Here is a 454,810-nt window from a genome sequence, read left to right as displayed (position 1 = left end):
GTTGCTGCGCGAGGCCGGCTTCGTGCTGCCCTAGCTCACTGCAGCCGGCACCACTGGTACGGGAAGCGCGCCTGCCCGACCCAGGATTGGTAGATCTGACAGGACCCCGGCTGCAGCGCCAGGCCGTAGCGCGCCAGTTGCTGCGCCGCCAGCGCCTGGGTCTGGCGATCCGCGGCGGCGACATCCACGGCCCGTTCCGGCAGCTGCACCCAGCGACAACGACCGGCATCCACCTCCACACCGGCGCGCACCGGGCGCCGCGCCAGCCGCCGCATCAGCGCACAGTCGGGGCCGCGATCCAGGCCCAGGCGCGCGGCCACGGCATTGAGCCGCTGCAGGCGCTCGACATTGCGATCCACTTCCGCCGGCAACAGCGCATAGCCCTGCCCGCGCGCCGCCAGCATCTCGCGGATCCGCGCGGCGTAGGCCGGCGTTTCCGGGAAATTGGAGGCGACCGACGCGTAGGCTGCCTGCGCGGGCAGGAACGGAATGCGCCAGGACTCCGGCGCATCGCCGACCAGCAGCACCAGGCTGTGCTCGGGTTGCGGCATCGGCGGCGCCTGCACCCGGAACGCCTCGCGCGCCCAGCGCTCGTGCCCCCACTCGCCCCAGCCGTACAGCGCAAAGGCCGCACAGGCGATCAGGGTCCAGCGCGCCGCCGGGGCAGCGATGCGCGCCGGCAGCAGCCGCCGCAGCCCCACCCACAGCAGCAACGGCGCCAGCAACTCCGGCACCACCAGGTAGCGCTGGATGCTGAAGGCCGCCTGCCAGGCGAGGAAGGCGACCACCACGAACACCAGCACCGCGCGCCACGCCGGCGCGACCACCTCCGCCGGCGCGGAGCCGCGCAAACGCCGCAGCATCCAGCGCAGCAGCGCGACCAGGCCCAGCAGATACAGCAGCGGCCATACCAGTTGCCGCAGGCGCACCTCGCTGACCCGGTTCGGCGCCAGCGAGAACTGCAGCGGCCAGGTCAGCCACTCCCACAGCGTCTTCGGCAACCAGCGCGTGTCGCTGACCGCCACCGGCTGCGCCAGCGGCGCCAGGAAATGGCTGTTGAACTGCGGGAACAGCGGATTGCCGAAGGTCTGCCACACCCGCAGCAGCCACGGCCCGGCCAGCAGCGCGAAACTGAGCACCGTCACCGTAGTCAGCACTGCGGCGCCGCCGATCCGTTGCCGCGGGCGACCGCCGGCGACCAGCGCGGCCACGCCCAGGGCCAGCGCGAACAGGGCGTTGGTCAGCTTGCAGGCCATCGCCAGCCCGAGCAGGGCGCCGGCCAGCGCCCACCAGCCCAGCGCCACGCCCTGCCCCGCGACCTGCTGGCGACGTTGCGCGTGCAGCGCGGCAAGCAACGCGCCCAGCACCGGCAGCGCGCTGGTGTTGTCGCCCATGGTGCCGGCGAACTCGGACAGGAACGCGGCGCTGCACAGCCCGGCCAGCGCCAGCCACGGCACCAGCCGCGCGCGGTCCAGCCGCGGGTCCAGCACCTGCCAGACGATGCCGGCCAGCAGCAGGAACGCCAGTGCGTGCAGCACGCCCATCGCGAACCCGGCCAGCGGCGCAGGCAGGCCAACGAACAGCGCGTAATGCAACACGTCCAGCAGCGGATTGAAGTAGCTCTGCATCTGCGCCGGCGCCAGGTCGATGCCGAGGCGGCCGTGCAGGACGGCGTAGCCGTTGTACAGGTGGTAGTTGCGCAGGTCCCAGTTGGCGTCCTGACCCAGCCACAGCGACAGCAGCCCACCCAAAAGCGCGACCGCCACACCCGCCGCGATCACGTTGCCGCGGCTGTGGAAGGCGAAGCGGCGATCCAGCGCGGCCAGCAGGCGCTGGCGGCGCGTCAGGCGCGGCAGCGCCGCAGCAGCAGTGGTGCTCATGCGCCGTCACCATGATGCGCACCCTGCGCGTCCGCCGCCGGCCAGGCCGGGATCGCCAGGTAAGCCAGGCGCTTGGCCTCGATGCGGCCGCGCGTGACCGTGTCCAGGATCAGCCCGCAGGCCAGCAGCAGCACACCCAGCAACACCAGCGCCGAACACAGGATCGCGGTGGGAAACCGCGGCACCAGGCCGGTCTGCGCATAGGTCAGCAACAGCGGCACCGCCAGCGCCAGCGCCAGCAGCACGCAGGCGCCGAAGCCGAGCGAGAAGAACAGCAAGGGCCGCTCGGCCTTGAACAGGCGCAGGATGGTCAACAGGATGCGGGTGCCGTCGTGCCAGGTGCGCAGCTTGCTCTGCGATCCTTCCGGACGCGCGCCGTAGGCAGTGTCGACTTCCGCCACCGGCATGCGCAGTTGCAGCGCGTGCACCGCCAGTTCGGTCTCGGTCTCGAAGCCGGCGGCATGCGCGGGGAACGACTTCACGTAGCGCCGCGAGAACACCCGGTAGCCGGACAGCATGTCGTCGAAGCTGCGCCCGAACAGGAAGCCCACGCAGCGGGTCAGCAGCACGTTGCCGGTGCGATGGCCGGCGCGGTACGCCGCCGCTTCGTCGCTGCGGCGCGCGCCGACCACCATGTCCAGTCCGTCGCGCAGCAGCCGCTCGACCAGCGCCGGCGCCATCGCCGCGTCGTAGGTCGCGTCGCCGTCGACCAGCACGTAGACGTCGGCCTCGATGTCGGCGAACAGGCGCCGCACCACGTTGCCCTTGCCCTGCAGCGCGACCTCGCGCACTACCGCGCCGGCCGCACGCGCACGGGCGATGGTGGCGTCGCTGGAATTGTTGTCGAACACATGGACCTGCGCGCCCGGCAGATGCGTGGCGAAATCGGCCACGACCCGGCCGATGGTGGCCGCCTCGTTGTGGCAGGGCACCAACACCGCGATCCGCGGCGCGGCCGCGGGGCGATCGGAGGGGAAACTGGACATGGGCGGCGTGCGGTCCTGCGCGGCAGCGTGGAAAGGCGCGCCATCCTAGCTCAGTGCGGGCGCAGCACGATCGGTTGTTCCCACCAATCCTCGACGCTGCCGTCGCGGCCGTGCAGGCGCAGGCCCAGCCAGTGCGTGCCCGGTGCCAGGCCGCCGGCATCGACGGTGGCGCGGAAGCCGATGTTCGGATGGTTCGGATCGGTGGAGATCTTCCAGAACCTGGTCACGTCGTAGACGTCGCCATAGTGCGCCTGCGCCGCGACCTTGCCGTCGAGCAGCACCTCGACCCGGTCGATTCCCACGCCGTCCTTGAACGCCCAGCCGGACACGTCGAAGCGGCGGCCGACGCTGGCATCCACGTCGGGGGTGTTGAACCAGGCCATTGCCGGCGTGGTGCAGGGGCCGGTCGCACGCTGCGCCGGCAGCGCGAACAGCAGGAAGCGCTGGCTGCCGTGATCGCTGGACACCACCCGCGGCGGCGGCAGCGGGCCGAGCAGGTCGCACACCGCGTGGTAGCGCTGCAGCAGCAGCCGGTACTTCATGTCGCTGGGCGAGAGCACCAGCAGCCGCGGACCGTCGCGGTGGCCGTCGCCGAGCAGACCCCACTGCTGCAGCTGTGCGCTGCGCCCGTGCTTGTCGTTCAACGGATGCGGCAGCACCTGGATGTTGGGATCGCGCAGTTCGAAGCCGAGTTCGGCGCCGACCTTGAAGTTGTCCGCCAGCACCTGGGTGCCGGGCGGCATGCTCGCCAGTTCGCGCCGCACCGCGCCGGCCAGCGGCCGCCAGCCGGCGAAGTTGCGCGGGTAGTACTTGTCGCCGGCGGTGTGCGCGCGCACCGCCGGCACCGACACCGCCAGGTAGTAGCCGAACGCACCGACCAGGCCCAGCCCGGCCAGCAGCCAGGTGGCGCGGCGCAGCGGCTTGCTCCAGCCGTTGAGGATCACCGGCGTGGCGATCAGCAGCGCCAGATAACCCGGCAGCGGCCAGTGGAAGCTGACCCGCTCGGCGTCGGTGAAGAACCCGAGCAGGAAGATGCCCAGCGTGGACACCCCGCCGAGCAGGCCGAAATACCGCCACTGCACGCGCGTGCCGCTGCTGCCGCCGCGCGTGGCCATCAGCGCCACCTTGGTCATCGCCACCGCCAGCAGCGGCGTGACCAGCAGCAACTGGATCAGCAGGAAGGCGATGCCGGCGGGCTGGAAGCTCCAGGGATGGCGGTCGACCAGCTGGAACTTGAGACCGGCTTCGCCGTTGTCCGCGTTCCAGGCCAGCAGCGGCAGCCAGGCGACCATGCCCAGCGCCAGCGCGACCCACACCTGCGGATCGCGCAGCATGCGCCGGCCCTGCGGGATCAGCAGCAGCGCGATCGCGCCGACGCCGATCACGCCGACGAAGCGGTAATGGCTCAGCGCGCCGATGACCAGGCCCAGCGCCAGCTCCACCGCGCTCAGCGCCTCGGTCTGGCGCAGCAGCCGCGCAGTGGCGTCGATGCACAGGATCGTCGCCAGCGCCATCGGCACGTCCGGCAGCGCCAGGATGCCCAGGGTGCCGGACAGCGGCATCAGCAAGGCCAGGCTGCCGGCGCGCCAGCCCGCCACCGCACCGAACCAGCGCGTGGCGATGCGTGCGATCAGCCACGGCACGGCCGCACCCAGCAGCAGGAATGGCGCGCGCAACGCGAGCAGGTGGTCGCCGCCGAGCGCCACGCCCAGCCGCGCCAGCCACGCGGTCAGCCCGGGCAGATCCGAGTAGGCCAGCGCCAGATGCTGGCCTTCCTGCCAATAGAATGCCTCGTCCACGAACAACGGCAGGCGCGCGGCGACCAGCAGTTTGGCGGCGGTGACGAGCGTCCACAGCACGATGAAGACGCTGCGTGCACGTTGTTCCCCTTGCATTGCCCGTACACTCCCTGAAACCGTTGCGAGACTGCGATGCCTACTCCGCTCCGCTTGCCGGAAATGCTAACCGATACGTTGCGCGAGGCGCTCACGCGCGCCCAGCAGCAGGTCAATGCGCTGGTCCTGGGCAAGCCGCAACAGGTGCGCATGGCGTTTGTCGCCCTGCTGTCCGGCGGACATCTGCTGATCGAGGACCTGCCCGGCCTGGGCAAGACCACGCTGGCGCATGCGCTGGCCGCGAGCCTGGGACTGGGCTTCCAGCGCGTGCAGTTCACCTCCGACTTGCTGCCGGCCGATGTGCTCGGCGTGTCGGTGTACGACGCGCAGTCGCGCCAGTTCCAGTTCCATCCCGGCCCGGTGTTCACCCACGTGCTGCTCGCCGACGAGATCAACCGCGCGCCGCCGCGCACGCAGAGTGCGCTGCTGGAAGCGATGGCCGAACAGCAGGTCACCCTCGACGGCACCACCCATCCGCTGCCGTCGCCGTTCTTCGTGATCGCCACGCAGAACCCGGTGGACCTGTCGGGCACGTTCCCGCTGCCCGACTCGCAACTGGACCGCTTCCTGCTGCGCCTGGCGCTGGGCTATCCCAACGCCGAGGCCGAACGCGCGCTGCTCAGCGGCAGCGATCGCCGCGACCTCATCGCACAGGCGCAGCCACTGCTCGGCGAGGCCGACATGGCCACGCTGCGGCAGGGCGTGGAGCAGATCCACGCCAGCGAGGCGCTGGTCGGCTACGTGCAGGCGCTGCTGGCGCGCAGCCGCCAGCATCCCGGCGTACGCGTGGGCCTGTCGCCGCGTGCCGGCATCGCCCTGCTGCGCGCGGCCAAGGCACATGCGCTGCTGCTCGGCCGCGGCCACGTGCTGCCCGAGGACGTGCAGGCGCTGTTCGTGGCCGTGGCCGAGCATCGCCTGGTGGCCGAACAGGAATCGGCGTCCGGCCAGACCCTGGCCAAGGCGATCCTGCACAGCGTCGCGGTGGACTGACACCGATGCCGGGCGGGCGGCGCGACTGGCGGCAGCGACTGGCGCAGTTGGCCGCGCCGCGCGCGCCGGAAGCCCTGCCAGTACAGTTGGACCGGCGCCGCATCTACATCCTGCCCACGCCGTTCGGCGGCTTCCTGGCGCTGCTGCTGGCGGCGATGCTGCTCGGCGCGCTGAACTACAACAACAACCCGGCGCTGCTGCTGGCGATGCTGCTCGGCGCGGCGGCAATGGCCAGCGCCATCGTCGCCCATCTGCAGTTGTCCGGGCTGCGACTGGAGGCGCTGTCGGCCGAGCCGGTGGCGGCCGGGCAGGCGCTGCGCCTGCGGCTGGCATTGGCCACCGCCGACGGCCGCCGACGGCGCGGCCTGCGCGTGCGCCACGGTGCCGCCCACACCTACCTGGACCTGCACCGCGACGATCGCAACGAGGCCGACCTGGAGGTGCCCACCGAACGCCGCGGCTGGCTGGACCTGCAGCGCATCCAGGTCTCCACCACCCAGCCGCTGGGCCTGCTGCGCGCCTGGGCCTGGTTCTGGCCGGACGCCCCGCTGCTGGTCTATCCGCAACCGGAGGCCGACGGCCCGCCGCTGCCTGCAGGCGCCGGCACCCCAACCCAGACCCGCCTGCACGCGCTCGGCGAGGAGCTGCATCAACTGCGCCCGTATCGGGCCGGCGACGCGCCGCGGGCGATCGCCTGGAAGCACTCGGCGCGTCGCGACACCCTGCTGGTGCGCGAGTACGAACGCCCGATCGGCGTGGACGTGGTGCTGGACTGGCGCACGCTGCCGGCGTTGCCGCACGAACGCCGTATCGCACGGCTGGCGCGCTGGGTCGAGGAAGCCGAGCGCGACGGCCGTCGCTACCGCCTGCTGCTACCGGGGCAGCCGGCGCTGGGGCCGGGCCGCGGGCCGCAGCACCGGCATCTGTGCCTGCGCGCGCTGGCGCTGCTGCCGCATGGCTGAGCCGCGCTCGCCGACGCTGCATGCCGCCAGCCGCGCCTGGGCGCTGGGCGCGGCGCTGCTGGCCTTGCTGCCGCTGCTGCTGCAGTTGCCCGGCACCCTGGCCTGGCTGATCGCGCTGTCCGCCCTGCTGATCGGCGCCAGTTCGGCATGGCGGCCGCTGCCGGCGCTGCTGCGCCTGATCCTGGTCGCCGTCATGCTCGCGGCGCTGTACTGGCAGGTCGGCCTGCGCTTCGGCCGCGATACCGGCTGCGCGTTGCTGGCGGCGATGCTGGCGATCAAGCCCTCGGAACTGAAGAGCCTGCGCGATGCGCGCAGCCTGCTCGGCTTCGCCCTGTTCGCCCCGTTCGCCGCCTTCCTGCTCGACCAGGGGCCGGTGACGATGGCGCTGGGGCTGGCCGCGGTGATCGCGGCGTTGCTGTGCATGCAGCGCTTGGCCGACCAGGAAGGGCACAGCGCGCGTCGTCCGTTGCGCGGGCAACTGCGCGGCGTCGGCCGCCTGCTGGCGCTGGGCCTGCCGCTGGCGCTGGCCGCGTTCTGGCTGTTCCCGCGGCTGGGTTCGCCGCTGTGGGGCGTGCCGGAACGTGCGCTGGGCCGGCCCGGCCTGTCGGACACGATGAGTCCGGGGCAGTGGCTGGACCTACTGGCCGACGACACCCCCGCATTGCGTGTGCAGTTCTTCGGCCCGGTGCCGGCGCCGGCGCAGCGCTACTGGCGCGGCCCGGTGCTGTGGGATTTCGACGGCCGCACCTGGCATGCGCAGCGCGAGAACGCCTTCGCGCCGGCACCCACGATCCAGCTCGCACCCGGCGGCTGGGACTACCAGCTCGAGGTGGAACCGACCGACCGCCGGCAACTGGTCGCCCTGGACCTGCCGCGGCAGGCACCGCCCGGCACCCGGCTGACGGCCGACGCCGTGCTGCAGACCGAGCGCCCGCTCAGCGCGCTGACCCGCTGGCGGCTGCGGTCGGCGCTGCCGCAACGGGTGGAGGCCGATCTCGCGCCGGCGCAACGGCAGCGCGCGCTGGCGTTGCCGCCCGGCTACAACCCGCGCACCCTGGCGCTGGCCCGGCAGTGGCGGCAGCAGGCCGGCGCCGACGATGCGGCGATCGTCGCCCGCGCCCTGCAATGGATCCGCCGCGACTTCGCCTACACCCTGGAGACGCCGCTGCCCGGCCGCGACGGCGTGGACGAGTTCCTGTTCCAGCAGAAGGCCGGGTTCTGCCAGCACTTCAGTTCGGCGTTCGTGGTGCTGATGCGCGGCGCCGGCATTCCTGCACGTGTGGTCACCGGTTATGCCGGCGGCACCCGCAATGCGTTCGGCGACTACTGGGTGGTGCGGCGCATGGACGCGCACGCCTGGGCCGAGGTGTGGCTGCCGCAACGCGGCTGGGTGCGGGTGGACCCGACCGCGGCGGTGGCGCCGGAACGCATCTACGACACCCTGGAGGACCGTCTGGGCAGCGATGCCGGCGCGCAGGGCGGCGGCGCCGACTGGCGCTGGCGCGACCTCGCCGACTGGGCACGACGCGGCTGGAACGACCTGGTGCTGTCCTTCGACGCCAACCGCCAGCAGCGCCTGCTCAGCCAGTTCGGCATCGCCCGCCTGGAACCCGGGCAACTGGTGGCGCTGTTCGCCGGATTCGCCGCGGTGCTGCTGGGTGCGATGGCCTGGTGGCTGGCGCGCGGCGAGCGCGAACGCGATCCGCTGCTGCGGGCATGGCGGGCGCTGGGCCGGCGCTACGCCCGGCGCGGGCTGGGCCGCGACCCGCACGAACCGGCCCTGGCGTGGGCGGCGCGCGTACAGCGGGAAACCGGCGATGCGAGCCTGATTCCGCTCAGCCGGCGTTTCGCCGATGCGCGCTACGCTGGCGCTGATTCGGACAGCGCTTCATTGTTGCGCGACCTGCGCAGGCACCGTCCGCCCACTGGAGCATCCCGATGAAGATTCGCCTGCTGTTCCCCGTGATCGCTGCGCTGGCGCTCGGCGCCTGCGCCACCGCCCCCAAGCCGCTGCAGGGCCAGTTCGCGCCCGTCAGCCCGCGCGACTCGGTCGCCGGCCAGCAGGCCGGCGCGCCGGTGCGCTGGGGCGGCAAGATCATCAAGACCACGCCCGGCCAGGGCCAGACCTGCTTCCAGATGCTGTCGCGTCCGCTCAATGCCAGCGGCCGCCCGGACAGCGATGCCGCCGACGCCAGCGATGGCCGCTTCATCGCCTGCCGCGCCGGCTTCTACGATCCGGCGGTGTTCGAGCCCGGCCGCGAGGTGACCTTCATCGGCCACGTGTCCGGCTACGACAACACCCGCATCGGCGAGTACGACTACCGCCTGCCGAAGATGGACGCGGACGTGGTGTACCTGTGGCCGGTGGTGCGCCAGGTCGAAGTGGTGCCCGCCTATCCGTACGGCCCCTGGGGCGGCCCGTGGGGCCCGTGGGGTCCGCGCTGGGGCTGGTGGTAAGCCCTGCGTTTCTGCCGCAACGAAAAACGCCGCTGATCCAGCGGCGTTTTTTTATGCCTGCACGTTCGCGCCAGCCGCTGCTCAGGGCGTGCCGAAGCGCCCGAGCGGCGCACCGGCGAGCAGATGCAGGTGCAGATGGAACACGGTCTGCCCGGCGTGCTCGCGGCAGTTGATCACCACCCGGTAGCCGTCCTGGGCCAGGCCCTGCTCGCGCGCATAGCTGGCCGCGGCCAGCACCAGCCGGCCGACCAGGGTCGCCTGCTCCGGCGCCAGGTCGTCCAGGGTCGGAATCTCCACCTGCTTGGGAATGAAGAGCACATGCACCGGCGCCTGCGGCGCGATGTCCTTGAAGCCGAGCACGGCGTCGTCCTCGTAGACGATGCTGGCCGGAATTTCGCGACGGATGATCTTGCCGAAGATGGTGTCCATGGAGCGCGCCCGGAACGAAAGAAGGGGCCGCCGTTATAGCCCAATTCGGCGTCGCACCGCAGCCGCGTGCGGCGGTTATTCGCCGGTGCCGGTGCGCGGCACTTCGCTGCGGCTGCCGAAGGCGTGCGACAGCGTGCCGCGATCCACGTACTCCAGCTCGCCGCCGAGCGGCAGGCCCTGCGCCAACCGGCTCGGCCGCACGCCATGCTGACGCGCCAGTTGCGCCAGGTAATGCGCGGTGGCCTCGCCTTCGACCGTGGAGTTGGTGGCGATGATCAGTTCGGCCACCTCGCCCTGCGCCAACCGCGCGGCCAGCCGGTCCAGGCCCAGTTCGCGCGGGCCGATGCCGTCCAGCGGCGACAGCCGGCCCTGCAGGATGAAGTACAGGCCGCGGTAGCCGGTGGCGTGCTCGATCGCCAGGCGGTCGGCCGGCGACTCCACCGCGCACAGCTGCTGGCGATCGCGGGCCGGACTGGCGCAGATCGCACAGACCTCGGTTTCGCTGAAATCGCGGCATTGCGCGCAATGACCGATGCGTTCGATCGCCTCGTGCAACCGCTCGGCCAGACGCTGCCCGCCCTCGCGCTCGCGCTCGAGCACGTGATACGCCATGCGCTGCGCGGTCTTCTGGCCGACGCCAGGCAACACGCGGAACGCATCGATCAGTTGTTCGAGCAGCGGCGAGCTCATTGTGGTTGGGGATTCGGGAGTGGGGATTGGGGATTCGTAAAAGAAACATCGCTGTCACGCGATGTTTTCGTAGGAGCGGCTTCAGCCGCGAGGGGCGTTACCGATAATGCCCCTCGCGGCTGAAGCCGCTCCTACGCGGAGGAATTCACCGAAGCAGGAGAGGCAGCGCACTCGCGAAAAACCGCGAATCCCCAATCCCGAATCCCGGCAACTCAGAACGGCAGCTTCATGCCCGGCGGGATCGGCATGCCGGCGGTGGCCGCGCCCATGCGCGCCTTGGATTCGGCATCGATCTTGTTGGAGGCGTCGTTGAAGGCAGCGGCGATCAGGTCCTCGGCCATTTCCTGGTCGGCCAGGATGCTCGGATCGATCCGCACCTTGCGGCACTCCTTGGCGCCGGTCAGGGTCACGTTGACCATGCCGCCGCCGGCGCTGCCGGTGACTTCCAGCTTGGCCAGTTCTTCCTGGGCGCGCTGCAGGTTTTCCTGCATCTTCTGCGCCTGTTGCATCAGTTGGGCGATATTGCCGCGCATCGTGGTTCACTCATCGTAGGGACGGATGGAATCGGGGACGACCCGCGCGCCTTGCTGCTGGATCAGCGCCTGCACCGCCGGGTCGTTCATGAACGCGGTCTCGGCCGCGTTCTGGCGCTCGCCGCGTTGCCGGTGCGAGCGCTCATGCAGGGTTTCGGCATCGACCGCGATGCCGCTTTCGATGACGATCTTCGGCCGCTGGCCCAGCGCATCGGCCAACGCCGCGGCCAGTTCGCCCAGCGAGCGTTCCGACTGCAGGTACTCGAAGCCCGGCGACAGCGACAGCCGCAGCACGCCCTCGGCATGACTGACGAAGGCGGCGTTGGCGGCGAGTTGCCGCGAGGGGCCGCTCAGGCCGCAATCGGCGACCAGTTCCAGCCAGTCCTCGGCACTGTGCAGCGCGCGCGGCGTATCGGACACGGCGGCGTGGGTGCGCGGCGGCGCCAGCGGCGGCACCATCGCCATTTCCGGTTCGGCGGCCGCAGCCGTGGCCGCGGCCGGAACGACCGCTGGCGCCGGCGTCGCGACGGGCGCGGACGGCGCTGGGCGTGCCGCCGGCGGTGCCGGCGGATCCCATGGCGGGTCCAGCGGCGCCGCCGCCGGACTGGGCGCAGCCGCCACCGGCGCGGCCGGGATCGGTGCCGGTGCGGCGACGACGGGCGCGGCCGGCGCGGCAGCAGCAGCCACCGCAGCCGGTGCCGCCATCGCCGCGGCAGGCGCGCTGGCAGCCGCCGCCGATGCATTGCCGTGTCCTTGTGCAGCCGCACCGGTCGCGGTGCCGGCCGGCAGCGCCGCGGCGCCCATCGGACGGAACGCCAGCATGCGCAGCAGCGCCATCTCGAAGCCGGCGCGCGGGCTCGGCGCCAGGTACAGGTCGCGACGCCCGTTCAGCGCCATCTGGTACCACAGCTGCACGATCTCCGGACGCAGGCGCTCGGCCAGCGGCGCCGGGTCCAGGCCGTCCAGCGCTGGCGTGGCCGCGCCCGGCACCAGTTGCCGCACCTGGATGCGGTGCAGGGCCTCGGCCAGCGCCTCCAGCACTCCGCCCCAGTCGGGCGAGAACTCGGCCAGGCCGGCGACCACCTGCAGCAGCCGCTGCCCGTCGGCATCGGCCAGCGCATCGAGCATCGCCCCGACCTGGGTACGGTCGACCGTGCCCAGCATCGCCCGCACCACCTCGTCGCGCAGCGCGCCGCCGGCGTAGGCGATGGCCTGGTCGAGCAGCGACAGGCCGTCGCGCAGACTGCCATCGGCGGCCTTGGCCAGTTGCACGATCGCCGAGGCATCCACCTCGATCTGCTCGGCGGCCAGGATCTTGGTCATCTGCCCCTGGATCTGTTCCTCGTCCAGGCGCTTGAGGTTGAACTGCAGGCAGCGCGACAGCACCGTCACCGGCAGCTTCTGCGGGTCGGTGGTAGCGAGCAGGAACTTCACGTGCTCCGGCGGCTCTTCCAGCGTCTTCAGCAGCGCGTTGAACGCCGCCTTGGAGAGCATGTGCACTTCGTCGATCAGGTAGACCTTGAACTTGCCGCGCGAGGGCATGTACTGCGCGTTCTCGATCACTTCGCGCACGTCGTCCACGCCGGTGTTGGACGCGGCGTCGATCTCCAACAGGTCGATGTAGCGGCCGGCATCGATGTCCAGGCAGGCCGCGCACTGGCCGCAGGGATCGGCGCTGGTGCCCTGCTCGCAGTTCAGCGACTTGGCGAAGATGCGCGCGATCGTGGTCTTGCCGACGCCGCGGGTACCGGTGAACAGGAATGCGTGGTGCACCCGGCCGCTGTCCAGCGCGTTGGTGAGCGCGCGGACCACATGCTCCTGCCCCACCAACTCGGCGAAACGCTTGGGGCGCCACTTGCGGGCGAGAACGAGATAGGACATCAGGCGACCGTCTTCATCTGAACCGCCATTGTGCCACGCCGGGCCACCGCGATCGTTCAGTCGCCCGGTCATCTGCCGTCCCGACGCGCGCCGCCTCCGGCGCAGGGCCACCTGTGACGATGAACAGGGGCAAAGGTGACGCCGGTCAGCGCGGCAGCGGCGATTCGCCTTGTGAACGGCGGCCATGACGGCTAGAATTCCCGCCCTTGCCCGGACCGCATGGCCCGCGCAAGACCCGGAGAGGTGTCCGAGTGGTTGAAGGAGCACGCCTGGAAAGTGTGTAAGCGTCTAAACCGCGCTTCGGGGGTTCGAATCCCCCTCTCTCCGCCAGATTGAAAGTGTTGAGATGGCCCAGTCGCGTGAGTTTCGCCGGCGCCTGGGAGGGGGTGAGAACCCCCGGGTTCGACAGGTGGCGTAGCCACCTGCACGGCGAAGCCGCCCGCAGGGCGAGGCATCGAAGATGCCGAGTGAATCCCCCTCTCTCCGCCAGATTCGAATGCGTTTCCTCTCGCAGAATGCTCCCACCCTGGTGGCGGTGTTCAAATGAGGAAAGACCGCGCCACTGGCGCGGTTTCGTCTCTATGGTGGCCCCGTCGGCCCCTCGCGACGCTAGGTCGAAAACCCCGCCAGGGCCGGAAGGCAGCAACGGTATCGATCGACGCGGGCGCCGAGGTCAGCCGGCGGGGTTACCACCCTTCTCGACGACGAACGATCAACCTAGATCGCAAGCAGCGGCTGCGCCTGCAGAAAGCAACCGCCATCCCGGCCTATCATTCGTTCCGGCCGTGGCGACGGCACAGAGAGCCTTGCGGCGGCAGACTATGCCTGGCGCGGTCAGCCGGCGGGGTTACCCCCCTCCTCTACGAAGACACGATCGACACCTGATCGCGCGCGCTGCTATTCGCGTTGCGGCGCCTGCGCCTCCGGATGCAGCCACCCCGCATCGCCCTCGCGGTAGCGTTCGCGCTTCCAGATCGGAACGCGTGCCTTGACCTCGTCGATGACGTAGCGGCAGGCGTCGAACGCGGCGCCGCGGTGCGCAGCGACAACGCCCACCCACACCGCCAGGTCGCCGATCGCCAGTTCGCCGACGCGGTGCACGCAACGCAGGTCGAGAATGGCGAAACGGGCCAGGGCCTCGTCGACGATGCGTTGGCCTTCGGCCTCGGCCAGTGCGGCGTAGGCCTCGTAGTGCAGGCCGTCGACCGCGCGGCCGTCGTTGTGGTCGCGCACCCAGCCTTCGAAGCTGGCATAGGCGCCGGCCTGGGCGTGCGCCAGCGGGGCGCGCAGCGTGGCGATGTCGAGCGGGTGGTCGGCCAGCCGGAAACGCGGTTCGGTGGACATGGCTCAGCCTCCCGAAACCGGCGGAATGAACACCACTTCGCTGCCGTCGCGCACCGCCTCGTCCCAGCCGACGAAGGCGCTGTCCACCGCCACCCGCAAGCGATCCAGCGGCCAGCGCAGGCCATGGCGGGCATCGAGTTCGGCATACAGCGCGCGCAGGTTCGGCGCATCGGTATGCACCTGTTCGCGTTCCAGGCCCGCGGCCTCGCGCAGGCTGGCGAAGTACAGCACGCTCACCTGGACGCTCATGCCACGCTCCCGACGTCGCGCTTGCCGCCACGCTTGCCGACCAGCCGCACCGGGCCGATGGTCATCGCGTGGGTCAGCGCCTTGCACATGTCGTAGACGGTCAGCGCGGCGACGCTGGCGCCGGTCAGCGCCTCCATCTCCACGCCGGTGCGGTGCACGGTGCGCACCGTGCATTCGATGCCCAGCACCTGCGGCGAGCGCCAGTCGATGGCGAAGCGGCAGCCGTCGATCGGCAACGGATGGCAGAACGGAATCAGTTCGTGGGTGCGCTTGACCGCCATCGTGCCGGCGATCACCGCGGTGTCGACGATGCCGCCCTTGGCGCTGCGCAACGCGTCGGCGCGCAACTGCGCGGCCACGCGGGCGGGGAAGCGCACCTGCGCCTCGGCCACCGCCACACGCGCGGTGGCGGCCTTGGCGGAGACGTCGACCATGGTCGGCAATCCCTGCGGGTCCAGATGGGTCAGCCCCGGCGCGGCGGCGCGCGCGGACGTGGCGGAGGTCTTCTTGGTCATGGACTGCGCTGCCGCTCCCACGGCGCGATCTTCAAGCGCCGCCGGGGATCGGCGTGCCTTGGTGGAACAGCATGCGCCATTGGCCGTCGCGATACCGCCAAAGCGAACTGCGCAGCGCCTGCCGCGGCGGCTCGCCACCGCCGCTGCGCTCGCTGCGATAACGCAGGTGCGCCAACTCCGGTTCCAGCAGCTGCACATCGATGTCGAATGCACAGTAGCGAAATGCGCCCGACTCCGCCGCCAACGCCTGCAGCACTGCCGGCTTGTCGAAGCGGCGACCGGAGGCGCCGAACTCGACGAAGGCGTCGTCGAGCAGTTCGGCCACGCGCGCCGCCGAGGCACGCACCGCCGGCTCCAGCAATTCCAGTTCCAGCGCGACCAGCGCGCGTTGCACGGCGGCGTCCATCGCTCAACCGCCGATCAGGAACATTTCGACGTGCTTGCCGCGCGTGGCGGTCGCCGCGCCGCGCAGTTCGCTGTAGCGATCGTCGCGACGCTCCCACAGCGCACGCACGCGTTCGGCCAGCGCCTCCTCGCCCCCCGCCAGCGCCGGCCGCAAATCGGTGCCCTCGCCCGCGAACAGGCAGGTGTAGAGATGGCCGTCGGCCGAGACCCGGGCGCGGTGGCAATCGCCGCAGAACGGCGCACTGACCGAGGTCACGAAGCCGATCTCGCCGCCGCCATCGGCGAACGCATAGCGCGCGGCGACCTCGCCGGAATAATGCGGCGCCAGCGCCTGAAGGGGCCAGCACGCGGCGATGCGGTCGCGCAACTCGGCGGCCGGCACCACCCGCTCGCGACGCCAGGCGTTGCAGGTGCCGACGTCCATGTATTCGATGAAGCGCAGCACATGGCCGCTGCCGCGGAAATGCGCCAGCAACGGCAGCACCTGGTCGTCGTTGATGCCGCGCTGGACCACGCAGTTGAGCTTGACCGGCCCCAGCCCGGCCGCGACCGCCGCGTCGATGCCCTCCAGCACCTGCGCGATCTCGCCACGGTCGCCGGACAACTTCCGGAACACCGCCGGCTCGATCGCATCCAGGCTGACCGTGACCCGGCGCAGGCCGGCCTCGCGCAAGGCCTGCGCATGCCGCGCCAGCAGCGCGCCATTGGTGGTCATGGCCAGATCGTCCACGCCGGGGATGCGCGCCAGCCGCCGCACCAGCTCGGGCAGATCGCGGCGCAGCAGCGGTTCGCCGCCGGTCAGGCGCAGCTTGTTGACGCCGTTGCGGACGAAGGCGCGGGCCACCGTCTCCAATTGCGCGAACGACAGCCGCGATGCGGCGTCGAAGCCGTAATCATCCGGCACCTTGTCGGCCGGCATGCAGTAGCCGCAGCGGAAATTGCAGGCCTCGATCACCGACAGGCGCAGGTCGCGCAACGGCCGCCCGCGCCGGTCCGCCGGCGTCGCCGACGCGAGCGGCGGGCGCGGCAGCGCGTTCATCCCGCCGGCACCTGCGGCGCGCGCGGCGCCGTCAGCGCCACGCGCTCGCCCGGCCGCGCCACGCGGTGGCCACGCGCGCGCAGGGCCTCGGCATCGTCGTCGCTGGCGTAGTGGTAGAGCATGGTTCGTTGCAGCAGCTCTGCGGGGTACTCCCGCTCCAGGTCGTCCACGCCAGTATGCGACGGGTTGCCGTGAAGACCGCAGTCGTGCGCCACCAGTTCGCCGTCGTCGGCATACCGGTTCAGCATTTCCGGGATCGGCCGGGTGTCCCCGCTCCACACCAGCGCGCCCTGCAGGCGCAGGCCGTAGGCGGTCTCCGGCCAGTGGTGGCGCACCGGGAACACCTCCAGGCGCACGCCCTCGTGCCAGAACGCATCGCCCACCGCGATCAGCTGGAACGCATCCCAGAAGTTGGCGCCGCCCTCGGCCAGCACGTTCGGGTAGTCGGCCACGCGGCGGTGCAGCAGCGGCACCACCGTGGCCGGCACGTACAGGCGCACCTTGCCTCGGCGCGCGGAGAAATAGCTGTCCACGAACAGCCGCTCGAAGCCGGCGACGTGGTCCAGATGCACATGGGTGACGAACAGCGCATGCGGCATCTCGCCGTAGTGCGCCTGATAGGCGGTCAGGCCCTCGCCGCCACAGTCGATGTTCAGCCACGGCCGGCCGTCGCGCTCGATGGTGGCCATCGGCGAGCCCAGCGCCACCGCCGAGGCATTGCCCACGCCCTGGAAGCGCAGCGCCCAGTCCGTCATCAGCAGCCGCGCTCCCAGGCCAGGTCGTAGGCGCGGCGCAGGCGCGCGTAGTCCTTCTCCACGGCATCGACGCTGCGCTCGCCGCGCAGCTTCAGCAGCGAACGGCGCAGCCGCTTGAGGTTGCGCTCGCGCCAGCGGGTGGCGGGAATGCGCAGCACGCCGCGGTCGAAGTCGATCAGCCAGCCGCGGCCGTTGCCGTCGAACAGGATGTTCTGCGCATTGAGGTCGGCGTGGTCGAGGCCGGCGCGATGGAAGCGCGCGATCAGCCGCCCCGCCTCCTCCCACGGCGCGCCGCGGCCGGCCAGATGTGCGCGCTCGGCCAGCGAGCGCACGCCCTCCAGCCGCTCCATCAGGATCGCCGCGCGGTAACGCAGCCCCTGGCGCAGATAACAGGCCGCCAGCGGCCGCGGCACCGGCAGCTGGCGCGCGATCAGCGCGCGCATCAGCCGGAATTCGGCGAAACTGCGGGTGCGGTCGGCGCCGGTCCACAGGTAGCGGTCGCGGACCAGCTTGGCGACCAGCCCGCCGCGGCGGTACTGGCGCAGCACGCAGCTGCCGAACGGGGCATCGACGAACCAGGCGCCGCCGCGGCCGCCGGCATCCACCGGGCGGGCGCGTTCGCCCCAGGCGGCGGCGGAAAACAGCGCCGGCTCGGCTTGCCGCAGCCGTTCGCGGTCGAACAGAATGGCCCCGTAGCCGCGGCCCTCGCGGTACGGCGTCAGTGCTTCGGTGGCGTCGAATGCAACCATCCAGCGAGTCTAACAACACCATGCCGGCAACGCTCCCTTCGCTGTGCCTGTTGCGCCTGTCGGCGCTGGGGGACGTGACCCACGTGGTGCCGCTGGTACGGACCCTGCAACGCGCCTGGCCGCAGGCGCCGGCGTTGCACTGGATCATCGACAAGGCCGGGCACAAGCTGCTCGACGGCCTGCCGGGCGTGGTGTTCCACCCGTACGACAAGCGCAGCGGCCTGGCCGGCATGCGCGCCTTGCGCCGCGCCCTGCCGGCGCAAGGCTTCGACGCGCTGCTGCAGATGCAGGTGGCGTTGCGCGCCAACGTGCTGTCGGCGTTCGTGCCGGCGCGCCGCCGCATCGGCTACGACCGCAGCCGCTCCAAGGACCTGCACGGCCTGTTCGTCAACGAACGCATCCCCGACCGCCCCGGCATCCACGTGCTGGAGGCGATCGGCAGCTTCTGCGAGCCGCTGGGGCTGCGCCAGACCGAGGTGCGTTGGGACCTGCCAGTGCCCGAGGACGCCCATGCCTGGGCGCGTGCGCAATGGCCCGAGGACGGCCGTCCGGCGCTGCTGATCTCACCTTGCTCCAGCCATCAGCGTCGCAACTGGTATGCCGAGCGCTACGCCGCGGTGGCCGACCATGCCGCCGCGCAGGGCTGGCGGGTGGTGCTGTGCGGCGGCCGCAGCGACCTGGAGCGCAGCACCGCCGACGCCATCGTCGCAGCGGCGCGCACGCCGGTGCTCGACCTGGTCGGCCGCGACACGCTCAAGCAACTGCCGGCGCTGCTGCAGCGCGCCGCATTGGTGATGACACCCGACTCCGGCCCCATGCACATCGCCAACGCCATGGGCACCAAGGTGCTGGGCCTGCACGCGGCCAGCAACCCGCGCCGCAGCGGCCCGTATTCGGACATCCGCTACTGCGTGGACAAGTACGACGCCGCCGCGCGCAAGTACCTGGGCAAGCCGGCCGCGCAGTTGAAGTGGGGCAGCAAGATCGAATTCGACGGCGTGATGAAGCTCATCGCGGTGGACGATGCGATCGCCGCATTCGAGCGCTATCGCGCCGACCACGGCCACTGAGCCCGGTTGCGGCGCCCGTGGCGCCGCTCTACCATCGCCGCGCGTCCTGCCGCCGACCCGGCCTGCAGGAGCCGCCGTAAGCGTTTACGTCAATCAACGCGCCAACTGCGCCGGATCCGTCCGGGGCTGTTTCCCGTCGGGGCCTGGCAGGCCGTTGGCGGGTGGCGCCTTCGATCGACCGGCTTACGGAGAGTCCGCAATGTCACGTTCCCCGCTGTTCTCCCGCAAGCTGTCCCCGCGCCATGCCGCCTGGGTGACCCCGCTGCTGCTGTCGGTGCTGATGACCTGCATCGTCTCGATGATCAGCACCCTGCGCAGCGTCGGGCTGGCGCCCGGCGTCGGCACGCTCTGGCTCGGCGCCTGGGCGCTGTCCTGGCTGGTGGCCTTCCCCACCCTGCTGCTGGTGCTGCCGCTGGTGCGGCGCCTGACCGGACTGGTGGTCGCACGCAACTGAGGTGCGGCGCGTTCCGGGAGACGGCAACGCCTCCCGGAACTCTGCCCTCACGCCGAGGCGTTGCGGTAGTCCTGGTAGGACTTCTCTTCCACGTAGCTGGAGCCCAGTGCCAGGTTGATTTCCTTCTTGAGCCGCGCGCGTTCGTCGTTTTCGTAGTACACGCTGCGCGCCAGCTTGATGAACTCCTCGTCGAAGGCCTGCGCCTTCTCCTTGATCCGGATCTCGTCCTCGATCACCCACAGGCGCTCGTTGACCGCCTTCAGTTCCGCGCGCAGGCGCGCCACGTCGCCGCCGGCCGCCGGATGCGCCATCCAGGTCTTTTCCAGTGCCGACAGTTCGGCACGCACATTGGCCAGCTTGCCCGGATCTTCGATGCGCTCGGACTTGATCTGCAGGATGGCGATCTTGTCGAGCAACTCGCCGAAGGACACGGGCACCAGGATTTCGGACATGGCAGACACCAAAAACAGGAGAAGGAAGAGTGTAACGGCGACGCCTTAAGCCAGCGTCGGCACACTGTCGCGAGCGCCAAAAAGCAAAAGGCCCCTGACGGGGCCTGATGCGAAACTGGCAGGAAGGGGGGATGCACTCGGTGCATGCTGCACCTCGCCCTGCGGGCGGCTGCGCCGTGCGCATCGGCTGTCGCCGATGGGTCGAACCCGCGGGGCTTCTCACCCCCCACTCCTGCACCTATCGCACTCTGCGACCGCTGGAGGGTGCGCGCGCGATGAAACTGGCGGGAAGGGGGGGATTCGAACCCCCGAGGCGCTATAAACGCCTGCCTGATTTCGAGTCAGGTACATTCAACCACTCTGCCACCTTCCCGGGTGGTCCCCGGCGGACCGGGGGCGTGCATCATACGGTCCCCGCCGCGCGCGGACAAGCGGCCAGGCGCCGAGCCCCCGCAAGCGCCCCGGCGCCGCGGGGCGATGAACCCCGCCTGCTGCGTGCCGCGCGCGGCGATTGCCTGATCCGCGCGCGACCGCGATGATGCCCGTCGACCCCAGAAAACACCGGCCGGCCGCAGGCGCCCAATGATCGAATTCGGACATCTCACCCACGTCGGCCTGCGCCGCGACCTCAACGAGGACACCTACTACGGCGACCACGAACTGGGGTTGTGGCTGGTGGCCGACGGCATGGGCGGCCACGCCTGCGGCGAGGTCGCCAGCGCCCTGGCGCGCGAGGCCATCGTGCGCGAAGTGCGCGGCGGCACCGCCCTGGCGCAGGCCATCCGCATCGCCGACGAGGAGATCATCCGCGCCTCGCAGCGCCGCAACGACACCCTGCCGATGGGCACCACGGTGGTGGCCGCGCGGGTCCAGGGCAACCGCTTCGAGGTGGCCTGGGTCGGCGACAGCCGCGCCTACCTGTGGCGCGACGGCAAGCTGGCCCAGCTCAGCCAGGACCACAGCTACGTGCAGGAACTGATCGCGCAGGGCGCGCTCACCGCCGAGCAGGCCCGCGCCCATCCGCACCGCAACGTGGTCACCCAGGCACTGGGCGTCACCGATCCGCAGCACCTGAACGTGGCGACGATGACCGGCGAGCTACGCCCGGGCATGCGCCTGCTGCTGTGCAGCGACGGGCTCACCGAGGAAGTGGACGATGCCGGCCTGGCCAACGCGCTGGGCCACGACGACTGCAGCGCGCAGGAATGCGTGGACATGCTGGTCGCCGCCGCGCTCGACGAAGGCGGCTCGGACAACATCACCGCGATCCTGGTGCGCTGTCACTGAATTCGGTGCGGCGCGGCGGCTCCGGCCGCGCAAGCCACGTCAGGGCACCGCTGGATACTGCATTTTAACGCTCAACCCGGCCAGGCTGCCCTGCAGGAGCAGCTGCAGCTGCGACAGGGCTTTACCGGGAACGCCCCGTCGCGGCTGACGCCACTCTACAACAGACGTCCCATCGTCATTCGAGGTGCCCTTCAGCCGGCCACCGCGTCCACCACGACCGGTTCGGCGTCGTCCCACAGCGCGCGGCCGGCCTTCTTGCGCAGCTTTTCCAGCCGCGCCTGGTGCGCTTCCAGTTCCGAGGCCGTCGGCACCACCCGCGGCCGCGGCAACAGCATGGTCATGTCGAATGCCGGCCCCTGCGCCGCCGCATGCGCGGCGCCGTCCTCGGCCAGGGCGAAACCGATCTCCTCCTGACCGGAGGTCAGCGCGATGTACACGTCGCTGAGGATCTGCGCATCGAGCAGCGCGCCGTGCAGTTGCCGGTGCGAGTTGTCCACGCCCAGCCGCTTGCACAGCGCGTCCAGCGAATTGCGCTGACCCGGAAAGCGCTCGCGCGCCAGCAGCAGGGTGTCGATCACCGTGGCGCGATCGAGGATGCGGCCGTAGGACTCGCCCAGCCGCGACAGTTCGTAATCCAGAAAGCCCAGGTCGAACGAGGCGTTGTGGATGATCAGCTCGGCGCCGTCGATGAACTCCAGGAATTCGTCGACCACCTCGTGGAATTCCGGCTTGTCGGCAAGGAAATCCAGGGTCAGGCCGGTGACTTCCTGCGCGCCGGGTTCGAAATCGCAGTCCGGGCGCAGGTAGCGATGGAAGTTGCGCCCGCTGGGGCGGCGTTCGAGCAGTTCCACCGCGCCGATTTCGACGACACGGTTGCCCTTCTTCCATTCCAGGCCGGTGGTTTCGGTATCGAGGATGATCTGACGCATGGGACTCGCAGCGGAAAAGGAAGACAAGATCAGGTCGCGACGGCGGCGCCGCCGGCGCGCACGTGCAGGGCCTGGTTGCGCGCCAGCTGGTCGACCCGCTCGTTGTCCGGATCACCGTTGTGGCCCTTGACCCAGCGCCAGTCGATCGTATGCCGCTGCGCGGCCGCATGCAGCCGCTCCCACAGATCGCGGTTCTTGACCGGATCGCCGCCGGCGGTCTTCCACTGCCGGCGCACCCAGCCCGGCATCCATTCGGTGATGCCCTGGCGCACGTACTGCGAGTCGGTGTGCAACACGATCTGGCACGGCTCGTTGAGCGTCTCCAGGGCCATGATCGCGGCCATCAGCTCCATGCGGTTGTTGGTGGTGTGCGCCTCGGCGCCGGCCACCTCGCGCTCCAGTCCCTTGTAGCGCAGCAGCGCGGCCCAGCCGCCGGGGCCGGGATTGCCGAGGCAGGCGCCATCGGTATGGATGTCGACAGTCTTCATGAAACTCCGTGTTCAGATGGAAGCGACCGAGCCGCGCCAGCGGACCGGCGCGCGCAGCGGAATGGGGCCGATGCCGGCGGCGGTGCGTTTTTCCGCCTGCAGCAGGCAGACCGCGCGCAGCGGCGCGGTGGAGGTGGCCGGGCCGACGCCACCGCGGGTCGGCCACACCGGCCCGAGATAGCGCAGTTGCTCCACGCACGGCAGGCCGACCTGTTCGAGCAGGCCGCGCCAGCTACCTGGCGGACGCGCCACCAGGCCCTGGCGGCGCCAGCGCAGCCGGTACGGGCTCACCGCATTGAGCGCGAACAGCCACACGCGGCCGCCCGGCATCAGGATGCGCTCGCATTCCTCCAGCAGCGCCGCCGCGTCGGCGGCGAGCACGTGCTGCAGGACGATGGCGTTGACGCTTTCCGACGGCAGCGGCAGTGGCAGCGTGCACACCAGGTCGCCGGCGTAGCCGCAGGCGCTGCGGTGCAGGCGCACGCCCCGCCCCGGCAGCTCGCGCGCGGGGGGTGGTAGCGGCACCGGGGCCAGCCACAGCCAGGGTTGCGCGGGGCGCTTGAGCAAGGCGTCGAGGATCAGCGGCTGCTCGGCCTGCAGCAACGCCTGCGCCCCGGCAGTATCAAACCAGGATGAGACGTTGGCTTGACGAGGGAGCGACACGGCAGGCATGGTGCCAATTCTATGCGACTGATCGCCCTGCCCGCATTCCAGGATAACTACATCTGGGCGATCGCCACGGACGACGGGCGTGCGTTGCTGGTCGATCCAGGCCAGGCCGAGCCGGTGCTGGAGGCCGCGGCCCAAGGGCTGCAACCCGCCGCCATCCTGCTCACCCATCACCACGACGACCATATCGGTGGCGTCGCCGCCTTGCGCGAACGCTGGCCGGATCTGCCGGTGTACGCGCCGGACGACCCCCGCATTGCCGGATTTTCGTGCGAGCGGGTCGGAGATGGCGAGGTCGTGAAGGTGCTGGACTGGCAGTTCGATACCCTGGCCGTCCCCGGCCATACCCGCTCGCACCTGGCCTACGTCGGCCAGGGCCATCTGTTCAGCGGCGATACGCTGTTCAGCCTGGGCTGTGGGCGCATGTTCGAAGGTACGCCCTCCCAGATGTTGGGTTCGCTGCAGCGCCTGTCCGCCCTCCCGGGGCAGACGCTGGTCTGCTGCGGACACGAATACACCTTGGCCAATGCGGCATTCGCCGTCACGGTCGATCCCACCAACGCTGCCCTGCGGCAGCGCCATCAGGAAGCCCAGGCCATGCGTCACGCTGCCCGCCCCACCGTTCCCGTCACGCTCGCCAGCGAACTGGCGACCAATCCGTTCCTGCGCACCGCTTCGGCGGCGATCCAGCAGGCGATCGGCGCCCGGCTCGGCCGGGGGGTGTCCGACGAAGTGGAAGTCTTCGCCGAATTGAGGCGCTGGAAAGACGATTTCCGCGCATGAGGGCGCTGGCGTTGACGGCGGCGCTGACGCTGGCGATAGCGTCGGCGGCGCCCCCCGCGGCGGCCGCGACTCCGCTTGCAGCGGCACTCGAACAGACCGTGGCGGGCCTGAACGGCCTGCCGACGGACGCGGCGGCACTGCCGCCGCCGACCACCCGTAACGGGCACGACATCCTCGCCCGCTTCCGCGACGGCCTGGCCGATGCGCGCTGCGACGCCGGCGCCACCGATGCGCGCTGGCAGCAGCAGTTCTCGCGCGCGCCGTCGCGGCTGGCCGACGAGGACGAGGACGTGCTGCCGCTGTTCGGCTACGTGGTCGACGAACTGCGTGCGGCCAACCTGCCGACCGAATTCGCGCTGATCCCGTTCGTGGAGAGCGGCTACCGCCCGGCCGCGCGCAACAGCAGCGGCCCCGCCGGCCTGTGGCAGTTCATCCCCGGTACCGCGCGCAACCACGATGTCCCGCTGGAGAACGGCTACGACGGCCGTCTGTCCGCGGTGGACTCCACCCGCGCCGCAGTGCGCTATCTGAAGACCCTGCACGGCATGTTCGGCGGCGACTGGCGCCTGGCGATCATGGCCTACAACGCCGGCGAATACCGCGTGCTGCAGTCGATGCGCCGCGCCGGCATGAACGCGCAGAACGCGCAGCCGGACAAGCTGCCCGGGCTGTCCTCGGTCACCTACGCCTACGTCGAGAAACTGCATGCTTTGGCCTGCGTGCTGGAACAGGCGCAGACCCGCGACGAATGGATGGCCTCGCTGGACCGCGACGTGCCGATCCTGCAGGCGCGGACCCTGCCCGCCGGCATGGCACTGGACGAATGGGCGCGGCGCCAGGCGCTGCAGGGCAATCAGCTCGCCCGGCTGAACCCGGCCCTGGGCAGTGGCCGCAGCACCAAGCGCGCGCTGCCGGTGCTGGCGCCGCGCAGTCTGGGCGGCCCCGTGCTGGCCCAGGACACCGCGCCGCCGGCGCAGGACGACACCCCGGTCGTCGCCACCGTGGCCAGCGCCGACGACGCTCCCGCGCCAAACCGTGCCAAGCGCGCCGGCGCACGCTCCCGCCACACGCACACCGTGCGCGACGGCGACACCGCCTGGAACATCGCCAAGCGCTACGGCATCACCGTGCAGGCGCTGCTGATGAAGAACGGCCTGTCCGCGCGCAGCGTGCTGCGTCCCGGCATGGTGCTGAGCTACGAGGACTGATCGCACTCCCGCTGCGGCGGGACGAGGTCCGGCCCATGCTGCAACGTCCGCGGATGTGCAGCCACGCTGCGGGGATGACCACCCGTTTCCTCGGCCCGATGGGCACCTACGATCAGCATGAGCGCCTGGAAGGCAGGCGTATCGCCACGTCCAGCCGCTAGCGCAACTGCGCGCACGCGCCATCGGCAACAGACTCTGTTTCGATGGCCGCCAGCAGGGACAGCGCATCGCGCCGGCCAAGGTAGCGACGTAACGCGCTTGCCGCCCATTCGCGCCACTGAAGGCATGCCGGCCATCGGCAGGCGCACGTCCACACTTGCGTCAACGTTGCGCGCCTCCCCCACAGCAAATCGCACACGCCGATAAACCACGCACCTGAAACGCAACAGGCCCGGCAATGCCGGGCCTGTTGCGTGCCGCTTTGCGCTGTCGAAGCCGCGGTTACAGCTGCGATTCCTGCACGCTGATCTTGAAGCGCTTGCGCATCGCATCGACGTAGGCCTTGGCGTCGGCCTCGCCTTCGATGCGCGCCAGCTGCTGCTGGAACATGGTCTGCTGCTCGGCCGGCACCTTGCTCAGGTCGCCTGGCGTCACCTTGGTGACCGCAAACAGCGCATAGCGCTTGCCCACGGTGCCCGGCGCGGCAGGCAGCTCGACCTTGCCCACCGACGGCTTGCCGTCGGCCGGCTGCGGCGCGCTGAAGATCGCCTGGCTGGCCTGCGCGCTCGGCATCGGCACGTTGCGCGGCAGACCCGGCATCGGGTTGATCTGCAGCTTCTCCGCGCCGGCCAGGGCCTGCAGGGTCTCGCCCTTGCGCAAACGCTCCAGCAGCGCATCGGCCTTGGCAGCGGCCGCCTTGGCGGTGCGGTCGGCATGCACCGCGGCCACGACCTGCTCATGCACCTTGGCCAGCGGCTGGATCTGTTCCGGCTGGTGCTGGGTCACGCGGATCAGCACGCTGTGGTTCGGCCCCAGGTTGATCGGGTCGCTGACCGTGCCGTCCTGCACCAGGGTGTCGGAGAACGCGGCGCGCAGCACCGCCGGCTGTGCGGCGATGCCGCTGGCGGTGGCGCGCGAGAACGGCCCCAACGTCTGCACCGGCAGTCCCACTTCCTTCGCCGCCGAAGCCAGCGCGGTCGGGTTCTTGTAGACCAGGTCCACCAGCTTGCCGCTCAGGTCGCTGAAGGCCTTCTCGCCGTCGGCCTTCAACTGCTCGCTGGCGAGCTGGTCGCGCACCTGCTCGAACGACTTGCCTTCGCCGCCCTTGACTTGGCGCAGCTGGATCACGTGATAGCCGAATTCGCTCTTGATCGGGCCGACGATCTCGCCGGGCTTCATCGCGAACAGCGCGTCCTCGAACGGCTTCACCATCACGCCCTTCTCCACCCAGCCCAGATCGCCGCCGGCGTTCTTGGAACCAGGGTCATCGGAGTTGGCGCGGGCCAGCGCGGCGAAATCGGCGCCGGGCTGCTTGGCTTCGGCCGCCAGCTTGGCCGCCTTGGCCTCGGCAGCCTTCTGCGAGGCCGCGTCCTTGCCGGCGCTGATCAGGATGTGCGAAGCCAGCCGCTGGTCGGGCTCGACGAAGCGCGCCTTCTCGTCGTCGTAGCGCTTGCGCAGCGTCGCCTCGTCGGCCGGCTTGACCGGCGGAAGGCTGGCCGCGTTGAGGTCGACGTACTCGATCGTCACGGTTTCCGGCTGCTTGAAGTCGGATTTGTGCGAGTCGTACCACTGCTGCACCTGCGCGTCGCTGACCGGTGCGGTGTCGGCCGGCATCTCCGGCAACAGCGCCATCTCCACGTCGCGGGTCTCGCCCAGCATCTTCAGCAGGCGCTCGGTTTCCGGCTTGGTGGCGAACGCCGATTCGGCGATGCCCGACGGAATCACCGACTGCTGCAGCGCGTCGCGCACCAGTTGCTGGAACATGGTCGGCGTACGCGGCGGCGTGCCCGAGGCCAGAGCCAGGCGGTAGCGCTCCGGATCGAACTTGCCGTCGTTCTGGAACGCAGGCATGGAGCTGATGTAATCGCGCACCGCGGCATCGCCGATGACCACACCGGCGCGCTCTGCCGACAACTTCGCCACCTGCTCGTCGATCAGCTGATCGAGCAGCTTGCGCTTGTTGTCGATGCTTTCGAACGCGCGCGGATCGAAGTTCTCGCCCTGCTGTTCGCGCGCCTGGATGCGCGCCTGCTCGAAGCGGGTACGGAACTGCTCCGTGCTCACTTCGTGGTGCTGCCACAGCAGCGACACCGGCCACCACGACGGCGCCGACGACCACCACGACGGCGGCGCCTGCACCTTGGCGACGTTGTTGGCACCGACGCCACCGAGGTAGCTGTTGTCGATGACGAACAGGAACGGAATCATCAACAGACCGATGATCGCGGTGGCGATCCAGCCCGAGGTCTTTTCGCGAAGTTTCTGCAGCATTGGGAACCGACGGCCTATTGGCGAGCCGCGCAGTTTAACCCGCTTCACGCCTTGCGGCAGAACCGGCGGCCCGGCAACCCGCGCCACTCATGCGTCGAGGCGGCGAATCCGGAGCGCATCGAGGACCAAAACCAGCGTACTGCGGAAAAAAAGAAACCCCCGATCGCTCGGGGGTTTCGCGTACAAATGGCGGAGTGGACGGGACTCGAACCCGCGACCTCCGGCGTGACAGGCCAGCATTCTAACCGACTGAACTACCACTCCGCGTTTGAACGGAGGCGGGCGCGAGGCCCGCTTTCCCGAAGCGGCCGGGCCGACGCTGGCGCGTGGCGGCGACTGCGAGAAACGAAACCCCCGATCGCTCGGGGGCTTCGGTACAACTGGCGGAGTGGACGGGACTCGAACCCGCGACCTCCGGCGTGACAGGCCAGCATTCTAACCGACTGAACTACCACTCCGCTTTTGAAACTTGTCGCTCGGTGCTCTGGTGGGTGCTGAGGGTTTCGAACCCCCGACCCTCTCCGTGTAAAGGAGACGCTCTACCGCTGAGCTAAGCACCCTAGCGAGTCGATTAGTTTACGGCATCCTTCAGCGCTTTACCAGCCTTGAACGTCGGATTCTTCGACGCCGCGATCTTGATGGAGTCGCCGGTCTTCGGGTTGCGGCCGGTGCGCTCGGCACGGTCGCGCACCTGGAAGGTGCCGAAGCCCACGAGCGTGACGCTGTCGCCCTTCTTCAGGGCCTTGGTCACTTCCGACACGAAGGCGTCGATGGCACGACCGGCTTCGGCCTTGGAGATATCGGCGGCAGCGGCGATCGCGTCGTTCAGTTCGGCTTTATTCATTTCTTGATGACTCCATGTGCGGCAGAAGACCGCGGATTGAGGATCGGGTGTCGGCGTGGCCTGCCTCGCCTGGGCGAGACCCCGATGGATATGTTTTGCACTACCAAGCACGCCCGTTCGCGGTGCTCGCAAGCGCTGCATTTATACCAGCGGGCCCATACCCGCGCAAGCCGAAAAGCCAACAACGGCGCGGGTTTGAGCCGTTTGCGCGGGTGCGGTTCAGCGCGCGTCAGTGCTTGACGCGCGGGTTCGAGGATGCTTTCTGCTTGCGCCGCGACGGTGCCTGTTCGGCGTCGGCGGCGGGCTTGGGCGCGAGCGGACGCTCCAGTGCCAGATCCAGCACTTCGTCGATCCACTTCACCGGCACGATCTTCAGATCGCGGGTGACGTTCTCCGGGATGTCGGCCAGATCCTTGCGGTTCTCCTCGGGGATCAGCACGGTGCGGATGCCGCCGCGCAATGCGGCCAGCAGCTTCTCCTTGAGGCCGCCGATCGCCGAGACGCGGCCACGCAGGGTGATCTCGCCGGTCATCGCCACCTCCGACTTGACCGGCACCTTGGTCAGCATCGACACCAGCGAGGTCACCATCGCGATGCCGGCGCTGGGGCCGTCCTTGGGCGTGGCGCCGTCGGGCACGTGCAGGTGGACGTCGTGCTTCTGCAGGAAGTCCGCCTCGATGCCGAGCCGCTCGGCGCGCGAACGCACCACCGACAATGCGGCCGACGCCGATTCCTTCATCACGTCGCCGAGCTGGCCGGTCAGGATCACCGCGCCCTTGCCCGGAACCAGGGTCGATTCGATCTGCAGCAGATCGCCGCCGACCTCGGTCCAGGCCAGGCCGGTCACCAGGCCGATCTCGTTCTGCTCCTCGGCGCGACCGAAGTCGTAGCGGCGCACGCCCAGGTACTTGTCCAGGTTCTTCGAGCCGACGCTGACGCGCGCCTTGTCCTTGCGCGCGGCGGCCTTCTTCGCTGCGGCCTTCTTCGCCGGGGCGGCCGGCTGCGGACCGGCCAGGGCGATCTCCTTGACCACCTTGCGGCAGATCTTGGCCACTTCGCGCTCGAGGTTGCGCACGCCGGATTCGCGCGTGTAGTAGCGCACGATGTCGCGGATCGCGTCGGCACCGATCTCCAGCTCGTCCTGCTTCAGGCCATTGGCCTTGAGCTGCTTGGGCACCAGGTAGCGTGCGGCGATGTTGAGCTTCTCGTCCTCGGTGTAGCCGGGGATGCGGATCACTTCCATGCGGTCCAGCAACGGGCCGGGGATGTTCAGCGAATTGGAGGTCGCCACGAACATCACTTCGGACAGGTCCAGGTCCACTTCCAGGTAGTGGTCGTTGAAGGCGTTGTTCTGCTCGGGGTCGAGCACTTCCAGCAGCGCCGAGGACGGATCGCCGCGGAAATCCATCGACATCTTGTCGATCTCGTCGAGCACGAACAGCGGGTTCTTGCTGCCGACCTTGTTGAGGTTCTGCACGATGCGGCCCGGCATCGAGCCGACGTAGGTGCGGCGATGGCCGCGGATCTCCGCCTCGTCGCGCACGCCGCCCAGCGACATGCGCACGAACTTGCGGTTGGTGGCCTTGGCGATGGACTGGCCCAGCGAGGTCTTGCCCACGCCCGGCGGCCCGACCAGGCACAGGATCGGCCCCTTCATCTGCTTCACCCGCGACTGCACCGCGAGGTATTCGAGGATGCGGTCCTTGACCTTCTCCAGGCCGTAGTGATCGGCGTCGAGGGTTTCCTGCGCGACCTTCAGGTCCTTGCGCACCTTGCTGCGCTTCTTCCACGGCACGCCCAGCAGCCAGTCGAGGTAGTTGCGCACCACCGCGGCTTCGGCCGACATCGGCGACATCTGCTTGAGCTTGTTGAGTTCGGCCTTGGCCTTGGTCTCCACCGGCTTGGGCATGCCGGCCTCGGCGATCTTGCGCGCCAGTTCCTCCAGCTCGCCCGGCGCGTCGTCGAGGTCGCCCAGTTCCTTCTGGATCGCCTTCATCTGCTCGTTGAGGTAGTACTCGCGCTGGCTCTTCTCCATCTGCGACTTGACCCGGCCGCGGATGCGCTTCTCCAACTGCTGCACGTCGATCTCGCCGTCGACCAGGCCGACCAGCATCTCCAGGCGCTCGCCCACTTCCAGGGTTTCCAGCAGGCGCTGCTTGTCGGCCAGGCGCACGCCGATGTGCGCGGCGATGGTGTCGGCCAGGCGGCCGGGCTCGTCGATGCCGGACAGGGTCTGCAGCAACTCCGGCGGCAGCTTGCGGTTGGTCTTGACGTACTGCTCGAACAGCGACATCAGCGAGCGCGCGATCGCCTCGACCTCGCGCTCCTCGCGCGATTCGGCGGCGTCGATCTCGCGGCCTTCGCCCTGCAGCGCGCCGTCGCGCTCGGCGACCTTGTCGACGCTGACCCGCGACAGGCCCTCGACCAGCACCTTGATGGTGCCGTCGGGCAGCTTCAGCAGTTGCAGCACCTGCGCCAGCGTGCCGACGTTGTATAGGTCGGCCGCCGCCGGGTCGTCGGTCTCGGCGGACTTCTGCGCGACCAGCAGGATGCGCTTGTCGGCCTCCATCGCGTGCTCGAGCGCGCGCATGGATTTGTCGCGACCGACGAACAGCGGGATGACCATGTGCGGGAAGACCACGACGTCGCGCAACGGCAGGACCGGCAGGTCGAGGACTTCGGATTGGGACTGGGCCATGAGGATTCCGATTTGGGAGGCGGGAACGCGATGCGGGCGGCCATAAAAACGCCGATGGCCCCGTTATGGGGCCATCGGCTGGACGATGCAAGGGGAGCGCATAACCCCTTTATGTTTCAGCGACTTACCGGCAGGCACGGGGCGCGGGACGGGGTCGCCGCGCACCGCCTGCCCAGGTCACTCCGCGGAGGCGACCTTGGGCGCCGCCGGCGGGGTCTGGTAGATCAGGTACGGCTCGGACTTGTGCTCGATCACCGACTCGTCCACCACCACCTTGCTGACGTTTTCCTGCGACGGCAGCTCGTACATCGTGTCCAGCAGCACCGACTCGACGATGGTGCGCAGGCCGCGCGCGCCGGTCTTGCGCTTGAGCGCCTTCTTGGCGATGGCCAGCAGCGCGTCCTGGCGGAACTCCAGCTCCACGCCTTCCATCTCGAACAGCTTCTTGAACTGCTTGGTGATGGCGTTCTTCGGCTCGGTCAGGATCTTGATCAGCGCCGGCTCGTCCAGCTCCTCGAGCGTGGCGACCACCGGCAGGCGGCCGACGAACTCGGGGATCAGGCCGAACTTGATCAGGTCTTCCGGCTCGACGTCGGCCAGGATCTTGCCGACCTCGCGCTTGCGCTCGGAGCTCTTCACCTTGGCGCCGAAGCCGATGCCGCCGGCGTCGTTGGAGCGCTGCTGGATCACCTTGTCCAGGCCGGCGAACGCGCCGCCGCAGATGAACAGGATGTTCTTGGTGTCCACCTGCAGGAATTCCTGCTGCGGATGCTTGCGCCCGCCCTGCGGCGGCACCGAGGCGACCGTGCCTTCGATCAGCTTCAGCAGCGCCTGCTGCACGCCTTCGCCGGACACGTCGCGGGTGATCGACGGGTTCTCGCTCTTGCGCGAGATCTTGTCGATCTCGTCGATGTAGACGATGCCCTGCTGCGCCTTGTCGACGTCGTAGTCGCACTTCTGCAGCAGCTTCTGGATGATGTTCTCCACGTCCTCGCCGACGTAGCCGGCCTCGGTCAGCGTGGTCGCATCGGCGATGGTGAACGGCACGTTGAGCAAGCGCGCCAGCGTCTCGGCCAGCAGCGTCTTGCCCGAGCCGGTCGGACCGACCAGCAGGATGTTGGACTTGGCCAGTTCGACCTCGTCGTTCTTCTGCCGGCTCTCGATGCGCTTGTAGTGGTTGTACACGGCCACGGCGAGCGTGCGCTTGGCGCGCTGCTGGCCGATCACGTACTGGTCGAGCACTTCCAGGATCTCGCGCGGCTTGGGCAGGCTGCTGCGTGCCGACTGCGCCTTCTCCTCGAGCTCCTCGCGGATGATGTCGTTGCACAACTCGACGCATTCGTCGCAGATGAACACGCTGGGCCCGGCGATCAGCTTACGGACCTCGTGTTGACTCTTGCCGCAGAACGAGCAGTACAGGATCTTGTTGCTGTCGCCGGAACGGCCTTGCCGGTCTTCGCTCATTGCTTCGCTTACCCAGTTACCCCACCCGATGAACGGGGGTTCGATTTCGAGAATAGCACAGGGCCGGGAGGACGCTAGCCCGACCCCGGCCCTGCGGAATACGCTGCGTTTTGCAGTACATGCAAGCCTTATGCCGGCTGGATGGACTCATCCGGACGACGCTCCAGGACCTGGTCGACGAGGCCGTAGGCCTGCGCGTCGACGGCGCTCTTGAAGTTGTCGCGCTCGGTGTCGCGGGCGATGGTTTCCAGCGACTGGCCGGTGTGCTTGGCCAGGATTTCGTTCAGCCGCGCGCGCAGCGTCAGGATCTCGCGGGCGTGGATGTCGATGTCGGTGGCCTGGCCCTGGAAGCCGCCCAGCGGCTGGTGGATCATCACCCGCGAGTTCGGCAGCGCATAGCGCTTGCCGGCAGCGCCCGACGCCAGCAGCAGCGCGCCCATCGAGGCGGCCTGGCCGACGCAGATGGTGCTCACGTCCGGCTTGATGTACTGCATGGTGTCGTAGATCGCCATGCCGGCGGTGACCACGCCGCCCGGCGAGTTGATGTAGATGCTGATGTCCTTCTCCGGATTGTCCGCTTCCAGGAACAGCAACTGGGCCACGATCACATTGGCCATGTGGTCGTCGATCGGGCCAACCAGGAAGATCAGGCGCTCCTTCAGCAGGCGCGAATAGATGTCGTAGGCGCGCTCGCCGCGGCTGGTCTGTTCGACCACCATCGGAACCAGATTCAAGGCCTTGGTCACATTGTCCACGCGGTGATCTCCTGCTGCTCGGGGTCCATCCCTGCACGGGGGTGTGCAGGGCTTCGCATCGTGTTGCGCCCCGCCGCCGCGGGGAGGTGAAACGGGATCCGCGTCGCGCAGGTCGGCTGCGCAACGCGGCGACGCGTCGTCTTATTGACGGATCGCATCCTGGAACGACATCGCCTGCTCGGTGTGCTGGGCGCGCTCGGCGATCCAGTCGATCACCTGCTCTTCCATCACGCGGCTCTGCAGTCCCCCCATCAATTGGGGATCGTTGCGGTACATCTCAATGACCTGCTCCGGCTCTTCGTAGGTCGAGGCGATCAGGCGCAGCGTCTCCGAGACCCGCTTCGGGTCCAGGCGCAGTTCGTTGCGGCGGGCGACCTCGCCGACCAGCAGGCCGACCAGCACGCGCTTGCGCGCGGCGTCCATGAAGCCCTGGTGGGCGTCGCCCGGCACCTGACCCGGGTCGCGGCCGGAACGGCGCATCTGCTCGACCTGCTGCGCCAACATGGCGCGCGCTTCGTTCTCGACCAGGCGCGGCGGCATTTCGACCGAGGCGTAGGCGGCGATCAGCTGCTCGCCGACTTCGCGACGCAGGCGGTTCATCAGCGCGCCCTTGAGCTCGCGCTCGAGGTTGATGCGGATGTCCTTGCGGAACTGCTCGGCATCGCCGCTCTTCACGCCGAAGCTCTTGATGAACTCTTTGTCCACCTCCGGCAGCACCGGCGCGGCGACGTCGACCGCCTTCACATGGACCTGGACCTGCTTGCCGGCGAACTGCGGCACGCGCCAGTCGGCCGGGAAGTCGACGGTCAGGGTCTTCTCTTCGTCCTTGGACAGGCCGACCAGGCCCTGCTCGATCGCCGGGAACATGACGCCCGAGCCGATCACGCTGCTGCCCTTCTCCACGCCCTCGGCCGGCAGGCGCTCGTCGCCGACCTGCGACCAAGTCTCCAGGGTCACCAGGTCGCCGTCCTGCGCGGGACGCGCGGCCGGCTGCCAGGTGCGGCGCTGCAGGCGCAGGTTCTCGATCATCTGCTCGATGTCGGCCTCGGTGACCTCGGCGGTGTGGCGGATCACCTGCAGCTTGGACACGTCGATGTCGCCGAAGTCCGGCACCACTTCGAAGGTGGCCACGAACTGCAGCTCGTTGTCGCCGGCGCGGTCGATGCGCGGGTTGCCGGCCAGGCGCAGTTCGTGCTCGCGCACGGCCGAGTCGAAGGTCTCGCGCAGCAGGCCGTCCAGCGCCTCGGCGCGGATCTGCGGCCCGAAGCGCTGCTCGATCACCTTGGCCGGAATCTTGCCCGGACGGAAGCCCTTGATCCGCGCGGTGCGCGCGACTTCGCGCAGGCGGCCGCCGACATGGGTTTCCAGGCGATCCTCCGGCAGGGTGAAGGTCAGACGCCGTTCCAGGGTACCGGTGGTTTCGATCGAAGCTTGCATGTGGACTCCTGCCACCGGGAGCCCACGGCTCTCGGCACGATGTAGAAAAGTACGGGTTGGCGCGGGCACGGGACAGCCGCCGCAGCCAGATAGTTTCGCCTATTCCCGCGGCGCCTGCCAGCGCAGGGCCGGGAGGCCGCCGTGGCGACGCCGAACCCGCCATCGCCACAAGGGGCCATCGGGGGCTGGATGGTGCGAAAGAGGGGACTCGAACCCCTACGCCTTGCGGCACTGGTACCTAAAACCAGGGCGTCTACCAATTCCGCCACTTTCGCGCTGCGGCGCCGGAAGGCGCCTGCCGGCACATTGTTGCAGGCCGGCCGGCAAAGAAAAAGGCACCTGCCGGAGCAGGTGCCTTTCGTTTTGGTGGGCCGTCAAGGATTCGAACCTTGGACCTATTGATTAAGAGTCAACTGCTCTACCAACTGAGCTAACGGCCCTGAAACTGAGTCGCACATTCTATGTGCTTTTTTGCTTCGTTGCAACACCCCGCGAAGCATCGGGTCACGCGATCAATGGGGTGGCTGAGGGGACTCGAACCCCCGACATCTGGAATCACAATCCAGTACTCTAACCAACTGAGCTACAGCCACCATTGAAACCTTGCATCTCCTGCCCGGCGCCATGTGGCGCGCCCGACAGGAATCGAACCTGTAACCGCCGGCTTAGAAGGCCGGTGCTCTATCCAGTTGAGCTACGGGCGCCCTGGCTGGATTGTCGCATTCCTTTCCGCCGTTGGACATCGGATTGGTCGGGGTAGAGGGATTCGAACCCCCGACATCCTGCTCCCAAAGCAGGCGCGCTACCAGACTGCGCTATACCCCGGCGGAACATCCCTCGCGGCCAAGGCCGGAAAGGTCGGCTATTGTGGGAAGCTTGCGGCCCGCTGTCAACGTCGCATGCACGCAACATCGCCTGCGCTATGCTCACGGCTTGCCATCGGCATCGGCCGAGAGCCATTTTGAAGGAGAAAACAGCATGCTTCGCAGCGGCAACCCCGCCCTGAAGGAATCCACCTTCCTCGATCTGCACAGCGGCAACGTGGTCTCGCCCGGCAACGGCACGGTCGTCGCGCGCGACAGCGGTGCGATGACCCTGAACGGCACCGCCAACAAGACCGGCATCCTGTTGATGCTGACAGCGCTCACCGCCGTGTTCGCCTGGAGCCAGTCGGTTTCGATCGATGCCGCGGGCAACGCGATGATCGCTCCTGGCGTGGCCGGCTACGCGCTGGGCGGCCTGATCGGCGGCTTCATCCTGGCCCTGATCACGATCTTCAAGAAGGAATGGTCGCCCATCACCGCGCCGCTGTACGCGCTGGTGGAAGGCTTCTTCCTGGGATCGATCTCGGCGATGTACGAAGTGCGCTTCAACGGCATCGTGCTGCAGGCCGTGCTGCTGACCTTCGGCACCCTGTTCGCGATGCTGTTCGCCTACCGCAGCGGCATGATCAAGGCCACCGAGAACTTCAAGCTGGGCGTGGTCGCGGCCACCGGCGGCATCGCGCTGGTGTATCTGGCCACGATGGTGCTTGGCTTCTTCAACATCCAGATCCCCTACATCCACGCCTCCGGCACGGTCGGCATCCTGTTCAGCCTGTTCGTGGTGGTGGTGGCGGCGCTGAACCTGGTGCTGGACTTCGACTTCATCGAGAGCGGCGTCGAACAGGGCGCACCCAAGTACATGGAGTGGTACGGCGCGTTCGGCCTGATGGTGACGCTGGTGTGGCTGTACCTGGAGTTCCTGCGCCTGCTGTCGAAGCTGCAGTCGCGGAATTGAAGCCGGGAGTCGGGAATCGGGATTGGGGAATCGTAAAAGCGAACTCCCCTTGATCGATGAGCGGGCTTGGCTTCAGACAAGTTTCCGAGCAAAAGAAAGGGCGCCCTGGGGCGCCCTTTCTTTTTTCTGCGATCTTCCGGACGCTCAGAGGCGGCTGGCGATGGCCTTGGCGAAGCCCATGGTGTTGCCGCTGCCACCCAGGTCCGGGGTCAGACCGTCCTTGGCTTCCAGCGTGGCGACGATGGCGTTGCGCAGGCGCTCGGCGTTCTGCGGCTGGCCGATATGGTCCAGCAGCTGCGCCGCGCCCAGCAGCAGCGCGCACGGGTTGGCCTTGCCCTGCCCGGCGATGTCCGGAGCCGAGCCGTGCACGGCTTCGAAGATCGCCGCGTCCACGCCGATGTTGGCGCCCGGTGCCAGGCCCAGGCCGCCGACCAGGCCGGCGCACAGGTCCGACAGGATGTCGCCGAACAGGTTGGTGGTGACGATGATGTCGAACTGCTCCGGGCGCATCACCAACTGCATGCACGCGTTGTCGACGATCATTTCCTGGAATTCGATCTCCGGGTAGTTCGCCGCCACGTCGCGCGCCACCTTCAGGAACAGGCCCGAGGTGGACTTGATGATGTTGGCCTTGTGCACCGCGGTGACCTTCTTGCGGCCGGTCGCGCGGGCCAGGTCGAAGGCGTAGCGGACGATGCGCTCGGAACCCTTGCGGGTCACCTTGGCCATCGACAGCGCGGTCTCGCCGTCGGCGGACACTTCCTGGCCTTCGCTCAGGTAGGCGCCTTCGGTGTTCTCGCGCACGGTGATCAGGTCCACGCCGGCGCCGAAGCGCGACTTGGTGTTGGGGAACGACTTGGCCGGACGCACGTTGGCGTACAGGTCGAACTGGCGGCGCATGGCCACGTTGATCGAGCTGAAGCCCTCGCCCACCGGCGTGGTCAGCGGGCTCTTCAGCGCCACCTTGTTCTTGCGGATCGACTCCAGCGTGGCGGCCGGCAGCAGGTCGCCGTGCTTCTCCAGCGCCACCAGGCCCGCATCGGCGTATTCGTAGGTGAGGCCGGCGTTCAGCGCGTCGAGCACGAACAGCGTGGCGTCCATGATCTCCGGGCCGATGCCATCGCCACGGATGACCGTGATTGTCTGCGTCATAGGGTTGCGGTTTCCGTACAAGAGGGGGGAGCGCCGCCCGGGAACCGGGGCTGCAGGCGCAAGGAGGTTTCAGCGGTAATTATGCCCGAAGCCGGTGAAGGCGCCCAAAACCGGACGGCCTCCGGCGCGGGCGCCGGTGGCCATCGGGGCAGCCCGAAGCGGCTCAATCGTGCGCGTGCTGCGCTGGCGCGGCGGCGCCGGCCTCCAGCGTGTCGAGGAAGTCCACGGCGCGACGCAGGTGCGGGATCACGATGGAGCCGCCGACCACCAGGCCCACCGAGAACGTCTCGAAGAACTCCTCGCGGCTGACCCCGGCCTCCTTGCACTGGGCCACGTGATAGCTGATGCAGTCGTCGCAGCGCAGCACCAGCGAGGCGACCAGGCCGAGCAGTTCCTTGGTCTTCACGTCCAGCGCGCCGGCCTGGTAGGTCTGGGTGTCCAGCGCGAAGAAGCGCCGCACCACCTGGTTCGGCTCGGCCAGGATGCGCTGGTTCATGCGCTGGCGGAACTCGGTGAACTCGCGGACGCGGTCCTGCCCGGAGGCGCCGCCCTCGCCCGTCGCGGCGCCGCTCATGCCTGCGCCTCGGGGGCGTGGCCGTCGAGCAGCGGCTCCAGCTTGCCGGCGCGGTGCAGCGCCATCATGTCGTCGTAGCCGCCGACGTGGACGTCGCCGACGAAGATCTGCGGCACGCTGGTGCGCCGCGCCAGCGCGACCATCTTCTCGCGCTCGGCCGGGTCCAGGTCGATCCGCACCTCGTTCCAGGTGCGGCCCTTGCTCTTGAGGAAGTTCTTGGCCGCCACGCAGTACGGGCAGATCGCGGTGGAATAGAGGGTGATCGGCGGGCCGCCGGCGTGGCCGGTGTCGGCAGTTGGGTTGTCCACGGGAAACTCCGGGCGGTGTAGAAGGTCCAAGCCACTATGGTAGCGGCCGGGTGGATTTTCGAGGCCGCTGCCGCAACACTGCGAATCATCCCGGATTCACCGTCGTCCCGGCCGCCACCCGGCGTCCGCCTGCCCCCCTGGAGCCTGTCTTGCGCCTGCTGCCGCTCGCCTTCGCGATCACCCTGGCCACCGCCTGCGCCGTGGCGCCGGCCCAGGAGAACAAGCTGCCGGACATCGGCTCCTCGGCCGGCGAGCTGCTGACCCCGGCGCGCCAGGCCGAGTACGGCAAGATGATGCTGGCCGAGCTGCGCAGCTACGGCTACGTGCTCGAAGACCCGCTGATCGACGACTGGCTGCAGACCATGGGCACCCGGCTCGGCGCCAACAGCGACCAGCCGCAGCAGAAGTTCACCTTCTTCATGCTGCGCGACCGCCAGATCAACGCCTTCGCCACTCTCGGCGGCTACGTGGCGGTCAACGCCGGGCTGGTGCTGACCGCCGAGCGCGAGGACGAGGTCGCCGCGGTGCTGTCGCACGAGATCGCCCACGTCACCCAGCAGCACGTGCTGCGCGGGGTCGAGCGGGCGCAGCGCGACCAGATCCCGATCCTGCTCGGCATGCTCGCCGCGGTGGTCGCGGCGCAGCAGGCCGGCGGGCGCTCCAGCGGCGACGCCACCCAGGCGGCGATCGCCAGCGGCCTGGGGCTGATGCAGCAGCGCCAGATCGACTACACCCGCTCCAACGAATCGGAGGCCGACCGTCTGGGCATCCGCACCCTGGCGCGCAGCGGCTACGACGTCGACGCGATGGCCGGCTTCTTCGAGCGCATGTCGCTGGCGATGCGCGGCAACCAGGGCGGCTACAGCACCCCCGACTTCCTGATGACCCACCCGGTCACCACCACCCGCATCAGCGAGGCCCGCGAGCGCGCCGAGCAGATGAAGAAGAACACCCTGACCCTGACCACCAGCGTGCCCGGCGGCACCCTGAAGGAGCGGGTCGATCCGAACGACGTGTCGCTGAGCCAGCCGCTGGGCGCGCCCAGCAACCCGCTGCTGCCCGGCGGCCTGCAACTGCCGTTCGCCAACTACGCGCGCGGCCCCAGCGGCCAGTTCGAATGGGCCCGCGAGCGGCTGCGGGTGTTCAGCGCCAACACCCCGGCCGATGCGATCCGCGAGTACGAAGGCCTGCGCCAGGGCAGCAAACAGGGCCTGAGCGATGCTCAGCGCTACGGCCTGGCGCTGGCCCGGCTGCGTGCCGGCGGCAGTGCGCAGGAGGTCGCGCAGACGCTGGAAAGCCTGCTGCAGGCGCACCCGGACAACTGGTGGCTGACCGTGGCGGTGGCCGAGGCCGAGGCCAAGGCCGGCCGCAACCAGGCCGCCGACCAGCGCTTCGAGGCGCTGGTCAAGCGCATGCCCAGCAACCGGGCAGTGGCGCTGAGCTATGCGACTGCCCTCAACGAACAGGGCGGCCGCCAGGCCGGCCAGCGCGCCCAGGCGGTGCTGCGGCCGCTGCTCGGGGCGGCCGCGGAGGATCCGGTGTTCCAGCGCACCTTCGCCCGTGCCTGCGAACTGGCCGGCGACGACACCCGGGCCGGCGAGGCCTATGCCGAGGCGGCCTACCTGAACGGGCATCCGGAGCAGGCCCTGATCCAGCTGAGCAACCTGAAGAAGCGCAGCGACCTGGACTACGTGGCGCGCGCGCGCATCGACGCGCGCATCGCCGCGATCACCCCGACGGTGCTGGAACTGCGCCGCCAGGGCGTGCAGGACCCGGACATGCAACGGCGCTGAAACGCGCCCGTGTCAGCCGTCACTCAAGCGTAATAAAACCGTAGTCTACTGGCGACCTTCCTCCCCAGTTCCACGGTGCCGTTGTGCAGAAACGCATCCTGATCGTCGACGACGAGCCGGCCATCCGCGACATGGTCGCGTTCGCCCTGCGCAAGGGCGACTTCGAGCCGGTGCACGCCGGCGATGCCCGCGAGGCGCAGACCTCGATCGCCGACCGGGTCCCGGATCTGATCCTGCTGGACTGGATGCTGCCCGGCACCAGCGGCCTGGAACTGGCCCGGCGCTGGCGCAAGGATGCGATGACCCGCGAAGTGCCGATCATCATGCTCACCGCCCGCGGCGAGGAGAACGACCGCGTCGGCGGCCTGGAGGCCGGCGTCGACGACTATGTGGTCAAACCGTTCTCGGCACGCGAGCTGCTGGCGCGGATCCGCGCGGTGATGCGCCGCACCCGCGAGGACGACGAGGACGGCAGCGTCTCGGTCGGCAGCCTGCGCATCGACGGCGCCGCGCACCGGGTGTTCGCCGGCGAGGCGCCGGTGCCGATCGGCCCGACCGAGTACCGCCTGCTGCACTTCTTCATGACCCACCCCGAGCGCGTCTACAGCCGCGCGCAGTTGCTCGATCACGTCTGGGGCGGCAGCGTCTACGTGGAAGAGCGCACCATCGACGTGCACATCCGCCGCCTGCGCAAGACGCTGGAGCCGTTCTCGGTGGAAAACATGGTGCAGACCGTCCGCGGTTCCGGCTATCGCTTCTCTGCGTCCATCTGACCGCCGCCTTCGCCTGCTATAACGGCGGACGGATCACGATCCTTTGCGACAGAGTGCGTTCCCGATGCCCCGCCACATCCGCTCCGCCTGGTTGAAGACCCTCGGCACGCTCGCCGGCCTGCTGTTGCTGGCGTTGCTGATCGGCTGGATCGGCGGCCATGTGTGGATGGCGCTGACCCTGATGTCGCTGGGGGTGATGGGCTGGCACTACTGGCGGCTGCGGCGGGTGCTGCGGCGGCTGACCGCGCGCCAGCGCTGGGAGCCGCCGGCCGGCACCGGCGTGTGGAACGAACTGGACCGGCTGCTGTACCGCAGCCAGGCGGAAATGCGCGTGCGCAAGCGGCGCCTGCTGGACATGCTGCGCGCCTACCGCGCCGCCGCCGCGGCGCTGCCGGACGCGGTGGTGGTGGTGGACCGCAACAGCCAGCGCATCCAATGGTTCAACGAAGCAGCCGGCACCCTGCTCGGCCTGCGCCACCCCGGCGACCTCGGCGCGCCGGTGGTGGAGCGGCTGCAGCCGATGCCGCTGGCGCACTGGCTCAGCGGCGGCCGCAACGCCGAGCCGATGCTGGACATGCCCTCCCCGGTCGACGACCGCCTGCGCCTGAACCTGCGCCTGATTCCCTATTCCGACGACCACTGGCTGCTGGTCGCGCGCGACGTCAGCAAGCTGCTGCAACTGGAGCAGGTGCGCCGGGATTTCGTCGCCAACGTCTCGCACGAGTTGCGCACGCCGCTGACCGTGGTCCACGGCTACCTGGATATGCTCGACCCGGAGGACTTTCCGGATTCGGGGCCGATGATCGCCGAGATGCGCAAGCAGTCGCAGCGCATGACCCAGCTGGTCGAGGACCTGCTGACCCTGTCGCGGCTGGAATCGCAGGAGCACGCCAACGAGGAGTCGATCGCGATGGCGCCGATGCTGGCCACGCTGCGCCGCGAGGCCGAGGCGCACAGCCAGGGCCGGCACCGCATCGAGGTCCACGACGAAGCCGATTGCGACCTGGTCGGCTCCAACAAGGAACTGCACAGCGCCTTCTCCAACCTGGTCACCAACGCGGTGCGCTATACCGCGGCCGGCGGCACCATCCGCATCACCTTCGCCCGCGAGGGCGATGGCGCGGTGCTGGCGGTGCGCGACAGCGGCTACGGCATTCCCGCGCATCACCTGCCGCGGATCACCGAGCGCTTCTACCGCGTCTCCAGCAGCCGCTCGCGCGAGAGCGGCGGCACCGGCCTGGGCCTGTCGATCGTCAAGCACGTGCTCGGCCTGCACCAGGCGCGGCTGGAGATCGAGAGCGAAGTCGGCAAGGGCAGCACCTTCTCCTGCCACTTCGGCGCCGGGCGCGTGCATCCGCGGCACGACCATGCCACCCTGACCTCCGCCTAACGAGAGACACCATGCCCCGCCGCGCCCCTGCCCTGCCGCCCACGCCGCCCCCGGACATTCCCAGCGACCCGCTGCGCGACCCCGCGCTGTACATCAACCGCGAGCTGTCGCAACTGGACTTCAACTTCCGGGTGCTGGCGCAGGCGCAGGATCCGCAGGTGCCGTTGCTGGAGCGGCTGCGTTTCCTGTGCATCTCCTGCACCAACCTCGACGAGTTCTTCGAGATCCGCGCCGCCACCGTGCGCCACGCGCAGGAATTCGGGCTGCCGCCGGCGCCGGACGGGATGAGCCCCAACGCCATCCTCACCTCGATCCACGACCGCGCCGCGCAACTGGTCGACCAGCAGTACCGCTGCTGGAACGAAGTGCTGCGCCCGGCGCTGAAGGACGCCGGCATCGGCGTGCTCGGCCGGCATTCCTGGAACGCGCGGCAGAAGCGCTGGCTGCGCGCCTACTTCCGCAACGAGATCATGCCGGTGCTGTCGCCGCTGGGCCTGGACCCGGCGCATCCGTTCCCGAAGATCCTCAACAAGTCGCTGAACATCGTGGTGGTGCTCAAGGGCACCGACGCGTTCGGCCGCGTCGGCCACCTGGCGATCGTGCGCGCGCCGCGCTCGCTGCCACGCATCATCCAGTTGCCGGAAAGCCTGGCCGAGGGCGGCCAGAGCTTCGTGTTCCTGTCCTCGGTGCTGTCCACCTTCGTCGACGAGCTGTTCCCGGGCATGGAGGTGATGGGCTCCTACCAGTTCCGCGTCACCCGCAACTCGGAACTGGTGGTGGACGAGGAGGAAGTGGAGAACCTGGCGCTGGCGCTGCGCGACGAACTGGTCAACCGCGGCTACCGGCCGGCGGTGCGGCTGGAGATCGCCGAGGACTGCCCGAAGTCGATCGTGCGCACCCTGCTGCAGAACTTCGAACTGCCGGAAAACGCGGTCTACCGGATCAACGGCCCGGTCAACCTGAGCCGGGTCAACCAGGTCTACGACCTGGTGCAGCGCCCAGACCTGAAGTATCCGGCGATGAATCCGCGCACCCTGCGCGACAGCGAAGGCATCTTCGAGATCGCCGCCGCCGGCGACGTGTTGCTGCACCACCCGTTCGACGCCTTCACCGCGGTGCTGGACCTGATCAAGCAGGCCGCGATCGACCCCAACGTGCTGGCGATCAAGCAGACCCTGTACCGCACCGGCAAGGACTCGGCGATCGTCGATGCGCTGGTGCTGGCCGCGCGCAACGGCAAGGACGTCACCGTGGTGGTGGAGCTGCGTGCGCGCTTCGACGAAGAGGCCAACCTGGGCCTGGCCGACCGCCTGCAGGAAGCCGGCGTGCAGGTGGTGTACGGCGTGGTCGGCTACAAGACCCACGCCAAGATGCTGCTGATCGTGCGCCGCGAGGGCCGCAAGCTGCGCCGCTACGTGCACCTGGGCACCGGCAACTACCACAGCGGCACCGCGCGCGCCTACACCGACCTCAGCCTGATCACCTCCGACGTGGACATCGGCAACGACGTGCACCTGCTGTTCCAGCAGTTGTCCGGGCTGGCGCCGAAGATCCGCCTCAAGCGCCTGCTGCAATCGCCCTTCACCCTGCATCCGGGCGTGCTGCACCGGATCGAACGCGAGACCAAGCTGGCGCATGCCGGCCGCCCGGGCCGCATCATCGCCAAGATGAACGCGCTCAACGAGCCGCAGGTGATCCGCGCGCTGTACGCGGCCTCGCAGGCAGGCGTGAAGATCGACCTGATCGTGCGCGGCGCCTGCACCCTGCGCCCCGGCGTGCCGGGCGTGTCCGACAACATCCGGGTGCGCTCGATCGTCGGCCGCTTCCTCGAGCATAGCCGGGTCTACTGGTTCGGCAACGACGGTGCGCCGGAACTGTTCTGCGCCAGCGCCGACTGGCTGGAACGCAACCTGCTGCGGCGCGTGGAGACCGGCTTCCCGATCCTGGATCCGGACCTGGTCAAGCGCATCCACCGCGAGGTGCTGCAGAACTACTTGGCCGACAATCTCAACGCCTGGGAACTGGACGCCGACGGCAACTACCGCAAGCTGGCCCCGGGCCAGGACCAGCCGCCGCATTCGGCGCAGCTGGCCCTGCTCGACGGGCTCTGAGCACACCGCGGCGCAGCGCCAACGGCGCGCGCCGCGCATCGGCTACCATTCCGCCATGCCTGCCACCTCCCCCACTCATCCGCCGCTGCGCGACGGCGACCTGCTGGCCGCCATCGACCTGGGTTCCAACAGCTTCCACATGGTCATCGCCCGCTACCAGCTCGGGCAGTTGCGGGTGGTGGACCGCCTGCGCGAGACCGTGCGCATGGCCGACGGCCTGGACAACAAGGGCGGACTGTCCACCGAGGCGCGACAGCGCGCGCTGGAATGCCTGGCGCGCTTCGGCCAGCGCCTCCGCGACCTGCCCTCGCTGCGGGTGCGCGCGCTGGCCACCAACACCGTGCGCCAGCTGCGCTCGCCGCAGACCTTCCTGATTCCCGGCGAAACCGCGCTCGGCCATCCGATCGAAGTGGTCAGCGGCCGCGAGGAAGCGCGCCTGATCTACCTCGGCGTGGCCCATGCGCAGCCACCCAAGCCGGACGAACGCCGCCTGGTGATCGACATCGGCGGCGGCTCCACCGAATTCATCATCGGCAGCGGCTTCCAGACCCTGGAACGCGAGAGCCTGCAGGCCGGCTGCATCGCCAGCACGCGGCGCTTCTTCCCGGGCGGCAAGCTGTCCAAGAAGAAGTGGAAGGACGCGCTGACCGAGATCGGCGCCGAGTTCCAGCAGTTCGCCGGGCAGTACCGTGCGCTGGGCTGGCACGAGGCGCTGGGCTCGTCCGGCACGCACAAGGCGATCGGCGAGATCTGCGCGGCGATGAAGCTGACCAAGGGCGCGATCACCGCCGAGGCGCTGCCGCAGTTGCGCGACCGCCTGCTGCTGGCCAAGCGCATCGAGGACATCGACCTGCCCGGCCTGTCCGCCGACCGCCGGCCGATCATCGCCGGCGGCGTGCTGGTGCTGGAGGCGGCATTCCAGGCCTTGGGCCTGCAACGGCTGATGGTGAGCAAGGCGGCCATGCGCGAAGGCATCCTCTACGACATGCTCGGCCGCGGCGGCGAGAACGATCCGCGCGAAACCGCGATCGCCGCGCTCACCCAGCGCTACGGCATCGACGAGGCGCAGGCCGCGCGCGTGGAGCACACCGCGATGGCGCTGTTCGAGCAGGTCGCCGGCGACTGGGCGCTGGATGCCGACGACGCGCGCATGCTCGGCTGGGCCGCGCGCCTGCACGAACTCGGCCAGGCCATCGCGCACAGCCAGTACCACGTGCACGGCGCCTACGTGCTGGAGCACTCGGACATTGCCGGCTTCTCGCGGCAGGAGCAGCAGGTGCTGGCCACGCTGGTGCGCACGCACCGCCGCAACGTGTCCAAGACCGCGTTCGACGCACTGCCCGACCGCCTGCTGCTCAGCGCCAAGCGCAAGGCCGCGCTGCTGCGCCTGGCGGTGCTGCTGCACCGCGCGCATGAAGCCGACCCGATCCCGGCGCTGGAACTGAAGGCCGACGGCGCCAACCTGCACCTGATCCTGTCGCAGCCGTGGATCGAGTCGCGGCCGTTGCAGCGTGCCGACCTGATCGGCGAGGTCGAGGGCATGGCCGGGTTGGGGATCAATTTCCGTCCATTTGTGGCTTGAAAGCCGGGATTGGGGAATCGGGAATGGGGATTGGGTGGTTTGCTTGAGCTGAAGCGACACGGGTAAGGCCTCGCTCGCCTGCAGGCCATTGCACCTGGTCGCCTGATGATGCAAGCGCACCTAAACGCCCGGCGTGGGCGTCATCGTTCCTACATGCGCTGGACATGTTCGCTTCACTGCATTGCGCGAGGCTTAGTCAAACCGGAGCCCCCGCATGCGCTACGCGATCGTCACCGAGACGTATCCCCCTGAGGTCAACGGCGTCGCGCTGACCGTGCAGGGGCTGGAACTGGGGCTGCGCGCGCGCGGCCATACGGTCGACGTGGTGCGTCCGCGCCAGGCCGGCGACGCCGACCCGGCGGATCTGCGGCTGGTGCGCGGTGCGGCGCTGCCGCGCTACCCCGGATTGAAATTCGGCCTGCCCGCGCCGCGGCGCCTGACCAAGCTGTGGCAGGCGGCGCCGCCGGATGCGGTGTACATCGCCACCGAGGGCCCGCTGGGCTGGTCGGCGCTGCGCAGCGCGCGGCGCCTGGGCATTCCGATCGCCACCGGCTTCCACACCCGCTTCGACGAGTACCTGCCGCAGTACGGCGCGGCCTGGCTGCAGTCGACCGCGCTGCGCTGGATGCGGCGCTTCCACAACCAGGCCCAGGCGACCCTGGTGCCGACCCGCGAACTGCGCGACTTCCTCGCCACCCAGGGTTTCGAGCGGGTGCGCCTGCTGGCGCGCGCGGTGGACAGCAAGCAGTTCGAGCCGCAGCGCCGCGATCCGCAGTTGCGCGCGCAGTGGGGCCTGCAGGACGACGACTGCGCGGTGCTCTACGTGGGCCGCATCGCCTCGGAGAAGAACCTGCCGCTGGCGGTGCGCGCGTTCCGCCAGTTGCAGCAGCAGCGTCCGCGGGCGCGCTTCGTCTGGGTCGGCGACGGCCCGCTGCGCGAGCGCCTGGCGCAGGAGAATCCCGACTTCATTTTCTGCGGCATCCAGCGCGGCGACGCGCTGGCGCGGCATTTCGCCAGCGGCGACCTGTTCCTGTTCCCCAGCCGCAGCGAGACCTTCGGCAACGTGACCCTGGAGGCGATGGCCAGTGGCGTGGCCACCGTCGCCTTCGACTACGGCGCGGCACGCGAATACCTGCGCGACGGCATCAATGGTGCGGCGGTGGCCGACGACGAGGCCTTCATCGCCGCCGCGCTGCGCCTGGGCAGCGACGACGCGCTGCGCCAGCGTCTCGGCGAGGCGGCCTGCGCGTCGATGCAGCAACTGCGCCCGGAGCGCGTGGTGGCCGATTTCGATGCCCTGCTCAACCAACTGGCGGACACCCGGAGGACGCATGTCGACGCGGCTTGAGATCCTGCGCGGGCACGAGACCCGCTGGTGCCGGCGCGCCAACCACTGGTGCCGGCGGCGCTCGGTGCGACGCTTCTTCGCGGTGATCAGCCGCCTCGGCGACGGCGTGTTCTGGTACGCGCTGATGACCCTGCTGGTGCTGTGCGACGGCATGGACGGCGTGTTCGCCTCCGCGCACATGGCCGCCACCGGCGTGGTCGCGCTGAGCCTGTACAAGGGTCTGAAGCGCTGGACCCGCCGCCCGCGTCCATACGCCGCCGATATGCGCATCCGCGCCTGGGTGGCGCCGCTGGACGAGTTCAGCTTCCCCTCCGGCCACACCCTGCACGCGGTGTCCTTCGGCATCGTCGCCCTGGCCTACTACCCCTGGCTGGCGCCCCTGCTTGTGCCCTTCATCGCCTGCGTGGCGCTGTCGCGGGTGGTGCTGGGCCTGCACTACCCCAGCGACGTGCTCGCCGCCACCGGCATCGGCACGTTGTTGGCGGGCGTGTCGTTGTGGTTGATATAAGGCCGGGAATGGGGAACCGGGAATAGGGAATGGAAACAGCCGGCGCCGTCCGGCTCCATGCTCTCTCCTCACTCCTGGCTCCGGACAAGGTCGCAGCTGAAGCCGCTCCTACGAGAGCGCAACATCGCCTGCGTTAGCGCACCCTCCGAATCCCTAATTCCCGTTCCGAATCCCAATCCCGGCCCTTCGAAAGCGTAGCAACGCCTGCGCTCGCGAACACTCACCATTCCCCAATCCCGATTCCCCACTCCCGGCCTTACAATGGCCGAATGACCACGCTGTTCATCTCCGACCTGCATCTGGACCCGGCACGGCCGGCGATCACCGCGCTGTTTCTCGACTTCCTGCGCGGGCAGGCGCGGCAGGCCGAGGCGTTGTACATCCTCGGCGACCTGTTCGAGGCCTGGATCGGCGACGACACGCCGTCCGAGGCGGCCGATGCGGTGGCGGTGGAGCTGCACGCGCTGCACGAGGCCGGGGTGCCGGTGTTCTTCATGCACGGCAACCGCGACTTCCTGCTCGGCGCCGACTACGCGCGGCGTGCCGGCCTGCGCCTGCTGCCCGATCCCTGCGTGATCGATCTGCACGGCGAGCCGACCCTGCTGCTGCACGGCGACCTGCTGTGCACCGACGACACCGCCTACCAGGCGTTCCGCGCGCAGACCCGCGACCCGGCCTTCCAGCAGCAGTTCCTGGCGCAGCCGCTGGCCGCGCGCATCGCCTACGCGCAACAGGCGCGCGCCGCCAGCCAGGCGCGCCAGGCCGAGTTGAAACAGGACGACAGCGCGCAGTTCGAAACCGTCACCGACGTGGCCCCGGCCGAAGTCGCCGCCACCTTCGCCCGCTACGGCGTGGCGCGGATGATCCATGGCCACACCCACCGGCCGGCGGTGCATGCGCTGGACGTGGACGGCCGCGCCTGCACCCGCATCGTACTCGGCGACTGGTACGAACAGGGTTCGGTGCTGCGCGTGGACGCGCAGGGCTGCCAACTGCAACAGCTCTAGCGCCAGCGTCCGGCGCGGCCGCGGGCAGCCCGGCGATGCGCACCCGGCACTTCGCGGCAACGCATTTCCCTGCGACCGCGGCGCGGCTGCAGGACGGCGCCGAATAGCGCTTCCGCCCCGGATTCCGCAGGGCCGCCGATGACGGCATCCCAGCGCACCGGGTCGTCTCCGCCCACCTCATGGCAGTCCGCAATCAGGCCTGACGATCCGGGCCGCGACGTCGACACCGCCCACATCCGGGCCACCGTCCTCCACCCCAGTTTTCCTGGCCGCGCAGCGCCGCGACCACGCGCGCGGCGCGGTGCGAAAATCCGCCTGTCAGGGCAAGCCGCCACCGGCTTGCTGCTGCCGCCATTGCGCGTATTCGACGAAGTCGCCGTCGACCACGTCGTACCACTGGATCGAACCGGAGCGCTCGACACGGAAGCGGTCGCGGACCGGCTCGGTCTGCGGGTCGCCCGGGCAGCCGTTGCCGTGCTTCTCGCGTACGGCGATCTCGATCGCCGCCGGCGCGGCGGCCTCGGGTGCGGCCGCTGCAGACGCTGCCGGGGAGGCGGCGTCCTCGCCGTCCTCGACAACGTAGCCCAGGCACTGCAGATCGGGATAGGCATGATCGGCCGACAGGCGCGCCTGCAACACGTCCATCGCGCGGTTTCCGTCGAAGGTGTCGGCCGGTGCGGCCGGTGCGGCCGGTGCGGCCGGCGGGGTCGCCCGCGGCGCGTCGGTCTTGGCGGCCGGCGACGGGGTCTCGGTCTGCCGGTCGGGAGCGGGGCCGCAGCCCGCGCTCAGCATCGCCAGCAGCAGCGCGGCCGGCAGTCGCATGCGCTTGAACATCGTCGATCCCAGGAAGTCGGTCGGCACCGGCCGCGCCGGTACCGCTTCCCAGCATAGTCGAAGCGGGCGCCGCCGCGCCCGCTCCGGCCGTCTTCGCCGCGCGTAGCGCAGGCACGCGGCCTGCGCCACGCGCGTGCCGGCTTAACGGAACCCGGCCACCGTCGCCTTGGTGTTGACCAGCACGCGCTGGTTGTCGGCGGTGCTGGCATTGCCCATCGGCACGCCGTTGTAGGACACGTTCGGGTTGGACCAGTAGTTCAGCCGCGGGCAGCTGCTGGTGCAGTTGTAGGCCATGATCGTGCGCCAGCTGTTGCCGTAGCGATAGCCGTGGCCATAGGCGTACGGCGAGGTGCTGGAGTCGGTGGCCACGTCGTGGCGCGCGCTCTGCAGGTGGCCGATCTCGTGGGCGAAGCTGTAGTAGCCGGTGGCGCAATCCCAGTACACCGCCGCGAACGCGGTGGCGGCGGTGGAGCCGATGCCCGAGGCGAGGCCGCAATAGGCGGAGTTGTCGATGATCAGCACGCCGACGTCGGCCGCGGTGCTGTTGCGCGAGGTATGGATGCTGTCCATGTAGCCGTCGCTGGTGCCGCGGAAGCGGGTCAGGTCGGTGTTGAAGTCGCCGGACTCGGTGTAGTTGGTGGTCTCGTAGCCGGCCAGCTGCATGGTGATGCCGACGTTGCTGTTGGTGTAGCCCTGGTTGGACTCGGCCACCGCCAACTGCACCAGCGACTGCATGTTGCCGCCGTAGCTGGTCACCGCCTTGTTGGTCGCCACCACCAGCACGCGGATGGTCGCGGGCGAGCCCGACGAGGCGCCGGCGGCGGTCACGCGTTCGTCGATCACCGACTGCGGCATCTGCACGGTCGGCAGCAGCGCGTAGTCGGCCGGATGCTCGGCCGGCATGCGCCGTTCGTCGACCTCCACCAGCACATGGCCGCCACCGGCGATCGGACGCAGGTGGAACAGCGTGCCGTTGCTGCGGATGCTGCCGGTGATGGTGTCGCCGCTGCGCACCAGGATCGCCGAGTTCAGCGGATCCAGGCCGGACAGCGCACGGGTCCGCGCCACCGCGGCATTGCCGAGATTGCCGTACCAGATGCTGTTGCCGCCTTCCAATTGCTCGGTCTTCAACTGCGTGGCGGTGATGCGCTGGCCCAGCAGGTCCAGCTCAAGTTGCTTCTGTCCGGCGGTGACCGCGGTGGCGTTCACGCCGACCCGCTGCACCGCGCCGGTGGCGGGATTGGCCAGCAGGCGGCTCAGCGCCGGCTCGCCGGCGATGGACTTGGAGACGTACTGGCTGCTCTGGAACAGGGGCGTTCCGGCTGCGGAGGCGGAACCGGCGACACACAGGGCAAGCATCGCGGTAAGGCTGCACATCGACTTCATGTCGGACTCCTGGGTGGTGAGTAGGGACGAACGTCGCCCCGCGCGCGGCCGGAGACGGGGGAGGCCGCGCGGGGGAGTTCGATTAGCCGCTCAGCCACCGTTCAGCGCAAGCAACAAATGCAGCGGGGTCTCCGCTCGGAGATAGGCGTCACAGAACGCACGCAAGGGCGTTCATGCCGCCGCCTGCGCGTTGACGCGACCCGGGCGCCATGCCGCGGGAGGACGCCGCCTCAGCCGGCCTGCTGCTGCAGCGCCAGCAATTCGTCCTCGTCGAACCCGGCCAGCAGGCGCGCCTGCAGGTTGAACGGGCCGTGCAGGTAGCCGCCGGCGTACTCGCGCAGCAGCGCCGCGAAGCGGGCGCGCGGTTCGATCCCGGCCTGCGCGCAGTACCAGCGGTACCAGCGCGAGCCGGCGGCCACGTGCGCCACTTCCTCGCGCAGGATGATGTCCAGGATGTCGGCGGTGGCGTCGTCGCCGAGCGCGCGCAGCTTGGCGATCATGCCCGGGGTCACGTCTAGGCCGCGCGCCTCCAGCACGCGCGGCACCAGCGCCATCCGCGCCAGGCCGTCGTGGGCGGTCTTCTCGCACATCTCCCACAGGCCGTTGTGCGCGGCGAAATCGCCGTAGGCATGGCCCAGCGCGCGCAGGCGGTCGCGCAGCAGCACGAAATGGCGCGATTCGTCGTCCGCCACCGCCACCCAGTCGGCGTAGAACGCCGGCGGCAGGCCGCGGAAGCGGTAGACCGCGTCCCAGGCCAGGTCGATGGCGTTGAGTTCGATGTGGGCGATGGCGTGGATGAACGCCGCACGGCCATCGGCACTGCCGAGGCCGCGCCGCGGCAGCTCGCGCGGATGCACCAGCAGCGGTCGCGGTGGCCGCCCCGGCATGCGGATCGGCTCGGGCGCCGGCGCCGCGGCCGGCACCGCGAGCGCGCCGTCGCGCCAGGCCGCGGCATGGCGCTGGGTCAGCGCCACCTTCTCGTCGGGGTCGGCGGCGTCCAGGCAGGCGCGCGCGGCCTGGTACAGGTCGCCGTTCACGGCGCCACCGGCGGATGCGCTGCCGCCTGGCGCCGTTCCAGCCAGGTGCGCTGGGCCTGCTCGCAGCGGTTGCCGGGCACCTTGAACACGCAGTCCACGCGATGCGCGCAGGCCAGGGCGAAGGCGCTGCGGCGGTCGGCCGCGGGCGGTTCGGGGATGCTCGCCAGCGGTGCGCTCGACGGCCAGCCGGCGTCGACGCCGATGCCGGCGGCAAGCAGGCGCGACGTGCCGTCGCGGCAATCGACGGCATATCCCCACTGCGGCGCATCGGCGCGCACGTCGTCGGAGGAGCCCTGCGCACGCAGGCGCAGCAGCAGCAGGTCCTCGCCGATGCGCTGCGCGCCGGCGATCGCCAACGGTGCGCGGTAGTCCGGCTGCAGCACCGCCAGTTGGTCCGGGGCCATGTACAACTGCAGCATGGTCAACTGCGCACTCGGCACGCTGCCGTCGCGCAGGCGCGGATCGTCCAGCGCCTGCACCGGCCGCGTGGCGTCGTCAGCAGTGCAGCCGCCGCACAGCGCCGCCAGACCCGCCAGCGCGAGCATGCGCCGCGCCCGGGCGCGGCGGCGGCGGGACTCAGGCACGGCGCTTGCGCTTGGCCTCGTCCGAGCGCAGCTGCATGATCCGCTCGAAATAGCCCGGTTCGATGCCGGTGGTGTACTGGCCGTTGAAGCACGAGGAGTCGAACGCCTTCAGTTCCGGGTTGCCCTCGCGCACCGCGGTCTCCAGGTCTTCCAGGTCCTGGTAGATCAGCCAGTCGCAGCCGAGGAATTCCTGGATCTCCTGCTCGCTGCGGCCGTGCGCGACCAGTTCGTCGGCGGCCGGCATGTCGATGCCGTAGATGTTGGGATAGCGCACCGGCGGCGCGGCGCTGGCCAGGTACACCTTGCGCGCGCCGGCGTCGCGCGCCATCTGCACGATCTGCCGGCTGGTGGTGCCGCGCACGATCGAGTCGTCGACCAGCAGCACCACGCGGTTGCGGAATTCCAGATGGATCGGATTGAGCTTGCGGCGCACCGACTTCACCCGCTCGCCCTGCCCCGGCATGATGAAGGTGCGGCCGATGTAGCGGTTCTTGACGAAGCCCTCGCGGTACTTCACCCCGAGCACGTTGGATATCTCCAGCGCGGCGTCGCGCGAGGTGTCCGGGATCGGAATGATGGTGTCGATGTCGTGGTCCGGGCGCAGGCGCAGGATCTTCTCGCCCAGCTTCATGCCCATGCGCATGCGCGCCTTGTGCACCGAGACGTTGTCGATCATCGAGTCCGGCCGCGCGAAGTACACGTACTCGAAGATGCACGGAGTGTGGTCGGTGGGCGAGGCGCAGACCTCGGAGAACAGCTCACCACGGCCGGTGATCACCAGCGCTTCGCCGGGGCGCACGTCGCGCACGCGGGTGAAGCCGAGGATGTCCAGCGCCGAGGACTCGGAAGCGACGATGTACTCGTCGCCCTCCACGCTCTCGCGCTTGCCCAGCACCAGCGGACGGATGCCGTGCGGGTCGCGGAACGCGACCAGGCCCAGTCCCAGCACCACGCTGACCACCGCGTAGCCGCCCTTGCAGCGGCGGTGCACGCCGGCCACGGCGCGGATCGCCGCCTCCGGGGTCAGCATGCGCTGCGCGTCGAGCTCGTAGGCGAACACGTTGAGCAGCACTTCGCTGTCCGAATCGGTGTTGATGTTGCGGCGGTCGGCCTCGAACACCTGCTGGCGCAGGGCTTCGGTATTGACCAGGTTGCCGTTGTGGGCCAGCGCGATGCCGTACGGCGAATTCACGTAGAACGGCTGCGCCTCGTCCATGCCTTCCGAGCCGGCGGTCGGATAGCGGCAATGGGCGATGCCGACGCGGCCTTCCAGCACCGCCATGCGCTTCTCGTCGAAGACGTCGCGGACCAGCCCGTTGGCCTTCTGCACGCGCAGGCGGGTGCCGTCGGCGGTGGCGATGCCCGCCGCGTCCTGGCCGCGGTGCTGCAGCACGGCCAGGCCGTCATAGAGTTGCCCGGCCACGTTCTGGTTGCCGACGATTCCGACGATGCCACACATGTCAACGCTCTCCGCGGCGGGGATGCCGCTATTGGGAAGGTGGCCGTGCCTGGCCGTTGGGTTCGACCCGTGCCGGGTCGAATTGCGCCGGACGCGCCTGCGCCGGATCGATGTTCGCGGGCATCAGTTGCGACGGATCGCCCCCGGGCTGCGCGGACCGCACCCCGGGACGTCCCAGGGCCTTGGACATCATCTCCTGCAGCCCACTGGCCTGCAGGGCGTTGCCCAGCGCGGCATTATCGCCTGCCGCGGGCAAGTTGCCCAAATTCATCTGCGACACGTTCAGTTGCGGCATCTGCGACAGGTTCATCTGCGGCATCTGCGGCATGTGCCAGTCCGGTATCTGCGCGCGCATCCAGCCCACGCCCGGCTTGAGCACCGGCAGCACCATGGAATGCTGCCAGTCCGGCTCGCGGGTCAGCGGAGTGAAGCTCATCAGGAACGCCAGCACCGCGGCGAAGAAGCCGCCGCGCGCCGCACCCAGGCCGAAGCCGAGCGCGCGGTCGGTGCCCGACAGCGCGGTCGAGCGCACCGCGGTGCGGATCACCATGCCGGTGATGCCGACCACCGCCATCACCGTCACGAAGGTCAGCGCGTAGCCGCCCAGGTAGTAGCTCATGCTCGGCCGGGACCCGTTGGCCAGCCACTGCCCGGCATTGCCGCCGAACTGGAACGTGGCCCAGCCGGCCAGGAACCAGGACAGCGTGCCGACCACGATGCCGACGAACCCGCGCAGGGCCCCAAGCAGGGCCGAGACCAGGATCACCGTCAACAGCACCATGTCGATCATGCGCGCCTCCCGCGGCCGAGCCGCTGCATCGCGCCGATCGCGCGTCGCGCCTGCCTTCCCTGGACCATCGTGCTACTCCATGGGCCGAAGCCCGATCAAGGATGTGGACGTACCATACCGCTGATGCCGACCTTGGCCGCGACCTGGGCGCGCAACTGCTCGGCATCGGCGCGGTTGGCGACCGGGCCGACCCGCACCCGGTTCAGCGCGCCCTTGTCGGTACGCACCTGTTCGACGAAGGCGCTGAAGCCGGCCGCGCGCACCTTGTCGCGCAGGGCATTGGCGTCCTCGGCCTTGCCGAAGGCGCCCAACTGCACGGCGAAGCCGGTGCCGGAAGCGGCAGGCGCGGCGGGCACGCTCGGCGCCGGCTTGGCGGCCGCCGTGGTGGCCGGGGTGGCCACGGGCTTGGCGGGTTCGGGCTTGGTCGCAGCCGGCTTGGCCGGCTCCGGCTTGGGCGCCGGCGGCGTCGCCGGCTTGGTGGTGGCGACCGGCTTGGCCGGCTCCGGCGGCAGCGCCTCGGTCCTGGCCGGGGCGGCGGGCGCGACGGCGGCGACGTTGCTGGCGGCGGCCGGCGTAGCGCTGGCCGGGGTGGCGTTGCTCGGCGCCGCATCCAGGGTCACCACCTGGGCGTTGACGTCGTTGCGGACCTTGACCGCCTGCAGGCGCACGGATTCGGCCTGGGCGCGATCGGCATACGGTCCGATCCGCACCCGCCAGGCCTGGCGCCCGCCGATCGTGGCCTGCTCGCGGAAGCCCGGCAGTTGCGCCTGCTTGAGCCGCGCGATCACCGCATCGGCATCGGCGGCGGTGGCGTAGGCGCCGAAATTCACCGCGTAGTTGCCGGCGGCCGTGCTCGGCGGCAACGGTTGCGCGGCGCTGCCCGCGGCCGGATCGGCCAGGTCGGCGGCATCGGGGTTGTCCTTGACCGGCGCCGGCGCGGCGGCTGGCGCAGCGGCGGCGCCCGGCGCCTTGGCCATGCCCACCGCCCCGCCACTGGGTGCGTCGCCCGGGGTCACCAGCGGTAGCTCGCGGGTCTCGAACTGGCCGTCGGCCGGCGCGTCGGGCGCCTTCAGCGGCACATTGGCCACGCCGCTGTCGGGCGCAGGCCCCTTCACCAGCATCGGCAGGAAGATCACGGCGAGCGCTACCAGGACAAGGGCGCCAATCAATCGCTGTTTCAGGACGGTATCCACGGAAAGGCTGAGGGGGCGGCGTGGCGGAGTGCCGTGCCGATTATAAGGTGGGCCCGCGCGGAGGCGGGATCAGCCGGCTGAATGCAGCCAGTGCAAGGCCTCGGCGGCGGTATGGAACGAACCGAACACCAGCACCCGGTCGCCCGGCTGCGCCTGCGCCAACGCCGATTGCAGCGCCTGCGCCACGCTCTCGGCGCCGCCGGCCTCGGCGGCGGCGGTCCCCGCCAACCGCGCGCGCAACTGCGCAGCGCTCTGGCCGCGGTTGCCGGCCAGGCCGGCCAGGTGCCAGGCATCGACCTGCGCAGCCAGTGCCTCCACCACGCCGGCGGCGTCCTTGTCGGCCAGCGCCGCGAACACCGCGCAGGTGCGGCCGGCGACCGGCTGCGCCTGCAGCGCGGTGGCCAGTTCGCGGGCCGCCTGCGGGTTATGGCCGACGTCGACCAGCACCTCCACCCCGTCGCGCACGCACGGCTGCAGGCGCCCGCGCAGGCGTGCGGCGGCGATGCCCTCGGCGTAGGCGTTGCGTGGCAGCGAGCGACGCAGCGCACGCAGGGCGGCGATGGCGGTGGCGGCGTTGGCGCGCTGCACCGGCGCGCGCAGCTGCGGCAACGGCAACTGCAGTTCGGTGCCGACGTCGCGCCAGCGCCAGCGGTCGGCGTCGATCGGCTCGTGGAAGAAGTCGCTGCCGGCGCGCAGCGCATTGGCGCCGATCGCATAGGCGCGGCGCAGCACACTGGAGGGCGGATCGATCTCGCCGAGCACCAGCGGTTTCCACGGCCGCGCGATGCCGGCCTTCTCCGCACCGATCGCCTCGCGGTCGGTGCCGAGCCAGTCGGTGTGATCGATGTCCACGGTGGTGATGACCGCCACATCGGCATCGACCAGGTTCACCGCATCCAGGCGGCCGCCGAGGCCGACTTCCAGCACCGCCAGTTCCAGCTTGGCCTGCTGGAAGAGCCACAGCGCCGCCAAGGTGCCGTATTCGAAATACGTCAGCGCGGTGTCGCCGCGCGCGGCCTCCACTGCCGCGAAGGCGGTCACCAGCTCGGCATCGCTGGCCTCGTCGCCGTCGATGCGCACGCGCTCGTTGTAGCGCAGCAGGTGCGGCGAGGTGTAGCTGCCCACGCGCCAGCCGGCGGCACGCGCGATGGCCTCGACGAAGGCGACGGTCGAGCCTTTGCCGTTGGTCCCGCCGACGGTGATGACGTGCTTGGCCGGCTTGGTCAGGTGCATGCGTGCGGCCACGGAGCGCACCCGTTCCAGGCCCATGGCGATGTCCTGGGGGTGTTGGCGCTCGATGTAGGCGAGCCATTCGGGGAGGGTGTTCATGGAGACGATTGAACTCGACTGATGCGACAACAGCACGCGCACTCATAGCGGCGACGCATTTTGCTGCTGCTTTGGTTTTGGTTCCGGTTTTGGCTGTTGCTGTTGCTGTGGCGGTTGCTTTGGCTTTGGCTGTTCAGGGTCCCGTGAGGCACGGCAAGCAGACCGGACGAAAACCCCGCAGGGGCGGCGCGCAGGATGCGCGCCGTTTTTCGACGGCACATGGATGTGCCGCCGAAAAATGTCCGGTCTGCTTGCGCACCCGGAGCGCGCAGCGCGGAGGGCGTGCCGCCCGGGTGTGCTTTCTTTTGGTTACTTTTCTTTGCACAAGCAAAGAAAAGTGACTCGCGCGCCAAGCGCGAAAGCACTTGATCTTGCCTTTGCATCAACTCAACGCATCCTGGCAACGAATCAGCAGAAGCCTACAGCGCCCGATGCTTCGCCTCGCCGAAGAACGGCGTGTGGTGCGCGCAATCGTTCAAGCGCACCACTTCCAGATGCTCCACGTCCGGCCCTTCCAGCAGGTTCAGCGTGGTCGGCGCCTGGCGGAAACTCCACAGCCGCGCGATCGGCAGGCCCAGCACCCGGCACAGGATCACCCGGTTGACCGCATCGTGCGCCACCACCAGCAGCGTGTCGTGCTCGCCCAGGCCCTCGGCGGCGCGGGTCAGGCCGCGCCAGGAACGCTCCAGCACCTGCCGCAGCGACTCGCCACCCGGCATCAGCACCGTATCCGGTTCCTCGCGCCAGGCGCGCAGACGCGCCGGATCCTTCTCGTGGATCTCGCTGGCCAACAGGCCTTCCCACTCGCCATGGGCGATCTCCTGCAGGTCCGGATCGGTCTGCAGCAGCGCCTCGCGCTCAGGGCCCAGGGCGAAGCGCGCGGTGCGTTGCGCGCGGGCCAGCGGCGAGGCCACGGCGCGGGTCAGCGGCACGTCGCGCAGGCGTGCGCCCAGCGCCTGCGCCTGGGCGTCGCCGACCGGCGACAGCGGGATGTCGATCTGGCCCTGGTAGCGGCCTTCGGCGTTCCACGGGGTTTCGCCATGGCGGGCGAGCAGAATGCGCATGCGCTGGATTCCTTGGGGGGAAGGGGCCGTCTCGCAAACGAAAACGGAGCGGCATGATACCCGCTCCGTCGCCGGAAACCCTGTGCTGCATCCCGCGTGCCCGCCGCGGCGTGCCGGGGCGGACATGCGGACGGCGGCCGTAGCCGCCGCCCGCCGGAACCCGGCTCACTTGGCCAGGTTCAACTCCTTCAACAGCCGCGGCGCCGGCATCACTTCCTGCATGATCCAGTGCAGGTAGCGCGAATCGACCGCAATCATGCGCGTCATCGCCGGATCGAACACCCAGTTCGAGCTCACCGACTCCCAGTTGCCGTCGAAGGCCAGACCGACCAGCTTGCCGTGCGCGTCCATCACCGGCGAACCGGAATTGCCGCCGGTGATGTCCAGGTCGGACAGGAAGTTGACCGGCACCGTACCCAGCCGCTTGTCCTCCAGCCCACCGTAGCGCTTGGCCTTGGCCGCCTCCAGCAGCGCCTTGGGCGAGTCGAACGGCTCCACGCCGGTGTCCTTGGCGACCACGCCTTCCAGCGTGGTGAACGGGGTGTAGGCCACGCCGTCCTTGGGCACGTAGCCCTTGACGTTGCCGAAGGTGATGCGCAGCGAGGAGTTGGCGTCCGGATACACGAACTCGCCCTGGCTCTTCTTGTAGTCGGCCACGGCCTGCAGGTAGCGCGGACGCGCCAGCAGTTCCTCGCCCTCACGCCGCTTCTCGTCCTGCTCGAGTTGCAGCAGGGTCGGCATCAGTGCCACCGCATAGCGCAGCGCCGGGTCGTCGCTGGCCTCGAACGCGGCGCGGTCGGCATGCAGCCACTTCAGGCGCGCCTCGGTATTGCCCAGTTGGGTGCCGGCCAGACGCGTGGCGGCGGCCTGCGCGTCGGCACCGGCCAGCCACTGGTCCAGCGCCGGCAGGCGCTGCGCCTTCGGCAGCTTCAGGTACTGGTCGAACCAGTAGCGCTGCAACTGGCTGTCCATGGCGGCGACGTAGCGGCGCTCCATCTGCTTCATCGCGCCCTCGATCTCGGGCAGGTCGCGCTCCTGGTAGCCCGGCTCGCGTTCGGCGTCCGGCTTGGCGCGTTCGATCGACAGGCGATACAGGGACACCGCACTGCCGAGCACGCCGGTGCGGCGCATCTGCCGCAGCACCAGGTCGCGATCGCGGGTGGCCTTGGCCTGCTCGCCCAGCGCCAGCAGTTGCGCATGCGCCTGCAGGGCGGCCTTGCCCTCGCCGCCCTGGCGCTTGAGCCAGGCCAGCACCGCGTCTTCCTCGGCGTGCTTCTTGGCCGCCGCGTCGATGCGCTTGAAGCCCTCCAGCTGGCCCTCGTAATTCTTGGCGACGTTGTTCCAGCTGGCCATGGTCGCGGCGTACTTCACCTGGATGTCCGGGTTCTGTTTGCCGGCCTGCTCGACCAGCGCGATCAGGTCGCGGTACTGGCGCGCGGCGGTGGGGTAGCCCCAGCTCGCGGTGGCGTCGAACTCGGAGGCCAGCGCATAGCGGTTGGTGCGGCCCGGGTAGCCGGCGACCATGACGAAATCGCCGGCGCCCAGCGGCTGGTCGGCGAACTTGAGGAAGTGCTTGGGCTGGTACGGCACGTTGTCCTTGGCGTAGGCGGCCGGCTTGCCGTCCTTGCCGACGTAGGCGCGGTAGAACGAGAAGTCGCCGGTGTGGCGCGGCCACATCCAGTTGTCGACGTCGCCGCCGAACTTGCCGATGCCCGACGGCGGCGCGTAGGCCAGGCGCACGTCGCGGATTTCCAGGGTGCGGAACAGGCGGTAGGTGTTGCCGCCGGAGAAGCTGTACAGCTCGCAGCGGTAGCCGGCATCGGCTTCGCACGCGGCGACCTGGGCCTTGTCGAAATCCTCCAGCGCCTGCGTGCGCTTGAGCGCATCGTTGCCGGCGGCGGCCATCGCCGCCTTGGCCTGCGCGGTGACGTCGGTGATGCGGTCGAGCACGTAGATGCGCGCGTTCGGGCCCGCGCTCAGTTCGGCGCCCTGGCTGGCAGCGCTGAAGCCGTCGCGGATCAGGTTCTTCTGCGGAGTGGAGTTGAGCTGGATCGCGCCGTAGGCGCAGTGGTGGTTGGTCACCACTAGGCCCTGCGGCGAGACGAAGCTGGCGGTGCAGCCGCCCAGCGAGACGACCGCGCCCATCGGGTCGCCGGTGAGATCGGACAGTTGTTGCGGCGACAGCTTCAGGCCGGCCTGCTGCAGCGGCCCGGCGATGTCCGGCAACTGCTGCGGGACCCACATGCCCTCGCCAGCGTGGGCGACGGAGGCGCCGGACAGGGCGGCCACGGCGGCGATGGCGACAGCCAACGAATTCGAACGCATCCAATAGCTTCCTTGATGACAGACGTTAGAGTGTAACGGCTGTCATCAACTGGCCGGACCGTGACCAATGGCACCCTGACCGCGCCGCAACATGGCCGCGTCGGCCGGGCGCTTATACTGCGCGCCCTCTTCCCATCGAATCTGCACCGACATGGCGCAAACAATGAAGGCGCTGGTCAAGCGCGAGGCCGCCAAGGGCATCTGGCTGGAACAGGTGCCGGTGCCGGTGCCCGGCCCCAACGAGGTGCTGATCAAGCTGGAAAAGACCGCGATCTGCGGCACCGACCTGCACATCTACCTTTGGGACGAGTGGAGCCAGCGCACCATCAAGCCCGGCCTGACCATCGGCCACGAGTTCGTCGGCCGCATCGCCCAGCTCGGCTCGGCGGTCACCGGCTACGAGGTCGGCCAGCGCGTCTCGGCCGAAGGCCACATCGTCTGCGGCCACTGCCGCAACTGCCGCGGCGGGCGTCCACACCTGTGCCCGAACACGGTCGGCATCGGCGTCAACGTCAACGGCGCCTTCGCCGAGTACATGGTGATGCCGGCCTCCAACCTGTGGCCGATCCCCGACCAGATCCCGTCCGAACTGGCCGCGTTCTTCGATCCCTACGGCAACGCCGCGCACTGCGCGCTGGAGTTCGACGTGATCGGCGAGGACGTGCTGATCACCGGCGCCGGCCCGATCGGCATCATCGCCGCGGGCATCTGCAAGCACATCGGCGCGCGCAACGTGGTGGTCACCGACGTCAACGACTTCCGCCTGAAGCTGGCCGCGGACATGGGCGCGACCCGCGTGGTCAACGTCGCCAACACCTCGCTCAAGGACGTGATGGCCGACCTGCACATGGAGGGCTTCGACGTGGGCCTGGAGATGAGCGGCAATCCGCGCGCCTTCAACGACATGCTCGACTGCATGTACCACGGCGGCAAGATCGCCATGCTCGGCATCATGCCGCGCGGCGCCGGCTGCGACTGGGACAAGATCATCTTCAAGGGCCTGACCGTGCAGGGCATCTACGGCCGCAAGATGTACGAGACCTGGTACAAGATGACCCAGTTGGTGCTGTCCGGCTTCCCGCTGGGCAAGGTGCTCACCCACCAGTTGACCATCGACGAATTCCAGAAGGGCTTCGACCTGATGGAAGAAGGCAAGGCCGGCAAGGTCGTGCTGAGCTGGTGATGCGCGCGCCGCGGCTACGCGGCGATGCGATGCCGAAAAAGACGAAGGGCGCCTCGCGGCGCCCTTCGTCGTTTCACGAGACGATGCGGTCAGAACGCGATCGTGCCCGAGACCACCACGCGGTGACCGGCCAGGCGCTCGGTGAAGTTCGCCGCGCCCTTGTTGTCGGTGTCGTAGTAGCCCACGCTCAGCGCCAGCGGGCCGACCATCTTGCCCACGCTGACGTTGTAGTCGGTGTAGTCCTGGTACGCGGTCAACGCGCTTTCGTAGGTGGTGCGGCCGACGTGCGCGCCGACGCTGAAGCCCTGCGGCAGCGACCAGTTCCCGTCCAGCGCGTAGTAGAAGCTGTCCCGGTCCAGGTTGTACACGTTGTCGGTGTAGGCCACGGTCAGGGTGTAGGTCTTGAGGAACTTGGTCTTGGTGATCAGTTCGTTGTAGTTCGACTTGCCGGCGCCCGGATAGCCGTAGCGGTTGACCATCACGTCGAAGTTCCAGTCCGGCGAGAAATCGACGTTGTAGCCGACGAAGCCGTCCACTTCCCAATCCGGATCGCCCGCGCCGAAATCGACGTTGGAGCCCCAGGTGCCCACGTACAGGCCGAACGGCGAGGTGTAGGTGAGGCCGGCCTGGAACGCCGGGCCCTTGTTGGTCTGGGAGACGCCACGGAACACGTAGTCGCTGACCACGCCATAGGAGCCGGTGATCGGCGAGGTGGGCTCGTCCTGGGCCAGGACGGTGAGCGGCGAAGCGGCCAGTGCGACGGCCAGGGCGAGAGTGGTCTTGTTCACCGGTCATTCTCCTAGGGTTGACGAGGAAGGGGTGCAGCGACGAGGCGGATGCGCCTTTACGGTTTTTTAACTGCTTTGATCGTGCAGTGCAACAACTTTTCACGCGGCGCATGCCACGCCGTGACACAAAACCCCCGATTCGCGCCAAGCGCGGACACAGCGAGCCGCCGACAGCGGGAGCCGGCCTGCCAGGGAAGGCCCTCGTCCGGGAGTTGGCGGTCAGGCCGCGACCGGGCAGGCAGCCGCTGGCCACACCAATGCGCAGGCGCGGGCGATCGCCGATCGGCAGGGCGCGATGGCGCCTCAGTCGGGCCGGGCGAAGACCCCGAAACGGCGTGCGCGCAGGTGCAATGGCTGGCCTGGCGCGTAGTTGGGTGCCCCCTCGCCCGCCGGCAGTTCCACCTCGACCTCGTCGTGGCCGTGCGCCAGCTGCGCGCGCAAGCGCAGTCGCGGGCCGCTGCGCTGGATCGACAGCACCGTCGCCGCCCAGCCCTCGTTGCCTGGCGCCAGGTCTTCCGGCCGCACGTACAGCTCGACCGGACCACTGGACAGCGGCGTCGACGGCGCCGGCAAGGCCAGGCCGCCGACCTGCACCGCCCCGTCGTGCAGACGCGCGGGCAGCCGGTTTACCGCACCGACGAAGGCGTAGACGAACGGCGAAGCCGGCTGCTCGTAGACCTGTGCCGGGCTGCCGATCTGCTCGATCCGGCCGCGGTTGAGGATGGCCACGCGGTCGGCCAGTTCCAGCGCCTCTTCCTGGTCGTGGGTGACGAACACCGTGGTCAGGCCGGTGCGTTCGTGCAGCTCGCGCAGCCAGCGCCGCAGGTCGCGGCGGACCTGCGCGTCGAGCGCGCCGAACGGTTCGTCGAGCAACAGCACGCGCGGCTCGATCGCCAGCGCGCGGGCCAGCGCCACACGCTGGCGCTGGCCGCCGGACAGTTGCGCCGGGTAGCGTCGCTCCAGATCGTGCAACTGCACCAGCGCCAGCAGTTCCTGCACCCGCGCGCGGATGCGCGACTCGCTCCAGCGCGTCTCGCGGCGCACGCGCAGGCCGAAGGCGATGTTCTCGTACACGCTCATGTGCTTGAACAAGGCGTAGTGCTGGAACACGAAGCCGACCCGGCGCGCCTGCACCGACAGCGCGGTGGCGTCCTCGCCGTGGATCAGCACGCGTCCGCGGTCGGCATGTTCCAGCCCCGCGATCACCCGCAGCAGCGTGGTCTTGCCGGAGCCGGAGGGCCCCAGCAGCGCCAGCAGTTCTCCCTGGCGGATGTCCAGGCTGACGTCGTCGAGCGCGGCGAAATCGCCGAAGCGCTTGCCCAGATGCTGTACGCGGATGCTCATTGCAACCTCAATGTCGGTGAGTGGCGGCCAGCGCCGCGCCGTGGCGCCAGTGCAGCCAGGACTTGACGGCGAGCGTCAGCAGCGCGGTCAGCGCCAGCAGGCTGGCGCAGGCGAAGGCCGCGCTGTAGGCGTATTCGTTGTAGAGGATCTCCACATGCAGCGGCAGCGTGTTGGTGCGCCCGCGGATCTGTCCGGACACCACCGATACCGCGCCGAACTCGCCCATCGCCCGCGCACTGCACAGCAGCACGCCGTACAGCAGGCCCCAGCGGATGTTCGGCAGGGTCACCCGCAGGAACGTCTGCCAACCGCTGGCGCCCAGGCTCAGCGCCGCCAGCTCCTCGTCGTCGCCCTGCTGCTCCATCAGCGGCATCAGCTCGCGGGCGATGAAGGGAAAAGTGACGAAGGTGGTCGCCAGCACGATGCCCGGCAGTGCGAACACGATGCGCGGCAGATGCAGCGACACGTCGCCCAGCGGCGGCAGGTGCAGCCACACGCCTTCGTCGATCAACGGCCAGGCCCAGCCGTTGCGGCCGAAGATCAGGATGAACAACAGGCCGGCGACCACCGGCGACACCGAGAAAGGCAGGTCGATCAGGCTCACCAGCAGGCGCTTGCCGGGGAAACGGTGCTTGCTGACCGCCCAGGCCGCGGCCACGCCGAACACCAGGTTCAACGGCACCACGATCGCCGCCACCAGCAGGGTCAGGCGGATCGCCGCCAGCGCGTCCGGATCGGAGATCGCGCGCCAGAACACGCCGACGCCGCTGCGCAACGCCTCGGTGAACACCAGCAGCAAGGGCAGCAGCAGGAACGCCAGCAGGAAGCCGAGCGCGCCGCCGATCAGCAACCGCCGCACCCAGCGCGGCTCGTCGACCACCGAAGCCCGCACGTGCGCGGCGACGGCGACCGCACCGGCCTGCCCGGGGACGTGCGCGGCCAGCGCGGACACGACCGACGCCATCACGCCACCGCCCTGCCGCGCCGCGCGAACCAGGCCTGCGCCCCATTCACCAGCAGCAGCGACAGCAGCGACAACAGCAGCATCGCCGCGGCGATCGCGCTGGCGCCGCCGTAGTCGAACTCTTCCAGGCGGATGGTGATCAGCAACGGCGCGATCTCGGTGGCATTGGGCAGGTTGCCGGCGATGAAGATCACCGAGCCGTACTCGCCGACGCCACGCGCGAAGGCCAGCGCGAATCCGGTCAGCACCGCCGGCCACAGGGTCGGCAGCACGACCCGGCGCACCGTCTGCCAGCGCCCGGCACCGAGCGTGGCCGCCGCCTCTTCCAGTTCGCGCTCGGCCTCGGCCAGCACCGGCTGCACGATCCGCACCACGAACGGCAGCCCCACGAACACCAGCGCCACGACGATGCCCAGTGGCGCGTAAGCGACCTTGACCCCGCTCGCCCCGCTGACCTGCATCAGCCCGACATAGCCGATCAGCAGGCCGCCGACGCCCAGTGCGGCCAGGCTCAGCACGGCGACCGTGCCGAGCAGGCGCTGCAGCACACGCAGCGGTGCCGGCAGCAGCGCCTGGCTACGCCGCAGCAGCGCGTAGCCGGTCGCCGCCAGCGCCAGCAGCAGCGCCAGCCGCGGCCACCACCAGGCCAGCGTCGGCAGGCTGGCGGCCAGCGCCTGCGTCGGCTGCTCCAGCCAGCGCCCGATCCAGCCGTTGCTGCCGTACAACGCGGTCAGGGCAATGCCGGCCACCGCGGTCGGCAGCGCGAACGGCAGATCGATCATCGCGTCGAACAGGCGCTTGCCGGGAAAGCGATAGCGCACGAACACCCAGGCCACCCAGGTGCCCATCACCGCATTGAACGCGGCCGCGGCCAACGCGGTGCCGAAACTCAAGCGCAACGCCGCCAGCACCCGCGGCTCGCTCCACACCCGCCACACGCCGTCCCAGCCCAGTCCGCTGGTCTTGAGCAGCACCGCGAACAAGGGGATCAGCACCACCAGTCCCAGCCAGGTCAGGGTGATGCCCAGACTCAGCCCCAACCCCGGCATCACCCGGCGCTGGCGCGGGGCGCGGGCAACGGCGGCGGCGGTCACGGCCATCGCGTCACTTGCTCGCCTGGATCTGGTCGAACAGGCCGCCGTCGTCGAAGTGCGTGGCCTGCGCCTTGGCCCAGGACCCGAACGCCTGATCGATGGTGACCAGGCGCACCTTCGGCAGCCGCGCCAGATCGGCGCGATCGGCGTACTCGGGATGGCGCGGCCGGTAATAGTGTCTGGCCGCGATCTTCTGTCCTTCCGGCGAGTACAGGTACTTCAGGTATTCCTCGGCCACCGCGCGGGTGCCGTGCTTGTCCACGTTCTTGTCGACCAGCGCCACCGACGGCTCGGCCAGGATCGACAGCTTCGGCACCACGATCTCGAACTTGTCCTGGCCCAGTTCCTGCTGCGCCAGGAACGCCTCGTTCTCCCAGGCCAGCAGCACGTCGCCGATGCCACGCTGGACGAAGGTGGTGGTGGCGCCGCGCGCGCCGGTATCCAGCACCGGCACGTTGCGGAACAGCGCGCGCATGTAGTTGAGGATGCGTTCGCGGTCGCCCTTGAAGATGTGGTCGGCGTAGGCCCAGGCAGCCAGGTAGTTCCAGCGCGCGCCGCCGGAGGTCTTGGGATTGGGGGTGATCACCGACACGCCACTGCGCAGCAGATCGGGCCAGTCCTTGATCCCTTTCGGATTGCCCTTGCGCACCAGGAACACGATGGTCGAGGTGTACGGCGCGCTGTTGTCGGGCAGGCGCGTGGCCCAGTTCGCATCGATCAGCTTGCTCTTGGCGGCGATCGCATCGACGTCGTAAGCCAATGCCAGCGTCACCACGTCCGCCTCGACCCCGTCGATCACCGCGCGCGCCTGCTTGCCGGAGCCGCCGTGCGAGGTCTCCACCGCGACCTGCTCGCCGGGATGCAGCTGCGCCCAGTGCCTGGCGAAGGCGGCGTTGTAGTCCCGGTACAGCTCGCGGGTGGGATCGTAGGACACGTTGAGCAGTTGCGTCTCGGCGGCGGCCGCGGCCCCGGCGAACACGCACAGTGCGAGCGCGAGCAGCGGGCGCCAGCGGCGCGGCGGAAGGCTGGACATGGGCGGTTCTCCGAAAACACACAGGCCGACGCCGCGGCCGATACCCGCCGCGGACCATGACGCATGCTGCGCAGCGGCAGGCGGCGGGTGAAATGACTTCCCGGCAGCGGCTCATGCCATTTGCGCATGACGGCCGCGGCCGGCGCGGGCGCCGCGGTAAAATCGACGCTTCTTTCCGCCGCGCGTGCCCGTCATGACCGACTCCCGCCTCACCCAGCACTACGCCGAGGAACTGGACGCGATCCGCGCCCAGGGCCTGTTCAAGTCCGAGCGCATCATCGTCGGCCCGCAGGCGGCGGAAATCGTCCTCGCCGACGGCCGCCGCGTGCTGAACTTCTGCGCCAACAACTACCTGGGCCTGGCCGATCATCCGGCACTGATCCAGGCCGCCAAGGACGCGCTGGACACGCACGGCTTCGGCATGGCCTCGGTGCGCTTCATCTGCGGCACCCAGGACCTGCACAAGCAACTGGAAGCGCAGATCGCCACGTTCTTCGGCACCGAGGACACCATCCTCTACGCCGCCTGCTTCGACGCCAACGGCGGCCTGTTCGAACCGCTGCTCGGCGAGCACGACGCGATCATCTCCGACGCGCTCAACCATGCCTCGATCATCGACGGCGTGCGCCTGTGCAAGGCCAAGCGCTTCCGCTACGCCAACTGCGACATGGCCGACCTGGAAGCGCAGCTGCAGGCGGCCGACGCCGCCGGCTGCAAGACCAAGCTGATCACCAGCGACGGCGTGTTCTCGATGGACGGCTTCATCGCCCCGCTGGACGAGATCACCGCGCTGGCGAAGAAGTACAACGCGCTGGTGCACATCGACGAATGCCATGCCACCGGCTTCCTCGGCGCCAGCGGCCGCGGCTCGGCCGAGGTCAAGGGCGTGCTGGACCGGATCGATATCGTCACCGGCACCCTGGGCAAGGCCATGGGCGGCGCGCTGGGCGGTTTCACCACCGGCCGCCGCGAGGTGATCGAACTGCTGCGCCAGCGCTCGCGGCCCTACCTGTTCTCCAACTCGCTGCCGCCGCACGTGGTCGCCGCCGGGATCAAGGCCTTCGCGATGCTCGACGCCGCCGACGACCTGCGCGCGCGCCTGGTCGAGAACACCGCCTACTTCCGCGAACGCATGGCCGCCGCCGGTTTCGACATCAAGCCCGGCACCCATCCGATCTGCCCGGTGATGCTGTACGACGCGCCGCTGGCGCAGCGCTTCGCCGAGCGGCTGCTGGAGGAGGGCATCTACGCCATCGGCTTCTTCTTCCCGGTGGTGCCCAAGGGCCAGGCGCGGATCCGCACCCAGATCAGCGCCGCGCACACCCGCGCCCACCTGGACCGGGCGATCGACGCATTCACCCGCATCGGCCGCGAACTGGGCGTACTCGCCGCCTGAGATGCGCGCCGCGCTGCGCCAACGGCTGTTGCTGGCGGCGCAGACCGACGCCCAGGCGCAAGCGCTGGAGGACGGCTGGGAGACCCGCTGCCTGCATTGCCGCCGGCGCCTGCGCCTGCGCGCTGACGGCGAACCGCTCGGACACAGCACGCTGGAACACGTAGTGCCGCAGGCCTGGTTCGGGCGCCGCGTCGCCGCGGCGCTGTGCGCCCAGGTCGGCGACGATGCCAACGATGCGCGAAACCTGGCGCTGGCCTGCGCCGGCTGCAATCACGCCAAGGGCCGTCACCACGATGCGCGTGGGCCGCAGGATGCGCGCGCCCGCGAGGTGGTCGCCGCCCTGCTCAGCGCGCGGCTGGCGCGCTGGCGTCCGCCGCCGGCGCCAACGCCCTGACTTCAGCGGCGCTGAGCTCGCGCCACGCGCCCTTGCCCAGGTCGCCCAGCACCAGGTCGCCGACCGCCACCCGCACCAGCCGCAGCACGTCCAGGCCGAGCGCGGCCAGCAGCCGCCGGATCTGCCGGTTGCGTCCCTCGTCCAGCACCACTTCCAGCCAGGCATGGCGCTCGCCCTGGCGCAGCAGGCGCGCCTGCTTGGCCCGCAGCGGTTCGCCATCGTCGACCACGCCGGCACACATCCGTGCCAGCAGCGCCGCGTCGGGCACCGCGTCCACCTGCACGTGATAGGTCTTGTCCGGGCCGCTGCCCGGATCGGTGACCCGCGCCGCCCACTGCGGGTCGTTGCTGAACAGCAACAGGCCCTCGCTGGCCTTGTCCAGGCGCCCGACCGGTGCCAGCCACGGCAGGCCGGCACCGTCGAAACAGCGGTACACGGTGTCGCGGCCACGCTCGTCCTGCGCACTGGTGACCAGCCCCCGCGGCTTGTTGAGCATCAGGTACAGGCGCTTGGTATCGGCCAGTGGCGCGCCATCCACGGCCAGCCGGTGGCGGCCCTGCAGGATCGGGAATTCGGGATCGGTGACGATGCGTCCGTCGACGGCGACGCGGCCGGCGGTGATCCAGCGCGCGGCCTCGGTGCGCGAGCACAGGCCCAGCTTGGACAGGGTGCGGGCCAGGCCGTGGCGCGGCACGGCCGGCGCGGCGGCGCTGCGCGCGGGCAGGCGCGGACGTGCGGGCGCCGCCGGGGACGACGCCGGACGGCGGGAACGCGGCGGCTTGGCCCCTCGCACGGCGCGAACGGGCGCGGCCGCGAGCGGCCGCGCGCCGGACTTACTGCTTGTTAGCGTCGGCCGGCGCCGGCGCCTCGGCGGCGGCGGCGGGTGCCGGAGCCGGACGCGCCTTGACCACGCGCACGCCGCGCGCCTTCATCCAGGCGTCGAACTCCTCGGCGGTCATGCGCTTGCCGTTCTGGCTCATGTCGAACCGCCATGGCGTGTTGTCGAAGGCGGTGGCCGGCTTGTAGGCGGCCGGATCGTTCGGCTTCACCGCGCCCGGGGTGGCATTGGCCAGGCTCTGGCAGCCTTCGGCGCGCAGCCGCAGCAGCACCCGGTCCAGCGACTGGTCGCTGCTGTAGGACTGGGTCAGCACGCCGCTGGGCATACCCAGTTGCACGTTGCGGCTGAACAGTTCCGAAGCGACCGGCGCGGCGACCGTGGCCGGCAACGCCAGCGGCTTGGGCAGCAGATCGCCGGAGCAATCCGGTGCGGCGTGGGCCGCAGGAATCAGGGCAAGCGCGAGCAGGCTGGCCGTCACGATACGCAGCATCGGTTTTTTTCCATTCAGGCGAGTCGACGAGCGAGTGTAGGCAGGCCCCGGCGTGCTTTCAACTGTTACCGACACTACATGCGCTAAATAATTGGGATTGCTGAAAAAATTCAGCTTGAATGCTTTGTGCATCCTGCAGAAGCGGCTTCAGCCGCGGCAGGCATTTCCGGGACGTCTGTCGCGGCTGAAGCCGCTCCCACAACGACACCGACATACATTTCCCACACACAAAAACAAAGCCCGGCACGAGGCCGGGCTTTGCTTGAGACTGGAAGCGTCCGATTAGTTCTGGACGTTCAGCTCGGTACGACGGTTCTTCGCACGGCCTTCCGGATTGTCCGAACCATCCGGGTTGGTGTTCGGGGCAATCGGACGGCTCTCGCCGTAGCCGATCGGACCGACCAGACGCGAAGCGTCCACGCCGTTCTTGGTCAGGTAGTCGTACACGACGCGGGCGCGGCGCTCGGACAGCTTCTGGTTGTAGGCTTCGGTACCCTTCGAGTCGGTGTGACCGGCAACCTCGACGCGCAGGTCGGGGTAACGCTTCAGGATCTCGGTGGCCTCGCCCAGGATCGCCACAGCGTCCGGACGCAGGTTCGCCTTGTTGAAGTCGAAGTTGACGCCCTTCAGGTCGATCGACACCGGCACCGGGCAGCCGTCCGGACCGATGGTCTGGCCAGGCTGGGAGTTCGGGCACTTGTCGTCGCAGTTGTTGACGCCGTCACCGTCGTCGTCCAGATCGGCGCAGCTCGGCGCAGCGGCCGGCGGCGGCGGCGGGGCGACCGGGGCAGCCGGCGGCGGGCCCAGCGGGATCACGACGCCGACCGAAGCCAGCACGTCGCCGAACCAGTTCTGCGACGGAGCGGCAACGCTCTGGTCGTCGAAGTCAGCGCGGTAGGCCACTTCGGCACGCACGGCAACGCGCTTGTCGAAGGTGGTCTGCAGACCGACGCCGGCCTTGGCGGCAAAGTTGCCGTCCTTGCGCTGGCCCGGGGAGACCGGACCGCCGGTGTCGAACTCTTCTTCCGAGCGCTGGTAGCCCAGGCCGAACAGCAGGTACGGGTTCCAGCCGCGGCCTTCCTGGATGAAGTGGCGACGCAGGTCGAACGAGATGCCGTACTGGCTCCAGTTCAGGTCCTGGTTCTTGTCGAAGTTCGGGTTCTGATAGTTCAGCTCACCGTCCAGCGACCAGTTCGGGTTGATGAACTTGCCCAGGCCCAGGGTGACGAAGGGCGCATCGTTGGTGGTGCGGTCCTTGTCCTGGAAGTTGAAACCAGCCGAACCGGTCAGGTACCAGCGGTCGTCGAATTCCTGCGCGGACGCTGCCTGGGCGACGGCCAGACCGCCCAGCAACGCGGCGGTGAGAATTTTCTTGTTCATTAATACAACTCCTTGTTTCGGGGAGATAGAAACCGGTAGAGGCATGGTTCAGTACAGATGTCTCGTCACATCCAGACGGCCGTTTCCGCACGCCATCGCCGCGCACATTATGCGCGGCATAGTGAAGATGGCGTTAACGAGCACGTAACATGTGAAAGTCAACGCCAGCCCCTCCTAGGCCGTGGATACACCCTATACAGGTTAATGAAATCCCGCAATGCGGCACGGAGATGACCGTTTGCGGTCGTAGACAACGGCCAGCAGGGCGACCCAGTTCTCACCGCGGCCGCGCCCATGGCGGCGGGTCGGCCAACTCGGCCTGCATGAACTCGACGAAGGCCCGCACCCGCGGCGGCACCAGCCGGCGCTGCGGCATCACCGCGTGGATGCCGGTTTCGGTCAGCGGGTAATCGGCCAGCACCTGACGCAACCGCCCCTGCCGCAGGTCCTCGGCCACGTGCCATTCCGAATGCAGGGCGATGCCCTGGCCGTTGACCGCGGCATCGCGCAGCACCTCGCCGAAGTTGGTCTCCAGCGGCCCGGCCACGCGGACGGCGATTTCGCCGTCGGGTCCCTGCAGCCGCCAGGTGTCCTGGCGGCCGTCGCTGCCGGTCAGCAGCAGGCAGGCGTGCGCGGCCAGGTCGGCCGGCGTGGCCGGGGTGCCGTGGCGGCGCAGGTAGTCGGGCGAGGCGCAGAGCATGCGCCGATTGCCGGCCAGGCGCCGCGCGACCAGGCTGGAGTCGCGCAGGGTGCCGATGCGGATCGCCAGGTCGAAGCCTTCGCTGACCAGGTCCACGACGTTGTCGCTCAGGTGCACGCTCAGCCGCACCTGCGGATGCAGCGCCATGAAGCGCGGCAGCAGCGGCGACACATACAGGCGGCCGAATGCCGCCGACATCGTCACCCGCAAGGTGCCGGCGGCGACGACACCGGCCTGGCGCAGGCCGCCGGCCAGCGATTCCAGGTCCTCGACCAGCGGCCGCCCCTGCTCGGCCAGTTGCAGGCCTTCCGGGGTCGGGTGCAGGCGCCGCGTGGTCCGGTGCAGCAGGCGCACGCCGAGCGCGCGCTCCAGCCGCTGCAGCCGCTGGCTGGCCACCGCCACCGACAGGTCCAGGCTGCGCGCGGCGGCGCTGATCGAGCCGAGGTCGAGCACGCGCAGGAACAGGGCGATATCGCCGATCCGGTCCATTGTGTGGATTCCATTGAAAGTCGTTCAATATTTTTACTGTTTTTGCTGAGAACCTGCAGGCCTAGGCTGCCGTCCTCCCGTCACTTCCGGAGCCGCCGCATGGCCGCCTCGCTCGCCCCGCCTCCCCATCCGCCCGCTGCCGGGCGCACGCCGATCGCGCTGTTCGCGCTGACCGCTGGCGCCTTCGGCATCGGCACCACCGAGTTCGTGATCATGGGCCTGCTGCTGCAGGTCGCCGCCGACCTGCGGGTCAGCGTTCCGTCCGCCGGACTGCTGATCTCCGGCTATGCGCTGGGCGTGTTCCTCGGCGCGCCGCTGCTGACCGTGGCCAGCCGGCGCTGGCCGCGTAAGCGCGTGCTGCTGGCGCTGATGCTGGTGTTCACCGCCGGCAACCTGGCCTGCGCGCTGGCGCCGAGCTACGCGGCGCTGATGGCGGCGCGGGTGGTGACCTCGCTGGCGCACGGCACCTTCTTCGGCGTCGGCGCGGTGGTCGCCACCACCCTGGTGCCCCCGCAGCGCAAGGCCTCGGCGATCTCGACCATGTTCACCGGCCTCACCGTCGCCACCCTGCTCGGAGTGCCGGCCGGCGCCTGGCTGGGCCTGCATTACGGCTGGCGCGCCACGTTCTGGGCGGTGGCGGGGATCGGCGCGCTGGCCACCGTGGTGATCGCCGCGCTGGTGCCGGCCGATCGTGCCGCACCGGCGGCCGTGCCGCTGCGCGAGGAACTGCGCGCGGTCGGCCGCGGCCCGGTGCTGCTGGGCCTGGCGACGACGGTGCTGGGCTATGCGGGCGTGTTCGCCGTGTACACCTACGTGCAGCCGCTGCTGACCCAGGTCACCGGCGTAGCCGACAGTGCGGTGTCGCCGCTGCTGCTGGTGTTCGGCGTGGGCATGATCGTCGGCAACGTGCTCGGCGGACGTCTGGCCGACCGCCGCCCGCGGCAGGCGCTGCCGCTGAGCTTGGGCGTGCTGGCGGTGGTGCTGGCGGCACTGCCCCTCGCCTTGCCGTCGGCGCCGGCGATGACGCTGGGCATCGGCCTGCTGGGCGTGGCCGCGTTCGCCACGGTGGCGCCCCTGCAGGTGTGGGTGCTGGGCAAGGCCGGCGAGGCCGGCCGGCATCTGGCCTCAAGCCTGAACATCGGTGCGTTCAACCTGGGCAATGCGCTGGGTGCCTGGCTGGGCGGCCTGGTGCTCGGCCATGGCGGCAGCCTGTCGCAACTGCCCTGGGTGGCGGCACTGCTGACCCTGGCCGGATTGGCGGTGGCGCTGGGCGCGCTGCGGCTGTCGCCGGCCACCGCCACACCCGCCGCCAATCACGGCGCGGGTTGCGCCGCCGGCGGTGCGGCATGAGCCGGCCGATGGCGCGGGCTGCGCTGGCGACGGCGCTGCTGGGCGCGGCGCTCGTTGGGGACGCGGCGTCGCGCGAGTGGATCGCGACCTGGCAGGCCAGCCCGCAGCCGCTGTGGGCCGCGGACTTCCCGTTCCCGACACAGACGCCATTCCACCTGTGGCGGCAGACCGTGCGCCAGGTGGCGCGGGTGAGCCTCGGCGGCAGCGAGCTGCGGGTGGAACTGAGCAACGCCTATGGCGATGCGCCGCTACACATCGGCGCCGCCTCGCTGGCCCTGGCCGGCGACGGCGCCGCGACCCTGCCCGGCTCGCAGCGGCCGCTGCGCTTCGGCGGCAAGACCGAGGTGACCGTGCCGCCGGGCGCGCCGGTGCTCAGCGACCCGGTGGCGCTGAGCGTGCCGGACCTGGCCCGGCTCAGCATCAGCCTGTACCTGCCGCAGCCGACCGCGCCGTCCACCTTCCACTGGGAGGGCCTGCAAAGCGCCTGGCTGGCCGCGGGCGACCGCACCGCCGACGCCACGCTGGCCGATGCCACGGCGCTGCCGGTACGGCTGTTCGTCAGCGGCATTCATGTGCGCCGCGCCGATGCCATCGGCGCGGTGGTGGCGCTGGGCGATTCGATCACCGACGGCGCCGCGTCGACGCCGGGGCAGGACCGGCGCTGGCCGGACCAGTTGGCCACGCGGCTGGCCGCGCAGCGGGTGGCGGTGCTCAACGCGGGCATCTCCGGCGGGCGCGTGCTGCGCGACCGCATGGGCCGCAACGCGCTGGCGCGGCTGGACCGCGACGTGCTGGCGCAGCCCGGCGTGCGCACCGTGATCCTGCTGATGGGCATCAACGACATCAGTTGGTACGCCACGCCGTTCGCGCCGGACGATGCGCCGGTGCCGGCCGAGGACCTGATCGCCGGCTACCGGCAGGTGCTGCAGCGCGCGCAGGCGCGCGGCCTGCGGGTGATCGGCGCCACCCTCACCCCGTTCGAGGGCGCGCTGCCGGACTCGCCGATCCCCGGCTACTACAGCCCGCAGAAAGAGGCCGTGCGCCAGCAGGTCAATGCCTGGCTGCGCGCGGGCAACGGCTTCGACGCGATCCTGGATTTCGACGCCCTGCTGCGCGACCCCGCGCATCCGGCGCGGATGCGGTCGGAATTCGACTCGGGCGATCACCTGCATCCCGGCGATGCCGGTTACGCGGCCATGGCCGAGGCCGCCGCGCAGTTGCTCGGCGCCGACGCAACCGCGCGCCCTCCCGCTCACGCCACTGCGGACGCGGTCGACGCCGCCGCCGCGGCGCGCTGACGCCTTATCCCCCCCTTCCCCACCATCAGGAGTGTTCCATGGAATACCGTCATCTCGGCGCGTCCGGCTTCAAGGTCCCCGTGCTCAGCTTCGGCACCGGCACCTTCGCCGGCACCGATCCCTTCTTCGCCACCTGGGGCAACTCGGACGTGGACCAGGCGCGGCGCCTGATCGACATCTGCCTGGAGGCCGGCGTCACCCTGTTCGACAGTGCCGACGTCTACTCCGGCGGCGCCGCCGAATCGGTGCTGGGCGTGGCGATCAAGGGCCGCCGCGACCAGGTGCTGCTCTCGACCAAGGCCGGCTTCCGCTTTGACCGGGCCGCAGCCAACAGTGTCGGTTCCTCGCGCCTCCACCTGGTGCGCGCGGTGGAAGCGGCGCTGACCCGCCTGGGCACGGACTATCTCGACCTGTTCCAGTTGCACGGCTTCGACGCGCACACGCCGGTGGAGGAAACCCTGGCCACGCTCGACGACCTGGTGCGCGCCGGCAAGATCCGCTACCTCGGCGTGTCCAACTTCTCCGGCTGGCACCTGATGAAGTCGCTGGCGGCGGCCGACCGCCACGGCTGGTCGCGCTATGTCGCGCACCAGGCCTATTACTCGCTGATCGGGCGCGACTACGAGGAGGAACTGATGCCGCTGGGCCTGGACCAGGGCGTGGGCGCGCTGGTGTGGAGCCCGCTGGGCTGGGGCCGGCTGACCGGCAAGCTGCGCCGCGGCCAGCCGCTGCCGGAAAGCAGCCGCCTGCACGACAAGGCGGTCACCGAGGCCGGGCCGCCGGTGGAGGAAGAGCGCCTGTACCGGGTGATCGACGCCCTGGAAGCCATCGCCGCCGAAACCGGCCGCAGCGTGCCGCAGATCGCACTGAATTGGCTGTTGCAGCGACCGACGGTCAGCAGCGTGATCATTGGCGCACGGACCGAAGACCAGTTGCGGCAGAATCTGGGGGCGGTCGGCTGGACCCTCGATCCCGCCCACGTGCAACAGCTGGATGCGGCCAGCGCGGCGGTACCGGCGTATCCGTACTGGCACCAGCGCGGCTTCGCCGAGCGCAACCCGCGGCCGGTCTGAGCCGCGGCCGTGCCCTCCTTTCCTTCACGTCCAGGAGCCTCCATGAAAGCGGTCGCCACCCTCCATCCCCTTCCGATCGACGATCCGCAGTCGCTGCACGACCTCGACCTGCCGACGCCGCCCGCGCCCGCCGGCCACGACCTGCTGGTGCGGGTGGAGGCGGTGTCGGTCAATCCGGTGGACACCAAGGTTCGCGCCAAGGGCGCGAGCGACGGCCAGCCCAAGGTGCTGGGCTACGACGCCGCCGGCGTGATCGAGGCGGTCGGGCCCGAGGTCGACGGCTTCGAGCCGGGCGACGAGGTCTACTACGCCGGCGACATCACCCGCGCCGGCAGCAACGCGCAATACCAACTGGTGGATGCGCGCATCGTCGCGCGCAAGCCGGCCACGCTGGACTTCGCCCAGGCCGCGGCGCTGCCGCTGACCACCCTGACCGCCTGGGAGCTGCTGTTCCAGCGCATGCCGTTCGACTTCGACGACGAACACAACCGCGGCCGCCGCCTGCTGGTGATCGGCGGCGCCGGCGGGGTCGGCTCGATCGCGATCCAGTTGGCGCGGCATGCCGGCTTCGAGGTGATCGCCACCGCCTCGCGGCCGCAGACCCGCGACTGGTGCCTGCAACTCGGCGCGCACCACGTGATCGACCATCGCCAGGCGCTGGCGCCGCAGCTGCAGGCACTGGGCATCGACCAGGTGGACGCCGCGTTGAACCTGGCCGATACCGACCGCTACTGGCAGGCGCTGGGCGAGTTGCTGGCGCCGCAGGGCCACGTCGGGCTGATCGTCGAGCCGAGCGGTCCACTGCACATCGGCGACCCGTACAAGGCCAAGTGCATCGGCATCCACTGGGAAATGATGTTCGCACGCGCCCGGTTCCGCACCGACGACATGATCGAACAGCACCGCATCCTGGCACGCACCGCCAGCCTGGTGGACGCCGGCGAACTGCGCACCACCCTGACCGAGACCCTGACCCCGATCAACGCCACCACCCTGCGCGAGGCGCACCGCCGCCTGGAGTCGGGCAGCACCATCGGCAAACTGGCCCTGGTCGGCTGGGGCTGAGCGGGCGGCGCATCGATCGAAACATTCGCGCGATCGCCCAGCCGACCGTAACCGCTCCCGCTCCTGCTCCCGCTGTTGCTGTTGCTGTGCTGTTGCTGTGCTTTCGCTTTGCTTTTGATCTACCGGGTCCCCTCGGCGCGGCAGCCACGGCGGGCGAATACCCGAAGGGCGATGCGCAGGATGCGCGTCGTTTTTCGCCGGCACATGGATGTGCCGTCGAAAAATGCCCGTCGTGGCTGCGAACCCGGAGCGCGCAGCGCGGAAGGCGCGCTGCGGGGTGTGCTTGACCAGCCTTCGGCTGTGGTGAAGCGCTTCTTTTGGTTACTTTTCTTTGCACAAGCAAAGAAAAGTGACCCGCGTCAGCGGAAGCTGTCGCTCTTGCTTCTAAGCGCCATGCTTCAAAATCCCAGAGCGATGTAAAGGCGGCTTAAGGCAACGCCCCTCTTGCCGTAGCCCAAGTTTCACGGCACCCTGCGCCCTTCCGTACGCTTGCGTATCCACGCCATGTCGCCCGCCCCCGGCCAGCCCGACCCCACCCCCATCGCCTACCCGCACCTGTTCGCCCCACTGGACCTGGGCTTCACCCAGCTGCGCAACCGCATCCTGATGGGCTCCATGCACACCGGCCTGGAAGACCGCGCCCGCGACTTCCCCAAACTGGCCGCGTACTTCGCCGAGCGCGCCGCCGGCGGCGTCGGCCTGATCGTCACCGGCGGCTTCGCACCGAACGTGGTCGGCTGGCTGAAACCGTTTGGCGGCAAGCTGTCCTGGCCATGGGAAGTGCGCCCGCACCGGCAGGTGACCGCCGCGGTGCACGCGCATGGCGCCAAGATCTGCCTGCAACTGCTGCACGCCGGGCGCTACGCCTACCACCCCCTGTCGGTGGCACCGTCGAAGCTCAAGGCGCCGATCAACCCGTTCACCCCGCGCGCACTGTCGGCGCGCGGCGTCGAACGCCAGATCGATGCCTACGCACACGCCGCCAGGCTGGCGCGCGAGGCCGGCTACGACGGCGTCGAGGTGATGGGCTCGGAAGGCTATCTGATCAACGAGTTCATCGCCCCGCGCAGCAACCGCCGCAACGACGCCTGGGGGGGCGATGCGGCCAAGCGCATGCGCTTTGCGGTGGAGATCGTGCGCCGCATCCGCGCCGCCTGCGGACCGGACTTCATCATCGTCTACCGGCTGTCGCTGGTGGACCTGGTCGAGGACGGCAGCGACTGGCAGGAGATCGTGCTGCAGGCGCAGGCGATCGAGGCCGCCGGCGCGACCCTCATCAACTCCGGCATCGGCTGGCACGAAGCACGCGTGCCGACCATCGCCACCTCGGTGCCGCGCGCGGCCTTCGCCGCGGTGACCGCCAAGCTCAAGCCGCACGTGCGGCTGCCGCTGATCGCCACCAACCGCATCAACATGCCCGACGTGGCCGAGCGCATCCTGGCCGGCGGCGGCGCCGACATGGTGTCGCTGGCGCGGCCGCTGCTGGCCGACCCGGAATGGGCGAACAAGGCGCAGCGCGGCCAGGCGCAGGCGATCAACACCTGCATCGCCTGCAACCAGGCCTGCCTGGACCACGTGTTCGAGAACAAGACCGCCAGTTGCCTGGTCAATCCCCGCGCGGCCGCCGAGACCGAACTGAACTACCTGCCGACCCGCGCGCCCAAGCGCATCGCCGTGGTCGGCGCAGGCCCGGCCGGCCTGGCCTGCGCCACCGTGGCCGCGCAGCGCGGCCACCGCGTCACCCTGTTCGACAGCGCCAGCGAGATCGGCGGCCAGTTCAACGTGGCCAAGCGGATTCCCGGCAAGGAGGAATTCCACGAGACGCTGCGCTACTTCCGCCACCAGATCGACGCTACCGGCGTGGAACTGCGCCTGCAGACCACCGCCGATGCGGCCCTGCTGGCCGACTTCGACGAGGTGGTGCTAGCCACCGGCATCGTGCCGCGCACGGTGGATTTCCCCGGCGCCGACCATCCCAGTGTGGTCAGCTATCTGGACGTGCTGCAGGGCCGGGTGCAGGCCGCGGACAAGGTCGCGATCATCGGCGCCGGCGGCATCGGCTTCGATGTCGGCGAGTTCCTGGTGCACGCCGGCGAGTCGACCGCGCTGGACCCGGCGCGCTGGATGGCCGAGTGGGGCGTGGACCCGCAATTCGAAGGCCGTGGCGCGCTGTGCAAGCCACGCCCGGAGCCGCCGGCGCGCAGCGTGTGGCTGCTGCAGCGCAGCCCGGGCCGGCCCGGCGCGCGGCTGGGCAAGACCACCGGCTGGATCCATCGCGCCACGCTCAAGGCCAAGGGCGTGACCATGCTCGGCGGCGTCGAATACCTGGGCGTGGACGACAGCGGCCTGCGCATCCGCGTGGACGGCGCCGAGCAACTGTTGCCGGTGGGCACGGTGGTGGTCTGCGCCGGCCAGGAACCGCGGCGCGACCTGCAGGCGGCGCTGCAGGCCGCCGGCCGCAGCGCGCACCTGATCGGCGGTGCCGATGTCGCCGCCGAACTGGACGCCAAGCGCGCCATCGCCCAGGGCAGCCGGCTGGCGGCGCAGTTGTAGGGCGTGCGCTGACCTGGTCGGCCATCGGCGACCATCGCGGGCAGCGTCGCGTCGACGCACGCGGCGCTCTGTCGGGCACAGTCGGCGATCGCTCTCGATCCCGGCACGCGCAAGCCCAGGTCGCCCGCAGCAGTCAGGCCCGGCGCCCGTCACCGACGGGCCTGTGACGCTCAACGCGCCGCGCAGGGGAACGCGTCGTGCAGCGCCTGCTCCACCGGAACCGCGGCGCGCTGCCGCAACTGCGCCGGCGGCAGCGCGGCGAGCGCGGTGAACACGCGATCGACCAGTTCGTGCGTCAGCACGCCCTGCGCGCCGGCGCACCACTGTCTGCCTTCGCTGGCGTCGGCGACGCCGGCGATGTACAGCCGCGCCAGCGCGCCGGCCTGCGCGCGGCGTTGCTCGGCGCTGCCGGCGAGCGGCGTCGCCGCGGCCTGCGCATCGCCGCGCAGCAGACGCAACAGGTCGGCGGCGGACAGCTGATACACCGCCTGCGGGCGCGCGGCCACGGACGCGACGGCAGGCGCAGCGAAGGCGGCAAGACACAGGCACAGCAACCGGGGCCATGACCATGACAGCGACATCGGCGAACTCCTCGAACGACGGGGACCAGCGCCTTCGATCCTAGCAAGCCGGCGCGGCGGACTTGGTGCTGTCGCATCGCGCGGCTATAAGCCTGGGCATGCCGCACCCCTCGCCCCTGCCCGCCCTGCCCCGCCTGCCGCAGACGGCGCTGGCGGCGTATGCCGGCGCGCATTTCGGCAAGAGCCTGCTGTGGTACGCCGGCGAACTGCTGCTGATCTACTCGATGACCGAACATGCCGGCCTGCGCGCGATCACGGCCGGGCTGGTGCTGGCGCTGGGCCTGCTGCTCAGCGCCGCGATCGGCCTCGGCACCGGCTGGGGCCTGCGCCGGCGCCTGCGCGACGTGCGCAGCGCCGGGCGCCTGCAATGGCACGGCCTGGCCGCCGCGGCGCTGGCGCTGCTGCTGGTGTTCGCCGCACCCTTGCTGCCGCCGCCGCGGCGGCTCGGCTATGTGCTGGCGGTGAGCCTGCTGTTCCGGCTGGCCTACGCCGCCTGCGACGTGGCCCAGAACACCTTGCTGAGCCTGGCGCAGTGGCCCTGGCGCGGCCACGACGGCGCCAGCGCGCTGCGCCTGGCCGGCAGCGGCGCGGCGGCGCTGCTGATCAGCAGCGTGGTCGGTGCGGTGCTGGCGCGCGGGACCGATGGCGGCAGCCTGGCGCTGCAGGCCAGCGCGGTGCTGGCGGCGGTGGCGATGCTGTGCGCCTGGCAGTTGCAGCGGGTGCTGCGCCATCACGCCACTGCGCACCCGGCCCCCGCCGACGCCACGGCCGTGATCGCGATCGACCGAGCGCCCTCGTGGCGCGCGATTCCCTGGCAGCCGCTGGCACTGATCGCAGCGGTCTCGCTGACCCTGCCCGCGTTCACCAAGCTCGCCCCGTACGTGGCCGCCTACGGCCTGCTCTCGCCCGGCTGGGGCAGTGCGGTCCTGATCGCCTATGCGCTCGGCACGGTGCTGGTGCAACCGCTGGCCGCGCGCTGGGGCCGGCAGCGCACGCCGACGCAACGGCTGGCCTGGCTCGGCGGCGCCCTGTTGCTGTGCGCGCCGCTGTTCGCGCTGGCGTTGCCGGCGCAGCCGCTGCTGAGCCTGGCCGCAGCGGCCTGCATCGGCGCCATCGGCGGCAGCGGCGGGCAACTGGTATGGGCCTGGCACGCGCAGTGCACCGCGACCCGTGCGGTCGCCGAGCATGCGCTGTGCTTCGCCGCACTGACCGCCGCCGCACAGGTCGCCCTGGCCGCCGGGGTGGTGCTGATCGGCGTGCTGCTGGATGCGCTGGCCTACCGCGACGGGCACTGCCTGCTGCTGTGCTGGGCGATGGCGGCCGGCCCGCTGCTATGCGGGGCGCTGTGCCTGCTGCTGGCGCTGTTGACGGGACGCCGGCGATCGCATCCGATCGGTGCCGGCCTGGCGGCCAACGCCAGCAGCGGCTGAGACAGCGGACGCTGCGACGCAACGAGCGAGCATCAGGCCCGAATCCTCGGCGACACGGCGCCATGTCGCTGGCTTGAACGCGGCGCACAGCGCACGCGCATGTCTCAGGCGAAAAACGCCCGCTGCAGCGGCATCAACGCCGCGCCCAGGGTCACCGCGTCGCCGACGGTGCGGGCAATGCACAGTTGCGGCAGCGGCGGCGCCAGGCCGTGCCGGTTGGGTGCGCGCGGGATGCGGATGCGCTCGATCAGGCGCTGCGCGATCGCGGCCGGCAGGCGCCCGCCGATCACGATCGCCTGCGGATCCAGCGCATAGGCCAGATACGCGCACAACTGCGAGAACGGTGCCTCGGCCATGTCCAGCCAGGCGTCCACGCCCGGGGTGTGCGCGTCGATCGCGCCGAGCATCTGCTCGACTCCGGCGTAGTCCTGGCCGGCCGCGCGCACCAGCGACAGCAGCGCGTCCAGGTTCGGATACGCCATGCCGCCGACAGTCCAGATGCCGCCGAACTCGCCGGCATTGCCGCGGTGGCCACGGAACAGCCGGCCATCGGCGATGATGCCGCCGCCGAAGCCGTTGGTCAGGTGCAGGTAGACGAAGTCGCGGCAGTCGCGGCCGACCCCGTACAGACTCTCGGCCACCGCCGCCGCCGCGCCATCGTTCTCGATGGTGACCGCGCAGCCCAGGGCGTCTTCCAGGATCGGCACCAGGTCCACCTGGGTCCAGTCCTCCAGCGCCGGCGGCCCGGCCATCTGCCGGCCCTGCCCGGTGAAGAACGCCGAAATCGCCATGCCCATGCCGACCACCCGCGCCGGGTCCACGCCGGTCTCGGCCAGCAGCTCCGCACGGAATCGCTGCAACTGCGCCAGCACCGGCGCGCGGCGCATGTCGGCCAGGCCCACGCGGCGCTGGCCGCGCACGGTGCCGGCGAAATCCACCAGCGCCAGCGCCACCACGTCGCCCATCAGGCCGATGCCGAAGGCGTAGGCGTAATCCGGCGCCAGCCGCACATCGACGCTGGGATTACCGCGACCCTCGGCGGCACGGGCGCTGAGCTGGACCATGCGGTCCTGCACGAAGCCCTGCAGCAGGCGCGCCACGGTGGGCTGCGACAGAGCCAGGTCGCGGCTCAGCGCCGCCTGGGTCTGCACCCCGGTCTTGAACACACGGTCGAGCAATTGGCGGCCGCCGGCACTGACGCGCGGCGGGAAATCGGAATGCGGCATAGGCGGACGCAAAGCGTGATGGATGCACGAACCGCAACAACCTAGCACGTGGACATCTAAGTTTCATACATGGTAAATAGTATTAACCCCACATTCTTTTACTGGGGGTCTTCATGCGTACCGTTCATCCGCACCCGATCCTGCTGGCACTGGCGCTCGCGTCCATCCTCGGCAGCGCCGCGACCGTCCATGCCGAGGACGCGCCAGCACCCCCGGCAGACGCCACCACCACGCTGGACCAGATCGTGGTCACCGGCACGCCGCAGGGCCAGTCGCAGAAGGACGCCCCCTTCGCGATCAGCGTGGTGTCCAAGGAACGCCTGGAGCGCAGCACCCCGAGCAGCAGCGTGGACATGCTGCGGGCGGTCCCCGGCTTCTCCGCCGAACCCTCCGGCGGCCAGGGCGGCGGCCAGAACCTCTACGTGCGCGGCCTGCCGGCGGGCGGCTGGTACTACGTGCAATACCAGGAAGACGGCCTGACCCTGTTCGACGAGCCGCAGGAAAGCTTCTTCAACGTCGACACCCTGTTCGCGCTGGACATGATGACCGAGCGCCTGGAGGTGGTGCGCGGCGGCACCTCGCCGCTGTTCGCGACCAACGCGCCGGGCGGCACGGTCAATGCCATCACCCGCCACGGCACCGCCACCCCCGAAGGCGCGGTGCGCATGAGCGTCGGCAGCGACGGCCTGCGCCGCGAGGACGCCTACAGCGCCGGCCCGCTCAGCGAGAACGTGCTGTACAGCATCGGCGGCTACCACCGCAGCGACGACGGCCTGCGTCGCACCGGCTACACCGCCGACCAGGGTGGCCAGTTGCGCGGCAACCTGACCTTCCTGATGGGCGATGCGATCCTCGACGTCGACGCCAAGTACCTCAACGACCGGACCGCCTTCTACAACCCGATCCCCCTGGCCGACCCACGCAACCCGTCGCAATCGCTGTCGGCGCTGATCGATCCGCTGGACGGCACCCTGCTGTCCAACGACCTGCGCCACACCACCGCGCTGAGCTTCGACGGCAACGGCCCGCTGGCGCGCAACCTCGACCTGGCCGACGGCATCCACAGCAAGGTCAAGCAACTCGGCACGCACCTGGAGTGGGATCTGGGCGACGGCCTGACCCTCAACAACCGCATGCGCTTCGTCGATGCGGAGGTGGACTACACCGCGCTGTTCTCCGGCGCCGCGCCCTACGACGCCGGCACCTACCTCAACACGCAACTCGGCCGCGCGCGCAGCGGCTTCGGTGCGCGGGTGGCGCGGGTCGGCTACGTCGCCAGCCGCAACGGCGCCGCCTACGATCCAGCCGCGGCCAACGGCCTGGTGCTGGAGAGCGGCCTGTGGAATACGCGCACGCATCTGCGCACGCTGTCCGACGATCTGCGCCTGAGCAAGGCGTTCGACGACACCGCGCTGGGCCAGCACACGCTCACCGCCGGCCTCAACGTGCAGCACTTCGAATACCGCCAGGACCGGTTGCAGAACACCGTGCTGACCACGCTGCAGAACAACGCGCAGCGCCTGGACGTACTGGCCTACGACGCCGCCGGCAACGTGGTCGGTTCGGTCACCCAGAACGGCTTCGTGCGCTACGGCAATGGCGTCACCAGTGGCTTCGCCAACGGCACCTACCTGTCGCCGTACCTGTGGGACTCGGTGCGCTTCGGCCGCCTTGGCCTGGATGCCGGCGTGCGCTACACCCGCTACAACGCCAACGGCGGCGTCTACGCCACCACCACGCGCAATCTCGGCGATCCGACCACGCTGGCCGACGACAACGTCGGCGGGCTCAGCGGCGCGTTCAGCCCGCGCACCGATCATCGCCATGCCACGCAGTGGACGCTCGGTGCCGAGTTCGCGCTGACCCCGCAGTTGCAGACCTTCGCCCGCTACACCCAGTCGCAGCGCCTGCCGCGGCTGCAGAACGTCTACCAGACACAGAACGCCGACGTCACCGATATCGACCAGGCCGAGGCCGGCCTGCGCGGCAGCTTCGGCGACACCTTCTCGTTCTCCACGGTCGGCTTCTGGAGCCGCTTCAACGATCTGTCGATCAGCGCCATCGTGCTCGACGGCAGCGGTGCGGTGCAGAGCCTGGCGCTGGTCGGCAAGACCCGCACCCTGGGCCTGGAATCGGAGTTCACCTGGCGGCCGCTGCCGCTGTTCGGCATCACCGGTTCGGCCACGCTGCAGGATCCGCAGACGCGCGGTCTGAGCAACGCGACCACCGGCCTCAGCTACGGCGACCTGGACGGCAAGCAGATCTCGCGCATCCCGAAGTTCATGGCGTCGATCAGCCCGACCCTGTACTTCGACATCGACGGCCGGCCGCTGGAACTGTCGGCGACCGCCTATCGCATGGACCAGCGCTACGTCGACTACACCAACGCCACCGCCCTGCCCGCCTATACCACCTACGACCTGGGCCTGTTCGCGCGGTTGAGCGCGCACTTGGAGCTGCAGCTGCACGCCGCCAACGTCGGCAACGCGCTCGGCCTGACCGAGGGCAATGCGCGCGTGGACACGCTGTCCGGCCAGGGCACCGCCGACGCGATCTACGCGCGGCCGATCTTCGGCCGCAACTACAACGCGTCGCTGACCTGGAGATGGTGAGCATGCGCTGCCGGAGACTGCTGATGAGCGCCGTGCTGTCGATGCCGGTCCTGGCCATGGCGGCAACGCCAAGCCTGCCCGACCGGCTGCGCGACCCGCATGGGCCGGCGCTGGTGGTGTCGCACCGCGCCTGCTGGACGTTCGCCTCGGAGAACACCCTGGACGGCATCGCCGCGTGCATCGCGCGCGGCGTGGACATGGTCGAGATCGACGTGCGCACCACCCGCGACGGCGCGCTGGTGCTGATGCACGACGAGACGGTGGACCGCACCACCGACGGGCACGGCGCGGTGGCCGATCTGGACGCGGCGCAGATCGCCGCCTTGCGCGTACGCAGCCGAGGTGGCGGCCGCGACAGCACGCTCACCGCGCGGCATCCGCCGACGCTGGCGCAGGCGCTGGCCGTGGCGCGCGACAAGGTCCTGGTGAACCTGGACGTCAAGGCCGCGGCGCTGGACCAGGTGATCGACGTGGTGGAGGCCGCCGGCGCGCAACGCGACGTGCTGCTCAACGTGCCGCTGGACGCGCCCGCTGCGGTGCTGCAGCGCGCGCGCAAGGCCGACATCGCGGTGCAGGCGCTGTACCTGCAGCGTGAATCGACGCTGCCGCCCGAGCAGGCCCTGCGCCGCGCCGCCAGCTTGCAGCCGGCGGTGGTGCAGCTGATGTTCGACGACCCGGTGGTGCTGGACATCGCGCAGCGCGAACTGGCGCCGCACGCGCGCCTGTTCGTCAACACCATGACCAACGACATCGCCAGCGGCAGGCCGATGCGGCTGTCGGCCAACTACACCGACCAGCGCGCGCTGCGCGATCCGGCCGCGGTCTGGGGTGGGCTGCGCAAGCACGGCGTCAGCATGATCCAAACCGACGAGCCGTTGGCATTGCAACGCTACCTGCACGGCGCGGACACGCCACGGTAGCCGGCCTCGGTCCAAATCCCGGCGACACCGCGCGGTGGCCCACGCGGGGTGTCGCCAGGATTCCAGTTTCAGACGGGTGGCATGCAACGCCAGGACGATGCCCGTCGCTTCGAGCATTGCGCTGCAGACAACCGCGCCCATGGGCGCGGCGGTTGCCGCGCGCTGCGCTGCTTCACTTCATTCCATCAACCCCGAACGGAAGAGAGCACATGAAACTGCCCAAGAAACCCGCCAAGGTTCTCGCCCTGGCGCTGGCCTGCGCGTCGCTGGCCACGCTGTCCGGCATGGCGTCGGCCGCCAGCAACTGGAACCCGCAACATATCCTCAACGTGATGAAGAATCCCTACCAAGGGAATCACGCCGATGTCGTGGTGATCTCGCATCGCGGGCTGGTCGGCAACGGCTGCGCGGAAAACTCCACCTGCTCGATCCTCAGCACTTACAACAACAACATCGAAGCGATCGAACTCGATGTCAAGCAGGCCTCCGACGGCATCCTTTGGCTGTTCCACGACCAGAACGCCGGTCGCGTGGTGTATCACGAGCCCGGCTTCTATATCTTCCAGCCGGCGACCAATCCGAAGGGCTGGAATCCGGACATCAGCACCCTGACCAGTCATGATCTGGTCAACTCGTTCCTGCGCGACAAGAACTTCGCCAAGACCAACGACAATCCGACCTCGCTGGCCAAGGCGCTGAACACCGTGGTGACCTACGCCAACCACATGGTGGTGGTGCTTGATCTGAAGAACCTGGATGCAGTCTCGCGCGCGGCCGACCAGGTCCATGCGTTCCGCATGGAGAACCAGGTGGTGCTGAAATTCAGCGCCTCGCTGCTGCCGAAGACGCCCAGCGAGATCACCCGCTTCACCAAGGGTGTGCCATTCGCGCCGACCATCTACGCCGGCGACATGGACAGGCTGGCCGATGGCGGCTACGTCGGCGAGTGCGGCTCGGGGCGCGGCGACACGCCGGCGTGCCGGGTCAACGCCTGGATCAACGAGGCGCGTCGCCAAAACGGCTTCGCCTGGCTGGAAATCGGCAACAAGCAGCCCCGCCGCGGCGACCCGACCGCCGAACTGCTGGCCGAGAACCAGGCGCAGAAACGCGCGATCGGCGCGTTCTCGCCGGTGCCCGAGTACCGCCTCAGCAGCCATGACGGCCAGCACTACGTGCGCAGCAACGGCACCTGCTGTGCCTCGCTCGACGATTACCTGACCCGTACCAAGTACTTCGGCAACGAGACCGCCGACGACCGTCCGGACTTCCGCGCGCAGGTCACTGCCGGCTTCACCAGCATCATCACCGACGATCCGCTCGGCGTGATTCGCGCCAACGTGCCGCGCAACACCGCGCGCTACAACTGACCACTGGATGGTCGCCCGGGGAGTGCGCTCCCCGGTCCTGCACGGCGCCCATGCGCCGTGCAGTCCGTCGCCCGCCTTCAGGAGTTCCCATGCGTTACGCCCCACGTCCCCGCCATCTGCTTCTCGCGCTGCTGGTCGCCGGCGCCTGCGTGCCGCTGCTGCAACGCGTGGCCACCGCCCACAGCGCGCAACCCGCAGCGCCGGCTTCCCTCGCAACACACCCCCCTGCCGGTCCGGCCAGTGCGCAGACGCCGCCGTCCGCTGGCGCCGATTCGATGAACGGTAGCGCCGTGCCCGGGCCACCTGCGAGTGCGGTGCTGGCTGCGGCGCAGGCGCTGCCTGCCGACTTCCAGGCCGATGTGCTGCTGCGCTTGGCTGCATCCGCCGATCTTCCAGCCGACGGCAACCGGGCCGCTGCCGCGCAACGGCTGACCCAACAGGCCGTGACACTGGCCGAGCGCGCGCAACGGCGCATGCCAGGCCTGGCCCGCGTCGGCAGCATCGACGAAGAGCACGACGACGAACTTCGCTCACCGCGCACCGCTGGTCTGGATCGGCTGACGCTGCAGACACGCGCCGCACAACACGCCACGCCAGCGCAGGTTCAGGCGTTGTTCGCCGCGCTGCCGACGCCGCACGCCGGCAGTTGCGATGCGGACTATCTCGACGATCCCAGCCCGACCTATGCGTTGGCCAGCGCATTGCAGCCGGCACCACCGGCAGCGCGCGCCAGCGCAATCGCCGCACGCGTGGACGCGGCGCAACACGAAACCGACACCGCCCCGGCGCTGAAGATGGCGCTCGCCGCGGCGCCGCTGGACACTGCGGGACAGGCACAGCTCGGCGACAGCCTGGTGCGCATGTTCGAACGCATCCGCGGCGACGACGCCGGTTTCACCGCCACCGAACTCAGCGTGGCCGGCGACATGCCGCTGGTGCTGCAACAAGTGTCCGACAGCGCCCTGCGCGAGCGCCTGCACGCCGCCTACCGCGGCTACGTCGCTGCGCATCTTGCGCAGACGCGCTGCCCTTCCAGCGTGCTCGGCAACCACTGGCTGCTGGAACAGCGCTTCGTCGCCGAGCTGCCGGCCGAGCGCATCGTGCCGGCACCGCAGCTCCCCGCGCAGTCGATCGACGCCGATGCGATCTCGCTGATCCGCCAGGCCGGCTACAACATCCGCACGCAGTTGCTGGATCCGGCTTCCAGTGCAGGCGATGCGGCCACGGAAAAAGCATCGATCGAGTTCCTCGACCAACTCGACCACGGCGTGCTGCAGCAGACCGCCGCCAGCGACGACAGCGGCCGCGTGCAGCGTGCGCGCCTGCGCGAACTGTTGCGCTATCTCGAGTACGCGCCGGCGGGCGCGGCGCGCGACCGCGGCATGCACCTGCTCGCCACGCTGCTGAGCGGCCCGTATTACGCACGCGATCACGACACCTGGTTCGGCGATCTGCGCGTGCTCGCCGATCAGGCGCAGCGTTGGCCGGATCGCGATCAACGCCTGGCGCAACTGAGCGGACACGCCGATCCGGTGGTGAAGGTGTACGCCATGCTGATGCAGCGCAGGCAGTTTCCCTGAGCCTCATGCGCCGCAGTGCGGCGCTGCACAATGCCGTCGTGCGGCCAGGCACGACGGCATCTCGACACAGCGAGATGTGAACCCTGTCAACACTCGGGATTCAGTTGCGATTCGGGAACCGGCCCCTATCGTTCGCGCCTCTTCTCGATCCGCCCATCTTGGCGGATCCGCCGGACTTCAGATTGCCGGCACCCGGGCGGCCCGTGACAGGCCGCCTCCCCATGACGCCAAGCCGCATCGCTTGCCGCGCCATCCCGGCGCAGCGCCACGACGACGGCCCATACGGAGCAAGGAGTACGATGAAACTGGCCTGGATTCTCTGGCTCTCGCAATTGTTGCCGCAACCCGCTGCCGATTCGCTTTGCCTCAGCACCACCGTGTACCTGGAAGCGCGCGACCAGACGCTGCGCGGACAACAAGCCGTCGCCGAAGTGGCGCTGCGTCGCCTGGACAGCGGCCTGTGGGGCGATTCGATGTGCCAGGTGGTCACCGCACGCAAGCAGTTCGCGCCAGGCCTGGTGAAGCCGGGCACCGAACTGAAGAACGACGACGCCTGGGCCGATGCGGTCAAGGTCGCCTTCGCCGCCGAGCGCAACTGGGCGCTGCCGCAGGGCCAGCGCAAGGAGATCGTGCCGGGCGCCAGCCACTTCGCCGCGCATGCCATCGCCAGCCCGAGTTGGCGCAATGCCTATCAGGTCGCGACCATCGGCGACCACACGTTCTATCGCGTGCAGAAGCTGCGTCCACGCAACGCGTCCTGATTGTTCGCCACACAGGCATGTCCTGACGCAGGCGCGCGCGCCACGCAAGGCGCGCCTTCATCGCCAAGCGCCCCGCGCAGCAGGTACGCTCTGCCGTCCTGACCGATGCGGAGCCGCCTGCCATGAAACTCTATTCCAAGCCCGGCGCCTGTTCGCTGGCCGATCACATCGCGCTGCGCTGGGCCGGATTGCCGTTCGAACTGAAGCTGCTGGATGCCGCGGCGATGAAGGCGCCGGCGTACCTGGCGATCAATCCGGCCGGCGCGGTGCCTGCGCTGCAGATGGACGACTGGGTGCTCACCCAGAACTCGGCGATCCTCAACTACATCGCCGATCTCGTGCCCGACGCGCACCTGGCCGGCGACGGCAGCCCGCGCAGCCGTGCCGAAGTGCAGCGCTGGCTGGCCTTCCTCAACGCCGATCTGCACCCGGCGTTTCATCCGCTGTTCGGCAGCACCCGCTATCTCGACGATGCCGCGGTGATCGCCCGCACCCAGGAACATGCACGCGAACGCGTGCGCACGCTGTACGCGCGCGTGGAAGCTGCGCTGGAACAGCAGACCTGGCTGGGCGGCGCGCGCCGTTCCATCGCCGATGCCTACCTGTTCGTCACCCTGCGCTGGGCGCGCGCGCAGCAGATCGCGCTCGGCCCCAATCTGCAACTGCATTTCGAACGCATGTCCGCCGATCCGCAGGTGCAGGCGGCGCTGCAGGCCGAAGGGCTGAGCTGATCGGCGATGCGGACGCCGGCGCGGCTGCGCCGGCGTCGCCGGTCGCACGTCAACCGCGCAAGGCGCGACGGATTTCCTCCAGCGCGCCGGGATCGTCCAGCGTCGACAGATCGCCCGGATCGCGCTGTTCGGCCAGCGCCTGCAGCGAGCGCCGCAACAATTTGCCCGACCGCGTCTTCGGCAAGGCCTGCACCAGATACACCTGCGCCGGGCGCGCCACCGCGCCAAGACGCTGCACCACGCACTGGCGCAGTTCCTCGACCACTGCCGCGGCATCCGGCGCGACCTGCTTCAGCGTCGCGAACACCACCGGCACCTGCCCCTTCAGTTCGTCATGCATGCCGATCACCGCGACCTCGGCCACGTCGGCGTGGCCGGCGATGGCTTCCTCGATCTCGCGCGTGCCCAGGCGATGTCCGGCCACGTTGATCACGTCGTCGGTGCGGCCGAGGATGAAGGTATAGCCTTCCTCGTCGCGGATCGCCCAGTCCAGCGAGCTGTACAGCAACGTATCGAAATGGCTGAAGTAGCTGCGCAGGAAGCGCGCGTCGTCGTTCCACACCGTGGTCATGCAGCCCGGCGGCAACGGCGGCTCGATCACCAGCACGCCCTTGCGCCCGGCCGGCACCTCGACGCCGTGCTCGTCGACGATGCGCGTGCGGTACCCAAGATTGGGAAAGCCGGGCGATCCCGGTTTCACCGGCCGCAACTCGACGCCCGGTAACAGGGTCAGCACCGGCCAGCCGGTTTCGGTCTGCCAATAGTTGTCGATCACCGGCTTGCCCAGCGCTTCGCCGATCCACAACGCAGTCGGCTCGTCCAGCGGCTCGCCGGCCAGGAACAGATAGCGCAGCGCACTCAGGTCGCGCTCGCGCAGGTAGCGCGCCGGATGCTTCTTCAGCACGCGGATCGCGGTCGGCGAGGAAAACATGGTGCGCACCCGGTACTTCTCGCACAGCGCCCACCACACGCCCGGATCCGGCTGCACCGGCAGGCCTTCGTACAGCAGCGAGGTCGCGCCGACGATCAGCGGGCCGTATACGTTGTACGAATGCCCCACCGCCCAGCCCACGTCGGAGGTGGAGAACATGGTCTGCCCCGGGCCGCAGTCGAACACCGTGCGCATCGACAACGCCAGCGCCACCGCATGCCCGCCGACATCGCGCTGCACGCCCTTGGGCTTGCCGGTGGTGCCGGAGGTGTACAGCAGGTAGCTGGGCTCGTTGGATTCCAGCCACACCACCGGCACCTGCGCATCGCCGACCTCGGCGCGCAGCTCGGCATAGTCGACGTCGCGCCCGGGCAAGCGCGGCTGCGCCGGATCCAGCCCGCGCGAGACGATCAGCACCGTCGGCGGCGGCGCACTGGCCTCCGCGCAGGCGGCATCGACCAGCGGCTTGTAGGGAATGCGCTTGCCGCCGCGGCTGCCGGCATCGGCGGCGATCAGCAGCTTGGGCCGCGCGTCGTCGATGCGCAGCGCCAAGTTGTGCGCGGCGAAGCCGCCGAACACCACCGAATGCACCGCGCCGATACGCGCGCAGGCCAGCATCGCGTACACCGCCTCGGCCATGTTCGGCATGTAGATGACCACGCGGTCGCCCCGCTGCACGTCCAGCCGCTGCAGCACCGCGGCGAAGGCGTTGACCTCGCGATGCAGCTGCGCATAGGTGATCTCCTGAGTCTGCCCGGTTTCGCTGGACACCGCGACCAGCGCCAGTTGCGTGGCGCGTTCGGGCAGATGCCGGTCCACCGCGTTGTGGCACAGATTGGTCAGCCCGCCGGCGAACCAGCGCCGGAACGGCGGCGTGTCGTACTCCAGGATCGCCTGCGGCAGCCGCTCCCAGTGGATCGCCCTGGCCTGCTCGGCCCAGAACTCTTCGGGCCGCTCGATCGAACGCCGGTACAGCGTCGCGTAGTCCATGCCGCCCCTCCCAAGGCCGGTGCACCGGCTCCGAGCATAGTCCTTCGGCGGGGAGGGCGTCGTTCCGACCTTGGTAGAAGGGAGCGATGGATAAGCATCTGGCTCAAGCCGCATGGAAAAGTCACTTCGGCTTGGATGAACTGCCTATCACTACTTAGTCGTGACCTTATGTCTCTTAGGCTCTACTCGAACCATCTTGCCCTCACGCATAAGCAGTCCAAGTACACTCCAACTCAAATAATCTTTTGAGCCGCCAAGATAGTCACTCTGCAGGCCAAGTGCCTTTGCGACATCCGAATTAAGGACACCTTCCGGATTAGCTCGAGCCAACTCAAGAATAGATGACTTTAAAAATTCCAGACCAATTTGAGCCTTTTCTACGACTCCAGAAGGAATTATCAAGTCATCTTTGACCTTCTTCCTCACACCCTCCGGTATGACTGAGTTTGTCAACACCCCCCAGCCAATTCGCTCCCAAAAGCGGATATCAACTCCGCTTCGAGCTTCAAAGCTTGATATTCCGTCAGGTCATCCGCGAGAACCGCAGTGATTACATCATAACCATCAGCTTTAATTTTCTCAATTCTCTCACCCTTACGAGTCTTGTCGACTCTCAATGTGTGCTCCCACGCCCGAATCCCTGTACCCTTACCGATATAGAAAGGAATAGCAGGTGTTCTGCGTGGATCCTTGAGTGCATAGATGTAGTAAGGATTCATGCAGAGGCCAGCATCTAAATTAGGTTGCGCAGCGAAGGAGCATTGACCCTGAAGGATTTGCAATAATCATCATCCGCCCAAAATAAACCTAAACTCATCCTCAAGCTTAGCTTTAGCGAGAGGAACCTCTTTTTCCATAAATTCCCAAGCCCTCATCCAGACATCGTACTTTCTTTCGAGAGCCTTTGAATTCAGCCCCTCATCCTTGTGCTGCGTGTACATGCCGAAGCTAGCGATTTGCCGCCGAATACCCTCAACCAATTGATCAATTGAGTCACACAACTCTGATGTTGGCAAGTAGATTCTATTTCTATCAAAGTACTGAAAAAAATCGAACAAACTATTATGAGCCTCAATGTACTGCTCATCTTTCCCTGGCCCACCAGTCAACTCAACCGGCGACGCAAAGGTTGATGCCTTTCGGTAGGCTTCTGTCAGCAAAGAATAAAGCTGCCCTACCACTTCTGCCCTCTTCTCATGCAGTCTTTGGAATCGGACAGCGTGCTCCGTAGCTTGAATGCTTAGCTGAGAGCGGAGTCGCTCGGTCTCTACAGCTGCCTGGGCCTGCAGCTGCGCTTTGTGAGACTCTAGCTTTTCGTCGTATTCGTGCTTTATCGCGCTCTTCAAACGTTCTGATATCCATGAACGCAAAAGCCAGAATAGGGCGCCACTCAACGCCAAGCTAAGAGCTCCCGAGAGGACTAGCTGAGCGCCAAAGTCGATCATTTTGCTTACGCCTGCTAATGCTTCTGCGCCGCCGCGGTCGGTGACGCCGACGCCGCACGCGGCGGCGCCTGCTTCACGTAGCGGTCGAACCACTCCAGCATCTCAGCCACCACGTCCTCGTTGGACTCGCGCGCGGTGTACCAGTGCGGTTCGAACGGCAGCAGCACCAGCCGCGCGGTGCCGCCGAGGCCGCGGATGGCCTGGAACATGCGCGGGGCCTGGGTGGTCTCGGTGCCGGGGTTGGCATCGTCCATGCCGTGTACCAGCAGCAGCGGCTCGTTGATCTTGTCGGCGTGGAAGAACGCCGAGGCCTGCGCGTACACCTCCGGTGCGGCCCAGAACGAGCGCCGCTCGTTCTGGAAGCCGAACGGGGTCAGGGTCTTGTTGTAGCTGCCGCTGGTGGCCACCCCGGCGCGGAACAGGTCGGTGTGCGCCAGCAGGTTGGCCGCCATCAGCGCGCCGTGGCTGTGGCCGGTGACGCCGATGCGGTCGCGGTCGACCACACCCAGCGCCACCGCCTTGTCCACCGCCGCCTGCGCGTTCTCCACCAGCTGCTGCAGGTAAGTGTCGTAGGCGGTCTTGGGGTCGCCGACGATCGGGAACGCGGCGTCGTCGATGATCGCGTAGCCGGCCAGCAGCAACAGTTGGTAGGAATGCAGGCGGGTGAAGTCGCGGTCGTTGGCGCCGCTGACCTGGCCGGCCTTGGAGGCATCGGCGTAGTCCAGCGGATAGGCGTAGAGGATCGCCGGCACCCGCGTGCCTTCCTTGTAGCCGGGTGGCGTGTACAGGGTGAAGGACAGTTCCACGCCGTCCTTGCGCTTGTAGGTCACCAGCCGCTTCTTGATCTGCCGCACCACCGGGGTCGGATCGGGGAAGCGAGTCACCGGCGCCAGGGTGGAGGCGACCACCGCCTCGCCGGCTGCCGCAGCCGGCTGCGCCTGGCCCAGCGTGCGCAGGTAGACGTTCGGCGGGTCGCTCGGCGACTGCCGCCAGGTCAGCAGGCGGGTGGTGTCCTCGCCGGCGAACCCGGCGAAGGCCTCATCAACATCGGCGCCGCTGCGGAACAGACGCTGGGTCTTGCCGCTCGCCAGATCATAGCGATCCAGGAACGGCCGGTCGCCGGCCGGGGTGGCGCCCTGCCCGCTCAGGAACAGTGCGCCGTTGTCCTCGCGCAGCACGTATTCGCCGTTGGCCAGGCGACGCAGCTCGGGCGTGCCGGGATCGGCGTAGAGGTCGTCGGTGGACAGGTCGAACAGCACCCGCCCGGCGCTGCCGGGGCGGTCCGCGTCCAGCAGCGTGGTGCGGCGCCAGTGGCGGTTCTCGTCGTACTCGTCCAGCAGCGCCTGCCCGCCCTGCGCGAACCAGCTCAGGCCGGCGTAGCGCTGGGTCACCTTGGCCAGTTCGCGCGGCTTGCCGGTGAACGGTGCCGACAGGGTCAGCAGCTTGTCGCGCGCCGGCACATTGGTCTTCCAGTCGCCGCCGTCCAGCGCCTCGGCCCAGACCAGGGTGGCCGGCTGGTTGGCGCGCCAGCCGTAGGCGCGCGGCCCGGTGGGCACGCCGTGTACCGGCACGCGATCGGCCACCGGCAGGTTCGCCAGCACGCGCTCGCTGCCGTCTGCCAGGTCCAGCACCGCCACGTCGTGGGCGAAGCGGCCGTAGGTGGTGACGTAGGAGTACGGGCGCTGCAGGCGCTCCACGCGCACGTGGCGGCCGTCCGGCGCACCGTCGACCACCGAGTACACCGCCGGCTTGCCGACCGTGCGCAGCTTGCCGCTGGCGGCATCCACAGTGACCAGCTGCGCCGTGGCGTAGTAGGTGAACTGGGCCTCGTCCTCGGGACTGGACAGGGTGTCGCGAGCCTCGTAGGTACTGCTCTCGCCCTTGCCGCGGATCGCTTCCTTGACCTCCGGCCCCGGCGGCACCGCCGCCTTCACCGGCGCCGGACCGAGGTCCTGGGGCACCGCACGCACCAGCAGCGTGTCGCTGCCGCCCAGCCACTGGATCTCGCCGCCCAGTACCGGGTTGAGCTGCACGCCGTCGATGCGACGCACCGCGCCGGTGGCGACGTCGCCCAGCCACAGTTCGACGCGGTCGGCCGCGGTGTTGTTGAAGGCGAAGCGGCGCCCGTCCGGCGACCACACCGGCTGCGCCGGGCAGGCGCCGGCCGGCAGGGTCACCGCGGTCTGCTTGCCGCTGGCCACGTCGACCAGGCTGAAGCCGTCCAGGCAGGCGCGGATGCCATAGCCGTTGGACATGTCGTGGCGGGCGTGGGTGCGCGGTTCCACGCGCACTCCGGCCAGCTTCAGGTACGGCTCGGCGACGCGCGCGATCGGCGGGTAGGCCTGGCGCTCCACCAGCAACAGGGTGCGCCCGGTCGGGTCCAGCCGCGGCGTCGGATTGAGCGGGGCGCGCATCACGCCCAGCAGCGGCTCGGGCGGTTGCCGGTAACCGCTGTCGGCGGTGGCGGCGTGGGCGGCGACAGGCAACGCACTGGCGAGCGCCAGGGCGCCGATCCAGCGGAACGGCATGAGCATGGTCGAAATCCCCTTTCGAATGGCCCGGGCAACCTAGCACGGCCGCCGCGCCGCGGCCGAGCGCCGAAGGTCATGCTCTCCCCGCCAGCGCGCCGCGCTCAGGCCGGGCGCAGCGCCTGCTCGGCGGCCAGCGCCGCCGCCACGCTGGGACGCTGCGCGATGCGCGCCGCGTACGCCGCCAACGCCGGAAGCGCGTCCAGCGACAGGCCGAACCGCGGCAGCCAGCCGAGCACGGTGAACAGATAGGCATCGGCCACGCCGAAGCGCTCGCCGAGCAGGTACGGCTGCGTACACAGCATGGCCTCGGCATGGGCATAGCGCTGCAGCAGGCGGGCGGCGACCGCGCCGCGCCGCGCCGGTGCCAGCCCGGCATCGAACAGCGGCACGCTGCCGGCATGCAGTTCGCTGTTGATGAAGGCCAGCCACTCGTACAGGCGGTAGCGCGACAAGGCGTCTGCGTCCGCGGGCGGCGCCAGCGCCACCTGCGGACAGCGATCGGCCAGGTACAGCAGGATCGCCGGCCCCTCGGTCAGCACCTGGCCGTCGTCCAGCTGCAGCGCGGCCACGTAGCCTTTGGGGTTGATCGCGAGGTAATCCCCGCCCTCGTCGGTGCGCTTGCTGTGGTTGTCCACGCGCACCAGACGGAACGGCAACTGCAGTTCGCGCAACACGATGTGCGGCGCCAGGGAACAGGCGCCAGGAGCGGCATAGAGGAGCATCGGAACGGTCTCGCAGGGGCGCCGGACAGTCGGCGCGCGCAGTGTGTGCGGCACGGCGGCCTGCGGAGAAACAAGAATGTCAGGACGGGTCAGTAGCGCCGCTAATGGCCTCGTCCAGGAACCGGCGCAGTTGCCGCGCGGCCGGCGCCGCGTGTGCAGCAGCGACCAGGGCGAAGCGGCGCTGCAGCCGCGGCTGCAACGGCAGCACCTGCACGCCGTCGCGCTCGGCCGGCAGCACCGACGCCGGCAGCAGGCTGGCGCCCGCGCCGTCGCGCACCAGGGTCCAGGCGCTGGACCAGTCGCGCACCTGCAGGCGCAGGTCGGCGATCGCCAGCCCGGCGCGTTCGGCCAGGCGCTGCGCATGCAGCCAGCAGCCGCCGGTGGCCAGTACGAACGGCAGCGTCAGCAGTTCCGCCAGGGCGATGTCGCGCGCCTGCGGACGCGCCAGTGCCGGCGGCAGCACCGCCAGCCACTCGTCCATGCCGAACACCATGGCGTCGCGCTCCGGCGCCGGATCCAGTACCACGCCCAGGTCGACCGTCCCGGCCGCCAGCCAGGCCTCGACCTCCTCGTCGCCGCCTTCCAGCCAGACCACACCCGTGTCCGGATGCGCCCGCTCGAACGCGCGCAGGCGTGGCGCCAGCCATGGCCGCGACGAGGCGAAGCCGGCGACCCGCAGCGAGGCCGCACCCGGTGCGCGCTGCGCCCTGGCCAGGGCCTGGATCTGCCCCAGCTCGGCCAGCATCGCCCTAGCATGTTCCAGCGCACGCGTCCCGAATGGGGTCGGCCGGATCCGCCCGCGCTCGCGCAGCAGCAGCGCCGCGCCCAGCACGTGCTCCATCTGCGCGATGGCCTGGCTGGCGCCGGACTGGGTGATGCCGCAGCGCGCGGCACCGGCGCTGATGCTGCCGCACTCGACGACGGCGACGTACAGCCGCCAGTGGATCAGATTCATCATGTCGGACTCCCACAACGCGAAACGCCGGGCGGGGCCCGGCGTTCCGTGACGACGCGATCGCGTTGGCGATCAGCCCAGCAGGTGGGCCACGCCGCTGCGCTCTTCTTCCAGCTCGGCCAGGGTCTTGTCGACGTACTTCTTGCTGAAGTCGTCGATCGGCAGATCCTTGACGATGGTGTAGGCGCCGTTCTCGGTGGTGACCGGGAACCCGAAGATCACGCCTTCCGGGATGCCGTAGGAGCCGTCGGACGGCACGCCCATCGTCACCCACTTGCCGTTGCTGCCCAGCACCCAGTCGCGCACGTGGTCGATGGCGGCGTTGGCGGCCGAGGCGGCCGAGGACAGGCCGCGCGCTTCGATGATCGCCGCGCCGCGCTTGCCCACGGTCGGGATGAAGGTGCCGGCATTCCATTCCTGGTCGTTGATCGCCTCGGCGATGGAGGCGCCGTCGGCGGTGGCGAAGCGGTAGTCCGGGTACATGGTCGGGCTGTGGTTGCCCCACACCACCAGCTTCTCGATGCCGCCGACCGGCTTGCCGAGCTTGAGCGAGAGCTGGCTCAGCGCGCGGTTGTGGTCCAGGCGCAGCATGGCGGTGAAGTTCTTCGGGTTCAGGTCCGGCGCCGACTTCATGGCGATGTAGGCATTGGTGTTGGCCGGGTTGCCGACCACCAGCACCTTGACGTCGCGCTTGGCCACCTTGTTCAGCGCCGCGCCCTGCGCGGTGAAGATCTTGGCGTTCTCCAGCAGCAGGTCCTTGCGCTCCATGCCCGGGCCGCGCGGACGCGCGCCGACCAGCAGGGCGATGTCGGCGTCCTTGAACGCGACTTCGGCGTCGTCGGTGCCGACCATGCCGGCCAGCAGCGGGAACGCGCAGTCTTCCAGCTCCATCATCACGCCCTTCAGCGCGGCCTGGGCCTTCTCCATCGGCAGTTCCAGCAACTGCAGGATCACCGGCTGGTCCTTGCCCAGCATTTCGCCGGAGGCGATGCGGAACAGCAGGGCATAACCGATCTGGCCGGCGGCGCCGGTCACGGCAACACGAACGGGTGCTTTCATGGGGGATTCCTCTGCTAAGAAAGTGGGTGGGGTGGATCAGTAGACGCGATAGCCCAGCGGCTGCAGGTGCAGGTCCAGGGCGGCGGTGTCGTAGCCTTCGACCACGTGCTGGCCGATCACGGTGATCGGCACGCCTTCCAGGCCCAGCGCGGCGGCGGCCTGGCGGCCGGCCTCCTGCTCCACGTCCAGGATCGTGTAGCGGACCTGGGCGCGGGCGAAATCGGCCTGTTGCCGGCGGCAGTAGCCGCACCAGTCGGCGGCGAGCATGACGATGCCGGCCTCGCCGGTCAGCCGCCGCGGGTCGCCCGCGGCCAGTGCGGCCGACGGCGCTGGGTCCGCGCTGCGCCACCAGGCATGCACGCCGCCGCCGATGGCGAGCAGCAGCAGGCACAACACAAGGGGGCGCATCGTCATCGGCGGTCGGGTGCGGCAATCAATCGGGAAAATGGTAGCACGCAGGCTCCGCGCGCCCGGCCGCAGGGCCGGTCGCGCGGACAGCGCCGGATCAGGCGTCGAGGGTGCGGTTCCACTCGGCGACGCGGTCGGCCTTGGCCGCCAGCACCGCGTCGGCGTCGCCTTCGATGGTGATCTTGTTGATCACGTCGCCCTGGGCGACGCTGTCGACCACGTCCAGGCCGTCGAGCACCTTGCCGAACACGGTGTGCTTGCCGTCCAGCCACGGAGTGGCGGTGTGGGTGATGAAGAACTGGCTGCCGTTGGTGCTGGGGCCGGCGTTGGCCATGGACAGCACGCCGCGGTCGTGGCGCACGCCGTTGTTGGTCTCGTCCTCGAAGCGGTAGCCCGGGCCGCCGCGGCCGGAGCCTTCCGGGCAACCGCCCTGGATCATGAAGTCGGCGATCACGCGGTGGAAGTTCAGCCCGTCGTAGAAGCCGCGCTTGGCCAGGTTCACGAAGTTGGCCACGGTCAGCGGGGCCTTGTCGGGATACAGCTCGATCTTGATCGGGCCGCGGGCGGTGTCGAAATGGGCGATCAGGGACATGGGATTCCTTGGAAACGGGGGCGTCATGAGGGGCGCATAGGATACACGTCGCCTCGTTCAGGCTTTGCCCGCGCCCGGCGCCGGCGCCTGAATGCCCCCGCCCGGCCCACCGCCGCCGACCGCCGGCAGGCGTCACGGGATCCGGGTATACTAGGTGGCTTCCTTTCCTTCCTTCTGGCGCCGGCTGGCCCCCTTTCGCATGTCCATCGAAAATCTTCGCAATATCGCCATCGTCGCCCACGTCGACCACGGCAAGACCACCCTCGTCGACTGCCTGCTGAAGCAGTCCGGCACCCTGTCCGAGCGCACGGTGCTGGCCGAGCGCGTGATGGACAGCAACGACCAGGAAAAGGAACGCGGCATCACCATCCTGGCCAAGAACACCGCCATCACCTGGCAGGGCAACCGCATCAACATCGTCGACACCCCAGGACACGCCGACTTCGGCGGCGAGGTGGAGCGCGTGCTGTCGATGGTGGACACCGTGCTGATCCTGGTCGACGCGATGGACGGCCCGATGCCGCAGACCCGCTTCGTGACCCAGAAGGCGTTCGCGATGGGCTTCAAGCCGATCGTGGTGGTCAACAAGATCGACCGCCCCGGCGCGCGCCCGGACTGGGTGATCGACCAGGTGTTCGACCTGTTCGACAAGCTCGGCGCCACCAACGAGCAGCTCGACTTCCCGATCGTCTACACCTCGGCGCTGAACGGCTACGCCTCGCTGGACGACAGCGTGCGCGACGGCGACATGACCCCGCTGTACGAAGCGATCATGCAGCACGCGCCGAAGCCGGACGTGGATCCGGACGGCCCGTTCCAGATGCGCATCAGCCAGTTGGACTACAACAACTTCGTCGGCGTGATCGGCATCGGCCGCATCCAGCGCGGCGTGCTGAAGAAGAACATGCCGGTGGCGGTGATCGACCGCGAAGGCAAGAAGCGCCAGGGCAAGGTGCTGCAGGTACTGGGCTTCCTCGGCCTGGAGCGCATCGAGCAGGACAGCGCGCAGGCCGGCGACATCGTCGCCATCTCCGGCATCCAGGAACTGACCATCTCCGACACCGTGTGCGCGCTGGAAGCCCCCGAGGCGCTGCCGCCGCTGACCGTGGACGAGCCGACCATCTCGATGACCTTCCAGGTCAACAACTCGCCGTTCGCCGGCAACAAGGACCTGTCCGGCGGCAAGTTCCTGACCAGCCGCCAGCTCAAGGACCGGCTGGAGCGCGAGACCGTGCACAACGTGGCGCTGAAGGTGCAGCAGCTGGAAGACGCCGACAAGTTCCTGGTCTCCGGCCGCGGCGAACTGCACCTGTCGGTGCTGATCGAGAACATGCGCCGCGAGGGCTTCGAACTGGCCGTGTCGCGCCCGGAAGTGATCATCAAGGAGATCGACGGGCAGTTGATGGAGCCGGTCGAGCAGCTGGTGGTGGACATCGAGGAGCAGCACCAGGGCGGCGTGATGGAGAAGCTGGGCATCCGCAAGGGCCAGCTGAAGAACATGGAGCCGGACGGCAAGGGCCGCGTGCGCCTGGACTACATGATCCCGGCGCGTGGCCTGATCGGCTTCCAGAACGAGTTCCGCACCCTGACCCAGGGCTCGGGCCTGCTGTTCCACGTGTTCGACCACTACGGCCCGAAGGAGCAGGGCGCCATCGCCAAGCGCCAGAACGGCGTGATGATCGCCAATGCGCCGGGCGCCACCCCCGCCTACGCGCTGGGCCCGCTGGAAGAGCGCGGCCGCCTGTTTGCCGCCGAAGGCGACAACGTGTATGAAGGGCAGCTGGTCGGCATCCACTCCAAGGACAACGACCTGACCGTCAACGCGATCAAGACCAAGCCGCTGACCAACATGCGCGCCTCGGGCAAGGACGATGCGATCAAGCTGACTCCGGCGATCAAGTACACGCTGGAGCAGGCGCTGGACTTCATCGAGGACGACGAACTGGTCGAAGTCACCCCGAAGGAGATCCGCTTGCGCAAGAAGCACCTGACCGAAAACGAGCGCAAGCGCGCCGGTCGCGCGGGCTAAGGGATAGCGCACGCCCATGGCCGCCGACAAGGCGTACAACCCGGATCCGCACGCGCATCCGGGTCTGCACCTGATCGCACTGCTGGAGGCCGGCAAGGGCCTGCTCGCGGTGCTGGCGGCCACGGGGCTGGAACTGATGGGTCCGGCCCCGCTGCGCGCGGGGGTGGACAAGCTGATCGTGCGTTTCAGCCTGGACCCGGACCACGGCGCCCTGCCCTCGCTGCTGACCATGATCAACCCCGGCGCGGTGCACCTGGCCGCCGCCGGCATGCTCGCCTACGGCGTGCTGCACATCATCGAGGCCTGGGGCCTGTGGCGCGCCAAGGCCTGGGCCTCGCTGCTGGGCTGCATCTCCGCGGCGATCTACCTGCCCTTCGACGTCTACGCGATCGTGCGCCACCCCGGCTGGGCGTCGTGGGCGGTGCTGGCGATCAATCTCGCCGTGGTCGGCATCCTCGCCCGCGACCTGGTGCGGCGCCGGCGGCATCCTCCTGCCTGATCCGCGCCCCATCGCTGTCACGGCGGCTATCGCCGCCCCCGTCCAAGGTACATCGTCCCGATGACCCCGGCCTCGCCACACCGCGAGGTCGGAGGACATGCCGTTTCAAAACCCTCCCATCTTGATCGACAGAACACGTCAGCCGACAGATGTCCGCCGGATGGATTTGTGATGTCATCCACGGTACTTCTGGGCACAATCCCCGCAACGCGATCTTTCCTCGAAATTGTCTACAGAATTGTCCAACACAGTCGATTCTGACCATTGACTAGTTCCGGACACCCCGGAACGCACGCCATCCCCAACAGACCGATGGCGGAGATCAACTCAGGGGAATCGACAATGCGAATCGCGAAAGCGATGGGTTGGAGTGTGGCGGCGCTACTTTGCACCGGCCTGAGCGCCTGCGGCGGCGCCATCGATCACACACACAGCGCCACCTCGGCCGGCAAGCACGCGTCCGCGGCGGCCACCACCGCGCCGCCAATGGCCGCCGCTCAGCGCGCGTCCCTGTTCGACGCGCAGGACAGCGGCGCACTGATCCAGTACACCAGCCGCACCCCGACCGGACACGACGGCGCGTTCGCCCTGTATCCCATCACCGTCAGCGAGGCGCATGCCGTCAAGGCCAGCGTCGACGGCACGATGACGATACCGACGCCGGACGGCAAAAACCTGCAGATCACCTATCAGAGCCGACGCGATGCCAAGCGCGGCATTTGGACCTGGGTCGGCCGGGTGGATGGCCAACCGGTCGGCAACGAGACGGTCATCAGTTTCGGCAAGGACGCAGTGTTCGGATCGCTGGGCACCATTGATGGCATGACCTACCAGATCACCACCATCGGCGGGATGCCTTACATCATGGCGGCCGCCAGCGCCGACCTGCATTCCGCCGGAAGCCACGCGGATGGGCGGCGACTGGCCGATTCTGTCATCCAGCTCCGCGCCGGCGACACCGCGCAGGGCTATATCGCCGGGTACAGCAGCCTGGCGCAGGTCAACGCGCAGGCGGGCAGCACCTCGACCAATACGATCGACGTGCTGCTCGGCTATACGCCCGGCTATCGCGACTACCGCGGCGGCATCACGGCGATCGATACCGTACTCACCAACATGGTGGAGACGGCGAACCAGTCCTTCGCCAACGCCAACATCAATGTGCGCTATCGCCTGGTCGGGACGGTGCAGGTCGACTACCCCGACAATACGCTCAACGACGGCACCCTCGACGAACTCACTGGCGTCAGCCAGGCCACCGCCGCGGCGCTGGTGCCGCTGCATGATGCGCGCGACCGCCTCGGCGCCGACATGGTCGGCCTGGTGCGGCGCTTCAACAATTCGCAACAGAGTTGCGGCGTCGCCTGGCAATCCGGCGGCACCGATTCGCGCTGGGGATACGCGGTGATCTCCGACGGTGTGGACGGCGGCTACTACTGCACCCGCGGCACCCTCGCCCACGAATTCGGCCATTTGCTCGGCTCCGGCCACCAGCACGAAACCGGCCAGGAGCCCGGTTTCAATTTCGGCCACCGCAGCGACACCGGCAGCTTCCACACCACGATGGCCTACGCGGTCAATGGGCAGAGCGAGATCCTGGTGTACTCGTCGCCGGCGATCAGCACCTGCAACGGACAACCCTGCGGCGTGCCGGACCAGGCCGACAACGCCCGCGCCTTCCTCACCACGGTCCCCAACGTCGTCCAGTATCGGCAGACCGTGGTGCCGCTGGATGATTCCAGTTCGCCCGGACAGATCATGGGCCCGTCCGGGAAATGTCTGGATGTCCGGGATGGCGCGACCGCCAATACTTCCGCCATCCAGGTCTGGAGCTGCAACGGGCTGCGCCAGCAGAAATGGGGACTCCAGGCGGGCACTCGCAGTCTGCGGAGTTACGGCACCGACAAGGTCCTCGACATCACCGGCGTCAGCCAGAGCAACGGTGCGCCGATCCAGCTCTACCAATCGCTGAACACCTCGAACCAGGGCTGGTACTTCACCAACGCCTCGCTCATCGCGACCGGCGGCAAGGTGCTGGACGTGGCATCGGCCCGCTCGGACAACGGCGCCCCACTGCAACTGTGGGACAACCTCAGCGGTGCCAACCAGCGCTGGTCGTTCAATCCCACAAGCGGCGAAATCCGGGTCTCCACCGGACGCTGCCTGGATGTGCCGGAATTCAGCACCACCCCTGGAACACCGGTGCAGATCTGGGATTGCAACGGCACCAAGAACCAGGTGTGGCAACTCAGCAAGAACGGCGCGATCGTGGGCTATGGCGGCAACTGCCTGGAGGCAGCGAATGCCACCCAGAATGGCACTGGCATTCGCATGGCTGCGTGCACGGGGATGCCCGCGCAGGCATGGCGGATCCGCGGCCAGATCCGCAGCGAACTGCACGGCAAGTGCCTGGACGATTCTGCCGGCGGTACCCGCAACGGCGCGGGAGTGCAGATGTGGGAATGCCTCGGCAACGTCAACCAGCTCTGGGAAGTGCAGTCCAACTGACGCGCTTGTTCAATCGTCGCGACCGGCATGCTCAGCGCCGGCCGCGGCCTCCCCTGTCCTAGCGCCCGGCGCAGCGGTTCACGCGGGATCGCGTTGCACCGGAACAGGCGCGGCCGGCGCCCCATCCTCCGCACCGGGCGAACGCATCGCCTCCGAGTCGCTGGCGCGCACCGGCGGGTGCGACAGCCGCACGGGCTCCGGCGCCACTTCCGCGCGCAGCAGCGGCAACGCGTAGGCATGCTCGCGCACCAGGAAATCCAGCATGCGTTCGCGCACGATGCAGCGCAGGTCGAAGGCGTCGCCGGAGTTGCGGGCACTGACCAGCAGGCGTACCTGGATCGTGCGCTCGCTGGTGTCGGTCACCTGGGTCACGCAGACCCGCCCGTCCCACAGCGGCTCGCTCTTGCAGATGCGCTCCAGCTCGGCGCGCACCTGTGCGATCGGCGTGCGGTAGTCCAGCCACAGGAACGCGGTGCCGAGCAGGTCGGCGCTGTTGCGCGTCCAGTTCTGGAATGGGTTCTCGATGAACCAGGTCAGCGGCACCACCATGCGCCGCTCGTCCCAGATCCGCACCACCACGTAGGAACTGCCGATCTCCTCGATGCGGCCCCACTCGCCTTCGACGATGACCACGTCGTCGAGACGGATCGGCTGGGTCAGCGCGATCTGCAGGCCGGCGATCAGGTTGCCGAACACCGGCTTGGCGGCGATACCGGCGACCAGGCCGATGATGCCGGCCGAGGCCAGCAAGGTGGTGCCGATCTGCCGCACCGCCGGGAAGGTCAGCAGCACGATCGAGGTGCCCACCAGGATGATCGTGCCCATCGCCACCCGCGCCAGCACCCGGGTCTGGGTCTGCACGCGGCGTGCGGTGAGGTTGTCCGCCACCTCGATCGGATGGCTGCGCAGGATCGCCGTTTCCAGCGCCGCCACGCCGCGCACCAGCAGCCAGGTCACGCAGCCGATCATGCCGATGTGCAGCAGGTGCTGCAGGTCGGTCAGCGCCTTCTCGTCCAGCGGCGTGGATTCGAGCGCGAAGCTGAGCATCAGCATCGGCAGCAGGAAGGCGACCGGCACGCTGATCACGCGCACGATGCGCGCACGCCGGTAGTCGCGGCCGCGCATGCGCTGGGCGATGCGCAGCAACAGCCACCAGGCCAGGAAACCGAGAATCAGCGCGGCGCCGATCGGCAGCGTATAGGCACGCCAGGGCACCCAGTGAAGATCGAGGGTCAAGATGCGCTCCTTTGTCGGGGGGAGGAGTCGCGACAGTCTGGCAGTGGAGGGATTAGCACGATGTCGAGCACGCGCGGCGGCGCCGGGCGACGGCAGCCGCCTGGCATACAGGCGCGCGTGCAAACGCTTCCGAAAAGCGGCGCATGTCGCCGGCGACGCGAAGCCGACGCGCGGCATCGCACGCAGCGATGCCGCAGCCCTCGGGCAACGGCACGACAAGGCGCCGCACATGCGGCAGCGGCACGCGCCGCGGACTACACCAACCGACTACGCCAGCGGCGTGGCGACGTTGCGTCCGTTCTGCTTGCGCACGATCGCCATCGCGATCTCCAGCGACTGCTCGTAGTTCAGGCGCGGGTCGACGCTGGAACGGTAGGCCCGCTCCAGGTCGCGCTCGGTGAGTTCGCGCGCGCCGCCGGTGCACTCGGTGACGTCCTCGCCGGTCAGTTCCAGATGCACGCCGCCCAGGCGGGTGCCGGCCGCGGCGTGGATGTCGAACGACTGCTCCACCTCGCCCAGGACGTTCTGGTAGCGCCGGGTCTTGTAGCCGTTGCTGGTGCTTTCGGTGTTGCCGTGCATCGCATCGCACACCCACAGCACGCGGCGGCCGTCGCGCTTCACCGCGTCCAGCAGCGGCGGCAGCTTCTCGGCGATCTGCGCCGCGCCCATGCGGTGGATGAAGGTCAGCCGGCCCGGCTCGTCTTCCGGATTGAGCACGTCGATCAGGCGCAGCAACTGGTCCGGCTGCGCCGACGGCCCGACCTTGATCGCGATCGGATTGCGGATACCACGGAAGTACTCCACATGCGCGCCGTCCAGCGCCGCGGTGCGCATGCCGATCCACGGATAGTGCGTGCTGAGGTTGAACCAGCCCCACTGCCGCGGGACCTCGCGGGTCAGCGCTTCCTCGTAGGGCAGCAGCAAGGCCTCGTGCGAGGTGTAGAAATCGACGCGATTGAGGTTGTACAGCTGCGCGCCGGACAGGGTCTCCATGAAGCGCACCGCATCGCCGATCGAGGCCACCATCTTCTGGTAGTCCTCGGCCAGCGGCGAGCAGCCGACCCAGCTCAGGTTCCAGTACTCGGGATGGTGCAGATCCGCGAAGCCGCCGTCGATCAGCGCGCGCACGAAGTTCATGGTCATCGCCGAACGCGAGTGCGCGGTGATCATGCGCCGCGGGTCCGGCACCCGCGCCTGCGCGGTGAACTCCGGGCCATTGACCACGTCGCCGCGGTAGCTGGGCAGGGTCACGCCCTCGCGGGTCTCGGTATCGGCCGAGCGCGGCTTGGCGTACTGCCCGGCGTAGCGACCGACCCGCACCACCGGCAGGCGCAGGCCGTGCACCAGCACCAGGCTCATCTGCAGCAGCACCTTGAGCCGGTTGGAGATGGTGCCGGATTCGCAATCGCTGAAGTTCTCCGCGCAATCGCCGCCCTGCAGCAGGAAGCGCTTGCCTTCCTGCGCCTCGGCCAGCTGCTTCTTCAGCGCGAAGATCTCCCAGGAGGTCACCAGCGGCGGCAACTGCCGCAGTTCCGTCAGCGCGGTCTCCAGCGCCTGCGGGTCCGGATACACCGGCATCTGCAGCGCCGGCCTGTCACGCCAACTGGCAGGTGACCAGGACGACGAGGCGGATGCGGACACGGCGGCGGCGGACAGATTCATGAAAGGACTCCTTGGCAGTGTGCGATGTTCGCAGAGCCGGGGCGCGCCGCATAGCGCCGCACGCCGGTCACGCTGGCAGCGCCAGGACATGAACGGCAAGCAACATCGCGATGCCACCATGACTTCCGGCCTACGCCGGCGTTTTTGCGAAAGCACACTGTTATTAAGTAACAATTCCTTTCCATTCGGTCCACCTCGCCATGACACGTCGCCCCCTCTCCTCCGCCATCGCCCTGATCCTCCTGGTCGCCCCCGGCCTCGCCCTCGCTGCGGATACCGCCGCCGACAGCAGCGCTGCCGCCGAGCCGACCGTCGATCTCGATCCGGTCACCGTCACCGCCAAGCTGGAAGCCGCGCGCAACGCGCTGTCGCCGGACATCGGCAGCAGCCAGTACGCGATCAGCGCCGAGGACATCGCGCGCCTGCCGCTGGGCGCTTCCACCCCGCTCAACCAGGTGCTGCTGCAGGCACCGGGCGTGGTCCAGGATTCCTATGGCGGCATCCATGTGCGCGGCGACCACGCCAACCTGCAGTACCGCATCAACGGCGTGATGATCCCCGAATCCATCTCCGGCTTCGGCCAGACCCTGGATCCGCGCACGATCAAGAACATCCGCCTGCTCGACGGCGCGCTGCCGGCGCAGTTCGGCGACCGCACCGCGGCGGTGGTCGACATCACCACCAAGAACGGCGTGGAACTGGGCAACGGCGGCAGCGTCGGCATCACCGGCGGCTCCTACGGCACGCTCAACCCCAACGCCTCGTGGTGGGGCAGCGACGGCCGCTTCAGCTGGTTCGCCAGCGGCAACTACCTGCAGAACCGCATCGGCATGGAGAACCCGACCGACAGCGACAACCCGATCCACGACAAGACCCACCAGGGCAAGGGCTTCGCCGACCTCAGCTATCTGCTGAACGAGAACACCCGGCTCAGCCTGCTGGTCGGCTACGCCAACAACCGCTTCCAGATCCCCAACAACCCGGGGCAGACGCCGGCCTTCACCTACCAGGGCACCAGTACCTTCGATTCGGCGCAGCTCGACGAGAACCAGCGCGAGAACACCCGCTTCGGCACCCTGGTGCTGCAGGGCGCACTCGGCGACACCAGCTACCAGCTGTCGGCCGGCCAGCGCTACAGCAGCGTCGCCTTCTCCCCGGACATCGCCGGCGACCTGATCTTCAACGGCATCGCCTCGCAGGTGCAGCGCGCCAACCGTGCCAGCACCCTGCAGGCCGACTTCTCCACGCCGTGGGGCAGCACCCACACCTTGCGCTACGGCGTGTACGGCAACTTCGAACACGCCAACGCCAGCAACAACGCCTATGTGTTCCCGGCCAACGACGACGGCAGCCAGAGCAGCGACGTGCCGCTGTTCATTCCCGACAGCAGCCGCTTCCACGCCAGCACCTACGCGGTCTACCTGCAGGACGAGTGGCAGCCGAGCGACGCCTGGACCATCAACTACGGCGTGCGTGGCGACCGCTACAAGGCCTTCGGCACCACCGAGGGCCAGCTCAGCCCGCGCCTGGGCGTGGTCTGGCACGCCAGCGACAGCACCACCCTGCACGCCGGCTATGCGCGCTACTTCACCCCGCCGGCCACCGAGCTGATCTCCACCAGCGACATCGCCCTGTACGACGGCACCACCAACCAGCAGTCGGCGGCGGGTGGCCCGACCAAGCCGCTGAGCGAGCGCAGCGACTACTACGACCTGGGCATCTCGCAGATGGTCGGCGACCACCTGACCCTGGGCCTGGACACCTACTACCGCAAGGCCGATCGCCTGCAGGACGAAGGCCAGTTCGGCGCCGCCTACGTCTACTCCACCTTCAACTACCGCTACGGCCGCATCCGCGGCGCCGAGTTCAGCGCCGACTACAGCAACGGCCCGATCAACGCCTACTTCAACGCGGCCTACAGCAAGGCCATGGGCAAGCGGGTGATGACCAGCCTGTACAACTTCGACCCGGACGCGCTGGCCTACGCCTACGACCACTGGATCCACCTGGACCACGACCAGAAGCTGACCTCCTCCGGCGGCATCAACTACGCCCTGGCCGACGACAGCCGCATCGGCGCCGACTACCTGTTCGGCAGCGGCCTGCGCACCGACGCCGACGGCGTGCCCAATGGCGGCGAGCTGCCGGCGTACTTCCAGCTCAACCTCAGCGCCGGCCACGACTTCGCCCTGGCCAGCAGCCACCCGCTGCACGCACAGCTGGCCGTGCTCAACGTGCTCGACCGCCACTACCAGTTGCGCGACGGCGGCGGCATCGGTGTGTTCGCGCCGCAGTGGGCGCCGCGCCGCGGCGTCTACCTGAGCCTGCAGCAGGACTTCTGAGCAAGTCCCTGACGGCGGCCTGCGGCATGTCGCGCGACGTGCCGCAGGCCACGACACGATGGATGACGGCGGTTGTGGCGGAGTGATGCAAACGCAACGGTGGCCAGGAAGCCGCTACCGATCGGTCGAGGGGCCGCCGCCAATCGCCGGGTAAGATGCATCCGGACCACCCGACCAAGGCACGTCCAGCAGGACAGCGAAGCCGCGCGCCGCGTCGTGGCCGTGGGATCGCCAGCGGAGGCAGCGCCACACGGCACGCCGATCGCACACGAACCGCCACGACGCGTTGCCACGCCCGTCCAGGCAGGTTTCGCACATGCGCCAGCACCTGTTCGCCGCCTTCGCGGCCACCCTTCTCGCCTGCGTTGCGCCATTGCCGGTGCATGCCAAGCGCGTTACGGACTTCCGGATGCCGGTGGTCTTAGAAGGCGTCGGCTACGATCTCGCCGCGCGCGTGTATCGCCCCACGGGCCACGGTCCGTTCCCGCTGATCGTCATCCACCACGGCACGCCCGCGGACAAGCGCAAGCTCGCCGACACCCGCCTCGGCTTCGCCCGCGCCGCGCGCTGGTTCGCCGCCCGTGGCTACATGGTGGTGCTGGCGCTGCGGCCTGGCTACGGCAGTTCCAGCGGCAGCTACCTGGAAGGCGCAGGCAACTGCCACGACGTCGATTTCGTCGTCGCCGGGCGCAGGATCGCGGCGGCCGAGGCGGCAATCGTCGACGCCGCCGCTCGCCTTCCCGACGTGGACCCGCAGCGCATCGTCGTGGTCGGCCAGTCCGCCGGCGGCCTCGGCGCGGTGGCGCTGGCCGATGCGCCGCCACCCGGCGTGCGTGGCGTGATCAGCTTCGCCGGCGGGCGCGGCAGCAACGGCAAGGAGTTCATCTGCGCCGGCGAGGACCGCCTGGTCGGGGCGGAGAAGACGCTGGGCGCGGCGAATATGCTGCCGCAGCTATGGCTGTACGCCGAAAACGATCACTTCTTCCGGCGCGACCTGGCGCACCGCATGTACGCCGCCTACCGCGCCGGCTCGACGCCGCCGGTGACCTTCGTCGACCTGCCGCCGTTCGGCGACGATGGCCACAAGAGCTTCGCCCAGGCCGATCCGTCGGTGTGGGCAACACCGGTGGCGGCGTTTCTCGCCCAGGTCCTGCCGAAGGCTGCGAAGGCGCCTGCGCAGGCCGGTCTCGCGCCAGCGATGGAGGCGCCAGCCAAGTAGGTCGGCAGGATCGCAGGGCGACCTGTACGCGACGACAGCGAGCGCCGACGCTTCCCGGCGTGACCGCGGCACCGCCCAGCAACGCTGCCGCCAGGCGCCCGGTCAGGCCGGGCGATCGACGCGCAGCAGGCGCATGCTCAGATCAACGTGCGCTTGCGGCTCTTGAAGCCCGCATACAGCGCGAACACCCCCAGCAACACGAAGCAGATCAGGCACCACATCGGCATCGACAGGCCGAGGAAGCGCCAGTCGATGTTGCCGCAGTCGCCGGTTCCGGTCAGCACCCGGCGCAGCACCTCGAACGGCCCCATGGTCTCGCGCAGGAAACTCAGCGGCGGGCCGCAGGACGCCATCGGGTCCGGGAACAGCTGCACCGAGACATGCTTGGTGGAGATGCCGGCGCCCACGAGCGCGGCCAGGAACGCCAGGACGCCATAAATCTTGCGCCCGCCGGCGCTGCGCGGCCCGTGCAGGGCACCGAGCAGGAACAGCACGCCCAGTGCGGCGAACGCGATGCGCTGGAAGATACACAGCGGGCACGGTTCGATGCCCAGCTGCAGCTGCACGAAGATCGCATAGCCCAGCAGGCCGGCACAGATCAGAAAGCCGAGCAGAAACTGCGCGCGGAAACCCCAACGTAATGGATTCATCGGACTCGAACTCGCATCGACGATCCACGCATTATCCGCGATCGTGCGCTCCATCACCATGTGTCATGGCGCTGTCCGCCGCCCCAGCCCGCGCCGCGACTGCGCTCTCCCCGTCCCCAAGCCCGACTCCGCGATCCCCCAAAAACAAAAAGCCCGGACATGCCGGGCTTCTTGATGCTGCAGATGCGAACCGATTACTCGGCCACTTCCTCGGCCACGGCCGGGCGATCGACCAGCTCGACGTACGCCATCGGCGCGTTGTCGCCGGCACGGAAGCCGCACTTGAGGATGCGCAGGTAGCCGCCCGGGCGCGCCTGGTAGCGCGGGCCCAGCGTGGTGAACAGGGTGCCGACCGCTTCCTTGTCGCGCAGGCGGGCGAACGCCAGGCGGCGGTTGGCGACGTTGTCGACCTTGGCCAGGGTGATCAGCGGCTCGGCGACGCGGCGCAGTTCCTTGGCCTTCGGCAGGGTGGTCTTGATCAGCTCGTGCTTGATCAGCGACGCCGCCATGTTCTTGAACATCGCTTCGCGGTGGGCGCTGGTGCGGCTGAACTTGCGGCCGGATTTCTGGTGACGCATGGGTTGGGATTCCTATGGAAGAGTGTGACTGTTGGAGATCGCTGTCGCCGTCCTGGCGTTGAAAGTGGACTGCGGATGGTCCGTGCCGGCCGTCCCTGACCGGGCGACGCCGCGGGCTTGGCGACCCGTCGACGTGGTGATGCTGATGAAGCGAACGACACGCGGCCGATGCCTTGCGGCACCGGCCGGATGCGCAAAACTCAGCCGAGCATGCCGTGCTGGGCGACGCCGGCCGGCGGCCAGTTCTCCAGCTTCATGCCGAGCGACAGGCCACGCTGGGCCAGCACTTCCTTGATCTCGGTGAGCGACTTCTTGCCCAGGTTCGGGGTCTTGAGCAGCTCGACTTCGGTCTTCTGGATCAGATCGCCGATGTAGTAGATGCTCTCGGCCTTCAGACAGTTGGCCGAACGCACGGTCAGTTCCAGATCGTCGATCGGACGCAGCAGCACCGGATCCACGCCGTTGCTGGCCGGCTTGGCCGCGCCACGGTCGCGATGGGTGAAGTCGCCGAACACCGACAGCTGGTCGCTGAGGATGTCGGCGGCGGTGCGCACGGCTTCCTCGGCATCGATCGTGCCGTTGGTTTCGATGTCCAGGACCAGCTTGTCCAGGTCGGTACGCTGCTCGACGCGGGCCGATTCGACCGCGTAGGCGACGCGGCGCACCGGCGAGAACGAGGCGTCCAGGACCAGGCGACCGATGGTGCGGGTCTCTTCGTCCGGACGGCGGCGCGCGGCGGCCGGCTGATAGCCGAAGCCACGCTCGATCTTCAGACGCATGTTGATCGCCGTGTCCTTGGTCAGGTGGCAGATCACGTGGTCGTTGTTGAGGATCTCGACGTTGTGGTCGGTCTTGATGTCGGCGGCAGTGACCGTGCCCGGCCCCTGCTTGGACAGCGACAGCGTGGCGCTGTCACCGGTATGCATGCGGATGGCCACGTCCTTGAGGTTCAGCAGGACTTCCAGCACGTCCTCCTGCAGCCCTTCGACCGTGGTGTACTCGTGCAGCACGCCGTCGATCTCGACTTCGGTGATCGCGAAGCCGGGAATCGAGGACAGCAGCACGCGACGCAGGGCGTTGCCCAGCGTATGCCCATACCCGCGCTCCAAGGGCTCGATCACGACCTTGGCGCGGTTGTCGGTAAGGCGTTCGATCTGCGGCCCACGCGGGCGCAGAACCTGGTTGGCGGTAACCGTCATGTTGCGGGTTCTCCTGACGAGCCTCCGTGGACCGGAGGCTCTCCGATGTGATTACTTCGAATACAACTCGACGATCAGCGCTTCGTTGATGTCGGCAGGCAGGTCCGCACGGTCCGGCACGGCCTTGAAGATGCCGCTGAACTTCTTCGAATCGACCTCGACCCACGACGGGTTCAGGTCGTGCGTTTCGGCAACGGTCAGCGCTTCCTGCACGCGAAGCTGCTTCTGCGCCTTTTCCGACAGGGCGATCGCGTCGCCGGCCTTGACCTGGTACGAGGCCAGGTTCACCGACTTGCCGTTGACCAGCACGCCGCGGTGCGACACCAGCTGGCGCGCGGCCGGACGGGTGACGGCGAAGCCCATGCGGTAGACGACGTTGTCCAGGCGGGTTTCCAGCAGCTGCAGCAGGTTCTCGCCGGTGTTGCCCTTCTTGGTCGAGGCCTTCTTGTAGTAGTTGCGGAACTGACGCTCCAGCAGACCGTAGATACGCTTGACCTTCTGCTTCTCGCGCAGCTGGGTGGCGTAGTCGGACAGCTTGCCCTTGCGGGCGGTCGCGCCGTGCTGGCCGGGCTTCTGCTCCAGCTTGCACTTGGAGTCCAGCGCACGCGCCGGGCTCTTGAGGGAAAGATCGGCGCCTTCGCGGCGCGCGAGCTTACAGGTAGGACCGATATAACGAGCCATTTCTTATCGCTCCTTTAGACGCGACGCTTCTTCGGCGGACGGCACCCGTTGTGCGGGATCGGCGTCACGTCGATGATGTTGGTGATCTTGTATCCGACGTTGTTCAACGAACGGACGGCGGACTCGCGACCCGGACCCGGGCCCTTGATGCGCACTTCCAGCGACTTCACGCCGTAGTCGAGCGCAGCGCGCCCGGCCTTCTCGGCGGCCACCTGCGCCGCGAACGGCGTGGACTTGCGCGAACCGCGGAAACCGGCGCCACCGGAGGTCGCCCAGGACAACGCATTGCCCTGACGGTCGGTGATGGTCACGATGGTGTTGTTGAACGAAGCGTGGACGTGGGCGACGCCGTCGGTGACGACGCGCTTGATCTTCTTCTTGGTCTTTGCTGCTGCGGGCTTAGCCATGTCGGTCCCTTACTTCTTGATCGCCTTGCGCGGACCCTTGCGGGTGCGGGCGTTGGTACGGGTGCGCTGACCGCGCAGGGGCAGGCCACGACGGTGACGCAGGCCGCGGTAGCAGCCCAGGTCCATCAGTCGCTTGATGGCGATGCCGATTTCGCGACGCAGGTCGCCTTCGACGATGTACTTGCCGACTTCGAGACGCAGGCGCTCGATTTCCGGCTCGGACAGGTCGCGGATCTTGGTGGTCGAGGTCACGCCTGCGGCTTCGCAGACCTTCTTCGAACGGGTACGGCCGATGCCGTAGATGCTTTGCAACCCGACCCAGACGTGCTTCTGGGCTGGCAGGTTGACGCCTGCAATACGCGCCATGACGCGGTTCTCCAACTGAGTGATGGCCCGACGGCGCACCACGGCGCCATCCGGCAGGATGGATCAAAAAGTGAACTTGTAAGTCTAGCAAGGTCTCGGGTTACATGGAAGCCCGCGGAACCGCAAGGTTCCGCAAGCCCGGCATGGGGAGTGTGCCCATGCTCCGGCGCCGGACGTCGTTGGCGAGGCGATGTATCCACCTTGCCGCCCGCGCTACTCCAGCGCAGGACCACCACGTCTCACCCACGCACGAGACCGCTGCACGGGCCGCCCTTCAAGTCGGAAGACTGCGCCCGGGATCCGGGGGCGTCTTCGCGGAAGGATTCAAACAGTATAGCAATCAACCGCGGGCAAAACCGCCGCCGCGCGAGCCACCCTTGAGGTTGGCCTTCTTCAACAGGCTTTCGTACTGGTGCGACATCAGGTGCGCCTGGATCTGCGCGATGAAGTCCATCACCACCACGACCGCGATCAGCAGCGAGGTGCCGCCGAAGTGGAACGAGGTGCCGAGCTGGGCGCGCATCACTTCCGGCAGCAGGCACACGATCACCAGGTACACCGAGCCGGCCGCGGTCAGGCGGGTCAGCACGCCGTCGACATAGTCGGCGGTGGCCTTGCCCGGACGGATGCCCGGAATCAGCGCGCCGGACTTCTTCAGGTTGTCCGCGGTTTCCTGCGAGTTGAACACCAGCGCGGTATAGAAGAACGCGAAGCCGATGATCAGCGCGGCGAACACGATCATGTGCACCGGCTCGCCCGGGCCCAGCGCGTTGGCGATGCGCTGCAGCCACATACCGAACGTGCTGTTGGAAGCGGCCTGGCCCGACCACATCGACAGCGTCGCCGGGAAGGCGAGGATGCTCGAGGCGAAGATCGGCGGAATCACGCCGGCCATGTTGAGCTTCAGCGGCAGGAACGAGGTCTGGTTCATGTACGCGTTGCGACCGCCCTGGCGGCGCGCGTAGTTCACCGTGATCCGTCGTTGTCCGCGCTCGACGAACACCACGAACAGGGTGAAGGCGAGGATGGTCAGGATGATCAGCAACAGCGAGATGAAGCTCATGTTGCCGTCGCGGTAGGCTTCCACGGTCTGGATCGCCGCCGCCGGCAGGCCGGCAACGATGCCGGCGAAGATGATCAGCGAGACGCCGTTGCCGATGCCGCGCTCGGTCACCTGCTCGCCGACCCACATCAGGAAGATGGTGCCGGCGGTCAACGCGATCACCGCGGTGAGCACGAAGCCCATGCCGGGGGCGTACACCACCGGCGCGCCGCCGGGTGCGGTCTGGTTCTGCAGCGCCAGGGCGATACTGCCGCCCTGCACCACCGCCAGCAGTACTGCGCCGATGCGCGAATACTGGGTGATCTTGCGCCGGCCCGACTCGCCTTCCTTCTGCATCGCCTTCAGCGACGGAAAGATGTGCGTGGCCAGCTGGATCACGATCGACGCCGAGATGTACGGCATCACGTTCAGCGCGAAGATGCTGAAACGGTGCAGGGCGCCGCCCGAGAACATGTTGAACATGTCCACGATGCCGCCGCCCTGCGCCTGCATCAGCGCAAGCATGGCTTCGGGATTGACGCCCGGCACCGGCACGTAGCAGCCGATGCGATAGACGATCAATGCGCCGAGAACGAACAACAGGCGCTGGCGAAGTTCCGTGAACTTGCCGAGCCCGCCGCCGAGGTTACCCATGCCAGCCTGCGCCATCTGCGTGTTACTCCTGCACGCTGCCGCCGGCAGCTTCGATTGCCGCCTTGGCACCGGCGGTCGCCGCAACGCCCTTCAGCACGAACTTCTTGGTCAGTTCGCCCTTCAGGACCACCTTGGCCTTCTTCGCGGTGCTCGGGACCAGCTTCGCGGCGCGCAGCGCAGCGAAATCGATCTCGCCGGCCGGCAGGTTGTCGAGCTGGTAGGACAGCACTTCGGCGGTGTCCTTGGCCATCTTCGAACGGAAGCCGATCTTCGGCAGACGGCGCTGCATGGGGGTCTGGCCGCCTTCGAAGCCGGCCTTGATCTTGCCGCCGCCCTTGCGCGCGAACGAACCCTTGTGGCCGCGGCCGGCGGTCTTGCCGAGACCAGAACCGATGCCGCGACCGACGCGGGTGCGCTCGGTACGCGCGCCCGGCGCGGGCTTCAGATCATTCAGATGCAAAGTCATGGTCGATTACTCCTCAACCTGGACGAGGTACTGAACCTTGTTGATCAGGCCGCGCACTTGCGGGCTGTCCTTCAGTTCGCGCACATCGTTGAGCTTGTTCAGGCCCAGGGCACGCACCGACAGGCGGTGACGCGACTGGGTACCACGCAGGCCGCGCACCAGGCGCACCTTGACGGTCTTGGTGGATTCATTAGCCATGGGTCAGATCCTCCACCTTCTTGCCGCGCTTGGCCGCGATGCGGGCCGGCGACTGCATGTCTTCCAGGCCGCGCAGGGTGGCGCGCACCAGGTTGATCGGGTTGCGCGAACCGACGGCCTTAGCCAGCACGTTCTTCACGCCCACCGCTTCCAGCACGGCGCGCATCGCGCCGCCGGCGATCACGCCGGTACCTTCCGAGGCCGGCATCATGAACACGCGCGCCGCGCCGTGGCCGGACTTCACCGGGTGCCACAGGGTGCCGTTGTTCAGATCGATGTTGAGCATGCCCTTGCGCGCATACTCCATCGACTTCTGGATCGCGACCGGCACTTCGCGCGCCTTGCCGTAACCGAAGCCGATCTTGCCGTTGCCGTCGCCGACCACGGTCAGCGCGGTGAAGGTGAACTGGCGACCGCCCTTGACCGTCTTGCTGACGCGGTTGACCGCGACCAGCTTCTCGATCATGCCGTCGTCGACTTTCTCTTCGCGGTTGCGGTCGCGATCACGACCCCGCGGTGCCCGCTGTTCTTCAGCCATTGTGATGTCCTTGATAGAGGAAAAGATTTACGGCTTCGTTGCCGCTTGTGGTTGTGGTCTGGAGCCGTGTTCCCCGGACGCGCGCAGAAGGCGCGCCAAGGTCCGATGCAGCCCGCATCGGCGGGACGGACGCGGCATCGCCGCGCCCGCAAGGATCAGAACTGCAGGCCGCCTTCGCGCGCGGCGTCGGCCAGCGCCTTGATGCGGCCGTGGTAGCGGTAGCCCGAGCGGTCGAAGGCGACCTTCTCGACGCCCGCGGCCTTGGCGCGCTCGGCGATCAGCTTGCCGACCTTGGCGGCGGCGTCGCTGTTCTTGCCGTTCTTCAGGCCGTCCTTGACGTCGGCCTGCAGGGTGTTCGCCGCGGCGAGGACCTTGGAGCCGTCGGCGGTGAAGACCTGCGCGTACAGGTGCTGGCCGGTGCGCAGCACCGACAGGCGGGCGACGCCGAGCTCGCGGATGTGGGCGCGGGTCGACTTGGCGCGACGCAGGCGGGCGATGTTCTTGTTGATGCTCATGGTATGTGTCCTAGGAAAGCTGAAGGGGAACAGGCTTTTGCAGTGGAGAGTCCGGCCATGGATGGCCGGGCTCCTCGCAGAAGGACCTGCCTTAGGCCTTCTTGGCTTCCTTGCGAATGATGGCTTCACCGGCGTACTTCACACCCTTGCCCTTGTAGGGCTCCGGCGGACGGAAACCGCGGATCTTGGCGGCGACTTCGCCGACGCGCTGCTTGTCGGCGCCCTGCACCAGGATCTCGGTCTGGGTCGGAGCGGCCAGGGTGATGCCTTCCGGCGCGCTGAACACGATCGGGTGCGAGAAACCGAGCGCCAGGCTCAGGTCCTTGCCCTGCATCGTGGCACGGTAGCCGACGCCCACCAGCTCGAGCTTGCGCTCGAAGCCCGCGGACACGCCCTGCACCATGTTCGCCAGGATGGCGCGAACGGTGCCGGTGATGGCGATGTGCGACGGATCGTTCGCCGACAGCGTGGCGACACCGTTTTCCTGCTTGATTTCGACGCCGGCCGGCTTCGGCAGCGACAGGGTGCCCTTCGGGCCCTTGACGCTGACCTGATCGGCCTGGACGGTGAGTTCGACGCCCTTCGGGAGGGAGATCGGCTTCTTGGCTACGCGGGACATGTGAGTACTCCTTCCCTTAGGCCACGAAGCACAGGACTTCGCCACCGACGCCGGCCTGACGGGCCTGCGCATCGGTCATGATGCCCTTGGACGTGGAAATGATGGCAACGCCCAGACCGCCGAGAACCTTCGGCAGCTCGGTCTTGCCGCGATACTGGCGCAGACCCGAACGCGAAACGCGCTTGAGCGTATCGATGACCGGACGGCCCTCGAAATACTTCAGCACGATTTCCAGTTCGGACTTGTTGTTCTCGATCGCGTTAACGCGCAGATCGCTGATGTAGCCTTCGGCCTTCAGCACTTCCGCGATCGCAACCTTGATCTTGGAGGACGGCATCTTCACCGTCGGCTTGCCAACCGCGGCCGCATTCTTGATGCGGACCAGCAGGTCGGCGATGGGATCAGTCATGCTCATGGTGTCTACCTTTGAGTGCACCGATATCCGCTTTCGCGAAAATCTTGTGTGGTGGAGCGGTGGAATGACGCAGGGGGTGAAGCGCGCAACCGCCGGAGGAACCCGCGGCGGCTGCCATACCCGTCCCTGCCGCGAGGCAAGGAGCGGGAGTATACGACAAAAAGTCCGACTTGCGTCGGACTCGTTGTCTGAACGACACGCGGGCGACTAGACCGCCCTGCCCGGCCCCGCGAACGGGACCGGCGCCGCTGGCATTACCAGCTGGCCTTGCGCAGGCCCGGAACGTCGCCGTTCATGGTCGCCTTGCGCAGCATGTTGCGGCCCAGGCCGAACTTGCCGTAGACGCCACGCGGGCGGCCGGACAGTTCGCAACGGGTCCGCTGGCGGCTCGGCGACGAATCGCGCGGCAGCTTCTGCAGCTTGGTCACGGCCTCGGCCTTCTCGTCGTACGAGGCGGTGCCGGAGGCGATGATCTTCTTCAGCGCATCACGCTTGTCGGCGAACTTCTTCGCCAGCTTCTTGCGCTTGATGTCGCGGTTGACCATGGAGGTCTTTGCCATCTGTAAATCCTCGGGATTCGAGATTGGGGATTTGAGATCTGCGGAACCCGGGGTGGCGGGCCTGACGCCCTTCCATCCCGAATCCAGAATCCCGAATCCCGGCGTCAATCAGTTACGGAACGGGAACTTGAACGCTTCGAGCAGCGCCTTGGCTTCGGCGTCGGTCTTGGCGGTGGTGGTGATGGCGATATCCATACCGCGGATCGCGTCGACGGCGTCGAAGTCGATTTCCGGGAAGATGATCTGCTCCTTCACGCCCATGTTGAAGTTGCCGCGGCCGTCGAACGAACGACCCGAGACACCACGGAAGTCGCGCACGCGCGGCAGCGAGATGTTGATCAGGCGGTCCAGGAACTCGTACATCTTGGCGCGACGCAGCGTGGTCTTGCAGCCGATCGGCCAACCATCGCGGATCTTGAACGACGCCACCGAGATGCGCGACTTGGTCACCACCGGCTTCTGGCCGGAGACCTTGGCCATGTCGGCGACGGCGTTTTCCAGGATCTTCTTGTTCGTCGCGGCTTCGCCCACGCCCATGTTCAGCGTGACCTTGACCAGCTTCGGCACTTCCATCGGATTGGTGTAACCGAACTTCTTCATCAGAGCCGGTACCACTTCTTCCTTGTAGATCTTTTCGAGACGGGAAGTCATTGTGTCATTCCTCAGGCGTCGAGCGCCTCACCGCTGGAGCGGAACACACGCAGTTTGCGTCCATCCTCCAGCACCTTGAAGCCAACGCGGTCGCCCTTGCCCGTCGCCGGGTTGACGATCGCCACGTTGGAAATATGGATCGACGCTTCGCGCTCGACCACGCCGCCGGCGACGCCCGCCTGCGGGTTCGGCTTGGTGTGGCGCTTGACGATGTTCGCGTTGGAGACGACCACGCGGTCGCCGTCGACGCGGACGACTTCGCCCTGCTTGCCCTTGTCCTTGCCGGTGGTGACGACGACCTGGTCGCCCTTCTTGATACGGTTAGCCATGTGTATGTCCTCCGCTCACAGCACTTCGGGAGCGAGCGAGACGATCTTCATGAACTTCTCGGACCGCAGCTCGCGGGTCACAGGCCCGAAGATGCGCGTGCCGATCGGCTCCTGCTTGTTGTTGAGCAACACCGCGGCGTTGCCGTCGAAGCGGATCAACGAACCGTCCGGACGACGCACACCCTTGCGGGTACGCACGACGACGGCGTCGTAGACTTCGCCCTTCTTGACCTTGCCGCGCGGGATCGCGTCCTTGACGGTGACCTTGATGATGTCGCCAATGTGCGCGTAGCGGCGCTTGGAGCCGCCGAGCACCTTGATGCACATCACTTCCTTGGCGCCGGAATTGTCGGCGACGTCGAGGTAGCTCTGCATCTGGATCATGATTCAGATCTCCCTTATTCGGCCGCGCGGGTGACGATTTCCACCACCCGCCAGTTCTTGGTCTTGGACATCGGCGCAATCTCGGTCACGCGCACGACATCGCCTTCGTTGCAGGCGTTGTCGGCGTCGTGGGCGTGGAGCTTGGTCGAGCGCTTGATGTACTTGCCGTACAGCGCATGCTTGACCTGACGCTCCACCAGCACGGTGACGGTCTTGTCCATCTTGTTGCTGACCACACGGCCTTCGACCGTGCGCAGCGTCTTGCTTTCGTTATTGTCGCTCATCGCGGCCATCCTTACTTCGTGCTGCCGAGCAGGTGCTTGACGCGAGCGATCTCGCGGCGCACCCGGCGGGTTTCGTGAGTCTTCGGCAGCTGCCCGGTGACCTGCTGCATGCGCAGGGCGAACTGCTCCTTGCGCAGATCGGTCAGGTGGGCCTTCAGATCGTCGGCCGACTTCTCGCGGAGTTGTTTGATATCCATCAGCGTACCGTCCGGGTCACGAAGGTGGTGGTCACCGAAAGCTTGGCAGCGGCCAGGCGGAACGCCTCGCGCGCGACATCTTCGCCGACGCCTTCGATTTCATAGATCATGCGACCGGGCTGGATCTGCGCGACCCAGTACTCGACGTTACCCTTACCGGAGCCCATTCGCACTTCGATCGGCTTCTTGGTGATCGGCTTGTCCGGGAACACGCGGATCCACATCTTGCCTCCGCGCTTGACGTAGCGGCTGATCGAGCGGCGCGCCGCTTCGATCTGGCGCGCGGTCAGCTGACCGTGCGCCGTGGCCTTCAGCCCGTACTCGCCGAAGCTGACGGCGTTTCCGCTCCACGCCAGGCCGTCGTTACGACCCTTGTGCATCTTGCGGTATTTGGTTCGCTTGGGTTGCAACATTGCCGTTACCTCGCTTCACGGGCCGGACGCGACGGACGGTCGCCACGGTCGCCGCGATCGTTACGATCGTTGCGCGGGGAATCGTCCTGCTTTTCCTGGCCAACCTGGGAGAAATCGAAGATCTCGCCCTTGTAGATCCAGACCTTGATGCCGATGATGCCGTAGGTCGTCTTGGCTTCAGCGAAGCCGTAGTCGATGTCGGCACGCAACGTGTGCAGCGGCACGCGGCCCTCGCGGTACCACTCGGAACGGGCGATTTCCGCACCGTTCAGACGGCCGGCGACGTTGACCTTGATGCCCAGGGCACCCAGGCGCATCGCGTTGCCGACCGAGCGCTTCATCGCGCGGCGGAACATGATGCGACGCTCCAGCTGCTGCGCGATCGACTCGGCGACCAGCTGCGCATCCAGCTCCGGCTTGCGCACTTCGGTGACGTTGATGTGGGCGGGGACGCCCATCATCTCGCTCACTTCCTTGCGCAGCTTCTCGATGTCCTCACCGCGCTTGCCGATCACCACGCCCGGACGGGCGGTGTGGATCGTCACGCGCGCGGTCTTGGCCGGACGCTCGATGAGGATCTTGCTGATGCCCGCCTGCGCCAGCTTCTTGCGCAGCATTTCGCGGACCTTGAGGTCGGCTGCCAGGTAACCGGCGAACTCGGCCTTGTTGGCGTACCACTTGGAATTCCAGTCCTTGGCGATACCCAGGCGGATTCCGATCGGATGAACTTTATGACCCATCGTCTTTTCCTTTCCGCTTACTTGGCGGCGCCCACAACCACAGTGATGTGGCTGGTGCGCTTGAGGATGCGGGTACCGCGGCCTTTCGCCCGCGCCATGAAACGCTTCAGGGTCGGACCTTCATCAACCATGATGGTCTTGACCTTCAGCTCGTCGACATCCGCGCCTTGATTGTTCTCGGCATTGGCGATCGCCGACTCCACCACCTTCTTGATCAGGTGGGCAGCCTTCTTGTCCGAGAACTTCAGCAGGTTGACCGCCCGCTCGGCGGAAAGACCGCGCACCTGGTCAGCGACCAGGCGGGCCTTCTGCGGGGAGATGCGCGCGGTGCGCAGGATTGCTTTCGCTTCCATCGTCATCTCTCCTTACCGGCCCGACTTCTTGTCGCCACCGTGACCCTTGAAGGTCCGGGTGACGGCAAATTCGCCGAGCTTGTGGCCGACCATGTTCTCGTTGACCAGCACCGGAACGTGGTTCTTGCCGTTATGCACGGCGATGGTGAAACCCACCATCTCCGGCAGGATCATCGAACGTCGCGACCAGGTCTTGATCGGACGCTTGCTGCCGGCCGCGGCCTCCACCTTCTTGACGAGGTGGTGATCGACGAACGGGCCCTTCTTGAGTGAACGTGCCATGGTCGATTAGCCCCTACGATCGCGGACGATGAATTGTTCGGTGCGCTTGTTATGGCGCGTCTTGTAACCCTTGGTCGGGACACCCCACGGGGTGACCGGATGCGGATTACCCTGACCGGCCTTCGCCTCACCACCACCGTGCGGGTGGTCGACCGGGTTCATGGCCGCACCGCGAACGGTCGGACGCACGCCGCGCCAGCGCTTGGCGCCCGCCTTGCCCAGCTTCTCGAGGTTGTGCTCGTCGTTGCCGACTTCGCCGATGGTGGCGCGGCACTCGGACGGCACCTTGCGCATTTCGCCGGAGCGCAGACGCAAGGTGGCGTAGATGCCTTCACGCGCGACCAGCTGCACCGCGGCGCCGGCGGCACGCGCGATCTGCGCGCCCTTGCCCGGCTTCAGCTCGATCCCGTGGACGGTGGTACCGACCGGGATGTTGCGCAGCGGCAGGGTGTTGCCGGTCTTGATCGGCGCATCCGAACCCGCGATCACCTGGTCGCCGGCCTTCAGGCCCTTCGGCGCGATGATGTAGCGGCGCTCGCCGTCGGCGTAGCACAGCAGGGCGATATGGGCGGTGCGGTTGGGATCGTATTCGATCCGCTCCACGCGCGCCGGGATACCTTCCTTGTTGCGCTTGAAGTCGATGACGCGGTAGTGCTGCTTGTGGCCACCGCCGACGTGGCGGGTGGTGATGCGGCCGTGGTGGTTACGACCACCGGACTTGCTCTGCTTTTCCACCAGTGCAGCGTGCGGGGCGCCCTTGTGCAGATCGGGCGTGACCACGCGCACGGCCGAACGACGGCCTGCGGAGGTGGGCTTGAATTTCATCAATGGCATGGGATGTACCTCAGGCCTTGGCCGTTACGTCGATGGACTGGCCTTCGGCCAGACGCACGTACGCCTTGCGCCAATCGCCGCGACGACCGCTGCGCGAACGGAAGGACTTGTTCTTGCCCTTGACGTTCAACACGTTGACCGACTCGACCTTGACGTCGAACAGCTGCTCGACCGCGGCCTTGACATCGGCCTTGGTGGCTTCGTTCGAAATCTCGAAGACGTACTGATTGGAGAGTTCCTGCAGGCGCGCGGTCTTTTCGGAGACACGCGGAGCGCGCAGCACGCTGAAGATTTTTTCGTTGCTGCTCATGCCAGCCACTCCTCGACCTTCTTGACCGCATCGGCGGTGATCACGACCGTGTCGGCCCCGACCAGCGACACCGGATCCAGGCCCTGCACGTCGCGCACTTCCACGTAGGGAAGGTTGCGGGCCGACAGGTACAGATGCTCGGACGCTTCTTCGGTCACGATCAGCGGGCGCTTGCCCACTTCCAGACCCTTCAGCTTCTCGACCAGGCCCTTGGTCTTGCTGGCCTCGACGTCGAACGCGTCGACGACCATCAGGCGGCCCTGACGGTTCAGTTCCGAGAGGATCGCGCAGATGGCCGCGCGGTACATCTTGCGGTTGACCTTCTGCTCGAAGCTGCGCGGCTTGGCCGCGAAGGTCACGCCACCGCCGACGAAGATCGGAGCGGTCAGCGCGCCGTGGCGAGCGCCACCGCCCTTCTGCTTCTTCGACTTCTTGGTGGTGCCGTTGACTTCCGAACGCGTCTTCTGCGCCTTGGTGCCGGCGCGGCCGGCGTTGCGATAGGCGACGACGACCTGGTGAACCAGATCTTCGCTGAAATCGCGGCCGAACACGGCGTCGGAGACCGAGACCTTGTTGTTGCTACCCGTGATAACGAGTTCCATCGTCATCTCTCCTTATGCCTTGCTAGCCGGACGCACGATCACGTCGCCACCGGCAGCGCCAGGCACAGCGCCGCGAATGGCGATCAGGCCACGCTCGACGTCGACCTTGACCACTTCCAGATTCTGCGTGCTCTGCTGCACCGCGCCCATGTGGCCGGACATCTTCTTGCCCGGGAAAACGCGACCCGGGGTCTGGCGCTGACCCAGCGAACCCGGCGCGCGATGCGACAGCGAGTTACCGTGAGTGGCATCGCCCATGCGGAAGTTGTGCCGCTTGATGGTGCCCTGGAAGCCCTTGCCCTTGGTGACGCCCTGGACGTCGACCTTCTGGCCGACAGCGAAGATGTCCGCCTTGATTTCGCCGCCGACGGCGAACTCGCCCAGCTGCGCGTCCTCGACGCGGAACTCCCACAGGCCGCGACCCGCTTCGACCTTCGCCTTGGCGAAATGGCCGGACGCCGGCTTGTTGACCAGCGCGGCGCGACGGGCGCCCACGGTGATCTGCACGGCGCTGTAGCCGTCGGCTTCGACGGTCTTGAGCTGGGTGATGCGGTTCGGGGTCGCTTCGATCAGGGTGACCGGGATGGAGCGGCCGTCTTCGGTGAAGACGCGGCTCATGCCGGCCTTGCGGCCCACGAAGCCCAACGAATACTTCTTCGTCATGGTCGTAGTCCTCAGGTCAACTTGATCTGGACATCGACGCCAGCCGCGAGTTCGAGCTTCATCAGCGCGTCCACGGTCTTGTCGTTGGGGTCGACGATGTCGAGCACGCGCTTGTGCGTGCGGGTCTCGTACTGGTCACGCGCGTCCTTGTCGACGTGCGGGGAAACGAGGATGGTGTAGCGTTCGATCTTGGTCGGCAGCGGGATCGGGCCACGCACTTGCGCGCCGGTCCGCTTGGCCGTCTCGACGATCTCGCTGGCCGAACGGTCGATCAAACGATGATCGAACGCCTTCAGCCGAATCCGGATCTTTTGGTCCGCCATGACGGTGGGTTCCTTCGTTAAAAGAGCGACGGGCAAGGCCTCTGGGATACCTGCCCCGGTTGTTTCCTGATGTCGTACCGCAGAGCATCCGGCTCGGCGGGGGCATTCCTCCGCCCCAAAAACTGGGGCAGACCAGTCGACCCGGCCTGCCCAGACGGAAAAGTATAATGCGCAGCTAGAGCAACGTCAACAACCCGGGGCTGTTGAGTGCTCCATGCGACGCGACCTTCCCGGTCCTGCGAACACGAGCGGCGTCCTGCCTCTCTTTTCGCTGTCTTACCGGCGCCCTACCCAGGAACGCCGAGCCGCGCATTATAGCGACGACTTCACGCCTCCGCAACACCTCGCAACAACAAATCTCCAGAACATTCGCCTGCCCGGAAACGACGAAGAGCCGGCTTGCGCCGACCCTTCGCGATGCCGGCGACCGATGTCGCTGGCGATTCCAGCCGGCGGCCTGCGCCGCCGGAGGGCATTACTTGATGATCTTGGCCACCACGCCGGCGCCGACGGTACGGCCGCCTTCGCGGATCGCGAAGCGCAGGCCCTCGTCCATCGCCACCGGGTTGATCAGCGTCACCACCATCTTGACGTTGTCGCCCGGCATCACCATCTCCACGCCTTCCGGCAGCTGCACCGCACCGGTGATGTCGGTGGTGCGGAAGTAGAACTGCGGACGGTAACCCTTGAAGAACGGGGTGTGACGGCCGCCCTCGTCCTTCGACAGCACGTACACCTCGGCTTCGAACTCGGTGTGCGGCTTGATCGAACCCGGCTTGCACAGCACCTGGCCGCGCTCCACATCGTCACGCTTGGTGCCGCGCAGCAGCAGGCCCGCGTTGTCGCCCGCCTGACCCTGGTCCAGCAGCTTGCGGAACATTTCCACGCCGGTCACGGTGGTCTTCTGCGTCGCACGGATGCCGACGATTTCGATTTCGTCGCCCACCTTGATGATGCCGCGCTCGATACGGCCGGTCACCACGGTGCCGCGGCCCGAGATCGAGAACACGTCTTCCACCGGCATCAGGAACGGCTTGTCCACGTCGCGCTGCGGCTCCGGGATGAACGAATCCAGCGCGTCCACCAGCTTCAGGATCGCCGGCACGCCGATCTCGCTCTGGTCGCCTTCCAGCGCCAGACGGGCCGAACCGTGGATGATCGGGGTGTCGTCGCCCGGGAAGTCGTACTTGCTCAGCAGCTCGCGCACTTCCATCTCGACCAGCTCGAGCAGCTCGGCGTCGTCGACCATGTCGGCCTTGTTCAGGAACACCACGATGTGCGGCACGCCGACCTGGCGCGACAGCAGGATGTGCTCGCGGGTCTGCGGCATCGGGCCGTCAGCGGCCGAGCACACCAGGATCGCGCCGTCCATCTGCGCCGCACCGGTGATCATGTTCTTGACGTAGTCCGCGTGACCCGGGCAATCCACGTGCGCGTAGTGGCGCGTCGGGGATTCGTATTCCACGTGGGCGGTCGAGATCGTGATGCCGCGCGCCTTCTCTTCCGGCGCCGCGTCGATCGCGTCGTACGCCTTGAACTCGCCGCCGAAGCGCTCTGCGCCGATCTTGGTCAGCGCCGCGGTCAGCGTGGTCTTGCCGTGGTCGACGTGACCGATGGTGCCGACGTTGACGTGCGGCTTGGTGCGCTCGAACTTACCCTTTGCCATGTCTTCTCTACCTCGTGATTCGTATTGGGGGACGAGCGAGCGGGATGCGGCGCGGATCAAGTCCGCGGCACGCATCCCGTCGCTCTAATCTCAGTTCTTCTTGATGACCGAGTCGGCGATGTTGGCCGGCGCTTCGGCGTAGTGGTCGAACTCCATCGAGAAGGTGGCGCGACCCTGCGACATCGAGCGCAGCGTGGTGGCGTAGCCGAACATTTCGCCCAGCGGCACCATCGCGTTGATCACCTTGCCCGACGGGCTGTCGTCCTGACCCTGCAGGATGCCGCGACGACGGCTCACGTCGCCCATCACGTCGCCCAGGTAATCCTCCGGGGTGACGATCTCGACCTTCATGATCGGCTCCAGCAGCACCGGGTTGGCCTTGTTGAAGCCTTCCTTGAAGCCCATCGAGCCGGCGATCTTGAACGCCATTTCCGACGAGTCGACGTCGTGGTACGAACCGTCGATCAGGCGCACCTTGACGTCCACGATCGGATAGCCGGCCATCACGCCGTTGGCCACCGCTTCCTGGATGCCCTTGTCCACCGCCGGGATGTATTCCTTCGGCACCACGCCGCCGACGATCGCGTTCTCGAAGGTGTAGCCCTGGCCGCGTTCCTGCGGCTCGATCTCGAGCACGACGTGACCGTACTGGCCCTTACCGCCGGACTGACGCACGAACTTGCCTTCCTGCTTGACCGCCTTGCGGATGGTCTCGCGGTAGGCCACCTGCGGCTTGCCGACGTTGGCTTCGACGTTGAACTCGCGCTTCATGCGGTCGACGATGATTTCCAGGTGCAGCTCGCCCATGCCGCGGATGATGGTCTGGCCGGACTCTTCGTCGGTGTTGACGCGGAACGAGGGATCTTCCTGCGCCAGACGGCTCAGCGCGATGCCCATCTTTTCCTGGTCCGACTTGGTCTTCGGCTCGACCGCCATCGAGATCACCGGCTCCGGGAACACCATGCGCTCCAGGGTGATGATGTGGTCCTGCGCGCACAGCGTGTCGCCGGTGGTGACGTCCTTCAGGCCCACCGCCGCGGCGATGTCGCCCGCGCGCACTTCCTTGATCTCTTCGCGGTTGTTGGAGTGCATCTGCAGGATGCGACCCACGCGCTCCTTCTTCGACTTGACCGGGTTGTACACCTGGTCGCCGGAGTTCAGCGTGCCCGAGTAGACGCGGAAGAAGGTCAGCGAGCCGACGAACGGGTCGGTCATGATCTTGAACGCCAGCGCCGAGAACGGGGCGTTGTCGGTGGCCGGACGGCTGTCTTCCTTCTCGTCCTCGTCGATGCCCTTGACCGGCGGACGGTCGCTGGGCGACGGCAGCAGCTGGATCACGCCGTCGAGCATGGCCTGCACGCCCTTGTTCTTGAACGCGGTACCGCAGTACACCGGCACCACTTCCACCTTCAGGGTGCGCTCGCGCAGACCGCCCAGGATCTCGGCCTCGGACAGGTCGCCCTCGTTGAGGTACTTGTCCATCAGGTCTTCGTTGGCTTCGGCCGCGGCCTCGACCATGAACGCGCGCGCGTCGGTGGCCTTGTCGACCAGGTGCGCGGGGATGTCGCGGTATTCGAACACGGTGCCCTGCGAGGCGGTATCCCAGTGGATCGCCTTCATCTTGACCAGGTCGACCACGCCCTCGAAGCCGTCTTCGGCGCCGATCGGCACCTGCATCGGCACCGGGTAGGCGCCCAGGCGGGCCTTCAGCTGCTCGACGACCTTGTCGAAGTTGGCGCCGGTGCGGTCCATCTTGTTGACGAACGCCAGACGCGGCACCGCGTACTTGTTGGCCTGACGCCACACGGTCTCGGACTGCGGCTGCACGCCGCCGACCGCGCACAGCACGAACACCGCGCCGTCGAGCACGCGCAGCGAGCGCTCGACTTCGATGGTGAAGTCCACGTGCCCGGGGGTGTCGATGATGTTGAAACGGTGCTGCGGCATGGACTTGTCCATGCCGGTCCAGAACGCGGTGGTGGCCGCGGAGGTGATCGTGATGCCACGCTCCTGCTCCTGCTCCATCCAGTCCATCGTCGCGGCACCGTCATGCACCTCGCCGATCTTGTGGCTGACGCCGGTGTAGAACAGGATGCGTTCGGAGGTGGTGGTCTTGCCGGCATCGATGTGAGCCATGATGCCGAAGTTGCGGTAACGCTCGATGGGAGTGGTACGGGCCACAGGGAGCCTCTCAAATTTCTTGGATTTCGGATGGCCGAACGCCGCCTTGCGGCGGCCTTCGGATTTGTGCCACGCGCAACGGCGCGGCTAGCGGCACTCAGATGGTGCCAGCGGGCCCCGTTTCCAAGGCCCGGAAGGTCACCAGCGGTAGTGCGCGAACGCCTTGTTCGCTTCCGCCATGCGGTGAGTCTCTTCGCGCTTCTTGATGGCGCCGCCACGGTTTTCCGAAGCATCGACCAGCTCGGCCGCGAGCTTGCGCGGCATCGAGTTCTCGCCGCGCTTGCGCGCCGAGTCGATCAGCCAGCGCATCGCCAGCGCCATGCGACGGGAGGAACGCACCTCGACCGGCACCTGGTAGGTGGCACCGCCGACGCGGCGGGACTTGACTTCGACCGCCGGAGCGACGTTGTCCAGCGCCTTCTGCACCAGCTCGATGGCGTTGGGGTTCTTCTCGCCGATCACGTCCATCGCGCCGTACACGATCTTTTCGGCGACCGACTTCTTGCCGCTCAGCATCACCATGTTGATGAAGCGGGCGATGGTTTCGCTCCCGTGCTTGGGGTCCGGGAGAACGGCGCGCTGCGGCGTATTACCTTTACGAGACATGTGTACTTTCCCTTAGCTCTTCGGGCGCTTGGCGCCGTACTTGGAACGACCCTGGCGACGCTTGGCGACGCCGGCGGCGTCGAGCGAACCGCGCACGGTGTGGTAGCGCACGCCCGGCAGATCCTTGACGCGGCCGCCGCGGATCAGGACCACGGAGTGCTCCTGCAGGTTGTGGCCTTCGCCGCCGATGTAGCTGATGACCTCTTCCTGGTTGGTCAGGCGCACCTTGGCGACCTTGCGCAGGGCCGAGTTCGGCTTCTTCGGGGTGGTGGTGTACACGCGCGTGCAGACGCCACGGCGCTGCGGGCACTTGTCCAGCGCCGGAGAGGCGCTCTTGTAGGTGGTCGCCTGCCGCGGCTTGCGGACCAGCTGGTTGATCGTCGCCATCAGTGGATTCTTCTGATTGAGGCCGTCGGGCCTGGATGCGTGAAAACGAAGGCAGGCCGAAGGACGGCCTGCCGAGACAGGAAAGTATAGCGGGCAAGTCAAAGCGCCGTCAACACAACGGAATTTTTACTTGCTGGCCCATCCGGGGCCGGAATACGGGGCGCTTCCGCTGCGCCCCCTTTCGCGTGGTAGACCGGCCCCGCGGGCGGGACCGGTCCGGCGTGCTGCTTACTCTTCGCTGCCGGCAGCCGCCGGGGCGGAGGTCTCGACCGCCGGCTCGGCGCTGCCGCCGGACAGGGTCTGCATCTCCGACTCGGTCAGGCCGCTGGCGTTGCGGCGGCGCGTGTTGTGGTACGCCAGGCCGGTACCGGCCGGGATCAGGCGACCCACGATCACGTTTTCCTTCAGGCCGCGCAGCGTGTCGCTGGTGCCGCGGACCGCCGCCTCGGTGAGGACGCGGGTGGTCTCCTGGAACGACGCGGCCGAGATGAACGACTCGGTCGCCAGCGAGGCCTTGGTGATGCCCAGCAGCACCGGCTCGTACTTGGCCGGCAGTTCGTTGCGGGTCACCAGGCGGGCATTCTCCTCGATGACGCGCTGGCGCTCGGCCTGCTCGCCGTTGAGGAACTTGCTGTTGCCCTGGTCGGTGATCTCGACCTTGCGCAGCATCTGCCGGGTGATGACCTCGATGTGCTTGTCGTTGATCTTCACGCCCTGCAGGCGGTACACGTCCTGGATTTCCTTGACCAGGTACGCGGCCAGCGGCTCGACGCCCAGCAGACGCAGGATGTCCTGCGGGCTCGGCTCGCCGTCCACCACGGTTTCGCCCTTGGCCACGTGCTCGCCTTCGAACACGATGATCTGGCGGTACTTCGGGATCAGCTCTTCGTGCTCCGACCCGTCGGTGTCCTTGATGATCAGGCGCTGCTTGCCCTTGGTGTCCTTGCCGAAGCTGATGATGCCCGAACGCTCGGCCAGGATCGCCGGATCCTTCGGCTTGCGCGCTTCGAACAGGTCGGCCACGCGCGGCAGACCACCGGTGATGTCGCGGGTCTTGGACGCTTCCTGCGGGATCTTGGCGACCACGTCGCCCACGCCGACCGGCGCGCCGTCCTGCAGGTTGACGATCGAGCGCGGCGGCAGCAGGTACTGCGCCGGCAGATCGGTGCCCGGGATGGTCAGATCGTTGCCCTTGGCGTCGACGATGCGCACGATCGGGCGCAGGTCCTTGGCCTGGGTGCCGCGACGCTTCGGATCGGTGATCTCGCGCGAGGCCAGGCCGGTCAGTTCGTCGGTCTTCTCGATGACGGTGACGCCGTCGATGAAGTCGATGAAGCGGATGAAACCGGCCACTTCCGACACGATCGGGTGGTTGTGCGGATCCCAGTTCGCCACCGACTGGCCGGCCTTGACCGCGTCACCGTCCTTGGCGGTGATGGTGGCGCCGTACGGCAGCTTGTAGCGCTCGCGCTCGCGGCCGTGGCCGTCGAGCACCGACAGTTCGCCCGAACGCGACACCGCCACCAGCGAGCCGTTGGCGTGCTCGACCGACTTGAGGTTGTTGAACTTGATCGAACCGGTGGTCTTGACCGTGATGTTGTCCACCGCCGCCGCACGCGAGGCCGCGCCGCCGATGTGGAAGGTACGCATGGTCAGCTGGGTACCCGGCTCGCCGATCGACTGCGCAGCGATGACGCCCACCGCTTCACCGATGTTGACCAGGTGGCCACGGGCCAGGTCGCGGCCGTAGCAGCGCGCGCACACGCCGAACGCCGATTCGCAGGTGATGGTCGAGCGGACCTTGACCGACTGCACGCCGGCCTCTTCCAGCTTGGCCACCCACTGCTCGTCGAGCAGGGTGTTGCGGGTGACGATCGGATCCTCGTCGTTGCCCGGCAGGAACACGTCCTCGGCCACCACGCGGCCGAGCACGCGGTCGCGCAAGGGCTCGACCACGTCGCCGCCTTCCACGATCGGGGTCATGGTCAGGCCGTCGGTGGTGCCGCAATCCGGCTCGGTGATCACCACGTCCTGCGCCACGTCGACCAGGCGACGGGTCAGGTAACCGGAGTTGGCGGTCTTCAGCGCGGTATCGGCCAGACCCTTACGGGCACCGTGGGTGGAGTTGAAGTACTCCTGCACGTTCAGGCCTTCGCGGAAGTTCGCCTTGATCGGCGTCTCGATGATCGAGCCGTCCGGGCGGGCCATCAGGCCGCGCATGCCGGCCAGCTGACGGATCTGCGCCTGCGAACCACGCGCGCCGGAGTCGGCCATGATGTACAGCGAGTTCATCGACTTCTGGTCGATGGTCTCGCCCTTGGCGTTGACCACCTTCTCGGTGCCGATGGTGTCCATCATCGCCTTGGCGATGCGCTCGTTGGTGCGCGACCAGATGTCCACGACCTTGTTGTAGCGCTCGCCGGCGGTGACCAGGCCGGACTGGTACTGCTCCTGGATTTCCAGCACTTCCTGCTCGGCTTCGCCGAGGATGCCCTTCTTCTCCGACGGGATCAGCATGTCGTCGATGCCGATCGACACGCCGGCGCGGGTCGCGTAGGCGAAGCCGGTGTACATCAGCTTGTCGGCGAACACGACGCTGTCCTTCAGACCCAGCTGGCGGTAGCTGGAGTTGATCAGGCGGCTGATGTTCTTCTTGGTCAGCTCGGTGTTGGCCAGCGCGAACGGCAGGCCTTCCGGCAGGATCTCGGCCAGCAGCGCGCGCCCGATCGTGGTGTCCACGATCGAGGTCTTCTTGCTGCGGTTGCCGTCCTCGTCGATCACCGTCTCGGTGATGCGGACCTTGACCTTGGCGTGCAGTTCGACCGCACGGTTGTCGTAGGCGCGCTTCACTTCGGCGATGTTGGCGAACACCATGCCCTCGCCTTTCTTGTTCTCCAGCGCGCGGCTCATGTAGTACAGGCCCAGCACCACGTCCTGCGACGGCACGATGATCGGCTCGCCGTTGGCCGGCGACAGGATGTTGTTGGTGGACATCATCAGCGCGCGCGCTTCCAGCTGCGCTTCCAGCGACAGCGGCACGTGCACGGCCATCTGGTCACCGTCGAAGTCGGCGTTGAACGCGGTGCAGACCAGCGGGTGCAGCTGGATCGCCTTGCCTTCGATCAGCACCGGCTCGAACGCCTGGATGCCCAGGCGGTGCAGGGTCGGCGCACGGTTCAGCAGCACCGGGTGCTCGCGGATCACCTCTTCCAGGATGTCCCAGACCTCGGCTTCTTCGCGCTCGACCAGCTTCTTGGCGGCCTTGATGGTGGTGGCCAGGCCGCGACGCTGCAGCTTGGCGAACACGAACGGCTTGAACAGCTCCAGCGCCATCTTCTTCGGCAGGCCGCACTCGTGCAGGCGCAGGGTCGGGCCGACCACGATCACCGAACGGCCGGAGTAGTCCACGCGCTTGCCGAGCAAGTTCTGGCGGAACCGGCCCTGCTTGCCCTTGATCATGTCGGCCAGCGACTTCAGCGGGCGCTTGTTGGTGCCGGTGATGGCACGGCCGCGACGGCCGTTGTCCAGCAGCGCATCGACCGATTCCTGCAGCATGCGCTTTTCGTTGCGCACGATGATGTCCGGCGCGTTCAGCTCGAGCAGGCGGCGCAGGCGGTTGTTGCGGTTGATGACGCGGCGGTACAGGTCGTTCAGATCGGAGGTCGCGAAGCGGCCGCCGTCCAGCGGCACCAGCGGACGCAGATCCGGCGGCAGCACCGGCAGCACGGTCATCACCATCCACTCCGGACGGTTGCCGGACTCGATGAAGGCCTCGATCAGCTTGATGCGCTTGGTCAAGCGCTTGAGCTTGGTTTCCGAACCGGTGCTGGCGATCTCTTCGCGCAGGCGGGTCATCTCCGACTGCAGGTCGATGGTGCGCAGCAGTTCGTACACGGCCTCGGCGCCCATGGCGGCGTCGAAGTCGTCGCCGTGCTCCTGGCGCGCGGTCAGGTACTGCTCTTCGGTCAGCAGCTGGCGGCGCTCCAGGGCGGTCAGGCCCGGCTCGGTCACCACGTAGGCTTCGAAGTACAGCACGCGCTCGATGTCGCGCAGGGTCATGTCCAGCATCAGGCCGATGCGCGACGGCAGCGACTTCAGGAACCAGATGTGCGCGACCGGCGAGGCCAGGTCGATGTGGCCCATGCGCTCGCGGCGCACCTTGGCCAGGGTCACTTCGGTGCCGCACTTCTCGCAGACCACGCCGCGGTGCTTCATGCGCTTGTACTTGCCGCACAGGCACTCGTAGTCCTTGATCGGGCCGAAGATGGCGGCGCAGAACAGGCCGTCGCGCTCGGGCTTGAAGGTCCGGTAGTTGATGGTTTCCGGCTTCTTCACTTCGCCGAAGGACCACGAACGGATCAGGTCCGGCGAGGCCAGCGCGATCTTGATCGCGTCGAAGTCCAGCGTCTGGCGCTGCTGGTTGAAGAGGTTGAGCAGGTCTTTCATTTGATTTCTCCGGGAATCGGGAATAGCGAATAGGGAATCGTTGGAAGCGGAGAGGCGGGACAGGAAACGCCGGCGGCCTGTGGGCAAACGCCCGGGCGGTTTCCTAGTCCCGACTCCTCATTCCCTGCCCTCAGTCTTCCAGTTCCATGTTGATCGCCAGCGAGCGGATTTCCTTCACCAGCACGTTGAAGGACTCCGGCATGCCGGCGACCATCTCGTGCTCGCCGTCGACGATGTTCTTGTACATCTGGTTGCGGCCCTGCACGTCGTCGGACTTCACCGTCAGCATTTCCTGCAGGGTGTAGGCCGCGCCGTAGGCTTCCAGCGCCCAGACTTCCATTTCGCCGAAGCGCTGGCCGCCGAACTGCGCCTTGCCGCCCAGCGGCTGCTGGGTGACCAGCGAGTACGGGCCGGTGGAGCGCGCGTGCATCTTGTCGTCGACCAGGTGGTTCAGCTTCAGCATGTGCATGTAGCCGACCGTGGTGTGGCGATCGAACGCCTCGCCGGTGCGGCCGTCGTACAGCTGGGTCTGGCCGCTGATCGGCAGGTCGGCGAGCTCGAGCATGTGCTTGATCTCGGCCTCGGTGGCACCGTCGAACACCGGGGTGGCCATCGGCACGCCGTCGGTCAGGTTCTTCGACAACGCCAGCAGCTCCGCGTCGCTGAACTGGTCCAGATCCACGCGGTCCTCGCCCAGCTTCTGGTCGTGGTTGTAGATCTGCGCCAGGAACTTGCGCAGGTCGGCGACCTTGGCCTGGGCCTCGAGCATGTTCTGGATCTTGCGACCCAGGCCCTTGGCGGCCCAGCCCAGGTGCACTTCCAGCACCTGACCGATGTTCATACGCGACGGCACGCCCAGCGGGTTCAGCACGATGTCCACGGTCTCGCCGTTGGCCATGTACGGCATGTCCTCGATCGGCTGGATCATCGACACGACACCCTTGTTGCCGTGGCGACCGGCCATCTTGTCGCCGGGCTGGATGCGGCGCTTCACCGCCAGGAACACCTTGACCATCTTCAGCACGCCCGGGGCGAGGTCGTCGCCGGCGGTGATCTTGCCGCGCTTGTCGGCGAAGCGACGCTCGAACTCCTTCTCGTGCGCCTGGATCTGCTTCTGCGCGCGCTCGATCGCCTCGGAGGCGTCCTCGTCCTTCATGCGCAGCGCGAACCAGTCGGACTTCTTCAGACCGTCCAGGTAGGCGTCGCTGATGGTGTCGCCCTTCTTCAGGTTCGGACCGCCGTTGGCGACCTTGCCGATCAGCTGGCCACGCAGACGCGCATAGATCGCGCTCTCGAGGATGCGGAACTGGTCGTCGAAGTCCTTCTTGACCCGCTTGATCTCGTTTTCCTCGATCTGGCGGGCGCGCTTGTCCTTCTCGATGCCGTCGCGGGTGAACACCTGCACGTCGATGACGGTGCCGTCCATGCCCGGCGGCACGCGCAGCGAGCTGTCCTTCACGTCCGAGGCCTTCTCGCCGAAGATCGCGCGCAGCAGTTTCTCTTCCGGGGTCAGCTGGCTCTCGCCCTTCGGCGTGACCTTGCCGACCATGATATCGCCGGCGCGCACTTCCGCACCGATGTACACCACGCCGCTCTCGTCCAGACGGTTCAGCGCCTGCTCGGACACGTTGGGGATGTCGGCGGAGATTTCCTCCGGCCCCAGCTTGGTGTCGCGCGCCACGCAGGTCAGCTCTTCGATGTGGATCGTGGTGTAGCGATCCTCTTCCACCACGCGCTCGGAGAGCAGGATGGAGTCTTCGAAGTTGTAGCCGTTCCACGGCATGAACGCGATCAGCATGTTCTGGCCCAGGGCCAGCTCGCCGATGTCGGTCGAGGGGCCGTCGGCCAGCACGTCGCCGCGCGCGATCACGTCGCCCACGTTGACCAGCGGACGCTGGTTGATGCAGGTGTTCTGGTTGGAGCGGGTGTACTTGATCAGGTTGTAGATGTCGACGCCGGCGTCGGTGCCGCCGCCGATCTCGGCCTCGTTGACCTTGACCACGATGCGGCCGGCGTCGATCTGCTCGATCACGCCGCCACGGCGCGCGTTCACGGTCACGCCCGAGTCGCGCGCCACGGCGCGCTCGATGCCGGTACCGACCAGCGGCTTCTGCGCACGCAGCGTCGGCACGGCCTGGCGCTGCATGTTCGCGCCCATCAGCGCGCGGTTGGCGTCGTCGTGCTCCAGGAACGGCACCAGCGCGGCCGCGATCGACACGGTCTGCATCGGCGACACGTCCATGAAGTGCACTTCCGCCGGCGGCTTCAGCAGCGACTCGCCCTGGTAGCGACACGGCACGAACTGCTCGGTCAGGCGGCTCTTGGCGTCGTGCAGCGCGTTGGCCTGGGCGATGACGTACTCGTTCTCTTCGATCGCCGACAGGTACTCGACTTCGTCGGTGATCTGGCCGTCCACGACCTTACGGTACGGCGTCTCCAGGAAGCCGTACTGGTTGGTGCGGGCATACACCGCCAGCGAGTTGATCAGGCCGATGTTCGGGCCTTCCGGCGTTTCGATGGTGCAGACGCGGCCGTAGTGGGTCGGATGCACGTCGCGCACTTCGAAGCCGGCGCGCTCGCGGGTCAGACCGCCCGGACCCAGCGCGGAGACGCGACGCTTGTGCGTCACTTCCGACAGCGGGTTGTTCTGGTCCATGAACTGCGACAGCTGCGAGGAGCCGAAGAACTCCTTGATCGCGGCGGCCACCGGCTTGGCGTTGATCAGTTCCTGCGGGGTCAGGCCTTCGGACTCGGCCATCGACAGACGCTCCTTGACCGCGCGCTCGACGCGGACCAGGCCCACGCGGAACACGTTCTCGGCCATTTCGCCGACCGAACGCACGCGACGGTTGCCCAGGTGGTCGATGTCGTCGACCACACCGCGGCCGTTGCGGATCTCGGTCAGGACCTTGATCACGTCCAGGATGTCGGAGCTGTCGGCGTGCTCGGCGACCAGGCGCTTGGACTCCTCGTCGTTGCGCTCGCCGAAGTACTTCTTGTCGTACAGCACCGACTCGCCGGTGACTTCCTTGCGGCCGACACGGCGGTTGAACTTCATGCGGCCGACCGTGGACAGGTCGTAGCGCTCGAAGGTGAAGAACAGGTTGTGGAACAGGTTCTGCGCCGCGTCCTTGGTCGGCGGCTCGCCCGGACGCATCATGCGGTAGATCTCGACCAGCGCCTCGAGCTGGGTCTTGGTCGGATCGATGCGCAGGGTGTTGGACAGGTACGGGCCACGATCCAGGTCGTTGACCCACAGCGTGCCCACGGCGTCGACGCCGGCCTTGCGGAACGCGGTCAGCTGATCTTCGCTGATTTCGTCGTTGGCGCTGGCCAGCAGTTCGCCGGTCGAGGCATCGACCACGTCGTGCGACAGGATGCGGCCGACCAGGTACTCGTCGGGCACGGCCAGCGCGGCGATGCCGGAGGCCTCGAGCTGCTTGACGTGGCGCGCGGTGATGCGCTTGCCGGCTTCGACGATGACCTTGTCGCCGTCGGCCAGGTCGAAGTTCAGGGTCTCGCCGCGCAGGCGCTCGGGCACCAGCTCCAGCTGCACGCCTTCCTTCGGGTCGATGTGGAAGGTGTTGATCTCGAAGAACTCGGACAGCATCTCCTCGTTCGAGTAGCCGAGCGCGCGCAGCAGGATCGACACCGGCAGCTTGCGGCGGCGGTCGATACGGGTGAACAGCGCGTCCTTCGGGTCGAACTCGAAGTCCAGCCAGGAGCCGCGGTACGGGATGATGCGGGCGCTGTACAGCAGCTTGCCCGAGCTGTGGGTCTTGCCGCGGTCGTGGTCGAAGAACACGCCCGGCGAGCGGTGCAGCTGCGAGACGATGACGCGCTCGGTGCCGTTGACGATGAAGGTGCCGTTGTCGGTCATCAGCGGGATTTCGCCGAGGTAGACCTCCTGCTCCTTGACGTACTTGATCGCCTTGGTCGAGGACTCGCGGTCGTAGATCACCAGGCGCACGGTCACGCGCAGCGGCGCGCCGTAGCTCATGCCGCGCTGGCGGCATTCACGCTCGTCGAACACCGGTTCGCCGAGCTTGTAGCCGACGTACTCCAGCGCCGCGTTGCCGCTGTAGCTGGAGATCGGGAACACCGATTTCAGGGCCGCGTGCAGGCCGTGGTCCGAACGCTTGTTCGGGTCGGTGTTCTCCTGCAGGAACTCGCGGTAGGAATCCACCTGGATGGCGAGCAGGAACGGCACTTCAAGGATCGAGCGCTGCTTGCCGAAGTCCTTGCGGATACGCTTCTTTTCGGTGAACGAATAAGACGTCATGAGGTATCACCTTGGCTGATGCGGGCCACGCGTCCGCGGCCCTGAGTGAACATAAATTGTCAGTTGGAAGTCGCTGGTATTGCCGGCACCAGCACGCCTTCTCCCGCTACTTCCAACTACCAACTCGGTGGTGAAGCGGGGACTGGGGAATGGACAAAGGGGAATCGCGGAGCGCACGTAGCGTGGCTGTTCCGATTCTCCCTTCCCGATTCCCGGTTCCCGCCTGAAACGGCCAAAGGCCGGGGGCTTTCGCCCCCAGCCTTCAGTGCATCGCCTTGAACGGCTGGCGATGCAAGGGACTGCTTACTTGACTTCGACCTTCGCGCCAGCGGCTTCCAGGTCCTTCTTGAACTTGTCGGCGTCTTCCTTCGACACGGCTTCCTTCAGGACGCCGCCGGCCTCGGTGAGGTCCTTGGCTTCCTTCAGGCCCAGGCCGGTGATGGCGCGGACGGCCTTGATGACGTCGACCTTCTTGGCGCCGGCGTCGATCAGGATGACGTTGAACTCGGTCTGCTCTTCGACCGGCGCGGCGGCCACGGCCGGACCGGCAGCGGCGACCGGGGCGGCGGCGGAGACGCCGAACTTGTCTTCGATGGCCTTGACCAGCTCCATCACTTCCATGAGGGTCTTTTCGGCGATTGCGTCGACGATCTGCTCGTTAGACAGGGACATTGTGATTACCTTTGGAATTTTTTCTGGATGAGGTTCTAGTGAACCGTTTCAGGTGTCGCGAACTTAAGCCGTTTCGGCCGGGGCTTCCGCTTCGGCGTCGGCAGGCGCGGCGTCGCCGCCACCCTGCTTGTCGCCCACGGCCTTGACCGCACGGGCGAACATGCTCGCCGGCTCGGCCAGCACGCGTGCCAGCATGGCCAGCGCCTGCTCGCGGGTCGGCAGCGACGCCAACACCTCGAGATGAGCGGCCGGATACAGCTGACCACCCAGCGACACGACCTTGGCCTGCAGCTTGTCGTTACCCTTGGCGAATTCCTTGATCAGACGACCGGCAGCGCCGGGTTCTTCCGTCGAGAACGCATACAGCAGCGGACCGACCAGCGCGTCCTGGACGCACTCGTATTCGGTACCGGCAACGGCACGCGCGGCCAGGGTGTTCTTGACAACACGCAAGTACACACCGGTTTCGCGCGCCTTCTTGCGCATCGCGGTCATTTGCGAGACCGTGATGCCGGCGTACTCGGCAGCAACCAAGGAGTGGGCCTTCGCGGCGACGTCGGCCAGTTCGGCGACGACTTCTTGCTTCTGGGACAGATTGAGAGCCATTGCACTCCTCCGTTAAAGCCGGGAGTTGAAATGCGCGACCTGGGATGCGCCAGGAGCGATACCGCCGCTCTTGCCAATCCCCAATCCCGAATCCCGAATCCCTGCTTCAAACTTACTCCGCTCGCGGCTCCTGCCGCTTGCGGTCCTGGGCGGCCTCCTTCCTGGATGCCGGGGATGCCGCATGGCATCCCAGTTGGTGGCCGTTCCAGACCTGGAGTGAGCGCGCCCGGAACACCGGGCTGGCCTGCACCAGAAAAACTCCAGAAAGGCGGCACCATCTACGCCGGCTGGCCCCGAGGGGCTGATTAAGCGATCCCGCTGTACCGACGGCGACTCCTTGCCGTGTCGAGCTTCCGTGCCCGTCGTCGGTGTGCGCAGACCGCGCCTGCGGTCTTTGACGGCTTCGCGTCGGGTTGCCCCGGGCGACGCCTTCAAAAGGGTGACACCGGCGCCGCACCTGTCGGGCGGCGCCGTGTTGCGATTACTTCAGGGACAGCGACGCCTGATCGATGGTGACGCCCGGACCCATGGTCGAGCTCACCGAGATCTTCTGCAGGTAGGTGCCCTTCGAGGTCGCCGGCTTGGCCTTGACCAGGTCCAGCAGCAGCGCCTGCAGGTTGCTCTTCAGCGCGTCGTCTTCGAAGCTGGCCTTGCCGATGGTGCAGTGGATGATGCCGGCCTTGTCGGTGCGGTAGCGCACCTGGCCCGACTTGGCGTTCTTGACCGCTTCGGCCGGGTTGGCGGACACGGTGCCGACCTTGGGGTTCGGCATCAGGCCGCGCGGGCCCAGCAGGGTGCCCAGCTTGCCGACGACGCGCATCGCGTCCGGGGTGGCGATGACCACGTCGTAGTTCAGGTCGCCGCCCTGCATCTTCTCGGCCAGGTCGTCCATGCCGACGGCTTCGGCACCGGCGGCCAGCGCCTCATCGGCCTTGGCGCCGGCGGGAGCGAACACCGCCACGCGCACGCTCTTGCCGGTACCGGCCGGCAGCACGGTGGAACCGCGCACCTGCTGGTCGGACTTCTTCGCGTCCACGCCCAGGCGCACGGCCACGTCGACGGCTTCGACGAACTTGGCCTTGCTGGTGGTCTTGACGATCTTCAGCGCTTCGTCGATCGAATACGCCTTGCCCGGCTGCACGGCAGCACGGATCGCTTTCTGTCGCTTGGTCTGTGCCATTGCTTAACCCTCCACCGTCAGGCCCATGCTGCGGGCGGAACCCGCAATCGTGCGTACCGCCGCTTCCAGCTCCGCCGCCGTCAGGTCGGCTTCCTTCGCCTTGGCGATCTCTTCGAGCTGCTTGCGGGTCACCTTGCCCACCTTCTCGGTGTTCGGGCGCTTGGAGCCGGAGCTGACGCCCGCGGCCTTCTTCAGCAGCACGCTGGCCGGGGTGCTCTTGGTGACGAAGGTGAAGGTACGGTCCGAATAGGCCGTGATGATGACCGGAGTCGGGAGGCCCGGCTCCAGCTTCTGCGTGGCGGCATTGAACGCCTTGCAGAATTCCATGATGTTCAGGCCACGCTGACCCAGCGCAGGACCGACCGGCGGCGAGGGGTTGGCCTGACCGGCCTTCACCTGCAGCTTGATGTAACCGACGACTTTCTTTGCCATTTTAGTGTCTCCGGGTGCTAGCGCCTAAACCGCAGGCTCCCCATCGCGACGGGAAAATCACGTGTCCCGCCATCACGTTTTTGAAGTGCGCAGAAAGCCGCCTCGCGGCGGCTTCCGTTCTGCCCGACGGCTTGCCTGGACAGGGAGCCGCGCAGTATAGCAGAGATTTTGGCGCCCGGCGCAGCCGCGCCGGGACGGGCTCAGGCCTTCTCGACCTGACCGAATTCCAGTTCCACCGGGGTGGAACGGCCGAAGATCAGCACCGCCACGCGCAGGCGGCTCTTCTCGTAGTTGACTTCCTCGACCACGCCATTGAAGTCGTTGAACGGGCCGTCGGTGACGCGGACCATCTGGCCCGGCTCGAACAGCACCTTCGGACGCGGCTTCTCCACGCCATCCTGAACGCGCTGCAGGATCGCATCGGCCTCTTCGTCGCGGATCGGCAGCGGACGATCGGCGGTACCGCCGATGAAGCCCATCACCTTCGGCGTTTCCTTGACCAGGTGCCAGCTTTCGTTGTCGATGCGCGGAATGCCGCCTTCGTCGTGGGTTTCGATCTGGACCAGCACGTAACCCGGGAAGAACTTGCGCTCGGAACGGCGCTTCTGGCCGGAGCGCATCTCGATCACTTCCTCGGTGGGGACCAGCACGTCACCGAAGCGCTCCTGCATCTCGTCACGCGCAATACGGTCGCGCAGCGCTTGGGCCACGGACTTCTCGAAGCCTGAATAGGCGTGAACGACATACCAACGCTTCACTGCTGCACTCTCCTCAACGGCTCACGAACCACTGCATCAGCTTCTGGATCAGGAAATCGAACCCGCCCAGCAACAGACTCAGAATGATCACCACCACGATCACCACCCAGGTGGTGCGGATGGCTTCCTGGCGGGTCGGCCACACCACCTTGCGCAGTTCGAAACGGGATTCGGACAGGAACTCGCGGCCCTCGCGGCCCTTGGCCGTCAACAGGAACACCGCGGCACCGGCGACCAGACCGGCCACAACCGCCAGTCCGCGCAGCGGACCGGACCAACTCCCCAGCTGTGCAGCACGGCTCGCATCGCCGAACCAGAACCAGACAAACAGGCCGGCGACCACCAGCAACGCAGCGATGACGTACTTGACGATATCGCCACCGACAGAGGCGGCGGGGCCTTTGGAATGCTCGATCTTGCTGTTCATCCGACTCTTGCTGCTATGCGACCGAGGTCACTGGATAGGGAGCGGCAGATTGGCACGCCAGGAGGGACTCGAACCCCCAACCTGCGGTTTTGGAGACCGCTGCTCTGCCAATTGAGCTACTGGCGTGTAGTAAGAACGACTGCACTTCCCTGAGACGGCGAAGGCGGACCGAAGGTTCCGGCCCGCCCTTCGCTGAACCCGACGGCCATAGCCGCCTGCACCTCGTCGGATTCCGGCGACCGAGACCGCCATCCTGCCGTCGAGCCCGGCGGCCTTCGCCGCCGGAGGGCATTACTTGATGATCTTGGCCACCACGCCGGCGCCGACGGTACGGCCGCCTTCGCGGATCGCGAAGCGCAGGCCCTCGTCCATCGCCACCGGGTTGATCAGCGTCACCACCATCTTGACGTTGTCGCCCGGCATCACCATCTCCACGCCTTCCGGCAGCTGCACCGCACCGGTGATGTCGGTGGTGCGGAAGTAGAACTGCGGACGGTAACCCTTGAAGAACGGGGTGTGACGGCCGCCCTCGTCCTTCGACAGCACGTACACCTCGGCTTCGAACTCGGTGTGCGGCTTGATCGAACCCGGCTTGCACAGCACCTGGCCGCGCTCCACATCGTCACGCTTGGTGCCGCGCAGCAGCAGGCCCGCGTTGTCGCCCGCCTGACCCTGGTCCAGCAGCTTGCGGAACATTTCCACGCCGGTCACGGTGGTCTTCTGCGTCGCACGGATGCCGACGATTTCGATTTCGTCGCCCACCTTGATGATGCCGCGCTCGATACGGCCGGTCACCACGGTGCCGCGGCCCGAGATCGAGAACACGTCTTCCACCGGCATCAGGAACGGCTTGTCCACGTCGCGCTGCGGCTCCGGGATGAACGAATCCAGCGCGTCCACCAGCTTCAGGATCGCCGGCACGCCGATCTCGCTCTGGTCGCCTTCCAGCGCCAGACGGGCCGAACCGTGGATGATCGGGGTGTCGTCGCCCGGGAAGTCGTACTTGCTCAGCAGCTCGCGCACTTCCATCTCGACCAGCTCGAGCAGCTCGGCGTCGTCGACCATGTCGGCCTTGTTCAGGAACACCACGATGTGCGGCACGCCGACCTGGCGCGACAGCAGGATGTGCTCGCGGGTCTGCGGCATCGGGCCGTCAGCGGCCGAGCACACCAGAATCGCGCCGTCCATCTGCGCCGCACCGGTGATCATGTTCTTGACGTAGTCCGCGTGACCCGGGCAATCCACGTGCGCGTAGTGGCGCGTCGGGGATTCGTATTCCACGTGGGCGGTCGAGATCGTGATGCCGCGCGCCTTCTCTTCCGGGGCCGCGTCGATCGCGTCGTACGCCTTGAACTCGCCGCCGAAGCGCTCTGCGCCGATCTTGGTCAGCGCCGCGGTCAGCGTGGTCTTGCCGTGGTCGACGTGACCGATGGTGCCGACGTTGACGTGCGGCTTGGTGCGCTCGAACTTACCCTTGGCCATGGCTGCTTCTTCTCGGTGATCGTAGAAAGATTTGACGACTGAATATGGTGCTCACGAAAGGAATCGAACCTTCGACCTCCTCCTTACCAAGGAGGTGCTCTACCGACTGAGCTACGTGAGCGTTGTTCTATTGTGACACAAGCGCGTTCAATGGAGCGGGAGACGGGAATCGAACCCGCACCATCAGCTTGGAAGGCTGAGGTTCTACCGTTGAACTACTCCCGCTACGGGATGCCGCACTGCCACAACAAAATAACTGGTGGAGGGAGGTGGATTCGAACCACCGAAGGCGTAAGCCAGCAGATTTACAGTCTGCCCCCGTTGGCCGCTTGGGTATCCCTCCAACTTACCCACTCGAACCCGGCTGCGAGGCCGAAATCAGAGAGGGGTGAAACAGCCCGCTATTCTTCCCTGACATCCCCGCCTTGTCAACAGTATTTTGACGCGATGTCGCAGGAAATCGTCGTGGCTCGCGCGCGCCCGGCCAGGACACGCGCACGCATCAGACGTTGAAGCGGAAATGCAGGATATCGCCTTCCTGCACGCGGTACTCCTTGCCCTCCAGACGCAGGCGCCCGGCTTCCTTGGCGCCGGCCTCGCCCTTGTACTTGATGAAGTCGTCGTAGGCGATGGTTTCGGCGCGGATGAAGCCCTTCTCGAAGTCGGTGTGGATCACCGCCGCGGCCTGCGGTGCGGTCGACCCGGCCTTGACCGTCCAGGCGCGCACTTCCTTCACCCCGGCGGTGAAGTAGGTCTGCAGCCCCAGCAGGGTGTAGCCGGCGCGGATCACCCGGTTCAGGCCCGGCTCGCTCAGACCCAGATCGGCCAGGAACGCATCGCGGTCGGCGTCGTCCAGCTGCGACAGCTCTTCCTCGATCGCCGCCGACACCGGGACCACCTCGGCGCCCTCGGCGGCGGCATGCGCGCGCACCGCATCCAGGTGCGGATTGTTCTCGAAGCCGTCTTCCAGCACGTTTGCGATGTACATCACCGGCTTGAGGGTGAGCAGGAACAGGTCGCGCACCAGCGCCTTCTCTTCCTCGTCCAGCCCGGCGTTGCGCCCGGCCTTGCCCTCGGCCAGCGCGGCCTGCAGCTTGGCCAGCACCGGCTTGCGCGCCGCCGCGTCCTTGTCGCCGCCCTTGGCCGAACGCTCGGCGCGGTTGAGCGCCTTCTCGACGCTATCCAGGTCGGCCAGGGCCAGTTCGGTGTCGATGGTCTCGATGTCGGAGACCGGGTCGACCTTGTTGTTCACGTGGATGATGTCGCCATGCTCGAAGCAGCGCACCACGTGGGTGATCGCATCGACCTCGCGGATGTGCGCCAGGAACTTGTTGCCCAGGCCCTCACCGCTGGCCGCACCGGCGACCAGGCCGGCGATGTCGACGAACTCGACCGCGGTCGGCACGACCTTCTGCGGATTGATGATCGCCGCCAGCGCATTCAGGCGCGGATCCGGCACCGGCACCACGCCCACGTTCGGCTCGATGGTGCAGAACGGAAAATTGGCCGCGGCGATGCCCGCCTTGGTCAGCGCATTGAACAGGGTCGACTTGCCGACGTTGGGCAGGCCGACGATGCCGCATTTGATGCCCATGTGTGTAATCCGGGAATGGAGAATCGGGAATAGGGAATCGGAAAGCATAGCCGCCTTTCCATTCCCCATTCCCCATTCCCTATTTCCCCTGCGTATGCAACCGCTTCATCGCCTCGTTGAAATCGCCCTGCACGGCCAGCGGCAGCACGTCGATGGCGTCGTCGATGGCGCGATCAATGAGCACCTGGTCGTCCTTGCCGGCGCGCCCCAGCACCCAGGGCACCACCTTGTCCTTGTGGCCGGGATGGCCGATGCCGATGCGCAGGCGATGGAAGCCGGCATGCCCGAGCAGGCGGATGGTATCGCGCAGTCCGTTCTGGCCGCCGTGGCCGCCGTCGAACTTGAGCCGCGCCGTGCCCGGCGCCAGGTCCAGCTCGTCATGCGCCAGCAGCGCCTGCGCCGGTTCGATCTTCCAGAAGCGCAAGGCGGCCGTGACCGACTTGCCGCTGAGGTTCATGAAGGTGGCCGGCTTCAGCAGCCACACCGACTGCCCCGCGACCTCGACCTTGGCGGTCTCGCCGAACAGCTTGGCGTCCACACTCCAGCGCGCGCCGGCCCGCTCGGCCAACGCGTCGACAAAACGAAACCCGGCGTTGTGCCGGGTGTTCGCGTGTTCGGCGCCGGGGTTGCCCAGGCCGACGATCAGACGCAGACCAGTCATGCGCAATGCATCGCCGCGGCGTCCGGACCGATGGCCCGGACGCCGCGCAGGCGATTACTTGCCGTCCTTCTTGGCCGGCTCGGCGGCAGCCGCCGCGTCGGTGGCTTCCGGCTCTTCCTCGACACGGCCGTGCTTGGCGATGACCACCGCCACGTCGTGCTCCTTGCCCAGCTTCAGTTCCGGCAGCTCGACGCCAGCCGGCAGCTTCAGGTCGGACAGGTGGATCACGTCGCCGACCGACAGCGCGGCCAGGTCGACTTCAACGAACTCCGGCAGGTCCTTCGGCAGGCACACGACCTGGATTTCGTTCAGCTCGTGGGTGACGACCACTTCGGCCGACTTGCCGGCCGGGGACACGTCCTCGTTGATGAAGTGCAGCGGCACCGAGGCATGCAGGGCCTCGTTGTCGTTCACGCGCTGGAAGTCGATGTGCATGATCAGCTGCTTGAACGGGTGACGCTGCATATCGCGCAGCAGCACCTTCTGCACGTCGCCGTTCAGGCTCAGGCTGAGGATGGACGAATAGAACCAGTCGTTCTGGCTAGCCAGCCAGACTTCGTTGTGGTCGAGCTGGATGTTGACCGGCTTCAGATCGCCACCGTAGACGATCGCCGGGATCAGGCCGTCGCGACGGAGGCGGCGGCTCGCACCCTTGCCCTCGACTTCGCGGCGCTGAACCTTGATTTCATGCGTGGTTGCCATTTGCGTTTACTACCTTGGTTGAATGAACCGCCTCGCGGCGGTTTTGATGACTCTTCCGCGACCAGAAGAGTCTGTGAAGCCGGGAGTGGGGAACCGGGAATGGGGAATCGCAACAGCGCAATGCCGCGCTTCGCCCATTCCCTATTCCCGATTCCCCATTCCCAGCCTTTAATCCACGTACAACGAGCTCACCGACTCGCCGAAGGCGATGCGGCGGATGGTTTCGGCCAGCAGCTCGGCGACGCTGAGCTGGCGGATCTTGCCGCAGGCGCGAGCGGCCTCCGACAGCGGAATCGTGTCGGTGACCACCAGTTCGTCCAGTTGCGAATTGCTGATGTTGCTCACCGCCGGGCCGGACAGCACCGGATGCGTGCAGTACGCGGCGACCTTCAGGGCGCCACGCTCCTTCAACGCGGCCGCGGCGGCGCACAGGGTGCCGGCGGTGTCGACGATGTCGTCGACCAGCACGCAGGTCTTGCCCTCGACGTCGCCGATGATGTTCATCACCGTGGACACGTTGGCGCGCGGGCGGCGCTTGTCGATGATCGCCAGGTCCGCATCGTCCAGGCGTTTGGCCACCGCGCGGGCACGGACCACGCCGCCCACGTCCGGCGACACCACGATCAGGTTGTCGGTGCCGTAGGCGCGCCAGATGTCAGCCAGCAGCAGCGGCGAGGCGTAGACGTTGTCGACCGGGATGTCGAAGAAGCCCTGGATCTGGTCAGCGTGCAGGTCCACGGTCAGCACGCGGTCGGCGTTGACCGCGCTGAACATCTTCGCCGCGACCTTGGCGGTGATCGGCACGCGCGAGGAGCGCATGCGCCGGTCCTGCCGCGAGTAGCCGAAGTACGGCACCACCGCGGTGACGCTGGCGGCGCTGGCGCGCTTGAGCGCGTCGATGATCACCAGCAGCTCCATCAGGTTCTCTGCGCTGGGCGCGCAGGTCGGCTGGATCACGAACACTTCCTGCCGGCGCACGTTCTCCTCGATCTCCACCTGCACTTCGCCGTCGGAGAAGCTGGAGACCATCGCCTTGCCGGGGCGCACGCCCAACTCACGGCAGATGCTTTTGGCCAGGGGCTTGTTGGCGTTGCCGGAGAACACCAGCAGGTTGCGTTGGTCTTGCATGAGGGGTCTCTCGGGTGGCTGCAAAGAGCGTGTGGCGGCGAAAAGAGGGTGAATCGGAACGCGAGGAGAAGCGATGCCTTTCCCGTTGAATCCCCGCACATGAATGTGCGGGCTCTTGCAGAGGGATCTGCATACCTAAATGGCAGGGGCGGTAGGATTCGAACCTACGAATGCCAGGATCAAAACCTGGTGCCTTGGGCCTCTTGGCGACGCCCCTGCGTAAACCTGTATCAAGCCTCCAGCGCGTCGAGCAGCGGCGAACGCGGGACGCCACCTGCCACCCAGGCGCGCATCCCGTCCGGCAAGTCCGCCAGCGCGCGCACGGCGGCAGCGCGATCGGCGAACTCGACGAAACAACCGCTCCCCGACCCGGTCAGGCGTGGCGTGCCGATCCGAGCCAGCGCCTGGAACGTGGCCTGGACGGCCGGTTCGCGGCGAAGCAGGACCGGCTCGAACGCATTGCCGAGCAGGAAACCTGAAACGAAGTCCGCTATTTTCGCGGGCGCAGCATCCCGCGTCAAATCCGGGGACTGGAACAGGGCCGCGGTGGGCACGTGCACCCCCGGATCGGCCAGCACATACCACGCCGGCGGCAGGGTGATCGGGGTCAGTTGCTCGCCCACTCCCTCGGCCCAGGCGTCGCGCCCGCGCACGAACACCGGCACGTCCGCGCCCAGCGACAGGCCGAGGCCGGCCAAGGCGTCTTCGTCCAGCCCGGCGCCCCACAGGGCGTTCAGCGCCACCAGCGCGGTCGCCGCATCGGACGAACCGCCACCGAAGCCACCGCCGGCCGGGATACGCTTTTCGACGCGGATATCCACACCTTGGGCGATATTTGCCGATTTTTGCAGCAGGCGCGCGGCACGCACCAGTAGATCGTCGGCCTCGGCGACGCCGGCCACGGACGGACCGATCCGCGCCACCACCCCGTCCGCACGCGGCCGCAGATGCACCGTATCGCCCCAGTCCAGCAGGCGGAACACGGTCTGCAACTGGTGGTAGCCGTCCGGCCGGCGGCCGGTGATCTGCAGGAACAGGTTCAGCTTCGCCGGGGCCGGCCAGGACGACCAGCCCCCGTCGGTGCCCCCGCTCATGGCGCAGGCACGGTCCAGGCGTCGACCAGCAGGCGCACCTTGGCGTCGCCGTTGCGCGCCTCGATGCGCCGCGGCAGCGCCGGACGACCGTCGCTGGGCGGATACCAGTCCTGGAATTCGATCTCCCAACCCATCTGCCGCAGCGTATGCGGCCGGCCCTGCGCGTCGTAGTCGACCCGCTCCGGCGCCTGCGCGTCGGCGGCCACCAACCCGCGCACCCAATCGGGCAGCAGGTTGACCGGGATCTCCCAGCCGGTCGCCTCCAGCAGCAGCTGCTCGGCGTTCTCGCCGTCGCGCGGACCGCCCTCCAGCCCCTCCAGGCGCCCGGCCTCGGAGTGGCTGTCGCCGGTCAGGCGCCAGCTCTGCCGGGTCACCGGCGCGCTGAGTTGCACCTCGTACTGGCGCTGCCGCTGGGTCCAGTCGATGCGGCCGCTGCCGCCGTTGCGCCCCTTGGTGATCGCCACCCGCCCCTGGAACGACCAGTCCGGATGCACCCGCAGCCACTGCGCACGCGCGGCCTCGGCCTGCTGCGCAGCGGCGTCGGGGGCGGCGACGGCGACCGGCGACGGGGTGCGGGTCGGCAGCGCACTGCAACCGGCCAGCAGCAGCCCGGCGGCCAGCGCCCAGGCGGTGCGCAGGCCCGCGGTCACGGCGCCACCTTGTCCAGGGCGCGGCGCAGCGCGCGATTGTCCGGATCGAGCTTGCGCGCCTCGTCGAAGTACTTGTCGGCCTCCTCGTGCTTGCCCTGCTCCCACAACACCTGGCCGATATGCGCGGCGATCTCCGGATCCTTCACCAGGCTCCAGGCGCGGCGCAGTTGCACCAGCGCCTCCTGGGTCTTGCCGAGCCGGTACAGCACCCAGCCGTAGCTGTCGATGATCGCGGCATTGTCGGGATCGGCGGTGCGGGCGCGGTCGATCAGCTGCAGCGCTTCGCGATAGCGCTTGGTGCGGTCGGCCAGGGTGTAGCCGAGCGCGTTCAGCGCCGCCACGTTCTCCGGGTCGGTGACCAGGATCTTGCGCAGGTCGGCCTCGGCGCGGTCGATGCGGTCGCGACGCTCCCAGGACAGTCCGCGCGCGTACAGCAGCGCGTTGTCGTCCGGATACGCAGCCAGGCCGCGCTCGAACACCTGCAGCTCGCCGGCGTCGTCGCCGCTGCGCTGGCGCAGTTCCGCCTCCAGCACGTAGGCGTCGCGACGCGCGGCATCGTCGGCCTCGGCATCGTCCTGCAGCGCGCGCGCCTCGGCGAAGGCCGCGTCCTTCTGGCCGAGCGCGTACAGCGCGCCGGCGGCGCGCAGCCGCGCCTCGCTGCGCAGCGGGCCGCCCGGCACGCCGCGGTACCAGTCCACCGCCTCCTGGTTGCGCTTGAGGAACTCGGCGATCTTGCCGAGCAGCAGGCGCCGCTCCGGATCGGGCCGGTCGGCACCCTTGCGCAACTCGTCGTACAGCGCGGTCAGGGCCGCATTGTCCTGCAGCTTGGCCAGCATCGAGGCGCGCAGGCCGTAGTTCTGGGTGGTCTGCGGCCCCAGCGCCAGCACCCGCGCCGCGGCAGCGGTGTCGCCGATGGCGTCGTAGGCATAGGCCAGCGCCGTGCGCAGTTCCGGGTCGCCGGACACCTTGGGCTCCACGCCCTGCAGCAACGCGCGCGCCTGTTCGGTCTTGCCCGCCTGCTGCAACTGGGTGGCATGCAACAGCGCCACCCGCGGCTCCTGCGGGAAACGCTTGACCAACTGGTCGACGATGCGCTCGGCCAGCTTGGGCTGGTCCAGGCGCAGCGCCAGGCGCCCGAACTCCTGCCAGGCCTCGAGCTGGTCGGGGATGGCATTGGCGTCGAGCAACTGGTCCAGGGCCTTGGCCGCGACCTCCGGATCGCGGTTGCCGCTGACCAGGGCGATCAGCGCGAAACGCCAGCCGCGCGGGTCCTTGTCGCGCAGCAAGGCCACCAGCAGGCTGCGCGCCTGGCGCAGGTTGCCGTTGCGCAGGGCCAGCGAGGCCTCGGCGCTGCGCATGGCCAGCGACTCGGGCGCGCGCTGCCGCCACAGCGCCAGCGCCTGGGCGGCGGCCGCGGTGTCGTTGGCCAGCATCGCGATGCGGGTGGCGCGCTCGGCCAGGCCGGCATCGCCGGGGCTGTCGTTGGCGGCCTGCAGGTACCAGCGCGAGGCGTCGGCCAGTTGCCCGGCCTGCAACGCGAACTCGCCGGCCAGCACCGGGGTCATCACGTCCTGGGCGGGACTCGGTGCCTTGGCCGCGGCCGGTGCGGCCACGGCGGCGATTGCGGACAGCAGCAGAAAGGTACGGATGCGAATCAGTGCGGGCATCGGAAGCGGCCGGGCCGTAAAATGGGGCCCTGAATGGCCAGCAGCTTATCGCAAGCAACTGAACAGATGACGTTGTGGGTGCTCGGATTGAACCACCAGACCGCGCCGGTCGACCTGCGCGAACGGGTGGCATTCGCCGGCGACGCATTGCCGCGCGCACTGCAATCGCTGCGTGGGCTGCCCGACGTCGCCGAGGCGGCACTGCTGTCCACCTGCAACCGCACCGAGCTGTACGCCATCGCCGGCGATGCGCAGCACCTGGCCGACTGGCTGGATTCGCATGCCGCCGGCCTACACGGCTATCTGTACCAGCACCAGGACGCGGACGCGGTGCGGCACCTGTTCCGGGTCGCCACCGGGCTGGACTCGATGGTGCTGGGCGAGCCGCAGATCCTCGGCCAGGTGAAGGACGCCTGGTCGCTGGCACGCGAGCATGGGGCGATGGGCAGCCGCCTGGACCGGCTGTTCCAGCAGACCTTCTCGGTGGCCAAGCGCGCGCGCACCGACACCCGGGTCGGCGCCAATCCGGTCTCGGTCGCCTCCACCGCGGTGCGCCTGGCGCAGAGCTCGTTCGCCCGGCTCAGCGAATCGACCGTGCTGCTGGTCGGCGCCGGCGAGACCATCGAGCTGGCCGCCAAGCATCTCAGCGAGGGCCGCGTGCGGCGCCTGCTGATCGCCAACCGCACCCTCGCCCACGCACAGGAATTGGCCAGCCGCCACGGTGGCGTGGCGCTGCCGCTGAGCGAACTGGAGCGGCACCTGCACGAGGCCGACGTGGTGTTCTCGGCCACCGCCGCGCGCGAGCCGGTGGTGACGCGGGCCCAGGTCGAGCAGGCGCTGCGCGCGCGCAAGCACAAGCCGATGCTGCTGTTCGACCTGGCGGTGCCGCGCGACATCGAGGCCGGCGTGGCCGACCTCGCCGACGCCTACCTGTACACCGTCGACGACCTGGAGCGCGCGGTCGAGGACAACCGCCGCGGCCGCCGCGAGGCCGCCGAGGCGGCCGAGGCGATCATCGACCTGCAGGTCGTGCGCTACATGGAGGCGCTGCAGGCCAGCACCCGCCAGGCGCCGCTCAAGCGCCTGCGCGCGCACGGCGACAGCACCCGCGACGACGTGCTGGCCAAGGCGCGGCAGCAACTGGCGCACGGCAAGCCTGCCGACGAGGTGCTGGAATTTCTCGCCAACACCCTGACCAACCGCCTGCTGCATCCGCCCACCGCGGCGCTGCGCGAGGCGGCGCTGCGCGGCGACGCCGAGCTGGCGCGCGCCGCCGAGCGCCTGTTCCCGGAGAAGCCGGGCTATTTCCACCCCATTCTGAAGACCGATGACACCGACCCTGCGCCGTAAGCTGGAGGCGCTGGCCGAGCGTCGCGAAGAACTCGAACGCCTGCTGTCCGACCCCGAGGTGGTGAGCGACAACACGCGCTTCCGCGACTACTCGCGCGAATTCGCGCAACTGGAGCCGGTCGCCGCCGCGCTGGCCGCCGAGGCCGCGGCCAAGGCCGACCTGGCCTCGGCCGAGGCGATGCGGGCCGATCCGGAACTGCGCGAACTGGCCGAGGAGGAAATCGCCGCCGCGCAGGCGCGCCTGGCCGAACTCGACGCGGAACTGGCGCTGCTGCTGGTGCCGCGCGACCCGCGCGACGACGGCAACCTGTTCCTGGAAGTGCGTGCCGGCACCGGCGGCGACGAGGCGGCGATCTTCGCCGGCGACCTGTTCCGCATGTATGCGCGCTACGCCGAGCGCCAGGGCTGGAAGGTGGAAGTGGAATCGGACAGCCCCGGCGAGCACGGCGGCTACAAGGAAGTCGTGGCGCGCATCGTCGGCCGCGGCGCCTACTCCAAGCTGAAATTCGAATCCGGCACGCACCGCGTGCAGCGCGTGCCGGCGACCGAATCGCAGGGCCGCATCCACACCTCCGCGGCAACCGTAGCGATCATCCCCGAGGCCGACGACGTGGAGGAGATCGCGATCAACCCGGCCGACCTGAAGATCGACACCTTCCGCTCCTCCGGCGCCGGCGGCCAGCACGTCAACAAGACCGAGTCGGCGATCCGCATCACCCACGTGCCCAGCGGCGTGGTGGTGGAGTGCCAGACCGAGCGCAGCCAGCACGCCAACCGCGACAAGGCGCTGAAGCGGCTCAAGGCGCAGCTGCTGGAGGCCGAGCGCAGCAAGCAGGCCGCGGCCGAGGCGCAGGACCGCAAGCTGCAGGTCGGCAGCGGCGACCGCAGCCAGCGCATCCGCACCTACAACTTCCCGCAGGGCCGCATCACCGACCACCGCGTCGAGGGCCTGACCCTGTACGACCTGCCGAACGTGATCGAGGGCGACCTCGATGCACTGATCGGACGCCTGAGCCACGAGCACCAGGTCGACGAACTGGCGCGCCTGAGCGACAGCCCATGAGCGTGCGCGTGCGCCAGGCCGATGCGCACGACCTGCCGGCGCTGGCAGCGCTGTTCGATGCCTACCGGCAGTTCTATGGGCAGGCGCCGGACCCGGCGACCGCGCACGCGTTCCTGGCTGCGCGCCTGGCCAAGGCCGAGTCGGTCGTGCTGCTGGCCGAACGCGATGCGCAGGCCGCCGGCTTCGTGCAGTTGTATCCGTCCTTCTCTTCGGTGCGGGCAGCGCGGCTGTGGATCCTCAACGACCTGTACGTCGCCCCGGCGCACCGCCGCCACGGCGTGGCGCAGGCGCTGCTGCATGCCGCCGAACGCCATGCCGCGAACGATGGCGCGGCACGCATCGTGCTGGAGACGGCGCAGGACAATCTGTCCGCGCAGGCCCTTTACCGCGCCTGCGGCTGGCAGCAGGACCTGAGCGCGCAGCACTACGCCAAGGCGCTGGTGCCGTGAGCGTGCACCGCCCGCGGTCGATCGCGGCCGCCACGGCCGCATGAACGGCGGCGGCGTCGACGAACGCCTGCAACTGCAGGCCGCGGTGCGGCGCGATCCGCAGGACTTCCTGGCCTGGGTGATGCTCGCCGACGCCGAACTCGGCGCCGGCGCAGTGGCGGCCGGCGAACAGGCCGCCGTGCGCGCGCTGCAGTTGCGCCCGGGGCATCCGGAGGCGCTGGCGCGACTGGGACGGGTGCGCTGGACCCAGGGTCGTCATGCCGACGCAGCGCAGGCATTGCGCGAGGCACTGCGGCAGGCGCCCCAGCACCCCGGCATCGCGGTATGGCTCGGCCACGCCCTGGAAGACAATGGCGAGGCGGAAGCCGCGGCGCAAGCCTATGCCCACGCGCATGCACTGTTGCCGCAGGAACCGTCGATCGCCGCCTACCTGCTGAACTGGCGGCGCAAGCTGTGCGACTGGCGCGGACTGGACGCGCTATCGCAGCAGGTGCGCGGCGCGGTACGGCAAGGCCACCCGGCAATCGAACCGTTCGCCTTCCTCAACGAGGACGCGGGCGCGGACGAACAACTGCGCTGCGCGCGCAACCGCGCCCAGGCGCTGGCGCGCTCTCTCGCGCCGCTGCCCGCTGCGCAGGTGCGCGGCGATGGCGCGCTGCGCATCGGCTTCCTGTCCAACGGCTTCGGCGCGCATCCCACCGGCCTGCTGACCGTTGCCCTGTTCGAGCGCTTGCGCGCGCATGCCGACCTGCAGGTGCACCTGTTCGCGCTCAACGGCGACGACCGCAGCGCGCTGCGTGCGCGGCTGCAGGCGGCTGCACATGCCTGGCACGACGTGGCCGGACAGCCGCATCGGCAGATCGCCCAGCGCATCCGCGATACCGGCATCGACCTGCTGTTCGATCTGCGCGGCTGGGGCGGCGGCGGCACGCCGGAAGTGCTGGCGCTGCGTCCGGCGCCGGTGCAGGTGAACTGGCTGGCCTACCCCGGCACCTCCGGCGCACCCTGGATCGACTACGTGGTCGGCGACGCCTACGCGTTGCCGCCGACGCTGGCCGCGCACTACAGCGAGCGGGTGCTGCGGCTGCCGCGCGCGTTCCAGCCGTCCGACGACACCCGCCATGTCGGCACCCCGCCCGCGCGCCGCGACTGCGGCCTGCCCGAGCACGGCACCGTGTTCTGCTGCTTCAACAACAGCTACAAGCTCGGCCCGCGCAGCATGGCGCGGATGCTGGAGGTGCTGCGCCAGGTGCCGGACAGCGTGCTGTGGCTGCTGTCCGGCCCGGGCCAGGCCGATGACCGACTGCGTGCGGCCGCCGCGGCGGCCGGCGTGGACCCGACGCGCCTGCGTTTCATGCCCAAGCTGGCGCATCCGGACTATCTGGCACGCTACCGGCAGGCCGACCTGTTCCTGGACACGCATCCGTACAACGCCCACACCACCGCCTCCGATGCCTTGTGGGCCGGCTGCCCGGTGCTGACCTGCCCCGGCAGCACCTTTGCCGCACGCGTGGCCGGCAGCCTCAATCATCATCTCGGCCTGGACGACATGAATGCCGCCGACGACGCAGCGTTCGTCGCCACCGCGGTGCGCCTGGGGCGCGATCCCGCGGCGCGGCAGGCGCTGCGCGAGCGGCTGCAGGCGCGGCGCGCGGACAGCGGCCTGTTCGACATGCGCGGCTTCGCCGACGACTTCGCCGCGCTGCTGCGCGACACGGCTTCGCGGCATGGATGGGAAGGCGCAGGCTCGACCTGATCGATCGCTCACGGATGCGCCACAAGGCCGCGGCGGCACATCCAGCAACGGACGGCGTAGCGACGTATCGCCAGTCAACGTCGCCATCGACATCACCGCCGGTACATCCGCATCGCCGTCTCCCATCGCCGAGCGCGCTTGCGTCACAGCGCACGGTTGGTGTGGACGAGCGTCGCTGCAGGTCGCAGCGACCCAGCCAACGGCAGCCCGTGAGGCGCATGGGCGCAGTCGCCAGCGTGCAAGTCGAGCTACCGAAGCGCTTGACCTCAAGTGAACTTGAGGTCCGACACTGCGCGCACGCTCCTCGTGCAGATCCCGCAATGTCGCTGCCGCTCCCGATGCCGACGCCCGATTCTTCCGCCCCCGTTCGCAGCATGCTGCTCGCCGAAGCCCCCATTCCGGATCGCGCCGCGCTGTTCGACTGCATGCGCGGCCTGTGCGATCACCGGCTGCATGCCCTGACCTGGATGGAATCGCTGGGCGATGCCCCCGACCTGCTGTACGCACGCTGCTGCTGCGACGCGGCGCCAGCACTGCATGGACTGCTGCGTGCACGCCTGCCGGCGCTGCGGCGGACGCTGCGGCGCTACCGGCGCATCCGCAGCGGCGTATCCGATCCGCACCGGGCAGCGTCCTGCGTGGTGATGACCCGCGTCCCGACCCGCAATGCAGCGCAGGCGCAAAGCCGCGCCGATGCCGCCTTCGCCGCCCTGCAGGATGGCGCACATGCGCTGCGCGGCCTGATCGCCGCGCACCTGTACCTGTCGGACGACGGCCGCACCCTGCTCGAATGCACCGAGTGGCACAGTGCGGAGGCACAGCGACGTGCCCTGCAGCGCGAACCCGAGCGCTTGCCGCTGGCCGCCGATCGTGCCGCCAGCGTCCATCGTTTCCGGCCACGCACCCTGGTCCTGCCATGCGACGGCACGACCCCGGTCCACCTCCACGCCTGAATCGGCGGGCGCGCGCCAGCAACGTGCGCGGATGCGGCTCCCCGCCCGGGCGGCGATCCCAGCGCGCGATCACCACGCCCAGGCGCACACTTCGGCGGCCCGAAGCGCCCCCATTGCCGTCGTCCACCACAACGCGCCAACCCCGCCGTAGCCGCGGCTGAAGCGCCAACGCGCCCAGGCTGTACGCCGGCCGGGCGAGCCGCTAGGCTGCCGGCATGACCGCCAACGCCGACTTCATCGCATTGAACCTGTGCGTGCTGACCGTCTCGGACACGCGCACCCTCGACCAGGACAGCTCCGGCGACTATCTGGTCGCCGCTCTCGGCGGCGTCGGCCATCGCCTGCACGCACGGGAACTGCTGCCGGACGACCGCTACCGGATGCGCGCCACGGTCTCGGCCTGGATCGCCGATCCGGAGGTGGACGGCATCCTGGTCACCGGCGGCACCGGCTTCACCGGCCGCGATTCCACGCCCGAGGCGCTGCTGCCGCTGCTGGACAAGGAGATGCCAGGCTTCGGCGAGCTGTTCCGCGCGATCAGCGTCGAGGAGATCGGCACCTCCTCGCTGCAGTCGCGCGCCTTCGCCGGCCTGGCCAACGCCACCTTCCTGTTCTGCCTGCCCGGCTCCACCTCGGCCTGCCGCACGGCCTGGGAGCGGATCATCGCCGCGCAACTGGATGCCCGCACCCGCCCCTGCAATCTGGCCACGCTGCGCCCGCGGCTGAAGGAATGACCTGGACTCCCGCATGCCCCTGGACACCACGTTGCGTCTGCTGGCCAAGGCCAGCGGCATGAGCGCCGCGGACATCGCCGCGGCCATCCCGCGCGCCGGCGCGGCCACGGTCAAGGCCTGGATGGCGGGCGAAAAGCTGCCCGGGCGCGCCCAGTTAACCGCGCTGGCGCGCACCTTCGGCGTCCCCGCCGGCGCCCTGCTCGGCGAACTGGCCAGCCAACTGGACCCGGCACGCACCCGCGGCGAACACGATCTGCTGCAGGCCTACCGCGCCCTCGACACCCGCCAGCAGGGCGCGCTGCTGGAAGTGGCGCGCAGCATGGCCGGCACCGGCACCCGCAAGCGGAGCAGCAAATGAGCCACCTCAAGCGCAAACAGTACAAGTCCCTGATGCAGCCGCTGCAACTGGAACTGACCGCGATGGCGCAGGCGGTGCAGCACAGCGGCGAGCGCGTGCTGGTGCTGTTCGAAGGCCGCGACACCGCCGGCAAGGGCGGCGCGATCCAGGCCATCGCCGAACACCTGAACCCGCGCCAGTGCCGCGTGGTCGCCCTGCCCAAGCCGACCGACCGCGAAGCCACGCAGTGGTATTTCCAGCGCCACATCGCGCACCTGCCGGCGGCCGGCGAGATCGTGCTGATGGACCGCAGCTGGTACAACCGCGCCGGCGTGGAGCGGGTCATGGGCTACTGCAGCGATGCCGAATACCACGCCTTCCTGCGCCAGACCCCGCTGTTCGAGCAGTTGCTGGTGGACGATGGCATCCGCCTGTTCAAGTACTGGCTGTGCGTGGACCAGGCGCAGCAGGAAAAACGCTTCGCCGAGCGCCTGCACGATCCATTGAAGGGCTGGAAGCTGTCGCCGGTGGACCTGAAGTCGCGCAGCCAGTACGCCGACTACACCCGCGCGCGCGAGGCGATGCTGGAAGCCACCCACCGCGACTATGCGCCATGGACCCTGGTCGACTTCAACGACCAGAAGCGCGGCCGCCTGACCCTGATCCGGCACCTGCTCGACCAACTGCCGGAAACCCGCCTGCACGAACCGGACCTGGATCTTCCGCCGCTGAAGCAGAAGCTGCACAAGGAAAAGTTCGGATTGCTGCAGCCGATTCCGTCGTATGAGGCGGGGAGTGGGGATTAGGGATTGGGGATTGGTTGAAGCCTGCGGCGCGCAGTCGTCGCTTTGCGACCGCGCGTCGCCGAGCGCGCCACTCACAGCCATTCCGGGAACAGCGCGCCGCGGTTGAAGCCGCCTCTACGGTCGTTTCGGCTCTCGCACCACTAAAGAGGCGGCTGTCCCCGCAGGAGCGGCTTCAGCCGAGGCTGAGCGAAGCCATCCCGTCCTCTGGTCGCGCAAGGCGTCGGGACTGAAGTCCCTCCCACAAGGAAGACTTTTCGCTTCCGACGCGCGCATCCCCAATCCCGAATCCCCAATCCCGGCGGCGGCCGCGGTCACCCAGGCCACCGCCCCCTCACCCCGCCGCCTTTCCCTTCCCCTTGCCCTGCCCGGGCGCCGGGCCACCGGCCGCGGCGATCGCGGTTTCGATGTCGTGGGCGGTGACCGGCCCCAGGAATTGCTTGGCGAGCTTGCCGTCGGGCGCGATCAGGTAGGTCATCGGCAGGCCGCGCGGGGTGGCGAAGTCGGCCGGCGGCGCATAGGTGTCGACGATGACGATCGGATAGGCGACCGGGTGCTGCTTCAGGAACGCCTGCATCTCCGCCGGCTCGATGTCCTCGTAGGCCAGGCCCACCACCTCGATGTTGTCGCGCATCACGTGCAAGGCCGACAGTTCCGGCATCTCCTTCAGGCACGGCGCGCACCAGGTGGCCCAGAAGTTCACCACCACCCACTGCCCGCGGTGCGCGGCCAGGTCGTACTCGCGGCCGTCCACCGCCTTCATCTTCAGGGTCGGCTCGGGGCGGGTCTCCTGCACCACGGACGGCCCGGCCGCCGGCGCGGCCGGCGCCTCCGGCGCTGCCGGGGCGGGTGGCGCCTTGGGCGCGGTGGACGACGCGGTGGTCGCGGCGCCGTCGGCCGGCTTGGGCGTGGGCTGGCGGTCGCACCCGGCCAGCAGGGCGGCAGCGGCGAACAGCGGGAACAGCAGGCGCATGGCGGTCATGCAAGGTCTCCAATCTCGGTGTAGAGGTCGCCGACGCGACGCTTGAGCACGTCGCGCAACGGCAGGCGCAGTTCGTCCAGCGCGCGGCACGCCGCCTGGCCCAGGGCGTCGTCGCGGCACGGCAGATAGGTCTCGACGACAGGGATGCGCAGTTGGCAATTCTCGTACAGCTCGGCCACCGGCACGTCGCTCAGGTCGCGAGCCAGCATCCAGTCGCCCTGCTCGGTACGACTGAGCAGGCGGATGCGCTCCAGTTCGCACAGCAGTTCCTGCACCAGCGAATCGGTCAGCATCGGCTCCAGTTCCAGGAGTTGGTCCTCCTGCAGCCCCCTGCCCTGCCTGCGCGCCTGCGCGAAGCGCCCGAGCAGGCGCAGCAGGCCGTAGATCTCATAGCCGGCGGGCAGGCGCATCGAGGCCGGCTGGTAGCGGAAGGCGGCGATCGAAGAGGACACCGAGGCACCGAGCAGGATCGCGATCCAGCTCAGGTAGATCCACAGCAGGAAGATCGGCACGAACGCGACCGTGCCATAGATGCGCTGGTACGACTGAAAGCTGCCCAGGTACAGGCTCAGGCCCCATTTCACCAGTTCCAGCAACAGCACCGCCAGCAGTGCACCCGGCACCGCATGGCGCAGCTTGACCGTGTGATGCGGCACCACCCGGTACACCAGGGTGATGCAGACGAATTCGATCAGCACCGGCGCCACGCTCAGCACCACCTGCGCCAGCAGCCGGCCCTCGCTGGTCTTGAACAGCGGCAGCGCGAAGAACCGCGCCGACACCGCCAGCGAGGCCGCGGCCAGCAGCGCGCCGAGGGTCAGCACGGTCCAGTACACCAGGAAGCGGGTCAGCTGCGGCCGCGCCGACACCACCCGCCAGATCTGGTTGAAGGTCTGCTCGACGCTGTTGAGGGTGATCAGCAGCGAGACCACCAGCGCGATCACGCCGGCGGTGGTCAGTTGCCCGGCGCTGGCCGAGAACTGCCGCAGGTAGGACTCCACCGAACGCGCCGCGGCCGGCACGAAGTTGGAAAAGATGTAGTCGCTGAGCTGGTCGCTCCACTTGTCGAACACCGGGAACGCCGACAGCACCCCGAACACCACCACCGCCAGCGGCACCAGCGCGAAGATGGTGGTGTAGGCCAGCGAGGCCGCAGCCTGGAACAGGCGGTCGTCGAGGAAGCGCCGCCACAGGAAGCCGGCGAAGCTGCGCATGCGCGCGCGGTCGCGCAGGCGATCGGCCCAGAGATTGACGGTGTCCAGCGGCTGCATCGGGCAAGGGTACCCGATGCGCATGGACGCCGGCATCGTCGATACTGGCGGCCGTTCCGATCCACGAGAGGGCCGCATGGCCGAGATTCTGGTCCTGTACTACAGCCGCGGCGGCTCGGTGGCGCGCCTGGCGCGGCAGATCGCGCGCGGCGTCGGCGAGGTGCCGGGCATGGCCGCGCGCCTGCGCACCGTGCCGCCGGTGGCGGCGGTCACCCAGACCAGCGCACCGCCGGTGCCCGACAGCGGCGCGCCGTACGTGGACGCCAGCGACCTGCGCGAGTGCGTGGGCCTGGCGCTGGGCAGCCCGACCCGCTTCGGCAACATGGCCGCGCCGGTCAAGCACTTCATCGACGGGCTCGGCGCCGACTGGGCCAGCGGCACGCTGGCCGGCAAGCCGGCGGCGGTGTTCACCTCGACCGCGTCGCTGCACGGCGGCCAGGAAGCTACCCTGCTGTCGATGCACCTGCCGCTGCTGCATCACGGCTGCCTGATCGTCGGCATTCCCTACACCGAACCGCTGCTCAGCAGCACCCGCAGCGGCGGCACGCCGTACGGCGCCAGCCACGTCGCCGGCGCCGACGACGATCCGCAACCCAGCGAGGAAGAAGCGCAGCTGGCGCGCGCGCTCGGCCGGCGCCTGGCCGACATCGCGCAGCGACTGGCAGCGCCATGAGCGGCGGGCGCCTGCGGGTGGCGCTGGGGGCGACGCTGCTGGCGTTGGCGGCACTGTTCGCGACCTGGTTCCACGACGATCGCCACCGTCTCGCCGCCCTGCTGGTGTTCGCGCTGCCGCCGCTGTTGCTGGCCGTGGGCGTGCTGCGCGGCTCGGCAGTGGCACGATTCTGGAGCGGCGTCGGCGCGCTGCTGTGGTTCAGCCACGGGGTGATGACCGCCTGGAGCCACCCGCCAGAGCGTGGCTACGGCTGGGCGGAACTGCTGCTGGCGCTGCTGGTGGTGGGCCTGTCCAGCGCGCCGGGCATCCGCGCACGCTTCGCCCGCCGCCGCAGCGCGGCCGGGCGCGACTGAGCGGCCGTACCGCCGCGCCCGGTATCATGGACGGCCTGCGCGGCCACGGCCGCGCCCCGACATGCTTCTAGGAACGGCAATGGAAGAACTCCTGATCGTCACCACCGGCGGCACGATCGACAAGATCTACTTCGACGACAAGTCCGACTACCAGATCGGCGACCCGCAGATCGGCCAGATCCTCAAGGAACTGGGCGTGACCTTCCGCTTCACGGTGATCCCGATCATCCGCAAGGATTCGCTGCACATCACAGACGAAGACCGCGAGCTGATCCGCGCCACCATCGCCGCGCAGTCCGCGCGCCACGTGCTGATCACCCACGGCACCGACTCGATGGTGCAGACCGGCAAAGTGCTGCAGGCGATCGAGGGCAAGACCATCGTGATGACCGGTGCGCTGAACCCGGCGCGCTTTCGCGGCTCCGACGCCGAGTTCAACATCGGCTGCGCGGTCGGCGCGGTGCAGTCGCTGCCGGCCGGCGTCTACATCGCCATGAACGGGCGCATCTGGGACCCGCAGAAGGTGCGCAAGAACGTGGCGGCGAACCGTTTCGAAGCGGCCTGAGCGGCGACGATGTCCAAGGCCACGCGCGCAACCAAGGCGCTGGATGCGGCCGGCGTCGTCTACCGGCTGCATCCCTACGACTACGAAGCCGAAGCCGGCGCCAAGGGCCTGCAGGCGGCACAGGCGCTGGGCCTGCCGCCGGAGCGGGTGCTGAAGAGTCTGATGGCCTGGGTCGACACGCGCGCGGTCTGCGTGGTGGTCCCGTCCGACCGCCGCGTGCAGTTGAAGAAACTGGCCGCCGCCGCGGGCGGCAAGGCGGCGCGGATGATGGAGGCCGCCGAGGCCGAGCGCCGCACCGGCTACAAGGTCGGCGGCATCAGTCCGCTGGGCCAGCAGCGGCCGGCGCCGGTGCTGATCGAGCAAACCGCACTGGGCGCAGGCAGCGTCTGGTTCAACGCCGGGCAGCGCGGCCTGCTACTGGAAATGGAGGCCGCGCAGGTGCTCGACGCACTGCAGGCACGTGCCTGCGATCTGTGCGAGTGAGGCGCGTCAGTAACTCGCGGTCGCACTCACGCCCGCCACCGCGGTGACCGCCTTGATCCGCACGTAATAGAGCCCGGCCGGCAAGGTCAGCGTGCATCGCTCGGTGGTACCGGCGGCGACCGACCGGCAACCGTATGCGGTATCGGTCGGCAGGGCGCCCGCGCGCAGGTACAGATCGGCATTGCCGCTGCCGCCGCTCAGGGCCAGCGTCAGCGCCGACGTGCCGGCGGGCACGGTGATCTGGTAGTACAGCGACGTTCCCGCCTTGAGCGACAGATTTGCCATCGGCACGCTACGCACCAGCGTCTGCGCCTTCACTGTCGCCGCCACCGCCGCACCCGCATTGACCAGCCCTGCACCGCAGCCGGCAGTGCACGCCACCGGCAGCGGGCTGGCGGTGGCCTTCAGCCGAGCCTCCAGTTCCGCCGGCGTCAGCGGATTCAGCGCTGCCGACAGCACCAGCGCGGCGACGCCGGCCACGTGCGGCGCCGCCATCGAGGTGCCGCTGTAGGACGCATACGCCGGCGCCCCCGGCCCCAGCGTGCCGGTATTGAGCGTGGACAGGATGCCCTGTCCGGGAGCGGCAATGTCCACGCCCGCCCCATAGTTGGAAAAACTGGCACGGGCGCCGGCGGAGGTGGTCGCGGCCACCGCGATCACGTTCGGACAGTTGGCGGGCACGCTGCCGGCGACATCGCTGTTGCTGTTGCCCGCAGCGACGACGACGCTGGTCCCGCGCGCAACCGCACTCGCGATCGCCCCTGCCATCGTCGGCGAACAGCTTCCGGCGGCACCCAGCGACAGGTTGATGACCTGCGCCGGCGTCGGGTTGGCGGGAACGCCGGCGATGGTGCCGCCGGACGCCCAGACGATGGCGTCGGCGACATCGGAGAGATAACCACCGCATTTACCCAGCACACGCACCGGCAGGAGCTTCGCGTTGAAGGCGACGCCGGCGACACCGGCGGCATTATTGGTGACCGCGGCGATGGTGCCGGCCACATGCGTGCCGTGCCAACTCGAACTCGCCGCCGGCGTACCGGCACCGCAGGTATTGGCGGGATAGCCATCGCCCGGATCGGCGGCGTCACGGTCGCGGCCGCCGCCATCGCCGGCCACCAGGGGATCGCTGATGAAGTCGTAGCCCGGCAACACGTTCGCAGCCAGATCCGGATGTGCGGTGATGCCGGTATCGAGCACTGCGACCACCACGCCCTTGCCCGTCGCCAGATCCCAGGCCGGGCGCACATTGATCGTCGCCGTACCGGTTCCGAACGCCCATTGTTGAGACAGGCCAGGATCGTTCGGGACCAGCAGGGGGCGCAACAGCACATCGACCTCCACGCGCGCGACGGCCGGATCGGCGGCCAGGCGCCGCATCAGCGTCTCCGCCTCGACGCGATCCAGGCTGCGATCGGCGGCGATGACGTCGGCACCGGTCGCCAGGCGCCGCAACGATGCCAGGCCGAGGGCACGGCCGCGCCGGGCCGGCAACATGCGCGCGGCCTCCGCCAGCGGTGCCGCGCGCGAGGCCAGCGCAGGCGCGGCGCCATCGCGATAGGTGACGATGAAACGCTGTGGATTCGGCGTCGTCGCCAGCGCCTGCAATCCGATCTCGCCGGCAGCGGCGGTGCCGGCGGCTGCCAGCAGCAAAAGGCACGCGGCGCTGCGGCGCCGAAGCACGCTGTACTTGAACATGAGACTCCCCCCGGGCTGTACACATGGCGCAGTCGGCCGTCCACCGCGCAGGTTCGAACCTGGCGGTGCAGGCCGCGACCACCGCGTACGCGACAGCCGCAGGACGGTCCTGCACCGCGGATAGCGGCAAAGCGCGGGTTGGGTAGAGGGCGCAAGCGGCGCAATGTGCAGATCTGTGATCGGCGACGAGCCCGGCTGCGGAATGCATCAAGACGACCGGACCAGGGCGGCCGGACGCGGCACAAACAAAAAAGCCCCGCGCCGAAGCGCGGGGCGACCGAGAGTGGCGGCGGCGGCGTCCTGGCCGACCGCTGCGATCCGGCACCGGGAGGTGCGCGGCGGCCATGGCGCGGCCGCCGCGACGGAGTGCCTCAGTAGTCGGCCTTCAGGCTGACACCGGAGAACGTGCTGTACGCCTTCACCCGCACATAGTAGGTGCCGGCCTGCGGGGAGTTGAAGGTGCAGCTCTCGTTGTTGCCGTTCTTGTACGGACGGCAGTCGTAGGCCGAGTCGGTCGGCGCGCTGCCGAAGCGCACGTACAGGTCGGCATCGCCGCTGCCGCCGGAGGTGGTGACCACCAGGCTGCTGGCGCCGGACGGCACCTTGACCGTGTAGTTCAGCGAGGAACCGCTGTTGGCGCTGAGGTTGGTGACCGCCACGCCGTCCTGCAGCTCGTTGCTGCTGCCACCGCCACCGCCACCACCGCTGCTGCCGCCGTTCAACGCCGCGGTGACCGCCGCGTTGGCGTCGAGCAGGCCGGCGCCGCAACCCTGCGAGCAGGAGAAGCTGGCCGCGGTGTTCTTGATGGTGCTTTCCACCTGCGCCGGGGTCAGCGCGGTCGGCGCCACCGACTGCATCAGCGCGACCACACCGGCCACGTGCGGGGTCGCCATCGAGGTGCCGTTGTACGAGGCGTAGCTCGGGTTGCCCGGGGTGGTGGTGCCGTCGTTGAGCGTGGACAGGATGTTCGAGCCCGGCGCGGAGATGTCGATGCCCGCGCCGTAGTTCGAGTAGCTGGCCTTGGCCCGCGACGAGGTGGTCGCCGCCACCGCGATCACGTTGTTGCAGTTGGCCGGCACCGAGCTGGACACGTTGGTCGAGCTGTTGCCCGCCGCCACCACCACCGTGGTGCCGCGGCTGACCGCGCCGTTGATGGCGTTCTGGTAGGTGCTCGAGCAGGTGCCGCTGCCGCCCAGCGACATGTTGATGACTTCGGCCGGGTTCTGGTTGGTCGGCACGCCGCTGACGGTGCCGCCGGAGGCCCAGGTGATCGCATCGGCGATGTCGGAGGTGTAGCCGCCGCACTTGCCGAGCACGCGCACCGGCAGGATCTTGGCCTTGAACGCGGTGCCGGCCACGCCGGTGCCGTTGTTGGTGATCGCGGCGATGGTGCCGGCCACATGGGTGCCGTGCCAGCTGGAATTGGAGGCGGGCGAACCGGAGTAGCACTCGCCGGCAGCGGCCCAGTCGCCTTCGTCGGCCGGGTTGCTGTCGCGGCCGTCGCCGTCGCGCGCCGAATCCGCATCGCTGATGAAGTCGTAGCCCTGCAGGACGTTGGCGTTGAGGTCCGGGTGGCTGGTGATGCCGGTGTCGATCACCGCCACGACCACGCCGTCGCCGCTGGCCTTGTCCCAGGCCGAGCGCACGTTGATGCCGGCGTTGGTGGTGCCGAAGGCCCACTGGTCGCCCAGGCGCGGATCGTTCGGAGTCAGCGCGATGGTCATGCGCTGGTCGACCTCGACGTATTCGACGTTCGGGTCGGCGGCGATCTGCCGCATCAGCGTCTCGGCCTCGGCGCGGTCCAGCGGACGGCTGGCCTTGACCACTTCCGGACCCACCGCCAGGCGGCGCAGGCTGGTCAGGCCGAGCGCGCGGCCGTTCTTGGCCGGCAGCGCGGCGGCGGCCGACTGCAGCGTCGCGCGCAGCGCCGCCGAGGGCGCCGCAGCGGCGGCGGACGCGCTGGAGATGCTGACCGGCGCGGCATCGCGGGTCTTGACGATGAAGCGCTGCACGGTCGGCTCGGAAGACAGGCCGGAGAGGTTCACGTCACCGGCGAAGGCTGGGGTGGCCAACAACAGGGAGGTGAGAGCGGACGCGCCCAGCACGACCAGCCACGGACGCTGGCGCGACCCACGATGCGACATTTCGGACATTCGGACTTCCTTTCGGTTGAGTAGCCGCCTGATGGCGGTGTTCCGCGCCGCACCGGTCCGGTCGAAACCTGAACCTGGCGTGCGTTGCGAGCCCGGTCGGATGGCGTGTTGCCGACCATTCATCGACGCTAGCTCAGTACAAGCGCGTATGGAGCAGGGTGTGACGGAAATCCGTTGTACAAAACGAAGAAATGCAATGAACGTCGATGTCATAAAGAGAGCTACACCTCATTTTTGCTGCGGTGCAGCATGAGAAGACGCCAGACTCGGCAAATCAGGGGCAGATTTTTGGCTCCCGCGCGACACACGGGACAAGAAAAGGAGACAGTGGATACAGACGACAGAGGTCGCCTGCATGGCAGCGCCATACATCGGGACGGACACGGAATGTCCGGGGAGCGGACTCCCGGGAAGGCGCGATGCGGAGGCGGGGCGGCGACACATCGCACGCCCCGGCGCACCAGCGCGGACGTCGCCGGCGATGGTCGACGCTGTCGGACCATGCGCCAAGTGGCATGAGGTCCATTCGCCAGGGCAGCCGACAGCCGCCGCAGCGTTGGCGTTCGGCTCAGCCCAGCCGCACCAGCCAGCCGTGGCGGTCGGCCACGCGGCCGTACTGGATGTCGGTGAGTTCCTGGCGCAGCGACAGCGTCACCGGGCCGGCGGGCGCGGTCAGGTCGCCGACCGCGAAGTCCTTGCCCTTGAGCTGGCCGATCGGGGTCACCACCGCGGCGGTGCCGCAGGCGAACACCTCGGCGATCTCGCCCGAGGCCACGCCGTCGCGCCACTCGTCGATGCACACCTGCCGCTCCACCACCTGCATGCCGCGGTCGCGGGCCAGTTGCAGGATGCTGTCGCGGGTGATGCCTTCCAGGATGCTGCCCGACAGCGCCGGGGTGACCAGGCTGCCGTCGCGCATCACCAGGAACACGTTCATGCCGCCCAGTTCCTCGATGTACTTGCCCTCGACCGGATCGAGGAACAGCACCTGCGAGCAGCCCTGCGCCTGCGCCTGCTGCTGCGGCAGCAGCGAGGCGGCGTAGTTGCCGCCGCACTTGGCCGCGCCGGTGCCGCCCTTAGCGGCGCGCGCGTAGTCGGTGGACAGCCAGATCGCCACCGGCGCCACGCCCTTGGCGAAATAGGCGCCGGCCGGGCTGGCGATGACGTAGTAGCCGGCCTTCTGCGCGGCGCGCACGCCCAGGAAGGCCTCGTTGGCGATCATGAACGGACGGAAATACAGGCTGGTCTCCGGCGCCGACGGCACCCACGCCGCATCCACCGCGATCAGCTGCCGCAGCGATTCCACGAACAGCTCCACCGGCAGCTCCGGCAGCGCCAGGCGCTGCGCCGAGCGCTGCAGGCGCTTGCCGTTGGCCTCCGGGCGGAAGGTCCAGATCGAGCCGTCGGCATGGCGGTAAGCCTTGATGCCTTCAAAGATCTCCTGGCCGTAGTGCAGCACCGAGGCGGCCGGGTCCAGCGCCAGCGGGCCGTAAGCGCGCACTTCGGCGTCGTGCCAGCCCTGCTCGCGGCTCCATTCGATGGCGACCATGTGGTCGGTGAAATAGTTGCCGAAGCCCGGCGCGGCGAGGATCTGCGCGCGCGCCTCGGCGCTGCGCGCGGCGGTGGACGGGGTCAGGCGGAACTGCGTGGACGGCTCGGTAGCGGACACCGGGAATTCCTGTGGTAGTCGAGGGATGGCCAGGGCCGCAGCGTCGTGGCGACGGCAGCGGCGGCGCCCGATCGGGCTCCGTCGCGACGCGCGAGGCGTCGCGCGCGGGTCAGAGCATGCCGGTTTCCAGGCGCGCGGCCTCGGACATCATATGCCGGCCCCACGGCGGATCGAACACCAGCTCGACGTCGGCCTCGGCGATGGTCGGGATCATTTCCAGCTTGCTGCGCACGTCGTCGACCAGGATCTCGCCCATGCCGCAGCCGGGCGCGGTCAGCGTCATCTTGACCTCGACGGTGCGCTGGCCATCCTCGCGCGCATGCATGGTCACGTCGTAGATCAGGCCCAGATCGACGATGTTGAACGGAATCTCGGGGTCGAAGCAGGTGCGCAATTGCTGCCAGATCAGGGCTTCGACCTGCTCGTCGCCGGCGTCCTCGGGCAGCTCCAGCCCCGGCGGCGGCTCCTTGCCGATGGCGTCGCCGTCCTTGCCGGCGATGCGGAACAGATTGCCCTCCACGAACACCGTGTAGCTGCCGCCCAGGGCCTGGGTGATATAGCCGTAGCTGCCGGCGGGCAGGGTCACCGCGTCGCCCTGCGGCACCATCACCGCGGCGCAATCGCGTTCGAATTGGACAGGTTCGCTGCTGCGTGAGTACATGGGGGCGATATGGGGCCAGGCCCCGCCGGTGCAAGTCGTGCAGTTTATCCGAGTGCGCGGGGCGCGCGCCGGAAGTATCCTGTACGCCTTCTCCGGGAACATCGAATGCCACCTTCCTCCACGCCGGCCAGGCCCTCGCACTGGCTGTGGCCCCTGCTGCTCGCCATGGGCTGTTTCACCGCGCTGATCGCCTGGTTGCTGGTGGCGCTGTCGCTGGGTCGCCAGGCCGGCTGGATGGCCGTGGTGGTGGCGCTGGAGATCGCCTGGATGCTGCGTTTGGGCAACCTGCCGCGCGGCCCGCTGCGCATCGCCGTGGCGATGAGCGCCACGGTGCTGGTGATCGTCGCCGCCAACTGGGGTATCGCCGCCGCGCAGATGGGCGCGGGGCTGGGCCTGAACGTCTGGGATTCGTCGCTGAAGATGGGCGCCCACTACGCCTGGACCCTGACCCTGCTGGCCAACAGCCCGGGCGACCTGCTGTGGCTGGGCATCGGCGTGGCCACGGCGTATTTCAGCGCGCGCTGAGCACGGCCGGAGCGCGGCGGACGCCGCTGGGTGGCGATGATGGTTGCCGCCTGATCCCCCCCGATCATCCGCCTTGGCCATGAAGCGCATCGTTTTTGTAGGCGCGCCCGAAGCCGCTCCTGCGCCCTGCGCTCGCTACGTCACTCCTGCCCCGCCACTCCGCCCGCAACGGCTCAATGCCCGCCGCCATCCAGCGCCTTCAGTTCGCTGACCAGGGCGCCGGCCGCCTCGGCGCCGTCGCCGTACAGCATGCGGGTGTTGTCGGCATAGAACAGCGCGTTCTCGATGCCGGCGAAGCCGGTGCCCTTGCCGCGCTTGATGACGATGACGTTCCTGGAATTGACCACGTCCAGGATCGGCATGCCGTAGATCGGGCTGGCCGGGTCGGTCTTGGCCACCGGATTGACCACGTCGTTGGCGCCGATCACCAGCGACACGTCGGTGCTGGCGAACTCGGGGTTGATGTCGTCCATGTCGGCGATCAGGTCGTAGGGCACGCCGGCCTCGGCCAGCAGCACGTTCATGTGTCCGGGCATGCGCCCGGCCACCGGGTGGATCGCGAACTTGACCTTGACCCCGCGCTCGATCAGCCGCTGCGCCAACTCCCAGATCTTGTGCTGCGCCTGCGCGACCGCCATGCCGTAACCGGGCACGATCACCACGCGCTCGGCGTAGGCCATCATCGCCGCCACGTCGCCGGCCTCGATCGGCTTCTGGCTGCCGGCGATCGCCTGCGCCTGGCCGCCGCCGCCGAAGTTGGAGAACAGCACGCCGCGGATCGGCCGGTTCATCGCCTTGGCCATCAGCCGGGTCAGCAGGATGCCGGCCGCGCCGACCATCATGCCGGCGATGATCAGCGCCTCGTTGCCGAGCACGTAGCCCTCGAAGGCCACCGCCAGGCCGGTGAAGGCGTTGTACAGCGAGATCACCACCGGCATGTCGGCGCCGCCGATCGGCAGCGTCATCAGCACGCCCAGGGCCAGCGCCAGCACGAAGAACAGCACGATCGCCAGCGGACTCAGGCTGATCGCGGCCCAGGCGCCCACGCCCAGCATCGCCACGCACACCAGCAGGTTGAACGCCTGCTGCGCGGGGAAGGTGACGCGCTTGTCCAGGCGCCCGTCGAGCTTGGCCCAGGCGATGATCGAGCCGGACAGCGACACCGCACCGATCGCCGAGCCGATCACCGCAAGCGCCAGCGTGGTCGCATCCGGCTGGCGCGCGGCCAGCGCGGCGATCGCGGCCTCGCTCCAGTGCGTGGTATCGCGGCGCATCAGGAACGAGAAGCGCAGCAGCTCCACTGCGCCGATCGCCGCCGCCGAGCCGCCGCCCATGCCGTTGTACAGCGCGACCATCTGCGGCATGTCGGTGATCGCCACCTTCTTGGCGGAGATCCACGCCGCGGCGGTGCCGAGCACGATCGCCAGCACGATCAGCGGCAGGTTGTGCAGACCCGGCAGCAGGAAGGTGGCGGCAGTCGCCAGCAGCATGCCGAAACCGGCCCAGCGGATGCCGCTGCGCGCGGTCCTGGGCGAGGCCATGCGCTGCAGGCCGAGCAGGAACAGGGTGGCGGCGACCAGATAGCTGCTCTTGATCAGGATCGGCAACAGTTCCATCAGCACGCGTGCTCCGAAAAAGGACATCTGCCCGAGTGGCAGAAGGTACGAGAGGACGCCCGGCGCGAGGCCGAGCAGTGCCAGCAGGACGGCCACGGCCAGCGCCGCGGCGGTGCGCCGATGCCGCGCATTCAATCCTTCGCCTTGGTCTTGGAGGCATCCGGCTTGCTGGACTTGAACATGTCCAGCATGCGCTCGGTCACCACATAGCCGCCGGCGGCATTGCCGGCGCCGAGCAGCACCGCGACGAAGCCGATGGCTTTCTCCAGGGTGGTGTCGGCATGCCCCAGCACCACCATCGCGCCGATCAGGACGATGCCGTGGATGAAGTTGGAACCGGACATCAGCGGGGTGTGCAGGATCACCGGCACCCGCGAGATGATCACATGCCCGGCGATGGCCGCCAGCATGAAGATGTACAAGGCCACGAACCCGTCGCTCATCGCACCATTCTCCCGGGCGCCGCGCCCGTCCGCCGCATCATAACCGCGTGCTGAACCGCTGTGCGATGCCGGCATGCGGTTGCGCGAAGGCCGCCAGGCCGGGCCGGTCAACCACGCCCGCCACCGCGCGTTAACCACGGCATCCCCCTGCTGGAAGCTAAGCTGTGCTGGTGAGCACGCCCGCCCTCGCACCGCCATCGACCGATGCCGACACCGAACAGCGTCCGCTGCCGGCGTCGCTGGACGCATTCCTGGCCGAGATCGGGCCGCGCGCGTTCCGCTTCGCCGAAGCCGGACTGCGCCAGCGCGAGGACGCGCTGGACGCGGTGCAGGACGCGATGATCAAGCTGCTGGCCTACCGCGAGCGCCCGGCGCAGGAATGGACGCCGCTGTTCTGGAGCATCCTGCGCCGGCGCATCATCGACCTGCAGCGCCGCCGCACCTTCCGCCTGCGCTTCTGGGCGCCGACCAGCGAGCGTGACGCGGACAGCCCGCCGGACTGGGCCGACGACGGCCCCAATCCGTCCGAGCAGCACGAGCGTCGGCAGACCCATGCGCGGCTGGTGACGGCGCTGCGCGCGCTGCCCGCCCGGCAGCGCGAGGCCTTCACCCTGCGCGTACTGGAAGAGCTGGACGTGGCCACCACCGCACGCGCGATGGGCTGCTCGGAAGGCTCGGTAAAGACCCATCTGTCGCGCGCCCGCGAGGCGCTGCAGAAACATCTGGAGGACGTCCGATGACATCCGATCGCACCCGCCCGGCGGATTTCGACACGCAGATGCGCGCCGTCCACCAGGCCGGCTTGCAGGCCCTGCCCGCGCCGACCCTGGCGCGGCTGCGCGCCGCACGCCAACAGGCCAGCCATGCGCACGCGGCGCCAAGCCGGCGCTGGGGCTGGCTGCTGGCGGCGGTCCCAGCGCTGCTCGGCGCGGCGCTGGGCGTGCATCTGCTGCTGCGCCCCGCACCGTCGATGCCGACCACCACCACCGCCAGCGTCGCCACCGCCACTGCCACGACCGTGGCCGCGACCGCCTCGGTGCGCGCCGGCGCGGCCGCCGACAGCGACCAGGCCGCGACCGCGATGCTCGACGAAAATCCCGACCTGTACCTGTGGCTGGGCTCCGATACCTCGCTGGCAATGGAATGAACCCGATGACTCGCTTGATCCGTCTCTCCCTGGCGCTGACGCTGCTGGCCGGCACTGCCGTCCCGGCGGCCTTCGCCGCCCCGCCCCCGCCCGGGCCGCCGCCACCGCCGAGCGCGGCCGACCGCGACGACGACTCCGGCCCGCCGCTGCCCGACTGGGAACACCTGAGCCCACAGCAGCGAGAACTGCTGATCGCCCCCCTGCGCCAGCGCTGGAACGATGCCCCGCAGCAACGCCGACGCATGTTCGAGCACGCGCAGCGCTGGCAGTCGATGACTCCCGAGCAACGCGACCGCGCACGCAAGGGCGCCCGCCGCTACGAGGACATGACCCCGCAGCAGCGCGAGGAGGCGCGGGTGCTGTTCGAGCGCATGCGCACACTGCCGCCGGACCAGCGCAAGGCGCTGCGCGACCGCTGGGAAGCGATGACGCCGGCGCAACGCGCCGCCTGGATCCGCGCCAATGCCGGCCCGGACAACCTGCCGCCGCCGGATGCTGCCAGGTAAGCGAAACGCGGCGCCGGTTCAAGCCTGATGCGCATGGCGCGCGCGCCCTCGCCTCGTCGTGTGCGGCGCATGGAGTCCAGCGCCGCAGAAATCGCCTCGCAGGAGCGGCTTCAGCCCCCACGGCGTTCCCGGTGAACCCAGTCGCGGCTGGAAGCCGCTCCCACGGGACACTTCCGAAGTCGCGCTCCAGTCGCGACGCGACGTTTTCGGTAGCGCCCGTCGCAGCTGAAGCCGCTCTTGCACGGGCTCACCTTGCCCGAAGATCAGCGCCGCCCGAGCCGGCGCCCAACCATCGCGGCCGCACTCACGCCGTCCAGCGCGTCTTCGCCAGCAGTTCGTCGTTCCAGTCGTAGGCGATCGCGCCGTCCTTCAGGAACAGGGCGACGAAGTTGTAGACGTTGCGTGCGTACATCTCGCTCGCATGCACCGCGCCCATGCTGGCCAGATCCAACGGCCCGGCAATGGTCACGCCGGCGTGTTCGATGGTCTCGCCCGGTCGGGTGAGCTCGCAATTGCCACCGGTCTCGGCGGCCAGATCCACCACCACGCTTCCCGGCTTCATGCCGGCGACCATCGCCGCGCTGAGGATCTTCGGTGCCGGCCGTCCCGGCACCGCGGCGGTGCACACCACCACGTCGATGCCCTTCAGGTGCTCGGCCAGGCGACGCTGCTGCTCCGCGCGCTCGTCGTCGGTGAGTTGCCGCGCGTAGCCGCCCTCGCCAGCGGCGCTGACCCCGAGATCGAGAAACTTGCCGCCCAGCGATTCGATCTGCTCGCGGGTTTCCGGGCGCACGTCGAAGCCCTCCACCTGCGCACCCAGGCGCTTGGCGGTGGCGATGGCCTGCAGGCCGGCCACGCCGGCGCCGACGATCAGCACCTTGGAGGGGCGGATGGTGCCGGCCGCGGTGGTCAGCATCGGGAAGAAACGCGGCGCCAGCTGCGCGGCGATCAGGGTCGCCTTGTAGCCGGCCATGCCGGCCTGCGAGCTGAGCACGTCCATCGCCTGCGCGCGGGTGGTGCGCGGCAGCCGTTCCAGCGGAAAGGCGACCAGTTGCCGCGCCTGCAGCGCCGCCGCGCGCGCCGGATCGGCCTGCGGCTGCAGGATGCCGACCACGCCGGCGCCCTCCTTGAGCTGCTGCAGCGCCACCGCCGGCAGCGGCTGCACGCACAGCACCAGATCCGCCTGCGCCGGGCTGTCGGGATCGGCCAGGCTGGCGCCGGCGGCCAGGTAGGCCACATCGACGAAGCCGGCCGACACGCCGGCCTGCGGCTCGACCCGCACCTGCGCGCCCAGGGCGACCAGTTTCTTGACCGTCTCCGGCGTCGCCGCCACGCGGCGTTCGCCCTGCGCCGATTCCTTCACCACCAGCACCTGCACTGCCATGCGATTCCCCGTGCCTTGCCTGTCGTCCGCGCCGATCCTACAGCGTCCGCACGCCAGGTGGAGGCGTCGCGCACGCCAAGTGCGCGTCAGCGACCGGGCGCGTTGGCGCCCCCGACCCGAGGGCGCCCGCCGCACGCCGCCTCGGCGAAGGCGTGTTCTCCGCCGGGGCGGTCAGGGGCATGGCCAGGTCGGGAAGGGTGCGGGGTGCGAGGAACCCCTGCATCGCCGGCAAGCGATCGCCAACGCGGGTCAGGCGCAGGCGCGGCGTCAGCCGCGACCGGCAGCGCGAGGAAACCCGGTCGCGGCGGAGGAGACCGCCTGATCCAGCCAAGGCCGACAGACAGGAAACGGCGTCAGCCGCGAATGGGGCTCCGAGTAAAGCCCCCCGCGACTGCCCCCCTACGGTCGCGATGGCATAGCGACCAACGGCCGCCGGAACGCGTCGCTGGTGATGCGCTGACGCCGCCGATACGTACAGCCGAGCAGCACGCGACACGTGCAACGCCACGGCGGCGATCGCCCGCGCCGCCGCGGTGCTCTCAGTGCAAGGTCGCGCTATGCGGATCGAGACGGTCGATGACGCCCTGCATGGCGCTGTCGAAGGCGCCGTCGTCCACGTGCGCGCGCAGCCGGCCCAGCCGCACCATCACCGCCAGTTCTTCCGGCGAGGCCACGCAGAAGCGCACGCCGCGCCGGTTGACGAACAGCAGGCGCGACGAGATCGGGCTCACCCACGACAGCTTGCCGGCCTGCATCTTGCCGTCGCGGTCGACGAAATCCAGCCAGGTGCCGATCTGCATCGTGCGGAAGCGGTCGGCATCGGCGTTGTCGAAATCGTCCATGGTCTGCGGCGGCGCCACGTCCACCGGTTGCGCCTCCTGCACCGGCGGCTGCGGCAGCGCCACCTGCGGCAGTTCCGGCAGCGGCCGCTCCAGTTCGGGGCGCAGCTCGGCCACTGCCTGCAGCGTGTCGTGCAGCGCGTCGATCGCGGCCGTGGCCGCCTCGGCATGCAGGCCAACGCTGGCGAAGACCCGCTGCAGCGCGCCCTGCCAGGCCTGCAGCCAGGGCTTGCCGACGATGTGCCGCTGCGCCTCGGCGGCTTCCTCGAGCAGGCCGTCGGCCAGCGCCAGCGCATCGCGCACGCCGGGGCCGCCCTCGCCTTCGCGCAGCATCGCCATGGTCAGGTGGTGCTGCCACGGCTGCCGCAGGAAATCCTGCAACGCCTGCGGCAATTGCCGGCCCTGCAGGCGCACCTGCAGTTCGGCCTCGGCGCGCTGCCGCGCCAGTTCCAGCTTCTCCTGGCCGCGCTGGGTCTCGGCGGCGCGGCGCTCGGCGATCTCGATGCGTCGGCGGTGCTGCACCAGGAAATCGCGGAATTCCTCTTCCAGGGTCAGGAAGATCGCCAGGTTCTCGTTGAACTCGGCCACCAGCCGGTCGATGATCTCCTCGACCTTGCCCATCAGCACGCGCTCGGCCTGGCTCTCGCCGGTGTTGCCCTCGCAGGCCTCGGCCAGCGAATTGAGCAGGCGCCGCGCCGGATGGGTCTTCTGCACGAACATGCGCCGGTCCAGCAATGCGACCTTGACGAACGGCACCACCAGCCGGCCGATCAATTCGCGCGAGCGGCCCTCCAGGTCGCGCTCGTCCAGCATCACGTCGAACAGCATGCCGACCAGGTCGATCGCATCCTCGTCGACCGGATCCAGCCGTGCGTGCGCCGGGTCCACGCCGAACTGGGTGGCGTTGGACAGCACCTCGCTCTTGAGCCGCTGCGCAAGCGACTCGCTGTCGTCGCCGATCGCCGCGCGCAGCGTCGCGCTGGGCGTGGCCTGCAGCAGCGACAGCACCGACATCATCTCGCGCTGGCTCAGCGGGCGTTGCTGGCCGACCGCCGCGGTCGCCGCGGAGGTGGCGCTCTCGCGCGCGTTGCGGGTCTGCTGCAACAGTTCGTGCAACGCCTCCAGCAACACGCCCTGACTACCGCCGGGCAGGCGCGCCTCGCCGTCGTCGTAGCGCTCGCCGGCCTGCAGGCTGCCGCGGCGCTCGGCCCAGCGGTTGACGAAGCGGTTGGCCCAGGCCGGCGCGTAGTGCTCTTCGTCCTCGCCCAGCTCGGCACCGACGCCATCCCCGGCAGCGCCTGCCTCGCGCGGCGGGCGCTGCTCCGGCGGCGGTGCGCGCCGCGGCGGCGGCGGCGGTCGCGGCCGCGAGATCTCCGGCATGATCCCGGCCTGGGCGAGGCTGTCGTCCAGGTCCTGGTAGAGCTTGCCGACCCCGGCGGTGAAGTCGCGTTCGCACAGCTTGATCAGCACCAGCCGCACTTCCGGGGCCAGGTCGCTGGTGGAGAACGCGGCATGCACGGCCACGCCGATGTGTTCGGGGCCGATCGGGTTGGTGTCCGCATCCAGCTCCAGGCCGCCGGCGATCCAGCCCAGGCGCCGGTCGATGCGGGTCAGCACCGGCTTCCATTCGCGCAGCAGCACGCTGGCGAGGTTGCGTACCGCCAGCCGCGATTCAAGCTCGTGTTCGGAGATCAGGCTCAGGCCCTGCCCGTAGCCGGCCAGGGCGACTTCGGCCGAGAGCGGCGCGCCGGCCTCCAGCGCTTCCCAGGCGGTATGCAGCTGGGCGCGGAAGCGCGCGGCGATCTCGTCGCGACGACGGCGCAGTTCGCGCATGCCGTCGAGGAACAGCAACTGCGACGCGCCGGCACTCTCGGCGCGATCGAACAGCACGTCGTCGAAATGCGCCAGCGCCGCGGCGAAGGCCTGGCCCAGCACTGGCAGCATGCCCTCGCGCGCCTGCGTCAACAGGCGCGGGTCACGCGCCGGGTGTGCGTGCGGGCTGGGGCTGAAACTCATGCGCGACGGCTCCGCGCCATGGACGGCGCCAGATAGAAGGAAGGTGGAAGACGATCGGACGCGGCCCCTGTTTCCGCTCCTGCATGGTAGGCAAGGTGTCTGAACAGCGACCGTGATGCGCTGCGCATTTCTGGCTCCAGAACGTGACCTCGTGCAGGATCGTAGGCATGGAAGGCGTCACTACGGCGGCAATGCGGCATGAATACGGCACGCCCGTCGAGGATCAGGCCGCCACCGCCACCCGTTCCAGGCGGTCGACCACGCCCTGCATGGCGCTGTAGAAGGCATCGTCGTCGCGATGCAGGCGCAGCCGGTCCAGCCGCGCCATCACTGCCAGCGCCTCGGCCGAGGCGACGCACAGCCGCCCGCCGCGGCGGTTGACGAACAGCAGGCGCGCCGAGATCGGGCTCACCCAGGTCAGTTTGCCGGGCTGCACGCGGCCTTCGCGGTCGACGAAGTCCAGCCAGGTCCCCAGCGGCAGGGTACGGAAGTAATCGGCGGTGATGTGGTCGAAATCGGTGGCCTGGACCGGTTCCGGCAGTGCCGGCACGGTCTCGGCGGCGGGCGGCTCGGGCACGTCCACGCCCGTCGCCGGCAGCGCGGCCTGCAGCGGCCGCGCGTGCGCCAGGTCGTCCAGCGCCGTGTGCAGGGCCTGCCAGGCGGCTTCGGCCGCCGCGGCGTCCAGGCCGACGCTGGTCCACAGCCGGGTCAGCTCGGCATGTTGCGGCTGCAGCCAGCCTTCTACCGGCACCGCACCGTTCTGGGCTTGGCGGCACTGCGCCAGCACCGCATCGCCCAGCGCCAGCGCCGCGGCGAGCGCGCTGCCCTGACCGTCGTCGCGCAAGGCCGACTGCTGCACGTACTGGCACCAGGACTGGCGCAGGAAGGCCTCGATGGGAAGCGGCACGGTCAGGTCGTCGCCGGCCTGTTGCAGCAGATCGTGCAGGGCCTGCGCGGCGCGCTGCCGGGCGACCTCGCGGCGCTCCTCCGCCCGTTGCAGTTCGGCCGCGCGGCGCTCGGCGATCTCCACCCGGCGCCGGTACTGCTCGTAGGCGCTGCCGAACTCGGCCTCCAGCGCCAGGAACACCGCCAGGTGCTCGTCGAAATCGCGCACCACCCGCTCCACCGCCGCCTGCGCCTGCGCCAGCAGCGCCTGCTCCGGGCCGGTGCTGCCGGCATTGCCGTCGCAGGCGTCGGCGAGCAGATTGAGCAGGCGCCGCGCCGGATGCCCGTCGCGCACGAACAGGCGGCCGTCGATCAGCGCCACCTTGGCCATCGGCACCAGCATCTGCCCCAGCAGTTCGCGCTGCGCGGGTTGCAGCACGCATTCCTCCAGCATCACATCGAACAGCAGGCCGACCAGATCCAGGGTGTCGGCATCGGCCGGATCCAGGCAGGTGCTGGCCGGGTCCAGGCCGAGCGAGGCGCCGATACCGGCGATCTGCCGGCGCAGGCCCAGCGCCAGCGGGCCGCCGTGTTCGCCGACGACGGCGAACCCGGCCAACGGCATGGTCTGCAGCAAAGACAGCACCGACAGCAGCTCGCGCGGCGACAGGCAGCGCCGGCCGTCGCCCGGGCCCGCGTCCGGCTGCGCCTCGTGCAGCAGCGCGCGCAGCGCCGGCGGCAGCACCTCCTGCTCGTTGCGCGCGTGCGCGTCCAGGGCGCGTGCGGCGCGGCGCTGCGCCGCCGACAGCGGCGCGGCGGTGTCCCAGTTCTCGAAGAAGCGGCTGATCCAGTCCGGCGCCGCCTCGTCCTCGCTCGCGCCCAGGCGCGGGATGCCGCGGCGGCGCGGGCGCCCGCTCGGCAGCGCGCGGGCGCGCGCGACCTCGTTCAGGCGCTGCTCCAGTTGCGCATACAGTTCGCCGACGCGCTCCTGCAGTTCCTGCTCGCAGATCTTGACGATCGCCAATTGCACCTGCGGCGCCAGCACCAGCCCGTGCAGCGCCGCATACACCGCCGCGCCCACGTGCTCGGGGCCGAACGGGTTGTTGTCGGCATCGATGCGCTGGCCGCCGGCGATGAAGCCGAGGAATCGGTTCAGCCGCATCAGCTCCGGCCGCCAGCGGTGCTGGATCGCCCCGGCCAGGTTGCGCACCGCCAGGCGCACGTCCAGTTCCTGTTCCGAGACCAGGCTGAGGTCGCCGCGCTCGCGCGCCAGGCTGCGCTCCACCGACAGCGGGCGGCCGGCTTCCAGCGCCTGCCAGGCCTGGGCCAGGTGCGCGCGGAAGCGCGCGGCGATCGGCTCGCGCTGCTGGCGCAGCAACTGGATCGCCTCGAAATAATCGTTCTGGGTCGGCCCGGCGCGCTCGGCCATGCGGAACAGCGCTTCGGCCAGCACATCCAGCACCTCGCCGAAAGCGCCGGCGAGCGGAACCGACACCACATCCCGGACCTGATCGAGCAGATCCGCGTTGCGGCTGGGCGACAACTCTTCAGCGTATTCAGCAAGGGTCATGGCAGTGTGATACGCAGGCAGCAGTGAGACCGACGTCAATTCGGAAGCTAGCGGCAGATCAGCAACTCAACGCGATTGTCCGTGTAACTGCGGCATCCGCTGCCGCCTGCGAGCGCCCGACTATAATTCCGCGCCCGCCCCACAGAATCGAGACTATGCGCACAATTCATTCGCTGCAAGCGCTGGATGCGCGCCGTTCAGTGCCATCCAAGCAGCTGGGCGAGCCGGGACCGGACGCGGAGACGCTGCTGGCCATGCTGCAGTCGGCGGTGCGTGTCCCCGATCACGGAAAGCTGGTGCCGTTCCGCTTCCTGCGCATCGCCGGCCCGGCGCGTCAGGCGTTGGGCGACATCCTCGCCGCGCGCACCCTGCAGCGTGATCCCGGCGCGGCGCCGGCAGCGGTGGAGAAGGATCGCGAACGCTTCGCGCATGCGCCGGTGGTGATCGCGGTCATCGCCTGCCTGCAGCGCGGACACAAGGTGCCGGAGATCGAACAGTGGATGACCGCCGGCTCGGTGTGCTTCGCGCTGCTGCAGGCCGCGCAGGCCTACGGCTTCGGCGCGCAGTGGCTGACCGGCTGGATGGCCTATGACGAAACGGTGACCGCGCGGCTGGGCCTGGCCGAGCACGAGCATGTCGCCGGCTTCATCCACATCGGCACCGCCCGCCTCGACGTGCCGGAGCGCGAGCGGCCGGACCCACGCGCGCTGCTCAGCGACTGGACGCCGTGAACGCAGGCCTGCCCCTGTCGCGGCCGCTGTACCTGGTCGACGCCAGCCTTTACGTGTTTCGCGCCTGGCATTCGATTCCCGACGAGTTCCAGGACGCGCAGGGCTGGCCGACCAATGCGGTGCACGGCTTCGCCCGCTTCCTGCTCGACCTGCTCGAGCGCGAGCGCCCGCAGCACATCGTGATCGCCTTCGACGAAGCGCTGGACAGCTGTTTCCGGCATCGTCTGTACGCCGCCTACAAGGCCAATCGCGCGCCGGCGCCGGACGCGCTGCGCCGCCAGTTCGCGCACTGCAAGGCGCTGTGCGCAGCCCTGGGCCTGGGCGTGCTGGCGCACCACGACTACGAGGCCGACGACCTGATCGGCAGCGCCCTGCACAGCGCCCGCGGCAATGGCTTCCACGGCGTGATCGTCTCCGCCGACAAGGATCTGTCGCAGCTGCTGTTGGAGTTCGACGAACAATGGGACTACGGCCGCGGCCAGCGCTGGGGCGCGGCCGGGGTCAAGGCGCGCCACGGCGTGCATGCGCACCAGATTGCCGACTATCTGGCGCTGACCGGCGATGCGATCGACAACATCCCCGGCGTCACCGGCATCGGCGCCAAGTCGGCGGCGATCCTGCTGGCGCATTTCGGCGACCTGGACACGCTGCTGGCGCGGGTCGACGAAGTGGCGTTCCTGCGCCTGCGCGGCGCCGCGCAGATGGCCGTACGCCTGCGCGAGCAGCGCGAGCACGCGCTGCTGTGGCGGCAGCTGACCACCATCGCCCTGGACGCGCCGCTGCACACGGCCACCGTGAATTTCGCCCGCGGCGCGGCCGATGCCGACATGCTGCACGGCCTGTGCGAGGCGCTGCGCTTCGGGCCGCTGACCCGACGCCGCCTGCTGCAGGCGGCCGGCCTGGAGTTTGTGGCCGGCTGAGCGCTGGCCTTCGCCACGGGCAGGCGATGCCGCTGCCCGAAGCAGGCACGCCCTCGCACGCGCTGTGCCGGTTGCACCGTGCCGTCGCGACCGGCGCCGAGCGACTCGCGCGCCGCCAGCGACCCCGGGCACGACCTGGCGCGCATAAAAAACACAACGCACGTTCTACACTGCACCGCATCGCCGGACCGCGCCGTGCGCGACCGCGCCCTCTTCCTCCGCCATCTTGCGAGCTGCCCATGCCCCGCCACGATTCCCCGCCCCGCGTCGTCTACGAAGGCAAGTACCAGCGCATGGTCGTGCGCGGCACCTGGGAGTATTCCGAGCGCGTGCACGCCGGCGGCCTGGCCGCGATCATCGTGGCGGTCACGCCGGACGACGAGGTGCTGTTCGTCGAACAGTTCCGCGTGCCGCTGCAGGCGCGCACCATCGAGATGCCGGCCGGACTGGTCGGCGACATCGATGCCGGCGAATCGATCGAGGTGTCGGCGGTGCGCGAACTGGAAGAGGAAACCGGCTGGACCGCCGAGCACGCCGAGGTGCTGCTGATCGGCCCGACCTCGGCCGGCGCCAGCAACGAGAAGATCGCCTTCGTGCGCGCCAGCGGCCTGCGCAAGGTCGGCAACGGCGGCGGCGACGCCAGCGAGGACATCACCGTGCATTCGGTGCCGCGCTCGCGCGCCGCCGCGTGGCTGGTGCAGAAGATGGGTGAAGGCTACGCATTGGATGCGAAGCTGTGGGCGGGGCTGTGGATGATCGAACACGAACTCGACGGCACGCCGCGTGGCTGAGGGTCTCAGCCACGCATTGCCGCCGCTGCTGGGCGCGGACGACCCGGCGGTGTTCAGCATCCACCGACCACACGGTACATCGCCGTTCGTGCTGCTGGCGGATCACGCGGGACAGGCAGTGCCGCGCGCGTTGCACGGCCTCGGCCTGGCGCAGTCGGAACTGGATCGGCACATCGGCTGGGACATCGGGATCGCCGGCACCACCCGCGCGCTGTCCGCGCTGCTCGACGCCTGGGCGATCGAACAGACCTATTCGCGGCTGCTGATCGACTGCAATCGCCCGCTGGCCTCGCCGACGCTGATTCCGCCGGTCAGCGACCACACCGTGGTGCCGGGCAATGCCGGGCCCACGGCGGCGCAGCGGCAGCAGCGCATCGACGCCGTGCATGCGCCCTACCACGCGCGCATCGCCGCCGAACTGGACGCGCGCCGCGCCGCCGCGCGCCCCACCCTGCTGGTGATGATGCACAGCTTCACCCCGGTGATGGACGGCGTGCCGCGGCCCTGGCATGCCGGCGTGCTCTACCACCGCGACACCCGCTTCGCCCACGCGCTGCTGCAGGCGTTGCGCTCGGAAGACGACCTGCTGGTCGGCGACAACGCGCCATACGCGGTCAGCGACAGCAGCGACTACGCGGTGCCCGTGCACGGCGAAGGCCGCGGCCTGCCGCATGTGGAACTGGAGATCCGCCAGGACCTGATCGCCGATGCCGCCGGCCAGCAGGCCTGGGCGCAGCGGCTGGCGCGGATCTTCACCAGGCTGCAGCCGCAGTTGCTGGCGCTGGGCTGAGTAACGCCGACGCCCTTCCCGCACCACGCCTCATGCCAGCGTCGGCACTGGCATCCACGGAAACGCCTTGTAGCCCTGCACCTGCAGCGGAACGCCGAGTGCGGCGAAATCGGCCGCGATCGCCGCGGCACGAAGACGATCCAATGCCTCGCCCACGGTCAGCGACCCGGCGCGACAGGCGGCCAACGCCTGGCCGATCGGCCAGTCCAGCAGGTGCGCGACCTGCTGCGCTATCGGCTTGACGCATTCGGGCGGACAGCGCGCAAGCACCAGATCGAACGAGGCAAAGACGCCTGCACCGACGCCAACCCCGCGCGCCGCCTCCCAAGCGTCCTCGTCCGCCTCGCCGAGCGCCTCGTCCACACCCTCGACCTGCAGGAACGCGTCGTACTCCGCGTAGTAGGCCAACGCCTGCGCGTAGTCGTATAACGTCGACAGCGGGCGTTGCCGCTTCTGCACGTCGAGCACGTCGGCGAACGTCGCCGGTTCCAGGTAGGGCGCCAAGCCCAGCGCGCGCGCCGCCGCGGGCGGTGTGTCATCGTCGCCGATTGCAGTGGCTTCGTCGGGCGGCAACCAGAAGCGCGCCTGCAGCGGATCCTCGCCGGTGGCATGCACCCAGCCGAACGCCTCGTGCACGTGGCCGTCGTCGTTGCAGGCGGCAAAGGCATCCAGCGTCTCACGCAAGGTCAATAGCGGAATCATACGTCGTCGGGCAGGCAGCGCGCGGCAGCGCAGTCTACGGCAGGTGTGCGGACGCTGAAGGAGAATGAAGCCTGCGAGACCGGAGCGAGACGTCGCTGGACATCGCCTGGCGTGTCGATCCGCGACCCCGTTCGACGACGACCGCTCGCCCGCACCCAAGCAGTCCGCGACCGGCAGCGCCGCCGCGATGCGCCCCAAGTGCAGCGGTACGCGGCTGGCGCAGCGGCGCCCGCGATCCGCAACGCCCGGTTGCCCCTGCGGCCGTTCGGCATGCACTGGCCACGACGCCGCTCAGCATGCTGAAGCGGCTGCCGCCCGCCTTCACACTAAGCTGAGTGTCTCCTGCGCACGCTCGGGCTGGACCGGTCCGCACCGGAAACCCGCCCCGCATCGGACCCCACATGCTCATCCGCCTCGGTTACGAAATCCGCTACCGGTTCGCGCAAGCGACGCCGATGCTGGCGATGCTGGACATCCACGACAGCCGCCGCGACGACATCGTTGCCGCCACCGCCTTGCACAGCGTGCCGGCGCTGCCGTTGCACCGTTATCGCGATGGCTTCGGCAACCGCTGCACGCGCCTGCAGGCGCCCGCCGGCACGCTGACCCTGCGTGCCGATGCGGTGGTGCGCGACAGCGGACTGCCGGACCAGTACCGCTACGACGCCGCGCAGACGCCGGTGGAGCAGTTGCCCGACGACGCCCTGGTGTACCTGCTCGGCAGCCGCTACTGCGAGACCGACCTGCTCAGTGGCATGGTCTGGGAGCTGTTCGGCGGCACGCCGCCCGGCTGGGCACGGGTACAGGCGATCTGCGACTACGTGCATACGCGCATCGCCTTCGGCTATGCCCATGCCTGCGCCACCAAGAGCGCCGCGCAGGCGCTGCAGGAAGGGCGCGGCGTGTGCCGCGACTTCGCGCATGCGGCGATCGCGCTGTGCCGCTGCATGAACATCCCGGCGCGCTACTGCACCGGCTATCTGGGCGACATCGGCGTCCCGGTCTCGGACGCACCGATGGATTTTTCCGGCTGGTTCGAAGCCTTCCTCGACGGGCGCTGGTACACCTTCGATGCACGCCACAACGTGCCGCGCATCGGCCGGGTGCTGATCGCGCGCGGCCGCGACGCCGCCGACGTGGCGATCAGCACCACCTTCGGCGACAACGTACTCGAATCGTTCGTGGTGTGGACCGACGAGACCAAGCAGGCACAGCTCGACACGCGCCCCTGCGCAGCGGCCGGCGCCATCACCGCCGCCGGATGCGAACCCGGCAACGCGCTGGCCTGCTGAATCATTGCAGTGGACGGTGCCGCCATGCGCAGCACCGCCCTTCCGTGAACGTGCTACGCAGCCGCGGGCGGACTCAGGCGAAGCCGTCGGTGGCGCGCACCAACGCGTCGACGTTCTCGGGCTCGAACGCGGAATGGCCGGAGGCCGGGGTGATCTGCAGCGTCGCCTTCGGCCAGGCCTTGGCCAGATCCCAGGCGTTGGCCAGCGGGCAGACCACGTCGTAGCGGCCGTGCACGATCACCCCCGGGATGTCGGCGATGCGGTGCGCGTCGCGCAGCAACTGGTCCTCGACCTCGAAGAAGCCGCCGTTGACGAAGTAGTGGTTCTCGATGCGGGCGAAGGCCAGCGCGAAGTGCGGGTCCTCGTGGCTGTCGACGAAATCGGCATCCACGTGCAGGAAGCTGGTCGCGCCTTCCCACACGCTCCAGGCCTTGGCCGCGGCCAGGCGGGTCGCCTCGTCGTCGCTGGTCAGGCGCCGGTGGAAGGCGGAGATCAGGTCGGCGCGCTCCACCGCCGGGATCGCCGCGACGTAGTGCTCCCAGGCATCGGGGAACAGGCGGCTGGCGCCTTCCTGGTAGAACCACTCCAGTTCCCAGCGACGCAGCATGAAGATGCCGCGCAGCACCAGTTCGGTGACGCGCTCCGGATGGCTCTGCGCGTAGGCCAGCGCCAGGGTCGAGCCCCAGCTGCCGCCGAACACCTGCCAGCGGTCGATGCCCAGGTGCGTGCGCAGCCGCTCGATATCGGCGACCAGGTCCCAGGTGGTGTTGTCGACGAGGTCGGCATGCGGCGTGGAGCGGCCGGAGCCGCGCTGGTCGAACAGCACGATGCGGTACTTGGCCGGATCGTGGAAGCGGCGCATCTTGGCGTTGCAGCCGCCGCCGGGACCGCCATGCAGCAGCACCACCGGCTTGCCGTGCGGATTGCCGCACTGTTCGTAGGACAGGGTATGCCGTGCGTCCACCGGCAACATGCCGCTGTCGAACGGCTCGATCTCGGGATACAGCGTGCGCATGGCGACTCCTGCAGGAAAACCGCGATTCTACCCATGCGCGCCACTTGAGCGGCGCTGACCAGCAACGGCCGGCCGCGAACGGACCTGGCGCGGCGCCGATCGGCCAACCGGGGCGGGGTTGGGATCAACCGAGGACCGGCATGCCTCTGCCACCAGGGGCTTCTTGCAGCCGCTGCTGCGCTTCCATGGCCAGGTGCTGCTCGCGCTGCTGATTGAACGCCTGCGTCTGCTGCACCGTCTCGTGCATCGGTGAAGGCGCCTGCGCCACGTCGGTGGCGGCGCGAAAGCCGGGCGTGGTGCCCGACACCCACAGCGTGTTGCCGGCCATCTGCACCCGGTCGATCTTGTCGGCATCGGCGATGCCGGCCCGCTTGGCACCGAGCATCGCCTGCGCGACATGCGCATCGCCGATCTGCGCCGGCACGTCCTTGCGGATGCGCGCGAACATGGCCTGATCGGACGCAGACAGCGCACCCAGCGTCTGCGCACGCTCGTAGGTTTGTGCGGCCGACGGTGCCATGTGGGCTCCGGAGGCAGGCGTCGCCGCCGCCCCATGCGGATGCGCCGCTGCTGGCGCCTGCGGCTGCGCGGGCGCGGCGGCCGGCGCGCTGCGCTGGAACCACTGCCCGGGATGGGTCAGCGTGTCGTAGGCCTTGCCCGCCGCGTGCTTGGCGGCATCGATGCCCTGCGTGGCGGTCTGTCTTGCGGCTTCGTACGCGTGCGTACCAACCCGCGCGGCGCTGTCGGCCGCTTGCTTCGCCGTATCATAGGCACTGGTGGCCGCACGTCCAGCTTGCGCAACGCCTTCGGTCACTACGTGTTTGGACGCGTCGTAGGTCTGCGTGACAGTGCGCTCGACATGCTCCACACCGTTTATGATCACGTGCTTCGCCGCACCGTAGGTTTGAGTGGCCGCGCGCCCAACCTGCTCCGCGCCTTCAGTCACCACATGCTTCGCGGCGTCGTAGGTCTGGGTGGCGGCACGACCGACCTGCTGGGCGCCTTCGGTCACCACGTGCTTGGTTGCGTCGTAGGTTTGCGCCACCGCACGTTCGGCCCGGTCGATCCCATCGGAGACCGCCTGCTTGCCGAGCTGATACGTCTGCGTGGCGGTTTGCGCCGCGACCCGCGCGCCATCGTAGGCATCGACGATGTGATTGGCGACGTTGGCCACGCCCGCCTGGAAGCGAGGATCATGGATCCGCTCCACCACGGCGTCGGCAGCCGCATGCGCGCCTCGCTCCACGGCGCCTTTGGCCGATTCCAGCCCGCCGCCCACCCACCGCGCCGCCGCATCCGCACCTTGACCGTGCAGACGGGCGGCTTCGCCCACCACATGTCCAGCCAGCGGCGCAACCGGGATGAAGGGCGCGGTAAGGCGCCCGCCCTCCCGCGCCACGATCGCGATACGTTCGTCCAGCGCTTGCACGTAGCGACCGCCGGCGCGCACGGCATCGGCACCGTGTTGCAGGCCGTCGGCAACCCCGCGCACGGGCGCGCCACGCGCGATGGTGTCGCGAATGGCGGGATCGGCGTTGAGCACGAGGTACTCGTTGAGTTGCCGCCGCAGATTCGGCGACAGTTGGCCCTGCCCGTCGTTCCCGCGCATCTGCCGCAGCGACTCGGACAGTTCGGCGCGTGCGAAGGACACATCGCTGCCGAAGCGGTCGATGGCGTCCTTGTTCGCCGCGTAGCGCTGCGTCGCTTCCTGGAAGCGCTGGGGTTGCAGGATATTGTCCGGACTGTCGCTGCTGAAGTGCTGCTGGCCGCCGTGATCGCTCAGCCGCATCGCGATCAGCGCGTTTGGCGGCGCCGACCCGGGCGGCGCATCCAGGTAGCGGCCGGCCCGCAGGCTCTGGATGTCCTCTTCGCTGGCCAGCGACACCACCTTGCCGACATGCGGACTGGCCGCGCTCACCACGTCGCCGGCCATGCGGTAGTTGGTGAGCTGGAAGCCCGGCTGCGGCGGGCCATCGATCATGTCCGCCGCGCCGAAGCCGTTGTAGGTGGCGCCGCGCAGGCCATATTTGGCGGCCTGGAGTTCCGCCAATGCGCCGCCCAGGGAGTGGCCGGCAGCGAATATCTGGGTTTTCGGGATGCCCTGCGCAGCCGCTTTGGCGATCATCTGCGCTGTAAACGCGTCGGCCGCAGACTTCTGCGCGTTGACGGTATCTCGCACCATCTTTGCATCGACGGCGATGTCCTGCAGCGTCGTCAGCGCGTGGTCCGCTTTTTCCGAAACACTCTTACCTGAAAATAGACCAGGATCAGTACCTCGGTACGCGACAATAACATTGTGAGGCGACGCAACGCTTTGATACGCAGTTGCGTGAAAGCCGGTAGCCGGATCACTGGCATAGCCAAATATCTTATAATCCTGACCATCTAGAGAAACATATCTATTGTTATCGCCCACATCACGCTGTGATCGGTTGGCATACGAGTCATTACTTGCATCAGCTAACGCTTGATCAATGACTTTCATGACTTGACTTCCTTAACAGTGATCGTCACTGGGAAATAAGCATCAGGGTCTTTAAGAACCTCGGGATCGTCAGACTGGAACTCTAGCGCACCATAGGGAACCAAAGCAGGATCCCCATAAGAACTATTCTTGAAATAGCTTTTCCCACCACCCTCGCGCAAGATTTTTTCCAACAACCCTCCCCAACCGAATTTCACACCCTTGCCAATCGCGCTAACACCCACACTTGTCACATCCCAGTGGCAAACCCCGAGATTGAAATAATCTTCATCCAGCAGGGCATCGCGATAAAAATATCCCTTCCATGTGTGGTCATCCACCTGGACCATAGGAATATCGAGCCCGGTGTTAGGCACATGCTGCTCGCCAAGAACTGGCATCATCGGCACACAATTCTTATTGATGACGTCATATCCAATGTAAGCACCCTTGAAAGAATCCCACGGTCCCGGCGCATTTGACGTGGCGATGACCTCGTAGCGCTTGACCGGATGCGGATTCAGATGCCCGGTCGCACCGTCGTTGCCAACATCGATACCTTTCGAACAACCGGCGGCGGTCGCGGCCAGGGGCATAATGGCGGCAGCGGCCAGGTGGTGCAGTTTCATCGTATCGTCCTCGGGGGGATAGGCCGCAGGCAGCGCGGCAGTGGGGTCTGGTGGCAATGGCAGTCTCGGCTTGCGCCAGGGCGCAATCGGCACCCCGCCACGCGGCAGCGCGCCGAGCCTGGCGTAGACGTCCGCATTGATGCTGCCCATGTCGCGCAGGAGTTGCGCATCGCGCATCGTGCGGGCGCGTGGACGATAGGGATTGTCGCTGTACGTGCTCTTTTCGTCGCTCATCGCGCCACCTCTCCTTTATCAAGACTCCAAGTTGCGACTGCGATCTTACTCGCTGGAAACCATGTCGCCACTGCCCATCGCGCAAAGGGTACAAGTGAGATCCTGACCCACATCCATGGCCCGGATTTTCCTGATGAATCGCCATCGGGCTCTGATACCGGCATGCGGCAGCGCCAGGTATTGGTTACATAACTGACTGGAAGCCTGTAGCTGAGCCACTGGAAAAGCCGAGAACCCAGTAGCGCCTCTCACCTGAATGCACCTGCTTCTTGCAGCGATATCGCTTCGAGGACGATTCACATACGCGTCGTTGGCCGCATCGGCAACCGCTTGATCAATCCCCTTCACGGCTGGGCCTCCCTGACAGCGAGGGTGACAGAGAAATATGCGTCCGGATGCTGTAGCACTTCAGGATCAGCAGGATCGAAATCCTGTGCCCCGTAAGGGACCAGGGACTTATCCCCATGCGCGACCTTCTTGAAATACCTGGTCCCTCCACCTTCGCGCAGAATCTTCTCCATAGAGCCGCTCCACGCAAACCTCAGGCCCTGAGCAATCGCACTGGCGCTCACGCTCGTGACGTCCCAATGGCACACCCCAAGCTTGAAGTAATCCTCATCCTGCAGCGCATCACGGTAGAAATACCTCTTCCACGTATGGTCGTCTACGCGGGTCATCGGAACGTCGAGTCCGGTATTGGGGACTTGCTGTTGACAATGAAGGGGATCATCGGAACGCACTTCTTATTGACGACGTCCTATCCGATGTAGGCGCCCTCGAACGCATCCCACGGCCCCGGCGCATGGGACGTGGCGATGACCTCGTAGCGTTTGACCGGGTGCGGATTCAGATGCCCGGTTGCGCCATCGTTGCCGACGTCGATGCCGTTGGAGCAGCCCGCGCCAGCCACGAGGATGGCAGCGACAGCGAGTGCGCGCAGGATTCTGAGACGGGGCCTGCGACGAGCGGTCACGCCGGCAGGGATCCACGCACCCTCGGCATGCCGCGCACCCGTCTGTGCCACGGCGGGCGTGGGCGGTAATCGCATTCGAAAGGCGACTGAGGGTGAACATTGCGGGTCATCCATGTCCGGCATCGTTACCCACGCACCATACCCCGGCGCCGGCGGGTCAGGCCAGCGGCTGGCGCCCCAGCGTGACCCGATCGCGCGCCTCCAGGTCCTGATACGTCGCCACCTCCGCGAAGCCGGCCGCCTCAAGCAGCGCGCGCACCGCCGCGCCCTGGTCCCAGCCGTGTTCCAGCAGCAGCCAGCCGCCGGGCAGCAGATGCGCCGGCGCATCGGCGACGATCCGGCGCAGGTCGTCCAGCCCATCGGGGCCGGACGCCAGCGCGCTGGCCGGTTCGTAGCGCAGGTCGCCCTGCTGCAGGTGCGGATCGCCGGCGGCGATGTACGGCGGGTTGCTGGCGATCAGATCGAAGCGCTGGCCGGCCAGCGGCGCCAGCCAGGCACCATGGACGAAGGCGACGTTGCCCAGGCCGTGCGCGTGCGCATTGGCCTGCGCGACCGCCAGGGCGGCTGTACTGAGGTCGGTGGCCGTCACCTGCGCCTGCGGGCGCTCGCTGGCCAGGGCCAGGGCGATCGCGCCGCTGCCGGTGCCGAGGTCGGCGATGCGCCGGCCCGGCGCCGGATCCAGTCGCTCCAGCGCCAGTTCCACCAGCCGCTCGGTGTCCGCGCGCGGGATCAACGTGGCCGGTCCGACCGCCAGGTCCAGGGTCCAGAAGCCGCGCCGGCCGGTCAGGTAGGCCACCGGCTCGCCCTGTACACGCCGGGCGAGCAGCGCCTGAAACCCATCCGCCACCTCGTCCGCCAACGGATCGCGGGCGTGCGCGAACAGCCACGCACGGTCGCGTTGCAGGGCGTGCAGCAGCAAGGCTTCAGCATCGCCGCGCTCGACCTGGGTGCAGGCGTCGCGCAGCAGGGATTCAGGGGTGGGCGCATTCATCGCTGTCACGATGACGCAGCGAGCGCGGAAAAGCCAACGTGGTAGAACGGACCGACGCCCATGCGCCCTGGGCGGCTGACGCGCTGTTCGCGCGGCAGTGCAGCAAAGAGCCAGGCTTGGGAATCGATAGAGGAAACCTATCCATTCAATTCCATCAATCGATTTGATGGATCTATCGGCGCCCCCTATCATGAGCCTCGTTCCATCCCCCGACCCCTATTGCAACCACGAGGAAACTCCATGTCGTCTTTGATCAACACCCAGGTCCAGCCGTTCAAGGCCAACGCCTACCGCAATGGCGAATTCATCGAAGTCACCGACGCGGACCTGAAGGGCAAGTGGTCGGTGCTGATCTTCATGCCGGCCGCCTTCACCTTCAACTGCCCGACCGAAGTGGAAGACGCCGCCGAGCATTACGCCGAGTTCCAGAAGATCGGCGCCGAGGTCTACATCGTCACCACCGACACCCATTTCTCGCACAAGGTGTGGCACGAGACCTCCCCGGCGGTGGGCAAGGCCCAGTTCCCGCTGATCGGCGACCCGACCCACCAGCTGACCCGCGCCTTCGGCGTGCACATCGAGGAAGAAGGTCTGGCCCTGCGCGGCACCTTCGTGATCAACCCGGAAGGCGTGATCAAGACCCTCGAGATCCACGACAACGCGATCGCCCGCGACGTCACCGAGACTCTGCGCAAGCTCAAGGCCGCGCAGTTCGTCGCCGCGCACCCGGGCGAGGTCTGCCCGGCCAAGTGGAAGGAAGGCGAGAAGACCCTGAAGCCGTCGCTGGACCTGGTCGGCAAGATCTAAGCCGCCCTCGCTCCCATCTCCGCCTCGCGGCGGGGGTGGGGGTGAACCGCAGCCGGCATCGCGCGCCGGCGCCGGCTGCGGTTCATCCCTCCTCCCCTCTTCGCAGCGCGCTGCTCCGGCAGCACGCCTCCCCCGCGCTTTGCCCAACGTCAGGAGTCCGCCATGTTGGATGCCGATCTGAAAACCCAGTTGAAGGCTTACCTGGAGCGGGTCGTCCGGCCCATCCACATCACCGCGTCGGTGGACGATGGCGCCAAGTCGCGCGAGATGCTCGACCTGCTCGAGGACCTGGTGCTGCTGTCGGACAAGATCACCCTGGACGTGCACCGCGACAGCGGCGAGCGCGCGCCCTCGTTCGCGCTGAACAGCCCCGGCCAGGACATCCACCTGCGCTTCGCCGGCCTGCCGATGGGCCACGAGTTCACCTCGCTGGTGCTGGCGCTGCTGCAGGTCGGCGGGCATCCGTCCAAGGCCACCGCCGAACTGATCGAGCAGGTGCGCAATCTGCCCGGCGAGTACCGCTTCGAAACCTATTTCTCGCTGTCCTGCCAGAACTGCCCGGACGTGGTGCAGGCGCTGAACCTGGCCGCGGTGCTGAATCCGAACATCCAGCACGTGGCGATCGACGGCGCGCTGTTCCAGGACGAGGTCGAGGCGCGGCAGATCATGTCGGTGCCCACCGTGTACCTCAACGGCGAAGTCTTCGACCAGGGCCGCATGACCCTGGAGCAGATCGTGGCCCGGCTCGACACCGGCGCGGCCAAGCGCGATGCGGTGGCGATCGCGGCCAAGGCGCCGTTCGACGTGCTGGTGGTCGGCGGCGGTCCGGCCGGCGCGGCGGCGGCGATCTACGCCGCGCGCAAGGGCATCCGCACAGGCGTGGCGGCCGAGCGCTTCGGCGGCCAGGTGCTGGACACCATGGCGATCGAGAACTTCATCTCCGTGCAGGAGACCGAAGGCCCGAAGATGGCCGCGGCGCTGGAGCAGCACGTGCGCCAGTACGACGTGGACATCATGAACCTGCAGCGCGCCGAACAGCTGGTGCCGGCCGGTGCCGACGGCCTGGTCGAGGTCAAGCTGGCCAACGGCGCCTCGCTGAAGAGCCGCACGGTGATCCTGTCCACCGGCGCGCGCTGGCGGCAGATGAACGTGCCCGGCGAAGACCAGTACCGCAACAAGGGCGTGGCCTATTGCCCGCACTGCGACGGCCCGCTGTTCAAGGGCAAGCGCGTGGCGGTGATCGGCGGCGGCAACTCCGGCGTGGAAGCGGCGATCGACCTGGCCGGCATCGTCAGCCACGTCACTCTGGTCGAGTTCGACAGCAAGCTGCGCGCCGACGAAGTCCTGCAGCGCAAGCTGCGCAGCCTGGGCAACGTCGACATCCTGGTCAACGCGCAGAGCACCGAGGTGCTGGGCGACGGCCAGAAGGTCACCGGCCTGGTCTACAAGGACCGCGTCGGCGGCGATGTGCATCGCGTGGCGCTGGAAGGCATCTTCGTGCAGATCGGCCTGCTGCCGAACACCGAATGGCTGCAGGGCACGGTGGCGCTGTCGCCGCGCGGCGAGATCGTGGTCGACGACCGCGGCCAGACTTCCCTGCCGGGCGTGTTCGCCGCCGGCGACGCGACCACGGTGCCGTACAAGCAGATCATCATCGCCATGGGCGAAGGTTCCAAGGCGGCGCTGAGCGCGTTCGACCACCTGATCCGGCACAGCGCACCGGTCGCCAGCGGCAGCGTGGCCGAAGCGGCCTGATCCGCACCCATCCCGCGCCGCTCCGCCGGCGCGGGACCAGGGTGTGCGGTCTCCACCGCGCGCGTCCATCTGTCTCGCCGCCATGTGCGCCACACGCTCTATGCTGTGACCCTGCGTCACCTCCCGCCGCTGCGTTCCGAGGAACCCGCTGATGAACCTGCGTGATCTGAAATACCTGGTGGCGCTGGCCGATCACAAGCATTTCGGGCGCGCCGCCGCGGCCTGCTTCGTAAGCCAGCCGACGCTGTCCACGCAGATCAAGAAGCTCGAGGACGAACTGGGCGTACCGCTGGTGGAGCGCGCGCCACGCAAGGTCATGCTGACCCCGGCCGGGCGCGAGGCCGCCAGCCGCGCGCGCGGCATCGTCGCCGAGATTGAGCAGATGAAGGAGGCGGCGCGGCGCAGCCAGGATCCGGAAGCCGGCACCGTGCGCCTGGGCATTTTCCCGACGCTCGGCCCGTATCTGCTGCCGCATGTGATCCCGCGCATCCGCGCGCGCTTCCCGCAGCTGGAACTGCTGCTGATCGAAGAGAAGAGCGACGTGCTGCTGACCCGCTTGCGCGAGGGCCGGCTGGACGCGGCGCTGCTGGCGCTGCCGTTGCACGACGAGCAATTGCATGCCGAATTCCTGTTCGAGGAACCGTTCGTGCTGGCGGTGCCCGAGCAGCATCCGCTGGCGCGGCGGCCGACCCCGCTGACCATGGACGAACTGCACGCGCAACGCCTGCTGCTGCTCGAGGACGGGCACTGCCTGCGTGACCAGGCGCTGGACGTGTGCCACCTGTCCGGCGCGCTGGAGAAAGCCGAGTTCCAGGCCACCAGCCTGGAGACGCTGCGGCAGATGGTCGCCGCCAACGTCGGTGTGACCCTGCTGCCGCTGCTGGCGGTGCAGCCGCCGGTGGCCAATCCGCCGAACCTGCGCCTGCTGCCGTTCGCGCCCGACGGCGGGCCGAGCCGGCGCATCGCCATGCTGTGGCGGCGCAGTTCGGCGATGGGCGCGTTCCTGCAGCAACTGGCGCACCTGTTCGGTGCGCTGCCCGAGGAGCTGTTCACGCTGCCGGCGCAGGCATCGCTGCCGGACCAGGCGCCGCGCCAGGTGGCCTGAACAGGCCGACCGGCCGCGACGTCGCATCGGCGCCGGCTTGCTTGCACAATGGGAACGGGGGCGGCGCGGTGCCGCCTCCGTTCGTTGTGCCATCCAACCGGAGCCTGTCCATGACCTCGCAACACCACAGCGGCCTGCCGCCCTCGTTGATCGTCTCCAGCCGCGACCTCGCGCGCCTGGAAGCCCTGCTCGACTCCCCCGCCTTGCACCAGCACCCGGCCGCGCAAGCGCTGGGCGCAGAACTCGACCGCGCCACCGTGATGGCGCCCGACCAGATTCCCCCCGGCATCGTCACCATGCATTCCCGCGTGGAGTGCGAAGACGAACTGCACGGCGAACGCCATCAGCTGACCCTGGTCTATCCGCACGAAGCCGATGCCGCGCATGCGCGCATCTCGGTGCTGGCCCCGGTCGGTAGCGCCCTGCTCGGCCTGGCCGTGGGCCAGTCGATCGACTGGCAGGCGCCCGGCGGACGCCCGCTGCGCCTGCGCGTGACCGCGGTGCGGCGCGCCGACGACGACAATGCGCGCGCGGCGCGTTAACGTGCGCGGCCCTATCCTTGTTCCCACTCGTTCCCGAGAGATACCGATGACCTCTTCCGCCCCCTCCAAGCTCGCCCAGTTGCGCGAGTTGTCCGTGGTCGTGGCCGATACCGGCGACTACGACGCGATCAAGCGGCTCAAGCCGGTGGACTGCACCACCAACCCGACCCTGGTGAAGAAGGCGCTGGACCTGCCGGTCTATGCCGACCTGATCGACGAGGCGCTGGCCTGGGCGCGCGGCCAGGACGGCGACCACGCCGCCCTGGTCGACGAGATCGCCGACCGCCTGACCATCGGCGTCGGCGCCAAGCTCAGCGCGCTGGTGCCCGGCCGCGTGTCCACCGAAGTGGACGCCGATCTGGCCCACGACACCGCCGCCACCATCGCCAAGGCGCACAAGTTCATCGCCATGTACGCCGAGCGCGGCATCCCCAAGGACCGCATCCTGATCAAGGTCGCCGCGACCTGGGAAGGCATCGAGGCGGCGCGGCAGCTGCAGCAGGACGGCATCGACTGCAACCTGACCCTGATCTTCAACCGCACCCAGGCCCTGGCCTGCGCCGAGGCCGGCGTGTTCCTGATCTCGCCCTTCGTCGGCCGCATCCTCGACTGGTACGTGGCCAAGGGCCAGACCCCGGCGACCATCGACGAGGACCCGGGCGTGCAGTTCGTGCGCGGCGTGTACGACGAGTTCAAGCGCCGCGGTTCGCAGACCGTGGTCATGGGCGCCTCGTTCCGTTCCACCGCGCAGATCGAAGCGCTGGCCGGCTGCGACCGCCTGACCATCTCGCCGGACCTGCTGGAAAAGCTCGACGCCGACCACGGCCCGCTGCCGCGCAAGCTCTCGCCCGGCCAGGCCGACGGCGCCAAGATCGAGCCGATCGACGCCAAGCGCTTCGCCGCCGACCTGGCCGCCGACCCGATGGCCACCGAAAAGCTGGCCGGCGGCATCGACACCTTCGCCAAGGACCTGCAGACCCTGCGCGACACGATCCGGCACAAATTGATCGGCTGAGCAGCGCACGCCTTGCATCATCCCGCGGAGCGGCGGCGACGCCGCTCCTTTTATGTCCCTGACACGCCTTCAGCGGATCCCGTCAGGGCAATAGGATGATGTCGAAGGTCTGTATGGTCGTCGGATAACCCTGGCTGGGTTCGCAGCTATGCGCGAAACATGCGCCGGAGTAAGGAAGCTGCCACACCAGGACGTGGCTGTCGGCGCCGGAATCCCTGTCGTCCCAGATCAGATTTTCCTTGGTCAGCGAGACCAACTGGCAGAACTCCTCCCGCACGCACATCAGGCCAGGGTAGTCGACAAGGGTTGGCGGAGTATTGAAATCCGCCACCGCGATCGACCCGAGCGCGATGTATCCGGCCGGCGCTTGCAGGCTGTAGATGCCGAGCTTGCAGGGGCGACCGCTGCCGTTGCACTCCCATACGGTGGTGAAGCCGAGGGGCGCGCTCAGGCATATGTTCTGATTGGAGTCGTATTCCTGCAACACGACCATCGGACCGGATGGGGACGGCGGATTGGCGTAGTTGTTGGTCGCGTACAGGCCAGTGTAGAAGTACGCCTCGCCCTGGCCAATGCCGCTCACGAGCGGATGCCAGAAGCTGATGTTCATTCCCGCGCCGCTTCCTCGGTCGGTGATCTGGTTGGCGAGGTCGAAACTGTTGCAGACGGCCTGACAGAGAAAGCTCATCACCTACTTCTCCAGATACGAACCATCGAACGGCACGGCGAAGACACAGGCATCGACGAAACGCAGCGTCGTCGGCCTCCCCTTTACATCATCCGTCGCCCGTACCAGACCGGCGCGACCGCACTGTCTGCAAAATGCCTCTTGCGCGCCTGGGTTGCAAGGAATTCCACATTGGCTCCTTGGCGACGGCGCGCACAGGCGCACCGTGCCTGGCCACAACGCGCATGGAATCATGCAAACCATCCATCGAAGCGACGTCGCGCGTCCGAGCAGCGTTCGCATACCCGGCCATTGCCCCCGGTCGCCGCCATGCGTATTGGCGCGGCAGCGACGTCTTCCAGGCTATGCTGCGCGCCCGAGTGCAGAGGCAAGGCAATGGCGACGATCGCAGTGGTGATGGTGGACGGCGTGGCGGACTGGGAGATCGGCACCATCCTGCCGGCGGCGCGGGCCTGGTTCAGCGACACGATCCAGATCGCCAGCATCGACGGCAAGCCCATTACCTCGATCGGCGGGCTGGAGCTGCACCCCACCTATGCGCTGTCGGACCTGGCGCCATTGGACGCCGACCTGTGGCTGCTGCCCGGCAGCGACCGCTGGCAGGCCGGCGAGATTCCAGGACTGAGCGCACTGCTGCAGCAGCGCCTGGAGGCTGGCCGCGGCGTGGCGGCGATCTGTGGGGCGACCCTGGCGCTGGCCTACGCCGGCCTGCTCGATAGCCGCCCGCACACCAGCAATTCCGAAGCCTTCCTGCGCGAGCACGCCGGCGTCTACGCCGGCAGCGCGCATTACCAGGAGCGCCGCGTGGTCAGCGCCGGCGGCCTGATCACCGCCCCCGGCACCAGCCCGGTCAGTTTCGCCGAGGAATGCCTGCGCCTGCTGCACCCCGAACGCGAGGAGCAGATCGCGCAGATGCGGCAGATGTTCGCGGCCGAGTTCGTGTAACGCGACCAGTGCCACCTGTCATGCAGACGGCGGCGGCGCCACATGACTACACTTGTCGTCACTCACCGTGAGGTACGCCATCGGCGGCTGAGCGCGGCGTCGCGATCGACCTTTGGCGGGCGTGACGCAACGGCGGTCACGCATGCCAGCGCGCCAGCAGGGTGCCTCCACGACGTCGACAGGAGAAGGCGCATGCGCGGATGGATGGCGCGTTGTTTGTTTTCGCTGGCGCTGGCCGCCGCCAGCGCCACCGGCATGGCCGCCACACCGGCACCGACGCGGGCCGCGATCCTGGGCGTGGAGCACGCGGGGCAACTGGTTTCCGAACGCGACCAGCCGGGCGTGCTCGCGGCGTTCCTGGAGCAACTCGCGCCGGACGCGATCTGTATCGAACGCCCGCCGGAGCAGGCGGCGCGCGGCGATTACTACGAATACACCTACGAGGTGCAGGACGTGATCCTGCCGTACGCCGCGGCGCATCCCGTCGCCCTCTGTCCGATCGACTGGATGCCGCCGGTGGAGGACGCCAGACTGGGCTTCGGCGTGGACCTGGACACCCCGCTGGAACTGCGCCGCGAACAGGGCTTCCAGGGCTTCCTGTCCTTCTCCGACAAGGCCGCCCTGCAGCGCGACTTCTTTGCGGCGGATGCGGCCGAGAACGTGGCCGCGGTGCAGAAATGGGCGCAGACGCCGGCGCCGCGGGCCGACCAGGACCTGCCGCGACGCCTGTACCTGTACCGCACCTTCCTGCAGGCCCAGCGCATCCGCGCCGCGGCACTGGCGCACCCGGGCAAGACCGTGCTGGTCGTGGTGGGCTATTTCCACAAACCGGACCTGGAGGCGATCCTTGCGCACGACCCGGCGATCGCGCTGGTGCAGCCGTCGACGCTGGGGCGCCCCACTGCGGATGCGGTCGAGCGCGCCACCACCGCGACGCAGCGCGCCGCGATCCTCGCCTTCAACCTGCTCGGTACCCAGGCCGACACCGGCAACGTCGACTGGGCGTGGATGGGCCGCGTCCTGGATGCCTACGCCGCCGACGCACCGGCCGCCGAAACGGCGCTGTTGCGAACCCGCCTGGCCCTGCTGAGCGGCCAGATCGCGCCGGCCCAAGCGCGGCGCCGCTACGCTCAGCTCGCCGAGGAAGCCCCAGCCGAGCTGGCATTCGGCTGGACCGGCGTGCAGGACGGCAGCCGCGTGGATTCGTTCTTCGATCCCTTCGGCAATCTGACGGTCCGCCAACGCGCGACGCTGGAACTGGCACGCACCGACTACGCGCTCGGCCGCAGCCGCGACGGCGATGCGGCGATCGTGCGGCTCAAGGCCGAGCTGTCGCCACGTAAGGCGCTGCAGTTGTCCGGCTATGCGGCACGGCTGCGGCCCGCCGCCGACAAACCCGACACGAGCATCGCCAAGTAGGCAGGCGGCGTCGGCCGATGGGCGCTGCTGCGTCCCGGCGCAGTTCAGTCTCGTTTATTGAGAGCGTGCCGTGGCTTCATGCCCCCGAGTTCAGCCCAGAGGCGCGTCATGTCACTCGTCGAGTTCGCAAGCCGCTACAGCAACCTCGCCGGCGTCATCGCAGCAGCCGGAGCCCTTCCCATGTTTTTTCTGAAATGGAGGACCGGCTTTCTCAGTCTCTCCGTGAAACGCACGCAACGCCTTTACGCGCTTTCCCTGGATGGTGCCTGGCGCGCTGCGGATGCGGCTGCGTTGCAAATCGCGGTCGGCAATGCCATCGGCGGCAATCTCGACGGCGACGAAATCAGGATCGCGTTGGAACGCAGCAATGCAGCAAAGGTGCTGACTTACTGCAAGATGGCCAAAGGCATGATCGGGGTGTCGAACGACAAGTCGCACTTCGTGCCCAAAGGGATCTGGAAATCAGCCAGGAGCTATCGAAAAGGAGCCATTGCGCTATACGCGGCCGCATTCGTGCCCTGGTTGCTTGCACCGGCCGCCTTCAATCTCTTTGCGCCATCCAACCAGAGTGCTGGTGGGATTGCGCTGGCGATGTTGCTATCGACCCTCGTCCTGGCATGGCTCTCCGCGTGTGCGGAAGCCGCTTACCGTCTCACGAGCGACTTTGATCGGAGATACCCCAGGCTCCAGCCGCTCCCAGCCAGCAAAGGACGGACGAGGGCAGCGCGCAAGAAGCGTGCTGGCGCGCCGCAGCCGAGCGCGGGTCGGCCGCGGCGCAACCTCCGCGTTGAGACTCAGGCCTCCAGCCCGATAGGACAACTCACTCCGGTCCCGCCCAGCCCGCAGTAGCCGCCCGGGTTCTTGGCGAGGTATTGCTGATGCTCGTCCTCGGCGTAGTAGAACGGCGGCGCCGGGAAGCGGATCTCGGTGGTGATGGGGCCGTAGCCGGCAGCATCCAGGCGCTGCTGGTAGGCGTCGCGGCTGGCCAGCGCGGCCTCGTACTGCGCCTGGGTGGTGCAGTAGATCGCCGAGCGGTACTGGGTGCCGGTGTCGTTGCCCTGGCGCATGCCCTGGGTCGGGTCGTGGCTTTCCCAGAAGGTCTGCAGCAACTGCTCGAAGCGCACGGTCTGCGGGTCGAACGCCACCAGCACCGCCTCGGTGTGGCCGGTCTGACCGGAGCACACTTCGCGATAGGTGGCATTGGGCGTCTCGCCGCCGGCATAGCCGACCGCCGTGCTGAACACGCCGGGCAGCGACCAGAACTTGCGTTCGGCGCCCCAGAAGCAGCCCAGGCCGAACTGCACCTGCTCCAGGCCGGCGAAGGCATCGCGCAAGGGGTGGCCGTTGACGAAGTGGCGGTTGTGCAGCGGCAGCGGCTGCGCGCGTCCCGGCAGGCTCTCGCCCGGGTGCGGCAGGCGCTGCTTGAAGGCACCGATTCCCAACATGGCATGGACTCCTGGCAGCGACGGCGATGTCGTGTGGATGGCGCTGCCGGAGTCCGCTTTCAAGTGCACCCGACCACCTCGGCGGCGGTGACAGGCGCGACGTTCACTTCGTTGCGGCGCTGGCCGTGGCGGCGGCGACCGGTTCCGGCATCGCCGAGCTGTGGTGGTTGATGATCAGCCAGCGCCCGTCGCGCTTTTCGTAGACGAAGGTGTAGCGCGCCTGCACCTGGCGGGTGCTGCCGTCGGGATTGTTCAGGGTGAAGGTGTAGACGCCGGCGTCGACCGCGCTGTCGTCGTCGAGCAGCCGCACCTGGCGGTAGTTGATGGCGCCGCGCGGCTTGGCGGCGAGGAAGTGGCTGAAGTAGTCCTCGATCTCGGCGCGGCTGGCGCGGACCTGGTTGGACACGGTCGGCAGCAGCACGCCGTCGCGGGCGTACAGGTCGGCCACGCGCTGCGGATTGCCGGTGGCCAGCGCCGCGTTCCAGCGGTCGAACAGGCCGGCGATCTCGCGTTCGGCGCTGCTGGCCGGCGTCGCCGGCTCGCCGTCGTAGTGCATCGCCGGCGCGGCCAGCGCGGTGGAGGTGGTGGTCAGGCCCAGTGCCAGGGCGAACAGGATGCGACGCATGGGAAGTCTCCGTGTGCTGAGGGGATGCCGTCTCGGGGCGAAGCGAGTATCGGCAGCGGCGGCTTGCGCAACATCCGCTGGGCGGCATATCCTCGAATATGCCGTTCGGCATACGGAGACGCGCCCGTGCACCCTCCTTCCAATGCAGGCCAGTGGCGTGAGGCACTGCGCCGCGACGCCGCCGACGCGGCGCGCTGGCAGGCCGTGGCCGCCGCCGCGGCGGCGCTGCGCGAGGCCGGCGATGCCGCGCAGGCCTCCGCGCACGTCCTGGTATCTGCCAGCGGCCTGGTCGCGGCCCCGCACGCCGCGGTGTTGGCGGTGCGGGGCGCCCGCTGCCTGGTGCTGGCCAGCCAGGGCGATGCGTTGCCGCCGGGCGCCAGCGTCGCCGTCGAGGCGCCAGCGCATGCGTGGCGCCTGCGCGGCGATGCCGCCAACGAGGCCGGCGAACTGTGCCTGCCGATCGCCACGCTGGGCGTGCCGCTGGGCATGCTGTGCCTGGGCTGGGACGCCCGCACCGTCCCGGCACCGGAGGACGTGCAAGCCCTGTCCGCGATCGCCGCGCTGCTGGCGCCGCTGGCGGCCGAACCGCCGCGTGCGCCGCGGCGGCGCAAACCGGCGCAGGCCGACCGCCTGGCCGTGCTCAGCGCGCGCGAGCGGCAGGTGCTGGCGCTACTGTCGCGCGGGCTGACCAATGCCGCGCTCGGCGCCGAACTGGGCATCAGCGCCGGCACCGCCAAGGTCCACGTCGAGCGCATCCTGCACAAGCTGCAGGTGGCCGACCGCACCCAGGCCGCGGTGGTCGCGGTGCAGGCGGGGGTGGCGCTGTGAGGGCGCTGGCGCGGCGCTGGAACGACTGGCCGCTGACCCGCAAGAGCCTGGCGCTGGTGGCGCTGCCGCTGTTGCTGCTGGTGGCGGCGCTGGTGGCGATCTACAGCGTCGAGCGGCAGAACATCGCCGCCGAGAACGACGTGCGCCGCACCCTGCAGTTGCTCAGCGATTTGCACGAGGCGCATGCGCTGCTGGCCGAGACCGCCGCCGGCGTGCGCGGCTACCGGCTGGTGCGCCAGGACGCGTTCCTGACCCCGTACCGCGACGCCGAGCCGCGGCTGAAGACCGTGGTGCAGCGCCTGTCGCAACGCATCACCGACCCGCGCCAGGCGCAGCGCTTCGCCCGCATCCAGCCGCTGTTCGAGGAGAAGATGCAGGGCTGGCGGCGGCTGCTCGCGCCGGACCTGAGCCGCGAGGAAGAGATCCGCCAGCTGCGCGAGGGCAAGGTCACTCTCGACATCCTGCGCGCGGAACTGCGCGAGCTGCGCAACTACGAGACCGCGCAGTTGCAGGTGCGCACCGCCAAGGCGCAGGCGCTGCGCCAGCGCAACCTGCTGATCACCCTGTGCGCGGCGATGCTGGGCGGACTCGGTGCGGTGCTCGCGGTGGCCTGGTTCGCCTCGTCGCTGTCGCGACGCCTGCGCCAGCTCTCGGCCAATGCCGACCGCCTCGGCGACGGCCGGCCGCTGGCGCCACAGCCACCGGCCGGCGACGAACTGGGCCAGGTCGCGCAACGCCTGCAGCAGGCCAGCACCCTGCTCGCCGCGCGCGCCGAGGAAGCGCAGTCGGCGCGCCGCGAGGCCGAGAGCGCCAACCGCGCCAAGACCGAATTCCTCTCGCGCAGCAGCCACGAACTGCGTACGCCGCTCAACGCCATCCTCGGTTACGCGCAGGTGCTGGAGATGGACCTGCCGGGCGCGGCGCAGCGCGACCACCTGCAGCACATCCTCGGCGCCGGCCGACACCTGCTGGGACTGATCACCGAACTGCTGGACATCGCCCGCATCGAGGCCGACCAGCTCGACCTGAGCCCGCGCCCGGTGCCGGTGCATGCCGCACTGGAAGAGGCGCTGGGCCTGGTCGCACCGGAGGCGCAGGCGCGCGGCATCGTGCTGCGGCCGCCGCAGTTGCCGCCGGAGTGGACCGTACGCGCCGACCCGCAGCGGCTGCGCCAGGTGCTGATCAACCTGCTGTCCAACGCGATCAAGTTCAACCGCCCGGGTGGCGCGGTGTGGGTGAGCGCGGTGCCCGAAGGCCAGTCCCTGGCGCTGAGCGTGCACGACCAGGGCCACGGCCTGACGCCGGCGCAGGTGGAACGATTGTTCACGCCGTTCGAGCGGCTCGGCGCCGAGCGCTCGGCGATCGAAGGCACCGGTCTGGGTCTGGCGCTGAGCAAGCGCCTGACCGAGGCGATGGGCGGGCGCATCGCCGTGGACAGCGGCGCGGACGGATCGCGCTTCACCATCGCGCTGCCGCTGGACCGCCCACAGGCAGCGGCACTGCCTGACCCCGCCGTGATGGCGACGACGGCGAGCGGGATCCAGCGCCAGTTGCTGAGCGTGGAGGACAACCCGTCCAACCAGGCGCTGATCCGCACCCTGGTCGAACGCCGCCCGCACTGGCGCCTGCACGAGGCCGCCAGCCTGGCGCAGGCGCGCGCGCATCTGCAGCAGGCCACGCCCGACCTGATCCTGCTCGACCTGCACCTGAGCGACGGCAACGGCGAGGAACTGCTGCAGGCGCTGCGCGCGCAGCCGCACACCGCGGCGATCCCGGTGGTGGTGATCAGCGCCGATGCCACCGCGACCACGCTGGCGCGCGTGCAAGGCGAGCCGGTGTGCGCCTACCTGACCAAGCCGCTGGACGTGGCCGACTTCTTCTCCGTTCTGGACCGACACCTCGCATGACCCGCAACGATGTCCTCGCCGCCCGCATCCTGATCGTCGACGACGAACCGGCCAACGTGCGCCTGCTGGAAGAACTGCTGCAGCGCGAAGGCTTCCGCCAGGTGGTGGCGACCACCGACCCGCAACGGGTGCTGGGCCTGGTCGCCGCGTTCGCGCCGGACCTGATCCTGCTCGACCTCATGATGCCGGAGCTGGACGGCTACGCGATCCTGGAACAACTGGCGCGCCTGGCCGGCCCGTCCAGCTTCCTGCCGGTGATCGTGCTCACCGCCGACCCCAGCCGCAGCGCCCGCCACCGCGCCCTCGGCCTGGGCGCCAAGGATTTCCTGACCAAGCCGCTGGACACCTTCGAAGTCGCCCTGCGCGTCTGGAACGTGGCCGAGACCGTGGTGCTGTTCAAGCGCCTGCGTGCGCTGGCCGTGGCGGATGCCGTGCCGCCGGGATGGCTGACGGCCGGGATTGGGGATTAGGGATTGGGGATTCACGCCGGCAGCCCCCCGCTTTTGCCAATCCCCAATCCCGACTCCCCAATCCCAGCCCCCAAACTACATCGCCCGCGTCACCTGGCCGCCCAGGCCCAATGCCATCAGCACTTCCTGGGCCTTTTCCAGCAGTTCGTCGGCCACGCAGACCTGGACCACGCCGAACGGCAGTTCGCCGGCGCCGCCGAGCAGAGCCTCGCCGAACACGAAGGCGGTGATGCCGGCATCCTCCAGCGCGTGCTTGGCCAGGTGCGCATCGATCAGGTGCTGGGCGCGGTAGGCGATCTGCATGGTCGGCCCCTCAGCCTCGGGCCACGGAGCCAGGCAGAACCTGGAGCGAGGAAAGGCAACACAGGCCCGTACACGGGTACGCAAACTGAGAAGGACGCATGACGCCAAGGGCAAGACGGAACGCCTGCATGCGGGCTTCTCTTGAGTGAATTGTTCCGCAGCCTACGCGCCAGGACGGCCGCAGACCAGTCCGGCCAAGCTAAAGCAGCGCTTTACTTACTATAAACTTGCGCTTTACTTATTCTCAGACGCGCGCATGTCCGACACCCCCGCCACCGACGCCTCCGCCCCGGCCGAGAAGAAAGACTTCATTCGCCAGATCGTCCGCGAGGACCTGGCCAGCGGCAAGCACACGGCCATCCGCACCCGCTTCCCGCCCGAGCCCAACGGCTACCTGCACATCGGCCACGCCAAGGCGATCTGCCTGGACTTCGGCATCGCCGCCGAGTTCGGCGGGCGCTGCAACCTGCGCTTCGACGACACCAACCCGGCCAAGGAAGATCCCGAATTCGTCGCCGCGATCCAGGACGACGTGCGCTGGCTGGGCTTCGACTGGGCCGAGCTGCGCCACGCCTCGGACTATTTCGAGGTGTACTACCTGGCCGCCGAGAAGCTGATCCGCGACGGCCACGCCTTCGTCTGCGACCTCTCCGCCGAGCAGGTGCGCGAGTACCGCGGCACCCTCACCGAGCCGGGCCGAGACTCGCCGTACCGTACCCGCAGCGTCGTGGAGAACCTGGACCTGTTCCGACGCATGCGCGCCGGCGAGTTCCCGGACGGCGCGCGCACCCTGCGCGCCAAGATCGACATGAGCAGCGGCAACATCAACCTGCGCGACCCGGCGCTGTATCGGATCAAGCACGTCGAGCACCAGAACACCGGCAACGCCTGGCCGATCTACCCGATGTACGACTTCGCGCATTCGCTGGGCGATGCGGTGGAAGGCATCACCCACTCGCTGTGCACGCTGGAGTTCGAGGACCACCGCCCGCTGTACGACTGGTGCGTGGACAAGGTCGATCTGGCCGGCCACCCCGAACTGCTGCAGCCGCTGCTGGACAAGGGCCTGCCGCGCGAGGCGGCCAAGCCGCGGCAGATCGAGTTCTCGCGGCTCAACATCAACTACACGGTGATGAGCAAGCGCAAGCTGACCCAACTCGTCGCCGAAGGCCTGGTCGACGGCTGGGACGACCCGCGCATGTACACCCTGCAGGGCCTGCGCCGCCGCGGCTACACGCCGGCCGCACTGCGCCTGCTGGTCGACCGCGTCGGCATCAGCAAGCAGAACTCGGTGATCGATTTCTCGGTGCTGGAAGGCTGCCTGCGCGAAGACCTGGACGCGCACGCCGCGCGGCGCATGGCGGTGATCGAGCCGCTGAAGCTGGTGCTGAGCAACCTGCCCGAGGGCCACAGCGAAACGCTGACCTTCTCCAATCATCCCAAGGACGAGAGCTTCGGCACGCGCGAAGTGCCGTTCTCGCGCGAACTGTGGATCGAGCGCGAGGACTTCGCCGAAGTCCCGCCCAAGGGCTGGAAGCGGCTGGTGCCGGGCGGCGAAGTGCGCCTGCGCGGCGCCGGCATCGCCCGCGTCGACGAGGTGATCAAGAACGACGCCGGCGAGATCGTGGAACTGCGCGGCTGGCTCGACCCGGAATCGCGCCCGGGCATGGAAGGCGCCAACCGCAAGGTCAAGGGCACCATCCACTGGGTCAGCGCCGCGCACGCGGTCGAGGCCGAGATCCGCCTGTACGACCGCCTGTTCTCGGTGGAGAAGCCTGACGACGAGTCCGACGGCAAGACCTACCGCGACCACCTCAACCCCGACTCCAAGCGCAGCGTGCGCGGCTACGTCGAACCCGCCGCCGCCCAGGCCGCGCCGGAGCAGGCGTTCCAGTTCGAGCGCACCGGCTATTTCGTCGCCGACCGCTACGACCACCGCGCCGACGCGCCGGTGTTCAACCGCAGCGTGACCCTGCGCGATACCTGGAGCGGCGGCCAGGGCGGCTGACCAAGCGCGTGTGCGATGCCTCCAGCGACGGCGATGTCCTGGAGGAAGGCAGCGCATCGGCCGCGGACCGCGTGCCGGGAAATCTGCCGCGTCGTTTAGCGCTATCGCGTCGGGACTGAAGTCCCTCCCACAGGATGGCTGCATGCGCGGCCGCTTCCTGCAGGGCTAGCGTTAGCAATGTTTTATTGGTGAGGCATCGCGCTGAAGAGCGGGCTAAAAAGCCGGGATTGGGGACTTGGGATTGGGGATTCGGAACCCCGCAAATCGGGACCCGAAATTTTCCGCAAGTGCTGGGCGGTTGCGATTGCACTGTGGGAGGGGCTTCAGCCCCGACGGGCTTTACCGATAACGCCTGTCGGGGCTGAAGCCGCACCCACCGTGGAGTCGCGGAGTGGCTTTTTGTCGCCAGAGGCGCCGCACATACCGTGCACTCGCGAAAAATCCCCAATCCCCAATCCCCAATCCCCAATCCCCAATCCCCGCCCTTCCCCCGCCACCGCCCGCGCGCTAGCGTAACGGGCATGTCCCCCGCCTCGTCCTTCAGCCTGCGCAGCTACGGCCGCGACGGCGCCGCCCATCAGCACGACCACGTGCAGTTGGTGCTGCCGTTGCACGGCTCGATGGAACTGGAGGTGGACGGCCGCGGCGGCTATCTGGACCGTTTCCGCGCCGCGGTGGTCGCGCCTAAGACCCGGCATGCGCAGTCCGCGCTGGATGCCAACCGCTTCCTGGTCGTTGATTGCCGCACCGATGCCTTCGGCGACGACGCGCTGGAGCGCCTTCGGCGACAGCCATTCCTCGACCTGCCGCCGCCGCTGCAGGATCTGCTTGCCGCCCAGGCGCCGCATCCGGACCTCGCTGCCGCCCATGCACGAGCCGGCGCCGCCGTGCTGGCCTGGCTGCAGGCGGACACCGCGCCGCGCGGCTGGCAGCGGCTGCAGGCGCTGTGCCGGCGCATCGAGGCCGCGCCCGGCCAGGACTGGCCGGTGCGGCGCATGGCGCAGCTGGCGCACCTGAGTCCGAGTCGCCTGCACGCTCTGTTCCGCGCTGCGTTCGGACGCACGCCGCAGGACTGGGTGGCAGCACGGCGGCTGGACTGGGTGCGCCGGCAACTGACGCACGGCACCCGGCCGATCGCCGACCTGGCCCAGGACAGCGGCTATGCCGACCAGAGCGCGCTGACCCGCGCGCTCAAGCGCAGCACCGGGCAGACCCCGGCCGCCTACCGCCGCCGTCATCGCCCGGCGCCAGGACAGGAGTCTGGGACAAGCCGGCCGCTGCCGGCGCCGGCATGCTGAGCCGTCACGGCTGACACGGCCGACACGGAAACGAACCGCATGCGCGAACGTCTATGGGCAGGGGTCGGCAGCGGCATGGTCGCGGGCGCGCTGTGGGGCCTGGTGTTCCTGGCGCCGCAACTGCTGAGCGCCTTTTCGCCGCTGCAACTGGCCATCTCGCGCTACCTGGCCTATGGCGCCATCGCTGCCGTGGTGCTGCTGCCGCGCTGGCGCACCGCCACCGCGCCGCTGGGCGCGCCCGAATGGTGGGCGCTGCTGCGCCTGAGCCTGCTCGGCAACATCGTCTACTACGTGCTGCTGGGCAGCGCGGTGCAGTGGGCCGGCGGCGCCGCCACCGCGCTGATCATCGGCCTGTTGCCGGCGGCGGTCACGGTGATCGGCTCGCGCGCGGCCGGCGCGGTCCGCCTACGCCGGCTCGCCGCGCCCTGCGCGCTGTGCGTGCTCGGGGTGGCGCTGGTCGCGGTGCAGACCCTGGCCGTGGCGCGGCCGCACATTCCCGCCAGCCTCGGCCTGCGTGCGGCGGGACTGGCCTGTGCGGTCGGCGCGCTGGCGTGCTGGACCGCCTACTCGATCAAGAACGCGCGCTGGCTGCGGCGGCGCCCGGACCTGTCCGGCCGCGACTGGTCGCTGCTGACCGGCGTGGTCACCGGCGCACTGGCCCTGACCCTGGCCCTGCCGGCGTTCGCCCTGTCAGGCACGGCCCATGCCGGCGCCGACTGGATGCGCTTCTGGGGCATGGCGCTGGTGCTGGCGCTGTTCGCCTCGGTCATCGGCAACGCCTGCTGGAACCACGCCAGCCGGTTGCTGCCGCTGACCCTGGTCGGGCAGATGATCGTGTTCGAGACCGTATTCGCGCTGCTGTACGGCTTCCTGTGGGAACAGCGCTGGCCGACCGCGCTGGAACTGCTGGCGATCGCCTGCCTGCTCGGCGGCGTGCTGTGGTGCACCCTGGTGCATGCGCGGCCGCAACCCGCCGTGCGCGAAGCCAAGCCCGGTTAAGCGGCGCTGCCTAGACTTGCGCAGGTCCTCCCACGGGAATCGCGCCATGCACACCGTCCTGCGCCGTTGCTGTCCCGCTCTCGTCCTAGTCGCCGCACTGGCTGGCTGCCACGCCTCCAACGCGCCATCCGGGGCGGCGCCGAACCCGGCCGCCAACGCCAGCGCACCGGCGGCAACCGGCAAGTGTGACGCCGTCCCCGACCACGCCTACGACCTGCCGGCCGGGCGCTTCGATGAGGTGTCGCAGCAACTGGCCCACGCCACCGGCTGCATGGTCGTGTACCGCGATCCAGGCCTCGCCTCGCTGCCGGTCAACGCGGTGAAGGGACAGGTCAGCATCCGCCAGGCGCTGCACCAGGCGCTGGACGGCACAGCGCTGCGGATCTCGGAGGAAAGCGCCGACGCGATGACCGTCGTGCGCCGCTGACCCGGCGGCGGCGCGGTGGGTTGCTACCATGGCCGCACTCCACCGCACGGAAGATCGCCATGCCCCGTCATTTCGCGTCGTTGCTGTGTTCCCTGTGCCTGATCGCCGGCATGCTGCTGTCCAGCGCCTGCGCGCGCAGCGAGACCGCCAAGCCGTCGGAGCCGGCGCCGGCACCCACGGCATCCGCACCGGGCCTGCCAATCAAGGTCGACACCAGTTGCCGCACCGATGCCGACTGCACCGTCAAGAACGTCGGCAACTGCTGCGGCGCGATGCCGGCCTGCGTCAACCGCGACAGCCCTACCGATCCGCAGGGCGTGATGGCGCAGTGCCAGGCCAGCGGGCGCATGAGCGTGTGCGGCTCGCGCGCGATCGCCGGCTGCTCGTGCGTGGCCGGGCAATGCAGCGCGCGCGCCGCGCAAGCCGATACACTGCGCGCCCCCCAGCCTGCCGAACCCGTCCGCTGATGCTCTACGCGCAAGTCCACCTCACCCTGCCCGCCTGGATCCACGAGGCGGTCGATCCGCAGGCCGTCTACGCCAGCGACGCCGACAAGGTCGCGCTGGCCGTGGAACTGTCGCGGCTGAACGTGGATGCCGGCAGCGGCGGCCCATTCGGCGCGGCGGTGTTCGGCCCGGACCACCGCATCATCGCCGTCGGCGTGAATCGCGTGGTACCGCAGACCACCTCGCTGGCGCATGCCGAGAACATGGCCTACATGCTGGCCCAGCAGCGCCTGCAGACCCCGCGGCTGAACGCGGCGCTGTCGCCGGTGACCCTGGCCACCTCCTCGCAGCCGTGCTGCCAGTGCTACGGCGCCACCATCTGGGCCGGCATCGACCGCCTGCTGATCGGTGCCAGCGCCGAGGACGTGATGGCGCTGACCCCGTTCGACGAAGGCCCGCTGCCGGCGGACTGGGTCGGCGAACTGCAGCGCCGCGGCATCGAGGTGGTGCGCGGCCTGCACCGCGACGCCGCCTGCGCGGTGCTGCGCCGCTACGGCGAACTCGACAGCCCCCGCTACTGACGCCGCCGGCGAAGGCTTGCCCATGTCCTCCGAGAACGGCCCGCTGGTCCATGGCCTGCTGTGCTACTGCCGGCCCGGCTTCGAACCCGAACTGGCGGCCGAGCTCAACGCCCGCGCCGGCGAGGCCGGGCTGGCCGCCTACGCGCGCACCGAGCGCAACAGCGGCTACGCGCTGCTGCTCAGCGACACGGCGGTGCCGGCGCAGGCGCTGCCCTGGCGCGGGCTGATCTTCGCCCGGCAGAAGCTGCAGTTGCTGGCCGACCTGCGCGAGCTGCCGGCCAGCGACCGCATCGCGCCGATCCTGCAGGCGCTGGGCGGCCAGCCCCGCTTCGGCGACCTGTGGGTCGAACATCCGGACTCGGACGCCGGCAAGCCGCTGTCGGGCCTGGCGCGCAGTTTCGGCAACGCGCTGCGCCCGGCGCTGCGCAAGGCCGGCCTGCTCAGCGACAAGCCGCAGCCGCGGCTGCCGCGCCTGCACGTGTGCTTCGTGACCGGCACGCACGCCCTGCTGGCGGTGGCCGACAGCGAGGACAGCGCGCCGTGGCCGCTGGGCATCCCGCGCCTCAAGCTGCTGCCGGAGGCGCCCTCGCGGTCGGCGCTGAAACTGGAAGAAGCGCTGCTGGCGCTGCTGACCCCGCACGAGCGCGAGACGCTGCTGCGCCCGGGCATGCGCGCGGCCGACCTCGGCGCCGCCCCCGGCGGCTGGACCTGGGTGCTGACCCGCCAGCACCTGCACGTGACCAGCGTGGACAACGGCCCGCTGCGCCAGCACGTGCTCGACAGCGGCCTGGCCGACCACCTGCGCGCCGATGGCTTCCATTGGAAACCGCCGCAGCCGCTGGACTGGATGGTCTGCGACATGGTCGAGCAACCGCGCCGCGTCGCCGAGCGCATGGCCACCTGGTTCCGCGAGGGCTGGTGCCGGCACGCGATCTTCAACCTGAAGTTGCCGATGAAGAAGCGCTGGGACGAGACCCGGCTGTGCCTGGACCTGTTCGCCGAGCGTGCCGAGCGCCCGCTGCAGCTGCGCGCCAAGCAGCTCTACCACGATCGCGAAGAGATCACGGTGCTGGCGATCCCCGGCTGAGCCGGTCGCGCGTCCACATGCGGTGTTTCGTAGCAGCGGCTCGGCCGCGATGGGTTTCCCGGGAAAGCCATCGCGGCTGAAGCCGCTCCTGTGACGAGCGCATTGGCGCCGCCCACCGCTACAACACGATCCGCGCCCCGTCCTCCCGCGCCGAGCGCTGGATGGCCTCGACGATGCGGATATCGCGCAAGCCTTCCTCGCCGGGCACGCGCAGCGGCGTGCCCTGCAGGATCGCCAGCGCATCCTCGTCCATCTGCAGCGCCTGCTGGTGGTGCACCCGCGCGTCGAACAGGCGGCCATCGCTGGCCCGGCCGCGCACGCCGTCGTAGGCCTGGAACGGCGCCAGTTCGTACCAACCCTTCGCGCACTCGGCGCGCAGCAGGTTCATGGTGCGGCCGAAGCTGGCCGCGCAGCTGGCGGTCACCCCGTGCGGGAACTCCAGGGTGAAGTGCATGTGCTCGTCGACCTCGTCGAACAATGCCGGCCGATCGGTGGATCGCCGCGCGCTGACCGCCAGCGGCTCGGCGCCGGTCGTGTAGCGCGCCGCGTTGAGCGGATACACGCCCATGTCGTACATCGCACCGCCGCCGTACTGCGCGCGCAGCCGCCACGGCCGCTGCGCCGGGTCGGTGTCGCCGTAGCCGGCATAGCCCGCCTCGGCGCGCACGCTGCGCATCGCCCCGAACGGGCGTTCGCCGGCCAGGGCGATGAGGCGCCGGGTGTTGGGCTCGTGCTGCATGCGGTAGCCGATGCTCAGCCGCACCTTGTTGCGCGCGCAGGCCTCGATCATCGCCTGCGCCTGCTCGACGTGCAGCGCCATCGGCTTCTCGCACCACACGTGCTTGCCGGCGGCCGCGGCGCGGATGCTCAGCGGCGCATGCAGATGAGTGGGCGTGACCACGTAGACCACGTCGATGTCCGGGTTGTCGGCGATGCGCTCCAACTCGTCGTAGCTGTAGACGTTGCGATCCGGGATGCGATAGCGCGCCTGCCACTGCGGGATCTTCTGCGGCGAGCCGGTGACGATGCCGGCCAGGCGGCAGTGCCGGGTCAGGGCGAGCCCCGGCGCCAGGCGGCTGCTGGCGTACTCGCCCAGGCCGACCAGGGCCACGCCCAGCGGCTTGCGGCGTCGTGCCGGCGTGGCCGCCCACGTGGACGCTCCGAGCATACCGGCGGCGGTGGCGGAGAGGCCGGCCAGCAACAGGCGGCGGCGATTCGGCGAGGACGGCTCCATGCGCAACTCCGACCGGAAGGGTTCCCCACCCTAATCGCTGGCGCGGCATCGGCACTGTGAGCGCTATCGCGCGATGCGCCGGGGCCTCTGGCACACTGCCGCCTCCCCCGCCGTCCGGACACCCGATGCGCTGCCGCCCACTGCTCGCCGCCCTCGCCCTGCTGCTGGCTGCCCCGGCCGGGGCGCAGGAGACCCTGTTCCGCGCCCGCGACCTGGTCGGCGATGGCGTGTTCACCGACAAGATCGAAGGCCCTGCGACCGGCCCGGACAGTGCGCTGTACGTGGTCAACTTCGCCCACGACGGCAGCATCGGCCGGGTCCAGCGCGACGCCACCGGCCGCGGCCAGGCCACGCTGTTCGTGGATCTTCCCAACGGCAGCATCGGCAACGGCATCCGCTTCGACCGCCGCGGGCGCATGTACGTGGCCGACTACGGCCAGCACCGCATCCTGCGCATCGCCCTGCGCAGCAAGCGCATCGAGGTCTACGCCACGCTGCCGGGCGCGTTCCAGCCCAACGACATCGCGATGGCGCCGGACGGCACCCTGTACGCCAGCGACCCGGACTGGAAGCACGACGGCGGCCAGCTGTGGCGCATCGACCGCGACCGCAGCGCGCACCTGATCGAAACCGGCATGGGCACCACCAACGGCATCGAGGTCAGCCCCGACGGCAAGCGCCTGTACGTCAACGAGAGCGTGCAGCGTCGGATCTGGGTCTACGACCGTGCGGCCGACGGCGCCGTCTCGAACAAGCGGCTGTTCGCCAGCTTCGCCGACGCCGGCCTGGACGGCATGCGCTGCGACATCGACGGCAACCTGTACGTGGCCCGCTACGACGCCGGCAAGGTGATCGTGCTGGCGCCCGACGGCACGCTGCTGCACGAGGTCGCGACCAAGGGCCGCAAGCCCACCAACCTGGCCTTCGGCGGCGCCGACGGGCGCGATGTCGACGTGACCCTGCAAGACCGTGGCGCGATCGAAACCTTCCGCAGCGACCGCCCCGGCCGCGAGCACGGACGCTGATGGGATGCGTATCGCAGCGGCGTCTCAGCCCGCGCAATGGTCCCCTGGCATCCTGGCTGCACTGACTGGAGGGCCGCGCACATGCAGCCGATCGAACTGAACAACCCGGCCGGCTTCGCCGACGAATTCCTGCGCCTGACCCTGCTGCAGGGCTTCCAGTCGCTGACCAAGCGCGACCTGGAACTGCTGATCTTCGTGTTGCTGGAACGCGACGGCGCGATCTCGCGCAGCGATTCCAACAACGCAGTGGCGATGCGCCTGCGGGTGACCCCGGCCAAGGTCAAGGGCCTGCGCCGCGACGGCTATGCGCGCTGGCGTGCGCTGGTGCCGGAGGACAACGAGGCAGCGCTGCAGCGCATCGTCGCCACGGTGCTGACCGAGGACAACCTGCGCGCCGGGGCCAAGCATGTCAGCGAGCGCAGCAAGAAGGACGGCTTCCTGGCGATCCGCATCGAGCATCCCGACGACCAGCAACGCTTCGAACAGGCCATCGTCGACGTCGGCGCCATGCCCGTGTACGAGCGCAACCGCGACGTGATGGCGGTGCGCTTCGACACGCTGCTGAAGATCGCCGAGCGCTGGGGCTACCTGCAGCCGGAGCCGGAGAAGGTGACGCACGAACTGCAGAAGCTGGCGCCCACCGCCGAGGAGGTCGCCGATCTATTGAAGAAGGACGTGAGCAAGCTACGCTGGGAGGACGTGCGCCGCGCGCTCAACAGCCTCGGCGCCAAGGCCGTCGCCAACACCGCCGAGGGCGGGCTGAAGGGCCTGTTGAAGCTCGCGTTTCCGTTCATCCCCGGCTGAGCCGGGGCCGCCATCCATCGCCATACTGGAGTCCGTTGTGTCCATGTCCTGCCGTTCCCTCGCCCTGCTCTGCTGCCTGTGCGCCTGCGCCGCGCCGGCCGCGGCGCAGAATCTCAACACTGCCTCCAGCGCCACCACCGAGCCGCTGCGCGACGTGCCGGTCAACGTGCGCGCGCAGCCGCTCAGCAATGGCGTGGTCACTCACCAGGTGCAGTTGCCGGCCACGCCCGGCGAAGCGCAGGTGACCGTGCGCAGCATCCAGCCGGACCGTGTGGCCGGCAGCTACCGCATCGACTTCGAGGCGCTGGACACCGACCACGACGGCTATATCAGCCGCAGCGAAGCGCAGGCCAATCCGTCGCTGGCCGACGAGTTCGACGCGCTGGACACCACCCGCAGCGGTCGCCTCAGCCGCGCGCAGCTCGCCGGCTGGCTGTAGCCGCAGCGACATGCGTCCCGGCGCCGCCATGAAGGACGCCGGGACGCCGTCGGTCGCGGCCCAAGGCATATTGGAAACGCTTGCTAAACAGCGCCGACGTGCAGATGCGAACGCCCGATTTTTTTAGTGTCGATTAATTCGGCCAGGCCTATGTTCTTGACTCCTTCCCAGCAACAGGAGTCGTGCCATGAACCGCATCGTTCCTCGTCTCGTCCCGTTCGCGTTCGCGCTGCTTGCCGCGCCGGCGCTGGCCATGGCGCAGTCGGCGCCGGACGAAGTGACCCTGCACCAGAACGGCCAGATCATCAATGTCACCTCGGTCGAACCCAACTCGATCGTCGGCGACTACCACATCGACTTCGCCAAGCTCGACCGCAACCATGACGGCTACATCAGCCGCGCCGAAGCCAAGGCCGACCCGACGCTGTACGCCGAGTTCGATGCCGTCGACGTGCATCACCACGGCCGGCTGAGCAAGGCCGACCTGGAAGGCTGGATGTCGACGTGACGCGACTCACGCGTAGACTGACCCGCACCCTCTCCACCACGCGCGCCGCCTGCGGCCTTCCCGCCGCATGCGGCGCGATTGTTTTCTGAAGCGACAACACCGCAGACACCGGCAACGCGAGCGCCACAGCATCGCGCAACCGCATCACCCACACTGACGCCGCCATCGCCGCTGCATCGACCCGATCTCCTCGCAGCGCGTGTCTTCCACCACGCCACCCCGCCGCTCGGCCTCGCCCACCGCGCTGACGACAGCTACAGGAGTCCCTCCTGCAGCGGCGCATCCCGCACCCCGCCCCAGGGATCATCCAGCAGATAGCGCGCCGCGACCGGCTGCGCCGCCGGCACCAGGGTGAGCCGGTAATACACCTCGTCGTCGCCTTCGCAGACTTCGTAGTACAGCGCGTAGTCGCCAGGCTGCAGCGCCAGTGTCACATCGAAGGCCTCGGCGGCAGACGCCACCTGCACCCGCGCATCCGGATCCACCCGGAACGGCACCTGCATGCGCCGCTGCGCACGCGGATCGGGCGCGAACGCCTCGGCCAGCACCAGGTGCACCTGCGCGCCGAACGCGTCCTCGGGCAACGGATCGAACACCACGTAGTCGCGATGCAGGATCACCCCCTGCTCCAGGTTGCGCGGCCCCCAGCGGCAGGCGGCCTCGTCGAAGGCGCTGGCGCGCAGTTGCAGTTGGCTGTGGGAAATCAAAAGATCCACGTTCTGTGTCGCGTCTTGCATCGTCATCCTCCATGGCAGGGACGCGGCCTGCGTGCTGCGCTTCGCGCCCTCCCCTCACCCCACCCCCTCTCCCGAGGGGAGAGGGGCTCAAGCAAACCAGCCGAAGCTGGCTCTTCCTTCTCCCTCCGGGAGAAGGTGCCCCCGAGGGGGCGGATGAGGGTACGGGCGCCGCTCGGCGCGCGTGGTCGAATCTGCGGCCGCCGCGTCCGGCCGGAACGTGCGCTCACACGCCGGAAGCGCGCTTCCAGAAACCGTGCATCAACAGCGGCAGCTTGCCGGCCAGGCCCAGCAGCGGGCCGCGCAGCAGGGTCAGGTGCAGCTCGTCGTTGGAGAACAGCCGGTTGATCGCGTCGAAGCCGTAGGCGGCGACGGTGTTGTCGCTGCGACGGCCGCGCGCCCAGCGCGCCAACCGCTGCGGCGCCGCCCAGTCCACGCGCTGCGCCTGCGCCTGCCGCACCAGCGCCGCCAGCGCGGCGACGTCGCGCAGGCCCAGGTTGACGCCCTGCCCGGCCAGCGGATGCACCACGTGCGCGGCATCGCCCAGCACCAGCAGACGGCCGCGCTGGTAGGCCTCCACCAGTTGCCGGCGCAGCGGGAAGCCCAGCCGCGGCGACAGCGCGCGCACCGCACCCAGGCGGGCGCCGAAGGCCTGGGTCAGTTCGGCGCCGAACGCCGCATCGTCCAGCGCCAGCACCCGCGCCGCCTCGGCCTCGGGCAAGGTCCACACGATCGAGCTGCGGCCGTCGGCGAACGGCAGGAACGCCAGCGGGCCGCCCGGCAGGAAACGCTGCCAGGCCGTGTCCTGGTGCGGCTGTTCGGTCTGCACGAAGGCGACCACGCCGCGCTGGCCGTAGTCGTGCGCCGGCGCGTCCAGCCCGGCCAGGCCGCGCACCGTGGACTCGGCACCGTCGGCGGCGATCGCCAGGCGTGCGTCCAGGCGGCTGCCATCGTCCAGGCGCAGACGCGCGCGCTCGGCAGACGGCTCCAGCGCCTCCACCCGCGCCGGGCAATGCACTTGCACGCCGGCGGCCGACAGCGCCGCCCACAGTTGTTCGACCAATAGATTGTGTTCGACGATCCAGCCGAGTTGGTCGCGGCCCAGGGTGTCGGCGTCGAAGGCCAGTTCGCCACCGCCGCCGGCATCCCACACGCGCATGCGCCGGTACGCGCTGGCGCGGCTGGCGACGACCTGCGGCCACACGCCCAGGCCCTGCAGCAGCGCCGCGTTGTCCGGGGCGAAGGCGTAGACGCGCAGGTCCGGCGTGTCGGCCGACCAGCGCGGCGGCTCGCGACCCTCGACCAGCGCCACCGCCAGGCCTTCGCCGGCCAGGGCCAGCGCACAGGCCGCGCCGACCACGCCGCCGCCCACCACCACCACATCCAGCACGCCGCGCCGGCTCATGCGCGCGTCTCCCGGCACAGCTGCGGCACATCGCCGCGGAAGCCCATCGCGCCGCCGACCAGGAACGACTGCAGCGGCGCGGCCTGCGCCGCCGCCAGCAGGCCCAGGCTGCGCAGTGGGCGCAGCAGCGGGGTCGGATTGGCGGTCAGCCGCGCCAGCCCACCGGAGAACGTCACCGTGCGCTGGCGATCCTGCTCGCGGCGCTGCGCGTACTGCTGCAGCAGCGCCGGCGCGCCCGGGTCGGTGCCGTCGCGCTCGATCAGTTCGGCCAGGGTCAGCGCATCGCGCAGGCCCAGGTTGAAGCCTTGCGCGCCCAGCGGGTGCAAGGTCTGCGCGGCATTGCCCAGCAGCACCGCGCGCGCATCGGCCAGCCGCTCGGCCAGCACCTGCACGATCGGATAGGCGCTGCGCTCGCCGCTACCGAGCAGGCGGCCGACGCGCCAGCCCAGCGCCCCCTGCAGCCGCTGCAACCAGGCGCCCTCGTCCAGCGCCGCCACCGCGTCGGCGTCCTCGGCGGCCACCGCGTGGATCGCGCCGTAATGGCGGTCGCCGCGCGGCAACAAGGCAGTCGGGCCGTCGTCGCGGAAGCGCTCGTAGGCGGTGCCGTCGGGCTGGCGGCTGCCGCGCACCCGCGCCACGAACAGGGTCTGCTGGAAATCGTGGCGCGTTGCGGCGATGCCCAAGGCCTCGCGAACCGCGCTGGCGCTGCCGTCGGCACCGACCAGCAGGCGCGCGTGCAGGACCTGCTCGCTGCCGTCGCGCAGGATCCGCACCCGGCGCTCTCCATTCTCGGCGTCGGGCTCCAGCGCCACGAACTGCGCCGGGCGGTAGCGGGTCAGCTGCCGCGTCGCCGCCAGGCTGGCCTCCAGCGCCTCGCCGAAGTCGCGCGCGACGACCACTTGGCCGAAAGCCTCGCGCCCGTAGTCGGCGGCTTCCAGCCGCACCCGGCCGAAATCGCCGGCGCGGCTGACGTGGATGCGGCGGATCGGGCCGGTCGGTGCGCGCAGCCGCTGCATCACCCCCAACGCGCTCAGCGCGTTGACCGTGGCGGCAGCGAAGCTGAGGTTGCGCTGGTCGAATACCGGCGGCAACGCGCCCGGCGGCGCGGCCTCGACCAGACCCACGTCCACCCCCAGCCGGTCCAGGGCGATGGCCAGGCTGGCGCCGACCAGGCCGCCGCCGACGATCACTACGTCATGTCGTTTGCTCATCCGGCCATGATACGACCGGCACCCGTCTGGCCGGTGAGCGCCACCGCCCAGCTTGCGCACCGTGGCGGCAGCGGCGCACGGCGCTCGCGCGCGCCACGCTTCCAGTAGAATCCGGGGTCTTACGTGCCCCGGTGCCCGCCGTCATGACGCCTTCCACCCACCGCCTCCCCGCCCTGCTGCTGTTGACCGCGCTGCTGGCCGCGACCCGCATCAACCACTTCGGGGCGATCCCGGACGCGTCGTGGGCGGTGTTCTTCGTCGGCGGCTTCTACCTGCGCAGCTGGACTCGCTGGGCGTTCCCGCTGCTGATGGCACTGGCGGTGCTGGTCGACTACCTGGTCATCCGCAGCCAGGGCCTGGATTTCTGGCAGCACTACTGCGTGTCGCCGGCCTACTGGTGCCTGATCCCGGCCTATTTCGTGCTGTGGGCCGGCGGCGCCTGGCTGGCGCGGCGCTACCACGGTGCCGACTGGCGCGCCCTGGGCCTGGCCGCCGGCAGCCTGCTGGTGGCGGTGGCGCTGTGCCACCTGCTGGCGCAGGGCAGCTTCTACTGGGTCAGCCGCAGCGTGCCGAACCCGACCCTGGCCGGCTGGTGGCAGAACTACAGCGACTGGCTGCTGCCCTACCTGGGCAGCGCCAGCCTCTACGTGGCGCTGGCCGCGGCGATCCAGGTCGGCGTCGAGCAGCTGGCGCGGCTGGGCCAGCGCGGCCAGCCGGTCGGCCACTGATCGGGATGGGCAACCGCCTCTCCAAGATCTACACCCGCACCGGCGACGACGGCAGCACCGGCCTGGGCGACGGCAACCGGGTCGGCAAGGACTCGGCACGGGTCGCTGCCTACGGCACCGTGGACGAGGCCAACTCGGCGATCGGCGTGGTCCTGGCCTGCCCGCTGGCCGAGGACGTGCGGCAGTTGCTGACCGCGATCCAGCACCAGTTGTTCGATCTCGGCGGCGAGCTGTGCATCCCCGGCCACGCGGCCATCCATGCCGCCGACATCGACGCACTGGAACGGCACCTGGACCGCTACAACGACACCCTGCCGCCGCTGCAGGACTTCATCCTGCCCGCCGGCGGCGAGGCGGCGGCGCGCTGCCACCTGGCCCGCACCATCGTGCGCCGCGCCGAGCGCGAGACGGTGGCGCTGTCGCGCCAGGACGCGGTGCGCCCGGAAGCGGTGCGCTACCTCAACCGCCTGTCCGACCTGCTGTTCGTGCTGGCGCGGGTGCTGGCGCGGGCCGACGGCCACGGCGAAGTGCTGTGGCGCCACGACCGGCGCCAGGCCTGAGCCACGCCCGGGCCGCGGCCGCGCATGCTGATCTATACCCATCCTGCCTGCCTGGGCCACGCGCCCGGACCGGAACACCCGGAACGGCCCCAGCGCCTGGAGGCGGTGACCACCGCGCTGCGCGAGGCCTTTCCCGCGCTGGAATGGCGCGAGGCGCCGCTGGCCAAGCTCGGCGACCTGGCCCGGGTCCATGAGCGCGAGCTGATCGATCGCGTTCTGGCCGACCTCGACGGCCCGCAGATGCTCGACGTGGACACGGTCCTCTCGCCCGGCTCGCGCGCGGCCGCACTGCGCGCCGCCGGCGCCGGCATCGCCGCCGTGGATGCAGTGATGCACGGCGTCAGCGACACCGCCTTCTGCGCGGTACGCCCGCCCGGCCATCACGCCACCGCCGACACCGCGATGGGCTTCTGCCTGTTCAACAACGTCGCCGTGGCCGCCGCCCACGCCCGCGACACGCACGGCCTGGAGCGGATCGCCATCGTCGATTTCGACGTGCACCACGGCAACGGCACCCAGGCGATCTTCGAGCGCGAGCCGAAGGTGCAGTACCTCAGCACCCACCAGTCCGGGCTGTTCCCGCACACCGGCGGGGTCCACGACCGCGGCGTCGGCAACCTGCACAACGCATTGCTGCCACCAGGCAGCGGCGGTTTCCGCTTCCGCAACACCTGGGCCGACCAGATGCTGCCGCTGCTGGACGCGTTCAAGCCACAGCTGCTGCTGATCTCGGCCGGCTTCGACGCGCACATGCGCGACCCGCTGGCCGACCTGATGCTGGAGACCGAGGACTTCGGCTGGATCACCGCCGAACTGCGCGCAGTCGCGCAACGGCACGCGCGCGGCCGGGTGGTGTCCCTGCTGGAAGGCGGCTACGATCTGCAGGCCCTGCGCGAGGGCAGCGTCGCCCACGTCGACGCGCTGCGCTGAGGTTGCGCGCCCGCGCGGCGGCGGCCGCGGGGCGGCACGCCCGGATCGAAACCCCGCCCCGCCAGGCCGATGAACCCCGCCCCCCGCCCCGGGGACGCCTTCATTGCCCCTATGCACGGGATGGGGCAAGCTAGCGACCGTTTTCGCCCGATACCTGACGCGCGTGCGCCGAACCCTTCGCCTGCTCCCTCTTCCGTTCAGTATCGCCCTGTGCCTGCCGGCATTGGCGGCTGAGAAGCCGCCGAACTGGGGCCTGTGCCCGACCCCGGACGTGCTGCCCAAGTTCGACGACGCGCAGCAGCCGGATCCCAAGCTGGCGCAGAACCGCGAGCAGCAGCCGACCAATATCGAAGGCGACCAGCTGTCGGGCACCACCACCATCCCCAACTACACCGGCAACGTCGCGCTCAAGCGCGGCGACCAGTTCATGGGCACGGACAGCCTGCGGGTGGACACCGAGACCGGCAACTACATTGCCGAGGGTCACGTGCGCTACCAGGACTCGTCGATCCGCATGATCGCCGATCGCGCCGAGGGCAATCAGGACACCGACACCCACAAGATCACCAACATCCGCTACCAGCTGCTGGCCCGCCGCGGCAACGGCAAGGCCGACTCGGTCGACCTGCAGGGTGCGCTGGGGCAGATGCATCGCTCCACCTACACCACCTGCGACCCCTCGCAGCGGGTGTGGGAGCTGCACGCACCGGAAATCGACGTCGACAACGACGAAGGTTTCGGCACCGCGCGCAACGCGATCCTGAAGATCTACAACTTCCCGATCCTGTACGCGCCCTGGTTCAAGTTCCCGATCGACGATCGCCGCAGCAGCGGTTTCCTGTTCCCGGCGATCGGCATGTCCAGCCGCAACGGCTTCGACTACACCCAGCCGTACTACCTGAACCTCGCGCCGAACTACGACGCCACCCTGTATCCGCGCTTCATGGCCCGCCGCGGCCTGATGCTGGGCAGCGAATTCCGCTATCTCTACGACGGCGGCAAGGGCGAGCTGCAAGCCGCCTACCTGCCGGACGACAAGTTGCGCGACAAGGATCGCGGCCGCTTCAGTTACCAGGGCTACCACAACATCAATGCGCAGTGGCAGGCGCGCGCTTCGCTGGCCTGGGTCAGCGACGAGCGCTACACCGAGGACTTCTCCAACCGCCTGCTCGGCAATGCGGTGTCCAACATCCAGAGCACGATCGGCGTCTACGGCACCGGCGAGACCTGGACCGCAGGCGTGATGGCCGACCGCTGGCAGCTGACCGACTACACCCTGACCGAGGATGCGCTGCCGTACAACCGCCAGCCGCGCGCCTTCTTCAACTGGGACCAGTCGTTCGGCAACTACTTCGAAGCCGGCCTGTACAGCGAAGCGGTGCGCTTCGTGCACGACGACGTCCATGCCAAGGACGCGCTATACGAGCGCACCGGCGTCGTGTCCGAGCGCCCCGGCGGCGCCCGCTTGGATCTCAAGCCCTACATCTCGGTGCCGCTGGCCGGCGCCGCCTGGTTCCTCAAGCCGACCCTGGCCTGGCGTTATACCGCCTATCAGCTGGACAAGGATCTGGCGGCCACGCTCGGCGGCGACACCACGCCCTCGCGCAGCCTGCCGATCGCCACGGTCGATGCGGGCGTGTACTTCGACCGCGATACCAAGTGGGGCAACACCAACTATCTGCAGACCCTGGAACCGCGACTGTTCTACCTGTACACGCCGTACCGCGACCAGAACGACCTGCCGATCTTCGATACCCGCGAGTTCACCTTCAGTTGGGGCCAGTTGTTCCGTGATTCCCGCTATACCGGCGCCGACCGCCAGAACGACGCCAACCAGTTGACCATGGCGCTGAGTTCGCGCCTGCTGCGCCAGGACGATGGCAAGGAGAAGCTGTCGGTCAGCCTCGGCCAGATCCTGTATTTCAGCGATTCGCGGGTCAGCCTGCCCAACAGCGACACCACCATCGAGCAGGGCAAGTCGGCCTGGATCGCCGACGCCAACTACATGCTCAACGACCGCTGGACCATGGGCGCCACCTACCAGTGGGATCCCAAGTACCACCGCAAGGACTTGGCAAGCTTCCGCACGCGCTATCTGCTGCCCGGCGACGGCATCGTCAACTTCACCTACCGGTTCCGGCGCGATCTGCTGGAGCAAGCAGACGTCTCGTTCCTGTATCCGATCAATCCGACCTGGAGCCTGGTCGGCCGGCACTACTACTCGCTGATGGACAAGAAGCCACTGGAGAGCATCCTGGGCGTGCAGTGGGACAGTTGCTGCCTGTCTGTGCGGGCGCTGGCGCGGCGCTACGTGCGCAACCGCACCGGCGCGCTGGATACCGCCTTCCAGATCGAGTTCGTGCTCAAGGGGCTGTCGTCCCTGGGCCAGGACACGGACCGCGTTCTGCGCCGTGCTATCCTCGGCTACAACCGCGACGACCTGTACTTGGTCCCGCCCAGCAACACCACGACCGATCCGGACGCTTACGATCCGAACCAGATTCCATGACCAAGACCCTTTCTGTTTTTCTCGCCGCCCTGGTGGCGATCGCCGGCGTGTCCGCTCCGGCCGCCGCGCAACAAACCCAACCGCTGGACCGCATCGCCGCGGTGGTCGACGAGGATGTCGTACTGCAGAGCGAACTGGATCGTGCCGTGCGCAACGTGAAGGCGCAGTATGCCGGCCGCGAGGCGCAGCTGCCGCCGGATAACGTGCTGCAGCGGCAGGTGCTGGAACGCCTGGTCCTGGTCAAGCTGCAGGTCGCGCGCGCCAACAGCACCGGCATCCGCGTCGGCGACGACGAACTGAACCGCGCCATCGCCAGCATCGCCCAGCAGAACGGCACCGACGTGGACGGCCTGCGCAAGAAGCTGGCCGCCGACGGCATGTCCTACACCGACTTCCGCAACTCGGTGCGCGACGAAATCACCGTGCAGCGCCTGCGCCAGAGCTTTGCGCAGAGCCGCATCAACGTCAGCGAGGCCGAAGTCGACGCGGCCCTGGCGCAGCAAGCCACCACCGGCACCCAGTACCACCTGGCGCACATCCTGGTCGGCCTGCCGGAAGGCGCCACCGCCGAGCAGATCAAGACCGCCCAGGGCAAGATCGACGGGGTCAAGAACCTGATCGACAAGGGCGAGATCGATTTCAACGCCGCGGCAGTGCGCTATTCCGACAGCCCCAACGCGCTGGAAGGCGGCGACCTGGGCTGGCGCAGCCTGGACGAGATCCCCAACGCGTTCGCGCAGCTGATCCGCGACATGAAGCCGGGCCAGGTCGCCGGCCCACTGCGCGGCCCCAGCGGCTTCCAGCTGCTGAAGCTGGTCGAAGTGCGCGACGCCTCGGCCAATCCGGAAAAGAAGACGGTCACCGAGTACCACGCCCGCCACATCCTGATCCGGGTCAACGATGCGCAGCCCGACGCGGTCGCCAAGGCCAAGATCGAGACGCTGCGCGCCCGCATCGCCGGCGGCGCCGACTTCCAGGCCGTGGCCAAGGAAGCGTCGGAAGACACCAACAGCCGCAGCCAGGGCGGCGATCTGGGCTGGTTCCCGGCCGACGCGTTCGGCCCGGACTTCGGCCAGCACGTCGCCAGCCTCCAGGACGGCCAGATTTCGCAGCCGTTCCGCACCGAGGCCGGCTGGCACATCGTGCAGCGCGTCGGCGAGCGCCAGACCGACGTGACCAGCGATACCCAGCGCGCCCAGGTCCGCGAGACCATCGGCCGCCGCAAGCTGGAAGAGGAATACAACCGCTTCCTGCAGGAAATGCGCGGCGAAGCCTACGTCGACCTGCGCGTGGGCAACACCGACGCCGCCACTGCGCCGGCGGCCACGCCCGCGCCGGCGCCCGCCGCCAAGCCCTGATCCATGCGCCCCTCGCTCGCGCTGGTGCCGGGCGAGCCGGGCGGGATCGGCCCGGAACTGTGCGTGCGGCTGGCGCAACAGCCGCGTCACGACTGCCAGCTCCTGGCCTTCGCCGATCCCGACACCTTGCGCGCCGCCGCGGCGGCGCTGTCGCTGCCGCTGCAGCTGCTGCCCGAATCCAGCCCTGCCGTCGCCCCCGGCGACCTGCGCCTGCGCACGGTCGCCAATGCCGTGCCAAGCCGCTTTGGCGCGACCGAACCGGCCAACGCGGCTGCGGTGATCGCCGCACTGACCCAGGCGGCCGATGCCTGCCTGAGCGGGGAACTGGACGGCGTGGTGACCGGCCCGGTCCATAAAGCGGCGATCAACGCCGGCGGCATCGCCTACACCGGCACCACCGAACTGCTGGCCCAACATGCCGGCCGCGAGGTGGTGATGATGCTGGCCAACGCCATCGTGCGCGTGGCCCTGGTCACCACCCATCTGCCGCTGCGCGCCGTCGCCGATGCGCTCACGCCGACCCTGCTGGAACGCAGCCTGCGCATCACCGAGGCCGCCTTGCGCCACGCGTTCGGCATCGCTACGCCGACCATCGCGGTGCTGGGGCTGAACCCGCATGCCGGCGAGGATGGTCACCTGGGCCTGGAGGAAATCCAGGTGATGCAGCCGGTACTGGACGCCTTGCGCGCGGAGGGCATGCGCCTGCTCGGCCCGCTCCCGGCCGATACCGCGTTCCTGCCGCAGAAGCTGGCGAGCGTGGACGCGGTGCTGGCGATGTACCACGACCAGGGCCTGCCGGTACTCAAGTACAGCGGCTTCGAGCAGGCGGTGAACCTGACCCTGGGCCTGCCCTACCCACGCGTGGCGGTCGACCACGGCACCGCGCTGGAGCTGGCCGGCCGCGGCGTGGCCGACCCGTCCAGCCTGTTCGCTGCCACTGCGCTGTGCGCGCAACTGGCGGCGCGCCGCGCGCAGTCCTAGGCGCATATCCGGGCGCCGTTCGCGATCTGCCGCAACCAGGGCGGGCCCGGTGATGCCGCTCCTGCGTCGCTGCGAGCGCGCGCCGCCCCGTGCATGCCGATAAAATGCCGGCCATGACTTCCTCTTCCGGCTTCGGCGCCCCGGCCAAGAAATCCCTTGGCCAGCACTTCCTCAGCGATCGCCACTACATCGACAGCATCGTCCGCGCGGTCGATCCCAAGCCGGGCGACCGGCTGGTGGAGATCGGTCCCGGCCAGGGTGCGATCACCTTCCCACTGCTGCGCCGGCACGGCCAGCTGACCGTCATCGAATTCGACCGCGACCTGATCGCGCCACTGACCGCGGCGGCGGCCGACGTCGGCGAACTGACCATCCTCAACCGCGACGTGCTGTCGGTGGATTTCGCCGCCCTGGCCGAGGGCGCGCGCATCCGCCTGGTCGGCAACCTGCCCTACAACATCTCCTCGCCGATCCTGTTCCATGCGCTGGACCACGCCGCAGCGATCGCCGACATGCACTTCATGCTGCAGAAGGAAGTGGTCGACCGCATGGCCGCCGACCCGGGCAGCAAGGTCTACGGCCGACTCAGCGTGATGCTGCAGGCCTACTGCGAGGTGACCTCGCTGTTCGTGGTGCCGCCGGGCGCGTTCCGGCCGCCGCCGAAGGTGGATTCGGCCGTGGTGCGGCTGGTGCCGCGGCCGCCGCAGACGGTGGGCATCGCCGATCCCAAGCGCTTCGCCGACGTGGTCCGCGCCGCGTTCGGGCAGCGCCGCAAGACCCTGCGCAACGCCTTGAACGGCGTCTGCGATGCCGCGCAGTTCGAGGCCGCGGGCGTGCGTCCGGACGCGCGCGCCGAGCAGCTCGAGGTCGCCGACTTCGTGCGCCTGGCCAACATCGCGCACGCCTGAGCGGACGTCCCGCGCGGCGCGCGCATGCATGCGTGGTGCGAACCTCTGCGCACGCGTTGCTCCGCTCCTTGCATGTCGGCGCAGGCGTCGCCGACCTGCGCCGTAGACATGGTGATGACGGCACCGCCTCGAAACCGCAACTTGGCAAGCCGCACAACACAGACTGCCACCGCGAACGACAGCCCTCCTGCGCACTGCCCGCGGCAACAACAGGCCCGCACGGGCGGCTCGCGCAGGCGGCAGCCAGGGCCACTGCCACGCGTCAGCCGCCTGACAGTGACAACCGCTGACGCATCTCGCCTCAAACGGCAAAACACGCTCTAAACTGTGGGGATGAACGATGACGCCCCCTATCGGATCGAGGTCGAAGTGTCGCCCCGATTCCTCGACGACCAATCGGCGCCGGAGGACGGACGCTACACGTTCGCCTACACGATCCGCATCCACAACCGCGGCCGCGTCGCCGCGCGCCTGATCGCCCGCCACTGGGAGATCACCGACGGCAACGGCCGCATCGAACGCGTCGACGGCGATGGCGTGGTCGGCGAACAGCCGCGGCTGCGCCCGGGCGAGGATTTCCGCTACACCTCCGGGCTGGTACTGGAAACCGAGCACGGCACGATGCGCGGCCACTACGACATGGAAGCCGACGACGGCACCCATTTCATCGCCGCGATCGCGCCGTTCGTGCTGTCCGTCCCGCGGACCCTGCACTGATGGCGGTCTGGGCGATCGGCGACCTGCAGGGTTGCTACGACATCACCCAGCAGTTGCTGGAGAAGATCCGCTTCGATCCGGCGGTGGACCGGCTGTGGTTCTGCGGCGACCTGGTCAACCGCGGCGGGCAATCGCTGGAGACCCTGCGCCTGGTGCACTCGCTGCGCGAGCACAGCGTGGTGGTGCTGGGCAACCACGATCTGTCGCTGCTGGCGATCGGCGAGCGCAGCCCGGACGAACAGCGCAAGGTCAATCCCGACCTGCAGCGCATCGTGCTGGCCGAGGACCGCGACGAACTGCTGACCTGGCTGCGCATGCAGAAACTGCTGCACGCCGACCGCCAGCTCGGCTGGATGATGATCCACGCCGGCCTGGCACCGAAGTGGACCACCGCGCTGGCCGAGAAGCATGCACGCGAGGTGGAGCAGCAACTGCACGGCAACGGCTACCGCAAGCTGTTCCGCAACATGTACGGCGACCGCCCGGCCTGGTCGCCGGGCCTGACCGGCTACGACCGCTCGCGCGCGATCATCAACCTGTTCACCCGCGCCCGCTACTGCACCCCGCGTGGGCGCATCGCGATCGAGGAAAAGGGCACGCCCGGCACCCAGGCGCAGGGCCTGTATCCGTGGTTCGAAGTGCCGGGGCGGGTCGAGCGCGACCTGAAGATCGTCTGCGGACACTGGTCGACGCTGGGCCTGACCATCACCCAGGGCGTGCACGCGATCGACACCGGCGCGGTCTGGGGCGGCAAGCTCACCGCCCTGCGCCTGGACAGCGAGGACCTGCAGGTCGTGCAGGTCCCGGGCCGGCCGGTGCAGGGACCGCCGCCGGCGGCGCGCACCGCCACGCCGCGGCGGCGCAGCGCACCGAACCGTGGACAACCGGCGCCGGCTGCCTCCGCTGCGCCCGAGCAGGAATAGGTCTAACGCGAGACGTTGCGGTTTCGCAGGAGCGGCTTCAGCCGCGACAGCGTTCCCCGGAATGCGCGTCGCGGCTAGCCGCTCCTACGACAATCCCGGCATGTGCGCCGGCATCCGCCAGCCGCTGCTTACACCGCGCCCGCCCGGCGCCGGTAATCCACGAATTCGAAGGCCAGCGCATGCCGCGCATCCGCCGGATGCGCTTGCCGCGCCACCACCTCCCATTGCGCCGGATCGAACGCGGGAAAATGCGCATCGGCGCCGTCGACCACGGTGTCGACATGGGTGAGGTACAACACGTCGGCCAGCGGCAGGGTCAGGGCGAAGATGTCGCCACCGCCGATCACCGCCAGCTCCGCAGCGCCGGCCGCGCGCGCCGCGTCGATCGCCGCCTGCAGCGACGCCACTGCCTGCATGTCCGCGAACGGCACCTGCCCGGAACGGGTCATCACCAGGTTCAAGCGCCCGGGCAACGCGCGCCCCAGCGACTGCGCGGTCTTGCGCCCCATCAGCACCGGCTTGCCCAGGGTCAGCGCCTTGAAGCGCTTGAGATCGTCCGGCAGGCGCCACGGCAAGTCGTTGTCGCGACCGATCGCATTGGCCCGATCCAGCGCCGCGAGCAAGCTCAACTGCAGCGAGGGGCGCGTAGACGGCTCCAAACCCGTCCCCGCCGCCACTGCCGCCTTTTCCGATTCCCCATTCTCCATTCCCCACTCCCCGCCACTCACACCGCCACCGGCGCCTTGATCGCCGGATGCGGGTCGTAGCCCTCGATGGCGATGTCGTCGTAGGTGAAGGCGAACAGATCGGTCACCGCCGGATTCAGCCGCAGCTGCGGCAGCGGCCGCGGCGTGCGTGCCAGCTGTTCGCGCGCCTGTTCGAAGTGGTTGGAATACAGATGCGCATCGCCCAGCGTGTGCACGAAATCGCCCACGCCCAGGCCGGTGGCCTGCGCCACCATGTGGGTCAGCAGCGCATAGCTGGCGATGTTGAACGGCACGCCCAGGAAAATGTCGCCGCTGCGCTGGTACAGCTGGCAGCTGAGCTTGCCGTCGACCACATAGAACTGGAACAGGCTGTGGCAGGGCATCAGCGCCATCTGCGGCAGCTCGGCCACGTTCCAGGCGCTGATCACCAGCCGGCGCGAATCCGGGTTGCGCTTGATCTCGTCCACCAGCCACTGCATCTGGTCGATCTCGCGACCGTCGGCACCGGTCCAGCGTCGCCACTGCTTGCCGTACACCGGGCCGAGTTCGCCCTGCGCGTCGGCCCACTCGTCCCAGATGCTGACCTTGTTGTCCTTGAGATAGGCGATGTTGGTCTCGCCCTTCAGGAACCACAGCAACTCGTGCACGATCGAGCGCAGGTGCAGCTTCTTGGTGGTGACCAGCGGGAAGCCGTCGTTGAGATCGAAGCGCATCTGCCAGCCGAACACGCTGCGCGTGCCGGTGCCGGTGCGGTCGGATTTCTCCGCGCCGCGCTCCAGCACGTGCTGCAGCAATTCCAGGTACTGCTTCACTTGCTCACCTCCGGCGGCGGCACCGGCTGCAGCACCGGCGCGCTGCGCGAGCGCCACAGCAGGAACAGGCCGAGCAGGATCAGCGGGATGCTCAACTGCTGGCCGCGGGTCAGCCAATGGAACGCCAGGTAGCCGAGTTGCGCATCCGGCACCCGCACGAATTCCACGGCGAAGCGGAACACGCCGTACAGCAGCGCGAACAAGCCGGACACCGCATAGCGCGCGCGCGGCTTCATCGAGAACGTCCACAGCACCACGAACATCACCAGCCCTTCCAGCGCCGCTTCGTACAGCTGCGACGGATGGCGGGCATAGCGATCGAGCAGGCCCGCGGCGTATTGCTGCTGCAGTTGCGCGGCACTCTTCAGGCTCTCCAGTGCCGGCGCATTGGCCACGCCGTCCTGTATCGGCGCGTGCGGGAAGATCACGCCCCAGCCGGCATGGGTCAACTTGCCCCACAACTCGCCGCCGACGAAATTGCCGATGCGGCCGAAGCCCAGGCCCAGCGGCACCAGCGGCGCGATGAAATCGACGGTGTCGAAGAAATGCAGGCGCGCCTTGCGCGTCCACCACAGGCAGGCCGCCAGCACGCCCAGCAGGCCGCCGTGGAAGCTCATGCCGCCGTCCCACACCTTGAAGATCAGCAGCGGGTCGGCCAGGAAATCGGACAGTGCGTAGAACAGCATGTAGCCGATGCGCCCGCCCAGCACCACGCCGAGCATCGCGTAGAACAGCAGATCGGAGAAGCCGTCCTCGTTCACCCCGGGCAGGCGCCCGGCGCGGATGCGGCGGCGGCCAAGCCACCAGGCCGAGATGAAGCCGGCCAGATACATCAGCCCGTACCAATGCACCTTCACCGGCCCGAACGAGAAGGCGATGGGATCGATCTGGTGGAGATAGGTCATGCGCAAACGTCGGCCGGGGGCAAAGAGTGCCTATTCTGCCACTGACTCCGCTCCTTGCCGCGCCTGCGGACGGCGCAGCGAGGTAGCGCTTCATCTGCTGGCAGGCGCACACGTCTGCCATTGACTCCGCTGCTTGCCGCGAATGCGGACGGCGCAGCAGGGTAGCGCTTCATCTGCTGGCAGGCGCACGCGTCTGCCACTGACTCCGCTGCTTGCCGCGCCTGCGGACGGCGCAGCGGGGTGGCGCTTCATCTGCTGGCAGGCGCACGAACCTGCCGCCGACCGACTCCAAGGCAATATGCTCAGCCCAGACGCCACGTGCCCCTGGTTGCTTGTGGGAGCGGCCCATGTGGCCTCCAGGCCATCAGCGGCAACGAGCAGAGCCATCGGGTTCACTCCGGCGCTATCGCGTCGGGACTGAAGTCCCTCCCACAACACCACCCGTCGCACCCATGCAGGCGCGGCATCGCCCTGATGTGGGAGCGGCTTCAGCCGCGACGAGCAGAGCCATCAGGCCCCAGCCCGGCACTCTCGCCTAGGGACCGAAGTCCCTTCCACAACACCGCCGCCTCTGCTGGCAGCGCAAACCACCACAGCAGCACACTCAATCCAGCACCTGCGGCAGGTTCGGCAGTTCGTTCTCGCCCGGCTGGCCCGGCTGTGCCGGGAAGTGCGCGGCCAGCAACGCGGACACCGCGCCAACACCAGCGATCACCGCCTGTTCGGGTTGGCCCGCACGCATCTCGCGCTCGATCAGCGCGCAGACCTGGCGCCATTGTGCGGCGTCCACCCGCTCGTGCAGTCCACGGTCGGCGACGATCTCGATGTGGTGATCGGCCAGCAGCAGATAGATCAGCACGCCGTTGTTGGCCTCGGTATCCCAGGTGCGCAACTGTGCGAACGCGTGCTCGGCGCGCAGCCGCGGCGCCATGCCGCGCAGCACCTGCGCCGGTGCCAGCCCCGATTCCACCGCGAACATCACCTGCCCGTTGTGCAGGCGCTCGCCCTCGGCGATCGCCGCGCCGATGCGCTCCAGGCTGGCCGCCGGGAACAGGCGCTGTGCCGACGGCGCGAACAGGTGCCGGACCAAGCGCATCACCAGCTCCCCGAGGCGCCGCCGCCTCCGGAACTGCCGCCACCACCGCCCCAGCCGCCGCCGCCGAAGCCGCCTCCGCCGCCACCCCAACTACCGCCACCGCCGCCCCAGCCACCGCCGAAGCCGCCGCCACCCCAGCCGCCCCAACCGCCGCCGCCGGCCGAACGGCCCGGTGCGATTCCCACAAACAGGCCCAGCAGCAGGCCGATCGCGCCGGTCAGCGCACCGACGAACAGCGACAGACTCAGCAGCAGGCCGACGCCGCCGCCGACCACGCCGCTCAGCACGCCGCGCACCGGGCGCGACAGCCGCGCGAACAGCACCTGCGCGACCAGCGCCGCGAACAGGCCGGCGAAGAAACCGAATCCCAGGCCGCCGCCGCGCGAGGCCGAGGCGTGCGCGCTGACCGGCGCCGGCAACGCTTCGCCGTCGATCAGCTTGACCAGCATCGCGGTCGCTTCGGAAATCCCGCCACTGTAGTCGCCTGCGCGGAAGCGCGGCACCAGGTACTCCTGGATGATGCGGTTGGCGGTGGCGTCGGGAATCGCGCCTTCCAGGCCATAGCCGGGCTGGATGCGCACGCGCCGGTCGTCCTTGGCCACCACCAGCAGCACGCCGTCGTCCACGCCCTTGCGGCCGAGCTTCCACTGGTCGAACACGCGCTGGGTGTATTGCTCGATGCTCTCGGGCGCGGTGCTGGGCACCACCAGCACCTGCAGCTGGCTGCCCTTGCGCTGCTGCAACTGCACCGCCTGCAGATCCAGTTCCAGGCGCTGGTTCGGCGTCAGCGTGCCGGTGGTGTCGACCACCGGCGCGTCCAGCGGCGGGATCGGCGCCTCGGCCTGCGCCCAGGCCAGCCAGGGCAGCAACGCCAGCAGCAGCAATAGCCAGACGCAGACGTGTCGACGGCCGGCCGCAGCGCGGGTGCCACCGCTCGACGCCGTCGCTGCGGCGGCGCGCTCAGCCTCGGAGGTGAAACGCACGGTCACGCCGGCCCGCGGCGGCGCTTAGTGCGCCGGTGCCGGCTGCTGCGGCTGCTGTGGAGCGGACGCGGGCTGGCCACCGAAGTTCACCGCCGGCGCCTCGGAAATCTGCGCTTCGTTCTCCACCGAGAAGTTGGGCTTCTCCTTGTAGCCGAACATCTTGGCGGTGAGCACCTGCGGGAAGGACAGGATGTAGGTGTTGTAGTCCTGCACCGCCTGGATGTAGCGGCCGCGCGCCACGGTGATGCGGTTCTCGGTGCCTTCCAGCTGCGCCTGCAGGTCGCGGAAGGCCTGGTCGGATTTCAGGTTCGGGTAGTTCTCGCTGACCACCAGCAACCGCGACAGCGCGCTGGACAACTGGCCCTGCGCCTGCTGGAACTGCTGCAGCGAGGCGGCATCGTCGGCGTTGACCTGCACCTGGCCGACGCGGGCACGGGCGTTGGTCACGTCGGTCAGCACCTGCCGCTCCTGGTCGGCATAGCCCTTGACCGTGTTGACCAGGTTCGGCACCAGGTCGGCGCGGCGCTTGTACTGGTTCAGCACTTCCGACCAGCCGGCCTTGACCGCCTGGTCCTTCTGCTGGATCGCGTTGTAGCCGCAGCCGGACAGCAACACCGCCAGCGCGGCCAGAAACAGGGAGCGGGACAACAGGCGCATGCGAGGACTCCGGCGAATGACTGCGCGCAGCTTGCCACGCCGCCGGTGAAAACGCAGCCGACCTCAGCGGTGGCTCACCACTTCCCCGCGCCGGGCACCTGATGCGCGGCGGCGCGCCGGCGCATCAGCAGGTTCAGCCACTCCACCAGCACCGAGAAGCCCATCGCCGCGTAGATGTACGGCTTGGGCACGTGCACGTCCAGGCCGTCCAGGATCAGCACCACGCCGATCATCAGGATGAAGGCCAGCGCCAGCATCTTCACCGTCGGGTTGGCGTCGATGAAGCGGCCCAGCGGATTGGCCGCCAGCAGCATCACTGCCACCGCCAGCAGCACCGCGGCGATCATCACCGGGATGTGCTGGGCCATGCCCACCGCGGTGATCACCGAATCCAGCGAGAACACGATGTCGATCACCGCGATCTGCGCGATCACCATCCAGAACACGCCCGAGGCCTTGCTGGTGGTGGGGTCTTCGTCTTCGCCGCCGGTGATCAGCTCGCGGATCTCCATCGTGCCCTTCACCAGCAGGAACAGGCCGCCGACGATCAGCACCAGGTCGCGGATCGAGATGCCCATGCCGGCGACGCTGAACAGCTCGCCCTGCATGCGCGCCAGGAACGCCAGCGACACCAGCAGCGCGATGCGGGTCAGGCACGCCACCGCGATGCCGAACTTGCGCGCGGCCGGGCGCTGCGCTTCCGGCAGCTTGCCCACGGCGATGGAGATGAACACCAGGTTGTCGATGCCCAGCACGATCTCCAACGCACTCAGCGTCAACAGCGTCAGCCAGGTGTTGGGGTCGGCGAGAAAATCGAGGGCCATGGCGTCGGATCCTTTAACGGAAGAAGAAACGGGCGGCGATCACAGCAGGCGCGGCAGCAGGATCAGGCCCCAGCACAGCACCACGTTGGCCAGCATCACGAAGACCGCGGCCGAGCCCATGTCCTTGGCGCGCCCGGCCAGTTCGTGATGCTCGGGGCCGTAGCGTTCGATCACCGCTTCGATCGCCGAATTGAGCAGTTCCACCGCCAGCACCAGCAGCAGCGAGCCGATCATCAGCACCTGCTGCACGGGCCCCTGCCCCAGCCACAGCGCCAGCGGTGCCAGGATCAGGAACAGGCACACCTCCAGGCGGAAGGAGGATTCGTGCAGCCAAGCCGCGCGCAAGCCCTGCCAGGACCAACGCGCCGCCATCAGCATGCGGCGCGGCCCGCGCGGCAGATGCCCGAACTGGTCGGCCACGGCTCAGCCCCGCCCCAGGGAACGGGGACGCGACGACGACGGCCGGAAGGAATCGGTCATGGGCAAGGCGCAGCGGGATAGGCGGCAATTTTGCCACAAGCCCCGCGGCACCGCCGGCATCGCCGCGGATTTGCCTGCATGCGGCGCCTGCGGCACCATCGCCGATCCCCTTGCTTCGAGGAGGCGTCATGCCCCGTTCGCCGCTGCGCGCACCGCTGTTCGCCCTGAGTCTGTTCAGCCTGTCCCTGCTGGGCCTGTCGCCGGCGCTGGCGCTCACCCCTCCCCCGCCGCCCAGCGTGCCCGACCAGGTCTCCAATGCGGCCTGGGAAGAAGACATGGCGCGCTTCGCCAAGGACGATGCCGCGCATCCGGTCAAACCCGGTGGCGTGCTGTTCGTCGGCAGTTCCTCGATCCGCTTCTGGACCTCGCTGGCCACGGATTTTCCGGGCGTGCAGACGCTCAACCGCGGCTTCGGCGGCTCGGAGATCCGCGACAGCACCTGGTATGCCGACCGCATCGTGGTGCCGTACAAACCGCGCCTGATCGTGTTCTACGCCGGCGACAACGACCTCAACAGCGGCCGCAGCCCGCAGCAGGTGCGCGACGACTTCGTGGCCTTCGTGACCCGCGTGCACCGCGACCTGCCCAAGACCCGCATCGTCTATCTGTCGATCAAGCCCAGCCCCTCGCGCGCGGCGCTGATGCCGAAGATGGCCGAGGCCAACGCGCTGATCCGCAAGGCCGCAGCCGGCCTGAAGCAGGTGCAGTTCGTCGACGTGTACACGCCGATGCTGGGTGCCGACGGGCAGCCGCGCGCCGAGCTGTTCGGACCGGACAAGTTGCACATGAACGCGGCGGGCTACGCGCTGTGGCGCGACACCCTGCGTCCGTACCTGAAGGATTGAACCGTGACGCGCCCGCGCCGCCGTGCGCGGGCGCTCACGTGACCGGCGGGAACCGCACGGTCGCAAGAATGCCGCCGCCCTCGGCGCTCTCCAGGGCCACCTGCCAACCGAAACGGTCGCACAGCCGGCGCACGATCGACAGGCCCAGCCCGGTGCCTTGCGGGCGCTCCGGCTCGGCACGGAAGAACGGCTCGAAGGCGTGCCGCAAAGCGTCCTCGGACATGCCGATGCCGGTGTCGCGGATGCGGATGCGGTCGGCCTCGACCTCGACCTCGATGCGCCCGGCGTCAGTGTAGCTGCAGGCGTTGCGCAGCAGGTTGCTGACCACCACGTGCAGCACGCGCGGCGGCGCATGCAATGTCGCCGAGGCCAGCACGCGCACGCTCAGAGTCACCGGCTTGCCGATCAGCAGTTCGCGCGCGTTCTCGGCCTCGTACTCGACCACGTCGGCGATCTCGAAGAATTCGCTCTGCGGCACCACGTCCGCTTCCCGCGCCAGGATGAGGAAGGCGTCGATCACCGCCTCCATGTCGCGGCCGGCACGCTGGATCCGCTGCAGGCTGCGGTTCAGGCGCGGCGGCAGTTCCTGCTCGGTCATCGCGATGTCGGTGGCGACGCGGATCACCGTCAGCGGGGTGCGCAGTTCGTGGCTGGCATCGCGGGTGAAGTTGCGTTCGCGGGCGACGTGGTCGGTGACGCGCTGGGCCAGCGCATGCAGCGCGGCGGCCAGTTGCCGCGCTTCGCCCTGCACGTCGGCCGGCAGGTTTTCCGGGGCCAGATCGGCGGCGGCCGGGTGCCGCGGATCCCAGCGCGAGACCCGCCGCGCCAACCAGTTCATCGGCGACAGCAAGCGTCGCGACACCCGCCAGGTCAACCAGGCCACCACGATCACCGCGATCAGGGTCAACAGGGTCGGCACCACGCCGAACCAGAACGCCAGCCGCTGCGCCGGTGCGCGCAGGAACACCAGATACAGGCGGCCGGACGGGTTCTGGTCGACCAGCACGATCTCGCCGCCGGGGCGGTCCTCGTGCAGGCCGGGCGCCAGCCCCCGCAGGTCGACGGGCACCGCGGCATCGGATTGGCCGGGCGCCACCAGGTAGCCGCGCAGGCTGTGGGTATTGGGCGGAAGCTGCTGCGGCTGCTGCGCATGCACGCGCCAGTAATAGCGCGCTTCCTGCTGCAGGATCGAGCCGACCAGCGAGTGCTGCACGATCGCGACCACCAGATAACTGGCAAGCGTGACGACGCAGCCCGCAAACACGATGCGGGCGATCAGGGCGAGGCGAAGTTTGCGCGGCAACCCGTGCGGCATACGGCATCCGTGATCGTTGCCGCGATTATAGGAAGGCCGATCGTGAGCCTTTCGTGCAAGCGGCCCCGTTCAGCGGGGCCGCGTTGCATCCACGATCGGGCGCCGCCTCAGCTCATCGGCTGGGCAATGTCGGCGATGCGGTAACCGGCGCTCTGCACGGTGTGCAGCAGCGGGCGGTCGAACGGCTTGTCGATGATCTTGCGCAGGTTGTACAGATGGCTGCGCAGGGTGTCCGAGTCCGGCAGGCCGTTGCCCCAGATCTCGCGCTCGATTTCCTGGCGGGTGACCACGCGCGGCGATTCGCGCATCAGGATGGTCAGCAGGCGCAGGCCGATCGGCGAGAGCTGCAGCTCGGTGCCGGCGCGGGTGGCACGCATGCTCACCGGATCCAGCACCAGATCAGCCACCTTCAGCACTTCCGAGCCGACCTGGCGGCGCTCGCGGCGGATCAACGCACGCAGGCGCGCCTCCAGTTCCTGGATCGCGAACGGCTTGGTCAGGTAGTCGTCGGCACCGAAACCCAGGCCGGTGAGCTTGTCGTCGAGCGTGTCGCGCGCGGTCAGCATCAGCACCGGGGTCGACTTGCGCGCGTCGTTGCGCAGGCGGCGGCACACTTCGATGCCGTCCAGACGCGGCAGCATCAGGTCCAGCACCACCACGTCGTAGCTGTTCTCCGCCGCCAAGCGGTAGCCGTCCAGGCCGTCGCAGGCGTAATCCACTTCGAACCCGCGGCCTTCCAGGTACTCGCCGATCATCTCGGAAATATTGCGGTTGTCCTCCACGACCAGCACGAGCCCGGATGTTTCCTTGGTCTGACGCATAACGCTTCCTCAGTCTTCAGCTTTGTGAAACATGCCGGATGTGCGGTGGTGGCGGCGTGAAGACCGCTTCATCTGCCTGAGCGACAAAAAAATTACTGCGTAATCAATGGCTTGAGCTGAGGCCAGACATTATCCAGCACCTTGGGCTGGGCCGCCGCGGTGGGGTGCAGGCCATCGCCCTGCATCAGCGACGGGTTCATCGCCACGCCCTCCAGCAGGAACGGCAGCAGGCCCGTCCGGTACTGCCTGGCCAGGTCCGCATAGACCGCGCGCAGGCGCTGCCGGTAGCCCGGTCCGTAGTTCGGCGGCACATCGATGCCCAGCAACAGCACCTTCGCACCGGCGTCACGGCTCAGCACGATCATCTTCTCCAGGTTGCCACGCAGTTCCGCCGGGCTCAGCCCGCGCAATGCGTCGTTGCCGCCCAGTTCGATGACCACCACCGACGGCCGATGCTTCTGCAGCAGCGCCGGCAGGCGGGTCAGCGCGCCGGACGAGGTCTCGCCGCTGATGCTGGCATTGACCACCGCCGGTGGCGCCCGCATCTGTTGTTGCAGGCGCTTGTCCAGCAAGGCCACCCAGCCGGACTGCACCGGGATGTTGTGCGCCGCGCTGAGGCTGTCGCCGAGCACCAGCACCGGCCCCGTCGCACCTTTGGCACAGGCGATGGCGGGCAGCAGCACCCACCATGCCAGCAGCAGCCAGGCGCGGCGCATCCAGGCCCGCTTGCTTCTCGTCTCGTCGCCACGCATTGGAGATTCCCTCATCGACAGTCAGGCCCCCACGCTTCGCGCCAGCATCGCCATCGACGTACGCGATGTCGGCAAATCCGTCAGCGGACCGGAGGGTACGGTCCACATTCTCGACAAGGTTGGATTGACCATCGGTGAAGGCGACAGCGTGGCCATCGTCGGCGCCTCCGGCTCCGGCAAGACCACCCTGCTCGGCTTGCTGGCCGGCCTCGACCTGCCCACGCGCGGGGAGATCGTGCTGGCCGGGCAGTCGCTCAATGCACTGGACGAGGAAGCGCGCGCCGCGCTGCGCGCGCGCGAGGTCGGCTTCGTCTTCCAGAGCTTTCACCTGCTGCCGTCGCTGACCGCGGCCGAGAACATCGCCCTGCCGCTGGAACTGGCCGGACGCGAGGATCCGGCGCGGGTGCGCGAGGTGCTGGAGGCGGTCGGGCTGAGCGCGCGGGCGCGGCACTACCCGCGGCAACTGTCCGGCGGCGAGCAGCAGCGCGTGGCGCTGGCGCGCGCGTTCGTGGCGCGGCCGCGGATCCTGTTCGCCGACGAGCCCACCGGCAGCCTCGACCAGGCCACCGGACAACAGATCAGCGACCTGCTGTTCGCGCTCAACGAAGGCAGCGACACCACCCTGGTGCTGGTCACCCACGACATGCGCCTGGCGCAACGCTGCGAACACCGCTACCGGCTCGACGGCGGCCGCCTGCGCGCCGCCGACGCGGCGGATGCCGCATGAACGTGCTGCGCCACGCCGCGCGCGCACTGCGCCGCGAGCTGTTCGCCGGCGATCTGCTGACCGTGTTCGCCGCGCTGGTGCTGGGCGTGGCGGTGATGACCGCGGTCGGCACCCTGGTCGACCGGGTGACCCTGGCGCTGACCGGCAGCGCGGCTGAAGTGATCGGCGGCGACCTCGGCGTCAGCGGACGCCAGGACATCCCCGCCGCCTTCGCCGAGGAAGCGCAGCGGCGCGGCCTGCGCAGTACGCGCATGGTCAGTTTCCCCAGCGTGCTGTTCCATGGCGACGCCAGCCAGATGGCCAACATCAAGGCGGTGGGCGCGGGTTATCCGCTGCGCGGCGAGTTGCTGGTCGCGCGCGACACCGTCGGCGCCGGCAGCGAACGCGCCGGGCCGCCGCCACGCGGCGAGGCCTACGCCGATCCGCGCCTGCTCGAAGCGCTGGGGCTGAAGCTCGGCGATGCGCTGGAGTTCGGCGCCGGCACGCTGCGCGTGACCCGGGTGCTGCGCGCCGAGCCGGATGCCTCCGGCGAACTGATGCAATTGTCGCCGCCGCTGCTGGTCAACCGCGCCGACGTCGATGCCGCCGGCCTGCTCGGCCCCGGCAGCCGCGCGTCCTACCGGTTGATGTTCGCCGGCGCGCCCGGCGAGATCGCCGCCCTGCGCGAATGGCTGGCGCCGCGTGCCAAGGCCTACCGCCTGGTCGGCATCGAGGACACCCAGCGCGGCGTGCGTGGCGCCTTCGACCGCGCCGGGCGCTTCCTGGCGCTGGCCGCGTTGCTGGCGGTGCTGCTGGCCGGCGTCGCCACCGCGCTGGCCGCCAACCGCTTCGCCCTGCGCCGCATCGATCAGGTCGCGGTCTTGCGCTGCCTGGGCGCGCGCCAGCGCGACATCCTCGGTGCGCTGGCGGTGCAGTTGCTGCTGCTGGCGATCCCCGCCTGCGCGCTCGGCGTGGGCCTGGGCATGCTGGCCCAGGTCGGCCTGGTCGAAGCGCTGGGCAGCCTGATTCCCGACCGCCTGCCCTTGCCGCAGGCGACCCCGGCGCTGGCCGGTGCCGGCATCGGCCTGTTGCTGCTGCTCGGCTTCGGCCTGCCGCCGCTGCTGCGCCTGCGCGACGTGCCGCCGATGCGCGTGCTCAACCGCAGCTTCGCCGCGCTGCCGCCAACCTCACTGCTGGTCTACGCCGCGGCCCTGGTCGCCACCGTGGTGCTGGCGGTCTACGCCACCGGCGACGGCGTGCTGGCGGCCTGGGTGCTGGGCGGCCTGACCCTGCTGGCGGCGCTGGCCGCGGTGGTCGGCGGGGTGCTGCTGGCGGTGCTGCGGCGACTGCAGGGACGGCTGCGCGGGCCTTGGAAACTGGGCCTGGCGGCGCTGACCCGGCGCCGCGCACTGAGCGTGGTGCAACTGGTGGGTCTGTCGCTGTCGCTGTGTGCCCTGCTATTGCTGGCGGTGATCGGCCCCGGCCTGCTCGGGCAGTGGCGCGACCGGCTGCCGGCGGACACGCCGAACTACTTCCTGATGAACATCCAGCCCGATCAGGCCGAGCAGGTGCTCGGCACCTTGCGCACGCTCGGTGTCGCCGATGCGGAGGTCGAGCCGTTCAGCACCGGCAAGCTGGTGGCGATCAACGGCAAGCCGCCGCAGCGCCGCGAGCAGGGGCCGGAGGACGATGGCGACGGCAGCGACCGGCCGATCAACTTCTCCTGGCGGCACGAATTCCCCGCCGCCAACCGGCTGCTGTCCGGACGCTTCTGGGCGGCCGACAGCACCGCCGCCGAAGCCTCGGTGGAGGAAGGCTGGGCGCAGCGCTACGGGCTCAAGCTCGGCGATCGCATCACCCTGCTGCTCGGCGACCAGCAGCGCAGTTTCACCGTCACCAATGTGCGCAAGGCCGACTGGGATTCGTTCCGGGTCAACTTCTTTCTGCTGCTCAACGCCGGTGCGGTGCAGGATGCCCCGTACAACCTGATCTCCGCCTTCCATCTGCCGCGCGCCTCGGCCGCGCAACTGAGCGGACTCAGCCGCGCCTATCCGAACGTGTCGCTGCTGGACATCGACGCGATCCTGCAGCGCGTGCGCGAGGTCATCGACCGCGTCGCCCAGGCGGTGCAACTGGTGATGGGCTTCAGCCTGCTGGCCGGCGCACTGGTGCTGTTGGCCGCCCTGCAGGCCACTGCCGGCGAGCGTCGTTACGACAGCGCAGTGCTGCGCACCCTGGGCGCGCGGCGTGGGCAATTGCGCGGCGCGGTGCTGGTGGAGTTCGGCGCGCTCGGCCTGCTCGCCGCGCTGCTCGCGGTGGGCGCGGCGGCGATCATCGGCGTGGTGGTGGCCAGGCAGGCCTTCGACCTCGCGCTGTCGCCGCCGTGGCCGGCGCTGCTGCTCGGCGGCCTCGGTGGCGTGGCGCTGAGCCTGCTCGCCGGCTGGTCCGGCACCCGCCGCATCCTGCGCACGCCGCCGGCGCTGGCGCTGCGCGAGAACTGAGTGGAGCCGGGACTGGGGATTTGGAAGAGCGCCGCGGGCTGCGCGGACGCGATGCGGTCGCCACCGGCCCTCGGCGGCGGTCTGCCGCGACGACGGGAGCGATGCGTGCCGCGCCATGGGTAAGATCACGCTGCATCGAAAGGAGAACCACATGAAATGGATTGTCGCCTGTTGCCTGCTGGCCATCGCCAACACGGCCGGCGCCGTGGTGGTCAGGGCGGACCTGGAGGAAGCGCGCTATCGGATCCCGGCGGCGGCATTCCCTGCACTGGCCGACCTGCCCGGCGAAGGACACGGCGTGCTGATCGCGCCGCAGTGGGTCGTCACCGCCGCGCACGCGGCGCCGATGCAAATGCCCGGTATGGACCAGGAGATGTCCATCGGCGGCGTGGCGTACAGGATCAGGCGCGTCGTCCTCCATCCCGGCTACCGCAAGCCGCCCGATGCGCTGGTGCAGGAGGCGCTGGCCTCGCGCGACTTCGCCAAGTTCTACGCGTTTCTGGCCGCCTCCGACGATATTGCGCTGATCGAGCTGGCCACGCCGGTAACGGGCGTGGCGCCGGCCGCGCTGTACCGCGGCGACGGCGAGGTGGGGATGACCGCCGAACTGATCGGTAAGGGCGCCACCGGCGACGGCAACGCCGGCCAGGATCCCCACGGCGCCCATCGCGGCGTGCTGCGCCATGCGTTCAACACGATCGTCGGCGCCGACCCACGCTACCTCTCGTATCGCTTCGACGCGCCCCCGGCCGCCCTGCCGCTGGAAGGCATCACCGGCAGCGGCGACAGCGGCGGCCCCTTGCTGATTGGCACCGGCGACGCGCGGCAACTGATCGGACTGGCGTCGTGGGGCAACTATCCGCCGGACCATCCGTTCTGGGCGACCTGGACCGCGGATCGTCCCTTCGTGCAGGGTCTTTACGGCCAGATCGTGCACGCCGTGCGCGTGTCGCGCTATCTGCCGTGGATCGAGCAGGTGATGTCCGCCTCCACGGGTGACGCGTCATCGCCAACGACGCCGCCCGCACCGGCGACGACCACACGCGCGCACGACGCGGGACGCTGAGAATCCCGCGCGGCGCCGTGCTGGCGCCGGCCTTGCGTCGCCTTGCCTCCGTTGGCGCACCTGCGGCTCAGAGCGTGAGCCGCGATCTACGCGCCTGCCAGCGCCAAGCACCATCTTCGGCGACGCGACACACGCAAGAAAAAGGGGAAGGCGCCATCCCGGCCGCCTTCCCCACCCTGGCTGTGTCGCCGGCGCTGTGCTCAGCGCGCGGCCGGCGCCGGCGCCGTCCATTGCGCGAACACCGCATCGAGTTGCGCATCGCTGACCGGCTTGCCCTGCTGCACCGCCTCGGCCTGGCCGAACAGCGGCACGATGATCGCCATGCCGTCGACTTTGGTCTTCAGCTGCACGCCCGGCGGCTTGCCGAGCAGGCCGTCCCAGCGCGCGCGCACCCTGGCCCAGTAGCCCTGGGTGGCCTTCCAGTAGGCGTAGGCCGGTGCAAAATCCACGGTCGTGGTCTTGACGTAGTCGTTGAAGCCGAATTCGCGGGCGATGGCCTGCTGGCTGCCATCGGGCTTGCGCAGCACCTTGGTGTTGAACTGCTCGTGGGTCCAGCCGGCCGGGGTCAGCGTATGCCGGTTGACCACCGCCAGCGCGTTGTAGTCGCTGCGCTTGGTGTACTCGCGGCGCGGCAACGGACGCCAGCTCAGGTCGCTGGTCCAGGTCGGATGGCCATCGGCGTAGTCCCAGCGCCCGGTGCCGCAGTAGCGCGGCGCGTCGCTGACCTCGTACACGCACTGCGTCCAGGCGCCGCGGGTGGCCGCCGCGTCGAGCGGGCGCACCTGCCAGGTCTGGTCGGCGCTGAACTCGAAGCGCTGCGGCGCCTCGTAGATCCAGTCCTGGCGCCAGTGCTTGGTCACGTGGCCGCTCTTGGGCTCCACCAGCAGATGCTGCAGCACCACCTTGCGCGGACTGTCCTCGACCACGATCACCACTTCGTCGCCACCGCTGCGCATTGGCGCGGCGCGCGCGTAGCCTGGTTGCAGCAGCACGGTCTCGTCGAAGGCGAACGCCACCGTGTACTCGCCCTGCATCGCCAGGATGCTGGCACGGTCGCGCACCGGGTCGGCGCTCTCGGCGTGGACGGGGAGGCTGCCGGCAAGCAGCAAGGCGCAGAACAGGGGCGGAGCTTTCATCATCGAGAGAGGAGTCTTGGTTGATGGGAAACGAGGAAACGCCAGCGGCCGCTCACAACCGCAGCAGCGGCCACGGCCGGTCGGGATCGGGGCGCGGCGCAGGGCGTCCGGCGCGGGCGCAACAGCAGTCGTCGACCAGCACGTCGCCCTCGGCCGCCTCCAGGCGCGCGATGCGGCGGGCGATGCTGGCACCGAGCGGCGACACGCCGGCGACGCTGGCCGCCAGCACGCCATCGGCCGCGTGCAGGCGCAGCGCACGCGCATGCCAGCCGTCGCCGCGCAGGCGCCCGGCGACGCGCCGCCACAGCCGCTCGGCGACGCCGCCATCGGCGGCGTCCTGCGCCGCGGGCAGCGCCGACAGCAGCATGTCCCATGCGACGAAATCGCTGTCGGGCAGCAGGTAGAGGCGCCAGCAGCATTGGTGTTGGCGGTCGTAGAAGCGCAGGCTCTCCAGCACGCCATCGCTGTCCACGTCCAGGTGCGCGGCCACGCTGCAGGCGTGGCGCCAGCCGATCAGTTCGGCGCCGGTGTGGGCGCGGTACAGGCACAACACCGTGCCCAGTGCGGCCAGCTGCGCCGGGCGCGGCAGCGGCGCGGCGATCCGCTCCGGGCCGGTACGCGCTGGCGCGGCCGTGCGCATCCGCCGCTACCAGTCCAGCGCCAGGCTGACCGAGACGTTGCGCCCGGCACCGGTATAACGGTCGAGCACGGCGCTGCTGGCCAGGGTCGCGCCGGGCAGCATGTTCCAGTCGATGTAGCGGCGGTCGGCCAGGTTGAACACGCCCACGTCGAGCCGCACACCTTCGGTGAAGTGCCAATGCGCGAGCAGGTCCAGCGTCGCGTAGCCGGCCGGCGTGTAGTAGGTCGGCAGTTCCGGCCGGCGCTTCTTCGCCACCGAGGTGGCGACCAGTTGCGCGCCCCAGCTGCTGCGGTCGTAGCCCAGCCCGACCACGCCGCGCAGCGGATCCACCGAATTGAGCGGCGTGCCGTCGGTGCGGTTGTCGCCACGCGCATAGGCCGCGCTGGCCTGCAGCGACCAGCCAGCCCAGCGCGCATCGAGTGCGCCGAAGTCGACACCGGCCTTGGCCTCCACGCCACGGATGGTCACCCGGTCGACGTTGCGCGACTGATACAGCATCAGGCCGTCGGCGTTGAAGCCGACGAAGCGGTAGGACTCGATGAAATCGCGGTAGGCGTTGCGGTAGGCGCTCAGGCCGACGTAGACGGCCGGACCGGCGTAGCGCACGCCCAGTTCGGCGCCGCGGCTGGTCTCCGGCTTCAGGTCGGGATTGGCGATCGCGGTGTAGCCGATCAGCAGGTTGGTGAAGCCGATATTGACGTCGTTGTACGGCGGCGCGCGGAAGCCGTGCGCGTAGTTGGCGTACAACGACCAGGCGTCGTCCAGGCGCCAGATCGCGCCGAGCTTGGGCGAGACGTTGCGATCGCTGATCTTCTTCGCCGCCACGCCGGGATTGTCGGTGGCGAAGATCGCATCGACCTGCGGCGACAGCCGGTAATAGTCGGCACGCAGCGCCGGCGTCAGGCTGAAGCGGCCGTCGGCCAGCGCGATCTCGTCCTGCAGGTAGGCGCCGGCCTTGAGCGTCTCGGTGATCGGGAAGTCGCGGACCGGGAAGGTTTCCATGCCCACGGTCTTGCTGATCGCGCCGGTGCGCAGGTTCAGCGTGTGGCCGTCGCGCTTTTCGTGGGTGTCGGTGTGCGACAGATCGATGCCGTAGCTGATGTCGTGGACGACGCGCCCCTGATCGACCCGCTTGTGCAGATTCGCCTGCAGCCCGTACAGGCGCTGGTCGAAGTCGTGCTCCATGTGCCGCAGCGTGCCGTTGCTGCGGCGTTCGTCGGTGCGCTGCAGGCTCTGGCTGTCCTGGCGGTACAGCTGCCACTGCAGGTCGTCGGCGAGCAGCGTGTCGAGCTGGTCCACCTCGTGTGCCAGCGACACGCGGGCGCGGGTCTGATGGTCGCGGCCGCGCTGCGACAGGATGCTGGCGGTGACGTTGCTCAGCGCATCGATGCGCGAGTAGTCCTCGTTGCCTTCCACGGTCAGCTTGAAGCGCTGATTGGCGCTGGGCGCGTAGACCAGCTTGCTGAGCAGGCTGCGGCCGTCGCTGCTGAGCGGATTGGGCGCGGTGCGGGCGGCGCCGATGCTGCGGTTGTCGCCCTGGGTTTCGCTTTCCTGGCCCTGGCGATGGCTGAGCGCGGCCATGCCGCTCCAGCGGTCGCCGCCGAAGGCGACCAGCGCGCCGGCGAACAACCCCTTCCACTCGCTCTCGTAGCCGAACTTCAGGCCGACGTAACTGTCCTTGCCCGGCGCCAGGTAGTCGGCCGGATCCTTGGTGACGTAGGCGACCACCCCGCCCAGCGCATCCGAACCGTACAGCGCGCTGGCCGGACCGCGCACGATCTCCACGCGCTTGAGCGTGTCCATGTCGACGAAGTTGCGGTTGGCGTTGAGGTAGCTGCCGAAGCTGAAGGTGTCCGAGACCGGGATGCCGTCGGTCTGGATCAGCACGCGGTTGCCGTCCAGGCCACGGATGCGGATGCCGGAGATGCCGCTGAAGCGGCCGCTGTTGCCGGTGGCGGACACGCCGGGCGTGTAGCGCAGCAGATCCTTCAGGTCATGGACCAACGTGCGGTCCATCTGTTCGCGGTCGATCACGTCGACGCTGCCGGGCACGTCGACGATGGCGCGCTGGGTGCGGGTGGCAGTGACCTGCAGGCGATCGAAATCGCGGATGGCGGCCGCCGCACTGGCGGCGTCGGCGGAGGTGTCGGCAGAAACAGGAGCGGCATGCGCGCAGGCGGCCAGGGCCAGCCACAGCGCGCCAGTCAACGGAGCGGTACGGAACATGGGGAGCATCGGTGGTCGCGTTAAGACCCTCGACCGGCACGGCGCGGGGTCCGCTCCTGGCCGAGGGGGAGAGAAGGATCGCGACTGCGAGGCGGCCGCGGCCGGCGCGCAAGGGCGTCGGCCAGGTGGCGGCAGATCGAGCGGGGAGGCCGGCCGCGCGCAGCGGCCGGAGGGTATTACTTGGTCAGGATCAGCTTGTCGTTGCTGGTGTGGCGCAGGCGATAGACGCGGTCGCCGTGCTGGATCAGCACTTCGCGCCGGCCTTTGAGCAACGCCTGGCTGCTGATGGTTTCTTCGGCCGGCACGGCGCGCGGCACGGTGCGCTCGCGCAGGCTCAGGGTCTCGGGGTGACGCAACAGCACGGGTTGAGCGGTCATGGTCGAACTCCATCCACGGGGTGCATCGAGATGATAATGATTCTCAATACTTAATCAAGACCCATTCTCGCCCGATTCGATTCGCAATCCCGATCGAAACCCCGACCACGAAAGATTCCAAAGATCGCCACACATCGACGCCTTCGCCGCCGCGCCGCCGCTGCATTGCGGCGGCGCAAGCGCATGCCGTCGTCAGCGCACCGCGGCGTCGACCCGTTCCCACCACGCCGCGTCGTCGCGCGCGGCCAGTTCCAGCGCGGCCAGGTTCTCCAGCAGCTGCGACACCCGGCTGGCGCCGAGGATCACCGTGGACACGTGCGGGTTGCGCAGGCACCAGGCGACCGCCAGCGCCGCCGGCGCCACGCCCTCGGCCGCGGCCAGCGCGGTGAAGGCGCGCGCGCGCTCGATGCGGCGCTGCGCCGGCGGCCCGATCACCTCCTGCTGCAGCCAGGCATTGCGCTCCTGGCCAAGCCGCGAGGCCGGATCGATGCCGTCGTTGTACTTGCCGGTCAGCAGGCCCGAGGCCAGCGGCGACCAGATGGTGGTACCCAGGCCGAGCTCGGCGTACAGCGGCGCGTACTCCTGCTCCACGCGCGCGCGGTGCAGCAGGTTGTACTGCGGCTGTTCCATCGACGGCCCGTGCAGGCCCAGCGCGCGCGCCACCTGCGCCGCCTCGCGGATGCGCTCGGCCGGCCACTCGGAGGTGCCCCAGTACAGCACCTTGCCCTGGCGGATCAGCGCGTCCATCGCGCGCACGGTTTCCTCCACCGGCGTGTCCGGATCGGGGCGGTGGCAGTAGTACAGATCCAGATAGTCCACCCGCAGCCGCTTGAGCGCGGCATGGCAGGCGTCGGTGACGTGCTTGCGCGAGAGCCCGCGCTGGGTGGGGCGCGGCGACTCGACGGCGCCGAAGTAGACCTTGCTGGACACGCAGAAGCCGTCGCGCGGCAGCCGCAGGTCGGCGATCACGTCGCCCATCACCTGCTCGGCGCGGCCGTGCGCATAGACCTCGGCGTTGTCGAAGAAGTTGATGCCGTGGTCCCAGGCGGCGGCGATCAGGTTGCGCGCTTCGTCGCGGCCGGTCTGCCCGCCGAAGTTGATCCAGGCGCCGAACGACAGCGCCGACAGTTGCAGCCCGGTGGCACCGAGGCGACGGTATTGCATGGCAACTCCTCCTGCTGAGCGAACCCGCGGCACGGCCGGCGGGCGGCCGCACAGTGTAGCGGCGCTGCCGCGAGGCACCGTCGGCGCCGCCACGCCGGCGGCAGCCAGGCGCCCCGCTCTTGCAAATCCCCAATCCCCAATCCCGAATCCCCCGACTGAACACGCCTCGCCTTGCCGGCCGTCACCCCCTGCACTAGGCTTCCCGTCTTTGGTCGGGGACCGGGGACGCAGATGGTCGAGGGATTGGGAAGGATCGGCTTCGGCCTGTTCGGTTTGGCGGTGTTGATCGGGATCACCTGGCTGTTCTCCAACAACCGCCGGGCGGTGGACTGGAAGCTGGTCGCGACCGGCCTGGTCCTGCAGATCGGGTTCGCCTCGCTGGTGCTGCTGGTCCCGGGCGGCCGTGAGGTGTTCGACTGGCTCGGCCAGGTGTTCGTCAAGGTGCTGAGCTTCGTCAACGAAGGCTCCAGCTTCATCTTCGGCAGCCTGCTCGACACCAAGACCTACGGCTTCATCTTCGCCTTCCAGGTGCTGCCGACCATCATCTTCTTCTCCGCGCTGATGGGCGTGCTGTACCACCTGGGGGTGATGCAGGCGGTGGTGCGGGTGATGGCCTGGGCGATCACCAAGGTGATGCGCGTGTCCGGCGCCGAGACCACCAGCGTCTGCGCCAGCGTGTTCATCGGCCAGACCGAGGCGCCGCTGACGGTGCGTCCGTACATCCCGCGCATGACCGAGTCCGAGCTGCTGACGATGATGATCGGCGGCATGGCGCACATCGCCGGCGGCGTGCTGGCGGCCTACGTGGGCATGCTCGGCGGCGGCGATCCGGCGCAGCAGGCGTTCTATGCCAAGCATCTGCTGGCGGCCAGCATCATGGCCGCGCCGGCGACGCTGGTGGTGGCCAAGCTGCTGATCCCGGAAACCGGCACGCCGCTGACCCGCGGCACGGTCAAGATGGAAGTGGAGAAGACCACCAGCAACGTGATCGACGCCGCTGCCGCCGGCGCCGGCGACGGCCTGCGCCTGGCGCTGAACATCGGCGCGATGCTGCTGGCGTTCATCGCCCTGATCGCGCTGGTCAATGCGCCGCTGACCTGGATCGGCGACGTCACCGGCCTGGCCAGCGTGATCGGCCGCCCGACCAACCTGTCCACCATCTTCGGCTACGTGCTGGCGCCGGTGGCCTGGGTAATCGGCACGCCATGGCCGGATGCGACCACGGTCGGTTCGCTGATCGGCCAGAAGGTGGTCATCAACGAGTTCGTGGCGTATACCGAGCTGTCGCGTATCGTCCAGGGCCAGGTGCCGGGCGTGAGCCTGAGCGCGGAAGGCCGGCTGGTCGCCACCTACGCGCTGTGCGGCTTCGCCAACTTCAGTTCGATCGCGATCCAGATCGGCGGCATCGGCGGCCTGGCCCCCGAGCGCCGCCACGACCTGGCCCGCTTCGGCCTGCGTGCGGTGCTGGGCGGCTCGATCGCGACCTTCATGACCGCGACCATCGCCGGGGTGCTGTCGCACTTCGCCTGATCCGGCCGCGGCATCCGCCGCACCCGTCTTTCTTTTTTCAGTTCCAGTCGAGAAGCAGTACATGCCTATGAGTTCGGTCATCGTCGTCGGTTCGTTCAATGTCGACCATGTGTGGCGGTGCGAGAATCTGCCCGCACCGGGGGCGACCATCGCCGGCCGCTACAGCACCGGCCCCGGCGGCAAGGGCTTCAACCAGGCGGTGGCGGCGGCGCGTGCCGGCGCGCGCACCAGCTTCGTCTGCGCGCTCGGCGACGACGCCGGCGGCGCGATGGCGCGCGGCCTGGCCGCGCAGGACGGTATCGCCCTGGTCGCCGAGGCCCGCAGCGAGCCGACCGGCACCGGCGGCATCTACGTCGACGGCCACGGCCGCAACACCATCGTCATCGGCGCCGGCGCCAACGCCGCGCTGAGCCTGGACTTCGTGCAGGCGCAGTGTCCGCTGCTGGGCTCGGCGCGGGTGCTGCTGGCGCAGCTGGAATCGCCGATCGAGACCATCGAGGGCACCCTGGCGCTGGCCCGCGAGGCTGGCCTGACCACGGTGCTCAACGCCGCCCCGGCCAACGCGCAGACCAGCATCGGCCTGCTCAAGCTGGCCGACGTGCTGACCCCCAACGAAACCGAGTTCGCCGCCCTGCTCGCCCGCCATGTCGGCGTGCGCGTGGACGCCGACGACGTCGCCGCCACCGATGGCGGCAGCCTGCACGCGCTGTGCCGCAAGCTGCTGCCGGGCGGCACCGTGGTGGTGACGCTGGGCGCGGTCGGTGCGTTCATCTCGCACCCTGAGGAGCGCCTGCTCGGCGACACCCAGCCCTACTACCGGATCGGCGCCGAAACCGCGCATACCGTGGACACCACCGGTGCCGGCGACGCCTTCAACGGCGCCCTGGTGGCGTCGCTGGCGCAGTCGCCGAACGCCGCGTTCGCCACCCATGTGCGCTTCGCCAACCACTACGCGGCGCGCTCCACCGAGGCCGAAGGCGCGGCGGCATCGATGCCGCGGCTGACGCCCGAGGCCGGCTGAGCGATCGGCGCGACGGCGCCGGCCGTCGCCGTTGCCTGCCATCACAAACCAGCGCCGGCGCTGCGCCGGCCACGCATCCGACAAGGAGTTGCCGATGCCCCGCCGTTCCGTCATCCCGTTCGCCGCGCTGTGCGCACTGCTGCTCCCGTTGTCCGCCGCCGCGGCACCGCACTGCGACTGGAACAGCCTGGCCGCCGACGCCGACCGCGCCGCGGTGACCGTCTCCGCCGAACGCCTGCAGCAGGTGATCGCGGCGCATTACGACGATGCCGAGCAGGAAAAGGGCGCGGCGCTGGCGCGCAGCCTGCTGCAGCGCGCGCAGACGCCGCAGCAGCCCGGCAAGCTGGAGGGCCGCTGGAAGGTGCGCTCGATCCAGATCGACCCGCACTTCGCCTACGCCTATCCCCACTTCAAGGCCGAGATCCGCCGCGATCCCTGCGGCTACCACCTGAGCAAGACCAGCGGCTCGCAGCGCCGCAGCGGCACGCTGTATCCGCTGTCCGCCGGCAGCCATGAGCTGGCCTTCCTCGGCGCAAGCACGGTCAACGACGAGCCGGAAGCGGCCTACGCGCCCGGCCATGCCTCCGACGGCACGCACGGCAACAGCGTCGGCCGCCTGGTCGCGCTGGGCCCGGACGAACTGCTGCTGATCCTGGACGGCAAGGACAACGGCTTCGAGCTGTACCAGCTGATGCGCTGACGGCCGCGCGGGCCGCCCGGCCCGCCAGCGCATGCACCCCGCTACACTACGCGCATGCGTATCGGCCCCTACACGATCGAACCGAAGGTGATCCTGGCACCGATGGCCGGGGTCACCGACAAGCCGTTCCGGCTGCTGTGCAAGCGGCTGGGCGCGGGCCTGGCCGTGTCGGAGATGACCATCTCCGATCCGCGCTTCTGGCAGACCCGCAAGTCGCTGCAGCGCATGGACCACGCCGGCGAGCCGGACCCGGTCAGCGTGCAGATCGCCGGCACCGAGCCCCAGCAACTGGCCGAGGCCGCGCGCTACAACGCCGACCACGGCGCGCAACTGATCGACATCAACATGGGTTGCCCGGCGAAGAAGGTGTGCAACGCCTGGGCCGGCTCGGCGCTGATGCGCGACGAGGCGCTGGTGGCGCGCATCCTCAGCGCAGTGGTGAAGGCCTCGCCAGTGCCGGTGACGCTGAAGATCCGCACCGGCTGGGACTGCGACCACCGCAACGGCCCGGTCATCGCGCGCATCGCCGAGGACTGCGGCATCGCCGCGCTAGCAGTGCACGGGCGCACCCGCGATCAACATTACAGCGGCCAAGCCGAGTACGCGACCATCGCCCAGATCAAGGCGATGCTGCGCATTCCGGTGATCGCCAACGGCGACATCGATTCGCCGCAGAAGGCGGCGCAGGTGCTGGCCGCGACCGGCGCCGATGCGGTGATGGTCGGGCGTGCGGCGCAGGGCCGGCCGTGGATCTTCGGCGAGATCGCGCACTACCTGGTCACCGGCGAACTGCGGCCGGCGCCGTCGCTGACGTTCGTCCGCGACACCCTGCTCGGCCACCTGCAGGCGCTGCACGCGTTCTACGGCGAGGCGCAGGGCGTGCGCATCGCGCGCAAGCACCTGGGCTGGTATGCCAAGGATCAACCCGAGAACGCCGCGTTCCGCGCCGTTGTCAACCGCGCCGAGAGCGCACAGGCGCAACTGGCGCTGACCGCCGAGTACTTCGACGCGCTGATCGCCGGGGTGCCGCCTGCCTTGTCCGCCGCCGCCTGACGTTTTCTCCCTGGAGCACCGCCATGCGCTCGTCTCCCGACACCCCGACCTATCTGCACGGCTATTCCGACACCGAACAGGCACGCCTGCTGAAACAGGCCCGGCTGCTCGAAGCCACCCTGTTCAACCAGATCGACTACACCGGCGCGCGGCGCCTGCTGGAAGTGGGCAGCGGCGTCGGCGCCCAGACCGAAGTCTTGCTGCGACGCTTCCCGGAGCTGCACGTCACCGGCATCGACCTGAGCGAGGCGCAACTGCAGGCCGCACGCGACAACCTGCAGCGCATGCCCTGGTGCCAGGACCGCTACACCCTGCAGCAGGCTGATGCCGGCGACCTGCCATTCCAACCGCGCAGCTTCGATGCGGCGTTCCTGTGCTGGGTGCTGGAGCACGTGCCGTCGCCGGCGCGGGTGCTCAGCGAAGTGCGGCGGGTGCTGGCACCGGGGTCGCCGGTGTACGTGACCGAGGTGATGAACGCCTCGTTCCTGCTGCATCCGTACTCGCCGAACGTGTGGCGCTACTGGATGGCGTTCAACGACTTCCAGTACGACCACGGCGGCGACCCGTTCGTCGGTGCCAAGCTCGGCAACCTGCTGCTAGCCGGCGGCTATCGCGACGTCAGCACCGAGATCAAGACCCTGCACCTGGACAACCGCGAGCCGGCGCGGCGCAAGACCATGATCGGGTTCTGGGAAGAACTGCTGCTGTCTGCGGCCGAACGGCTGCTGCAGGCCGGCGCGGTGGATGAGGAGACCGTGGCCGGCATGCGCCGGGAAATGGCCCAGGTGCAGAGCGACCCGGATGCGGTGTTCTTCTATTCGTTCGTGCAGGCGCACGCGACGGTGTATTGAGTCGCTTTCATGGCGCTCACCGCGTCGCTGGCGCTTGCGCGCGCACCGGCGCGGGCGATGCCGGCTCTGTCCACAGATCCGCCGCCACATCCGCGCCAGTGCTGCGCGAACGTGCCCGCGTGCTACCGGCGCCCGATACGCCGCCTGCAGCTACCCCAGGGCGATTGCTTGCCAGCCGTTGCCCTGCTGCCGCGCCACCGCGACGTTGAAGTTGTCGCACGCAACTACTTTGCTGGCGATGCGAAGAAGGCTCGGCTCCGCCGCCTTCAGAAGCCCGGATCAAGGCTGCACCTGTGCGCCAGAACAGTGGCGACGTATCCGCATTCTCGGTGTGCCTGATAAGAAAGGCGCCCCTTCGGGAACGCCTTCTTTATTTCATCCGCAATGCCTGAAGCAAGATCATGAAGAAAATTTAGTTTGCGTAGAGTGGGAAGTATCCCTGCGAAGCAAGTTCTTGATAGGCTGAATAGGAAACGGAAGACGCCATTTCGCTGCTGCCAAAGAAAAGCGCGCCCATTGCATCGCACACTGAGACAATCGCCCAGCCCTTTTTAGGGTCCGGCTTCGACGTGGCGCCGGCCGCGAGTTTGGACCAATAGCGCGCTGAGTGTCTCACTACACTCAGCCCGCCCAGAACCAGCGCGCCATTCTTGGACTTGGGATCAAGCCGCGCGATACCTTCCCGTTCCAATTCCTCGAATTGCACCGCGGCGGCGTCCAGGCTCTCGGTGTTCTGCACAATCTGGTCCATTCGCACGATGAACGAGAACTCGTATGCACTGAGTTGTTGGCGCAGCTCGGCCAGGTTTTCGGCCATCGGCCGGAGCGGATCGATTGCATCCACCATGGGCTGGTGCGTGGCGATGAAGTGCTCCAGCGGCATGCCAGGGCTGTAGCCGCACTTCTCGACCAGGACGGCGAGGGCCTCATCGCGCGAGGCTTTCGTGTCCATCAGGCAGCCCAGATACATGTTGTGCTGGATGCCTACCTGATCGAGCGGATTCTCGGCCGCCAGTACGGGGGCGGTACCGAAGGCACTGCCGACCAGGAGGGTGGCGGTCGCGGCAAAGAGCTTTTTGTTCATCAACGTTCTCATGTAATGGATGGAGGGTGGCCCAGATCTCCCGACGTTCCTGCGGAGGACCCAGCCGAGGCGACCACACCGCATCGGCACACGGCGCGATGCGACGGTTTCAGGCTAGGCAGATCTGCGGCGACGCACGAGGACGAAACCGGGTCGCGACGGGAACGAACCGGGTCGAATTGGCGAATCGATGGCACCGTCACCACATCGCGCAAACGTGGCCCTGGCTGCCGGCGGACATTCCATGATCGAAGAATCAATGCCTTGCGCCGATTCGTTCCCGATCCGTCGCCGCGGATGCGCTGGAACCGCGGCATCGCTGCAACGCGGCTGTTGCGCGCCTTGTGTTTAGGAAGCTCACCCACTCACCAGCGTCGCGTCGCCCATGCCGCGCTGGCCGCACCGCGGCCGCCGGCGCGCATTCCGTCGTCGCGGCCCTTCGAGCTTGCCGTTAGCCGCCCACGGCCACGACACCGCACCTACCGTCGGACTGCTGCCTGCAGCAGGATCACAAGCCGGAGGTGGTGACGAAGTTCGATTTCAACCGGGAATCACCGCGGCAGGTGATGGTCACGTGCGGGGCAGCCGGGCACGAGAAGTATGCTCGTAAGCCCTGGCAGCCATTGCCGCTTCGTGCGACTTGGCGGCGCATCGCGCCACGCACCATTGCAACCCGCTCAACGCGCCGTGGCAGGCACCTGCGCGCTCACCGGCGCGGGCGATGCCGGTTCGGTCCAGATCCGTTGCCACATCCGCGCCAGCGCTGCACCAATCTGCCCACGTGCCACCGGCGCCCGGTACGCGGCCTGCAGCTGCCGCGGCGGCATCGCCGCCCAGCCGTCGCCCTGCTGTCGCGCCACCGCGAAGTTGAAGTTGTAGTCCGGTTCCAGGCCCATGCGCAGGTCGCTGAGCACCAGTTCGCCGCCCTTGACCTGCGCGCGCATGAAGCCGCGGTTGAACCACGTCAGGCGCTGCACCGCCGGCAGGTCGCGCACCTGCGCCAGCGCCTGGGTGTTGGAAGGATAGCCCTGGAAGCGCATCGGCCCGTGGTCGGCGACCAGCGAGCGCTCGCCGATCACGTAGCCGCTCGGGGTCATCGCCACCACCCGCCATAGCAGCGTGTTGAACGGCATCGGCACCGAGAAGCGCGGCGCCTGCGCCAGGCCCATCGCCGCCAGCGCGCGGTCGGCCTCGCGGTCGACCAGCTGCTTGGCCAGCAGCGACCAGCCCAGGTAAAGACTGCTCAACAGCAGTCCGACGAGCAACGCCTGCTGCGCCACGCGCCGCGCGCGGGCGAACCAGGCGATGGCGCAGGCCAGCAGCAGCCACAGCGTGTAGGCGGGATCGATGATGAACACGCTCGACCACATCGTCGGCGATGGCCGCAGCGGCCACCACAGCTGCGTGCCGTAGACGGTGAACGCATCCAGCAGCGGGTGGGTGATCAGCGCCAGCTGGATCGCCCAGAACCAGCGCCGCGGCGCCTCGGCGACCCGCCCATGACCGAAGCGCCGGAACAGCCACCAGATCATCCAGCCGAGCAGCGGCAGCACGAACAGCGAATGGCTGACGCTGCGATGCACCGTCATCAGCGTCACCGGATCGCGGGTCAGCGGCAGCAGGATCAGCGCATCGAGGTCGGGCACGGTGCCAAGCGCGGCACCCGCAAGCAGAGCCGCGCGCCGATGCGTAGCCGGCGCGATGGCCGCGGCAATGGCACCGCCGAGCACGATCTGGGTAAGGGAATCCATCGGCCGATGCTAGCAGCGATGCGGGAATGGGTGCGTGGCCATGGCAGTGGCGGTGGCGCGGCGGTCGCTCGTTTGCTGCTGTCGCAGATGTACAACACGCGGCACGGGCAGTTCGGCCCGATGCCGATCCTGCCAAGCGCTTCAAGCGAACGCGCCGCTGCCACTGCAAGGGCATCTCCGATGACGAGGGAAGGCTATTTGCAGGAGCGGCGTTAGCTGCGGCGAGACGCCACAGGTAACGCCTGTCGCGGCTGAAGCCGCTCCTGCGACGACAACGGCATGTCCACGCCGAGTCGCAGCAAAGCGAATGAGCTGACGTCGCTCCCTCTATGGAAAGGCACCCCATCAGGGTGCCCTTCCCTGCCCATGCAGCGCCTGGATCAGAATCCGAATCCCTCGAAGAACAGGGTGTATGCATCGTCGGAGGACGTGGCCGCCGTGCCGGGATTCTCCGATTGGAAATAGCTGATCACGTCGGCTGCGATGACGCCCAGCCACTTCCAGAATCGTCCCTTCCTCTTCGAGGTGCCGCCCTCTGCCGCGAACTGACCGCTTTCGGCCGCCTGCCTGGACCAGTAGCGTGTGGAGTGCCTGGCCACGCTCAATCCACCCAGGATCAACGCGCCATTCCTGGAGGTGGGATCGAGCTTCGCCAGGGCGTCCCGCTCCAGCTCCTCGAATTGCGCTGCGGCGGCCTCCAGGTCGTCGGCGTTCTCGACGATCTGGTCGATCCGCACGACGAATGCGAATTCCTCGGCACTGAACCGCTGGCGCAATCCCGTCAGGTTTTCGGTCACCGACCGCGTCGGGTCGATCCCATCGATGATCGGCTGCTGTGTGGCGATGAACTGCTCCATCGGCATGCCCGGGGCGTAGCCGCACTTCTTGACCAGCAGCGTCAGGGCCTGGTCGTGCGAGGGATTGAGGTCCATCAGGCAACCGAGGTACATGTTGTGCTGGGCGCCGGCGTGGTCCATGGGATTCTCCGCGGCCAGCGCGGGGAGACCGACGGCGCTGCCGACCAGCAGGGCGGCGGTTGCGAGAAAGTGCTTCTTCATTTGCATTCTCTTCATTGAACGGGGATGAGTGGGCCCGGACCCACATGGGTCATGGGCAGGCGGTCACCGCCGCATCGGCGCACGGCACGATGCGGCGGTCTTCAAGCGGAGCGGGCTGCAGCCCGGTCAGAACACGATGTCGTAGACGGTGCTGGAGGTGGTGGCCGCGGTGACCGGGTTTTCGGTGAGCAGGAAACCCACCACGTCCGAACCCACGACGGCCAGCCATCGCCAGAAGCGCCCCTTCTTCTTCGCGGTGGCGTCGCCAGCCGTGGTCTCGCCATGCTCTGCCGCGACCTTGGCCCAGTAGCGGTTGGAATGCTTGGCCACGCTCAGCCCGCCCAGCACCAGCGCGCCGTTCCTGGAGGCAGGATCGAGCCGTGCCATGGCTTCCTTCTCGAGTTCCTCGAACTGCACCGCCGCCGCATCCATGTCCTCGGCGTTCTCGATGATCTGGTCCATCCGCACGATGAACGAGAATTCGTAGGCACTGAGCTGCTGGCGCAACACGGCCAGGTTGTCGGTCATCGGCCGGGTCGGATCGACCGCATCGATGATGGGCTGTTGCGTGGCGATGAACCGCTCCAGCGGCATGCCGGGGTTGTAACCGCACGTCTTGACCACGACGGTGAGGGCCTCGTCGGGCGAGGCATTGGCGTCCATCAGGCAGCCCAGGTACATGTTGTGCTGGATGCCGGCCTGGTCCACCGGGTTTTCCGCCGCCAGCGCAGGGGCGCCGACCACACTGCCCGCCAGCAAGGCGGCTGCGACAAGGAGCTTCTTCTTCATGATGAGCGTTCTCTCGCTATATGGAAGGGATTGGAGATGGCTGGGGTTGCGTGCATCGCCCCCGGGGGATATGGCCACCACCGCATCGGCACTCGGTGCGATCCGGCGATTTCAGGCTAGGCAGGCCGCCGCCGCGGCACGAGGGCAAACCCGGGTCGCCACGGGAGCGAATCGGGTCGAATTGCCGGGGCCACGGCGCAAGCACGGCGGGCCGCGGACGCGCGAGCCGGCAGCGCGGCGCGTTGCCACCATCGGAGAATCAATAACTTAGGAGGATTTATTCCCGGTCTATACCCGCGGATGCGCTGGCATCGGCCGCAGCCCCGCTCGTAGGCTGCGGACTCTTCTTCTGCGCATTGCGAGGTTCCGATGCCTGCCTGCCGTTTCGTCTTCCATGCCGCCCTTGCCGCGGCCCTGCTGACCTTGCCGCTGATCGCCCACGGCCACGACACCCTGCCGCCGGACTGGTGCCTGGAGGAGAGCCAGGAACCGGAGGTGGTGGTGAAATTCGATTTCGACGGCGAGCAGTTGCGGCAGACGATGGACAAGTGCGGCGTGGTCGATAGCCACGAGCCGTACACCAATACGCTGAACACCATTGCCGCCTATTGCGAGGTGGTGGCGCCGTCGCGCTCGGCCAAGCCCATCGTGCTCGGCCCGACGACCTTCCTGGCACGCGATCACCACAGCGCCTACCGCATGGAGCAAGGCTTGAAGGGCGCCTGCGTGGTCTGCCCGGCCAAGCGCGGGCGCTGACGCACCATGCAGGCGCGCTCGCCGGTTAGCGCAGCCGACGATCGCCGGCAGGAGAAGTGCCGGGCTTGCTCAGCCGAGCGCGTCCCGGCGGGTGTAGGCCAGCACCGTGTCGATCCTCGACTGCAGGGCGGCGCGCGCCTCCGCCGACAGCTCTCCGCAGTGCGCGAGCACGAAATAGGCCGAGCGCAGCACGTCCCGCCAGCGCGGGTTGCTAGGCAATTTGGAGACCGCCAGGTAGCGCTCCATCGCCCGCGCACGCAGGCGGCCGTCGTCGATGTTCACGCGCCAGATGCGGCTGCGCTCGGCCAACTCCAGGCGACCGGTCGCGGTGGCGCGCTCCCAGGTGTCGATGACCGCCAGCATCAGGTCGACCAGCGCGCGCCGGAAGGCATCGCGCAACGCAGGCGCGGCGGCCTCCGCTGGCGTGTGCTCGGCCTGCGCGGTGTCCGCCACCGCGCCACGGTCGCGTTCCTGCAGGCCAAGGACGACCAGCCCATCGCCGCCGCGCCAGGGCGTGAAGGTCACGGCGAGCGGCGTGCCATGCCGTGCGACGATCTCCAGGCGTTGCGCGGCGCTGTCCTCCATCCGCTCCAGCGCCGCCTGCAACGCCGGGCGGTCGCCCTCGGCAACGCAGGCGAACACTGGCTGCCCGACCGGTTCGGCGTCGTCCGCGCCGCCGAGCAGCAGGCGGCCGGCACGATTGGTGGCCAGGACCTGGCCTTCGGCATCGAGCAGGCACAGCGCGTCCTCGCGGCTGTCGAGCAGGGTCTGCAGCAGGCTGCGATCCTCGGCCAGCGCGTCCGCCTCTCGCCGATAGCGCGCGAGTTGCTCCTCGTGGCGGACCTGCCGTGCGGCTTGCAGCAAACGTTCGCGCTGGCGGCGACGCTGCAGCCACAGCCAGAGGCCGAGCGCGGCGGCGACGCCGGACACCAATGCCAGCCACAGCAGCAACGTGCGCTGGCGCAGTTGGACCTGGCGCAGGCGGTTTTCGCTTTGCAGGGCATCGATGGTGCGCTGCTTTTCGGCGGTGTCGAAGCGGATCCGCAGCCAGTCCAACTGGCGATCGTGCTGCGCGCGGACCAGCGCCGCGGCCTCCGCATTCGCGCGCCGCAGCGTGGCGATGGCCGCCGCCGTATCGCCACTGCTTTCCTGCAGCCGCGCCAACTCCTCCAGCAACGGCACCCGCACCGGATCGCCGCCTGCGGCCGCTGCCAGCGCCGCGCGCAGGCGGGCCGCAGCGGCGGCCGCGTTGCCTTCGAGGCGGGCGGTCCGCGCCAGCTGCAACTGCAGCGCGGACGGCAGCGGCAGCGCCCATGCCTCGGCGAGCGCCAGCGCACTGGAACTCCAGCGCTGCGCCTGCGCGACGTCGCCGAGCGCCAATGCCGCGCGGATCAGGCCATCGTGCACACGCAGTTCGTACACGCGGCGGCCCTGCGCCCGGTACACGGCAAGCGCCTCCTGCAGCCAGGCCAGCGCCTGCGGCGTGTCGCCGCTGTCGAGCGCCAGCTCGGCCATGGTTTCCTGCACGTGCGCGGCCTCGATGGCGTCGCCCTGCGCGCGGTTGGCGGCAAGCGCATCGCGGTAGTAACGCATCGCAGTGTCGGACTCGCGCAGTTCGCGATACACGTCGGCGATATTGGTCAGCACGGACGCAGAGACCGCGCCGCGCGCGCGCTGGATGTCCAGGCTCAGCGTCAGGTTGCGCAGGGCACCGCGAAAATCCCCGAGCCGGCGCAGCGCCGCACCGACGTTGTTCAGATCGCGCGCCTCGCCCATGCGGTCGTGCAGCGAGCGGGACAGCGTGGCCGCGCACTCGAAGCGCGCCAGCGCCTGCGGCAGGCGTTCGCGGCGGAAATCGAGAATGCCGCGGCGGCGGGTGAGCTCGTAGCGCAAGCGCGCGCCGCCGGCATCGCCGAGGTTGGCCTGCGCGCAATCCAGCGCCTGCTCGGCGGCGTCGAAGCGGCCGCCATCGAGTTGCTGCTTGGCACGTGCAAACAATGCCGCGACCCGCGCTTCGCCCGCCGTGTGCGGCGTCGATACGCCCGCCTGCTGCACGCACAGCAGCGGATCGGGAAGCGGACGTGGCGCGGCGGGCTCCGCGCAGCCATAGATCGTGTTCTGCGCAATCGCGGCCGCGCTCGCCGCGAGCAGGACGCCCAGGCACGCCCATCGCAGGCATGTCCGCGGCCGCGTGCCAGGCGCGGTGACGTTCGCCTGGACGGAATCGCCAGAAACGGCGGACCAGGCCGAGCCGAACCATGTCCCCATGGATCTGCGCGACCGGCCGCACAACGCCTTCCCTGGTTTCACTGTCTCCACAACTCCAGAACTGATCGGGATGCGGCGCACGCGCGCCGCAGCGACATGGATCAGCGTGAGGCCCGGGCGCGAACGTGGGTTCCTGCCCGGGCATGTCGCGCCGACGCATCGCAGTAGACCCGATGCCACGGAAGCCGGGCAAGCGCGCGCGGCGGTGATGCACACCACACACGGGTCATCGTGGAATAGCGGTCACACTGCGTTCTACGCTTCCGTCCACTGCAAGGACGGCGGTGCCACGCCCAGGGCGATTCGCGACAAGGGCAACTGCGGGGCGCAGACGCGGCAGCAGTCGAACGCACGCTGCCAGTCACGCGCCAGGCTGTGCAGCGCCGCCTGGCACGATCGGCTGCTTCAGGCCGCGCGCGGCCAGACGTTCTCCTGCACCAGCCGCAGGCGCGGCGGCAGTTCGCGCAGCACGTCGCCGCGGTGCGAGAGCAGGCGCAGGGTGCCGTCGGCCTCTTCGGCGAGCGCGGTGAGGTTTTCCACCCAGTCGCCGTCGTTGGCGTAGACCAGACCGTCGCGCTCGAACAGTCCGGCGCGGTGCACGTGGCCGCAGATCACCCCGTCCAGGCCGCGGCGGCGCGCGTCGTCCAGACCGGCGGCGACGAAGCGCTCGATGTAGCGCTCGGCGGCGCTGCTCTGCCGCTTCAGGTAGTCGGCCAGCGACCAGTAGCGCATGCCCAGGCGGCGGCGCACGCGGTTGGTCAGCTGATTGCCGGTGAGGATGCGGTAGTACAACCAGTCGCCGAACTTCTCCTGCAGGCCGCCGAACTGGGTCACGCTGTCGTAGTCGTCGCCGTGCACCACCAGCAGGCGACGCCCGTCGGCGGTGGCGTGCACCGCGCGCCGGCGCACCTGCATCGCCGGCAGCGCCAGCCCGCAGAAACGGCGGATCGGCCGGTCGTGGTTGCCGGGGACGTAGATCAGTTCGGTGCCGCCGCGGGCCAGCGCGTGCAGCGCATCGACCACGCGCTGGTGCGCCGCGCTCCACACCGCGCGGCGCTGCGCCATCCACCAGAAGTCGACGATGTCGCCGACCAGGTACAGCTGGTCGCAGCGCAGGCCGCCGAGGAAGTCGGCCAGCTCGCGTGCGTGGCAATGCGGTGCACCCAGGTGCACATCGGAGACGAACACCGCGCGGCGCGGCGCCAGGCTGTTGAGCGGACTCATGCCACCACCTCTGCTTCGTTGCGGGGACGTTCGAGGTAGCGCGCGCGCTTCTTGCTGCGGATGCGCTGTAGATCCAGCTCGATCAGGCCGTCGACGGCGTCGTTGAACGCAGGGTCCACGCCGAAGGCGAGGAAGCGCGCACCGCCGGGCTCGCATAGATCGGTGTACTGCTTGTAGAGCATCGGCACCGCCGCGCCCAGCGCGTCGAGGTTGCCCTTGAGCACCTTGAAGGCCGTGTCGGCGTCCAGTTCGTCGAACGCCGACGGCGCTTCCGGATACGGGAACGGCCGCGCCGAGGCGGCTTCGCCGCTGGCGTCGCCGTAGTAGCGCGCGTAGTAGGCCACGATCTGCTCGCGCGCTTCGTAGGGCAGCGCGGCGCTGATCGACACCGCGCCGAACAGGTAGCGCACCTGCGGATGGTCCTGCAGATAGGCGCCGATGCCCTGCCACAGGTAATCGATGCTGCGGCTACCCCAGTAGTCCGGCACCACGAAGCTGCGGCCCAGCTCCATGCCCGCGGCGATGCGCGGCAGCATGCCCTCGCCGTAGCGGAACAGTTCGGCGGTGTAGAAGCCGGCCAGGCCGCGCTCGGCCAGCACCGGTGCACCGCGGGCAACCCGGTAGGCGCCGACCACGCGGGTGGCCGCGCCATCCCACAGCACGATGTGTTCGTACCAGGTGTCGTAGTCGTCCAGGTCCAGGCGCCGGCCGGTGCCCTCGCCCACCGCGCGGAAGGTCAGCTCGCGCAGGCGGCCGATCTCGCGCAGCAACGCCGAGCCGGCGCGCAGCCGGCCGACGCGGATCTGCTTGCCGTCCAGGGTATGGCCGAGGCTGCGCAGGCCGGCCACTTCCACGGCCAGTTGCGCCGGGTCCTCGGCGGCGACCAACGCTTCTTCGTTCGGCGCGGCCTGCCCACCGCTGCGGCCGAGCGCATACAGCTCGCTGCGCAGGCGCCGCATCAATTCGGCTTCGGGCAGGTCCTGCGGCAGCGCGCGGGCGCGGCCCAGGCTGAGCGCGATGCGGCGCTCGCGGCGGGCGAACATCTCCCGCGCCAGCAGCGCGGTGCCGGCCGGCTTGAACAGCGCCGAAGCGCCGTAGAACAACGCCGAATTGCGTGCATGGATGCGCACCGGCAGCACCGGCGCGGCGGTGCGCAGGGCGAAGCGCAGGAAGCCGCGGCGCCAGCGCCCGTCGGCGACGCCACCCCAGCCCAGCCGCGAGACCTCGCCGGCCGGGAACACGATCACGCATTGCTCCTGCGCCAGCGCCTGCTCGATCGCCCGCACGCTGGCCGGCGACGGTGCGCCGCCGAGGATGCGCACCGGCAGCAGCAGGTCGCGCAGGCCTTCCAGCGCCCACAGGAAATCGTTGGCGACGATCTTCACGTCGCGCCGCACCTGGCCCACGCAGTCCAGCAGCGCCAGCGCATCCAGCGCCCCGGAAGGATGATTGGCGACGATCAGCAGGCGCCCGCGCGCCGGGATGCACTCGGCGGCGGTCGGTGCGACCACGTAGCGGGCCTGCAGGAAATCCAGTCCGGCCTGGACCAGGGCGAAACCGCGCAGGTCGCGGTTGGCCTCCAGGAACGCGTCCAGCGCGTCCAGTCCCGACCATTTCTGCAGGCCGCGCAGCAATGGCCGGACCAGCCGCGAGCGGCGTCCGGCAAACCAGTGCGGGTAGCGGTCCTGAAGACGGCGTTCGAGTGCGAGCACGGCAAGCCCCCTTGCTGACTGCGCACAGCTTCGGCCGCGGCGGCGACACCGATCTTGCAATCTGACTACGGCAAAGTGACGGGCGCACCATGGCGCGCCAACCGGTTAACCTTGGGCAACGTCCGACCCGGGCAGCATGCACGCCGCCCGGCGCCCGTGTATCATTCGCCTCCATCTTTTCATCCGAATACAAGGATATAGCCGCGATGTCCAGCTATCTCTTCACCTCCGAGTCGGTCTCCGAAGGCCACCCGGACAAGATCGCCGATCAGATCTCCGATGCGGTGCTCGACGCGATCCTGACCCAGGACAAGCGCGCGCGCGTGGCCTGCGAAACGCTGGTCAAGACCGGCGTGGCGATCGTCGCCGGCGAAATCACCACCAGCGCCTGGATCGATCTGGAAGCGCTGACCCGCAAGGTGATCCTGGACATCGGCTACAACAGCTCCGACGTCGGCTTCGACGGCGAGACCTGCGGCGTGCTCAACCTGATCGGCAAGCAGTCGCCGGACATCAACCAGGGCGTGGACCGCAAGAAGCCGGAAGAACAGGGCGCTGGCGACCAGGGCCTGATGTTCGGCTACGCCACCCGCGAGACCGACAGCTTCATGCCGGCCGCCATCCACCTGTCGCACCGCCTGGTCGAACAGCAGGCCAAGGTGCGCAAGAAGAAGAACTCGCCGCTGGCGTGGCTGCGCCCGGACGCCAAGAGCCAGGTCACCCTGCGCTACGAAGACGGCGTGGCGACCGCCATCGACGCAGTGGTGCTGTCCACCCAGCACGATCCGGACATCAAGCAGAAGCACCTGGTCGAGGCCGTGCGCGAGGAAATCCTCAAGCCGGTGCTGCCGGCCAAGTGGCTGCACAAGGGCACCAAGTTCCACATCAACCCGACCGGCAAGTTCGTGATCGGCGGGCCGGTGGGCGACTGCGGCCTGACCGGGCGCAAGATCATCGTCGACACCTACGGCGGCTGGGCGCGCCACGGCGGCGGCGCGTTCTCCGGCAAGGATCCGTCCAAGGTCGACCGTTCGGCCGCCTACGCCGCGCGCTACGTCGCCAAGAACGTCGTCGCCGCCGGCCTGGCCGACCGCTGCGAAGTGCAGGTGTCCTACGCCATCGGCGTGGCCGAGCCGACCTCGATCTCGGTCACCACCTTCGGCACCGGCAAGATCGCCGACGACAAGATCGAGAAGCTGATCCGCAAGCACTTCGACCTGCGTCCGTTCGGCATCATCCAGATGCTCGACCTGATCCACCCGATGTACCAGCAGACCGCCTCGTACGGCCATTTCGGCCGCACCCCGAAGGCCTTCACCTACACCGACGGCACCGGCGCCCAGCACCAGGCCACGGCGTTCTCGTGGGAGAAGACCGACCGCGCCGAGGCGCTGCGCGCGGACGCCAAGCTGAAGTAAGCCGGCCTGCCCGCGCTTGCAAGAAAGAACGGGCCGCATTGCGGCCCGTTCTGCGTTTGGGTGGTGGGAACCGGCCAGTGGCGGACACTGGCAACGGCCATGCAGGCAGGGGTGCGCCACGCCGCAGGAACGCTTCCGCGCAGGAGCGGCTTCGGCCGCGACATGCGTTGCTTGGAACGCGCGTCGCAACGGAAGTCGTTCCGCAGGATGGACTGGGCCTCCTTGTGGGAGGGACTTCAGTCCCGACGACGGAGGGTGTCAGTCGGCTGTCGGCGGCGCTTGCCGCGGCTGCATGACAGTCGACTCCCGCAGGCAGACACGCGCGCTACCGCATCGTCGGCGTGCGCTCAAGGGCGGCCGTACAGGCGGCACGGCATGTGTGCTTCACCTGGTCCGCCAGGCAGCAGCGATGGTCACGGCGGGAGCGCCTCAGCCGCGGCGCTGCAGCGCGGCCTGCAGCAGCGCCTGGAACTTCGGCAGCGGACACAGCCCGGTCGCGGCGTCGCTGCAACCGGGAATCTGCAGGGTCTGCAGCAGCGGCGGATGGCGCAGGCTCAGCGGGGTCAGCGCGCGCAACTGGTCCAGCGACTGCGCCTGGTAGCGCACACGCACGTAGCGCTGGCCATTGCGTGGGTCGCGCACCTGCTCCACCACCAGCGCCCCGCCGGGGGGCGCGTCGTCGCGGCCGAAACCGGGCAGGTGGAAGTGCAGGTCGAGCAGGCCGCTTAGCGCGGCGATGTGGGTGTCGCTGGCGACCAGCACGCTCAGCCGCGGCGCGTCGTCAGCGCCCAGCGTGTCCAGCAGGCGGTGCGCCAGCGGCGCGCCCGCGCGCGCGGCCATGTACTGCGGCCGTGCGTAGATCTCGAACAGCAAGGCGTGCAGTCGCGACACCGCGGCGATGCGCGCCGGCGTCGCGCGACCCCAGCCGACCTGGTCCAGCGGCATGCCTTCTGCGTACTGCAGGATGAACACCTCGGCCGTGCCCGAGGTCAGGTCCAGCGGGCCGTGCAAGGCCAGGCTGCGCCCGTTCGCGCCCGGGGTCAGCGACGAGGGCATGTGCACGAAGTCGCAGCGCTCCGTGCAGCCGAGGATCTCCTGCATGGTGCGCAGTTCGCGCGCATACGGTGCCAGCACCGCGCCCGGGCCGCCGGTCTGGCGCTGGATCGAGGCCACCGCGGCGGCGGCATCGAACTCCACCGCGCTGGCTTCCACCGGACGGAACAGCGGGTCGTCGCTGCCCTCGGCCTGGTGGCCGGCCTGCAGATGGCAGCCGGGCGCGAGGGTGTCGGCGAGCAGCTCCGCACTGACGATGGTGCGCTGATCGGAGTTGGCGTAGATGCTGACCGTGCCATCGGCCGGGCAGCCCTGCGCCGGCAGCACGCCATCGCGCAGCAGCCATTGCCGGGTGTAGTCGCCGCTGCGTTCCACCGCCGTGCGGCCGTGCGCGGTGAGCAGGCTCGGCGGCGTGTCCCACACCGGCCAGGGTTGCGGCGCCAGCGCGGCGGCCGCGGCCTCGCCCGGCAGCGGCGCGCGCACGCCGTGGCGGAACAGCATCCAGACCTTCTCCACCTGCAGCGCGGGCGCGGCCTTGGACGCCGGCCGCGCCTGCGCGCCCAATGCCGCCACCAGCAGCACGACCCACAGCATCCAACGCGTTCTTGTTTTCATCATCGTCCCCAACATGGAAAGTCTCACGGTGCGCTCGTGCCGCATGCGGCCGTGACCCGGTCGCAGCGCAGGCCCGTGGCGATACCGAGCCAGTAGCCCAGCCGCTGCGGATCCGGGGCGCCAGCGTAGTAATCGGTGCTGATCCATTGCGCGCCGGCCTCCAGCGCCGCCCGTGCGCGGCGGCGGTCGTGCGCGCGCGCCTCGCGGCCATCGGTATCGGCGCGGGTGCGCACCAGGAAGCCCTGCGTCACCAGCGCGCGGATCCGCGGCGCCTCGGCCAGCGGATCCTCGATCGACAGCACCGCCGCTTCCGGCTGGTCCGGCGCGTACCAGCCGAACATCATGCGGCCGCGCAGCGATGGATGATCCTGTCGATACAGCGCCTCGTGCCGCGGATTGCCGTCGAGCACGAACAGCATGCGGCCGCGCGCCTGCGCCACCCGCGGCCAGGCATGCGCCAGCACCGCCTCGCGCAGGCTCGGCGCGGCGCCGCGCACGTCGTCGGGCAGGATCAGGCGCGCGCGCCCGACCACCTCGACGATGTCGCGGTCCAGTGAGTCCAGGTCATGAGCGTCGAACGCGGAACGGTGCGGCCACAGGCCCGGCACCGGATCGAAATCCACCGCATTGACCAGCACCACCAGCGGCGCATGCCTTGGGTGCGCGCGCGACCAGGCGGCGAGGATCGCCAGGCAATCGCGGAAGCGCAGGCAGTGGCTGGCGTAGTCCAGGCCCGGCTGGTGCAGGACCTTGGCGCCGGGCGCGTGCATGCGGGCCCGGGTCGCCGCATCCGCGCGTGCATACGGTGCGGCGTACAGGCCGCCGTGCGGATCGGCGGCCACGTCGAGTTCGAGTTGCCGCAGCCCCAGCGCGAGCTGGGCCTGCAGCGAAGGATGGCCATAGGCCAGTGCCGGCCATTCGGCGGCGTCGTGCGCCTGCAGGCGCTGGCGCACCTGCGCGGTCGGCACCGGCCGATAGCTGTTGTGCGAGCCGAGCAGTTGCACCTGGTCCAGGCGCAGGCCGTCGATCGGCACCGTCACCGGCACCTCTGTCGACCACGCAATTCCCGGCAGGATCGTCAGCGCCAGCCAGACGAACATCGCGGCGATGCCGACAACGCCCCACCCGCCGCACGGCACAGGGCCGTGCGGCGGGTGGCGACGTCCCGCGTGCGCAGGCGCCCGCTTCAGAACGTGTACTTCACGTTCAGCAGCGCGGTGCGGCCGGCATCGACGATGTCGGAGATCGCGGTGCTGTTGTGGCCCACGTGCGCCCAGTAGCTCAGGCGGTTGGTGAGGTTGGCCACCGACAGGTCGGCGCGCAGGTGCTCGTTGAAGGTGTAGCCCACGTGCAGGTCCACGCGGGTGATCGGCTTGACCCACAGGTCGTCCCAGGTGGCGCCGCGGTTGTAGTAGTCGTACACCGAGACGTACTCGCCGGAGTAGTGATAGGCCAGGTTCACCGACAGCGGGCCCTTCTCGTAGAACAGCTCGGCGTTGGCCATCAGGTCCGGCGCGTTCTGGATGCGCTCGTCGTGGAAGCCGTCCATGCCCAGGTCGACGCGGGTGGTCTGGCGGGTGACGTTGGCGCCGATGCCGAAGCCGTCCAGCGGTGCCGGCATGCCCTGCAGGGTCTGCCGCACCGCGGCCTCGACGCCGAGCACCTTGCCGTCGCCGCCGTTCTGCGGACGCACGTAGCGCACATTGCCGGCGCCGGTGCTGGTGCCGGCGTTGGCCGGATCCGAGCCGCTCTCGTAGATGTAGTCGGTCAGGCGCTTGTAGTAGCCGGCCAGCATCGCGTGGCCGCCGTGGCCGTTGTCCCACTCGCCGGACAGGTCGACGTTGAGCGACTTGATCGGCTTCAGGTCCGGATTGCCCTCGGTGATGACCGTGGTGCCGTCGCTGGAGACGTCGTAGTTGGCGCCGCCGCCGAGCTGCACCAGCGCCGGCCGGGTGTAGCTGGTCCACACCGAGGCGCGGTACACCGCATTGCCGTTGCCCGGGCGGTAGTTCAGGAACACGCTCGGCAGCGGCACGTCGTAGCTGGTGTGGTTGCTGCTGAAGAAGCCGGGCAGTTCGTTGCCGTTGGCGTCTTCGGGCATGGTCCAGAAGGTGTTGCGGATGCTGGTGTGCTCGAAGCGCACGCCCGGGATCACTTCCAGGTCGCCGCTGCGGAACGTGGCCATCGCATACGCCGAGGTCACCGCCTCGTCGCCACGCATGGTCGCGCAGTTCTGGTTGTTGATCGCCAGGCTCCCGCAGGTGTCGAAGCTGGCCGCGGTCAGATGCTGGGCGATCATCGCCTTCAGCCCGCCGTTGCTGAGCTTGACCGTCGGCCATGCGTACTTGCCCGGGTACACCGAGTCGTACTGGCCGACCACCAGGCCGGTGTCGCGCAGCAGGGTGCCGTCGGTGAACTTGCTGTTGGTCCAGTCGCGCGAGGTGAAGTCGCGGGAGCTGTCGACATACTTCACGCCGAACTGGATGTTGCTCAGCGCGCCCTGGTCGAAGTCGTAGCGCACGTCGAACTTGGCGCCGCCCTTGGTCTGGCCGCTGTAGGACTTGGTCAACTGGCCGTAGCGACGCGCATACAGGCTGCCGATGTCGCTGGCCTGGGCCTGCAGCGCCGGGGTCAGCAGCGGCTTGGGGAAGCCGTCGCCGTCGTAGCCGGAGAAGGTGCTGGCGCCGCCGTACGGGAACTGGGTGGAGGCGTACTGGTCCACGCGCGCGGAGATTTCCACGTGGTCCGGGCGATCATTGTCGCCGTAGCTGTAGAACAGGTTCGGCGACAGCGTCCAGTTGCCCAGTTGCTTGTCGGCGCCGAACTGGAAGGTGGCCAGGTCCGCCACTTCCGGGTTGGTCTCGTACCAGTAGCGCACCGCCACGCGGTTGATCTGCGGCTGGTACACGCCGGTGGTGCCGATCTGCACCAGGCTCACGTTGGCCGGCACCAGCTGGGTGTAGCCGGTGTTCTGCTCGGTCTTGGCGTAGGCGTAGGTGGCGCGCGCGTACAGCTGCAGGCTCGGGTCGACGTGCCAGTCGAAGGACACGTTGCCGCCGTAGCGCGTGGTATCGCCGGCGGAATAGCCGATGTTGGCGCCGGTGGCCATCAGCAGGTCCTGCGGATCGTAGCCGGGCGCCGGCTGGCCGCTGGCCGTGGTGCGCGAGAAGTACTTCTTGCCCCAGTCGCCACGCGAGGCGGCGGCGTTGGCCACTTCGCTGTTCACGTAGTGGCGCTCGTCGTAGTACGCGCTGGTGTACACGCCGAACTGGTTGTCGGCGCCGAACTTGGCGTGGAATTCGCCGGCCGCGCCCTTGCCCAGGCCGTCGTCGCCGTAGTCGCGCGCACGGCTTTCCATGCGCCCGCTGGCGGTGACGCTGCCACCCATCGCCTCGCTGTAGTCGAAGCCGCTGGGGGTGCGGTAATCGATGGTGCCGCCGATCGCGTCGCCGTCCATCGCCGCGGTGGAGGTCTTGTTCAACACGATGGTCTGCAGGCCCGACGGCGGCAGCAGGCTCAGCTGCACGCTGCGGCTGTAGGGCAGGCCCTGGGCGACGTTGACGCCGTTGATCAGGTTGACGTTGTACTCGGCGTTGAGGCCACGCACCGAGGCGAACATGCCCTCGCCGCGCGCGGCGCCGTCGACGCCGCCGAAGTACGACTGCCCGGTGTTGACCACGTTGACGCCCGGCAGCAGACCCAGCGCCTCGGCGATGTTGTGCACGGCGGTGTACTTCAGATCTTCGGCCGACAGCACGTTGGCCGTGTTGGTCGCGGCCATCTGCATGTCCGCGGCGTTGTAGCGGGTGACGGCGACGGTGATCTTGTCCAGGGTCTTGGCGCTGGCGTCGGACGCGGCGGTCTGCGTCTCCTGCGCATCCTGCGCCTGGGCCAAGGCCATCGGCGCGACACCGAGCAACGCGGCGGCGATCGCCAGTGACAGGCGTTTCTGAAGATGGATCGAGTGCGACATGAAAAATCCGAACGTAGGCGCGGCCAACGGAACGGGCCGCAGGCCGGGCATGGAGGGGAGAGAGGCCGAGATCGTGTTCGCGGCGGCGCGCATTGTTGGCAGGCGCGGCTGCAATTTGATGACAACGATGTCACCGCAGGTCGTCGACCGACGATTCGGCGCCTTTCCTGCGCAATTCGGCACAATTGAAACCATTCGCCGTGCCGTCTTGCGGCTGCGCCACCGATGGCAGCGCGACATCCTGGCCGCTTCCGTCGACGCGGCGGCCAACGCTCCAGCAGGCGATGCCTCGCCCAGCCCGTGGGGCGCATGAGGCGACAACGCAACCCAGCGGGCGCTCGACGAAGAACGCGCACAACCGCCCGTCACGGGCAGCGTCACCGCGTCGCGGCGGCGTCCACCTGCAATTGCGCATGCAGGATGCGGCGGATCTCCAGGATCGCCTGCGGCGTCTCCTGCACGCTGTGGCCGGAGGTGATCACCAGTTCGGAGACCGCGCCCGGCAGATGCGCGCTGCGGTACGGCACCAAGCCGTCGTCGGAGTCGGCCAGCGGCACCGCCGGATCGCGGCGGGCGATGATGGTGTGGTAGCGCACCGCCGACGAAATCGGCAGGTCCGCCGCCGCGCGCACGAACGGATCGGTGTCGCGCAGGTTGTCGATGCTGTTGGGCACGCGCATCGGCGCGCCGTCGGGGCCGTCGATCCCCTGCAGCAAGGTGTTCAAGCGATCGAGCAGCGTCACCGGCAGGCGCACCAGGCGCCCGGCCAGGCGGCCGAGGCGCCCTTCGGCGAAGGTGGTGCCGCGTTGCGGCGCGGCGATGAAGATGGCGCGGTCCACCTCCGGCAACGGCGCGAAGCGCAGCAGCGGCTGCAACTGCGCCAGCGCCTGCGGGTCCAGCGGGCGCCGGTCGCCGCGCGCGCCGATCAGGTCGTTCCACAGCGTGTCGCCGGAGTCGCTGACCAACAGGCGCCCGATCACCCCGCCCATGCTGTGGCCGATCAGGACCATGTGCTGCGAGGCCGGCGCCTGCCCCTGCGGGTCGAAATGGCGCAGGGTCTGCTGCACCAGCGTCTCGATCTGCGCGCGGTTCCAGGCGATCGGCATGTTGGTCGGATAGTAGACCTGCCAGATCTGGTAGTGGCGGCGCAGTTGTTCGTCGCCCATCAGTTCGTTGGCGACGTTGACCCAGGCCTCCGGACTGCTGGCCAGGCCGTGCAGCATCAGGATGATGCGTCGGTCCGGATCGTACGGCTGCATCAGGTACAGATGCGGCTGGTCGATGCCATCCTCGCGGCCGAGCATGGAGCGCAGCGACTGCCGCGCGAAGCCGGCACGGGCCAGCCACAGGCCATAGGCCGCAGTGAAGTTGGCCGCCAGTGGCAGGCGCTGGCCGTGCACCTCGACCTCGCCGTCGCGGTACGGATCGTAGGGCGCGACCACCACGCTGCGGGTGTCCAGCACCTGCGCCAGGCTGTCGCCGTCGAAGCGCAGCAGCACCGTGGTCGGCGCATACGGCATCTCGCTGAACGCCGGCGCGTGCGGGTTTGGCGTGGCCTTGGTGGCCGCCGCCGCGGTCGGGTCGCCGACCTTGGACGGTGCGATCTCCGCGACCAGTTCGGCGCCGAAGCCGTCGCGACGGTAGGTGCTGCGTAAGCCATCGAAGCGCAGCGTCGACGCCGGCAGCATCGCGTCCGGACGCGCCACGCCACCCGGCAGGCGGAAGCTGCCCATGTCCGCGCGCACCTGCCAGCCGGCCGTGCGCAGCGTGTCGTCGTCGTGCAACTCGCCGCTGGCGCTGCCGGCGCGCCAGCGCAGGAACAGCTCGCCGACCACCTGCTGCACTGCGTAGTTGTAGTAGTCGCGCACCTGGGTCTGCCGGTCCTCGAAGGCGCGCGCGCTGGCCGGGCGCTGGGTGTAGAACAGGTAGGCGTAGGCGTAGCGCGCGGCTTCCAGCCAGGCCTGCAGCGTCGCATCGTCCAGCGCCCTCGCCTGCCGCGGCGTGCGCACATTGGCCGCATGCACCCACAGCTCCGACAGGGTCGCCAGCCGCCGCTCCTGATCCAGCCCCTGCAATGCGCGCAGCTGCGTGGCGCAGGCCGGAACGTCGGCCTCGCAGGTCTTGGGATCGAGCGCGAGCACGCGCAACGTCTCCAGACTGGCATCGCTGAGTTTGCCGGTGCTGAGCACGTCGCCGCGCTGGGTGGCGATGTAGTCGGCAGCGCTGCGCGACTGCACGCTGACCATGGCGCAGCCGCTGCCGAGCAGCAGCCCGGCAGCCAGCAGCGCGGTGCCCGCGCACCGCGCAAGACGTAAGTACCGGGTCATGGCGCGACGGCGGGATCGTCGCCGGGAATGCCGGCGCGGATGCGCGTGGAGAAGTCGTCGCCAACGCCAGCCGCGCGCGCGCGTTCGCCGATGCGGCCGCGCGTGCGCAGCGTGGCCAGGCTGTAGCCGGGCACGAAGCCATGCTGCGCATAGACGTAGGACGGCAGGTAGCCGGACAGCAGCAGGCGCACATCGAGCGGCAGCGCGGGATCGAGCTTGCGCGCCAGTTCGAACACGATGGTGGTGCAGTTGCTGGTGGCGGTGTTGTAGAACCGCGGCGTGCGCTGCAGTTGCTGCGCCCGCGCCACGTAGCCCAGGAACAGCTGGCGCAGTTGCGCACGCGACAGGTTGAGCCGGTACAGATAGACGTCCTCGCCGCGCACGTTGCTGCGCACCGCCAGGATGTCGCGTTCGTCGGCGGCGACCATCACCTGCTCGAAGTTGCGGAAGAACCCGGCCAGCGCCGAGAACGCCTCGCCGCGCTCCTTGCGGATCTCCAGCGAGAACACCACGCGACGGCCGTCGTCGAAGCCGAACGAGACCAGCGTGTGGGCGATCGCCGGCCCCATCCAGTACGACAGCGCGAGGTCCGCCGAGGCCAGCCGCTCCAGGTCGTAACGGCGCGTCTCCCAGCGGGGGGTGTAGTCGTGGTCGCTGCGCCAGGCGAAATTGCGCACGTTGTGCAGGGTCACCACATGCCCGTCCACCTGCGGCTGCAGCAGTTGCGCGACATCGTCGGCCCAGTCGCGGTTCTGCTGCGGCTGCAGCGCCGACCAGCCCACCGCCATGCCGGCGCAGCCGACCGCGAACAGCAGCGGCAGCACGCGGTACTCGCGCGGATGCCGCAGGCCCCACAGCGCCGCGCCGCCCAAGGCGGCCCACAGCAGCGCCGAGCCGTAGCGCACCACCGCGCCGGTATGCGGCAGATAGCTCAGGAACAGCGCGCCCCACAGGCTGGCGCCGAGCACCGCCAGCATCGCCAGTGCGCGCGCCAGCCGCCATGGCCAGGCGCGTCGACGCGCGGCGCCGTCGGCGCTCACAACTCGGCCGCCGCCGCGGGCGTGGCCAGGGCGTGGCACAGCAGGCGGCAACAACGCTGCGCCAGCGCCTTGCGTTCGGCCTCGTCGCTGCCGCGCTGGCAGGCGCCGAGCATGTCCATCGCCAGGGCCAGGTCCTGCTCGCCCAGGTCCGCGCGGCACAGGCCGGCGGCGATGGCGCGCTGCAGGTACGGCAGCAGGATCGCCATCGCCCGCGTATGCGCCGCGGCGATCGTCGGATGCTCGCGCGGCATCGACCGCCAGTAGTCGGCCAGCGGCGCCGACATCGCGATGTGTTCGGCGACGTCGTACATCAGCAGGAACAGCCCGTCCGGCCGCGTGCCGATCTCGCGCGCGCAGCCCTCCAGGCCGTCCAGGCCGCGTTCCAGCAGCGCCGCCATCAACTCGGTGCGGTCGGCGAAATGGCGGTACAGGGTGGCGCGGCCGAGGCCGGCGCGCTCCACCACCAGTTCCAGCGGCGCCAGCACGCCGTGCTCGCAGAACACCTCGTCGGCGGCGTCCAGCAAAAGGCGGCGGCGGTGGGCGGTATCGGCTCGCATCTCCATGCGCGGCATTATCGGACAATTTTGTCCGCTTGCAAGCGGATCACGGCCGGCCGCCGCCGGTATCCACCGGCGGCGCCCTGGAAGCACCGGGCTCAGCCGGTGTTCTGCACGCCCTGGGCGACGCCGTTGACGCAGGCCACCAGCGCCCGCAGCAGGTCCTCGTCTTCGCCGTCGGTAGCGCGCCAGCGCTGCAGCAGGTCCACCTGCAGCACGCTGATGGGGTCGATGTACGGATTGCGCAGGCGGATCGACAAGGCCAGGCGCGGATCGTGCTGCAGCAGCGACGACTGCCCGGTCAGCGCCTTCACCCAGCCCTTGGTCAGCGCCAGTTCGTCGCGGATGCGCGGGAAGAAGCGCTCGTGCAGCGGCCCGGACAGGCGCGAGAACATCTCGGCGATGTTGAGGTCGCCCTTGGACAGGACCATGGCGATGTCGTCGAGGAAGGTGCGGAAGAACGGCCAGTCCGCGGCCATCGCGCGCAGCGCGTCCTCGTGTCCGGCATCCACCGCCGCCTGCAGGCCGCTGCCCACGCCGTACCAGCCCGGGATCACCGCGCGCGCCTGGCTCCAGGCGAATACCCAGGGAATCGCCCGCAGGTTGGACAGCGCCGCATCCTGGCCGAGCCGCCGCGACGGCCGCGAGCCCAGGGTCATGCGCTCGATCACGTCGATCGGCGTGGCCAGGCGGAAATAGCGCATGAACTCGGCATCGCCGACGAAGCCGCGGTACGCCTGGCTGCTGTGCTCGGCGACCAGGTCCATCACCGGCCGCCAGCCGGCCTCGCGCGCATCGGCCGCACGCGGGCGCAGGCTCGACAGCAGCACCGCGCCGGTCATCTGTTCGAGCGAACGCAGCGCAAGCGCGCGGATGCCGTACTTGCGGTGGATCACCTCGCCCTGCTCGGTCACGCGCAGGCGCCCGTCGACGCTGCCGCGCGGCGCCGCCTCCAGCGCGCGCGTGGTCTTGCCGCCGCCGCGCACGATCGAGCCGCCGCGGCCGTGGAAGAAGGTCAGGCGGATGCCCAGTTCGGCCGCCGCCTCCAGCAGCTCCACCTGCGCGCGCTGCAGGCCCCAGCGCGAGGCGGCGATGCCGCCGTCCTTGCCGCTGTCGGAATAGCCGAGCATCACCATCTGCACGTCGTCGCGCGCGGCCAGGTGGCGGCGGTAGACCGGATCGGCCAGCAGGTCGCGCAGGGTCGCGGTGCCGCCGCGCAGGTCGTCCACGGTCTCGAACAACGGCACGATGTCCAGCGGCACCGCGCCGTCGGCATCGACCAGGCCGCCGCGGCGCGCCAGCGCCAGCACGGTCAGCACGTCGGCGCGGTCGTGCGCCATCGAGATGATGTAGCTGCCCAGCGCATCGGCGCCGTGCCGAGCGCGCGCATCGGCGAGCGCGGCGAACACCGCGTCCAGCCGCGCATTGCTTTCGTCGTCGGCCGCCGGCAGCGCCTGTTCGCCGCTGGCGTAGGGGCCGAGCAGGCCTGCGCGCGCTTCCACCGCGCGCGCGTCCCAGTCCTGCGTGTCCAGCGCGGCGGCGACCGCGCGTGCATGCACGCTGGACTCCTGGCGCACGTCCAGCCGCGCCAGGTGAAAGCCGAAGCTGCGCACCCGCCACAGCAGGCGCCGCACCGCGAACCAGCCGGCGTGCAGGCCCTTGTTGGCCTGCAGGCTGTCCAGGATCAACTGCAGATCGCTTTCCAGTTCGGCCGGCGCGGCATAGGCACCGGGCGCATCGTCCAGGGTCGCCTGCAGGCGCGCGCGCATCAGATCGTTGAGCAGGCGGTACGGCATGTCGCCATGGCGCGGGCGCGAGCGCGCCGCGGCTTCCGGCAGCAGTTGCCGGTAACGCTCCAGTTGCTCCAGCAGCGGCGCGCTGACCGCGACCAGGGTGGTCGATTGGCTGAGCAGGCTGGCGAGCTGCCACAGTTCCTTCAGATAGCGCTCCAGCACCGCACGCCGCTGCGCGTCGAGGGTGGCGGTGATGGTGGCGGCATCGACGTTGGGATTGCCGTCCATGTCGCCGCCGACCCAGGTGCCGAAGCGCAGCAGCCGCGGCAGGCTCAGCGCCTGCCCGTAGGTCTGCTCGATGGCGTGCTCCAGGGTCTCGTACATCACCGGGATCACCCGGTACAGCACCTGGGTCAGGTAGAAACCGACATGCTCGCGCTCGTCCTCCACGGTGGGACGCACCGGCGAGGAATCGGCGGTCTGCCACGAGGCGGTCAGCGCCATGCGGAAGCGCGCCGCGTCGGTGGCGCGCTCGCCCGGGGTGCGCAGGCCGTCGAGGTTGTCGACCAGGCTGGCCACCATCAACTGTTCCTTCTCCAGCAGCGCACGCCGCACCGCCTCGGTCGGGTGCGCGGTGAACACCGGCTCGACGTCGATGCGCGGCAGCCAGTCGCGCAGTTCGTCGATGCCGACGCCCTGCGCCTTGAGCCGGCGCAAGGCGTCGAGCAGGCCGTCCGGCTGCGGCGTGTCGGCGCTGCTGCGCTGGTAGTCGCGGCGGCGGCGGATGCGGTGCACGCGCTCGGCGATGTTGACCACCTGGAAATAGGTGCTGAAGGCGCGCACCAGCGCTTCGGCATCGCGCGGTGCGCGGCCGGCGAGTTGCTCGCTCAGCGAGGACAGCGGCGCGGCGCGCTCGCGGCGCGCGATCGCGGTGGTGCGGATGCGTTCGATCTCGTCGAGGAACTGCGCCGAGACCTGTTCGGCGAGCAGGTCGCCCACCAGGGCGCCGAGGCGGCGCACGTCGTCGCGCAGGGGAAGGTCGGGGGTGGCGAAGACGATGCTGCTGCGGGACTCGTTCATCGGGAAACGCATGGCTCGGCAGTGGGGGCGCCGCAAGCCTAACCGAAAAGGGATCGCGTTCCCGTCGGCCGCGCGACGGTTTCAAAGCGAACCATTTGCACTGCACAGCAGCGCCCTGCGCCACGGCGGCACGCACGTGCGGCCGTGGCGCAGGCGCGGCTCAGCGCGGCGTGGCGCCTGCCGCAGCCGGCATGGACGTCGGCGTGGGCGCAGGTCCCAGATAGGTGCGCAGCCAGCGCTCGCTCTCGGCCAGCATCTGCAGCACCGACTCGCGCGCGCGGTAGGCATGCGCCTCGTTGGGCAGCATCACCAGCCGCGCGGTGCCACCGTTGCCCTTGATCGCCGCGTACATGCGCTCGCTCTGGATCGGGAAGGTGCCGGAGTTGTTGTCCTCGGCACCGTGGATCAACAGCAGCGGATCCTTGATCCGGTCGGCGTAGTTGAACGGCGACATCGCCTGGTACACCGGCTGCGCCTGCCAGTAGGTGCGCTCCTCGGACTGGAAGCCGAACGGGGTCAGCGAGCGGTTGTAGGCGCCGCTGCGGGCGATGCCGGCCTTGAACAGGCGCGTGTGCGCGAGCAGGTTGGCGGTCATGAAAGCGCCGTAGGAATGCCCGCCGATGGCGATGCGGTTGCGATCGGCGACGCCGCGCCGCACCACCTCGTCCACCGCCGCCTGCGCATCGGCGACCAGTTGCTCGACGTAGGTGTCGTTGGGTTCGCGCGCACCCTCGCCGACGATCGGCATCGACGGATCGTTGAGCACCGCATAACCCAGCGCCAGGAACGCCTGCGGGCCCCAGTAGCCGATCGCGTTGAAGCGGTACGGCGAATCGGTGACCTGGCTGGCGGCGTCGGCGGATTTGAACTCGCCCGGGTAGGCCCACATCAGCATCGGCAGCGGGCCGTCGCGCTTGGCGTCGTAGCCCGGCGGCAGCAGCAGGGTCGCGGTCAGCTCCACCCCGTCCTTGCGCCGATAGCGGATCTGCTCCTTGTGCACGTCGCGCAACTGCGGCGTGGGATGGGTGAAATGGGTCAGCGCCACCGGCTCCGCGTTCGCAGCGTCGAGCCGGTAGAAATTGCGCGGCTCCCGCGGCGTTTCGCGGGTGATCAGCAGGCGCTGGCCACTGGCGTCGAGCAAGGCCTGCGGCACCGCGTAATACGGCGCCTGCGACTGGAACAGGCGCGTGCTTTTCCGCGTGTCCAGATCGTAGCGATCCAGGAACGGCCGATCGCCCTGCGGGGAGGCGCCTTCGCCGCGCAGGAACAGGCTGTGGCCGTCGGCGGCGATCAACAGGCGCGGGTTGCCGGCCGCATCGCGCTCCGTCACCGGCGTGCCCGGATCCGCGTAGCGGTCCTCCTGCGAACGCTCTACCAGCAGCTGCGGCGCCTGCGCGGGATGGTCCGGGGCCACACGCCATTGTCTGGTCTGGCGCGTCTTCCACCAGAACTCGTCGATCAGCGCCAGGTCGCCGCGGCCCCAGGCGATGCCGGCGAAGCGCGACTGCAGGCGCGCCAGCGTCACCGGCGGTGTCTTGAACGGCGCCGCCTGCAGCAGCACCGCGTCGCGCACCGCCGCTTCGCGCGCGGGGTCGCCGCCGTCCTGGGCCTCGGCCCAGACCAGGGTGGCCGGCGCGTCGCTGCGCCAGTCGATGTCGCGCACGCCGGTGCGCACCGCATCGTTGCCGGTCGGCAGGCCTTCCACCAGCGGCAGCTGCGCCACTGTGTGCACCGGCTTGCCGGCGCGGTCCAGCACCTCGATGGTGCGCGGGAAGCCACTGGCCGGCACCAGGTAGGAGAACGGCCGCTGCAGGCGCTGCGCCAGCAGATAACGGCCGTCCGGCGACGGCGCCAGCGACAGATACAGGTCGGGAGACGCGATGCGCTGCATCCGCCCGTCGACGTCGACCAGCGCCGGCTGCGCGCGTAGTTGATCGTCGAACTGGCGCGCGTCGGCCTCGTTCTTCAGCAGGTCCTGGTAGGTGCGCAAGGCGGTGGCCCCGCCACCGGCGGTCTGCTGCACTGCCGGCCCGGTCGGCACCGCGTCGGCGGGTGGCGCCGCGCCCTGCGCCTGCGGCTGCAGCAACACCAGCAGTTGGCGGCTGTCGGGCATCCACGCATAGCCCTCGCCGGACACCGTGTTGAGCCGCTCGGCGACACGTCGCGCCCGCCGCGCGGCGATGTCCACCACCCACAGTTCGTTGGCGCCGCTGCGCCCGTCGACCTGGTTGAAGGCCAGATGCCGCTGGTCCGGTGCCCAGGCCATGCCGGCGATCGACAGCGGCGACGGCAAGCCTTCGATCTGCAGCTCGCTGCCGTCGGCGATGCGCAGCAGCCACAGCTTGTCGCCGAAGGCGAAGCGGCTCTGCGAGCGGGTGCGCGGATGGATGCGCAGCCCGGCCAGCTTGAGTTCCGGCTGCGCGACCTGGGCGATGCCGGGCAGCGCAGGCAACTGCAGCATCGCCGCCAGATCGCGCCGCGGGCTCAGCGACAGCTGCGGCGGTCGCGGCGCATCGACGATGGCCTGCAGTGGCGCCGAAGGCAGTTGGTAGCCGCTGTCCGCAGGATCGGCGGCAGCCGCCGCCGCGGGTGCCGGGGCCGCGTTGGCGGCGGCGCTGCCGGCCGCGGCCAGGGCCGCGCACAGCAGGCCGCAGACCGGCCTGGCGACACGGCGGCGCCCACGCACTGTGATCTGGTTCATTTCTCCCCTCTCTTTCGCATCGATCGAACTACCGACGGTAGCAGGGCCAGCGTCGCCCGCCCCCTGTCGATGGTTGGGCTTGGCGTGTCATGCACGCCCTGACCCGTGTTCAAGCGCCACACGCGGCAGCCGCTATAATCGGTTACCCCTTGTGCCGAGGGGCGCTGCGACCGGAGCGAGAGCGGATTCCCCGTCTCCAGACCCGGCCAGGCTCGGCGCGAGGCTTGAGCGACAACGGCGCCCGGACTTCGCGAGTTTCTCGCCATTGACCGGAGCTTTATCGATGAACGCTGCACTCAAGAGCTTTTCCACCGAGGGCGACTACAAGGTCGCCGACATTTCCCTGGCCGATTGGGGCCGCAAGGAACTGGACATCGCCGAGCACGAGATGCCGGGCCTGATGTCGATCCGCCGCCAGTACGCCACCGCCAAGCCGCTGGCCGGCGTGCGCGTCACCGGCTCGCTGCACATGACCATCCAGACCGCGGTGCTGATCGAGACGCTGAAGGACATCGGCGCCGACGTGCGCTGGGCCTCGTGCAACATCTTCTCCACCCAGGACCACGCCGCCGCGGCGATCGCCGCCACCGGCACCCCCGTGTTCGCGTGGAAGGGCGAGACCCTGGAGGAATACTGGGACTGCACCCTCGACGCGCTGACCTTCACCCTGCCCGACGGTACCCAGACCGGCCCGGAACTGGTGGTGGACGACGGCGGCGACGTGACCCTGCTGATCCACAAGGGCTATGAGCTGGAGAACGGCGCCAAGTGGGTCGACGAGCCGTCCTCCTCGCACGAGGAGCAGGTGATCAAGAACCTGCTCAAGCGCGTGGCGGTGGAGCGCCCGGGCTACTGGACCCGCGTGGTCAAGGACTGGAAGGGCGTCTCCGAAGAGACCACCACCGGCGTGCACCGCCTGTACCAGCTGGCCGAAGCCGGCACCCTGCTGATCCCGGCGATCAACGTCAACGACTCGGTGACCAAGAGCAAGTTCGACAACCTGTACGGCTGCCGCGAGTCGCTGGCCGACGGCCTCAAGCGTGCGATGGACGTGATGCTGGCCGGCAAGGTCGCGGTGGTGTGCGGCTACGGCGACGTCGGCAAGGGCTCGGCGCACAGCCTGCGTGCCTACGGCGCCCGCGTCATCGTCACCGAGATCGACCCGATCTGCGCGCTGCAGGCGGCGATGGAAGGCTTCGAGGTCAACACCGTCGAGGACACCCTCGGCCAGGCCGACATCTACGTCACCACCACCGGCAACAAGGACATCATCCGCATCGAGCACCTGACGCAGATGAAGGACCAGGCCATCGTCTGCAACATCGGCCACTTCGACAACGAGATCCAGGTCGAGGCGCTGTACAAGCTGCCGGGCGTGCAGAAGATCAACATCAAGCCGCAGGTGGACAAGTTCGTGCTGCCCAACGGCAACGCGATCTTCCTGCTGGCCGAAGGCCGCCTGGTCAACCTGGGCTGCGCCACCGGCCACCCCAGCTTCGTGATGTCCAACAGCTTCGCCAACCAAACCCTGGCGCAGATCGACCTGTGGCAGAACAAGGACAGCTACGAGAAGCAGGTGTACCGCCTGCCGAAGAAGCTGGACGAGGAAGTGGCGCGCCTGCACCTGGAGAAGATCGGCGTGAAGCTGACCAAGCTCACCGACGCGCAGGCCGCCTACCTCGGCGTGCCGGTCGATGGCCCGTTCAAGCCGGAGCACTACCGCTACTGAGCCATCGGCAGGAGATCGCCAGGCAGACAGGAACGGGCGCCGCGAGGCGCCCGTTTTTTGTGCGATCGGCGCAGCAAGCGTGTGGAGCGGAAGGGAGCTGGAAATTCGTACGGAGCGAAAAACCGCAGACGTCGCCACCTTGCGCCAACCCCTGCTCCAAGCCGCCTTTTCCGGCCAGTCGGCCGACGCGCCTGCCCAGCCAGGCATCTGTAACACACCTGTGCTACATTGATTCCAAGCCAATCGCCTGGAACTCTCCATGGGCACTACCACCATCCGCCTGCCGGACGCGCTCAAGGCCCGCGTCGCCAAGGCCGCGGAAGCGGCCGGCACCACGTCGCACAACTTCATCCTGGAAGCCATCGCCGAGAAGGCCGAGCTGGCCGAGCGGCGCGTCGACTTCCATGCCCAGGCCGATCAGCGCTGGGCCGAGTTCCTGGAAACGGGTGAGACCATTCCCTGGGACCAAGCGCGTGCCTATTTCAAGGCACTGGCCGCAGGAAAGCCCGCAAAGCGGCCGGTAGCGCGCAAGCTGGAAGACTGAGGTGACGCGCGTCCGCATCGCTCCCGGCGTGATCGAGGATCTGGAGCGGATCGCTGCGTATTTGCGCGAGCACGAGAGCCAGCATGCCGAGGCGAGGACCGAGGAGATCGTCAGCGCGTTCGACGTACTGGCGGGTAATCCCTTGATCGGCCGCCCGGTCCATGGAGACAACCGCGAACTGGTGATGGGCCGCGGTGCGCATGGGTATGTGGCGTTGTATCGCTATGTGGATGTGACCGATACGGTGATCGTGATGGCCATCCGCGCACAGCGGGAGGCGGGCTATGCGCTCGGCGGATGAAACCGAGTCGACGTCCGCACCACCGCATCGACGGATGCCGGCAGGGGCATCGTGGATCGCCCTCGGGCCATCGCCAACTGATTGATCCTCACCTCGCCCCCGACGGCAACCAGTGCGGCATCTCGCTGTCGGCGGATTGGATACTGAATGACCTTCGGCGGGTACCGCCGGCATGGACACCAACCCAAAGGCGACACGGTCCTGCCGATACCGATGCCGCAATTGTAGATAGGACGCCGTCATCCAACGCCTGCAACGGCACGATCTTCAGGCCGTGCACTCGCTGGCCGGCGCGTACACCGAAATTTGAATCCGGCTGCGCGCGTGATACGGCGTGCGTGCCCAGTCGCTCCAGCGCGCCTCCAGGCGCAGGCCGGCGATCTGCGCCATCAGGTCCAGCTCCGATGGCCACACGTAGCGGCGGCGCTCGCTGAAGATGCGCGTACCGGATTCGCCCAGTACCACCACGCGCTGGTCGATGCGCTGCTGCAGCGGATCGGGCTGCGAGCACACCAGCATCACTGCCGCGCCATCGCCGTCGGTGTCCGGCACGTCCAGCACCTGGCTGACCTTGCCGCCGCTTTCGAACACCTCTGCACCCGGCACCGCGCTCTGGATCAGCAAGCGGCCGTCGGGCGCCAGGCAGCGCGCCGCGTTGACCATGCAACGCAGCTGCTCGGCCTGCGTCAGCAGATACCCGAATGCCGCCACCGCGTAGATCAGGCCGAACGGGCCGCATACCGGCATGTCGGCGAAATCGGCGCAGACCAGGTGCAGGCGTTCGCTGCCGGGCTTGGCACGCAAGGCCTCGAGCATCGCAGGCGAATTGTCGATACCGGTGACCGGCACATCGCAGTGCGCGAGCGGCAAGCCAATGCGGCCAGTGCCGATGCCCAGTTCCAGCGCCGCACGGCCCGCGGCCAGCTCGGCGAGGACACCGACGCACTGCTGGGTGACGGCGGCAGGCCAGCGATCGTAGAAACGGTCGTAGATCGCGGCCAGGCGATCGTACTCGTGGGTCACGGGCATCCGCAGCCACTCGTTGCCGAAGTGGCGCGACCATAGCACGCAGCGATGGCGACGCAGTGGCCACACATGCAGGGCGGCACCCTGCATGGCAGGCGCGGCGATGCGCTGCAATCGCGTGCGACACACGCCACAAAACTGCAGATGACATGCGCATTGCAGTTGGCCGCGCTTCAGTCTTTTGCTTGCGCCGCCGCATCCAAGCGAGGATGCTTTTTCCCGCGCCTGCCACGCTGAGGCAGGCGCGACAATCGCAACAGATCCCCCGCTCAATCAGGAGTATCGCCATGAAACGCCTTTTTGATTCGCTGTCGCGTTGGGTGCAGAGCCTCGGTGGCCGCAAGCTCGGCTACATCTACACCTACTGACCTCCCCCGCCACCGTCGCGTGGCATGACCGTGCGAGAGGGGGCGACCCGCCCCCTCTCCCCAGCGCTCTCCGCTTCGCACGGCCGCACGCCCGTTCGCCATCGGCTCCATGTCCCCTCCTGCGTCGCGGTGTGACCCGCCGACACGGCTATTCGTGCGGATCTGCACGTGACCGATCCGCATCCGCGCCCGCCAGGCCCGCGCGGGCACTGGGCATTCGGCAACCGGCAGGCTTTCGCCACCGATCCCCTCGGCTTCCTGCAACACTGCGCACGCACGCATGGCGACGTGGTGCGGATCGCCGAGCGCACCTATCTGCTCGCAGCACCAACGGCGATCGCCACGGTGCTCGGCGACGACGGCAGCCTCTACGCCAAATCCGATCCGGATCCGCGTGCGCGGCGCGCTGCATTTCCGGCATCGGTGATGAACAGCGAGGGCGAGGCCTGGCGGCGCAAGCGCCAGGCGCTGCAGCCCGCGTTCCGCGCCAGCCTGGTGCGCGACTACGCCGCAAAGGCGGCCGCCGCCACACAGGCGCTGCTGCGATCGCGCGGCGACATCGACAACGTGCACGACCTGCGCCTGACCATGACCGCGCTCTGCGCGCAACTGGGCGCCGGCTTCCTGCTCGGCGATGCGGTGCACGCGCCGGCGCTGCTGCGGATGCTGCCGATGGTCGATGCGATCCTGCAGCAGACGCGTACGCCGTCCGCGGCGCCGGCCTGGTGGCCGAGTGCCGGCAAGCGCCGCCTGCGTGCCGCACGCGGCGCACTGGACACCGCGCTGACGCAGATCCTGACGTCGCCACATTCTGATGGCGCAGACGCCTCGGTGCTGGAGCTGCTGCGACGCGACGCTCCGCAGGCCGACGACGACTGGTGCCGCGACGAAGCGGCGGCGATGCTGATGTCGGCGCTGGAGCCGATGGCGGCCGGCCTGACCTGGACGCTGTTGCTGCTGGCGCAACATCCATCGATCGCGCAGGCCGTGGCGGAGGAAGCCGATGCCCTGCCCGGTATAGACGGCGCATCCACCACGCCCTGCGCCGATGCGCTCGTCGAACGCCTGCCGCTGACGCGCGCCTGCGTGAAGGAGGCCATGCGCCTGTATCCGCCGGCGTGGATGACCGCGCGCATCGCGCAACGCGACACCACGCTGGGCGGCTTCGCGGTGCCGCGCGGTACCCAGCTGATCGTCAGCCAGTGGGTGGTGCAGCGCGATCCGCGTCACTTCTCCGCGCCGGACCGCTTCCTGCCGGCGCGCTGGCTGGACCCGGCGCAGACACCGGCGCGCTACACCTACTTTCCGTTCGGCGGCGGTCCGCGCAGTTGCATCGGCAGCCAGTTGGCGCTGGTGCAGATGACCGTGGTCGTGGCCGGCCTGTTGCGCGAGCGCACCCTGCACCTGGCGACGGATGCACGGCCACGGCCGTATCCGGCGCTGGTGCTGCGTCCACTCGATGTCCGCATCGCCTTGCGCCCGCGCACGACAACCCTGTCCCGCCAGTCGCCCGCGACGGCGCCCTTCCCCCGCACACCGGAAACCCCGCATGGCTGATTCCACTGCCTTCGCCAAGACCCGGGAATACTCCAACCGCTTTTTCGATTCCGCCGCCTGGAACGAACTGGAGTTTCGCGACGGCGACATCGTCATCGCCAGCTACGCCAAGGCCGGCACCACCTGGCTGCAGCAGATCGTCGCGCAGTTGCTGTTCGAGGGCGCGGCGGACGTCGACGTGTCGGCGATCTCGCCGTGGCTGGACGGTGTGTACCCGGACCGCACGAGCAAGCTCGCGCTGCTGCAGGCGCAGACCCACCGGCGCTTCATCAAGACGCATCTGCCCGCCGATGCGCTGGTGGTCAGCGATCGCGCCAAATACCTGTACATCGGCCGCGACGGCCGCGACATCGCGCTGAGCCTGTACGACCACCAGTGTGCGGTCAGCCAGGATGCGCAGGCGCGGCTGGATGCCGGGGCGGCCGAACCGGGCAAGCTGCGCGTGGTGCCGCCGCCGAGCCTGCCGATGGATGCCTACGTGGCGCATTGGCTGGCCCACGACGGCGCACCGTTCTGGCCGTTCTGGGAAGGCGTGCGCAGCTGGTGGCAGCAGCGCGCGCAGCCGAACGTGCTGCTGGTGCACTACGCCGACCTGCTGCAGGATCTGCCAGGGCAAGTGCGGCGCATCGCCGCGTTCCTGGAGATCCCGGTGCGCGAGACGGACCGGGAGACCATCCTGGCGCACTGCCAGTTCGGCTACATGCGCCAGCACGCCGCGCGCTACGTGCCGCAGGGCGCCGGGCTGTGGCGCGAAGGCGGCAAGGCCTTCTTCAACCAGGGGCGCAGCGGCCGCTGGCGTACGCTGTTGCCGGCGACCGTCGCCGCCGACTACGAGGCGCGCGCGCTGGCCGAGCTGGGCCGCGAGGCCGCGCAATGGCTGGCACAGGGCGCCGGAGCGACGGCATGAGCCTGTGCGTCATCGGCGCCGGCCTCGGCCGCACCGGCACCCTGTCGCTGAAGCTGGCGCTGGAACATCTGGGCCTGGGCCGCTGCTATCACGCCATGGAACTGGCCGCGCACCTGCGCCAGGCCTTGCCGCTGTGGGACGCGGCGATCGACGGGCAGGCGGACTGGGACACGCTGTTCGCCGGCTACACCGCCACCGTCGATTATCCCGGCTGCTGCTTCTGGCGCGAGCTGGTCGCGCGCTACCCGCAGGCCAAGGTGATCCTGACCGTACGCGATGCCGATGCCTGGTTCGAGTCGGTGCGCTGCACCATCTTCGCCAGCGACGGCAGCGTGCCGGCCCTGTTCGGCGCCGAGGGCCAGCGGCTGAGCCAGTTCCTGCGCCGCGACTTCGCCACGCGCATCGACGATCGCGGCTTCATGACCGACTATTTCCGCCGCTGGAACCAGGCGGTCATCGCCAGCGTGCCGGCGCAGCGCCTGCTGGTGCTCGACACCGACGCGCAGACGGGCTGGGAGCCGCTGTGCGCCTTCCTGGGCGTGCCGGTGCCGGCACAGCCGTATCCACGCGTGCATGCGCGCAGCGGCGGCGGCACGCAAGCGCGCCCGCTGCCCAGCGACCCGGCGCAACGCGAGCAACGCCTGCGCGCCTACCTGGACCGGCTCGCCGTGGAGGCGTTCGCAGCGCCCGCCGACGGCTGAGCGCGCGTCCGCCTACAGCGAGAAGTTGCGCTTGATCGAGAACGACCAGGCGCCGTCGATCGGGTTGGAGACATGCACCCGGCCCTCGCCATCCGCCACGCCGGTGGTGTAGCGGCGATAGACGCCGGCGCTGTTCCAGGCCCGTGCGTAGCTCAGGCCGAACTCGGTGCCGCGCCAGGTGCGGCTCAGGCCCACGCGCGCGTCGGTCCAGCCGTAGTCGGCGAAGTTGCGCACGTGCTGGCGGCCGGCGTGCACGCTGGCCTGCCAGTCCGGCGCCAGCGGTAGCGTGGCGTCCAGCGCCAGATAACCGGAGCCGCGCGAGTGCCGGCCCTGGCCGACGCCCAGCGTGGCGCTGTTGTAGCCGAAGTAGTCGCGCGTCCAGGTGCTGGCGTAGGACAGTTCCAGCGTGCGCCAGTGCCCGGCGACGATGGCCTCGCCATAGTCGTAGCGCGTGCCGCTGGCGCTCATGCGCGCGCCGGGGTAGGCGTAGTGGTAGACGCCGGCGCGCCAGCCCCAGTCGCCATGGCTGGCCGCGTAGCCGGCATACACGTCCCACTCCACGTGCCCGCCTTCGATGAAGTACGGGCTCACGCCCGACGCCCAGGTGCCTGCGAACCAGCCGCTGTCGGCGGCCACGTCCAGCCCGCCCTGCAGCACCGGCCGCCCCCAGCTCTGCTCGAATCCGCGCGAGACGTAGTTCGAGGTCGCCGCCAGATTGGCGCTGGCGGTCCCGGCCCAGGCCGGTGCGGCGACGCCCAGCGCCAGCAGCAGCGCTGCGCTGCGCATGGCGCTCACGACACCAGCTCCAGCCGCGCCCGGCCCGCCGCGGCCAGGCCGCCCGACGAAGGTGCCGCGAGCTTGAACAGCGCCACCGCGCGCTGCAGTTCCTCGGCCTGATCCTCCATCGCCCGCGCCGCCGCCGTGGCCTCCTCGACCAGCGCGGCGTTCTGTTGGGTGGCTTCGTCCATCTGCACGATGGTCTTGCTCACCTGTTCGATACCGGCGCTCTGCTCCTGCGAGGCGGCGGCGATCTCGCTCATGATGTCGGTGACCCGGCGCACGCTGGCCACGACCTCGCGCATGGTGTCGCCAGCGCCGTTGACCAGCGCCGTGCCATCGTCGATCTTGCCGACCGAGGCGTCGATCAGGCCCTTGATCTCGTGCGCCGCGGTCGCCGAGCGCTGCGCCAGCGCGCGCACCTCGCTGGCCACCACCGCGAAACCGCGGCCCTGCTCGCCGGCGCGCGCCGCCTCCACCGCGGCGTTGAGCGCCAGGATGTTGGTCTGGAAGGCGATGCCGTCGATCACGCCGATGATCTCGGCCATCTTCTTCGATGCTTCGGCGATGCCGGACATGGTGTCCACCACCTGCTCGACCACCGCGCCGCCACGCGAGGCCACGCCCGCGGTGTCCTGCGCCAGGCGGTTGGCCTGGTGCGCATGCTCGGCGTTCTGCTTCACCGTCGAGGTCAGCTCCTCCATCGAGGCCGCGGTTTCTTCCAGATTGGCCGCCTGCTGCTCGGTGCGACGCGACAGGTCGTCGTTGCCGGCGGCGATCTCGCTGGCGGCGGAGTTGATCGCGGTGGTGGCCTGCTGGATGCGGCCGACGATGCCGGTCAGCTGTTCCACCGTGGCATTGGCATCGTCGCGCATCTGCGCGAATACGCCATGGAATTCGCCGTGCATGCGCGCGGTGAGGTCGCCCTGGGCCACGGCACGCAACAGCGCCGACAAGGCCGAGAGGTTGCCTTCGGTCAACTCCATCAGCCGGTTCAGCCCGACCACCATGCCGCGGAAGTCGTACTGGAAGCGCTCGGCGTCGCCGCGCCGGGAGAAATCGCCGGAAGCCGCGGCCTGCGCCAGTTCGGTGATGGCCTGGTTGATCGCCTGCAGGCTGCGCTTGGTGGTGCGCATCGCCTCGGTGATCGCCGCCTTCTCGCCCGGCAGCGGTTCCATGTCCACCTGCATGTTGCCGATCGCGTACTGCGACATGACCTCGACCAGGCGCCGCTGCACGTCCACGTGCGCGGCCACCAGTGCATTGGTGCCATGGACCATGCGGCCGTACTCGCCGGGGAAGCGCTCGGCGTCCATCCGGTAGCTCATCTCGCCGGCGTCGTGGCGCTGCGCCATCTCCGCCTGCGCCTGCATTACCGCCTGCAACTGCGTCTGCATGCTGCCCATCGCATCCAGCAACTGGCCCAGCTCGTCGTCGCGGCGATGCCGGACCTGGCTGTCCAGGCGCCCGGCGGCGACCGCCGAAGACACGCGCACGGCCTCGGCCAGCGGGTCGAGCACCTGCCGGCGCAGCAGCAGGTACAGCGCGCCGCTCAGCAACAACGCCGAGAGCAGGCCGACCGCGGCGATGGTCCACAACAGCGCACGCGCCTTGGCCATGACCAGCGCGTACGGCACCGAGACGCCCAGCGCGAACGTCTGCGGCGCATCGCCGATCTTCAGCGGCACGAACACGTTCAACGCATCCTCGCCGTCGGCGCGGCGGTGGTCGAACACCACCTGGCCCTTGGCCACGCGCGCCAGCATGTCCTTGGACCAGGCATCGCTGCGGGTCTTGCCGACCTGCTGCGGATCGCGGCTGGCCATCACCATGCCCAACGGCGACAGCAGGCTGGCATGGCCCTCGCCCATCGGCCGCAGCGCGGCGATGCGCTGCTGCAGGGTATCGAGGGTGAAGTCGACGGTGACCACGCCCAGGAAACGCCCGTTCTCCAGGATCGGCGTGGCCAGCGTGGTCATCAGCGTGTCCTTGCCGGCCACCGGGTAGTAGTAGGGCTCGATCACCACCGGCTTGTGCGTGTTGCGCGCCAGCAGGTACCAGTCGCCGTCGCCCGGCTTCTCGTAGTCGCGCAGCGCCTCGCGCACCAGCTGGCCGTTCTGCCGCGACCACCAGGTCATGTAGCGGCCGGTGGCGTCATGGCCCTCGGTGCCGACGAAGGCCTTGTCGTTGCCGTCGAACGCGTCCGGCTCCCACATGGTGCTGATGCCCAGCCACTGCGGATGCGCGTCGAGCTGGCTGCGCAGCACCGCGGTGGCGGTGGCGCGCGACAGACCGGCCGCGTGCTGCACGCGGAAGCTGTTGGCCAGCGCGTCGCTGGCGTCGAAGGCCACGCCGATTTCGCGCGACACCCGCTGCGCCTCCACTTGCGCCAGGTTCTCGATGCTGGTGCGCGAGGTCGACAGCAGCGCATCGCTGCTGCGCCAGTAGATGATCATTGCGGTCAGGCCGAAGCAGGCCAGCGCGAGCAGGCCGGTACCTAGCATCAGGCGTTTGGCGACGCTGCCGCGACGGCGCTGCGGCGACGGAGTGGACATGACGACTTCCTTGGCAAGGGGGGAGGGAATACGGTCGCGGGGAACGCCCCCACGCGGCAGCCCGCCACGGCGCGCGGCACGAGTGCGCCGTGTCCGCTGCCGATGACCTGCCCGAGGCGCCTTCCCCACCGGGCCACGATGCGCGGCCGGACATTGCGTCCTGGCGCCGCTGCATGGCGACCCACCCTCTCGCTATCGTCCCGCCGTCCGCAAACTTGATGGTCATTGCGCGTCATGCCGATGAACGGACAGGGCGTCGCGGCGAGAACGCGCGGCTGCGCGCAGTTCTGTTCAGCACTTATGCGCCAGTGCACACGCGCGTGCACGGATGCAGCACGGCGGGCCGGCGACGGCAACGTGCAGGGATGCGTGAAGGCGGCTGCGCGAATGCGTGACCGCGTCCGGAGCGATCACGCCTGCGCGCGGTAACGTGCGCCGCATGCACCGCGATGCGTGCCCGGCGAGGTCACTGCGCGCGGACCGTGTCTGGCCGCGCTTACGGCCGCCAGTTGGCGTTGTGCTCCCAGAACGCCACGCTGCGCCGATAGGCGTCGCGATCCAGCGGCACGCCCGAGCCGCCCTCCTCCACGCCCAGCGCATTGCGCAGCATGGTGATCGGCGCCATCGGGATCTCCTGCGGCTCGGCGGTATACAGGCAACCAACCACGCCCCAGTCCGCCTCGATCGGCGCGCCCTCGTGCGCGAGCTGTTCGCGGCTGTAGAGGATCGGCAGCAGGTACTCGGCCACCGGCGGCTCGACCCCTTCGAACCAGCGCACCAGGACCGGCAGCTCTTCACGGCTGCGCGCCTCGTAGCCCGAACGCAGCAGGCGCCGGTTGGCGTCGGTGATCGGCACGGTCAGGCAGCGCGTCGAGGTCCAGTTGCGGTGCACGTGCAACTTGCAGAACGGTGCGTAGCCGTCCAGCACCTGCAGCGGCGTGTGCGCGTTGAGGTGCTGCTCGAACTGCTCGGGCGTGCAGTCCTGGATCGCATTGCGGCGGCCATCGCGCGGGAACAGACGCGTGCGGGCAAACGGCGTGAGGACGATGGACATGGGGTACATGGCAAACGAGGGCCCACAAGCGTAGCGCGCGGCAGGGTCGGTGCCCACCGCTGCCACCTTCGCAGCCGGTGGCGCAAGGCCATGCGGAACAGCGCTTAGCGGAACTTGCGATACCTCGACTGGGTGCACTGTGGGAGGCACTTCAGTCCCGACGCCGTGCAAGGTTGGGTACCCAGCAGGCGCCGCTCGTCGCAGCTGCGTGACAGGTGTCCTGCAAATCGTGCATCCACCTGGCGACTACGGATGTGCCAAGGCGTAGTCGATCGCCGAGCGTACCGCCACCACCTGCGCGGCGTTGCACTGCTGCGGCGTGGCGCTGGCGCTGTCCGGATACACCTCGGTAGTCGTGGTGTAGCGCGCGTCGGTGATGCCTGCACACAGACCCAGCCGCTTCACCGGGTAGTTGATGACCCCCGGCGCCGCCAGCGGCGTGCCGATGAGTTCGCCGGCGGCGTCGGCCGGCGCGATATGGGTGACCTGTGCGACTGCGGACAGCACCGCCTGCTGGAACGCGGGCTGCGGGTTCTCGCTGTCGCCGACCAAGTAGAAACCGTCGGGAATGCCGCCCGGCGCGTAGGCGATGCCATCGCGCGCGGCCAGCGCCGGCCGGAATTCGGACTCGTCGCTGTCGGTGGTCTCGTGCAGGTCGATGTGCATGCGCACTTGATCGCGCAACGGCGCGACCAGGCGCAGCAGCGCAGCCGATTCCTGCGCCGGGCTGTCGGCGCGGAACGAACGGTTGGGATCCAGCGCATCGGCGTTCCAGCGGTGGATGCGCCCGTACGCCCACGGGCTCACGCACGGCGCCACCAGCACGTTGGCGCGGCCGGCGTAGTCCCCGGCATGCTGCTGCGCGAACTGCAGCGCGCCGTGCACGCCGCTGGTCTCGTAACCATGCACGCCGCCGGTGACCAGCATGCACGGCAAGGCGTGGTCCCAGTTGCGGCTGCGCAAGGCCAGCAGCGGATAACGCTCCTGCGCGTATGCCAGTTCCCCGTACGCGACCACCTCCCACTGCCCGCGCAGGCCTTCGATGGCAGCGACCACCTCGTCCTGGTAGCTGCGCCGGCGCGGCTGACCCGCCAGCCAGGCCGCCTTCTCGGCCGCGCCCCAAGGCACGCCGGGGGTTCCGATCGGATAGAAGGCTGCGCTGGTCATGGTGCTGCTCCGCGTCGACAGGTGAGGGCGGCGACTGTAGCAAAGCGCATGGGCCGCGATGCGACATGTGCCATGAATGCAGCCCGCACGGCGCTCCCGAGCGGAAGCGGATGCCGATCCCGCTTTCGTACGCTGTCGCCATGAATACGTATGTAGCGCGCGCATGTTGCGCCGCGATGCGCGCTTAGCATCCTCCGGCCGCACGCCAGCCCCGCGGCGAGGTCATGCCCCTGTCCTGCAGGCGTCCTGCCTGCGCCCACGCACCGAGGAGATCGAACGATGCGCGTCCCATCCGCTGCAAATCGTCTGCTGCACCTGCACCGCTGGCGCAGCCTGCTGGTCGGCCTGCTGCTGCTCCTGGCCACCGCCAGCGCCCAGGCCGACGTCATCCTGCATGCCTTCAACTGGCCCTATGCCACCGTGGAAGCGCGTGCCGCGCAGATCGCCGCCGCCGGCTACCGCAAGGTGCTGGTGGCGCCGGCCTACCGCTCGCAGGGCGACGCCTGGTGGGCGCGCTACCAGCCGCAGGACATGCGTCTGATCGACAACCCGCTCGGCGACACCGACGCCTTCGCCAGCATGGTGCAGGCGCTGAAGGCGGTGGGCGTGGAGACCTATGCCGACGTGGTGCTCAACCACATGGCCAACGAAGCGGCCACGCGCTCGGACCTGAACTACCCGGGCAGCGCGGTGCTGGGCCAGTACGCCGCCAATCCGCAGCGCTATGCGTCGCTGCGGTTGTTCGGCGACCTCTCGCAGAATTTCCTCAGCGCCAACGATTTCGGCCCGGCGCAGTGCATCACCAACTACAACGACCCCTACCAGGTGCGCACCTACCGCATCTGCGGCGGCGGCAACGATCCCGGCCTGCCGGATCTGGTCGGCAACGACTGGGTGGTGCAGCAGCAGCGCAACTACCTGCTGGCGCTGAAGGCGCTGGGCGTCACCGGTTTCCGCATCGACGCGGCCAAGCACATGACCTTCGATCATCTGAACAAGGTGCTCGATGCGCAGGTCCGCTCCGGCGTGCTGGTGTTCGGCGAGGTGATCACCGGCGGCGGCAGCGGCAACTCCGACTACGACCAGTTCTTGGCACCGTACCTGCAGGCCACCCCGCACGCGGCCTACGACTTCCCGCTGTTCAACTCGGTGCGCAACGCCTTCGCCTACGGCGGCAGCATGGACCTGCTGGTGGATCCGGGCGCCTACGGCCAGGCGCTGCCCGGTGCGCGCGCGGTGACTTTCGCCATCACCCACGACATCCCCAACAACGCCGGCTTCCGCTACGCGATCATGGACCCGGTCGACGAGACCCTGGCCTACGCCTACCTGCTCGGCCGCGACGGCGGCGTGCCGATGGTGTACTCGGACAACAACGAGAGCGGCGACAACCGCTGGGTCAACGCCTACCAGCGCGACGACCTCAAGCGCATGGTCGGGTTCCACAACGCCGCACAGGGCCGCGACATGCAGGTGCTGGCGCACGGCGCCTGCTACCTGCTGTTCCGCCGCGGCGACCTGGGCATCGTCGGCATCAACAAGTGCGGCAATACCGTCACCGCCGCGGTACCGATGAACGGCAGCGTATTGCGCTGGAACGTCGACTACACCGATGCGCTGGGTTCCGGCAGCGTGGTGCGTATTTCCAGCGGCAGCTACACCTTCAGCCTGCCGCCGCGGCAGGCGCGGATGTGGAAGCGCTGAGCCAGGGAGCGGACGCGGCGCGCCCACCGGCGCGCCGCGCGGGGAGCGCGTCGCCGCCCCCGGGCGACGCGGCGATCGCGCGACCGCGACCTCTTGCACATCCATCCGGATGAAGAGATATACTCGCCACACCGCCCGCTGCGTTGCGCCCATGACCGCCATCAGCTTCGAGTTCTATCCGCCCAAGACCGACGAACAGCGCGCGCAGCTCGACCGCACCGCCGCGCGGCTCAAGGCCTATGCCCCGGAGTACGTCTCCTGCACCTTCGGCGCCGGCGGCTCGACCCTTAGCTACACCTCCGAGACCGTGCGCCACCTCAAGCAGCACCACCGTTTCGAGGCCGCGCCGCATCTGTCCTGCGTGGGCGGCAGCCGCGAGGAGATCCGCGAGCTGCTCAAGCTGTACCGCGCCATCGGCTGCCGCCGCCTGGTCGCGCTGCGTGGCGACCTGCCGTCGGGCATGGGCCACCCGGGCGACCTGCGCTATGCCGCCGACCTGATCGCCTTCATCCGCGCCGAGCACGGCGACGCCTTCCATCTGGAAGTGGGCGCGTATCCGGAGACGCACCCGCAGGCCCACGATGCGCTCAGCGACCTGCGCCACTTCAAGGCCAAGGTCGATGCCGGCGCCGATGCCGCCATCACCCAGTACTTCTACAACGCCGACGCCTACTTCCACTTCGTCGACGCAGTCCGCAAGCTCGGCGTGCAGATCCCGATCGTGCCCGGCATCATGCCGATCTCCAACTTCAGTCAGCTGCGGCGTTTCTCCGAGCAGTGCGGCGCGGAAATCCCGCGCTGGATCGGCAAGCGCATGCAGGCCTACGGCGACGATGCCGAGGCCATTCGCGAGTTCGGCGCCGACGTGGTCGCCACCTTGTGCCAACGCCTGGTCGACGGCGGCGCCCCCGGGCTGCATTTCTATACGCTCAACCTGGCCAAGCCCACCACCAGCGTCCTGGCACGTCTGCCCTCAGCCGTCGTCGCCGGCTGAGTGTCGCGGCCGCTGGCCGAACGCCGGGATTGGGGATTCGGGATTGGAGATTGGTAACAGCGGCGCGCGGCCTCGCTTTGGCGAATCCCCAATCTCCAATCCCGAATCCGAGCGCTCGTAAGGCATTCGCTCCGCGGTCACACCGGCTGCGGCTACGCTGCGCCGATGCGCGCCCTTCCGCCGATATTGCTGCTCCTGTGCCTATGCGTGTTCGCCCCGCCTGCCATGGCGCAGCGGGTGAACCGCTGCAGCGGGCCCGACGGCACCACCGTGTTCAGCGATCGCCGCTGCGAGGACGTCGGCGCGATCGACCGGCTACCGCCACCGGCGGCGCCCGGCAATGTCGGCAGCGCCGCTCGCGGCCTGGCGCCGCCGCAGTGCGTGCGCCGGCTCAGTGTGCTGGTCCAGCAGATCCGCAGCGCCGTGGACGCCCGCGACGTCAATCGGCTATCGGCGCTGTACTGGTGGAACGGCGTTTCCGACGACGGCGCGCAACGCATCTTCGACCGTCTGGAGGCGATCGTGCGCCGCCCCTTGGTGGCGATCGTGCCGGTGTTGCCGGACACCGGCGGGACGACCGCTCCCGCAGCCGGCACGTCGTCGACAGCCGCGTCCGCGACAACGGCCACGTCGGCCGCGGCGGAGGCCGACGGTGGCGAGGCACCATCGCGCCCGCATCCGACCGGCCTGCGCCTGCAGCAGACCCTCGCCGGCAGCATCACCCCCGCCTCCACCGTGCTGGACCTGCGCAGGCAGTACGACTGCTTCTGGATCAGTTTCTGAGAAGCCGGGAATGGGGAATGGGGATTGGGGAATCGCAACAGCGGCATCCCGTACGCACCACCCTACTCTCGCGCAGGAGCGGCTTCAGCCGCGACCGGTCGGAGATCCGCTGTCGCGGCTGAAGCCGCTCCAACGGATGCGGCACCGCCCTCGTTGGAGGATCACGGTGGGAGGGACTTCAGTCCCGACGCATTGCGCCATCGGAAAGCACGCCACTTCTTCTGAGGAGCCGGGATTCGGGAATGGGTATTGGGGAATCGCAACAGCGGCATCCCGTACGCACCCCCCTACTCTCGTGCAGGAGCGGCACCGGCCTCGTTGGAGGATCACTGTGGGAGGGACTTCAGTCCCGACGCATTGCGCCATCGGAAGCACGCCACTTCGCGTTTCGCGGCTGCATGACAGTTGACCAGGGAGCGGTTGCTGTCGCCCCACTCACGCCACATCGGCCGCCAGCAGCCACAGCCCGCGGATCGCGGCGATGCCCTGGCCGCCATGGCGGCGCGCCTCGGCGACTTGCGTCGACGCCAGGCCGCCGATCGGATAGATCGGCAGGGCGACCTGCTCGCGCAGGCGCTCGAACGCCTCCCAGCCCAGCGGCGCGGCGCCTGGGTGGCTGGCGGTGGGGGCCAGCGGCCCGACCACCGCGAAATCGCAGCCGATGCGCTGCGCCGCCTGCAATTCTTCGACGGTATGACAGGACGCCGCCACGGCCTGCCCGGCCGGCAACGGGCGCGCCTGCCACTGCGGCAGCTGCTCCGCGCCCAGGTGCACGCCGACACCCAGTTCCTGTGCCAGCGCCACGTCGCGGTTGAGCAGCACCTGCGCGCCACGCGTCGCGCACAGCGTCGCCGCGGTCCGCGCCAGCGGCGCCCACTGCTCGGCCGGCAGGCTGCGCGCACGCAACTGCACGCGGCGCACGCCGGCGTCCAGCGCGCGCTCCAGCGCCGCCAACCAGGGACCCGGCTCGGCCGGCTCCGGCGTCACCAGGTAGCAGGCGGGCTGGCGCAGCATCGCCACCACCGGCTGGTCGGCCGGCGGCATCGCGTAGCGACCCAGCTTGTCGGCGCTCACCCAGGTCAGCGCCTGGCCCTCGCGGCCGCGCGGCGTGCCCTTCCACGCCGCCACCTGGCGCACTTCCAGGCGCAGCCGCTTGTCCGGGTAGCGTTGCGGCACTTCCATCAGCCACTCGCCGACGACGGCCTCGATGCCCAGTTCCTCCTGCAACTCGCGCACCAGCGCCTGCTCCGAGGTCTCGCCGGGTTCGCGCTTGCCGCCAGGGAATTCCCACAGCCCGGCGAGGTCGCGGCCCTCGGTGCGGCGGGTCAGCAGGATACGGCCACGCGCATCGGTGATGACGCCGGCGACGACATGAATGGATCTGAGCGGTTCGGACATGGCGCAAGCTTGCCGTTTCCGGCAGCGCCAACGCAATCAACCAGGGTCACATTGGCGCCGATCGGCTGTGGAGGGCAGCGACGCCCACGCAGCCAGGCAGTCCCCAGGCGATGGTCTTTTTGGCGGCGCGCCAATGACGGCAGGCGCCTACCGCACCAACGCCAGAGCGTCATCGGAAATGGCCGTGAGTGGGCGCTGGTCCGCCTGCAACGCTGCCCGGCGCGCGCCGCGCAACGCGCTGCGGCGGCGCGCATGGCGGTGATTGCCGCACTTCCACCACCGCCGCCCGCTCAGGCGCCCAGGCTGTGGCCGATCCGCCACAGCACGCCACCGGGGTCGTGCAGGGTGAAGTCGCGCATGCCCCAGGGACGGTCCTCGGGCTCGCCCAGGCGCGCGCCGTAACGGCCCGCCAGGTCGGCTGCATGCAGCCGCCGCCACCAGGCATCGGCGTCCTCCACCCACAGATGCAGCACGAGGTTGCGCGCCAGGCCCGCGTGGTAGAAATCCTGCAGCAGGAACGCGCAACGGTCGCCATGGCGGAAGCAGATCAGGCCGTCGCCGAGCGGCTCGGGCGCGAAGCCTACGTCGGCATAGAACCGCGCAGACAGCGCGAGATCCTGCGCCGGCACGAAGACCTTCAGTTCCAGGCTGGGCGAAGGCTCCACGGCAGGCCTACAGAGGCAATGGCGACATCGGCCAGCCTACGCGCCGCACGCACGATACGCCACGTCGGCAAGCGCATCGATCCAAGCCCTTCCCAAAAACAGAATGCCCCGCGCAAGGCGGGGCTATTCGCAAATGTGTGATCGACCCAGCACCTGCATCCGTCGCTCACTCCTTCGCCGAAGGAAGTGCACCGGCTGGTGTGCGGATGTGATGGCCGGCGCACCGGCACCCACAGCGTGCGACGCCGAATGCGGGACCGCCGCGCGCTTGCGCAGCGGTCCGCGCAACGCCAGGCTCAGCTCAGCTGGCCGTGGCAGTGCTTGTACTTCTTGCCGCTGCCGCAAGGGCACGGATCGTTGCGGCCGACCTTCGGCGCTTCGCGGGTCACCTGCGCCACGGTCGGCGCTCCCGCCTCGCCGCGCTGCACCTGCTCGGCTTCCTCGTCGGCGCCGTAACCGCCGGCGTCCTGGTGCTGGAACTGGGCCTGGCGCAACTGCGCCTCCACCTGCTGGCGCTCCTGCGCTTCGAGCGCGGCCACTTCCTCCTCGCTGCGGATGCGCACCCGCGCCAGCAGGGTGACCACTTCGCGCTTGGCGTGCTCCAGCATCTCCGAGAACAGCTCGAACGCTTCCTTCTTGTATTCCTGCTTGGGCTGCTTCTGCGCATAACCGCGCAGGTGGATGCCCTGGCGCAGGTAGTCCATGCGCGCCAGATGCTCCTTCCAGCTCTGGTCGAGCACGGTGAGCATCACGTGCTTCTCCAGCGCGCGCATGGTCTCGCCGCCGATCGCCGATTCCTTCTCGCGGAAATGGCGGTCCACTTCCTCGCGCACCTTCTCGACGATACCGTCCGCGTCCAGTTCCTCGTGGCGCTTGACCAGGTCGGTGATCGACAGCGACAGGCCGAGTTCGCTGGCCAGCGTGGCTTCCAGGCCCGGCAGGTCCCACTGGTCGTCCACCGAGTTCGGCGGCACGAAGCGCGACACGATGTCGTAGATCACGTCGTCGCGGATGCCGTCGACGTTCTCCTTGACCGACTCGGCGTCCAGCAGTTCGTCGCGCTGGGCGTAGATCACCTTGCGCTGGTCGTTGTTGACGTCGTCGAAGTCGAGCAGGTTCTTGCGGATGTCGAAGTTGTGCGCCTCGACCTTGCGCTGCGCCTTCTCGATCTGCCGGCTGACCAGCTTGTCCTCGATGACGTCGTCTTCCTTCATGCCCATCATGCGCATCGCCTTCTGCACCCAGTCGGAGGCGAAGATGCGCATCAGGTTGTCTTCCAGCGACAGGTAGAACCGCGAGGAACCCGGGTCGCCCTGGCGGCCGGAACGGCCGCGCAGCTGGTTGTCGATACGCCGCGACTCGTGGCGCTCGGTACCGATGATGTGCAGGCCGCCGGCGGCCTTGACCGCGTCGTGGCGCTCCTGCCAGGCCGCCTTCAGACGCGCGCGCGTCGCGTCGTCAAGCTCCTCGCCCAGCGCGTGCAGTTCGGCTTCCAGCGAGCCGCCGAGCACGATGTCGGTACCGCGGCCGGCCATGTTGGTGGCGATGGTCACCGCGCCCGGCTGGCCGGCGTTGGCGACGATCTGCGCTTCGCGCTCGTGCTGCTTGGCGTTGAGCACTTCGTGCTTCACGCCGGCCTTGCGCAGGTGCTCGGACAGCATCTCCGAGGTCTCGATCGAGGTGGTACCGACCAGCACCGGCTGGCCGCGCTTGGCGCAGTCCTCGATGTCGGCCAGCACCGCGTTGAACTTGCCCTGGCGGTTGAGGAACACCTGGTCCGGCCAGTCCTTGCGGATGGTCGGGCGGTTGGTCGGGATCACCACCACTTCCAGGCCGTAGATGCTCTGGAACTCGTAGGCTTCGGTATCGGCCGTACCGGTCATGCCGGACAGCTTCTTGTACATGCGGAACAGGTTCTGGAAGGTGATGCTGGCCAGCGTCTGGTTCTCGCGCTGCACCGGCACGCCTTCCTTCGCTTCCACCGCCTGGTGCAGGCCGTCGGACCAACGGCGGCCCGGCAGGGTGCGGCCGGTGAACTCGTCGACGATCACTACCTCGCCGTCGCGCACGATGTAGTCGACGTCGCGCTGGTAGATCGCGTGCGCACGCAGCGCCGCATTGAGGTGGTGGACCACGCTCAGGTTCTGCGCGCCGTACAGGCGGTCTTCCTCGTCGGTGAGGATGCCGGCGGCGCGCAGCAGTTCTTCGGCGTGCTCCATGCCCGCTTCGGACAGGTGCACCTGCTTGCCCTTCTCGTCGACCCAGAAGTCGCCCTCGCCCTCTTCCGACTCCTGCTTGACCAGCTGCGGCACGATGCGGTTGACGCGGATGTACAGCTCCGGCGATTCGTCGGCCGGGCCGGAGATGATCAGCGGGGTGCGCGCTTCGTCGATCAGGATCGAGTCGACCTCGTCGACGATGGCGTAGTTAAGGCCGCGCTGGAAGCGGTCGGCCTTGGACAGCGCCATGTTGTCGCGCAGGTAGTCGAAGCCGAATTCGTTGTTGGTGCCGTAGGTGATGTCGGCGGCGTAGGCGGCGTGCTTGTCGCTGTGCGGCATGCCCGGGTACACCACGCCCACGCTCAGGCCCAGCCAGTTGTACAGCTTGCCCATCTGCGCGGCGTCGCGGCGCGCCAGGTAGTCGTTGACGGTGACCACGTGCACGCCCTTGTCTTCCAGCGCGTTGAGGTACACCGGCAGCGTCGCGACCAGGGTCTTGCCCTCGCCGGTGCGCATTTCCGCGATCTTGCCCAGGTGCAGGACCATGCCGCCGATCAACTGCACGTCGTAGTGGCGCATGCCCAGCACGCGTCGGCTGGCCTCGCGGCACACCGCGAACGCCTCCGGCAGCACCTTGTCCAGGGTCTCGCCGCCGGCGATGCGGCCACGCAGTTCCGGGGTCTTGGCCTGCAGCTGCTCGTCGGAGAGCTGCTCCATCTCCGGCTCCAGCGCATTGATCTTGGCGACGATACGGTGGAGCTGGCGCAGTTGGCGCTCGTTGCGGCTACCGAAAACGCGAGTAAGCAGACTGTTGATCATTGAAGGAACCGGTTGGAAAGGAACGCCTCGACGGCCCGATCCCCAGGGAATCGACGGGCCGCAAACGAAACAGGGCGCGAGGCGCCCTGTCGATGGCAAAGCACATTGTAGCTTGGGGCGGCGCCCGGCGATTCAAGCGCCGGCACGCCAGCCCCCGCAAGGCTCAGCCGCGGCCGCGGCGACCCACCGGAATGGCGCCATCGCCGAGGAACTTGGCCGGGTTCACCACCACCCCGTCCTTCCACACCTCGAAGTGCACGTGGGCACCGGTGGAACGGCCGGTGGAGCCGGCCTTGGCCACTTCCTGGCCGACCCGCACCAGGTCGCCGACCTTCACCGACAGCCGCGAATTGTGCGCGTAGCGGGTGACATAGCCGTTGCCGTGGTCGACCTCGACCACATTGCCGTAGCCGCCGCGCACGCCGGCGTAGCTGACCACGCCGTCGGCCACCGCCAGCACCGGATCGCCGACGTTGGCGTGGAAGTCGATGCCCTTGTGATTGCCGGTGCCGCGGCCGAACGGATCGGCGCGGCCGCCGAAGGCCGAGGTGATGTAGCTGTTGCGGATCGGCATCCGCGAAGGCACCGCGTTCTGGTCCAGCTGGTGGTCGAACAGCAGCGATTCCAGCACCGACAGCTGCTGGCCGGAGGTGGCGAACTGCTGCTGCAGCCCGTCCAGTTCCTTGCCGAGCTGCTGCGCGGGCATGTCGTGGCTGGGCTCGTCGTCGCCGCCACCGACGCCGACCGGCTGGTCGAAATCGAACTCGCCGTCCTGCAGCTTGCCCATGCGGGTCAGGCGATCGCCGAGTGCGTTGAGCCGGGTCGCCTGCGCCTGCAGTTCGCCCAGCCGCGCCGCCAGGGCGTTGACCTGGGTCTGCGCGTCGCGGCGCACCTGCGCCAGTTCCTGGTCCTGCCGCTCGAGCTTGGCGCGCATCTGCGCCGAACCACCCCATCCGGCTGCGGCGCTGACGCCGATGCCGAGTACCATGCCGAGGCCGAGCACCGCACCGAGCGCGGCGAGGGGGCGACGATCGGCGAATTCGCGCAATCGCCACGGCAACGTCTTGACCCCCTTTTCACTGGAACGGATTACGATCTTCTTGAACGTCATATGAGTTTTCATGTCTAAGCGAAAGTCCGGCGAAGGCCATACCGCCACGCCACAGCCGGCGCTGGACGCCGCACTGGCGGACAAGGCGGGCGACCCGTTGCGCCGCGCCCTGTGGCTCGACGCGCTGGACCGGCAGTTACGCCCCCATCTGCCGCCGAACCTGGCCTCCCGGTGTCGGTTGGCCAATGTGAACGGCGAACAGCTCGTTTTTCTCGTTGAGTCTCCGGTCTGGCACGCCCGGGTCAGGCTGGCCGAGGCCGACATCCTTGCTGCGGCCCGTTCCCTCGGGCTGAAAGCCACCAAAGTGACCGTCAAGACTGCGACTGCGCCCGCGCATTCCCCAATGCAGCAGGCAAGAAGCACGCCGGCTCCGGTTTCTGCGGCCACGCACAAGGGGTTGCGCGAGGCCCTGGCTTCCCTGCAGGACGTCGTCTCCGCGACGCCCGATGCGACCACGGGCTCCGACCGTGGCCGTCGACGTACGTAGACACGCACGCCGCGACCGACGCATCCTAGCGGGCGTCGGGCGCGAGGTCGTTACCGATTCGTTAAATCGGCGTTAAGGGGAGAAGAAGGAACGGCCGATTGCCGATTCCGTGATACCCACCTGACCGTCACCGGGTTGAACGGTTCAGGCGTAAGCCGCCGCCCCGTAAGCCACCGGCGCCTGCTGCGCGGCGGATTCGAAGCTGACCCACTCCCACGCCGCCTGTTCGGCGAGCAGGGCGCGGACCAGCTTGTTGTTCAGTGCGTGGCCGGACTTGTAGCCCTCGTAGGCGCCGAGGATGGCACCGCCGGCCAGGTACAGGTCGCCGATCGCATCGAGGATCTTGTGGCGCACGAACTCGTCGGCGTAGCGCAGGCCGTCGTCGTTGAGCACGCGGAACTCGTCGAGCACGATGGCGTTGTCCATCGAACCGCCCAGGCCGAGATTGCGCTCGCGCATGTACTCCAGGTCGCGCATGAAGCCGAAGGTGCGCGCGCGGGAGATTTCCTTGATGTAGGCCATCGTCGAGAACTCGATCTCCTGGCGCGACTGCTTGGCCGGGATCATCGGGTGGTCGAACTGGATGGTGAAGCCGAGCTTGTAGCCGCCGTCGTAGGGCACGAAACGGGCGATCTTGTCGCCGTCGCGCACTTCCACTTCGCGCTTGATGCGGATGAAGCGCTTGGCCTTGTCCTGCTCGACGATGCCCGCCGACTGCAGCAGGAACACGAACGGACCGGCCGAGCCGTCCATGATCGGCAGTTCGGCCGAGGACAGTTCGACGATGGCGTTGTCCACGCCGAGGCCGGCCATCGCCGACATCAGGTGCTCCACCGTCTGGATCTTGGCCTGGCCGCGGCTCAGGCCGGTGCACAGCGTGGTCTCGGTGACCAGCTCGGCATCGGCAGGCACGTCGACCGCCGGATCCAGGTCCACGCGTCGGAACACGATGCCGTGGTCGGCCGGTGCGGGGCGCAGGGTCATGTAGACCTTGTCGCCGCTGTGCAGGCCCACGCCGGTGGCGCGGATCGTGTTCTTGAGGGTGCGTTGCTGGGTCATGGCAGACAGTCTGGGAACGTCTGTTCGCACGGGAACTGAACAGACAACGAGAATATCACGCGTTTAGCTAAATTTTAACAAAGCGGTCACAGCATCCCATCGGTGCAACGCTGGCCCGTGCCGGCGTCGCGGTCGCAAAAACCTGCCGGGTCGGGGGGACCCGGCAGCAAGGGACACGGCGCGCCGGCCAGGGAGGCGCTCCTGGACGGCGGTGTTGCGGGCCGGCGCGCGCCGGCCGATGATGCAGACCTCAGTCGGCCTGACGGCGCAGGAACGCCGGGATGTCCAGGTAGTCGCTCGGCAGGTCGGCCGCGGCCGGTGCCGGGGCGGACGGCGCGGTGCTCATCGACTCGCCGCTGGGACGGCGCAGGCCCAGGCCCATCGCACCGCCGACCGCCTTGGACACGGCGTCGCCGCCATGCTCGAAGTCGCCGAACTCCGGCTGGCCGGTGGTGGCGTTGCGCACCAGCTTGATCGGCGCGCGCTGCTCCGGACGCTGCGACTGGCGCGACACCGCGCGGTTCAGGCCGGTGGCGACCACGGTCACGCGCACTTCGTCCTGCATGTCCGGATCCAGCACGGTGCCGACCACCACGGTGGCGTCCTCGGAGGAGAAGCCTTCGATGGTGCGGCCGATCTCGTCGAACTCGGCCATGGTGAAGTCCGGGCCGGCGGTGATGTTGACCAGGATGCCGTTGGCGCCGGCGAGGTTGACGTCGTCCAGCAGCGGGTTCTGGATCGCCGCTTCGGCGGCGGCCTGCGCGCGGTCGTCGCCGCGGGCCGAGCCGGTGCCCATCATCGCCAGGCCCATTTCCGACATCACGGTGCGCACGTCGGCGAAGTCGACGTTGATCAGGCCCGGACGCACGATCAGGTCGGCGATGCCCTGCACCGCGCCCTGCAGCACGTCGTTGGCGGCGCGGAACGCCTGGATCATGGTGGCGTTGCGGCCGAGCACGGTGATCAGCTTTTCATTCGGAATGGTGATCAGCGAGTCGCAGTGCTGGCTCAGTTCCTCGATGCCCTTCAGCGCCACCTGCATGCGGCGGCGGCCTTCGAACGGGAACGGCTTGGTGACCACGGCCACGGTCAGGATGCCCATTTCCTTGGCCAGCTGCGCCACCACCGGCGCGGCGCCGGTGCCGGTGCCGCCGCCCATGCCGGCGGTGATGAACACCATGTCCGCGCCCTGCAGCGCGTCCATGATGCGCTCGCGGTCTTCCAGCGCGGCCTGGCGGCCGACTTCCGGGTTCGCGCCCGCGCCCAGGCCCTTGGTGACGTTGGTGCCGAGCTGCAGCTGCAGCTTGGCGCCGCAGTTCTTGATCGCCTGCGAGTCGGTGTTGGCGGTGATGAACTCCACGCCGTCCACGCTGCTGCTGACCATGTGCGCGACCGCGTTGCCGCCGCCGCCGCCCACGCCGACCACCTTGATCACTGCATTGGGTGCCATCTTTTCAATCAGTTCGAAATGCGCCATGTCCGTTTCCTCTTTGAGCCGTGAATGGGGAATCGGGAATGGGGAATCGGATCGCTCCGTTCGCTGTCCCGACACCCGCATTTCGGCGAGTGTTGTTGTTTGGAAGCTGGGAATGGGGAATCGGGAGTGGGGAATCGCAACAGCGCGTCTCCAGCCCGGGACCTTTTCCTCAGCGGAATTGCAAAAAAACCACGCCTACCTACCTTCTCTCACCGCTCTCCACCGATCTCACCGCACTGCCTTTGCTTTTGCTCTTACCCATTCCCAATTCCCGATTCACCCTTCCCGGCCCTCAAAACTCGCCGCGATACCAGTTCTTCAATTTCTTGAACAAACTGCCGGCGCGGCCGGTCGGCAGCGACGGGCGGCGCGGGTGTTCGATCTGGCTGCCCATCAGCAGCAGGCCCACGCCGGTGGCGTGCACCGGGTTGCCGACCACTTCGCCCAGGCCGGTGACGTGCTGGGGAATGCCCACGCGCACCGGCATCTGCACCATTTCCTCGGCCAGTTCGACCACGCCTTCCATCTTCGAGGCGCCGCCGGTCAGCACCATGCCGGCGCGCACCAGTTCCTCGAAGCCGGAGCGGCGCAGTTCCGCCTGCACCATCTCGAAGATTTCCTCGTAGCGGCCCTGCACCGCCTGCGCCAGCGAATGGCGCGGCATGCGCCGCGGCGGGCGGTCGCCGACGCTGGGCACCTGGATGCTTTCTTCGGCGGTGGCCAGCTGCGCCAGCGCGCAGGCGTAGCGCACCTTGATCTGCTCGGCTTCCGGGGTCGGCGTGCGCAGCATGTGCGCGATGTCGTTGGTGACGTGGTCGCCGGCGATCGGCAGCGAGGCGGTGTGGCAGATCGCGCCCTGCACGAACACCGCCAGATCGGTGGTGCCGGCGCCCATGTCCACCAGCACCACGCCCAGCTCGCGCTCGTCGGCGGTCAGCACCGCCACCGAGGACGCCAGCGAGGACAGGATCAGGTCGTCCACCTGCAGGCCGCAGCGCTGCACGCACTTGCTGATGTTGGCGGCGGCCGACTGCGCGCACACCACCAGGTGCGCGTGCACCTCCAGGCGCACGCCGGTCATGCCGACCGGGTTGCGGATGCCTTCCTGCGAATCGTCCAGCACGTACTCGCGCGGGATCGCGTGGAGGATGCGCTGGTCGGCCGGGATCGCCACCGCCTTGGCCGCTTCCAGCACGCGGTCCAGGTCATTCCAGGTCACCTCGCCGTCGCGGATCGGCACGATGCCCGGCGAGTTCTTGCACTGCACGTGGTTGCCGGAGATCGACGCGTACACCGAGCGGATCTCGCAACCGGCCATCAGCTCGGCTTCCTCGATCGCGCGCTGGATCGACTGCACGGTGGATTCGATGTCCACCACCACGCCGCGCTTGAGCCCGCGCGATTCGTGCGAACCGATGCCGATCACCTCGATCGGGTTGCCGGGCGAGTATTCGCCGACCAGCGCGACGACCTTGGAGGTGCCGATGTCCAGTCCAACGATGAGGGATTTGTCGCCTTTGCGATTCATGTCTTGGAGCCGGGAATAGAGAATCGGGAATGGGGAAGGGAGAAGAGCGGGCTCTCGCGATGGGATGGAGGGTCGGCCAGTGCCGCGTGCCGCGCGGGCTGGGCCGGCGCCGCGGGCTTCTTCTCCTTGCCCGGCTCCTTACTCGGCTCTTTGCTCTCGGGTACCCATGCCACGGTGAATCCGTTGGTGTAGCGCAGATCGGCGCGCGCCAGCGGCGGCTGGCCCGGCTGCAGCAGTTGCGGCAGCACCCGGGCGAAGCGCTCCAGGCGCGCGCGCGCGTCGTCGCGGCCGACCACCACCTGCACGCCGTTGCCCAGCGCCAGCGACCAGCTGCCGCGCGCGTCCAGGGCAACGCCCTGCACCGGCAGGCCGACCGGGGCGAACAGTGCGCGCGAGGTGTTGTATAGCGCGACCACGTCGGCGGCCTTGGCGTCCGGGCCGGCCAGATGCGGCAGCGCCACGTCGCGCAGTTCGTTGGGCAGGGCGAAGATGCGGCCCTGCTCGGACAGCATGCGGTCCGCACCCCAGCGCGCGAACGGGCGGTGTTCGACGACGCGCACTTCCAGCACGTCCGGCCAGCGCTTGCGCACGCGCGCACTCTCCACCCACGGCAAGCGCTCGATCGCGTCCTGCGCATCCTGCAGGCGCACCGCGAAGAAGCCACGGCGGGCATACGGCAGCACCACCTGGCGCAACTGCTCGGCGGACACGCGCTTGAAATCGCCGCTCACCTGCAACCGGCTCAGCGGCCAGCGCTCGGCCCCGACCCAGCCGTTGAGCACGGCCACGATCGGCAGCGCGACCAGGGCCAGCGCCAGCAACCAGGCGAGGATGCGCAGGGAGGCGTTCATCGGCGCACCTTCGGGTGCGCGGGAATGGGGAATCGGGAATGGGGAATGGGCAAGGCACAAGCGGCCGCGCACGCGGCACCGCTCTTGCCCATTCCCGATTCCCGATTTCCGATTCCCGGCTTCACAGCGTCTGCTCCAGGATGCGCCAGCACAGGCCGGCGAAATCCACGCCCAGCTGCGCCGCGGCCTTGGGCACCAGCGAGTGGCTGGTCATGCCCGGGGCGGTGTTGACCTCGATCAGCTGCAGGCCGCGCACGCGGTCGCGCATCACGTCCACGCGACCCCAGCCGCTGCAGCCGGCGGCGGCGAAGGCCTGCAGCGCCAGTTGGCGGATCTCGGTCTCGTCCTCGCCGTCCATGCCCGGGCACAGATACTGGGTGTCCTCGGCGATGTACTTGGCGTGGTAGTCGTACCAGTCGCCGGCGGGGACGATGCGGATCGACGGCAGGGCGACGTCGCCGAGGACGCCGACGGTGTATTCCTCGCCCTGCACCATCTGCTCCATCAGCAGTTCGCCGCGGTAGTCGGCAGCGAAGGCGCGCACCGGCGCCAGGTCGGCCTCGGACAGCACGCGGAACACGCCGACGCTGGAGCCTTCGCAGGCCGGCTTGACGAACAGCGGGTAGCCCAGCGCGGCGGCGGCCGCGGCCAGGTCGGCCTGGGCGTCGATGCGGGCGAAGCCCGGGGTCGGCAGGCCGGCGGCGATCCACACCTGCTTGGTGCGGATCTTGTCCAGGGTCAGCGCGCTGCCGAGCACGTCGGGGCCGGTGAACGGCACCTGCAACGCACGCAGCAGCCCCTGCAGCACGCCGTTCTCGCCGTCGCCGCCGTGCAGGATGTTGAACACGCGATCGACTTCGCCGGCGCGGATGCGCTCGAGCAAGGCGGGAATGCCGTCCACCGGCTGCGCGTCGACGCCGCGGCTGCGCAGCGCCTCGAGCACGTTGGCGCCGGAGTTCAGCGACACCTCGCGTTCGCTGGACGTGCCGCCGAGCAGCACGGCGACGCGGCCGAACGCGGCCGGGTCGGTGACGCGCGGCGGCGGCAGGGTCTGCGCGCTCATGCGTCGGCTCCGCCGGCGAAGCCGTGCTGGGCGATGTGCTGGGCGACGTAGCCGATGTCGCCCGCGCCCATCATCAGCAGCAGGTCGCCGTCCTGCAGCACGTCCGGCAGCACGCTGTCGAGTTCGCCGACCTGGCCGACCACCACCGGTTCGCTGCGGCCGCGCGCGCGGATCGCGCGCGCCAGCGAGCGTGCGTCTGCGCCCGGGATCGGCGCCTCGCCGGCCGGGTAGACCTCGCTGAGCACCAGCGCGTCCACTTCCGACAGCACCGCGGCGAAGGCGTCGAACTGGTCGCGGGTGCGGCTGTAGCGATGCGGCTGGAACGCGACTACCAGGCGCTTGTCCGGCCAGCCGCCGCGGGCGGCGGCGAACACCGCGGCCAGCTCGCGCGGGTGGTGGCCGTAGTCGTCGACCACGCGCACGCGCGCGCCGCCGGCGGTGGTCACTTCGCCCAGGTCGTTGAAGCGGCGGCCGATGCCGGCGAAGCTCTGCAACGCGCTGGCGATCGCCTCCGGCGCCACGCCCAGTTGCCAGCCGATGGCGGCGGCGGCCAGCGCGTTGAGCACGTTGTGCCGGCCCGGCAGCGCCAGGGTCACAGGGATGCTGCTGCCCTCCGGCAGGCGCAGAGTGAAGCGCATGCGCGGGCCGTCCTGGACCACGTCCTCGGCGCGCACGTCGGCGTTCTCGCTGAGGCCGTAGCTCATCACATGGCGCGGCGTCTTCGCCGCCAGCGCGGCCACTTCCGGATCGTCGATGCACAGCACCGCCAGGCCGTAGAACGGCAGGCGCTGCAGGAACTCGGCGAACGCGGCCTGGACCCGGGCGAAGTCGTTGCCGTAGTTCTCCAGGTGATCGGCATCGATGTTGGTGATGACCGAGATCAGCGGGTTCAGGCGCAGGAAGCTGCCGTCGCTCTCGTCGGCCTCGGCCACCAGCCACTGGCCGCCACCGAGCTTGGCGTTGGCGCCGGCGGCGAGCAGTTGCCCGCCGATCACGAAGGTCGGGTCCAGCCCGCCTTCGCTGAGCACCGCCGCGGCCAGGCTGGTGGTGGTGGTCTTGCCGTGGGTGCCGGCCACCGCGATGCCGCGGCGGAAGCGCATCAGCTCGGCGAGCATCGCCGCGCGCGGCATGATCGGAATGCGCTGGCTGCGCGCTTCCATCAGTTCCGGGTTGTCCTCGCGGATCGCGCTGGACACCACCACGCAGTCGGTACCGAGCACATTGGCCGCCGAGTGCCCGCGCATCACCCGCGCACCGAGCTTGACCAGGCGCCGGGTCGCCGCGTTGTCGGCGTTGTCCGAACCGGAGACCTCATAGCCCAGGGTCAGCATGACCTCGGCGATACCGCTCATGCCGGTGCCGCCGATGCCGACGAAGTGCACGCGCGGAAACGCACGGACCAGATCGCCGGTGTCGTGGAGGCGGCGGATCATTGGGCACCTCCGGTGGAGGTGCCGGGATTGGGGATTCGGGATTGGGGATTCGTGTCGCTGGCGGTCGGTTGCCGCAGCGCTGCACGTTGTACGGGTGTCTGCATGGTGTCCTGCTTGTGCTCCTGCTTTTTGCCAATCCCCAATCCCGAATCCCGACTCCCGGCTTCTTCGAGCACGATGTCCGCAATCCGCTCGGCCGCATCCGGCTTGGCCAGCTGGCGCGCGGCCTCGGCCATGGCCAGGCGCTGCGCGGGCTGCGCCAGCAGGTCGCGCAGCACGCGATGCAGGTGGCCGGCCAGGGCGTCGTCCTGCTTCAGCAGCACGGCGGCGCCGCGCTCGACCAGGTATTCGGCGTTGCGGGTCTGGTGGTCGTCGACGGCGGCGGCGAACGGCACCAGCACGCTGCCGATGCCGACCGCGCACAGTTCGGCCAGGGTCGAGGCGCCGGCGCGGCACACCACCAGGTCGGCCCAGGCATAGGCGGCGGCCATGTCGCCGATGAAGGCTTCAACGCTGGCTTCGACGCCGGCGTCGGCGTAGGCGCGCGCGGCTTCCTCGCGCAGCGCTTCGCCGCACTGGTGGCGCACTTCCACGGTCACGCCGAGCGCGGCCAGCGCCTGCGGCAGCGCCTGGTTGAGTACGCGCGCGCCCTGGCTGCCGCCCAGCACCAGCAGCCGCGGCGCGCCGTGGCGCCCCGCCAGGCGCTGCGCCGGCGGCGCCAGCGCAGCGATCTCGGCACGCACCGGGTTGCCCACCGCTTCCTCGCGCGTGGCGAAGCTGCCGGGGAAGCCGGTCAGCACGCGCCGCGCGACCCGCGCCAGCACCTTGTTGGTCAGGCCCGGCGCGCGGTTCTGTTCGTGCACCAGCAGCGGCAGCTTGAGCAGGCGCGCGGCCAGGCCGCCGGGACCGGCCGCGAAGCCGCCGAAGCTGATCACCGCACGCGGCGCCCGCCGGCGCAGCACGAAGCCGGCGGCGCGCACCGCACGCATCACCCGCACCGGCGCGCCGAACAGGGCCAGCGCGCCCTTGCCGCGCAGCCCACCGATCTCGATGGTGTCCAGCTCGATGCCGTGTTCCGGCACCAGCCGCGTTTCCATGCGCCCGGCCGCGCCCAGCCACACCACCGGCACGCCGCGCGCGCGGAGCACCTTGGCCACGGCCAGCGCGGGGAAGATGTGCCCGCCGGTGCCGCCGGCGAGGATCATCACCGGACGATCGCCCTGCACCGCGCTCATCCGAGCCTCCCGAAGGTGGGTTCGACGCGCGGCTGCATGCGGCTGGTGCCGCGCCCCGGGGCGCCGCCCTGGATCGCCGCGGCGACCGCGCTGGCGCTGGCCTCGCGCGCGGCGTGAAGGTCCTCGGCGTTGTCCACGGTCTGCTTGACCGGCATCGCCGCGTCGCTGCGCACCAGCGCCACCTGGCGCTCGGCGCGGTTGAGTTCGTAGGACACGCGCAGCAGCAGCCCCATCGCCACGCAGGTCATCAGCACGCTGGAACCACCGGCGGAGATCAGCGGCAGGGTCAGGCCCTTGGTCGGCAGGATGCCCAGGTTCACGCCGACCGAGACGAAGCTCTGCAGGCTGATCCACAGGCCGATGCCGAAGGCGATGTAGCCGGAGAAGTGGCGCTTCATTTCCACGCAACGCATGCCCAGCCAGAACGCGCGGCCGACCAGCAGCGCGTACAGCGAGATGATCAGGCACACGCCGACGAAGCCCAGTTCCTCGGCGATGACCGAGAAGATGAAGTCGGTGTGCGCTTCCGGCAGGTAGTTGAGCTTCTGCACCGAGCCGCCCAGGCCGACCCCGAACAGTTCGCCGCGGCCCACCGCCATCAGCGCGTTGGACAGCTGGTAGCCGGAACCGAGCTGGTCGGCCCACGGATCGAGGAAGGAGGTGATGCGGCGCAGGCGGTACGGCTCGAGGATCGCGATGAAGGCGAACACCGGCAGGCCGATCACGATCGGCATCGACATGCGCGGCAGATTCACCCCGCCCAGCACCAGCATGCCGGCGGTGATCGCCAGCAGCAGCGTGGAGGAACCGAAGTCCGGCTGCAGCAGCAGCAGGCCGACCAGCGCCACCGCCACACCCAGCGGCTTGAGCATCGCCGGCCAGGTCGCGTTGACCTCGTCGCGGAAACGCACCAGGTAGCTGGACAGCCACACGATGTACAGCACCTTCACCGCTTCCACGGTCTGGAAACGCGAGATGCCCAGGTTGATCCAGCGCCGCGCGCCGTTGACGGTGCTGCCCAGCCCGGGCACGAACACCACCAGCAGCAGGCCGAAGCAGGCCAGCAGCAGCAACTGGTTGTACTGCTCGATGTTCTTCAGCTCGGTGCGCATCGCCCAGATCGCCAGGCCGACACCGCCGGCCAGGAACATCAGGTGACGGCTCAGGTAGTAGAACGGGCTGGTGGTCAGCTCGATCGAGCTGGAGCCGACCATCACCACCCCCAGCGACGCCAGCGCCACCGCGGCGCCGAGCAGCCACGGGTCGTAGCGGCCACCGATGGCCTCCAGGCGGGTCGCTTGGCGGGCGGTGTCGTTCATCAGCGCACCTTCAACGTGGCCAGGCCGACCAGCACCAGCACCACCGAAATGATCCAGAAGCGCACGATCACCCGCGGCTCCGGCCAGCCCTTCAGCTCGAAGTGGTGGTGGATCGGCGCCATGCGGAACACGCGCTTGCCGGTGAGCTTGAACGAGGCGACCTGGATCATCACCGACAGCGTCTCGATGACGAACACGCCGCCCATGATCACCAGCACCAGTTCCTGGCGCACGATCACCGCGATGGTGCCCAGCACCGCGCCCAGCGCCAGCGCGCCGATGTCGCCCATGAACACCATCGCCGGGTAGGTGTTGAACCACAGGAAGCCCAGGCCCGCGCCGGCGATCGCCGCGCAGATGATGATCAGCTCGCCGGCGCCGGGGATGGTCGGGATCTTCAGGTAGGCCGAGAACACCGCGTTGCCCGAGGCATAGGCGAACACGCCCAGCGCGCAAGCCACCAGCACGGTCGGCATGATCGCCAGGCCGTCCAGGCCGTCGGTCAGGTTGACCGCGTTGGAGAAGCCGACGATCCAGAAGTAGGCGATGGCCACGAAGCTGATCCCGGCCAGCGGCAGCGCGATCGACTTGAACATCGGGATGTAGAAGGTGATCGCCGCCGGCACGTCGGCGGTGTAGTACAGGAACAGGCCCGCGGCCAGGCCGAAGATCGACTGCAGCAGGTACTTCCAGCGCGACTTCAGCCCGTTCGGGTCGCGGCGCACGATCTTGATCCAGTCGTCGTACCAGCCGATCACGCCGAACGCCAGCATCACCGCCAGCACCAGCCACACGTAGCGGTTGCGCAGGTCGCCCCACAGCAGCACCGACAGCAGCACGGTGAGCAGGATCAGCGAGCCGCCCATGGTCGGAGTGCCGGCCTTGGAGAAGTGGGTCTGCGGGCCGTCCTGGCGGATCGGCTGGCCGCCCTTGAACTGCGCCAGCTTGCGGATCACTGCCGGGCCCAGCCACAGCGACAGGAACAGCGAGGTCAGCGCCGCGAGGATGCCGCGGAAGGTCAGATAGCCGAACAGCCCGAACATGCTTTCGAGCTGCTGCAGCCAGCGGGCGAGTTCAAGCAGCATGCGGCGCCTCCTGTGCCTGGTTCAGCAGCGCACGCACCACGGTGTCCATGGCGCTGCCGCGCGAGCCCTTGACGAGGAGCGTGGCCGGGGCCCGGGACCCGGGACCCGGGACCCGCGGGAGCGCGCCGTCGGACGGCGCGCCGGTGTTCTCATGCATCTGCGTCACTTCCTGCTCTTGATCCTGCTGTTCCCGGGTCCCGGCGACTGCGGCCAGATCGCGCTGCAGCGCCTCGATCAGCGCCGCATGGCTGTCGAAGACGCGGCCGTTCTCGCCGAACGCCTGCGCAGCGTGGGCGCTGAGCGGGCCGAGCGCGTACAGCCGGGTCAGCCCGGCATCGCGCGCGCGGCGCCCGCCGCTGGCATGCAGCGCCTCGGCGCCGGCGCCGAGTTCGCGCATGTCGCCCAGCACCAGCCAGCGCTCGCCGCCGGCTGCGGCCAGGGCGTCGATCGCCGCGGCCAGCGAGCCGGGGTTGGCGTTGTAGCTGTCGTCGATCAGCACCGCGCCGTTGGGCAGCGTGTGGGTGATCTGCCGGCCCGGCACCGGCTGCACCTGCGCCAGGCCGGCGGCGATGCGCGCCGGCGCCACGTCCAGTGCCAGCGCCAGCGCGGCGGCGGCCAGGGCGTTCTGCAGGTTGTGCCGACCCGGCAGCGGCAGCGTCGCCTCGACGTCGCCGCGCGGGGTGGTCAGCACGAACTGGGTGCGGTCGGCGGCCATGCGGATCTGCGCGGCACCGACCTCGGCGCCCGGCTGCAGGCCGAAGCGCAGCACCTGCGGCCGCGCCTCGCCGCTCGCCAGGCGCTGCTCGAACCACAGGCCGAAGGCGTCGTCGGCATTGATCACCGCGGTGCCGTCGGCCGGCAGCGCGGTGTAGATCGCGCCCTTGGTCTGCGCCACGCCGAGCAGGCTGCCCATGCGCTCCAGGTGCGCAGCGGCGATGTTGTTGACCAGCGACACCTGCGGCGGCGCAATGTCGGTGAGATAGGCGATGTCGCCCGGCTTGCCGGCGCCCATCTCGTAGATCGCGTAGTCGGCGTCGTCCGGCGCCTCGATCACCGCCAGCGGCAGGCCGATCTCGTTGTTGCGGTTGCCGGGATTGGCGTAGACGCTGCCGCCGTCGATGCGGCAGGCATGCTGCAGGATCGCCAGCAGCAGCGCCTTGACGCTGGTCTTGCCATTGCTGCCGGTGATCGCGGCTACGCGGGTGGCACGGCCACGCTGCATGCCGGCGGCGATCCGCGCCAGCGCCAGTTGGGTGTCGGCGACGACGATCTGCGGCAGTTCGATCTGCGGCTGCACGCGCTCCACCAGCAGCGCGCTGGCGCCGCGCGCGGCGGCGTCGGCGACGAAAGCGTGGCCATCGAAACGCTCGCCGCGCAGCGCCACGTACAGGCTGCCGGCGGCCAGGCTGCGGGTGTCGTGACTGATCGCATCGATCGCCACGTCGTCGCCGTGCAGCTCGGCGCCGGCCCAGTGCGCGATCATCGACAACGGCAGGCGCTTCATCGGGCCGCCTCCGTCGCGTGCGCGCGCAGGGCCTGCGCGGCGACCTCGGTGTCGTCGAACGGATGGCGCACGCCGGCGATCTCCTGGTACGGCTCGTGGCCCTTGCCGGCGATCAGCACGATGTCCTCGGCGCCGGCGTCGGCGACCGCCATGGCGATCGCCTGCGCGCGGTCGCGCTGCACCTGCACCGCCTGCATGCCGTCGAAGCCGGCCACGATGTCGGCGACGATGCGGTCGCCGTCCTCGCCACGCGGGTTGTCGTCGGTGACCACCACGCGCTCGGCCAGGCGCTGGGCGATCGCCGCCATCTGCGGGCGCTTGCCGGTGTCGCGCTCGCCGCCGCAGCCGAACACGCAGGTGATGCGGCCCTGTGCGTGCGCGCGCAGGCTCTGCAGCGCCTGTTCCAGCGCGTCGGGCGTATGCGCGTAGTCGACCACCACCAGCGGCTGCGCACCATCGCCGCCGAGCCGGTTCATGCGCCCGCGGATCGGCTGCAGCTGCGCCAGGGTGGCGGCGATGCGCACCGGCGCCACGTCCAGCGCGTGCAGCGCGCCGGCCACGGCCAGCAGGTTGTCGACGTTGAAACGGCCCAGCAACGGCGACTGCAGCGGATGCCGCTCCTCACCGATCGCCAGGGTGAAGCCGATGCCGCGCGCGTCCAGGCGCAGCGCCTCGGCGCGCACCTCGGCGCCGTCCTGGCCGCGCGAACTGACCGCGATGCGGCGCAGCGCCGGATCCAGCGTGTCCAGCAGCTCGCGGCCGAACGCATCGTCCAGGTTGACCACCGCCGACTTCAGCCCCGGCGTGGCGAACAGGCGCGCCTTGGCCGCGCCGTAGCTCGCCATGTCGCCGTGGTAGTCGAGATGGTCGCGGGTGAGATTGGTGAACACCGCCACGTCGAAATGCACCGCGTCCACGCGGCCCTGGTCGAGCGCGTGCGAGCTGACTTCCATCGCCACCGCCTGCGCGCCGGCGTCGCGCAGCTGCGCCAGCAGCGCGTGCAGCGGCAGCACCAGCGGCGTGGTGAAGCCGGTCGGCTGCACCTGCCCGTACAGGCCGGCGCCGAGCGTGCCGATGCTGCCGCTGCGCGTGCCCAGCAGGTGCCAGGCCTGCGAAAGCAGTTGCACGGTGGAGGTCTTGCCGTTGGTGCCGGTGACCCCGACCATGGTCATGGTCTGCGACGGATGGCCGTGGAACTGGTCGGCCATCGCGCCCATGCGCGCGCGCAGGCCCGGCACCGCGATCGCGTCGGCCGGCGCCGGCAGTTCGGCCGGGGCCGGCGGGTCGTACAGCACCGCGACCGCACCGTTGGCGCGCGCCTGCTCGACGAAGCCCAGGCCATGCGCGCCGAAGCCGGCGATCGCCACGAAGGCATCGCCCGGGCGCACCGCGCGACTGTCCATGACCAGCCCGGACACCTGCACGTCGTGCGCCAGCGCCACGCCGGGCAACAGTTGCGACAGCGACATCGCGCGGGTCACTGGCGGGTCTCCTGCAGCGGAGCCGGCAACGCGGCCGGCGCCGGCGGCGCCACCGCGCGCGCGCTGGGCAGCGCGGCATCGACTTCGGCGGCGGCGTCGGGCACGGTCGCCGGATCCGGCTCCACCGGCGCCGGCGGCGGCGCGTGGCCGCTCTTGCCGGCGGCCTGCGCGGCCAGCCACGACTGGATGTCGTCCGGCGGCACGTCCATCAGCCGCAGCGCGCCTTCCATCACGTTGTGGAACACCGGCGCCGAGACCAGGCCGCCGTAGTACTTGGCGCCCTGCGGGTCGTTGATGACGATGACCGTGGCGAAGCGCGGGTTGCTCGCCGGCACCAGGCCCGCGAACAGCGCGTTGTAGTGGCCGCGCTCGTAGCCGCCGGGGCCGGCCTTGCGCGCCGTGCCGGTCTTGCCGGCGACGTGGTAGCCCAGGATCGCCGCGCCCTTGGCGCCGCCCTGGGTGACCACCGTCTCCATCATCGCCACCACTTCCTTGGAGATCGCCGGGTCCAGCACCTGCTTGCTGTCCTCGTGCTGGCCCTTGACGAAGGTCGGCGTGACCAGGCGCCCGCCGTTGCCCAGCGCGCAATAGGCGCGGGCGATCTGCAGCGGCGTCACCGACAGGCCGTAGCCGTAGGACATGGTGGTCTTGGACGAACCGCTCCAGCGCGCCGGCGACGGGAACACGCCGGCCGATTCGCCGGGAAAGCCGCTGTGCGGGGAACTGCCGTAGCCGTAGCTGTGGACCTGGTCGTAGAAGGTCTGGTCCGGCAGCTTGGCCGCGATCTTGGCCGCGCCGATGTTGGAGCTGCGGGTGATCACCCCGGTCACGGTCAGCACGCCGTTGTTGCGCGGCACGTCCTTGATGGTGAAGCGGCCCACCGACATGTAGCCGGGGTTGGTATCGATCAGCGTGTCCTTGGTCACCACCCCGGCCTTGAGCGCGGTGGAGATGGTCAGCGGCTTCATCGTCGAGCCCGGCTCGACCAGATCGGTGACCGCGCGGTTGCGGCGCACGTCCGGGTTGACCCCGTTGACCGCATTGGGGTTGTAGGTCGGCAGGTTGACCATGGCCAGGATCTCGCCGGTGGCCACGTCCATGATCACGATCGAGCCGCCGGCGGCCTTGTTCTCGACCAGCGCGTTGCGCAGTTCCTTGTAGGCCAGGAACTGGATGCGGCGGTCGATGCTCAGGGTCAGGTCCTTGCCCGGCTGCGCCGGCTTGACCAGGTCGATGCTCTCGACGATCGCGCCCTTGCGGTCGCGGATCACCCGCTTGGCGCCCGGCTTGCCGCGCAGCCACGAATCGAACGCCAGCTCCAGCCCTTCCTGGCCACGGTCGTCGATGTTGGTGAAGCCCAGCACATGCGCCATCGCTTCGCCCTGCGGGTAGAAGCGGCGGAATTCGCGCTGCGAGAACACGCCGGGGATGCCCAGCGCGACCACCGCATGCGCCTTGTCCGGATTGATCCGGCGCTTGAGGTACATGAACTCCTTGTCCGCCTTCTGCGACAGCTTGGCGGTGAGTTCGTCGACCGGCAGCTCCAGCGCCTGCGCCAGCTGCGGGATGCGGTCCGGGCTGCGCAGCAGTTCCTGCGGATTGACCCAGATCGACTCCACCGGCGTGGACACCGCCAGCGGCTCGCCGTTGCGGTCGGTGATCATGCCGCGCGAGGTGGCGATCGGCAGCTCGCGCAGGTAGCGCGCCTCGCCCTGGCGCTGGTAGAAATCGCTGTTGATCAGCTGCACGTAGGCCGCGCGGCCGATCAGGGTCACCGAGCACAGGCCCAGCGCGGCGCCGACCAGCACCAGGCGGCCGCGCAGGTTGAAGTTGCTGCGGGGGCGATTGCGGCCGCTCTTGTTCACGGACGCACCACCACGATGTCGCCGGTCTCGGGGAACTTCATCCCCAACCTCTCGCGCGCGACCTGGTCGACGCGGTTGCTCTCGGCCCAGGTCGCCTGCTCCAGCTGCAGCCGGCCGAACTCGATGTTCAGCTCGTCGCGGTTGTGTTCCAGCCGCGACAGCTCCACGAACAACTGGCGATGGCGATGGCGCATGTACACCACCCCGATCGCCGAAGCGATGGTGCAGGCGAGCAGCACGATCAGCAGAAGCCGGCTCATGGGGCGCTCCTGTGGAGCGCGCCATGCGCCGGCGGGAATGGGGAAACGGGAATGGGGAATGGCGAAGAGCCGGTCGACCGCACACGGAAACCTTCCGTCCCGGGAAGCGCGCTCTTGCTTTCGCCTTTCCCGATTCCCGATTCCCGACTCCCGATTCCCAGCTTCTCCGCCACCCGCAACACCGCGCTGCGCGCGCGCGGGTTGACCGCCAGTTCGTCGGCGTCGGCCTTGATCGCGCCGCCGTGCAGGCGCAGGGTCGGCACGAAGGTGGTGGCCTCGGGCAGGCGGCGGTTGCTTGGCGGGGCCTTGGCGTGGCGCTGCATGAACTGCTTGACGATGCGGTCTTCCAGCGAGTGGAAGCTGATCACCGCCAGGCGGCCGCCGGGCTTGAGCCGGGCCAGCGCCGCGTCCAGGCCGGTTTCCAGATCGGCCAGTTCGCGATTGATGTGGATGCGGATGGCCTGGAAGCTGCGCGTAGCCGGATGGGTCTTGCTGTCGCCGCGCGGCATCACGCTGGCGATCAGCTCGGCCAGTTCGGCGGTGCGGGTCAGCGGCTGCTTCTCGCGGCGGGCGACGATGGCGCGGGCGATGCGCCGGCTCTGCCGCTCTTCGCCGTAGGTCCACAGCACGTCGGCGATCTCGCGCTCCTCGGCGCGCGCCAGCCACTGCGCGGCGCTCTCGCCAGCGTCCGGGTCCATGCGCATGTCCAGCGGGCCGTCCTTGCCGAAGGAGAAGCCGCGCGCGGCCACGTCCAGCTGCGGCGAGGACACGCCGAGGTCGAACAGCACGCCATCCAGGGCGGTGGCGGCGTCCCACTGGCCCAGCTCGGCGAAGCTGCCGCGATAGATGGACACGCGCGCGTCGCCGCCAAACGCATGTTCGGCTTCGGCGATCGCCTCGGGATCCTTGTCCATCACCAGCAGCCGGCCTCCTGGGCCGAGTTTGTGCAGCACCCCGCGCGCGTGTCCGCCACGCCCGAACGTGCCATCCAGATAGATTCCGTTTTCGATCACCTGCAGCCCGTCCAGGACCTGCGCGAACAACACCGGCACATGCGCCGCCGATGGTTGCGACACCGGGAGGTGACCGGCCTGCGCCTGTCCGCGCATCCGGACACCCCGACTCACAACTTCAGATCGAGCAATCCATCGCCCAGATCCTCGTCAGACAACGTCTGCTGGATCAGTGCGCGATGAGCCTGCTCGCTCCACAGTTCGAACTTGTCGCCCATGCCCAACAGCACGGCGCGCTTTTCAATGCCCACCGCGGCGCGATGGCTCGGCGGAATGGTGATGCGGGCGTTGGCATCGAGCTCCAGCGCGGCCGACGAACCCACCAGCTTCTGCTGCAGGACCCGCACCACGCGCTGGGTGTTGGGCTTGGCCATGACGTCGTCACGGACCCGCTCCCACTCCTTCTCCGCATACAGCCACAGGCAGCCGGCCTCGAACGGGTTGTAGGTCAGCACCAGCCGATTGCCGCTCACGCGCGCGACGAGGTCGCGGTACGCGGTGGGAACCGCCATACGCCCCTTGTCGTCCACAGTGATTGCGGTCTCGCCCTGAAACACGACGCCTGCACCTTTCCGAATCCGCCTGGGCGGTCATTGAACCACGAAAAACCACAAAAAACCCGGTTTCCCCTCAAGTGCCCACCTTAGCAGCGCGCAACGGGTTGTCAACAACTTTGCGAGCGGTAAATCGCTAGCGGGATCAATGGTTTGCAACGATCTTTAGAGACTTGTTCAAGGCTTATCCACAAGTTACTGTTTCGTCTCAAATTTTGAGATTGAACGGAAATTCAGGCCTGTGTACGCGGCGTTAAGGCGGTCGTCACCGGCCGTCGACATGGCGCCCGGGCTCGCGCCGCGTTGCGCAAGCGCGCACACTGGCGGGCATGTGTCTGGTCGTTCTCGCGCACGCTGCGCACCCGCGATGGCGCTTGCTGCTGGTCGGCAACCGCGACGAATTCCACGCCCGCCCGACCGCGCCACTGCAGCGCTGGCCAGCCCCGGCGCAGCGCCTGCTGGCCGGGCGCGACCTGCGCTCCGGCGGCACCTGGATGGGGCTGGACGCCGCCGGCCGCTGCGCCGTGGTCACCAACGTGCGCGACCCGCTGGCGTCGATGTCCGGCGCCTCGCGCGGCGCCCTGATCGCCGACTACCTGAGCGGCGAACAGCCGGCCGCGGCCTTCGCCGACGCGCTGGCGGCGCGCGCCGACACCTATCCGCCATTCAACCTGCTGCTGGCCGATGCCGCCGGCGCCGCCTACGTGGGCAACCACCCGCCCGGCCGCAGCGCCCTGGAACCTGGCGTGCACGGCATGTCCAACGGCGCGCTCGACGCGCCCTGGCCCAAGACCCTGCGCCTGCGCGCGGCCGTGACCGCCTGGATCGCCGCCGGCGACGACGACCTGGCGCCGCTGTGGCGGGCGCTGGCCGACGAGACCCTGGCCGACCCGGCCGACCTGCCCGACACCGGGGTCGGCCCGGACCTGGAACGGCGGCTGTCGCCGGCCTTCATCCGCGGCCACGACTACGGCACCCGCGCCAGCACCATCGTCGCGGTGGACGCCGCCGGCCATGGCTGGATCCACGAGCGCCGGTTCGGCCCGGACGGGGCGTTCATTGGGGAAACGCGGCTGGAAAACCGGGACCCAGGTGCGGGGACCGGTGACCCGGAAAAGCGATGATGATGCAGGGCGGCCGTGGCTGCTTTCGGCTGCATCGCCCGTCAGAGGTACGGCTTTGGCATTTGCGGGACCCGGGTCCCGTCTTAACATGCGACAATGCCCGCGGCGGAGCCGGCCAGACAGTCGCGTCATCCCATCGCATTTCGGTGCGGCGGGATGCCGAGGAAAGTCCGGGCTCCATAGGGCAAGGTGCCAGGTAACGCCTGGGCGGCGCGAGCCGACGGACTAGTGCAACAGAAAGATACCGCCTACGTCTGCGCAAGCAGGCCGGTAAGGGTGAAATGGTGCGGTAAGAGCGCACCGCGAGTCCGGTAACGGACCGGCACGGCAAACCCCACCTGGAGCAAGACCAAATAGGGACCTCATGGCGCGGCCCGCGTCGGGTCCGGGTAGGTTGCTTGAGCGTACCGGTGACGGTGCGCCTAGAAGAATGACTGTCCACGACAGAACCCGGCTTATCGGCCGGCTCCGCCACTTTTTCAGAACGCCGAAAACTCCAAACCTTCACTGAGGGCGCGGAGCGCCAGGCGTTCATGGGGCGCCCCCCCCCCCTTCTGGTCTCCGACCCGCTGCGAACAGGATCCTTCTTGCGAAAGTGCAATCATTGCACTATGTTCCGCACATGCCGACGATCGTCCGTTTCGCCAACAGCGTTGTCACGATGTATGCGGCCGACCATCTGCCGCCTCACTTCCATGTGCGTACCCGAGATGGTCGGGAAGCGCTGATCGTCATCGACACCCTGGCGGTTCTGTCCGGCCGCCTGAGCCGACGCGAATTGAGCGCCGCGCTTGAATGGGCCGCGGCGAACAAAGCCACCCTCATCGCCCGATGGCAGGAATTGAATCCATGAACCAACCTCAATTCGTCATTACCAAGGTGAAGTCAGTCGCGGCGCGCGAACTTGCACTGACCTTTGCCGACGGCTTCACTTGCACCGTCGACCTCAGCGAGGTCTTGGCCTCGCATCCTTCCCTGAAAAAGGCACGGCTGCCACACGTTTTCCATAAGGTCTCGCTCGACGAATGGCAGCGCGGCGTCATCTTCGACGGCAACGACGAGTTGGCGCTCGCCAGCGACAACCTGCGCGCACTCGCGATCGAGCAAGCCGGTGACTATTCCCACCAGCAGATCATCGCCTGGATGCATCGCCACGACATGACGTTGGATTCAGCCGCCGAAGCATTGGGCTTGAGCCGGCGCATGCTCGCCTACTACCGCAGCGGCGAAAAGCCCGTCCCCAAGAGCATTGGCTTGGCGATGCTGGGATGGGAGGCCGAACAGGCAGGGTTTGATTATTCGAAAGTCGCCTGAGAACGCAGTCGCCAAAGACGACTGGCCGGCGATCGCATTGCCGCAGGGCGTTATCGCCCCCTCAACCGCCGTAAAGCGCCTTGCGCGACGCACCGGTCAGTTCGGCGGCCAGCTTGGCGGCGGTGGACGGCGGCAGGTGCTCGCTGAGCTTGGCGTAGACGCGGCGACCCTCGGCCAGCTGCGCATCGGCGTCGTCGCCGGCGCCCTGCACCATCAGCACGAACTCGCCCTTGCGCTGGTTGTCGTCGGCCTCGACCCGGGCGTGCAGGTCGGCCAGGGTGCCGTCGAGCACGGTCTCGAACAGCTTGGTCAGTTCGCGCGCCATCACGGCCGGGCGGGCATCGCCGAAGGCGGCGCGGCAGTCGGCCAGGGACTCGGCGATGCGGTGCGAGGCTTCGTAGAACACCAGGGTGCGCGGCTCGCCGGCCAACCGCGCCAGGCGCTCGCGGCGCGCCGAGGCCTTGGCCGGCAGGAAGCCCTCGAAGGCGAAGCGGTCGCTGGGCAGGCCGGCCACGCTGAGCGCGGCGATCGCCGCGCAGGCGCCGGGCACCGGGCTGACCCGCACCCCGGCCGCGCGCGCCGCGCGCACCAGGCGGTAGCCGGGGTCGCTGACCAGCGGGGTGCCGGCGTCGCTGACCAGGGCCAGCGACTGGCCCTCCAGCAGGCGCGCGACGATGCGCTGGGACAACGCATCCTCGTTGTGTTCGTGCAGCGCCAGCAGCGGCCGCTCGATGCCGAAGTGAGCCAGCAGCTGGCCGCTGCGGCGGGTGTCCTCGGCGCAGATCGCCGCCACCGTGCGCAGCGTCTCCTGGGCGCGCGGCGTCAGGTCGGCGAGGTTGCCGATCGGCGTGGCGACGACGTGCAGGGTTCCGGGCTGGGCGCTCATCTACGTGCTTTCCATGGTCAAGGGTAGAATCGTAGCGGTTTTCCCCGGCGCGCCTGGCGTGCCCAGCCGAATGGACCAGAAATGAACAAGCGATTCGCAAGGATTTCCGCCCTGTCGCTGCTGGCGCTGCTCGTCGCCGGCTGCGCCACCACCAGCGTGACGCCGAGCGCTTCGCCGGCCCAATCGGCCGCGCTGGCGCTGCTGGATCAGGGCAAGCCGAAGGAAGCGGCGCAGCAGCTCGAGGCGCAGGCCGCCGGCGCCACCGGCAGCGCCCGCAACCAGTTGCTGGGCGACGCCGCCTTCGCCTGGTACGAGGCCGGCGATACCGCCCGTGCGCGCAGCCTGCTGGCGCAGGTGCAGCCGCGGCAGTTGCCTCCACTGAGCAAGGTGCGGGTGGCGCTGGTCGAGGCCGAGCTGGCCCTGGCCGACCGCCAGCCGGCCAAGGCGCTGCAGGCGCTGGGCAGCGATCCGCAGGCGGTGCCGCAGAACCTGCGCGCGCGCTGGCATCTGGCCCGTGCGCAGGCGCTGGAAGGCACCGGCGACGCCACCGCGGCGCTGGACGAACGCGCCCGCGCCGACAACGGCCTCAGCGGCCAGGCGCGCAGCGACAACCAGCGCGCCATCGTGCGCCAGCTGGCCACGCTCAACGACGCCACCCTGCAGGCGCTCGCCGCCGCGCTGCCGGCCGGCGACCCGCTGTACAACTTCGTCGGCCGCGCGCTGCTGAGCCGCGGTCTGGCGCTGCCGCGTCCGTTCGACCGCGGCGAGCAGTGGGGCTTCGACACCAGCAAGCGGCCGCCGGCCGAACGCGACGGCTATCGCCCGCCGGCCAAGCTGGCGGTGCTGCTGCCGCTGAGCGGCAGCCTGGCCACCGCTGCGGCGCCGGTGCGCGACGGTCTGCTTGCCGGCTACTACGGCGAGACCCGGCGGCGTCCTGCGATCGACTTCATCGACACCACCGGCACCCCGGCCGGTGCACTGGCCGCCTATCAGAAGGCGGTCGACGGCGGCGCCGATTTCGTGGTGGGCCCGCTCGGCCGCGACGAGGTCACCGCGCTGTTCGGGCGCGACGCGTTGCCGGTGCCGGTGCTGGCGCTGAACCGCGGCACCCACGCGCCGCCGGGCGGCAGCGCCGGCTTCTCGCTGGCGCCGGAAGACGACGGCATCGCCGCCGCCGAGTACCTGCTGGCGCACGAACGCCGCAATACGCTGGTGATCGGCAGCAACGACGACACCGGCCGCCGTGCGGTGGCCGCGTTCCGCGACCGCTTCAGCGAGCGCGGCGGCAAGGTCGCCGGCAGCGTCAGCGTGGCCGACACCCCGGGCGACATCGGCGCGCAGCTGCGCAACGCCGGCGCCGCCGATTCGGTGCTGCTGGCGGTCAAGGGCAATACCGCCCGCGCGCTGGCGCCGCAGCTGGCGCTGGCCGGTTTCGCCGGCAAGACCCGGGTGGCCACCTCGCAGCTGGTGCTGGGCACCGGCAAGCCCGAGGACGACCTGGTGCTGGACGGCATCGTCTACCCGAGCGAGCTGTGGAACGTGCGCGGCGTCGGCGGCCTGCCGGCGGCGACCAGCGTGGCCGACATGCTGCCGACCGCGCGCGGCCCGGCCGGGCGGCTGTTCGCGTTCGGCTACGACGCCTGGCAGATCACCGCGTACCTGGAGAAGCTGGCGACCGGCAAGGACAGCGGCCTGCGCGGCGCCACCGGCGTGCTGCACCTGGACGGCTTCGGCAACATCGTGCGCACCCCGGCCTGGTCCACCTTCAGCGGCGGGCGCCCGACCCCGCTGCCCGATGGAAACTGAGCGGCGCCGACGCGGCAATGCGGTGGAAGCGGCGGCGCGCGCCGAACTGGAGCGCGCCGGCCTGCGCCTGATCGCCGCCAACGTCGCCTTCCGCGGCGGCGAGCTGGACCTGGTGATGCAGCAGGCGCAAAGCCTGGTGTTCGTCGAAGTACGCTACCGGCGCAGCGCCGCGTTCGGCGGCGGCGCGGCCTCGGTCGATCTGCGCAAGCGCCGCCGCCTGCTGCTGGCGGCGCAGCTGTTCCTGGCCGCGCATCCGCAGTACGCCAACTGGCCGTGCCGCTTCGACGTGGTCGAGGCCGAGGGCGATCCGCCGCGGCTGACCTGGTTGCGCGACGCCTTCCGCGCCGAGGATTGCTGAGGTGCCCAGCGTCTTCACCCACGCCGCGGTGCCGCTGGCGCTGTGGGCCGCCGCCGATCGCGGGCGCATCTCCACGCGCCTGCTCGGCGCCGGCATCGTCGCGGCGATGCTGCCCGACGCCGACGTGCTCGGCTTCGCCCTGCACATCCCCTACGCCGACGCGTTCGGCCATCGCGGCGCCAGCCATTCGCTGCTGTTCGCCGCCGTGCTGGGCGCGCTCGGCGCGTTGCTGCACCGACCCTTGCGCGCCGGCGCGCTGCAGGCGGCCGTCTGGCTGTTCGTCTGCACCGCCTCGCATCCGCTGCTCGATGCGATGACCTCCGGCGGCCTCGGCGTGGCCCTGGGGTGGCCGTGGAGCGAACAGCGCTGGTTCGCGCCGTGGCGGCCGATCCGGGTCTCGCCGTTCGCCAACGGCTTCTTCAGTGCGCGCGGCATGGCCACGCTGCTGTCGGAACTGCGCTGGGTATGGCTGCCGCTGGCGCTGGCCGTGCTCACCTGGAAACTGCTGCAGCCGCCCTCGCCCTCCACTTCGTCGTCGCCACCTTCACCATGACCACCGCCCTGCCCACTGCGCTCACCGACACCCTTTCCGCCCTTCTCGGCCCGGAGGGCTGGCGCACCGACGCCGACAGCCGCCGCAGCTATGGCGAGGACGATTCGCGGCGCTGGGCCCTGGCCGATGCGGTGGCGCTGCCGCAGACCCGCGAGCAGGTGCAGGCGATCGTGCGCGCCTGCCTTGCGCACCGCGTGCCGCTGGTGGCGCGCGGCGCCGGCACCGGCACCGCCGGCGCCGCGGTACCGTTCTCCGGCGGCGTGGTGCTGTCGTTCGCACGCATGAACCGCATCGTGCAGTTGCGCCCGGCCGACCGCTGCGCGGTGGTCGAACCCGGCGTGCTCAACGGCGACCTGCAGCAGGCCCTGGCGCCGCACGGTCTGTTCTGGCCACCGGATCCGTCCAGCGCGGAGATCTGCAGCGTCGGCGGCAACCTGTCGACCAATGCCGGCGGACCGCGCGCGGTGAAGTACGGCGCCACCCGCGACAACGTGCTCGGCCTGGTCGCGGTGACCGGCAGCGGCGAGCTGATCCGCTGCGGCGGCGCCTACACCAAGGACGCCACCGGCTACGACCTGACCCATCTGCTGGTCGGCAGCGAAGGCACCCTGGCGCTGATCGTGGAAGCGACGCTGAAGCTGTCGCCGCGACCGCTGGCGCAGGCCGGCCTGCGCGCGCTGTACCGCGACGCTGCCGCCGCCGCTGCCGCGGTGTCGCGACTGATGGCGCAGCCGAGCACACCGACCATGCTCGAGTTCATGGACCGCAGCGCGATCGCGCTGCTGCGCCGCAACGGCAGCGACGTGCCCGAGGCCGGCGCGATGCTGCTGATCGAGGCCGACGGCGACCACGACACCCTGCCCTACACGCTGCAGGCGTTGGGCGCGGCGGCCGAGGGCGACGGCCTGCTGGCGCTGGACGTGGCCGCCGACGGCAGCGCGCGCGACCGCCTGTGGGCCGCGCGCCGCGCGCTGTCGCCGGCGCTGCGCACGATCCGCCCCGGCAAGATCAACGAAGACGTGGTGGTGCCGGTGTCGCGCATCCCTGAGCTGGTGGCCGGCGTGGAAGCGCTGGCCGCCGAGTTCGACCTGCCGATCGTGGCCTTCGGCCATGCCGGCAACGGCAACCTGCACGTCAACATCATGTACGCGCCCGACGACGACGGCGAAACCGCGCGCGCGCAGGCCGCCCTGCCGCGACTGTTCGCGCTGGTCCTGTCGCTGGAAGGCACGCTGTCCGGCGAACACGGCATCGGCGTGGCCAAGCGCGACTACATGGACCAGGCCTTCGATGCCGCCACCCTGGATGCGATGCGTGCGATCAAGCGTGCGCTGGATCCGGATGGGATCCTCAATCCGGGGAAGGTGTTGCCGGAGCGAGACTGAAGCTCGGGCGACTCGCGAGGCAGCCGCCGGGCCGTCGGATTGGCCATGGCGGCACCGGAAACCGACAGCGCGTGGCGTTCCGCGCTGCGATGGCGGGCGACCAGCCTGGCCGCGCCATACAACCACTACAAGCCGCGAGCGCCGGGAAGACAGCCCGCGTCCTGACTCTTACGCTGGCATCTCCCAGCGAGGATCCAGAAACCGCATGCAACCGCGCCTGGCAGCGAGCCGGCCTATCGAACAGATGCGCCAGGTTCGTGCGGCAATGCCAACGCCCCCTTGCCCAAAGAAAACCTCGTGCAAGTGGTGAAGGTTCGATCCTTGTAGAAATAGTGATTGAGATCTTCGTAGTCGGAGAGACACAGCACGAGGGAGGCAGCTCCTTGGGCATCGGTTTCTCTGAGCAACGCCACTGAACGAATATGCGAACTCCCCAACTTCCGGAAACCTTCGTCATTCCTGTTCGTGACGGAATAAAGATCTGCACCGTCCATCGTATTTGAGAAAAAATCCTCGTCCGCCCGAGGATGCGTCTTCAGCGTTCCTTGATATCGGGTGACGAGTTCGACGTTTGCATTACCGAAGACAATGCGCTGCCTGCCGAGGACAACCTGCGACAAGCCACGCGGCGTTTCATCTGCATACGTGGCCTGCAGAGGGGTTGCCGACGCCAGTGCCGATAGCGTGTCCCGGGCGTCAGCAGCTACCGCGATATGCGACAGCATGACGAACGCAATGGCGCGATAGTGTGCGTGCTTCATGCTGCCTACCTTACTGGGCGGTCATCAGCATCGCCCGAGACATGGAATTTGAAGGCGAGAATAGCGTGTTGCATCGCCGCCGGCGCAATCCGGATCAGTGCCTGCTGCGCGTGCGCGTTCATCCGCATGCCCGCGTGATCGGGCGACTCCCGACGGGCCGGCAATAGGTCCACGAGATTGGGGAGGAACTGGCGCATCGGGCCATTGAGGACAGGCCGTCTGCTCCGCATCGTTGCCGCTGCGCTGGGCGCAGGAAGATTCGGCAGAATCTGGGGACAGGATTCAGATCGTCCCTGGCGCGCCATGAGGCGCGCACTGCACCCCGATGAAGCGCAGCCCCACCCCCGGCTCGGTGGCGATGTAGCGTGGGGCCACGGCGCTGTCGCCGAGCTTCTGCCGCAGCTTGCCGACCAGGATGCGCAGGTAGTGCGTGTCGTCCTGGTGGGTGGGGCCCCACAGTTCGCGCAGCAGTTGCGGCTGCGTCACCACGCGGCCGCTGTGGCGCAGCAGCAGCGCCAGCAGCGCGTACTCCTTGCGGCTGAGCGGCAGCGCCTCGCCGTCCAGGCGGACCTCGCGCAGGCCCAGGTGGATGTGCAGGTGGCCGTCGTCGAACACCGGCTCGGCCTCGCCGGCCACCGGCTGCATGCGCAGCAGCACGCGGATGCGCGCCATCAGTTCCTGCACGCCGAACGGCTTGGTCACGTAGTCGTTGGCGCCGGCGTCCAGGGCCTGCACCTTCTCGTCCTCGCCGGCGCGCACGGTCAGCATGATCACCGGCACCGACGACCATTGCCGCAGTTCGCGCAGCACGCTGTGCCCGTCCTGGTCGGGCAGGCCGATGTCCAGCACCACCAGTTCGGCGCCGTGCGCGGCCAGTTGCGCCAGGCCGGCGGCGCCGGTGTCGGCCTGCAGCACGCGGTAGCCCTGCGCGCGCAGGCTGATGTCGAGGAAACGGCGGATCTGCGGCTCGTCGTCGATGACCAGCACGCGCGGCGGCGGAATCGGATCGGCGTGGGACTCAGTCGGCATCGGGGCGGGACGGCGGCGCGGCGGGTTCGATGAGCGGCAGGGTAATGCGGATCGTGGTGCCGCGGCCATCGGGGCCCGGCAACGCCTCGACGCTGCCGCCGTGCGCGCCGATCATGCCCTGGCAGATGGTCAGGCCCAGGCCGGTGCCGTGGCGGCCGCGGTCGCCGCGCTCGACGCTGTAGAACATGTCGAAGATGCGCGCGCGCTCGTCCTCGGGAATGCCCGGGCCGCGGTCGCTGATGTCGATGCGCAGGCGACCCTCGACCATGCCCGCGGCGACGCGGATCGCCGCATCCGCCGGCGAGAACTTGGCCGCGTTCTCCAGCACGTTGAAGATCGCCTGCTCGACCAGCGCCGGGTGCACCCACAGCGTCGGCAGCTCGGCAGACAGGGCGATGTCCAGGCGCACCTGCGGCTGGTAGCGCTGCAGGCGCCGCGCGGCCGAGCCGATCAGTTCGTCCACGCCGATCCAGTCGCGATTCAAGGTCAGCCCGGTGTGGCCGAGCCGGGTCATGTCCAGCAGGTTCTGGATGTAGCGGTCCAGGCGCTCGCCTTCCAGTTGGATCGTCTCGAGCAGGCTGCGGCGATCGTCCGCATCCATCGCCTTGCCGTAGCTGGACAGGCTGCTGGCCGCGCCGATCATCGCCGCCAGCGGCGAGCGCAGGTCGTGCGAGACCGAGGACAGCAGGGCCGAGCGCAGCCGCTCGGTCTCGCCGCTGACCCGCGCGCTCTCCAGGTCGGCGACCAGGCGCGTGCGCAGCGCGGCCTGGCCGATGTCCTCCACCATCGCCTCGGCCAGGCGCTGCTGCTCCAGGCCCGGGCGCTGCACGCCGGTGCCGAAGCGCAAGCCGACCACGCCGATGGTGCCGTGCTCGTGGCGCACCGGCAGGAACCACCAGCTCGCGCCGGCCAGCGTATCGGTGAAGCGACCGGTGGCCTGGCCGTGGCGCTGCGCCCAGTCGGCGGCGCTGCGGTCCACCGCGGCCATCGTCGGCGCGTAGTCGTCGGCGCCGTCATGCGCGCGCTCCAGCGGCTGCAGGCGCAGCCAGGCCTCGGCATCGAGGGTGCCGGCGAGCGCACGGCGCCCAGCCTCCAGCACCTGGCCGAGGTCGGCGGCACTGGTCAGTTCGCGGCCCAGCCGCTGCAGCGCGGTGGTCTGCGCGTTGACCGCGCGCAGCGCCAACACCTGCATGCGCAGGCGCGAGGCCAGGCGCCCGGCGACCAGGGCCGCGACCAGGAACAGCAGCACCGTGACCACGCCCTGGCGCGCGCCGATCTGGAAGGTGAAGCGCGGTTCGATGAAGAAGAAGTTGTAGCTGAAGAAGCTCAGCAGCGCCGCCAGCACCGCCGCGGTCATCCGCGTCTTCGATGCCACCATCACCACCGCGACAATGAACACCATCGACAGGTCGTCGATGCCGACCCAACTTTCGGCGATCCAGGCGACCACCACCGCCAGCGCCGACGCCACCGTGGCGAACAGCAGGTCGTCGCGCGACAGCCAGTGCGCGGGGCTGCGCCAGCGCCGCCGCGCCCGCGCGCGTGCTTCCGGCGAACTGATGATCACCAGTTCGTAGTGCGCGCCGCGTTGCAGCAGCTGCTGGGTCAGGGTGCGGTTGATCATGCGCGCCAGCGGGCGCTCGCGGGTGCGGCCCAGCACCAGGGTGGACACGCCGCTGCGCGCGGCATGGTCGAGCAAGGCGTCGGCGACGTTGGCGCCGTGCAGCAGCGCGGCCTCGCCGCCGAGCCGGCGCGCCAGCGCGAAGGCGCGGTCGATCTCCAGTTGCCAGTCGGCATCCGGCTGCGCCTGGGTCTGCACGGTGACCACCGTCCACGGCGCGCCGCGGCGTTCGGCCAGGCGCCGCGCCACCCGTACCAGATAGTCGGACTGGCCGCGCCCGTCGATCGCCACCATCACCGTGCGCCGCAGGGCGACGCTGGTGCGGCCCTGCGCGGCCTGCACGTCGCGCAGGTCGTTGTCGACGCGGTCGGCCGCGGTCTGCATCGCCAGCTCGCGCAGCGCGGCCAGGTTGGACGGCGAGAAGAACGCCTGCAGCGCCTGCCCGGCCTGCTCGGGCAGATACACCTTGCCCTGCTGCAGGCGTTCGATCAGCTCGCGCGGCGGCAGGTCGACCAGCACGATGTCGCGCAGGCGGTCGAAGATCGCATCGGGCACGGTCTCGCTGACGCGCACGCCGGTGATGCGGTGGACGACGTCGTTGAGGCTTTCCAGGTGCTGGATGTTGACCGTGCTGTAGACGTCGATGCCGGCGTCGAGCAGTTCCTGTACGTCCTGCCAGCGCCGCTCGTGACGGCTGCCCGGCGCGTTGCGATGGGCCAGTTCGTCCACCAGCACCAGCGGCGGGCGCAGCGCCAGCAGCGCATCCAGGTCCATCTCGTCCAGGGTGCGGCCGCGATATTCCAGGCGCCGCCGCGGCTGCACGGTGAGGCCTTCCAGCAGCGCCGCGGTCTCGGCGCGTCCGTGGGTCTCGACCACGCCGACCACCAGCTTGCTGCCCTGCTGCTGCAACTGCCGCGCGCGCGAGAGCATCGCGTAGGTCTTGCCGACCCCTGGCGCCGCGCCGAGGAACACGGTCAGGCGCCCGCCGCGCTCGCGCTGCAGTTCGCCGATCAGGGCGTCGGCCTGTTGGGTGCGGGGGTCGGGCATTTGCTGCTGGGAATGGGGAATTGGGAATGGGGAATCGCAAAGCCTACAGCGCGGCGCGCCTTACCGCTTTTGCTCCTTCACATTCCCGATTCCCGTTTCCCCATTCCCGGCATCCAAGGCCAAATTCAGCGCCAGCACGTTCACCCGCGGCTCCCCCAGCACGCCGAACTGGCGCGGCTGGGTCTGCGCGGCGACCAGGGCGGCGACGGTCTGCGGCGGCAGGCCGCGCGCGGCGGCCACGCGCGCCACTTGGATGCGCGCCGCGTCCACGCTGATGTCCGGGTCCATGCCGCTGCCGGACTGGGTGACCAGGTCGTCCGGCACCTGCGCCGGGTCGATGCCCTCGCGTGCGGCCACCGCCTGGCGGGTGGCGTCCAGGCGCTTGCGCAGGTCGGGGTTGCTGCGCGCCTGGTTGCTGCCGGCGGCCGACATCGGGTCGTACTTGGCGCCGGACGGTCGCGGCTGGAAGTAGCCGGCAGCGGCGAACGGCTGCGCCACCAGCGCCGAGCCGACCACCCGGCCATCGTGGCTGCGCAGGCTGCCGTTGGCCTGCTCGGGGAACAGCGCGCCGGCCAGCACGGTGGCCAGCAACGAGTACAGCGCCGCGGACGCGAGCACCAGCAGCGGCAGCACCAGCACCGCGCGCCAGCGCATCGGTTCGCGAAGGGAAACGGAAGACACGGTCATGGAGGTAATTCCGAAGGAGCGTGAGAATCGGCGCCGGGGTCAGCCAAGCGCCACCAGCAGCAGATCGATGGCCTTGATCCCGACGAACGGCAGCAGCACGCCGCCCACGCCGTAGATCAGCATGTTCCGGCGCAGCAGCGAGGTCGCCGAGGACGGGGTGAAGCGCACGCCACGCAGCGCCAGCGGGATCAGCGCCGGGATCACCAGCGCATTGAAGATCAACGCCGCCAGCACCGCGTTGGTCGGGCTGGACAGGCGCATCACGTTCAGCGCGGCCATCTGCGGGATCGAGGCGGCGAACAGCGCCGGCAGGATCGCGAAGTACTTGGACACGTCGTTGGCCAGCGAGAAGGTGGTCAGTGCGCCGCGGGTGATCAGCTGCTGCTTGCCCACTTCCACCACCGCCAGCAGCTTGGCCGGATCCGAATCCAGGTCGACCATGTTGCCGGCCTCCTTGGCCGCCTGGGTGCCGGAGTTCATCGCCAGGCCGACGTCGGCCTGGGCCAGCGCCGGCGCGTCGTTGGTGCCGTCGCCGACCATCGCCACCAGTCGTCCGCCGGCCTGCTCCTGGCGGATGCGCGCCAGCTTGTCCTCGGGCGTGGCCTCGGCGATGTAGTCGTCGACGCCGGCCTCGGCGGCGATGGCCGCGGCGGTGAGCGGGTTGTCGCCGGTGATCATCACCGTCTTGACGCCCATCGCGCGCAGCCGCGCGAACTTCTCGCGCACGCCGTGCTTGACCACGTCCGACAGCTCGACCACGCCCAGCACGTGCCGGCCCTCGGCCACCACCAGCGGCGTGGCGCCGCTGCGCGCGACCTGCTCGACGCGGCTCTTCAGTTCCGCCGGCACCTGCCCGCCCAGCGCGGTGACGTGGCGGATCAACGCATCGGCGGCGCCCTTGCGGATCGAACGCGGCGGCTGCATGCCGTTGGCCGGCAGATCGACACCGGACATGCGCGTCTGCGCGGTGAAGGCGACGAACTCGGCGCCCGCCGGATCGGCCGGCGGCAGGCCCTGTTCGCGCGCCAGGCGCACGATCGACTTGCCTTCCGGGGTCGGGTCGGCCAGCGACGACAGCATCGCCGCCTCGCGCAGCTGCGCCACGTCCACGCCGCTGAGCGCATGGAACACGGTGGCCTGGCGATCGCCGTGGGTGATGGTGCCGGTCTTGTCCAGCAGCAGCACGTCGACGTCGCCGGCCACTTCCACCGCCTTGCCCGACTTGGCCAGCACGTTGGCCGACAGCGCGCGGTTCATGCCGGCGATGCCGATCGCCGGCAGCAACCCGCCGATGGTGGTCGGGATCAGGCACACCAGCAGCGCGATCAGCAGCAGCGGATCCACGTGCACGCCGACGAAGCCGGCGATCGCCGGCAGCGAGGCGACCACGATCAGGAAGGTCAATGTCATCGCCGCCAGCAGCATGGTCAGCGCGATCTCGTTCGGCGTCTTCTGCCGGTTGGCGCCTTCCACCAGCGCGATCATCCGGTCCAGGAAGCTGTGGCCCGGCTCGGCGGTGACCTTCACCAGGATCTCGTCGGACAGCACCTTGGTGCCGCCGATGACGCCGGAGCGGTCGGTGCCGGCCTCGCGCAGCACCGGCGCCGATTCGCCGGTGACCGCAGCCTCGTTGATCGTGGCCAGGCCGTGCACGATCTCGCCATCGGCCGGGATCAGCTCGCCAGCCGACACCACCACCAGGTCGCCCGGGCGCAGTTCGGCGGCGGGCACGCTGGTCTCGCCGTCCAGCCGCACACTGGCGACCCGGCGCGCCACCAGGTCCTTGCGCGCACGCCGCAGCGAGGCGGCCTGGCCGCGGCCGCGGGCCTCGGCCACCGCCTCGGCGAAGTTGCCGAACAGCACGGTGACCAGCAGGATCGCGGTCACCGCCCAGCCGAAGCCGGCCGGGCCCTGGCCGGACACGGTGATCAGCGCCGACAGCAGCGTGCCGGCGAACACCACGGCCATCACCGGGCTGCCCAGCAGGTGCCTTGGCGACAGCTTCAGCACGCTATCGCGCAGCGCCGCACGCAGCGCGGCGGCGTCGAACAGCCCGGGCCGGCGCGCCGGTGCGGAGGCCACGGAAGAAGATTGGTGCGGGGTGCTCATCGTCGTCGTCTCAGTGCGCGGCCAGGGTCAGGTGATCGGCGATCGGTCCCAACACCAAAGCCGGCGTGAATTGCAGAACGGTCAGGATCGCGATGACCGCGATCAGGGTCAGCGCGAAGGTCGGGGTTTCCACCTGCAGGCTGCCGCCGGTTTCCGGCGCCACCCGCTTGCGCGCCAGTTGCGCGGCCACGATCAGCGGCACGATCAGCGCCGGATAGCGGCCCAGCAGCAGCACCGCGGCACAGCTCAGGTTCCACCACGGAATGCCGTCGCCCAGTCCCTCGAACCCGGACCCGTTGTTGGCGAACGCCGAGGTGTACTCGTAGAACACCTGGCTGATGCCGTGGAAACCGGGATTGGAGGTCGCCGAGATCGAGGCCGGCAGGGCAAGGGTGATCGCGGTGAAGCCAAGCAGCACCAGCGGCTGCAACAGGATCAGCAGCGCCAGCAGGCGCACTTCCGGCGCCTCGATCTTGCGCCCGAACAGTTCCGGGGTGCGCCCGGTCATCAGGCCGGCCAGGAACACGCTCAGCAGCAGGTACACCAGGAACTGCTGCAGGCCGCAACCGATGCCGCCCCAGATCGCGTTGATCAGCATGTTGATCATCGCCACGCCGCCGGTCAGCGGCGCCAGCGAATCGTGCATGGCGTTGACCGAGCCGTTGGAGGTCTGCGTGGTCAGCGACGACCAGGCCGCCGAGGCATCGACGCCGAAGCGCACCTCCTTGCCTTCCATCAGCGCGGCACTGCCGGGCGCGTGGCCTTCGGCCCACAGCGACACCGCGGTGGACGCCAGCGACATCACCAGCATGCTGCCGAACACCAGCGCGGTGAACTTTCGGCGCCCGGTGAACGGGCCGACCATGAACGCCACCGCCACAGGGATCAGCACGATGCCCAGCATCTCCAGCAGGTTGGAGAACGGCGTGGGATTTTCCAGCGCCATCGCGCTGTTGGGGCCGTACCAGCCACCGCCGTTGGTGCCGAGCTGCTTGATCGCCACCATCGCCGCGACCGGGCCGAGCGGGATCTTCTGCGTCTGCTGGCCGGCGCTGGCGTCCAGCGGCGTGGCGACCGGACCGGCCGCCAGGGTCGAGGGCACGCCCTGCTGGGTCAGCAGCAGCGTCCACAGCAGGCACAGCGGCAGCAGGAAGCGCAGGGTCGGACGGATCACGTCGGCCCAGTAGTTGCCGAGATCGACCTCCTGCGCCGTCTCGCCGCCAGTCGCGGCCGCCTTGCGCGCCGCATCCTGGCCACGCCCACCGAACAGGCCGCGCAGCGTCGCCGCGACCAGCGCCAGGCCCATCATCGGGGTGATGAACTGCAGGCCGACCACGCCCACCGCCTGCGACAGGTACGACAGCTGCGCCTGGCCCGAGTAGTGCTGCTGATTGGTGTTGGTCAGAAACGAGACCATGGTGTGCAAGGCCACGTCCCAGCGCATGTTGGGCACCGCATCCGGATTGAACGGCAGCCAGGCCTGGGTCACGAACAGCACGAACACCAGCGCGCCCAGCACCAGGTTGCTGGCCAGGAACGCGCCGGCATAGGTGCGCCAGTGCATACCGCGCGCCGGATCGGTGCCGAGCAGGCGGTACAGCGGGCGTTCGATCCAGCCGAACAGCGCGTCGCCGCGCATCGGCGCCCCGCGCATCACCTTGGCCAGGTACAGGCCCAGCGGCCATCCCAGCAGCAGCGCGAGCGCATAGACAAGCAATGTATCGATCATGGAAGTGGCACTCGGCTCAGAAATCTTCGGGGCGCAGGATCACGTACAGCAGGTAACCGGCCGCGACGATCACCGCCACGCCGCAAACGAACGAAAGCCAACCGCTCATGGTCTCAACTCCGAAACAAAGGGACGGCCCGCCGCAGGGCAGGCCGCAATCGTGTGGGAACACCGCCGGACGCGGCATGCGCACGGAGGCAGAAGGGAAGCGCAACATGGCCACGCACGCCGGGTCGGACAGGCCTTCTGGCCCAGGCCGGCATTATCGAAGCCGCCGCCATAAACTCTCCGTGGCGAAGGCGCGCGGCACGCATAAATTCTGCGTAAAACCGCGCGACGCAGGCGCGTGCGCCACGTCTGCCGGCGCCGCGCCGCCGCCTGCACGGCAGCGCGCGACGACCTCAGTAATGCAGGATCGCGTCGATCAGCGCCGTCGCCTGATGGTTGCGGCGCCCGCCGTCGTAGGCGGGGAAATCGTAGGCATGCTCGTAGCGCAGCTCCGGGCGGATCTCCAGGTCCTGCGACACCCAGTGGGTGAGGCCGATGGTGTGGCTGGAGTAGCGCGTGGCGAAACCGGTGCGCTGGCCGTCGTGGTCGTTCACGAACTCGTTGCGGATCGCCAGCATGTCCGACGCGCCGAGCTGGATGTTGACGTAGTTGACGATGGCGTCGGCAGTGCTGCGCCCCAGCGGGAAGTCCGGCGCCTCGCCCAGCGCATAGCCCGGGCGCCCGGTCGGCGCGTGCGACTGCGACGGATCGGTGGCCAGCGCCTGGTCGCGCACGTAGATGTGGTAGGCCTCGGTGAGCATGTGCACCTTCGGCGAGAAGCGGTGGCCCCAGGTGAGCACGAATTCCTGCAGGTTGTTGTAGGTCTGCGCGGCGTTGTTGTACGACTCCACGCACGGATACAGCATGTCGTCGTTGCTCTTGGAGACCCAGCGCAGGCAGGCCTGCGCGCTCAGGCGGCTGGTCGCGTCCCAGATCGCCGAATCGTCGCCGCCATGCACGCCGAGCTGCAGCGTCCACTGGTCGTTGAGCTTGGTGGTGGTGAGGATGCCCATGTTGGTATAGGCATCGACCGTGTACAGGATCGAATGGGTCAACAGGTAGTTGTTCGGCGAGAACTGCGCCTCGATGTCCGGCAGCGACAGGTAGCGGCCGACCGTGACCAGCATGCCCTGCGCCACCGACGGCAGGTACAGGTCCACGTGCGCGATCATCGGATCGTTGCCGTAGATCTTGCCGTTGAGCGCGCTGTTGGGCTGCGGGTGGTGCAGCAACTGGTCGCTGGTGACGCCCTTCATCGTGGTGTAGTGATAGTCGTAGCCGTACAGGTCGTCGAGGTGGAAGCCCCAGTCGACATGGTCGGTCTGCACCGTGTCCGGCACGCGCTGCAGGCGGATCAGCGCCTGGTTGAACTCGCCGCGGTTGGGCCGCGTGGAGTAGGACAGCGGATAGTTGCTGCGCGAGGACGTGCTGGCGTTGAGCGAGGGATTGATCCAACCGTACAGCTCGATGCGATTGCGCTGCATCCACTGCCCCACGCGCGTGCACGCCAGCGCCTTCTCGACCGGGTACTGTGCGTTCTCGTTGGGCACGCCGACCGGATAGTCCACCGCGCCGAGCTGCCATTCGGCCGACGGGAACGGCGGCGAGGAGAACGGCGCCGCCAGGCCGCGGCGCGCCGGCGTCGGCGCATCGGGATCGGCCGGTTGCGCATCCTCGCGATAGGCCGAGGCCAGGCGCGAGAAGAAGCCATTGGAACAATCTGCGCTGCGTGCCAGCGGCACGGGGGCGGGCTCCGACGCCGGCATCGCCTCCGACACGGGCGCAGCCAGGCCCACGGCGGCGGCATCGCCGGCGTACAGCACGGCCAGGGACAGGAACAGGGGATGGAACTTCATGGACATCGCGACGTCGGCTCGCAACGAGCCGTCCTTCGTTGGGTGGAGGGGGCAACGACGGCGCGCCGCCTCACGCGCACGCGCCATCGCAGGCGATACGCCGGTTAACGCATCGCGGGGAGGGAGTTGGAATGCAGCGCCGCGGTGGCGGCGGCGTTATGTCGTCAACGCGCGTGCAGTGAACGCGCGCGGCCGTGTGGCGGCGGATGTTGCAGCGCGCTGCGGCAGCCATCGTGGCGTGGCGGCGCAGGTGGCATGGCCGCCACGCGGACGCGGACGGCACGCCGTTGCGTCTGCGGCACGCGGCGCCTGCAGGCGATCGGTGCGGCCTGCGACACGCTCAAGATTGCAGCCATCGATTCCACGCAAGCATCCCCGTCGTCAGCGCGGAAAGTATAGGAATCGCCGGATATCTTCGTTGCAAAGCGCAGGCGGGTTCGAATAAAAGCTGCGTAAATTCGTGTGCTGTGCTGGCGTGGTGTGCGCGCTGCTGTGGCGATGCGTGGTGCCGTACCCTCATCCGCCCCTGCGGGGCACCTTCTCCCGGTGGGAGAAGGGAGAAGCCAAAGCCCCTCTCCCATCGGGAGAGGGGTTAGGGTGAGGGTCCGGAGCGCGAAGCGCTGCGCTGATCCAACTACACGAGGCTGCGCCCGTACCCTCATCCGCCCCTGTGGGGCACCTTCTCCCGGTGGGAGAAGGGAGAAGCTCAAAGCCCCTCTCCCATCGGGAGAGGGGTTGGGGTGAGGGTCCGGCGCGCGAAGCGCTGCGCTGATCCAACTACACGAGGCTGCGCCCGTACCCTCATCCGCCCCTGCGGCGCACCTTCTCCCAATGGGAGAAGGGAAACGCCAAGTACCTCAGTGCAACGGCACACTCAAGAACGACGGCGTCGCCGTCGGCGAGCTGAAGCTCACGGTGCCGCCGAAGCGGCTGGCCGAGGTGTAGCGCGGATCGGTGGTGTCCACCACCAGCACCAGGCGGCGGCCGGCCGGGATCTCGACCGCGGTCGCCTGCAGCGCCAGGTCGAGCGTCACCGGTGTGCCCGGGGTCGCGTTGCGCAGGGTGTACGGCACATGGCTCAGCAATTGCGCCGAACCCGTGCCGTCCATGCTGTACAGATAAGCGAACAACGACACGTTGGACTGGCTCGGGGTCACCGTCAGCCGCAGCGAGGGCGCGCCGGCCAGGCGCTTGTCGCTGGACAGCACCGGGCCGCTCCACACCGCGGCGCCGGCGCGGCTGACCAGCGGGATCGAGGTGGTCACCGGCTGGCCGAGACCCTGCAGCAGGCCGCTCACCATCACCACGCCGGAATCGGCCAGGGTCGGCACGCCGGTGGCGATGCGGTAGTTCCAGCCGCTGCTGTTGCCGCTGGTCAGCGATCCGGTCGGCAACAACAGGCCGCTGGGGCCGGTCAGGCCGTAGCGGGTGGCGCCGGCCTGTACGCTGTTCCAGTCGGCATAACTGAGCCAGGTGCCGCCGAGGGTCGACAGCTGCACCGGCGCTTCACGGTCCACGCCGTTGTCGCGGCCTTTCAGGTAGCGGTCGAACCAGCGCGTGGCCTCGGTATACACCTGGTTCGGCAGGCCCAGCGCGCCCGGCAGTTCGGCGGTGGCGTGGTCGCCCTGGCTGAACATCAGATGTTTGGGCACGCTGAGCCGGTTGTAGAGGTTGATGTACTGGTTCGGCGGGAACAGGCCGTCGTTGAACGCATTGGCCATCAGCACCGCCGGGCCGTTGCGGTTGAGCGCCTGCACCTCGTTGATCACTCCGCGTTCGGCCGCCTTGGGCAGGAAGCCCTGCACCGCGCCGTCGTAGTCGCCCACCGCCACGTGCGCGGTGATCCGCGCCAGGTCCGGACCGGGCCGGCCGGTGGCGACCCCGGCGGCAACCAGCAGTCCCACGCCCTGTTGGCTCACGGTGCTGTTGGCGTACAGCGAGGCCTGCAGATCGGCCCAGCCGCTGAGCGCGGCCACCGCCTTGATCCGCGGGTCGCGCGCGGCGGCGAGCAGGCTGGTGCCGGCGCCGTAGGAGATACCCGAGACACCGATCGCCTTGGCGTCGGCCGGGGTGTTGGCCAGCGCCCAGTCGATCACTGCGCTGACGTCCTCCACCGTCGGTGCCCCGGCGATGTCGATCAGCCCCTGCGAATCCCAGAAGCCGCGCGAGGTGTAGCTGACCACCACGTAGCCGTCGTTGGCCAGTTCGCTGGCGCGGCCCACGTATTCCAGGTTGGGCAGCGACCAGCTGGCCGGCATCACCACCAGCGGGAATGGCCCCGGGCCCTGCCCTTGCGGCACCAGGACGAGCGCGCCGAGCTTGGTGCCATCGAAACTGGAAATGCTCTGGTACTGCTTGGAGAAGCCGGCCGCAGCCGCGGCGGCGGAGAACACCAGCAACATCGCGCCAAGGGCGATGCGACGTGACACGGACATGCGCATGGACTGCCTCCCAAGCGGCGCCGGACCGGGATGGCCGGCTGCCGGAACGGTACTGCCAGAACGATGACAAGGGCTCGACACGGGGCCGGGCAGGCGGACCGTACCACCGGGTACGGGCGATATTCACGCCGCAGTGCGGCACAGTATGGAAGGACCTTGGCGGGCGGCCCAAACGTGCTGGCGCCGCGGCCGGTGGCCGGCACACGCTCAGGCCACGCGGCTCAGCTCAAAAAGTGCTGGTAGCCGCTGCGCGGCGGCTGCCACCGCTGGCCGTCGGCATCGCGCACCGCGATGCCATTGCCGGCGACGATGCGCCCGATCGGCGTCGCCGTGACCCCGACCGCCTGCAGCGCCTGCCCGATCGCCGCGCGCTGCGCCGGGTCGGCGGTGAAGCACAGTTCGTAGTCGTCGCCACCGCCCAGCTGCCAGGCGTGCACCTGCGCAGGGTCCGCGTCGGCCGGGGCGGCGACCGCCGGCAGCGCGGCCAGCTCCAGTTCGGCGCCGACGCCGCTGCGCGCGCAGATGTGCTCCAGGTCGGCCAGCAGACCGTCGGAGACGTCCACGCAGGCCCGCGCCAGGCCACGCAGGCGCAGGCCCACCTGCACCCGCGGCGTCGGCCGCAGCAGGCGTTGGCGCAGGCGTTCGTGCACGGGATCGGCGGCGGGCGCGGTCACGTCGAGGCGCCCGGCCTGCCACAGCGCCAGCGCCGCGGCCGCCTCGCCCGGCTGGCCGGTCACCCAGACCTCGTCGCCCGGCTGCGCGGCATCGCGGCGCAGCGCCATCGTCGCCGGCACGCTGCCGATTGCCGTGACCGACAAGGCCAGCGGCCCGCGCGTGGTGTCGCCGCCGGCCAGGCCGATGCCGTGCGCATCGGCCAGGGCGAAGAAGCCCTCGGCGAACGCATCGACCCAGGCCATGTCGACCTGCGGCAGCGACAGCGACAAGGTGCACCAGCGTGGCTGCGCCCCCATCGCCGCCAGGTCCGACAGATTCACCGCCAGCGTCTTCCAGCCGATGTCGGCGGCCGCGGTTTCGACCGGGAAATGCACCCCGGCGTTGAGCGTATCGGTGGTGATCGCCAGCAACTCCCCCGGCGGCGGCAGCAGCAAGGCCGCATCGTCACCGATGCCCAGCGGCAGGTCGTCCCGCGCCCGGCTGCGCGCGCGCAGGCGCTCGATCAGATCGAATTCGGGCATGGGGGGCTGGGAATCGGGAATGGGGAGTCGGGAATGGGAAAAGCAGGAGCAACAACCGGCGCGCCGGCGATCTCGGAGGGGACGGCAGTTGCTTTTGCCATTCCCCATTCCCTTTTCCCCATTCCCAGCCCCTCAGCCCCCCGACTCCACCGCGCGCCATTCCAGCGCGGCGCGGTCCAGGACGCCGTTGACGTAGGTGTGGCCGTGCTCGGAGCCGAAGCGCTTGGCGGTCTCGATGGCTTCGTTGATCACCACGCGGTACGGCACGTCCATGCGGTGCAGCAGTTCGTAGGCGGCCAGGCGCAGTACCGCGCGTTCGATCGCGTCCACTTCCTCGACCGTGCGGTCCAGGTAGCCGACCAGCGCTGCGTCCAGTTCGGCGCGGTGCTTGAGCACGCCTTCGACCAGGTTCTCGAAGTACACCAGGTCGGCGATCTCGTGCGCCTGCTCGTGCGCGAACTGCGCGATCACGTGCTGGGCGTTGCCGCCGGAGATCTGCCAGGCGTAGATCGCCTGCAGCGCACGCCGGCGCGCGCGCGAACGCAGGACCGGATCCACGCCGTCGCGACGTGGGTGGTGCTTGTGGCCAGCGGGTTTGTTCACGGCAGCAGCTCCAGCAGGTTGACCATCTCCAGCGCGCTCAGCGCCGCTTCCTCGCCCTTGTTGCCATGGCTGCCGCCGGCGCGCGCCTCGGCGTCCTCGACCTGCTCCACGGCGAGCACACCGTTGAGCACCGGGATGCGGAAGTCCAGCGACACCCGCAGCAGGCCCTCGGCGCAGCCGTCGGCGACATGTTCGTAGTGGCGGGTGTCGCCGCGGATCACGCAACCCAGCGCGATGATCGCGGCATGCTTGCCGGCCGCGGCCAGGCGGGCGGCGACCAGCGGCAACTCCCACGCGCCCGGCACCCGGATCACGTCCACCGCGTCATCGGCGATGCCGTTGCCGGCCAGGCTCTGCCGCGCACCGGCGACCAGCACGTCGGTGATACGGGCGTTCCAGCGGCTGGCGATGATCGCGAAACGCGCCGACTCGGGAGTGCGGAGGTCGCCTTCGTAGTGGGACATGGCGGTGGCAGCTTGAGGGGGTGGGAGAGTTTAACAGCCGGGACCCGGGACCCGGGGTCCGGCAGAAGCAAACGAGGTCGCGCGCCGGGATCAGGCTTTTCCGGGTCCCGGGTCCCGGGTCCCGATTCCCGGCTCCACATGCTCCACCACCTCCAGCCCGAACCCGGCCAGGCCGATCTGCCGGCGCGGCGTGCCGAGCACGCGCAGCTTGCCCAGGCCCAGGTCGGCCAGGATCTGGCTGCCGGCGCCGTTGCGCCGCCACTGGCCCACGTCCTTGCCGTGCGCCGCCTCCGGCTGTGCGCGCAGCCGCGCCAGCAGCGCCTCGCTGTCGCGCGGCGCCGACAGCACCACCATCACCCCGCGCTCGGCGGCGGCGATCGCGCGCAGGGCGTCGCTGGCGGCCACGCCGAAGTCGTCGCGGCGCCAGTGCAGCAGGTCGGCCAGCGGGTTCTCCACCTGCACCCGCACCAGGGTCGGGGTGTCGGCGTCCGGGGTGCCGCGGACCAGCGCGAAGTGCAGGTCGTGGGCGATGCGGTCGCGGTAGGTGACCAGGGTGAAGCCGCCGAACTCGGTCTCGATCGGGCGCTCGTCGATGCGCTCGACGGTGTGCTCGGTGGCCAGGCGGTAGGCGATCAGGTCGGCGATCGAACCCATCTTCAGGCCGTGGGTGCGGGCGAACGCTTCCAGTTGCGGACGCCGCGCCATGCTGCCGTCGGGATTGAGCACTTCCACCAGCACGCCGGCCGGCTCCAGCCCCGCCAGCATCGGCAGGTCGCTGGCGGCCTCTGTGTGGCCGGCACGGGTCAGCACCCCGCCCGGCTGGGCGATCAGCGGGAAGATGTGGCCGGGCTGGCTGAGGTCGTGCGGCTTGGCGTCCGGCTTGACCGCGGTGCGCACGGTGTGGGCGCGGTCGTAGGCGGAGATGCCGGTGGTGACGCCCTCGGCGGCCTCGATGCTGACGGTGAAGTTGGTATGGAACTGCGCGGTGTTGCGCTGGACCATCGGCGCCAGGCCCAGTTGCGCGCAGCGCTCGCGGGTCAGCGACAGGCACACCAGGCCGCGCGCGTGGGTGACCATGAAATTGATGTCCGAGGGCTTGACCAGCTCGGCGGCCATGATCAGGTCGCCCTCGTTCTCGCGGTCCTCGTCGTCGACGATGACCACCATGCGGCCGGCACGGAGTTCTTCCAGCAGCTCGGGAACGGAGGCGAAATTCAGGCTCGGGGTAACGGAAGGCGACATGCGGGGACTCGCGGAAAGACGGAAGGTGCCGCGCGCGCCGCAGGCAGCGGCGCAGCGTGGCGGAGAGGCAGAAGGCCGGACGCGGCCAGGATCAGTCCTGGCGGCCCTGCAACAGGCGTTCGACGTAGCGCGCGACCAGGTCGATCTCCAGGTTCACCGCCGCGCCGACGGCGGTCTGCGCGAACGCGGTGTGCGCCACGGTGTGCGGAATCAGCGCGACCTCGAAGCCTTCGGCGTCGACTTCATTGACGGTGAGGCTGACCCCGTCCACGCAGATCGAGCCCTTCTTGGCGATGTAGCGCAGCAGCGACGCCGGCGCGGCGAAACGCCAGCGCTGCGCGCGCGCATCGTCGTGAATCGACAGCACCTCGCCGAGGCCGTCGACATGGCCGCTGACCAGGTGCCCGCCGAGGCGGTCGCTGGGGCGCATCGCCCGCTCCAGGTTCAGTGTCGCGCCCTCGGCCAGGCGGCCGAGCGTGGTCAGCGCCAGGGTCTCGGTGGAGGCGTCGGCCTGGAACGAGGCCGCGTCGAAGGCGATCACGGTCAGGCACACGCCATTGACCGCGATGCTCTCGCCCAGGCGCACGTCGGCGAACGGCAGGCTGCCGGTGGCGAAGGTGAAGCGGAGATCGCCGCCCTGCGGCTGGCGTGAGGCGAGGTGGCCGACGCCTTCGATGATTCCGGTGAACATAGCTACGTTTCTCGCAATGGGGTGAGCGAAAAACGCCACAAGGCAAACAGGCACGCGCACAGCCGCAAGGCTGCGCGAAGGCCGTCTTCTTTCATCCGGACTATACCGTCGGCTCCGGCATCGCACCGGATCTGCTGACCTTCCCGATTCGGCGCGTCGCGCCTGCGCCGGGAAGCGCTCGCGGGCTCGTGCGCGAACGCACCTACCGCCGGTGGGGAATCGCACCCCGCCCTGAAGACGTTTGTGGTCGCCGGCGAACCGGCTCGGGCATTCTAGCAGGCGCGGTCAGGCGAGCCTGATCCGCACTGTCGATCATCACAGGACACTGCATCACGCAGCGTGCCTGCTCCCAATACAGTAATGTGAAATATTTGTTAAGATGCGCAAGGCGACAGCGACGTCGCCCGTGTCCGCCCTGCAACGGGGCACCGACACTGTCATTCATTCGGAGAGCACCACCATGCGCAACACCCTGATCCTGGCTGCCCTGTTGGCGGCCGCACCCTTTGCTGCGTCGGCCGAGGGCCTGAGCTATACCTATGTCGAAACCGGCTACTCGCGCCTTGACCCGAAATCGGACGCCCTCGATGGCGCCTATGTGCGCGGCTCCGTCGCCATTGCGCCCCAGGTTTTCGTGTTCGGCGGCTACACCCGCGTTACCGACACCCGGTACTACTCGATCTTCGACAACGGCAGCCACGACCTGACCGAAAAGTACATCGCCAGCGATTCGGAGATCGGCATCGGCTACCACATGGAATTCACCGAGAAACTGGACTTCGTCGCCGATGCGGCCTTCCAGCGCAGCCAGCTCGAACTCAAGTCGAATTTCCTCGGCGACCGCTCTACGACCAAGGATCATGCCAACATCGGACAGGTCACTGCCGGCGTTCGCGGCAAGCCGTCGGCACGCACCGAAGCCTGGATCAAGGGCGGCTACTTCGACGGCAACGCGATGAAGCAGGGCAAGTTCGTCGGTGTACTTGGCGGCCAGGTCAACGTCACCCGGACTTGGGGTCTGGTGACGGAGTTCCGGTTCGTCGAACACAGCAACCAGGGCTGGCTGGGCGTGCGCGCGAGCTTCTGAGCGCGAAACAGCTCCATCAAGAAAGGTCCCGAGCGGGACCTTTCTTTTTTCGCTCGACTACCGGTAATACATCGTCGTCGATCGTAGGGAACGGCAGGCCACCGTGGCCGGCACCGTCCTTGTCAGGCATCCACAGCCGCCGGCCGCAGCAGCAGGCGCAGGTCGTCGCCGAGCTGGCGCACGTCCTGCAATTGCAGCGGTACCCGCTGCGCCATGGTCTCGATGCCGAGCCCGGCCAGCAGCGGACGCGCGGTATCGCCCAATAGGAGCGGCGCCATGTACACCAGCACCTCGTCGACCAGGCCGGCGCGCAGCAGTGCACCACCCAACGTCGCCCCGGCCTCGACCTGGACCTCGTTGATGCCGCGCTCGCCGAGCAGGCGCAGCGCCGCGTGCAGGTCGCAGCGGCCGTCGTGCAGCGGCACCGCGACGAACGCGGCATGATCCAGCGCCGGCGGCATGCAGTCCGGCGCATGCACGTACAGGGTCGGCGCACTGCCGTCGCGGACCTTGACCTGCGCCAGGCTGCGCAGTCGCGCGTCCAGCACCACGCGCAGCGGCGGCTCCACTTCGGTCGCCGCATCCAGGCGCACGGTCAGCGCCGGGTCGTCGGCCAGCACGGTGCCGGCGCTGGTAAGGATGGCGCCGGCGCGGGCGCGCCAGTGCTGCACGTCCTGGCGCGCCGCCGCGCCGGTGATCCATTTCGATTCGCCGCTGGCCAGGGCGGTGCGTCCGTCCAGGCTGGCGCCGAGCTTGATCCGCAACCAAGGCCGGCCGCGCTCGACCCGCGACAGGAAACCGCGGTTGAGCGCGCGCGCCTGCGTGTCCATCAGGCCCGCCTGCACCGCGATGCCAGCCTCTCGCAGCAGTGCGAAGCCGCCGCCGTTGACCTGCGGGAACGGGTCGGCCATCGCCGCCACCACCCGCGCCACGCCGGCCTCGATCAGCGCCAGCGCGCACGGCGGGGTGCGGCCGTAGTGCGCGCACGGCTCCAGGGTCACGTAGGCGGTGGCGCCGCGGGCGCGTTCGCCGGCGGCGCGCAGCGCGAACACCTCGGCGTGCGGCCCGCCGGCGCGCTGGTGGAATCCCTCACCCACCACGACACCGTCGCGCACGATCACGCAGCCGACCATCGGGTTGGGTCGTGTGGTGTAGGCGCCGCGCTCGGCCAGGCGCAGGGCCTGCGCCATCCAGCGATGGTCGTCGGCGGAGAAGCCGGGGACGGCGTCGGCGCTCATGCGGATGCGGTAGCAGCGCTGACGTCGCGGCGCATCACCACGATCTGCAGCAGCCCCAGCGGCAGGTCGGCATGGCGCTGCCAGCCCAGGCGCTCGTAGAACGGCACCAGCACCGGTTCGCAGTACAGGTACAGCCACTGCACGCCGAAGCGCGCGGCAGCCTGCACGCAGTGCGCGACCAAAGCGGCGCCGACGCCGGCACCGCGCGCCTGCGGCCGCACGTACAGCGTCGCCAGCCACGGCGAAAACTGGCGGATGCGCGCGTCGTCGTTCTGCAGCAGGCTGACCGAGCCCAGCCAGTCCTCGCCGTCCAGGGCGATCCAGCTGGTGGGGATGCGGCGTTCGTCGCGGTGGCTGCGCAGGTCGGCCGCGGCCTCGACCACGTTCCACTCCGGCAGCAGCGGGCCGAACGCCTGCAGATGCTCCTGCGCCAGCGCGGGAATGTGCTGCGCGGCCTCGGCCAGACAGACGATGCGCATGCGCTCAGCGCTTGCCGGTCTTGTCGCCCGGCTTGGCCGCGCGCACCAGGTCCAGCAGCGGCAGCTGCTCGCTGCCCACCGGCAACTCGCGCTCGAGCTTCTCGATCTCCTCGCGGAAATCGGCCACGTCCTGGAAGCTGCGGTACACCGAGGCGAAGCGCACGTAGCCGACGTGGTCGAGCTTGCGCAGCTCGGCCATCACGTACTCGCCGACCCGGATCGAGGGCAGTTCGCGCTCGCCGGACATGCGCAACTGGTGCACCACCGCACGCACCGCCGCCTCGATCTGCTCCTCGGCCACCGGCCGCTTCTGCAGCGCGCGATCGAAGCTGGTGCGCAGCTTGCGCGCATCGAACGCCTCGCGGCCGCCGTCGCTCTTGATCACCGTCGGCAGCTTGAGTTCGATCGTCTCCAGCGTGCTGAAGCGCTCGCCGCAGGCCTCGCACTCGCGACGCCGGCGGATCGTCGCGCCGTCCTCGGACACGCGCGAATCGATCACCCGGGTATCGGTGTGCTGGCAGAAGGGGCAGTGCATTCAGGGCGCCGGGAATGGGGAAACGGGAATGGGGAATGGGAACGTCAACAGCGCAAGCGTAGCGCTTCTGACCATTCCCGATTCTCCATTCTCCATTCCCGCCTCAGCCATATAGGTGCCGGGAGTGGGGAAACGGGAATGGGGAATGGGAACGCCAAAGGCGCCAGCTAGCACTTTCAAACATTCCCGATTCTCCATTCCCCATTCCCGTTTTTCAGCCATACACCGGATACTTGCGGCACTGCGCGGTCACCGCGTCGCGCACGCGCGCCAGCACGGTGTCGTCGGCCGGGGCGTCGAGCACGTCGGCGATCCAGTTGGCCAGGTCGACGCAATCCTGTTCCTGGTAGCCGCGGGTGGTGATCGCCGGGGTGCCCAGGCGCAGGCCCGAGGTCACGAACGGCGAGCGCGGGTCGTTGGGCACCGAGTTCTTGTTGACGGTGATGTGGGCCTTGCCCAGCGCCGCTTCCGCGTCCTTGCCGGAGACGTCGCGGCCGATCATGTCCACCAGCATCAGGTGGTTCTCGGTGCCGCCGGAGACGATCTTGTAGCCGCGCGCGATCAGGGTCTTGGCCATGGCCTGGGCGTTCTTCACCACCTGCTGCTGGTAGCGGGTGAATTCCGGCTCCAGCGCTTCCTTGAACGCCACCGCCTTGGCGGCGATCACGTGCATCAGCGGGCCGCCCTGGATGCCGGGGAACACGATCGACTGCAGCTTCTTGGACAGATCCTCGAGCTTGTCGCCGGCGCCGGCGGCACTGGCGACGATGATGCCGCCACGCGGGCCGCGCAGGGTCTTGTGGGTGGTGGAGGTGACCACGTGCGCGTGCGGCAGCGGGGTCGGATAGACACCGGCGGCGACCAGGCCGGCCACGTGCGCCATGTCCACGAAGAAGTAAGCACCGACCTTGTCGGCGATGGCGCGGAAGCGCGCCCAGTCGATCACCTGCGAGTAGGCGGAGAAGCCCGCCACCACCATCTTCGGCTTGTGCTCCACGGCCAGGCGCTCGACTTCGTCGTAGTCGATCAGGCCCTGGTCGTCGACGCCGTACTGCACGGCGTTGAACAGCTTGCCGGAGGCGTTGACCTTGGCGCCGTGGGTCAGGTGGCCACCGTGCGCCAGCGACATGCCGAGGATGGTGTCGCCCGGCTGCAGCAGCGCGAAGTACACCGCCTGGTTGGCCTGCGAGCCGCTGTGCGGCTGCACGTTGGCGTAGTCGGCGCCGAACAGTTGCTTGACCCGGTCGATGGCCAGCTGCTCGGCGACGTCGACGAATTCGCAACCGCCGTAGTAGCGCTTGCCCGGATAGCCTTCGGCGTACTTGTTGGTCAGCTGGCTGCCTTGCGCTTCCATGACCAGCGGGCTGCAGTAGTTCTCGCTGGCGATCAGCTCGACGTGGTCTTCCTGGCGGCCGGCTTCGGCGGCGATGGCGCGGGCCAGGTCGGGATCGTAGGTTTCGATGCGGGCGTCGCGCGGGAACATCGGGTCTCCGGGGGCATGGACAGAAGGCAGACGACTAGTTTAAGCCCCGCGCGCGGCCGAGGGCGAACCAAAACGCAGACGGCCTCCCGAAGGAGGCCGTCAGGCAGTGCTGCGGTGGTGCTCAGCGGCCGCTGAGCACCAGGTCGGCGATGATGCCGGTGGCGATGGCAACCAGCAGCAGGTTGCCGGTGTCGTCGCGCACCCAGCGGTAGCCGTACGGCGGGCGCCGGACCTGATAACGGTCGTAGTCGTAGACCACGTAGTTCGGGCCGTAGTAGCGCTGGCCGCGCGCCCAGCGCGGCGGACCCGGGCGGTAGTAGACGACGTCCGGGCCGTTGCGATAGCCGTCGCGGTAGCCGCGGTCGTAGGCGCGACGGGCGTCGCGGCGGTCGCGCTCACGGTCGCGCCAGTAGCGTTCGCGATCGGCGTCGCGGTAGCCGCGGTCGTACCAGCCATGATCGCGCGGACCCGGTCCCGGCGGCGGGGGCGGCGGCCCCGGAGGACCCGGCGGGCCCCAGCCCGGACCGGGACCCGGGCCGCCCGGACCCCAGGCGAACGCGGGTGGCGCCATGAAACCCAGCGCCAGCGCGGACGAGAGGGCGATTGTGGCAATGCGTTTCATGTTCATGGCAACTCCGTCACGTGGTGTGGCGGTTGCATTTAGGCCGTTTTCGTCTGAACCGTCTCCTGCTGGAATCGGTTACGTATTCAGCTTCATGGATCGGGCTGGGAAAGCGTTCATCCAGCGGCATTTCCGGCCTGCGCGTGCAGGCGCAACAGCGCCGCCTGCGCCGTGTCATCGGCTGGCAAATAGACCACCAGACGGTTGCCGTTGCGCGGCGCCGACCACCAGTTGACCTGCTGCAGGCGCAGCTCGCCTTCCTGCGGATGACGGAAGCGCTTGAGCTGATTCTCCACGCCGCGCACCTCGCGCCGCTGCCGCCACAGCGCATCGAACTCGGGAGAGGCCGCGCGGTAGCGCGCCAGCAGCGCCTCCCATTCCGGCTCGCCCAGGTGTTCGGCCATCGCCGCGCGCAGCAACGCCACCATGTGCTGCAGCACCTCCTGGCGATCGAGCAATGCGTCGCGCCAGCGCGGATTGGTGAAGGCCTGATAGACGCAGTTGCGGTCGGCGTCCGCCAGGTCGGCCAGGGTCACGCCCATCAGCCGCTCGAAGGCCGGGTTGGCGCCGAGGATGTCGAAGCGCGGGGTCTGCAGCATCGCCGGCCACGGGCCGAGCTGGTCCAGCAGCATGCGCGCGGTGCCGGTCAGGCGTTGGCACGGCGGCGGCGCCAGGGCCGTGGTCTCGCCCACCCCGGCCAGCGCCAGCACGTGCGCGGTCTCCACCTCCGAACACTGCAGGGCGCGGGCGATGGCGGTCAGCACGCGCGCCGAGGCGCGGACCGGGCGCCCCTGTTCCAGCCAGGTGTACCAGGTCACGCCGACATCGGCGAGCAAGGCCACTTCCTCGCGGCGCAGGCCGGGGGTACGGCGCCTGCCGCCGCGCGGCAGCGCCAGCCGCGCCGGGTCCAGGCTCTCGCGGCGGGCGCGCAGGAAGGCGCCCAGCGCGCGGGCACGCTCGCTGGCCAGGGCCGGGCCCGACGCAGCAGGCGCGACCGCCCGCTCCGGCCTGGAGGTGGAATGCGCGAGGTCCGGTTGCATCGTCTTCTCCACTTTTGCTGTCCGCCGGTGCCCGACGACGCCACGTCGACAGGCGGCGCAGGCGTGTCTGTCACGCCGCAGGAGACGGCGCCCGACGCGACCGTCCGAGATCAGGGAGGCAGCGCCAGTACCAGGATAAATGAGTCCTTGTACCAGTTTATCGACTCACCATACTGCGCGCCATGACCACGCCCTCCCCCGCCTCCGCCATGCCCGCCACCACCCCCACCCTGAGCCACCGCGGCCTCGGCATCCTGCTGATCGGGCAGATGCTGCCGCTGATCGATTTCTCCATCCTCAATGTCGCGCTTGGCTCGATCGCCCACACGCTGCACGCGTCGGCGACCCAGCTGGAGCTGATCGTGGCCGTCTACGGCGTCGCCTTCGCGGTGGGCCTGGCGGCGGGCGGCCGGCTCGGCGACAACCTCGGCCGGCGCCGCGTGTTCGGTGCCGGCGTGCTGCTGTTCGGCCTGGCCTCGTTGCTGTGCGGGGTGGCCGGTTCGGTCCCGGCCCTGCTGGCCGGCCGCATCCTGCAGGGACTGGGGGCGGCGCTGGCGGTACCGCAGATTCTGGCCACCATCCACGTCAGCCTGCACGGCAAGGCGCACGCCCGGGCATTGGCGCTGTACGGCTCGCTGGGCGGCATCGCCTTCGTCATCGGCCAGGTGCTGGGCGGCTCGCTGGTCAGCGCGGACATCGCCGGATCCGGCTGGCGCAGCGTGTTTCTGATCAACCTGCCGTTCTGCTTGCTGGCGCTGGCCTGCCTGCGCGCCGTGCCGGAGACCCGCGCGGCACGGCGGATGCCGCCCGACCTGGCCGGCGCCGGGCTGCTGGGGCTGTTCCTGGCCTGCCTGCTGCTGCCATTGGCGCTGGGCCCTGCCCTGCACTGGCCGCCGGCGTGCCTGGCGGTGCTGGCGGCCTGCCTGCCGCTGCTGGCGGCGCTGACCCGGGTCGAACTGTGGCAGGAACGCCGCGGACGGACGCCGCTACTGCCGCCGGCCTTGCTGCGGCTGCCCAGCGTGCGCTTCGCGCTGCTGGTGGGCGGGGTGTTCTTCACCTGCTGGAGCGGTTTCATGTTCGTGCTGGCGCTGACCCTGCAGACCGGCGCCGGCCTCTCGCCGCTGCAGTCCGGCAATGCGTTCATCGTGCTGGGCGCGGCCTACTTCGCCTCCGCGCTGGTCAGCGCCCGCGTGGCGGCGCGCTGCGGCCCGCTGCCGACGCTGCTGCTGGGCTGCCTGGTGCAGATGCTGGGCCTGCTGGCGCTGGGCTGGACGCTGCACGCCGTGTGGCCGCATCCGGGCGCGGGCAACCTGGCCCCGGCGACCGCACTGATCGGCGCCGGCCAGGCCTGGATCGTGGCCAGCTTCTACCGCATCGGCCTGTCGCAGGTGCCCACCGACCACGCAGGCGCGGGCAGCGCCATGCTCTCCACCATCCTGCAGGCGGCGATGGGCCTGGGCCCGGCAGCGCTCGGCGCGATCTACGCCCACGCCCGCGGTGGCGGCAGCCTGGCCGCGATGCAGGCGGCGCTGCACAGCGAGTGGCTGGCGATGCTGGTGCTGGTGATCTGCGCACTGTTCTATCTGCGCCGGCAGCGCCGCGCGGGGGAAACGGCGACGGCACCGAGCGCAGCGCTGCCGCCGATCGCCGAGTAGGCCGCGCGGCACCGCCCGCGCGTCTGCCGCCGCCACCGTGCGGCCACGAATGCCGGCGGCCGTCCGGCTATAATCCGCCATCCCTTTCGACGCCCTCCGGCCGCCGGCCGGCGGGCGCCCTGCGCCTTTGGAGCCGCCATGTCGCAATACATCTACACCATGAACCGGGTCAGCAAGACCGTGCCGCCCAAGCGCCAGATCATCAAGGACATCTCGCTGTCGTTCTTCCCCGGCGCCAAGATCGGCCTGCTCGGCCTCAACGGCGCCGGCAAGTCCACCGTGCTGAAGATCATGGCCGGCGTGGACACCGATTTCGAAGGCGAGGCGCGTCCGCAGCCCGGCACCAAGGTCGGCTACCTGGCGCAGGAGCCGGAGCTGGACCCGAACAAGACCGTGCGCGAGTCGGTCGAGGAAGGCGTGGGCGAAGTGCTGCAGGCGCAGGCCGCGCTGGAAGCGGTGTACGCCGCCTATGCCGAGGAAGGCGCCGATTTCGACGCGCTGGCCAAGGAACAGGAGCGCCTGGAGGCGATCCTGGCCGCCGGCGACGCGCACACCCTGGAGAACCAGCTCGACGTGGCCGCCGACGCGCTGCGGCTGCCGCCGTGGGACGCCAAGATCGCCAACCTGTCCGGCGGCGAGAAGCGCCGCGTGGCGCTGTGCCGGCTGCTGCTGCAGAAGCCGGACATGCTGCTGCTCGACGAACCGACCAACCACCTCGACGCCGAGTCGGTGGAGTGGCTGGAACAGTTCCTGGCGCGCTATACCGGCACCGTGGTCGCGGTCACCCACGATCGCTACTTCCTCGACAACGCCGCCGAGTGGATCCTGGAACTGGACCGCGGCCGCGGCATTCCGTGGAAGGGCAACTACACCGAATGGCTGATGCAGAAGGACGAGCGCCTGAAGCAGGAAGAGAACCAGGAAAAGGCGCGGCAGAAGGCGATCCAGAAGGAACTGGAGTGGGCCCGGCAGAACGCCAAGGGCGGCCGCTCCAAGGGCAAGGCACGTCTGGCGCGCCTGGACGAACTGCAGTCGGTCGATTACCAGAAGCGCAACGAGACCAACGAAATCTTCATCCCGCCGGGCGAGCGCCTGGGCAACTCGGTGATGGAGTTCAAGAACGTCTCCAAAAAGTTCGGCGACCGCCTGCTGATCGACAACCTGTCGATGATCATCCCGCCGGGCGCCATCGTCGGCATCATCGGCCCCAACGGCGCCGGCAAGTCGACCCTGTTCAAGATGATCACCGGGCAGGAGAAGCCGGATTCGGGCGAGATCGTGGTCGGCCCGACCGTGCAGCTGTCGTACGTGGACCAGAGCCGCGACAAGCTGGAAGGCAACCACAACGTGTTCCAGGAGATTTCCGGCGGCCTGGACATCCTCAACATCAACGGCGTGGAGATCCAGTCGCGCGCCTACATCGGCCGCTTCAACTTCAAGGGCCAGGACCAGCAGAAGATGGTCGGCTCGCTGTCCGGCGGCGAGCGCGGCCGCCTGCACATGGCCAAGACCCTGCTGCAGGGCGGCAACGTGCTGCTGCTCGACGAACCGTCCAACGACCTGGACATCGAAACCCTGCGCGCGCTGGAAGACGCGCTGCTGGAGTTCCCGGGCAACACCTTCGTGATCTCGCACGATCGCTGGTTCCTGGACCGCATCGCCACCCACATCCTGGCCTTCGAGGGCGACTCGCACGTGGAGTTCTTCCAGGGCAACTACCGCGAGTACGAGGAAGACAAGAAGCGCCGCCTCGGCGACGACGCCGGCCCCAAGCGCCTGCGTTTCAAGGCGCTGAAGTAAGCCGCAGCGCGTTTCTGGCAGCACCCGCCACGGCCCGCTTCGCGCGGGCCGTGCGCGTTTTTGGCTGACTGTCGGGTGGGGCTGCTCTCCGGCTCCGGGAGTCTGCGGGAGTCGACTGTCATACAGCGACGACACGCGAAGCGGTGCGCTTTCCGATGGCGCAATGCGTCGGGACTGAAGTCCCTCCCACAGTGCACCCGCCGAGTTCGCTACAAGTCCCTGTGTCGCGATGGGCCTTACCGGTAAAACCGTCGCGACTGGAGCGCTCCCACAAGCGCGTGGCACTGCACGCATGCGGAAGTGACCGCTGGGCACGCATCGCCAACGCGGGGCATCCCGGCACTACAAGTCGTAGGACAGCACGTCCTCGAAACCGAACCTGTCGAAGTCGCGGATGCGCGAGGGATACAGGCGGCCGATCAGATGGTCGTGCTCGTGCTGCACCACGCGGGCGTGGAAACCTTCTGCGTCCCGCTGCAGCGGGGTGCCGTCCGGCAGCACGCCGCTGTAGCGGATGTGCCGGTAGCGCGGAATCACCGCGCGCAGTCCGGGAATGGACAGGCAGCCTTCCCAGCCGTCCTCCAGGTCGTCGGACAGCGGCTCGATCTCCACGTTGGCCAGCGCGGTGCGCGGCACCGGCGGCGCGTCCGGATAGCGGGCGCTGCGCTCGAAGCCGAACACCATCAACTGCAGGTCCACCGCGATCTGCGGCGCGGCCAGGCCGACGCCGCGCGCGGCGTCCATGGTCTCGAACATGTCGGCCACCAGCGCATGCAGTTGCGCGCTGTCGAAATCGGTGACCGGCGGCGCCTGGCGCAACAGACGCGGGTCGCCCATGCGGATGATGTCGCGGATCATGTGCGGACTCCTGGCAGCGGGGAATGGCCGCGATTATCCGCCGTAGCGGCGACGCGTGCAGTGCGGGCTGCGGCCTCCCCTGCCCCGACTGCGACACGCCGCGGTGCAATCCCCGTGTTGCGGCAAAGCGCTTGGCGAATTCTGCAGATGCGAACTGTCATGCAGCCGCGACGCGCGAGGTGGCGTGCTTGCCGATGGCGCAATGCGTCGGGACTGAAGTCCCTCCCACCGTGCACCCGGCCAGCGTAGCGCGCGTTCCGTCACGCGTGGTTCCGCAGCGCCGTGGGCCATCCGCCGAGATGGATGTGCACACGTGACGCCCGCCTGACGTCGCTCCCACAGGGATGCGCGGGGCATCCTTGTGCGAGGGACTTCAGTCCCGACGACGCAGGGTGTCAGTCGGGTTTCGGTGCCGTTTGTCGCGGCTGTAAGACAGTTGACGCCTGCGCCGGTCTCCGCGCGGCGCGCGCCCTACTCCGGCACGTACGGCGAGGCCAGCACCTGCGGGCGGCGGCCGAGGCCGGCGCCGAGCCGGTCGAGCACGAAGCGCACGTAGAGGTTGGTGCTGAACTGGGTGTAGTCGCGGGCGTTGTTGAACAGCAGGCGGCCGCCCAGGAACAGCTGCGGGGCGATCTGCCATTCGGCCGCGCCGGCGATGTTGTAGGACATGCCGGTCTTGCTCTGCCCGGCATAGACCGGCGCGACGTAGCGGTCGGTCAGGCCCAGCAGTGCGGCCAGCGAGGCGGCGTCGTAGGCGGCCTGCTGCATCTGCGCGCTGGTCGGGAAGTACGGGCTGTCGTCGCTGCGGAAATGCTGCACGCCGACGCTGGCGTCCACGCTCCAGTTGACCGTGCGCCCGGCGGTGCGGCCGCTCCAGTGCACCGGGAAGCCCAGGTCCACGTAGTCCTGCGGGCTGAAATAGCCGCCCTGGCCGTAGGTGTAGCCGCCCAGGTTCTTGTCGTACTGCATCGCGGTCAGGTTGAGGCCGGCGGTCAGCGACTGGTTCTCGGTGTCCAGCGCGTGCACGTACACGCCCAGGTCGACCTGGCGGTGGTCGTTGCTGGCGACATTGCGGCCGACCAGGCGGTCGGCACTGACGCTGGCGTAGCCGCCGAGCAGGCCGTTGTCGAGGGTGGCCGACAGGCGCAGGCCGTTGCTGGTCACGCCGCCCCAGCCGAGTCCGGCGCGGCCGTCGTCGACGCCGCCGAAGGACAGCAGGCTGTCGCTGACCGCGCGGCGGAACACCTGGCCGGAATAGGTGAGGTTGTCGCCGGCCTGGCCGCGGTAACCGACGCCACCGACGATGCGGCGCTCGGGGAAGCCGACCGGGGTGCTGCCCAGGTCGGCGCTGAAGCCGCCGTTCTTGTAGGTCACCGCCATGCCGACGCCGCGCGCGTCCTGGTCCATGCGCCGCGCCCCGTTGCCGTTGGCGGCCATGGTGTACAGCGCCTGGCTGAAGCCGGCCGGGGTCAGCGCCGCGGCGGTGGGGTTGGCGGCGAGGTTGCGGAAGCGGGCGATGTCGGCGGCGCTGAGGTCGGCGCTGCGCGAGGCGTCGCCGAGGATGGCGCTGGCCAGCGTGCCGATCGCGGTGTCGGCGGCGGTGTTGCCGAGCAGGAACGCCGACAGCGGCTCGGCGTACAGCGCCTGCAGCGCTGCCGCCTGGCGCTGTGCGTTGGTCAGCGCCGGGTCGGTGTCGTTGAACAGCTTGTTGTACAGCCCGGTGTTGACCGCGTAGGTGCGCAGCGCGTTGCGGGTGGCATTGCTGTTGCCTTCGGTGAGCAGCAGTTGGTACAGGTCGCTGCCGACCAGGCTGTCGATCGGCGTGCGGTCGGCGGCCAGGGCATCGCCCATCGCCGCGGCCGGGCCGGCGCCGAAACGGCTGGCGGTGGCGTAGCCGGTGCCGAGCGTGCCGGCGTCGAGCAGGGTCGGGGTGACGTCGACCTGCAGCTTGCCCTCGCCCACCGCGAACTCGCCGTGCAGCGGCACTTCCAGATCGCGCAGCCGGCCCAGGCCGGCCTCGCCGTCGCGGGCGCGGTAGCTGGCGCCGGTGGCGAGGCTGTCGCTGTTCTCGGCCTGCACCTCGCGCAGTTCGTCGAGCACGGTTGAACCGCCGCCGGCGCTGGCCGGCGCGGCCGGCTGGCGCAGGGACGCGCGCGGCGCGGCGGCCAGCAGCCCGTCGTCGGGCAGGTCGCGCGGCACGCTGCGGGCGGTGCTGCGCTGGCCCGGCACCGGCAATGCGGCCAGGGCCACGCCGACGGCGCTGGCGCTGGCCGGCGGCGGCAGGTCGTCGCCGGCGGCCACGGCCGGCGCGGACGCCGGCAGCGCGGACGCTGCGTAGGCCGGGGCCGGCACGCCGCCGCCGAGGCGGTCGGACACCACCGCGGCGCTGCGCGGCATGCGTCCGTTCATGCCGGCGAACGGATTGAGCGGGCGCCCGGCAGCGGCGTAGGACGCCGGGCCGTTGGCGGCCGGCAGGCCGTTGTCGTACTGGCCCGCCTCGCGCGCCTGCGCCGCCAGTGCGGCGCGGAAGTAGCTCTCGGCCTTGCGGTTCTTGCCGGCGCTGCGGTACACGCGGCCGGCGGCGCCAAGCACCTGCGGCGAATCCGGCGCCTGCGCCAGCGCGCGCTGCAGGTAGTCCTCGGCGCTGTGCAGGTCGCGCAGCGCGGCGGCGGTGTTGGCCGCGGCGATCAGCGTGTCCAGGTCGTTGGGCGACTGCTGCAGTTGCTGCTGATACAACACCAGCGCCTGGCGCTGGTCGCCGGCGGCGGCGTACAGCCGTGCCAGCGCGGCCACCGCCTGCGGATCCTGGTTCTGCTGCGCCAGCAGCGGCGCCAGCGCGTCGTAGGCGGCTTCGAGGTTGCCGAGTTCGCGCAGGGCATCGACCTGGCGCAGCACGTAGCCGCTGCGCAGCGCCTGGTAGCGGCGCTGCTGCTCGGCGCTCATGTCGCTGTCGCGCAGCTGGCGCAGGGTCGCCGCCAGTTCCGCGTCCTGGTGCGCGCGCAGCAGCACGCCGGCGTATTGCAGGCGCGCCTCGGTGGAGGGGTTCTGTGCGACCAGGCGCTGCGCCAGGGTCAGCGCGCGCTGGTTGCTGCCGATGTCGGCATAGGCGCCGGCCATCGCCGCCAGCAGTGCCGGCTGTTCCAGCGCGTCGCCCAGCGCGGCCTCGGTGCGGCCCAGCAGCAACTGCGCTTCGCCACCGCGGCCCTGCTGCTGCAGCAGGCGCGCCGTGGCCGCCTGCTGTTCGACCCAGGCGGTGTTGCGCAGCGCGCTCATCTCGGCGGTGCGGGCATTGGCCGGAATGCGTTCCAGGCTGGCGTAGGCGCTGGCCCAGTCGCCGCGTTCCTGCGCCAGCAGCGCATTGGCGTACAGCGCCTCGGGCATGTCGCCGTGCACTGCGAGCAGGCCGTCCATGACGCTGCGCGCCTGGTCCGGACGCCCGGCCTGCTGGTACAGGCGCGCCAGGTCCAGCCGCACCCACGGATCGCCCGGGTTGTCGACCATCGCCTTTTCCAGCTCGCTCTGCGCGGTGACGGTGTCGCCGGCCTCCAGCGCCTGCTGCGCGCGGGCGCGCTGCAGGTTGGCTTTCAGCGCGGACTCGCCGCCGGCCTGCTGGCGCTGCGCCGGGCTGAGCCTGGCGAACAGCGCATTGGCCTCGTTGGCGCGGCCCTGGCGGCTGTACAGGGCGATCAGGCCCTGCAGCGCGCCGGCATCGTCGGCATGCAGGCGCAGCGCCTCGCGGTAGCTCTTTTCGGCGGCGGCGGCATCGCTGGCCGACTGCAGGTCGCCCAGCAACGCGTAGCCGGCGGCCTCCTCGGGCTTGAGCTTGACCGCCTGCTGGACCAGGCGCAGCGCGGCGTCGGTGTCGCCGCGGGTGCGCGCGGCCTGCGCCTGCTGCAGCTGCAGCCAGTAGCGCGCGCTGTCCAGCGCGCTGCGCCACTTGCCGTTGGCGGCCGCGGCCGGGCGCAGCAGTTCCTGCGCTTCGCCGAAGCGCTGCTGGCGCAGCCGCACCGAGCCCAGGCCACCGAGCGCCTCGGCATCGCGCGGACGCGCGCGCAGCACCTGCGCGAAGCGCTGTTCGGCCAGCGCCAGGTTGCCGGCGTTGAGCGCCTTGAAGCCTTCGCCCAGCTGTTCGCCGGCCGGATCGCCGCCTTGCGCGCGGCGCTCCTGCAGTTGCGCGGCCTTCTTGGCGATCTCGGCATCGTTCGGATTGGCGGCCAGGAACGCCTGGTACAGCGGCGCATCGGCGGGGCCGGCATTGAGCCACAGCAGCGCCTGGCGCCAGCCGGCACGCGCGGGACCGGCGACATCGGCGCGCTTGCTCAGCGCGGCGAGCTGGGCGATGCCCTCGCGCCGCGACGGTTCGCGGTAGGTCTGCACCTGCGCCAGCGCCAGCGCCGCGGCGGTGTTGTCCGGCTGCGCTGCAGCCAGGCGGCGCAGGCCGTCGCGTGCGCCGTCCCAGCCCTGCGGGGTGCCGGCCAGCGCCTGGTAGTACTCCAGCGCCAGCGAGTCCGGCGGGTCCTTGCCGTCGAACAGCGTCTGGTAGGCGCGCACCGCGTCCACGTAGCGGCCGGCGGCGGCGGCGCGGCGTGCGTTGCGCAGGTCGATGTTATCGCCGGTGCCGCCGATCGACATGGCCAGGCGCTGGGTCTGCGGCGCCTGCGGATGCGCCTTCTGCAGCTGCGCCAGGCGCTTGCGCGCGTCGGTCTGGCGACCCTGCGCCAGATCGATCTGGGCCAGGCCGAGCAGGGCGTCGGGCTGGTTCGGGTCGACCCGCAGCAGCTTGCGCCAGGCATCGGCGGCGAGATCGTCGCGGCCCTGGTCGTGCCAGTAGTTGCCCTGGCTGACCAGTTGCTGGGTGGCGTCGGCGTTCTGCGCGTGCGCGCTGCCGGCGAGCAGGCACAGGTCGATCATGCCGGCCAGGTACAGGGGTTTGAGGTTCATGCGGAGCATTGGGTTCTCCAGGCGGGCTGCAGCGCGCCGTCTGCGGAAAAGCGGTAGCGGTTGTCGAGCCAGGCGCGTCCGAACAGGATCAGCACCCGGTCGTAGTAGGGAAGCCGTGCCGCGGCGGCGTCGCCGGGCGCGGGAATGCGTTGCGCCTGCGCCTGGAGCAGCGCCGGTTCGCGCAGCGCGCTCAGGTACGGCAGCAGGGCCGCGGCGAAGCCGGGCGGCGCCTGTCCGCTGCCGACGCCCTGGCGGCTGTCGATCTTCTCGTCGAGACGGCCCTGCGCGCGCAGTTGCTGCAGCGGGCCGGACAGATCGTCGAGCAGCGCCTTGCGCAGCGGATCGGCGGCATCGAGCATGCCGGCCCACAGGTACACGCGGATGGCGTCGTAGCTGCCGATCGCGCCCTTGTCGGGGTCGACACCGAACGCGCGGCCGTCCCAGGCGGTCCAATCCGGCGCGAAGCCGACCGGCGCGCTGTCGCGCAGCATCCGTGCGCTGCGCGTGGCCAGGCCGGCCCACGGTCCCTTCGGATCGACCGCGGCGAAGCGCCGCAGCAACTGCAGCGGCAGGTAACTGGGGTTGAGCGTCCAGCGTTGCGGCCTGACGAACCCCTTGGCCGCCGGCAGCAGCATGCTGCCGAACCCGGGCAGCTCGGCCAGCTCGGTGCGTCGCACCAGCGCCAGCATCTGCAGACCGGCCTGGGTGTAGCCGGGCCGTTGCCACAGGCGCCCGGCCTCGAGCAGCACGTAGGCGATCCACAGGTCCGCGTCGCTGGCGCTGTTGCCGTCGAGCACGCGCCAGCTGCCGTCGCTGGCGCGGCCCCACAGCCAGGCCGGCAGCACCTGCTGCGGGCGGCCGCCGCACAGGTTGTGCCGGGTCCAGCCGAGCACGCGCTCGAACAGCACTTGGTCGTTGGCCACCAGCGCGAAGAACAGCGCGTAGGACTGGCCTTCGGAGGTGCTGCGCTGGTCGGCGTGCTGGAAATCGATCACCCGCCCGCTGGCATCGAGGTGCTTGCCGACGAACGCGATCCACTCGCGCCACGGCGCGCAGGCCGGCGCCGCCGCCAGCGCGGCGCGCGCCGGCGGCAGCAGCGTCGCCGCACCGGCGGCGAGCAGGCCGCCGAGCAGGCGCCGGCGTTGGCCGGTGTGTCCGTTCACCGCCCTGCCTGCAGCCGCGCCGCCGAATGCCGGCGCAGCACCACGCGCGCGGCCAGCGCCAGCAACACGCTCAGCAGCACCACCGCCAGGCCCAGCAACAGCGGGTGCTGCGAGAAGTACCAGCGCGCCCAGGTCGGCAGCGGCAGGTGACCGACATAGTAGGTCTGGTTGCCGGCCAGGCTGCGCACCTTGCCCTTCTGCAGCAGCACCACGCTGCCCTGGAAGTCCTTCAGCGTGGCCGGCTCCAGCCAGGCGTCGAAGAAGTCCTCGACGCTGGCCGGGTCCTCGGCCAGCAGCGCGACCACGCTGCGCCCGGCCTTCAGCGGCGACTGGAAGCCCATCAGCACCACGTCGCCGGGTGCCGGCTTCACCGCCACCTCGGCGGTGGTCGGCAGGTCGGTGCGGCGCGCATCGAACGACAGGAAGCCGGGCAGCTTGTCCAGCACCCAGTCGCTCATCGCAAAGCGCCGCCCGCTGGCGCCGTCGCCGATCGGCAGCGCCGCGCTCCAGCGCTGGAACAGCGGTTGCGAGCGCAGGCTGCCGAACACCAGCAGGTCGCTGTCGGCGTGCTTGTCGACCTCGGCGGCGTGGATCAGGGTCACCCGCAGCGCCGGGTAGCCGGTGGACGCGCCGAGCCGGCCGAGCAGGGTCAGCAGGTTGGCCATGTCCTGGTCGCCGATCTCGTCCGGCACCACCACGGTGGACTCGGACAGGTCGGCCAGGCGCGTGAACGGGAAGCCGGCATTGCCGAACGCGGCCAGGTTCGGCATCGCCATGTAGTGATGGAACGAGCGCAGGTCCACGCTGGAATCAGCGTCGATCGCGCCGGACACGTCGGGGAAGGTGTTCTTGCACGCCTCCGCCTGCGGGCGGTCGAAGAAGAAGTGGAAACGCAGCTGGCTGTTGGCCGAGAACGGCCCGGTCGGCAGCAGCAGTTTCTGCTCCACCGGCATCGCCCCCTTGGGCGAGAGTTCGTGCCACCAGCGCAGCGGCAGCGACTCGGCATAGGCGTGGCCGTTGAGCGGCAGCGTGGTGACGAAGGCATCGTTGATGCTGACGTTGAGCGCCGACTTGTTCTGCGTCTCCGGCACCGTGTAGCGATAACGCAGGTTGACCGGGATGCCGTCGCGCTGCCACACGAACAGATCCGGCGGCAGTTGCAGGCCGACCCGGATCAGGTCGGGGTGGTAGCCGCTGACGTTCAACTGCGAGGTCTGCGCGACCAGATCGCCGAAGCGCACCGGCTTGTCGCCAGAGATCCAGTTGGGCGCGTCGTAGGGCTTGCGCGGCTGCGCCGGCTTGAGTTCGCCGATGCGCGCCACCGGGCCGTTGAACGGCGTGCCCAGGCTCAGCGCGGTGGCGGCCTGCTGCAGGTCGTTGTCGTTGCGGCCCAGCACCAGCAGCAGCTTGCCGGTGGCATCGCGCGGATTGGTGATCATCGCCAGGGTCGGGCCGGCGATCTCGGTCAGGCCGGCCTGGGTCGCGGCCAGTTCCGCCGGCAGCGTCGCGGCGGTGGCGAACAGCACCGCGTTGCCGGTGGCCGGCACGTCGCCGATGGCCACGCCGAACGACGCGCCGCGGTAGCCGGCCTGCGCGCCGAACCAGGAAGCGACGATGCCGGCACTGCGCAGCGTGGCCAGGTCCGGGCGCTGCGGGAACACGAACGGCAGTTCCAGGCGGCGCGTATCGCGCTTGTCGTAGAACGGCACCGGCAGCAGCGCCAGGTCGTTGCGCAGCACCAGCGGGGTGGCGGTCAGCGACAGCCGCGTGGACGGATCGATGTTGGCCCACAGGCTGGTGTGGTCCGGATCCTCGCAATCGCGGGTGTAGTGGCCGATCAGTTGCAGGTTGAGCCGGTTGTAGTCGCTGATCAGGCGCGGATCGATCGGCACGTCGCTCTGCTGCAGCTTGCCGGCGTTCTCGCGGCTGACCGGCAGGGTCGCCACGGTGACGCCGTTGACGCTGACCTTCAGGTGCGACAGGTCCGGCAGCAGCGCCGGCGAGTAGCTGTAGACCAGATGCAGGTTCGCCGCCTGCACCACTTCGTCGGTGCGGGTGCTGAAAGCGATACCGGCGCTGCCCTGGATGCCGCGCAGGGTCATCTCGTAGTCCACACCCAGTTGCTTGAGCGTGGCCGAGCGCTCGCGTTCGGCCGGAGACGGCAGCGGCGTGGCGGTCGCGGCGGCGGCCGGCGCCTGCGCGGTGGCGGGAAGGGTCGGCTCCTGGGCCAGGGCGAGGCCGGAGAGAACCGTGAGACAGCACGCAGCCAGGGCGGGTAGACGCATCGACGGCAACCGGATGGAAGTGAAAGAGAGGAATGAACGCGACACAATGGAACGGCGACTCACGGCGCAGCCTCCTCGCCGGCGGTGCGGCCGCGCCAGCCGCTGCGCGCACTGCTGGCGACGTGCTGGCCGAGGCGCTTGAAGCCGCGCATGCTGGCCGCGAACACGCGGCCCAGCGATACCCAGAAGCGGTCGCGGTCGTGACGGCCCCACTGCGACACCCAGATGTCGGCACGGGCGAAGGTGCAGGCCACCAGCCAGCGCTCCTGCTCGATCGACATCGGCCGGAACTGGATGCTGATTTCGCCGTCGCGGTCGTGGCGCACCATCGCCGGCAGGCGCTTGGAACTGCCGCGCTGCGGCAGCGCGATCTCCACTGGCATGTCCGGCTCCACCGGCACCGGCGCGAGCAGGCGCAGCGCCATGCCGCCGGTGGAGAAGTTGACCGTGCGGCAATCCAGTTCGCGGCCATCGGCCAGGTGCAGGGTGGCCGGGATGTCCAGCGGCACGCGGTGCGAGCGGCGCACCTGGCGCATTTCGCTGGCGGTGGCGATGGTGGCGCCGAGCAACAGCACGTTGTACGCGGTCCAGGCCAGGTTGAACCAGATCGTCTGCGCCTCGCCACCGGGCTGCACGCTGAGCAGGCGCATCACGCCCGCAGCCAGGCCGGCCAGGTTCAGCACCAGCAGGAACAGGTAGGGCTTGGCGATCTGCCCGTCGAAGTAGCTGCGCGGCACCAGGCCACCCTTGGGGGTGACGTTGAACTTGCCGAGCTTGGGATTGAGCAGCGCCACCAGCGTCGGGCGCAGGATGTACCAGGCCAGGGTGGTCTCGTAGACCTCGTTCCACAGCAGGTGGCGGAACTTGCCCTGGGTGCGCAGGTTGGTCAGGTTGGCCTGCAGGATGTGCGGCAGCGCATAGGCCAGGATCATCAGCGCCGAGGCATGGATCACGTGCGCGCCGAAGAACAGGAACGCCAGCGGCGCGGTCAGATAGACGATGCGCGGCAGCCCGTAGAAGAAGTGCAGCATCGCGTTGGCGTAACACAGGCGCTGCGACAGGCGCAGGCCCTTGCCCAGCAGCGGGTTGTCCAGCCGCGCGATCTGCGCCATGCCGCGCGCCCAGCGGATGCGCTGGGCGACGTGGCCGGACAGGCTCTCGGTGGCCAGGCCGGCGGCCTGTGGCACCGCGATGTAGGCGCTGCGGTAGCCGCGGCGGTGCAGCTTGAGCGCGGTGTGCGCGTCCTCGGTGACGGTCTCCACCGCCACCCCGCCCACTTCCTCCAGCGGCTTGCGCTTGATCACCGTGCACGAGCCGCAGAAGAAGGTGGCGTCCCACTGGTCGTTGCCGTCCTGCAGCAGACCGTAGAACAGCTCGCCCTCGTTGGGCACCTTGCCGTGGTTGCCGAGATTGCGTTCGAACGGATCGGCGGAGAAGAAGTAGTGCGGCATCTGCACCACCGCCAGCTTGGCGTCGCGCAGGAACCAGCCCATCGCCACCTGCAGGAACGAGCGCGTGGGGATGTGGTCGCAGTCGAAGATCGCCACGTACTCGCCGCTGGACTTCTTCAATGCCGCATTGATGTTGCCGGCTTTGGCGTGGAGGTTGTTGGTGCGGGTGACGTAGTGGATGCCGACCTGCGCGCAGAACGCGCGGAACTCCTCGCGACGGCCGTCGTCGAGCAGGTAGATGTTGAGCTTGTCGGCCGGCCAGTCCATCACGCTGGCGGCGAGGATGGTCGAGCGCACCACCGACAGCGGTTCGTTGTAGGTGGGAATGAACAGGTCGACGCTGGGCCATTCGCGCTGGTCGGCCGGCAGCGGCAGCGGCCGCCGGTTCAGCGGCCACAGCACCTGGAAATAGCCCAGCGCCAGGATCACGAACGCGTACAGTTCGGCCAGCAGCAGGCCCAGGCCCAGACTGAGGTCGACCGGGCTGCTCATGCCCACGGTCTGGGTCAGGCGCCACCAGATGTAGCGCGAGGACACCGCCAGCGACAGCGCCATCATCACCAGGATCGCCAGGCGGCTGCCGCTGCGCCGCAGCAGCATGGCCGCGGCGAACACCACCAGCGAGAACAGCAGTTGCTGCGGCACATCCATCGGGATGGCGACGACGAAGACCAGCAACACGGCGCCCAGCAGCCACAGCGACCAGTTGGCCAGGACATGCAGCGGGCGCGCGGCATGCGACGCGGAGGCAGCGCTCATCGGCGATTCCTAACAAGGGGAGGAGGTCGGCGCGCGGTCTTCCCCACCGCGCGGCGACGGCAAACAGGTGCGGCGCCCGCAGGCGCCGCATGGCATCAACGATTCAAGAAGCGCTTGAGCGGACCGCCCGGCGCCGGCACCGCGGCCTCGCGGCCGACCTCGAGCAGGCGCTGGAACAGCTGCTGCAACGGCGTGCCGGTCGCGGTGCCGATGACGGCGGCCGACACAGGCGCCGCCGGTGCGGCGGGCGCCACCGGCAATGGCGCAGCCGGCCTGGGCTCGACCGCGGCGCGCACCACCGACAGCACCGGCGCCGGTGCGGGAGCCGCCGGCGGCGGCGCGGCGGCAGCCGGCTCCGCGGCGCTGAGCCGGTCGGCGGAAAAATCCTGGTAGGCGGTGGCGCCACTGCTGCCGAGCTTGGCGAACAGGCTGGAGACGTCGTCGCCGGTTTCGGCACCCGTTTGCTTGGACTTCTTGGACATGACGCCCCTCATGACGATCTGAAAATAATCGGTCGCTACCGCCGCGCTCAGCCGGCCCTGGCCAGCACGAAACGCCGCAGGTCTTCGTTCCCGGACGACAACGCACGCACGCCCAGGCCGGACGACATCCCCACCTGCACGAACCATGCCTGATACACCCCCTCCAGGAACCCGTCGGCGCCGCTGGCCTGCCCGGCCAGGCCGATGTGCAGCGGCGAGCCGGCGTGCAGCAACTCGACGCGGTCGGCGTGCTCCTCGAAGCGCGCATAGCCCCACTCCAGCCGGTCCCAGACGCGGTTCACCGCGTCCTCCAGCTCCTGCAGGGTGGTGCAGGCGCCGATCGGGTGTTCGGCGGCGAAGCGGCGGCCGATGCGCGCCATCAGCAGGGCCAGGTCCTCGGCGCCCAGCTCCGCGGCGAACTCCTCGGCGAGCGCGCGCAGAAAGCCGCGCCACTGCCGCGAACAGGCATGGGTGCGGTAATGGGTCTGCAACGCGTGAGCGCTCATCGAGGAAGTCTCTGGGCAGGGACGGAACGACAACGGCGTAGCGGGTGTGGCGCCCCGGGCCGACCGTTGCCGGCCGTCACTATTGCGACACAGTTCTCACTTTGAAGCGCAGTGTATCTCACTCTTTCTTCACCGCAAAGCCCTGATGCGCTGAACTGCGACCCCTGCCCGCCCACTCCGGGACCGGCGCTGGGTCGGCACCGGCAGGGCCGCCCAGGCTCAGTGCCGTTCCTCGGCCGGCACCTGGAACACCTGCCGCAGGTAGGCCAGATAGGCCGGATCGTCGCACAGGGTCTTGCCGGGCGAGTCGCTGAGCTTGGCCACCGGCTGGCCGTTGCAGCGGACCATCTTGATCACGATCTGCAGCGGCACCAGGCCCAGATCGTTGGTCAGGTGCGTGCCGACGCCGAACGCCAGCATGCAGCGGTCGCGGAAATGCGCGTACAGCCGCATCACCTTGTCGATGTCCAGGCCATCGCTGAACACCAGGATCTTGCTGCGCGGATCCACCCGATGCCGCTGCAGATGCGCCAGCACCCGCTCGCCCCATTCGAACGGATCGCCGGAATCGTGGCGCATGCCGTCGAACAGCTTGCAGAAGTACAGGTCGAAATCGCGCAGGAACGCATCCAGGCCGACCACGTCCGACAGCGCGATGCCGAGATCGCCGCGGTACTCGCGCGCCCACGATTCCAGCGCCGCCGCCTGCGAATCGCGCAGCCGCGGCCCCAACGCCTGGAACGCCTGCAGGTATTCATGCGCCATCGTGCCCAGCGGGGTCAGTCCGTAGCGGCGGGCGAAGTACACGTTGCTTGTGCCGACGAACTGCTTGCCCAGGGTCTGCTGCAGCACCGGCAGCAGTTCGCCGTGCCAGGCGCGCGAATAGCGGCGGCGGGTGCCGTAGTCGGCGATGGCGCAGTTGTCGTAGCCAGGGGTGTCGCGCAGCAGCGCGATCTTGGCCTGCAGGCGGCGCAGGCCTTCGGCATGGTCGGCGCCGCCGGCATGGCGGAACCACACCTCGTTGACGATCGCCAGCAGCGGCACCTCGAACAGGATGGTGTGCAGCCATGGTCCACGGATATGCAGCTCGATCTCGCCGGGCACGCTGGCCGAGGCCTGCAGTTGCAGGTACTTGCGGTCCAGGTGGAACAGCGCCAGGAAATCGACGAAGTCCGGCTTGATGAAGCGCATCGCGCGCAGGTAGTCCAGCTCGTCCTCGCGGAAGCGCAGCGCACACAGCGCGTCGATCTCTTCGGAGATCTGCGGCAGGTACTGCGCCAGGTCGATGCCCGGGGTGCGGCACTTGAAGCGGTATTCCACCTGCGCGCCGGGATGCTGATGCAGCACCGCCTGCATCATGGTGAACTTGTAGAGGTCGGTGTCCAGCAACGAGTCGATGATCATCCGCCGATTATGCGCTCAGTGCATTGCATGCCCCGTCTTCGTGTTTTTCTTTGGGAGCGTCAGCCGCGACCGGGCGTTTCCGATAAGGTGCGGCCGCGGCTGAAACCGCACAATTCAGCTATGGTGACAACAAGTGCAAGAGCAAAGCTTTCGCCTTGCGGCGAGTTACTTTTCTTTGCTCGCGCAAAGAAAAGTAACCAAAAGAAGCGTTTCAACACAGCCGAAGGCTGGTCAAGCGCGCCCTGCCTCGCGCCCTCCGCGCTAACGCGCTCCGGGTCCGCGTCCATCCCGGGGATCCGCGGAAGGGGCTTGGCTGCTTCGCAGCCAAGTCCGGGGCAGTCGCCTCACGGCGCCAGCCCGCCCGCCGGGGCGAAGCACTGCTTCGCCTTTTCCGGCGAGCCCTGCCCTGCCGCGGACGGCGCACATCCCTGTGCGCCGCCCTTCGGGTGTTTCCCCGCGCTGGCCGCCGCTTCGGAAGGGAACCCGGTAAGTCAAAAGCAAGGGCAACAGCCAAAGCCAAGCGACTGCGACTCCCAAAGGACTCGCGGTGATCGATGTCCGGGCGCGATGTGGGAGGGACTCTCGCCGCCCTTTTTTGGGATCAGTCACGACGGCTTCCGAGGTCAGATCGTCCGCCTACTCCGTTCGTCGTGGTTGCATGACAGTTGACTCCTGCCAAGGGCGAAGCGCGTCCCTGACCCTCACCGCTTCAGCACCGCCTGCGCCGGCTTGTGCTGCACGGTGAAATCGCTGTCGCGCGCGCCGCCGGCGTCCGGATCGGTGTACCAGCACCACAGCGCGATGCCGGCGATGCGCGGCTGCGCGTCGAGTACGTCGCGCCACTCGCGCAGCACCTGCGCCTGCAACGCAGTGTCGACCTCGGCCGTGCGTTGCTCCGGGCTTTCCCACGGCGCCGCCAGGCTGCCGTGCGCCGAGCGCAGGCCTAGCTCGGCCACCCACACCGGGCGGCCGCTGCGCTCGCCCAGCGCCTGCACCCGCGCGGCCGCCGCGCGCATCTGCGCGCGCCGCTGCTCGGGCGCGGCGGCTAGCGCCGGATACAGGCTGGTGCCGACGAAATCGAACCGGTCCCAGTAGCCGAAGCGCTCGGCCTGCTCCAGGCCGTCGGCGACATAGCCGATCGGGCCGCGATAGACCTGGCGCACCGCCGCCAGCAGCGCCGGCCACTGCGGCGCATCCTGCAGCTGACGCAGTTCGGTGCCGACGATCAGCGCGCTGGCGCGCTCGTCGGCGGCGACCTGGGCCAGTTGCAGCAACGCACGCCGGTAGGCGGCGAACCAGATGTCGCGATCGGCCGGCGTGGCCTCGCCGGCCCAGTGTCCGGGAATCCATAGATGCACCTTCAGCACCGGCTGCAGGCCTGCAGCGCGCATCTGCCGCAAGCCGGCGCGGACCAGCGCCGGGCTGCTGTCGCTGCCCAGCACCGGGGTCGAAGACTGCGGCGACGCCTGCCAGACGAAGGCGACCAACAGCGCACGCGAAGCGCCGACCTCGGCCAGTTGCCGCAGCGACTGCTGCGCGGCGGCGCTACCCCAGGGCGCCTGCGGCGACACCTTGACGTTGGCGCCCATCCAAGGCGGCGGCGCCGCACTGCAGCCGCCGGCGCTCAGCGCCAGCAGCAGTGCGGTCAGCAGTCTCACGGCGATCGGCGCCATACCCGGTAGATGCCCTGGTGGTAGACCAGACTGTAGCCCGGCAAGCCCTGCTGCCACAGCTGCGGGAAGCGTCGGTTGAGGCTGTCCAGGGCGCCGGTCTGGCTGGCCGGGTCGCTGACCACCACTTGCGCCGGCATCTGCCGCGGATCGACCAGCGCCTGCTTGAAGCGCGGGTCGAACGGCAGGATCAGTTGTTTGGCGTCGCCGCGCGCGACGATCACCGGATAGCTGGCGCGGTCGTCGAGCAGGGTCGGCAGCCGCGCCTCGGCCAGCCACGCGCCCAGGTGCGCAGCGTCGGCATGGCGCGGCGACGCCGGTGCCTGCAGCGCGGCGATCCAGTCGCGGGTGGTGGAGGTGGCGGTGCGGGCGATCACCCAGCCGCTGGACACCGCGCCGGCCAGCAGCAGCGCCAGGCCCAGCCAGCGCAGGTTGCGGCGCAGGTCGCCCAGCACCAGTGCCGCCGGCACCAGCAGCAGGGCGAGGAAGTCCAGCGGCTGCGCCGTGAAACGCGCCCAGGTGGCGAGCGTGCCGGCGCCGATCACGGTGGCGGCGGCGGCCAGCACGCTGCGCCAGGTGTCGCTGTCGCGGGTGTGACGCAACAACAGCAACAGCGGCGCGCTGACCACCCCGGCCAGCAGCAGCCACAGCGGCGGCCACCACGGCTGCGCCGCGGCCTGCTGCAGCCACGGCTGCAGCGCCGCCTGCGCCGAGATGCCGCGGAAGGCGGACGTGGCGTCGCGCACGAACAGCAGCGGGTCGCCGAAGAACATGTAGTTGAGGTACATCCACGCCCCCACCGCGAACAGGAACGGCAGGTAGCACACCAGGTAGAACGCCAGCGGCGCCTGCCGCATCAGCCGCGGCGGCGCGATCAGGAACAGCCACGGCGCCAGCGCCACCGCCAGGAAGCAGGCGCGCTCGTCGACGAAGAACAGCAGGCACAGGCTCGCGGCCAGGCGCAGGTAGGCGAAGGCTTCCGGATCGTCGCGGAAATGGCGCAGCGCGCGCGCGGCCACGTAGAACACCAGCAGGCCCAGGCCCTGGTTGTTGCCGGACAGGGTTGGCCACAGGAAGAACGGCTGGATCACCACACCCGCACTCAGCGCCCAGGCCCAGCCGCGGCCCAGGCCGGCGGCGATGTCGCGCCACAGCAGGGTCACCAGCGTCGCCCCGGCCAGCACGTCGACCAGGTACGGCAGCAGCGGCGTGGACAGGCCCGGCAGGCCGCCGAGCAGCACGCCCAGGTACAGCGAGGCCTGCGCGTACAGGAAGCCCAGGTACTCGATGCGGAAGCCGGCCGCGTCGCGCAACAGCAGCAGCTTGGCGTACTGCGCCATCGCGTCGTCGCTCATGTAGCCGTGCGCGAGCAGCCGGTGGCACAGCAGCGCCAGCAGCGCCGCGGTGAATACGAACACCGCGGTGCCGCGCGCGCGCGGCGGCGCGTCAGTCGTCGAGCGCGGCGCGGCGCTCTTCGGCCATGTGCTTGCTGATGCCATGGGTGGTCTTTTCCCAGTAGAACGGGTTGCGGATGAGCTGCCACAGGCCCTTGTAGGCGGCGATGGACTGCAGCAGCCAATACAGCGGCACGGTCAGCGCGTAGGGCGCCAGGCGGAAGTAGTCGCGCTTGAACGCCGCCACCAGGGTCATATAGATCAGGAAGCCATTACCGAGCAGCAGGTTGAGCAGGCTCAGGTACAGCAGCGCCGGCGGGAAGAACGGATCGAAGAACTTCGAGCCCACCGCCAGCCACAGCCCGTAGCTCAACCACATCAACGGCGCGGCCAGCGCGGTGAAGAAGGTGCCGCCGACGAACAGCTGGAAGCCCCAGAACCCGCGCACGCCGGTGGAGCGGTACAGCTGCACCGGGTCGCGCATGTGCACCAGCCAGGTCTGCATGTAGCCCTTGAGCCAGCGCGAGCGCTGCCGGATCCAGTTGGGGATGCTGACGTTGGCTTCCTCGAACGTGGTCGAGTTGACCACGCTGACCCGGTAGCCCTGCTGGGTCAGGCGCACGCCCAGGTCGGCGTCCTCGGTGACGTTGTACGGGTCCCAGGCGTGGACCTTGCGCAGGATGTCCAGGCGGAAGTGGTTGGAGGTGCCGCCGAGCGGAATCGGGATGCGCAGGGTCTCCAGCGCCGGCAGGTAGAAGTCGAACCACAACGTATATTCCAGCGTGAACATGCGCGTGAGCCAGTTCTCGTCGGCGTTGTAGTAGTTCAGCCGCGCCTGGATGCAGGCCACGTCGGCCGGCGACTTGCGGAACGCGGCGACCACGCGCTTGAGCTGGTCCGGCTCCGGCTTGTCCTCGGCGTCGTAGATCGTGAGCATCTGCCCGCGGGCGAAGCGCAGCGCGTAGTTGCAGGCCTTGGGCTTGGTCTTGGGCTGCGACGGCGGCACCCGGATGATCTCGAAGAACGCCTCCAGGCCCAGCGCCTTGGCCGCCTCGATGGTCTCGGTGTCGTCGGCCTCCAGCACCAGCTTCACGTCCAGCTTGGAAGTCGGGTAGTCGAGCCGGCGCAGCGCGTTGGCCAGGATCGGCAGCACGTCCGGCTCCTTGTACATCGGCACCAGCACCGTGTAGACCGGCAGTTCCTCATCGCCGAGCGCGGCCACTTCCTCGTCGCTGACCTTGATGTCGATGCGGCGCCGCGCGCCGCGCCAGGCCAGCACCAGCTTCAGCCCGAAGGTGGCCAGGAACGCCACCGCGATCAGCGTGTTGAGCGCGATCAGGGTGACCAGCGGCCACAGCGCCAGGGCCGCGGCCAGCACCACCGTGAGCGCCACCAGGAACACCGACTGCGCGCGGGTGATCACCTGCCGCGCCGAATGCTCGGGCGCATGTTCGGCCAGCAGGTTCAGCGCATCGTGGGTGAGCTGCGCGTCGGCGTGCTGCTGCAGGCTCCAGACGATGTCGAACTTGGAGGTGCCGACGAAGCGCACCTGCTCGCCGTAGGTGGCGCGCGCCCAGGCGAAGATCTCCGGGCCGGGATCGGCCACCGCCAGCACCAGCTGGCCGTCCTCCTCGCGCCACGGCAGCACCAGGCGCTGCGCGTAGTCGGCCAGCCGCTCCGGCTGGAACAGCGCCGGGTCGATCGGCTGCTTGAGCAGGTTGGCGAAGTTCAGCCCGAAGTGCTGCGCCAGCACCGTGTAGAAGCGCAGCGGCGCGACCCCGCGCTGGGCCAGCACCACGTCGCCCAGCCGCGAGCGCCAGCGCGACTGCAGGGCCAGCGCGTTCTGCAGCTGCGGCGGGTCGATCACCCCCGCGGCGACCAGCGCCTCGCCGATCGGCGCCTGCAGGCCGCCCTCGGTGGGCAGCCGTCCGAGCCGGCCGGGCACGCCCGCCTCGGCGGCGACGCTCTCGTGTTCGCCGGACACGGCTAGAACCGCCACCAGGCGGCCACGAACGGACCGCCCGCACCGCCGGTGTTGCGCCCGGCCACCGGCTGCTGGTAACCGAGCTGCAGCTGCGTGCCGCCGGGCAGCGTGTACAGCACCGAGGCCTGCAGCTTGCTGAAATCGAAGTTGTTGCCGCGGATCGGCGTGTTGTCGCCGGGCGCGTAGATCCGGTTCGGCCCCTTGCCGTTGCCCAGGCTCTGGATCACGTTGAACTCGCCGATCAGCATCCAGCGCGGGGCCAGCGCCACGCCGCTGGACACGTCCAGGCGTGCCTCGTCGGAGGCGTCGCCGCCGCGCAGCCGCACCGCCGTGCCGAGGTCGACATAGCCGTCGTGTTCGCCCAGGCGATAGCCGCGGCCCACGCTGTAGCGTAGCTCGGCGCCGTAGTCGCCCTGGCCCAGTGCCGGCCGCTCGCCATCGCGCTGGCGCGCATACGCGGGCACCAGCGCCAGCAGCTGCAGCGCGCCCTGCCAGGGGCCGTCGCGGCCGTCCGGGTCGAGCCGGTAGCGCAGGCCGATTTCCTGGTCGGACCAGCCGCTGCTGTGGCGGTCGCCGTAGCCGCTGTCGTTGCGGTAGCCGACCTTGCTGAAATAGAAGTTGCCGACCAGGGTCAGGTCCGCGCTCAGCCCGTATTCGCCGTAGAGATTGAGCTGGTCCTGGCGGCTGCGCCCGGCATCGGGGAAGTTGCCCGACTGGCCGTGGCTGTTGAACACCGCGCCGCCATCGGTATGGCTGGCCTTGAGGATCACCAGCCCGTGGCCGGCCTCGTCGACCCAGGCGCTGGCCCAGCAGGGGCCGGCCGCCAGGGCGAGCAGCGCCAGCGCCAGCCGCGCGCGGCGCGCGGGCGTGGCGCGGTGGGCAGCGGGCATGGGCACAGCGGACGCGCAGGCGCGCGCGTGGGTGCGCGGACGCACGCCGTCGAAATCATGCATGGTTGAGTTCCTGGTGGGGTTCCCCCGAACCGGAAAGCAGGCGCGGTCCAGGAGAGATCGGCGGAACACGTCATTTGTTAAGTGACGTACTTCCCAATATAGCGAATTTATGTTGCCATGCCGCACGCGCGCGCAACGCGGCCGATTTCGTTCAGCCTGGGCGGCGCCAGCACAGCCGGGCGAAGGTGACCCAGGCATGCAGCCAGATCACCGCCCACACCGCCGCCCGCACCGGCCAGGCCCGGGTCGGCGCCTCGAACTTGCGGAAGTAGCGCCACAGCCCGCGGTGCTTGTGCCACTCGACGAACCACGGGCGTTTGCGGCTGGACACGCCGCGCACGTGCAGCACGCGCAGGCGGTTCAGCACCGCCACCGTGGCACCGGCCTGGCGCACCCGGCGGCACAGGTCCAGATCCTCGGCATGCAGCCGATAGCCGGCGTCCCAGCCACCGATGCGGGTGAACAGCGCACGCGGCAACAGCATCAGCGCGCCGGACAGCGCCGGCACCGGCTGCAGCGGCTGCGCCGGATCGGCCGCCAGCGCCAGCCGCGAGCCGGCCAGGGGATGCCGCAACATCGCCGCGAAGTCCGGATCGCGGCGGCGTACAGCGGCGTCGGCGCGGCCGTGCTCGTCGACCTGCTCCACGCCCAGCAGCGCCTCGCCGAGCGCGGCGGCCTGCGCGCGCAACTGCGCCAGGGTGTCGGGCTCGACCATCAGGTCGGGATTGACGAAGGCCAGCCACGGCGCGTCGCTGGCCGCGGCGCCCTGGTTGCAGGCGGTGGCGAAGCCGGGGTTGTCGGGATTGGCGATGAAGCGCACCCGCGCATCGTCCAGCGCGTGCCGCTGCACCACGGCGAGGGTGTCGTCGCGCGAGGCGTTGTCGACCACCCGGATCTGCGCCACCTCGGCCGCCGCGCGCAACCGCTGCAGACAGGCATCGATGGTGCTGCCGCTCTCGTAGGTCACCACCACCACGGCTATCTGCTGTTCGCTCATCCGCCAATTATCCCGCATGTGCCGCCCGCCACGCGCACGGCGGGCATGGCGGCGGCGGCGATTGCCGCGCATACTCTGCGCCCCGTGCGCTGCGCGGCCGCTTGCGGCCCCGCGCGCATGGGAGACGGAGCGATCCGTGTCCTCTCCTTCGCCCAGTGCAGATGCCGGTCAGCGTTGTTTCCTGTCCCAGGCTGCCGCCCCACCCCGCAGACCGCGCGCGCCGCCCGAGCCCGCGCCCATGCCGAGATGCCGGCGGCGCCCGCTTCTCCGCTCCCGATCGCGCGACCGGGCCCTGTCCCAGGCCTCCTCGCTTCTGGTCTAGACCAACCACCCGCAAGGGCCGCGCTGTGGCGCATGGCATGCCCAGGCTGCGGCCGCTGGCACGGCGCGCCGGGTCGTGCCGGCACCGCGAGGCACGCGCATGAGCGCCCGCCACCAGATGCACGGCATGGGCACGCAGACCGTGGCCGCCGACTGGCCGCCGCTGTCCGACGGCGAGGTGGAAGCCCTGCTGCAGCAGTACGCCCTGCCCGGCCGCCTGCACGCCTTGCGTTGGCACAGCCCGCGCCCGTTCTCGGCAGCGGCGGAGGTCGAGACCGCCGTCGGCACGCTGTTCGTCAAGCGCCACCATCGCCGCGTGCGCGACCTGCACGCGCTGGGCGAGGAGCATGCCTTCATCGCCCATCTGCGCGCGCAGGGCGTGCCGGTGCCGGAGGTGCTGCGCGACCGCGATGGCGCCAGCGCGGTGCGGCGTGGCCACTGGACCTACGAGGTGATGCACGCCGGCGAGGGCGAGGACCGCTACCGTGAGGCGATGTCGTGGACGCCCTTCGCCGACACCGCGCAGGCCGCTGCCGCCGGCCGTGCGCTGGCCGCGCTGCACCGTGCCGCGGCCGGCTACGCCGCGCCGCCGCGCAGCACCACCGTGCTGGTCGCCAACCTGCGCCTGTTCGCCCAGCCGCAGCCGTTGCAGGCGCTGGAACACGATCTGGCACGGCGTCCGGCGCTGGCCGCATGGCTGCAGCAACGCGACTGGCAGGACGACCTGCGCGTGCAGCTGCTGCCCTGGCACGCACAGGCCTGGCCGCTGCTGCAGACGCCGCCGCCGGCGCTGTGGACGCATGGCGACTGGCACGCCTCCAATTTGCTGTGGCGCGGCCACGGCGCCGCCAGCACGGTCAGCGCGGTGTTCGATTTCGGCCTGGCCGACCGCAGCTTCGCCCTGTTCGACCTGGCCACCGCGATCGAGCGCAACCTGATCCCGTGGCTGCAACTGGACGACGGCGGCAACGCCGTCGCCGACCTCGACCAGCTCGATGCGCTGCTGCACGGCTATTCCACCCTGCTGCCGCTGGACGCGGCGCAACTGCGCCTGCTGGCCGCGCTGCTGCCACTGGTGCATGCCGATTTCGCGCTCAGCGAGATCGAGTACTTCGCCGGCATCACCGGCTCGGACATGCACGCCGAGATCGCCTACCGCCGCTATCTGCTCGGCCACGCCGCCTGGTTCGGCCAGGGCGAGGGCCAACGCCTGCTGCGGCACCTGCAGCGGCGCGCGGCGGCCGCGCCATGAACTGTCGCATCCACACCGACACGCCCGCCATCACACCCGTCGTGCGCGCACCGCGTGGCGCTGCCGCTTCCGCTTCTCTCCTTCGTTTCGTTTCCCCGAGGTCGTTCCGCATGCTTCCCACCCGCCGCTTCCCCGCTCCGCACGCCCTCGCGCTGGCCCTGGCCATCGCCCTGCCGCTGCCGGCCCTGGCCGCCGACACTGCGCCGGCGCCCGCCAGCGCGCAGACCCCGGTCGAACTGGACGCGGTCAACGTGCAGGGTCGCCAGCCGCACGACCGCAGCAGCCTGAGCGGCTACGGCGACGCGCCGCTGCTGGACACGCCGATGGCGATCGACACCATCGATCGCACCCAGCTGTCCGACCGCCAGGTGCGCGTGCTCAGCGAGGTGCTGCGCGCCGACGCCGCGGTCGGCGACAGCTACGCGCCGATCGGCTACTACGAGAACTTCCTGGTCCGCGGCTATTCGCTGGATGCGGCCAACAGCTACCGCATCAACGGCCTGACCATCGCCGGCGAACAGAACGTGGCGCTGGAGAACAAGGAACAGGTGCAGGTGCTCAAGGGCCTGTCCGGGGTGCTGTCCGGCATCACCACCCCGGCCGGCGTGATCGACTACCAGACCAAGCGCCCGCAGCACGTGCGCAGCCTGGTGCTGAGCGGCGGCGACGACGGCAGCCGCGGTGCGGCGGTGGACCTGGGCGACTGGTTCGGCAGCGAGCGCCAGTTCGGCCTGCGCGTCAACGCCGCGCACGAGACCCTGCGCAGCTATGTCGATCACGCCGACGGCCACCGCAACTTCCTGTCGCTGGCCGCGGACTGGAACATCGATCCGCAGTCGACCCTGCAACTGGACGTGGAATACCAGGACCGCCAGCAGCGCTCGGTGCCGGGCTACCAGTTGCTCGGCGGCACGCAGCTGCCGAGCAAGGTGTCCGTGCATCGTCTGCTCGCCTACCAACCGTGGTCCAGGCCGGTCGGCATCGAGGCGCTGAATGCGCAGGCGCGCTACGAATACCGCTTCAGCGACGCCTGGAATCTGCAAGTCGCCGCATCGCACAGCCGCGCGCTGATCGACGATTACTCCAGCTTCGCCTGGGGCTGCTACGGCGCGGCCAGCTGCGCCGGCGACGCGGTGCCCAACCATTTCAGCCGCGAAGGCGACTACGACATCTACGACTACCGCAGCCCTGCCGACAGCCGCCGCAACGACGAACTGCAGGCGATCGCCAGCGGCAGCGCCAGCACCGGCGTGCTGCAGCACCAGTTCCAGGTCGGCGTCGACTACCTGCATCGCACCATCGACCGCCACGGCTCGATCAACGAGATGATCGGCAGCGGCAACATCGATGCCGACCCGCCGCTGCTGGCGCAGGCCGACGCCACGCTCGGCCCCAAGCGCCGGCGCCTGGACAGCGCGCAGACCGCGCTGCTGGCCAGCGACCGCATCGGCATCGGCGAGGCCTGGCAGTTGCTGCTGGGCGCACGCCAGGTGCGCTACGACGAACGCGCCTGGGACCGCGACGGCAGCCTGACCCGGCGTACGCGCCGCTCGGTGTTTCTGCCGCAGGCGGCGCTGCTGTTCAAGCTGCAGCCGTCGCTGTCGCTGTACGCCAGCTTCGCCAAGGGCCTGGCCCCGGGCGGCACCGCGCCGTGGTTCGCCAGCAACGCCGACAGCATCCTCGCCCCCACCAGCGCCTACCAGCGCGAGGCCGGCATGAAGTTCGAGCGCGATGGCGTGACTTTGGGCGCGGCGCTGTTCGACATGCGCCAGGCCAACCAGTACGCGCAACCGCAGGCCGACGGCAGTTTCCTGTTCGTGCAGCAGGGCCGCCTGCACAACCGCGGCATCGAACTGTCCGCCGCCGGCACGCTGGGCGCCGGCCTGCACCTGCAGGCCAGCGTCGCCGGCATCCGCGCGCGCGCCGAGGACACCGGCACGCCGGGCGACGAAGGCCACCAGGCACTGAACGTGCCGCGGCTGCGCGCCAGCGCCCAGTCCAGCTGGGACGTGCCCGGCGTCAGCGGCCTGGCGCTGCTGGGCGGCGCGCAGTACAGCGGCGCCAAGTACGCCGACCGCAGCGGCCAGGTCGCCGTCGGCGGCTACAGCGTCTACACCCTCGGCGCCCGCTACGCCACCCGGCTGGGCGCGGTGCCGACCACACTGCGGCTGAGCGTGGACAACCTCACCGACAAGCGCTACTGGCGCGACGTCGGCGCCTACGAAGGCGACGATTATCTGTTCCTGGGTGCGCCGCGGACCGCGCGGCTGGCGCTGCAGTTCGATTTTTGAGGAGCTGGGAATGGGGAATCGGGATTGGGGATTCGTGAAAGCTGGAAGCGAGACATGGAGCTTCACCTTGTGGGAGCGGCTTTAGCCGCGACGCGCCGCGGCTGACGGGTTGCGGCTGATCCCTACAGTGAGACAAACGCTGCTCCTTCAGCAAACACTGTCTTCTTCGTTCGCAAACGCCTGGCCCTGTTCTCCGGATCCACCATGACTTCTCTCGAACACCAGCCGCGCCGATGACCAAGGTGGCAATCCACTGTCATGCAGTCGAGACGCGCGAAGTGATGTGCTTTCCGATGGCGCAATGCGTCGGGACTGAAGTCCCTCCCACAGTGCACTCGGCCGGTTTGCCGCCAGCCCCTGCGGGAGCGGCTTCAGCCGTGACGCGCTATTACTGACGGGTCGCGGCTGAAGCCACTCCTACAACACGCGCGCAATGCACTGCGCTCGCGAACAATCCCCAATCTCTAATCCCCAATCCCCACTCCCGGCCTCCCCACCATGTCCCCGCTCGAATTGCTCGCCGTACTGATCAACGTCCTGGGTGTATGGCTGACCGCGCGGCGGGTGCGCTGGTGCTGGCCGGTCAACGTGGTGGCGGTGCTGCTGTACGCGTGGCTGTTCTATCAGTGGAAGCTGTATTCGGACATGCTGCTGCAGGGCCTGTACGTGGTGCTGCAGGGTTACGGCTGGTGGCGCTGGAGCAACGGGCTGGGCGACGACGGCAAGGTCCAGGTCGGGCCGCTGCCGTGGGCCGAAGGGGTACGTTCGGTCTTGGCCGGCGCCGCCGGCGCGGCGCTGCTGGGCTGGTGGATGCACCGTCACACCGATGCGGCGCTGCCATGGCTGGATGCGGCGCTGTCGGCGTTCAGCGTGGTCGCCAGCGTGTGGGCCGCGCGCAAGCGCATCGCCAACTGGGGCCTGTGGATCGTGCTAGACTGCATCTACGTCGGCGTGTTCGTGTACAAGGGGCTGTACCCCACCGCCGCGTTGTACGCCGGATTCGTGGTGTTGGCGGTGTACGGACTGCGCCTGTGGCAGGCCGATCTGCGCCGCGCGCAAGCCGTCACCTGACACGCAACGCGCTCTTTGCCGACTGGCGGCACAGCGCGTGCCGTCGTCAACTCGATGCGAATGGCGCGCAGAAGCCGCACGAGCATCACGCGAACATCAGACGCCCGCATCGTCCGCGTGCCTGCCGGCAGCGTAGTCTTGTCAGCAACGCTTCTCCACGCTCTGGATTTCGCATGCACTTCGCCACCACCGCCGGCTTCGCCCAACGCATCGCCGATGCGCTGCTGGCGCGCATCGCCGCCGGCGAATGGCGGGCGGACCAGCGCCTGCCGGTGGAGCGCGAACTGGCCGCGCTGTTCGGCTGCACCCGCATCACCTTGCGCGAGGCGCTGCAGCAACTGGAATCGGATGGGTACATCTACCGCGAGAATCGTCGCGGCTGGTTCGTCAGCGCGCCGCGGGTACGCCACGACCCCAACAGCATCGCCGGCTTCATGCAGTACGTGGCCGCGCAGGGCGGCGTCCCGCGCACCGAACTGCTCGCCGCGCAGCGCCAGCCGGCCGGCCCGGCGCTCGCCCGGCACCTCCACCTGGACGATCCCGATGCCGAGGTGTTCGTGCTGCGCCGCCGCCGCTGGATCGGACGCCGCGCCGTGCTGCTGGAGACCAATGCGATCCTCGCCGCGTGGGCGCCGCGCCTGCTCGATCACGACCTGGCCGGCTCGCTGAGCGCCGTGCTGACCCAGCGCCTGGGCTTGCGGCAGGCGCGCAGCCGGCTGTCGATGTATCCGGCCACGCTCGATGCCGAACAGGCCGTGCTGCTGCAATCCACCGCCGGCACGCCGTGCTTCCGCCTGCAACGCGTCAGCTACGATCCCGACGGACGTGCCGTGGAATTCGACATCGAATCCTGGCGCCACGATGTGCTGGAAGTGTCGGTGGATGTGTATGCGCCGGGGAAATAAGCCGATCTGCGGCGATGCCAACCAGTCACGGGAGGTTGTGGGAGTCAACTGTCATGCAGCCGCGACGCGCGAAGTGGTGCGTGCTTTCCGATGGCGCAATGCGTCGGGACTGAAGTCCCTCCCACAGTGCATCCGGCGGGCTCGCCGCAAGCCGCTGAGGGAGTCAACTGTCATGCAACCACGACGAACGGAGTAGGCGGACGATCGGACCTCGGAAGCCGTCGGGACTGATCCCACAAAGGGGACGAGAGTCCCTCCCACATCGCACCCGGACACCGCTCATCGCACGGTCGCTTGGCTTTGGCTTTGGCTGTTGCTCTGGCTTTTGACTTGCCGGGTTCCCTTCCGAAGCGGCGGCCATCGCGGGGAAAAACCCCGAAGGGGCGGCGCACAGGGATGTGCGCCGTCCGCGGCAGGGGCAGGATGCCCCTTCCGCGGATCCCCGGGATGGACGCGGACCCGGAGCGCGTCAGCGCGGAGGGCGCGAGGCAGGGTGTGCTTGACCAGCCTTCGGCTGTGGTGAAGCGCTTCTTTTGGTTACTTTTCTTTGCACAAGCAAAGAAAAGTGACTCGCCGCAAGGCGAAAGCTTTGCCCTTGCACTTGTTGTCACAATGGCTGAATTATGGGAGCGACCTCGACACCAGACGCACTAGGCATCGAACAACGCCCGTTGCGGATCCGGCGGCGGCAGCGTGTCGTACAGGCGCTGCAGCTCTTCGCGGCAGGCGCGCAGCGGATCGTGCATCAGGAAGCCGGCCAGGCGCGCGTGCCAGGCCGGCCAGCGCGTGGCCAGCGCATCCATGTCGCCGTCGGCGGCGCGGCCTTCGCCGCTGCACGCGACATGCGCGGTCTCGCACAGCACGTTGCGCCAGCCGAGCCCGGCCATGCGCAGCGACAGATCGGTCAGCGCCGCATACCAGGAGCCGTAGCTGCTGGCGTCCAGCCCGCCGGCGCGCTGCCGCGCCACCCCGCGCAGCACCACCGCGTGGCACACCGCCGACGGCAGTTCCGGATGCAGCGGCGGCAGCGCCGCGCAGGCCCGCGCCAGGCGCTCGGGATCCTCCGGCGGCGGATTGATCTCGCCCAGCCGCGGCCACGCGCAGGCTTCGCCGGCATTGCTCCACGGCGTGGCGCTGGCGATGGCCGCGTCGCGCGCCAGGCAGGCGCTCAACTGCAGCAACCAGCCCGGCCCGGGCTGCGCGTCGGCCGCCAGCACCGCCACGTCCGCATCGCCGCAGGCACGCAGCATCTCGTCCACATGCGCCACCTCGCCGAGCATGCGCGGCCGCCGCGTGTAGTCGGCCTGCAGGCGCGTGCGCGCCAGCCAAGCCTCGATCACCCGGATGCCGCGCGGGCCGGCCTGCGCATCGTCGGCCAGCCACACGCGGGTGCCGGCCGGGGTGTTCGCTTCCAACGCGCCCAGGCAGGCGTCCAGCGCGACGTCGTCGACGCCGACCGCCAGCAGCACGATGGGCAGGCTCACCCGCTTACTTCTTGCCGCGTGCCGGCAGCGGCTTCATGGCCTCGAACTTCTGTCCGTATTCGTCGGTGAGATTGCGCGCTTCCTGCGGGTTGCGCACGATCGAGGGGGTCAGCAACACGATCACTTCCTGCCGATTACTGTCCTGGGTCTTCTGCCCGAACAGCGCACCGACCACCGGCAGCTTGCTGAGGTACGGCACGCCGTTGCTGCCGTCGGTGGTGCTGTCGCTGATCAGGCCGGCCAGCATGATGGTGTCACCGCTCTGTACCGCCGCCTCGGTCTTGACGCGACGGGTGTTGATCGGGACGTTGCAGGCGACGCTGGTGCCGGCGCTGGTGCCGCAATTGGTCGGCGCCGCTCCAGGCGAACTGACTTCCTGGACGATGTCCAGGAACACCATGCCGTCCTTGGTCACACGCGGACGCACCTTGAGGATCACGCCGGTATCCAGGTAGTTCACCGAGGAATATGTAGCGCCGGTGCCCAGGCCCGTGTCGACGCTGACTGAATTGATCGGGATGCGCGTGCCCACGTTGAGTGTTGCTTCGGCATTGTTGCGAACGAACACCGAAGGCGTCTGCAGCAGTTTGACATTGGTGACCTGATCCAGCGCAGAAATCACCGCGGCTGCGTTCCTGCCCAGGAAGGTCCAGCCCAAACCGCTGCTGCCAGTGATGCTGCCGGCGATGTCGCCCCAGATCTTGCGGCCGGCCGCGCTGGGCAGATTAGCGCCACCGCCAATGCCGATGTTGTCGGCATTGGCCGGCGCATTCACCGCCTGCTCGAAGTACCAGTTGACGCCATACTTCAGTTTACCGGTCAGATTGACCTCGGCCACCTGCGCCTCGATATGCACCTGCATCGGCATCACGTCGAGCTTCTCGACCACGTCGCGGATCGAGCGCCAGGCCTGCGGGGTCGAGCGCACCAGCAGGGTGTTGGTTTCCTCCACCGCCGACACGCCGACCTTGTCGCCCTGCACTTCCAGGGTCACGCTGCCGTTGCCGGACGTGCGCGGCGACAACTGCAGGCTGCCATTGCCCAGGCCGCCACCGCTGCTGCCGGAGGAGCTGCTGCTGCCCAGGCTGTCGCTGCTGCTGCCCAGGCTGCCGCCCAAACTGCCGCCGCCCAGGCTGCTGCCGTCGCTGCCGTTGAAGCCGCCCAGGCCGCCGCCGTTCAACTGGCTCATCTGCGAGCCCGGCATCAGCGAGGCGTTGGAGTCGCCTCGGTTGCCGCCGCCGGCGCCGAACACTTCGGCCAGGCGGTCGGCCAGATCCTTGGCCTTGATGTACTTGAGTTCGTAGGAGAACAGCCGCGCGCCGCCGCCGGCGCTGTCGATGCGGTCCAGCCACTCCTGGATCTGGTCCAGGTAGCGCGCCTGCGGGGTGATCACCAGCACCGCGTTGGCGTTCTCCAGCGGCATGAAGCGGAACATGCCGGCGCTGGGGGTCTTGCTGTTCTCGCCGAACACCTTCTCCAGGTCGGCCGCGACCTGTTCGGCCTTGCCCGACTGGATCGGGAACACCCCCACCGACATGCCCGACAGCCAGTCGACGTCGAAGATCTGCACGGTGCGCAGGTAGTTCTCCAGCTCGGCACGGGTGCCGCCCAGCGTGATGACGTTGCGCGAGCCGTCGATGCCGACGATGGCGTTCGGCCGCGCGTACGGCTCCAGCACCTTCTTCATCTCGCTGGCGGAGATGTACTTTAGCGGCACCACGCGCACCTCGAAGCCGCGCGCGTTGGCCGGCGAGGCGGTGCTCGGCGCCACCGTGCCGGCCAGGGCCTGGTCGGCGGGGACGATGTTGTAGCGGCCGCCGCTGTAGACCATGCGCGCGTTGTTCCAGCCCAGCACCATCTCCAGCAGGTTCAGCGCCTGCGCCGGCGACACCGGCTTGGGCGTGGCCAGGGTCACCGTGCCCTGCACGCCCGGCGCGATCACGTAGTTCTGCCCGAGCATGTCGCCGAGGATGGCCTTGACCACCGCCTGCAGCGATTCGCCCTCGAAGTTGAAGGTGGCGCTGCCGCTGCTGGCGTTGCCCAGCGACGGCGCCGGCGCCGCGGCGGCCGCGGAATTGATCATGGTGCCGCTGCCGCGGCGGATCACCGGGGTGGCGCGCTCGGGCAAGGCGTTGGGATCGGCCGGGCCGCCCTGGCCGTCGCTCTGGGTGCTGCCGGCCGCGCCGACCTGGGGGTTGATCGCGGCGCCGCGACGGATGTCCGGCGAGGGCGTGGTGGCGCAGCCGGCCACCAGGCCGATGGCGAGGAACAGGGAAAACAGACGCGGCGTCATGCGATCACTCTTCAAGGGTTCTGACCTGAGGGGTTGTTCTGGCGCTGTTGCTGCAATTGCCGACGGCGCGCTTCGATCCGCTCGCGGATGGCCTGCAACTGCTCCGACGACGGAGCCGGCGACGACGGCTGAGGGGCGCTCGGGGTCGGTGCCTGGTTCGGCACCGGGTTGGGGGTGGACTGGTTCGGCGGGCGCGGCGCGTTGGCGTTGGACTGGCCATTGGGCGCGGACGCCGGCGGCGGCATCTGCCCCTGCGCGGCACGCCCGGCCTGGCCGAGCACGGTCGGCGGCTGCCCACCCTTGCCGTCGAACACCTTCAATTCCAGGGTCTGGGTGCCGCCGCTGCCGCTGACCGTGGCCTGACGCGGCGCCAGCGACAGCAGCCGCCAGCCCTGCACGGCGTCGCCGCCTTCCTTCAGGCGCAGCGATTCGCCCTGCTCGGTGGTCAGCGTCGCCATCTTGAAGCGGTCGGTGAGCAGCACGCCGGTCAGGCGCACGTTGGGCGCGGCGGCCTGGCCGTTGTCGGCGCTGAGGAAGAACGGATGCGGACGGCGATCCTCGGCGAACACCGGGCGCGCGGCGATCTCGCCGTACTGCGAGAAATCGCCCAGGCGCTGTGTGGTGGCCGCGGGCAAGCCTGGCAGCCGCTGCAGCATCGACGGATCGTCGGGCAGCGGCGCCACGCGTTCGCCGAGCCCACCCAGGCCCAACGCCCAGATCAGCAGCCCCCACAGCGCCAGCGTGCCCAGCCACACGGTACGCAGGCCCATCGCTTCAATTCGCATGGCGGCCCTCCACCTGTTGCGGCAGGTCCGCCGGCGCGGCATTCGCGGCGCCGGGCGCACCCGGAGGGTTGGTCGCGCTGGGGGTGGCCGGCGGCGGCGACGGCACGGCGGCCGGCTCGGTCGGACCAGCGCCGGCGGAACCGCCGGCGTTCATCACCGGCGTGGCCGCGGCGGGGGCCGCTGCTGCCGACGGGTCCGGTGTGGCGGACGCCGCTGGCGGCGCCGGCATCGCGTTCGGGCGCAGGTAGCCGGCCAGTTCGAAGGCCACGTCCAGGCCGTTGCCGCTCTCGCCCGGCGAGAGCTGGTAGCGCTGCGCCATCACGTTGAGGTTGTCGATGAACAGCGCCGGCGTGCCGCTTTCCAGCGCATGCAGTACCGCCGCCAGCTCCGGCGTGCCGCAGCGCAGACGCACCTGCACCGCGACGCGGGTGAAGCGATCGCTGCGGTTGTCGGCGGCCAGCGGCGAGCGGTTGCTGATCGCGCAACTGCGGTTGCCGGGACTGGCCGTGGCCACCGCGCTTTCCAGGCGCTGCACCAGGCCGGCCGAGGCCAGTTCGGCCGACGTCTCGCGCAGGAAGCCCGGGCGCGTGGTCAGTTCGCGCTGCGCCTGCTGCAGCCGTTGCGCCACCTGCGGCGCCTGCTGCAACTGCATGCGCACGCGCAGTTCGCGCTGCTGCAGTTCCTGGATCTGCGCATCGACCTCGCGCATCGGCACGGTCCACCACGGATGCACCAGCACCAGGTAGCCCAGCGCCAGCGCCGCCAGCAGCAGGCCCAGCGCCAGCCAGCGGTCGCGCTTATCGACCTGCACCGGCATCGGCGGCCTCCTTGCGCTTGGTCCCGGCCAGCTCGGCGGTGAGGGTGAAGCGGTCGCGGTGGCTGCCCGGATCGGCCTGCAGCACGCCGGTCAGCGAGGGCGTGCGCCACAGCGGCGAGCCTTCCAGGCGCCCGACCAGCGACGAGGCTTCGCTGCTGAGGCCGATCAACTGCAACTGGTTGCCTTCGATCGAGAACTTCTCCAGATAGGTGCCCTCCGGCAGGCGCTTGCTCAATTCGTTCCAGACCTCCACCGAGGCCGGGCGCTCGGCACGCAACTGGTCGAAGAACGCGGCGCCTTCGACCAGATCGACCAGCTGCTGGCGCTGCGCGGCGACTGCGCGCGCGCGCTGCGCACCGCTGTCCACCTGGGTGCGCAGGTGCTCCAGCGCATCGCGGCGGTTGTCCAGCAGTTGCCAGCCGGCCGCGCACAGCGCCAGCAGCGCGGTGGCGGCAAGGATCGCGTTCCAGCGCCGCATCGGGTCGGCGCGACGGTGGCGCTGTTCCTGCGGCAGCAGATTCACTCCCAGCGGCGCGCCATCGCTGCCGGCGACGTCGATGCCGGCCAGGGTCGGGCGCAGCGCGCCGGCGCTGGCCTGCAGGTCGTCCAGCACGCGGCGCGGGGCCACCACCAGTTCGGCGTCGAGCTGGGCGTCGTCGCGGCGACCGTCGGCGCGCACGTCGTAGATCACCTGGTCGGCCTGGAACGGGGTCTGCCGGTCGATCTCGAACTTCACCACCTCGCGCAGGTGCTCGGCGGCCGCCGCCGGCAGGCGCAGATGGCGTTGCAACGCCGCCTCGGCCGGCAACAGCCACACCCGCGGCAGCGCCGCCAGGCGCGGCCCCAGCAGCGCCTCCAGTTCGTCGGGCAGCAGCGGCCACGGCAGCGCCAGCGGCGCGCCCAGTTCGGACTCGACCTGCCGCGCCAGCATCAGTTGCTCGCCCTCGCGCCACAGCAGCAGCCGCGCCTGCGACCAGCCCAGCTGCAGTTGCCAGCGCGGCGGCAGCCACGCCATCAGCGAGCGCTGCCACCAGGCCAGCAGCCCGCCCGCACCGGGGGCGATGCGTACGCCAAGTTTGTCCATCGTGTCGCGCCACGCCGTCATCGCACCGTCGTTCCTTCTTCCCAACGCAACACAGTGTAGGCGGAGCCCGGCAGCGCCGACGAGCCTGGGCGCACCACCGCGCGCAACACGCCCTCGCGGCCATTGCCCAGCCGCGCCCGGCTTTCGATGCTGTAGGTGCCGCCACCGCCCATGCCGACCATGCCGAGCTGGGTCTGGTCGGTGCGTTCGCGCTGCGCCAGCACCTGCTGCGCGTCCAGGCCCAACGCGGTCAGCACCGGCCCCGGCGCGAAGTCCGGCGTCGGCCGCGACACCCCACCGTACAGGGTCAGGTTGGGCAGCAGCTTGGCGTACAGCTCCGGGTCCATGCCCAGCACCAGCTGCAGTTCGGCCAGGCTTTCGAACGGCGCATCCTTGGCGCCGTAGGGCAGGCCGGCGGCGGCGTAGTCCGGATCCTCGGCGCCGTTGGGCTGGGTCAGGTTGTCGGGATCGCGCCAGTCCACGATCGCCGCGGCGATGCGCTCGGCGCGCTGCGGATCCTCGCCGACCGCGCGCACCAGCGCCGCCAGCAGTTGCGCATCGGCCATGTTCAGATCGACCTTGCCGCTTTCATCGGTGACCCGCAGGTCGACCGTGGCGCCCTCGTACTGCCAGCGGTAGCGCCGGCCGTCGGCACGCCAGCCCGGCTGCGTGGGGGTGCCGGCGAGACGGGTCAGCGCGTATTCCAGGCCGGCGCGGGCGCGTTCCTGCGCCTCGGCGCCGTCGCCGAGCACCTTGCCCTGCAGGTTCTCGGTGCGCGCGGTCAGCGCGAAGGCGCCGATCAGCGCGGTCAGCAGCGCGATCAGCCACAGCACCAGCACCAGCGCCGCGCCGCGGTGGCGATGCGTCGCGCTCATTGCCGCATCTCCGCGCCACCGGCCTGGCGCAGCGCCACCACCAGCGGCGGCCACGCCGTGCCGTCGCCGCTGCGCAACTCGATCGAGACCAGCAGCGGCAGCGTGTCGGTGCGCTCCCAGCGCTCCTGCCAGGGGCCGATGGTGCCGCGCTCCGGGTCCAGGCCGCGGTAGCGGAAGCGCACCTCGCGCAGGTCGCGCGCCAGCGGCTCGGGCGGGCGCGGCGGGGTCTCGGCGAGTTGCTTGCCGGCCTGCACCTGCACCAGCGCGATCGCCAGTTGCCGGTGGTCGCCCTCGCCGCTGACGCGCAGGTCGTGCAGGTAGGGGCCGCCGCGGCCGAGGTACTCGGGCAGATCGGCCACGAACTGCATGCGCAGCGGTTCGCCGACGAAACGCACCGGCTGCAGCGTGTGCGTGTCGATGTCCAGCGGCAGCGATTGCGCGCCGCTCAGGCGCCGGCGCAGGAAGCCCTCGACCGCGCGCATGCGTTCGCTGCGTCCGGCGATCGCCTCGCCGCGGCCGCTGATCGCCATCGCCGAGCGCAGCGTGGCGAAGGCCAGGGTCAGGCCGCCGACCAGCAGCACCGTGGCCAGCAGCACCTCGATCAGGGTGAAGCCGCGCGCGGCGGCGCGCGGCGGCGCGCGCGTGGTCATTGCGGCACCCCGTTGCCTTGCGGGGCGACCAGGCGCAGGGTCTTCCACTGCAGCGCCTGCGCCGGCGCATCGCCCCAGCGCACCTGCAGGGTCAATTGCAGCAAGGTCGGCGCGCCGGGCGTCACCGCGGCATCGGGCGGCCGCCGCGGGTCGGCGTAGGGCGCCACGTCCAGGGTCCAGCGGTAGCGACCCTGATCCAGCGTGCCCTGGCTGCGCCCCGGCTGCAGCGGCTGCTCCACGCCCTGCGCCGCCAGCAGCGACTGCGCGTACAGGGTGGCGCGGCTCAACTGGTCGGCACGCTGCACCTGGCGTGCGGCGCCGGACAGCGAGCCCAGCAGCAGGGTCAGCGCCAGCGCCAGCAGCGCGAACGCCACGATCACCTCGATCAGGGTGTAGCCGCGCTGGCGGTTCATGGGCCCGCCTGGTCCGGTGCGCGCCCGACCGTGACCTCGCCGGTCAGCCAGGTCACGTCGACGCGCCAGCGCGCCTGGCGCGCCTGCAGGTCGATGCGCCCGCCGGTGGAGGCGCCGTCCTCGAAGAACTGGATCGCGCCCTCGCCGTCGCGGCGCTGCGCCTGACGCGCACCGGTGAAGCGGATCGTCAGCGACGGCGGGATCTCGCCGTGGCGGCCGTTGGGCGCCTGCCAGCGATGCGCCTGCGGATCGATCAGGAACCGCTGCGGCTGGCCGCTGGCGATCGCCTGGGCGCGGGTGTAGCGCAGTTGCGAGGCGATCTCCTTGGCCGCCGAGCGCAGGCGCATGCCGTCGATGCCGCCGGTCAGCACCGAGGCCGCCAGCAGCGCGGCGATCGCGATCAGGCCCACCACCAGCAGCATCTCCAGCAGCGACACGCCGCGCATGCGCGCACGCGCAGCCGGCGCGCACGCCGGCACGCCGAAGCGCAGCGCGCCGGCAGGGGCCCGGATCACGGCGTCGGATCACTCGTACTTGATGTCGGCGTCGTAACTGCTGCCGCCGGGCTGGCCGTCCTTGCCCAGGCTGATCAGGTCGAACGGCCGGCCTTCGCCGGGCACCTTGTATTCGATCGGGTGGCCCCAGGGGTCGTTCAGTTCGGCCGGCTTGGCGTACGGACCGAGCCAGCCGCTGACGCCGCCCGGCGCGGTGACCAGGTCGTCGAGCTTGGACGGCAGCTTGCCGGTGTCGAGCTGGTAGTTGTCGACCTTGCCGGCCAGGGTCTGGATCTGCGACTTGGCCAGGTTGGCCTTGCCGCGGTCGGCGCCGCCGAGCACGCGGCTGCCGACCAGGGTCAGCACCGCGCCGATCAGCACGATGACGATGATGATTTCCAGCAGGCTCATGCCCGCCTGGCGTGCGGCGGACGGGGAACGGGTCAGGGAGCGGCGAAGAGTGCGCATTGCATCGGATCCTTGCGGTGGAAGACCTATGTAGCCGAACACAGTGACGATGGCAGCCGGCGGCGGCCGGCGGTACAGCGGCGCGTCACGCACGCCGTCACGCCGGGCGGTGGAGGATCCGCGCCGCGCGCACGCACGGCCACGGCCGGCGCGCGCGGCGCCGCTGGCAATGGGACAGGGGCGGCGGCGGAAGGTTCCCGGCCGGGACCGCCCGGCGTCACACTCCGTGGCAGTCGCCCGAAGCCCGGACGGGGCCGGGCGTTCGGCGCCACATGCGCCATGGCGCGCCGCGCGGACGCAGCAGGCAAGGCCGCTGCCGTCCATGGCGTCGCATTACCGGCTCCGGAGAGACCGGCCCGGCCATCCATGGCCGGGCGTTCGGCCATGCGCGAACCTGCGGTTCGCAAGCGCATGGCCTCACCCAATCGCATTGGTGAGGTCGTAGAGGGGGACGAGGACGGAGATGATCACCAGGCCGACCACCGAGGCCAGGACCAGGGTGATCGCCGGCACCATCGCCGCCAGCAGGCGGTCGATGGCCTGCGCGGTCTCCTGCTCGAAGGTGTCGGCGGTCTTCAGCAGCATGATGTCGAGCGCGCCCGATTCCTCGCCGACCTGGATCATCTGCAGCGCCAGGCGCGGGAAGCGCTTGCCCTTGGACAGCGATGCCGACAGGCCGTGGCCGTTCTTGACGTCGTCGGCGGCGGCGCCGACGTCGGCGGTCAGCGCCAGGTTCGACAGCACGTTGCGGGAGATGCCCAGCGCCGCCAGCAGCGGCACACCGTTGCGCAGCAGGGTGCCGAGGGTACGGGTCAGGCGCGCGGTCTCCAGCCGCGAAATCAGCACGCCGACGAAACGCTGGCGCAGCAGCCAGGCGTCGAAGCTGGCACGGAACGCGGGGTCGCGGCGCTTGCGATCCACCGCCAGCACGGTTACCCCGGGCACCACCAGCAGCACGATCCACCAGTCGCGCACGAACAGGCCCACGCTCAGCACCGCCTGGGTGAACCACGGCAGGGCCACGTCCAGGCTCTCGTACATCTGTGCGAACTGCGGCACCACGTAGCCGAGCAGGAACAGCAGCGCGCAGCCGACCACGCTGACCAGGATCGCCGGATAGATCAGCGCGTTGATCACCCGCCCGCGCAGTTCGCGGCTGCGCTCCAGGTACTCGGCCAGGCGCTGCAGGGTGTCGTGCAGGCTGCCGCCGGCCTCGCCGGCGCGCACCATGTTGATGTACAGGCGCGAGAACAGCCCGTGCTGGCGCTCCAGCGCGGTGGACAGCGGCGCGCCGCCGCGTACCGCGTCGCGGATGTCGCCGACGGTGCGCTTGGAACGCTCGTCCTCGGGCAGTTCGAGCAGGATCGACAGCGCGCGATCCAGCGGCTGGCCGGCGCCGAGCAGGGTCGCCAGCTGCTGGGTGAACTGCACCAGCGCCGCGCCGTCGAACGGCTTGGGCCGGAACAACCCGCGCAGCGAGGTGCCGCCGCCTTCGGCGGCGAGCCGGGCCTGCATCGGCATATGCCCCTGCTCCTGCAGGCGCAGCGCCACCTCCGCCTCGCTGGCGGCTTCCATCTGCCCTTCCAGGACCTCGCCATGCGAGTCCAGGGCCTTGTAGCGATAGAGCGGCATCAGGACTGGAGCTGGGACTGGAGAATGGGGAATCGGGAATGGGAGAGCGCATCGCGCGCGGCCCGTGCCTTTTCGAACACGGAATGCCCGCGCCTGGCGAAGCAACAGGCTGCCATCGCCGGAGCGCACGCCGCGCGCATCAGGTTTCCTCCGTCACGCGCAGCACTTCCTCGATCGTGGTCTGGCCGCTGAGCGCCTTGGCCAGGCCGTCCTCGTACATGGTGCGCATGCCGGCCTCACGCGCCAGTTGCTCGATCTCGCCCATGCCGGCGTGGCGCATCACCGCACGGCGCAGCACGTCGTTCATCACCAGGAATTCCATGATGGTGGTACGACCGACATAGCCGGTCGGCGCGATCGCCGAGGGCCGCGGGCGGTACAGGAAGATCTCGCCTTCCGGCTGCAGCCGGCGCAGTTCGAACTTCTCGATCTCCTCCGGCGAGGCCGCATAGCGCTCGGCATGGGTCGGCTCCAGCCGCCGCACCAGGCGCTGGGCGAGGATGCCGTTGATGGTGGAGGTCAGCAGGTAGTCCTCCACACCCATGTCGAGCAGGCGGGTGATACCGCCGGCGGCGTTATTGGTATGCAGGGTCGACAGCACCAGGTGGCCGGTCAGCGCGGACTGGATGGCGATGCGCGCCGTCTCCAGGTCACGCATTTCGCCGATCATGATGATGTCCGGGTCCTGGCGCACGATGCTGCGCAGCGCATGCGAGAAATCCAGGCCGATCTGCGGCTTGGCCTGGATCTGGTTGATGCCCTCGATCTGGTACTCGACCGGATCCTCGACGGTAATGATCTTGACGTCGGCGGTGTTGAGCTGGCTCAGCGCGGTGTACAGCGTGGTGGTCTTGCCCGAGCCGGTGGGGCCGGTGACCAGCAGGATGCCGTGCGGCTGCTCCAGCACCTTGCGGAACTGCGGCAGGAACGCGTCGGTGAAGCCGAGCCGGTGGAAGTCGAACACCACGGTCTCGCGGTCGAGCAGGCGCATCACCACGCTCTCGCCATGCGCGGTGGGCACGGTGCTCACGCGCAGGTCCAGTTCCTTGCCCTGCACCCGCAGCATGATGCGGCCGTCCTGCGGCAGGCGGCGCTCGGCGATGTTGAGCTTGGCCATGATCTTGACGCGGCTGATCACCGCCGCGGTCAGGTTGGCCGGCGGGCTCTCGCCGTCGATCAGCACGCCGTCGACGCGGTAGCGCACCTTCAGCCGGCTCTCGAACGGTTCGATGTGGATGTCCGAGGCGCGCAGTTCCACCGCGCGCTGGATCACCAGGTTGACCAGGCGGATCACCGGCGCCTCGGACGCCAGGTCGCGCAGGTGCTCGATGTCGTCGGCGGCGACGCTGTCGCCGTCGGCGGTTTCCACGATCGCGCCCATCGCGCTGCGGCCCTGGCCGAACCAGCGCTCGATCAGGTCGTCGATCTCCGAGCGCAGGCCGACCCGCGGCAGCACCTGCAGGCCGGTGGCCAGGCGCACTGCGTCGGCGGCATAGGCGTCGTGCGGATCGGCCGTCCACAGTTCCAGCACGCCGTCGCGCTCGCCGAGCGGACACACATGGAACTGCTTGAGGAAGCGCAGCGACAGTGGCTGCGCCTCGGGCAGGCTCTCCGGCGCGGTGGCCGGCAGCTGCTTGGCGTCGAGCAGGGGCAGGCCCAGGACTTCGGCGCTGAGCTCGGCATGGTCGCGCTCGGAGACCAGGCCCAGGCGCGCCAGCAGCGCCAGCAGGCTGCCGCCGGACTCGCGCTGCAATTGCCGCGCGCGCGCCAAGTCGCCGTCCTTGAGCCGGCCCTTGGCCAGCAACGCCGCGATGATGCGGGTTTCGGGCGTCTCCACGGCGACGGCAGTGTCCTTCACGAGCGCATTCACGCGATCCCTCCCAGATGACCGTGCGACTTTAGCAGTTCGGCATGACCCGACGCCGAATCCGGCGCACTCCCCCGCCGCTGTCTACCGGGCGGCCAACGGACCGGCACCGGCAGGCCCGCCACGGTCATCGGCCTGACATCCTGGCAGGACATGCTGGGCAGTTGCGTTGCGCGCTGCCGCGGTCGCGGAGTGGGCCGACACGGCGCTGCCCCAGATGCAGGAAACCCGGCCGGAGCCGGGTTTCCTGGAACCGCATGGCGCTTCCCTGCGCCGCGTACGCTTACTGGCGCGCGACCAGGCTGACGCCGTTGTAGGTGCTCTCGCCGACCAGCTTGATGTAGTAGGTGCCGGCCTGCGGCGCGGTGAAGCGCACCGTCTCGTTGTTGCCCGGACGGGTCGACTTGGCGTCGGCGTTGCCGGTGCCCGGCTCCTTGCCGAAGCTCACATACAGCGACACATTGCCGCTGCCGCCGTAGGTGAGGAAGCTCAGCACCGCACCGGCCTTGGCCTCGAAGCTGTACAGCGCCTCATTGCCCGCAGCACCGGCCAGGCCCGCCACCGCCACCTTGTTGGTCAGCGCGGTCGCCGGCGGCGCGCACTGCTCGGTGGCCGGATCGCACGGCTCTTCCAGCGCCTTGGCCAGGGCGGCCTTGGCGTCGACGATGCCGGTACCGATCGGGGTGCTGGACGGGATCGACACCGGGAACGGACGCGCGGTCTGCTTGAGCAGCGTCTCCAGCGCCGCCGGGGTCAGCGGCGCCTTGCCCGCGGCGATCAGCGCGCTCTGCACCAGCGCGGCCACCGCGGCCACGTGCGGCGAGGCCATCGAGGTGCCGCCCAGGCCCATGTAGGTGTAGTTGCCGGAGGTCGGCGTGGTCGCGCCGCTGTAGCCGTTCTGCCAGATGTAGCCGCCCGGGTTGCCGTCGACGCTGCCGCCGCCGCCCGGACCGGACAGGTCCACCTTGGCGCCGAAGTTGGAGTAGTAGGTGATGCCGCCGGTGATGCGGGTGGCGCCGACCGCGATCACGTTGTCGCAGCTGGCCGGGCTGAAGTTGGCGGCATTGGCGGTGTTGTTGCCGGCGGCCACCACTACCGTGGTGCCGCGCGACACCGCGCCGTTGATCGCGTCCTGGGTGGCGCTGTCGCAGGCACCGCCGCCGCCCAGGCTCATGTTGATGACCTCGGCCGGGTTCTGGTTGGCCGGCACGCCGGACACGGTGCCGCCCGAGGCCCAGACGATGGCGTCGGCGATGTCGGAGGTGTAGCCGCCGCACTTGCCGAGCACGCGCACCGGCAGCACGGTGGCGTTGGGCGCCACGCCGGCCATGCCGATGCCGTTGTTGGTCGCTTCGGCGACGGTGCCGGCGACATGGCTGCCGTGCCAGGAGCTGTCCTCGGCCACCGAACCGGCGTAGCACTCGTTGTCGTTCTCGACCCAGTCGCCGTAGTCCAGCGCGCCCGGCACGCGGGCGTCGGTCGGACGCCGCGAGACTTCCTTGTCGGAGATGAAGTCGTAGCCCTGCAGCAGGTTCACCGCCACGTCCGGGTGGTTCGGCAGGATGCCGGTATCGAGCACCGCGACGACGACACCGTCGCCCTTGGATACGTCCCACGCGGCCGGCAGGTTGATGCCGCCGGTGGCGTTGCTGTAGTGCCACTGATACTGCGCGTACAGCGGATCGTTGGGCACCAACTGCGGCTGCACCTGCGTCTTGGCCCGCAGCACCTCGACCGGGCGCAGCTTGGCGTCGACCTGCGCGTACTTCACCGCCGGGTCGGCGGCGATCTCGGCCACCACCTTGTCCAGGTCGGCCTTGCTCAGCTTGCCGGTCAGGCGAATCAGGTCCGCACCGATGCCGAGGGTGCGCACGTACTCGGCGCGCACGCTGGCCGCGGCCGCGCGCGAGATGCCGTTGCCGCCGCCGAGGCTGGCGCGGCCCACCGCCGACTGCACCGCCGACAGCTTGGCGCTGCGATCGCTGGCCGCGGCGCTACCGGCGTTGTAGCGCACCAGGATGCGGTTGGAGGTCACCGCATCGGCCGGCGCGGACCTGCCCGGTTCCTTGACCGGCAGCGGCGCCGAGGCGCTGGCCGCGATCGCGCTCGAGGCTCCCAGCGACATCGCCAGCATGGCGGCGGCGATGGCATTGATACGAAGGTTTTGCTTGTCGATCACGTTGACGTCCTCTTCAAAGTTTCGTGGATCAGGCGACAGTTGCGGCCGTAAAACTCCCTTTTTCCGAATCCGTTGGCCGGCCCAGCCAAGGTCCTGTGGTCTGCCCCCTCAGGCCATTGCGTGGCGGACGGCGGCACGCGCCGCCGTCCGCGATGGATCACCAGCCGAAACCGGCACCGATGCCGATGGAGCTGTCGTCGCTGCTGAAGGCACCGCCGATGGTCACCGTGGCGCGGTCGCTGAAGGCGCGCTGGTAGCCCACCGACAGCGCCGACTCGCCGTTCTGGAAGCCGATGCCGGCACCGACCCGGTTCTGGGTGCGGATGCCGGCGGCGCTGGTGGCCATGTTGAGCATGGCCGCGCTCATCGCGCCCTGGCGGTCGATGCGGCGGTCCTGGTCGCGCAACCGCGCATCGACGTCGCCGCGCAGCACCTCGAAGCTGTCGGCCATGGTGCCGAAGCGCGCATCGGTGTACGACTTGGCCGTAGCCACGCCGTTGTCGAGCTGGCTCTTGTTGACCGCATCGGTGGCCTGGGTGCCGGCGGCGACGTTGGCGAGCTGGCGCTCGTTGCCGGCGCTGCCGATGGAGACCGTCTGCGCGCGATCGGCCACCGCGCCCTGCCCCAATGCGACCGCACCCTGCGCCGTGGCGCTGGCGCCCTGGCCGATGGCGGTGCCCGAGGCCGCGCTGACGCTGGCGCCCTCGCCCATCGCCACCGCGTTGGTCGCCACCGCCGCGATGTGGCTGTTGGCGCCCACCGCGGTGCTACCGTCGGCATTGACCTTGGCGTTGCTGCCGATCGCGGTGTCGTTGGGGCCGTGCGCGTAGGCGCTGCCGCCGATCGCGGTGCCGGTGACGTCGTTGGCGCGCGCGGCGGTCCCCACCGCCGTGGCGCTGGAGGCGACCGCCGTGCTTTCGCCGACCTGCGCGGTGCCGATGCTGCCGGACACCGGCGTCGCCGCCGCCGCGGTTGCAGCGGTCGCGGCCGACGCCGCAGGCGCCGCTTCGGTGGCCTGCGCGGCCACCGCACTGGTGCCGACCATACGCGCGCTGCGTGCCGCAGTGCCGCTGCCGCCGGTGCGCGCATCCAGTTCGCTGACCTTGCCGTCCAGCGCCGCCAGCGCCGCACCGACGTTGTTGTAGCTGGCGCCCTGGATCACGTACGTGGGCGCCACGAACAGGCCCTGCGCGCCGAGTCCGGCGCCGCCGCCCAGGAACGTGGCCATATTGCTCAGCGACTGGTACAGCTGGCCGCCGTTGATCGCGTCGGTGCTGCCGGCGGCGACGCTGCCGGCGGTCAGGTTGACGATGCGCCGGGTCGCCGGGCCGCCACGGCCGTTGCCGCTGCCCAGCGACACGGTGTCGGCCTCGTACACCCGCGAGCCGGCGCCGAGCGCGACCGCGTTGTCCGCCGAGACGCCGGCATTGGCGCCGAGTGCGACGCCGTTGCTGCCGCTGTTGCGGACGAAGCTGTTGTAGCCCATCGCCACGCCGTTCTCGCCGATCGCGTTGGTCTGCAGGCCGATCGCGGTGCTGCGCGCACCGGTCGCCGAGCTGCCGGCACCGTTGGCCGTAGCACCGGCACCGGCCGCGACGCTGCCCACGCCCAGCGCGGAACTGCGCAGGCCGCTGGCGGTGGCGCCGGCACCGGCCGCGGTGCTGTCCACGCCGCTGGCGCTGGCCACTGCGGTACCGGAACTCTGGAAGCGCGCGCTGGTGTCGCCGGCCGCGGTGGCCACCGCGTCCAGCTGCGCCTTGTTCACCGCGTCGGTGGCGTTGACCGCCGCGCCGACGTTGGTGATGCGGCGCGTCGCCGGCGCGGTGACGCCGTTGCCGCCGCCCACCGACACCACGTTGGCTTCGCTGGTGCGCGCGCCCGAACCCAGAGCGACGCTGCCGGCGCCGCTGGCCGAGGCGTTGATGCCCAGCGCGGTGGCATTGGTGCCGCCGTAGGCGAAGGCATTCTGGCCGATCGCGGTACCACCCTGCGCGGTCGCCCAGGCGAACTGGCCGACCGAGGTGGTCTGCGCCGCGGTGGCCCAGGCCGAGGCACCGAGCGCGGTCGCATCCTCGCCGGTGGCGCGGGCGCTGTAGCCCAGCGCCGCGGCATAGGCGCCGGAGGCGGTGCTGCCCCAGCCCAGCGCCGAGGCGTAGTTGCCCGCCGCCGCCGCGCCGTAACCGAACGCGCTGGTGCGAGTGCCGCTGGCGGCGCTGAAGGCGCCAACCGCGGTGCTGTAGTCGCTACCGGCGTTGGCCTTGTAGCCGTCGGCCGTGGCCTGCAGGCCGCTGGCGACGGCACCGGCGCCACTGGCGCTGCTGAACGTGCCGCTGGCCTGCGCACCCGCGCCCAGCGCGGTGGCGCCGGCGGCGCTGGCGGTGGTGGTGCCGTCGAGCAGCACGTTGCCGGACGCGTCGGTGTAGTACAGCGAGCCGCCGATCGCGGTGCTGGATTCGCCGGTGGCGGTGGCGTTGTAGCCGGACGCGGTGGCGTAGCGGGCACCCGCCAACGCGCCGCTGCCGAAGGCCGAGGCACCGGTGCCGTAGGCGTTGCTGGCCTCGCCGGCGGCGGTAGCGTAATTGCCCTCCACGTAGCTGCCGACATCGTCGGCCGGATCGCTGCCGCCGCTGGCCTTGAACTGCTTGCCGGTGGCGTCGGCGGACTGCTTCACCTCGTTCAGTTGCGCGACGTTGACCGCATCGGTGGCCTCGGTACCGGCGGCGACGCTGGTGATCTGCCGCTCCTTGCCGGCGCTGCCCACCGAGACGGTGTTGTCGCGCGCCGCCTCGGAGTTCGCACCCAGGGCCACGCTGTTGACGCCGGATGCATAGGCGCCGTAGCCGAACGCACTGGCGCTGTCGGCGCTGGCGTAGCTGAGGCTGCCGAGCGCGCTGCTGAAGTCGGCGGTGGCACCGGCACCGGCACCGAACGCCGCGCTGTTGGCGCCCGAGGCCTCGGCCGGGATCAGGCCGAAGAACGAGGTGCCGCCGACCGCCACGCTCTCCTCGCCGGAGGCCACGCTGTACTCGCCCACCGCCACGCTGCCGCTGCCGGACGCGGTGGAGGAGACGCCGACCGCGGTGCCGTAGCTGCCGGAGGCCAGCGCGCCATAGCCCAGTGCCGAGGACAGGTAGCCGGTGGCCTCGCTGTAGCCGCCCAGTGCGGTGGCGCCGATGCCCGAGGCAGCGCTGCGGAAGCCGGTGGCCGTGGCCTGGTTGTCAGAGGCCACCGCTTCGTTGCCGGTGGCGGTGGCATAGGTGCCGCTGGCCTGCGCGCCGGCGCCGCTGGCGGTGGCGCCGATCTCGCTGGCCTGGGCGTTGCTGCCGATGGCGATGCTGTTCTCGCCCGACGCCTGGCTGGCGTTGCCCAGCGCGACCGCATCGACCCCGCTGGACACGGCGTTGAAGCCGATCGCGGTCGCCCCGGCGGCCACGGCATTGGCGCCGCCGCCGAGCGCGGTGGCACCGTCGCCGGTGGCGTTGGCCGCCTCGCCGGCCGCCAGCGCATTGTCGCCGTCGACCAGGGCGCCGGCATCGCTGTCGGCACTGCCGCTGGCCTGGAAATACTTGCTGGTGGCCGCCGCCGCCTGCTTCACCGCATCCAGCTGCGCGACATTGACCGCATCGGTGGCCTCGGTGCCGGCAGCGACGTTGGTGATCTGCCGCTCCTGCCCGGCGCTGCCCACCGACACGCTGTAGGCGCGGTCGGCGACCGCCCCGGCACCCAGCGCCACCGCATTGGCGGCGGTGGCCTCGCTGCCGGCACCGATGCTGATCGCGCTTTCCGCGTCGGCCACGGTGTTGGTGCCGATGGCGATGGTGTTGACCTGGTTGCCCAGCGCCTGGAAGCCCAGCGCCACGCTGTAGTTGCCGTAGCCGAACGCGCCGCGACCGACCGCGGTGGCGCTCAGCCCCGGCGCCCAGCTGTTGAAGCCGATCGAAGTGGCGCCGCTGCCGCTGGCCCACGCCCCGGCACCGAACGCCGAGGCATTGGTGCCCGTGGCCCAGGCCGAGGTTCCGAACGCCGACGCGCCATCGGCCGTCGCCCAGGCATAGGCGCCGACCGCACTGGCGTCCTCGCCGCTTGCCCAGGCGTTGTCGCCCTGCGCCAGGCTGTAGTTGCCGGTCGCACGGGCCTTGTAGCCGCCGGCGGTGCTGTGGTCGCCGGTGGCCTGCGCACCATAGCCGGTGGCGGTGGCGACGCTGCCGGTGGCCTGCGCGCCCGCGCCGAGCGCGGTGGCGTTCTCGCCGGCATTGGCGCCGACCAGCACCGGCTTGCCGTCGGCATCGACGATCGGCTGGTTGTACTGGTCGTAGGCCTGGCCGCGGCCGCCGATGGCGGTGCCGCCGGTGCCGCTGGCGCTGCTGCCGTTGCCCAGCGCCACCGCGTCATCGCCCATCGCCGCTGCGCCGCTGCCGAACGCCGCCGCACCGCTGCCATAGGCATTGGCCGCATCGCCGGCGGCCAGCGCGCCGGCGCCGTCGGCATAGGCGCCGACCGTGCCGCCGCCGCTGTGGGCGAAGAACTTGGAGGTGCTTTCGGCGGTGGCGCGCACCGCATCCAGCTGCGCGAGGTTGACCGCATCGGTGGACTGCGTGCCCGCGGCGACGTTGACGACCTGCCGCTCGCTGCCGGCATCGCCGACCGAGACCGTGTTGGCCCGGCGCGCCACCGCGTTGGCGCCCAGCGCCACGCTGTCGGCCGCAAACGCGGTGCTGTAGTAGCCGAGCGCGGTGCTGTTGGCGCCGCTGGCCCAGGACTGCGCGCCCAGCGCGCTGGCATGGTCGCCCGGTGCATAGGCGAAGTAGCCCAGCGCGGTGCTTTGCAGACCCGAGGCCTCGGTCATGCTGCCGCTGGCGGTGGATTCGTCGCCCGAGGCGATCGCGCCGGCGCCGAACGCGGCGGCATTGGCGCCGCTGGCCTGGGTCTGTACGAACAGGCCCAGCCCCGGAATCAGGTCGGCCGGACCGCCGACCGCGACGCTGCTGGTGCCGGTGGCCGCGCTCTGCGTGCCGACCGCCGTGGCGTAGTCGCCGGTGGCGTTGGCCACCGCGCCGAAGGCCGACGCCTGCGCACCGCCGGCGTAGGCCCCCACGCCCACCGCCGAGGCGGCGAAACCGCTGGCATCGGCGCTGGCGCCCAATGCGGTACCGCCGACCCCGGCGCTGGTGGCGCCGGTATCCACCGCCACGCCGCTCTTGGTGATCAGCGGCTCGCCGTTGGCGTCCACCGCCACCCCGCCGACCGCCACCGCCGCCGGCCCGGTGGCCTGCGCGTTGGTGCCGAAGGCGGCGCTGTTCTGCCCGGCGGCCACCGCGCCGCTGCCCACCGCGGTCGCCCCGCTGTTGAGCGCGTCGGCGCCGGCGCCAACTGCGGTGCTGCCGTTGCCGATGGCATTGGCGGCCTCGCCGGCGGCGAGCGCGTCGTCGCCTTCGACGTAGGCGCCGGCGTCGCTGTTGCCGGCGCTGGCCTGCAGGTACTTGCCGGCCTCCTGCAACTGCGCCACGTTGACCGCGTCGGTGGCTTCGGTGCCGGCGGCGACGCTGGTGATCTGCCGGGTCAGGCCGTTGCCGACATCGCCGACCGACACGCTGTTGTCGCGCGCGGCGTAGGAATGCGCGCCGAGCGCGACCGCATTGGTCGGCGCCTGGTTGCGCGCATCGTCCAGCCAGGTGCTGACCCGCGCGCCGTAGCCGATCGCGGTGGCATCGCTGCCGTTGGCCTGGCTGTCGGTGCCGAGCGCGGTGCCGTTGTTGTTGTAGATCGACGTCACCGCACGTGCGCCCAGCGCGACGCTGTCGGGATTCCAGGCGGTGGCCTTGTAGCCCAGCGCGATGCCGCTGTCGCCGGCGGCCAGCGCATAGCTGCCCAACGACACCGTGCGCGGCGCGAACGAACCGGCGCTGTGGCCGATGGCGACCGAATCGACGTTGCCCGGAAGGTTCGGGAACACGTTGGCGTTGTAGCCCAGCGCGATCGCGTAGTCGGACTGGCTCTGCGCGCCGGCGCCCAGGGCGATGCCGCCGACGCCGGTGGCGGCGGCGATGCCCACGCTGTTGCCGGCGCTGGCCGCGGCGGTGCTGACGCCGCCCACGGCGACGCTGTCGGTGCCGCTGGCCAGCGCGTTCATGCCCATCGCCACCGCACTGGTGGCGGTGGCGCGCGCGCCGATGCCCATCGCGGTGGCGTAGTCGCCTGCGGCGCGAGCGCTGTAGCCCACCGCCGTGCCCAGGTCGCCGGCCACTTCGGACAGGCCGCCGACCGCGGTGGCACCATCCTTGAAGGTCTGCGCGTGATAGCCCAGCGCGGTGCTCTGCACACCGCCGGCCGAGGTGCCGGTGCCGACCGCGGTGGTCAGCGGATCCAGCGCCTGCGCGCCGCCGCCGACCGCGGTGGCGGCCACGCCCAGGGCCTGGGTGGTCTGCTCGCGGCTGCCGACGATGAAGCCGTTCTCGTCGTACTCGTACACCGTCGCGGTGCTACCGATGGCCGTGGCCGAGGTGCCGACCGCCGTGGCATCGGTACCGACCGCACTGGCGTGGGCGCCGCTGGCGACCGCGCCGCTGCCCAGCGCCGAGGCGCCGAGGCCGGCGGCGGTGCTGGTGGACCCCACGGCGGTGGTGTAGTCGCCATCGGCCAGCGCATCGGCGCCGGCGGCGGTGGCCTGCTGGCCCTGCGCCAGCGCGGTGCCTTCGCCGCTGCCGGCGAACAGCCGCGCGGTGCCGTCGGCCACCTGCTTGACCGCGTCGAGCTGGTCCAGGTTCACCGCATCGGTGCCTTCGGTGCCGGCGGCGACGTTGGCGATCTGCCGCTCCTTGCCGGCGCTGCCCACCGAGACGGTGTCGGCGCGATCGGCGACCGATCCCTGGCCGAGCGCGACGCTGCCGCTGGCCGCGGCCTTGGCGCCATAGCCCAGCGCGGTGGAATCGTCGGCCTGCGCCCACGACGCGGCGCCGAACGCGGCGCTGGAGGCGCCGTCGGCCGAACTCAGCCAGCCGACCGAGGTGGAGAAGTCCCCATTGGCCCAGGCGCCGGCGCCGAACGCGCTGCCGCCTTCGCCCTGCGCCTCGGTGGTGAACAGGCCGAGCACGCTGCCGCCAACCGCGGTGCTGGACGCCCCGCTGGCCAGGCTCGAATAACCCAGCGCCACAGCATTGCCGCCGCTGGCGTTGGCGCCGTAGCCGACCGCGGAAGCGAAGTCGCCGCCGGCCTGGCTGAAGCCGCCGTTGGCGGTCGCGGCCAGCCCGGTGGCGGCAGCGGAGAAACCGGTGGCGGTGCTCTGCAGGCCGTCGGCGCGCGCCGCCGTGCCCAGTGCGGTGGAGAACGCGCCATTGGCCTGCGCGCCGGCGCCGAACGCGCTGGCGCCCTGCTCGGCCGCCGTGGTGGTGCCTTCCAGCAGCACCTCGCCGTTCTCGTCGACGATCGACAACGCGCCGCCGACTGCCGTTGCCGAGGCGCCGACGGCGGTGGCGTTGCTGCCGACCGCAGTGGCGTTGCCGCCGAGCGTGGTGGCGCCGCTGCCCAGTGCGCTGGCGCCGTTGCCGATGGCGTTGGCGCCTTCGCCGGCGGCGATCGCATTGGCGCCCTCGACGTAGGCGCCGGCATCGCTGGCGTCGCTGCCGCTGGACTGGAAATACTTGGCGGTGGTGTCGGCGGTCTGCCTGACCGCGTCGAGCTGGGCCACGTTGACCGCATCGGTGGCCTCGGTGCCGGCGGCCACGTGGGTGATCTGGCGCTCGCCGCCGGCCTTGCCGACCGAGACGCTGTCGTCGCGGTCGGCCACCGCGTCGGCGCCCAGCGCCACGCTGTTGCGGCCCTGCGCGACCGCGCTGTTGCCCAGCGCGGTGCTGTTGAAGCCGCTGGCGCTGGAGAAGCCGCCGACCGCGGTGGCGTAGTCGCCGGTCGCGTCGGCCGCCACGCCGACCGCGGCGCTGGCCGCGCCGGAGGCGATGCTCTCGGCGCCGAGCGCGGTCGCGCCGTCGCCACTGGCGGTGCTGTAGTAGCCGAGCGCGCTGGCCTCCACGCCGCTGGCGTCGCTGAGAGTGCCGCTGGCCACGCTGCCGTCGCCGCTGGCGTTGCTGGCCGCGCCGGTCGCGGTGCTCTGCGCGCCGCTGGCGTTGCTCTCGGCACCGACCGCGGTGGCGTAGTCGCCGCTGGCGTTGGCGTTGTCGCCGATCTGCACGGCCTGCGCCTGGGCGCTGCCGGGAAGGGCGCCGGCGCCCAGCGCCAGGGCGATCGCGCCGGCCAGGGCCAGGCCGTGTGCGCGTGCGGCACGGCGATCGCGGACGACCGCACCGCGGGCATCGCCGCTGGCCAGTTCCGACGCCACCACCCACATCCCCAACGCGTTGTTCCAGACCTTGCGATAAATCCGATTCATCGACGACTGCTCCTCAATTCGGCTGGTTTTTGGTCAAAAAGCCACCCTCGCCCGGCGTTCCGGCCGGCCGACCCCCTGTCGGTTTTTTGGTGCCGCACGTCCCTTGCCGGGACGCGAGAGGCTCACGCCTGTCGCTGCTCGGAGCTGTAGATGAACCGAGGTGGAATGCGGAACTGACCCGAGTGTTAACTCGGCCTCTCGAGTACGTCAAGTTTTTGACTTAATGCGACACGCGCCGTGACACAGACCGCGAATTCAGCCTGATTTCGTTAAATTTTCGATAAATATCAATGAAAACAACCAACTCGCGCCAATTTTTCGGCACGGACCTTGCCAGCGTTGACACACCGCGCTTCGGGCGATTTCGTTTCCTGTCAAGGACTTGACGCAGCCGGGTGGTAGAAGCGCAAAAGCGCGCCCAGGCATGCCGAGTGACGGCTCCAGACGGCTGCGCATGGCGCCGACTGCGCGAAATGGGGCGAGCGGTCGCGCGGCGGAGCGACCTTGTGCCGGACGACGGGCGGGTGCTGCCGGGCTGTCGCTACACGGCGAAGAGCACCACGCGCGGGAGGACGCACCATTCGCTTGCAAGCGGTGGCGGATGGCGCCAGGCACACGCACGCTGCAGCGATGACGGCACCGCGCAAGGCGCACCGCACCGCGATATCCCGCAGGAACGGCTTCAGCCGCGACCGCGCACGGTCAGCTCATGCAGGCGGGATGCGCCGAGGAAACGCACTCGACACACAGGAAATCGACGGCATCGGCCGTCAAACCGCCAGTTCGGCCGGCCTGGATGCGGTCCTGCGTCGGGACTGAAGTCCCTCCCACATGGGACACTGCGACGCGCGATTCGGCGCATGCGCCACGCCACCAATCCCGGCAGTGCATTCTGCATCCCACAGCGATGGCAGCGCGGCACAGACCCGAGCAACGCAGCCGGCAGCGCCGGCCCGAACATCGCGGCTACAGGCACTGCCGACGGCGCCCTGGCAAGGGCCAGCGCCAGCACGCGATCAGGTCGCCGAACACGTCACCGTCGGCAGCCCACCAGGCAAGCGCGTCGCCATCGCGGCGAGCGCGCCAGGGCGGGCTTCAGCCCACCCACACCCGCGCATTGCGGAACATGCGCAGCCACGGCGCCTCGTCCGGCCACTCGGCCGGATGCCAGCTGAGGTTGAGCGAGCGCAGGGTGCGTTCCGGGTGCGGCATCAGGATGGTCACCCGGCCGTCGTCGCTGGTCAGGCCGGTGATGCCGTCGGGCGAGCCGTTCGGGTTCAGCGGGTACTGCGTGGCGACGGCGCCATGGCCATCGACGAAGCGCAGCGCCACGCGCGCGGCGGCCTGGTCCACGGCAGTGTCGAACTCGGCGCGGCCTTCGCCGTGCGCCACCGCCACCGGGATCCGCGAGCCGGCCATGCCGCGCAGGAAGATCGACGGCGATTCCACCACTTCCAGCAGGCTGGTGCGCGCCTCGAACTGCTCGCTGCGGTTGCGCAGGAAGCGCGGCCAGTGCTCGGCACCGGGGATGATGTCCTTGAGCTGGCTGAGCATCTGGCAGCCGTTGCACACGCCCAGGGCGAAGGTATCCGGACGCGCGAAGAACGCGGCGAAGGCATCGCGCAGCGCCGGCCGCTCCAGGATCGAGGTGGCCCAGCCGCGGCCGGCGCCGAGCACGTCGCCGTAGCTGAAGCCGCCGCAGGCGGCCAGGCCGACGAAGTCGGCCAGGTCCACGCGGCCGGCGATGAGGTCGCTCATGTGCACGTCGAAAGCACGGAAGCCGGCGCGCTCGAACGCATTGGCCATCTCGATCTGGCCGTTGACGCCCTGCTCGCGCAGGATCGCCACCTTCGGCCGCTGGCCGCTGGCGACGAACGGCGCGGCGACGTCCTCGGCCGGGTCGAAGGCCAGTTTCGGCTTGAGCCCGGGCGCGGCGAAATCGCGCGCCAGCGCGCGCTCCTCGGCGGCGCTGTCGGGGTTGTCGCGCAGCGTCTGCATCGCGTTGGTCACCGACCACCAGGCATCGAACAACTCGTCCCAACGCCATTCGGCCAGGGTCTTGCCGCCCAGGCCCACGCGTACCGCCGCAGCGGTGCTGGGGCGGGCGATGCGCTGCGCACACTCGGTCAGCGCATGGCGCTCGACCAGGTCGGCGAACGCCGCGCGGTCTTCGCGCGCGACCTGCACCACCGCGCCCAGTTCCTCGTTGAACAGGCTGCGGAACGGATCGTCGCCCCAGGCATCGAGGGTGATGTCCAGGCCCTGCCGCGAGGCGAACGCCATTTCGCACAGCGCGGCGAACGCGCCGCCGTCGCTGCGGTCGTGATACGCCAACAGCAGGCCGGCCTCGCGCGCATCGCGGATCAGCTCGAAGAACGCGCGCAGCCGCTGCGGATCGTCCAGGTCCGGCACCGCCCCACCGAACGCCGGCAGCGCACCGTCGCCATGCACCTGCGCCAGCACCGAACCGCCCAGGCGCTGCTTGCCGCCGCCCAGCCCGATCAACCACAACTCGCTCTCGGCCTCGCGCGCCAGCAACGGCGTCAACTGCGCCCGCGCATCGGCGACCGGCGCGAAGGCGGAGACGATGAGGGAGACGGGCGAGACGCTTTTGTGCGTCTCGACGGGACTGGAGAATGGGGAATCGGGAATCGGAGAAGCAGCGGCATCGGTGGCGGACGCATCGCGCTTTTCGCCATTCCCGATTCCCGATTCCCGATTCACGGCGGTCACCGCCCACTGCGCCTGCATCGACAGCGAGTCCTTGCCCACCGGGATGCTCAGGTCCAGCTGCGGGCACAGTTCCATGCCCACCGCCTTGACCGCGGCGTACAGGCGCGCGTCCTCGCCGTCGTGGTTGGCCGCGGCCATCCAGTTGGCCGACAGCTTGACCTGGTCCAGCGCCTGCACCGGCGCCGCGCACAGGTTGGTGATCGCCTCGCCCACCGCCATCCGCGCCGCCGCGGCGGCGTCGAGCAGGGCCAGCGGGGTGCGCTCGCCGATCGCCATCGCCTCGCCGGCATGGGTATCGAAGCCGGCCAGGGTGATCGCGCAATCGGCCAGCGGCAACTGCCAGGGACCGATCATCTGCTCGCGCGCGGTCAGGCCACCGACGCTGCGGTCGCCGATGGTGACCAGGAAGCTCTTCGCCGCCACGGTCGGATGGGCCAGCACACGCAGCCCGGCCTCGCGCAGGTCCAGCGCCTCGGTGTCCAGCTCCGGCCAGCGCGGCGCCGGCGGCTGCCGGGTGTCGCGGTGCATCTTCGGCGGCTTGCCGAAGAGGACGTCCATGGGCAGATCGATCGGATGCTGGGAATGGGGAGTGGGGAATGGGGAATGGGCAACAGCGGAGTCTGCCTGCTTTTCACCATTCCCGATTCCCGATTCTCCATTCCCACCGCCGAGCACCCCGTACCCCACGACGAGCCGTTCCTCGGCGGTCGCCACGCCAACAGCGGCAAACGGGCAGCGCTCGCGCTCGCAGATCGCGGCGAATTCGGCCAGGCGCGCCTGCGGCACGCCGAGCACGTAGCGCTCCTGCGATTCGTTGCACCACAGCTGCATCGGCGACAGCGAGGGGTCGTCGCTGGGCACGCGGTCCAGGTCGATGAGGCCGCCTACGTTGGAATCGTGCAGCAGTTCGGGAATGGCGTTGGACAGGCCGCCGGCGCCGACGTCGTGGAACCAGCGGATCGGGTTGTCCGCACCCAGCGCCACGCAGCGGTCGATGACCTCCTGCACGCGCCGCTCCATCTCCGGGTTGTCGCGCTGCACGCTGGCGAAATCCAGGTCCTCGGCGCTGTCGCCGGAGGCCACCGAACTGGCCGCGCCGCCGCCCAGGCCGATCAGCATCGCCGGACCGCCGAGCACGATCACCGCGTCGCCGGGCTGCAGCGGGATCTTCTCCACCTGCACGCGATCGATCGCGCCCAGGCCGCCGGCCAGCATGATCGGCTTGTCGTAGGCGCGGGTCAGGTCCTGGGTCTCCGGCAGCTCGAAGCTGCGGAAATAGCCGAGCAGGTTGGGCCGGCCGAATTCGTTGTTGAACGCGGCGCCGCCGAGCGGGCCGTCCAGCATGATTTCCAGCGCCGGCGCCATGCGCGGGTTGAGCGGCCGCGCGCCCTCCCACGGCTGCGGCAGGCTGGGAATGCGCAGGTGCGAGACGCTGAAGCCGGTCAGGCCGGCCTTGGGCTTGCCGCCGCGGCCGGTGGCGCCCTCGTCGCGGATCTCGCCGCCTGCGCCGGTGGAGGCGCCCGGGAACGGCGCGATCGCGGTCGGGTGGTTGTGGGTCTCGACCTTGATGCAGAACGCCGACGGCGTCACCGCCTCGCTGCGGTACTCGCCGCTGGCCGGATCCGGGCGATAGCGCGCGGCCGGATGGCCTTCCACCACCGCCGCGTTGTCGCTGTACGCGCTGAGCGTGTGCTGCGGGGTCTGCTGGTGGGTGTGCTTGATCATCCGGAACAGCGAGCGGTCCTGCTCCTTGCCGTCGATGGTCCAGCTGGCGTTGAAGATCTTGTGCCGGCAGTGCTCGGAATTGGCCTGCGCGAACATCATCAGTTCCACGTCGGCCGGATCGCGGCCGAGTTCGCCGAAGCGCTGGCGCAGGTAATCGATCTCGTCCTGGGCCAGGGCCAGGCCCAGGCGCGCGTTGGCCGCTTCCAGCTGGTCCAGCGGGATGCGCTCGACCTCGCCGCGCGCCGGCGCCTGGAACAGCGCCTGCGCCTGCGCGGCATCGTCCAGCAGCGACTGCGTCATCGGATCGTGCAGCAGCTTGGCCAGCGCGGCCTGGTCGGCCGGCGCCTGCGGCCAGCCGGCCAGGTCCAGGCGGGTGCCGCGCTCGACCCGGCGGATCGCCAGCCCGGCGCCGAGGACAAGTTCGGTGGCCTTGCTCGACCACGGCGAGCGCGTGCCCAGCCGCGGCACCACGTAGCGCGAGCAGCTGCCCGCATCGGCCGGCACCGGCGCGTCCTGCGCCTGCAGGATGCGGCGGGCCGCGACCAGGTCCAGTTGCCCGGCGGCGTCGCCGTCGAGGAAGTACACGTGCCAGGCGCCGACGATGCGCACGCCGGGAACGAGGGACTGCAGGCGGGTTTCGAGCCGAGCGCGACGGAACGGCGAAAGGGCGGAAGCGCCCTCGAGGACGATCATGTCCGGGGAACCGTGTGAGGAAACGGGCTGGCTATTGTAAGCCGGGATTGGGGATTCGGGATTTGGGATTGGTAAAGGCGGTGTTCCGCGCACGGACGCTCAGCAGGCGCAACGCCATGAAGATGGCCTGCCCGTGGCGGGGTCGTGGGATCGGGCACGGCGCGGAAATGGCGCGTGCCGGGTGGGCCGCTCGCCATGAGGACGCGCTGACCGCGTCCTGATCGCAGTAGAAGTGGGAATCAGGAGCCCTAAACCGCACGCAGAGCGTCTGCTCAAAGGAATTCGCCGCAGCAGTGCTCCAGCGAATCCCCAATCCCGAATGCCGAATCCCAGCGCGCCAGCGCTCAGCGGCTTCCGCCCGCCTTGGTCGCTTCCGCCGCGCGCTTGTCCAGCGCCTCGCGCATCTTGGCCGGGGGCAGGTAGCCGCCGATCTGGGTGCCGTCCGGGGCGAAGATCGCCGGGGTGCCGTTGACGCCCAGGCGCTGGCCCAGGTTGTACTGCATGGTCACCGGGTTCTTGCAGTTGGTCGCGCTCGGCACCTTGCCGTTGGCCTTGGCGTCGGTCAGCGCCTGCTTCTTGTCGGCCGCGCACCACACCGCGACCATGTCCTTGTAGTCCTGGCTGCCCAGGCCCATGCGCGGATACGCCAGGTACTCCACGGCGATGCCCTGCTTGTTGAGCTCGCCGATCTCGCTGTGCAGCTTGCGGCAGTAGCCGCATTCGATATCGGTGAACACGCTGATGGTGTACTTGGGATTGGCCGGGGCGAACACGATGCGGTCGGCACGCGGCGCCGACTCCAGCAGCTTGCGGCGGTAGCTCAGCAGGCCTTCGCTGGAGGCGAACTGCTTTTCCTGGATGTCGAACGGCTGCGCCTGGAACAGGTAGCGGCCGTCGTCGGAGACGTACAGCACCTGCCCGCCGACCACCACTTCGCGGAAGCCGGGGAACGGCGCGGCGCCGATGTAGTCGGGCTTGAAGTTGGGATCGAGCTGCAGCAGCGCCGCGCGTACGCGCTGCTCGCCCGGTGCGCCGGCAGGAGCGGCGGCGGCCGGCTTGGCAGCGGCAGCGCCGCCGGTGGGCGAAGCCGGCTGCGCGCAGGCGGAAAGAGAGGTGGCGCACAGCAGCGCAAAAAGAGCAAAACGGAGCATTGGCTATCCATGAGGGCTGCGAACCGGCTGGATTGTCGCATACCCCCTTGTCCGCTCGATGTAGACAGGCTGAGCGGGGGGCACGCCGTCGCAGCAAGGGCGCGGATCAATATTTCGCGTGCTCCGGATAGCCGCCCGCACCCGCCGGATCGCGCAGCGCCAGTGGCAACGACCAGCGCAGCAGGCCGCCATCGGTCAAGGCCCAGAGCGTGGCGCCGTCCCACGAAAACGCCAGTGCGTTCAGCGAACCGCGCGCCGGCGAGGCCAAGCGCAGCGGTGTCTGCGCGGCGGCGATCTGCCACAGCGCCAGCTGCGGTCCGGCCGCGGCGGGGGCATCGCTGCCCAGCGCCAGCAGCCGGCCGTGCGCCGAACGGGCCACCGCCTTCAGCGCGTCGGCGCACCCCAGCAAGGCCGACAGGCGCACGCGGCCGTCGTCCATATCCAGCACGTGCATACCGACGAAGCGCGCTTCGGGCTGCGCCTTCGACGCGCCGGACGGCGCGAACTGCGGCGTCCCGGTGCCGTGGTCGGCCAGCATCAGCACGAAGCCGCTGGCGATCCAGCGACCCTGCAGCGATCCCAACGGGGTGGGCACCCACTGTGCCACGCCGGAGGCGTCGGCCGGATCGGGGCGACCGAAACGCTGCGGCAACGCGAACGCGCGCAGGACACGCCCGCTGGTCGGATCGAGGGCGGCGATGCCCTGGGCATCCTCCACCCACAGCGCATGCGGGTCGCGCAGGCGCACCGGCCACAGCTGCGCATTGCCCTTCTTCGCCGCATCCATCAACGCCTGTCGCGGCGCGCCGAACACCGGCGCGAACGCCCAGGGTCCATCCGACGCCGGTACCGCGGCGGTCGGCGCATTCAGGATGAACCGACTGCTGCCGAACGCACCGCCACCGCCAGCGTAGCTGTGATCGAAATACACGGGGCGCTGCGCGGCATCCAGTTCCCAGCGCGCGTCGCCATCGCTGCCCTCGCCATCGACCCGGTAGCGACGCAGGCGCCGCGAGGCGACGTCATAGGCATACAGAACGGCGGACTCGCCAGCGGCGCCGGCCAGGAACCACACGCGGCTGCCCTGCGCATCGGGCATCAGCCGCTGCGCACCGCCCTCGCCCTGCCAGACCGTTTCCGTCTGCCAGCGCGTGCCGTCGTGATGCAGCCGCCACAGCCGGGTGCTGGCGCCCGTCCCGCCCGGCACCTGCATGCTGAGCAACAGGTCGCCGTCGGGCAGCGCCAGCAGATCGCGCGGGTAGCGGGCGCCGCTGTCCGCCGTGGCAAGTTCGCCGCCGAGCGCGTCCCAGGGCAGCGCCTCGAACGGCAACAGCGGCACGTCGTTGCGCGGCGGGACAAACGCGATGGCCGGCACCGCACGGGCGCGCTGCGGCGGCTGCGTCCATGCCAACGGCGACGCGGCCACACGCACCGGCTGCTGCGGCACGCTCGCGGCGAGCGCCTGGCGCACGGCCTGGAACAACACCGCCGGCACCACGCGCTGGCTCAACCGCGACGGCTGCGACGCACCGCCCAGCGGATTGAACTGGGTGATCTGCCTGATCACGCTGTAATCCGGATTGGCGTAGTTGTCGGTGCGCTCGATGCTCAGCGCGGTGGTCGCATGCCCCATGGCCGCGGTCATGTCGAAGACGCATACCCTCAGTTCCAGACGCCCGCTCATTCCCTGGCGTTCGCTGCGCGTGGCGCAGTATTCCGCATAGCGCGTCTCGCGGAACACAGCCAGTTCGGCGCGATCCTGTGGCGCCCAATCGCTGCGCTCGCGCGCCTGTTGCAGGCGCGTGCGCGCCTCCTCCTCAGTCAGCGCGCCCTGCTCCACCGCCGCCTGCAGCATCGGCTGCGCGAAGCGCTCGGCCAGCGCCGCGCGCAGGTCCTGGCGGCGTGACAGCAGGACCCGGCCCCAATCGTCGGGCAGATACGACAGCGGCAAGGTCTCGTTGCGTTCCTGGATGCCCCCCTGCGCCTGCACGACGCCACGTACCGCGGCCTGCACCTGGGCATACGGCGCTGCGATCAGCAGATGCGCAGCCGTGGCCGGCTCGCGCTGCCCGCCCGGCAGCGTCCAGAACAGCAGATCCTCGTGGCGACGCACCGCCGGTGCCTGCGCCTCCAGCGCCGTGCCGGCAGCCGCGATCTGCCACGCGCTGTCGCCAGGCTCGGCCGCCGGCATGGCGGACGGCTGCACCGGCCCGGCCGCGAACGCGCTGCCGAGCGCGAGCAGCAGCAGGCCGGCACAAGCTCGTTTTGGCGCATGGGAAACGCGATGTCGCAACTCGCTCATGGACGCACTCGATGGAAGGAAAAGGATGCCATCGCCGGCGGCAGCGGCAGCTGCAGTTGCCGCTCAGCCACGCGGATGATGCTTGCGGTGCAGGCTCTGCAGGTGCTCGCGCGCCACCAGCGTGTAGATCTGGGTGGTGGACAGGGAACTGTGGCCGAGCAGCATCTGCAGCGCCCGCAGGTCAGCGCCGCGGTTGAGCAGATGCGTGGCGAAGCTGTGGCGCAGGCCGTGCGGGCTGATCCGCACCGGATCGATCCCGGCCACCGCCGCATAGCGCTTCACCAACACCCAGAACTGCTGGCGGGTCAGCGCGCGGCGCGCGGCGTCGATGAACAGCGGCACCACGCCATCGCTGGCCGGCACCGCCTGCCCCGCCGCCAGCGCGGGGCGGGCGCTGTCCAGATAGCGCTGCAGCCAGTGCTGCGACTCCTCGCCCAACGGCACCAGCCGCTCCTTGCTGCCCTTGCCGGTAACCCGCAGCACGCCCTGGCGCAGATTGACCGCGTTGGCCGGCAGGTTGACCAGCTCGCTGACGCGCAAGCCGGCGGCGTACATCAACTCAAGCATGGCGCGGTCGCGCAAGCCTGCCGGCGCGGTCGCGTCCGGCGCCGCCAGCAGCGCATCGATCTGGCTTTCGGCCAGTGCCTTGGGCAGCGAACGCGGCAGCCGCGGCGGCTCCAGCAGCGCGGTCGGATCGTCGCTGCGCTCGCCGCGGCGCACGCGCAGCGCGAAGAACGCGCGCATCGACGACAGCCAGCGGGCGTTGCTGCGCGGCGAATAGCCCAGCTCGGTACGCCATGCCAGGTAATCGAACAGCGCCTGTCGATCGGCACCGGCCAACCCGCCGCCGGCACCGTCGCGCCAACGCGCGAAGCCCTCTAGGTCGCGGCGGTAGCTGTCCAGGCTCTGCCGCGCCAACCCCTGCTCGGCCCAGGCCGCATCCAGGAACTGCTGGATCGCCAGCGCATCGGCCTCGCGCAGCGGCGCGAGCCGTTGCGTCTGCTGGCGGCGTTCGGCGGGGGAATGCAGGGTAGGCATGGCGGGGAGGATACGGGAGAAGCTGGACACGGGACCCGGGACCCGGGACCCGGGACCCGGGACCCGGGAAAGCCTAGTCGCTTATGGGGGGCGCAAGGTCGATGTGGCCGGGTAACGGGCGCCGGGATGGCATGCGCGCGCGGTGCGGCCGCGGCACGCCCGGTCCACCTCAAAGCGTGCGACTGGCTCTAAGCTGTGTCGATGAGCGCACCGCCTCCCGCTTCCGCCCCCCGTCCACGCGCGCTGCTGCTGTGGCGGCTGCTGGCGCTGTTCTACGACGCCTGGCCAGTGCTGGCGCTGTGGTTCGTGGTCTCGGCGCTGTTCACCCTCGGCTACACGCTGGAGGGCCATGCGCCGCGCGAGAACATCGCTCCGTTCAGCGCCCTGCAGTGGCTGCTGTGGCTGTGCTGCTGGGTGGTGGCCGGCCTGTACGCGACGCTGAGCTGGCGTCGTGGCGGCCAGACCCTGGGCATGCGTCCGTGGCGCCTGCGCCTGCACGGCGTCGACGGCAACGCGCCAGGCTGGGGCGCGCTGTGGCGGCGCTATCTGGTCGGCACGGTATCGTTGCTGCTGGGCGGGCTGGGGTTCTGGTGGGCGCTTTTTGATCGGGAGCGGTTGACTTGGCACGACAGGGCCAGCGGCACCTATCTCACGCGATTGCCGAAAGCTAAGCCCTGACCGCGGCAAATGGGCGCGCGGCGGCGCGCCAACCACTCCTGCCACACCGGGACCACTGCGGCGCGGCACGACCGTGCCAGCCGCACCTGTTTAACGCGATTACCAAGAGCCAAGCCCTGACCGCAGCGCACGGGCGCGCGGCGGCGCGCCAACCACTCCTGCCACATCGGGACCACTGCGGCGCGGCACGACCGTGCCAGCGGCACTCGCCTGACCCGGCTACCGAAAACAAAGCCCTGACGTCAGCACAGGATATAGCTGCACCTCAACGAGTGCGCCTATCCGCAGCGGCGCGGCAATGACGCACCGCTGTCGCACACCATCGCCCTCGCGCACGATCCAACGCGAGAACACGGCGCGCCGCGCCACCGCCAACGCGTTGGCGCGGCGGAGCGGGATTAGACCTTGGTCTGCCCGGTTACGACCCGCTCGATGACCGCCAGCCTGACCCTGTCTTCGGGCGAGTCGCTGAGGTTCAGGAATCCCTCGACGCCATGCTTGGTGCCATTGCGGAAGTCCTGGAACGTGTCCAGGATCCGGGTCGGGTAGCGCTCGAGGTGCTGCGCATCTTTCAGGAAGACGGTGACGCAGTCGTTCCATTGGTCCAGATGCTGGTTGCTGACATAGGACTCGAGCAGCACCGCATCGATCTTGTTCCACTTCGCCCAGGTGACCAGCGCCTGGCCGGCATCCGGATAGAAGCGCCAGCAATCGACCGGATACCGATGGAAGTCACCGTTCGACGGCGTATTCAGATAACACAGGCCGCCCGGCTTCAGCACCCGCAGGATCTCCAGGAACACCACCCAGAACATTTCCGAATGTTCGAGGCAACTGCTCGACACCACCATGTCGATGGACGCATCGTCGAACGGAAGCGAATACGGCGAATCCAGCACGACATCGACGCCGTCGCCGCTCGCGAAATCCACACCGATGTACTCGAACGGCTCCGGCGTGACCTGGCGCAGGGTACCGTTGAAATTTCTGGATCCGATCTCGACGACCTTGACGCTCGATTGGCTTTTGAATGGCTCGGAGTAAGCGTCAAAGAAACGCTGGCCATTACTCATTGCAGTGGGATGCATCGAAAACCCTTCCAATTGGCAAATACAACGATTTCAGACTTCATCGAGCCGACGGGCGACGCCGTTCGAAAGAGCGCCAGTGCCGGAAACCGCATGCACAACGCGCGCTAACTGCTGCGTTTGCGGAACAGCAACCAGGACACGGTGAGCATCACCAGCGGCGGCAAGGCGTAGGCGATGCGGTAGTCGAACTTCAGGGCGCCGGCCATGCGGCCGAAGAACAGCTGCAGCAGCCAGAACACCAGGGCGAACAGGATGCCCAGGAACAGGCGCTTGCCCATGCCGCCGCTGCGCAGCGCGCCGAACGCGAACGGGATCGCGGCGAAGCACAGCGCCAGCACATTCAGCGGATAGAACCAGCGGCTCCAGTACTGGTCCTCGTAGTCGCGCGCGTCCAGGCCATTGCGGCGGCGGTACTCGATGCTGGTGTGCAAGTCGCGCGCCGACAGGTTGCGCGGCTTGGCCAGGCCCGAAGCCAGCGCCGCCGCGTCCAACTGCGATTGCCACGGCAGGCTGTCGAACTTCTCGCGCTGCACCGAGCGTTCGGCGAAGGTGTCGCGGTAGGCCTGCTTGAGCGTCCAGCCGTTGTGCCGGTGCTCGGCGATGGCGGCATGGGTCAGCGACGCCAGCCGGCCGCTCTCGTCCAGCGTGTACAGGCGCACGTCGCGCAGCTCCAGCCAGGTGCCGCCGCCGTCCTCCAGGTGCTCTTCGCCGGCCTGGGCATTGAGGAAGGTGTTGCCCTCGCGCGCCCACAGCCCGGAATAGCGCGCCATGCTCATGTCGCCGTTGTACTTGGCGTTGGCCTTGATCGCGTCGGCCTGGTTCTGCGCCCATGGCGCCAGGGTCTCGCCGTTGACCACCATGACCACGGTCAGCACGGCCATGGTCGAGGCCGCGGCCAGGCTCAGCCGGCGCCGCGACAGACCCAGCGCGCGCAGCGCGGTCAGTTCGGAGGTGGCCGCAAGCTGGCCCAGGCCCATCAGCACGCCGATCACCGCGCCGGTGGGGAACAGGGTGTAGGCGCGGCGCGGCACCGTGTAGGCCACGAACGCGGCGGCATGGCCCAGGCTGTAGCTGCCGGTGCCGATGACCTTGAACTCGTTGGACAGGGCCATGATCACGTCCAGGCCCAGCAGCACCGCCCAGGTCAGCAGCACCGTGCCGAGCACGGCGCGGCCCACGTACACATCGTGCAGGTTCGGACGCAGCCTCATGCCGGCTGCCTCCGCGGCCGCGACAGCCGGCCATCGCGCAGGTACATCCACACCGCCAGCGTCAGCAACGGCAGCGTCAGCCACCACAGGCCGAGCGCGCGCGGCAGCTTCTCGGTGCTCAGCCACTGGGTGCCGAGGAACATCAGGTTGGTGCCGACCAGGTAGGCCAGGAACGCCAGCATGATCCGGCCATAGCGCTGCTGCCGCGGCGAGCTGCGCGACAGCGGCAGGGTCAACAGCGCGAAGGCCAGCGCCAGCAGCGGCGGCGCCAGGCGCGCATGCAGCTGCGCATTGGCCTGCGGGCGCGGATCGCCGATCAGCTTGGCGGTGGGCAGCAATTCGGGGTCATCGTCCTTGCGCGCGGCGTTGCGGTCTGGCAGCGCCACGTCGTTGCTGACGAAACGCATCATCCGGTAGTCCAGCCCGTCGCCGGCCAGCGGGCCCTCGACCCGGTAGCCGTCCTCCAGGCGCAGGTAGCGGTCGGCCTTGCCTTCGAAGAACATGGCGCCGCGCTGCGCGGTGACCACGTCCAGGCGGCCGTCCTTCTGCCGCTGCATGAACACCTTGCTGAGCTTGGTGCCGTCCCCGGACAGGGTGCTGATATAGACGATGCCGCCGTCGGACAGCGGGGTGAAGCGCCCGGCCTCCAGCCCGGCCATCAGCAGGCTGTGGTTGGCCTCGTCGATCAGCCGGTCGGAGGTACGGTCGGCCCAGGGGCCCAGCCACAGCGAGCACATGCCGACCAGGGCCACCACCGGGATCACCAGCATCAGGATCGGCCGCAGCAGGCGCCGCGGACCCACGCCGATGGCGGTGATCACCGCCATTTCCGAGTCGCGGTACAGCCGCGCCAGCGCCAGCAGCAGGCCCAGCATCAGCGCCAGCGGCAGGATCAGCGGCAGGTACACCACGAACTGCAGGCCCAGCTGTGAAAACAACAACTTGGCCGGGATGCGGCCATCGGCGATGTTGCCCAGGATGTCCACCAGCACACCACCGACGCTGACCACCAGCAGCACGATCAGGGTGGCCGAGAAGCTCTGGACGAAATCGCGCAGCAGGTATCGATCGAGCTTCGGCATGGGGGTGGGTTGATTTAAACTCTCGGATTCGTTCGCGGCTGCCCCAGCCTATCCGACTGGGGGTAAAGAGTCCGCGATTGTACGGATTTGCCAACGGAATCTGATCAATGGCCCTGGAATTCACCCTGAACCACGACGCCCCGGCCACCGCGGCGTTCGACTGCATCGTCGTCGGCGTGTTCGCCGACAAGCGCCTGTCCCCGGCCGCCCAGGCCCTGGACGCGGCCAGCGGCGGACGCCTGACCGCGCTGGCCGAGCGCGGCGACGTCAGCGGCAAGACCGGCGCCACCGCCATGCTCCACGACCTGCCCGGCGTGCAGGCGCCGCGCGTGCTGACGGTGGGCCTGGGCGACGCCGCCAAGTTCGGCGTGCCGCAGTACCTGAAGGCGGTCGGCGACGCCGCGCGCGCCCTCAAGAGCGGGCCGGCGGCCAGCGCGCTGCTGACCCTGAGCGAGCTGGAGGTCAAGGGCCGCGACCAGGCCTGGGCGATCCGCCAGGCGGTGATCGCCAGCGACCACGCCTGCTACCGCTACACCGCCACCCTCGGCAAGAAGAAGCCCGACGACAGCGGCCTCGCCCGCCTGGCCGTGCACGGCGACGACACCAACGCGCTGGCCCAGGGCGAGGCGATCGCCGCCGGCGTGAAATTCGCCCGCGAACTGGGCAACCTGCCGCCGAACCTGTGCACCCCGGCCTACCTGGCCGAGACCGCCGCCGCCTTCGCCCGGGGCGTGGACGGCGCCGAGGCCGAGATCCTCGACGAGACGCAGATGCAGGAACTGGGCATGGGCTCGCTGCTGGCGGTGGCGCGCGGCTCGGCCAACCGCCCGCGCCTGCTGGTGCTGAAGTGGCATGGCGGCGGCGACGCCCAGCCCTACGTGCTGGTCGGCAAGGGCATCACCTTCGACACCGGCGGCGTCAACCTGAAGACCCAGGGCGGCATCGAGGAGATGAAGTACGACATGTGCGGCGGCGCCAACGTCATCGGCACCTTCGTCGCCGCCGCGACCGCGCGCCTGCCGCTGAACCTGGTGGTGGTGGTGCCGGCGGTGGAGAACGCGATCGACGGCAACGCCTATCGCCCGTCGGACGTGATCACCAGCATGTCCGGCAAGACCATCGAGGTCGGCAACACCGACGCCGAGGGCCGCCTGATCCTGTGCGACGCGCTGACCTACGCCGAACGCTTCAAGCCGGCGGCGCTGATCGACGTGGCCACCCTCACCGGCGCCTGCATGGTCGCCCTCGGCCACCAGACCGCCGGCCTGATGAGCAAGCACGACGACCTGGCCGCCGAACTGCTGGCCGCCGGCGAGCACGTGTTCGACCGTGCCTGGCGCCTGCCGCTGTGGGACGAGTATCAGGGCCTGCTGGATTCCAGCTTCGCCGACGTCTACAACATCGGCGGCCGCTGGGCCGGCGCGATCACCGCCGGCTGCTTCCTGTCGCGCTTCACCGAAGGCCAACGCTGGGCGCACCTGGACATCGCCGGCGTCGCCAGCGACGAAGGCAAGCGCGGCATGGCCACCGGCCGCCCGGTGGGCTTGCTGTCGCAGTGGTTGCTCGACCGCGTTGCGGCCGGGAATTGAGAACCGGGAATCGGGAATCGTGAAAAGCGCCCTGTCTGACCCAACCGGAGGCGGCGCACGCGCCGCCACCCGCTGTTCCCATTCCCTATTCCCCATTCCCCACTCCCAGTCCTGATGCGCGCCGACTTCTACCTGATCGCCAAGCCGCGGTTCCTCAACGAACCGCTGCGGCTGGTGTGCGAGCTGGCGCGCAAGGCCAACGACGCCAACCTGTGGACGCTGGTGCTGGCGCGCGACATGGCCCAGGCCGAGGAGCTGGACGAGTTGCTGTGGGCGTTCGATGCCGACGCCTACATCCCGCACCAGATCGCCAACGCCGATGCCGACGAGGAAGAGGCGCAGGTGCTGATCGTCCCACCCGGCGTCGACGCGCCGCAGCGGCCGCTGGTGATCAACCTGCGCGATGCGCCCTACCTGGGCGCCTGCGACCGCGTGCTGGAAGTGGTCCCGGCCGACCCATCCGCGCGCGACCCGCTGCGCGAGCGCTGGAAGCAGTACAAGGCCCAGGGCTACGCGGTCAGCAAGCACGATATGTGATGAAGCGGAGAATCGGGAATGGAGAATCGGGAATCGTTTCTCCAAGCGCCGCATTGAGGCGGTCCCTGCTCTGCGCTCCATCGATTCCCCATTCCCGATTCCCGATTCCCAGCCCATGACCACCCTCGCCTCCAGCTACGATCCCACCTCCTTCGAATCGCGCCTGTACGCGCAATGGGAAGCGTCCGGTTACTTCGCGCCGTCCGGGAAAGGCACGCCGTACACCGTGCTGCTGCCGCCGCCGAACGTGACCGGCACGCTGCACATGGGCCACGCCTTCCAGCAGACGCTGATGGATGCGCTGGTGCGCTACCACCGCATGCGCGGCTTCGACACGCTGTGGCAGGTCGGCAGCGACCACGCCGGCATCGCCACCGAGATGGTGGTGTCGCGCAACCTGACCCTGGAAGGCAAGGGCGAGACCCGCGATTCGCTGGGCCGCGACGGCTTCATCGCCAAGGTCTGGGAGTGGAAGCAGCACTCCGGCGACACCATCGAGCGGCAGATGCGCCGCCTCGGCACCTCGGCCGACTGGTCGCGCAGCACCTTCACCATGGATCCGCAGCCGTCGGCGGCGGTGATCGAGGCCTTCGTGCGCTGGCACGAACAGGGCCTGATCTACCGCGGCCAGCGCCTGGTCAACTGGGACCCGGTGCTGAAGACCGCGATCTCCGACCTGGAAGTGGAGAACGTCGAGGAAGACGGCTTCCTGTGGTCGATCGCCTACACGCTGGACGACGGCGCCAGCTACGAACACGTCGAGCACGACGCCGACGGCAACGAGACCCTGCGCGAGACCCGCGACTACCTGGTGGTCGCCACCACCCGCCCGGAGACCCTGCTCGGCGATACCGCGGTGATGGTGCACCCGGAGGATGCGCGCTACGCGCACCTGATCGGCAAGACGGTGACGCTGCCGCTGACCGGCCGCCGCGTGCCGGTGATCGGCGACGACTACGTCGATCGCGCGTTCGGCACCGGCGTGGTCAAGGTGACGCCGGCGCACGACTTCAACGACTACCAGGTCGGCGTGCGGCATGGGTTGCCGATGATCAACCTGTTCACGCAGACCGCCGCGCTCAACGACAGCGTCCCGGAAAAATACCGCGGTCTGGACCGCTTCGACGCGCGCAAGGTCGTGCTGGCCGACCTCGAAGACCTCGGCATCCTGGTCGAGACCAAGCCGCACAAGCTGCAGGTGCCGCGCGGCGACCGCACCGGCCAGGTGATCGAGCCGTACCTCACCGACCAGTGGTTCGTGAAGATGGATGCGCTGGCCAAGCGCGGCCTGGAACTGGTCGAGTCCGGGCAGATCCAGTTCGTGCCGCCGAACTGGATCAACACCTATCGCCACTGGATGGAGAACATCCAGGACTGGTGCATCAGCCGCCAGCTGTGGTGGGGCCATCGCATTCCGGCCTGGTTCGACGACACGGGCAAGTACTACGTCGGCCGCGACGAGGCCGACGCGCGTGCCAAGGCCGGCCTCGGCGCCGACGTCGCCCTGCACCAGGACAGCGACGTGCTGGAAACCTGGTTCTCCTCGCAGCTGTGGCCGTTCTCGACCATGGGCTGGCCGGATCCGCAGGCGATGGCCGAGCGCGGCTTCGACCGCTACCTGCCGTCGAGCGTGCTGGTCACCGGCTTCGACATCATCTTCTTCTGGGTGGCGCGCATGATCATGGCCACCGACAGCTTCACCGGCAAGGTGCCGTTCCGCCACGTCTACATCACCGGCCTGATCCGCGACGGGCAAGGCCAGAAGATGTCCAAGTCCAAGGGCAACGTGCTCGATCCGCTGGACATCATCGACGGCATCGACATCGAGGCCCTGGTCGCCAAGCGCACCACCGGACTGATGAAGCCGCAGGACGCCCCCAAGATCGAGAAGGCCACCCGCAAGGAATTCCCGAACGGCATCATCGCCCACGGCGCCGACGCGCTGCGCTTCACCATCGCCGCGCTGGCCGGCCACGGCCGCGAGATCAAGTTCGACCTGGGCCGCGCCGAGGGCTACAAGAACTTCTGCAACAAGCTGTGGAATGCCAGCCGGTTCGTGCTGATGAACACGCGCCAGGAAGATGTGGACGCAGCGACCATCACGAACGCGTCGCCACGCGCCCAGGTGGCGAACCACGCGGACACCGCTTCGAATGCCAGTTCAGCCTCGCTTGCACCGGTCACCGATGCCGAGAAGTGGATCCTGCTGCGCCTGCAGGCGGTCACGGCCGAGGCGCAGGCGCAGTTCGCCGCGTACCGTTTCGACCTGCTGGCGCAGTGCCTGTACGAATTCGCCTGGAACGAGTTCTGCGACTGGTTCCTGGAGCTGGCCAAGCCGGCGCTGAGCGGCGACGATGCGGCGGCCGCCGACAGCACCCGCCACACCCTGCTGCACGTGCTGGAAACCCTGCTGCGCCTGCTGCACCCGCTGACCCCGTTCCTCACCGAGGAGCTGTGGCAGCAGGTGGCGCCGCGCCTGGGCATCGCCGCACCTACCATTTCGCTGCAGCCGTACCCGGAGGCGGCGGCGATGGACGTGGCCGCCTACGCCGGCGCCGCGGCCGACGTGGAATGGCTGAAGGCGATGGTGTCGGCGCTGCGCCGCGTGCGCAGCGAACTGCAGGTGGCGCCGTCGCGGCAGGTGCCGCTGCTGCTGCAGGGCGGCCAGGCAGAAGACCGCGCGCGAATCGAACGTTTCGCCGCGCAGCTGCGCTTCCTGCTCAAGCTGGAGTCCATCCAGTGGCTGGACGACGGCGCGCCGTCGCCGGCCGCGGCCACCGCGATCGTCGGCGAACTGACGCTGCTGGTGCCGCTGGAAGGCCTGGTCGACCTGGATGCCGAACGCCTGCGCCTGGACAAGGAGATCGCCCGTGTCGCGTCCGAGAAGGACAAGAGCGAGGCCAAGCTGGGCAAGTTCACCGACAAGGTGCCGCCCGCGGTAGTCGAGCAGGAACGCCAGCGCCTGGCCGACTGGAGCGCGCAACTCGACGGTCTGCGCGCGCAGCGCGCCAAGCTGTAGCGCGAGCGATTGGGCCGCCTCCGCCCATCACGGCGGTGGCGGAGGCATCATCATGCAGTATCGCGCGTCTGACGAATGCGCGATGTGGGAGGGACTTCAGTCCCGACGCGCTGCACCATCAGACGGCAAGCAATGCTGTCTGTCGTGGCCGAAGCCGCTCCTGCAGCGGGTCCCCGTCGTTATTGGATCCGCTCTGGAGTCGCTCCCACAGAAATTCTCGGCGAGTTGTTTGGTGCACTGGTGGAAGGACTTAGCCCAGACTGCTATCGAAGCCGGTGGCGATCTGCACTTCGCTCGTCGCGACTGAAGTCGCTCCCTCAGTTGGCTCCCACAACGCACCTGCGACGAGCGCGGCCAACGTTAAAAGCCGCTCTGCGCCCGACCACTGGCATTCCACGCAACACGCACACCGCCGCCCGGCCTTCCAGGCGGCGGCGTAGCGATCCCTCAGAGCTTCCCGGCGCCGGCCTTGGCCTTGACGTCCGCCGCCACCTTGTTCGCCGGCAGCAGCGAATAGGTGTACGGCGGGGTCCAGCCGATGTTGTTGTTCCACGAGCAGGTCAGCGCCTGGCCGTTGAGCAGCGAGCCGAAATCGCGGTAGACGCTGCCGCCGTAGTCGGCCGCGATCTTGTCGCAGCTGCTCACGCCGCTGATGTCGAAGACGTTGTTCTCGGAGAAGATCTTCGATTCCTTGCCGACGCCGTGCGCGTAGGAGAACGGATACACCGAATTGCTGGTGCTGCCCACGTGGTAGTTGTTGTACAGGTGCACCTGGCCGAAGCGCACCCGCGGCGCGCGCGCGGAGATGTTCTCGAACAGGGTGTTGTGGATGGTCACCTTGAGCTTGCCGCTGTCGGTGCTGGAGGCGCTGTCGCTGGAGCCGATCAGGTTGTTCTTCTCGTGCGACTTGAACACCGAGTACGACACGGTGACGTAGTTGGCGCCTTTCTTGATGTCCAGCGCGCCGTCGTGGTGCTGCTTGGGGCGGCCGTTGGCGGTGCCGTTCTGGTCGTCGGTGCGGCGGCCGTCGGTGAAGGTCACGTGGTCCACCCACACGTTGCTGGCGCCCTCGATGGTCATGCCGTCGTATTCGGAGTTCCAGTTGCCGGCGCTGCCGTCGTTCGGATCCCACACCGGTTGCGGATCCCATGGATTCTCGATGGTCAGGTTGCGCACGATCACGTCGTTGGCCTTGACGTAGAAGTAGCCCTCGCGGATCTCGGCGTTGCTGCCGACGCCGATCAGCGTGGTCTTGGTGGGCACATCCAGGCGCGCGCGGCTCTTCATGTCCGCGGTGGTGCTGTACGGCGTGCCTTCGCTGATGTCGATGATGCCGTTGACCTTGATGATGCGGCCGTTGCTGCCGGCACTGGCCTTCAGCGCGGCCTTCAGCTGTGCCGCGGTGCTGACGCTGTAGACGTCGGCCGCGGCGGCCTTGGAACCGCCCTTGGTGCCGCCGTTCTGCGTGGCCCAGCCGGTGCTGGCGACCTCCAGGCTGGCGTCGGCATGGGCGGCGCCGGCCAGGCCGGCCAGGCACAGGGCCAGGCCGAACGTGCGCAGCGACGAGCGTGGCGATGAAGCGATGAGGGACTGCGTGGTCATCCTGGAAACCTCGTGAGCGTGCGTGGTTTGGACGCAGGCGCGCGCGCTCCGCAGCAGCGGAATGCACGGCGACGCCTGCGCGATCGCTGTCCCCTCGGACAACTGCGGGTCATGCCTTCGTGGGAGGCAGGCGCCGAAGAGGCGCGCACTGTAGGCAGCGCGCGGCACGTGTAAAGAGGCGTTGGAGAAACGCGCGATCCAACCGCACAATGTGTGAACCACGTCGCACGAATCGCCTGCGCGCGCCAGGGCGCCGCGGCACCATCGCTGCGGGACAACAACGCTGTCCCACCGACAGAAGGCGACATTGCGGAAGCCGCCTGCGACAGCGCAAAAACACCGAAAGCCGCAAACGGCAGGTGGCAGCCGCCGGGCCTCGCCCATCGACACGCAGCACGCAGGTGCGATTGCCACAACGAACACTGCCGGCGCCACCGCCGACCGCCTGCAGCGGCATCGCCAGGATCAGGTTGGGGGACGCATGCGGCGAAGTGCCGCCGCGCCGGGCGGGAGTAGGCCGGTATCACCTACCCCGGCGCTTGCGCCACCGCCTTCCGCATCCAGGCGGCGGCACTCGAACGAAACCGCACGCCGCCCGCGGCGGACGCGCAGGAGCTCAGGACATGCCGTCGAAGAACAGCTCGATCGCCATCACCAGCGCGTCCTCGCGGCCGTTCGCGGCCGGGTAGTAGCGCGGGCGCCGGCCGATCTCGTTGAAGCCTTCGCTGTGATACAGGGCGATCGCATTGGGATTGGACGGCCGCACTTCCAGGAACACCCGTCGCGCGCCGAGATCGACGCCGTACTTGATCAGCGCGCGCAGCAGCAGCCGGCCGTAGCCGCGCGATTGCCGCTCCGGCGCCACGCAGACGTTGAGGATATGCGCCTCGTCGGCGGCGACGCTGATCACCCCATAGCCGACGATCGTGCCCTCCTCCACCAGCACCCAGCCCGGGTAACCGGCCTGCAGGCAGTCGCGGAAGATGCCGCGGGTCCAGGGGAACGGATAGGCGCGGCGCTCGATCTCCATCACCGCGTCCAGGTCGGCCTCGCGCAGGGCGCGCAGCGTGGCCGGCGGCGCCGACGCCGAGCCGAGCGCGCTCATCGCGGCGCCCGCTTGCGCAGCGCGCGCAGCTGCGGCCACAGCGCGCGCTTGGCCGCGGCGTTGCCGCGCAGTTCGTCCAGCGGCCAGGTCGCCATCAGCGCCTGCGTGGCCGGATCGTTGGGATTGAGGCCGGAAGCGCGCAGCAAGGCGATCTGCAGGCGGTCGGGCAGGCGCAGGCCGACCCGGCGCGCACCTGCCGCGGGCGCCGCACGCGGCGCGTCCGGCTGCACCGCCGGTGCCGGGGGCGCAGGTGCGCGACGCCGCTCCGGTGCGTCGCCGGCCGGCATGTCGGCGGCATGGCCGCCACGCGGCGGCGCCGATGCCGATGGCGCGCGCTGCACCGGCGTCGCCGGCTCGGTCGCCGGCGACGGGACGGGCTCGGGCTCGACCACGGCCGCGGCATCCACATACACGGTGTGACCCAGCGCCTGCAGCCAGCCGACCTGTTCGGCCGACCACAACGGCGCATGCATGGACGCGGGCTCGCTCATGCCGCGTCCGGCACCTTGCGCCAGCGCCGCCACAGCCACAGGCACGGCCCGGACAGCGCGTACAGCACGCCGATCGCCAGCAGCGCCCGCGCCAGGTCGATCACCAGCACCGCCAGCACGATCGGCGCCAGCACCAGCATCAGGAACGGCACCCGGTCGGTGCGCGGGCCCTTCTCGCCACTGCCCTTGAAGCTCCAGAAGCGGATGCGGCTGACCATCAGCAGCGCCGCGGTCACGGTCAGACCCAGCGCCACGTAGCGCAGCTGTTCGCCGTCCCAGCCCAGCGAGCCGTCGGCGAAGGACCACACGAAGGCCATCATCAGCCCGGCCGCGGCCGGGCTGGCCAGGCCCACGAACCAGCGCTTGTCGACCGTGCCGACCTGGGTGTTGAAGCGGGCCAGGCGCAGCGCGGCGCAGGCCGCGTACAGGAACGCCGCCGACCAGCCGACCCGGCCCAGCATGCTGCCGTCGAACTTCAGCGCCGACAGCGACCAGTGGTACATCACCAGCGCCGGCGCCATGCCGAAGCTGACCAGGTCGGCCAGCGAGTCGTACTGCACGCCGAATTCGCTGCTGGTGCCGGTCAGCCGCGCCACGCGCCCGTCCAGCCCGTCCATCACCGCAGCCACGAACACCGCCACGCTGGCGTGCACGAACTGGCCGTTGGCGGCGGCGATGATGGCGTAGAAACCGGAGAACAGGCCGGCGGTGGTGAACAGGTTCGGCAGCAGGTAGATGGTGCGCGAACGGGGGGGCGGTCGGGATGGGTCCATCCCGCCAGTCTAATCGACTTGCCAGGCCCGTCGGCGGGTGCTGCAATCGGCGCTCCCGCCGCGCCCTGGAGACCGAGATGCGCGCCCTGCCCCGGTTTTGCTGCCTGCCCCTGCTCGCCGTCAGCGGCATGCTCGGCGCCACCACCCTGTACCAATGGAAGGACGCGCAGGGCGTCACCCACTATGCCGAGACCCCGCCCCCCGGCGGCAAGTACCAGGTGCGCAAGGTCGACACCCATGGCGATGCCCCGACCGAGACGCCCGAGGCGGCCCCGGCCGAGAACGCCAAGTGCCTGACCGCGCGCAAGAACCTGGACATCCTCGACAAGCCCGGCAAGATCACCACCGACAGCGATGGCGACGGCAAGCCGGACGGGGAACTGGACGAATCCCAGCGCGGCGCGCAGAAAGCCCTGGCCGAGGCCGCGATCAAGGCCTACTGCTCCCCGGCCGCCGTACCCGCAAAGTAAGCCGAACGCGCCCCGAACGCGCGCGGCCGGCCGCGGGCGATGCCCGCAGCGCCGGCAATGACTGGCAAAATGGGCGACCCGCCGTCTGCGAAGCCCCTCGATGCGCCTTTCCCAGTTCCACCTGCACACCACCAAGGAAACCCCGGCCGACGCCGAACTGGTCAGCCACCAGCTGATGCTGCGCGCGGGCATGATCCGCAAGCTCGCCTCCGGCCTGTACACCTGGTCGCCGCTGGGCCTGCGCGTGCTGCGCAAGGTGGAAGCGGTGGTGCGCGAGGAAATGAACCGCGCCGGCGCGGTGGAAGTGCTGTTCCCGACCATCCAGCCGCGCGAGCTGTGGGACGCCACCGGGCGCTGGAGCAAGTTCGGCGGACTGATGCTGCGCATGCAGGACCGCAAGGAACAGGACTATTGCTACAGCCCGACCGCCGAAGAGGCCGCCGCCGACTTCGCGCGACAGGAGCTGAGCAGCTACAAGCAGCTGCCGGTCAACTTCTACCAGATCCAGACCAAGTTCCGCGACGAGATCCGCCCGCGCTTCGGGGTGATGCGCGCGCGCGAGTTCCTGATGAAGGACGCCTACTCGTTCCACATCAGCGACGAGGACCTGGCGCGCGAGTACGAGAACATGAAGGCGGCCTACACCCGCATCTTCACCCGCCTGGGGCTGCAGTTCCGCGCGGTGCAGGCCGATTCCGGCGACATCGGCGGCGACGCCTCGCAGGAGTTCCATGTGCTGGCCGCCTCCGGCGAGGATTCGCTGGCGTTCTCCACCGGTTCGGACTACGCGGCCAACGTCGAGGCCGCGATCGCCGCGCCGCCGGCCCCGCGCCCGGCGGTGAGCGAGGAACTGCGCAAGGTCGCCACGCCCACCCAGAAGACCTGCGAGGCGGTGGCCGAGCTGCTCGGCCTGCCGCTGCAGCGCACGGTCAAGTCGGTCGCGGTGATGGCCGGCGAGACCTTCGTGCTGGCGCTGGTGCGCGGCGATCACACGGTCAACGAGATCAAGCTGGGCAAGGTCGCCGGCCTGGCCGGCTACCGCATGGCCAGCGAGGCCGAGATCCTCGCGCATCTGGGCAGCGAGCCGGGCTTCCTCGGCCCGCTGGGCCCGCGCCAGCCGATCCGCGTGGTCGCCGATCGCGACGTGGCGGCGCTGGCCGACTTCGTCGTCGGCGCCAACGAACGCGGCTTCCACCTGGCAGGGGTCAACTGGGGCCGCGACCTGCCGGAACCGGACGCCGTCGCCGACCTGCGCAACGTGGTCGAGGGCGAGCGCGCCCACGACGGCGGCGAGATCCGCCTGGCCCGCGGTATCGAGGTCGGCCATGTGTTCCAGCTCGGCCGCCAGTACGCGCAGGCGCTGGACGCCACCGTGGTGGACGAGAACGGCAAGACCGTGACGCTGGCGATGGGCTGCTACGGCATCGGCATTTCCCGCATCGTCGCTGCGGCGATCGAGCAGAACCACGACGACGCCGGCATCCGCTGGCCGCAGCCGATGGCGCCGTGGACGGTGGCGGTGTGCGTGATCAATCCCAAGCGCGACCCGGCGGTCGACGCCGCCGGCGAGGCATTGCTGTCGGAGCTGCAGCAAACCGGGCTGGATGCCGTGCTGGACGACCGCGGCCTGCGCCCCGGCGCGATGTTCGCCGATATCGAATTGATCGGCGTTCCGCACCGGGTGGTGGTCTCGGAGCGGGGCCTGGCCGCCGGCACCTTCGAATATCGCGCGCGCAGCGGCGGCGATGCCGAACACCTGGATCGAAGCGCCTTGCTGGCACGCCTGCAGGCGTGACGAAAGGGGCCGGGGGGATATCCCGGCCCTTTTTCTTTACGCGGCCGTCACGCCTTATGAGGGAAACCAGAGCGGTCTGTTTTCAATTGATTACGGCCGCCTGGGATCCATAAGGACATATTCCCACGGCATTGCGACCGGAAATACCCGCCGCGAATAAGCAGGGTATTTGTCAATCCGATAAAGCATCATTATGATCCTGCGCTAGCCAGGGAATGGCGGAAGCCACCACCCATTTTCCGGAGTAAAGATGACCATCGATCTCAGTGGCCTGTCGGCCAAGCAGTTGGGCGCCCTCATCAAGACCGCCAAGAAGCAGCAGTCCATCGTCGCCAAGCGCACCCCTATCGCCAAGGTCCGCACCCAGCTGGCGCGCCTGGCCAAGAGCCACGGCTACAGCATCGAGGAAGTCTTCGGCGGCGCCCCCGCCGCGCGCGGTCGCAAGGCCGGCAAGCCGGGTCCGAAGCCGGGCCGCAAACTGGGCAAGGTTCCGCCGAAATACCGCAATCCCGCCAATGCCGCCGAAACCTGGACCGGCCGCGGCAAGCAGCCGCGCTGGCTGGCCGATCTGGTCGCCAAGGGCAAGAAGGTCGACGATTTCCTGATCGCCGGCGGCGCCGCCAAATCCGCCGCGCCGGCCAAGAAGACCGCCAAGAAGGCGGTCAAGCGCGTCGCCAAGAAGGCCAGCAAGAGCGCTGCGCCGAAGGCCTGATCCGCCACGGCAACCGCAGTCGAAACGCCGGCGCATGCCGGCGTTTTTTTATACCGCATTCAAAGGTTCTTGCGCGCCGGCACCAACAGATTGCCGAACAGCAGGCCGGCGACCAGCGCCATCACGATATTGGTCACCGTCAGCAGCGCCGATTGCCCGCCGAGCACGTCCTGTTGCTGGACCAGGGTCAACAGCCCGCGCAAGCTGGCACTCCCGGGCACCAGCATGATGATGCCGGGCAACCGGACCAGCGCGCCCGGCCGGTGCACGATGCGTCCGAACAGATTGCCGGCCGCGGTCAATACCATCGCCGACAGGAAGATGCCGACCGGGCTGCCCCAGGCGTCGCCGGCGAAGCGCGCGATCGCGTAGCCGGCCACCGATGCCGCCATCACGAACGGATAATCGCGCAGGCTGGCCTTGAACAGCAGTGCGAACGCGTAGGCGGCCACCAGCAGCGAGGCCCATTCCACCCAGCCGTGCTGCGGCCGCGACGCCCGCACCATCGGCTCCAGGCCGAGCAGTTGCGCCAGGGTCACCGCGATCACCGCGCCGACGGTCAGCTTGACGATGGTGGTGACCGCGCCAGCGAAGCGCGCCGTGCCCGAGACCCAGTGCTGGCTGGTGAGTTCGTTGACCGCATTGGTCAGCGCCATACCCGGCAGCAGCACCACCAGCGAGGCGATGATCACCGTATTGAGATTCAGCGGCGCCACGAAACTGGCCACCAGGGTCGCGACGAAACCGGCCAGCAAGGCCGCCAGCGCGTCGTTGGCTTCTTTGGTGGCCGGGCGTTTGTCGGTGAGCTGGGTGAGCACGCCGATCAGCAGGCCGATGGCGGTGGCGGTGGCGATGTCCAGCCACGGCAGGCGCCACAACCCGGCCACGCCGGCCGCGGCCAGACCGAAGCCGAGCACCTGCATCGCCATCCAGCGCCGCCCCGGCGGCTGGTCCAACTGGCGCAGCGCGGTATGACCCTGGGCCACGCTCATGCGCCCGCTGGCCACGTCGTCGGCGATGCGGTCGGCGACGCTGAGCTTGTGCAGGTCGTTGTCGCCGGGCGCCAGCCGCACCACGCGGGTGATGTCGCTGGAGCCGATCGCCTTGGTCGGGTCGCTGAAGCTGAGGATCAGTCCGGTCGGGTTGGACCACGGTTCGCAGTCCAGGTCCAACTGCTGCGCCAGCGCCACCACCGCCGCCTCCAGCCGCTGCGCGGTGGTGCCGTAGGTGTGCAGTCGCCCGGCGATGTCGGAGACGAAGGCGATGCGCTGCGCGTAGGTCGCGTTGGCGGAGGGACTGACGGTGGGAGCGGCGGGCATGTCGGCTAGTATGGCGCGAACGCCGCGCCCGGCCACCCCGTCGCGATCACCACATCTGCAACACGGGCGAAACAGGTATGCTCGCGCACCGGACGCCCCCATGATCGAACCGCAACCGCCCAAACTCAGCCAGGACGACCGAGACCCCTCGCGGGTGCGGCTGACCGGCAGTTGGACCCTGGCCACGGCCCTGGCGTCCTCGGAAGTCCTGCGCGGCATGCCGGCCGGCACCACCGGCATCGACGCCAGCGGCATCGGCCAGCTGGATTCGGCCGGGGTGCTGCAACTGATGCGCTACGCCACCCGCAACGGCATCGCCCACGAGGCGCTGGATTTCCGCCAGGACCACCGCGCGCTGGTCTCGACCATCGAGGACGTGGCCGACGACCGCCCCAAGCGCAAGCGCGACTACGGCTTCGCCGCGGCGCTGGAACGCCTGGGCTACGCGGTGCACCGCAACGGCAAGGAAATCGTCGCCCTGGTCGGCTTCCTCGGCGAGACCCTGGTCAAGCTGCTGCGGCTGCTGCACGCGCCGCGCCGGTTCCGCCTGACCGCCACCGTGCACCACATGGAGCAGGTCGGCCTGGACGCGGTGCCGCTGGTGGCGCTGCTGTCGTATCTGGTCGGCGCGGTGATCGCCTTCCTCGGCTCCACGATCCTGCGCGACTTCGGCGCCGAGATCTACGTGGTGGAACTGGTCAGCATCGCCTTCCTGCGCGAGTTCGCGGTGCTGCTGACCGCGATCGTGCTGGCCGGGCGCACGGCCAGCGCGTTCACCGCGCAGATCGGCGCGATGAAGGCGCGCGAAGAGGTCGACGCGATCCAGACCCTGGGCCTGGACCCGATGGATCTGCTGGTGATCCCGCGGCTGGTGGCGCTGCTGCTGATGCTGCCGCTGCTGACCTTCGTGGCGATGATCGCCGGCCTGGCTGGCGGCGTCACCGTCGGCGCCTTCGACCTGGGCATCCCGCCGCAGATGTACCTGGCGCGCATGCACGACACCATCCAGATCCGGCACATGCTGGTGGGCCTGTCCAAGGCGCCGATCTTCGCCATCGTGATCGGCTTGATCGGCTGCCTGGAGGGACTGCGCGTGGAAGGCACCGCCCAGTCCGTCGGCGAGCGCACCACCTCCAGCGTGGTGCAGACGATCTCGCTGGTGATCATCATCGACGCGATCGCCGCGCTGTGGTTCATGAACATGGGGTGGTGACGTGAAGCCGGGAATCGGGAGTGGGAAATCGGGAATGGGAAAAGCTGGCGGCGTCCGCGACGCTGGCCAGGAGTGCACGCTTTGACCATTCCCGATTCCCCAATCCCGAATCCCGAGCAAGAACTGGCCATCTCCGTGCGCGGCCTGGTCAATCGCTTCGGCAGCCAGACCGTGCACGAGGAGCTGGACCTGGACGTGCGCCGCGGCGAGATCCTCGGCGTGGTCGGCGGCTCGGGTACCGGCAAGTCGGTGCTGATGCGCACCATCCTCGGCCTGCGCGACCCCGATGCCGGCAAGATCCAGGTGCTGGGCGTGGATACCGATTCCGGGCGCCGCGCCGATCGCCTGCATGTGGAGCGCAACACCGGCGTGCTGTTCCAGGACGGCGCGCTGTTCTCCTCGCTGACCGTCGGCGAGAACGTGCAGGTGCCGCTGAAGGAGCATTTCGGCGAACTGCCCGACAGCTGGCACTACGAGCTGGCGCTGCTGAAGGTGAAGCTGGCCGGCCTGCCCGCCGACGCGCTGAACAAGCTGCCCTCGCAGCTGTCCGGCGGCATGCGCAAGCGCGCCGGGCTGGCGCGCGCGCTGGCGCTGGATCCGCCCCTGTTGTTCCTGGACGAACCCACCGCCGGGCTGGACCCGATCGGCGCGGCCGCTTTCGACCGGCTGATCCGTACCCTGCAGGAAGCGCTGGGCCTGACCGTGTTCCTCATCACCCACGATCTGGACACCTTGTACGCTATCTGCGACCGCGTGGCGGTGCTGGCCGACCGCAAGGTCATCGCCAACGCGCCGCTGGCCGAGATCGAGCAAGTGGACCATCCGTGGATCCAAGAGTATTTCCACGGCCCGCGCGCCCGCGCCGCGCGCGATGCCAAGACCGCCTGGACCGAGACCCCCTGAGCCCATGGAAACCAAAGCCAATTACGTGCTGATCGGCGCCTTCACCATCGTGGTGGGGATCGCGCTGCTGCTGTTCGGACTCTGGGCCGCCAAGTACTCCTCCGACCGCACCTGGCAGGAGTACCGCGTGGTGTTCCGCGAGGCGGTGACCGGCCTGTCGGTCGGCAGCCCGGTGCAGTACAACGGCATCGCGGTGGGCTCGATCACCGAGCTGACCCTGGCGCCGAACGATCCGCGCCAGGTGGTGGCGCGGATCCGGGTCAACTCGACCACGCCGATCAAGAGCGACACCCGCGCCAAGCTGGGCATCACCAGCCTGACCGGCCCGTCGATCATCCAGCTCTCCGGCGGCACCCCGGAAGCGCCGTCGCTGACCTCGATCGACAACAGCGATGCGCCGATCATCCAGACCACGCCCTCGGCGCTGCAGAACATCACCGACACCGCCAACCGCATCGTCGAGCGGCTGGACGAGGTGCTCAGCGACCGCAACGTCGCCAGCATCACCGCCACCCTGCACAACCTGGAGACCATCAGCGGCGGCCTGGCCGACCGCGACCAGGGCATGCAGTCGTTGATCGTCAGCGCGCGCGATGCGGCGCGCAACCTCGACACCACGCTCAAGACCACCAACGGCACCATCCAGCGCCTGGACCAGAATCTGGTGCAGCAGTTGCCGCCGATCCTGGACAAGCTGGAGGACACGCTGAGCAAGCTGGATTCAGCCGCCGGCAATGCCGACAAGATCCTTGGCGAAAACCGCTCGGCGATCAACAGCTTCGCCAACGACGGCCTCGGCCAGCTCGGCCCGACCCTGACCGAACTGCGCGGCCTGATCCGCGACCTGCGCCGGGTCAGCGACCGCCTGGACAACAACCCCGCGCGCTACCTGCTCGGCCGCGACGCCCCGAAGGAGTTCAAACCCAAATGAAGCCGATGCGCGCCCTCTTCCTGCTCGCCGTGCCGGCCCTGCTGCTGGCCGGCTGCTCGCTGCCCGGCGGCAACAAGGAGCCGGTGACGATCTACGCGCCGGACGTGCGGGTCACCGCCGACCCGGCCTGGCCGCAGGTGAGCTGGCAACTGGCGCTGACCAAGCCCAGCGCCGCGCGCGTGGTCGACAGTTCGCGCATCGCGGTGCGGCCGACGCCCGACGAACTTCAGGTGTACGGCGGCGTCAGCTGGGCGCAACCGGCCACCGACATGCTCGAGGACATGCTGCTGCGCGCGTTCGAGGATTCCGGGCGCATTCCCGGCGTGGCCCGGCTCGGCACCGGGATCCGCGCCGACTACAAGCTGCTGCTGGACCTGCGCCGTTTCGAATCGGACTACGCCGGGCGCGCGGTGCCGTCGGCGACCATCGAGCTCAACGCCAAGCTGCTGTACAGCGCCGACCAGCGCGTGGTCGCCTCGCGCACCTTCCTGGTGACCCAGCCCGCCGCCGGCACAGCAGAATCGCAGGTGGTCGACGCCTTCGGCCAGGCCATGTCGCAACTCGGCCACGACGTGGTCGGCTGGACCCTGCAGCAGGGCCAGGCCGATGCCGCCACCGCGCTGGCCCCCAGCGTGCCGCCGCCGGCCAGCCAGAAGCCGCCGCGGCGCTGATTGGCTCCCCTCTCCCGCCGGGAGAGGGGCTGGGAGTGAGGGTGCGAGGGCCAGGGAGCCATCTCACCCAGACACCTCCCTGGCAACTCCCACCCTCATCCGCCCCTTCGGGGCACCTTCCCCCGAAAAGGGGGCCATGGTCCCGAAGGGAGAAGGGATCAAAGTGTCGCTCCCCTCTCCCGCCGGGAGAGGGGCCGGGGGTGAGGGTGCGGCGGCCGCGGAGTCCTCTCCAGACAGCTCCCTGGCCACCCAACCCTCATCCGCCCCTTCGGGGCACCTTCTCCCGAAGGGAGAAGGGATCAAGCGCAATGCGGCGAAACGTCAGGTTGATCCGCTCGCCGACCGGCTTGGCGGTGCGCGGCAGGGCGTGCCGGTACAGGCGCTGGGTGTCGCCTGCCATCAGCAGCAGCCCGCCGGAGGTCAGTTCCAGCGCCTGGCGCAGTGCCGGCTGCTGACGATGGCGCAGCACGAAGCGACGCGTCGCACCCAGGCTCAGCGAGGCGATCACCGGCGTCGGACCGAGTTCGCGCTCGTCGTCGCTGTGCCAGCCCATGGCGTCGCGGCCGTCGCGGTAACGGTTGGCGAGCACGCTGTTGAACGCCACTCCGGTCTCGGCCGCCAAGCGCGCGCGCAGCGGCAGCAGCGCCTCTGGCCACGGATGCGGCGCGAAGCGGGTGCCGGAATAACGGTAGCTGGCGTCGGCGTCGCCGATCCAGCAGCTCAGCCGCGGCGAATCGACCAGCTTGCCGAACAGGCGGATCCGGTGCACCTCCCATGGCACCTCATGCAGCAACTGCGTGCACAGCGCCGCGGCCACGGCCGGGTCCAGCCACTCGGGATACCAGCGCAGCTCGGCGCCGGGCAGGTCCAGTTCCATCGCGCCACGCTAGCATGTCGGCGACCACCATACGCCGGCGTGCGGAATTTGCCCCTTCACGCGCAAACCCTGAAAATGCGGGCAGCCAGAACGAGCCAACGGGAGCGGAGCAGATGACGGGAACCGAGGGCGGCGCCAACGCGCCGCAGCCAGTGGAGCGCGACGTCATGGAATACGACGTCGTCACCGTCGGCGCAGGCCCGGCCGGGTTGGCGTTCGCGATCCGGCTCAAGCAACTCAACCCCGACATCTCGGTCTGCGTGATCGAGAAAGCCAGCACCATCGGCGCGCACATCCTGTCCGGCGCGGTGATCGAACCGGCGCCGCTGGATGCGCTGCTGCCGGGCTGGCGCGACAACCCGCCGCCGATCTGCGTGCCCGCGGCCGAGGACGAATTCTGGTACCTGAGCAAGGACGGCGGGCACAAGTTCCCGATGGTGCCGCCGGGCATGCGCAACCACGGCAACTTCATCGTCAGCCTCGGCGCGATGTGCGCCTGGCTGGCGCCGCAGGCCGAGGCGCTGGGCGTGGAGATCTACCCGGGCTTCGCCGCCGCCGAGACCCTGCACGCCGAAGACGGCACAGTGCTGGGCGTGCGCATCGGCGACATGGGCGTGGCCAAGGACGGATCGCACAAGCCCGGCTACACCGCCGGCATCGACATCCGCGCCAAGGTCACGGTGCTGGCAGAAGGCGCGCGCGGGCATCTGACCAAACGCCTGATCGCGCGCTTCGCGCTCGACGCCGGGCACGATCCGCAGGCGTTCTCGATCGGCATCAAGGAGCTGTGGCAGTTGCCCGAAGGCCGGGTCAGCCCTGGCAAGATCGTGCACACCCTCGGTTGGCCGGCCGACAGCAAGACCTATGGCGGCAGCTTCCTGTATCACCTGGAGAACAACCAGGTGGCGCTGGGCTACGTCAGCGGTCTGGACTACCACGATCCCGAATACCGCCCGTGGGAAGCCTTCCAGCAATGGAAGAACCACCCGATGATGAAGTCGCTGCTGGACGGCGGCACCATCCTCTCGGCGGGTGCGCGCGCCATCGCCAGCGGCGGCTGGCAGTCGCTGCCGAAGGTGGAGATGCCCGGCGCGCTGCTGATCGGCGACACCGCCGGCCTGCTCAACGTGCCCAAGATCAAGGGTACCCACCAGGCGATCCGCAGCGGCATGCTCGCCGCCGAACACCTCGCCACCGGTGCCGCGCTGGACCCGGCCGGCTTCGACGCGCGCCTGCGCAACTCCGAAGTGATGGCCGAGCTCCGTCAGGTACGCAACATCAAGCCCGGCTTCAAGAAGGGCCTGTGGTTCGGCCTGCTCAACGGCGCCTGGGAAACCCTGGTCAAGGGCGCCTCGCCGTGGACGCTGAAGGTCGGTGCCGACTGGAAGAGCCTGGACCGGCTGGGCGAGCACGAGCAACCCAAGCGCGACTACGTGCAGCGCGAGCTGGCCCCGCGCGACCGCCTGCAGGGCGTGTACTTCGCCGCCACCGAGCACGACGAGGACCAGCCGGTGCACCTGCACGTGCTCGACCCGCAGATCTGCGTGACCCGCTGCACCGAGGAATACGGCAACCCCTGCACGCGCTTCTGCCCGGCGGCGGTGTACGAGATCGTCGACGACGCGGCCGGCAAGCGCCTGCAGATCAACGCCGCCAACTGCGTGCACTGCAAGACCTGCGACATCAAGGATCCCTACGCGATCATCGACTGGGTGACGCCGGAAGGCGGCTCCGGGCCGAATTACCAGAACCTGTGAGCGCAGGCCTGCCCGCGCGCCTGAAGACCGCACTGTTCCTGACGCTGCGTGCCGGCTTCCGCGCCCTGCCGCTGTCGCAGGCGCAGCGCGACCGCCTGCGCGCGCGGTTCCTGGAACGCCATGCGGACCTGGTGCCGCCACCGCCGCGCGGACAGGTGGGCGGTGGGTTCGGCGAACGCCGGGCGCGCGCGCGCGCCGACGAGCGTGCGATCGGCCATGTCTCCTCGCAGCAGGCGCCGTTGCCGACACTGCTGCCGGCCACCGTGGTGGCGTTCTACCTGCCGCAGTTCCATCCGATCCCGGAGAACGATGCCTGGTGGGGCACCGGTTTCACCGAATGGCGCAACGTCACCCGCGCGCTGCCGCAATTCGAGGGACACGTGCAGCCGCGGCTGCCGGCGGACCTGGGCTTCTACGACCTGCGCAACCCGGACAGCATGCGCCAGCAGGTGGCGCTGGCGAAGCAGTACGGCGTCGGCGCGTTCTGCTTCTACTTCTACTGGTTCGGCGGCAAGACCCTGCTGGAGACGCCGCTGCGGCAGTGGCTGGACGATCCCACGCTGGAACTGCCGTTCTGCCTGTGCTGGGCCAACGAACAATGGTCGCGGCGCTGGGACGGCCGCGGCGACGACGTGCTGATGGCGCAGGCGCACAGCACGCAGGACGACCTGGACTTCATCGCGCACGTCGCCGACTACCTGCGCGACCCGCGCTGCCTGCGCGTGGACGGCCGGCCGATGCTGCTGGTGTACCGCCCGCACCTGCTGCCGGATCCGCAGGCCACCGCCACGCGTTGGCGCGACTGGTGCCGCGCGCACGGCATCGGCGAACTGCACCTGGCCTATGTGCAGGGCTTCGAGCGGCCCGATCCGCGCGACATCGGTTTCGACGCGGCGGTCGAGTTCCCGCCGAACATGAGCAATCCGCGTTCGCTGGCGGCCGACCAGCACCTGCTCAATCCCCACTACAGCGGTGCCGTGCTGGATTGGCGCGCCCTGGCCGCGGAGATCGCCGCGCGCCCCCTGCCCGACTACCTGCTGTATCCGGGCGTCAACCCGGGCTGGGACAACGAAGCGCGTCGCCCCGGTGCCGGCCGCGTCTATCTGCATGCCTCGCCGCGCGGCTACGAGGACTGGCTGCGCACCACGATCCACACGCGGCTGCAGGGCCGCCGCGCCGAGCAGCGCCTGGTCTTCGTCAACGCCTGGAACGAGTGGGCCGAAGGCGCCGTGCTGGAGCCGGATGCGCGACTGGGTCATGCCTATCTCGACGCCACCCGTCGCGCGCTTGCACAGCTGCCGGCGCGCGACACGACACCGCACGCGATCATCCACGCCTGGTATCCGCAGGTGCTGCCGGAACTGCTGGCGCAACTGGCGGCGAGCAACCTGCCCTGGCGCCTGCTGGTCACCACCTCGCCCGAGCAGGCCGATGCCGTGCGCGCGCACCTGCACGCGTGCGCATTCCCGTTCGAGCTGATGGTGCTGGAGAACCGCGGCCGCGACATCCTGCCGTTCCTGCACGCGGCCGAGCGGCTGCTGCGCGACGGCGTGGACGTGGTGCTGAAACTGCACACCAAGCGCAGCACCCATCTGTCCAACGGCGATGCCTGGCGCAGCGAACTGGTGCAGCGCCTGGCGGGCGCCGACCGCGCCGCGCACGTGCTGCAGGCCTTCGCCCAGGATCCTGCGCTCGGCCTGGTCGCACCCGAAGGCCATCTGCTGCCGTTGGCCGAGTTCTGGGGCGGCAACCGCGAGGGCGCCGACTACCTGCTGCGCCGCACCGGCCACAGCGACGCGCGCCTGGCGCAGGCGCAGTTCATCTCCGGCAGCATGTTCTGGGCGCGCCTGCAGGCGCTGCGGCCGCTGCTGGACAGCGGCCTGTGCCCGTCCGAATTCGAGCCCGAGCAAGGGCAACTCGACGCCACCCTGGCGCATGCGGTGGAGCGGCTGGCGGCGCCGCTGGCCGAGTGCGTCGGCTATCGCGTCGCCACCGCAGCCGACCTGCTCGGCCAGCCGCCACCAGTGTCCGCCGACTACGCCTACGCGCAGCGGAGCACCTGAGCGGCGCTGTTCCGACGCTTAGCCGCGTCGGAACGGCACGCCAGTCTTGGCGGCCAGTTCCGCCTCGTCCACGCCCTCGGCGGTCTCGACCAGGACCAGGCCGCTGTCGGTGACGTCGAACACCGCCAGGTCGGTGATGATGCGGTCGACCACGCCGACGCCGGTCAGCGGTAGGTCGCAGGCCGGCAGGATCTTGTGGCTGCCGTCCTTGGCCACGTGTTCCATCAGCACGACCACGCGCTTGACCCCGGCCACCAGGTCCATCGCGCCGCCCATGCCCTTGACCATCTTGCCGGGCACCATCCAGTTGGCCAGGTCGCCCTTCTCGCTGACCTGCATCGCGCCGAGGATGGCCAGATCGATATGACCACCGCGGATCATCGCGAAGGAATCGTGGCTGCCGAAGTAGCTGGCGCCGGCGCGGGCGGTGACGGTCTGCTTGCCGGCGTTGATCAGGTCGGCGTCGACCTCGTCCTCGGTCGGGAACGGGCCGATGCCGAGCAGGCCGTTCTCCGACTGCAGCCACACGTCCACGCCCTCGGGGATGTGGTTGGCGACCAGGGTCGGCAGGCCGATGCCCAGGTTCACGTAGGCGCCGTCGGTGAGTTCGCGGGCGGCGCGCTGCGCCATGTCGTCGCGGGTCCAGGCCATGTCAGGCGTCCTTCTGGCGCAGGGTGCGCTGTTCGATGCGTTTTTCGGGATGCGGGTTGTGCACGATGCGGTCGACGTAGATCCCGGGCAGGTGCACCTGGTCCGGATCCAGGCTGCCGGTCTCCACCACCTGCTCGACCTCGGCGATGCAGAGCTTGCCGGCCATCGCGCAGGCCGGGTTGAAGTTGCGCGCGGTCTTGCGGAACACCAGGTTGCCGGCGGCGTCGGCCTTCCACGCCTTGACCAGGGCCACGTCGGCGCGCAAGGCGGTCTCCAGCACGTAGTGCTTGCCGTCGAACTCGCGGGTCTCCTTGCCCTCGGCCACCACCGTGCCGTAGCCGGTGGCGGTGAAGAACGCCGGGATGCCGGCACCGCCGGCGCGCAGGCGTTCGGCCAGGGTGCCCTGCGGGTTGAATTCCAGTTCCAGCTCGCCGGCCAGGTACTGGCGTTCGAACTCCTTGTTCTCGCCGACGTAGGACGAAATCATCTTGCGGATCTGCCGCGTCGCCAGCAGCTGGCCGAGGCCGAAGCCATCGACGCCGGCGTTGTTGGAGATCACGGTGAGACCGTTGACGCCGCTGTCGCGCAAGGCCGCGATCAAGGCCTCCGGGATGCCGCACAGGCCGAACCCGCCGACCGCCAGGGTCTGTCCGTCCGCCACCACATCGGCCAGCGCCGTGGCCGCATCGGGGAAAAGCTTGCCGCGCCGCCCGCCCGCAGGGGTAGAGGTGTCGCCCATTCGCCAGCTCCGCATTGGAATGTAGACAGCTAGTTTAGCCGCTCGGGGACTGCGACCCCCGCCGCACCGCCGCAACGACCGATTAAGCGCCGTAACGTTACACTCCGGTTTCCCCCAACTAGGACCCTCTTCCATGTCGCTTCCCGCATTCAAGGCCTACGACATCCGCGGTCGCGTACCCGACGAACTGAACGAGGACTTGGCGCGCCGCATCGGCGTGGCGCTGGCGGGGCAATTGGACAGCGGTCCGGTGGTGGTCGGCCATGACGTGCGCCTGGCCAGCCAGGGGCTGCAGGACGCGCTGTCGGCCGGCCTGCGCGCCAGCGGCCGCGAGGTCATCGACATCGGTCTGTGCGGCACCGAGGAAGTGTATTTCCAGACCGACCACCTGCAGGCCGCCGGCGGCGTGATGGTCACCGCCAGCCACAACCCGATGGACTACAACGGCATGAAGCTGGTGCGCGAGAACGCGCGCCCGATCAGCTCCGATACCGGCCTGTTCGCGATCCGCGACACCGTCGCCGCCGACACCGCGGCGGCCGCCGAGCCGACCGCCGCCGAGCACCACCGTCCGGACAAGAGCGCCTACATCGAACACCTGCTCAGCTATGTCGACCGCGCCACGCTCAAACCGCTGAAGCTGGTGGTCAACGCCGGCAACGGCGGCGCCGGCGCCATCGTCGACCTGCTGGCGCCGCACCTGCCGTTCGAATTCGTGCGCGTCTTCCACGAGCCGGACGGCCACTTCCCCAACGGCATTCCCAACCCGCTGCTGCCGGAGAACCGCGCCGCCACCGCCAACGCGGTCAAGCAGCACGGCGCCGACTTCGGTATCGCCTGGGACGGCGACTTCGACCGCTGCTTCTTCTTCGACGCCGACGGCCGCTTCATCGAGGGCTACTACCTGGTGGGCCTGCTGGCGCAGGCGATCCTGGCCAAGCAGCCGGGCGGCAAGGTCGTGCACGACCCGCGCCTGACCTGGAACACCATCGAACAGGTCGAGGAAGCCGGCGGCATCCCGGTGCTGTGCAAGAGCGGCCATGCCTTCATCAAGGAGAAGATGCGCAGCGAAAACGCCGTATATGGCGGCGAGATGAGCGCGCACCACTACTTCCGCGAATTCGCCTACGCCGACTCGGGGATGATCCCGTGGCTGCTGATCGCCGAACTGGTGTCGCAGTCCGGCCGCTCGCTGGCCGACCTGGTCGAGGCGCGCATGCAGAAGTTCCCGTGCAGCGGCGAGATCAACTTCAAGGTCGCCGACGCCAAGGCCGCGGTGGCGCGGGTGATGGAGCACTTCGCCTCGCATGCGCCGACGCTGGACTACACCGACGGCGTCAGCGCCGAATTCGCCGACTGGCGTTTCAACCTGCGCAGTTCCAACACCGAACCGCTGCTGCGCCTGAACGTGGAAACCCGCGGCGACGCAGCGCTGCTGGAACAGCGCACCCAGGAGATCTCCGAGCTGCTGCGCGGCTGATCCCACCACCCTCCCCTAGACGCACTATGGAGTTCCCCCGCCCATGAGCGACGTCCTTCCCATCATCCTGTCCGGCGGTTCCGGCACGCGGCTGTGGCCGTTGTCGCGCGAGTCGTATCCGAAACAGTTCCTGCCGCTGGTCGGCGAGCAGAGCATGCTGCAGGCCACCTGGCAGCGCGCGGCACCCGTGGCCGCGCACGCGCCCATCGTGGTCGCCAACGAAGAGCACCGCTTTGTCGCGGCCGAGCAGTTGCAGCAGATCGGCGTGAAGCCGCATGCGATCCTGCTCGAACCCAAGGGCCGCAACACCGCGCCGGCGATCGCCGTGGCGGCGCTGGAGGCCGCGCGCGATGGCGCCGATCCGTTGTTGCTGGTCCTGCCTTCCGATCACGTGATCGGCGACGAAGCCGCCTTCCAGGCCGCGGTGCGCGTGGCCGCCGTTGCGGCCGAGCAAGGCAAGCTGGTGACGTTCGGGATCAAGCCGACCGCACCGGAAACCGGCTACGGCTACATCAAGGCCGCCGCCGGCGACGGCGCGCACGCGGTCGAGCGCTTCGTCGAAAAGCCCGACCTGGCGACCGCGAAAAGCTACCTGGCCTCCGGCGAGTACTACTGGAACAGCGGCATGTTCCTGTTCCGCGCCTCGCGCTATCTGGAAGAACTGCGCAAGTTCCAGCCCGCCATCGCCGACGCCTGCACCAAGGCCTGGCAATCGGCCAAGCGCGATGCCGACTTCACCCGTCTGGACAAGGAGGCGTTCGCCGCCAGTCCTTCCGACTCCATCGATTACGCGGTGATGGAGAAGACCGCCGACGCGGTGGTGGTGCCGCTGGACGCGAAGTGGAGCGACGTCGGCTCGTGGTCGGCACTGCTGGACGTGTCGCCGCAGGACGCCAATGGAAACGCTCACCATGGCGACGTGATCGAGATCGATTGCCGCAACACCTACGCCTACGGCTCGCGCCTGATCGCGATGGTGGGCCTGCAGGACGTGGTGGTGGTGGAGACCGACGACGCGGTACTGGTCGGCCACCGCGAGCGCATCCAGGAAGTGAAGGACATCGTCGGCAGGATCAAGGCCGACGGCCGTTCCGAAGCCACCTGGCACCGCAAGGTGTACCGCCCGTGGGGCGCCTACGATTCGATCGACAACGGCCAGCGCTTCCAGGTCAAGCGCATCACGGTCAAGCCCGGCGCCACGCTGAGCCTGCAGATGCATCACCACCGCGCCGAGCACTGGATCGTGGTCAGCGGCACCGCCGAGGTCACCCGTGGCGAGGAAGTGCTGCTGCTCACCGAGAACCAGAGCACCTACATCCCGCTCGGCGTGACGCATCGATTGAAGAATCCGGGCAAGCTACCGCTGGAGCTGATCGAAGTGCAGTCGGGCAGCTATCTGGGCGAGGACGACATCGTGCGCTTCGAGGACACTTACGGACGCACCTGAGTCCGGCGTAGGCCGCAAACGCAAAGAGCCGGGCAGTGCCCGGCTCTTTGTTTTTCGGCTGCGTGGTTTACCGGGTGCGGCGGTCAGGCGGCCGGCGCTGCCGCGGCGAGTTCGCCGATGACCTGGCGCAGACCATCGCGCCACTGTGGCAGTTCCAGCGCGAAATCGCGCTGCAGGCGCGACACGTCCAGGCGCGAATATGCCGGACGCTTGGCCGGGGTCGGATACTCGGCGGTGGTGATCGGCAGCACCCGCGGCGCACGCGTCAACAAGCCCGCGGCCACCGCCTCGGCAAAGATCGCCTCGGCGAAGCCGTGCCAGGTGGTCTCGCCGGTCGCGGTCAGATGCCAGGTCCCGGACGGCAACGTCGCGCGCTGCGCCAGCACCCGCGCGGTGACATCGGCGATCAGCGCCGCCGGCGTCGGCGTGCCGACCTGGTCGGCGACCACCTTGAGTTCGTCGCGGTCGGCGCCGACCCGCAACATGGTGCGCAGGAAATTGTGGCCGTGCGCGGCATACACCCAGGCGGTGCGGAAGATCAGGTGCTGCGCACCGGAGGCGCGGATCGCCTCTTCGCCAGCGAGCTTGGTGGCGCCGTACACGCCCAGCGGCGCGGTCGGCGCGTCCTCCGGATAAGGCTGCGTGCCCTGGCCATCGAACACATAGTCGGTGGAGTAATGCACCAGCGGCACGCCGTGCGCCGCGCACCAGGCCGCGATCGCCGCCGGCGACTCGGCATTGGCGCGGTGCGCCGCTTCGGCGTCCTGCTCGGCGCGATCGACCGCCGTATAGGCCGCGGCGTTGACCACGGCCGACGGCCGCAGCCGGTCCAGCAATTCGCCCAACGTCTGCGGCTGGTCGAAATCGGCGCGCTCGCAGGCACTGCCGTCCGGCAACTGGCCGCTGCGCGTGGTCGCAACCACCGCCCCCTGCTCGGCCAGCGCGCGCAACAACTCCTGCCCGACCTGGCCGTTGCCGCCGAAGACCAGCACGCTCATGGCTGGTAGACCGGCAGGCGCTCGACCGGGATATCGGCCAGGAACGGCGCAACCGCGTCTTTGCCCGACAGCACTGGCTCGGAGATCGGCCAGTCCACGCCGATCGCGGCATCGTCCCAGCGCACGCCGGCGTCGGCTTCCTTGACGTACACATCGGTGCACAGATAGCTGAACACCGCGCGCTCCGACAGCACGGCAAACCCATGCGCGAAACCTTCCGGAATCCAGAACTGCTTCTTGTTCTCAGCGCTCAGCACCACCGCGGCCCAGCGGCCGAAGTGCGGCGAACCGTGGCGGATGTCGACGGCGACGTCGTACACCTCGCCCTCCAGCACGCTGACCAGCTTGCCCTGCGGCCGCGGCCACTGGTAATGCAGGCCGCGCAGCACGCCCTTGGCCGAGGTGGAGACGTTGCTCTGCACGAACTTCGTGGGCAAGCCGTGCTCGCCGAAACGCTCGGCGTTCCAGGTCTCGAAGAAATAGCCACGCGCGTCGCCGAACACCGCCGGCTCGATCACCACGCAGCCGGGCAGATTGGTTTCAATCACTTTCACGGAACGGATCCTCGTACAGCCAGTTCATGCAGGTAGGTGCCATAAGCGTTCTTGCGCAGCGGCGCGGCAAGTTTCTCCAACTGCGCCGCGTCGATCCATCCTTGCCCGAAGGCGATCTCTTCCGGGCAGCACACCTGCAGGCCCTGCCGCGACTGGATGGTCTCGATGAAATTGGAGGCCTCGTGCAGCGACTGGTGGGTGCCGGTGTCCAGCCACGCGTAGCCGCGACCCAACGCTTCCAGGTGCAGTTCGCCGGCCTCCAGGTAACGGCGGTTGAGATCGGTGATCTCCAGTTCGCCGCGCGGCGATGGCGTCAGCTCCGCGGCATGGTCGCTGGCCTGACCATCGTAGAAATACAGGCCGGTGACCGCGTAGTTGGAACGCGGCTTGGCCGGCTTTTCCTCGATGTCGATGACCTTGCCGGAGGCGTCGAACTCCGCCACCCCGTAGCGCTCGGGGTCGTTGACCCAGTAGCCGAACACGGTCGCGCCATGCTGGCGCGCATCGGCGCGGCGCAGGGTCTCGGTCAGGCCGTGGCCATGGAAGATGTTGTCGCCCAGCACCAGGCAACTCGGTTTGCCTGCGACGAAGTCGCGGCCGATCAGGTAGGCCTGAGCCAGCCCGTCCGGGCTCGGCTGCACCGCGTACTGGATGTCCATGCCCCACTGCGCGCCATCGCCCAGCAGCGCCTGGAACAGCGCCTGCTCGTGCGGGGTGTTGATGATCAGCACCTCGCGGATGCCGGCCAGCATCAGCACGCTGAGCGGGTAGTAGATCATCGGCTTGTCGTACACCGGCAGCAGCTGCTTGCTGACGCCCTTGGTGATCGGGTACAGCCGCGTGCCGGAGCCGCCAGCGAGGATGATGCCCTTGCGTTGTGTCATGAGGTATTTCCTGGTGAAGTCCGCACGCGCATGGGCGGATTCTTGCGAGGGACTGGCGTTATGCCGCGGTGCCGATGCGTTCCAGCCGATAGCTGCCGTCGAGCACGCCCTGCACCCAGTCCTGGTGGCTCAGGTACCAGTCCACGGTGAGCGCGATGCCCTGTTCGAAGGTGTACTGCGGCTCCCAGCCCAGTTCGTTCTTCAGCTTGGACGCATCGATGGCGTAGCGGCGGTCGTGGCCGGGCCGATCGGCGACGTAGGTGATCTGGCTTGCGCGCGGCTTGTCGTCCTCGCGCGGACGCCGCGCGTCCAGCAGCGCGCAGATCGCCTGCACCACCTCGATGTTCTGTTTCTCGGAATTGCCGCCGACGTTGTAGGTCTCGCCGACCTTGCCCTTGGCCAGCACGGTGCGGATCGCCTCGCAGTGGTCGCCGACGAACAGCCAATCGCGTACCTGCTTGCCGTCGCCGTACACCGGCAGCGGCTCGCCGGCCAGCGCCTTGGCGATCACCAGCGGGATGAGCTTCTCGGGGAAGTGGTACGGGCCGTAGTTGTTGGAGCAGTTGGTGGTCAGCACCGGCAGGCCGTAGGTGTGGTGGAACGCGCGCACCAGATGGTCGGACGCGGCCTTGGACGCCGAATACGGCGAGTTCGGCGCATACGGCGTGGTTTCGCTGAACTTGCCGGTCTCGCCGAGCGTGCCGTAGACCTCGTCGGTGGACACGTGCAGGAAGCGGAACGCGTCGCGGCGGTCCTCCGGCAGCGCCTTCCAGTGATCGCGCACCGACTCCAGCAGGCCGAGGGTGCCCACCACGTTGGTCTGGATGAAGGCGCCTGGCCCGTCGATCGAGCGGTCCACGTGGCTTTCGGCGGCGAAATTGACCACCGCGTCGGGCTGGTGCTCGGCGAGCAGGCGGCCCACCAGATCGCGGTCGCCGATATCCCCGTGCACGAACACATGGTCCGGGTTGCTGTCCAGCGACGCCAGTGTGTTCAGGTTCCCGGCATAGGTCAACGCGTCCAGGTTGATCACACGGATGCCGCGCGCCACCGCCTCGAGCACGAAATTACCGCCGATGAAACCGGCACCGCCGGTTACGAGCCAAGTCGCCACTGTGTGTCTCTCCTGATTCGGCGCCGTCGGCGCCTGATATTCAAACCACACAGGATATACGCTTTATATGAACCGGTCGTGGTCGCCGCGGGCGGCGATCGGATCCGCCGAAGGCGCCCACCATACGCCCTCGCATGGTCCCTCGCGCCCGGTTAGAATCCCCCGACTGCCCCGTGCCAGCCGCCGCGGCCGGGCCTTCCCGAACTGTTGAAGGATCTCGTACACGATGAAAATCCTCGTCGCCTACAAGCGCGTGGTGGACTACAACGTCCGCATCCAGGTCAAGCCGGACGGCTCCGGCGTGGTCACCGAGGGCGTCAAGCTCTCCGCCAACCCGTTCGACGAAATCGCCCTGGAAGAGGCGCTGCGCCTGCGCGACGCCGGCATCGCCAGCGAGGTGGTGGTCGCCACCATCGCCCCGGCCGACGCCGCCGCGCACCTGCGCAACGGCCTGGCGATGGGCGCCAACCGTGCCATCCACGTGGTCGCCGACGCGGCGATCCAGCCGCTGACCGCCGCGCGTACCCTGCTCAAGCTGGTCGAGCAGGAGCAGCCGGACCTGGTGATCCTGGGCAAGCAGGCGATCGACGACGACGCCAACCAGACCGGGCAGATGCTGGCCACGCTGTGGGGCCGGCCGCAGGCGACCTTCGCCGGCAAGCTGGTGGTGGCCGACGGCAAGGCCACCGTGACCCGCGAGGTCGACGCCGGCCTGGAGACGCTGGAAGTG

The 454,810-nt window shown here is 69.4% G+C and carries 398 protein-coding genes, 15 tRNA genes, 2 other RNA genes, 2 pseudogenes and 2 riboswitches (2 of these 419 cut by a window edge); of the genes and pseudogenes, 147 read left to right on the top strand and 270 right to left on the bottom strand.

Going from position 1 to position 454,810, the window contains the following annotated elements:
* Window positions 1-34, top strand: the 3' end of a protein-coding gene (locus SLW52_RS02885) for a Maf family nucleotide pyrophosphatase (protein ID WP_295925384.1). 539 nt of this gene lie to the left of the window's left edge; 34 of the gene's 573 nt are visible here — the last part of the coding sequence; the start codon falls outside the window, past its left edge; its stop codon occupies window positions 32-34.
* Between the two features lies 1 nt (window position 35).
* Here SLW52_RS02885 and SLW52_RS02880 read toward each other — a convergent pair whose 3' ends face one another.
* Genes SLW52_RS02880 through SLW52_RS02870 form a run of 3 tightly spaced genes read right to left on the bottom strand, consistent with a single transcriptional unit; the run spans window position 36 to window position 4,761 of the window.
* Complete coding sequence (locus SLW52_RS02880; protein ID WP_320739472.1) at window positions 36-1,880, bottom strand: glycosyltransferase 87 family protein; 1,845 nt, start codon at window positions 1,878-1,880, stop codon at window positions 36-38.
* Entirely contained in the window at window positions 1,877-2,866 is a 990-nt protein-coding gene (locus SLW52_RS02875; protein WP_017912660.1) for a glycosyltransferase family 2 protein, read from the bottom strand. The genes SLW52_RS02880 and SLW52_RS02875 overlap by 4 nt, the downstream gene beginning before the upstream one ends.
* Before the next feature lie 50 nt (window positions 2,867-2,916).
* On the bottom strand, window positions 2,917-4,761 hold the full coding sequence (locus SLW52_RS02870) for a glycosyltransferase family 39 protein (protein ID WP_320739473.1): 1,845 nt from the start codon (window positions 4,759-4,761) through the stop codon (window positions 2,917-2,919).
* Window positions 4,762-4,797: 36 nt separating this feature from the next.
* Here SLW52_RS02870 and SLW52_RS02865 point away from each other — a divergent pair, with 36 nt between their 5' ends.
* From SLW52_RS02865 to SLW52_RS02850, 4 genes are read left to right on the top strand one after another with little or no spacing between them, the layout of a single operon-like run.
* Window positions 4,798-5,751 carry a MoxR family ATPase gene (locus SLW52_RS02865; protein WP_320739474.1) on the top strand — a complete coding sequence of 318 codons (954 nt, stop codon included), beginning with the start codon at window positions 4,798-4,800 and terminating at the stop codon, window positions 5,749-5,751.
* Between the two features lie 5 nt (window positions 5,752-5,756).
* A complete protein-coding gene (locus SLW52_RS02860; RefSeq protein WP_284467694.1) occupies window positions 5,757-6,713 on the top strand; it encodes a DUF58 domain-containing protein in 957 nt (318 codons plus the stop codon).
* Window positions 6,706-8,655, top strand: coding sequence for a DUF3488 and transglutaminase-like domain-containing protein (locus SLW52_RS02855; protein WP_320739475.1), 1,950 nt, complete (start codon window positions 6,706-6,708; stop codon window positions 8,653-8,655). The genes SLW52_RS02860 and SLW52_RS02855 overlap by 8 nt, the downstream gene beginning before the upstream one ends.
* Window positions 8,652-9,170, top strand: coding sequence for a Slp family lipoprotein (locus tag SLW52_RS02850; protein ID WP_017914772.1), 519 nt, complete (start codon window positions 8,652-8,654; stop codon window positions 9,168-9,170). Before SLW52_RS02855 ends, SLW52_RS02850 begins: the two co-directional genes overlap by 4 nt.
* 81 nt (window positions 9,171-9,251) lie before the next feature.
* Here the strand turns inward: SLW52_RS02850 and SLW52_RS02845 are convergent, their stop codons facing one another.
* From SLW52_RS02845 to dnaX, 4 genes are all read right to left on the bottom strand, one after another.
* Window positions 9,252-9,599: a histidine triad nucleotide-binding protein gene (locus tag SLW52_RS02845; protein WP_010342491.1), complete on the bottom strand. Its 348-nt coding sequence runs from the start codon at window positions 9,597-9,599 to the stop codon at window positions 9,252-9,254.
* Window positions 9,600-9,674: 75 nt separating this feature from the next.
* Complete coding sequence (gene recR, locus SLW52_RS02840; RefSeq protein ID WP_017909283.1) at window positions 9,675-10,289, bottom strand: recombination mediator RecR; 615 nt, start codon at window positions 10,287-10,289, stop codon at window positions 9,675-9,677.
* A 212-nt stretch (window positions 10,290-10,501) separates the two neighbouring features.
* Window positions 10,502-10,822 (bottom strand): YbaB/EbfC family nucleoid-associated protein, encoded by a 321-nt coding sequence (locus SLW52_RS02835; protein ID WP_017909282.1) that lies wholly within the window; start codon window positions 10,820-10,822, stop codon window positions 10,502-10,504.
* A gap of 6 nt (window positions 10,823-10,828) precedes the next feature.
* Window positions 10,829-12,703, bottom strand: coding sequence for a DNA polymerase III subunit gamma/tau (gene dnaX / locus SLW52_RS02830; RefSeq protein ID WP_320739476.1), 1,875 nt, complete (start codon window positions 12,701-12,703; stop codon window positions 10,829-10,831).
* Window positions 12,704-12,940: 237 nt separating this feature from the next.
* On the opposite strand from dnaX, the gene SLW52_RS02825 reads away from it, so the two are divergent.
* Both SLW52_RS02825 and ffs read left to right on the top strand, forming a co-directional pair.
* Window positions 12,941-13,033: transfer RNA gene (locus tag SLW52_RS02825), tRNA-Ser, on the top strand.
* 260 nt (window positions 13,034-13,293) lie between these two features.
* Window positions 13,294-13,390, top strand: an RNA gene (ffs, locus tag SLW52_RS02820) — signal recognition particle sRNA small type.
* A 210-nt stretch (window positions 13,391-13,600) separates the two neighbouring features.
* Here the strand turns inward: ffs and SLW52_RS02815 are convergent.
* Genes SLW52_RS02815 through SLW52_RS02785 form a run of 7 tightly spaced genes read right to left on the bottom strand, consistent with a single transcriptional unit; the run spans window position 13,601 to window position 17,759 of the window.
* Window positions 13,601-14,047 carry a molybdenum cofactor biosynthesis protein MoaE gene (locus SLW52_RS02815; protein WP_152237587.1) on the bottom strand — a complete coding sequence of 149 codons (447 nt, stop codon included), beginning with the start codon at window positions 14,045-14,047 and terminating at the stop codon, window positions 13,601-13,603.
* 3 nt (window positions 14,048-14,050) lie between these two features.
* Window positions 14,051-14,296 carry a MoaD/ThiS family protein gene (locus SLW52_RS02810; RefSeq protein WP_017908887.1) on the bottom strand — a complete coding sequence of 82 codons (246 nt, stop codon included), beginning with the start codon at window positions 14,294-14,296 and terminating at the stop codon, window positions 14,051-14,053.
* A complete protein-coding gene (moaC, locus tag SLW52_RS02805; RefSeq protein ID WP_320739478.1) occupies window positions 14,293-14,811 on the bottom strand; it encodes a cyclic pyranopterin monophosphate synthase MoaC in 519 nt (172 codons plus the stop codon). The genes SLW52_RS02810 and moaC overlap by 4 nt, the downstream gene beginning before the upstream one ends.
* A 31-nt stretch (window positions 14,812-14,842) precedes the next feature.
* A complete protein-coding gene (locus SLW52_RS02800; RefSeq protein WP_320739479.1) occupies window positions 14,843-15,217 on the bottom strand; it encodes a nuclear transport factor 2 family protein in 375 nt (124 codons plus the stop codon).
* 3 nt (window positions 15,218-15,220) lie between these two features.
* The gene (gene moaA, locus SLW52_RS02795) at window positions 15,221-16,255 is read right to left on the bottom strand and encodes a GTP 3',8-cyclase MoaA (RefSeq protein ID WP_320739480.1); all 1,035 of its coding nucleotides are present in this window, start codon (window positions 16,253-16,255) and stop codon (window positions 15,221-15,223) included.
* Window positions 16,252-17,010, bottom strand: a complete 759-nt coding sequence (locus SLW52_RS02790; RefSeq protein ID WP_320739482.1) for an MBL fold metallo-hydrolase — start codon at window positions 17,008-17,010, stop codon at window positions 16,252-16,254. Before SLW52_RS02790 ends, moaA begins: the two co-directional genes overlap by 4 nt.
* Entirely contained in the window at window positions 17,010-17,759 is a 750-nt protein-coding gene (locus tag SLW52_RS02785) for a 3-deoxy-D-manno-octulosonic acid kinase (RefSeq protein ID WP_267084674.1), read from the bottom strand. Before SLW52_RS02785 ends, SLW52_RS02790 begins: the two co-directional genes overlap by 1 nt.
* Window positions 17,760-17,779: 20 nt before the next feature.
* Here SLW52_RS02785 and SLW52_RS02780 point away from each other — a divergent pair, with 20 nt between their 5' ends.
* On the top strand, window positions 17,780-18,829 hold the full coding sequence (locus tag SLW52_RS02780) for a glycosyltransferase family 9 protein (RefSeq protein WP_295914876.1): 1,050 nt from the start codon (window positions 17,780-17,782) through the stop codon (window positions 18,827-18,829).
* A 199-nt stretch (window positions 18,830-19,028) separates the two neighbouring features.
* The gene (locus SLW52_RS02775; RefSeq protein WP_043092951.1) at window positions 19,029-19,283 is read left to right on the top strand and encodes a DUF2798 domain-containing protein; all 255 of its coding nucleotides are present in this window, start codon (window positions 19,029-19,031) and stop codon (window positions 19,281-19,283) included.
* 47 nt (window positions 19,284-19,330) lie between these two features.
* Here SLW52_RS02775 and SLW52_RS02770 read toward each other — a convergent pair whose 3' ends face one another.
* Together SLW52_RS02770 and SLW52_RS02765 are read right to left on the bottom strand one after the other, a co-directional pair.
* Window positions 19,331-19,735: a DUF6165 family protein gene (locus tag SLW52_RS02770; RefSeq protein ID WP_017907820.1), complete on the bottom strand. Its 405-nt coding sequence runs from the start codon at window positions 19,733-19,735 to the stop codon at window positions 19,331-19,333.
* 282 nt (window positions 19,736-20,017) lie between these two features.
* Window positions 20,018-20,108: transfer RNA gene (locus SLW52_RS02765), tRNA-Ser, on the bottom strand.
* A gap of 209 nt (window positions 20,109-20,317) precedes the next feature.
* Here SLW52_RS02765 and SLW52_RS02760 point away from each other — a divergent pair.
* Window positions 20,318-21,022, top strand: coding sequence for a protein phosphatase 2C domain-containing protein (locus SLW52_RS02760; protein ID WP_017907821.1), 705 nt, complete (start codon window positions 20,318-20,320; stop codon window positions 21,020-21,022).
* 191 nt (window positions 21,023-21,213) lie between these two features.
* Here SLW52_RS02760 and dnaQ read toward each other — a convergent pair whose 3' ends face one another.
* From dnaQ to SLW52_RS02745, 3 genes are read right to left on the bottom strand one after another with little or no spacing between them, the layout of a single operon-like run.
* A complete protein-coding gene (dnaQ, locus tag SLW52_RS02755) occupies window positions 21,214-21,951 on the bottom strand; it encodes a DNA polymerase III subunit epsilon (RefSeq protein WP_267093612.1) in 738 nt (245 codons plus the stop codon).
* Between the two features lie 29 nt (window positions 21,952-21,980).
* Window positions 21,981-22,439: a ribonuclease HI gene (gene rnhA / locus SLW52_RS02750; RefSeq protein ID WP_017907823.1), complete on the bottom strand. Its 459-nt coding sequence runs from the start codon at window positions 22,437-22,439 to the stop codon at window positions 21,981-21,983.
* Window positions 22,440-22,451: 12 nt separating this feature from the next.
* Window positions 22,452-23,111, bottom strand: a complete 660-nt coding sequence (locus SLW52_RS02745; protein WP_026143283.1) for a hypothetical protein — start codon at window positions 23,109-23,111, stop codon at window positions 22,452-22,454.
* A gap of 12 nt (window positions 23,112-23,123) precedes the next feature.
* Between SLW52_RS02745 and gloB the strand changes: the two genes are divergently transcribed.
* From gloB to SLW52_RS02730, 3 genes are read left to right on the top strand one after another with little or no spacing between them, the layout of a single operon-like run.
* The gene (gene gloB / locus SLW52_RS02740; RefSeq protein ID WP_043092954.1) at window positions 23,124-23,891 is read left to right on the top strand and encodes a hydroxyacylglutathione hydrolase; all 768 of its coding nucleotides are present in this window, start codon (window positions 23,124-23,126) and stop codon (window positions 23,889-23,891) included.
* A complete protein-coding gene (locus SLW52_RS02735; RefSeq protein WP_320739486.1) occupies window positions 23,888-25,099 on the top strand; it encodes a transglycosylase SLT domain-containing protein in 1,212 nt (403 codons plus the stop codon). The genes gloB and SLW52_RS02735 overlap by 4 nt, the downstream gene beginning before the upstream one ends.
* Before the next feature lie 35 nt (window positions 25,100-25,134).
* Window positions 25,135-25,260, top strand: coding sequence for a hypothetical protein (locus SLW52_RS02730; protein WP_320744230.1), 126 nt, complete (start codon window positions 25,135-25,137; stop codon window positions 25,258-25,260).
* A 280-nt stretch (window positions 25,261-25,540) separates the two neighbouring features.
* Here SLW52_RS02730 and SLW52_RS02725 read toward each other — a convergent pair whose 3' ends face one another.
* The 14 genes from SLW52_RS02725 to SLW52_RS02660 form a co-directional block, all read right to left on the bottom strand.
* Window positions 25,541-27,529 carry a peptidylprolyl isomerase gene (locus tag SLW52_RS02725; protein WP_320739487.1) on the bottom strand — a complete coding sequence of 663 codons (1,989 nt, stop codon included), beginning with the start codon at window positions 27,527-27,529 and terminating at the stop codon, window positions 25,541-25,543.
* A 187-nt stretch (window positions 27,530-27,716) separates the two neighbouring features.
* A tRNA-Asp gene (locus SLW52_RS02720) sits at window positions 27,717-27,793 on the bottom strand.
* A 117-nt stretch (window positions 27,794-27,910) separates the two neighbouring features.
* Window positions 27,911-27,987 (bottom strand) — tRNA-Asp (locus SLW52_RS02715).
* A 27-nt stretch (window positions 27,988-28,014) separates the two neighbouring features.
* Window positions 28,015-28,089: transfer RNA gene (locus tag SLW52_RS02710), tRNA-Val, on the bottom strand.
* An 11-nt stretch (window positions 28,090-28,100) separates the two neighbouring features.
* The gene (locus SLW52_RS02705; protein WP_157835168.1) at window positions 28,101-28,514 is read right to left on the bottom strand and encodes an HU family DNA-binding protein; all 414 of its coding nucleotides are present in this window, start codon (window positions 28,512-28,514) and stop codon (window positions 28,101-28,103) included.
* Between the two features lie 88 nt (window positions 28,515-28,602).
* Window positions 28,603-31,071: an endopeptidase La gene (lon, locus tag SLW52_RS02700; protein ID WP_320739488.1), complete on the bottom strand. Its 2,469-nt coding sequence runs from the start codon at window positions 31,069-31,071 to the stop codon at window positions 28,603-28,605.
* 177 nt (window positions 31,072-31,248) lie between these two features.
* The gene (gene clpX, locus SLW52_RS02695; RefSeq protein WP_017907830.1) at window positions 31,249-32,535 is read right to left on the bottom strand and encodes an ATP-dependent Clp protease ATP-binding subunit ClpX; all 1,287 of its coding nucleotides are present in this window, start codon (window positions 32,533-32,535) and stop codon (window positions 31,249-31,251) included.
* Window positions 32,536-32,663: 128 nt separating this feature from the next.
* Window positions 32,664-33,290, bottom strand: coding sequence for an ATP-dependent Clp endopeptidase proteolytic subunit ClpP (gene clpP / locus SLW52_RS02690; protein WP_017907831.1), 627 nt, complete (start codon window positions 33,288-33,290; stop codon window positions 32,664-32,666).
* Window positions 33,291-33,431: 141 nt separating this feature from the next.
* Window positions 33,432-34,727: a trigger factor gene (gene tig, locus SLW52_RS02685; protein ID WP_320739490.1), complete on the bottom strand. Its 1,296-nt coding sequence runs from the start codon at window positions 34,725-34,727 to the stop codon at window positions 33,432-33,434.
* A gap of 190 nt (window positions 34,728-34,917) precedes the next feature.
* Window positions 34,918-35,002: transfer RNA gene (locus SLW52_RS02680), tRNA-Leu, on the bottom strand.
* Window positions 35,003-35,091: 89 nt separating this feature from the next.
* Window positions 35,092-35,167: transfer RNA gene (locus SLW52_RS02675), tRNA-Lys, on the bottom strand.
* A 76-nt stretch (window positions 35,168-35,243) separates the two neighbouring features.
* Window positions 35,244-35,320, bottom strand: a tRNA-His gene (locus SLW52_RS02670).
* Between the two features lie 34 nt (window positions 35,321-35,354).
* Window positions 35,355-35,431: transfer RNA gene (locus SLW52_RS02665), tRNA-Arg, on the bottom strand.
* A 44-nt stretch (window positions 35,432-35,475) separates the two neighbouring features.
* Window positions 35,476-35,552, bottom strand: a tRNA-Pro gene (locus SLW52_RS02660).
* A gap of 153 nt (window positions 35,553-35,705) precedes the next feature.
* On the opposite strand from SLW52_RS02660, the gene SLW52_RS02655 reads away from it, so the two are divergent.
* Window positions 35,706-36,506 (top strand): Bax inhibitor-1/YccA family protein, encoded by an 801-nt coding sequence (locus tag SLW52_RS02655; RefSeq protein ID WP_017917385.1) that lies wholly within the window; start codon window positions 35,706-35,708, stop codon window positions 36,504-36,506.
* 144 nt (window positions 36,507-36,650) lie between these two features.
* Here SLW52_RS02655 and SLW52_RS02650 read toward each other — a convergent pair whose 3' ends face one another.
* The 3 genes from SLW52_RS02650 to grxC form a co-directional block, all read right to left on the bottom strand.
* Window positions 36,651-37,658, bottom strand: a complete 1,008-nt coding sequence (locus tag SLW52_RS02650; protein WP_017907834.1) for an isocitrate dehydrogenase — start codon at window positions 37,656-37,658, stop codon at window positions 36,651-36,653.
* Window positions 37,659-37,821: 163 nt separating this feature from the next.
* On the bottom strand, window positions 37,822-38,232 hold the full coding sequence (locus tag SLW52_RS02645; protein WP_017917387.1) for a carboxymuconolactone decarboxylase family protein: 411 nt from the start codon (window positions 38,230-38,232) through the stop codon (window positions 37,822-37,824).
* A complete protein-coding gene (gene grxC / locus SLW52_RS02640) occupies window positions 38,229-38,540 on the bottom strand; it encodes a glutaredoxin 3 (protein WP_017907836.1) in 312 nt (103 codons plus the stop codon). Before grxC ends, SLW52_RS02645 begins: the two co-directional genes overlap by 4 nt.
* A 149-nt stretch (window positions 38,541-38,689) precedes the next feature.
* On the opposite strand from grxC, the gene SLW52_RS02635 reads away from it, so the two are divergent.
* The 8 genes from SLW52_RS02635 to lpxH all read left to right on the top strand — a co-directional run bounded on the left by SLW52_RS02635 (window position 38,690) and on the right by lpxH (window position 49,052).
* Window positions 38,690-40,333 carry a M48 family metalloprotease gene (locus SLW52_RS02635; protein WP_017907837.1) on the top strand — a complete coding sequence of 548 codons (1,644 nt, stop codon included), beginning with the start codon at window positions 38,690-38,692 and terminating at the stop codon, window positions 40,331-40,333.
* An 83-nt stretch (window positions 40,334-40,416) separates the two neighbouring features.
* The gene (phoB, locus tag SLW52_RS02630; RefSeq protein ID WP_017907838.1) at window positions 40,417-41,106 is read left to right on the top strand and encodes a phosphate regulon transcriptional regulator PhoB; all 690 of its coding nucleotides are present in this window, start codon (window positions 40,417-40,419) and stop codon (window positions 41,104-41,106) included.
* A 64-nt stretch (window positions 41,107-41,170) separates the two neighbouring features.
* Window positions 41,171-42,496, top strand: coding sequence for a phosphate regulon sensor histidine kinase PhoR (gene phoR, locus SLW52_RS02625; protein ID WP_017907839.1), 1,326 nt, complete (start codon window positions 41,171-41,173; stop codon window positions 42,494-42,496).
* A gap of 11 nt (window positions 42,497-42,507) precedes the next feature.
* Window positions 42,508-44,607, top strand: coding sequence for a polyphosphate kinase 1 (gene ppk1, locus SLW52_RS02620; protein ID WP_148828563.1), 2,100 nt, complete (start codon window positions 42,508-42,510; stop codon window positions 44,605-44,607).
* Between the two features lie 55 nt (window positions 44,608-44,662).
* Window positions 44,663-46,189: an exopolyphosphatase gene (gene ppx, locus SLW52_RS02615; protein WP_017907841.1), complete on the top strand. Its 1,527-nt coding sequence runs from the start codon at window positions 44,663-44,665 to the stop codon at window positions 46,187-46,189.
* A gap of 214 nt (window positions 46,190-46,403) precedes the next feature.
* Entirely contained in the window at window positions 46,404-47,537 is a 1,134-nt protein-coding gene (locus SLW52_RS02610; protein WP_017907842.1) for a glycosyltransferase family 1 protein, read from the top strand.
* On the top strand, window positions 47,521-48,045 hold the full coding sequence (locus SLW52_RS02605) for a phosphatase PAP2 family protein (protein ID WP_152180698.1): 525 nt from the start codon (window positions 47,521-47,523) through the stop codon (window positions 48,043-48,045). Before SLW52_RS02610 ends, SLW52_RS02605 begins: the two co-directional genes overlap by 17 nt.
* A gap of 269 nt (window positions 48,046-48,314) precedes the next feature.
* On the top strand, window positions 48,315-49,052 hold the full coding sequence (lpxH, locus tag SLW52_RS02600; RefSeq protein WP_267106109.1) for a UDP-2,3-diacylglucosamine diphosphatase: 738 nt from the start codon (window positions 48,315-48,317) through the stop codon (window positions 49,050-49,052).
* 318 nt (window positions 49,053-49,370) lie between these two features.
* Here lpxH and SLW52_RS02595 read toward each other — a convergent pair whose 3' ends face one another.
* The 10 genes from SLW52_RS02595 to SLW52_RS02550 all read right to left on the bottom strand — a co-directional run bounded on the left by SLW52_RS02595 (window position 49,371) and on the right by SLW52_RS02550 (window position 61,053).
* On the bottom strand, window positions 49,371-49,886 hold the full coding sequence (locus tag SLW52_RS02595) for a hypothetical protein (RefSeq protein ID WP_320739491.1): 516 nt from the start codon (window positions 49,884-49,886) through the stop codon (window positions 49,371-49,373).
* A gap of 141 nt (window positions 49,887-50,027) precedes the next feature.
* On the bottom strand, window positions 50,028-51,272 hold the full coding sequence (locus SLW52_RS02590) for a zinc-dependent metalloprotease (protein WP_267084685.1): 1,245 nt from the start codon (window positions 51,270-51,272) through the stop codon (window positions 50,028-50,030).
* A gap of 230 nt (window positions 51,273-51,502) precedes the next feature.
* Complete coding sequence (locus SLW52_RS02585) at window positions 51,503-52,354, bottom strand: ferritin-like domain-containing protein (protein WP_193312603.1); 852 nt, start codon at window positions 52,352-52,354, stop codon at window positions 51,503-51,505.
* The gene (locus SLW52_RS02580) at window positions 52,306-52,854 is read right to left on the bottom strand and encodes a hypothetical protein (RefSeq protein ID WP_267121279.1); all 549 of its coding nucleotides are present in this window, start codon (window positions 52,852-52,854) and stop codon (window positions 52,306-52,308) included. Before SLW52_RS02580 ends, SLW52_RS02585 begins: the two co-directional genes overlap by 49 nt.
* Before the next feature lie 31 nt (window positions 52,855-52,885).
* Window positions 52,886-54,352: an amidophosphoribosyltransferase gene (purF, locus tag SLW52_RS02575; protein WP_017913998.1), complete on the bottom strand. Its 1,467-nt coding sequence runs from the start codon at window positions 54,350-54,352 to the stop codon at window positions 52,886-52,888.
* A gap of 28 nt (window positions 54,353-54,380) precedes the next feature.
* Complete coding sequence (locus SLW52_RS02570; protein WP_017908612.1) at window positions 54,381-55,142, bottom strand: CvpA family protein; 762 nt, start codon at window positions 55,140-55,142, stop codon at window positions 54,381-54,383.
* 95 nt (window positions 55,143-55,237) lie between these two features.
* The gene (locus SLW52_RS02565) at window positions 55,238-56,335 is read right to left on the bottom strand and encodes an SPOR domain-containing protein (protein WP_152180702.1); all 1,098 of its coding nucleotides are present in this window, start codon (window positions 56,333-56,335) and stop codon (window positions 55,238-55,240) included.
* 69 nt (window positions 56,336-56,404) lie between these two features.
* Entirely contained in the window at window positions 56,405-57,673 is a 1,269-nt protein-coding gene (folC, locus tag SLW52_RS02560; protein ID WP_320739729.1) for a bifunctional tetrahydrofolate synthase/dihydrofolate synthase, read from the bottom strand.
* Window positions 57,674-58,083: 410 nt separating this feature from the next.
* Window positions 58,084-58,728, bottom strand: coding sequence for a histidine phosphatase family protein (locus SLW52_RS02555; protein WP_152244626.1), 645 nt, complete (start codon window positions 58,726-58,728; stop codon window positions 58,084-58,086).
* 165 nt (window positions 58,729-58,893) lie between these two features.
* Entirely contained in the window at window positions 58,894-61,053 is a 2,160-nt protein-coding gene (locus SLW52_RS02550; RefSeq protein ID WP_295943124.1) for a S46 family peptidase, read from the bottom strand.
* Window positions 61,054-61,204: 151 nt separating this feature from the next.
* On the opposite strand from SLW52_RS02550, the gene tdh reads away from it, so the two are divergent.
* Complete coding sequence (tdh, locus tag SLW52_RS02545; protein WP_026144006.1) at window positions 61,205-62,236, top strand: L-threonine 3-dehydrogenase; 1,032 nt, start codon at window positions 61,205-61,207, stop codon at window positions 62,234-62,236.
* A gap of 89 nt (window positions 62,237-62,325) precedes the next feature.
* Here the strand turns inward: tdh and SLW52_RS02540 are convergent, their stop codons facing one another.
* The 5 genes from SLW52_RS02540 to SLW52_RS02520 all read right to left on the bottom strand — a co-directional run bounded on the left by SLW52_RS02540 (window position 62,326) and on the right by SLW52_RS02520 (window position 67,459).
* The gene (locus SLW52_RS02540; protein WP_017910766.1) at window positions 62,326-63,024 is read right to left on the bottom strand and encodes a TorF family putative porin; all 699 of its coding nucleotides are present in this window, start codon (window positions 63,022-63,024) and stop codon (window positions 62,326-62,328) included.
* 303 nt (window positions 63,025-63,327) lie between these two features.
* Window positions 63,328-64,368, bottom strand: a complete 1,041-nt coding sequence (locus tag SLW52_RS02535; RefSeq protein WP_320739492.1) for a sulfate/molybdate ABC transporter ATP-binding protein — start codon at window positions 64,366-64,368, stop codon at window positions 63,328-63,330.
* A 7-nt stretch (window positions 64,369-64,375) separates the two neighbouring features.
* Window positions 64,376-65,332 (bottom strand): sulfate ABC transporter permease subunit CysW, encoded by a 957-nt coding sequence (gene cysW / locus SLW52_RS02530; protein ID WP_295937898.1) that lies wholly within the window; start codon window positions 65,330-65,332, stop codon window positions 64,376-64,378.
* Entirely contained in the window at window positions 65,332-66,432 is a 1,101-nt protein-coding gene (locus tag SLW52_RS02525; RefSeq protein WP_043092975.1) for an ABC transporter permease subunit, read from the bottom strand. Before SLW52_RS02525 ends, cysW begins: the two co-directional genes overlap by 1 nt.
* A 4-nt stretch (window positions 66,433-66,436) precedes the next feature.
* Entirely contained in the window at window positions 66,437-67,459 is a 1,023-nt protein-coding gene (locus tag SLW52_RS02520) for a sulfate ABC transporter substrate-binding protein (RefSeq protein ID WP_017917609.1), read from the bottom strand.
* Window positions 67,460-67,652: 193 nt separating this feature from the next.
* On the opposite strand from SLW52_RS02520, the gene kbl reads away from it, so the two are divergent.
* Complete coding sequence (gene kbl / locus SLW52_RS02515) at window positions 67,653-68,855, top strand: glycine C-acetyltransferase (RefSeq protein ID WP_148829681.1); 1,203 nt, start codon at window positions 67,653-67,655, stop codon at window positions 68,853-68,855.
* Between the two features lies 1 nt (window position 68,856).
* Complete coding sequence (locus tag SLW52_RS02510) at window positions 68,857-69,249, top strand: HNH endonuclease (RefSeq protein ID WP_148829682.1); 393 nt, start codon at window positions 68,857-68,859, stop codon at window positions 69,247-69,249.
* On the opposite strand, the gene SLW52_RS02505 is transcribed toward SLW52_RS02510, so the two are convergent.
* The 4 genes from SLW52_RS02505 to SLW52_RS02490 form a co-directional block, all read right to left on the bottom strand.
* Entirely contained in the window at window positions 69,200-69,973 is a 774-nt protein-coding gene (locus SLW52_RS02505; RefSeq protein WP_295925502.1) for a pseudouridine synthase, read from the bottom strand. The two genes, SLW52_RS02510 and SLW52_RS02505, sit on opposite strands and share 50 nt — an antisense overlap.
* Before the next feature lie 109 nt (window positions 69,974-70,082).
* Entirely contained in the window at window positions 70,083-70,577 is a 495-nt protein-coding gene (locus SLW52_RS02500; protein WP_152236546.1) for a hypothetical protein, read from the bottom strand.
* Between the two features lie 282 nt (window positions 70,578-70,859).
* A complete protein-coding gene (locus SLW52_RS02495; protein ID WP_160966123.1) occupies window positions 70,860-71,957 on the bottom strand; it encodes an OmpA family protein in 1,098 nt (365 codons plus the stop codon).
* Between the two features lie 277 nt (window positions 71,958-72,234).
* Window positions 72,235-73,146, bottom strand: coding sequence for a LysR family transcriptional regulator (locus tag SLW52_RS02490; protein WP_017914119.1), 912 nt, complete (start codon window positions 73,144-73,146; stop codon window positions 72,235-72,237).
* 99 nt (window positions 73,147-73,245) lie between these two features.
* Here SLW52_RS02490 and SLW52_RS02485 point away from each other — a divergent pair, with 99 nt between their 5' ends.
* The 5 genes from SLW52_RS02485 to SLW52_RS02465 all read left to right on the top strand — a co-directional run bounded on the left by SLW52_RS02485 (window position 73,246) and on the right by SLW52_RS02465 (window position 80,485).
* Complete coding sequence (locus SLW52_RS02485; RefSeq protein ID WP_320739493.1) at window positions 73,246-74,496, top strand: MFS transporter; 1,251 nt, start codon at window positions 73,246-73,248, stop codon at window positions 74,494-74,496.
* Window positions 74,493-75,794: an SGNH/GDSL hydrolase family protein gene (locus SLW52_RS02480; protein WP_320739494.1), complete on the top strand. Its 1,302-nt coding sequence runs from the start codon at window positions 74,493-74,495 to the stop codon at window positions 75,792-75,794. The genes SLW52_RS02485 and SLW52_RS02480 overlap by 4 nt, the downstream gene beginning before the upstream one ends.
* A gap of 38 nt (window positions 75,795-75,832) precedes the next feature.
* Window positions 75,833-76,867 (top strand): aldo/keto reductase, encoded by a 1,035-nt coding sequence (locus tag SLW52_RS02475; RefSeq protein ID WP_284467708.1) that lies wholly within the window; start codon window positions 75,833-75,835, stop codon window positions 76,865-76,867.
* Between the two features lie 42 nt (window positions 76,868-76,909).
* Entirely contained in the window at window positions 76,910-77,932 is a 1,023-nt protein-coding gene (locus SLW52_RS02470; RefSeq protein ID WP_320739495.1) for a zinc-binding alcohol dehydrogenase family protein, read from the top strand.
* Between the two features lie 504 nt (window positions 77,933-78,436).
* The gene (locus tag SLW52_RS02465; RefSeq protein ID WP_320739496.1) at window positions 78,437-80,485 is read left to right on the top strand and encodes an NADPH-dependent 2,4-dienoyl-CoA reductase; all 2,049 of its coding nucleotides are present in this window, start codon (window positions 78,437-78,439) and stop codon (window positions 80,483-80,485) included.
* A gap of 170 nt (window positions 80,486-80,655) precedes the next feature.
* Here SLW52_RS02465 and SLW52_RS02460 read toward each other — a convergent pair whose 3' ends face one another.
* Window positions 80,656-81,066, bottom strand: a complete 411-nt coding sequence (locus SLW52_RS02460) for a Rap1a/Tai family immunity protein (RefSeq protein ID WP_267093589.1) — start codon at window positions 81,064-81,066, stop codon at window positions 80,656-80,658.
* 98 nt (window positions 81,067-81,164) lie between these two features.
* Between SLW52_RS02460 and SLW52_RS02455 the strand changes: the two genes are divergently transcribed.
* Window positions 81,165-82,496: an MFS transporter gene (locus SLW52_RS02455; protein WP_320739498.1), complete on the top strand. Its 1,332-nt coding sequence runs from the start codon at window positions 81,165-81,167 to the stop codon at window positions 82,494-82,496.
* 104 nt (window positions 82,497-82,600) lie between these two features.
* Here the strand turns inward: SLW52_RS02455 and SLW52_RS02450 are convergent, their stop codons facing one another.
* On the bottom strand, window positions 82,601-83,722 hold the full coding sequence (locus tag SLW52_RS02450; RefSeq protein ID WP_320739499.1) for an ROK family protein: 1,122 nt from the start codon (window positions 83,720-83,722) through the stop codon (window positions 82,601-82,603).
* A gap of 113 nt (window positions 83,723-83,835) precedes the next feature.
* Between SLW52_RS02450 and SLW52_RS02445 the strand changes: the two genes are divergently transcribed.
* The 6 genes from SLW52_RS02445 (at window position 83,836) to SLW52_RS02420 (ending at window position 91,693) form a co-directional block, all read left to right on the top strand.
* Entirely contained in the window at window positions 83,836-86,334 is a 2,499-nt protein-coding gene (locus SLW52_RS02445; RefSeq protein ID WP_320739500.1) for a TonB-dependent receptor, read from the top strand.
* Between the two features lie 23 nt (window positions 86,335-86,357).
* Complete coding sequence (locus tag SLW52_RS02440; protein ID WP_320739501.1) at window positions 86,358-87,254, top strand: glycerophosphodiester phosphodiesterase family protein; 897 nt, start codon at window positions 86,358-86,360, stop codon at window positions 87,252-87,254.
* A gap of 209 nt (window positions 87,255-87,463) precedes the next feature.
* The gene (locus tag SLW52_RS02435; RefSeq protein ID WP_017911121.1) at window positions 87,464-88,621 is read left to right on the top strand and encodes a glycerophosphodiester phosphodiesterase family protein; all 1,158 of its coding nucleotides are present in this window, start codon (window positions 87,464-87,466) and stop codon (window positions 88,619-88,621) included.
* An 89-nt stretch (window positions 88,622-88,710) separates the two neighbouring features.
* A complete protein-coding gene (locus tag SLW52_RS02430) occupies window positions 88,711-90,201 on the top strand; it encodes a hypothetical protein (protein ID WP_320739502.1) in 1,491 nt (496 codons plus the stop codon).
* Between the two features lie 299 nt (window positions 90,202-90,500).
* Window positions 90,501-90,962 (top strand): cell wall hydrolase, encoded by a 462-nt coding sequence (locus tag SLW52_RS02425; protein WP_019797714.1) that lies wholly within the window; start codon window positions 90,501-90,503, stop codon window positions 90,960-90,962.
* A 122-nt stretch (window positions 90,963-91,084) separates the two neighbouring features.
* On the top strand, window positions 91,085-91,693 hold the full coding sequence (locus SLW52_RS02420) for a glutathione binding-like protein (RefSeq protein ID WP_320739504.1): 609 nt from the start codon (window positions 91,085-91,087) through the stop codon (window positions 91,691-91,693).
* A 49-nt stretch (window positions 91,694-91,742) separates the two neighbouring features.
* On the opposite strand, the gene prpE is transcribed toward SLW52_RS02420, so the two are convergent.
* From prpE to SLW52_RS02375, 9 genes are all read right to left on the bottom strand, one after another.
* A complete protein-coding gene (gene prpE, locus SLW52_RS02415) occupies window positions 91,743-93,614 on the bottom strand; it encodes a propionate--CoA ligase (protein WP_320739505.1) in 1,872 nt (623 codons plus the stop codon).
* A gap of 449 nt (window positions 93,615-94,063) precedes the next feature.
* Complete coding sequence (locus SLW52_RS02410; RefSeq protein ID WP_320739507.1) at window positions 94,064-94,333, bottom strand: GIY-YIG nuclease family protein; 270 nt, start codon at window positions 94,331-94,333, stop codon at window positions 94,064-94,066.
* A 69-nt stretch (window positions 94,334-94,402) separates the two neighbouring features.
* Window positions 94,403-95,059 carry a hypothetical protein gene (locus SLW52_RS02405; protein WP_320739509.1) on the bottom strand — a complete coding sequence of 219 codons (657 nt, stop codon included), beginning with the start codon at window positions 95,057-95,059 and terminating at the stop codon, window positions 94,403-94,405.
* 14 nt (window positions 95,060-95,073) lie between these two features.
* Entirely contained in the window at window positions 95,074-97,593 is a 2,520-nt protein-coding gene (locus SLW52_RS02400; protein ID WP_320739510.1) for a prolyl oligopeptidase family serine peptidase, read from the bottom strand.
* Window positions 97,594-97,691: 98 nt separating this feature from the next.
* Window positions 97,692-98,312: a glutathione transferase GstA gene (gene gstA, locus SLW52_RS02395; protein ID WP_320739512.1), complete on the bottom strand. Its 621-nt coding sequence runs from the start codon at window positions 98,310-98,312 to the stop codon at window positions 97,692-97,694.
* 79 nt (window positions 98,313-98,391) lie between these two features.
* Window positions 98,392-99,270 carry a LysR family transcriptional regulator gene (locus tag SLW52_RS02390; protein WP_320739514.1) on the bottom strand — a complete coding sequence of 293 codons (879 nt, stop codon included), beginning with the start codon at window positions 99,268-99,270 and terminating at the stop codon, window positions 98,392-98,394.
* Between the two features lie 69 nt (window positions 99,271-99,339).
* Window positions 99,340-100,326: a malate dehydrogenase gene (locus tag SLW52_RS02385; protein WP_267104207.1), complete on the bottom strand. Its 987-nt coding sequence runs from the start codon at window positions 100,324-100,326 to the stop codon at window positions 99,340-99,342.
* 36 nt (window positions 100,327-100,362) lie between these two features.
* The gene (locus tag SLW52_RS02380; RefSeq protein ID WP_320739516.1) at window positions 100,363-100,740 is read right to left on the bottom strand and encodes a glutaredoxin family protein; all 378 of its coding nucleotides are present in this window, start codon (window positions 100,738-100,740) and stop codon (window positions 100,363-100,365) included.
* Window positions 100,741-100,831: 91 nt separating this feature from the next.
* Window positions 100,832-101,326 (bottom strand): peptidylprolyl isomerase, encoded by a 495-nt coding sequence (locus tag SLW52_RS02375; RefSeq protein ID WP_152182219.1) that lies wholly within the window; start codon window positions 101,324-101,326, stop codon window positions 100,832-100,834.
* Between the two features lie 199 nt (window positions 101,327-101,525).
* Between SLW52_RS02375 and typA the strand changes: the two genes are divergently transcribed.
* From typA to SLW52_RS02360, 3 genes are all read left to right on the top strand, one after another.
* Complete coding sequence (typA, locus tag SLW52_RS02370) at window positions 101,526-103,355, top strand: translational GTPase TypA (protein ID WP_010340464.1); 1,830 nt, start codon at window positions 101,526-101,528, stop codon at window positions 103,353-103,355.
* Between the two features lie 16 nt (window positions 103,356-103,371).
* Window positions 103,372-103,854: a DUF2127 domain-containing protein gene (locus tag SLW52_RS02365; protein ID WP_017908695.1), complete on the top strand. Its 483-nt coding sequence runs from the start codon at window positions 103,372-103,374 to the stop codon at window positions 103,852-103,854.
* Window positions 103,855-104,166: 312 nt separating this feature from the next.
* Window positions 104,167-106,362 (top strand): ricin-type beta-trefoil lectin domain protein, encoded by a 2,196-nt coding sequence (locus tag SLW52_RS02360; protein ID WP_295935129.1) that lies wholly within the window; start codon window positions 104,167-104,169, stop codon window positions 106,360-106,362.
* A gap of 78 nt (window positions 106,363-106,440) precedes the next feature.
* Here the strand turns inward: SLW52_RS02360 and SLW52_RS02355 are convergent, their stop codons facing one another.
* Window positions 106,441-107,598: a mechanosensitive ion channel domain-containing protein gene (locus tag SLW52_RS02355; RefSeq protein WP_295935128.1), complete on the bottom strand. Its 1,158-nt coding sequence runs from the start codon at window positions 107,596-107,598 to the stop codon at window positions 106,441-106,443.
* Window positions 107,599-107,865: 267 nt separating this feature from the next.
* Entirely contained in the window at window positions 107,866-109,260 is a 1,395-nt protein-coding gene (locus tag SLW52_RS02350; protein WP_152182220.1) for a 3-deoxy-7-phosphoheptulonate synthase class II, read from the bottom strand.
* Between the two features lie 200 nt (window positions 109,261-109,460).
* On the opposite strand from SLW52_RS02350, the gene SLW52_RS02345 reads away from it, so the two are divergent.
* Window positions 109,461-111,602: a TonB-dependent receptor gene (locus SLW52_RS02345; protein ID WP_152182221.1), complete on the top strand. Its 2,142-nt coding sequence runs from the start codon at window positions 109,461-109,463 to the stop codon at window positions 111,600-111,602.
* Between the two features lie 316 nt (window positions 111,603-111,918).
* Window positions 111,919-112,821 (top strand): CocE/NonD family hydrolase, encoded by a 903-nt coding sequence (locus SLW52_RS02340; RefSeq protein ID WP_320739519.1) that lies wholly within the window; start codon window positions 111,919-111,921, stop codon window positions 112,819-112,821.
* A gap of 137 nt (window positions 112,822-112,958) precedes the next feature.
* Here the strand turns inward: SLW52_RS02340 and SLW52_RS02335 are convergent, their stop codons facing one another.
* The 53 genes from SLW52_RS02335 to SLW52_RS02075 form a co-directional block, all read right to left on the bottom strand.
* Window positions 112,959-113,471 carry a disulfide bond formation protein B gene (locus tag SLW52_RS02335; protein ID WP_295971051.1) on the bottom strand — a complete coding sequence of 171 codons (513 nt, stop codon included), beginning with the start codon at window positions 113,469-113,471 and terminating at the stop codon, window positions 112,959-112,961.
* A gap of 194 nt (window positions 113,472-113,665) precedes the next feature.
* Entirely contained in the window at window positions 113,666-114,049 is a 384-nt protein-coding gene (gene rplQ, locus SLW52_RS02330) for a 50S ribosomal protein L17 (RefSeq protein ID WP_010340456.1), read from the bottom strand.
* Between the two features lie 200 nt (window positions 114,050-114,249).
* On the bottom strand, window positions 114,250-115,248 hold the full coding sequence (gene rpoA / locus SLW52_RS02325; protein ID WP_010340455.1) for a DNA-directed RNA polymerase subunit alpha: 999 nt from the start codon (window positions 115,246-115,248) through the stop codon (window positions 114,250-114,252).
* 51 nt (window positions 115,249-115,299) lie between these two features.
* Window positions 115,300-115,929 (bottom strand): 30S ribosomal protein S4, encoded by a 630-nt coding sequence (rpsD, locus tag SLW52_RS02320; RefSeq protein ID WP_010340454.1) that lies wholly within the window; start codon window positions 115,927-115,929, stop codon window positions 115,300-115,302.
* A 14-nt stretch (window positions 115,930-115,943) separates the two neighbouring features.
* Window positions 115,944-116,336, bottom strand: a complete 393-nt coding sequence (rpsK, locus tag SLW52_RS02315) for a 30S ribosomal protein S11 (protein ID WP_003470632.1) — start codon at window positions 116,334-116,336, stop codon at window positions 115,944-115,946.
* Between the two features lie 9 nt (window positions 116,337-116,345).
* Window positions 116,346-116,702: a 30S ribosomal protein S13 gene (gene rpsM / locus SLW52_RS02310; RefSeq protein ID WP_010340453.1), complete on the bottom strand. Its 357-nt coding sequence runs from the start codon at window positions 116,700-116,702 to the stop codon at window positions 116,346-116,348.
* Between the two features lie 340 nt (window positions 116,703-117,042).
* Window positions 117,043-118,413 (bottom strand): preprotein translocase subunit SecY, encoded by a 1,371-nt coding sequence (gene secY / locus SLW52_RS02305; RefSeq protein WP_295935124.1) that lies wholly within the window; start codon window positions 118,411-118,413, stop codon window positions 117,043-117,045.
* 7 nt (window positions 118,414-118,420) lie between these two features.
* Window positions 118,421-118,864 (bottom strand): 50S ribosomal protein L15, encoded by a 444-nt coding sequence (gene rplO / locus SLW52_RS02300; protein ID WP_010340451.1) that lies wholly within the window; start codon window positions 118,862-118,864, stop codon window positions 118,421-118,423.
* 6 nt (window positions 118,865-118,870) lie between these two features.
* Window positions 118,871-119,062 (bottom strand): 50S ribosomal protein L30, encoded by a 192-nt coding sequence (gene rpmD / locus SLW52_RS02295; protein ID WP_010340450.1) that lies wholly within the window; start codon window positions 119,060-119,062, stop codon window positions 118,871-118,873.
* Window positions 119,055-119,600: a 30S ribosomal protein S5 gene (gene rpsE / locus SLW52_RS02290; protein WP_010340449.1), complete on the bottom strand. Its 546-nt coding sequence runs from the start codon at window positions 119,598-119,600 to the stop codon at window positions 119,055-119,057. Before rpsE ends, rpmD begins: the two co-directional genes overlap by 8 nt.
* Window positions 119,601-119,755: 155 nt before the next feature.
* Window positions 119,756-120,115, bottom strand: coding sequence for a 50S ribosomal protein L18 (gene rplR, locus SLW52_RS02285; protein ID WP_010340448.1), 360 nt, complete (start codon window positions 120,113-120,115; stop codon window positions 119,756-119,758).
* Between the two features lie 91 nt (window positions 120,116-120,206).
* Window positions 120,207-120,734: a 50S ribosomal protein L6 gene (rplF, locus tag SLW52_RS02280; RefSeq protein WP_017908703.1), complete on the bottom strand. Its 528-nt coding sequence runs from the start codon at window positions 120,732-120,734 to the stop codon at window positions 120,207-120,209.
* Between the two features lie 16 nt (window positions 120,735-120,750).
* Entirely contained in the window at window positions 120,751-121,149 is a 399-nt protein-coding gene (gene rpsH / locus SLW52_RS02275) for a 30S ribosomal protein S8 (RefSeq protein WP_010340446.1), read from the bottom strand.
* Window positions 121,150-121,403: 254 nt separating this feature from the next.
* Window positions 121,404-121,709: a 30S ribosomal protein S14 gene (gene rpsN, locus SLW52_RS02270; RefSeq protein ID WP_010341607.1), complete on the bottom strand. Its 306-nt coding sequence runs from the start codon at window positions 121,707-121,709 to the stop codon at window positions 121,404-121,406.
* Between the two features lie 108 nt (window positions 121,710-121,817).
* On the bottom strand, window positions 121,818-122,360 hold the full coding sequence (gene rplE, locus SLW52_RS02265; RefSeq protein ID WP_010341606.1) for a 50S ribosomal protein L5: 543 nt from the start codon (window positions 122,358-122,360) through the stop codon (window positions 121,818-121,820).
* Window positions 122,361-122,371: 11 nt separating this feature from the next.
* Window positions 122,372-122,689, bottom strand: a complete 318-nt coding sequence (gene rplX, locus SLW52_RS02260; protein WP_043093029.1) for a 50S ribosomal protein L24 — start codon at window positions 122,687-122,689, stop codon at window positions 122,372-122,374.
* Between the two features lie 15 nt (window positions 122,690-122,704).
* Window positions 122,705-123,073 carry a 50S ribosomal protein L14 gene (gene rplN / locus SLW52_RS02255; protein ID WP_003486699.1) on the bottom strand — a complete coding sequence of 123 codons (369 nt, stop codon included), beginning with the start codon at window positions 123,071-123,073 and terminating at the stop codon, window positions 122,705-122,707.
* A 14-nt stretch (window positions 123,074-123,087) separates the two neighbouring features.
* Window positions 123,088-123,357, bottom strand: coding sequence for a 30S ribosomal protein S17 (gene rpsQ, locus SLW52_RS02250; protein WP_010341599.1), 270 nt, complete (start codon window positions 123,355-123,357; stop codon window positions 123,088-123,090).
* Window positions 123,358-123,368: 11 nt separating this feature from the next.
* Window positions 123,369-123,554: a 50S ribosomal protein L29 gene (rpmC, locus tag SLW52_RS02245; RefSeq protein WP_010341597.1), complete on the bottom strand. Its 186-nt coding sequence runs from the start codon at window positions 123,552-123,554 to the stop codon at window positions 123,369-123,371.
* Window positions 123,554-123,967, bottom strand: coding sequence for a 50S ribosomal protein L16 (rplP, locus tag SLW52_RS02240; protein ID WP_003470657.1), 414 nt, complete (start codon window positions 123,965-123,967; stop codon window positions 123,554-123,556). The genes rpmC and rplP overlap by 1 nt, the downstream gene beginning before the upstream one ends.
* A 5-nt stretch (window positions 123,968-123,972) precedes the next feature.
* On the bottom strand, window positions 123,973-124,707 hold the full coding sequence (gene rpsC / locus SLW52_RS02235) for a 30S ribosomal protein S3 (protein WP_010341595.1): 735 nt from the start codon (window positions 124,705-124,707) through the stop codon (window positions 123,973-123,975).
* 17 nt (window positions 124,708-124,724) lie between these two features.
* Window positions 124,725-125,060, bottom strand: coding sequence for a 50S ribosomal protein L22 (gene rplV, locus SLW52_RS02230; protein ID WP_003470663.1), 336 nt, complete (start codon window positions 125,058-125,060; stop codon window positions 124,725-124,727).
* 12 nt (window positions 125,061-125,072) lie between these two features.
* The gene (gene rpsS, locus SLW52_RS02225) at window positions 125,073-125,342 is read right to left on the bottom strand and encodes a 30S ribosomal protein S19 (protein WP_010341594.1); all 270 of its coding nucleotides are present in this window, start codon (window positions 125,340-125,342) and stop codon (window positions 125,073-125,075) included.
* Window positions 125,343-125,348: 6 nt separating this feature from the next.
* Window positions 125,349-126,176, bottom strand: a complete 828-nt coding sequence (gene rplB, locus SLW52_RS02220; protein ID WP_010341593.1) for a 50S ribosomal protein L2 — start codon at window positions 126,174-126,176, stop codon at window positions 125,349-125,351.
* Between the two features lie 10 nt (window positions 126,177-126,186).
* A complete protein-coding gene (rplW, locus tag SLW52_RS02215) occupies window positions 126,187-126,486 on the bottom strand; it encodes a 50S ribosomal protein L23 (protein ID WP_010341592.1) in 300 nt (99 codons plus the stop codon).
* A complete protein-coding gene (gene rplD / locus SLW52_RS02210) occupies window positions 126,483-127,088 on the bottom strand; it encodes a 50S ribosomal protein L4 (RefSeq protein ID WP_010341591.1) in 606 nt (201 codons plus the stop codon). Before rplD ends, rplW begins: the two co-directional genes overlap by 4 nt.
* A 12-nt stretch (window positions 127,089-127,100) precedes the next feature.
* The gene (gene rplC, locus SLW52_RS02205; protein WP_010341590.1) at window positions 127,101-127,751 is read right to left on the bottom strand and encodes a 50S ribosomal protein L3; all 651 of its coding nucleotides are present in this window, start codon (window positions 127,749-127,751) and stop codon (window positions 127,101-127,103) included.
* 11 nt (window positions 127,752-127,762) lie between these two features.
* Window positions 127,763-128,074 carry a 30S ribosomal protein S10 gene (gene rpsJ, locus SLW52_RS02200; protein WP_010341589.1) on the bottom strand — a complete coding sequence of 104 codons (312 nt, stop codon included), beginning with the start codon at window positions 128,072-128,074 and terminating at the stop codon, window positions 127,763-127,765.
* 475 nt (window positions 128,075-128,549) lie between these two features.
* On the bottom strand, window positions 128,550-129,740 hold the full coding sequence (gene tuf / locus SLW52_RS02195) for an elongation factor Tu (RefSeq protein ID WP_043093035.1): 1,191 nt from the start codon (window positions 129,738-129,740) through the stop codon (window positions 128,550-128,552).
* A 90-nt stretch (window positions 129,741-129,830) separates the two neighbouring features.
* Window positions 129,831-131,921, bottom strand: coding sequence for an elongation factor G (fusA, locus tag SLW52_RS02190; RefSeq protein ID WP_184502856.1), 2,091 nt, complete (start codon window positions 131,919-131,921; stop codon window positions 129,831-129,833).
* A 138-nt stretch (window positions 131,922-132,059) separates the two neighbouring features.
* Window positions 132,060-132,527, bottom strand: coding sequence for a 30S ribosomal protein S7 (gene rpsG, locus SLW52_RS02185; RefSeq protein WP_010341334.1), 468 nt, complete (start codon window positions 132,525-132,527; stop codon window positions 132,060-132,062).
* A gap of 12 nt (window positions 132,528-132,539) precedes the next feature.
* Window positions 132,540-132,914, bottom strand: coding sequence for a 30S ribosomal protein S12 (gene rpsL, locus SLW52_RS02180; RefSeq protein WP_003469157.1), 375 nt, complete (start codon window positions 132,912-132,914; stop codon window positions 132,540-132,542).
* Between the two features lie 228 nt (window positions 132,915-133,142).
* Window positions 133,143-137,360: a DNA-directed RNA polymerase subunit beta' gene (gene rpoC / locus SLW52_RS02175; RefSeq protein WP_267100714.1), complete on the bottom strand. Its 4,218-nt coding sequence runs from the start codon at window positions 137,358-137,360 to the stop codon at window positions 133,143-133,145.
* Window positions 137,361-137,490: 130 nt separating this feature from the next.
* Window positions 137,491-141,642 carry a DNA-directed RNA polymerase subunit beta gene (rpoB, locus tag SLW52_RS02170; RefSeq protein ID WP_017908393.1) on the bottom strand — a complete coding sequence of 1,384 codons (4,152 nt, stop codon included), beginning with the start codon at window positions 141,640-141,642 and terminating at the stop codon, window positions 137,491-137,493.
* Between the two features lie 303 nt (window positions 141,643-141,945).
* A complete protein-coding gene (gene rplL / locus SLW52_RS02165; RefSeq protein WP_010341338.1) occupies window positions 141,946-142,314 on the bottom strand; it encodes a 50S ribosomal protein L7/L12 in 369 nt (122 codons plus the stop codon).
* Between the two features lie 63 nt (window positions 142,315-142,377).
* Window positions 142,378-142,920, bottom strand: a complete 543-nt coding sequence (gene rplJ, locus SLW52_RS02160) for a 50S ribosomal protein L10 (protein ID WP_010341340.1) — start codon at window positions 142,918-142,920, stop codon at window positions 142,378-142,380.
* Window positions 142,921-143,401: 481 nt separating this feature from the next.
* A complete protein-coding gene (rplA, locus tag SLW52_RS02155) occupies window positions 143,402-144,100 on the bottom strand; it encodes a 50S ribosomal protein L1 (protein ID WP_048490044.1) in 699 nt (232 codons plus the stop codon).
* A gap of 3 nt (window positions 144,101-144,103) precedes the next feature.
* Entirely contained in the window at window positions 144,104-144,532 is a 429-nt protein-coding gene (rplK, locus tag SLW52_RS02150) for a 50S ribosomal protein L11 (protein ID WP_010341342.1), read from the bottom strand.
* Between the two features lie 200 nt (window positions 144,533-144,732).
* Complete coding sequence (gene nusG / locus SLW52_RS02145; RefSeq protein WP_010341344.1) at window positions 144,733-145,290, bottom strand: transcription termination/antitermination protein NusG; 558 nt, start codon at window positions 145,288-145,290, stop codon at window positions 144,733-144,735.
* Window positions 145,291-145,303: 13 nt separating this feature from the next.
* A complete protein-coding gene (gene secE / locus SLW52_RS02140; RefSeq protein ID WP_017908390.1) occupies window positions 145,304-145,717 on the bottom strand; it encodes a preprotein translocase subunit SecE in 414 nt (137 codons plus the stop codon).
* 50 nt (window positions 145,718-145,767) lie between these two features.
* Window positions 145,768-145,843, bottom strand: a tRNA-Trp gene (locus SLW52_RS02135).
* 165 nt (window positions 145,844-146,008) lie between these two features.
* Window positions 146,009-147,199, bottom strand: coding sequence for an elongation factor Tu (tuf, locus tag SLW52_RS02130; RefSeq protein WP_043093035.1), 1,191 nt, complete (start codon window positions 147,197-147,199; stop codon window positions 146,009-146,011).
* Between the two features lie 45 nt (window positions 147,200-147,244).
* Window positions 147,245-147,320, bottom strand: a tRNA-Thr gene (locus tag SLW52_RS02125).
* Between the two features lie 30 nt (window positions 147,321-147,350).
* Window positions 147,351-147,424, bottom strand: a tRNA-Gly gene (locus SLW52_RS02120).
* Window positions 147,425-147,456: 32 nt separating this feature from the next.
* Window positions 147,457-147,542, bottom strand: a tRNA-Tyr gene (locus tag SLW52_RS02115).
* A 159-nt stretch (window positions 147,543-147,701) separates the two neighbouring features.
* The gene (ychF, locus tag SLW52_RS02110; RefSeq protein WP_010341267.1) at window positions 147,702-148,793 is read right to left on the bottom strand and encodes a redox-regulated ATPase YchF; all 1,092 of its coding nucleotides are present in this window, start codon (window positions 148,791-148,793) and stop codon (window positions 147,702-147,704) included.
* A 79-nt stretch (window positions 148,794-148,872) separates the two neighbouring features.
* On the bottom strand, window positions 148,873-149,454 hold the full coding sequence (gene pth / locus SLW52_RS02105; protein ID WP_017907367.1) for an aminoacyl-tRNA hydrolase: 582 nt from the start codon (window positions 149,452-149,454) through the stop codon (window positions 148,873-148,875).
* Window positions 149,455-149,508: 54 nt separating this feature from the next.
* Window positions 149,509-150,156 (bottom strand): 50S ribosomal protein L25/general stress protein Ctc, encoded by a 648-nt coding sequence (locus SLW52_RS02100; protein WP_017907366.1) that lies wholly within the window; start codon window positions 150,154-150,156, stop codon window positions 149,509-149,511.
* Between the two features lie 168 nt (window positions 150,157-150,324).
* Entirely contained in the window at window positions 150,325-151,284 is a 960-nt protein-coding gene (locus tag SLW52_RS02095; protein ID WP_017911658.1) for a ribose-phosphate diphosphokinase, read from the bottom strand.
* 140 nt (window positions 151,285-151,424) lie between these two features.
* Window positions 151,425-151,501, bottom strand: a tRNA-Gln gene (locus SLW52_RS02090).
* A 13-nt stretch (window positions 151,502-151,514) separates the two neighbouring features.
* Window positions 151,515-152,378 carry a 4-(cytidine 5'-diphospho)-2-C-methyl-D-erythritol kinase gene (gene ispE / locus SLW52_RS02085; protein ID WP_267093572.1) on the bottom strand — a complete coding sequence of 288 codons (864 nt, stop codon included), beginning with the start codon at window positions 152,376-152,378 and terminating at the stop codon, window positions 151,515-151,517.
* Window positions 152,375-153,028 (bottom strand): lipoprotein insertase outer membrane protein LolB, encoded by a 654-nt coding sequence (lolB, locus tag SLW52_RS02080; RefSeq protein ID WP_320739522.1) that lies wholly within the window; start codon window positions 153,026-153,028, stop codon window positions 152,375-152,377. Before lolB ends, ispE begins: the two co-directional genes overlap by 4 nt.
* Entirely contained in the window at window positions 153,025-154,695 is a 1,671-nt protein-coding gene (locus tag SLW52_RS02075; protein ID WP_320739523.1) for a tetratricopeptide repeat protein, read from the bottom strand. The genes lolB and SLW52_RS02075 overlap by 4 nt, the downstream gene beginning before the upstream one ends.
* 66 nt (window positions 154,696-154,761) lie before the next feature.
* On the opposite strand from SLW52_RS02075, the gene hemA reads away from it, so the two are divergent.
* The 8 genes from hemA (at window position 154,762) to ppk2 (ending at window position 162,143) form a co-directional block, all read left to right on the top strand.
* A complete protein-coding gene (gene hemA, locus SLW52_RS02070; protein WP_017908875.1) occupies window positions 154,762-156,045 on the top strand; it encodes a glutamyl-tRNA reductase in 1,284 nt (427 codons plus the stop codon).
* Entirely contained in the window at window positions 156,023-157,108 is a 1,086-nt protein-coding gene (gene prfA / locus SLW52_RS02065) for a peptide chain release factor 1 (RefSeq protein WP_010341257.1), read from the top strand. The genes hemA and prfA overlap by 23 nt, the downstream gene beginning before the upstream one ends.
* A complete protein-coding gene (locus tag SLW52_RS02060) occupies window positions 157,105-157,557 on the top strand; it encodes a GNAT family N-acetyltransferase (RefSeq protein WP_267100044.1) in 453 nt (150 codons plus the stop codon). The genes prfA and SLW52_RS02060 overlap by 4 nt, the downstream gene beginning before the upstream one ends.
* A 40-nt stretch (window positions 157,558-157,597) precedes the next feature.
* The gene (locus tag SLW52_RS02055) at window positions 157,598-159,313 is read left to right on the top strand and encodes a tetratricopeptide repeat protein (protein WP_320739525.1); all 1,716 of its coding nucleotides are present in this window, start codon (window positions 157,598-157,600) and stop codon (window positions 159,311-159,313) included.
* 218 nt (window positions 159,314-159,531) lie between these two features.
* The gene (locus SLW52_RS02050; protein WP_320739527.1) at window positions 159,532-160,266 is read left to right on the top strand and encodes a hypothetical protein; all 735 of its coding nucleotides are present in this window, start codon (window positions 159,532-159,534) and stop codon (window positions 160,264-160,266) included.
* A gap of 215 nt (window positions 160,267-160,481) precedes the next feature.
* Window positions 160,482-161,000: a molybdenum cofactor biosynthesis protein B gene (gene moaB / locus SLW52_RS02045; protein ID WP_267095789.1), complete on the top strand. Its 519-nt coding sequence runs from the start codon at window positions 160,482-160,484 to the stop codon at window positions 160,998-161,000.
* Window positions 161,001-161,013: 13 nt separating this feature from the next.
* Window positions 161,014-161,358: a helix-turn-helix domain-containing protein gene (locus SLW52_RS02040; RefSeq protein WP_017911650.1), complete on the top strand. Its 345-nt coding sequence runs from the start codon at window positions 161,014-161,016 to the stop codon at window positions 161,356-161,358.
* On the top strand, window positions 161,355-162,143 hold the full coding sequence (ppk2, locus tag SLW52_RS02035) for a polyphosphate kinase 2 (protein WP_152236315.1): 789 nt from the start codon (window positions 161,355-161,357) through the stop codon (window positions 162,141-162,143). Before SLW52_RS02040 ends, ppk2 begins: the two co-directional genes overlap by 4 nt.
* 331 nt (window positions 162,144-162,474) lie before the next feature.
* On the opposite strand, the gene SLW52_RS02030 is transcribed toward ppk2, so the two are convergent.
* Window positions 162,475-163,095 (bottom strand): TlpA disulfide reductase family protein, encoded by a 621-nt coding sequence (locus tag SLW52_RS02030; RefSeq protein ID WP_225851586.1) that lies wholly within the window; start codon window positions 163,093-163,095, stop codon window positions 162,475-162,477.
* A gap of 23 nt (window positions 163,096-163,118) precedes the next feature.
* Complete coding sequence (locus tag SLW52_RS02025; protein WP_043093046.1) at window positions 163,119-164,393, bottom strand: YihY family inner membrane protein; 1,275 nt, start codon at window positions 164,391-164,393, stop codon at window positions 163,119-163,121.
* A gap of 76 nt (window positions 164,394-164,469) precedes the next feature.
* Between SLW52_RS02025 and wrbA the strand changes: the two genes are divergently transcribed.
* From wrbA to ybaK, 4 genes are all read left to right on the top strand, one after another.
* Window positions 164,470-165,066: an NAD(P)H:quinone oxidoreductase gene (wrbA, locus tag SLW52_RS02020; protein WP_267086207.1), complete on the top strand. Its 597-nt coding sequence runs from the start codon at window positions 164,470-164,472 to the stop codon at window positions 165,064-165,066.
* Window positions 165,063-165,419 (top strand): DUF2069 domain-containing protein, encoded by a 357-nt coding sequence (locus SLW52_RS02015; protein ID WP_320739530.1) that lies wholly within the window; start codon window positions 165,063-165,065, stop codon window positions 165,417-165,419. Before wrbA ends, SLW52_RS02015 begins: the two co-directional genes overlap by 4 nt.
* A gap of 79 nt (window positions 165,420-165,498) precedes the next feature.
* Window positions 165,499-165,984 carry an asparaginase domain-containing protein gene (locus SLW52_RS02010; RefSeq protein WP_017909075.1) on the top strand — a complete coding sequence of 162 codons (486 nt, stop codon included), beginning with the start codon at window positions 165,499-165,501 and terminating at the stop codon, window positions 165,982-165,984.
* 9 nt (window positions 165,985-165,993) lie between these two features.
* Complete coding sequence (gene ybaK, locus SLW52_RS02005) at window positions 165,994-166,467, top strand: Cys-tRNA(Pro) deacylase (RefSeq protein ID WP_017909074.1); 474 nt, start codon at window positions 165,994-165,996, stop codon at window positions 166,465-166,467.
* A gap of 6 nt (window positions 166,468-166,473) precedes the next feature.
* On the opposite strand, the gene SLW52_RS02000 is transcribed toward ybaK, so the two are convergent.
* From SLW52_RS02000 to sufT, 4 genes are all read right to left on the bottom strand, one after another.
* Entirely contained in the window at window positions 166,474-168,165 is a 1,692-nt protein-coding gene (locus tag SLW52_RS02000; protein WP_320739532.1) for a S8 family peptidase, read from the bottom strand.
* Window positions 168,166-168,536: 371 nt separating this feature from the next.
* A complete protein-coding gene (locus SLW52_RS01995) occupies window positions 168,537-170,309 on the bottom strand; it encodes a S8 family peptidase (RefSeq protein ID WP_152236319.1) in 1,773 nt (590 codons plus the stop codon).
* 577 nt (window positions 170,310-170,886) lie between these two features.
* A complete protein-coding gene (locus tag SLW52_RS01990) occupies window positions 170,887-171,987 on the bottom strand; it encodes a branched-chain amino acid aminotransferase (RefSeq protein ID WP_295907724.1) in 1,101 nt (366 codons plus the stop codon).
* Window positions 171,988-172,096: 109 nt separating this feature from the next.
* The gene (gene sufT / locus SLW52_RS01985; protein WP_017909071.1) at window positions 172,097-172,648 is read right to left on the bottom strand and encodes a putative Fe-S cluster assembly protein SufT; all 552 of its coding nucleotides are present in this window, start codon (window positions 172,646-172,648) and stop codon (window positions 172,097-172,099) included.
* Between the two features lie 105 nt (window positions 172,649-172,753).
* On the opposite strand from sufT, the gene SLW52_RS01980 reads away from it, so the two are divergent.
* Window positions 172,754-173,173: a hypothetical protein gene (locus SLW52_RS01980; RefSeq protein ID WP_150410383.1), complete on the top strand. Its 420-nt coding sequence runs from the start codon at window positions 172,754-172,756 to the stop codon at window positions 173,171-173,173.
* A 173-nt stretch (window positions 173,174-173,346) separates the two neighbouring features.
* Here SLW52_RS01980 and SLW52_RS01975 read toward each other — a convergent pair whose 3' ends face one another.
* Together SLW52_RS01975 and SLW52_RS01970 are read right to left on the bottom strand one after the other, a co-directional pair.
* Window positions 173,347-174,789 (bottom strand): NAD(P)(+) transhydrogenase (Re/Si-specific) subunit beta, encoded by a 1,443-nt coding sequence (locus SLW52_RS01975; protein WP_087963684.1) that lies wholly within the window; start codon window positions 174,787-174,789, stop codon window positions 173,347-173,349.
* A gap of 131 nt (window positions 174,790-174,920) precedes the next feature.
* Window positions 174,921-175,232 carry an NAD(P) transhydrogenase subunit alpha gene (locus SLW52_RS01970; RefSeq protein WP_017909519.1) on the bottom strand — a complete coding sequence of 104 codons (312 nt, stop codon included), beginning with the start codon at window positions 175,230-175,232 and terminating at the stop codon, window positions 174,921-174,923.
* A 164-nt stretch (window positions 175,233-175,396) separates the two neighbouring features.
* Between SLW52_RS01970 and SLW52_RS01965 the strand changes: the two genes are divergently transcribed.
* The 3 genes from SLW52_RS01965 to SLW52_RS01955 are packed head-to-tail and all read left to right on the top strand — an operon-like array spanning window position 175,397 to window position 176,885.
* Window positions 175,397-175,972, top strand: coding sequence for an RNA polymerase sigma factor (locus SLW52_RS01965; protein ID WP_017909518.1), 576 nt, complete (start codon window positions 175,397-175,399; stop codon window positions 175,970-175,972).
* Window positions 175,969-176,379, top strand: a complete 411-nt coding sequence (locus SLW52_RS01960) for a hypothetical protein (RefSeq protein WP_320739536.1) — start codon at window positions 175,969-175,971, stop codon at window positions 176,377-176,379. The genes SLW52_RS01965 and SLW52_RS01960 overlap by 4 nt, the downstream gene beginning before the upstream one ends.
* A 5-nt stretch (window positions 176,380-176,384) precedes the next feature.
* Window positions 176,385-176,885: a DUF3106 domain-containing protein gene (locus SLW52_RS01955; RefSeq protein WP_026143493.1), complete on the top strand. Its 501-nt coding sequence runs from the start codon at window positions 176,385-176,387 to the stop codon at window positions 176,883-176,885.
* A 304-nt stretch (window positions 176,886-177,189) separates the two neighbouring features.
* On the opposite strand, the gene SLW52_RS01950 is transcribed toward SLW52_RS01955, so the two are convergent.
* From SLW52_RS01950 to SLW52_RS01940, 3 genes are all read right to left on the bottom strand, one after another.
* Window positions 177,190-178,269, bottom strand: coding sequence for an NAD(P) transhydrogenase subunit alpha (locus SLW52_RS01950; protein ID WP_320739538.1), 1,080 nt, complete (start codon window positions 178,267-178,269; stop codon window positions 177,190-177,192).
* A gap of 539 nt (window positions 178,270-178,808) precedes the next feature.
* Window positions 178,809-181,124, bottom strand: a complete 2,316-nt coding sequence (locus tag SLW52_RS01945; protein WP_148829886.1) for a DUF1631 domain-containing protein — start codon at window positions 181,122-181,124, stop codon at window positions 178,809-178,811.
* Window positions 181,125-181,347: 223 nt separating this feature from the next.
* Complete coding sequence (locus SLW52_RS01940; protein WP_295841865.1) at window positions 181,348-183,579, bottom strand: DUF1631 family protein; 2,232 nt, start codon at window positions 183,577-183,579, stop codon at window positions 181,348-181,350.
* Window positions 183,580-183,734: 155 nt separating this feature from the next.
* Here SLW52_RS01940 and SLW52_RS01935 point away from each other — a divergent pair, with 155 nt between their 5' ends.
* The 4 genes from SLW52_RS01935 to SLW52_RS01920 all read left to right on the top strand — a co-directional run bounded on the left by SLW52_RS01935 (window position 183,735) and on the right by SLW52_RS01920 (window position 186,811).
* Window positions 183,735-184,310, top strand: coding sequence for a nitroreductase (locus tag SLW52_RS01935; RefSeq protein ID WP_267100036.1), 576 nt, complete (start codon window positions 183,735-183,737; stop codon window positions 184,308-184,310).
* Window positions 184,307-185,230 carry a 5'-3' exonuclease H3TH domain-containing protein gene (locus SLW52_RS01930; protein ID WP_267102857.1) on the top strand — a complete coding sequence of 308 codons (924 nt, stop codon included), beginning with the start codon at window positions 184,307-184,309 and terminating at the stop codon, window positions 185,228-185,230. The genes SLW52_RS01935 and SLW52_RS01930 overlap by 4 nt, the downstream gene beginning before the upstream one ends.
* Before the next feature lie 239 nt (window positions 185,231-185,469).
* Complete coding sequence (locus SLW52_RS01925) at window positions 185,470-186,021, top strand: NUDIX hydrolase (protein ID WP_148829884.1); 552 nt, start codon at window positions 185,470-185,472, stop codon at window positions 186,019-186,021.
* Complete coding sequence (locus tag SLW52_RS01920) at window positions 186,014-186,811, top strand: N-formylglutamate amidohydrolase (protein WP_295964490.1); 798 nt, start codon at window positions 186,014-186,016, stop codon at window positions 186,809-186,811. The genes SLW52_RS01925 and SLW52_RS01920 overlap by 8 nt, the downstream gene beginning before the upstream one ends.
* 30 nt (window positions 186,812-186,841) lie before the next feature.
* On the opposite strand, the gene SLW52_RS01915 is transcribed toward SLW52_RS01920, so the two are convergent.
* The gene (locus SLW52_RS01915) at window positions 186,842-187,711 is read right to left on the bottom strand and encodes a hypothetical protein (RefSeq protein ID WP_320739543.1); all 870 of its coding nucleotides are present in this window, start codon (window positions 187,709-187,711) and stop codon (window positions 186,842-186,844) included.
* A 203-nt stretch (window positions 187,712-187,914) separates the two neighbouring features.
* On the opposite strand from SLW52_RS01915, the gene SLW52_RS01910 reads away from it, so the two are divergent.
* On the top strand, window positions 187,915-188,805 hold the full coding sequence (locus SLW52_RS01910; RefSeq protein ID WP_320739546.1) for a transglutaminase family protein: 891 nt from the start codon (window positions 187,915-187,917) through the stop codon (window positions 188,803-188,805).
* A gap of 73 nt (window positions 188,806-188,878) precedes the next feature.
* On the opposite strand, the gene pip is transcribed toward SLW52_RS01910, so the two are convergent.
* The 6 genes from pip to prmC all read right to left on the bottom strand — a co-directional run bounded on the left by pip (window position 188,879) and on the right by prmC (window position 195,111).
* Window positions 188,879-189,820 (bottom strand): prolyl aminopeptidase, encoded by a 942-nt coding sequence (gene pip, locus SLW52_RS01905; protein ID WP_267081947.1) that lies wholly within the window; start codon window positions 189,818-189,820, stop codon window positions 188,879-188,881.
* A gap of 124 nt (window positions 189,821-189,944) precedes the next feature.
* Window positions 189,945-192,305, bottom strand: a complete 2,361-nt coding sequence (locus tag SLW52_RS01900; protein WP_320739549.1) for a hypothetical protein — start codon at window positions 192,303-192,305, stop codon at window positions 189,945-189,947.
* Complete coding sequence (locus SLW52_RS01895) at window positions 192,302-193,147, bottom strand: hypothetical protein (protein ID WP_193312711.1); 846 nt, start codon at window positions 193,145-193,147, stop codon at window positions 192,302-192,304. The genes SLW52_RS01900 and SLW52_RS01895 overlap by 4 nt, the downstream gene beginning before the upstream one ends.
* A 344-nt stretch (window positions 193,148-193,491) precedes the next feature.
* The gene (locus tag SLW52_RS01890; protein ID WP_267102860.1) at window positions 193,492-193,824 is read right to left on the bottom strand and encodes a hypothetical protein; all 333 of its coding nucleotides are present in this window, start codon (window positions 193,822-193,824) and stop codon (window positions 193,492-193,494) included.
* An 80-nt stretch (window positions 193,825-193,904) separates the two neighbouring features.
* Window positions 193,905-194,120, bottom strand: a complete 216-nt coding sequence (locus SLW52_RS01885) for a hypothetical protein (protein ID WP_295841845.1) — start codon at window positions 194,118-194,120, stop codon at window positions 193,905-193,907.
* A gap of 157 nt (window positions 194,121-194,277) precedes the next feature.
* Complete coding sequence (gene prmC / locus SLW52_RS01880) at window positions 194,278-195,111, bottom strand: peptide chain release factor N(5)-glutamine methyltransferase (RefSeq protein ID WP_267085620.1); 834 nt, start codon at window positions 195,109-195,111, stop codon at window positions 194,278-194,280.
* Window positions 195,112-195,351: 240 nt separating this feature from the next.
* Between prmC and ahpC the strand changes: the two genes are divergently transcribed.
* From ahpC to tal, 5 genes are all read left to right on the top strand, one after another.
* Window positions 195,352-195,918, top strand: a complete 567-nt coding sequence (ahpC, locus tag SLW52_RS01875; protein WP_320739551.1) for an alkyl hydroperoxide reductase subunit C — start codon at window positions 195,352-195,354, stop codon at window positions 195,916-195,918.
* Window positions 195,919-196,080: 162 nt separating this feature from the next.
* A complete protein-coding gene (gene ahpF / locus SLW52_RS01870; RefSeq protein ID WP_320739552.1) occupies window positions 196,081-197,673 on the top strand; it encodes an alkyl hydroperoxide reductase subunit F in 1,593 nt (530 codons plus the stop codon).
* Window positions 197,674-197,824: 151 nt separating this feature from the next.
* A complete protein-coding gene (locus tag SLW52_RS01865) occupies window positions 197,825-198,778 on the top strand; it encodes a LysR substrate-binding domain-containing protein (RefSeq protein ID WP_017911310.1) in 954 nt (317 codons plus the stop codon).
* A 110-nt stretch (window positions 198,779-198,888) separates the two neighbouring features.
* On the top strand, window positions 198,889-199,320 hold the full coding sequence (gene rnk, locus SLW52_RS01860; RefSeq protein WP_017909220.1) for a nucleoside diphosphate kinase regulator: 432 nt from the start codon (window positions 198,889-198,891) through the stop codon (window positions 199,318-199,320).
* A gap of 46 nt (window positions 199,321-199,366) precedes the next feature.
* Window positions 199,367-200,335 (top strand): transaldolase, encoded by a 969-nt coding sequence (tal, locus tag SLW52_RS01855; protein ID WP_320739554.1) that lies wholly within the window; start codon window positions 199,367-199,369, stop codon window positions 200,333-200,335.
* An 82-nt stretch (window positions 200,336-200,417) separates the two neighbouring features.
* Here tal and SLW52_RS01850 read toward each other — a convergent pair whose 3' ends face one another.
* Complete coding sequence (locus tag SLW52_RS01850; RefSeq protein ID WP_320739556.1) at window positions 200,418-201,023, bottom strand: Vps62-related protein; 606 nt, start codon at window positions 201,021-201,023, stop codon at window positions 200,418-200,420.
* A gap of 375 nt (window positions 201,024-201,398) precedes the next feature.
* On the opposite strand from SLW52_RS01850, the gene SLW52_RS01845 reads away from it, so the two are divergent.
* The 3 genes from SLW52_RS01845 (at window position 201,399) to SLW52_RS01835 (ending at window position 204,236) form a co-directional block, all read left to right on the top strand.
* Complete coding sequence (locus tag SLW52_RS01845) at window positions 201,399-201,968, top strand: type 1 glutamine amidotransferase family protein (RefSeq protein WP_320739557.1); 570 nt, start codon at window positions 201,399-201,401, stop codon at window positions 201,966-201,968.
* Window positions 201,969-202,160: 192 nt separating this feature from the next.
* A complete protein-coding gene (locus tag SLW52_RS01840; RefSeq protein WP_320739558.1) occupies window positions 202,161-203,387 on the top strand; it encodes a hypothetical protein in 1,227 nt (408 codons plus the stop codon).
* Between the two features lie 108 nt (window positions 203,388-203,495).
* Window positions 203,496-204,236, top strand: coding sequence for a hypothetical protein (locus SLW52_RS01835; RefSeq protein WP_320739559.1), 741 nt, complete (start codon window positions 203,496-203,498; stop codon window positions 204,234-204,236).
* Here SLW52_RS01835 and msrA read toward each other — a convergent pair.
* A complete protein-coding gene (gene msrA / locus SLW52_RS01830; protein WP_267117371.1) occupies window positions 204,182-204,832 on the bottom strand; it encodes a peptide-methionine (S)-S-oxide reductase MsrA in 651 nt (216 codons plus the stop codon). The genes SLW52_RS01835 and msrA overlap by 55 nt on opposite strands.
* Before the next feature lie 103 nt (window positions 204,833-204,935).
* Window positions 204,936-205,457 (bottom strand): SgcJ/EcaC family oxidoreductase, encoded by a 522-nt coding sequence (locus SLW52_RS01825; RefSeq protein WP_267085615.1) that lies wholly within the window; start codon window positions 205,455-205,457, stop codon window positions 204,936-204,938.
* Between the two features lie 126 nt (window positions 205,458-205,583).
* Between SLW52_RS01825 and SLW52_RS01820 the strand changes: the two genes are divergently transcribed.
* Genes SLW52_RS01820 through SLW52_RS01810 form a run of 3 tightly spaced genes read left to right on the top strand, consistent with a single transcriptional unit; the run spans window position 205,584 to window position 208,662 of the window.
* Entirely contained in the window at window positions 205,584-206,285 is a 702-nt protein-coding gene (locus SLW52_RS01820; RefSeq protein ID WP_152237886.1) for a helix-turn-helix transcriptional regulator, read from the top strand.
* The gene (locus SLW52_RS01815; protein ID WP_320739560.1) at window positions 206,282-208,192 is read left to right on the top strand and encodes an ATP-binding protein; all 1,911 of its coding nucleotides are present in this window, start codon (window positions 206,282-206,284) and stop codon (window positions 208,190-208,192) included. Before SLW52_RS01820 ends, SLW52_RS01815 begins: the two co-directional genes overlap by 4 nt.
* Entirely contained in the window at window positions 208,189-208,662 is a 474-nt protein-coding gene (locus SLW52_RS01810) for a response regulator (RefSeq protein ID WP_242160283.1), read from the top strand. The genes SLW52_RS01815 and SLW52_RS01810 overlap by 4 nt, the downstream gene beginning before the upstream one ends.
* 75 nt (window positions 208,663-208,737) lie before the next feature.
* Here the strand turns inward: SLW52_RS01810 and SLW52_RS01805 are convergent, their stop codons facing one another.
* Window positions 208,738-208,965, bottom strand: a complete 228-nt coding sequence (locus SLW52_RS01805) for a DUF2007 domain-containing protein (protein WP_017915895.1) — start codon at window positions 208,963-208,965, stop codon at window positions 208,738-208,740.
* A 256-nt stretch (window positions 208,966-209,221) separates the two neighbouring features.
* On the opposite strand from SLW52_RS01805, the gene SLW52_RS01800 reads away from it, so the two are divergent.
* From SLW52_RS01800 to rlmM, 7 genes are all read left to right on the top strand, one after another.
* Window positions 209,222-210,973, top strand: a complete 1,752-nt coding sequence (locus SLW52_RS01800; protein WP_267093542.1) for a glutamine--tRNA ligase/YqeY domain fusion protein — start codon at window positions 209,222-209,224, stop codon at window positions 210,971-210,973.
* 521 nt (window positions 210,974-211,494) lie between these two features.
* Window positions 211,495-212,271 carry an AraC family transcriptional regulator gene (locus tag SLW52_RS01795; protein WP_267093541.1) on the top strand — a complete coding sequence of 259 codons (777 nt, stop codon included), beginning with the start codon at window positions 211,495-211,497 and terminating at the stop codon, window positions 212,269-212,271.
* 39 nt (window positions 212,272-212,310) lie between these two features.
* Window positions 212,311-213,270: a DMT family transporter gene (locus SLW52_RS01790; RefSeq protein WP_152235588.1), complete on the top strand. Its 960-nt coding sequence runs from the start codon at window positions 212,311-212,313 to the stop codon at window positions 213,268-213,270.
* A gap of 46 nt (window positions 213,271-213,316) precedes the next feature.
* Complete coding sequence (locus tag SLW52_RS01785; RefSeq protein WP_267103539.1) at window positions 213,317-213,697, top strand: STN domain-containing protein; 381 nt, start codon at window positions 213,317-213,319, stop codon at window positions 213,695-213,697.
* Between the two features lie 59 nt (window positions 213,698-213,756).
* On the top strand, window positions 213,757-214,164 hold the full coding sequence (locus tag SLW52_RS01780) for a hypothetical protein (protein WP_267093538.1): 408 nt from the start codon (window positions 213,757-213,759) through the stop codon (window positions 214,162-214,164).
* The gene (locus tag SLW52_RS01775) at window positions 214,164-214,724 is read left to right on the top strand and encodes a nucleoside deaminase (protein WP_320739562.1); all 561 of its coding nucleotides are present in this window, start codon (window positions 214,164-214,166) and stop codon (window positions 214,722-214,724) included. The genes SLW52_RS01780 and SLW52_RS01775 overlap by 1 nt, the downstream gene beginning before the upstream one ends.
* A 22-nt stretch (window positions 214,725-214,746) precedes the next feature.
* A complete protein-coding gene (gene rlmM / locus SLW52_RS01770) occupies window positions 214,747-215,811 on the top strand; it encodes a 23S rRNA (cytidine(2498)-2'-O)-methyltransferase RlmM (RefSeq protein ID WP_320739564.1) in 1,065 nt (354 codons plus the stop codon).
* A gap of 118 nt (window positions 215,812-215,929) precedes the next feature.
* Here rlmM and SLW52_RS01765 read toward each other — a convergent pair whose 3' ends face one another.
* The gene (locus SLW52_RS01765) at window positions 215,930-216,979 is read right to left on the bottom strand and encodes a Gfo/Idh/MocA family oxidoreductase (RefSeq protein WP_320739730.1); all 1,050 of its coding nucleotides are present in this window, start codon (window positions 216,977-216,979) and stop codon (window positions 215,930-215,932) included.
* A gap of 191 nt (window positions 216,980-217,170) precedes the next feature.
* Between SLW52_RS01765 and SLW52_RS01760 the strand changes: the two genes are divergently transcribed.
* The 4 genes from SLW52_RS01760 to SLW52_RS01745 all read left to right on the top strand — a co-directional run bounded on the left by SLW52_RS01760 (window position 217,171) and on the right by SLW52_RS01745 (window position 219,821).
* On the top strand, window positions 217,171-218,070 hold the full coding sequence (locus tag SLW52_RS01760) for an SMP-30/gluconolactonase/LRE family protein (protein WP_320739565.1): 900 nt from the start codon (window positions 217,171-217,173) through the stop codon (window positions 218,068-218,070).
* Between the two features lie 81 nt (window positions 218,071-218,151).
* Window positions 218,152-218,874, top strand: coding sequence for a hypothetical protein (locus tag SLW52_RS01755; RefSeq protein WP_320739567.1), 723 nt, complete (start codon window positions 218,152-218,154; stop codon window positions 218,872-218,874).
* Between the two features lie 43 nt (window positions 218,875-218,917).
* On the top strand, window positions 218,918-219,313 hold the full coding sequence (locus SLW52_RS01750) for a hypothetical protein (RefSeq protein WP_017914183.1): 396 nt from the start codon (window positions 218,918-218,920) through the stop codon (window positions 219,311-219,313).
* Between the two features lie 187 nt (window positions 219,314-219,500).
* Window positions 219,501-219,821 carry a hypothetical protein gene (locus SLW52_RS01745; protein WP_010340011.1) on the top strand — a complete coding sequence of 107 codons (321 nt, stop codon included), beginning with the start codon at window positions 219,501-219,503 and terminating at the stop codon, window positions 219,819-219,821.
* A gap of 254 nt (window positions 219,822-220,075) precedes the next feature.
* Here SLW52_RS01745 and comJ read toward each other — a convergent pair whose 3' ends face one another.
* The 3 genes from comJ to ubiH form a co-directional block, all read right to left on the bottom strand.
* Complete coding sequence (gene comJ / locus SLW52_RS01740) at window positions 220,076-220,558, bottom strand: competence protein ComJ (RefSeq protein ID WP_320739568.1); 483 nt, start codon at window positions 220,556-220,558, stop codon at window positions 220,076-220,078.
* Window positions 220,559-220,781: 223 nt separating this feature from the next.
* On the bottom strand, window positions 220,782-221,960 hold the full coding sequence (locus tag SLW52_RS01735) for a UbiH/UbiF family hydroxylase (protein WP_320739569.1): 1,179 nt from the start codon (window positions 221,958-221,960) through the stop codon (window positions 220,782-220,784).
* Complete coding sequence (gene ubiH / locus SLW52_RS01730) at window positions 221,957-223,171, bottom strand: 2-octaprenyl-6-methoxyphenyl hydroxylase (protein WP_320739570.1); 1,215 nt, start codon at window positions 223,169-223,171, stop codon at window positions 221,957-221,959. The genes SLW52_RS01735 and ubiH overlap by 4 nt, the downstream gene beginning before the upstream one ends.
* Before the next feature lie 143 nt (window positions 223,172-223,314).
* Here ubiH and SLW52_RS01725 point away from each other — a divergent pair, with 143 nt between their 5' ends.
* The 9 genes from SLW52_RS01725 (at window position 223,315) to SLW52_RS01685 (ending at window position 232,785) form a co-directional block, all read left to right on the top strand.
* Window positions 223,315-223,899, top strand: coding sequence for a hypothetical protein (locus SLW52_RS01725; RefSeq protein ID WP_152182396.1), 585 nt, complete (start codon window positions 223,315-223,317; stop codon window positions 223,897-223,899).
* 5 nt (window positions 223,900-223,904) lie between these two features.
* On the top strand, window positions 223,905-224,459 hold the full coding sequence (locus SLW52_RS01720) for a cob(I)yrinic acid a,c-diamide adenosyltransferase (RefSeq protein WP_010340006.1): 555 nt from the start codon (window positions 223,905-223,907) through the stop codon (window positions 224,457-224,459).
* 24 nt (window positions 224,460-224,483) lie between these two features.
* Window positions 224,484-225,389, top strand: coding sequence for a histone deacetylase family protein (locus SLW52_RS01715; protein WP_267100011.1), 906 nt, complete (start codon window positions 224,484-224,486; stop codon window positions 225,387-225,389).
* Window positions 225,390-225,552: 163 nt separating this feature from the next.
* The gene (lptD, locus tag SLW52_RS01710; protein WP_320739572.1) at window positions 225,553-227,898 is read left to right on the top strand and encodes an LPS-assembly protein LptD; all 2,346 of its coding nucleotides are present in this window, start codon (window positions 225,553-225,555) and stop codon (window positions 227,896-227,898) included.
* Window positions 227,895-229,256: a peptidylprolyl isomerase gene (locus SLW52_RS01705; protein WP_148829866.1), complete on the top strand. Its 1,362-nt coding sequence runs from the start codon at window positions 227,895-227,897 to the stop codon at window positions 229,254-229,256. The genes lptD and SLW52_RS01705 overlap by 4 nt, the downstream gene beginning before the upstream one ends.
* Before the next feature lie 3 nt (window positions 229,257-229,259).
* Window positions 229,260-230,237 (top strand): 4-hydroxythreonine-4-phosphate dehydrogenase PdxA, encoded by a 978-nt coding sequence (gene pdxA / locus SLW52_RS01700; protein WP_320739574.1) that lies wholly within the window; start codon window positions 229,260-229,262, stop codon window positions 230,235-230,237.
* 113 nt (window positions 230,238-230,350) lie between these two features.
* Window positions 230,351-231,145: a 16S rRNA (adenine(1518)-N(6)/adenine(1519)-N(6))-dimethyltransferase RsmA gene (rsmA, locus tag SLW52_RS01695; protein ID WP_152240035.1), complete on the top strand. Its 795-nt coding sequence runs from the start codon at window positions 230,351-230,353 to the stop codon at window positions 231,143-231,145.
* Between the two features lie 333 nt (window positions 231,146-231,478).
* Window positions 231,479-231,862: a Co2+/Mg2+ efflux protein ApaG gene (apaG, locus tag SLW52_RS01690; protein WP_010340000.1), complete on the top strand. Its 384-nt coding sequence runs from the start codon at window positions 231,479-231,481 to the stop codon at window positions 231,860-231,862.
* Window positions 231,862-232,785, top strand: coding sequence for a symmetrical bis(5'-nucleosyl)-tetraphosphatase (locus SLW52_RS01685; protein WP_017916442.1), 924 nt, complete (start codon window positions 231,862-231,864; stop codon window positions 232,783-232,785). The genes apaG and SLW52_RS01685 overlap by 1 nt, the downstream gene beginning before the upstream one ends.
* Window positions 232,786-232,913: 128 nt before the next feature.
* Here SLW52_RS01685 and SLW52_RS01680 read toward each other — a convergent pair whose 3' ends face one another.
* From SLW52_RS01680 to SLW52_RS01645, 8 genes are all read right to left on the bottom strand, one after another.
* Window positions 232,914-233,420 (bottom strand): dihydrofolate reductase, encoded by a 507-nt coding sequence (locus SLW52_RS01680; RefSeq protein ID WP_320739731.1) that lies wholly within the window; start codon window positions 233,418-233,420, stop codon window positions 232,914-232,916.
* Between the two features lie 89 nt (window positions 233,421-233,509).
* Window positions 233,510-234,304, bottom strand: a complete 795-nt coding sequence (locus SLW52_RS01675; protein ID WP_026144081.1) for a thymidylate synthase — start codon at window positions 234,302-234,304, stop codon at window positions 233,510-233,512.
* Complete coding sequence (gene lgt, locus SLW52_RS01670; protein ID WP_017916439.1) at window positions 234,301-235,209, bottom strand: prolipoprotein diacylglyceryl transferase; 909 nt, start codon at window positions 235,207-235,209, stop codon at window positions 234,301-234,303. The genes SLW52_RS01675 and lgt overlap by 4 nt, the downstream gene beginning before the upstream one ends.
* Before the next feature lie 604 nt (window positions 235,210-235,813).
* Window positions 235,814-236,305, bottom strand: coding sequence for a TPM domain-containing protein (locus SLW52_RS01665; RefSeq protein WP_267104015.1), 492 nt, complete (start codon window positions 236,303-236,305; stop codon window positions 235,814-235,816).
* Window positions 236,305-237,189 carry a TPM domain-containing protein gene (locus SLW52_RS01660; protein ID WP_320739733.1) on the bottom strand — a complete coding sequence of 295 codons (885 nt, stop codon included), beginning with the start codon at window positions 237,187-237,189 and terminating at the stop codon, window positions 236,305-236,307. The genes SLW52_RS01665 and SLW52_RS01660 overlap by 1 nt, the downstream gene beginning before the upstream one ends.
* A 123-nt stretch (window positions 237,190-237,312) precedes the next feature.
* Window positions 237,313-237,945, bottom strand: a complete 633-nt coding sequence (locus tag SLW52_RS01655) for a LemA family protein (protein WP_043093112.1) — start codon at window positions 237,943-237,945, stop codon at window positions 237,313-237,315.
* 74 nt (window positions 237,946-238,019) lie between these two features.
* Window positions 238,020-238,769, bottom strand: a complete 750-nt coding sequence (locus SLW52_RS01650; protein WP_267103566.1) for a TerC family protein — start codon at window positions 238,767-238,769, stop codon at window positions 238,020-238,022.
* Window positions 238,770-238,808: 39 nt separating this feature from the next.
* Entirely contained in the window at window positions 238,809-239,189 is a 381-nt protein-coding gene (locus SLW52_RS01645) for a diacylglycerol kinase (RefSeq protein ID WP_010342212.1), read from the bottom strand.
* Window positions 239,190-239,377: 188 nt separating this feature from the next.
* On the opposite strand from SLW52_RS01645, the gene SLW52_RS01640 reads away from it, so the two are divergent.
* A complete protein-coding gene (locus SLW52_RS01640) occupies window positions 239,378-240,094 on the top strand; it encodes an SGNH/GDSL hydrolase family protein (protein ID WP_267103567.1) in 717 nt (238 codons plus the stop codon).
* Window positions 240,095-240,128: 34 nt separating this feature from the next.
* Here SLW52_RS01640 and SLW52_RS01635 read toward each other — a convergent pair whose 3' ends face one another.
* The 3 genes from SLW52_RS01635 to SLW52_RS01625 all read right to left on the bottom strand — a co-directional run bounded on the left by SLW52_RS01635 (window position 240,129) and on the right by SLW52_RS01625 (window position 242,946).
* Window positions 240,129-241,409 carry a HAMP domain-containing sensor histidine kinase gene (locus tag SLW52_RS01635; protein WP_320739576.1) on the bottom strand — a complete coding sequence of 427 codons (1,281 nt, stop codon included), beginning with the start codon at window positions 241,407-241,409 and terminating at the stop codon, window positions 240,129-240,131.
* 107 nt (window positions 241,410-241,516) lie between these two features.
* Complete coding sequence (locus SLW52_RS01630; RefSeq protein ID WP_003481607.1) at window positions 241,517-242,230, bottom strand: response regulator transcription factor; 714 nt, start codon at window positions 242,228-242,230, stop codon at window positions 241,517-241,519.
* 92 nt (window positions 242,231-242,322) lie between these two features.
* Complete coding sequence (locus tag SLW52_RS01625; RefSeq protein ID WP_267100005.1) at window positions 242,323-242,946, bottom strand: arylesterase; 624 nt, start codon at window positions 242,944-242,946, stop codon at window positions 242,323-242,325.
* Window positions 242,947-243,106: 160 nt separating this feature from the next.
* On the opposite strand from SLW52_RS01625, the gene SLW52_RS01620 reads away from it, so the two are divergent.
* From SLW52_RS01620 to SLW52_RS01610, 3 genes are all read left to right on the top strand, one after another.
* Complete coding sequence (locus SLW52_RS01620; RefSeq protein WP_152180359.1) at window positions 243,107-243,709, top strand: ATP-binding cassette domain-containing protein; 603 nt, start codon at window positions 243,107-243,109, stop codon at window positions 243,707-243,709.
* Entirely contained in the window at window positions 243,706-246,189 is a 2,484-nt protein-coding gene (locus SLW52_RS01615) for an FtsX-like permease family protein (protein ID WP_320739577.1), read from the top strand. The genes SLW52_RS01620 and SLW52_RS01615 overlap by 4 nt, the downstream gene beginning before the upstream one ends.
* 151 nt (window positions 246,190-246,340) lie before the next feature.
* Window positions 246,341-247,255 carry a trypsin-like serine protease gene (locus SLW52_RS01610; RefSeq protein ID WP_320739578.1) on the top strand — a complete coding sequence of 305 codons (915 nt, stop codon included), beginning with the start codon at window positions 246,341-246,343 and terminating at the stop codon, window positions 247,253-247,255.
* Between the two features lie 200 nt (window positions 247,256-247,455).
* Here SLW52_RS01610 and SLW52_RS01605 read toward each other — a convergent pair whose 3' ends face one another.
* From SLW52_RS01605 to SLW52_RS01585, 5 genes are all read right to left on the bottom strand, one after another.
* Complete coding sequence (locus tag SLW52_RS01605) at window positions 247,456-248,394, bottom strand: DUF6607 family protein (protein ID WP_320739579.1); 939 nt, start codon at window positions 248,392-248,394, stop codon at window positions 247,456-247,458.
* A gap of 49 nt (window positions 248,395-248,443) precedes the next feature.
* Window positions 248,444-249,031 carry a Hemin transport protein gene (locus tag SLW52_RS01600; protein WP_267093524.1) on the bottom strand — a complete coding sequence of 196 codons (588 nt, stop codon included), beginning with the start codon at window positions 249,029-249,031 and terminating at the stop codon, window positions 248,444-248,446.
* A gap of 6 nt (window positions 249,032-249,037) precedes the next feature.
* Window positions 249,038-251,257: a TonB-dependent hemoglobin/transferrin/lactoferrin family receptor gene (locus SLW52_RS01595; RefSeq protein WP_320739580.1), complete on the bottom strand. Its 2,220-nt coding sequence runs from the start codon at window positions 251,255-251,257 to the stop codon at window positions 249,038-249,040.
* Window positions 251,258-251,433: 176 nt separating this feature from the next.
* Window positions 251,434-251,634 (bottom strand): hemin uptake protein HemP, encoded by a 201-nt coding sequence (locus SLW52_RS01590; RefSeq protein WP_017907561.1) that lies wholly within the window; start codon window positions 251,632-251,634, stop codon window positions 251,434-251,436.
* Window positions 251,635-251,826: 192 nt separating this feature from the next.
* On the bottom strand, window positions 251,827-252,798 hold the full coding sequence (locus tag SLW52_RS01585; protein WP_320739581.1) for an aldo/keto reductase: 972 nt from the start codon (window positions 252,796-252,798) through the stop codon (window positions 251,827-251,829).
* Window positions 252,799-253,029: 231 nt separating this feature from the next.
* Between SLW52_RS01585 and SLW52_RS01580 the strand changes: the two genes are divergently transcribed.
* The 5 genes from SLW52_RS01580 (at window position 253,030) to SLW52_RS01560 (ending at window position 257,953) form a co-directional block, all read left to right on the top strand.
* A complete protein-coding gene (locus SLW52_RS01580) occupies window positions 253,030-254,328 on the top strand; it encodes a nucleoside transporter C-terminal domain-containing protein (RefSeq protein WP_017911618.1) in 1,299 nt (432 codons plus the stop codon).
* Between the two features lie 67 nt (window positions 254,329-254,395).
* The gene (locus SLW52_RS01575; RefSeq protein ID WP_320739734.1) at window positions 254,396-255,349 is read left to right on the top strand and encodes a ribokinase; all 954 of its coding nucleotides are present in this window, start codon (window positions 254,396-254,398) and stop codon (window positions 255,347-255,349) included.
* Between the two features lie 94 nt (window positions 255,350-255,443).
* Entirely contained in the window at window positions 255,444-256,049 is a 606-nt protein-coding gene (locus SLW52_RS01570; RefSeq protein WP_267100002.1) for a DUF4893 domain-containing protein, read from the top strand.
* Between the two features lie 54 nt (window positions 256,050-256,103).
* Window positions 256,104-257,102, top strand: a complete 999-nt coding sequence (dusB, locus tag SLW52_RS01565) for a tRNA dihydrouridine synthase DusB (protein WP_267100001.1) — start codon at window positions 256,104-256,106, stop codon at window positions 257,100-257,102.
* Window positions 257,103-257,125: 23 nt separating this feature from the next.
* Window positions 257,126-257,953: a class I SAM-dependent methyltransferase gene (locus SLW52_RS01560; RefSeq protein WP_267093518.1), complete on the top strand. Its 828-nt coding sequence runs from the start codon at window positions 257,126-257,128 to the stop codon at window positions 257,951-257,953.
* 412 nt (window positions 257,954-258,365) lie between these two features.
* Here SLW52_RS01560 and SLW52_RS01555 read toward each other — a convergent pair whose 3' ends face one another.
* The 4 genes from SLW52_RS01555 to SLW52_RS01540 all read right to left on the bottom strand — a co-directional run bounded on the left by SLW52_RS01555 (window position 258,366) and on the right by SLW52_RS01540 (window position 262,635).
* Window positions 258,366-259,037 (bottom strand): hypothetical protein, encoded by a 672-nt coding sequence (locus SLW52_RS01555; RefSeq protein WP_267100000.1) that lies wholly within the window; start codon window positions 259,035-259,037, stop codon window positions 258,366-258,368.
* Window positions 259,038-259,714: 677 nt separating this feature from the next.
* Window positions 259,715-260,788, bottom strand: coding sequence for a metal-dependent hydrolase (locus SLW52_RS01550; protein ID WP_320739583.1), 1,074 nt, complete (start codon window positions 260,786-260,788; stop codon window positions 259,715-259,717).
* A 380-nt stretch (window positions 260,789-261,168) separates the two neighbouring features.
* Window positions 261,169-261,846 carry a hypothetical protein gene (locus SLW52_RS01545; protein ID WP_320739585.1) on the bottom strand — a complete coding sequence of 226 codons (678 nt, stop codon included), beginning with the start codon at window positions 261,844-261,846 and terminating at the stop codon, window positions 261,169-261,171.
* 126 nt (window positions 261,847-261,972) lie between these two features.
* Entirely contained in the window at window positions 261,973-262,635 is a 663-nt protein-coding gene (locus SLW52_RS01540; RefSeq protein ID WP_320739586.1) for a hypothetical protein, read from the bottom strand.
* A gap of 369 nt (window positions 262,636-263,004) precedes the next feature.
* Between SLW52_RS01540 and SLW52_RS01535 the strand changes: the two genes are divergently transcribed.
* On the top strand, window positions 263,005-263,391 hold the full coding sequence (locus SLW52_RS01535; RefSeq protein ID WP_267097114.1) for a hypothetical protein: 387 nt from the start codon (window positions 263,005-263,007) through the stop codon (window positions 263,389-263,391).
* Between the two features lie 69 nt (window positions 263,392-263,460).
* On the opposite strand, the gene SLW52_RS01530 is transcribed toward SLW52_RS01535, so the two are convergent.
* From SLW52_RS01530 to SLW52_RS01520, 3 genes are all read right to left on the bottom strand, one after another.
* Complete coding sequence (locus tag SLW52_RS01530) at window positions 263,461-265,389, bottom strand: tetratricopeptide repeat protein (protein WP_295920081.1); 1,929 nt, start codon at window positions 265,387-265,389, stop codon at window positions 263,461-263,463.
* A gap of 675 nt (window positions 265,390-266,064) precedes the next feature.
* Window positions 266,065-266,883: a UDP-2,3-diacylglucosamine diphosphatase gene (locus SLW52_RS01525; protein WP_017915584.1), complete on the bottom strand. Its 819-nt coding sequence runs from the start codon at window positions 266,881-266,883 to the stop codon at window positions 266,065-266,067.
* Entirely contained in the window at window positions 266,880-268,595 is a 1,716-nt protein-coding gene (locus SLW52_RS01520) for a lysophospholipid acyltransferase family protein (RefSeq protein ID WP_267085457.1), read from the bottom strand. The genes SLW52_RS01525 and SLW52_RS01520 overlap by 4 nt, the downstream gene beginning before the upstream one ends.
* Before the next feature lie 206 nt (window positions 268,596-268,801).
* Here SLW52_RS01520 and metK point away from each other — a divergent pair, with 206 nt between their 5' ends.
* Entirely contained in the window at window positions 268,802-270,013 is a 1,212-nt protein-coding gene (gene metK / locus SLW52_RS01515; protein ID WP_010342184.1) for a methionine adenosyltransferase, read from the top strand.
* Between the two features lie 429 nt (window positions 270,014-270,442).
* On the opposite strand, the gene SLW52_RS01510 is transcribed toward metK, so the two are convergent.
* The 3 genes from SLW52_RS01510 to SLW52_RS01500 all read right to left on the bottom strand — a co-directional run bounded on the left by SLW52_RS01510 (window position 270,443) and on the right by SLW52_RS01500 (window position 275,654).
* Window positions 270,443-271,660, bottom strand: coding sequence for a histidine-type phosphatase (locus SLW52_RS01510; protein WP_267085456.1), 1,218 nt, complete (start codon window positions 271,658-271,660; stop codon window positions 270,443-270,445).
* A gap of 44 nt (window positions 271,661-271,704) precedes the next feature.
* Window positions 271,705-272,781: a phosphatidylinositol-specific phospholipase C1-like protein gene (locus tag SLW52_RS01505; protein ID WP_267085455.1), complete on the bottom strand. Its 1,077-nt coding sequence runs from the start codon at window positions 272,779-272,781 to the stop codon at window positions 271,705-271,707.
* Window positions 272,782-272,867: 86 nt separating this feature from the next.
* On the bottom strand, window positions 272,868-275,654 hold the full coding sequence (locus tag SLW52_RS01500; protein WP_267085454.1) for a TonB-dependent receptor: 2,787 nt from the start codon (window positions 275,652-275,654) through the stop codon (window positions 272,868-272,870).
* Between SLW52_RS01500 and SLW52_RS01495 the strand changes: the two genes are divergently transcribed.
* Window positions 275,653-275,967 carry a hypothetical protein gene (locus SLW52_RS01495; protein ID WP_152235564.1) on the top strand — a complete coding sequence of 105 codons (315 nt, stop codon included), beginning with the start codon at window positions 275,653-275,655 and terminating at the stop codon, window positions 275,965-275,967. The two genes, SLW52_RS01500 and SLW52_RS01495, sit on opposite strands and share 2 nt — an antisense overlap.
* A 64-nt stretch (window positions 275,968-276,031) precedes the next feature.
* On the opposite strand, the gene SLW52_RS01490 is transcribed toward SLW52_RS01495, so the two are convergent.
* The 5 genes from SLW52_RS01490 to SLW52_RS01470 form a co-directional block, all read right to left on the bottom strand.
* The gene (locus SLW52_RS01490) at window positions 276,032-277,981 is read right to left on the bottom strand and encodes an alpha/beta hydrolase (protein WP_267103619.1); all 1,950 of its coding nucleotides are present in this window, start codon (window positions 277,979-277,981) and stop codon (window positions 276,032-276,034) included.
* Complete coding sequence (locus SLW52_RS01485; protein WP_267094131.1) at window positions 277,978-278,958, bottom strand: DUF4105 domain-containing protein; 981 nt, start codon at window positions 278,956-278,958, stop codon at window positions 277,978-277,980. Before SLW52_RS01485 ends, SLW52_RS01490 begins: the two co-directional genes overlap by 4 nt.
* Before the next feature lie 59 nt (window positions 278,959-279,017).
* Complete coding sequence (locus SLW52_RS01480) at window positions 279,018-279,593, bottom strand: TetR/AcrR family transcriptional regulator (protein WP_152235562.1); 576 nt, start codon at window positions 279,591-279,593, stop codon at window positions 279,018-279,020.
* A gap of 83 nt (window positions 279,594-279,676) precedes the next feature.
* A complete protein-coding gene (ppc, locus tag SLW52_RS01475) occupies window positions 279,677-282,391 on the bottom strand; it encodes a phosphoenolpyruvate carboxylase (protein WP_267103863.1) in 2,715 nt (904 codons plus the stop codon).
* A gap of 160 nt (window positions 282,392-282,551) precedes the next feature.
* Entirely contained in the window at window positions 282,552-285,092 is a 2,541-nt protein-coding gene (locus SLW52_RS01470; protein WP_320739587.1) for a prolyl oligopeptidase family serine peptidase, read from the bottom strand.
* 150 nt (window positions 285,093-285,242) lie between these two features.
* Window positions 285,243-285,342, top strand: a riboswitch (S-adenosyl-L-homocysteine riboswitch).
* A gap of 33 nt (window positions 285,343-285,375) precedes the next feature.
* Between SLW52_RS01470 and ahcY the strand changes: the two genes are divergently transcribed.
* From ahcY to SLW52_RS01455, 3 genes are all read left to right on the top strand, one after another.
* Window positions 285,376-286,821 carry an adenosylhomocysteinase gene (gene ahcY / locus SLW52_RS01465; protein WP_152235560.1) on the top strand — a complete coding sequence of 482 codons (1,446 nt, stop codon included), beginning with the start codon at window positions 285,376-285,378 and terminating at the stop codon, window positions 286,819-286,821.
* Window positions 286,822-287,080: 259 nt separating this feature from the next.
* On the top strand, window positions 287,081-287,365 hold the full coding sequence (locus SLW52_RS01460) for a ribbon-helix-helix protein, CopG family (protein ID WP_267093507.1): 285 nt from the start codon (window positions 287,081-287,083) through the stop codon (window positions 287,363-287,365).
* Window position 287,366: 1 nt separating this feature from the next.
* Window positions 287,367-287,666, top strand: coding sequence for a type II toxin-antitoxin system RelE/ParE family toxin (locus SLW52_RS01455; RefSeq protein WP_267085449.1), 300 nt, complete (start codon window positions 287,367-287,369; stop codon window positions 287,664-287,666).
* 267 nt (window positions 287,667-287,933) lie between these two features.
* Here SLW52_RS01455 and SLW52_RS01450 read toward each other — a convergent pair whose 3' ends face one another.
* Window positions 287,934-288,695, bottom strand: a complete 762-nt coding sequence (locus SLW52_RS01450) for a class I SAM-dependent methyltransferase (RefSeq protein ID WP_267085448.1) — start codon at window positions 288,693-288,695, stop codon at window positions 287,934-287,936.
* A 533-nt stretch (window positions 288,696-289,228) separates the two neighbouring features.
* Here SLW52_RS01450 and SLW52_RS01445 point away from each other — a divergent pair.
* Genes SLW52_RS01445 through SLW52_RS01435 form a run of 3 tightly spaced genes read left to right on the top strand, consistent with a single transcriptional unit; the run spans window position 289,229 to window position 292,225 of the window.
* Window positions 289,229-290,617 carry a cytochrome P450 gene (locus SLW52_RS01445; RefSeq protein ID WP_320739590.1) on the top strand — a complete coding sequence of 463 codons (1,389 nt, stop codon included), beginning with the start codon at window positions 289,229-289,231 and terminating at the stop codon, window positions 290,615-290,617.
* Window positions 290,610-291,524 carry a sulfotransferase domain-containing protein gene (locus SLW52_RS01440; protein ID WP_320739591.1) on the top strand — a complete coding sequence of 305 codons (915 nt, stop codon included), beginning with the start codon at window positions 290,610-290,612 and terminating at the stop codon, window positions 291,522-291,524. The genes SLW52_RS01445 and SLW52_RS01440 overlap by 8 nt, the downstream gene beginning before the upstream one ends.
* Window positions 291,521-292,225, top strand: a complete 705-nt coding sequence (locus tag SLW52_RS01435) for a sulfotransferase family protein (RefSeq protein WP_267099988.1) — start codon at window positions 291,521-291,523, stop codon at window positions 292,223-292,225. The genes SLW52_RS01440 and SLW52_RS01435 overlap by 4 nt, the downstream gene beginning before the upstream one ends.
* 12 nt (window positions 292,226-292,237) lie before the next feature.
* Here SLW52_RS01435 and SLW52_RS01430 read toward each other — a convergent pair whose 3' ends face one another.
* The 4 genes from SLW52_RS01430 to SLW52_RS01415 form a co-directional block, all read right to left on the bottom strand.
* Window positions 292,238-293,011 (bottom strand): TorF family putative porin, encoded by a 774-nt coding sequence (locus SLW52_RS01430; RefSeq protein ID WP_267094130.1) that lies wholly within the window; start codon window positions 293,009-293,011, stop codon window positions 292,238-292,240.
* A gap of 5 nt (window positions 293,012-293,016) precedes the next feature.
* Entirely contained in the window at window positions 293,017-295,557 is a 2,541-nt protein-coding gene (locus tag SLW52_RS01425) for a methyl-accepting chemotaxis protein (protein ID WP_284698662.1), read from the bottom strand.
* A gap of 496 nt (window positions 295,558-296,053) precedes the next feature.
* Window positions 296,054-296,611 (bottom strand): DUF3228 family protein, encoded by a 558-nt coding sequence (locus SLW52_RS01420; RefSeq protein WP_017912964.1) that lies wholly within the window; start codon window positions 296,609-296,611, stop codon window positions 296,054-296,056.
* Window positions 296,612-296,857: 246 nt separating this feature from the next.
* Window positions 296,858-297,778, bottom strand: a complete 921-nt coding sequence (locus tag SLW52_RS01415) for a M14 family metallocarboxypeptidase (protein ID WP_320739592.1) — start codon at window positions 297,776-297,778, stop codon at window positions 296,858-296,860.
* Window positions 297,779-298,111: 333 nt separating this feature from the next.
* Between SLW52_RS01415 and SLW52_RS01410 the strand changes: the two genes are divergently transcribed.
* The 3 genes from SLW52_RS01410 to SLW52_RS01400 all read left to right on the top strand — a co-directional run bounded on the left by SLW52_RS01410 (window position 298,112) and on the right by SLW52_RS01400 (window position 301,259).
* Window positions 298,112-299,482, top strand: a complete 1,371-nt coding sequence (locus SLW52_RS01410) for an alpha-amylase family protein (RefSeq protein WP_026143419.1) — start codon at window positions 298,112-298,114, stop codon at window positions 299,480-299,482.
* 151 nt (window positions 299,483-299,633) lie between these two features.
* Window positions 299,634-300,476: a methylenetetrahydrofolate reductase [NAD(P)H] gene (gene metF / locus SLW52_RS01405; RefSeq protein WP_320694733.1), complete on the top strand. Its 843-nt coding sequence runs from the start codon at window positions 299,634-299,636 to the stop codon at window positions 300,474-300,476.
* A 165-nt stretch (window positions 300,477-300,641) separates the two neighbouring features.
* Complete coding sequence (locus SLW52_RS01400) at window positions 300,642-301,259, top strand: DUF4124 domain-containing protein (RefSeq protein ID WP_320694734.1); 618 nt, start codon at window positions 300,642-300,644, stop codon at window positions 301,257-301,259.
* A gap of 435 nt (window positions 301,260-301,694) precedes the next feature.
* Here the strand turns inward: SLW52_RS01400 and SLW52_RS01395 are convergent, their stop codons facing one another.
* From SLW52_RS01395 to SLW52_RS01380, 4 genes are all read right to left on the bottom strand, one after another.
* Window positions 301,695-302,657 (bottom strand): Nudix family hydrolase, encoded by a 963-nt coding sequence (locus SLW52_RS01395; protein ID WP_320694735.1) that lies wholly within the window; start codon window positions 302,655-302,657, stop codon window positions 301,695-301,697.
* A gap of 290 nt (window positions 302,658-302,947) precedes the next feature.
* Window positions 302,948-303,322, bottom strand: coding sequence for a VOC family protein (locus SLW52_RS01390; protein ID WP_267100858.1), 375 nt, complete (start codon window positions 303,320-303,322; stop codon window positions 302,948-302,950).
* 296 nt (window positions 303,323-303,618) lie between these two features.
* Window positions 303,619-306,360, bottom strand: coding sequence for a preprotein translocase subunit SecA (secA, locus tag SLW52_RS01385; protein ID WP_017909647.1), 2,742 nt, complete (start codon window positions 306,358-306,360; stop codon window positions 303,619-303,621).
* 163 nt (window positions 306,361-306,523) lie between these two features.
* On the bottom strand, window positions 306,524-307,471 hold the full coding sequence (locus SLW52_RS01380) for a M23 family metallopeptidase (protein ID WP_017916714.1): 948 nt from the start codon (window positions 307,469-307,471) through the stop codon (window positions 306,524-306,526).
* A 10-nt stretch (window positions 307,472-307,481) separates the two neighbouring features.
* Between SLW52_RS01380 and SLW52_RS01375 the strand changes: the two genes are divergently transcribed.
* On the top strand, window positions 307,482-307,958 hold the full coding sequence (locus SLW52_RS01375; protein ID WP_010340118.1) for a DUF721 domain-containing protein: 477 nt from the start codon (window positions 307,482-307,484) through the stop codon (window positions 307,956-307,958).
* A gap of 144 nt (window positions 307,959-308,102) precedes the next feature.
* Here the strand turns inward: SLW52_RS01375 and lpxC are convergent, their stop codons facing one another.
* The 15 genes and pseudogenes from lpxC to mraZ form a co-directional block, all read right to left on the bottom strand.
* Window positions 308,103-309,017 carry a UDP-3-O-acyl-N-acetylglucosamine deacetylase gene (gene lpxC / locus SLW52_RS01370; RefSeq protein ID WP_010340119.1) on the bottom strand — a complete coding sequence of 305 codons (915 nt, stop codon included), beginning with the start codon at window positions 309,015-309,017 and terminating at the stop codon, window positions 308,103-308,105.
* A gap of 250 nt (window positions 309,018-309,267) precedes the next feature.
* Window positions 309,268-310,494, bottom strand: a complete 1,227-nt coding sequence (gene ftsZ / locus SLW52_RS01365) for a cell division protein FtsZ (RefSeq protein ID WP_320739595.1) — start codon at window positions 310,492-310,494, stop codon at window positions 309,268-309,270.
* 292 nt (window positions 310,495-310,786) lie between these two features.
* Window positions 310,787-312,022, bottom strand: a complete 1,236-nt coding sequence (ftsA, locus tag SLW52_RS01360; protein WP_010340121.1) for a cell division protein FtsA — start codon at window positions 312,020-312,022, stop codon at window positions 310,787-310,789.
* A gap of 173 nt (window positions 312,023-312,195) precedes the next feature.
* Window positions 312,196-312,873, bottom strand: a pseudogene (locus SLW52_RS01355) (cell division protein FtsQ/DivIB); the annotation flags it as partial.
* A 121-nt stretch (window positions 312,874-312,994) separates the two neighbouring features.
* Window positions 312,995-313,936 (bottom strand): D-alanine--D-alanine ligase, encoded by a 942-nt coding sequence (locus SLW52_RS01350; RefSeq protein ID WP_267093497.1) that lies wholly within the window; start codon window positions 313,934-313,936, stop codon window positions 312,995-312,997.
* Window positions 313,933-315,369 carry a UDP-N-acetylmuramate--L-alanine ligase gene (gene murC, locus SLW52_RS01345; RefSeq protein ID WP_010340124.1) on the bottom strand — a complete coding sequence of 479 codons (1,437 nt, stop codon included), beginning with the start codon at window positions 315,367-315,369 and terminating at the stop codon, window positions 313,933-313,935. Before murC ends, SLW52_RS01350 begins: the two co-directional genes overlap by 4 nt.
* Window positions 315,366-316,604 (bottom strand): undecaprenyldiphospho-muramoylpentapeptide beta-N-acetylglucosaminyltransferase, encoded by a 1,239-nt coding sequence (gene murG, locus SLW52_RS01340; protein ID WP_320739596.1) that lies wholly within the window; start codon window positions 316,602-316,604, stop codon window positions 315,366-315,368. Before murG ends, murC begins: the two co-directional genes overlap by 4 nt.
* Window positions 316,601-317,923, bottom strand: coding sequence for a putative lipid II flippase FtsW (gene ftsW, locus SLW52_RS01335; RefSeq protein ID WP_320739598.1), 1,323 nt, complete (start codon window positions 317,921-317,923; stop codon window positions 316,601-316,603). Before ftsW ends, murG begins: the two co-directional genes overlap by 4 nt.
* Window positions 317,923-319,008, bottom strand: a complete 1,086-nt coding sequence (gene mraY / locus SLW52_RS01330; protein WP_010344435.1) for a phospho-N-acetylmuramoyl-pentapeptide-transferase — start codon at window positions 319,006-319,008, stop codon at window positions 317,923-317,925. The genes ftsW and mraY overlap by 1 nt, the downstream gene beginning before the upstream one ends.
* Entirely contained in the window at window positions 318,998-320,512 is a 1,515-nt protein-coding gene (gene murF, locus SLW52_RS01325) for a UDP-N-acetylmuramoyl-tripeptide--D-alanyl-D-alanine ligase (RefSeq protein WP_320739600.1), read from the bottom strand. Before murF ends, mraY begins: the two co-directional genes overlap by 11 nt.
* Entirely contained in the window at window positions 320,509-321,993 is a 1,485-nt protein-coding gene (locus SLW52_RS01320) for a UDP-N-acetylmuramoyl-L-alanyl-D-glutamate--2,6-diaminopimelate ligase (protein WP_320739601.1), read from the bottom strand. Before SLW52_RS01320 ends, murF begins: the two co-directional genes overlap by 4 nt.
* The gene (locus SLW52_RS01315; RefSeq protein WP_043093186.1) at window positions 321,990-323,858 is read right to left on the bottom strand and encodes a penicillin-binding transpeptidase domain-containing protein; all 1,869 of its coding nucleotides are present in this window, start codon (window positions 323,856-323,858) and stop codon (window positions 321,990-321,992) included. The genes SLW52_RS01320 and SLW52_RS01315 overlap by 4 nt, the downstream gene beginning before the upstream one ends.
* Window positions 323,855-324,118 (bottom strand): cell division protein FtsL, encoded by a 264-nt coding sequence (gene ftsL, locus SLW52_RS01310; protein ID WP_009576670.1) that lies wholly within the window; start codon window positions 324,116-324,118, stop codon window positions 323,855-323,857. Before ftsL ends, SLW52_RS01315 begins: the two co-directional genes overlap by 4 nt.
* Window positions 324,115-325,227: a 16S rRNA (cytosine(1402)-N(4))-methyltransferase RsmH gene (rsmH, locus tag SLW52_RS01305; protein WP_320739603.1), complete on the bottom strand. Its 1,113-nt coding sequence runs from the start codon at window positions 325,225-325,227 to the stop codon at window positions 324,115-324,117. The genes ftsL and rsmH overlap by 4 nt, the downstream gene beginning before the upstream one ends.
* Before the next feature lie 14 nt (window positions 325,228-325,241).
* The gene (gene mraZ, locus SLW52_RS01300; protein ID WP_026144304.1) at window positions 325,242-325,688 is read right to left on the bottom strand and encodes a division/cell wall cluster transcriptional repressor MraZ; all 447 of its coding nucleotides are present in this window, start codon (window positions 325,686-325,688) and stop codon (window positions 325,242-325,244) included.
* Between the two features lie 326 nt (window positions 325,689-326,014).
* Here mraZ and SLW52_RS01295 point away from each other — a divergent pair, with 326 nt between their 5' ends.
* The 4 genes from SLW52_RS01295 to SLW52_RS01280 all read left to right on the top strand — a co-directional run bounded on the left by SLW52_RS01295 (window position 326,015) and on the right by SLW52_RS01280 (window position 328,123).
* The gene (locus SLW52_RS01295; protein ID WP_320739604.1) at window positions 326,015-326,809 is read left to right on the top strand and encodes an NRDE family protein; all 795 of its coding nucleotides are present in this window, start codon (window positions 326,015-326,017) and stop codon (window positions 326,807-326,809) included.
* Window positions 326,810-326,916: 107 nt separating this feature from the next.
* Window positions 326,917-327,283, top strand: an RNA gene (gene rnpB, locus SLW52_RS01290) — RNase P RNA component class A.
* 148 nt (window positions 327,284-327,431) lie between these two features.
* On the top strand, window positions 327,432-327,662 hold the full coding sequence (locus SLW52_RS01285; RefSeq protein ID WP_017914496.1) for a DUF4160 domain-containing protein: 231 nt from the start codon (window positions 327,432-327,434) through the stop codon (window positions 327,660-327,662).
* Window positions 327,659-328,123, top strand: coding sequence for a DUF2442 domain-containing protein (locus SLW52_RS01280; RefSeq protein WP_320739605.1), 465 nt, complete (start codon window positions 327,659-327,661; stop codon window positions 328,121-328,123). The genes SLW52_RS01285 and SLW52_RS01280 overlap by 4 nt, the downstream gene beginning before the upstream one ends.
* Window positions 328,124-328,184: 61 nt before the next feature.
* Here the strand turns inward: SLW52_RS01280 and rsmI are convergent, their stop codons facing one another.
* Window positions 328,185-329,009, bottom strand: a complete 825-nt coding sequence (gene rsmI / locus SLW52_RS01275) for a 16S rRNA (cytidine(1402)-2'-O)-methyltransferase (RefSeq protein ID WP_320739606.1) — start codon at window positions 329,007-329,009, stop codon at window positions 328,185-328,187.
* An 81-nt stretch (window positions 329,010-329,090) separates the two neighbouring features.
* Between rsmI and SLW52_RS01270 the strand changes: the two genes are divergently transcribed.
* The 4 genes from SLW52_RS01270 to SLW52_RS01255 are packed head-to-tail and all read left to right on the top strand — an operon-like array spanning window position 329,091 to window position 333,111.
* A complete protein-coding gene (locus SLW52_RS01270) occupies window positions 329,091-330,815 on the top strand; it encodes a penicillin-binding protein activator (protein ID WP_320739607.1) in 1,725 nt (574 codons plus the stop codon).
* On the top strand, window positions 330,805-331,173 hold the full coding sequence (locus SLW52_RS01265) for a YraN family protein (protein WP_026143653.1): 369 nt from the start codon (window positions 330,805-330,807) through the stop codon (window positions 331,171-331,173). Before SLW52_RS01270 ends, SLW52_RS01265 begins: the two co-directional genes overlap by 11 nt.
* Window position 331,174: 1 nt before the next feature.
* Window positions 331,175-331,726, top strand: coding sequence for a metal-dependent hydrolase (locus SLW52_RS01260; RefSeq protein WP_320739608.1), 552 nt, complete (start codon window positions 331,175-331,177; stop codon window positions 331,724-331,726).
* Window positions 331,723-333,111: an FAD-linked oxidase C-terminal domain-containing protein gene (locus tag SLW52_RS01255; protein ID WP_320739610.1), complete on the top strand. Its 1,389-nt coding sequence runs from the start codon at window positions 331,723-331,725 to the stop codon at window positions 333,109-333,111. Before SLW52_RS01260 ends, SLW52_RS01255 begins: the two co-directional genes overlap by 4 nt.
* A gap of 233 nt (window positions 333,112-333,344) precedes the next feature.
* On the opposite strand, the gene SLW52_RS01250 is transcribed toward SLW52_RS01255, so the two are convergent.
* The 15 genes from SLW52_RS01250 to SLW52_RS01180 all read right to left on the bottom strand — a co-directional run bounded on the left by SLW52_RS01250 (window position 333,345) and on the right by SLW52_RS01180 (window position 350,635).
* Window positions 333,345-333,872 (bottom strand): hypothetical protein, encoded by a 528-nt coding sequence (locus tag SLW52_RS01250; RefSeq protein ID WP_152235538.1) that lies wholly within the window; start codon window positions 333,870-333,872, stop codon window positions 333,345-333,347.
* Between the two features lie 5 nt (window positions 333,873-333,877).
* Window positions 333,878-334,069, bottom strand: a complete 192-nt coding sequence (locus SLW52_RS01245) for a hypothetical protein (RefSeq protein ID WP_152235537.1) — start codon at window positions 334,067-334,069, stop codon at window positions 333,878-333,880.
* Between the two features lie 85 nt (window positions 334,070-334,154).
* Complete coding sequence (locus SLW52_RS01240; RefSeq protein WP_152235536.1) at window positions 334,155-334,901, bottom strand: response regulator transcription factor; 747 nt, start codon at window positions 334,899-334,901, stop codon at window positions 334,155-334,157.
* Window positions 334,891-337,569, bottom strand: a complete 2,679-nt coding sequence (locus SLW52_RS01235) for a sensor histidine kinase KdpD (protein ID WP_320739611.1) — start codon at window positions 337,567-337,569, stop codon at window positions 334,891-334,893. Before SLW52_RS01235 ends, SLW52_RS01240 begins: the two co-directional genes overlap by 11 nt.
* Window positions 337,570-337,629: 60 nt before the next feature.
* The gene (gene kdpC / locus SLW52_RS01230; protein WP_320739735.1) at window positions 337,630-338,223 is read right to left on the bottom strand and encodes a potassium-transporting ATPase subunit KdpC; all 594 of its coding nucleotides are present in this window, start codon (window positions 338,221-338,223) and stop codon (window positions 337,630-337,632) included.
* 72 nt (window positions 338,224-338,295) lie between these two features.
* On the bottom strand, window positions 338,296-340,365 hold the full coding sequence (gene kdpB / locus SLW52_RS01225; RefSeq protein ID WP_320739612.1) for a potassium-transporting ATPase subunit KdpB: 2,070 nt from the start codon (window positions 340,363-340,365) through the stop codon (window positions 338,296-338,298).
* A 10-nt stretch (window positions 340,366-340,375) separates the two neighbouring features.
* Entirely contained in the window at window positions 340,376-342,094 is a 1,719-nt protein-coding gene (kdpA, locus tag SLW52_RS01220; protein WP_320739613.1) for a potassium-transporting ATPase subunit KdpA, read from the bottom strand.
* Between the two features lie 16 nt (window positions 342,095-342,110).
* Window positions 342,111-342,203 (bottom strand): potassium-transporting ATPase subunit F, encoded by a 93-nt coding sequence (locus SLW52_RS01215; RefSeq protein ID WP_010341961.1) that lies wholly within the window; start codon window positions 342,201-342,203, stop codon window positions 342,111-342,113.
* 292 nt (window positions 342,204-342,495) lie between these two features.
* Window positions 342,496-344,004, bottom strand: coding sequence for an outer membrane beta-barrel protein (locus SLW52_RS01210; protein WP_318526791.1), 1,509 nt, complete (start codon window positions 344,002-344,004; stop codon window positions 342,496-342,498).
* An 851-nt stretch (window positions 344,005-344,855) separates the two neighbouring features.
* Window positions 344,856-346,427: a CocE/NonD family hydrolase gene (locus SLW52_RS01205; RefSeq protein ID WP_267100049.1), complete on the bottom strand. Its 1,572-nt coding sequence runs from the start codon at window positions 346,425-346,427 to the stop codon at window positions 344,856-344,858.
* A gap of 233 nt (window positions 346,428-346,660) precedes the next feature.
* Entirely contained in the window at window positions 346,661-347,635 is a 975-nt protein-coding gene (gene thiL / locus SLW52_RS01200; RefSeq protein WP_152235821.1) for a thiamine-phosphate kinase, read from the bottom strand.
* A gap of 132 nt (window positions 347,636-347,767) precedes the next feature.
* On the bottom strand, window positions 347,768-348,238 hold the full coding sequence (gene nusB, locus SLW52_RS01195; protein WP_017910046.1) for a transcription antitermination factor NusB: 471 nt from the start codon (window positions 348,236-348,238) through the stop codon (window positions 347,768-347,770).
* Window positions 348,235-348,702: a 6,7-dimethyl-8-ribityllumazine synthase gene (gene ribH, locus SLW52_RS01190; RefSeq protein ID WP_017910047.1), complete on the bottom strand. Its 468-nt coding sequence runs from the start codon at window positions 348,700-348,702 to the stop codon at window positions 348,235-348,237. The genes nusB and ribH overlap by 4 nt, the downstream gene beginning before the upstream one ends.
* Window positions 348,703-348,792: 90 nt before the next feature.
* A complete protein-coding gene (gene ribB, locus SLW52_RS01185; RefSeq protein WP_152237119.1) occupies window positions 348,793-349,920 on the bottom strand; it encodes a 3,4-dihydroxy-2-butanone-4-phosphate synthase in 1,128 nt (375 codons plus the stop codon).
* Window positions 349,921-350,035: 115 nt separating this feature from the next.
* Complete coding sequence (locus SLW52_RS01180) at window positions 350,036-350,635, bottom strand: riboflavin synthase (RefSeq protein WP_295926603.1); 600 nt, start codon at window positions 350,633-350,635, stop codon at window positions 350,036-350,038.
* 79 nt (window positions 350,636-350,714) lie between these two features.
* Window positions 350,715-350,878, bottom strand: a riboswitch (FMN riboswitch).
* A 217-nt stretch (window positions 350,879-351,095) separates the two neighbouring features.
* Here SLW52_RS01180 and SLW52_RS01175 point away from each other — a divergent pair.
* Window positions 351,096-351,722, top strand: a complete 627-nt coding sequence (locus tag SLW52_RS01175; RefSeq protein ID WP_267097148.1) for a hypothetical protein — start codon at window positions 351,096-351,098, stop codon at window positions 351,720-351,722.
* Between the two features lie 122 nt (window positions 351,723-351,844).
* Here SLW52_RS01175 and ribD read toward each other — a convergent pair whose 3' ends face one another.
* From ribD to SLW52_RS01145, 6 genes are all read right to left on the bottom strand, one after another.
* A complete protein-coding gene (ribD, locus tag SLW52_RS01170) occupies window positions 351,845-352,960 on the bottom strand; it encodes a bifunctional diaminohydroxyphosphoribosylaminopyrimidine deaminase/5-amino-6-(5-phosphoribosylamino)uracil reductase RibD (protein ID WP_320739615.1) in 1,116 nt (371 codons plus the stop codon).
* The gene (locus SLW52_RS01165; protein WP_320739616.1) at window positions 352,957-353,439 is read right to left on the bottom strand and encodes a GNAT family N-acetyltransferase; all 483 of its coding nucleotides are present in this window, start codon (window positions 353,437-353,439) and stop codon (window positions 352,957-352,959) included. Before SLW52_RS01165 ends, ribD begins: the two co-directional genes overlap by 4 nt.
* 4 nt (window positions 353,440-353,443) lie before the next feature.
* The gene (nrdR, locus tag SLW52_RS01160; protein ID WP_010340907.1) at window positions 353,444-353,974 is read right to left on the bottom strand and encodes a transcriptional regulator NrdR; all 531 of its coding nucleotides are present in this window, start codon (window positions 353,972-353,974) and stop codon (window positions 353,444-353,446) included.
* Between the two features lie 214 nt (window positions 353,975-354,188).
* Complete coding sequence (glyA, locus tag SLW52_RS01155; protein WP_017912204.1) at window positions 354,189-355,457, bottom strand: serine hydroxymethyltransferase; 1,269 nt, start codon at window positions 355,455-355,457, stop codon at window positions 354,189-354,191.
* Window positions 355,458-355,578: 121 nt separating this feature from the next.
* Window positions 355,579-356,085 carry an RcnB family protein gene (locus SLW52_RS01150; RefSeq protein ID WP_152237113.1) on the bottom strand — a complete coding sequence of 169 codons (507 nt, stop codon included), beginning with the start codon at window positions 356,083-356,085 and terminating at the stop codon, window positions 355,579-355,581.
* Between the two features lie 110 nt (window positions 356,086-356,195).
* Window positions 356,196-357,119 (bottom strand): helix-turn-helix transcriptional regulator, encoded by a 924-nt coding sequence (locus SLW52_RS01145; RefSeq protein ID WP_295912409.1) that lies wholly within the window; start codon window positions 357,117-357,119, stop codon window positions 356,196-356,198.
* 182 nt (window positions 357,120-357,301) lie between these two features.
* On the opposite strand from SLW52_RS01145, the gene SLW52_RS01140 reads away from it, so the two are divergent.
* Together SLW52_RS01140 and ettA are read left to right on the top strand one after the other, a co-directional pair.
* Window positions 357,302-358,774, top strand: coding sequence for an MFS transporter (locus SLW52_RS01140; RefSeq protein ID WP_267085421.1), 1,473 nt, complete (start codon window positions 357,302-357,304; stop codon window positions 358,772-358,774).
* 138 nt (window positions 358,775-358,912) lie between these two features.
* Window positions 358,913-360,574 (top strand): energy-dependent translational throttle protein EttA, encoded by a 1,662-nt coding sequence (gene ettA / locus SLW52_RS01135; protein ID WP_017908418.1) that lies wholly within the window; start codon window positions 358,913-358,915, stop codon window positions 360,572-360,574.
* A 342-nt stretch (window positions 360,575-360,916) separates the two neighbouring features.
* Here the strand turns inward: ettA and SLW52_RS01130 are convergent, their stop codons facing one another.
* The 13 genes from SLW52_RS01130 to SLW52_RS01070 form a co-directional block, all read right to left on the bottom strand.
* The gene (locus SLW52_RS01130) at window positions 360,917-361,432 is read right to left on the bottom strand and encodes a peptide deformylase (RefSeq protein ID WP_320739617.1); all 516 of its coding nucleotides are present in this window, start codon (window positions 361,430-361,432) and stop codon (window positions 360,917-360,919) included.
* A 471-nt stretch (window positions 361,433-361,903) separates the two neighbouring features.
* Window positions 361,904-366,382: a cellulose synthase subunit BcsC-related outer membrane protein gene (locus SLW52_RS01125; RefSeq protein ID WP_320739619.1), complete on the bottom strand. Its 4,479-nt coding sequence runs from the start codon at window positions 366,380-366,382 to the stop codon at window positions 361,904-361,906.
* Window positions 366,370-367,536, bottom strand: a complete 1,167-nt coding sequence (gene bcsZ / locus SLW52_RS01120) for a cellulose synthase complex periplasmic endoglucanase BcsZ (RefSeq protein ID WP_295918272.1) — start codon at window positions 367,534-367,536, stop codon at window positions 366,370-366,372. The genes SLW52_RS01125 and bcsZ overlap by 13 nt, the downstream gene beginning before the upstream one ends.
* Complete coding sequence (gene bcsB / locus SLW52_RS01115; protein ID WP_320739622.1) at window positions 367,533-369,821, bottom strand: cellulose biosynthesis cyclic di-GMP-binding regulatory protein BcsB; 2,289 nt, start codon at window positions 369,819-369,821, stop codon at window positions 367,533-367,535. The genes bcsZ and bcsB overlap by 4 nt, the downstream gene beginning before the upstream one ends.
* Window positions 369,822-369,880: 59 nt before the next feature.
* Complete coding sequence (gene bcsA, locus SLW52_RS01110; RefSeq protein ID WP_320739624.1) at window positions 369,881-372,031, bottom strand: UDP-forming cellulose synthase catalytic subunit; 2,151 nt, start codon at window positions 372,029-372,031, stop codon at window positions 369,881-369,883.
* Between the two features lie 95 nt (window positions 372,032-372,126).
* Window positions 372,127-372,513, bottom strand: coding sequence for a hypothetical protein (locus tag SLW52_RS01105; RefSeq protein ID WP_152181962.1), 387 nt, complete (start codon window positions 372,511-372,513; stop codon window positions 372,127-372,129).
* Between the two features lie 47 nt (window positions 372,514-372,560).
* A complete protein-coding gene (locus tag SLW52_RS01100; protein WP_295967613.1) occupies window positions 372,561-373,019 on the bottom strand; it encodes a cellulose biosynthesis protein BcsD in 459 nt (152 codons plus the stop codon).
* A 219-nt stretch (window positions 373,020-373,238) separates the two neighbouring features.
* Window positions 373,239-374,423, bottom strand: a complete 1,185-nt coding sequence (gene pncB, locus SLW52_RS01095) for a nicotinate phosphoribosyltransferase (protein ID WP_320739627.1) — start codon at window positions 374,421-374,423, stop codon at window positions 373,239-373,241.
* Between the two features lie 701 nt (window positions 374,424-375,124).
* On the bottom strand, window positions 375,125-376,087 hold the full coding sequence (locus SLW52_RS01090; RefSeq protein WP_267114586.1) for a glycosidase-like protein: 963 nt from the start codon (window positions 376,085-376,087) through the stop codon (window positions 375,125-375,127).
* On the bottom strand, window positions 376,078-377,592 hold the full coding sequence (locus SLW52_RS01085) for a hypothetical protein (protein ID WP_152181965.1): 1,515 nt from the start codon (window positions 377,590-377,592) through the stop codon (window positions 376,078-376,080). Before SLW52_RS01085 ends, SLW52_RS01090 begins: the two co-directional genes overlap by 10 nt.
* Window positions 377,540-379,432, bottom strand: coding sequence for a glycosyltransferase family 2 protein (locus SLW52_RS01080; protein ID WP_320739736.1), 1,893 nt, complete (start codon window positions 379,430-379,432; stop codon window positions 377,540-377,542). The genes SLW52_RS01085 and SLW52_RS01080 overlap by 53 nt, the downstream gene beginning before the upstream one ends.
* 41 nt (window positions 379,433-379,473) lie before the next feature.
* The gene (locus SLW52_RS01075) at window positions 379,474-380,424 is read right to left on the bottom strand and encodes a hypothetical protein (protein ID WP_267097157.1); all 951 of its coding nucleotides are present in this window, start codon (window positions 380,422-380,424) and stop codon (window positions 379,474-379,476) included.
* Between the two features lie 151 nt (window positions 380,425-380,575).
* A complete protein-coding gene (locus SLW52_RS01070; RefSeq protein ID WP_148828908.1) occupies window positions 380,576-381,421 on the bottom strand; it encodes a glycosyltransferase family 2 protein in 846 nt (281 codons plus the stop codon).
* Between the two features lie 421 nt (window positions 381,422-381,842).
* Between SLW52_RS01070 and SLW52_RS01065 the strand changes: the two genes are divergently transcribed.
* From SLW52_RS01065 to SLW52_RS01050, 4 genes are all read left to right on the top strand, one after another.
* The gene (locus tag SLW52_RS01065; RefSeq protein WP_295918262.1) at window positions 381,843-382,994 is read left to right on the top strand and encodes a phosphotransferase; all 1,152 of its coding nucleotides are present in this window, start codon (window positions 381,843-381,845) and stop codon (window positions 382,992-382,994) included.
* Window positions 382,995-383,104: 110 nt separating this feature from the next.
* A complete protein-coding gene (locus tag SLW52_RS01060) occupies window positions 383,105-385,285 on the top strand; it encodes a TonB-dependent siderophore receptor (protein WP_320739631.1) in 2,181 nt (726 codons plus the stop codon).
* Window positions 385,286-385,783: 498 nt separating this feature from the next.
* On the top strand, window positions 385,784-386,356 hold the full coding sequence (gene pnuC, locus SLW52_RS01055; protein ID WP_295942407.1) for a nicotinamide riboside transporter PnuC: 573 nt from the start codon (window positions 385,784-385,786) through the stop codon (window positions 386,354-386,356).
* 173 nt (window positions 386,357-386,529) lie between these two features.
* Entirely contained in the window at window positions 386,530-387,261 is a 732-nt protein-coding gene (locus SLW52_RS01050; protein WP_295930703.1) for a UTRA domain-containing protein, read from the top strand.
* Window positions 387,262-387,911: 650 nt separating this feature from the next.
* Here the strand turns inward: SLW52_RS01050 and SLW52_RS01045 are convergent.
* From SLW52_RS01045 to xerD, 18 genes and pseudogenes are all read right to left on the bottom strand, one after another.
* A complete protein-coding gene (locus tag SLW52_RS01045; protein WP_043093238.1) occupies window positions 387,912-388,745 on the bottom strand; it encodes a hypothetical protein in 834 nt (277 codons plus the stop codon).
* 4 nt (window positions 388,746-388,749) lie between these two features.
* Entirely contained in the window at window positions 388,750-391,038 is a 2,289-nt protein-coding gene (gene gspD, locus SLW52_RS01040) for a type II secretion system secretin GspD (protein ID WP_043093240.1), read from the bottom strand.
* 11 nt (window positions 391,039-391,049) lie between these two features.
* The gene (gene xpsN, locus SLW52_RS01035) at window positions 391,050-391,823 is read right to left on the bottom strand and encodes a type II secretion system protein XpsN (RefSeq protein WP_026143492.1); all 774 of its coding nucleotides are present in this window, start codon (window positions 391,821-391,823) and stop codon (window positions 391,050-391,052) included.
* A 172-nt stretch (window positions 391,824-391,995) separates the two neighbouring features.
* Window positions 391,996-392,640, bottom strand: a pseudogene (gspM, locus tag SLW52_RS01030) (type II secretion system protein GspM); the annotation flags it as partial.
* The gene (locus SLW52_RS01025; protein ID WP_152237094.1) at window positions 392,621-393,745 is read right to left on the bottom strand and encodes a PilN domain-containing protein; all 1,125 of its coding nucleotides are present in this window, start codon (window positions 393,743-393,745) and stop codon (window positions 392,621-392,623) included. The gene SLW52_RS01025 and the pseudogene gspM, both read right to left, overlap by 20 nt.
* Window positions 393,742-394,599: a type II secretion system protein GspK gene (locus SLW52_RS01020; protein WP_017908494.1), complete on the bottom strand. Its 858-nt coding sequence runs from the start codon at window positions 394,597-394,599 to the stop codon at window positions 393,742-393,744. Before SLW52_RS01020 ends, SLW52_RS01025 begins: the two co-directional genes overlap by 4 nt.
* The gene (locus SLW52_RS01015; RefSeq protein ID WP_295930696.1) at window positions 394,596-395,249 is read right to left on the bottom strand and encodes a type II secretion system protein J; all 654 of its coding nucleotides are present in this window, start codon (window positions 395,247-395,249) and stop codon (window positions 394,596-394,598) included. The genes SLW52_RS01020 and SLW52_RS01015 overlap by 4 nt, the downstream gene beginning before the upstream one ends.
* On the bottom strand, window positions 395,246-395,662 hold the full coding sequence (locus SLW52_RS01010) for a prepilin-type N-terminal cleavage/methylation domain-containing protein (RefSeq protein ID WP_017908496.1): 417 nt from the start codon (window positions 395,660-395,662) through the stop codon (window positions 395,246-395,248). The genes SLW52_RS01015 and SLW52_RS01010 overlap by 4 nt, the downstream gene beginning before the upstream one ends.
* Window positions 395,659-396,108, bottom strand: a complete 450-nt coding sequence (locus SLW52_RS01005; protein WP_043082891.1) for a GspH/FimT family pseudopilin — start codon at window positions 396,106-396,108, stop codon at window positions 395,659-395,661. The genes SLW52_RS01010 and SLW52_RS01005 overlap by 4 nt, the downstream gene beginning before the upstream one ends.
* A 78-nt stretch (window positions 396,109-396,186) precedes the next feature.
* Window positions 396,187-396,624 carry a type II secretion system major pseudopilin GspG gene (gene gspG / locus SLW52_RS01000; protein WP_026143220.1) on the bottom strand — a complete coding sequence of 146 codons (438 nt, stop codon included), beginning with the start codon at window positions 396,622-396,624 and terminating at the stop codon, window positions 396,187-396,189.
* Window positions 396,625-397,041: 417 nt separating this feature from the next.
* Complete coding sequence (locus SLW52_RS00995) at window positions 397,042-398,256, bottom strand: type II secretion system F family protein (RefSeq protein ID WP_152237093.1); 1,215 nt, start codon at window positions 398,254-398,256, stop codon at window positions 397,042-397,044.
* Between the two features lie 139 nt (window positions 398,257-398,395).
* On the bottom strand, window positions 398,396-400,126 hold the full coding sequence (gspE, locus tag SLW52_RS00990; protein WP_043093251.1) for a type II secretion system ATPase GspE: 1,731 nt from the start codon (window positions 400,124-400,126) through the stop codon (window positions 398,396-398,398).
* 280 nt (window positions 400,127-400,406) lie between these two features.
* On the bottom strand, window positions 400,407-402,302 hold the full coding sequence (locus SLW52_RS00985) for a S8 family peptidase (protein WP_320739636.1): 1,896 nt from the start codon (window positions 402,300-402,302) through the stop codon (window positions 400,407-400,409).
* 157 nt (window positions 402,303-402,459) lie between these two features.
* Entirely contained in the window at window positions 402,460-410,682 is an 8,223-nt protein-coding gene (locus SLW52_RS00980; protein WP_320739637.1) for an ESPR-type extended signal peptide-containing protein, read from the bottom strand.
* Between the two features lie 1,095 nt (window positions 410,683-411,777).
* Entirely contained in the window at window positions 411,778-415,833 is a 4,056-nt protein-coding gene (gene purL, locus SLW52_RS00975; RefSeq protein WP_320739638.1) for a phosphoribosylformylglycinamidine synthase, read from the bottom strand.
* Between the two features lie 344 nt (window positions 415,834-416,177).
* The gene (locus SLW52_RS00970) at window positions 416,178-416,984 is read right to left on the bottom strand and encodes a DsbC family protein (protein WP_148829808.1); all 807 of its coding nucleotides are present in this window, start codon (window positions 416,982-416,984) and stop codon (window positions 416,178-416,180) included.
* A gap of 106 nt (window positions 416,985-417,090) precedes the next feature.
* Entirely contained in the window at window positions 417,091-419,286 is a 2,196-nt protein-coding gene (locus tag SLW52_RS00965) for a hypothetical protein (protein ID WP_320739639.1), read from the bottom strand.
* A gap of 63 nt (window positions 419,287-419,349) precedes the next feature.
* A complete protein-coding gene (gene xerD, locus SLW52_RS00960) occupies window positions 419,350-420,324 on the bottom strand; it encodes a site-specific tyrosine recombinase XerD (protein WP_320739640.1) in 975 nt (324 codons plus the stop codon).
* Window positions 420,325-420,525: 201 nt separating this feature from the next.
* Between xerD and SLW52_RS00955 the strand changes: the two genes are divergently transcribed.
* On the top strand, window positions 420,526-421,002 hold the full coding sequence (locus SLW52_RS00955) for an RDD family protein (protein ID WP_295936648.1): 477 nt from the start codon (window positions 420,526-420,528) through the stop codon (window positions 421,000-421,002).
* Between the two features lie 398 nt (window positions 421,003-421,400).
* Here the strand turns inward: SLW52_RS00955 and SLW52_RS00950 are convergent, their stop codons facing one another.
* The 3 genes from SLW52_RS00950 to lptF form a co-directional block, all read right to left on the bottom strand.
* Complete coding sequence (locus tag SLW52_RS00950; protein WP_279362465.1) at window positions 421,401-422,090, bottom strand: class I SAM-dependent methyltransferase; 690 nt, start codon at window positions 422,088-422,090, stop codon at window positions 421,401-421,403.
* Between the two features lie 107 nt (window positions 422,091-422,197).
* Window positions 422,198-423,304, bottom strand: a complete 1,107-nt coding sequence (gene lptG, locus SLW52_RS00945) for an LPS export ABC transporter permease LptG (protein ID WP_017916644.1) — start codon at window positions 423,302-423,304, stop codon at window positions 422,198-422,200.
* On the bottom strand, window positions 423,301-424,386 hold the full coding sequence (gene lptF / locus SLW52_RS00940; RefSeq protein WP_267108102.1) for an LPS export ABC transporter permease LptF: 1,086 nt from the start codon (window positions 424,384-424,386) through the stop codon (window positions 423,301-423,303). The genes lptG and lptF overlap by 4 nt, the downstream gene beginning before the upstream one ends.
* 107 nt (window positions 424,387-424,493) lie before the next feature.
* Between lptF and SLW52_RS00935 the strand changes: the two genes are divergently transcribed.
* From SLW52_RS00935 to SLW52_RS00925, 3 genes are all read left to right on the top strand, one after another.
* Entirely contained in the window at window positions 424,494-425,975 is a 1,482-nt protein-coding gene (locus tag SLW52_RS00935) for a leucyl aminopeptidase (RefSeq protein WP_320739641.1), read from the top strand.
* Window positions 425,976-426,086: 111 nt separating this feature from the next.
* The gene (locus tag SLW52_RS00930; protein ID WP_320739737.1) at window positions 426,087-426,512 is read left to right on the top strand and encodes a DNA polymerase III subunit chi; all 426 of its coding nucleotides are present in this window, start codon (window positions 426,087-426,089) and stop codon (window positions 426,510-426,512) included.
* Between the two features lie 115 nt (window positions 426,513-426,627).
* Window positions 426,628-429,531 carry a valine--tRNA ligase gene (locus SLW52_RS00925; RefSeq protein ID WP_320739643.1) on the top strand — a complete coding sequence of 968 codons (2,904 nt, stop codon included), beginning with the start codon at window positions 426,628-426,630 and terminating at the stop codon, window positions 429,529-429,531.
* A 447-nt stretch (window positions 429,532-429,978) separates the two neighbouring features.
* Here SLW52_RS00925 and SLW52_RS00920 read toward each other — a convergent pair whose 3' ends face one another.
* From SLW52_RS00920 to pssA, 4 genes are all read right to left on the bottom strand, one after another.
* Window positions 429,979-431,133 (bottom strand): pectate lyase, encoded by a 1,155-nt coding sequence (locus SLW52_RS00920; RefSeq protein WP_320739644.1) that lies wholly within the window; start codon window positions 431,131-431,133, stop codon window positions 429,979-429,981.
* Between the two features lie 616 nt (window positions 431,134-431,749).
* On the bottom strand, window positions 431,750-432,238 hold the full coding sequence (gene rimI, locus SLW52_RS00915) for a ribosomal protein S18-alanine N-acetyltransferase (RefSeq protein ID WP_010343574.1): 489 nt from the start codon (window positions 432,236-432,238) through the stop codon (window positions 431,750-431,752).
* Window positions 432,235-432,711, bottom strand: coding sequence for an alanine acetyltransferase (locus SLW52_RS00910; RefSeq protein WP_295936750.1), 477 nt, complete (start codon window positions 432,709-432,711; stop codon window positions 432,235-432,237). The genes rimI and SLW52_RS00910 overlap by 4 nt, the downstream gene beginning before the upstream one ends.
* A gap of 14 nt (window positions 432,712-432,725) precedes the next feature.
* A complete protein-coding gene (pssA, locus tag SLW52_RS00905; RefSeq protein ID WP_017913906.1) occupies window positions 432,726-433,502 on the bottom strand; it encodes a CDP-diacylglycerol--serine O-phosphatidyltransferase in 777 nt (258 codons plus the stop codon).
* A 77-nt stretch (window positions 433,503-433,579) separates the two neighbouring features.
* Between pssA and SLW52_RS00900 the strand changes: the two genes are divergently transcribed.
* The 3 genes from SLW52_RS00900 (at window position 433,580) to SLW52_RS00890 (ending at window position 436,479) form a co-directional block, all read left to right on the top strand.
* A complete protein-coding gene (locus SLW52_RS00900; protein WP_295936663.1) occupies window positions 433,580-433,972 on the top strand; it encodes a DUF4124 domain-containing protein in 393 nt (130 codons plus the stop codon).
* A 100-nt stretch (window positions 433,973-434,072) separates the two neighbouring features.
* Entirely contained in the window at window positions 434,073-435,767 is a 1,695-nt protein-coding gene (locus SLW52_RS00895) for a proline--tRNA ligase (RefSeq protein WP_295936665.1), read from the top strand.
* Window positions 435,768-436,017: 250 nt separating this feature from the next.
* On the top strand, window positions 436,018-436,479 hold the full coding sequence (locus tag SLW52_RS00890) for an H-NS histone family protein (RefSeq protein WP_017907458.1): 462 nt from the start codon (window positions 436,018-436,020) through the stop codon (window positions 436,477-436,479).
* A gap of 59 nt (window positions 436,480-436,538) precedes the next feature.
* Here SLW52_RS00890 and SLW52_RS00885 read toward each other — a convergent pair whose 3' ends face one another.
* Window positions 436,539-437,798 carry a threonine/serine exporter family protein gene (locus SLW52_RS00885; protein ID WP_043093281.1) on the bottom strand — a complete coding sequence of 420 codons (1,260 nt, stop codon included), beginning with the start codon at window positions 437,796-437,798 and terminating at the stop codon, window positions 436,539-436,541.
* Window positions 437,799-437,898: 100 nt separating this feature from the next.
* Between SLW52_RS00885 and SLW52_RS00880 the strand changes: the two genes are divergently transcribed.
* The 4 genes from SLW52_RS00880 to SLW52_RS00865 all read left to right on the top strand — a co-directional run bounded on the left by SLW52_RS00880 (window position 437,899) and on the right by SLW52_RS00865 (window position 441,516).
* The gene (locus SLW52_RS00880) at window positions 437,899-439,011 is read left to right on the top strand and encodes an ABC transporter permease (protein WP_010340194.1); all 1,113 of its coding nucleotides are present in this window, start codon (window positions 437,899-437,901) and stop codon (window positions 439,009-439,011) included.
* An 81-nt stretch (window positions 439,012-439,092) separates the two neighbouring features.
* Complete coding sequence (locus SLW52_RS00875) at window positions 439,093-439,914, top strand: ABC transporter ATP-binding protein (protein WP_320739645.1); 822 nt, start codon at window positions 439,093-439,095, stop codon at window positions 439,912-439,914.
* Window positions 439,915-439,918: 4 nt separating this feature from the next.
* Window positions 439,919-440,845 carry an MlaD family protein gene (locus tag SLW52_RS00870; RefSeq protein ID WP_043093283.1) on the top strand — a complete coding sequence of 309 codons (927 nt, stop codon included), beginning with the start codon at window positions 439,919-439,921 and terminating at the stop codon, window positions 440,843-440,845.
* Complete coding sequence (locus SLW52_RS00865) at window positions 440,842-441,516, top strand: ABC-type transport auxiliary lipoprotein family protein (RefSeq protein ID WP_017914624.1); 675 nt, start codon at window positions 440,842-440,844, stop codon at window positions 441,514-441,516. The genes SLW52_RS00870 and SLW52_RS00865 overlap by 4 nt, the downstream gene beginning before the upstream one ends.
* 256 nt (window positions 441,517-441,772) lie before the next feature.
* Here the strand turns inward: SLW52_RS00865 and SLW52_RS00860 are convergent, their stop codons facing one another.
* Entirely contained in the window at window positions 441,773-442,393 is a 621-nt protein-coding gene (locus SLW52_RS00860) for an alpha-ketoglutarate-dependent dioxygenase AlkB (protein WP_267085165.1), read from the bottom strand.
* A gap of 113 nt (window positions 442,394-442,506) precedes the next feature.
* Between SLW52_RS00860 and SLW52_RS00855 the strand changes: the two genes are divergently transcribed.
* Together SLW52_RS00855 and SLW52_RS00850 are read left to right on the top strand one after the other, a co-directional pair.
* Complete coding sequence (locus tag SLW52_RS00855) at window positions 442,507-444,150, top strand: electron transfer flavoprotein-ubiquinone oxidoreductase (RefSeq protein WP_043093286.1); 1,644 nt, start codon at window positions 442,507-442,509, stop codon at window positions 444,148-444,150.
* Entirely contained in the window at window positions 444,147-446,213 is a 2,067-nt protein-coding gene (locus SLW52_RS00850) for a glycoside hydrolase family 99-like domain-containing protein (protein WP_320739646.1), read from the top strand. Before SLW52_RS00855 ends, SLW52_RS00850 begins: the two co-directional genes overlap by 4 nt.
* Before the next feature lie 18 nt (window positions 446,214-446,231).
* Here the strand turns inward: SLW52_RS00850 and SLW52_RS00845 are convergent, their stop codons facing one another.
* Window positions 446,232-446,864 (bottom strand): CoA transferase subunit B, encoded by a 633-nt coding sequence (locus tag SLW52_RS00845; protein WP_267118823.1) that lies wholly within the window; start codon window positions 446,862-446,864, stop codon window positions 446,232-446,234.
* A gap of 1 nt (window position 446,865) precedes the next feature.
* Window positions 446,866-447,603, bottom strand: a complete 738-nt coding sequence (locus SLW52_RS00840) for a CoA transferase subunit A (protein ID WP_010340202.1) — start codon at window positions 447,601-447,603, stop codon at window positions 446,866-446,868.
* Window positions 447,604-447,736: 133 nt separating this feature from the next.
* Between SLW52_RS00840 and SLW52_RS00835 the strand changes: the two genes are divergently transcribed.
* Both SLW52_RS00835 and SLW52_RS00830 read left to right on the top strand, forming a co-directional pair.
* A complete protein-coding gene (locus SLW52_RS00835) occupies window positions 447,737-449,083 on the top strand; it encodes a phosphomannomutase (protein ID WP_295936684.1) in 1,347 nt (448 codons plus the stop codon).
* A 43-nt stretch (window positions 449,084-449,126) separates the two neighbouring features.
* Entirely contained in the window at window positions 449,127-450,530 is a 1,404-nt protein-coding gene (locus tag SLW52_RS00830) for a mannose-1-phosphate guanylyltransferase/mannose-6-phosphate isomerase (protein WP_320739648.1), read from the top strand.
* Window positions 450,531-450,613: 83 nt separating this feature from the next.
* On the opposite strand, the gene rfbD is transcribed toward SLW52_RS00830, so the two are convergent.
* Genes rfbD through rfbB form a run of 4 tightly spaced genes read right to left on the bottom strand, consistent with a single transcriptional unit; the run spans window position 450,614 to window position 454,080 of the window.
* On the bottom strand, window positions 450,614-451,528 hold the full coding sequence (gene rfbD, locus SLW52_RS00825) for a dTDP-4-dehydrorhamnose reductase (RefSeq protein WP_320739649.1): 915 nt from the start codon (window positions 451,526-451,528) through the stop codon (window positions 450,614-450,616).
* A complete protein-coding gene (gene rfbC, locus SLW52_RS00820; RefSeq protein ID WP_019797144.1) occupies window positions 451,525-452,082 on the bottom strand; it encodes a dTDP-4-dehydrorhamnose 3,5-epimerase in 558 nt (185 codons plus the stop codon). Before rfbC ends, rfbD begins: the two co-directional genes overlap by 4 nt.
* Entirely contained in the window at window positions 452,079-452,966 is an 888-nt protein-coding gene (gene rfbA, locus SLW52_RS00815; protein WP_267123072.1) for a glucose-1-phosphate thymidylyltransferase RfbA, read from the bottom strand. The genes rfbC and rfbA overlap by 4 nt, the downstream gene beginning before the upstream one ends.
* 58 nt (window positions 452,967-453,024) lie before the next feature.
* Complete coding sequence (gene rfbB, locus SLW52_RS00810) at window positions 453,025-454,080, bottom strand: dTDP-glucose 4,6-dehydratase (protein ID WP_295936692.1); 1,056 nt, start codon at window positions 454,078-454,080, stop codon at window positions 453,025-453,027.
* Between the two features lie 226 nt (window positions 454,081-454,306).
* Between rfbB and SLW52_RS00805 the strand changes: the two genes are divergently transcribed.
* Window positions 454,307-454,810 carry the 5' portion of an electron transfer flavoprotein subunit beta/FixA family protein gene (locus SLW52_RS00805; RefSeq protein ID WP_295936694.1) on the top strand. 243 nt of this gene lie beyond the right edge of the window, so the window shows 504 of its 747 coding nt (coding positions 1-504); its start codon is at window positions 454,307-454,309; its stop codon lies beyond the right edge, outside the window.

Origin of the sequence: Xanthomonas sp. LF02-5, from assembly GCF_034105325.1 — a bacterium.
Lineage (GTDB): Bacteria > Pseudomonadota > Gammaproteobacteria > Xanthomonadales > Xanthomonadaceae > Xanthomonas_A > Xanthomonas_A sontii.
The sequence above is the reverse complement of the archived record's forward strand: the minus strand, read 5'-3'. Positions and strand labels throughout refer to the sequence as shown.

What these genes read in the sequence shown, in the direction of transcription:
- SLW52_RS01240 (WP_152235536.1), bottom strand. Translation starts at nt 334,901, where the DNA reads ATGCCGACTGAGTCCCACGCCGATCCGATTCCGCCGCCGCGCGTGCTG.
- phoR (WP_017907839.1), top strand. Translation starts at nt 41,171, where the DNA reads ATGCCCCGCCACATCCGCTCCGCCTGGTTGAAGACCCTCGGCACGCTC.
- SLW52_RS02015 (WP_320739530.1), top strand. Translation starts at nt 165,063, where the DNA reads ATGAGCGGCGGGCGCCTGCGGGTGGCGCTGGGGGCGACGCTGCTGGCG.
- ettA (WP_017908418.1), top strand. Translation starts at nt 358,913, where the DNA reads ATGTCGCAATACATCTACACCATGAACCGGGTCAGCAAGACCGTGCCG.
- rpsH (WP_010340446.1), bottom strand. Translation starts at nt 121,149, where the DNA reads ATGAGCATGACTGATCCCATCGCCGACCTGCTGGTCCGCATCAAGAAT.
- ahpF (WP_320739552.1), top strand. Translation starts at nt 196,081, where the DNA reads ATGTTGGATGCCGATCTGAAAACCCAGTTGAAGGCTTACCTGGAGCGG.
- SLW52_RS02410 (WP_320739507.1), bottom strand. Translation starts at nt 94,333, where the DNA reads ATGAATCCTTACTACATCTATGCACTCAAGGATCCACGCAGAACACCT.
- ybaK (WP_017909074.1), top strand. Translation starts at nt 165,994, where the DNA reads ATGTCCAAGGCCACGCGCGCAACCAAGGCGCTGGATGCGGCCGGCGTC.
- SLW52_RS02390 (WP_320739514.1), bottom strand. Translation starts at nt 99,270, where the DNA reads ATGATGAATCTGATCCACTGGCGGCTGTACGTCGCCGTCGTCGAGTGC.
- SLW52_RS00845 (WP_267118823.1), bottom strand. Translation starts at nt 446,864, where the DNA reads ATGGCCTGGACCCGCGACGACATGGCGCAGCGCGCCGCCCGCGAACTC.
- dusB (WP_267100001.1), top strand. Translation starts at nt 256,104, where the DNA reads ATGCGTATCGGCCCCTACACGATCGAACCGAAGGTGATCCTGGCACCG.
- SLW52_RS01665 (WP_267104015.1), bottom strand. Translation starts at nt 236,305, where the DNA reads ATGCGCTTGGTCCGGCACCTGTTCGCGCCGTCGGCACAGCGCCTGTTC.
- cysW (WP_295937898.1), bottom strand. Translation starts at nt 65,332, where the DNA reads ATGGCGTCGGTCGTGTCCGCGCTGGCCGCGCACGTCCCCGGGCAGGCC.
- SLW52_RS01350 (WP_267093497.1), bottom strand. Translation starts at nt 313,936, where the DNA reads ATGAGCGCGCAGACCCTGCCGCCGCCGCGCGTCACCGACCCGGCCGCG.
- SLW52_RS01800 (WP_267093542.1), top strand. Translation starts at nt 209,222, where the DNA reads ATGTCCGACACCCCCGCCACCGACGCCTCCGCCCCGGCCGAGAAGAAA.
- SLW52_RS02520 (WP_017917609.1), bottom strand. Translation starts at nt 67,459, where the DNA reads ATGTCCAGCCTTCCGCCGCGCCGCTGGCGCCCGCTGCTCGCGCTCGCA.
- lpxH (WP_267106109.1), top strand. Translation starts at nt 48,315, where the DNA reads ATGACCACGCTGTTCATCTCCGACCTGCATCTGGACCCGGCACGGCCG.
- SLW52_RS01285 (WP_017914496.1), top strand. Translation starts at nt 327,432, where the DNA reads ATGCCGACGATCGTCCGTTTCGCCAACAGCGTTGTCACGATGTATGCG.
- SLW52_RS01175 (WP_267097148.1), top strand. Translation starts at nt 351,096, where the DNA reads ATGCGCAACACCCTGATCCTGGCTGCCCTGTTGGCGGCCGCACCCTTT.
- SLW52_RS01395 (WP_320694735.1), bottom strand. Translation starts at nt 302,657, where the DNA reads ATGTCCGAACCGCTCAGATCCATTCATGTCGTCGCCGGCGTCATCACC.
- moaA (WP_320739480.1), bottom strand. Translation starts at nt 16,255, where the DNA reads ATGAACGCGCTGCCGCGCCCGCCGCTCGCGTCGGCGACGCCGGCGGAC.
- SLW52_RS02425 (WP_019797714.1), top strand. Translation starts at nt 90,501, where the DNA reads ATGAAACTGGCCTGGATTCTCTGGCTCTCGCAATTGTTGCCGCAACCC.
- bcsB (WP_320739622.1), bottom strand. Translation starts at nt 369,821, where the DNA reads ATGCGTCTACCCGCCCTGGCTGCGTGCTGTCTCACGGTTCTCTCCGGC.
- metF (WP_320694733.1), top strand. Translation starts at nt 299,634, where the DNA reads ATGACCGCCATCAGCTTCGAGTTCTATCCGCCCAAGACCGACGAACAG.
- SLW52_RS01625 (WP_267100005.1), bottom strand. Translation starts at nt 242,946, where the DNA reads ATGCGCCGCGCCTGGCTGCTGCTGGCATGGTGGGTGCTGCTGCCCGCC.
- rplE (WP_010341606.1), bottom strand. Translation starts at nt 122,360, where the DNA reads ATGACTTCCCGTCTCGAAAAGATCTACAAGGAAGAAGTGGTACCGGCT.
- SLW52_RS01060 (WP_320739631.1), top strand. Translation starts at nt 383,105, where the DNA reads ATGCTTCCCACCCGCCGCTTCCCCGCTCCGCACGCCCTCGCGCTGGCC.
- xerD (WP_320739640.1), bottom strand. Translation starts at nt 420,324, where the DNA reads ATGCCTACCCTGCATTCCCCCGCCGAACGCCGCCAGCAGACGCAACGG.
- SLW52_RS02790 (WP_320739482.1), bottom strand. Translation starts at nt 17,010, where the DNA reads ATGACGGACTGGGCGCTGCGCTTCCAGGGCGTGGGCAATGCCTCGGCG.
- SLW52_RS01535 (WP_267097114.1), top strand. Translation starts at nt 263,005, where the DNA reads ATGCCTGCCTGCCGTTTCGTCTTCCATGCCGCCCTTGCCGCGGCCCTG.
- SLW52_RS01995 (WP_152236319.1), bottom strand. Translation starts at nt 170,309, where the DNA reads ATGTCGCATCGTGGGTCGCGCCAGCGTCCGTGGCTGGTCGTGCTGGGC.
- rplL (WP_010341338.1), bottom strand. Translation starts at nt 142,314, where the DNA reads ATGTCCCTGTCTAACGAGCAGATCGTCGACGCAATCGCCGAAAAGACC.
- SLW52_RS02610 (WP_017907842.1), top strand. Translation starts at nt 46,404, where the DNA reads ATGCGCTACGCGATCGTCACCGAGACGTATCCCCCTGAGGTCAACGGC.
- SLW52_RS01215 (WP_010341961.1), bottom strand. Translation starts at nt 342,203, where the DNA reads ATGAGCGGTTGGCTTTCGTTCGTTTGCGGCGTGGCGGTGATCGTCGCG.
- rplB (WP_010341593.1), bottom strand. Translation starts at nt 126,176, where the DNA reads ATGCCATTGATGAAATTCAAGCCCACCTCCGCAGGCCGTCGTTCGGCC.
- kdpB (WP_320739612.1), bottom strand. Translation starts at nt 340,365, where the DNA reads ATGAGCACCCCGCACCAATCTTCTTCCGTGGCCTCCGCACCGGCGCGC.
- SLW52_RS01975 (WP_087963684.1), bottom strand. Translation starts at nt 174,789, where the DNA reads ATGGAACTGTTGCCGATCCTGATCAAGAGCAGCTATCTGGTCGCCGCC.
- rplK (WP_010341342.1), bottom strand. Translation starts at nt 144,532, where the DNA reads ATGGCAAAGAAAGTCGTCGGTTACATCAAGCTGCAGGTGAAGGCCGGT.
- SLW52_RS01790 (WP_152235588.1), top strand. Translation starts at nt 212,311, where the DNA reads ATGCGCGAACGTCTATGGGCAGGGGTCGGCAGCGGCATGGTCGCGGGC.
- SLW52_RS02360 (WP_295935129.1), top strand. Translation starts at nt 104,167, where the DNA reads ATGGCGGAGATCAACTCAGGGGAATCGACAATGCGAATCGCGAAAGCG.
- SLW52_RS01050 (WP_295930703.1), top strand. Translation starts at nt 386,530, where the DNA reads ATGCACTTCGCCACCACCGCCGGCTTCGCCCAACGCATCGCCGATGCG.
- SLW52_RS01010 (WP_017908496.1), bottom strand. Translation starts at nt 395,662, where the DNA reads ATGAACCGCCAGCGCGGCTACACCCTGATCGAGGTGATCGTGGCGTTC.
- SLW52_RS01005 (WP_043082891.1), bottom strand. Translation starts at nt 396,108, where the DNA reads ATGCGCGGCGTGTCGCTGCTGGAGATGCTGCTGGTGGTGGGCCTGATC.
- SLW52_RS02810 (WP_017908887.1), bottom strand. Translation starts at nt 14,296, where the DNA reads ATGAGCGTCCAGGTGAGCGTGCTGTACTTCGCCAGCCTGCGCGAGGCC.
- tdh (WP_026144006.1), top strand. Translation starts at nt 61,205, where the DNA reads ATGGCGCAAACAATGAAGGCGCTGGTCAAGCGCGAGGCCGCCAAGGGC.
- SLW52_RS01595 (WP_320739580.1), bottom strand. Translation starts at nt 251,257, where the DNA reads ATGTTCCGTACCGCTCCGTTGACTGGCGCGCTGTGGCTGGCCCTGGCC.
- SLW52_RS01600 (WP_267093524.1), bottom strand. Translation starts at nt 249,031, where the DNA reads ATGCGCACGGCCGCGCCAGCGCGTACCGGCCCGGAGCGGATCGCCGCG.
- SLW52_RS02770 (WP_017907820.1), bottom strand. Translation starts at nt 19,735, where the DNA reads ATGTCCGAAATCCTGGTGCCCGTGTCCTTCGGCGAGTTGCTCGACAAG.
- SLW52_RS00880 (WP_010340194.1), top strand. Translation starts at nt 437,899, where the DNA reads ATGATCGAACCGCAACCGCCCAAACTCAGCCAGGACGACCGAGACCCC.
- SLW52_RS02745 (WP_026143283.1), bottom strand. Translation starts at nt 23,111, where the DNA reads ATGCCTGCCGTGTCGCTCCCTCGTCAAGCCAACGTCTCATCCTGGTTT.
- pdxA (WP_320739574.1), top strand. Translation starts at nt 229,260, where the DNA reads ATGCGCCCCTCGCTCGCGCTGGTGCCGGGCGAGCCGGGCGGGATCGGC.
- SLW52_RS01510 (WP_267085456.1), bottom strand. Translation starts at nt 271,660, where the DNA reads ATGCTGTGGGTCGTGCTGCTGGTGGCGGCATTGGGCGCGCAGGCGCGG.
- SLW52_RS01270 (WP_320739607.1), top strand. Translation starts at nt 329,091, where the DNA reads ATGAACAAGCGATTCGCAAGGATTTCCGCCCTGTCGCTGCTGGCGCTG.
- SLW52_RS01575 (WP_320739734.1), top strand. Translation starts at nt 254,396, where the DNA reads ATGAGTTCGGTCATCGTCGTCGGTTCGTTCAATGTCGACCATGTGTGG.
- SLW52_RS01845 (WP_320739557.1), top strand. Translation starts at nt 201,399, where the DNA reads ATGGCGACGATCGCAGTGGTGATGGTGGACGGCGTGGCGGACTGGGAG.
- SLW52_RS02785 (WP_267084674.1), bottom strand. Translation starts at nt 17,759, where the DNA reads ATGGTTGCATTCGACGCCACCGAAGCACTGACGCCGTACCGCGAGGGC.
- SLW52_RS02050 (WP_320739527.1), top strand. Translation starts at nt 159,532, where the DNA reads ATGGGCGCAGTCGCCAGCGTGCAAGTCGAGCTACCGAAGCGCTTGACC.
- SLW52_RS01775 (WP_320739562.1), top strand. Translation starts at nt 214,164, where the DNA reads ATGCTCTACGCGCAAGTCCACCTCACCCTGCCCGCCTGGATCCACGAG.
- rpsM (WP_010340453.1), bottom strand. Translation starts at nt 116,702, where the DNA reads ATGGCGCGTATTGCAGGCGTCAACCTGCCAGCCCAGAAGCACGTCTGG.
- SLW52_RS02510 (WP_148829682.1), top strand. Translation starts at nt 68,857, where the DNA reads ATGCGCGCCGCGCTGCGCCAACGGCTGTTGCTGGCGGCGCAGACCGAC.
- ppk2 (WP_152236315.1), top strand. Translation starts at nt 161,355, where the DNA reads ATGAGCCACCTCAAGCGCAAACAGTACAAGTCCCTGATGCAGCCGCTG.
- SLW52_RS02800 (WP_320739479.1), bottom strand. Translation starts at nt 15,217, where the DNA reads ATGGACGCCGCCGTGCAACGCGCGCTGGTCGCGCTGGAACTGGAATTG.
- SLW52_RS00950 (WP_279362465.1), bottom strand. Translation starts at nt 422,090, where the DNA reads ATGCATCCCACTGCAATGAGTAATGGCCAGCGTTTCTTTGACGCTTAC.
- SLW52_RS02455 (WP_320739498.1), top strand. Translation starts at nt 81,165, where the DNA reads ATGCCGCACCCCTCGCCCCTGCCCGCCCTGCCCCGCCTGCCGCAGACG.
- SLW52_RS02595 (WP_320739491.1), bottom strand. Translation starts at nt 49,886, where the DNA reads ATGTTCAAGCGCATGCGACTGCCGGCCGCGCTGCTGCTGGCGATGCTG.
- SLW52_RS01085 (WP_152181965.1), bottom strand. Translation starts at nt 377,592, where the DNA reads ATGGCATCAGCAAGCACATGGCCGAAGAGCGCCGCGCCGCGCTCGACG.
- rplD (WP_010341591.1), bottom strand. Translation starts at nt 127,088, where the DNA reads ATGGAACTCGTTATCACGGGTAGCAACAACAAGGTCTCGGTCTCCGAC.
- nrdR (WP_010340907.1), bottom strand. Translation starts at nt 353,974, where the DNA reads ATGCACTGCCCCTTCTGCCAGCACACCGATACCCGGGTGATCGATTCG.
- SLW52_RS01250 (WP_152235538.1), bottom strand. Translation starts at nt 333,872, where the DNA reads ATGAAGCACGCACACTATCGCGCCATTGCGTTCGTCATGCTGTCGCAT.
- rsmA (WP_152240035.1), top strand. Translation starts at nt 230,351, where the DNA reads ATGACTTCCTCTTCCGGCTTCGGCGCCCCGGCCAAGAAATCCCTTGGC.
- ubiH (WP_320739570.1), bottom strand. Translation starts at nt 223,171, where the DNA reads ATGAGCAAACGACATGACGTAGTGATCGTCGGCGGCGGCCTGGTCGGC.
- SLW52_RS00955 (WP_295936648.1), top strand. Translation starts at nt 420,526, where the DNA reads ATGAGCGCACCGCCTCCCGCTTCCGCCCCCCGTCCACGCGCGCTGCTG.
- rlmM (WP_320739564.1), top strand. Translation starts at nt 214,747, where the DNA reads ATGTCCTCCGAGAACGGCCCGCTGGTCCATGGCCTGCTGTGCTACTGC.
- SLW52_RS01425 (WP_284698662.1), bottom strand. Translation starts at nt 295,557, where the DNA reads ATGTCCACTCCGTCGCCGCAGCGCCGTCGCGGCAGCGTCGCCAAACGC.
- SLW52_RS01400 (WP_320694734.1), top strand. Translation starts at nt 300,642, where the DNA reads ATGCGCGCCCTTCCGCCGATATTGCTGCTCCTGTGCCTATGCGTGTTC.
- SLW52_RS01970 (WP_017909519.1), bottom strand. Translation starts at nt 175,232, where the DNA reads ATGAGCGACGGGTTCGTGGCCTTGTACATCTTCATGCTGGCGGCCATC.
- rpsQ (WP_010341599.1), bottom strand. Translation starts at nt 123,357, where the DNA reads ATGAGCGACAATAACGAAAGCAAGACGCTGCGCACGGTCGAAGGCCGT.
- kbl (WP_148829681.1), top strand. Translation starts at nt 67,653, where the DNA reads ATGACCGACTCCCGCCTCACCCAGCACTACGCCGAGGAACTGGACGCG.
- SLW52_RS02650 (WP_017907834.1), bottom strand. Translation starts at nt 37,658, where the DNA reads ATGACGCAGACAATCACGGTCATCCGTGGCGATGGCATCGGCCCGGAG.
- SLW52_RS02025 (WP_043093046.1), bottom strand. Translation starts at nt 164,393, where the DNA reads ATGCAGCCGCTGGACACCGTCAATCTCTGGGCCGATCGCCTGCGCGAC.
- SLW52_RS02440 (WP_320739501.1), top strand. Translation starts at nt 86,358, where the DNA reads ATGAGCGCCGTGCTGTCGATGCCGGTCCTGGCCATGGCGGCAACGCCA.
- SLW52_RS01180 (WP_295926603.1), bottom strand. Translation starts at nt 350,635, where the DNA reads ATGTTCACCGGAATCATCGAAGGCGTCGGCCACCTCGCCTCACGCCAG.
- SLW52_RS01210 (WP_318526791.1), bottom strand. Translation starts at nt 344,004, where the DNA reads ATGTCCATGAAGTTCCATCCCCTGTTCCTGTCCCTGGCCGTGCTGTAC.
- prfA (WP_010341257.1), top strand. Translation starts at nt 156,023, where the DNA reads ATGACACCGACCCTGCGCCGTAAGCTGGAGGCGCTGGCCGAGCGTCGC.
- ftsL (WP_009576670.1), bottom strand. Translation starts at nt 324,118, where the DNA reads ATGAGCCGGCTTCTGCTGATCGTGCTGCTCGCCTGCACCATCGCTTCG.
- SLW52_RS02775 (WP_043092951.1), top strand. Translation starts at nt 19,029, where the DNA reads ATGTCACGTTCCCCGCTGTTCTCCCGCAAGCTGTCCCCGCGCCATGCC.
- SLW52_RS01780 (WP_267093538.1), top strand. Translation starts at nt 213,757, where the DNA reads ATGCCCCGTCATTTCGCGTCGTTGCTGTGTTCCCTGTGCCTGATCGCC.
- rnhA (WP_017907823.1), bottom strand. Translation starts at nt 22,439, where the DNA reads ATGAAGACTGTCGACATCCATACCGATGGCGCCTGCCTCGGCAATCCC.
- rpsJ (WP_010341589.1), bottom strand. Translation starts at nt 128,074, where the DNA reads ATGGCGGACCAAAAGATCCGGATTCGGCTGAAGGCGTTCGATCATCGT.
- dnaQ (WP_267093612.1), bottom strand. Translation starts at nt 21,951, where the DNA reads ATGCGTCAGATCATCCTCGATACCGAAACCACCGGCCTGGAATGGAAG.
- SLW52_RS02010 (WP_017909075.1), top strand. Translation starts at nt 165,499, where the DNA reads ATGGAAGAACTCCTGATCGTCACCACCGGCGGCACGATCGACAAGATC.
- SLW52_RS01940 (WP_295841865.1), bottom strand. Translation starts at nt 183,579, where the DNA reads ATGACCCTTGCTGAATACGCTGAAGAGTTGTCGCCCAGCCGCAACGCG.
- SLW52_RS01590 (WP_017907561.1), bottom strand. Translation starts at nt 251,634, where the DNA reads ATGACCGCTCAACCCGTGCTGTTGCGTCACCCCGAGACCCTGAGCCTG.
- rpmD (WP_010340450.1), bottom strand. Translation starts at nt 119,062, where the DNA reads ATGGCTAATGAATCCACCAAGACCGTCAAGGTGCGCCTGGTGCGCGGC.
- SLW52_RS01785 (WP_267103539.1), top strand. Translation starts at nt 213,317, where the DNA reads ATGCACACCGTCCTGCGCCGTTGCTGTCCCGCTCTCGTCCTAGTCGCC.
- SLW52_RS02655 (WP_017917385.1), top strand. Translation starts at nt 35,706, where the DNA reads ATGCTTCGCAGCGGCAACCCCGCCCTGAAGGAATCCACCTTCCTCGAT.
- SLW52_RS01755 (WP_320739567.1), top strand. Translation starts at nt 218,152, where the DNA reads ATGCAGCCGATCGAACTGAACAACCCGGCCGGCTTCGCCGACGAATTC.
- rplW (WP_010341592.1), bottom strand. Translation starts at nt 126,486, where the DNA reads ATGAGCAGCAACGAAAAAATCTTCAGCGTGCTGCGCGCTCCGCGTGTC.
- tal (WP_320739554.1), top strand. Translation starts at nt 199,367, where the DNA reads ATGACCTCTTCCGCCCCCTCCAAGCTCGCCCAGTTGCGCGAGTTGTCC.
- pth (WP_017907367.1), bottom strand. Translation starts at nt 149,454, where the DNA reads ATGACTGGTCTGCGTCTGATCGTCGGCCTGGGCAACCCCGGCGCCGAA.
- SLW52_RS01280 (WP_320739605.1), top strand. Translation starts at nt 327,659, where the DNA reads ATGAACCAACCTCAATTCGTCATTACCAAGGTGAAGTCAGTCGCGGCG.
- SLW52_RS01635 (WP_320739576.1), bottom strand. Translation starts at nt 241,409, where the DNA reads ATGCCGCACGGGTTGCCGCGCAAACTTCGCCTCGCCCTGATCGCCCGC.
- SLW52_RS02525 (WP_043092975.1), bottom strand. Translation starts at nt 66,432, where the DNA reads ATGGCCGTGACCGCCGCCGCCGTTGCCCGCGCCCCGCGCCAGCGCCGG.
- SLW52_RS00855 (WP_043093286.1), top strand. Translation starts at nt 442,507, where the DNA reads ATGACGGGAACCGAGGGCGGCGCCAACGCGCCGCAGCCAGTGGAGCGC.
- SLW52_RS02385 (WP_267104207.1), bottom strand. Translation starts at nt 100,326, where the DNA reads ATGAAAGCACCCGTTCGTGTTGCCGTGACCGGCGCCGCCGGCCAGATC.
- SLW52_RS01825 (WP_267085615.1), bottom strand. Translation starts at nt 205,457, where the DNA reads ATGCGTCGCATCCTGTTCGCCCTGGCACTGGGCCTGACCACCACCTCC.
- SLW52_RS02475 (WP_284467708.1), top strand. Translation starts at nt 75,833, where the DNA reads ATGGAATACCGTCATCTCGGCGCGTCCGGCTTCAAGGTCCCCGTGCTC.
- SLW52_RS01065 (WP_295918262.1), top strand. Translation starts at nt 381,843, where the DNA reads ATGAGCGCCCGCCACCAGATGCACGGCATGGGCACGCAGACCGTGGCC.
- SLW52_RS01935 (WP_267100036.1), top strand. Translation starts at nt 183,735, where the DNA reads ATGCGCACAATTCATTCGCTGCAAGCGCTGGATGCGCGCCGTTCAGTG.
- SLW52_RS01235 (WP_320739611.1), bottom strand. Translation starts at nt 337,569, where the DNA reads ATGCCCGACCCCCGCACCCAACAGGCCGACGCCCTGATCGGCGAACTG.
- SLW52_RS02100 (WP_017907366.1), bottom strand. Translation starts at nt 150,156, where the DNA reads ATGGCAACCACGCATGAAATCAAGGTTCAGCGCCGCGAAGTCGAGGGC.
- recR (WP_017909283.1), bottom strand. Translation starts at nt 10,289, where the DNA reads ATGAGCTCGCCGCTGCTCGAACAACTGATCGATGCGTTCCGCGTGTTG.
- SLW52_RS01470 (WP_320739587.1), bottom strand. Translation starts at nt 285,092, where the DNA reads ATGAACCAGATCACAGTGCGTGGGCGCCGCCGTGTCGCCAGGCCGGTC.
- SLW52_RS02375 (WP_152182219.1), bottom strand. Translation starts at nt 101,326, where the DNA reads ATGTCCCTGATCGCCCATTTCGACACCGCCCGCGGCCCGATCAAGATC.
- ppx (WP_017907841.1), top strand. Translation starts at nt 44,663, where the DNA reads ATGCCTGCCACCTCCCCCACTCATCCGCCGCTGCGCGACGGCGACCTG.
- SLW52_RS01025 (WP_152237094.1), bottom strand. Translation starts at nt 393,745, where the DNA reads ATGACGGCGTGGCGCGACACGATGGACAAACTTGGCGTACGCATCGCC.
- rpsL (WP_003469157.1), bottom strand. Translation starts at nt 132,914, where the DNA reads ATGGCGACGATCAACCAGCTGGTCCGCAAGCCGCGGCAGGCGACCACC.
- SLW52_RS00970 (WP_148829808.1), bottom strand. Translation starts at nt 416,984, where the DNA reads ATGCTCCGTTTTGCTCTTTTTGCGCTGCTGTGCGCCACCTCTCTTTCC.
- SLW52_RS01715 (WP_267100011.1), top strand. Translation starts at nt 224,484, where the DNA reads ATGCTGATCTATACCCATCCTGCCTGCCTGGGCCACGCGCCCGGACCG.
- SLW52_RS02485 (WP_320739493.1), top strand. Translation starts at nt 73,246, where the DNA reads ATGGCCGCCTCGCTCGCCCCGCCTCCCCATCCGCCCGCTGCCGGGCGC.
- SLW52_RS01440 (WP_320739591.1), top strand. Translation starts at nt 290,610, where the DNA reads ATGGCTGATTCCACTGCCTTCGCCAAGACCCGGGAATACTCCAACCGC.
- SLW52_RS01145 (WP_295912409.1), bottom strand. Translation starts at nt 357,119, where the DNA reads ATGCAACCGGACCTCGCGCATTCCACCTCCAGGCCGGAGCGGGCGGTC.
- SLW52_RS00965 (WP_320739639.1), bottom strand. Translation starts at nt 419,286, where the DNA reads ATGAGCGAGTTGCGACATCGCGTTTCCCATGCGCCAAAACGAGCTTGT.
- SLW52_RS02725 (WP_320739487.1), bottom strand. Translation starts at nt 27,529, where the DNA reads ATGCTGCAGAAACTTCGCGAAAAGACCTCGGGCTGGATCGCCACCGCG.
- SLW52_RS01950 (WP_320739538.1), bottom strand. Translation starts at nt 178,269, where the DNA reads ATGGCAGTGCAGGTGCTGGTGGTGAAGGAATCGGCGCAGGGCGAACGC.
- rpsD (WP_010340454.1), bottom strand. Translation starts at nt 115,929, where the DNA reads ATGGCTCGTTATATCGGTCCTACCTGTAAGCTCGCGCGCCGCGAAGGC.
- SLW52_RS01075 (WP_267097157.1), bottom strand. Translation starts at nt 380,424, where the DNA reads ATGCATGATTTCGACGGCGTGCGTCCGCGCACCCACGCGCGCGCCTGC.
- SLW52_RS01555 (WP_267100000.1), bottom strand. Translation starts at nt 259,037, where the DNA reads ATGAACAAAAAGCTCTTTGCCGCGACCGCCACCCTCCTGGTCGGCAGT.
- SLW52_RS01380 (WP_017916714.1), bottom strand. Translation starts at nt 307,471, where the DNA reads ATGACGTTCAAGAAGATCGTAATCCGTTCCAGTGAAAAGGGGGTCAAG.
- gstA (WP_320739512.1), bottom strand. Translation starts at nt 98,312, where the DNA reads ATGCTCCTCTATGCCGCTCCTGGCGCCTGTTCCCTGGCGCCGCACATC.
- SLW52_RS00935 (WP_320739641.1), top strand. Translation starts at nt 424,494, where the DNA reads ATGGCCCTGGAATTCACCCTGAACCACGACGCCCCGGCCACCGCGGCG.
- lon (WP_320739488.1), bottom strand. Translation starts at nt 31,071, where the DNA reads ATGGCCCAGTCCCAATCCGAAGTCCTCGACCTGCCGGTCCTGCCGTTG.
- SLW52_RS02835 (WP_017909282.1), bottom strand. Translation starts at nt 10,822, where the DNA reads ATGCGCGGCAATATCGCCCAACTGATGCAACAGGCGCAGAAGATGCAG.
- kdpC (WP_320739735.1), bottom strand. Translation starts at nt 338,223, where the DNA reads ATGCGCTGGCGCGCGGTGCTGGTGCTGCCGCTGCTGGTGCTCGCGTCC.
- SLW52_RS01850 (WP_320739556.1), bottom strand. Translation starts at nt 201,023, where the DNA reads ATGAGCTTTCTCTGTCAGGCCGTCTGCAACAGTTTCGACCTCGCCAAC.
- SLW52_RS02865 (WP_320739474.1), top strand. Translation starts at nt 4,798, where the DNA reads ATGCCTACTCCGCTCCGCTTGCCGGAAATGCTAACCGATACGTTGCGC.
- SLW52_RS02445 (WP_320739500.1), top strand. Translation starts at nt 83,836, where the DNA reads ATGCGTACCGTTCATCCGCACCCGATCCTGCTGGCACTGGCGCTCGCG.
- rplR (WP_010340448.1), bottom strand. Translation starts at nt 120,115, where the DNA reads ATGAGCATCAACAAGAACATCGCCCGCCTGCGTCGCGCCAAGTCGACC.
- SLW52_RS00835 (WP_295936684.1), top strand. Translation starts at nt 447,737, where the DNA reads ATGTCGCTTCCCGCATTCAAGGCCTACGACATCCGCGGTCGCGTACCC.
- SLW52_RS02435 (WP_017911121.1), top strand. Translation starts at nt 87,464, where the DNA reads ATGAAACTGCCCAAGAAACCCGCCAAGGTTCTCGCCCTGGCGCTGGCC.
- glyA (WP_017912204.1), bottom strand. Translation starts at nt 355,457, where the DNA reads ATGTTCCCGCGCGACGCCCGCATCGAAACCTACGATCCCGACCTGGCC.
- mraY (WP_010344435.1), bottom strand. Translation starts at nt 319,008, where the DNA reads ATGCTGCTTGAACTCGCCCGCTGGCTGCAGCAGCTCGAAAGCATGTTC.
- SLW52_RS01525 (WP_017915584.1), bottom strand. Translation starts at nt 266,883, where the DNA reads ATGAGTCCGCTCAACAGCCTGGCGCCGCGCCGCGCGGTGTTCGTCTCC.
- SLW52_RS01795 (WP_267093541.1), top strand. Translation starts at nt 211,495, where the DNA reads ATGTCCCCCGCCTCGTCCTTCAGCCTGCGCAGCTACGGCCGCGACGGC.
- SLW52_RS01955 (WP_026143493.1), top strand. Translation starts at nt 176,385, where the DNA reads ATGACTCGCTTGATCCGTCTCTCCCTGGCGCTGACGCTGCTGGCCGGC.
- SLW52_RS01165 (WP_320739616.1), bottom strand. Translation starts at nt 353,439, where the DNA reads ATGCGCATCGTCTGTCTGGCCGAGGCCGCGCAGCACATTCCCGCGCTG.
- tuf (WP_043093035.1), bottom strand. Translation starts at nt 129,740, where the DNA reads ATGGCAAAGGGTAAGTTCGAGCGCACCAAGCCGCACGTCAACGTCGGC.
- SLW52_RS02780 (WP_295914876.1), top strand. Translation starts at nt 17,780, where the DNA reads ATGCCGGCAACGCTCCCTTCGCTGTGCCTGTTGCGCCTGTCGGCGCTG.
- ahpC (WP_320739551.1), top strand. Translation starts at nt 195,352, where the DNA reads ATGTCGTCTTTGATCAACACCCAGGTCCAGCCGTTCAAGGCCAACGCC.
- SLW52_RS01865 (WP_017911310.1), top strand. Translation starts at nt 197,825, where the DNA reads ATGAACCTGCGTGATCTGAAATACCTGGTGGCGCTGGCCGATCACAAG.
- SLW52_RS01610 (WP_320739578.1), top strand. Translation starts at nt 246,341, where the DNA reads ATGAAATGGATTGTCGCCTGTTGCCTGCTGGCCATCGCCAACACGGCC.
- SLW52_RS02555 (WP_152244626.1), bottom strand. Translation starts at nt 58,728, where the DNA reads ATGCGCATTCTGCTCGCCCGCCATGGCGAAACCCCGTGGAACGCCGAA.
- tuf (WP_043093035.1), bottom strand. Translation starts at nt 147,199, where the DNA reads ATGGCCAAGGGTAAGTTCGAGCGCACCAAGCCGCACGTCAACGTCGGC.
- rfbD (WP_320739649.1), bottom strand. Translation starts at nt 451,528, where the DNA reads ATGAGCGTGCTGGTCTTCGGCGGCAACGGCCAGGTCGGGCAGGAGTTG.
- SLW52_RS02705 (WP_157835168.1), bottom strand. Translation starts at nt 28,514, where the DNA reads ATGCAGCGCTTGCGAGCACCGCGAACGGGCGTGCTTGGTAGTGCAAAA.
- SLW52_RS00900 (WP_295936663.1), top strand. Translation starts at nt 433,580, where the DNA reads ATGCGCGCCCTGCCCCGGTTTTGCTGCCTGCCCCTGCTCGCCGTCAGC.
- SLW52_RS01485 (WP_267094131.1), bottom strand. Translation starts at nt 278,958, where the DNA reads ATGCTGGCGGTGCTCGGCGCCAGCCTGTGGGGCGCGCTGTTCCTGAGC.
- SLW52_RS01960 (WP_320739536.1), top strand. Translation starts at nt 175,969, where the DNA reads ATGACATCCGATCGCACCCGCCCGGCGGATTTCGACACGCAGATGCGC.
- SLW52_RS02860 (WP_284467694.1), top strand. Translation starts at nt 5,757, where the DNA reads ATGCCGGGCGGGCGGCGCGACTGGCGGCAGCGACTGGCGCAGTTGGCC.
- SLW52_RS01685 (WP_017916442.1), top strand. Translation starts at nt 231,862, where the DNA reads ATGGCGGTCTGGGCGATCGGCGACCTGCAGGGTTGCTACGACATCACC.
- SLW52_RS02040 (WP_017911650.1), top strand. Translation starts at nt 161,014, where the DNA reads ATGCCCCTGGACACCACGTTGCGTCTGCTGGCCAAGGCCAGCGGCATG.
- SLW52_RS00920 (WP_320739644.1), bottom strand. Translation starts at nt 431,133, where the DNA reads ATGACCACGCAGTCCCTCATCGCTTCATCGCCACGCTCGTCGCTGCGC.
- rfbA (WP_267123072.1), bottom strand. Translation starts at nt 452,966, where the DNA reads ATGACACAACGCAAGGGCATCATCCTCGCTGGCGGCTCCGGCACGCGG.
- SLW52_RS01945 (WP_148829886.1), bottom strand. Translation starts at nt 181,124, where the DNA reads ATGAGTTTCAGCCCCAGCCCGCACGCACACCCGGCGCGTGACCCGCGC.
- hemA (WP_017908875.1), top strand. Translation starts at nt 154,762, where the DNA reads ATGACGTTGTGGGTGCTCGGATTGAACCACCAGACCGCGCCGGTCGAC.
- rpsE (WP_010340449.1), bottom strand. Translation starts at nt 119,600, where the DNA reads ATGGCTGAAGAACAGCGGGCACCGCGGGGTCGTGATCGCGACCGCAAC.
- SLW52_RS02335 (WP_295971051.1), bottom strand. Translation starts at nt 113,471, where the DNA reads ATGAATCCATTACGTTGGGGTTTCCGCGCGCAGTTTCTGCTCGGCTTT.
- SLW52_RS02880 (WP_320739472.1), bottom strand. Translation starts at nt 1,880, where the DNA reads ATGAGCACCACTGCTGCTGCGGCGCTGCCGCGCCTGACGCGCCGCCAG.
- SLW52_RS01505 (WP_267085455.1), bottom strand. Translation starts at nt 272,781, where the DNA reads ATGTTCGTCTGGCTGGCGCTGACGATCCTGCCGGGAATTGCGTGGTCG.
- rplO (WP_010340451.1), bottom strand. Translation starts at nt 118,864, where the DNA reads ATGACTTTGCATCTGAATGATCTGAAGCCCGCGCCGGGCGCGCGTACC.
- tig (WP_320739490.1), bottom strand. Translation starts at nt 34,727, where the DNA reads ATGCAAGCTTCGATCGAAACCACCGGTACCCTGGAACGGCGTCTGACC.
- rpoA (WP_010340455.1), bottom strand. Translation starts at nt 115,248, where the DNA reads ATGACGGTTACCGCCAACCAGGTTCTGCGCCCGCGTGGGCCGCAGATC.
- sufT (WP_017909071.1), bottom strand. Translation starts at nt 172,648, where the DNA reads ATGTACTCACGCAGCAGCGAACCTGTCCAATTCGAACGCGATTGCGCC.
- SLW52_RS01735 (WP_320739569.1), bottom strand. Translation starts at nt 221,960, where the DNA reads ATGAGCCGGCGCGGCGTGCTGGATGTGGTGGTGGTGGGCGGCGGCGTG.
- SLW52_RS02420 (WP_320739504.1), top strand. Translation starts at nt 91,085, where the DNA reads ATGAAACTCTATTCCAAGCCCGGCGCCTGTTCGCTGGCCGATCACATC.
- SLW52_RS02735 (WP_320739486.1), top strand. Translation starts at nt 23,888, where the DNA reads ATGAGGGCGCTGGCGTTGACGGCGGCGCTGACGCTGGCGATAGCGTCG.
- ychF (WP_010341267.1), bottom strand. Translation starts at nt 148,793, where the DNA reads ATGGGCATCAAATGCGGCATCGTCGGCCTGCCCAACGTCGGCAAGTCG.
- SLW52_RS01895 (WP_193312711.1), bottom strand. Translation starts at nt 193,147, where the DNA reads ATGAGCGACGAAAAGAGCACGTACAGCGACAATCCCTATCGTCCACGC.
- pssA (WP_017913906.1), bottom strand. Translation starts at nt 433,502, where the DNA reads ATGGACCCATCCCGACCGCCCCCCCGTTCGCGCACCATCTACCTGCTG.
- gspD (WP_043093240.1), bottom strand. Translation starts at nt 391,038, where the DNA reads ATGACGCCGCGTCTGTTTTCCCTGTTCCTCGCCATCGGCCTGGTGGCC.
- SLW52_RS00895 (WP_295936665.1), top strand. Translation starts at nt 434,073, where the DNA reads ATGCGCCTTTCCCAGTTCCACCTGCACACCACCAAGGAAACCCCGGCC.
- SLW52_RS01570 (WP_267100002.1), top strand. Translation starts at nt 255,444, where the DNA reads ATGCCCCGCCGTTCCGTCATCCCGTTCGCCGCGCTGTGCGCACTGCTG.
- SLW52_RS02060 (WP_267100044.1), top strand. Translation starts at nt 157,105, where the DNA reads ATGAGCGTGCGCGTGCGCCAGGCCGATGCGCACGACCTGCCGGCGCTG.
- SLW52_RS02730 (WP_320744230.1), top strand. Translation starts at nt 25,135, where the DNA reads ATGCTGCAACGTCCGCGGATGTGCAGCCACGCTGCGGGGATGACCACC.
- SLW52_RS01805 (WP_017915895.1), bottom strand. Translation starts at nt 208,965, where the DNA reads ATGCAGATCGCCTACCGCGCCCAGCACCTGATCGATGCGCACCTGGCC.
- SLW52_RS01125 (WP_320739619.1), bottom strand. Translation starts at nt 366,382, where the DNA reads ATGCTCCGCATGAACCTCAAACCCCTGTACCTGGCCGGCATGATCGAC.
- SLW52_RS00925 (WP_320739643.1), top strand. Translation starts at nt 426,628, where the DNA reads ATGACCACCCTCGCCTCCAGCTACGATCCCACCTCCTTCGAATCGCGC.
- rpsC (WP_010341595.1), bottom strand. Translation starts at nt 124,707, where the DNA reads ATGGGTCATAAAGTTCATCCGATCGGAATCCGCCTGGGTATCGCCAAG.
- wrbA (WP_267086207.1), top strand. Translation starts at nt 164,470, where the DNA reads ATGGCCGAGATTCTGGTCCTGTACTACAGCCGCGGCGGCTCGGTGGCG.
- ftsA (WP_010340121.1), bottom strand. Translation starts at nt 312,022, where the DNA reads ATGAATCGCAAAGGCGACAAATCCCTCATCGTTGGACTGGACATCGGC.
- SLW52_RS01720 (WP_010340006.1), top strand. Translation starts at nt 223,905, where the DNA reads ATGGGCAACCGCCTCTCCAAGATCTACACCCGCACCGGCGACGACGGC.
- SLW52_RS01540 (WP_320739586.1), bottom strand. Translation starts at nt 262,635, where the DNA reads ATGAAGAAGAAGCTCCTTGTCGCAGCCGCCTTGCTGGCGGGCAGTGTG.
- lgt (WP_017916439.1), bottom strand. Translation starts at nt 235,209, where the DNA reads ATGACCTATCTCCACCAGATCGATCCCATCGCCTTCTCGTTCGGGCCG.
- murC (WP_010340124.1), bottom strand. Translation starts at nt 315,369, where the DNA reads ATGATCCGCCGCCTCCACGACACCGGCGATCTGGTCCGTGCGTTTCCG.
- SLW52_RS02095 (WP_017911658.1), bottom strand. Translation starts at nt 151,284, where the DNA reads ATGCAAGACCAACGCAACCTGCTGGTGTTCTCCGGCAACGCCAACAAG.
- ppc (WP_267103863.1), bottom strand. Translation starts at nt 282,391, where the DNA reads ATGAACGAGTCCCGCAGCAGCATCGTCTTCGCCACCCCCGACCTTCCC.
- kdpA (WP_320739613.1), bottom strand. Translation starts at nt 342,094, where the DNA reads ATGATCGATACATTGCTTGTCTATGCGCTCGCGCTGCTGCTGGGATGG.
- ftsZ (WP_320739595.1), bottom strand. Translation starts at nt 310,494, where the DNA reads ATGGCGCATTTCGAACTGATTGAAAAGATGGCACCCAATGCAGTGATC.
- SLW52_RS02590 (WP_267084685.1), bottom strand. Translation starts at nt 51,272, where the DNA reads ATGAAGTCGATGTGCAGCCTTACCGCGATGCTTGCCCTGTGTGTCGCC.
- comJ (WP_320739568.1), bottom strand. Translation starts at nt 220,558, where the DNA reads ATGCAAGACGCGACACAGAACGTGGATCTTTTGATTTCCCACAGCCAA.
- SLW52_RS01480 (WP_152235562.1), bottom strand. Translation starts at nt 279,593, where the DNA reads ATGCCGCGCATGGAGATGCGAGCCGATACCGCCCACCGCCGCCGCCTT.
- lpxC (WP_010340119.1), bottom strand. Translation starts at nt 309,017, where the DNA reads ATGACCCAGCAACGCACCCTCAAGAACACGATCCGCGCCACCGGCGTG.
- SLW52_RS02605 (WP_152180698.1), top strand. Translation starts at nt 47,521, where the DNA reads ATGTCGACGCGGCTTGAGATCCTGCGCGGGCACGAGACCCGCTGGTGC.
- pip (WP_267081947.1), bottom strand. Translation starts at nt 189,820, where the DNA reads ATGCGCACGCTGTATCCCGAGATCGAGCCGTTCGACAGCGGCATGTTG.
- SLW52_RS00885 (WP_043093281.1), bottom strand. Translation starts at nt 437,798, where the DNA reads ATGCCCGCCGCTCCCACCGTCAGTCCCTCCGCCAACGCGACCTACGCG.
- SLW52_RS01415 (WP_320739592.1), bottom strand. Translation starts at nt 297,778, where the DNA reads ATGACCAGCGCAGCCTTCTATCCGATCGGAACCCCCGGCGTGCCTTGG.
- lptF (WP_267108102.1), bottom strand. Translation starts at nt 424,386, where the DNA reads ATGCCGAAGCTCGATCGATACCTGCTGCGCGATTTCGTCCAGAGCTTC.
- rpmC (WP_010341597.1), bottom strand. Translation starts at nt 123,554, where the DNA reads ATGGATATCAAACAACTCCGCGAGAAGTCGGCCGACGATCTGAAGGCC.
- rsmH (WP_320739603.1), bottom strand. Translation starts at nt 325,227, where the DNA reads ATGCGCGGACAGGCGCAGGCCGGTCACCTCCCGGTGTCGCAACCATCG.
- SLW52_RS02450 (WP_320739499.1), bottom strand. Translation starts at nt 83,722, where the DNA reads ATGCCGCATTCCGATTTCCCGCCGCGCGTCAGTGCCGGCGGCCGCCAA.
- rplF (WP_017908703.1), bottom strand. Translation starts at nt 120,734, where the DNA reads ATGTCCCGCGTAGCCAAGAAGCCGATCTCCCTCCCGAAGGGCGTCGAA.
- rplC (WP_010341590.1), bottom strand. Translation starts at nt 127,751, where the DNA reads ATGACGAAGAAGTATTCGTTGGGCTTCGTGGGCCGCAAGGCCGGCATG.
- rplP (WP_003470657.1), bottom strand. Translation starts at nt 123,967, where the DNA reads ATGTTGCAACCCAAGCGAACCAAATACCGCAAGATGCACAAGGGTCGT.
- rpoB (WP_017908393.1), bottom strand. Translation starts at nt 141,642, where the DNA reads ATGACGTCTTATTCGTTCACCGAAAAGAAGCGTATCCGCAAGGACTTC.
- rpoC (WP_267100714.1), bottom strand. Translation starts at nt 137,360, where the DNA reads ATGAAAGACCTGCTCAACCTCTTCAACCAGCAGCGCCAGACGCTGGAC.
- SLW52_RS00980 (WP_320739637.1), bottom strand. Translation starts at nt 410,682, where the DNA reads ATGAATCGGATTTATCGCAAGGTCTGGAACAACGCGTTGGGGATGTGG.
- SLW52_RS02460 (WP_267093589.1), bottom strand. Translation starts at nt 81,066, where the DNA reads ATGTCGCTGTCATGGTCATGGCCCCGGTTGCTGTGCCTGTGTCTTGCC.
- xpsN (WP_026143492.1), bottom strand. Translation starts at nt 391,823, where the DNA reads ATGCGAATTGAAGCGATGGGCCTGCGTACCGTGTGGCTGGGCACGCTG.
- typA (WP_010340464.1), top strand. Translation starts at nt 101,526, where the DNA reads ATGTCCATCGAAAATCTTCGCAATATCGCCATCGTCGCCCACGTCGAC.
- secY (WP_295935124.1), bottom strand. Translation starts at nt 118,413, where the DNA reads ATGGCGCAGGCTGGCATGGGTAACCTCGGCGGCGGGCTCGGCAAGTTC.
- rpsS (WP_010341594.1), bottom strand. Translation starts at nt 125,342, where the DNA reads ATGGCACGTTCACTCAAGAAGGGCCCGTTCGTCGATCACCACCTCGTC.
- SLW52_RS01580 (WP_017911618.1), top strand. Translation starts at nt 253,030, where the DNA reads ATGGTCGAGGGATTGGGAAGGATCGGCTTCGGCCTGTTCGGTTTGGCG.
- SLW52_RS01490 (WP_267103619.1), bottom strand. Translation starts at nt 277,981, where the DNA reads ATGACCCGGTACTTACGTCTTGCGCGGTGCGCGGGCACCGCGCTGCTG.
- rpsN (WP_010341607.1), bottom strand. Translation starts at nt 121,709, where the DNA reads ATGGCAAAGACCTCCATGGTCAACCGCGACATCAAGCGCAAGAAGCTG.
- rplJ (WP_010341340.1), bottom strand. Translation starts at nt 142,920, where the DNA reads ATGGCTCTCAATCTGTCCCAGAAGCAAGAAGTCGTCGCCGAACTGGCC.
- dnaX (WP_320739476.1), bottom strand. Translation starts at nt 12,703, where the DNA reads ATGTCCTATCTCGTTCTCGCCCGCAAGTGGCGCCCCAAGCGTTTCGCC.
- purF (WP_017913998.1), bottom strand. Translation starts at nt 54,352, where the DNA reads ATGTGTGGCATCGTCGGAATCGTCGGCAACCAGAACGTGGCCGGGCAA.
- SLW52_RS01750 (WP_017914183.1), top strand. Translation starts at nt 218,918, where the DNA reads ATGTCCTGCCGTTCCCTCGCCCTGCTCTGCTGCCTGTGCGCCTGCGCC.
- rsmI (WP_320739606.1), bottom strand. Translation starts at nt 329,009, where the DNA reads ATGAGCGCCCAGCCCGGAACCCTGCACGTCGTCGCCACGCCGATCGGC.
- SLW52_RS02000 (WP_320739532.1), bottom strand. Translation starts at nt 168,165, where the DNA reads ATGTTCAAGTACAGCGTGCTTCGGCGCCGCAGCGCCGCGTGCCTTTTG.
- SLW52_RS01760 (WP_320739565.1), top strand. Translation starts at nt 217,171, where the DNA reads ATGCGCTGCCGCCCACTGCTCGCCGCCCTCGCCCTGCTGCTGGCTGCC.
- apaG (WP_010340000.1), top strand. Translation starts at nt 231,479, where the DNA reads ATGAACGATGACGCCCCCTATCGGATCGAGGTCGAAGTGTCGCCCCGA.
- rplV (WP_003470663.1), bottom strand. Translation starts at nt 125,060, where the DNA reads ATGGAAGCGAAAGCAATCCTGCGCACCGCGCGCATCTCCCCGCAGAAG.
- SLW52_RS01015 (WP_295930696.1), bottom strand. Translation starts at nt 395,249, where the DNA reads ATGACCACGCGCGCGCCGCCGCGCGCCGCCGCGCGCGGCTTCACCCTG.
- SLW52_RS02875 (WP_017912660.1), bottom strand. Translation starts at nt 2,866, where the DNA reads ATGTCCAGTTTCCCCTCCGATCGCCCCGCGGCCGCGCCGCGGATCGCG.
- rpsG (WP_010341334.1), bottom strand. Translation starts at nt 132,527, where the DNA reads ATGTCTCGTAAAGGTAATACGCCGCAGCGCGCCGTTCTCCCGGACCCC.
- SLW52_RS01500 (WP_267085454.1), bottom strand. Translation starts at nt 275,654, where the DNA reads ATGTCGCACTCGATCCATCTTCAGAAACGCCTGTCACTGGCGATCGCC.
- SLW52_RS00830 (WP_320739648.1), top strand. Translation starts at nt 449,127, where the DNA reads ATGAGCGACGTCCTTCCCATCATCCTGTCCGGCGGTTCCGGCACGCGG.
- SLW52_RS01245 (WP_152235537.1), bottom strand. Translation starts at nt 334,069, where the DNA reads ATGCGCCAGTTCCTCCCCAATCTCGTGGACCTATTGCCGGCCCGTCGG.
- SLW52_RS00910 (WP_295936750.1), bottom strand. Translation starts at nt 432,711, where the DNA reads ATGCATGCGCCGTTGTGGTCGGCCGAACAGGTCGGCTGGCTGCAGGCG.
- SLW52_RS01295 (WP_320739604.1), top strand. Translation starts at nt 326,015, where the DNA reads ATGTGTCTGGTCGTTCTCGCGCACGCTGCGCACCCGCGATGGCGCTTG.
- thiL (WP_152235821.1), bottom strand. Translation starts at nt 347,635, where the DNA reads ATGCCCGAATTCGATCTGATCGAGCGCCTGCGCGCGCGCAGCCGGGCG.
- SLW52_RS02535 (WP_320739492.1), bottom strand. Translation starts at nt 64,368, where the DNA reads ATGAGCATCCGCGTACAGCATCTGGGCAAGCGCTTCGGCGATTTCGCC.
- lptG (WP_017916644.1), bottom strand. Translation starts at nt 423,304, where the DNA reads ATGAGGCTGCGTCCGAACCTGCACGATGTGTACGTGGGCCGCGCCGTG.
- SLW52_RS01150 (WP_152237113.1), bottom strand. Translation starts at nt 356,085, where the DNA reads ATGAACATGAAACGCATTGCCACAATCGCCCTCTCGTCCGCGCTGGCG.
- SLW52_RS00865 (WP_017914624.1), top strand. Translation starts at nt 440,842, where the DNA reads ATGAAGCCGATGCGCGCCCTCTTCCTGCTCGCCGTGCCGGCCCTGCTG.
- prmC (WP_267085620.1), bottom strand. Translation starts at nt 195,111, where the DNA reads ATGAATGCGCCCACCCCTGAATCCCTGCTGCGCGACGCCTGCACCCAG.
- SLW52_RS02345 (WP_152182221.1), top strand. Translation starts at nt 109,461, where the DNA reads ATGACACGTCGCCCCCTCTCCTCCGCCATCGCCCTGATCCTCCTGGTC.
- SLW52_RS01705 (WP_148829866.1), top strand. Translation starts at nt 227,895, where the DNA reads ATGACCAAGACCCTTTCTGTTTTTCTCGCCGCCCTGGTGGCGATCGCC.
- SLW52_RS02380 (WP_320739516.1), bottom strand. Translation starts at nt 100,740, where the DNA reads ATGACGATGCGCCCCCTTGTGTTGTGCCTGCTGCTGCTCGCCATCGGC.
- SLW52_RS01070 (WP_148828908.1), bottom strand. Translation starts at nt 381,421, where the DNA reads ATGAGCGAACAGCAGATAGCCGTGGTGGTGGTGACCTACGAGAGCGGC.
- msrA (WP_267117371.1), bottom strand. Translation starts at nt 204,832, where the DNA reads ATGTTGGGAATCGGTGCCTTCAAGCAGCGCCTGCCGCACCCGGGCGAG.
- murG (WP_320739596.1), bottom strand. Translation starts at nt 316,604, where the DNA reads ATGAGCGCGGTGCAGGGCGATCGTCCGGTGATGATCCTCGCCGGCGGC.
- SLW52_RS01550 (WP_320739583.1), bottom strand. Translation starts at nt 260,788, where the DNA reads ATGGATTCCCTTACCCAGATCGTGCTCGGCGGTGCCATTGCCGCGGCC.
- SLW52_RS02570 (WP_017908612.1), bottom strand. Translation starts at nt 55,142, where the DNA reads ATGATCGACATGGTGCTGTTGACGGTGATCCTGGTCTCGGCCCTGCTT.
- SLW52_RS01910 (WP_320739546.1), top strand. Translation starts at nt 187,915, where the DNA reads ATGCTCATCCGCCTCGGTTACGAAATCCGCTACCGGTTCGCGCAAGCG.
- SLW52_RS02760 (WP_017907821.1), top strand. Translation starts at nt 20,318, where the DNA reads ATGATCGAATTCGGACATCTCACCCACGTCGGCCTGCGCCGCGACCTC.
- SLW52_RS02405 (WP_320739509.1), bottom strand. Translation starts at nt 95,059, where the DNA reads ATGATCGACTTTGGCGCTCAGCTAGTCCTCTCGGGAGCTCTTAGCTTG.
- SLW52_RS01435 (WP_267099988.1), top strand. Translation starts at nt 291,521, where the DNA reads ATGAGCCTGTGCGTCATCGGCGCCGGCCTCGGCCGCACCGGCACCCTG.
- SLW52_RS01545 (WP_320739585.1), bottom strand. Translation starts at nt 261,846, where the DNA reads ATGAAGAAGCACTTTCTCGCAACCGCCGCCCTGCTGGTCGGCAGCGCC.
- bcsA (WP_320739624.1), bottom strand. Translation starts at nt 372,031, where the DNA reads ATGAGCGCTGCCTCCGCGTCGCATGCCGCGCGCCCGCTGCATGTCCTG.
- ribD (WP_320739615.1), bottom strand. Translation starts at nt 352,960, where the DNA reads ATGAGCGCCGACGCCGTCCCCGGCTTCTCCGCCGACGACCATCGCTGG.
- ribH (WP_017910047.1), bottom strand. Translation starts at nt 348,702, where the DNA reads ATGTCCCACTACGAAGGCGACCTCCGCACTCCCGAGTCGGCGCGTTTC.
- ftsW (WP_320739598.1), bottom strand. Translation starts at nt 317,923, where the DNA reads ATGAACGACACCGCCCGCCAAGCGACCCGCCTGGAGGCCATCGGTGGC.
- SLW52_RS02365 (WP_017908695.1), top strand. Translation starts at nt 103,372, where the DNA reads ATGGCCGCCGACAAGGCGTACAACCCGGATCCGCACGCGCATCCGGGT.
- pncB (WP_320739627.1), bottom strand. Translation starts at nt 374,423, where the DNA reads ATGATCATCGACTCGTTGCTGGACACCGACCTCTACAAGTTCACCATG.
- SLW52_RS00860 (WP_267085165.1), bottom strand. Translation starts at nt 442,393, where the DNA reads ATGGAACTGGACCTGCCCGGCGCCGAGCTGCGCTGGTATCCCGAGTGG.
- murF (WP_320739600.1), bottom strand. Translation starts at nt 320,512, where the DNA reads ATGAAGCGCCTGCCGTTGTCGATGATCGCGCACTGGGCCGGCGCCGAG.
- SLW52_RS02845 (WP_010342491.1), bottom strand. Translation starts at nt 9,599, where the DNA reads ATGGACACCATCTTCGGCAAGATCATCCGTCGCGAAATTCCGGCCAGC.
- SLW52_RS01100 (WP_295967613.1), bottom strand. Translation starts at nt 373,019, where the DNA reads ATGAGCGCTCACGCGTTGCAGACCCATTACCGCACCCATGCCTGTTCG.
- moaB (WP_267095789.1), top strand. Translation starts at nt 160,482, where the DNA reads ATGACCGCCAACGCCGACTTCATCGCATTGAACCTGTGCGTGCTGACC.
- pnuC (WP_295942407.1), top strand. Translation starts at nt 385,784, where the DNA reads ATGTCCCCGCTCGAATTGCTCGCCGTACTGATCAACGTCCTGGGTGTA.
- SLW52_RS01605 (WP_320739579.1), bottom strand. Translation starts at nt 248,394, where the DNA reads ATGATGAAAGCTCCGCCCCTGTTCTGCGCCTTGCTGCTTGCCGGCAGC.
- metK (WP_010342184.1), top strand. Translation starts at nt 268,802, where the DNA reads ATGTCCAGCTATCTCTTCACCTCCGAGTCGGTCTCCGAAGGCCACCCG.
- rpsK (WP_003470632.1), bottom strand. Translation starts at nt 116,336, where the DNA reads ATGGCTAAGCCCGCAGCAGCAAAGACCAAGAAGAAGATCAAGCGCGTC.
- SLW52_RS00870 (WP_043093283.1), top strand. Translation starts at nt 439,919, where the DNA reads ATGGAAACCAAAGCCAATTACGTGCTGATCGGCGCCTTCACCATCGTG.
- rplQ (WP_010340456.1), bottom strand. Translation starts at nt 114,049, where the DNA reads ATGCGTCACCAGAAATCCGGCCGCAAGTTCAGCCGCACCAGCGCCCAC.
- SLW52_RS02870 (WP_320739473.1), bottom strand. Translation starts at nt 4,761, where the DNA reads ATGCAAGGGGAACAACGTGCACGCAGCGTCTTCATCGTGCTGTGGACG.
- purL (WP_320739638.1), bottom strand. Translation starts at nt 415,833, where the DNA reads ATGATCGTCCTCGAGGGCGCTTCCGCCCTTTCGCCGTTCCGTCGCGCT.
- rnk (WP_017909220.1), top strand. Translation starts at nt 198,889, where the DNA reads ATGACCTCGCAACACCACAGCGGCCTGCCGCCCTCGTTGATCGTCTCC.
- SLW52_RS02855 (WP_320739475.1), top strand. Translation starts at nt 6,706, where the DNA reads ATGGCTGAGCCGCGCTCGCCGACGCTGCATGCCGCCAGCCGCGCCTGG.
- SLW52_RS01375 (WP_010340118.1), top strand. Translation starts at nt 307,482, where the DNA reads ATGTCTAAGCGAAAGTCCGGCGAAGGCCATACCGCCACGCCACAGCCG.
- SLW52_RS02055 (WP_320739525.1), top strand. Translation starts at nt 157,598, where the DNA reads ATGAACGGCGGCGGCGTCGACGAACGCCTGCAACTGCAGGCCGCGGTG.
- SLW52_RS00995 (WP_152237093.1), bottom strand. Translation starts at nt 398,256, where the DNA reads ATGCCGCTCTATCGCTACAAGGCCCTGGACTCGCATGGCGAGGTCCTG.
- SLW52_RS01745 (WP_010340011.1), top strand. Translation starts at nt 219,501, where the DNA reads ATGAACCGCATCGTTCCTCGTCTCGTCCCGTTCGCGTTCGCGCTGCTT.
- SLW52_RS01140 (WP_267085421.1), top strand. Translation starts at nt 357,302, where the DNA reads ATGACCACGCCCTCCCCCGCCTCCGCCATGCCCGCCACCACCCCCACC.
- SLW52_RS02645 (WP_017917387.1), bottom strand. Translation starts at nt 38,232, where the DNA reads ATGAGCGGCGCCGCGACGGGCGAGGGCGGCGCCTCCGGGCAGGACCGC.
- SLW52_RS02430 (WP_320739502.1), top strand. Translation starts at nt 88,711, where the DNA reads ATGCGTTACGCCCCACGTCCCCGCCATCTGCTTCTCGCGCTGCTGGTC.
- SLW52_RS02075 (WP_320739523.1), bottom strand. Translation starts at nt 154,695, where the DNA reads ATGCCCGCACTGATTCGCATCCGTACCTTTCTGCTGCTGTCCGCAATC.
- gloB (WP_043092954.1), top strand. Translation starts at nt 23,124, where the DNA reads ATGCGACTGATCGCCCTGCCCGCATTCCAGGATAACTACATCTGGGCG.
- SLW52_RS01105 (WP_152181962.1), bottom strand. Translation starts at nt 372,513, where the DNA reads ATGTCCAAGAAGTCCAAGCAAACGGGTGCCGAAACCGGCGACGACGTC.
- SLW52_RS01840 (WP_320739558.1), top strand. Translation starts at nt 202,161, where the DNA reads ATGCGCGGATGGATGGCGCGTTGTTTGTTTTCGCTGGCGCTGGCCGCC.
- rplN (WP_003486699.1), bottom strand. Translation starts at nt 123,073, where the DNA reads ATGATCCAGATGCAGAGCTACCTCGACGTCGCCGACAATTCCGGCGCC.
- SLW52_RS02465 (WP_320739496.1), top strand. Translation starts at nt 78,437, where the DNA reads ATGTCGCCCGCCCCCGGCCAGCCCGACCCCACCCCCATCGCCTACCCG.
- SLW52_RS02495 (WP_160966123.1), bottom strand. Translation starts at nt 71,957, where the DNA reads ATGAACAAGAAAATTCTCACCGCCGCGTTGCTGGGCGGTCTGGCCGTC.
- rplA (WP_048490044.1), bottom strand. Translation starts at nt 144,100, where the DNA reads ATGGCACAGACCAAGCGACAGAAAGCGATCCGTGCTGCCGTGCAGCCG.
- SLW52_RS02580 (WP_267121279.1), bottom strand. Translation starts at nt 52,854, where the DNA reads ATGCTCGCGCTGGCGGGTCTGGCGGCGCTGTGCGGCGGCTGCACTGCT.
- SLW52_RS02490 (WP_017914119.1), bottom strand. Translation starts at nt 73,146, where the DNA reads ATGGACCGGATCGGCGATATCGCCCTGTTCCTGCGCGTGCTCGACCTC.
- SLW52_RS01765 (WP_320739730.1), bottom strand. Translation starts at nt 216,979, where the DNA reads ATGCTCGGAGCGTCCACGTGGGCGGCCACGCCGGCACGACGCCGCAAG.
- SLW52_RS01560 (WP_267093518.1), top strand. Translation starts at nt 257,126, where the DNA reads ATGCGCTCGTCTCCCGACACCCCGACCTATCTGCACGGCTATTCCGAC.
- SLW52_RS00840 (WP_010340202.1), bottom strand. Translation starts at nt 447,603, where the DNA reads ATGGGCGACACCTCTACCCCTGCGGGCGGGCGGCGCGGCAAGCTTTTC.
- SLW52_RS02480 (WP_320739494.1), top strand. Translation starts at nt 74,493, where the DNA reads ATGAGCCGGCCGATGGCGCGGGCTGCGCTGGCGACGGCGCTGCTGGGC.
- rplX (WP_043093029.1), bottom strand. Translation starts at nt 122,689, where the DNA reads ATGGCTAACCGTATCAAGAAGGGCGACCAGGTCGTCGTCACCACCGGC.
- SLW52_RS01460 (WP_267093507.1), top strand. Translation starts at nt 287,081, where the DNA reads ATGGGCACTACCACCATCCGCCTGCCGGACGCGCTCAAGGCCCGCGTC.
- SLW52_RS01615 (WP_320739577.1), top strand. Translation starts at nt 243,706, where the DNA reads ATGAACGTGCTGCGCCACGCCGCGCGCGCACTGCGCCGCGAGCTGTTC.
- SLW52_RS01420 (WP_017912964.1), bottom strand. Translation starts at nt 296,611, where the DNA reads ATGTCCATCGTCCTCACGCCGTTTGCCCGCACGCGTCTGTTCCCGCGC.
- SLW52_RS02340 (WP_320739519.1), top strand. Translation starts at nt 111,919, where the DNA reads ATGCGCCAGCACCTGTTCGCCGCCTTCGCGGCCACCCTTCTCGCCTGC.
- SLW52_RS01255 (WP_320739610.1), top strand. Translation starts at nt 331,723, where the DNA reads ATGACCACCGCCCTGCCCACTGCGCTCACCGACACCCTTTCCGCCCTT.
- SLW52_RS01430 (WP_267094130.1), bottom strand. Translation starts at nt 293,011, where the DNA reads ATGCGCAGCGCAGCGCTGCTGCTGGCGCTGGGCGTCGCCGCACCGGCC.
- secA (WP_017909647.1), bottom strand. Translation starts at nt 306,360, where the DNA reads ATGATCAACAGTCTGCTTACTCGCGTTTTCGGTAGCCGCAACGAGCGC.
- SLW52_RS01495 (WP_152235564.1), top strand. Translation starts at nt 275,653, where the DNA reads ATGAAAAATCCGAACGTAGGCGCGGCCAACGGAACGGGCCGCAGGCCG.
- gspG (WP_026143220.1), bottom strand. Translation starts at nt 396,624, where the DNA reads ATGCGCACTCTTCGCCGCTCCCTGACCCGTTCCCCGTCCGCCGCACGC.
- SLW52_RS02500 (WP_152236546.1), bottom strand. Translation starts at nt 70,577, where the DNA reads ATGCTGCGTATCGTGACGGCCAGCCTGCTCGCGCTTGCCCTGATTCCT.
- SLW52_RS01725 (WP_152182396.1), top strand. Translation starts at nt 223,315, where the DNA reads ATGACGCCTTCCACCCACCGCCTCCCCGCCCTGCTGCTGTTGACCGCG.
- SLW52_RS02850 (WP_017914772.1), top strand. Translation starts at nt 8,652, where the DNA reads ATGAAGATTCGCCTGCTGTTCCCCGTGATCGCTGCGCTGGCGCTCGGC.
- SLW52_RS02815 (WP_152237587.1), bottom strand. Translation starts at nt 14,047, where the DNA reads ATGTCCACCGAACCGCGTTTCCGGCTGGCCGACCACCCGCTCGACATC.
- SLW52_RS01630 (WP_003481607.1), bottom strand. Translation starts at nt 242,230, where the DNA reads ATGCGTCAGACCAAGGAAACATCCGGGCTCGTGCTGGTCGTGGAGGAC.
- SLW52_RS01900 (WP_320739549.1), bottom strand. Translation starts at nt 192,305, where the DNA reads ATGAAAGTCATTGATCAAGCGTTAGCTGATGCAAGTAATGACTCGTAT.
- SLW52_RS01450 (WP_267085448.1), bottom strand. Translation starts at nt 288,695, where the DNA reads ATGCCCGTGACCCACGAGTACGATCGCCTGGCCGCGATCTACGACCGT.
- SLW52_RS01585 (WP_320739581.1), bottom strand. Translation starts at nt 252,798, where the DNA reads ATGCAATACCGTCGCCTCGGTGCCACCGGGCTGCAACTGTCGGCGCTG.
- SLW52_RS02470 (WP_320739495.1), top strand. Translation starts at nt 76,910, where the DNA reads ATGAAAGCGGTCGCCACCCTCCATCCCCTTCCGATCGACGATCCGCAG.
- SLW52_RS01650 (WP_267103566.1), bottom strand. Translation starts at nt 238,769, where the DNA reads ATGGCCCTCGATTTTCTCGCCGACCCCAACACCTGGCTGACGCTGTTG.
- prpE (WP_320739505.1), bottom strand. Translation starts at nt 93,614, where the DNA reads ATGGACTACGCGACGCTGTACCGGCGTTCGATCGAGCGGCCCGAAGAG.
- ahcY (WP_152235560.1), top strand. Translation starts at nt 285,376, where the DNA reads ATGAACGCTGCACTCAAGAGCTTTTCCACCGAGGGCGACTACAAGGTC.
- SLW52_RS01835 (WP_320739559.1), top strand. Translation starts at nt 203,496, where the DNA reads ATGTCACTCGTCGAGTTCGCAAGCCGCTACAGCAACCTCGCCGGCGTC.
- SLW52_RS01980 (WP_150410383.1), top strand. Translation starts at nt 172,754, where the DNA reads ATGCCACCTTCCTCCACGCCGGCCAGGCCCTCGCACTGGCTGTGGCCC.
- rimI (WP_010343574.1), bottom strand. Translation starts at nt 432,238, where the DNA reads ATGAGCGCGCTCGGCTCGGCGTCGGCGCCGCCGGCCACGCTGCGCGCC.
- SLW52_RS01130 (WP_320739617.1), bottom strand. Translation starts at nt 361,432, where the DNA reads ATGATCCGCGACATCATCCGCATGGGCGACCCGCGTCTGTTGCGCCAG.
- SLW52_RS01020 (WP_017908494.1), bottom strand. Translation starts at nt 394,599, where the DNA reads ATGAGCGCGACGCATCGCCACCGCGGCGCGGCGCTGGTGCTGGTGCTG.
- SLW52_RS01925 (WP_148829884.1), top strand. Translation starts at nt 185,470, where the DNA reads ATGCCCCGCCACGATTCCCCGCCCCGCGTCGTCTACGAAGGCAAGTAC.
- secE (WP_017908390.1), bottom strand. Translation starts at nt 145,717, where the DNA reads ATGAACAGCAAGATCGAGCATTCCAAAGGCCCCGCCGCCTCTGTCGGT.
- SLW52_RS01655 (WP_043093112.1), bottom strand. Translation starts at nt 237,945, where the DNA reads ATGCGCCTGTTGTCCCGCTCCCTGTTTCTGGCCGCGCTGGCGGTGTTG.
- ispE (WP_267093572.1), bottom strand. Translation starts at nt 152,378, where the DNA reads ATGAGCGGGGGCACCGACGGGGGCTGGTCGTCCTGGCCGGCCCCGGCG.
- SLW52_RS01640 (WP_267103567.1), top strand. Translation starts at nt 239,378, where the DNA reads ATGCCCCGTTCGCCGCTGCGCGCACCGCTGTTCGCCCTGAGTCTGTTC.
- moaC (WP_320739478.1), bottom strand. Translation starts at nt 14,811, where the DNA reads ATGACCAAGAAGACCTCCGCCACGTCCGCGCGCGCCGCCGCGCCGGGG.
- SLW52_RS01265 (WP_026143653.1), top strand. Translation starts at nt 330,805, where the DNA reads ATGGAAACTGAGCGGCGCCGACGCGGCAATGCGGTGGAAGCGGCGGCG.
- clpX (WP_017907830.1), bottom strand. Translation starts at nt 32,535, where the DNA reads ATGAGCGAAGACCGGCAAGGCCGTTCCGGCGACAGCAACAAGATCCTG.
- SLW52_RS02400 (WP_320739510.1), bottom strand. Translation starts at nt 97,593, where the DNA reads ATGCTCATGCCGTTCCGCTGGATCGGCGCCCTGGCGCTCGCCAGTGCG.
- SLW52_RS02350 (WP_152182220.1), bottom strand. Translation starts at nt 109,260, where the DNA reads ATGAATCTGTCCGCCGCCGCCGTGTCCGCATCCGCCTCGTCGTCCTGG.
- ppk1 (WP_148828563.1), top strand. Translation starts at nt 42,508, where the DNA reads ATGCCCCGCCGCGCCCCTGCCCTGCCGCCCACGCCGCCCCCGGACATT.
- SLW52_RS01890 (WP_267102860.1), bottom strand. Translation starts at nt 193,824, where the DNA reads ATGACCCGCGTAGACGACCATACGTGGAAGAGGTATTTCTACCGTGAT.
- SLW52_RS00890 (WP_017907458.1), top strand. Translation starts at nt 436,018, where the DNA reads ATGACCATCGATCTCAGTGGCCTGTCGGCCAAGCAGTTGGGCGCCCTC.
- SLW52_RS02550 (WP_295943124.1), bottom strand. Translation starts at nt 61,053, where the DNA reads ATGCGTTCGAATTCGTTGGCTGTCGCCATCGCCGCCGTGGCCGCCCTG.
- SLW52_RS01810 (WP_242160283.1), top strand. Translation starts at nt 208,189, where the DNA reads ATGACCCGCAACGATGTCCTCGCCGCCCGCATCCTGATCGTCGACGAC.